Source organism: Acinetobacter sp. X9, assembly GCF_054889255.1.
The window spans coordinates 1,672,472-2,133,844 of sequence record NZ_CM142679.1 but is presented as its reverse complement, the minus strand read 5'-3'; the positions used below and the strand labels follow the sequence as shown (position 1 = coordinate 2,133,844).

439 protein-coding genes, 1 tRNA gene and 4 pseudogenes (1 of these 444 running past the window's edge) are annotated in these 461,373 nt (G+C 37.1%); 224 read left to right on the top strand and 220 right to left on the bottom strand.

Going from position 1 to position 461,373, the window contains the following annotated elements; genetic code table 11:
- Positions 1–310: 310 nt before the first annotated feature.
- A complete protein-coding gene (locus ACYU0V_RS10170; protein ID WP_002050132.1) occupies positions 311–781 on the top strand; it encodes an Lrp/AsnC family transcriptional regulator in 471 nt (156 codons plus the stop codon).
- 45 nt (positions 782–826) lie between these two features.
- Here the strand turns inward: ACYU0V_RS10170 and ACYU0V_RS10165 are convergent, their stop codons facing one another.
- From ACYU0V_RS10165 to ACYU0V_RS10155, 3 genes are all read right to left on the bottom strand, one after another.
- Positions 827–1,576: a YebC/PmpR family DNA-binding transcriptional regulator gene (locus ACYU0V_RS10165; RefSeq protein WP_002114471.1), complete on the bottom strand. Its 750-nt coding sequence runs from the start codon at positions 1,574–1,576 to the stop codon at positions 827–829.
- A 161-nt stretch (positions 1,577–1,737) separates the two neighbouring features.
- Entirely contained in the window at positions 1,738–2,283 is a 546-nt protein-coding gene (locus ACYU0V_RS10160; protein WP_002114566.1) for a 1-acyl-sn-glycerol-3-phosphate acyltransferase, read from the bottom strand.
- A 186-nt stretch (positions 2,284–2,469) separates the two neighbouring features.
- Positions 2,470–3,042: a TetR/AcrR family transcriptional regulator gene (locus tag ACYU0V_RS10155; RefSeq protein WP_199112392.1), complete on the bottom strand. Its 573-nt coding sequence runs from the start codon at positions 3,040–3,042 to the stop codon at positions 2,470–2,472.
- Positions 3,043–3,320: 278 nt separating this feature from the next.
- On the opposite strand from ACYU0V_RS10155, the gene ACYU0V_RS10150 reads away from it, so the two are divergent.
- Positions 3,321–4,184 (top strand): hypothetical protein, encoded by an 864-nt coding sequence (locus ACYU0V_RS10150; RefSeq protein ID WP_461847286.1) that lies wholly within the window; start codon positions 3,321–3,323, stop codon positions 4,182–4,184.
- A gap of 169 nt (positions 4,185–4,353) precedes the next feature.
- On the opposite strand, the gene ACYU0V_RS10145 is transcribed toward ACYU0V_RS10150, so the two are convergent.
- Both ACYU0V_RS10145 and ACYU0V_RS10140 read right to left on the bottom strand, forming a co-directional pair.
- Positions 4,354–4,430, bottom strand: a tRNA-Ile gene (locus tag ACYU0V_RS10145).
- A gap of 1,104 nt (positions 4,431–5,534) precedes the next feature.
- Positions 5,535–6,419: a LysR family transcriptional regulator gene (locus ACYU0V_RS10140; RefSeq protein ID WP_336029084.1), complete on the bottom strand. Its 885-nt coding sequence runs from the start codon at positions 6,417–6,419 to the stop codon at positions 5,535–5,537.
- A gap of 89 nt (positions 6,420–6,508) precedes the next feature.
- Between ACYU0V_RS10140 and ACYU0V_RS10135 the strand changes: the two genes are divergently transcribed.
- Complete coding sequence (locus ACYU0V_RS10135) at positions 6,509–6,946, top strand: PACE efflux transporter (RefSeq protein ID WP_461847283.1); 438 nt, start codon at positions 6,509–6,511, stop codon at positions 6,944–6,946.
- A 59-nt stretch (positions 6,947–7,005) separates the two neighbouring features.
- On the opposite strand, the gene ACYU0V_RS10130 is transcribed toward ACYU0V_RS10135, so the two are convergent.
- The 3 genes from ACYU0V_RS10130 to ACYU0V_RS10120 all read right to left on the bottom strand — a co-directional run bounded on the left by ACYU0V_RS10130 (position 7,006) and on the right by ACYU0V_RS10120 (position 10,282).
- Positions 7,006–8,421, bottom strand: a complete 1,416-nt coding sequence (locus ACYU0V_RS10130) for a purine-cytosine permease family protein (RefSeq protein WP_032034789.1) — start codon at positions 8,419–8,421, stop codon at positions 7,006–7,008.
- Positions 8,422–8,662: 241 nt separating this feature from the next.
- The gene (locus ACYU0V_RS10125; RefSeq protein ID WP_057070708.1) at positions 8,663–9,127 is read right to left on the bottom strand and encodes a hypothetical protein; all 465 of its coding nucleotides are present in this window, start codon (positions 9,125–9,127) and stop codon (positions 8,663–8,665) included.
- Between the two features lie 225 nt (positions 9,128–9,352).
- Entirely contained in the window at positions 9,353–10,282 is a 930-nt protein-coding gene (locus ACYU0V_RS10120; protein WP_005076361.1) for a DMT family transporter, read from the bottom strand.
- Between the two features lie 94 nt (positions 10,283–10,376).
- Here ACYU0V_RS10120 and ACYU0V_RS10115 point away from each other — a divergent pair, with 94 nt between their 5' ends.
- Positions 10,377–11,228 carry a LysR family transcriptional regulator gene (locus tag ACYU0V_RS10115; protein ID WP_174725802.1) on the top strand — a complete coding sequence of 284 codons (852 nt, stop codon included), beginning with the start codon at positions 10,377–10,379 and terminating at the stop codon, positions 11,226–11,228.
- A 53-nt stretch (positions 11,229–11,281) separates the two neighbouring features.
- Here the strand turns inward: ACYU0V_RS10115 and ACYU0V_RS10110 are convergent, their stop codons facing one another.
- The 5 genes from ACYU0V_RS10110 to ACYU0V_RS10090 form a co-directional block, all read right to left on the bottom strand.
- Positions 11,282–11,461 (bottom strand): hypothetical protein, encoded by a 180-nt coding sequence (locus ACYU0V_RS10110; protein ID WP_031948130.1) that lies wholly within the window; start codon positions 11,459–11,461, stop codon positions 11,282–11,284.
- A gap of 558 nt (positions 11,462–12,019) precedes the next feature.
- Positions 12,020–13,039: a fimbrial protein gene (locus tag ACYU0V_RS10105; RefSeq protein ID WP_104074622.1), complete on the bottom strand. Its 1,020-nt coding sequence runs from the start codon at positions 13,037–13,039 to the stop codon at positions 12,020–12,022.
- On the bottom strand, positions 13,036–15,564 hold the full coding sequence (locus ACYU0V_RS10100; protein WP_461847279.1) for a fimbria/pilus outer membrane usher protein: 2,529 nt from the start codon (positions 15,562–15,564) through the stop codon (positions 13,036–13,038). The genes ACYU0V_RS10105 and ACYU0V_RS10100 overlap by 4 nt, the downstream gene beginning before the upstream one ends.
- A gap of 55 nt (positions 15,565–15,619) precedes the next feature.
- Positions 15,620–16,363, bottom strand: coding sequence for a fimbrial biogenesis chaperone (locus ACYU0V_RS10095; protein ID WP_017399866.1), 744 nt, complete (start codon positions 16,361–16,363; stop codon positions 15,620–15,622).
- Between the two features lie 73 nt (positions 16,364–16,436).
- Complete coding sequence (locus ACYU0V_RS10090) at positions 16,437–16,973, bottom strand: fimbrial protein (RefSeq protein WP_025466589.1); 537 nt, start codon at positions 16,971–16,973, stop codon at positions 16,437–16,439.
- Between the two features lie 445 nt (positions 16,974–17,418).
- On the opposite strand from ACYU0V_RS10090, the gene ACYU0V_RS10085 reads away from it, so the two are divergent.
- Both ACYU0V_RS10085 and ACYU0V_RS10080 read left to right on the top strand, forming a co-directional pair.
- On the top strand, positions 17,419–17,769 hold the full coding sequence (locus ACYU0V_RS10085; protein ID WP_017386793.1) for a hypothetical protein: 351 nt from the start codon (positions 17,419–17,421) through the stop codon (positions 17,767–17,769).
- Between the two features lie 63 nt (positions 17,770–17,832).
- Positions 17,833–18,045, top strand: a complete 213-nt coding sequence (locus tag ACYU0V_RS10080; RefSeq protein ID WP_002121471.1) for a hypothetical protein — start codon at positions 17,833–17,835, stop codon at positions 18,043–18,045.
- Between the two features lie 48 nt (positions 18,046–18,093).
- On the opposite strand, the gene bioB is transcribed toward ACYU0V_RS10080, so the two are convergent.
- Together bioB and queG are read right to left on the bottom strand one after the other, a co-directional pair.
- Positions 18,094–19,083 (bottom strand): biotin synthase BioB, encoded by a 990-nt coding sequence (gene bioB, locus ACYU0V_RS10075; RefSeq protein WP_002121433.1) that lies wholly within the window; start codon positions 19,081–19,083, stop codon positions 18,094–18,096.
- An 87-nt stretch (positions 19,084–19,170) separates the two neighbouring features.
- Positions 19,171–20,271, bottom strand: coding sequence for a tRNA epoxyqueuosine(34) reductase QueG (gene queG / locus ACYU0V_RS10070; RefSeq protein WP_214286403.1), 1,101 nt, complete (start codon positions 20,269–20,271; stop codon positions 19,171–19,173).
- A gap of 26 nt (positions 20,272–20,297) precedes the next feature.
- Here queG and ACYU0V_RS10065 point away from each other — a divergent pair, with 26 nt between their 5' ends.
- Positions 20,298–21,758: an NAD(P)H-hydrate dehydratase gene (locus ACYU0V_RS10065; protein ID WP_461847275.1), complete on the top strand. Its 1,461-nt coding sequence runs from the start codon at positions 20,298–20,300 to the stop codon at positions 21,756–21,758.
- Between the two features lie 4 nt (positions 21,759–21,762).
- On the opposite strand, the gene ruvC is transcribed toward ACYU0V_RS10065, so the two are convergent.
- Positions 21,763–22,308: a crossover junction endodeoxyribonuclease RuvC gene (gene ruvC / locus ACYU0V_RS10060; protein WP_002121356.1), complete on the bottom strand. Its 546-nt coding sequence runs from the start codon at positions 22,306–22,308 to the stop codon at positions 21,763–21,765.
- A 198-nt stretch (positions 22,309–22,506) separates the two neighbouring features.
- On the opposite strand from ruvC, the gene ACYU0V_RS10055 reads away from it, so the two are divergent.
- Positions 22,507–23,100: a helix-turn-helix domain-containing protein gene (locus ACYU0V_RS10055; protein WP_017482298.1), complete on the top strand. Its 594-nt coding sequence runs from the start codon at positions 22,507–22,509 to the stop codon at positions 23,098–23,100.
- Complete coding sequence (locus tag ACYU0V_RS10050) at positions 23,097–23,642, top strand: GNAT family N-acetyltransferase (protein WP_141315235.1); 546 nt, start codon at positions 23,097–23,099, stop codon at positions 23,640–23,642. The genes ACYU0V_RS10055 and ACYU0V_RS10050 overlap by 4 nt, the downstream gene beginning before the upstream one ends.
- Positions 23,643–23,721: 79 nt before the next feature.
- Here ACYU0V_RS10050 and blaOXA read toward each other — a convergent pair whose 3' ends face one another.
- Positions 23,722–24,543: an OXA-213 family carbapenem-hydrolyzing class D beta-lactamase gene (gene blaOXA, locus ACYU0V_RS10045; RefSeq protein ID WP_461847271.1), complete on the bottom strand. Its 822-nt coding sequence runs from the start codon at positions 24,541–24,543 to the stop codon at positions 23,722–23,724.
- Between the two features lie 493 nt (positions 24,544–25,036).
- On the opposite strand from blaOXA, the gene ACYU0V_RS10040 reads away from it, so the two are divergent.
- Positions 25,037–25,603 (top strand): FxsA family protein, encoded by a 567-nt coding sequence (locus tag ACYU0V_RS10040; RefSeq protein ID WP_002121432.1) that lies wholly within the window; start codon positions 25,037–25,039, stop codon positions 25,601–25,603.
- A 66-nt stretch (positions 25,604–25,669) separates the two neighbouring features.
- Here ACYU0V_RS10040 and ACYU0V_RS10035 read toward each other — a convergent pair whose 3' ends face one another.
- The gene (locus ACYU0V_RS10035) at positions 25,670–25,861 is read right to left on the bottom strand and encodes a hypothetical protein (RefSeq protein ID WP_032034812.1); all 192 of its coding nucleotides are present in this window, start codon (positions 25,859–25,861) and stop codon (positions 25,670–25,672) included.
- Between the two features lie 259 nt (positions 25,862–26,120).
- Here ACYU0V_RS10035 and ACYU0V_RS10030 point away from each other — a divergent pair, with 259 nt between their 5' ends.
- Complete coding sequence (locus ACYU0V_RS10030) at positions 26,121–26,369, top strand: hypothetical protein (protein ID WP_002121448.1); 249 nt, start codon at positions 26,121–26,123, stop codon at positions 26,367–26,369.
- 128 nt (positions 26,370–26,497) lie between these two features.
- Here ACYU0V_RS10030 and metK read toward each other — a convergent pair whose 3' ends face one another.
- Positions 26,498–27,664 carry a methionine adenosyltransferase gene (gene metK, locus ACYU0V_RS10025; protein ID WP_005069601.1) on the bottom strand — a complete coding sequence of 389 codons (1,167 nt, stop codon included), beginning with the start codon at positions 27,662–27,664 and terminating at the stop codon, positions 26,498–26,500.
- A gap of 536 nt (positions 27,665–28,200) precedes the next feature.
- On the opposite strand from metK, the gene tkt reads away from it, so the two are divergent.
- Positions 28,201–30,189: a transketolase gene (tkt, locus tag ACYU0V_RS10020; protein WP_005076314.1), complete on the top strand. Its 1,989-nt coding sequence runs from the start codon at positions 28,201–28,203 to the stop codon at positions 30,187–30,189.
- 55 nt (positions 30,190–30,244) lie between these two features.
- On the opposite strand, the gene ACYU0V_RS10015 is transcribed toward tkt, so the two are convergent.
- Positions 30,245–30,652 (bottom strand): OsmC family protein, encoded by a 408-nt coding sequence (locus tag ACYU0V_RS10015; RefSeq protein ID WP_032003499.1) that lies wholly within the window; start codon positions 30,650–30,652, stop codon positions 30,245–30,247.
- Positions 30,653–30,865: 213 nt separating this feature from the next.
- Here ACYU0V_RS10015 and ACYU0V_RS10010 point away from each other — a divergent pair, with 213 nt between their 5' ends.
- Positions 30,866–31,456 (top strand): YceI family protein, encoded by a 591-nt coding sequence (locus tag ACYU0V_RS10010; RefSeq protein ID WP_002121395.1) that lies wholly within the window; start codon positions 30,866–30,868, stop codon positions 31,454–31,456.
- A gap of 45 nt (positions 31,457–31,501) precedes the next feature.
- Here the strand turns inward: ACYU0V_RS10010 and ACYU0V_RS10005 are convergent, their stop codons facing one another.
- Positions 31,502–32,092, bottom strand: coding sequence for a lecithin retinol acyltransferase family protein (locus ACYU0V_RS10005; protein ID WP_461847265.1), 591 nt, complete (start codon positions 32,090–32,092; stop codon positions 31,502–31,504).
- A 193-nt stretch (positions 32,093–32,285) separates the two neighbouring features.
- Here ACYU0V_RS10005 and ACYU0V_RS10000 point away from each other — a divergent pair, with 193 nt between their 5' ends.
- On the top strand, positions 32,286–33,032 hold the full coding sequence (locus ACYU0V_RS10000; protein ID WP_064784063.1) for a phosphodiester glycosidase family protein: 747 nt from the start codon (positions 32,286–32,288) through the stop codon (positions 33,030–33,032).
- A gap of 35 nt (positions 33,033–33,067) precedes the next feature.
- Here the strand turns inward: ACYU0V_RS10000 and ACYU0V_RS09995 are convergent, their stop codons facing one another.
- The 4 genes from ACYU0V_RS09995 to putA all read right to left on the bottom strand — a co-directional run bounded on the left by ACYU0V_RS09995 (position 33,068) and on the right by putA (position 39,072).
- The gene (locus tag ACYU0V_RS09995) at positions 33,068–33,298 is read right to left on the bottom strand and encodes a hypothetical protein (protein WP_000011679.1); all 231 of its coding nucleotides are present in this window, start codon (positions 33,296–33,298) and stop codon (positions 33,068–33,070) included.
- Between the two features lie 248 nt (positions 33,299–33,546).
- On the bottom strand, positions 33,547–34,632 hold the full coding sequence (gene trmA, locus ACYU0V_RS09990; protein WP_461847246.1) for a tRNA (uridine(54)-C5)-methyltransferase TrmA: 1,086 nt from the start codon (positions 34,630–34,632) through the stop codon (positions 33,547–33,549).
- 107 nt (positions 34,633–34,739) lie between these two features.
- Complete coding sequence (locus ACYU0V_RS09985; RefSeq protein ID WP_461847244.1) at positions 34,740–35,213, bottom strand: GrpB family protein; 474 nt, start codon at positions 35,211–35,213, stop codon at positions 34,740–34,742.
- A 106-nt stretch (positions 35,214–35,319) separates the two neighbouring features.
- On the bottom strand, positions 35,320–39,072 hold the full coding sequence (gene putA, locus ACYU0V_RS09980) for a trifunctional transcriptional regulator/proline dehydrogenase/L-glutamate gamma-semialdehyde dehydrogenase (protein WP_461847242.1): 3,753 nt from the start codon (positions 39,070–39,072) through the stop codon (positions 35,320–35,322).
- A 124-nt stretch (positions 39,073–39,196) separates the two neighbouring features.
- Here putA and ACYU0V_RS09975 point away from each other — a divergent pair, with 124 nt between their 5' ends.
- The gene (locus tag ACYU0V_RS09975; protein ID WP_151302599.1) at positions 39,197–39,685 is read left to right on the top strand and encodes an Lrp/AsnC ligand binding domain-containing protein; all 489 of its coding nucleotides are present in this window, start codon (positions 39,197–39,199) and stop codon (positions 39,683–39,685) included.
- A gap of 33 nt (positions 39,686–39,718) precedes the next feature.
- On the opposite strand, the gene putP is transcribed toward ACYU0V_RS09975, so the two are convergent.
- The 14 genes from putP to ACYU0V_RS09905 form a co-directional block, all read right to left on the bottom strand.
- On the bottom strand, positions 39,719–41,209 hold the full coding sequence (gene putP / locus ACYU0V_RS09970; protein WP_068566128.1) for a sodium/proline symporter PutP: 1,491 nt from the start codon (positions 41,207–41,209) through the stop codon (positions 39,719–39,721).
- Positions 41,210–41,621: 412 nt separating this feature from the next.
- Positions 41,622–42,329 carry an SIR2 family NAD-dependent protein deacylase gene (locus tag ACYU0V_RS09965; RefSeq protein ID WP_227061233.1) on the bottom strand — a complete coding sequence of 236 codons (708 nt, stop codon included), beginning with the start codon at positions 42,327–42,329 and terminating at the stop codon, positions 41,622–41,624.
- 101 nt (positions 42,330–42,430) lie between these two features.
- Positions 42,431–42,805 carry a glycine cleavage system protein GcvH gene (gene gcvH / locus ACYU0V_RS09960; protein ID WP_005069578.1) on the bottom strand — a complete coding sequence of 125 codons (375 nt, stop codon included), beginning with the start codon at positions 42,803–42,805 and terminating at the stop codon, positions 42,431–42,433.
- A gap of 37 nt (positions 42,806–42,842) precedes the next feature.
- Complete coding sequence (locus ACYU0V_RS09955; protein ID WP_002121430.1) at positions 42,843–43,868, bottom strand: AraC family transcriptional regulator; 1,026 nt, start codon at positions 43,866–43,868, stop codon at positions 42,843–42,845.
- A gap of 108 nt (positions 43,869–43,976) precedes the next feature.
- Positions 43,977–44,417, bottom strand: a complete 441-nt coding sequence (locus ACYU0V_RS09950; RefSeq protein WP_002121358.1) for a MaoC family dehydratase — start codon at positions 44,415–44,417, stop codon at positions 43,977–43,979.
- Positions 44,417–46,264 (bottom strand): ABC transporter ATP-binding protein, encoded by a 1,848-nt coding sequence (locus ACYU0V_RS09945; RefSeq protein WP_227061231.1) that lies wholly within the window; start codon positions 46,262–46,264, stop codon positions 44,417–44,419. The genes ACYU0V_RS09950 and ACYU0V_RS09945 overlap by 1 nt, the downstream gene beginning before the upstream one ends.
- A 361-nt stretch (positions 46,265–46,625) precedes the next feature.
- Positions 46,626–47,162 (bottom strand): DUF2058 domain-containing protein, encoded by a 537-nt coding sequence (locus ACYU0V_RS09940; protein WP_002121466.1) that lies wholly within the window; start codon positions 47,160–47,162, stop codon positions 46,626–46,628.
- A 3-nt stretch (positions 47,163–47,165) separates the two neighbouring features.
- The gene (locus ACYU0V_RS09935; RefSeq protein ID WP_033849841.1) at positions 47,166–47,846 is read right to left on the bottom strand and encodes a YoaK family protein; all 681 of its coding nucleotides are present in this window, start codon (positions 47,844–47,846) and stop codon (positions 47,166–47,168) included.
- Between the two features lie 5 nt (positions 47,847–47,851).
- Complete coding sequence (sstT, locus tag ACYU0V_RS09930; RefSeq protein ID WP_461847236.1) at positions 47,852–49,054, bottom strand: serine/threonine transporter SstT; 1,203 nt, start codon at positions 49,052–49,054, stop codon at positions 47,852–47,854.
- 407 nt (positions 49,055–49,461) lie between these two features.
- Positions 49,462–49,773 carry an ArsR/SmtB family transcription factor gene (locus ACYU0V_RS09925; protein WP_002121379.1) on the bottom strand — a complete coding sequence of 104 codons (312 nt, stop codon included), beginning with the start codon at positions 49,771–49,773 and terminating at the stop codon, positions 49,462–49,464.
- Positions 49,774–50,241: 468 nt separating this feature from the next.
- Positions 50,242–50,805, bottom strand: a complete 564-nt coding sequence (locus ACYU0V_RS09920) for a TetR/AcrR family transcriptional regulator (RefSeq protein ID WP_002121343.1) — start codon at positions 50,803–50,805, stop codon at positions 50,242–50,244.
- A gap of 355 nt (positions 50,806–51,160) precedes the next feature.
- Entirely contained in the window at positions 51,161–52,324 is a 1,164-nt protein-coding gene (locus ACYU0V_RS09915) for a ribosomal protein uL16 3-hydroxylase (RefSeq protein WP_130172756.1), read from the bottom strand.
- A gap of 30 nt (positions 52,325–52,354) precedes the next feature.
- Entirely contained in the window at positions 52,355–52,948 is a 594-nt protein-coding gene (locus tag ACYU0V_RS09910) for a Maf family protein (protein WP_461847232.1), read from the bottom strand.
- Positions 52,948–53,331 (bottom strand): DUF2237 family protein, encoded by a 384-nt coding sequence (locus ACYU0V_RS09905; protein ID WP_002121396.1) that lies wholly within the window; start codon positions 53,329–53,331, stop codon positions 52,948–52,950. Before ACYU0V_RS09905 ends, ACYU0V_RS09910 begins: the two co-directional genes overlap by 1 nt.
- Positions 53,332–53,469: 138 nt before the next feature.
- Between ACYU0V_RS09905 and ACYU0V_RS09900 the strand changes: the two genes are divergently transcribed.
- The 3 genes from ACYU0V_RS09900 (at position 53,470) to fba (ending at position 56,185) form a co-directional block, all read left to right on the top strand.
- Positions 53,470–54,657, top strand: a complete 1,188-nt coding sequence (locus ACYU0V_RS09900) for a phosphoglycerate kinase (RefSeq protein WP_461847229.1) — start codon at positions 53,470–53,472, stop codon at positions 54,655–54,657.
- A gap of 123 nt (positions 54,658–54,780) precedes the next feature.
- Positions 54,781–55,026 (top strand): hypothetical protein, encoded by a 246-nt coding sequence (locus ACYU0V_RS09895; protein ID WP_002121463.1) that lies wholly within the window; start codon positions 54,781–54,783, stop codon positions 55,024–55,026.
- Positions 55,027–55,147: 121 nt separating this feature from the next.
- Positions 55,148–56,185: a class II fructose-bisphosphate aldolase gene (gene fba, locus ACYU0V_RS09890; protein ID WP_002121428.1), complete on the top strand. Its 1,038-nt coding sequence runs from the start codon at positions 55,148–55,150 to the stop codon at positions 56,183–56,185.
- A gap of 119 nt (positions 56,186–56,304) precedes the next feature.
- On the opposite strand, the gene ACYU0V_RS09885 is transcribed toward fba, so the two are convergent.
- Complete coding sequence (locus ACYU0V_RS09885) at positions 56,305–57,615, bottom strand: peptidylprolyl isomerase (protein ID WP_057062352.1); 1,311 nt, start codon at positions 57,613–57,615, stop codon at positions 56,305–56,307.
- Positions 57,615–60,056, bottom strand: a complete 2,442-nt coding sequence (locus ACYU0V_RS09880) for an LPS-assembly protein LptD (RefSeq protein ID WP_461847226.1) — start codon at positions 60,054–60,056, stop codon at positions 57,615–57,617. The genes ACYU0V_RS09885 and ACYU0V_RS09880 overlap by 1 nt, the downstream gene beginning before the upstream one ends.
- A gap of 120 nt (positions 60,057–60,176) precedes the next feature.
- On the opposite strand from ACYU0V_RS09880, the gene ACYU0V_RS09875 reads away from it, so the two are divergent.
- The 28 genes from ACYU0V_RS09875 to pyrF all read left to right on the top strand — a co-directional run bounded on the left by ACYU0V_RS09875 (position 60,177) and on the right by pyrF (position 82,234).
- Positions 60,177–61,190, top strand: a complete 1,014-nt coding sequence (locus ACYU0V_RS09875; RefSeq protein WP_461847224.1) for an aminoglycoside phosphotransferase family protein — start codon at positions 60,177–60,179, stop codon at positions 61,188–61,190.
- The gene (gene murU, locus ACYU0V_RS09870) at positions 61,190–61,879 is read left to right on the top strand and encodes an N-acetylmuramate alpha-1-phosphate uridylyltransferase MurU (protein ID WP_002121402.1); all 690 of its coding nucleotides are present in this window, start codon (positions 61,190–61,192) and stop codon (positions 61,877–61,879) included. Before ACYU0V_RS09875 ends, murU begins: the two co-directional genes overlap by 1 nt.
- An 87-nt stretch (positions 61,880–61,966) precedes the next feature.
- Positions 61,967–62,599, top strand: a complete 633-nt coding sequence (gene rsmG, locus ACYU0V_RS09865; RefSeq protein ID WP_002121443.1) for a 16S rRNA (guanine(527)-N(7))-methyltransferase RsmG — start codon at positions 61,967–61,969, stop codon at positions 62,597–62,599.
- Between the two features lie 21 nt (positions 62,600–62,620).
- The gene (locus ACYU0V_RS09860; RefSeq protein ID WP_202732504.1) at positions 62,621–63,403 is read left to right on the top strand and encodes a ParA family protein; all 783 of its coding nucleotides are present in this window, start codon (positions 62,621–62,623) and stop codon (positions 63,401–63,403) included.
- Positions 63,400–64,287 carry a ParB/RepB/Spo0J family partition protein gene (locus ACYU0V_RS09855; protein WP_017399496.1) on the top strand — a complete coding sequence of 296 codons (888 nt, stop codon included), beginning with the start codon at positions 63,400–63,402 and terminating at the stop codon, positions 64,285–64,287. The genes ACYU0V_RS09860 and ACYU0V_RS09855 overlap by 4 nt, the downstream gene beginning before the upstream one ends.
- A gap of 50 nt (positions 64,288–64,337) precedes the next feature.
- Positions 64,338–64,973, top strand: a complete 636-nt coding sequence (locus tag ACYU0V_RS09850; RefSeq protein ID WP_005069550.1) for a MotA/TolQ/ExbB proton channel family protein — start codon at positions 64,338–64,340, stop codon at positions 64,971–64,973.
- A 15-nt stretch (positions 64,974–64,988) separates the two neighbouring features.
- A complete protein-coding gene (locus ACYU0V_RS09845; RefSeq protein WP_005069548.1) occupies positions 64,989–65,417 on the top strand; it encodes an ExbD/TolR family protein in 429 nt (142 codons plus the stop codon).
- Positions 65,414–67,141, top strand: a complete 1,728-nt coding sequence (gene msbA / locus ACYU0V_RS09840; protein WP_461847219.1) for a lipid A export permease/ATP-binding protein MsbA — start codon at positions 65,414–65,416, stop codon at positions 67,139–67,141. The genes ACYU0V_RS09845 and msbA overlap by 4 nt, the downstream gene beginning before the upstream one ends.
- Before the next feature lie 2 nt (positions 67,142–67,143).
- Positions 67,144–68,154, top strand: a complete 1,011-nt coding sequence (gene lpxK, locus ACYU0V_RS09835) for a tetraacyldisaccharide 4'-kinase (protein ID WP_461847217.1) — start codon at positions 67,144–67,146, stop codon at positions 68,152–68,154.
- Between the two features lie 9 nt (positions 68,155–68,163).
- Positions 68,164–68,925 (top strand): 3-deoxy-manno-octulosonate cytidylyltransferase, encoded by a 762-nt coding sequence (gene kdsB / locus ACYU0V_RS09830; protein ID WP_014206593.1) that lies wholly within the window; start codon positions 68,164–68,166, stop codon positions 68,923–68,925.
- Between the two features lie 13 nt (positions 68,926–68,938).
- Positions 68,939–69,919, top strand: a complete 981-nt coding sequence (locus ACYU0V_RS09825) for a DNA polymerase III subunit delta' (RefSeq protein WP_461847214.1) — start codon at positions 68,939–68,941, stop codon at positions 69,917–69,919.
- A 10-nt stretch (positions 69,920–69,929) separates the two neighbouring features.
- The gene (locus tag ACYU0V_RS09820) at positions 69,930–70,271 is read left to right on the top strand and encodes a PilZ domain-containing protein (RefSeq protein WP_002121335.1); all 342 of its coding nucleotides are present in this window, start codon (positions 69,930–69,932) and stop codon (positions 70,269–70,271) included.
- 17 nt (positions 70,272–70,288) lie between these two features.
- Positions 70,289–71,062 (top strand): TatD family hydrolase, encoded by a 774-nt coding sequence (locus ACYU0V_RS09815; protein ID WP_461847212.1) that lies wholly within the window; start codon positions 70,289–70,291, stop codon positions 71,060–71,062.
- 36 nt (positions 71,063–71,098) lie between these two features.
- Complete coding sequence (locus tag ACYU0V_RS09810) at positions 71,099–71,707, top strand: TetR/AcrR family transcriptional regulator (protein ID WP_461849934.1); 609 nt, start codon at positions 71,099–71,101, stop codon at positions 71,705–71,707.
- A 6-nt stretch (positions 71,708–71,713) separates the two neighbouring features.
- The gene (locus tag ACYU0V_RS09805; protein WP_068527582.1) at positions 71,714–72,268 is read left to right on the top strand and encodes a type II secretion system protein; all 555 of its coding nucleotides are present in this window, start codon (positions 71,714–71,716) and stop codon (positions 72,266–72,268) included.
- Positions 72,258–72,638, top strand: coding sequence for a type II secretion system minor pseudopilin GspI (gene gspI / locus ACYU0V_RS09800; RefSeq protein WP_461847209.1), 381 nt, complete (start codon positions 72,258–72,260; stop codon positions 72,636–72,638). The genes ACYU0V_RS09805 and gspI overlap by 11 nt, the downstream gene beginning before the upstream one ends.
- Positions 72,638–73,339 carry a type II secretion system minor pseudopilin GspJ gene (gspJ, locus tag ACYU0V_RS09795; RefSeq protein WP_420280527.1) on the top strand — a complete coding sequence of 234 codons (702 nt, stop codon included), beginning with the start codon at positions 72,638–72,640 and terminating at the stop codon, positions 73,337–73,339. The genes gspI and gspJ overlap by 1 nt, the downstream gene beginning before the upstream one ends.
- The gene (gene gspK / locus ACYU0V_RS09790; protein ID WP_417888471.1) at positions 73,340–74,299 is read left to right on the top strand and encodes a type II secretion system minor pseudopilin GspK; all 960 of its coding nucleotides are present in this window, start codon (positions 73,340–73,342) and stop codon (positions 74,297–74,299) included. It begins immediately after the preceding gene.
- 228 nt (positions 74,300–74,527) lie between these two features.
- On the top strand, positions 74,528–75,124 hold the full coding sequence (locus ACYU0V_RS09785) for a 6-pyruvoyl trahydropterin synthase family protein (RefSeq protein ID WP_002121363.1): 597 nt from the start codon (positions 74,528–74,530) through the stop codon (positions 75,122–75,124).
- A 53-nt stretch (positions 75,125–75,177) separates the two neighbouring features.
- Complete coding sequence (gene ung / locus ACYU0V_RS09780) at positions 75,178–75,891, top strand: uracil-DNA glycosylase (RefSeq protein WP_005069527.1); 714 nt, start codon at positions 75,178–75,180, stop codon at positions 75,889–75,891.
- On the top strand, positions 75,888–77,012 hold the full coding sequence (locus tag ACYU0V_RS09775) for an enoyl-CoA hydratase/isomerase family protein (protein ID WP_014206599.1): 1,125 nt from the start codon (positions 75,888–75,890) through the stop codon (positions 77,010–77,012). Before ung ends, ACYU0V_RS09775 begins: the two co-directional genes overlap by 4 nt.
- A 5-nt stretch (positions 77,013–77,017) precedes the next feature.
- Positions 77,018–77,521: a tRNA adenosine(34) deaminase TadA gene (tadA, locus tag ACYU0V_RS09770; RefSeq protein ID WP_002121378.1), complete on the top strand. Its 504-nt coding sequence runs from the start codon at positions 77,018–77,020 to the stop codon at positions 77,519–77,521.
- 70 nt (positions 77,522–77,591) lie between these two features.
- Positions 77,592–78,032 carry an SRPBCC family protein gene (locus ACYU0V_RS09765; RefSeq protein ID WP_014206600.1) on the top strand — a complete coding sequence of 147 codons (441 nt, stop codon included), beginning with the start codon at positions 77,592–77,594 and terminating at the stop codon, positions 78,030–78,032.
- Positions 78,033–78,042: 10 nt separating this feature from the next.
- On the top strand, positions 78,043–78,723 hold the full coding sequence (gene cmk, locus ACYU0V_RS09760) for a (d)CMP kinase (protein ID WP_304397413.1): 681 nt from the start codon (positions 78,043–78,045) through the stop codon (positions 78,721–78,723).
- A 111-nt stretch (positions 78,724–78,834) separates the two neighbouring features.
- On the top strand, positions 78,835–80,508 hold the full coding sequence (rpsA, locus tag ACYU0V_RS09755; protein ID WP_002121348.1) for a 30S ribosomal protein S1: 1,674 nt from the start codon (positions 78,835–78,837) through the stop codon (positions 80,506–80,508).
- Positions 80,509–80,664: 156 nt separating this feature from the next.
- Positions 80,665–80,967, top strand: a complete 303-nt coding sequence (locus ACYU0V_RS09750) for an integration host factor subunit beta (protein WP_002121337.1) — start codon at positions 80,665–80,667, stop codon at positions 80,965–80,967.
- Positions 80,968–80,992: 25 nt separating this feature from the next.
- The gene (locus ACYU0V_RS09745) at positions 80,993–81,358 is read left to right on the top strand and encodes a lipopolysaccharide assembly protein LapA domain-containing protein (RefSeq protein ID WP_002121360.1); all 366 of its coding nucleotides are present in this window, start codon (positions 80,993–80,995) and stop codon (positions 81,356–81,358) included.
- Positions 81,359–81,535: 177 nt separating this feature from the next.
- Complete coding sequence (pyrF, locus tag ACYU0V_RS09740; RefSeq protein WP_025466022.1) at positions 81,536–82,234, top strand: orotidine-5'-phosphate decarboxylase; 699 nt, start codon at positions 81,536–81,538, stop codon at positions 82,232–82,234.
- Here pyrF and ACYU0V_RS09735 read toward each other — a convergent pair.
- On the bottom strand, positions 82,231–83,142 hold the full coding sequence (locus ACYU0V_RS09735; protein ID WP_032007235.1) for a LysO family transporter: 912 nt from the start codon (positions 83,140–83,142) through the stop codon (positions 82,231–82,233). The two genes, pyrF and ACYU0V_RS09735, sit on opposite strands and share 4 nt — an antisense overlap.
- A 46-nt stretch (positions 83,143–83,188) precedes the next feature.
- The gene (locus tag ACYU0V_RS09730) at positions 83,189–84,736 is read right to left on the bottom strand and encodes a flavin-containing monooxygenase (protein WP_461847203.1); all 1,548 of its coding nucleotides are present in this window, start codon (positions 84,734–84,736) and stop codon (positions 83,189–83,191) included.
- A 121-nt stretch (positions 84,737–84,857) separates the two neighbouring features.
- Between ACYU0V_RS09730 and ACYU0V_RS09725 the strand changes: the two genes are divergently transcribed.
- The 4 genes and pseudogenes from ACYU0V_RS09725 (at position 84,858) to ACYU0V_RS09710 (ending at position 90,176) form a co-directional block, all read left to right on the top strand.
- On the top strand, positions 84,858–85,880 hold the full coding sequence (locus tag ACYU0V_RS09725) for an AraC family transcriptional regulator (protein ID WP_461847201.1): 1,023 nt from the start codon (positions 84,858–84,860) through the stop codon (positions 85,878–85,880).
- A gap of 77 nt (positions 85,881–85,957) precedes the next feature.
- Positions 85,958–87,100 (top strand): cell division protein ZapE, encoded by a 1,143-nt coding sequence (gene zapE, locus ACYU0V_RS09720; protein WP_002117902.1) that lies wholly within the window; start codon positions 85,958–85,960, stop codon positions 87,098–87,100.
- Positions 87,101–87,469: 369 nt separating this feature from the next.
- A complete protein-coding gene (locus tag ACYU0V_RS09715) occupies positions 87,470–89,635 on the top strand; it encodes a malate synthase G (RefSeq protein ID WP_069123143.1) in 2,166 nt (721 codons plus the stop codon).
- A 98-nt stretch (positions 89,636–89,733) separates the two neighbouring features.
- Positions 89,734–90,176: pseudogene (locus ACYU0V_RS09710) on the top strand (GNAT family N-acetyltransferase).
- 74 nt (positions 90,177–90,250) lie between these two features.
- On the opposite strand, the gene ACYU0V_RS09705 reads toward ACYU0V_RS09710, so the two are convergent.
- The 6 genes and pseudogenes from ACYU0V_RS09705 to ACYU0V_RS09680 form a co-directional block, all read right to left on the bottom strand.
- Positions 90,251–90,664, bottom strand: a complete 414-nt coding sequence (locus tag ACYU0V_RS09705; RefSeq protein ID WP_002117898.1) for an ExbD/TolR family protein — start codon at positions 90,662–90,664, stop codon at positions 90,251–90,253.
- 19 nt (positions 90,665–90,683) lie between these two features.
- Positions 90,684–91,106: an ExbD/TolR family protein gene (locus ACYU0V_RS09700; protein ID WP_461847197.1), complete on the bottom strand. Its 423-nt coding sequence runs from the start codon at positions 91,104–91,106 to the stop codon at positions 90,684–90,686.
- Between the two features lie 15 nt (positions 91,107–91,121).
- Complete coding sequence (locus ACYU0V_RS09695) at positions 91,122–92,000, bottom strand: MotA/TolQ/ExbB proton channel family protein (RefSeq protein ID WP_005069505.1); 879 nt, start codon at positions 91,998–92,000, stop codon at positions 91,122–91,124.
- 43 nt (positions 92,001–92,043) lie between these two features.
- A complete protein-coding gene (locus tag ACYU0V_RS09690; RefSeq protein WP_005069504.1) occupies positions 92,044–92,757 on the bottom strand; it encodes an energy transducer TonB in 714 nt (237 codons plus the stop codon).
- A 109-nt stretch (positions 92,758–92,866) separates the two neighbouring features.
- Positions 92,867–95,581 (bottom strand): TonB-dependent receptor, encoded by a 2,715-nt coding sequence (locus tag ACYU0V_RS09685; RefSeq protein ID WP_069035677.1) that lies wholly within the window; start codon positions 95,579–95,581, stop codon positions 92,867–92,869.
- Between the two features lie 520 nt (positions 95,582–96,101).
- A pseudogene (locus ACYU0V_RS09680) lies at positions 96,102–96,223 on the bottom strand (hypothetical protein).
- A 131-nt stretch (positions 96,224–96,354) separates the two neighbouring features.
- Between ACYU0V_RS09680 and ACYU0V_RS09675 the strand changes: the two are divergent.
- The 7 genes from ACYU0V_RS09675 to ACYU0V_RS09645 all read left to right on the top strand — a co-directional run bounded on the left by ACYU0V_RS09675 (position 96,355) and on the right by ACYU0V_RS09645 (position 106,632).
- Complete coding sequence (locus ACYU0V_RS09675) at positions 96,355–98,145, top strand: ABC transporter substrate-binding protein (RefSeq protein WP_461847194.1); 1,791 nt, start codon at positions 96,355–96,357, stop codon at positions 98,143–98,145.
- A gap of 15 nt (positions 98,146–98,160) precedes the next feature.
- Positions 98,161–99,984 (top strand): ABC transporter substrate-binding protein, encoded by a 1,824-nt coding sequence (locus ACYU0V_RS09670; protein ID WP_461847192.1) that lies wholly within the window; start codon positions 98,161–98,163, stop codon positions 99,982–99,984.
- Positions 99,985–102,018 carry a M3 family metallopeptidase gene (locus tag ACYU0V_RS09665; protein ID WP_461847191.1) on the top strand — a complete coding sequence of 678 codons (2,034 nt, stop codon included), beginning with the start codon at positions 99,985–99,987 and terminating at the stop codon, positions 102,016–102,018. It begins immediately after the preceding gene.
- A 12-nt stretch (positions 102,019–102,030) separates the two neighbouring features.
- Complete coding sequence (locus ACYU0V_RS09660) at positions 102,031–102,969, top strand: ABC transporter permease (RefSeq protein WP_000881922.1); 939 nt, start codon at positions 102,031–102,033, stop codon at positions 102,967–102,969.
- A gap of 7 nt (positions 102,970–102,976) precedes the next feature.
- Positions 102,977–104,119, top strand: coding sequence for an ABC transporter permease (locus ACYU0V_RS09655; RefSeq protein WP_002117973.1), 1,143 nt, complete (start codon positions 102,977–102,979; stop codon positions 104,117–104,119).
- A gap of 12 nt (positions 104,120–104,131) precedes the next feature.
- On the top strand, positions 104,132–105,865 hold the full coding sequence (locus tag ACYU0V_RS09650; protein WP_461847189.1) for an ABC transporter ATP-binding protein: 1,734 nt from the start codon (positions 104,132–104,134) through the stop codon (positions 105,863–105,865).
- Positions 105,866–105,972: 107 nt separating this feature from the next.
- Complete coding sequence (locus ACYU0V_RS09645) at positions 105,973–106,632, top strand: SOS response-associated peptidase family protein (RefSeq protein WP_031944704.1); 660 nt, start codon at positions 105,973–105,975, stop codon at positions 106,630–106,632.
- Between the two features lie 59 nt (positions 106,633–106,691).
- On the opposite strand, the gene ACYU0V_RS09640 is transcribed toward ACYU0V_RS09645, so the two are convergent.
- Positions 106,692–107,060 carry a hypothetical protein gene (locus ACYU0V_RS09640; RefSeq protein ID WP_005069482.1) on the bottom strand — a complete coding sequence of 123 codons (369 nt, stop codon included), beginning with the start codon at positions 107,058–107,060 and terminating at the stop codon, positions 106,692–106,694.
- 294 nt (positions 107,061–107,354) lie between these two features.
- On the opposite strand from ACYU0V_RS09640, the gene ACYU0V_RS09635 reads away from it, so the two are divergent.
- Together ACYU0V_RS09635 and ACYU0V_RS09630 are read left to right on the top strand one after the other, a co-directional pair.
- Complete coding sequence (locus ACYU0V_RS09635; protein ID WP_057084950.1) at positions 107,355–108,212, top strand: 3'(2'),5'-bisphosphate nucleotidase CysQ family protein; 858 nt, start codon at positions 107,355–107,357, stop codon at positions 108,210–108,212.
- Positions 108,213–108,269: 57 nt separating this feature from the next.
- Positions 108,270–109,004 (top strand): histidine phosphatase family protein, encoded by a 735-nt coding sequence (locus ACYU0V_RS09630; protein WP_002117975.1) that lies wholly within the window; start codon positions 108,270–108,272, stop codon positions 109,002–109,004.
- A gap of 57 nt (positions 109,005–109,061) precedes the next feature.
- On the opposite strand, the gene rpsT is transcribed toward ACYU0V_RS09630, so the two are convergent.
- Positions 109,062–109,328, bottom strand: coding sequence for a 30S ribosomal protein S20 (gene rpsT / locus ACYU0V_RS09625; protein ID WP_002117906.1), 267 nt, complete (start codon positions 109,326–109,328; stop codon positions 109,062–109,064).
- A 212-nt stretch (positions 109,329–109,540) separates the two neighbouring features.
- Between rpsT and ACYU0V_RS09620 the strand changes: the two genes are divergently transcribed.
- The 8 genes and pseudogenes from ACYU0V_RS09620 (at position 109,541) to ACYU0V_RS09585 (ending at position 118,798) form a co-directional block, all read left to right on the top strand.
- Positions 109,541–110,206, top strand: coding sequence for an NAD(P)H-binding protein (locus ACYU0V_RS09620; RefSeq protein WP_063098732.1), 666 nt, complete (start codon positions 109,541–109,543; stop codon positions 110,204–110,206).
- Between the two features lie 12 nt (positions 110,207–110,218).
- Entirely contained in the window at positions 110,219–110,725 is a 507-nt protein-coding gene (rraA, locus tag ACYU0V_RS09615) for a ribonuclease E activity regulator RraA (protein WP_002117938.1), read from the top strand.
- A 21-nt stretch (positions 110,726–110,746) separates the two neighbouring features.
- Complete coding sequence (locus tag ACYU0V_RS09610; RefSeq protein ID WP_334377790.1) at positions 110,747–111,529, top strand: glutathione S-transferase N-terminal domain-containing protein; 783 nt, start codon at positions 110,747–110,749, stop codon at positions 111,527–111,529.
- Between the two features lie 143 nt (positions 111,530–111,672).
- Complete coding sequence (locus tag ACYU0V_RS09605; protein ID WP_461847184.1) at positions 111,673–112,605, top strand: Dyp-type peroxidase; 933 nt, start codon at positions 111,673–111,675, stop codon at positions 112,603–112,605.
- A gap of 81 nt (positions 112,606–112,686) precedes the next feature.
- Entirely contained in the window at positions 112,687–113,043 is a 357-nt protein-coding gene (locus ACYU0V_RS09600; protein WP_461847182.1) for a hypothetical protein, read from the top strand.
- A 134-nt stretch (positions 113,044–113,177) separates the two neighbouring features.
- The gene (gene mfd / locus ACYU0V_RS09595) at positions 113,178–116,639 is read left to right on the top strand and encodes a transcription-repair coupling factor (RefSeq protein WP_461847180.1); all 3,462 of its coding nucleotides are present in this window, start codon (positions 113,178–113,180) and stop codon (positions 116,637–116,639) included.
- A gap of 201 nt (positions 116,640–116,840) precedes the next feature.
- The gene (locus ACYU0V_RS09590) at positions 116,841–117,275 is read left to right on the top strand and encodes an HIT domain-containing protein (RefSeq protein WP_002117900.1); all 435 of its coding nucleotides are present in this window, start codon (positions 116,841–116,843) and stop codon (positions 117,273–117,275) included.
- A 56-nt stretch (positions 117,276–117,331) separates the two neighbouring features.
- Positions 117,332–118,798, top strand: a pseudogene (locus ACYU0V_RS09585) (adenylate/guanylate cyclase domain-containing protein).
- A gap of 53 nt (positions 118,799–118,851) precedes the next feature.
- Here ACYU0V_RS09585 and fdx read toward each other — a convergent pair.
- From fdx to ACYU0V_RS09545, 8 genes are all read right to left on the bottom strand, one after another.
- Entirely contained in the window at positions 118,852–119,190 is a 339-nt protein-coding gene (gene fdx / locus ACYU0V_RS09580) for an ISC system 2Fe-2S type ferredoxin (RefSeq protein ID WP_009387062.1), read from the bottom strand.
- A gap of 17 nt (positions 119,191–119,207) precedes the next feature.
- Positions 119,208–121,067 carry a Fe-S protein assembly chaperone HscA gene (hscA, locus tag ACYU0V_RS09575; protein WP_461847177.1) on the bottom strand — a complete coding sequence of 620 codons (1,860 nt, stop codon included), beginning with the start codon at positions 121,065–121,067 and terminating at the stop codon, positions 119,208–119,210.
- A 37-nt stretch (positions 121,068–121,104) separates the two neighbouring features.
- On the bottom strand, positions 121,105–121,623 hold the full coding sequence (gene hscB / locus ACYU0V_RS09570) for a Fe-S protein assembly co-chaperone HscB (RefSeq protein WP_002117921.1): 519 nt from the start codon (positions 121,621–121,623) through the stop codon (positions 121,105–121,107).
- Positions 121,624–121,713: 90 nt separating this feature from the next.
- Positions 121,714–122,034 carry an iron-sulfur cluster assembly protein IscA gene (gene iscA / locus ACYU0V_RS09565; protein ID WP_002117986.1) on the bottom strand — a complete coding sequence of 107 codons (321 nt, stop codon included), beginning with the start codon at positions 122,032–122,034 and terminating at the stop codon, positions 121,714–121,716.
- Between the two features lie 30 nt (positions 122,035–122,064).
- A complete protein-coding gene (iscU, locus tag ACYU0V_RS09560) occupies positions 122,065–122,451 on the bottom strand; it encodes a Fe-S cluster assembly scaffold IscU (RefSeq protein WP_002117907.1) in 387 nt (128 codons plus the stop codon).
- A 66-nt stretch (positions 122,452–122,517) separates the two neighbouring features.
- Entirely contained in the window at positions 122,518–123,735 is a 1,218-nt protein-coding gene (locus ACYU0V_RS09555; protein ID WP_002117998.1) for an IscS subfamily cysteine desulfurase, read from the bottom strand.
- Position 123,736: 1 nt separating this feature from the next.
- Positions 123,737–124,210 (bottom strand): Rrf2 family transcriptional regulator, encoded by a 474-nt coding sequence (locus ACYU0V_RS09550; protein ID WP_002117915.1) that lies wholly within the window; start codon positions 124,208–124,210, stop codon positions 123,737–123,739.
- Between the two features lie 109 nt (positions 124,211–124,319).
- Positions 124,320–124,967 (bottom strand): hypothetical protein, encoded by a 648-nt coding sequence (locus ACYU0V_RS09545; protein ID WP_086264585.1) that lies wholly within the window; start codon positions 124,965–124,967, stop codon positions 124,320–124,322.
- Between the two features lie 208 nt (positions 124,968–125,175).
- On the opposite strand from ACYU0V_RS09545, the gene ACYU0V_RS09540 reads away from it, so the two are divergent.
- The 3 genes from ACYU0V_RS09540 (at position 125,176) to ACYU0V_RS09530 (ending at position 128,070) form a co-directional block, all read left to right on the top strand.
- Complete coding sequence (locus ACYU0V_RS09540) at positions 125,176–125,631, top strand: phasin family protein (protein WP_086264586.1); 456 nt, start codon at positions 125,176–125,178, stop codon at positions 125,629–125,631.
- Positions 125,632–125,800: 169 nt separating this feature from the next.
- Positions 125,801–126,073: an HU family DNA-binding protein gene (locus tag ACYU0V_RS09535; protein WP_001043034.1), complete on the top strand. Its 273-nt coding sequence runs from the start codon at positions 125,801–125,803 to the stop codon at positions 126,071–126,073.
- 131 nt (positions 126,074–126,204) lie between these two features.
- Positions 126,205–128,070, top strand: coding sequence for a SurA N-terminal domain-containing protein (locus ACYU0V_RS09530; protein ID WP_086264587.1), 1,866 nt, complete (start codon positions 126,205–126,207; stop codon positions 128,068–128,070).
- Positions 128,071–128,119: 49 nt separating this feature from the next.
- Here the strand turns inward: ACYU0V_RS09530 and ACYU0V_RS09525 are convergent, their stop codons facing one another.
- Positions 128,120–129,064, bottom strand: coding sequence for a cupin domain-containing protein (locus ACYU0V_RS09525; RefSeq protein WP_461847162.1), 945 nt, complete (start codon positions 129,062–129,064; stop codon positions 128,120–128,122).
- A 189-nt stretch (positions 129,065–129,253) separates the two neighbouring features.
- Here ACYU0V_RS09525 and ACYU0V_RS09520 point away from each other — a divergent pair, with 189 nt between their 5' ends.
- Positions 129,254–130,465, top strand: a complete 1,212-nt coding sequence (locus ACYU0V_RS09520) for an alkane 1-monooxygenase (protein ID WP_461847161.1) — start codon at positions 129,254–129,256, stop codon at positions 130,463–130,465.
- A 125-nt stretch (positions 130,466–130,590) separates the two neighbouring features.
- On the opposite strand, the gene ACYU0V_RS09515 is transcribed toward ACYU0V_RS09520, so the two are convergent.
- The 4 genes from ACYU0V_RS09515 to ACYU0V_RS09500 form a co-directional block, all read right to left on the bottom strand.
- The gene (locus tag ACYU0V_RS09515; protein WP_086395057.1) at positions 130,591–131,796 is read right to left on the bottom strand and encodes an acyl-CoA dehydrogenase family protein; all 1,206 of its coding nucleotides are present in this window, start codon (positions 131,794–131,796) and stop codon (positions 130,591–130,593) included.
- A gap of 23 nt (positions 131,797–131,819) precedes the next feature.
- Positions 131,820–133,103, bottom strand: coding sequence for an acyl-CoA dehydrogenase family protein (locus ACYU0V_RS09510; RefSeq protein WP_461849932.1), 1,284 nt, complete (start codon positions 133,101–133,103; stop codon positions 131,820–131,822).
- Positions 133,104–133,332: 229 nt separating this feature from the next.
- Positions 133,333–134,706, bottom strand: a complete 1,374-nt coding sequence (locus ACYU0V_RS09505; protein ID WP_017386866.1) for an ABC1 kinase family protein — start codon at positions 134,704–134,706, stop codon at positions 133,333–133,335.
- A gap of 233 nt (positions 134,707–134,939) precedes the next feature.
- On the bottom strand, positions 134,940–135,242 hold the full coding sequence (locus ACYU0V_RS09500) for a hypothetical protein (RefSeq protein WP_004792622.1): 303 nt from the start codon (positions 135,240–135,242) through the stop codon (positions 134,940–134,942).
- A 189-nt stretch (positions 135,243–135,431) separates the two neighbouring features.
- Between ACYU0V_RS09500 and ybaK the strand changes: the two genes are divergently transcribed.
- The 9 genes from ybaK to ACYU0V_RS09455 all read left to right on the top strand — a co-directional run bounded on the left by ybaK (position 135,432) and on the right by ACYU0V_RS09455 (position 146,427).
- Positions 135,432–135,899: a Cys-tRNA(Pro) deacylase gene (ybaK, locus tag ACYU0V_RS09495; RefSeq protein ID WP_461849930.1), complete on the top strand. Its 468-nt coding sequence runs from the start codon at positions 135,432–135,434 to the stop codon at positions 135,897–135,899.
- A gap of 157 nt (positions 135,900–136,056) precedes the next feature.
- Positions 136,057–138,288 carry a TonB-dependent receptor gene (locus ACYU0V_RS09490; protein WP_461847158.1) on the top strand — a complete coding sequence of 744 codons (2,232 nt, stop codon included), beginning with the start codon at positions 136,057–136,059 and terminating at the stop codon, positions 138,286–138,288.
- Between the two features lie 564 nt (positions 138,289–138,852).
- The gene (gene mtlD / locus ACYU0V_RS09485; RefSeq protein ID WP_461847157.1) at positions 138,853–141,000 is read left to right on the top strand and encodes a bifunctional mannitol-1-phosphate dehydrogenase/phosphatase; all 2,148 of its coding nucleotides are present in this window, start codon (positions 138,853–138,855) and stop codon (positions 140,998–141,000) included.
- Between the two features lie 100 nt (positions 141,001–141,100).
- Positions 141,101–141,727: a 2'-5' RNA ligase family protein gene (locus ACYU0V_RS09480; RefSeq protein WP_347746027.1), complete on the top strand. Its 627-nt coding sequence runs from the start codon at positions 141,101–141,103 to the stop codon at positions 141,725–141,727.
- The gene (cobU, locus tag ACYU0V_RS09475; protein ID WP_262439590.1) at positions 141,715–142,233 is read left to right on the top strand and encodes a bifunctional adenosylcobinamide kinase/adenosylcobinamide-phosphate guanylyltransferase; all 519 of its coding nucleotides are present in this window, start codon (positions 141,715–141,717) and stop codon (positions 142,231–142,233) included. Before ACYU0V_RS09480 ends, cobU begins: the two co-directional genes overlap by 13 nt.
- A gap of 1 nt (position 142,234) precedes the next feature.
- Positions 142,235–143,290, top strand: a complete 1,056-nt coding sequence (cobT, locus tag ACYU0V_RS09470) for a nicotinate-nucleotide--dimethylbenzimidazole phosphoribosyltransferase (RefSeq protein ID WP_461847154.1) — start codon at positions 142,235–142,237, stop codon at positions 143,288–143,290.
- Complete coding sequence (locus ACYU0V_RS09465) at positions 143,283–143,882, top strand: histidine phosphatase family protein (RefSeq protein ID WP_461847153.1); 600 nt, start codon at positions 143,283–143,285, stop codon at positions 143,880–143,882. The genes cobT and ACYU0V_RS09465 overlap by 8 nt, the downstream gene beginning before the upstream one ends.
- Before the next feature lie 124 nt (positions 143,883–144,006).
- Positions 144,007–145,575 carry a histidine-type phosphatase gene (locus ACYU0V_RS09460; protein WP_461847151.1) on the top strand — a complete coding sequence of 523 codons (1,569 nt, stop codon included), beginning with the start codon at positions 144,007–144,009 and terminating at the stop codon, positions 145,573–145,575.
- A 108-nt stretch (positions 145,576–145,683) separates the two neighbouring features.
- A complete protein-coding gene (locus tag ACYU0V_RS09455) occupies positions 145,684–146,427 on the top strand; it encodes an adenosylcobinamide-GDP ribazoletransferase (RefSeq protein WP_461847149.1) in 744 nt (247 codons plus the stop codon).
- Between the two features lie 72 nt (positions 146,428–146,499).
- Here the strand turns inward: ACYU0V_RS09455 and ACYU0V_RS09450 are convergent, their stop codons facing one another.
- Both ACYU0V_RS09450 and ACYU0V_RS09445 read right to left on the bottom strand, forming a co-directional pair.
- Positions 146,500–147,609: a 3-deoxy-7-phosphoheptulonate synthase gene (locus ACYU0V_RS09450; protein WP_017482234.1), complete on the bottom strand. Its 1,110-nt coding sequence runs from the start codon at positions 147,607–147,609 to the stop codon at positions 146,500–146,502.
- A gap of 96 nt (positions 147,610–147,705) precedes the next feature.
- Positions 147,706–148,593, bottom strand: coding sequence for a sulfite exporter TauE/SafE family protein (locus ACYU0V_RS09445; protein WP_014206645.1), 888 nt, complete (start codon positions 148,591–148,593; stop codon positions 147,706–147,708).
- A gap of 61 nt (positions 148,594–148,654) precedes the next feature.
- On the opposite strand from ACYU0V_RS09445, the gene ACYU0V_RS09440 reads away from it, so the two are divergent.
- The gene (locus tag ACYU0V_RS09440; protein WP_002122212.1) at positions 148,655–148,771 is read left to right on the top strand and encodes a hypothetical protein; all 117 of its coding nucleotides are present in this window, start codon (positions 148,655–148,657) and stop codon (positions 148,769–148,771) included.
- On the opposite strand, the gene ACYU0V_RS09435 is transcribed toward ACYU0V_RS09440, so the two are convergent.
- The 4 genes from ACYU0V_RS09435 to ACYU0V_RS09420 form a co-directional block, all read right to left on the bottom strand.
- Positions 148,746–149,027, bottom strand: a complete 282-nt coding sequence (locus tag ACYU0V_RS09435) for a DUF1634 domain-containing protein (RefSeq protein WP_461847146.1) — start codon at positions 149,025–149,027, stop codon at positions 148,746–148,748. The genes ACYU0V_RS09440 and ACYU0V_RS09435 overlap by 26 nt on opposite strands.
- On the bottom strand, positions 149,024–150,580 hold the full coding sequence (locus ACYU0V_RS09430) for a PepSY-associated TM helix domain-containing protein (protein WP_461847144.1): 1,557 nt from the start codon (positions 150,578–150,580) through the stop codon (positions 149,024–149,026). The genes ACYU0V_RS09435 and ACYU0V_RS09430 overlap by 4 nt, the downstream gene beginning before the upstream one ends.
- The gene (locus ACYU0V_RS09425) at positions 150,573–150,872 is read right to left on the bottom strand and encodes a hypothetical protein (protein WP_461847143.1); all 300 of its coding nucleotides are present in this window, start codon (positions 150,870–150,872) and stop codon (positions 150,573–150,575) included. The genes ACYU0V_RS09430 and ACYU0V_RS09425 overlap by 8 nt, the downstream gene beginning before the upstream one ends.
- A 66-nt stretch (positions 150,873–150,938) precedes the next feature.
- Complete coding sequence (locus ACYU0V_RS09420; protein ID WP_461847142.1) at positions 150,939–153,038, bottom strand: TonB-dependent siderophore receptor; 2,100 nt, start codon at positions 153,036–153,038, stop codon at positions 150,939–150,941.
- A 220-nt stretch (positions 153,039–153,258) separates the two neighbouring features.
- Between ACYU0V_RS09420 and lpxB the strand changes: the two genes are divergently transcribed.
- Positions 153,259–154,434 (top strand): lipid-A-disaccharide synthase, encoded by a 1,176-nt coding sequence (lpxB, locus tag ACYU0V_RS09415; protein ID WP_461847140.1) that lies wholly within the window; start codon positions 153,259–153,261, stop codon positions 154,432–154,434.
- Positions 154,435–154,469: 35 nt separating this feature from the next.
- Here the strand turns inward: lpxB and ACYU0V_RS09410 are convergent, their stop codons facing one another.
- Complete coding sequence (locus tag ACYU0V_RS09410) at positions 154,470–155,339, bottom strand: DUF2797 domain-containing protein (RefSeq protein WP_004708933.1); 870 nt, start codon at positions 155,337–155,339, stop codon at positions 154,470–154,472.
- A gap of 39 nt (positions 155,340–155,378) precedes the next feature.
- Between ACYU0V_RS09410 and ACYU0V_RS09405 the strand changes: the two genes are divergently transcribed.
- On the top strand, positions 155,379–155,840 hold the full coding sequence (locus tag ACYU0V_RS09405; RefSeq protein ID WP_005069394.1) for a DUF6231 family protein: 462 nt from the start codon (positions 155,379–155,381) through the stop codon (positions 155,838–155,840).
- 99 nt (positions 155,841–155,939) lie between these two features.
- On the top strand, positions 155,940–156,530 hold the full coding sequence (locus ACYU0V_RS09400; RefSeq protein WP_213689800.1) for a YidB family protein: 591 nt from the start codon (positions 155,940–155,942) through the stop codon (positions 156,528–156,530).
- Between the two features lie 110 nt (positions 156,531–156,640).
- On the opposite strand, the gene ACYU0V_RS09395 is transcribed toward ACYU0V_RS09400, so the two are convergent.
- The 3 genes from ACYU0V_RS09395 to ACYU0V_RS09385 all read right to left on the bottom strand — a co-directional run bounded on the left by ACYU0V_RS09395 (position 156,641) and on the right by ACYU0V_RS09385 (position 158,716).
- A complete protein-coding gene (locus ACYU0V_RS09395) occupies positions 156,641–157,759 on the bottom strand; it encodes a porin (RefSeq protein WP_017386885.1) in 1,119 nt (372 codons plus the stop codon).
- A gap of 256 nt (positions 157,760–158,015) precedes the next feature.
- The gene (locus tag ACYU0V_RS09390; protein ID WP_461847138.1) at positions 158,016–158,429 is read right to left on the bottom strand and encodes an HIT family protein; all 414 of its coding nucleotides are present in this window, start codon (positions 158,427–158,429) and stop codon (positions 158,016–158,018) included.
- A gap of 17 nt (positions 158,430–158,446) precedes the next feature.
- Entirely contained in the window at positions 158,447–158,716 is a 270-nt protein-coding gene (locus ACYU0V_RS09385) for a YARHG domain-containing protein (protein WP_014206654.1), read from the bottom strand.
- A gap of 858 nt (positions 158,717–159,574) precedes the next feature.
- Between ACYU0V_RS09385 and ACYU0V_RS09380 the strand changes: the two genes are divergently transcribed.
- On the top strand, positions 159,575–160,042 hold the full coding sequence (locus ACYU0V_RS09380) for a hypothetical protein (RefSeq protein ID WP_461847136.1): 468 nt from the start codon (positions 159,575–159,577) through the stop codon (positions 160,040–160,042).
- Between the two features lie 110 nt (positions 160,043–160,152).
- Here the strand turns inward: ACYU0V_RS09380 and ACYU0V_RS09375 are convergent, their stop codons facing one another.
- Entirely contained in the window at positions 160,153–161,238 is a 1,086-nt protein-coding gene (locus tag ACYU0V_RS09375; protein ID WP_461847134.1) for an alpha/beta fold hydrolase, read from the bottom strand.
- Positions 161,239–161,374: 136 nt separating this feature from the next.
- On the opposite strand from ACYU0V_RS09375, the gene ACYU0V_RS09370 reads away from it, so the two are divergent.
- The 5 genes from ACYU0V_RS09370 (at position 161,375) to ACYU0V_RS09350 (ending at position 165,624) form a co-directional block, all read left to right on the top strand.
- The gene (locus tag ACYU0V_RS09370; protein ID WP_461847132.1) at positions 161,375–162,562 is read left to right on the top strand and encodes an O-succinylhomoserine sulfhydrylase; all 1,188 of its coding nucleotides are present in this window, start codon (positions 161,375–161,377) and stop codon (positions 162,560–162,562) included.
- Between the two features lie 167 nt (positions 162,563–162,729).
- Entirely contained in the window at positions 162,730–162,966 is a 237-nt protein-coding gene (locus ACYU0V_RS09365) for a hypothetical protein (RefSeq protein WP_461847130.1), read from the top strand.
- A 265-nt stretch (positions 162,967–163,231) separates the two neighbouring features.
- A complete protein-coding gene (locus ACYU0V_RS09360; protein ID WP_002113538.1) occupies positions 163,232–163,561 on the top strand; it encodes a YbaB/EbfC family nucleoid-associated protein in 330 nt (109 codons plus the stop codon).
- Between the two features lie 9 nt (positions 163,562–163,570).
- Positions 163,571–164,167 (top strand): recombination mediator RecR, encoded by a 597-nt coding sequence (gene recR / locus ACYU0V_RS09355; protein ID WP_002113756.1) that lies wholly within the window; start codon positions 163,571–163,573, stop codon positions 164,165–164,167.
- 332 nt (positions 164,168–164,499) lie between these two features.
- A complete protein-coding gene (locus tag ACYU0V_RS09350; protein WP_461847128.1) occupies positions 164,500–165,624 on the top strand; it encodes a ribonuclease D in 1,125 nt (374 codons plus the stop codon).
- A gap of 450 nt (positions 165,625–166,074) precedes the next feature.
- Here ACYU0V_RS09350 and ACYU0V_RS09345 read toward each other — a convergent pair whose 3' ends face one another.
- Positions 166,075–166,749 (bottom strand): FMN-dependent NADH-azoreductase, encoded by a 675-nt coding sequence (locus ACYU0V_RS09345; protein WP_461847126.1) that lies wholly within the window; start codon positions 166,747–166,749, stop codon positions 166,075–166,077.
- Between the two features lie 118 nt (positions 166,750–166,867).
- Between ACYU0V_RS09345 and ACYU0V_RS09340 the strand changes: the two genes are divergently transcribed.
- The 3 genes from ACYU0V_RS09340 (at position 166,868) to ACYU0V_RS09330 (ending at position 168,597) form a co-directional block, all read left to right on the top strand.
- Positions 166,868–167,719, top strand: a complete 852-nt coding sequence (locus ACYU0V_RS09340; RefSeq protein WP_461847124.1) for a LysR family transcriptional regulator — start codon at positions 166,868–166,870, stop codon at positions 167,717–167,719.
- A 97-nt stretch (positions 167,720–167,816) separates the two neighbouring features.
- A complete protein-coding gene (locus ACYU0V_RS09335) occupies positions 167,817–168,083 on the top strand; it encodes a hypothetical protein (RefSeq protein WP_014206661.1) in 267 nt (88 codons plus the stop codon).
- A gap of 178 nt (positions 168,084–168,261) precedes the next feature.
- Complete coding sequence (locus tag ACYU0V_RS09330; RefSeq protein ID WP_032057488.1) at positions 168,262–168,597, top strand: hypothetical protein; 336 nt, start codon at positions 168,262–168,264, stop codon at positions 168,595–168,597.
- Positions 168,598–168,668: 71 nt separating this feature from the next.
- On the opposite strand, the gene ACYU0V_RS09325 is transcribed toward ACYU0V_RS09330, so the two are convergent.
- On the bottom strand, positions 168,669–168,833 hold the full coding sequence (locus ACYU0V_RS09325) for a hypothetical protein (RefSeq protein ID WP_002113596.1): 165 nt from the start codon (positions 168,831–168,833) through the stop codon (positions 168,669–168,671).
- 508 nt (positions 168,834–169,341) lie between these two features.
- Here ACYU0V_RS09325 and ACYU0V_RS09320 point away from each other — a divergent pair.
- From ACYU0V_RS09320 to ACYU0V_RS09285, 8 genes are all read left to right on the top strand, one after another.
- Positions 169,342–169,602, top strand: coding sequence for a YcgL domain-containing protein (locus ACYU0V_RS09320; protein WP_002113722.1), 261 nt, complete (start codon positions 169,342–169,344; stop codon positions 169,600–169,602).
- Complete coding sequence (locus ACYU0V_RS09315) at positions 169,595–169,981, top strand: hypothetical protein (protein WP_002113949.1); 387 nt, start codon at positions 169,595–169,597, stop codon at positions 169,979–169,981. Before ACYU0V_RS09320 ends, ACYU0V_RS09315 begins: the two co-directional genes overlap by 8 nt.
- Before the next feature lie 29 nt (positions 169,982–170,010).
- On the top strand, positions 170,011–170,862 hold the full coding sequence (locus ACYU0V_RS09310) for an AAA family ATPase (protein ID WP_002113662.1): 852 nt from the start codon (positions 170,011–170,013) through the stop codon (positions 170,860–170,862).
- 15 nt (positions 170,863–170,877) lie between these two features.
- Positions 170,878–172,065 carry a vWA domain-containing protein gene (locus ACYU0V_RS09305; RefSeq protein WP_000498060.1) on the top strand — a complete coding sequence of 396 codons (1,188 nt, stop codon included), beginning with the start codon at positions 170,878–170,880 and terminating at the stop codon, positions 172,063–172,065.
- 36 nt (positions 172,066–172,101) lie between these two features.
- On the top strand, positions 172,102–173,307 hold the full coding sequence (gene trpB / locus ACYU0V_RS09300; protein ID WP_461847120.1) for a tryptophan synthase subunit beta: 1,206 nt from the start codon (positions 172,102–172,104) through the stop codon (positions 173,305–173,307).
- Positions 173,308–173,543: 236 nt separating this feature from the next.
- A complete protein-coding gene (gene prmB / locus ACYU0V_RS09295; RefSeq protein ID WP_002113580.1) occupies positions 173,544–174,551 on the top strand; it encodes a 50S ribosomal protein L3 N(5)-glutamine methyltransferase in 1,008 nt (335 codons plus the stop codon).
- 12 nt (positions 174,552–174,563) lie between these two features.
- Positions 174,564–175,655 carry a chorismate synthase gene (gene aroC, locus ACYU0V_RS09290; protein ID WP_347745805.1) on the top strand — a complete coding sequence of 364 codons (1,092 nt, stop codon included), beginning with the start codon at positions 174,564–174,566 and terminating at the stop codon, positions 175,653–175,655.
- 333 nt (positions 175,656–175,988) lie between these two features.
- Entirely contained in the window at positions 175,989–176,744 is a 756-nt protein-coding gene (locus tag ACYU0V_RS09285) for a hypothetical protein (protein WP_461847117.1), read from the top strand.
- A gap of 269 nt (positions 176,745–177,013) precedes the next feature.
- Here the strand turns inward: ACYU0V_RS09285 and ACYU0V_RS09280 are convergent, their stop codons facing one another.
- Positions 177,014–178,243 carry a GGDEF domain-containing protein gene (locus tag ACYU0V_RS09280; protein ID WP_060465690.1) on the bottom strand — a complete coding sequence of 410 codons (1,230 nt, stop codon included), beginning with the start codon at positions 178,241–178,243 and terminating at the stop codon, positions 177,014–177,016.
- Between the two features lie 320 nt (positions 178,244–178,563).
- Here ACYU0V_RS09280 and ACYU0V_RS09275 point away from each other — a divergent pair, with 320 nt between their 5' ends.
- Positions 178,564–179,316 carry a TenA family transcriptional regulator gene (locus ACYU0V_RS09275; RefSeq protein ID WP_017399558.1) on the top strand — a complete coding sequence of 251 codons (753 nt, stop codon included), beginning with the start codon at positions 178,564–178,566 and terminating at the stop codon, positions 179,314–179,316.
- Between the two features lie 48 nt (positions 179,317–179,364).
- Here the strand turns inward: ACYU0V_RS09275 and ACYU0V_RS09270 are convergent, their stop codons facing one another.
- Both ACYU0V_RS09270 and lipA read right to left on the bottom strand, forming a co-directional pair.
- On the bottom strand, positions 179,365–180,504 hold the full coding sequence (locus ACYU0V_RS09270) for a transcriptional regulator (protein ID WP_206221544.1): 1,140 nt from the start codon (positions 180,502–180,504) through the stop codon (positions 179,365–179,367).
- A 156-nt stretch (positions 180,505–180,660) separates the two neighbouring features.
- Entirely contained in the window at positions 180,661–181,647 is a 987-nt protein-coding gene (lipA, locus tag ACYU0V_RS09265) for a lipoyl synthase (RefSeq protein WP_032034987.1), read from the bottom strand.
- 360 nt (positions 181,648–182,007) lie between these two features.
- Between lipA and ACYU0V_RS09260 the strand changes: the two genes are divergently transcribed.
- The 6 genes from ACYU0V_RS09260 to ACYU0V_RS09235 are packed head-to-tail and all read left to right on the top strand — an operon-like array spanning position 182,008 to position 188,854.
- Positions 182,008–182,970 carry a thiamine pyrophosphate-dependent dehydrogenase E1 component subunit alpha gene (locus ACYU0V_RS09260; protein ID WP_001177517.1) on the top strand — a complete coding sequence of 321 codons (963 nt, stop codon included), beginning with the start codon at positions 182,008–182,010 and terminating at the stop codon, positions 182,968–182,970.
- A 13-nt stretch (positions 182,971–182,983) separates the two neighbouring features.
- Positions 182,984–184,003: an alpha-ketoacid dehydrogenase subunit beta gene (locus ACYU0V_RS09255; protein WP_004792520.1), complete on the top strand. Its 1,020-nt coding sequence runs from the start codon at positions 182,984–182,986 to the stop codon at positions 184,001–184,003.
- Between the two features lies 1 nt (position 184,004).
- Positions 184,005–185,540, top strand: a complete 1,536-nt coding sequence (locus ACYU0V_RS09250) for a 2-oxo acid dehydrogenase subunit E2 (protein WP_461847104.1) — start codon at positions 184,005–184,007, stop codon at positions 185,538–185,540.
- Positions 185,541–185,550: 10 nt separating this feature from the next.
- Positions 185,551–186,954: a dihydrolipoyl dehydrogenase gene (gene lpdA, locus ACYU0V_RS09245; protein WP_461847102.1), complete on the top strand. Its 1,404-nt coding sequence runs from the start codon at positions 185,551–185,553 to the stop codon at positions 186,952–186,954.
- A 26-nt stretch (positions 186,955–186,980) separates the two neighbouring features.
- On the top strand, positions 186,981–187,766 hold the full coding sequence (locus ACYU0V_RS09240; RefSeq protein WP_461847100.1) for an acetoin reductase: 786 nt from the start codon (positions 186,981–186,983) through the stop codon (positions 187,764–187,766).
- A gap of 29 nt (positions 187,767–187,795) precedes the next feature.
- Entirely contained in the window at positions 187,796–188,854 is a 1,059-nt protein-coding gene (locus ACYU0V_RS09235) for a 2,3-butanediol dehydrogenase (RefSeq protein ID WP_000642313.1), read from the top strand.
- Positions 188,855–188,901: 47 nt separating this feature from the next.
- On the opposite strand, the gene ACYU0V_RS09230 is transcribed toward ACYU0V_RS09235, so the two are convergent.
- The gene (locus ACYU0V_RS09230) at positions 188,902–189,813 is read right to left on the bottom strand and encodes a bestrophin family protein (protein WP_461847081.1); all 912 of its coding nucleotides are present in this window, start codon (positions 189,811–189,813) and stop codon (positions 188,902–188,904) included.
- Positions 189,814–189,882: 69 nt separating this feature from the next.
- Positions 189,883–191,154 carry a sigma-54 interaction domain-containing protein gene (locus tag ACYU0V_RS09225; protein WP_461847080.1) on the bottom strand — a complete coding sequence of 424 codons (1,272 nt, stop codon included), beginning with the start codon at positions 191,152–191,154 and terminating at the stop codon, positions 189,883–189,885.
- Between the two features lie 191 nt (positions 191,155–191,345).
- Between ACYU0V_RS09225 and ACYU0V_RS09220 the strand changes: the two genes are divergently transcribed.
- The 4 genes from ACYU0V_RS09220 to ACYU0V_RS09205 all read left to right on the top strand — a co-directional run bounded on the left by ACYU0V_RS09220 (position 191,346) and on the right by ACYU0V_RS09205 (position 195,868).
- A complete protein-coding gene (locus ACYU0V_RS09220) occupies positions 191,346–192,041 on the top strand; it encodes an MBL fold metallo-hydrolase (RefSeq protein ID WP_461847078.1) in 696 nt (231 codons plus the stop codon).
- 9 nt (positions 192,042–192,050) lie between these two features.
- Positions 192,051–193,706 (top strand): bifunctional protein tyrosine phosphatase family protein/NAD(P)/FAD-dependent oxidoreductase, encoded by a 1,656-nt coding sequence (locus tag ACYU0V_RS09215; protein WP_410468393.1) that lies wholly within the window; start codon positions 192,051–192,053, stop codon positions 193,704–193,706.
- Between the two features lie 256 nt (positions 193,707–193,962).
- Entirely contained in the window at positions 193,963–194,754 is a 792-nt protein-coding gene (locus ACYU0V_RS09210; RefSeq protein WP_262441107.1) for a sulfite exporter TauE/SafE family protein, read from the top strand.
- A 109-nt stretch (positions 194,755–194,863) separates the two neighbouring features.
- Positions 194,864–195,868 (top strand): homoserine dehydrogenase, encoded by a 1,005-nt coding sequence (locus ACYU0V_RS09205; RefSeq protein ID WP_262441106.1) that lies wholly within the window; start codon positions 194,864–194,866, stop codon positions 195,866–195,868.
- A gap of 31 nt (positions 195,869–195,899) precedes the next feature.
- On the opposite strand, the gene ACYU0V_RS09200 is transcribed toward ACYU0V_RS09205, so the two are convergent.
- Positions 195,900–196,817 (bottom strand): DMT family transporter, encoded by a 918-nt coding sequence (locus ACYU0V_RS09200; protein WP_262441105.1) that lies wholly within the window; start codon positions 196,815–196,817, stop codon positions 195,900–195,902.
- Between the two features lie 166 nt (positions 196,818–196,983).
- Between ACYU0V_RS09200 and ACYU0V_RS09195 the strand changes: the two genes are divergently transcribed.
- On the top strand, positions 196,984–197,838 hold the full coding sequence (locus ACYU0V_RS09195; protein ID WP_086264634.1) for a helix-turn-helix domain-containing protein: 855 nt from the start codon (positions 196,984–196,986) through the stop codon (positions 197,836–197,838).
- Between the two features lie 18 nt (positions 197,839–197,856).
- Here the strand turns inward: ACYU0V_RS09195 and chrA are convergent, their stop codons facing one another.
- Positions 197,857–199,203 (bottom strand): chromate efflux transporter, encoded by a 1,347-nt coding sequence (chrA, locus tag ACYU0V_RS09190; RefSeq protein WP_461849887.1) that lies wholly within the window; start codon positions 199,201–199,203, stop codon positions 197,857–197,859.
- A gap of 184 nt (positions 199,204–199,387) precedes the next feature.
- Positions 199,388–200,674: an MFS transporter gene (locus ACYU0V_RS09185; protein ID WP_060465671.1), complete on the bottom strand. Its 1,287-nt coding sequence runs from the start codon at positions 200,672–200,674 to the stop codon at positions 199,388–199,390.
- Between the two features lie 515 nt (positions 200,675–201,189).
- Between ACYU0V_RS09185 and ACYU0V_RS09180 the strand changes: the two genes are divergently transcribed.
- Positions 201,190–203,394, top strand: a complete 2,205-nt coding sequence (locus tag ACYU0V_RS09180; protein ID WP_461849886.1) for a TonB-dependent siderophore receptor — start codon at positions 201,190–201,192, stop codon at positions 203,392–203,394.
- A gap of 55 nt (positions 203,395–203,449) precedes the next feature.
- Here the strand turns inward: ACYU0V_RS09180 and ACYU0V_RS09175 are convergent, their stop codons facing one another.
- Positions 203,450–204,868: an aspartate ammonia-lyase gene (locus ACYU0V_RS09175; protein WP_017399577.1), complete on the bottom strand. Its 1,419-nt coding sequence runs from the start codon at positions 204,866–204,868 to the stop codon at positions 203,450–203,452.
- Between the two features lie 404 nt (positions 204,869–205,272).
- Between ACYU0V_RS09175 and ACYU0V_RS09170 the strand changes: the two genes are divergently transcribed.
- The 4 genes from ACYU0V_RS09170 to ACYU0V_RS09155 all read left to right on the top strand — a co-directional run bounded on the left by ACYU0V_RS09170 (position 205,273) and on the right by ACYU0V_RS09155 (position 208,354).
- On the top strand, positions 205,273–205,455 hold the full coding sequence (locus ACYU0V_RS09170) for a hypothetical protein (RefSeq protein ID WP_002113649.1): 183 nt from the start codon (positions 205,273–205,275) through the stop codon (positions 205,453–205,455).
- Positions 205,456–205,565: 110 nt separating this feature from the next.
- Positions 205,566–205,787: a hypothetical protein gene (locus ACYU0V_RS09165; protein ID WP_014206692.1), complete on the top strand. Its 222-nt coding sequence runs from the start codon at positions 205,566–205,568 to the stop codon at positions 205,785–205,787.
- Between the two features lie 546 nt (positions 205,788–206,333).
- Positions 206,334–207,227, top strand: a complete 894-nt coding sequence (locus ACYU0V_RS09160) for a LysR substrate-binding domain-containing protein (RefSeq protein WP_002113716.1) — start codon at positions 206,334–206,336, stop codon at positions 207,225–207,227.
- A 233-nt stretch (positions 207,228–207,460) separates the two neighbouring features.
- Positions 207,461–208,354: a LysR family transcriptional regulator gene (locus ACYU0V_RS09155; RefSeq protein WP_003651675.1), complete on the top strand. Its 894-nt coding sequence runs from the start codon at positions 207,461–207,463 to the stop codon at positions 208,352–208,354.
- 49 nt (positions 208,355–208,403) lie between these two features.
- On the opposite strand, the gene ACYU0V_RS09150 is transcribed toward ACYU0V_RS09155, so the two are convergent.
- The 5 genes from ACYU0V_RS09150 to ACYU0V_RS09130 form a co-directional block, all read right to left on the bottom strand.
- Entirely contained in the window at positions 208,404–209,576 is a 1,173-nt protein-coding gene (locus ACYU0V_RS09150; RefSeq protein WP_461849883.1) for a thiolase family protein, read from the bottom strand.
- 65 nt (positions 209,577–209,641) lie between these two features.
- A complete protein-coding gene (locus ACYU0V_RS09145; RefSeq protein ID WP_461849881.1) occupies positions 209,642–211,051 on the bottom strand; it encodes a short-chain fatty acid transporter in 1,410 nt (469 codons plus the stop codon).
- Positions 211,052–211,167: 116 nt separating this feature from the next.
- On the bottom strand, positions 211,168–211,809 hold the full coding sequence (locus ACYU0V_RS09140; protein ID WP_014206696.1) for a 3-oxoacid CoA-transferase subunit B: 642 nt from the start codon (positions 211,807–211,809) through the stop codon (positions 211,168–211,170).
- A 1-nt stretch (position 211,810) separates the two neighbouring features.
- Positions 211,811–212,515 carry a CoA transferase subunit A gene (locus ACYU0V_RS09135; protein ID WP_002113873.1) on the bottom strand — a complete coding sequence of 235 codons (705 nt, stop codon included), beginning with the start codon at positions 212,513–212,515 and terminating at the stop codon, positions 211,811–211,813.
- A 245-nt stretch (positions 212,516–212,760) separates the two neighbouring features.
- Positions 212,761–213,642 (bottom strand): LysR family transcriptional regulator, encoded by an 882-nt coding sequence (locus ACYU0V_RS09130; protein ID WP_461849878.1) that lies wholly within the window; start codon positions 213,640–213,642, stop codon positions 212,761–212,763.
- A gap of 807 nt (positions 213,643–214,449) precedes the next feature.
- Between ACYU0V_RS09130 and ACYU0V_RS09125 the strand changes: the two genes are divergently transcribed.
- The 4 genes from ACYU0V_RS09125 to ACYU0V_RS09110 all read left to right on the top strand — a co-directional run bounded on the left by ACYU0V_RS09125 (position 214,450) and on the right by ACYU0V_RS09110 (position 218,770).
- A complete protein-coding gene (locus ACYU0V_RS09125) occupies positions 214,450–214,788 on the top strand; it encodes a hypothetical protein (protein ID WP_279982607.1) in 339 nt (112 codons plus the stop codon).
- A gap of 430 nt (positions 214,789–215,218) precedes the next feature.
- Positions 215,219–216,640: a GntP family permease gene (locus tag ACYU0V_RS09120; RefSeq protein ID WP_461849876.1), complete on the top strand. Its 1,422-nt coding sequence runs from the start codon at positions 215,219–215,221 to the stop codon at positions 216,638–216,640.
- 33 nt (positions 216,641–216,673) lie between these two features.
- The gene (locus ACYU0V_RS09115; protein ID WP_031960505.1) at positions 216,674–217,459 is read left to right on the top strand and encodes a 3-hydroxybutyrate dehydrogenase; all 786 of its coding nucleotides are present in this window, start codon (positions 216,674–216,676) and stop codon (positions 217,457–217,459) included.
- Positions 217,460–217,783: 324 nt separating this feature from the next.
- Positions 217,784–218,770, top strand: a complete 987-nt coding sequence (locus tag ACYU0V_RS09110) for an AraC family transcriptional regulator (protein ID WP_005076090.1) — start codon at positions 217,784–217,786, stop codon at positions 218,768–218,770.
- Between the two features lie 67 nt (positions 218,771–218,837).
- Here ACYU0V_RS09110 and ACYU0V_RS09105 read toward each other — a convergent pair whose 3' ends face one another.
- Together ACYU0V_RS09105 and ACYU0V_RS09100 are read right to left on the bottom strand one after the other, a co-directional pair.
- A complete protein-coding gene (locus tag ACYU0V_RS09105; RefSeq protein WP_461849874.1) occupies positions 218,838–220,181 on the bottom strand; it encodes an MFS transporter in 1,344 nt (447 codons plus the stop codon).
- 16 nt (positions 220,182–220,197) lie between these two features.
- Positions 220,198–221,451 (bottom strand): OprD family outer membrane porin, encoded by a 1,254-nt coding sequence (locus tag ACYU0V_RS09100; protein WP_461849872.1) that lies wholly within the window; start codon positions 221,449–221,451, stop codon positions 220,198–220,200.
- A 326-nt stretch (positions 221,452–221,777) separates the two neighbouring features.
- Between ACYU0V_RS09100 and ACYU0V_RS09095 the strand changes: the two genes are divergently transcribed.
- The 5 genes from ACYU0V_RS09095 to ACYU0V_RS09075 are packed head-to-tail and all read left to right on the top strand — an operon-like array spanning position 221,778 to position 226,667.
- On the top strand, positions 221,778–223,028 hold the full coding sequence (locus ACYU0V_RS09095; RefSeq protein WP_461849870.1) for a dienelactone hydrolase family protein: 1,251 nt from the start codon (positions 221,778–221,780) through the stop codon (positions 223,026–223,028).
- Positions 223,029–223,040: 12 nt separating this feature from the next.
- A complete protein-coding gene (locus ACYU0V_RS09090) occupies positions 223,041–223,826 on the top strand; it encodes an SDR family oxidoreductase (protein ID WP_461849868.1) in 786 nt (261 codons plus the stop codon).
- A 43-nt stretch (positions 223,827–223,869) separates the two neighbouring features.
- Entirely contained in the window at positions 223,870–225,108 is a 1,239-nt protein-coding gene (locus ACYU0V_RS09085) for a styrene monooxygenase/indole monooxygenase family protein (protein ID WP_199112525.1), read from the top strand.
- A gap of 28 nt (positions 225,109–225,136) precedes the next feature.
- Entirely contained in the window at positions 225,137–225,667 is a 531-nt protein-coding gene (locus ACYU0V_RS09080) for a flavin reductase family protein (RefSeq protein ID WP_461849866.1), read from the top strand.
- A 52-nt stretch (positions 225,668–225,719) separates the two neighbouring features.
- Positions 225,720–226,667 (top strand): SphA family protein, encoded by a 948-nt coding sequence (locus ACYU0V_RS09075; protein WP_461849864.1) that lies wholly within the window; start codon positions 225,720–225,722, stop codon positions 226,665–226,667.
- A 55-nt stretch (positions 226,668–226,722) separates the two neighbouring features.
- Here the strand turns inward: ACYU0V_RS09075 and ACYU0V_RS09070 are convergent, their stop codons facing one another.
- The 4 genes from ACYU0V_RS09070 to antA form a co-directional block, all read right to left on the bottom strand.
- The gene (locus tag ACYU0V_RS09070) at positions 226,723–227,775 is read right to left on the bottom strand and encodes an AraC family transcriptional regulator (protein WP_461849862.1); all 1,053 of its coding nucleotides are present in this window, start codon (positions 227,773–227,775) and stop codon (positions 226,723–226,725) included.
- A gap of 449 nt (positions 227,776–228,224) precedes the next feature.
- Entirely contained in the window at positions 228,225–229,259 is a 1,035-nt protein-coding gene (antC, locus tag ACYU0V_RS09065; protein WP_461849860.1) for an anthranilate 1,2-dioxygenase electron transfer component AntC, read from the bottom strand.
- A gap of 5 nt (positions 229,260–229,264) precedes the next feature.
- Entirely contained in the window at positions 229,265–229,756 is a 492-nt protein-coding gene (antB, locus tag ACYU0V_RS09060) for an anthranilate 1,2-dioxygenase small subunit (protein ID WP_000076809.1), read from the bottom strand.
- A 2-nt stretch (positions 229,757–229,758) separates the two neighbouring features.
- Positions 229,759–231,174: an anthranilate 1,2-dioxygenase large subunit gene (gene antA, locus ACYU0V_RS09055; RefSeq protein ID WP_461849857.1), complete on the bottom strand. Its 1,416-nt coding sequence runs from the start codon at positions 231,172–231,174 to the stop codon at positions 229,759–229,761.
- Between the two features lie 220 nt (positions 231,175–231,394).
- On the opposite strand from antA, the gene ACYU0V_RS09050 reads away from it, so the two are divergent.
- The 7 genes from ACYU0V_RS09050 (at position 231,395) to ACYU0V_RS09020 (ending at position 236,757) form a co-directional block, all read left to right on the top strand.
- Positions 231,395–231,745, top strand: a complete 351-nt coding sequence (locus ACYU0V_RS09050) for a winged helix-turn-helix domain-containing protein (RefSeq protein WP_068565815.1) — start codon at positions 231,395–231,397, stop codon at positions 231,743–231,745.
- Positions 231,746–231,926: 181 nt separating this feature from the next.
- On the top strand, positions 231,927–232,712 hold the full coding sequence (modA, locus tag ACYU0V_RS09045; RefSeq protein WP_461849855.1) for a molybdate ABC transporter substrate-binding protein: 786 nt from the start codon (positions 231,927–231,929) through the stop codon (positions 232,710–232,712).
- On the top strand, positions 232,709–233,401 hold the full coding sequence (gene modB / locus ACYU0V_RS09040) for a molybdate ABC transporter permease subunit (RefSeq protein WP_024432760.1): 693 nt from the start codon (positions 232,709–232,711) through the stop codon (positions 233,399–233,401). Before modA ends, modB begins: the two co-directional genes overlap by 4 nt.
- 4 nt (positions 233,402–233,405) lie before the next feature.
- Complete coding sequence (locus ACYU0V_RS09035; RefSeq protein ID WP_461849852.1) at positions 233,406–234,026, top strand: ATP-binding cassette domain-containing protein; 621 nt, start codon at positions 233,406–233,408, stop codon at positions 234,024–234,026.
- Positions 234,027–234,383: 357 nt separating this feature from the next.
- Positions 234,384–235,154 (top strand): SDR family oxidoreductase, encoded by a 771-nt coding sequence (locus ACYU0V_RS09030; RefSeq protein WP_068611467.1) that lies wholly within the window; start codon positions 234,384–234,386, stop codon positions 235,152–235,154.
- A 67-nt stretch (positions 235,155–235,221) separates the two neighbouring features.
- On the top strand, positions 235,222–235,857 hold the full coding sequence (locus ACYU0V_RS09025; RefSeq protein WP_461849850.1) for an isochorismatase family protein: 636 nt from the start codon (positions 235,222–235,224) through the stop codon (positions 235,855–235,857).
- A gap of 498 nt (positions 235,858–236,355) precedes the next feature.
- Positions 236,356–236,757, top strand: coding sequence for a transcriptional repressor (locus ACYU0V_RS09020; RefSeq protein ID WP_005069251.1), 402 nt, complete (start codon positions 236,356–236,358; stop codon positions 236,755–236,757).
- Positions 236,758–236,824: 67 nt separating this feature from the next.
- Here the strand turns inward: ACYU0V_RS09020 and ACYU0V_RS09015 are convergent, their stop codons facing one another.
- Positions 236,825–238,606, bottom strand: coding sequence for a bifunctional metallophosphatase/5'-nucleotidase (locus ACYU0V_RS09015; protein ID WP_461849848.1), 1,782 nt, complete (start codon positions 238,604–238,606; stop codon positions 236,825–236,827).
- A 248-nt stretch (positions 238,607–238,854) separates the two neighbouring features.
- Here ACYU0V_RS09015 and pqqA point away from each other — a divergent pair, with 248 nt between their 5' ends.
- The 8 genes from pqqA to ACYU0V_RS08975 all read left to right on the top strand — a co-directional run bounded on the left by pqqA (position 238,855) and on the right by ACYU0V_RS08975 (position 244,430).
- Positions 238,855–238,929 (top strand): pyrroloquinoline quinone precursor peptide PqqA, encoded by a 75-nt coding sequence (gene pqqA, locus ACYU0V_RS09010; protein WP_001982218.1) that lies wholly within the window; start codon positions 238,855–238,857, stop codon positions 238,927–238,929.
- A 74-nt stretch (positions 238,930–239,003) separates the two neighbouring features.
- Positions 239,004–239,915: a pyrroloquinoline quinone biosynthesis protein PqqB gene (pqqB, locus tag ACYU0V_RS09005; protein WP_086395111.1), complete on the top strand. Its 912-nt coding sequence runs from the start codon at positions 239,004–239,006 to the stop codon at positions 239,913–239,915.
- An 8-nt stretch (positions 239,916–239,923) separates the two neighbouring features.
- Positions 239,924–240,682: a pyrroloquinoline-quinone synthase PqqC gene (gene pqqC / locus ACYU0V_RS09000; protein ID WP_002113690.1), complete on the top strand. Its 759-nt coding sequence runs from the start codon at positions 239,924–239,926 to the stop codon at positions 240,680–240,682.
- Positions 240,679–240,963: a pyrroloquinoline quinone biosynthesis peptide chaperone PqqD gene (gene pqqD / locus ACYU0V_RS08995; protein WP_068565827.1), complete on the top strand. Its 285-nt coding sequence runs from the start codon at positions 240,679–240,681 to the stop codon at positions 240,961–240,963. The genes pqqC and pqqD overlap by 4 nt, the downstream gene beginning before the upstream one ends.
- Positions 240,960–242,114 (top strand): pyrroloquinoline quinone biosynthesis protein PqqE, encoded by a 1,155-nt coding sequence (gene pqqE, locus ACYU0V_RS08990; RefSeq protein WP_068565829.1) that lies wholly within the window; start codon positions 240,960–240,962, stop codon positions 242,112–242,114. The genes pqqD and pqqE overlap by 4 nt, the downstream gene beginning before the upstream one ends.
- Positions 242,115–242,132: 18 nt before the next feature.
- Positions 242,133–243,185, top strand: coding sequence for a dipeptidase (locus ACYU0V_RS08985; RefSeq protein WP_461849844.1), 1,053 nt, complete (start codon positions 242,133–242,135; stop codon positions 243,183–243,185).
- Positions 243,186–243,764: 579 nt separating this feature from the next.
- On the top strand, positions 243,765–243,941 hold the full coding sequence (locus ACYU0V_RS08980; protein WP_002113575.1) for a hypothetical protein: 177 nt from the start codon (positions 243,765–243,767) through the stop codon (positions 243,939–243,941).
- Positions 243,942–244,193: 252 nt separating this feature from the next.
- Positions 244,194–244,430 carry a hypothetical protein gene (locus tag ACYU0V_RS08975; RefSeq protein WP_069140449.1) on the top strand — a complete coding sequence of 79 codons (237 nt, stop codon included), beginning with the start codon at positions 244,194–244,196 and terminating at the stop codon, positions 244,428–244,430.
- A gap of 80 nt (positions 244,431–244,510) precedes the next feature.
- Here the strand turns inward: ACYU0V_RS08975 and ACYU0V_RS08970 are convergent, their stop codons facing one another.
- Entirely contained in the window at positions 244,511–247,618 is a 3,108-nt protein-coding gene (locus ACYU0V_RS08970; RefSeq protein WP_461849841.1) for an AdeB/AdeJ family multidrug efflux RND transporter permease subunit, read from the bottom strand.
- Positions 247,615–248,781 carry an efflux RND transporter periplasmic adaptor subunit gene (locus ACYU0V_RS08965; RefSeq protein WP_461849839.1) on the bottom strand — a complete coding sequence of 389 codons (1,167 nt, stop codon included), beginning with the start codon at positions 248,779–248,781 and terminating at the stop codon, positions 247,615–247,617. Before ACYU0V_RS08965 ends, ACYU0V_RS08970 begins: the two co-directional genes overlap by 4 nt.
- A gap of 142 nt (positions 248,782–248,923) precedes the next feature.
- Here ACYU0V_RS08965 and adeR point away from each other — a divergent pair, with 142 nt between their 5' ends.
- The 3 genes from adeR (at position 248,924) to ACYU0V_RS08950 (ending at position 251,416) form a co-directional block, all read left to right on the top strand.
- Complete coding sequence (adeR, locus tag ACYU0V_RS08960) at positions 248,924–249,655, top strand: efflux system response regulator transcription factor AdeR (protein ID WP_461849926.1); 732 nt, start codon at positions 248,924–248,926, stop codon at positions 249,653–249,655.
- Positions 249,645–250,709, top strand: a complete 1,065-nt coding sequence (adeS, locus tag ACYU0V_RS08955) for a two-component sensor histidine kinase AdeS (RefSeq protein WP_461849837.1) — start codon at positions 249,645–249,647, stop codon at positions 250,707–250,709. Before adeR ends, adeS begins: the two co-directional genes overlap by 11 nt.
- Positions 250,710–250,828: 119 nt before the next feature.
- Positions 250,829–251,416, top strand: coding sequence for a DNA glycosylase (locus tag ACYU0V_RS08950; protein ID WP_032006192.1), 588 nt, complete (start codon positions 250,829–250,831; stop codon positions 251,414–251,416).
- Positions 251,417–251,433: 17 nt separating this feature from the next.
- Here ACYU0V_RS08950 and ACYU0V_RS08945 read toward each other — a convergent pair whose 3' ends face one another.
- Positions 251,434–253,023: a phospholipase D family protein gene (locus ACYU0V_RS08945; protein ID WP_461849834.1), complete on the bottom strand. Its 1,590-nt coding sequence runs from the start codon at positions 253,021–253,023 to the stop codon at positions 251,434–251,436.
- 188 nt (positions 253,024–253,211) lie between these two features.
- Between ACYU0V_RS08945 and ACYU0V_RS08940 the strand changes: the two genes are divergently transcribed.
- The 3 genes from ACYU0V_RS08940 (at position 253,212) to ACYU0V_RS08930 (ending at position 255,426) form a co-directional block, all read left to right on the top strand.
- On the top strand, positions 253,212–253,646 hold the full coding sequence (locus ACYU0V_RS08940; RefSeq protein WP_080612848.1) for a GFA family protein: 435 nt from the start codon (positions 253,212–253,214) through the stop codon (positions 253,644–253,646).
- 188 nt (positions 253,647–253,834) lie between these two features.
- Positions 253,835–254,290, top strand: a complete 456-nt coding sequence (locus ACYU0V_RS08935) for a hypothetical protein (RefSeq protein ID WP_057070835.1) — start codon at positions 253,835–253,837, stop codon at positions 254,288–254,290.
- 830 nt (positions 254,291–255,120) lie between these two features.
- Positions 255,121–255,426, top strand: coding sequence for a hypothetical protein (locus tag ACYU0V_RS08930; RefSeq protein WP_461849832.1), 306 nt, complete (start codon positions 255,121–255,123; stop codon positions 255,424–255,426).
- A gap of 65 nt (positions 255,427–255,491) precedes the next feature.
- Here ACYU0V_RS08930 and ACYU0V_RS08925 read toward each other — a convergent pair whose 3' ends face one another.
- Positions 255,492–256,649 carry a catalase family protein gene (locus ACYU0V_RS08925; protein ID WP_373883007.1) on the bottom strand — a complete coding sequence of 386 codons (1,158 nt, stop codon included), beginning with the start codon at positions 256,647–256,649 and terminating at the stop codon, positions 255,492–255,494.
- 183 nt (positions 256,650–256,832) lie between these two features.
- Between ACYU0V_RS08925 and ACYU0V_RS08920 the strand changes: the two genes are divergently transcribed.
- Together ACYU0V_RS08920 and ACYU0V_RS08915 are read left to right on the top strand one after the other, a co-directional pair.
- The gene (locus ACYU0V_RS08920; protein WP_373883006.1) at positions 256,833–258,704 is read left to right on the top strand and encodes a non-contractile tail sheath protein; all 1,872 of its coding nucleotides are present in this window, start codon (positions 256,833–256,835) and stop codon (positions 258,702–258,704) included.
- Between the two features lie 227 nt (positions 258,705–258,931).
- Positions 258,932–260,041 (top strand): S-(hydroxymethyl)glutathione dehydrogenase/class III alcohol dehydrogenase, encoded by a 1,110-nt coding sequence (locus ACYU0V_RS08915; protein WP_461849829.1) that lies wholly within the window; start codon positions 258,932–258,934, stop codon positions 260,039–260,041.
- 57 nt (positions 260,042–260,098) lie between these two features.
- Here ACYU0V_RS08915 and ACYU0V_RS08910 read toward each other — a convergent pair whose 3' ends face one another.
- The 6 genes from ACYU0V_RS08910 to ACYU0V_RS08885 form a co-directional block, all read right to left on the bottom strand.
- Entirely contained in the window at positions 260,099–261,070 is a 972-nt protein-coding gene (locus ACYU0V_RS08910) for a DUF4882 family protein (RefSeq protein WP_284115038.1), read from the bottom strand.
- 113 nt (positions 261,071–261,183) lie between these two features.
- A complete protein-coding gene (locus ACYU0V_RS08905) occupies positions 261,184–262,194 on the bottom strand; it encodes a fimbrial protein (RefSeq protein ID WP_068565846.1) in 1,011 nt (336 codons plus the stop codon).
- A complete protein-coding gene (locus tag ACYU0V_RS08900; RefSeq protein ID WP_461849827.1) occupies positions 262,191–264,749 on the bottom strand; it encodes a fimbria/pilus outer membrane usher protein in 2,559 nt (852 codons plus the stop codon). Before ACYU0V_RS08900 ends, ACYU0V_RS08905 begins: the two co-directional genes overlap by 4 nt.
- Positions 264,750–264,807: 58 nt before the next feature.
- Positions 264,808–265,542, bottom strand: coding sequence for a fimbrial biogenesis chaperone (locus tag ACYU0V_RS08895; protein WP_063099697.1), 735 nt, complete (start codon positions 265,540–265,542; stop codon positions 264,808–264,810).
- Positions 265,543–265,627: 85 nt separating this feature from the next.
- The gene (locus ACYU0V_RS08890) at positions 265,628–266,158 is read right to left on the bottom strand and encodes a fimbrial protein (protein WP_057076270.1); all 531 of its coding nucleotides are present in this window, start codon (positions 266,156–266,158) and stop codon (positions 265,628–265,630) included.
- Between the two features lie 481 nt (positions 266,159–266,639).
- On the bottom strand, positions 266,640–266,930 hold the full coding sequence (locus tag ACYU0V_RS08885) for a hypothetical protein (RefSeq protein ID WP_068565852.1): 291 nt from the start codon (positions 266,928–266,930) through the stop codon (positions 266,640–266,642).
- A 674-nt stretch (positions 266,931–267,604) separates the two neighbouring features.
- On the opposite strand from ACYU0V_RS08885, the gene ACYU0V_RS08880 reads away from it, so the two are divergent.
- A complete protein-coding gene (locus ACYU0V_RS08880) occupies positions 267,605–267,979 on the top strand; it encodes a hypothetical protein (RefSeq protein ID WP_104074526.1) in 375 nt (124 codons plus the stop codon).
- A gap of 480 nt (positions 267,980–268,459) precedes the next feature.
- Here the strand turns inward: ACYU0V_RS08880 and ACYU0V_RS08875 are convergent, their stop codons facing one another.
- The gene (locus ACYU0V_RS08875; protein WP_461849823.1) at positions 268,460–268,663 is read right to left on the bottom strand and encodes a hypothetical protein; all 204 of its coding nucleotides are present in this window, start codon (positions 268,661–268,663) and stop codon (positions 268,460–268,462) included.
- 129 nt (positions 268,664–268,792) lie between these two features.
- Here ACYU0V_RS08875 and ACYU0V_RS08870 point away from each other — a divergent pair, with 129 nt between their 5' ends.
- From ACYU0V_RS08870 to ACYU0V_RS08835, 8 genes are all read left to right on the top strand, one after another.
- Positions 268,793–270,010, top strand: coding sequence for a phage/plasmid replication protein, II/X family (locus ACYU0V_RS08870; RefSeq protein ID WP_262441072.1), 1,218 nt, complete (start codon positions 268,793–268,795; stop codon positions 270,008–270,010).
- Between the two features lie 10 nt (positions 270,011–270,020).
- A complete protein-coding gene (locus ACYU0V_RS08865) occupies positions 270,021–270,347 on the top strand; it encodes a hypothetical protein (protein ID WP_461849822.1) in 327 nt (108 codons plus the stop codon).
- A gap of 382 nt (positions 270,348–270,729) precedes the next feature.
- Complete coding sequence (locus ACYU0V_RS08860; RefSeq protein ID WP_174724900.1) at positions 270,730–270,993, top strand: hypothetical protein; 264 nt, start codon at positions 270,730–270,732, stop codon at positions 270,991–270,993.
- 6 nt (positions 270,994–270,999) lie between these two features.
- The gene (locus ACYU0V_RS08855) at positions 271,000–271,959 is read left to right on the top strand and encodes a hypothetical protein (RefSeq protein WP_461850303.1); all 960 of its coding nucleotides are present in this window, start codon (positions 271,000–271,002) and stop codon (positions 271,957–271,959) included.
- Positions 271,959–272,237, top strand: coding sequence for a DUF2523 family protein (locus ACYU0V_RS08850; RefSeq protein ID WP_174724896.1), 279 nt, complete (start codon positions 271,959–271,961; stop codon positions 272,235–272,237). Before ACYU0V_RS08855 ends, ACYU0V_RS08850 begins: the two co-directional genes overlap by 1 nt.
- Before the next feature lie 73 nt (positions 272,238–272,310).
- Positions 272,311–273,495: a zonular occludens toxin domain-containing protein gene (locus ACYU0V_RS08845; protein ID WP_174724894.1), complete on the top strand. Its 1,185-nt coding sequence runs from the start codon at positions 272,311–272,313 to the stop codon at positions 273,493–273,495.
- Between the two features lie 166 nt (positions 273,496–273,661).
- A complete protein-coding gene (locus tag ACYU0V_RS08840; protein WP_284691023.1) occupies positions 273,662–273,790 on the top strand; it encodes a hypothetical protein in 129 nt (42 codons plus the stop codon).
- An 11-nt stretch (positions 273,791–273,801) separates the two neighbouring features.
- Entirely contained in the window at positions 273,802–274,113 is a 312-nt protein-coding gene (locus tag ACYU0V_RS08835) for a hypothetical protein (RefSeq protein WP_461849824.1), read from the top strand.
- Positions 274,114–274,532: 419 nt separating this feature from the next.
- On the opposite strand, the gene ACYU0V_RS08830 is transcribed toward ACYU0V_RS08835, so the two are convergent.
- Positions 274,533–274,736: a hypothetical protein gene (locus ACYU0V_RS08830; RefSeq protein WP_461849823.1), complete on the bottom strand. Its 204-nt coding sequence runs from the start codon at positions 274,734–274,736 to the stop codon at positions 274,533–274,535.
- A 129-nt stretch (positions 274,737–274,865) separates the two neighbouring features.
- Here ACYU0V_RS08830 and ACYU0V_RS08825 point away from each other — a divergent pair, with 129 nt between their 5' ends.
- The 6 genes from ACYU0V_RS08825 to ACYU0V_RS08800 all read left to right on the top strand — a co-directional run bounded on the left by ACYU0V_RS08825 (position 274,866) and on the right by ACYU0V_RS08800 (position 282,276).
- Positions 274,866–276,083 (top strand): phage/plasmid replication protein, II/X family, encoded by a 1,218-nt coding sequence (locus tag ACYU0V_RS08825; protein WP_262441072.1) that lies wholly within the window; start codon positions 274,866–274,868, stop codon positions 276,081–276,083.
- A 10-nt stretch (positions 276,084–276,093) separates the two neighbouring features.
- The gene (locus ACYU0V_RS08820) at positions 276,094–276,420 is read left to right on the top strand and encodes a hypothetical protein (protein ID WP_461849822.1); all 327 of its coding nucleotides are present in this window, start codon (positions 276,094–276,096) and stop codon (positions 276,418–276,420) included.
- Between the two features lie 183 nt (positions 276,421–276,603).
- On the top strand, positions 276,604–277,944 hold the full coding sequence (locus tag ACYU0V_RS08815) for a site-specific integrase (RefSeq protein ID WP_461849821.1): 1,341 nt from the start codon (positions 276,604–276,606) through the stop codon (positions 277,942–277,944).
- Between the two features lies 1 nt (position 277,945).
- Complete coding sequence (locus ACYU0V_RS08810; protein WP_461849820.1) at positions 277,946–279,523, top strand: site-specific integrase; 1,578 nt, start codon at positions 277,946–277,948, stop codon at positions 279,521–279,523.
- Positions 279,516–281,837, top strand: coding sequence for a hypothetical protein (locus ACYU0V_RS08805; protein ID WP_461849818.1), 2,322 nt, complete (start codon positions 279,516–279,518; stop codon positions 281,835–281,837). Before ACYU0V_RS08810 ends, ACYU0V_RS08805 begins: the two co-directional genes overlap by 8 nt.
- A gap of 1 nt (position 281,838) precedes the next feature.
- Positions 281,839–282,276 (top strand): hypothetical protein, encoded by a 438-nt coding sequence (locus ACYU0V_RS08800; RefSeq protein WP_272399773.1) that lies wholly within the window; start codon positions 281,839–281,841, stop codon positions 282,274–282,276.
- A 69-nt stretch (positions 282,277–282,345) separates the two neighbouring features.
- On the opposite strand, the gene ACYU0V_RS08795 is transcribed toward ACYU0V_RS08800, so the two are convergent.
- Positions 282,346–283,119: a hypothetical protein gene (locus ACYU0V_RS08795; RefSeq protein WP_461849817.1), complete on the bottom strand. Its 774-nt coding sequence runs from the start codon at positions 283,117–283,119 to the stop codon at positions 282,346–282,348.
- 333 nt (positions 283,120–283,452) lie between these two features.
- Between ACYU0V_RS08795 and ACYU0V_RS08790 the strand changes: the two genes are divergently transcribed.
- Positions 283,453–283,710 carry a hypothetical protein gene (locus tag ACYU0V_RS08790; protein ID WP_416696535.1) on the top strand — a complete coding sequence of 86 codons (258 nt, stop codon included), beginning with the start codon at positions 283,453–283,455 and terminating at the stop codon, positions 283,708–283,710.
- Positions 283,711–283,807: 97 nt separating this feature from the next.
- Here the strand turns inward: ACYU0V_RS08790 and ACYU0V_RS08785 are convergent, their stop codons facing one another.
- Both ACYU0V_RS08785 and ACYU0V_RS08780 read right to left on the bottom strand, forming a co-directional pair.
- A complete protein-coding gene (locus ACYU0V_RS08785) occupies positions 283,808–284,299 on the bottom strand; it encodes a hypothetical protein (protein WP_461849816.1) in 492 nt (163 codons plus the stop codon).
- Between the two features lie 121 nt (positions 284,300–284,420).
- A complete protein-coding gene (locus tag ACYU0V_RS08780) occupies positions 284,421–285,140 on the bottom strand; it encodes a hypothetical protein (RefSeq protein WP_461849815.1) in 720 nt (239 codons plus the stop codon).
- Positions 285,141–285,236: 96 nt separating this feature from the next.
- Here ACYU0V_RS08780 and ACYU0V_RS08775 point away from each other — a divergent pair, with 96 nt between their 5' ends.
- A complete protein-coding gene (locus ACYU0V_RS08775; protein WP_272399766.1) occupies positions 285,237–285,449 on the top strand; it encodes a helix-turn-helix domain-containing protein in 213 nt (70 codons plus the stop codon).
- A gap of 34 nt (positions 285,450–285,483) precedes the next feature.
- Here ACYU0V_RS08775 and ACYU0V_RS08770 read toward each other — a convergent pair whose 3' ends face one another.
- Positions 285,484–285,741 carry a helix-turn-helix transcriptional regulator gene (locus ACYU0V_RS08770; RefSeq protein WP_416696532.1) on the bottom strand — a complete coding sequence of 86 codons (258 nt, stop codon included), beginning with the start codon at positions 285,739–285,741 and terminating at the stop codon, positions 285,484–285,486.
- A 203-nt stretch (positions 285,742–285,944) separates the two neighbouring features.
- Between ACYU0V_RS08770 and ACYU0V_RS08765 the strand changes: the two genes are divergently transcribed.
- Complete coding sequence (locus tag ACYU0V_RS08765; protein WP_272399765.1) at positions 285,945–286,619, top strand: metallophosphoesterase; 675 nt, start codon at positions 285,945–285,947, stop codon at positions 286,617–286,619.
- Between the two features lie 350 nt (positions 286,620–286,969).
- On the opposite strand, the gene ACYU0V_RS08760 is transcribed toward ACYU0V_RS08765, so the two are convergent.
- Positions 286,970–291,247, bottom strand: coding sequence for an NACHT domain-containing protein (locus ACYU0V_RS08760; RefSeq protein WP_461849814.1), 4,278 nt, complete (start codon positions 291,245–291,247; stop codon positions 286,970–286,972).
- Between the two features lie 298 nt (positions 291,248–291,545).
- Between ACYU0V_RS08760 and ACYU0V_RS08755 the strand changes: the two genes are divergently transcribed.
- Positions 291,546–295,427 (top strand): DUF4365 domain-containing protein, encoded by a 3,882-nt coding sequence (locus ACYU0V_RS08755; protein ID WP_461849813.1) that lies wholly within the window; start codon positions 291,546–291,548, stop codon positions 295,425–295,427.
- A gap of 244 nt (positions 295,428–295,671) precedes the next feature.
- Here ACYU0V_RS08755 and catC (ACYU0V_RS08750) read toward each other — a convergent pair whose 3' ends face one another.
- From catC (ACYU0V_RS08750) to ACYU0V_RS08700, 11 genes are all read right to left on the bottom strand, one after another.
- A complete protein-coding gene (gene catC, locus ACYU0V_RS08750; RefSeq protein ID WP_416696528.1) occupies positions 295,672–295,962 on the bottom strand; it encodes a muconolactone Delta-isomerase in 291 nt (96 codons plus the stop codon).
- A 13-nt stretch (positions 295,963–295,975) separates the two neighbouring features.
- Entirely contained in the window at positions 295,976–297,190 is a 1,215-nt protein-coding gene (gene pcaF, locus ACYU0V_RS08745) for a 3-oxoadipyl-CoA thiolase (RefSeq protein ID WP_461849812.1), read from the bottom strand.
- Positions 297,191–297,202: 12 nt separating this feature from the next.
- Complete coding sequence (locus ACYU0V_RS08740; protein WP_032006418.1) at positions 297,203–297,856, bottom strand: 3-oxoacid CoA-transferase subunit B; 654 nt, start codon at positions 297,854–297,856, stop codon at positions 297,203–297,205.
- Positions 297,857–297,874: 18 nt separating this feature from the next.
- Entirely contained in the window at positions 297,875–298,546 is a 672-nt protein-coding gene (locus ACYU0V_RS08735; RefSeq protein WP_461849811.1) for a 3-oxoacid CoA-transferase subunit A, read from the bottom strand.
- Positions 298,547–298,627: 81 nt separating this feature from the next.
- Positions 298,628–299,560 (bottom strand): alpha/beta fold hydrolase, encoded by a 933-nt coding sequence (locus ACYU0V_RS08730; protein WP_033847748.1) that lies wholly within the window; start codon positions 299,558–299,560, stop codon positions 298,628–298,630.
- Between the two features lie 63 nt (positions 299,561–299,623).
- Positions 299,624–300,535 (bottom strand): alpha/beta fold hydrolase, encoded by a 912-nt coding sequence (locus ACYU0V_RS08725; RefSeq protein ID WP_252059489.1) that lies wholly within the window; start codon positions 300,533–300,535, stop codon positions 299,624–299,626.
- Positions 300,536–300,544: 9 nt separating this feature from the next.
- Positions 300,545–301,318 (bottom strand): substrate-binding domain-containing protein, encoded by a 774-nt coding sequence (locus tag ACYU0V_RS08720; RefSeq protein WP_252059488.1) that lies wholly within the window; start codon positions 301,316–301,318, stop codon positions 300,545–300,547.
- Between the two features lie 62 nt (positions 301,319–301,380).
- On the bottom strand, positions 301,381–302,220 hold the full coding sequence (locus ACYU0V_RS08715) for an amidohydrolase family protein (RefSeq protein WP_252059487.1): 840 nt from the start codon (positions 302,218–302,220) through the stop codon (positions 301,381–301,383).
- Between the two features lie 79 nt (positions 302,221–302,299).
- Positions 302,300–303,118 (bottom strand): SDR family NAD(P)-dependent oxidoreductase, encoded by an 819-nt coding sequence (locus ACYU0V_RS08710; RefSeq protein ID WP_170249771.1) that lies wholly within the window; start codon positions 303,116–303,118, stop codon positions 302,300–302,302.
- Between the two features lies 1 nt (position 303,119).
- Entirely contained in the window at positions 303,120–303,683 is a 564-nt protein-coding gene (locus ACYU0V_RS08705) for a carboxymuconolactone decarboxylase family protein (protein ID WP_252059486.1), read from the bottom strand.
- Between the two features lie 51 nt (positions 303,684–303,734).
- A complete protein-coding gene (locus tag ACYU0V_RS08700; RefSeq protein ID WP_125698737.1) occupies positions 303,735–305,036 on the bottom strand; it encodes a cation:dicarboxylate symporter family transporter in 1,302 nt (433 codons plus the stop codon).
- Positions 305,037–305,453: 417 nt separating this feature from the next.
- Here ACYU0V_RS08700 and ACYU0V_RS08695 point away from each other — a divergent pair, with 417 nt between their 5' ends.
- The gene (locus ACYU0V_RS08695) at positions 305,454–306,365 is read left to right on the top strand and encodes a LysR family transcriptional regulator (RefSeq protein ID WP_252059485.1); all 912 of its coding nucleotides are present in this window, start codon (positions 305,454–305,456) and stop codon (positions 306,363–306,365) included.
- A gap of 403 nt (positions 306,366–306,768) precedes the next feature.
- Complete coding sequence (locus ACYU0V_RS08690) at positions 306,769–307,140, top strand: hypothetical protein (RefSeq protein WP_145994037.1); 372 nt, start codon at positions 306,769–306,771, stop codon at positions 307,138–307,140.
- A gap of 497 nt (positions 307,141–307,637) precedes the next feature.
- On the opposite strand, the gene ACYU0V_RS08685 is transcribed toward ACYU0V_RS08690, so the two are convergent.
- The gene (locus tag ACYU0V_RS08685) at positions 307,638–308,273 is read right to left on the bottom strand and encodes a TetR/AcrR family transcriptional regulator (protein ID WP_252059484.1); all 636 of its coding nucleotides are present in this window, start codon (positions 308,271–308,273) and stop codon (positions 307,638–307,640) included.
- Between the two features lie 193 nt (positions 308,274–308,466).
- On the opposite strand from ACYU0V_RS08685, the gene ACYU0V_RS08680 reads away from it, so the two are divergent.
- The gene (locus tag ACYU0V_RS08680; RefSeq protein ID WP_252059483.1) at positions 308,467–309,552 is read left to right on the top strand and encodes a hypothetical protein; all 1,086 of its coding nucleotides are present in this window, start codon (positions 308,467–308,469) and stop codon (positions 309,550–309,552) included.
- 117 nt (positions 309,553–309,669) lie between these two features.
- Positions 309,670–310,143: a hypothetical protein gene (locus tag ACYU0V_RS08675; protein ID WP_353619248.1), complete on the top strand. Its 474-nt coding sequence runs from the start codon at positions 309,670–309,672 to the stop codon at positions 310,141–310,143.
- A 137-nt stretch (positions 310,144–310,280) separates the two neighbouring features.
- Here the strand turns inward: ACYU0V_RS08675 and ACYU0V_RS08670 are convergent, their stop codons facing one another.
- The gene (locus tag ACYU0V_RS08670; protein ID WP_461849808.1) at positions 310,281–311,138 is read right to left on the bottom strand and encodes an SDR family oxidoreductase; all 858 of its coding nucleotides are present in this window, start codon (positions 311,136–311,138) and stop codon (positions 310,281–310,283) included.
- 127 nt (positions 311,139–311,265) lie between these two features.
- On the opposite strand from ACYU0V_RS08670, the gene ACYU0V_RS08665 reads away from it, so the two are divergent.
- Positions 311,266–311,625, top strand: a complete 360-nt coding sequence (locus ACYU0V_RS08665) for a winged helix-turn-helix transcriptional regulator (protein WP_252059480.1) — start codon at positions 311,266–311,268, stop codon at positions 311,623–311,625.
- Between the two features lie 148 nt (positions 311,626–311,773).
- On the opposite strand, the gene ACYU0V_RS08660 is transcribed toward ACYU0V_RS08665, so the two are convergent.
- The 4 genes from ACYU0V_RS08660 to ACYU0V_RS08645 form a co-directional block, all read right to left on the bottom strand.
- Positions 311,774–312,580 (bottom strand): oxidoreductase, encoded by an 807-nt coding sequence (locus tag ACYU0V_RS08660; protein ID WP_252059479.1) that lies wholly within the window; start codon positions 312,578–312,580, stop codon positions 311,774–311,776.
- Positions 312,581–312,618: 38 nt separating this feature from the next.
- Complete coding sequence (locus tag ACYU0V_RS08655) at positions 312,619–315,684, bottom strand: efflux RND transporter permease subunit (RefSeq protein WP_252059478.1); 3,066 nt, start codon at positions 315,682–315,684, stop codon at positions 312,619–312,621.
- On the bottom strand, positions 315,681–316,805 hold the full coding sequence (locus ACYU0V_RS08650) for an efflux RND transporter periplasmic adaptor subunit (protein ID WP_252059477.1): 1,125 nt from the start codon (positions 316,803–316,805) through the stop codon (positions 315,681–315,683). The genes ACYU0V_RS08655 and ACYU0V_RS08650 overlap by 4 nt, the downstream gene beginning before the upstream one ends.
- A gap of 79 nt (positions 316,806–316,884) precedes the next feature.
- Positions 316,885–317,505 carry a TetR/AcrR family transcriptional regulator gene (locus ACYU0V_RS08645; RefSeq protein ID WP_252059476.1) on the bottom strand — a complete coding sequence of 207 codons (621 nt, stop codon included), beginning with the start codon at positions 317,503–317,505 and terminating at the stop codon, positions 316,885–316,887.
- 127 nt (positions 317,506–317,632) lie between these two features.
- Between ACYU0V_RS08645 and ACYU0V_RS08640 the strand changes: the two genes are divergently transcribed.
- The 6 genes and pseudogenes from ACYU0V_RS08640 to adeT1 form a co-directional block, all read left to right on the top strand.
- Positions 317,633–319,069, top strand: a complete 1,437-nt coding sequence (locus ACYU0V_RS08640; RefSeq protein WP_249666599.1) for an efflux transporter outer membrane subunit — start codon at positions 317,633–317,635, stop codon at positions 319,067–319,069.
- 78 nt (positions 319,070–319,147) lie between these two features.
- Positions 319,148–319,933, top strand: coding sequence for an SDR family NAD(P)-dependent oxidoreductase (locus ACYU0V_RS08635; RefSeq protein ID WP_249666598.1), 786 nt, complete (start codon positions 319,148–319,150; stop codon positions 319,931–319,933).
- Positions 319,934–320,185: 252 nt separating this feature from the next.
- Positions 320,186–321,466: an OmpP1/FadL family transporter gene (locus tag ACYU0V_RS08630; RefSeq protein WP_252059475.1), complete on the top strand. Its 1,281-nt coding sequence runs from the start codon at positions 320,186–320,188 to the stop codon at positions 321,464–321,466.
- A gap of 933 nt (positions 321,467–322,399) precedes the next feature.
- Complete coding sequence (locus tag ACYU0V_RS08625) at positions 322,400–323,776, top strand: MATE family efflux transporter (protein ID WP_252059474.1); 1,377 nt, start codon at positions 322,400–322,402, stop codon at positions 323,774–323,776.
- A gap of 85 nt (positions 323,777–323,861) precedes the next feature.
- Positions 323,862–324,512 (top strand): TetR/AcrR family transcriptional regulator, encoded by a 651-nt coding sequence (locus ACYU0V_RS08620; RefSeq protein ID WP_252059473.1) that lies wholly within the window; start codon positions 323,862–323,864, stop codon positions 324,510–324,512.
- 843 nt (positions 324,513–325,355) lie between these two features.
- Positions 325,356–326,231: pseudogene (gene adeT1 / locus ACYU0V_RS08615) on the top strand (putative multidrug efflux protein AdeT1); the annotation flags it as partial.
- A gap of 87 nt (positions 326,232–326,318) precedes the next feature.
- On the opposite strand, the gene ACYU0V_RS08610 reads toward adeT1, so the two are convergent.
- Positions 326,319–327,218 (bottom strand): LysR family transcriptional regulator, encoded by a 900-nt coding sequence (locus ACYU0V_RS08610; RefSeq protein ID WP_033850090.1) that lies wholly within the window; start codon positions 327,216–327,218, stop codon positions 326,319–326,321.
- A 110-nt stretch (positions 327,219–327,328) separates the two neighbouring features.
- Between ACYU0V_RS08610 and ACYU0V_RS08605 the strand changes: the two genes are divergently transcribed.
- Positions 327,329–328,252, top strand: coding sequence for an alpha/beta hydrolase (locus tag ACYU0V_RS08605; RefSeq protein ID WP_199984363.1), 924 nt, complete (start codon positions 327,329–327,331; stop codon positions 328,250–328,252).
- 152 nt (positions 328,253–328,404) lie between these two features.
- On the top strand, positions 328,405–329,292 hold the full coding sequence (locus tag ACYU0V_RS08600; protein WP_461849804.1) for an alpha/beta hydrolase family protein: 888 nt from the start codon (positions 328,405–328,407) through the stop codon (positions 329,290–329,292).
- Between the two features lie 49 nt (positions 329,293–329,341).
- On the opposite strand, the gene ACYU0V_RS08595 is transcribed toward ACYU0V_RS08600, so the two are convergent.
- A complete protein-coding gene (locus tag ACYU0V_RS08595; protein WP_461849802.1) occupies positions 329,342–329,869 on the bottom strand; it encodes a hypothetical protein in 528 nt (175 codons plus the stop codon).
- Positions 329,870–330,040: 171 nt separating this feature from the next.
- Between ACYU0V_RS08595 and ACYU0V_RS08590 the strand changes: the two genes are divergently transcribed.
- On the top strand, positions 330,041–330,583 hold the full coding sequence (locus tag ACYU0V_RS08590) for an RNA 2'-phosphotransferase (protein WP_461849800.1): 543 nt from the start codon (positions 330,041–330,043) through the stop codon (positions 330,581–330,583).
- 24 nt (positions 330,584–330,607) lie between these two features.
- Here ACYU0V_RS08590 and ACYU0V_RS08585 read toward each other — a convergent pair whose 3' ends face one another.
- Positions 330,608–331,195 carry a hypothetical protein gene (locus tag ACYU0V_RS08585; RefSeq protein ID WP_461849799.1) on the bottom strand — a complete coding sequence of 196 codons (588 nt, stop codon included), beginning with the start codon at positions 331,193–331,195 and terminating at the stop codon, positions 330,608–330,610.
- 205 nt (positions 331,196–331,400) lie between these two features.
- On the opposite strand from ACYU0V_RS08585, the gene ACYU0V_RS08580 reads away from it, so the two are divergent.
- Together ACYU0V_RS08580 and ACYU0V_RS08575 are read left to right on the top strand one after the other, a co-directional pair.
- Positions 331,401–332,240, top strand: a complete 840-nt coding sequence (locus ACYU0V_RS08580) for a PAAR domain-containing protein (protein WP_416714452.1) — start codon at positions 331,401–331,403, stop codon at positions 332,238–332,240.
- Positions 332,237–332,938: a hypothetical protein gene (locus ACYU0V_RS08575; RefSeq protein ID WP_461849796.1), complete on the top strand. Its 702-nt coding sequence runs from the start codon at positions 332,237–332,239 to the stop codon at positions 332,936–332,938. The genes ACYU0V_RS08580 and ACYU0V_RS08575 overlap by 4 nt, the downstream gene beginning before the upstream one ends.
- Before the next feature lie 277 nt (positions 332,939–333,215).
- On the opposite strand, the gene ACYU0V_RS08570 is transcribed toward ACYU0V_RS08575, so the two are convergent.
- Together ACYU0V_RS08570 and ACYU0V_RS08565 are read right to left on the bottom strand one after the other, a co-directional pair.
- The gene (locus ACYU0V_RS08570; RefSeq protein ID WP_461849795.1) at positions 333,216–333,704 is read right to left on the bottom strand and encodes a hypothetical protein; all 489 of its coding nucleotides are present in this window, start codon (positions 333,702–333,704) and stop codon (positions 333,216–333,218) included.
- Positions 333,705–333,714: 10 nt separating this feature from the next.
- The gene (locus tag ACYU0V_RS08565) at positions 333,715–334,158 is read right to left on the bottom strand and encodes an Sbal_3080 family lipoprotein (RefSeq protein ID WP_013197844.1); all 444 of its coding nucleotides are present in this window, start codon (positions 334,156–334,158) and stop codon (positions 333,715–333,717) included.
- Between the two features lie 126 nt (positions 334,159–334,284).
- Here ACYU0V_RS08565 and ACYU0V_RS08560 point away from each other — a divergent pair, with 126 nt between their 5' ends.
- Both ACYU0V_RS08560 and ACYU0V_RS08555 read left to right on the top strand, forming a co-directional pair.
- Complete coding sequence (locus tag ACYU0V_RS08560) at positions 334,285–334,590, top strand: hypothetical protein (RefSeq protein ID WP_461849794.1); 306 nt, start codon at positions 334,285–334,287, stop codon at positions 334,588–334,590.
- 46 nt (positions 334,591–334,636) lie between these two features.
- Positions 334,637–335,458, top strand: a complete 822-nt coding sequence (locus tag ACYU0V_RS08555) for a hypothetical protein (protein WP_461849792.1) — start codon at positions 334,637–334,639, stop codon at positions 335,456–335,458.
- A gap of 201 nt (positions 335,459–335,659) precedes the next feature.
- Here ACYU0V_RS08555 and ACYU0V_RS08550 read toward each other — a convergent pair whose 3' ends face one another.
- A complete protein-coding gene (locus ACYU0V_RS08550; RefSeq protein ID WP_416714447.1) occupies positions 335,660–336,190 on the bottom strand; it encodes a hypothetical protein in 531 nt (176 codons plus the stop codon).
- Between the two features lie 95 nt (positions 336,191–336,285).
- Positions 336,286–336,840, bottom strand: coding sequence for a TetR/AcrR family transcriptional regulator (locus ACYU0V_RS08545; protein WP_461849790.1), 555 nt, complete (start codon positions 336,838–336,840; stop codon positions 336,286–336,288).
- Between the two features lie 791 nt (positions 336,841–337,631).
- Between ACYU0V_RS08545 and ACYU0V_RS08540 the strand changes: the two genes are divergently transcribed.
- Positions 337,632–338,072 (top strand): HD domain-containing protein, encoded by a 441-nt coding sequence (locus tag ACYU0V_RS08540; protein ID WP_461849789.1) that lies wholly within the window; start codon positions 337,632–337,634, stop codon positions 338,070–338,072.
- Between the two features lie 34 nt (positions 338,073–338,106).
- Here ACYU0V_RS08540 and ACYU0V_RS08535 read toward each other — a convergent pair whose 3' ends face one another.
- From ACYU0V_RS08535 to ACYU0V_RS08470, 14 genes are all read right to left on the bottom strand, one after another.
- Positions 338,107–338,751 carry a hypothetical protein gene (locus ACYU0V_RS08535; RefSeq protein WP_461849787.1) on the bottom strand — a complete coding sequence of 215 codons (645 nt, stop codon included), beginning with the start codon at positions 338,749–338,751 and terminating at the stop codon, positions 338,107–338,109.
- Positions 338,752–338,762: 11 nt separating this feature from the next.
- Positions 338,763–339,734, bottom strand: a complete 972-nt coding sequence (gene surE / locus ACYU0V_RS08530) for a 5'/3'-nucleotidase SurE (RefSeq protein WP_014206812.1) — start codon at positions 339,732–339,734, stop codon at positions 338,763–338,765.
- Between the two features lie 232 nt (positions 339,735–339,966).
- A complete protein-coding gene (locus tag ACYU0V_RS08525; RefSeq protein ID WP_461849786.1) occupies positions 339,967–341,130 on the bottom strand; it encodes a hypothetical protein in 1,164 nt (387 codons plus the stop codon).
- The gene (locus ACYU0V_RS08520) at positions 341,123–342,451 is read right to left on the bottom strand and encodes a TolC family protein (protein WP_461849784.1); all 1,329 of its coding nucleotides are present in this window, start codon (positions 342,449–342,451) and stop codon (positions 341,123–341,125) included. Before ACYU0V_RS08520 ends, ACYU0V_RS08525 begins: the two co-directional genes overlap by 8 nt.
- Positions 342,448–344,034 (bottom strand): GH3 family acyl-acid amido synthetase, encoded by a 1,587-nt coding sequence (locus ACYU0V_RS08515; RefSeq protein ID WP_461849782.1) that lies wholly within the window; start codon positions 344,032–344,034, stop codon positions 342,448–342,450. The genes ACYU0V_RS08520 and ACYU0V_RS08515 overlap by 4 nt, the downstream gene beginning before the upstream one ends.
- Entirely contained in the window at positions 344,031–344,819 is a 789-nt protein-coding gene (locus ACYU0V_RS08510; protein WP_171071499.1) for a hypothetical protein, read from the bottom strand. Before ACYU0V_RS08510 ends, ACYU0V_RS08515 begins: the two co-directional genes overlap by 4 nt.
- A gap of 187 nt (positions 344,820–345,006) precedes the next feature.
- Positions 345,007–346,554, bottom strand: coding sequence for a DHA2 family efflux MFS transporter permease subunit (locus ACYU0V_RS08505; RefSeq protein WP_086398729.1), 1,548 nt, complete (start codon positions 346,552–346,554; stop codon positions 345,007–345,009).
- A 24-nt stretch (positions 346,555–346,578) separates the two neighbouring features.
- Positions 346,579–347,640 carry an HlyD family secretion protein gene (locus tag ACYU0V_RS08500; RefSeq protein ID WP_086395170.1) on the bottom strand — a complete coding sequence of 354 codons (1,062 nt, stop codon included), beginning with the start codon at positions 347,638–347,640 and terminating at the stop codon, positions 346,579–346,581.
- A 728-nt stretch (positions 347,641–348,368) separates the two neighbouring features.
- On the bottom strand, positions 348,369–348,491 hold the full coding sequence (locus ACYU0V_RS08495) for a hypothetical protein (RefSeq protein ID WP_000737387.1): 123 nt from the start codon (positions 348,489–348,491) through the stop codon (positions 348,369–348,371).
- Positions 348,492–348,657: 166 nt separating this feature from the next.
- On the bottom strand, positions 348,658–350,052 hold the full coding sequence (locus tag ACYU0V_RS08490) for a methylenetetrahydrofolate reductase C-terminal domain-containing protein (RefSeq protein ID WP_461849779.1): 1,395 nt from the start codon (positions 350,050–350,052) through the stop codon (positions 348,658–348,660).
- Between the two features lie 72 nt (positions 350,053–350,124).
- Positions 350,125–350,892, bottom strand: coding sequence for an ADPR responsive transcriptional repressor NtrR (ntrR, locus tag ACYU0V_RS08485; RefSeq protein ID WP_461849778.1), 768 nt, complete (start codon positions 350,890–350,892; stop codon positions 350,125–350,127).
- Positions 350,893–350,952: 60 nt separating this feature from the next.
- Positions 350,953–352,446: a nicotinate phosphoribosyltransferase gene (locus ACYU0V_RS08480; RefSeq protein ID WP_461849776.1), complete on the bottom strand. Its 1,494-nt coding sequence runs from the start codon at positions 352,444–352,446 to the stop codon at positions 350,953–350,955.
- An 11-nt stretch (positions 352,447–352,457) separates the two neighbouring features.
- A complete protein-coding gene (locus ACYU0V_RS08475; protein ID WP_461849774.1) occupies positions 352,458–353,342 on the bottom strand; it encodes a phosphoribosyltransferase family protein in 885 nt (294 codons plus the stop codon).
- 181 nt (positions 353,343–353,523) lie between these two features.
- Positions 353,524–354,327, bottom strand: a complete 804-nt coding sequence (locus ACYU0V_RS08470; RefSeq protein ID WP_461849772.1) for a sulfite exporter TauE/SafE family protein — start codon at positions 354,325–354,327, stop codon at positions 353,524–353,526.
- 98 nt (positions 354,328–354,425) lie between these two features.
- Between ACYU0V_RS08470 and ACYU0V_RS08465 the strand changes: the two genes are divergently transcribed.
- Positions 354,426–355,214 carry an AraC family transcriptional regulator gene (locus ACYU0V_RS08465; protein ID WP_032062973.1) on the top strand — a complete coding sequence of 263 codons (789 nt, stop codon included), beginning with the start codon at positions 354,426–354,428 and terminating at the stop codon, positions 355,212–355,214.
- Here ACYU0V_RS08465 and ACYU0V_RS08460 read toward each other — a convergent pair.
- Genes ACYU0V_RS08460 through ACYU0V_RS08445 form a run of 4 tightly spaced genes read right to left on the bottom strand, consistent with a single transcriptional unit; the run spans position 355,209 to position 358,493 of the window.
- Positions 355,209–355,697 carry a GNAT family N-acetyltransferase gene (locus tag ACYU0V_RS08460; RefSeq protein WP_461849770.1) on the bottom strand — a complete coding sequence of 163 codons (489 nt, stop codon included), beginning with the start codon at positions 355,695–355,697 and terminating at the stop codon, positions 355,209–355,211. The two genes, ACYU0V_RS08465 and ACYU0V_RS08460, sit on opposite strands and share 6 nt — an antisense overlap.
- A gap of 2 nt (positions 355,698–355,699) precedes the next feature.
- Positions 355,700–356,464: an ABC transporter ATP-binding protein gene (locus tag ACYU0V_RS08455; protein ID WP_000614440.1), complete on the bottom strand. Its 765-nt coding sequence runs from the start codon at positions 356,462–356,464 to the stop codon at positions 355,700–355,702.
- On the bottom strand, positions 356,461–357,471 hold the full coding sequence (locus ACYU0V_RS08450) for a FecCD family ABC transporter permease (RefSeq protein WP_461849768.1): 1,011 nt from the start codon (positions 357,469–357,471) through the stop codon (positions 356,461–356,463). The genes ACYU0V_RS08455 and ACYU0V_RS08450 overlap by 4 nt, the downstream gene beginning before the upstream one ends.
- A 2-nt stretch (positions 357,472–357,473) precedes the next feature.
- Complete coding sequence (locus ACYU0V_RS08445; RefSeq protein WP_461849767.1) at positions 357,474–358,493, bottom strand: ABC transporter substrate-binding protein; 1,020 nt, start codon at positions 358,491–358,493, stop codon at positions 357,474–357,476.
- Positions 358,494–359,143: 650 nt separating this feature from the next.
- Between ACYU0V_RS08445 and ACYU0V_RS08440 the strand changes: the two genes are divergently transcribed.
- The 3 genes from ACYU0V_RS08440 (at position 359,144) to ACYU0V_RS08430 (ending at position 364,343) form a co-directional block, all read left to right on the top strand.
- On the top strand, positions 359,144–360,691 hold the full coding sequence (locus tag ACYU0V_RS08440) for a tyrosinase family protein (protein ID WP_068563020.1): 1,548 nt from the start codon (positions 359,144–359,146) through the stop codon (positions 360,689–360,691).
- A 42-nt stretch (positions 360,692–360,733) separates the two neighbouring features.
- Positions 360,734–362,698, top strand: coding sequence for a multicopper oxidase family protein (locus ACYU0V_RS08435; protein WP_068563019.1), 1,965 nt, complete (start codon positions 360,734–360,736; stop codon positions 362,696–362,698).
- A 301-nt stretch (positions 362,699–362,999) separates the two neighbouring features.
- Entirely contained in the window at positions 363,000–364,343 is a 1,344-nt protein-coding gene (locus ACYU0V_RS08430) for a PepSY-associated TM helix domain-containing protein (RefSeq protein ID WP_461849765.1), read from the top strand.
- A 138-nt stretch (positions 364,344–364,481) separates the two neighbouring features.
- On the opposite strand, the gene ACYU0V_RS08425 is transcribed toward ACYU0V_RS08430, so the two are convergent.
- On the bottom strand, positions 364,482–365,102 hold the full coding sequence (locus ACYU0V_RS08425; RefSeq protein WP_461849763.1) for a TetR/AcrR family transcriptional regulator: 621 nt from the start codon (positions 365,100–365,102) through the stop codon (positions 364,482–364,484).
- Positions 365,103–365,268: 166 nt separating this feature from the next.
- Here ACYU0V_RS08425 and ACYU0V_RS08420 point away from each other — a divergent pair, with 166 nt between their 5' ends.
- Together ACYU0V_RS08420 and ACYU0V_RS08415 are read left to right on the top strand one after the other, a co-directional pair.
- Positions 365,269–366,846, top strand: coding sequence for an MFS transporter (locus ACYU0V_RS08420; RefSeq protein ID WP_069123413.1), 1,578 nt, complete (start codon positions 365,269–365,271; stop codon positions 366,844–366,846).
- Complete coding sequence (locus ACYU0V_RS08415; RefSeq protein ID WP_461849762.1) at positions 366,843–367,928, top strand: HlyD family secretion protein; 1,086 nt, start codon at positions 366,843–366,845, stop codon at positions 367,926–367,928. The genes ACYU0V_RS08420 and ACYU0V_RS08415 overlap by 4 nt, the downstream gene beginning before the upstream one ends.
- A gap of 87 nt (positions 367,929–368,015) precedes the next feature.
- On the opposite strand, the gene ACYU0V_RS08410 is transcribed toward ACYU0V_RS08415, so the two are convergent.
- From ACYU0V_RS08410 to aptA, 3 genes are all read right to left on the bottom strand, one after another.
- Positions 368,016–369,407 (bottom strand): amino acid permease, encoded by a 1,392-nt coding sequence (locus ACYU0V_RS08410; protein WP_005075928.1) that lies wholly within the window; start codon positions 369,405–369,407, stop codon positions 368,016–368,018.
- A gap of 104 nt (positions 369,408–369,511) precedes the next feature.
- Entirely contained in the window at positions 369,512–371,080 is a 1,569-nt protein-coding gene (locus ACYU0V_RS08405) for a CoA-acylating methylmalonate-semialdehyde dehydrogenase (RefSeq protein WP_461849760.1), read from the bottom strand.
- Positions 371,081–371,189: 109 nt separating this feature from the next.
- Entirely contained in the window at positions 371,190–372,572 is a 1,383-nt protein-coding gene (gene aptA / locus ACYU0V_RS08400) for an omega-aminotransferase AptA (protein ID WP_349914754.1), read from the bottom strand.
- Between the two features lie 97 nt (positions 372,573–372,669).
- On the opposite strand from aptA, the gene ACYU0V_RS08395 reads away from it, so the two are divergent.
- Entirely contained in the window at positions 372,670–373,587 is a 918-nt protein-coding gene (locus ACYU0V_RS08395; protein ID WP_133480327.1) for a LysR family transcriptional regulator, read from the top strand.
- On the opposite strand, the gene ACYU0V_RS08390 is transcribed toward ACYU0V_RS08395, so the two are convergent.
- From ACYU0V_RS08390 to ACYU0V_RS08380, 3 genes are all read right to left on the bottom strand, one after another.
- A complete protein-coding gene (locus ACYU0V_RS08390; protein WP_000435195.1) occupies positions 373,584–373,772 on the bottom strand; it encodes a type II toxin-antitoxin system Phd/YefM family antitoxin in 189 nt (62 codons plus the stop codon). The two genes, ACYU0V_RS08395 and ACYU0V_RS08390, sit on opposite strands and share 4 nt — an antisense overlap.
- A 61-nt stretch (positions 373,773–373,833) precedes the next feature.
- Positions 373,834–375,102, bottom strand: coding sequence for a DcaP family trimeric outer membrane transporter (locus ACYU0V_RS08385; RefSeq protein WP_461849758.1), 1,269 nt, complete (start codon positions 375,100–375,102; stop codon positions 373,834–373,836).
- A 156-nt stretch (positions 375,103–375,258) separates the two neighbouring features.
- Positions 375,259–375,936 (bottom strand): RraA family protein, encoded by a 678-nt coding sequence (locus ACYU0V_RS08380; RefSeq protein ID WP_461849756.1) that lies wholly within the window; start codon positions 375,934–375,936, stop codon positions 375,259–375,261.
- Between the two features lie 210 nt (positions 375,937–376,146).
- Here ACYU0V_RS08380 and ACYU0V_RS08375 point away from each other — a divergent pair, with 210 nt between their 5' ends.
- Positions 376,147–377,124 carry a hydroxyacid dehydrogenase gene (locus ACYU0V_RS08375; RefSeq protein ID WP_005305610.1) on the top strand — a complete coding sequence of 326 codons (978 nt, stop codon included), beginning with the start codon at positions 376,147–376,149 and terminating at the stop codon, positions 377,122–377,124.
- Between the two features lie 75 nt (positions 377,125–377,199).
- The gene (locus ACYU0V_RS08370; protein ID WP_461849754.1) at positions 377,200–378,519 is read left to right on the top strand and encodes an MFS transporter; all 1,320 of its coding nucleotides are present in this window, start codon (positions 377,200–377,202) and stop codon (positions 378,517–378,519) included.
- A gap of 60 nt (positions 378,520–378,579) precedes the next feature.
- Here ACYU0V_RS08370 and ACYU0V_RS08365 read toward each other — a convergent pair whose 3' ends face one another.
- The 3 genes from ACYU0V_RS08365 to ACYU0V_RS08355 form a co-directional block, all read right to left on the bottom strand.
- A complete protein-coding gene (locus ACYU0V_RS08365; protein ID WP_002113797.1) occupies positions 378,580–379,278 on the bottom strand; it encodes an IclR family transcriptional regulator in 699 nt (232 codons plus the stop codon).
- Positions 379,279–379,481: 203 nt separating this feature from the next.
- Complete coding sequence (locus ACYU0V_RS08360; RefSeq protein WP_461849753.1) at positions 379,482–379,940, bottom strand: DMT family transporter; 459 nt, start codon at positions 379,938–379,940, stop codon at positions 379,482–379,484.
- A 9-nt stretch (positions 379,941–379,949) separates the two neighbouring features.
- On the bottom strand, positions 379,950–380,384 hold the full coding sequence (locus ACYU0V_RS08355; protein WP_032063377.1) for a DMT family transporter: 435 nt from the start codon (positions 380,382–380,384) through the stop codon (positions 379,950–379,952).
- A gap of 99 nt (positions 380,385–380,483) precedes the next feature.
- Between ACYU0V_RS08355 and ACYU0V_RS08350 the strand changes: the two genes are divergently transcribed.
- Complete coding sequence (locus ACYU0V_RS08350) at positions 380,484–381,416, top strand: LysR family transcriptional regulator (RefSeq protein WP_372548847.1); 933 nt, start codon at positions 380,484–380,486, stop codon at positions 381,414–381,416.
- An 80-nt stretch (positions 381,417–381,496) separates the two neighbouring features.
- Here ACYU0V_RS08350 and ACYU0V_RS08345 read toward each other — a convergent pair whose 3' ends face one another.
- Entirely contained in the window at positions 381,497–381,712 is a 216-nt protein-coding gene (locus tag ACYU0V_RS08345; protein ID WP_068526816.1) for a hypothetical protein, read from the bottom strand.
- Positions 381,713–382,063: 351 nt separating this feature from the next.
- Here ACYU0V_RS08345 and ACYU0V_RS08340 point away from each other — a divergent pair, with 351 nt between their 5' ends.
- Entirely contained in the window at positions 382,064–382,240 is a 177-nt protein-coding gene (locus ACYU0V_RS08340) for a hypothetical protein (protein ID WP_017481068.1), read from the top strand.
- 254 nt (positions 382,241–382,494) lie between these two features.
- Here the strand turns inward: ACYU0V_RS08340 and ACYU0V_RS08335 are convergent, their stop codons facing one another.
- The 4 genes from ACYU0V_RS08335 to ACYU0V_RS08320 form a co-directional block, all read right to left on the bottom strand.
- Positions 382,495–382,731 (bottom strand): hypothetical protein, encoded by a 237-nt coding sequence (locus ACYU0V_RS08335; protein ID WP_033848005.1) that lies wholly within the window; start codon positions 382,729–382,731, stop codon positions 382,495–382,497.
- Between the two features lie 172 nt (positions 382,732–382,903).
- The gene (locus tag ACYU0V_RS08330) at positions 382,904–383,617 is read right to left on the bottom strand and encodes a DUF2314 domain-containing protein (RefSeq protein WP_461849923.1); all 714 of its coding nucleotides are present in this window, start codon (positions 383,615–383,617) and stop codon (positions 382,904–382,906) included.
- A 244-nt stretch (positions 383,618–383,861) separates the two neighbouring features.
- The gene (locus tag ACYU0V_RS08325; RefSeq protein WP_069030319.1) at positions 383,862–384,173 is read right to left on the bottom strand and encodes a hypothetical protein; all 312 of its coding nucleotides are present in this window, start codon (positions 384,171–384,173) and stop codon (positions 383,862–383,864) included.
- 146 nt (positions 384,174–384,319) lie between these two features.
- Positions 384,320–384,460 carry a hypothetical protein gene (locus ACYU0V_RS08320; RefSeq protein ID WP_000770264.1) on the bottom strand — a complete coding sequence of 47 codons (141 nt, stop codon included), beginning with the start codon at positions 384,458–384,460 and terminating at the stop codon, positions 384,320–384,322.
- 269 nt (positions 384,461–384,729) lie between these two features.
- On the opposite strand from ACYU0V_RS08320, the gene ACYU0V_RS08315 reads away from it, so the two are divergent.
- The 4 genes from ACYU0V_RS08315 to ACYU0V_RS08300 are packed head-to-tail and all read left to right on the top strand — an operon-like array spanning position 384,730 to position 389,508.
- Positions 384,730–385,740 (top strand): cyclic GMP-AMP synthase DncV-like nucleotidyltransferase, encoded by a 1,011-nt coding sequence (locus tag ACYU0V_RS08315; protein WP_461849751.1) that lies wholly within the window; start codon positions 384,730–384,732, stop codon positions 385,738–385,740.
- A 9-nt stretch (positions 385,741–385,749) separates the two neighbouring features.
- Positions 385,750–387,405 (top strand): ThiF family adenylyltransferase, encoded by a 1,656-nt coding sequence (locus ACYU0V_RS08310; protein WP_461849749.1) that lies wholly within the window; start codon positions 385,750–385,752, stop codon positions 387,403–387,405.
- Positions 387,390–387,893 carry a Mov34/MPN/PAD-1 family protein gene (locus ACYU0V_RS08305; RefSeq protein WP_461849748.1) on the top strand — a complete coding sequence of 168 codons (504 nt, stop codon included), beginning with the start codon at positions 387,390–387,392 and terminating at the stop codon, positions 387,891–387,893. Before ACYU0V_RS08310 ends, ACYU0V_RS08305 begins: the two co-directional genes overlap by 16 nt.
- Before the next feature lies 1 nt (position 387,894).
- Positions 387,895–389,508 carry an SAVED domain-containing protein gene (locus ACYU0V_RS08300; protein ID WP_461849746.1) on the top strand — a complete coding sequence of 538 codons (1,614 nt, stop codon included), beginning with the start codon at positions 387,895–387,897 and terminating at the stop codon, positions 389,506–389,508.
- A gap of 82 nt (positions 389,509–389,590) precedes the next feature.
- Here ACYU0V_RS08300 and ACYU0V_RS08295 read toward each other — a convergent pair whose 3' ends face one another.
- Positions 389,591–390,139 (bottom strand): TetR/AcrR family transcriptional regulator, encoded by a 549-nt coding sequence (locus ACYU0V_RS08295; RefSeq protein ID WP_461849921.1) that lies wholly within the window; start codon positions 390,137–390,139, stop codon positions 389,591–389,593.
- Positions 390,140–390,952: 813 nt separating this feature from the next.
- Between ACYU0V_RS08295 and ACYU0V_RS08290 the strand changes: the two genes are divergently transcribed.
- The 3 genes from ACYU0V_RS08290 to ACYU0V_RS08280 all read left to right on the top strand — a co-directional run bounded on the left by ACYU0V_RS08290 (position 390,953) and on the right by ACYU0V_RS08280 (position 393,511).
- Positions 390,953–391,714: a carbon-nitrogen hydrolase family protein gene (locus ACYU0V_RS08290; RefSeq protein WP_461849744.1), complete on the top strand. Its 762-nt coding sequence runs from the start codon at positions 390,953–390,955 to the stop codon at positions 391,712–391,714.
- Positions 391,715–391,781: 67 nt separating this feature from the next.
- Positions 391,782–392,351 (top strand): TetR/AcrR family transcriptional regulator, encoded by a 570-nt coding sequence (locus ACYU0V_RS08285; protein ID WP_017481053.1) that lies wholly within the window; start codon positions 391,782–391,784, stop codon positions 392,349–392,351.
- A gap of 140 nt (positions 392,352–392,491) precedes the next feature.
- Positions 392,492–393,511, top strand: coding sequence for an MBL fold metallo-hydrolase (locus ACYU0V_RS08280; RefSeq protein WP_461849742.1), 1,020 nt, complete (start codon positions 392,492–392,494; stop codon positions 393,509–393,511).
- A 57-nt stretch (positions 393,512–393,568) separates the two neighbouring features.
- On the opposite strand, the gene ACYU0V_RS08275 is transcribed toward ACYU0V_RS08280, so the two are convergent.
- Positions 393,569–393,937: a hypothetical protein gene (locus tag ACYU0V_RS08275; protein ID WP_017399687.1), complete on the bottom strand. Its 369-nt coding sequence runs from the start codon at positions 393,935–393,937 to the stop codon at positions 393,569–393,571.
- Positions 393,938–394,342: 405 nt separating this feature from the next.
- Here ACYU0V_RS08275 and ACYU0V_RS08270 point away from each other — a divergent pair, with 405 nt between their 5' ends.
- Entirely contained in the window at positions 394,343–394,891 is a 549-nt protein-coding gene (locus tag ACYU0V_RS08270; RefSeq protein ID WP_005074213.1) for an RrF2 family transcriptional regulator, read from the top strand.
- A 158-nt stretch (positions 394,892–395,049) separates the two neighbouring features.
- Positions 395,050–396,255 carry an NAD(P)/FAD-dependent oxidoreductase gene (locus ACYU0V_RS08265; protein ID WP_461849740.1) on the top strand — a complete coding sequence of 402 codons (1,206 nt, stop codon included), beginning with the start codon at positions 395,050–395,052 and terminating at the stop codon, positions 396,253–396,255.
- A 93-nt stretch (positions 396,256–396,348) separates the two neighbouring features.
- Here ACYU0V_RS08265 and ACYU0V_RS08260 read toward each other — a convergent pair whose 3' ends face one another.
- A complete protein-coding gene (locus tag ACYU0V_RS08260; RefSeq protein WP_461849738.1) occupies positions 396,349–397,041 on the bottom strand; it encodes a type 1 glutamine amidotransferase domain-containing protein in 693 nt (230 codons plus the stop codon).
- 156 nt (positions 397,042–397,197) lie between these two features.
- Between ACYU0V_RS08260 and ACYU0V_RS08255 the strand changes: the two genes are divergently transcribed.
- Positions 397,198–397,614 (top strand): MerR family transcriptional regulator, encoded by a 417-nt coding sequence (locus ACYU0V_RS08255; RefSeq protein WP_461849736.1) that lies wholly within the window; start codon positions 397,198–397,200, stop codon positions 397,612–397,614.
- Positions 397,615–397,840: 226 nt separating this feature from the next.
- On the opposite strand, the gene ACYU0V_RS08250 is transcribed toward ACYU0V_RS08255, so the two are convergent.
- From ACYU0V_RS08250 to ACYU0V_RS08240, 3 genes are all read right to left on the bottom strand, one after another.
- Complete coding sequence (locus ACYU0V_RS08250) at positions 397,841–398,908, bottom strand: saccharopine dehydrogenase family protein (protein ID WP_461849734.1); 1,068 nt, start codon at positions 398,906–398,908, stop codon at positions 397,841–397,843.
- Positions 398,909–398,923: 15 nt separating this feature from the next.
- Positions 398,924–400,162 carry an NADH:flavin oxidoreductase/NADH oxidase family protein gene (locus tag ACYU0V_RS08245; protein ID WP_461849732.1) on the bottom strand — a complete coding sequence of 413 codons (1,239 nt, stop codon included), beginning with the start codon at positions 400,160–400,162 and terminating at the stop codon, positions 398,924–398,926.
- Between the two features lie 159 nt (positions 400,163–400,321).
- Positions 400,322–401,152, bottom strand: a complete 831-nt coding sequence (locus ACYU0V_RS08240; protein WP_461849730.1) for an alpha/beta fold hydrolase — start codon at positions 401,150–401,152, stop codon at positions 400,322–400,324.
- Between the two features lie 317 nt (positions 401,153–401,469).
- Between ACYU0V_RS08240 and ACYU0V_RS08235 the strand changes: the two genes are divergently transcribed.
- Positions 401,470–402,378 (top strand): acetoacetate decarboxylase, encoded by a 909-nt coding sequence (locus ACYU0V_RS08235; protein WP_461849728.1) that lies wholly within the window; start codon positions 401,470–401,472, stop codon positions 402,376–402,378.
- 80 nt (positions 402,379–402,458) lie between these two features.
- Here the strand turns inward: ACYU0V_RS08235 and ACYU0V_RS08230 are convergent, their stop codons facing one another.
- Both ACYU0V_RS08230 and ACYU0V_RS08225 read right to left on the bottom strand, forming a co-directional pair.
- On the bottom strand, positions 402,459–403,253 hold the full coding sequence (locus ACYU0V_RS08230) for a TorF family putative porin (RefSeq protein ID WP_461849726.1): 795 nt from the start codon (positions 403,251–403,253) through the stop codon (positions 402,459–402,461).
- An 80-nt stretch (positions 403,254–403,333) separates the two neighbouring features.
- The gene (locus ACYU0V_RS08225; RefSeq protein WP_017386078.1) at positions 403,334–404,248 is read right to left on the bottom strand and encodes a LysR family transcriptional regulator; all 915 of its coding nucleotides are present in this window, start codon (positions 404,246–404,248) and stop codon (positions 403,334–403,336) included.
- Between the two features lie 100 nt (positions 404,249–404,348).
- Between ACYU0V_RS08225 and ACYU0V_RS08220 the strand changes: the two genes are divergently transcribed.
- The 7 genes from ACYU0V_RS08220 to pcaD (ACYU0V_RS08190) all read left to right on the top strand — a co-directional run bounded on the left by ACYU0V_RS08220 (position 404,349) and on the right by pcaD (ACYU0V_RS08190) (position 410,735).
- Positions 404,349–405,455, top strand: a complete 1,107-nt coding sequence (locus ACYU0V_RS08220; protein ID WP_025467469.1) for a muconate/chloromuconate family cycloisomerase — start codon at positions 404,349–404,351, stop codon at positions 405,453–405,455.
- A 23-nt stretch (positions 405,456–405,478) separates the two neighbouring features.
- Positions 405,479–405,769, top strand: a complete 291-nt coding sequence (gene catC, locus ACYU0V_RS08215) for a muconolactone Delta-isomerase (RefSeq protein WP_016145449.1) — start codon at positions 405,479–405,481, stop codon at positions 405,767–405,769.
- A 161-nt stretch (positions 405,770–405,930) separates the two neighbouring features.
- Positions 405,931–406,851: a catechol 1,2-dioxygenase gene (gene catA / locus ACYU0V_RS08210; protein ID WP_002113693.1), complete on the top strand. Its 921-nt coding sequence runs from the start codon at positions 405,931–405,933 to the stop codon at positions 406,849–406,851.
- A gap of 134 nt (positions 406,852–406,985) precedes the next feature.
- Entirely contained in the window at positions 406,986–407,657 is a 672-nt protein-coding gene (locus tag ACYU0V_RS08205) for a 3-oxoacid CoA-transferase subunit A (protein ID WP_005069060.1), read from the top strand.
- A gap of 18 nt (positions 407,658–407,675) precedes the next feature.
- Positions 407,676–408,329 (top strand): 3-oxoacid CoA-transferase subunit B, encoded by a 654-nt coding sequence (locus tag ACYU0V_RS08200; RefSeq protein ID WP_461849721.1) that lies wholly within the window; start codon positions 407,676–407,678, stop codon positions 408,327–408,329.
- 401 nt (positions 408,330–408,730) lie between these two features.
- A complete protein-coding gene (gene pcaF / locus ACYU0V_RS08195) occupies positions 408,731–409,945 on the top strand; it encodes a 3-oxoadipyl-CoA thiolase (protein ID WP_461849719.1) in 1,215 nt (404 codons plus the stop codon).
- Between the two features lie 10 nt (positions 409,946–409,955).
- The gene (gene pcaD / locus ACYU0V_RS08190) at positions 409,956–410,735 is read left to right on the top strand and encodes a 3-oxoadipate enol-lactonase (RefSeq protein ID WP_057068175.1); all 780 of its coding nucleotides are present in this window, start codon (positions 409,956–409,958) and stop codon (positions 410,733–410,735) included.
- A gap of 53 nt (positions 410,736–410,788) precedes the next feature.
- Here pcaD (ACYU0V_RS08190) and ACYU0V_RS08185 read toward each other — a convergent pair whose 3' ends face one another.
- The 13 genes from ACYU0V_RS08185 to ACYU0V_RS08125 all read right to left on the bottom strand — a co-directional run bounded on the left by ACYU0V_RS08185 (position 410,789) and on the right by ACYU0V_RS08125 (position 425,068).
- Positions 410,789–412,276, bottom strand: coding sequence for an NAD-dependent phenylacetaldehyde dehydrogenase (locus ACYU0V_RS08185; protein WP_461849717.1), 1,488 nt, complete (start codon positions 412,274–412,276; stop codon positions 410,789–410,791).
- 34 nt (positions 412,277–412,310) lie between these two features.
- Positions 412,311–413,528, bottom strand: coding sequence for a hypothetical protein (locus ACYU0V_RS08180; protein WP_461849920.1), 1,218 nt, complete (start codon positions 413,526–413,528; stop codon positions 412,311–412,313).
- Positions 413,529–413,672: 144 nt separating this feature from the next.
- Positions 413,673–415,988 carry a primary-amine oxidase gene (gene tynA, locus ACYU0V_RS08175; protein ID WP_461849715.1) on the bottom strand — a complete coding sequence of 772 codons (2,316 nt, stop codon included), beginning with the start codon at positions 415,986–415,988 and terminating at the stop codon, positions 413,673–413,675.
- Positions 415,989–416,197: 209 nt separating this feature from the next.
- Entirely contained in the window at positions 416,198–417,112 is a 915-nt protein-coding gene (gene feaR / locus ACYU0V_RS08170) for a transcriptional regulator FeaR (protein WP_005305971.1), read from the bottom strand.
- A gap of 197 nt (positions 417,113–417,309) precedes the next feature.
- The gene (locus ACYU0V_RS08165) at positions 417,310–418,266 is read right to left on the bottom strand and encodes a p-hydroxyphenylacetate 3-hydroxylase reductase component (RefSeq protein ID WP_325792228.1); all 957 of its coding nucleotides are present in this window, start codon (positions 418,264–418,266) and stop codon (positions 417,310–417,312) included.
- A gap of 45 nt (positions 418,267–418,311) precedes the next feature.
- The gene (locus ACYU0V_RS08160) at positions 418,312–419,265 is read right to left on the bottom strand and encodes a PDR/VanB family oxidoreductase (protein WP_325792227.1); all 954 of its coding nucleotides are present in this window, start codon (positions 419,263–419,265) and stop codon (positions 418,312–418,314) included.
- Positions 419,266–419,299: 34 nt separating this feature from the next.
- On the bottom strand, positions 419,300–420,037 hold the full coding sequence (locus ACYU0V_RS08155) for an SDR family NAD(P)-dependent oxidoreductase (RefSeq protein ID WP_057086177.1): 738 nt from the start codon (positions 420,035–420,037) through the stop codon (positions 419,300–419,302).
- Positions 420,038–420,047: 10 nt separating this feature from the next.
- Positions 420,048–420,533 (bottom strand): aromatic-ring-hydroxylating dioxygenase subunit beta, encoded by a 486-nt coding sequence (locus ACYU0V_RS08150; RefSeq protein WP_087088245.1) that lies wholly within the window; start codon positions 420,531–420,533, stop codon positions 420,048–420,050.
- Positions 420,534–420,543: 10 nt separating this feature from the next.
- Complete coding sequence (locus ACYU0V_RS08145; RefSeq protein WP_199977603.1) at positions 420,544–421,821, bottom strand: aromatic ring-hydroxylating oxygenase subunit alpha; 1,278 nt, start codon at positions 421,819–421,821, stop codon at positions 420,544–420,546.
- 29 nt (positions 421,822–421,850) lie between these two features.
- Positions 421,851–422,384, bottom strand: a complete 534-nt coding sequence (locus ACYU0V_RS08140; RefSeq protein ID WP_325792226.1) for a nuclear transport factor 2 family protein — start codon at positions 422,382–422,384, stop codon at positions 421,851–421,853.
- Positions 422,385–422,388: 4 nt separating this feature from the next.
- A complete protein-coding gene (locus ACYU0V_RS08135) occupies positions 422,389–422,748 on the bottom strand; it encodes a hypothetical protein (protein WP_017481023.1) in 360 nt (119 codons plus the stop codon).
- 25 nt (positions 422,749–422,773) lie between these two features.
- Complete coding sequence (locus tag ACYU0V_RS08130) at positions 422,774–423,922, bottom strand: acyl-CoA dehydrogenase family protein (protein ID WP_080612885.1); 1,149 nt, start codon at positions 423,920–423,922, stop codon at positions 422,774–422,776.
- Between the two features lie 36 nt (positions 423,923–423,958).
- Complete coding sequence (locus ACYU0V_RS08125; protein ID WP_461849709.1) at positions 423,959–425,068, bottom strand: amidase; 1,110 nt, start codon at positions 425,066–425,068, stop codon at positions 423,959–423,961.
- Between the two features lie 149 nt (positions 425,069–425,217).
- Here ACYU0V_RS08125 and ACYU0V_RS08120 point away from each other — a divergent pair, with 149 nt between their 5' ends.
- The 3 genes from ACYU0V_RS08120 (at position 425,218) to ACYU0V_RS08110 (ending at position 428,792) form a co-directional block, all read left to right on the top strand.
- Positions 425,218–425,685 carry a MarR family winged helix-turn-helix transcriptional regulator gene (locus tag ACYU0V_RS08120; protein ID WP_075383091.1) on the top strand — a complete coding sequence of 156 codons (468 nt, stop codon included), beginning with the start codon at positions 425,218–425,220 and terminating at the stop codon, positions 425,683–425,685.
- 399 nt (positions 425,686–426,084) lie between these two features.
- Complete coding sequence (locus tag ACYU0V_RS08115) at positions 426,085–427,434, top strand: spinster family MFS transporter (protein WP_461849707.1); 1,350 nt, start codon at positions 426,085–426,087, stop codon at positions 427,432–427,434.
- Between the two features lie 101 nt (positions 427,435–427,535).
- Positions 427,536–428,792, top strand: a complete 1,257-nt coding sequence (locus ACYU0V_RS08110; protein WP_325792224.1) for an OprD family outer membrane porin — start codon at positions 427,536–427,538, stop codon at positions 428,790–428,792.
- Positions 428,793–428,826: 34 nt separating this feature from the next.
- On the opposite strand, the gene ACYU0V_RS08105 is transcribed toward ACYU0V_RS08110, so the two are convergent.
- From ACYU0V_RS08105 to ACYU0V_RS08090, 4 genes are read right to left on the bottom strand one after another with little or no spacing between them, the layout of a single operon-like run.
- A complete protein-coding gene (locus ACYU0V_RS08105) occupies positions 428,827–429,570 on the bottom strand; it encodes an SDR family oxidoreductase (protein WP_057062295.1) in 744 nt (247 codons plus the stop codon).
- A gap of 16 nt (positions 429,571–429,586) precedes the next feature.
- Entirely contained in the window at positions 429,587–430,285 is a 699-nt protein-coding gene (locus tag ACYU0V_RS08100; protein WP_017481016.1) for a histidine phosphatase family protein, read from the bottom strand.
- Entirely contained in the window at positions 430,282–431,403 is a 1,122-nt protein-coding gene (locus ACYU0V_RS08095; RefSeq protein WP_017481015.1) for a phosphotransferase family protein, read from the bottom strand. The genes ACYU0V_RS08100 and ACYU0V_RS08095 overlap by 4 nt, the downstream gene beginning before the upstream one ends.
- Before the next feature lie 17 nt (positions 431,404–431,420).
- Positions 431,421–432,662 (bottom strand): acyl-CoA dehydrogenase family protein, encoded by a 1,242-nt coding sequence (locus ACYU0V_RS08090; RefSeq protein ID WP_461849703.1) that lies wholly within the window; start codon positions 432,660–432,662, stop codon positions 431,421–431,423.
- Between the two features lie 89 nt (positions 432,663–432,751).
- Here ACYU0V_RS08090 and ACYU0V_RS08085 point away from each other — a divergent pair, with 89 nt between their 5' ends.
- Together ACYU0V_RS08085 and pcaU are read left to right on the top strand one after the other, a co-directional pair.
- Positions 432,752–433,672 (top strand): LysR family transcriptional regulator, encoded by a 921-nt coding sequence (locus tag ACYU0V_RS08085; protein ID WP_130625744.1) that lies wholly within the window; start codon positions 432,752–432,754, stop codon positions 433,670–433,672.
- A gap of 42 nt (positions 433,673–433,714) precedes the next feature.
- Positions 433,715–434,527 carry an IclR family transcriptional regulator PcaU gene (gene pcaU / locus ACYU0V_RS08080; RefSeq protein WP_002120879.1) on the top strand — a complete coding sequence of 271 codons (813 nt, stop codon included), beginning with the start codon at positions 433,715–433,717 and terminating at the stop codon, positions 434,525–434,527.
- A 92-nt stretch (positions 434,528–434,619) separates the two neighbouring features.
- Here pcaU and ACYU0V_RS08075 read toward each other — a convergent pair whose 3' ends face one another.
- The 20 genes from ACYU0V_RS08075 to ACYU0V_RS07980 all read right to left on the bottom strand — a co-directional run bounded on the left by ACYU0V_RS08075 (position 434,620) and on the right by ACYU0V_RS07980 (position 455,631).
- Complete coding sequence (locus ACYU0V_RS08075) at positions 434,620–435,486, bottom strand: MBL fold metallo-hydrolase (protein ID WP_461849700.1); 867 nt, start codon at positions 435,484–435,486, stop codon at positions 434,620–434,622.
- Between the two features lie 4 nt (positions 435,487–435,490).
- A complete protein-coding gene (locus ACYU0V_RS08070) occupies positions 435,491–435,904 on the bottom strand; it encodes a YeeE/YedE family protein (protein ID WP_032003759.1) in 414 nt (137 codons plus the stop codon).
- A gap of 4 nt (positions 435,905–435,908) precedes the next feature.
- Entirely contained in the window at positions 435,909–436,322 is a 414-nt protein-coding gene (locus ACYU0V_RS08065; protein WP_005069081.1) for a YeeE/YedE family protein, read from the bottom strand.
- 135 nt (positions 436,323–436,457) lie between these two features.
- A complete protein-coding gene (locus ACYU0V_RS08060) occupies positions 436,458–436,916 on the bottom strand; it encodes a DUF6438 domain-containing protein (protein ID WP_014206923.1) in 459 nt (152 codons plus the stop codon).
- Between the two features lie 651 nt (positions 436,917–437,567).
- Complete coding sequence (locus ACYU0V_RS08055) at positions 437,568–439,994, bottom strand: glucose/quinate/shikimate family membrane-bound PQQ-dependent dehydrogenase (RefSeq protein ID WP_461849697.1); 2,427 nt, start codon at positions 439,992–439,994, stop codon at positions 437,568–437,570.
- 82 nt (positions 439,995–440,076) lie between these two features.
- Positions 440,077–441,396 (bottom strand): carbohydrate porin, encoded by a 1,320-nt coding sequence (locus tag ACYU0V_RS08050; protein ID WP_461849695.1) that lies wholly within the window; start codon positions 441,394–441,396, stop codon positions 440,077–440,079.
- A 65-nt stretch (positions 441,397–441,461) separates the two neighbouring features.
- On the bottom strand, positions 441,462–442,913 hold the full coding sequence (locus ACYU0V_RS08045; RefSeq protein WP_086265684.1) for a right-handed parallel beta-helix repeat-containing protein: 1,452 nt from the start codon (positions 442,911–442,913) through the stop codon (positions 441,462–441,464).
- A gap of 19 nt (positions 442,914–442,932) precedes the next feature.
- A complete protein-coding gene (gene aroD / locus ACYU0V_RS08040) occupies positions 442,933–443,760 on the bottom strand; it encodes a type I 3-dehydroquinate dehydratase (RefSeq protein WP_086265692.1) in 828 nt (275 codons plus the stop codon).
- Between the two features lie 69 nt (positions 443,761–443,829).
- Positions 443,830–444,459 carry a protocatechuate 3,4-dioxygenase subunit alpha gene (gene pcaG, locus ACYU0V_RS08035; protein WP_002121089.1) on the bottom strand — a complete coding sequence of 210 codons (630 nt, stop codon included), beginning with the start codon at positions 444,457–444,459 and terminating at the stop codon, positions 443,830–443,832.
- A 14-nt stretch (positions 444,460–444,473) separates the two neighbouring features.
- Complete coding sequence (pcaH, locus tag ACYU0V_RS08030) at positions 444,474–445,199, bottom strand: protocatechuate 3,4-dioxygenase subunit beta (protein ID WP_000077913.1); 726 nt, start codon at positions 445,197–445,199, stop codon at positions 444,474–444,476.
- Between the two features lie 10 nt (positions 445,200–445,209).
- Positions 445,210–445,623 (bottom strand): 4-carboxymuconolactone decarboxylase, encoded by a 414-nt coding sequence (gene pcaC / locus ACYU0V_RS08025; protein WP_000997505.1) that lies wholly within the window; start codon positions 445,621–445,623, stop codon positions 445,210–445,212.
- A 15-nt stretch (positions 445,624–445,638) separates the two neighbouring features.
- The gene (locus ACYU0V_RS08020) at positions 445,639–446,994 is read right to left on the bottom strand and encodes a 4-hydroxybenzoate transporter PcaK (RefSeq protein WP_032006318.1); all 1,356 of its coding nucleotides are present in this window, start codon (positions 446,992–446,994) and stop codon (positions 445,639–445,641) included.
- A gap of 42 nt (positions 446,995–447,036) precedes the next feature.
- On the bottom strand, positions 447,037–447,822 hold the full coding sequence (gene pcaD, locus ACYU0V_RS08015; RefSeq protein ID WP_325792220.1) for a 3-oxoadipate enol-lactonase: 786 nt from the start codon (positions 447,820–447,822) through the stop codon (positions 447,037–447,039).
- Positions 447,819–449,174 carry a 3-carboxy-cis,cis-muconate cycloisomerase gene (locus tag ACYU0V_RS08010; protein ID WP_325792219.1) on the bottom strand — a complete coding sequence of 452 codons (1,356 nt, stop codon included), beginning with the start codon at positions 449,172–449,174 and terminating at the stop codon, positions 447,819–447,821. Before ACYU0V_RS08010 ends, pcaD (ACYU0V_RS08015) begins: the two co-directional genes overlap by 4 nt.
- Before the next feature lie 2 nt (positions 449,175–449,176).
- A complete protein-coding gene (gene pcaF, locus ACYU0V_RS08005; RefSeq protein WP_461849689.1) occupies positions 449,177–450,388 on the bottom strand; it encodes a 3-oxoadipyl-CoA thiolase in 1,212 nt (403 codons plus the stop codon).
- A 12-nt stretch (positions 450,389–450,400) separates the two neighbouring features.
- Complete coding sequence (locus ACYU0V_RS08000) at positions 450,401–451,054, bottom strand: 3-oxoacid CoA-transferase subunit B (protein ID WP_069036242.1); 654 nt, start codon at positions 451,052–451,054, stop codon at positions 450,401–450,403.
- Between the two features lie 18 nt (positions 451,055–451,072).
- On the bottom strand, positions 451,073–451,744 hold the full coding sequence (locus ACYU0V_RS07995) for a 3-oxoacid CoA-transferase subunit A (protein ID WP_017386040.1): 672 nt from the start codon (positions 451,742–451,744) through the stop codon (positions 451,073–451,075).
- Between the two features lie 347 nt (positions 451,745–452,091).
- On the bottom strand, positions 452,092–452,808 hold the full coding sequence (gene ispD, locus ACYU0V_RS07990; protein ID WP_461849686.1) for a 2-C-methyl-D-erythritol 4-phosphate cytidylyltransferase: 717 nt from the start codon (positions 452,806–452,808) through the stop codon (positions 452,092–452,094).
- Positions 452,774–453,163, bottom strand: a complete 390-nt coding sequence (gene ftsB / locus ACYU0V_RS07985; RefSeq protein WP_005069056.1) for a cell division protein FtsB — start codon at positions 453,161–453,163, stop codon at positions 452,774–452,776. Before ftsB ends, ispD begins: the two co-directional genes overlap by 35 nt.
- 275 nt (positions 453,164–453,438) lie before the next feature.
- The gene (locus ACYU0V_RS07980) at positions 453,439–455,631 is read right to left on the bottom strand and encodes a TonB-dependent siderophore receptor (RefSeq protein WP_461849683.1); all 2,193 of its coding nucleotides are present in this window, start codon (positions 455,629–455,631) and stop codon (positions 453,439–453,441) included.
- 374 nt (positions 455,632–456,005) lie between these two features.
- Here ACYU0V_RS07980 and ACYU0V_RS07975 point away from each other — a divergent pair, with 374 nt between their 5' ends.
- Positions 456,006–456,686: a hypothetical protein gene (locus tag ACYU0V_RS07975; RefSeq protein WP_461849681.1), complete on the top strand. Its 681-nt coding sequence runs from the start codon at positions 456,006–456,008 to the stop codon at positions 456,684–456,686.
- A 371-nt stretch (positions 456,687–457,057) separates the two neighbouring features.
- A complete protein-coding gene (locus ACYU0V_RS07970; RefSeq protein ID WP_033847232.1) occupies positions 457,058–457,735 on the top strand; it encodes a DUF421 domain-containing protein in 678 nt (225 codons plus the stop codon).
- A gap of 83 nt (positions 457,736–457,818) precedes the next feature.
- Here the strand turns inward: ACYU0V_RS07970 and eno are convergent, their stop codons facing one another.
- From eno to ACYU0V_RS07955, 3 genes are all read right to left on the bottom strand, one after another.
- The gene (eno, locus tag ACYU0V_RS07965) at positions 457,819–459,108 is read right to left on the bottom strand and encodes a phosphopyruvate hydratase (RefSeq protein WP_002121066.1); all 1,290 of its coding nucleotides are present in this window, start codon (positions 459,106–459,108) and stop codon (positions 457,819–457,821) included.
- A 63-nt stretch (positions 459,109–459,171) separates the two neighbouring features.
- Positions 459,172–460,029: a 3-deoxy-8-phosphooctulonate synthase gene (gene kdsA / locus ACYU0V_RS07960; RefSeq protein WP_002121042.1), complete on the bottom strand. Its 858-nt coding sequence runs from the start codon at positions 460,027–460,029 to the stop codon at positions 459,172–459,174.
- Between the two features lie 30 nt (positions 460,030–460,059).
- On the bottom strand, positions 460,060–461,373 hold the 3' portion of the coding sequence (locus ACYU0V_RS07955) for a CTP synthase (protein ID WP_002121060.1). The gene runs 324 nt beyond the window's last position; the window shows 1,314 of its 1,638 coding nt (coding positions 325–1,638); the start codon falls outside the window, past its right edge — the gene reads right to left on this strand; it ends in the stop codon at positions 460,060–460,062.

The following is a 461,373-nucleotide window of genomic DNA, read 5'->3' as shown; positions in this document are numbered from 1 at the left end:
CAAATACATAACAAAAATGATGCCAACTTTAAGAAACTTGAAAAATAGTCAAATTTTGATGATTACTTCCTTTTTAGCGTTAAATAGTAGTGAGAATAAGGATTTTGCATCGATAAAACAGATTTAAGCATAAACCGACTCTCTAAAATGAATCGCCCCTGACACTACTTGCACGTTTAAAAGGCATAAAAGAATTAGGCTCTATAAAGGAAAAAGAGTTTTACTGTCTATAAACCTTTGTATTTTCAATGCAGAGGTGGTGGTATAGGGTTATACTGTCTTTACTGTGAAATTCTGGCTGGAGATAAGAGTGGAGTTAGATCGTTTTGATAAACAAATTCTAGAAATTTTGTCTCATGAAGACTTAAATTTGAATGAACTTTCAGAACGGATCAATCTGTCAGTCAGTTCTGTGCATCGCCGTATTAAGCACCTGATTGAAGCCAACATCATGGGGCAGCTCAAAAGGGAAATTAATTTTAGTAAGCTTGGTTTTACTTTACATATTTTATTGCAAGTTTCATTGAGTAAACATGATAGTGAAACATTTGATAAGTTTCTGTCTGAAATAGAAGCAATTCCAGAAGTAACCAATGCATTCTTGGTAACGGGTCAGAGTGCTGATTTTATTTTAGAGCTTGTAGCACGCAACATGGATGACTACAGTGAAATTTTATTAAGACGTATTGGAAAAATCGACAACGTAGTTGCTTTGCATTCTAGCTTTGTCATTAAAGAATATAATGTATTTAATTGCTATAACTTGCTCAACAAGCTATAAAAAAACGCACCAAATGGTGCGTTTTCTTTGATTCAAATGTTTGATTTAAGCATCAAGTTGAGCCAAAACCTCATCCGAGAATTCAACGTTAGTATAAACGTTTTGTACATCGTCAAGATCTTCAAACATATCAATCATTTTAAGAATTTGTTTTGCTTGGTCAACATCTGTAATTTCAGCTTTTGTAGATGGACTCATCACAACTTCTGCGTTATCAGATTTTAAACCAGCAGCAGTAAGGGCGTCTTGCACTTCACCGAAAGTTTCTGGTGAAGTGATTACCAAAATTTCATCTTCTGAAACTTCAATATCTTCAGCGCCAGCTTCTAAAGCAACTTCCATGATTTTATCTTCTAAAGAAACATCTTCAAAAGTAATCTCACCACGTTTAGTAAATAGATAAGATACAGAACCCGCAGTTCCTAAGTTACCATTTGTTTTACTAAAACAGTGACGTACGTCTGGTACTGTACGGTTTAAGTTATCTGTCATTGTTTCAACAAGAACAGCAACCCCGCCAACACCATAACCTTCATAAGTTACTTCTTTTAGATCATCATTATCTTCACCACCAGCACCACGTTGGATAGCACGGTTAATGGTGTCACGTGTCATATTAACTGAGAGAGCTTTTTCAACTACTGCACGCAGACGAGGGTTGCTAGCAGGATCTCCACCACCAAGTTTGGCAGCAGTCACAATTTCACGAATATATTTAGTAAAAACCTTACCGCGACTTGCATCTTGTTTAGCTTTACGATGCTTAATATTGGCCCATTTAGAATGACCCGCCATGGACGTGAACTCCAAAAAAAGAAAATGCAAAAGTGCTGGAATATTAGCATAGGCTTGGTTTTGTTGAAAACTGTTGCCCTGCGTTTTGTTAGCCAATTGAATAAGAACAATAAGCTTAAGACCTAATGAGTGAGATTAGGTCAAATCAAGTCCAATTTGATTTAGTTAATTTTTACATCTATACCAAATTGAGCGTATAGCTCTTTAATGGTTTCCAAGTCTTTTTGTAAATCAGTCGGGTAAATTTTACCTAAAATCCCACCTTGTTTACTTCGAGCATTGGCATACATTAAAACAATAGGAACATTGGCTGCTTTTGCAATATGCCAAAAACCTGTACGGATAGGCTTACGTTCAGAGCCATCTTTAGCACGTGTAGCTTCTGGAGCAATCACTAAGTTAAAAGTTTCATGGGTTTGAAATTGTTCAACCATTTGCGAAACGATATCTTTACTTGCTTTACGATCAACAGGAATGCCACCCAATTTTTCTAAAATTGGCTTAAGTGGGCCTTTGAAAAGTTCTTTCTTTATTAAAGTATGAATTTTGATGTCTAACATTTGGAATAGGGCAATCGAGAGCACTGCATCTAGATTTGAGGTATGTTCAAAGCCAATAATAACTTGTTTTTTCTCAAGAATTTGTGGGTCTACATTGTAGGTCCAACCAACGGCTTTAAAGATAGAGTTACCTAGAAATTTTTTCATACATCAGTGCAAATTGATAAATTTTCAGGATTCTAATATGAGTTTGTAAAAAAGCCTAGAAAAATTATGAAAGCTAAAGTAGAGCACAAAAGTTAAGGATTATCTAAGTTCTAAAATACTTTAAAAGTTCTTTTTTTATTTTTCTCAAACTTCGTCTGAAAGTAATAAACCTAGATAATTTTAAAATTAAGATACTGGCTGTGGTATCTCTTCATTAATTAAATATTCAATATATTTCCAAATTTTTTCAGGGTTAATAAGGTTTTTATCTGTCGTTCCATCAATAATCATCCCATCAATAATGGAAATAATGATATGAACAAGGGGCGTTGGATTTTCTATACCTAATTGATTAAGCTTTTCATGTAATAGATTAGTCAACCATTTTGTATATTCATAAAATGGTTCACGAATTGAAGTATATTGTTTAGATACTTCAATAAATGCCTTTTTAAATAAACAGCCATTAAATGTTTCGCTATTGATCCATTCAATATACCAATTAAAAATAATATGAATTTTCTCAAGAGGACTAGCATCTTGATGTAAATTTAATTGTTCATTGATTGAGTTTTGAATATTTATGTTTCGATGTTGCAAGCATTCCATAATTAAATTTTCCTTTGACGGAAAATATTTATAAAAAGTCATTTTTGCAACATTTGATTCAGCAATAATACGGTCAACACCAGTAGCATTGTACCCAATCTGATTAAATAAATTTAAAGCAGTATTTATAATATCTTCTTTTTTTGACATTACTATTCCATATAGTTAAAACTAATTATAACTTAATCTAAAATATTAAATTTTTAATACAAATTATGATAATAAAAAACTGATTTTGATTCAAGTTGAGATTGTGATAATGATTATCATTAATTGAAGTTTTTTTTAATTTTTCATTTGATTTCGTACGATTTTAATTCTAATATTAATCGATGAAGGAACATATTTAAATATTAATTTAAGTCATTGTTTTTATAATAAAATATGTAAAAATCGATCATGCTTCAATAAGTTTAATGAGAGCGGATATGCCTAAGAAATTTGAGAATTTTAATAATCCTAGAAAGAAAGCACTCGCAGGGATGAAACAAAGCATTTCAGCTGAACTATGGGAAAAAAATTCAAACTTTTTGACCCGATTAAGAGCAAAGATTGCGAAACATCCTGTATCTCATCATCCTGCAATCGATACTTTAAATAATGGCGAAATTAATAAAGAAGATTTAAAAAAAATTCATTTAGAATATCGCCATGCAATTGTGCAAACTTTTACTGATGCATTGCTCATGGCCCAATTTCAAACTAAACAATTAGAGCCTAGATTGCATGCTGGTGCAAAAATGTTCCCGCGTTTTCTTTTGAGTTTAAATATTTTTGATGAGTTTGGATTTCGGCCAGGATTGGATAAAGACGGCTACTACCAGGGAAATCCTGAATATGCTCATTATCCCTTATTTGAAGATATATTGAATGATTTCGATATTACAGAACAAGATCGTCTAACTTATCACCCGACTGAAATTGCAGATCAGGTTAGAGTATTTTTAGAAAATGCTTATGATGACTATAAAGCTGTTTCAGCCTTACTAGCAGTCGCAGAGGAAGAAGTCATTCTGTATAGTCCACCTTTACGTAGAGCAACTAAAGCAGTTGGTCTAGATGTGGAGGGTGGTGGTTATTATCATGTACATGGTATCTCTGAGGATGAAAGTGCTGAAGCAGCAGATGACGATCATGAAGAAGATTTATGGTATGTCTTGATGCAAGCTTGTACAGAAGAAGACTATAACTATATTGAAAAATTATGCTTAGAGTATTGTGATTTATGGGAAAAGTTTTGGGATACACAAATAGAGAATTCTGAGCCCATGCGAAAGCAAATCTTAGCTTAATAGATGAAAGATGGATATTTAGTACGGAACATAAGTGTATTTTAAAACATCTAAAATTTAGGGATAAAATAAATTTAAATTTTGAGTATTTTTTATAAGAGTAAAGCATATTCTATTTAGATATATATTAAAAAACCCCATAAACTTTTTGTTTATGAGGTTCGGTATTTGGTGGGCCCACACAGACTTGAACTGTGGACCAACGGATTATGAGTCCGCTGCTCTAACCAACTGAGCTATAGGCCCTATAAGTCAGAAAAGCTTTTAATCTCAATGCTTTTCAGTGCGTGCAATACTAATCAATTTTTTAATTAAACACAAGTTATTTTCTGAACTAGACGTAAACTAAACCTAAAAAATTTGTGTCATGTTGGTTAATATTTCAAGCGATAGTGATTCTAGCTTATGTGTACTTCAAGAGTAAAGTGGGAGAAGTTATTTATCGATCAATTAGAATTTATTCCAACAATCTATTGTGACGATGACTTAATTGTATTTGTAGTTTGAGACATTAATTTATATAAAATAAATTTTGTTTAAAATATAATCAGGAAGTGTAGATGTGCTGTTTGAGTGTTGTAAAAATATAGAATTAGAAAAAATTATTTAAGATAAATATAAAGGGTGATTAAAAATATTATATATTTTCATATTGTAATTAAGCTTTAGATACATGGTAGATTGCCTTTTTAATTATATTTTTGAAAAATAATAGTTACAATAATTCTCTTAATAAGTTCTATCCTATATATAGTAAAAAACATAGACTATTATTGTTAAATGACTTTAGAAAATAGCATCATTAATTTTTAGAGTAGGTCGAAATTTAAACTCAACTTAAAAATTAAACACTGAGATATAAAGTTAGCAACTTTAATAATGAAACATAAAAGTAACGAATAAAGGGATTCAATATTTTTTGATGCAAATAAATTTAATTAAAATATAATACTTTTTCTTAAGGTGTTGTTATGTTTTTCTAAAAAAAGCTGTTAAGGGCGGTAATAGAAATTTCTATCATTAAAATATCTTTCCTTCTCTAAAGTATTTTCTATATAAAACCTAAATTGTGATTGTCTTCACAACAATACAAATGTTTGTATCTTATAAACTTTATTCTTGACTAAAACACTTGGTTTTAATAAAGTATAAGTGTATTTTTTACAAAACAAAATATTATTGCTTAATCCTGAAATACAACAAGAGGCCTACTTTCTAAGTAGGCTTTTTGTTTTTAGTAGTATTTAGAGATATGGTACAGAGTAATGAGCTTAAGCTTTAAATAAACTAGATTTAACAAGAATCAAAATTATAAAAATCCTTAGACTTTCAGAACTAACCTATAAAGTTTTATAAATTTTCTTGAATAATTTTAATTAACTCTCTAGCTGCTTTAGGTAAAGGGCGGTCTTGGAGCCAAATTAAATAAATAGATAGAGGTAAATGATTTTTTGTATTTTTAAAATCTAAAAGGACTAAGTGACCTTGATCAATTTTATCTTGTACTAGTGATAATGGAAAATTTCCCCAACCAAGTCCAGCTTCAACCATATTAATTGCTGTTTGTAGACTATTGGTTTTCCAGTACATTGCACCAATAATTGAACGGGGATCTTTCATTTCATGTTCACTACTCGCCACAACAATTTGTCTAATATTGATTAATTCTTCAATAGAAAACTGCTTTGTTCTATCTTGTAGAAGAGCGTGGTTAGAAGAAATCGTAGCCGCCACTGTTTCAGTCATTACCAATTGTAGATTCTCGCGCATTTTTATATTGAGGTCTGAACCCGCTAAGCAAAGACTGATTTGCTCCGTATAAAGTAAATTAACAATGTCGTCTTGGGGAGCAGTAATCACTTCTATGTTTAGTAAAGGGAATTTATCGGTTAGTTTCTTTATTGAATGGAATAATAATTTTGTATTTACATCGGAAACAACGCCAATACGCAATTTACTTTCAAGTCCTAAGGAAAGTTCATATGCATGATTGCTAAATAGCCTAAGTTGTTCAGAAATGATCCGTGCTTGAGGTTCCAAGGCTAATGCTGTAGCGGTAGGAATGACCTTTCGAGGAGTCCGTTCAAATAATATATAACCCAATTCTGCTTCTAAATTAGCAACGGCCATACTTACTGCTGATGGGACTCGATTTAGTTTACGAGCAGCCGCAGAGAAAGAACCCGTATCGAGTACGGTTATGAAAAGTTCAATATTTTCACTGTTAAAATTCATTTTGATATCAGTTGAACTGAAAGCTATTAACTTTATATATGATTTTGACTGAAATTAAAATATAAGGAATTAAGCAGAGTTTGTTGATTATGCAAGGTATAAAGCGTCGAATTGTATATGTTTCTTCCTATGAAATAATCGGAATGATTATTTCATCAGTAGGGTTAGCGATTTTGGCAGGTGATAGTGTTGAACATACTGGACCACTATCTGTCATGATTACGACCATCGCTGTAACTTGGAATTTTATCTACAATATTTTATATGAGAAATGGGAAGCTAAACAAAGCAGTCATATCCGTACAGTTAAGCGTAGAGTTGGACATGCCATCGGTTTTCAGCTTACTTTGGTTCTGTTTTTGATTCCTCTTATTTCATGGTGGATGGATATTTCACTGATTGCTGCTTTTTGGTTAGATGTGGCCTTTATTATCATTATTCCTGTCTATACTTTTATATTTAATTGGAGTTTTGATAAGTTATTTGGATTGCCTATTTCGGCACAGGCTAAAGCGCTAGCAGAATAACCGTAAAATTATTTAATAAGCTATCAAGGTGATTAACTTTGATAGCTTATTAAATTCAATTATTTAATTTGATCAATCACTAATTGTTTTGAAAACTTGAGTTGAGCTTTCTTGGCGAAAATGTAGTAAATCAATGCAGTAGAGATAAGTCCTACAAGCCACGATAAATCGATTCCTCCTAACATTGCCGCAATTTGACCCGTATAGAATTTACTATCAATAAATGGTAGTTGAATCAAAATACCTAGAAAGTAGCAGGTAATTCCAATCCGATTCCAACGGCCATACTTGCCATTTGGATCATAGAGTGCATCTACATCACATTCTTCTTTAGAGATAAAGTAGTAATCAACAAGATTAATAGCACTCCACGGAATAAAAAAGGTAAGCAAAAACAAAATAAATGCTTTAAAGGCGCTTAAAAAAGTATGTTCACCTATAATTGCAATAAAGGTTGAGACTACAACCATAGCAAGGACAATCAATAATCTTGTTATTTTTGAGATTTGATTTGTCGATTTGAAACTATTCCAAATCGTAGCAATACACATAAAACTGCCATAGGCATTTAAGGTCGTTAGAGTAACTTTCCCAAAAGCGATACTAAAATATAGAAAGGTTACGACAAGGGCAATTGGGTTCATACCCACAACATATTGAACTTCATTTCCAACAAAATTGCCGTTTGCAACCTGAGCGATTAAAACGCCTAAGCTCATAGAAATCTGTGAGCCAATTAAAGAACCTAAGCCGACAGCCCAAAAAACACGAGATGAAGATGTTTTAGTTGGAAGATATCGAGAATAATCTGCAACATAGGGACCAAAAGAGATTTGCCAAGAAGCAGAAAGGGAAACTGCTAACAAGAATGAAGACCAGCTGAAATGACGTACTGCTAAGAGTTCAGAAAAATCAGAAAGTGCGAAGATCTGAGTCAAAATAATCACAAAAGCAATCAAACCAATAATACTGGCTACTTTGCCTACCAAATGGATTAAACGGTATCCAATCGTTGCGAATAAAATGATTAAACTTGCATAAATTAAGATACCAGTTGTATTGCTGACATGTGCCAAATGTGCAATTGCTTTACCCGCTAATACCTCTCCAGTTGCGGTAAAACCAATATACATAAGGCAAACGAGTATGATTGGAATACAAGCGCCATAAACCCCAAATTGCACACGGCTTGAAATCATTTGAGGGAGACCAAGTTTAGGACCTTGGGCAGCATGCAGTGCCATGACGGCAGCACCAAAACATTGTCCTACTAATAAGCCGATAATAGACCAAAAAACATCTCCGCCTAACACAACGGCTAGCGCGCCTGTCACAATGGCTGTGATTTGTAAGTTGGCACCGAACCATAGGGTGAATTGAGCAAATACTCCGCCATGTCTTTCATTTTCAGGAATAAAATCAATACTTCGGTTTTCTATAAAACTACTATTAGGTTTCCCAGCCGATGAGTCCATTTCACTCTCCTTATCCTTTAAGACCCATCCTATTCTTATTTATTCATATTTGTATAAGCAAATATAAACATGTATATACAAGTAATTTTGAGAAGAATCAAATATTTTTGAAGTATGGGACGTTAAAATTGAGTTAAATAATTCATAGATAAATAGAAAAAGTATTTGACAGATTTTATTTTTTTAAAGTTAAATGATAAAAAAATAATATATAAAAAAGCCCTCTGAAGAGGGCTCGATTTTATGCGTTTGCGTCTAAAACAAGTTGGAAATAAGTGGGAAGTTCAGAAAATTGTACCAGTTGGGTCTTATCTTCTTGCTTAAAATAATACTGATAATTGGGGGTGTCTAAATGGTTATCTAGATATTGGGTTGCATCTGTAAACTGTGCTTTTGCAATCGGCTTATCTTTCTTGCATTTAATAATAACAGGGTTTACGGAGTTTAATTTTACAGGAACGCCATTTTCAAATTTAGCAGTTTCAATCAATAAGGAAATTTTGAAATCACCGAAGGTTACACAGAAGTGACCTCCATTTTCAGTCTTAATTTCTCTGTCAGAGAAAAGATCTTTAAATAAATTCTTAAGGGATTCTCTGTGTTTATCTAAAGCAACTTGAAATTCATGATCACGTTGCTCGATCTTTTCTTGCTCTTCTTTTAGCAATTTGGCTTGCTTTTCAATTGTTGTAAAATCCAGCTTCATTTTAATATCTCCTTTGGTTGTTTTAAAACTATATATGGCAATCTTTTATTAAGTTTTAAAGAAACATACAGTATTTGTTACAACGGAATAATTAAGATGAGCTTTTGTATAAACCATCACAAATGTAAAAAATATTTTGAAAATATAAGAATTTAAAGAAATAATTTATATACTTGAAATGCTGCTACATATTAAGTATAGATTTTTAATGTAGCAGCATATTTCTTATTTTGTACAATGTTTTGCCATAAGTGGAGTGCTTTTAATTTTAAAAAATCCTCCGCTACTCATTACACCAAGCATTACTAAAACTGTTCCTACTAATTGCCAGATATTGAGGGCTTGTCCAGTAAGTAGAGCAATTATCATACTGAACACTGGCACAAAGTTAAAAAAGACAGAAGCACGACCAGCACCTAACTTTTGTATGCCATTAAACCAGAATAGATAAGCAATCATGGTAGAGCAGATAACAACATATCCCATGGCTAAGTGCGCATTTATAGGGGCAGATGTAATCGCTGTAAGAGGATCTTCAAATATCACACTCAACAAACCAAGTGTTATTGCCCCGAACAGCATAGAAAAAGTTGTTGTTTCTAAGGGAGTAGCATTTTTTACATAACGGCGAGACAGTACATTTGCAAGACAAAATCCAAATGCGCCCAATAATATAAATAGATCTCCAATGTCTATTTTGAGGTGCAGCAAAGTCGTTATATGTCCCTGACTAATCACCAGTAACACGCCACTTAAGCCAAATAAAACGCCTAAGAATTTATTAGTAGTAAGTTTTTCACCATCTAAAAGGATTGTCATTAATAGAGTCATTAATGGCGTGGTTGCCATAATTAAAGCACCGTTAACAGCTGATGTGGTTTGAAGTCCATAAAAACAGCCAATGTTAAATCCCGCAATTCCGATAATACCAATAATCAGATAGATAGCTAGATTCTGTCTTAAGGCTGTCCATCTAAGCTGGCCTGTTATTGAAAAGATTAAGAGTAAGCCTAGACTTGCAATAAAAAAACGTTCAGACGCAGCAGATAACGGGGGCATATGTTGAATAATATAAGACATTGCATTAAATGCAGATCCCCAAAAAAACATCGTTAAGACAACACCAGCATAGGCATAAGCCACCGTTCTGTTCATGGACAGGCTCCCATTAAGAAAGGTTTTATTCTCGACAAATCTATAAAGGTGTACAATTCCATATTAATACACTTCTAATGTGAAAATTTGCACAATGATTGATTGGGAAAATTTGCATTACTTTTCAGTTTTTACAGAAGAAAAGTCACTTTCTGCTGCTGCCAGAAAATTGGGAGTAGATCATGCAACTGTATCTAGAAGAATTGCCCAGCTAGAACAAAATTTAAAACTTAAATTAGTTGATCGTAGGCCACGGACATACATTCTGACTCCTGACGGAGAACGTCTTGCACAAGTAGTTGCTCGTATGATGGAAGAAACTTTTTCTATTGAACGTTTAACTCAAGCAGGTCAGCAAGAAGTAATGGGAAGTGTCTCTATTAGTATGCCTCCTTTAACTGCTGCACATCTCATCATGCCTCATTTGGGTAAATTTTATCGCCATTATCCGCAATTAAAATTACGGGTGCTCGGTGATGTTCATTATGTTTCTTTACAGCATAGTGAGGCCGATATTGCGGTACGATTTGGACGTCCTAAGGATGAAAATTTAGTTGCTCGAAAAGTAGGTGAAATACCTTTTGGAATATATGCAGGTCCAAATTATTTAGCTTCAACAGATCCTGAAAATTATGAATGGATTAGTGTAGAAGTGGGGGGAGTGCATGGTCAAAAACAGCAAAAGTTAAAAGAAAGGTTAAATCATAAAGAACCGATAATGGTTAGCAATAATCCCGAGTTACAGTGGAGAGCTGCATGTGGGGAAATTGGTTTAGCGGTCTTACCAGATTTTTTAGGAGCTCTTAGTAATTTGGTCAGATTACAAGATGATTATCCGATGAGTGCTGAAATATGGTTAGTCACACACGAAGATTTAAGGCATAGCCCTGCAATACGTGTAGTAATGGATTTTCTAGTAAGCTGCTTCGAACCTTTCAAAATATAAATTTTCTTTAATAAACAAGGTAGAAATTGATAGTTACACCCAAGTGGTTTCATCTAGTTATCAGAAAAAAAGCCTGCATCTTCACGTGCCTGTTTTAAAGCTAAAATAAAAGATATTAGTAAAAGTAGCCCTATGAGGAAAAGAAAAAGATCAATTTTACTGATCGCGTAACCTATACTTGTAGCTCCTAGACTTAGTAAAACAATACATAATATTTTCCAAAAAATGAGCATGTTACGTTCTGATAAAAGCCTAAGAATATTGTTTGTAATTGAAGGGGATTTCTAAATTTATTTATGTTTTTTTTATTATAGATTATGTAATTCTTTATAATTTTATAAAATTCATTTTCTATTAAGCTTATGAAAATAAAATAAATTATTTTTAGGTCATATGTATCGCTTTCTTTCTTTTTTTCTTAAAATTAAGTTTTTATTAATTAATAGAATGATAATTCTTTAGAAACACTATAAAATAGGATTCTAAAATATAAATTTAATTTTTTAATTATTATAAAACAATATCTTAATGTGATTATTTAAATTTTTGTTAAAAAAAAGACTTGATTTTTAAGCTAAATTTTGGAATTATAGTAATGCAAATTGTGATCTATTTCCCACAATTTGTATTTCAGGTTAAGTGGTTATCACTAATGCTCATTTGCTATTTTTGCTTATGAGCATTTTTTTATGGGACTTTTTAATATAACTACAAAATTTTGGAAATATTAAGTTTTAAGATTATTTAGCTGAGCTAAGCTTAATTATTTTTAGTAAATTTTAAGAGATAAATTAATCATAGTGAATAGTCACCGTCGCAGTGGCTTTAACCTCACCTGCGGTCACATTGGTGGCGGTCTGATAATAACGAGCAGTTAAGGGGATATCGTACTCTATAGTCTGATTAGAGCTGACTATGCCTATATTTTGTTTTATTGTTTTTTGAATTGGGGTAGTGGCACCATTCATATTCCATAATAATTCTACACCCACACCATTGGCTTTGGTTGAGTCCGCGGCACTATTATTAATGACCTGATTATTTGTAGAGTCAGAAGTATAATCAAAACTTAAACTGATCATATTACTTGTAGATATACCAGAAGTATTTTCGCCGCCGTTACATAAAATTGATAGATTAAAATTCTGTTCTCCTTGGGTTGAACCAATCGCTTTAAAACCTGACTTTGTAACAGTTGGGAGCTGAATGGGTATATCCACACCATTTTGAATTTCACACGATGAAGATGCAATTCGGATAGGAGCATTACTTAATACAGTTGTTGTTAATAAAGGTCGATTTAGTTGTCCTGTTACATAATAACTACTATAACGGCCAGCTACTAATGCTCCAGAGCCAGTAATTTCAGCAGTTTTAATTATCTCCATAACGAAATATCCTTGTGAAAGCGTATATGGTGTATTTGGAGGTAATGGCTGTGAGTATGGATAATATCCTGTAAAATCTGAAACATCTGATGTTTCGCGATAAAGACGAATACCAATACCAGGTATATTTGTCGCAAAGACATTATTTCCAATAGGACTAATAGGATAATTTAAAGGGAGGATGGCATTAATCAGATCACCGGGACGGTTACAAGTTGCAGTTGAGTCATTTGGAGAAATTGCAAATGTACTTTTCTGTAAGATAGTCCCTATAGGGTCCGTAGGACGAACTACAATTGTTCCAACTGTCATTATAATGTCTATTGTTTTAAACCCTTTACTTAGAATGCAATTTGCATTTGTATGACTATATGCAAATAGACTCATCGCCAAAAATCCAATTTTTTTTAAGATATTGTTCATTTACACGCTGCGTTTGTCATAATAATTGACTGATTGTTATGCTTTATTTGATCCGTGATATCGTATTCAAGCTCGCACTTTTCAGTACTCTTATCACCCCATTTCACATATAAACGGTCATGTGTTAAAGGGGTTCGTAAATAAATACGGCTGCCTTGCGCAACAATACCTATCACTTCGTTATTTTGGTTGTATACCTGTGCTGCAAAAGGTAAGTGTGAGCCATCTAAAGTGGTCGTGCTAATAAAAAGTGCATAACCTTTTTTTGTTGTGAATTGAACTTTAGTGATTGAGCCTGCATAGGGAGCAATACGTAAGCTAGTTTCAGCTAGCTCAACCTGAGTAGACATGTTTTGCGGATCAAGACTAATGTCATTCATATGGTAAGGCGTAACATAGGGGATAACCGCATATCCATTTTTGTTTATGCTGAGGCCTGGTGTATTACCGACTTGTGCTCCTGTTGCATCTGGTGCATAAACTAAAACCATTGTTTGTGCTTGATCTGGCCCAAATAGAATTCCTTCGGAGTGGGCAACGATATTGCCACTCAAGTTAAGCATTTCTTGTTGATATGAGTCAGCGTAACTGAATGAAGCACCTAATGTTGTGTAGTTTGTCTTATAGTTGCCATTAATGTTGAGGTTTGTTTGACCATGGTCTTGACTAGAAATTGATGCGCCGTAATTCAAACGGTTTCCTGTAAAACCGCTAAAACTCAAAATTTGGCTATCTTTACTTAGAAGACTATTTAAATTTAAAGAGCTTTTCTTAAAATCTAAGGGAAAGGATAGAGAAATGAGGTATTGAGTATCTTGGTCAGCTCGCCCACCAGCTTCAATAGTTTCACTATTAATTGCAGAGAAACTATAAGTTAAATCTTTAAATTGGTTGCTATAACCTAATTGGAATTGCTTATTAGTAGTAGACTGGTTCCAATAGTTTGTCCACGAACCTACTAAATAGAAATTTCCCCATTGGTTTGGAAGAGCTTGATTTAAATTAATCTGGAATTCACTTTTTTGCTTACCTACCGAAAAACTATCAATGTTTTGCTCTTGTAAGTCCCGAATTAAAATTGCATCTCGTAGCTTGATATAGTTTTGTGTTGAATAACGATAAGTTGCTAGTGTTAAGTTAGTATGCGTTGGAGAAAATAACTTATTGTAACTTAGACGATAACTTTGCCCTGTCATTTTAGGTTGATGGGAAAAATTGGCATTTGACTGAGTTGCATCAAAAGAAATAGCACCAGCTGGCGTTGAAAAAGCTGTACCTAACAATACAGAGAAATACTGCTGCGTTCCTTGAATTGCGCTATAAGTTGTAAGGTAATTATTGATTCCGCGTTGATATTTACCCTGTATTAGCCATGGAGTTAACTTAATGTTTGGGTCTCGAAATTGTCCTAACGTGAATGAATATCGGCTTATTTGAGGACGTAACATTTCAATGACAGAAGCATATGGAATAGAATATTTTTGAACTATTCCATTAGATTCAAGTACCGAAACTTGTAATTCACCTCCAAATCCTGTGGGATAGAGATCATTAATTTCAAAGTTCCCAGGTGGAACAGTGGTCTGGTAAATTAAATTACCTTGTTGTCTAACTTCGACTTTTGCATTGGTTTTGGCATAACCTCGAACTCTTGGAGCATAACCGAGCATGCTATTTGGAAGCATTCGGTCATCACTTGAAATATTCATTCCACGATAGGGCAAAGAGTCAATAAAATCGCTATTAGTAAAATAATCTCCTAAAGTCACAACACCGTGAATATCGGGAAACGCCTTTTGTATATATGTATTTGTCGATGTATAAGAAGAATTATTAGATTGGCTTTGCCATTTCCATTGTCCATTATGGCGAAACTGCCACCTTGCTAAATTTGCTCCAAGATTGGTTCCCATAAAAGCATAACTATTTTGATGTTGTTCATTGACTATTCGATATGCTGTGGCGTTATAGCTTAAAAAAGCTGCATTAATACCGCGATCCCATAAATGTGGATCGATATAGCCTTGCGGATTTTTTTCTAAGACGACTTGCGGGATCGAAATATCAATTCTTAAACGGGAACTATCAAATACATAAAAAGCACCATCTATCCATGACGCGAGAGCTTTACATGAAGGTGATGAATTAGAATCATGTTGACTTAGAACATCAGCTTTTACGCCATATTCAAGCAACGCGGCTTCTGTAAAACATGTTTCAGCATTTGTGTTAGGAGCTGGGGCAGTAAATCGCATACGCCGTTTACCCAGCCATTGACCATTAATATAAACATCTAAGCTATATTCACCAGGCAAGATCGGGTTTCCGTATTTGAAGCGAGCTATATCAATTTTTTGTGCATTACCTACTAAGAAATTGCTATCAAATTCAGCCTTTGTAAAATGTGGAGCATCAGTATTATTTTCAGCATATATAGCCACAGGCATGAATAGCGTAATACTTGAGACGACATACCAAGTAAAGGGGCTTTTTAAACATATATAAGGTATAAACCATTTAGACATAGTTCTAGAGTCTATTCATGATAGGTTTTAAATTTTCTTAAGTAATACAATGAGGTTAGAATTTTATTGGGTGTTCAACTCGTCCACCGTAATCATTGATATATACAAAGCTCATATCGGCTAAGTTTTTATTTTTTAGTTTAATTTTATCCTCTGAATAAGGGGCAATCATTAAGCCTTGTTGCAATAAGTCTGTTTTATGGCCTTCACTTCCTTGAAAAATGGAGGTAATAGTAAGAAAAAAAGGTGTCGGATTTTTTATCATTAGATATTGATCATTTATTTTCCACTCGACTTTGTCACTTAGTTGATCAATATTTTCTTTTAGATCTATAGGGCGGTAAAAAAATTTAATTCGCGAACGAACAGCGAGTTGCAAAAAATTGTTAGAGGTTGTTGTGGTTTGACCTTGTTGAGTTCTCCCTTCAGGTTTAGGAGGTATATCTAAAACATTAAGCCAAAAAATAGATTCTTGTTGTTGGCTTAGTTGAGATGTAGTAGGCAACGCTGTAATTCTTAAGGTTTGCCCCTTAGTTGCTTCTACTCTTGAAATTGGTGGAGTAATAATGAAAGGTACATTTGTTTCATCTGGTGTTAAATTTGCATTTCCATCATCGATCCATGCTTGAACAAGAGACGGGGCCGTGCCGTTATTACTTAGTTGTAATGTGATCTCACGTGCATTTGAAGGGTAAATGACACGAGTACCATGTAAAACAATTTCAGTATGGCCTGTAGTAGTGAGCGCTACTTGCAGACAAACTAATCCCCAAAAAAATTTACGACCACGAAAAAGCATCAGTCATATTCTCAATAATAAATAATAGGAAGGAGATAGCTTCTATTCATGAATAGAAGCTTCAATTTTAAGTTTATTGATAAATGATCGTGTATTTTACTTGCGATGTTACCGTACCAGCAGTAGAAGCACCTGTAGCATAATATTCGGCATAATAGTTAAGATCAGCACTACCGCCTGCTGAAATATTTACCCATTGTGAATTCGTTTGAGTTTCATTTGTGCTTGTAGCAAGTACAGGAATTACAGCGTTATTACTGCCAAGTAACTGAATATTTACATTTGTTGCTGCACCAGAAGTTGCTTGGTTTAATAAACGACCCGTATTAAAGTCAATGGTTGCGCCTGGTTCAAAATAAGTTGCGACTTTACCTGCAGCAGCACAGTTCGTTAAATTAATTTGAAAAGGTGTGCGACCAGCTACATCACCAGCATTTTTTAAGGTTTGAGATGAAACAGTAGGCAAATTGATTGTTAAATTTTTATCTCCAGTATCAATAGTACAAGTATTATCCGTGACAAGACCATTAATAGTAATTGTGCCATCTGCTGCTTGTGCATTTGCTATATTTAAGAGAGAAACCCCCACCACAAAAATAAACTTTTTCATAAAATCCCCAAAATATATTTTTAAAATAAAATCCATTACTTTTCAGTAATTTTATTCTGATTAAGTAAGGCGAAGGAAATATATCACTTTTCAATCAAAAAACAAGAGAAACATTATATTTATATATATTTTGATCAATTGTTTTTATTAATAAAAATTAAAAAAAATTATTTTTATCATTTGGTAAAATAGCAAATTGGTTTTTACTTAAAATGAAATTTAAAAACTGGTAATATCTAAGTGCTTGTATTCTATTTAATTAATGTAATTCTAAAATATTTAAGATAATAAATATTTAATATTTTTATATAAGTATTTGTTTTTTAATAATAAAATTATTTTGTGTGTATCTTATAAATATATTTAATTTTTTAAGAATTTTTTAAGGTTCAATTCCTACTGTTTTAGTTGTAATTCAATAAAAGATAATCTGGAGTTCAGTTCCATGAATACTATGAAGTATAGCTATAAACCTAATTACTTTTTCTTTGCTCATAAATTAGTTTTATTTTTAAAGGATTATCTCATCAAGCATCCGACGGAGCAGCAAACAACGTTTAACTTGCAAACGATTTATGACATCTTTAGCCATGATCTTGCTTCAAGTACGACAAACCTTGAAGGTATCTTAAATATTGCAGATGAATATGTTTTTGAAACAGAAGATGGCTTACTTCCATTAATTAGCAAGCATTCAGTCAATCTCAAAAATCATGTGCTTTCTTTAGAATTTACACCTCAAGCCTTGGCAAGTCTGTTATCAGGTCATTCGTTAGTAAATCCTAAAGCAGCTTAGATTTTCTTTTAAGGTAGAGTGAACTCATATAAAATTCATAAAATTTATTTTTAAGAGTTATTTATGAGTAAAGACTTCAAGGCTTTAACTTATATTGCGGATGAAAATGTAGCAGATACAGTGACTTGGCTTTTACACCATCAAGATGTTTTTGATTCTTTTAATTTTGATGTGTTGAGCCAAGAATTCACAGTAACGCATGCAGCAGGAAAGGATATTATTCGAGTCGGAACCTTTCTGAATGCTACTTACGGAATATTAGTAACTTCTATATAAATGAAAAAAGCCCTGAATAATCAGGGCTTTTAAATTTTCTAATTTGAGTTAAGCACTCATTGCATCTACTGATAAATCAGCAACTGTTGGCTTTGGTTTTTCAGCCGTTAAACCTAGTTTATTAAATAAAGCTTGGTCTTTACCTTCACCGGCATTTGGTGTGGTTAGTAGTTTATCACCAGAGAATAATGAGTTTGCACCAGCCATAAATGCTAATGCTTGGTCTGAATCACTTAATGATTCGCGGCCCGCAGAGAGACGGATATAACTATGCGGCATGATAATACGCGCCACAGCAATAGTACGAATCCACTCAATTACATCAAGCTTTTCAACATCAGCTAAAGGTGTTCCTTCAATAGGAACAAGCATATTGATTGGCACAGATTCAGGGTGAATTGGTAGGGTAGCTAGTTCATGTAATAAACCAATTCGGTCTTCACGACTTTCGCCTAAACCTACAATACCGCCACTACAAACTTTCATACCAGCTTGACGAACATAATCAAGCGTATTTAAACGGTCATCAAAAGTACGAGTACTAATGATGTGAGAATAATACTCACGAGATGTATCTAAATTGTGGTTATAGTAATCTAAACCAGCAACTTTTAGGCGTTCTGCTTGAGATTGGTTAAGCATGCCTAAAGTCATACAGGTTTCCAAACCTAATGCTTTAACTTCACGTACCATTTCTAAAACATAAGGCATATCGCGCTCATGTGGGTTACGCCAAGCAGCACCCATACAAAAACGTGAAGAACCTGAATCTTTTGCAGCTTTTGCTTCACTAATCACTTTTTCAACAGCAATACGTTTTTCTGCTTCTAGTTTTGATTCGTAATGTGCCGATTGTGAGCAGTATTTGCAATCTTCAGGACATTTACCCGTTTTAATAGATAAAAGGGTACTGACCTGAATTGAATTGGCAGTGAAGTGCTCACGATGTACTTGTTGAGCCTTGAAAACTAAATCCAAAAAAGGTTGTTCATATAAAGCTTGGATTTCTTCACGATTCCAATCATTACGTAGAGTCATTGTCATATCCATGATGATGGCATTAATTCACTATACATAATCATACAGAATTCGTATTAAAGCTATAGGGCAAAAAACATCATTTTTTTAATTTGATAGCTGAAGTTGATTAAGTTGCTGTTCAATTGCCCAATCAATATGCACATTGACGATTTCGTCATGTAAATTTTTGCCATTTTGTAGTTGATCTACAATTTCTTTTGAATAAGGAGCATTTCCTAATCCGATTGCAATATTACGTTTAAATGATTGATAACCTGTCCGGCGGATAGGGCTACCTTCCGTATTGGCTAAAAAAGTGGCTTCATCCCACTGCCAGATATCAAGCAGACTAATATTATCTAACCCATGTCTAGGATTAAAATCAGAAATAGATGCTGTTTTGGCAAAGCTATTCCAAGGACAAATTAACTGGCAGTCATCACAACCAAATATTCGGTTTCCAATACCTGTACGTAATTCTTCAGCAATAATTCCTTTATATTCGATAGTTAAATAGGCAATACAACGTCTTGCATCTAACATATAAGGCTCGACAATTGCTTGCGTCGGGCAAATATCAATACAAGCGCTACAAGAACCACAATGTGCTGTTGCAGGCTCGTCGAAAGGTAGCTCGAGTGATGTAAATAGCTCACCTAATACGAAAAAAGAACCTGACTTTTTATGAATGAGCAAAGTATGTTTACCTGTCCAACCCATTCCAGCACTTTCAGCTAATGATTTTTCAAATATAGGCGCCGAATCTGCAAAAGGACGAGATTCAAAGTCACCAACTTTTTCACGAATTCGTGTTGCTAGCGTTTTCAATCTACCACGCATGACTTTATGGTAATCACGGCCACGTGCATAGCGGGCGATAATGGCAGAATTAGGCTCTAAAGGTACATATCGAGGCTTTGGAGATTCCACAAGATAATTCATGCGGACACAAATAATACTTTTTGTACCAGGCACTAATAGGGTTGGATCAGCTCGCTTTTCTAAATTTTCTTCTAAATAGGTCATATCTGCATGATAACCACGTTCAAGATACTCTAAAAAACGTGGCATTTGCTCTTGAGCATCTGGTTTTGCGATGACACAATCAGCAAAACCCAAGTCTAATGCTTGAGCTTTGATCCATGCTTTTAATTCATGTGGATCAATTTGTTGCACTGCAATGCGTGATGTGTCGGAAGATGTCATAAACCAAAATGCAAGAGGATAATAATATGCAGGCGGTAGTTTATCATAGCGATGATATTCGAGCATGGGAGCAGCGTTGGTTTGCTGCACAAAACTCCTCATTAGGTTTAATGCAACAAGCAGCTTGGTCAATTGCACAGCAACTTATTGAGCTTTTTAAAGATCGGGCTATTAAGAATATTGCTATTTGGTGCGGACAAGGCAATAACGCAGGTGATGGTTACTTTATAGCAACTTATCTGAAACAAGCTGGATTTCATGTTGAAATCTTTGCAGCTCAATTGGGTGAGTCAACCGATTTACATTGTGCAGCGCAATTTGCTAGAGAAATGAAAGCCCAAATTCATCCAAATTTTGATATTAAAAGAACATTTGATTGTCATATTGATGCGTTATTTGGCGTAGGCTTAAATCGTGAATTAAATACTAATTGGCAACAGGCTATTCAACAATTTAATGAACAATCTGGTCTAAAAATTTCAGTTGATATACCTAGCGGATTACAAGCAAATACAGGACAAGTCTTACCTTGTGCAGTGAGAGCTGATCATACCTTTACTATTTTAGGCCTTAAAGCAGGATTGTTTACAGGACAAGGAAAAGAATATGCGGGACAAGTTCGTTTAGTTAGTCTAATTCCTATAGACCACGAGTTGAAACCCTTAGCTTATTTGTCACCCACAAACATTAAACTTCCTCAGCGTATGGCATTTGGCCATAAGGGAAGTTATGGGCATGTTTTAGTGGTGGGTGGACATGAGCAAATGGGCGGTGCAGTTATTATGGCTGCTGAAGCTGCCTTTCATGCGGGTGCAGGCAAAGTGACAGTGGTTTGTCATCGCAACCACCATCAGGCCATTTTGTCGCGGGCACCTAATATTATGCTTCGTGATATTAATGCTTTAGATGAAAACAATATTAAAGAGATTCTATCTCAGGTCGATGCAGTCTGCTTTGGAATGGGATTAGGCCGTGACGATTGGGCAAAGCAGATTTACCAACAATGGTTTAATTTGTTAAATCAGAGTACACGCCTAGAAGTTGTTTTAGATGCAGATGCTTTATGGTTTCTAGCTAAACAGCCTGAAAAGTTAAATACACATATTTATGCCACACCTCATCCTGGTGAAGCCGCTACTTTACTTGGTTGCTCTACAGCGCAAATTGAAAATGACCGAATTGCTGCAATTTATGCCTTACAACAAAAATATGCTGGCCATTGGGTGCTTAAAGGAGCGGGTAGCTTAATTTTAGAAGATAATTTGTATATCTGTACGCAAGGTAATGCTGGTATGGGAACAGGTGGAATGGGAGATGTGTTAGCAGGAATGATTGCGAGCTTAAAAGCTCAGTTCCACAAAGGTATTGCATTACATGAGATAGTGACTCTGCATGCTCAAGCAGGTGATGAACTTGCAAAACAAGGTATGCGTGGTTTACAGGCTTACCAAATGAATCAAGCCATTAGTCAGGTTGTAAATCAATAAATTTTTAACGTCTACGACTGCTAGAACGACTTCGCCCACGTGCCATACCACCTAAGGCATTTAAAACAGAAAGTTTACTCATGCTTCCCGATGCATGAGCATGGCAAATGGCAGCAGCAAGGGCATCGGCTGCGTCGGATTGAGGTTTAATGGTCAAATTAAGTAAACGCATCACCATCATTTGAACTTGTTCTTTATCGGCAGCGCCATAACCAACCACAGACTGTTTAATTTGACGGGCAGTATATTCTGCAACTTGTAAATCTAAATTCACTAATGCGGCTATGGCAGCACCACGGGCTTGTCCTAGTTTTAAGGCAGAGTCTGGGTTTTGAGCCATAAAGACTTGCTCAACCGCAGCTTCAGTTGGACCATGGAATTTCACAATTCGCTCAACGCCAGCAAAAATACGTTTTAAGCGTTCTGGCATTTCTTGAGTTTCTGTTCGGATTGTACCGGCATCAACAAAACGTAGTTTACTACCATCTTTTTCAATGATTCCATAACCTGTTAAGCGTGAACCCGGATCAATACCAATAATCAATGCCATGTGAAGACTTATATAAATAGTTTAGAGAGTATTGTTACATAGCCAAAAAGGTTCTGCATGCGTAATTTAAAGAATGCTGCGATGAATGGTTATTTTTCGGTTTTTTATCGAACCAATTTATATCTTTAAAATCATTTGATGTAATTCTATTTTAGTGGAATACTTATCTATAATTTTGGAATTAAAGTTTATCGGTAGATGGAAGATATTAATATCCGCATTGCGCAGCAAGTGCGTGAAATACGTCTAGCGCGTGGATATACCCTAGATATTCTTGCTAGTCGATGTCAGGTAAGCCGTTCTGCAATTTCACTCATTGAAAGAGGAGAAGCGAGCCCTACAGCTGTTGTTCTTGAAAAGCTAGCAAATGGTTTAGGGGTGCCTTTGACTCAGCTATTTGATTCGCCCCAGAATACTCAATCGCCTCAACCTATGGTACGGCGTACTCAACAAGCAGAATGGAAAGATCCAGAAACGGGATATATTCGCCGTCAAGTTTCGCCTCCAAATTGGAAATCTCCATTTCAGATCGTTGAAATTGAATTTCCAGCTCAATCTCGAGTTACTTATGAAACAAGTACGAATTCTAAAGTTGTATTACAGCAAATTTGGGTAATAGAGGGGCAAATTGATATTCAATTGGGTGAAAACTTTTATGCTTTACAAGAGGGGGATTGTTTGGCGATGCAATTAGATCAACCGATCATATATAGCAATCCTTCTTCTAAAGCTGCTCGATATATTTTAGTTGTATGTAATGAGCTCGTCTCTATTCTTAAGGAATCTTCATGATTAAAAATCTTAATCCAAATTTACGTTTAATCGATTGTCATGAAGCTACACATGCAAAGGCTATATTAGATATTTTGAATGAAGCAATTATCAATTCTACTGCTTTGTATGACTATTTGCCGCGCTCTGAAGAGTCGATGAAAAACTGGTTTGCAGTTAAAAGAGAAAATGGTTTTCCTGTCATTGGTATTGTAGATGAGAAAAACAAGTTATTAGGTTTTGCAAGTTGGGGAACTTTTAGAGCTTTTCCTGCCTACAAATATACGGTCGAACATAGTATTTATATTCATCATGAACATCGTGGCGGCGGATTAAGCAAAATTTTAATGCAAGAATTGATTAAGCGTGCTCAAGAGGCAGACTTACATGTATTGATAGGCTGTATTGATGCAACCAATCAAGCAAGTATTGGTTTGCATGAAAAAATGGGCTTTATTCATGCAGGTACTTTTAAGCAAGTCGGTTTTAAGTTTGGCCAATGGTTAGATGCTGCTTTCTATCAGTTAAATTTAAATACACCGCATATCCCAGTTGATGGATAAACAATAAAGCTTTCAAATTTTAAGTTTGAAAATAACCCAGTTTATAAGGATGAATATAAGCTGGGCTATAAAGTTCAAATTATAAAATACCTAGCTGCTCTAATCCTTTATAAGCAATTTCTTTTCGAATAGAACTAGGTATGCCTTTCTTCATTTCTAAATTAAGTGAGAAAGCTATAATTTCTCCCTGAGGTTGAACTACCCAGCCTGTAAACCAACCAACTTGTGGGTCAGCATCCCATCCCCAACCACTTTTGGCATAAATTTTCCGTCCATTTTTTTCTTCTATGAACAGCATAGATTGAACTTGTTCTTGCACATTTTTGCTAAAAGGAAGAGTTTTATGGGCTAGTTCATAAGCAAACTGGGCTTCTTGTTGAGGTGTAATTTTAAGTGGACCAACAAGCCAAAAATCATCTACTGTTGAACCAATATGAGCATTACCGAAACTAATGCGTTTTATCTCTTTAGACATAAGATCAAGGCCAATTCGTCGAGCTAGTTCCTGATAAATTGGAATAGCAGAAGCTTTCATCGCATCGCCTAATGTCATGTCTTTTTCCCAATCGGGAAATAAACGCTTTTGCCCATCCCATTTAAACACTTCAGTTGGTGTTGCTTTATGATGCTCAAGTCCAATCAAAGCATTTAACATTTTAAAGGTAGAGGCGGGAACATATTCGGTTGATGCTCTTTTAAGATCATTGCCATAGACTTCCTCTATTTGCCCACGTTTTATAACTAAAACACCTTCAGTTTGTGCTTGATCAAACAATGATTTAATTTTCTCTGAGTTTTTATTGGTAGAAATTGACTGTATTTGATGTTGTTCTACCGTATTAAAAGAACATGCAGACAAAAACATCGTACCAATGGCAAAGAAAAGAGCTTTTTTAGTCATGAGTTTGTGTGGGGTTAGAAGAGTTATTCTTTAATTTAACTTGAATAGAGGTACTTTTAGATAGAGAAAATGTAAGTTATTTAGGAAATTCTATATCTATGTACTACTTCTTAAAATTTTATTAAACAACTATATAAACAAAGAAATATATCCAATTTTCTAAAAACCTAAGTTTTCAACTAGACTAAAAAACTGCTTTCTTGAAGGACTTTCCGTTTAACTAGAGTAAAAAAATTAAAATCTAATTGAAGTCGCACTTGATAAACTTGATACAGCACTCATTAATAATAAAGCATGTTTGTTTTTATCGAGTTAAAATCAAATGTACTCTAGTATTGCAGACTCTTGTTGATCCGATAGCATTGTTAATTTTTAGGAATTAGACAGAACTATCAAAGCTAAGAGGAACGCTTAAACCTTATTTGTAACTTAGGTAGGGTTGGGTCAAATAAAACTGCAATGAATTTTCTTTTTGAGATAGATAAAGTTTTACATGAATTTACTTCTTATTGTAGTTCTGGGCGCGATTGTTGAAATTGCCGTATGGATTGGCGTAGCACAGTTCATCAGTGGATGGTATGTGTTCTTTTGGTTCATTCTTGCTTTCTTTATTGGTTTGGGGCTTATTCGCAGAAGTACTGCTGGTATTATGCCTCAATTACAGCAAATGCAGATGACTGGCCAACTCGGTAATGACCCAACAGTAACTAAAAAACTTGCTTATGCTTTTGCAGGTTTCTTATTAATGTTGCCAGGCCTTGTTTCTGATGTGTTAGCGGTTTTAATTTTGATCCCTGGTGTTCAAACTGCTTTCCGTAATATAGCCATGAGAACTTTGGCAAAACGCCAACAAGCTATGATGGATAAAATGATGGGTGGTATGGGCGGTAATATGGGTGGGCAAAATCCATTTGCTGATCTAATGCGCCAAATGCAAGATATGCAGAATCAACAAGGTGGTGGTAGTCAAGGTCAATACCGTGATTCAAGCATTATTGACGGAGAAGCGCGAGAAGTCACTCCAGATCACAAGAAAATTGAACATAAAAATAAGGATTAATAAATACCTTATCTAAAGGCCTAAACCTCTAAAGTTTAGGCCTTTTTTATTTTAAGAAGATATAAATTATTTAGTTAGATGTTCAGTCACAACAGAATCTGTTTGAGCCACTTCAGTTGGGCTTTCTTGTGGTTTTGTTTGAGGCTGGTATTTGTTTGAAGCTAAGGCTGTTTGCTTATTTTCAGATTGTTGATAACCTCGGCTTCTGTTAGCTCGTTCGCGAAAGCCACCTTTATTAATGAGCTTTGTATGTGACATGCATTTGCCTAAAATATGAGATTATTCGCTTATTTTAACAAATTTGGCAAAATATCAAAATAAGAAAAATAGTCCTATAAAAATAATATTTAACTTATATATATGTTTTTAATTAATATTTTTTAATTGACTCAATTGTTCATCCAGATTGAATTATCTATTCATTTCACATAGGATAAATATAAAGGATGTATAAATTAAAAAATGTAGCAAACCTATTAAAACAACAACGGTTGAAATGAGGGAAGGAGGGTTACCTATGCTATATCAATACCATTGTGCGTGTTGCGACAAAGTTGTGGCATCGACTGATAAATCATGTCCATATTGTGGTTCACAACATATTCGAAGCCCGTATGGCTTATGGATGTTTTGTGTGATGGCTTGTCTAGCTGTTGTCGTTGTATTTAAAGTTGTCCATATTTATATCCAGAACCATCAAGATACTCCAACGCAGTCAACTTTACTGGATGTATTAAATCAGGATGATAAAACGACAAGACAATAGATTTTGATTACAGCTACAAAAGATATGGCGTCAAGGATGATTGCTAGAAGATTAAACCCTGCATACCATAAAATTTGAACTATAAATAAAAAAGCCCGCTCAATGGCGGGCTTTTTTACGATTTTATTTTAAAGGCCAGCAGCATCTTTAAGGGCATCAACTTTATCAGTTTTTTCCCAAGTAAATGCAGAGTCGGAACCTTCGCGACCAAAATGACCATAAGCCGCAGTTTGTTTGTACATTGGTTGAAGAAGATCCAACATACGAGTAATACCAAACGGTCTTAAATCGAAATGATCACGTACAAGTTGAATAATCAACTCATCAGAAACTTTTGCTGTACCAAAGGTATTAATTGAAATCGAAGTAGGTTCTGCTACACCAATTGCGTAACTCACTTGAATTTCACATTTGTCAGCAAGACCAGCGGCTACAATATTTTTTGCAACATAACGACCAGCATAAGCAGCAGAACGGTCAACTTTAGATGGATCTTTACCAGAGAAAGCACCACCGCCGTGACGAGCCATACCGCCGTATGTATCAACAATAATTTTACGACCCGTTAAACCACAGTCACCTACAGGGCCGCCAATAACGAACATACCTGTTGGGTTAATGTGGAACTTAGTAGCTGCATGGAACATTTCAGCAGGGATGATCGGTTTGATAATTTCTTCAATAACTGCTTCTTTAAGCTGGCTTTGAGAAATTTCAGGATCGTGCTGAGTAGATAAAACAACAGCATCTAGACGTACAGGCTTGCCATTTTCATAGGCAAAAGTAACTTGGCTTTTTGCATCTGGGCGTAACCATGGAAGGGCACCTGAACGACGAAGTTCAGCTTGACGCTCCATTAAGCGGTGAGCATAAGAAATCGGCGCAGGCATAAGCACGTCTGTTTCACGGCTTGCATAACCGAACATTAGGCCTTGGTCACCAGCACCTTGATCTTCTGGTTTTTGACGGTCTACACCTTGAGCAATTTCAGGAGATTGTTTACCAATCATATTGATTACAGCACACGTTGATCCATCAAAGCCAAGATCAGAGTGGTGATAACCAATACCGTTAACAGTATTACGAACAACAGCTTCAACATCAATATTAGCAGTCGTTGTTACTTCACCAGCAAGTACAACAGCGCCTGTTTTTACCAGTGTTTCACAAGCAACACGTGCGTATGGGTCTTCTTTTAAGATTGCATCCAAAATAGCGTCGCTAATTTGGTCGGCCATTTTATCGGGATGACCTTCGCTTACAGATTCCGAGGTAAAAACAGCGTACTCGCGCATGAAAGTCCTATCTTGGTTATTTCAAAAGACATAATATGTTACATCGACTTGAGCTTGAGGACCAGTTCATACTGACTAAAAAGCATGAATTTATTTCATTTATAGTGTGTTTTAATTGATAAGTGTATTAGCAAAATTGATATAGAAAGCTTTAATTTAAAGTATTTATATTTTAACAACTTGTTGCTAGTGTGTTTTTTAAACATATAACTTAATAAAAATCTTAAATATCAAAATTTGAATTTTAAAGTAAAGAAACATGATCAACGCATACAAGATTGGCTAAATATTTTATCTATATATCAAAAGCTAACAAGATTAATGTTCTTACATTTAGTCGTTGTGCAGAAAAATGAACACTGTTTTGTATAACTTAAAGATTCAAATGTTTTTTGTGTAACCAAGAAACGGTTAAAAATAAAGAAATATACCGTGTTGGGGTTTACCCTAGGCCTTTTTTTTAAGACAATATAGCGGCATTGAATGGTTATTCATCTTCTTCTTTTCATCAATCTATTAAAATTGGATTCTGATCTATGACGACCCCTTTAAACGAACGTCGTATTGCAAATGCAATTCGTGTATTGGCAATGGATGCTGTGCAACAAGCAAACTCAGGGCATCCAGGTGCTCCAATGGGGATGGCAGATATTGCTGACGTCGTCTGGCGTGAGTTTTTAAATCACAACCCAACAAATCCACAATGGGCAAACCGTGACCGTTTCGTTTTATCAAATGGCCATGGCTCAATGTTGCAATACGCTTTGCTTCATTTAACAGGTTATGATCTTTCAATTGAAGATTTAAAACAGTTCCGTCAATTGCATTCTAGAACTCCTGGTCATCCTGAATATGGCTATGCACCGGGTGTAGAGACGACAACTGGTCCTTTAGGTCAAGGTATTGCTAATGCTGTTGGTTTTGCTTTAGCAGAAAAAACATTGGCTGCTCAATTTAATAAAGATGATTTAAAAGTTGTTGACCATTTCACTTACTGTTTCTTAGGTGATGGCTGTTTAATGGAAGGTATTTCTCACGAAGTATGTTCTTTAGCTGGCACCTTACAACTTGGTAAATTGATTGCTTATTATGATGATAATGGCATTTCAATTGATGGTGAAGTAGAAGGCTGGTTCAGCGACGATACAGAAGAGCGTTTCAAAGCCTATGGTTGGCAAGTTCTTCGTGTAGATGGTCATGATGCTGATGCGATTCGTCAAGCGACAATCGAAGCAAAAGCTGAAACTCAGAAACCAACAATCATTATGTGTAAAACGATTATTGGTTTAGGTTCACCGAATAAGCAGGGTAAAGAAGACTGTCATGGTGCGCCATTAGGTAAAGATGAAATTACTTTAACTCGTGAAGCATTAGGCTGGAACGAAGAAGCATTTGTTATTCCTGCTGATGTATATGCTGCATGGGATGCAAAAGCAAAAGGTAGTGAATCTGAAGCAGCTTGGAATGCAGTATTTGCACAATATCAAGCAAAATATCCAACTGAAGCGGCTGAGTTACTTCGTCGTATCAGTGGTGACTTACCAGCAGAATTTGCAGCGCAAGCAGATGCTTTCATTCGTGAAACAAATGCGAAAGGCGAGACAATTGCAACTCGTAAAGCAAGCCAAAATACATTACAAGCATTTGGTCCTTTATTACCTGAATTGTTAGGTGGTTCCGCTGACTTAGCAGGTTCTAACTTAACACTTTGGAAAGGTTGCCAAGGTGTTCAAGAAAACCCAGCTGGTAACTATGTCTACTATGGCGTACGTGAATTTGGTATGACTGCGATCGCTAATGGCGTTGCATTGCATGGTGGTTTCGTTCCTTACGTTGCAACATTCTTAATGTTTATGGAATATGCACGTAATGCAGTACGTATGTCTGCATTAATGAAACAACGTGTAATTCATGTTTATACACATGACTCAATCGGTCTGGGTGAAGATGGTCCAACTCACCAACCGATTGAACAAATTGCTTCATTACGTGGTACACCTAACTTAAATACATGGCGCCCTGCGGATACTGTAGAAACTGCAATTGCTTGGAAGTCTGCTCTAGAACGTAAAGATGGTCCTACAGCACTTATTTTCTCTCGTCAAAACTTACCATTCCAAACACGTTCTGAGGAGCAAATTCAAAACGCTGCAAAAGGTGGTTATGTACTTGCTCAAGAAAAAGGCGAATTAAAAGCAATTATTATTGCAACTGGTTCTGAAATTTCTTTAGCAATGGAAGCTTATGCACAACTTGAAGGTGTGCGTGTAGTTTCTATGCCATGTGCAGAAGAGTTTATGAAGCAAGATGCTGCATACCGTGAAGCAGTATTACCAGCTCATATCCGTGCGCGTGTTGCTGTTGAAGCGGCTCATGTTGACTATTGGTGGAAGTTCGTTGGTCTTGATGGCAAAGTAATTGGTATGACAACTTATGGTGAGTCAGCACCAGCAAAAGATTTGTTCCAATTCTTTGGTATTACGACTGAAGCTGTTGTTGCAGCCGTAAAAGAATTAACTGCTTAAATATTAAAGTAGTGTAAAAAAGCGCTCTAGATAGAGCGCTTTTTTATTTGAGAAGTTAAATAGTGAGTTCTGTTTGGATATTAATCTGAGAGGTTAATAACTTATGAATAGGGCAATTCTCTGCAACTTTTAGTAATCGCTTATGCTGGTCTTCAGTAAATTCACCTTTGAGTGTAATTTTTCGTTCAATATTATTTTGGCCTTTTTCAGGTTCGCCATTAGGGTTTAATGCTAAATCCACTTGAACATGCTCAAGCTTAATACCTTTAAGATTCGCATACATTTCTAAAGTAATGGTGGTACAAGCTCCTAAAGCGGATAATAAAAGCTGAACCGGGTTCGGAGCAGTATCTAGGCCACCTTTATCAGTTGGTTCATCTGCAAACCATTGATGACCTGAAGGATCGGTGAGAGTTACCCGATATGGAGTGGAAGTACTTTGTGCTTGAGCAGTATTAGCCATGTTTTACCTTATTATGAATCAATAAATTTGAAATAAAAATTAATAAATCTGAAGCTTCGAATAGAAGAATATCTATACTTTATAATATGGTTTTTGAATAACAACTGTAACGCTTTTATTGTTGCATGGATGAAACATATCGTTTTATAAAGAATAGTGAATTAAATTACTTGATGTATACACTAACGACTATATCAATAAAGGATACGAAAAATGCATCTTAAAACATTAAGCTTCGGTTTGGCAGTAGCATTGGCTAGTTCAGTTACTTTAGCTGCGCCAGTAGACTACAAAATTGACCCAACACATACAGCTACTGTTTTCTCATGGAATCACTTTGGTTTCTCTACTCCAAGCGCTAACTTTTCGGATATCCAAGGCGTAATTAAAGTTGATAATGCTAAACCAGCAAACTCATCTGTAAATGTGACTATTCCTTTAAGCAGTGTAAATACAAACGTTCCTGCTTTGGATAAAGAGTTCCAAGAAGAAGCTTGGTTTAATGCTGCTAAATATCCAAATATTACGTTTAAAAGTACTAAAGTTGAAACCAAAGACAAAAAGCACTTTAAAATTACTGGTGACTTAACTGTTAAAGGCGTAACTAAGCCAGTTGTACTTGATGCTGTTTTAAACAAGCAGGGCGAGCATCCAATGGCTAAAGTTCCAGCGATTGGTTTTAATGCTACAACTTCATTCAAGCGTTCTGACTTTGGTTTAGGAAGTTATGTACCGAACGTTGGTGATAAGATCACTGTAAACATTACGACAGAAGCAACTGCCGCTAATGCAGCTAAAAAATAAGTTATAAGTTTTCTAAAAAGCTCTCAAATATGAGGGCTTTTTTATTTAGACTGGCTCTTTTTTATCTGGATCTATAAATACTAGGGGTGCTGAAGGATCGATATTTCTTTTCTGCGATTTTTCTCTTAAAAACTGGTAAGTAGGAACTTTTCTTTTTGCCTGATCGCGCAGTTTCTTTTTAATATAAAGAACCAGAGCAAAACATGTAGTTGCAACGGTCAGCATCATACCATTCATATAGCTCATGATTGAGCTTACATAGCCAATAGTTGTTAAACGATGCATCATACGTTCAACTTGAGTGCTACTTTCAATGCCCGTAATTGCCCAACTACATAGATGTTCACAGTTATTAATAATCAAATGATAGTGGTTTTCATGCATACGTGAACGCATTCGGCGAACCACAATCTTTCCTTTATAACGAGGTTTGTCATAAGAACGGACGTGTATTTTTTTGCCATGCGAGAAAGCATCTATTGACGTGATTTCAATCGGGCGTTTTTTGATGAAATGAGCTAAGCCGGAATAATGGATAATTCGACCTCTCCCTGCATATATACCATGATGGCTATAGCCGAGATGCTTTACGATGAGGTGAGCCCCTAAAGGGTAGCGTTTATTCGGTTGTTGCATGCTTACGCTGATCCAATAAAGTGTAAATGGCTTTTATTGAAAAGCTGCTAAACATTATAACCAATATCAGCAATTTGCAGTGTATTGATTACGTCGAATGAAAGAATTTGATGCATATCCAATCTATTCATATTTCTTGTATATAATTTAAGAACTTAATATGAAGGGAAAATGTCATGTCAGGTGATGTTAAATGAAATGGGGCATCGGGTGCTTAGCTTTATATGGGCTTTTGTTTCAGACTGCATATGCTATAGCGCATCAGCAGATTAAAACGGTGGAAGGTGACCAATACGATGTGGTCTCGATCAGCGATTTTAAAGCATTACGCTTGTTTTTAAAGAATCCTAATAATCAGCAATACTATAAAAGCTTTAACAATATTAATGAACAATTAAAGCAGTGTGAGCAGCTTAGCTTTGCAATGAATGCGGGGATGTTTCATTTAGGATTTTCTCCAGTAGGGTTGTATATTGAACAAGCTAAGGTAGTTCAGCCCTTAAATGAGCATAAAGGATTGGGAAATTTCTTTTTACAGCCGAATGGGGTAGTAGCTTGGAATAAAAAACAGGCCTTTGTTTTAACTATGCAACAATATAGCCTACAAAATTTGAAAGTTGATTATGCAACCCAATCTGGGCCAATGTTAGTTATTGAAGGAAAGATAAATTCCCTTTTTTTACCAGACTCTCAATCAAAGAAAATTCGTAATGGAGTTGGTATTCGAGATAATAAACTCTACTTTGTAATATCTAAGAATCGTGTGAGTTTTTACAATTTTGCCAAGTTTTTTCAAAGAAATCTTAAAGTAGAGCAGGCCTTATATCTCGATGGCTCTATTTCTAGTTTATATATGCAAAAGAACAATCGGAATGATCAGCAATTTCAAATGGGACCAATGGTCGGTTGGGTGGACGAGTCCAATTGTGCAGTAAAGTGAAATATAAAAAAGCCAGTACAAGACTGGCTTTTTAATTAATGAATAGACGGTTTTTGAGTGAGTTCATTTAACTCTTTTCGGCTATAACCACGGGAAATAAGAACTTTTTTAATTCCCTTAATGACATCTTCATCTGTTGCTTGTGCAAGTGCACTTAGAAGTTGTTCATTAGTTTTACATGAGCAGTCATTTTCAACACAAGCAGTTTGGTTTTTATGCTCGTTATGCTGTTGATCTGCCAAGAACAGCTTTTGCCAAAAACTCATAGAGCCTTCATATACAACCTAACATAGCTCGAAATATAGCCAATTTAAAATAAAATACAAGACTCCATAAGTGATAAATCCACCAATTGAACTCGAGAATTTTCGATGGGAATGCTTGAGTTAAACGAAATTATGACGAATAGATGACTTGATATTTTTTGAAAATTTAAATACTTAACTAATAAAGCGTTAAAAAATAAGGAGGTATATAACCTCCTTACTTAAAACTTTACAATGAAAGATTTTGTTTAAATCTTCTCAAGTAAAACACCAGACTCTACATGATGTGTATAAGGGAACTGATCAAATAAGGCAAATTTAGTCACTCGATGAGTTTGACTGAGCGTTTTTAAATTTTCATATAACGTGTCAGGGTTACATGAAATGTAGATAATACGTTCAAAACCTTGTAGAAGTTTTAAAGTCTCATCATCAATTCCTGCACGTGGTGGATCTACAAATACGGTGTCAAAGTCATAGCTCTGAATATCAATATTCGCTTCTTGTAGACGGCGGAATTCGCGCTCACCTTGATAAGCTTGAGTAAACTCTTCAGCCGATAGGCGTGCTACTTGAATATTATCAATTTGGTTTTGTTCAATGTTCCATTGAGCTGCATAAACAGAGGATTTTGCAAGCTCGGTAGCCAATACTCGTTCGAACTTTAAAGAGAGCGGAAGCGTAAAATTACCATTACCACAATAGAGTTCTAATAAGTGTTTCTTTGATCCTTCAGCTGCGTCACATGCCCATTGCAGCATTTTTTTGCAAACCTGTGCATTAGGCTGGGTAAAGCTACTTTCGATTTGCTTGTATTTAAATGAACGATTTAAAAGCTCGAATTCTTCAACAACGAAATCATCGCCAATAACAATTTTCTGGCCACGGCTACGGCCTATAATTTTAATATCTAATTTATTGGCAAGTGCTTTAGCGGCTTGTTCCCATTCTTGATCCAGTTTACGGTGATAAATGAGGGTAACCAACATTTCTCCGCTAAGTGTTGCGAGGAAATCAGCTTCAAATAAACGATTAGAAAGCTTAGGTTCAGCCTTGAGTTCTTCCAAAAGTTTTGGCATTAAATCATTGATGCTTTGATCTGCAATTGGAAACTCATCAATGCGTACAACGGTTTTTTGCTTGTCGTCATCGTTACGCTCAAACATGGCATAGAACATATCATTTTCTGTATGCCAGATACGAAATTCAGCACGCATACGGAAATGTTGTTCAGGTGATTCAAACACTTCTAATGTAGGTGGTGTAAATTCAGAAAATTGAGTAGTAATGCGTTCAATTTTAGCTTGAAGTTGTTGACGATAAGAAGAGGTCATAGACAAAGAAAATTTAGACAGAATCAAATAGTGAATGGTATCAAAAAAATTGAACTTACAGGAGCCAATTTTAACCAGATATGCATAAGAGAAAAGAGGTACCTAAACTAGAGATGATTTAAAACGCGATTAATAAAATCTGCTTTTATTGCTCTATATTGATCGGGGTCTAAATGGCTACACTGTAATTTTAATTGATTATATTCATTGACCAATGTGGGTGAGCTTATAAGCTTATTTTTAAATGTTAAGAAAAATGTGAATATTGAATCCGTGTCTACAATTTGAAATGCTACATCATCATTGTTGAGTGATTCGAGCATACGAAGCTCATGTGTTCTTAATGTATTTTGTTTTTCGATAAAATTAAGTGTTTTTAATTGTTCTATTGCGAATTCAAATTGCTCAGACATAACTTCAATATAAATATCTAAATCACCTTTTGAAATTGCATTCGGTATTGCAGATGAACCAATATGCTCAATTTTGGCAAAGGGTAAAAGTGCGGAAATATCTTTTTGATATGAATTAAAAAGCTGAGCGCATCTTTGTTGATATTGTTCTGGTTCTAAAAAGACCATTATTAGAATCTCAATTTGATAAAATTTATATAGTTAAAAATAGATTACTTTATTAAATAAAAAAGCCCAAATACTGAGATTCGGGCTTTTTTTTGAAAATTATCGATTAATCAGTCATTGTCATTAAGCTTGCGTTACCACCAGCTGCAGCTGTATTCACACTAATTGCACGTTCAATCACTAAACGCTCAAGTGGAATAGCCTCATTTGGTTCAACATGGGTAATACCGACAATTGCACCAGAGCGAATAGCAATCTCTTGCTGTAATGAGAAGATCTCTTCGCGATTACCATGATGTAAAACTGCATCAAAATCATCTGATGCGATATTTTTAACTGTAGTAATTGCAGCAAGCACATCTTTTGGCAATGTTTGTTTGTATTTTGCCAATAACGGACTATTTGGCATTACGGCCGCTTGGCTACCCACTGCAAAAATTGCGAGTAACTGATGCAGCTGATTTTGTTCTGTATCAGCGATAGAAAGAACACGATGACGTGGCAAAATAATATATTGGTTACTTTCCCCAGTAGGGCCTTGTAACTCATAAAATTTACCAACACCAAATGGTTCAATTTCGCGATTTGCTTGTGGTAAATGTTGTTTTGCCCAATTTTGTAAGCTCTGATAAACCTCACGGTTAAAGCCTTCAAAAGCAGTTTGCTCACTCTTCATAGCAAATGGTGTTGCCAATACTTTGTTTGAACACTGCTGCATCAAGCGATACATGTAAAGCGGACCACCAGCTTTCGGGCCTGTACCAGATAAACCTTCACCACCGAATGGTTGTACACCAACGACAGCACCCACAATATTACGGTTGATATAAAGGTTACCAACTTCAGCATGTTGAATGACCGTTTGAATGGTTTCATCAATACGGGTATGTAGACCCATTGTTAAACCATAACCTTTAGCATTAATACGTGAGATCAACTGCTCAAGCTCACCATACTTATAGGTAATGATGTGGAGAACTGGGCCAAAAACTTCACGCTGCAAATCATCAAGGTTAGGGAGTTCAATTGCTGTTGGTACAACAAAAGTTCCTTTATCCAGTTCATTCTGACTTGTTGCAGCAAACATCAACTGATGTACTGGATAGCCTTTCGACTTCATTTTTTGGATGTGTTGATCAATCGTCTGTTTTGCTTCGTCATCAATAACAGGACCAATGTCAGTTTTTAAAATCGCAGGGTTACCTACGATCAACTGTTGCATTGCGCCTTTAAGCATTTTAATAACGGTTGCAGCACTGTCTTCTTGCACACATAAAACACGTAAAGCAGAGCAACGTTGACCCGCGCTATCAAAAGCAGAACTTACAACATCGAGTACGACTTGTTCAGTTAATGCTGATGAGTCCACAATCATTGCATTTTGACCGCCAGTCTCTGCAATGAGAGGAATAGATTGACCATTTTCAGATAAACGTTTCGCAACAGTTTTCTGTAAAATTTTTGCAACTTCAGTCGAACCAGTAAACATGATGCCATCAATACGGCTATCTTGGCTAAGCTGAGCACCTACTGTTTCACCGCGGCCAGGAAGTAGCTGTACAGCACCATGTGGAATACCAGCTTCCCATAAAATCTGAACTGCTTGAGCAGCGATTAATGGGGTTTGTTCAGCAGGTTTAGCAATAACGCAGTTACCACTGACTAATGCTGCAGCAATTTGACCAGAGAAAATTGCAAGAGGGAAGTTCCACGGGCTAATACAAAGTACAGTACCTAAAGGCTGAATAGCTGTATTTGCAGGAAGATTCTCAACTTGAGTTGCGTAGTAACGTAGGAAATCTACAGCTTCACGAACTTCTGCAATGGCATTGGCATAAGTTTTCCCGCTTTCACGGCAAAGTAAAACCATCAATTCTTGAATGCGACTTTCCATTAGGTCAGCTGCACATTTTAAGTATTGAGCACGCTGTTCTTTAGGCGTATTTGACCATTCTGATTGAGCTTGTTCAGCTGCATTAAGCGCAATTTCAACATGCTTAAGATCAGCTTCTTGCACATAACCAACAATTTCATCATTTTGTGCTGGGTTTGTAATTGCAACAGAATGACCTTGCTCTAACCATTCGTTATTTGCCAATAATGGATGACTTTGCCAAATACGATTACGTAATTCTTGAGCTGTGCTATCTAAAGCTGCAAGTGGAGTATCGTTTGCTAAATCATAACCTTTAGAGTTTTTACGAAGTGTTCCGTACATATCTAAAGGTAGTGGAATTGATGGATGTTTTAAACCAACTGAACCTTCAAGCTTAGCTGCATTACGAATATCATAAATTGGAGACTGGATAAGGTCTTCAACTTTAAGTGTCTTATCGGCAATACGGTTAACGAATGAAGTATTCGCACCATTTTCGAGTAAACGACGAACTAAATAAGCTAACAACGTTTCATGGTTACCAACGGGAGCATAAATACGGCATGGTACGCCTAATTTATTTTGCTCACGTGGACCAACAACTTGTTCATAAAGCGGTTCGCCCATGCCATGTAAGCATTGGAATTCATATTGACCAGCATAATATTTGCTTGGATCAGCTAAATGATAGATCGTTGCCAATGTTTGGGCATTATGAGTGGCAAATTGCGGATAGATGAACTCAGGTGCTGCAAGTAATTTTTTAGCACAAGCGATATAAGATAAATCGGTATGTACTTTACGAGTGAAGACAGGGTAGTCATCCATACCTTCGATTTGCGCTTTTTTAATTTCGCTGTCCCAATATGCGCCTTTTACAAGACGAATCATGAGACGCTTTTGGCTGCGTTTAGCAAGGTCAATAATATAATCAACCACGAAGAAACAGCGTTTTTGGTAAGCTTGAATAACGAAGCCAATACCTTTCCAGTTTGCAAGTTCTGGCTCGAAGCAAAGACGCTCAAGTAACTCAAGAGAAATTTCTAAACGTTCTGATTCTTCAGCATCGATATTTAAGCCAATATTGTACTTTTTAGCCAAACGAGCGAGTTCAAATACTTTGCCGTAAAGTTCTTGATGAACACGTTCAATTTGCGCGCGTTGATAACGAGGGTGTAAAGCAGAAAGCTTAATTGAAATACCTGGGCCATCATAAACGCCTTTACCATTAGATGCTTTACCAATTGCATGAATGGCTTGCGTATAATCGTTAAAGTAGCGTTCAGCATCATGTTCGGTTAAAGCTGCTTCACCCAACATGTCATAAGAATAGCGGAAACCTTTGTCTTCGAGTACTTTGGCGTGGTCTACAGCTTCTTCAATGGTTTCACCAGTCACAAACTGTTCACCCATCATACGCATTGCAACGTCAACAGCTTTACGAATGATGCCACGTCCACTGCGTGCTAAAAGGCCAGTAAGTACACTTGAAAGACTGGTTTGCTTAGGAGTTTCCATGAGCTTACCAGTTAACATGAGGCCCCATGCCGCAGCATTTACAAACATTAAGCTGCTTTGGCCAACATGTTCTTTCCAGTTACCTTGATTGATCTTATCTCGAATAAGCAAATCACGTGTTGCTGAGTCTGGAATACGAAGCAAAGCTTCGGCAAGACACATGAGCGCCACGCCTTCTTGTGAAGAAAGAGAAAATTCTTGTAATAACCCTTGAACAATACCTGCTTTGCCCGAAGAGGTCTTACGCTCACGTAAATTATTGGCAAGATTAAAAGCAAGGTCATAAATTTTATGATCTAAATCATCAGATACCGCGGCAGCTTGTAATAGCTCTTCTACAGCTTCTGGTTCAGCACGTCGCCAAGCTGTATTAATGCGTTGTTCAAACTCACTTTTATCGTTAAATTCGGTGATATAGCCTTGGTGAGATTTATCCATTTGATGAAAAGTATCCATTGTGTTCATATCAGTTTCCGCCAAGCAACTCTCATACTCCCTTCTTGAGTAGAGAGGTTTAGATAATTTATCATTACAGAAGAAACACCGAATAACTCACTATATTTAGTCCATTTTTTAGAGGAAAATTCAGATGAATGGCCCAATTTTAAGCCTTGACCGCACTGATTTAAAAATTTTGGATATTCTTCAAACAGATGGGCGAATTTCTAATAGTAAATTGGCGGAACTTGTTAACTTGTCACCAACAGCAGTGATGGCACGAGTTCAAAAATTAACGAAAGATGAATTCATCTTAGGATATGAAGCTAAATTGAATCCAATCAAGTTAAACGCAAATTTTTTGGTGTTCGTAGAGGTGCTATTAGATAAGACTACCCCCAATGTTTTAGACGAGTTTATTGATGCTGTGGTTCACTATCCTGAAATTGTTGAGTGCCATATGGTGAGTGGTGGGTTTGATTTTTTAATTAAATTACGAAGTGGCAGCATGGAAGAGTTTAGACGAATTGCGGGGCAGGTACTGTGGCAATTACCAGGGGTAAAAGAGACTCGTAGTTATCCTGTCATGCAAGTTGTAAAAGATACTTCAAAAATTAAAATCAAAACTAAAAGTAAATAAAGGGGCCGAAGCCCCTTTGATTTATTTCAATAATTATACACTTTCTTTGTAGAGTTCATCTGCTTTTTCAAAGCGGCCAGTTACTGTCGTATTTGGCGCTTTAGTTAAGAGACTCACTACAATGATACTGATAAATGCAAGAATAAAGCCTGGGATAATTTCGTAAACACCAGTGTCTGCGAAAAGATTTTTCCAGCCAATCACTACAACTGCACCAACGATCATACCCGCTAGAGCACCTTGTAAATTCATACGTTTCCAGAACAATGACAAGATAATAAGCGGACCAAATGCAGCGCCGAAACCAGCCCATGCATAAGCAACAAGACCAAGAACTTTACTGTCTGGATTACCAGCAAGAGCAATTGCAAGAACAGCAATCGCAAGAACCATGATACGGCCAACCCATACAAGTTCTTTTTGAGATGCATTCTTACGAATGAAGCCTTTGTACAAATCTTCGGTTAACGCACTTGAACATACCAAAAGCTGACAGCTCAATGTACTCATCACGGCTGCTAAAATCGCAGCTAGAATGATACCTACAATCCATGGATTGAATAAGATTTTAGTCAATTCCATAAATACTGTTTCAGGGTTTTTGCTTACAACTGCTGCTAGTTCAGGGTGTTGCTCAAAGTAAGCAATACCGAAGAAACCAGCACCGACTGCACCAGCTAAACATAAAATCATCCAAGTCATACCAATACGGCGCGCAGCAGGAATTGATTTTACAGAGTCAGCAGCCATGAAACGTACAAGGATATGTGGTTGACCAAAGTAACCCAAACCCCATGCCATGGAGGAGAGAACCGCCACAACACTCAAATCTGAGATGATGTTAAACGCATGTGGACGAGCAGTTTCAATGAGTGTCACAAATTGTGTTGTATCGCCAATTGCAAGATAAGTTACGATTGGTGTTAATAACAGAGCAAAAATCATTAGGCCAGCTTGGAACGTATCGGTCCAGCTAATCGCTAAGAATCCACCGATACAAACATAACTGATGGTTGCAATTGCGCTGAGCCAAATAGCAGTGGTGTATGACATTCCGAATAAATTTTCAAATAAACGGGCGCCTGCTACCATGCCTGAAGCACAGTAAATTGCAAAGAAAACCAAGATGATAACGGCAGAGAAAATACGAAGTACTTTTTTCTGATCGTCAAAACGACTTGTAAAATAATCTGGCAACGTGAGTGCATTATTTTGGACTTCAGTATGAACGCGTAATCGACCAGCAACCAGTAGCCAGTTAAGCCAAGCACCGATAATAAGACCAATTGCAATCCACGCTTCAGATAAACCAGAAAGATAAATCGCGCCTGGTAAACCCATGAGCAGCCAACCACTCATGTCTGATGCGCCTGCGGATAATGCAGTTACGAAACTGCCTAAACTACGACCACCGAGAATATAATCTGAGAAGTCGCTTGTAGCACGGTAGGCAAATAAGCCAATAAGAACCATTGCTACGATGTACACCATAAACATGATGAGGGTGGGATCAAAATAACTCATAATGGATGTGTGTCCTTATATCCATAATCCGTGATTGTAACCTAATCCAGGTCGCTGTTTTCTTGTACGGCATCCAAGAGGTTGAGATTCAACCACAAAAGATTTTTTTTGCACTGTTATTTTTATATTGTACTTTTGTATCATTGTGTAACTTAAAATAAGTTGATTTTAAAGATATAAAATTACAATATTAATCATCAACTTATAATTTTTTAATATTTATTTTTTTAAATTTTTTCAGCAAAAAAATGTTATTTTCTAAAAAAATAAATCGATATAGAGTTATAAATAGAATATTGGTCAAAAAAAATTTATAGAAATTTAGAATAAAGTTAAAAAAAACGACAATTTTTTGTTCAATTAATAATTTTTTTTATTCAAGTTAGGCTTATTTAGTGTCTAAAAATAGCAATTAGCCTATTAAATTTTCAAAAAGTCTATGCATTCCTTGAGTCGCTGACATCTTTAACAATTCATATTGGTGAGGAACACGCAGATGATCAGCATTTGGGTCTATATAGTAGGCTTTACATTGATTTGAAATTTCATGAACTAAAGCTGCAACCGGATATACGCTTAATGTCGAGCCGATCACAATAAAAATATCTGCACTCTGTACTAATTGAATTGCTTCTTCATAGGCAGGTACAGCTTCACCAAACCAGACTACATGTGGACGCAGGGGATAGCCATCCGGGCAAAAGTCTTGTTCTAAATCTAGCTTCCAACCATTAATATGGTAAAACTGTGTTGTAAATTGTGCATTCGGGCCAGAGCTTTTCGCTAAACGAATATTTCCATGCAAATGTAAAACTTTGGAACTTCCAGCCCGTTCATGTAAATCATCAATATTTTGAGTAATCACTTGTACGTCAAAATAGTCTTGTAGTTTGGCAATATAGTGATGAGCTTCGTTGGGTTCAGCCTCTAAAATATTTTTACGTCGCTCATTATAAAAGCGTTGAACTAGAGCAGGGTTCTTTTGCCATGCTTCAGGTGTGGCAACTTGTTGGATGTCGTAATTTTCCCATAGACCATTACTGTCACGAAAAGTGCTAATTCCACTTTCAGCACTCATGCCAGCGCCAGAGAATACAACAAGCTTTGTCATAAAAGTCACCGATTCTTAAAACTGAATTTGAATAGATTTTGAATAGATAAAGAAAAACCAGTTTAAGACTAAACTGGTTTTTATTAAATATGAAAAGCTATAGCTATCTTTTATAAGCCAGCTTCATATTCTGCATTTGTTAAAAGTTTTTCAACATCTGCAATGTTGTCTGGTTTGATTTTATAAATCCAGCCTTTTCCATATGGATCGTCATTTACAAAATCAGGATCATCTTCAAGGTCAGTATTTACTTCTACTACAGTGCCAGAAACAGGAGCATGGATGTCAGAAGCAGTTTTTACTGATTCAACCACACCAGCTTGTTCGCCAGCAGTAACTTTACTCCCAACTTCTGGAGTTTCAACGTAAACCAAATCGCCAAGTTCATCTTGTGCATGATCGGTAATCCCTGTAATAACAAGATCACCCTCAATCTTTACCCACTCATGTGTACGTGCATACTTCAGTTCCGAAGGATGATTCATGGTAACTCCTTAAGCTTGTGTCCAATAGTTTTTAACATTATAAGTATGGGTCTTTACGCCAGTTGCTCGGACTGCGACCACTCCAACGTTTAAAAGCTCGGCTAAAATTTGCAACGTCCGAATAGCCAAGTTCATCTGCAATTTGCTCAAGACTGTAATCTGTACGTGAAAGCAGAGATGTTGCGTGTCGATAGCGCACTTCATCAACCAATGTAGAAAATGAAGTTCCTTCAGCCGCTAATTGGCGCTTTAGAGTACGGTCTGACATGTGTAGACATTCAGCTACATTTTCAATGCTTAAATAATGTTGTTCAGAATTACTTAAAATATCACGAACTCGCATTGCTAAGCGACGGCGCTCACCTAAAGCGGAAAGTTCGGCTTCGCACTGATTAATAGCAACCTGACTTGCGATAGGATCAGCATTAACTAATTTAATTCCTAAGTATTTTTTATCAAAACTTGAAATCAGATGTGGCTGGTTGAAGCGAATTGTGCTGCTTAGTTTATTTCTATACTTTTCAAAGCCTTCTGGCTCAGGAAAATCTAAATCTACATCGCCGGCTAAGTCTTCAATCCCCGTAATCGCTTTGGCCATGCTCATAATACCAATGGTCAAACCTAAAACGATTTCTGTACGTAAAGGCTCAAGTTCGATATCACATTGTAATTGTAAGGTCGCTTTGGGGCCAAACGTTGAAAAATATAATTGTAAAAAAGGTAAACGTAGTTGAATAAAACGTGCTGCAAGAGCAATTGCTTCTGTAATATCCTTGGCTGTCATAATTGCATAGCCAATGAAGCCATGAATCGAAATACGCATTTGAGTACCAAGGTGGTAACCCAACGTAGTTTCACCAGTTAAATTAAGCGCGTGTTTAACCAGTTCGTTTGCTACAGGTGTAGAAATACGATAATCAGGATCGGCCAGTTGCTCACTAGTAAGATGAAATGGAGCAAATAATGTTTCATCGTTATATCCCCAACGTGAAACAACATCTAATAGCAATAAGCCATAGACACCCGGAATACCTTGATCTTGACGAGCTGAGGTAATTTTCATATGCGTTCCATTGCTCTCATCAATTTGTCACATGCATTTCTTACACATCTTGTCATGAAATATAATCTGAGTTTATAAAAACTGTTAGACAATCATATCAACCATGTTTTAAACATTCTTTTTAAAGACAACAATTTTTGTTGTTGAAATAAGTAATACGTCGCCATTTTGATTTAAGGCTTGCGTAACGTAACTTACAATACCACGATCTAATTTTGTTTTGGATGGTGTGATCGCTGAAATTTCGGCTTCCACATGAATTTTATCACCTGGTCGAGTAGGGCGTGGCCACCGTAAGCTAGACTCTGAACCAATCAGGCCACCATGAATCGGCATACATTCCGTCCATAACCGCATAGTAATTGCAGAAGTATGCCAACCGCTAGCAGCAATTCCCTGAAAAATTGGATCATGCTTAGCTTGTTCTTCATCTATATGGAAGGGCTGAGGGTCATAGGAGCTTGCGAATTTTTTGATTTCATCTAAGGTAATTTCATATTCACGGCTAATGAAACGATCACCAATTTTCAAATCTTCTAAATAAAGCATTAATCTTGACCCTGTAATACTTTTTGTTCAATTAGGAAACCGCCTGTTTGACGTTTCCATAACTGTGCGTATATACCATTTTGCGCAATTAACTCTTCATGAGTTCCTTGCTCAGCAATTCGACCTTCATCAAGAACGATTAAACGGTCCATTTGTGCAATAGTAGATAAACGGTGTGCAATTGCAATAACGGTTTTATCAACCATCAGGTCATTTAAACTTGACTGGATTGCTGCTTCAACTTCCGAGTCTAATGCACTAGTTGCTTCATCTAAAATAAGAATAGGAGCATCTTTTAAGAAAACACGTGCGATAGCAATACGCTGTCTTTGACCACCAGAAAGCTTGACGCCACGTTCACCTACTTGAGCGTTATAACCACTACGTCCTTTTAAATCAACTAATTGTGGAATAAATTCAGCAGCTTTGGCTTTATTTACAGCATTCTCCATGTCTGCATCAGACGCATCTGGGCGACCATATTTAATATTTTCTGCAACTGAGCGATGTAATAAAGACGTATCTTGAGTAACTAAAGCAATATTAGCTCTTAAACTATCTTGAGTTACATCTTCGATGTTTTGGCCATCAATTAAAATAGCACCTTGCTTAAGATGGTAAAAATGTAAAAGCAACTGAATCAGCGTAGACTTTCCTGCGCCAGAACGGCCCACAATTCCTATTTTTTCACCTGCTCTAATATGCAAGTTGAAGTGATCAATCACATTTTTATTGTTATAAGCAAAGCTTATATCTTTAAATACAATCTCACCTTTGGTCACTGCAAGTGGTTTCGCATCTGGTTTGTCTTGAATATTGATTTTTTTACCTAATGTTTGCATACCATCTTGAATGGTTCCAACATTTTCAAATAAGGCTGACATATGCCACATCATAAATTCAGCCATACTATTAAGTTTTAAAATCATTGCAGTCGTTGCTGCGATTACACCTAATGCTGCTAAACCTTGGGTCCATAGCCAAACAGAAGTACCAATTACACCTACAAACAAAACAGCAGACAACATATTGATGCTGACTTCAAAGAGGGTACCTAAACGCATTTGAGCATAGACTGTAGTCATGAACTCTTTCATAGATGCTTTTGCGTATTGGCTTTCACGACCAGCATGGGCAAATAGTTTTACCGTTTGGATGTTGGTGTATGCATCTGTTACACGGCCCGTCATGATCGCTCTAGCATCGGCTTGTTGCTGAGAAACTTTACTTAAGCGGGGGATAAAGAACCATGCGCTTAATAAAAATAGGCTTAACCAAACTAAAAGTGGAATAAGTAAAATTGGTGAAATTGCGCCAAGAACAATGCTGACTGTAATGAAGTAAATGCTGACGTATGCCAACATGTCACCCAAAATAATCCAGAACTCACGGATTGCTAACGCTGTTTGCATAACCTTAGCAGAAAGTCGTCCTGCAAAGTCATTATGGAAAAAGTCCAAGCTTTGTTTCAATAAAAGATTATGGAAACGCCAGCGCAAACGCATTGGGAAGGTGCTATATAAAATTTGATGTTTGATAATAGATTGAATATTTACAAAAAAGATGTTGGTAAATAAGACCGCAATCAAAATGAGTAAATCAGTAGCATGCTGACTTAAAAAGCTTTCTGGATGACTTTTACTTAACCAGTCTACGAGTTGTCCAATCTTTGAAAAAAGTAAGGCTTCAAAGCTTGCAGCACCTGCTGTAAAAAGAATAAGTAAGAATAAGTAAGGGCGTAGGCCTTCCGTAGCTTGCCACACAAATGGAAAAAAACGAGTCGGTAAGGGTTCATCTAAACCTTTAGTTGGGTAGGGATCTACAAGTTTTTCAAACCACTTCAGCATGAATTACTACCTTTGAGACAAAAGCCACTTAATTAAATCTTTGCAATTTAATTTGCAAAAAGTCAGTTAGATCAATATCACTTAGGGTTTTGATCTTGTGAATATATGCAAATACACATGAACTGATAATGTTGTACGTCTTAAATTAATACATGACGTAAAAAAGGAGACTTGAAGAAACCTTCAAGAACGTCGCGAGGACTAAAAGTATTATTCATTATATCGAGATTAATAGATAAATGGGGAAGGAATTTATGCTTTAAGTATTTTTTCTTAGTATTTTGAACATTTGTTAAATTATTACAGCTACACGTATTAGAAAAGGCCTTTAGATCTATATCCTAAAGGCCTAAGTATTGTATTACCACATTAGGTCGTCTGGAATAACATATGCTGCATATGGATCTTCCTCATCTGTGGCTTGTTCGTTTTTCTCAGCATTATTAATCAAAATGAAGCCTTGCATTTTTTGATCAATTTTTTCACCTAAAGCTTTTGGAAGATAGGCGTATTGATCTTGATCTTTAGCAATAACTAGGCTACCTGCAACAAGTGCATTATAAACTTGCTGAGATAGATACACTTTTTTGATTTTATTTTCATCAATAAATTGATAAGCCACATCCCCAGCAAAATCAGTAATCTTGTGCTGCTTAATCATCTGGATGATTGATGCTTTAAGTGCTTTTTCTTCAAGCTGTTTCTGTTTTTCTAAATTTAAAGCCTGATCTTTAGCTAACTTTTCTTGTTGAGCTTTTTCAATATTTGCTTTGATTTCAGCTTCATTACTTAGCCCAAGACGTTGTTCGTGATGAGCTTGCTTTGTTAATTTTTTTGCTTTTTTATTATCAACTAAACCAGCTTTTAATAGCTGTGCTTGTAAGGCATTTTTAACCATGTCTTAGTCCTTGTGTGAAGTTGAAGTACTATAGAGATAAACTATCCAGTAAGAAATACTTAAGGCTAAGCTTAAAATTGCTGGCAATAAAAATGATTGTAGTTTCAAATATGGATGTACTGAGGCGGCAAGAATTCCACCCAGAAGGAAGCCAGCAAGAATAAGTAAATGTAAAACAATACGTCGATTTTCTACAATTAAGCCTCTGGCTTTATATCCAAGTGCTAAACCAATATCAGTCAGCACACCAGATAGATGGGTAGTGCGAATAATCGTTCCTTTGTAGTGGCTTACCATCGCATTTTGTAACCCCATTGCCGTACAAGCCCATAATAATCCATAGCGTGGAAAATAAGGAAGCAATAGCCAGCAAAGGAAAATGAATAAGGCAACAAGGCTCAAAGGTAAGCCATAACGACGACCTAGTCGAAAATGACTACTACCTAAAATAAAACCACTATAAAATGAACCGCAAACATAACAAATAATCACCAGAAGTAAAAAAATGATATGTTCTGGTTGCCACTCTACCAAACTCATAGCCAGCATACTAACGTTGCCAGTCATATGTGAAATAGATTGATGCAAAAGAGTAATTAACCCTAAGACATTAATCATTCCGGCATTAAATGCCAGCAAAAAGGCTCCAAGTTGGAACCAGTTTGGTAGACGTTGAAATGGCATTTTGTTTAAGACGTTTGCTTAGAGCGAATATCTACAGCTGCGGTAAATAATACATCTGTAGATGAGTTAAGGGCTGTTTCTGTAGAGTCTTGCAATACACTGATAATCATACCAACAGCTACAACTTGCATAGCAATTTCTGTTGAAATACCAAATAAACTACAAGCGACTGGAATGAGTAGTAAAGAACCACCAGCAACACCAGAAGCACCACAAGCTGAAACAGTAGCAACAACTGATAAAATAACCATTGTCGCAAAATCAACATGAATGCCAAGCGTATGCACAGTAGCTAATGTAAGTACAGTAATCGTGACTGCTGCACCTGCCATATTTACTGTTGCACCTAAAGGAATAGAGACACTAGCTGTAGATGGGTTAACACCTAAACGCTCTGCCAAATCTAAGTTAACTGGAATGTTTGCTGCTGAGCTTCGAGTAAAGAAAGCTGTAATACCACTTTCTTTTAGACATTTAAATACGAGAGGGTATGGATTTCCACGTATAGTAAGGACAACAAGAATAGGGTTGATAACTAAAGCAACAAAGAACATGGTACCTAACAATACCACTAATAATTGTGCATAGCTTTCAAGTGTTGCAAGGCCGGCATCGGCAAAAGTCACTGCAACTAATCCGAAAATACCGACTGGTGCAAAAGCAATTACTTTATGAATAATAGCACTTACAGCATGTGAAACATCCTGCATCACTTGTTTTGTGGTGTCTGAGCTATGACGCATAGCTAAACCTAGGCCAATTGCCCAAGCTAAAATACCAATAAAGTTAGCTTCACTAATTGCTTGAACAGGGTTCGCAATAAAGCTTAAGAGCAAGTTTTTTAATATATCTGCGAGACTACCAGGCGCTTGTAAATCATTATGCGAAACTGTATTGAGGAATAATGTGCTTGGAAAAGAAAGACTGACAATCACAGCTGTGAAAGCTGCAAGCAACATACCTGCCACATATAGAATCATAATAGGGCGTAAATTGGCGCTATGACCCACTTGGAAGTTGGCAATAGAAGAAAGCACCAATACAAAAACTAAAATAGGGGCAACCGACTTTAAGGCTTTAATGAAAAGCTCACCAAATAAACTTAAGTAAGGCGTAACGTTCGGAAATAGTAATGCAACGCCTATCCCTAGAATAATGGCGATAATAATCTTAGTGACTAAGCTTAATCGAGAAAAGAATGCAAGCATATAAAGGCCTTATTAACCTAATCATGGCTAAAGGTTGAACAAGCGGAGTATTTTATACTTAAGTGATGTGAATCTTAAGCTTTTTTATAGCACCTAGAAGTATTTATACTTAATGGTAATATTAAATATTTGTTTTTATTGGCCTTAATTTAATATTTTTAATTTTGGAGTTGGTGATTTTGCTTGTTAATTGCTCATTAAAAAACTAGGTATATCAAAAAGCTGTGAAAGCATGGAATAGGCTAAAGAAAATAGGGTGGCAAAAAGTTAAATATGGTTGAGCTTTTTAGAAAAGCTACGCGAATTTTCAAAACTTTGTGCTTGGATTGGACTCTAAGCTTTCAAGCTGAAAAATCGCATATTTCAGGAAGTTACTACTATTATTATAATTTATAATTTAAAAAATATTATTTACTTGCACAGTACAGCTGATGAAGCGTATTTAAAATTGAATGCATATTGTCATCCTTAATTGAATAAAAAATTTGCTTGCCATCACGACGGGTTGATACAACATCACTTTTACGTAGCATCATAAGTTGTTGTGAAAGAGTGGGCTGGGTAATTTGGGTCTTCTCTTCAATTTGAGAAACATTTAACTCCTCATAAGCTAAGTGACATAAAATTAATAAACGATCTGTATTAGCCAAAGATTTAAGAATTCCAACGACTGAATCAGCCGCATTTTTCATTTCTTCGATTTGGAGTCCATCTTTCATACTTTATACCTATATCAATATAGCGGGCATAGTATAGATTGATCTTATGAAAATGAATGTAGCAAAACTAATCAATCCAATTGTTTTTGTTGAAAAGCAATATAAGGGGAATTGATAAATAAGTAGTCTTTCTAATTAAAAACAACTATTTGTATTTCTTTTGTGTCTAAAATGTTGCTTTGTGTTATAAGTGTAATTGTTAAGTATAAGTGAAACGAAGTCAACCTAAAACAATTTCAATTTGCTTTCGATAAATAGTTAAATCCAATTTATCTTCAAGTAAAACATAAAAAAAGATTGAGTTTTTATTTTTTAAATATATAATCTGTTATGTACAGACAGGTCTGTATATTTTGGTTTGGTAAGGTCGAAAAAAACGTCTAATTTTGAACCAAAATCACTTTCAGACGCAGCGTGATACATAAGAAGAATCATTAAATATAAGAAGAAGAATATCACGCTTTATTTTTATGCAGCTCTTTCAAAATCGATTAATTTTTCTACTCGAGTCCAATAATCATTGATTTTTATTGAACCATGTTCGACCTGAGCCTGTATGGTCATACCTTCCAAAATATTAACGAGTAGTAAAGATAGGGGAACTGGCTCTTTTACATCATATTGGTTAAGAAGATTTTGCATGAGTTGGGTCAACCAAGCTTTATACAAAGTAGCAGGTTGATGTGTTGAAGGATATTGTTTTAAAACCTCTTCCAAAGCTTTTTGAAACATACAGCCATTAAAATCTTCGCTATTAAACCAGTCCGAATACCATAAAAATACTGCTTTAATTCGCGCAAGAGGGTCTAACTCATCATGTTTTGATAAGGCAGAAGTAAGAGAATTTTGTAGAAGCGTATTTCGAAGAAGTAGACACTCTTCAATTAATTTTTCTTTTGATGGAAAATGCTTATAGAAAGTCATTTTTGCAACGCCAGATTCATTAATGATGCGATCTACACCTATAGAATTATAGCTATACGAGTTAAAAAGTCTTAATGCGGTGTTAATAATGTCATCTTTTTTCGACATATTTTAGCCTCTCACAAATGAATTGCTATTAGCTTGAACGGTGATCTTTATCAATGAGAATCTAGATAATTTAATTTTACAAGGTATTGTTTGTTATTGATAGAAAAAAGATATTATTTTTTTAAACGCTGAAGTTTTACTTTTAAGAGAATGGTAAAGAGTTTTAGGCTATATATTTAAATAATTATACTTCCGTTTTCAAAATCTTTTAACTTCAATATTTTTGCGATAAGTCGATTTTAAAATTTAAAATGGGGAAATTAATAAACAAATAATGAATCTATTTTTGAGTTTGTCGGCCAATTTAAAAGTGGACTTTCCATTGCTTTGATAAGTCCACTTTTATTAAAGTTTCTTACTCTGAAGGAGGTAAAAGCATCAAAATAGATTCGTTGAGTAAGTACGCAACATTTTCAAGGATTTCAAGCTCATTAAATTCGCTATCGAAAGCTAAGCTTTCTCCATCAGCAATAGCTTTTAATTTTGGTACAAAAGCTTCAGCTATACATAGCGCTTCGCCATTTCCCCAGAAGTTTAGAATTCCGTTATTTTCTGTATAAAGTAGGCGAGAGGCAGGTTCTAATAAAACTTCATAACCTTCATGTAAGATCTCTTGAAGATCATCAGCTTCGATCTCATCAGGTTCTGGGATATTATCTGGATATTTAGGTTCGCTCATATATGACATGATTGCGGCATCAAGTGCTGCAGAATCTTGCAACTGAGCTAAAACTAGGTTTTTTAGATAACTTAGTTCAGTTGAGTTAATTTCACCAATTTGACTCATTTGTTTGCGTGCGATATCTACAACAGGATTTTGAAGTAAAGTATTAGCTGAAAATTGATCGCTAATACGTTCCATCATTCCTGCAACGTTTGGCATGCGAAAGCCAAATGAGAATGTTAAGCAGTCATCTTCGGCAACACCGTAATGTGCCATTCCAGGAGGAACATAGAGTAAATCGCCTGGTGCTAAAACCTCATCAAATTGCACATCTATTTCTGGCAAAAGTTTTAATGGTTGATTGGGTACAAATGCAGTATTTACATCGCACATCTGACCTAGCTGCCAGCGACGATGACCATGCCCCTGAACTAGAAACACATCATAGAAATCGAAATGCTTCCCAACTGAACCACCCTTAGGCGCATAAGACACCATAATGTCATCGCGGCGCCATTGAGGAATAAAAGGAAATTTTTTCCAAAGTTCAGAAAGATCAAAAGAGTAGTGATCTACTGCCTGTACTAAAATTGACCATAATTTTGGTAGCTTTTGAAAATCACCTTTGGTTAAAGGTGAAGATTTTACGTGCCATTCGTTTGGATTTTTATCTTTTTGGCGAATCAGTCTGGCACTTGCATGTTCTTCCAAGGCAAGTTCTTGCACATCTTCGGGTTGTAAAAGACCTACAATCTCTGGCAATCCGTTACGCACCAGTAAAGGTTTTTTCTGCCAATACTCTGCTAAAAATTGCTCGGCAGTAATACCGCCTAAAACTGCTAAAGGTTCTGTCATGGAAATAACCTATTTATAAAATATCTAGAATTAAGGAATTTGTAGATCAAGTTGCCTCAAAATATGGCAAAGTTGAATCATAGGAAGACCCATAAGTGTGGTCTGGTCTTGGCCTATCATTTTTTCAAACAAGCTAATTCCTAAACTTTCGCACTTAAAGCTACCTGCGCAATGTAGTGGCTGATCTAATAAAACGTAACGTTCAATTTCAGCTTGATTCAGGTTTCGAAATTTAACTTGATAATGTTCAACGAGCGTTTGTTCAAAGTTTCTATCGAGCCATTGCACGCTAAGCGCTGTACTAAAAAAAACAGTTCGACCAGAATTCTCGGCTAGTTGTGCTTTAGCATTTTCACTAGTCATCGGTTTGCCAATAAAGTCATGCGGGGCATGTTCTCGCCAAGCAACTTGATCTGAACCAATAACGATAGCTGATGGGTTCTGTTCAGCAATCACTTGAGCTTTTGTGAAAGCGAGCCGTTTTGCAAGTTCATCGGCATGGGTTTCATCGCGAGGATTTTCATCAATATCTGGATTAACACAGATATAATTAATTCCAAGACGGTCCATTAAGTCTCTGCGAGTTTGACTACTCGATGCCAAAATAATTTGTGGCTGAACCATTACACTGCAAATTCCATTAATACATCTAAAGGTACATAGCTTAATACGGCTTGATGACATGCATGTATTTTAATAGGAGGTGCTTCACCAGCTTGATAAGCCTCTACCCAGCGAGTTACGCAGATACACCAGAAATCACCCGGTTTTAAGCCAGGGAAGCCTACTTCTGGTAAAGGAGTAATAAGATCATTCCCAATTTTCTGAGAAAAATTTAAGAAATCCGAGGTCATTTGCGCACATACGGTGTGTTGACCAAGGTCTGTTACTGCGGTGTGGCAGAAACCATTTCTAAAATAGCCTGTAATAGGGTCAAAGCAACAACTTGCTAAAGGTTCCCCTAAAACATTTAAGCGATTGATTTGTGGATCTGGATGAATAGACATAATGGGTGAAATATCAAATAACTACCTCTATCATAATCAAAACTGGGGCTTTCTACAGCTTTTATGCAAAAAAACTAACCTTTTTTGATGTAATCATTTAAAATTGGCGCGTTTTTAAAATCATAAAGAGAGCTTTACATGAATTTTCAGCGTATGACTGACCTTAACTTAACAGGCAAACGTGTCCTTATTCGTGAAGATTTAAACGTTCCTGTCAAAAATGGTGTGATTACTAGCGATGCTCGCTTACGTGCAGCATTACCAACCATTAAAGTTGCTTTAGATAAAGGCGCAGCAGTGATGGTATGTTCACATCTAGGTCGTCCTGTTGAAGGTGAACCAAAGCCAGAACAATCACTTGCACCAGTTGCTGCTTATTTAACAGAAGTATTGGGCCAAGAAGTTAAATTATTAACAGATTATTTAGAAGGCGTTGAAGTTGAAGCTGGTCAAGTTGTATTACTTGAAAATGTACGCTTTAACCATGGCGAAAAGAAAAATAATCCAGAGCTTGCACAAAAATATGCTGCATTATGTGACGTATTTGTTATGGATGCATTTGGTACTGCTCATCGTGCAGAAGCATCTACTGAAGGTGTAGCTCGTTTTGCTCCAGTTGCTGTTGCTGGTCCTTTGTTGGCTGCTGAGTTAGATGCACTAGGCCGTGCAATGCAAACTCCTGAAAAACCAATGGTTGCAATTGTTGCTGGTTCTAAAGTTTCAACTAAACTCGATGTTTTAAACTCGCTTTCTAGTATCTGTGATCAACTGATCGTTGGTGGCGGTATTGCAAATACATTCTTGGCAGCTGCTGGTTTTAATGTTGGTAAATCATTGTATGAAGCTGACTTGGTTGAAACTGCTAAACAAATTGCTGCTAAAGTAAGTGTTCCACTTCCTACAGATGTTGTAGTTGCTGATGCATCGCAAATTAATTTTGAAGATTTCTTAGGTTCTTTAGCAGCAGCTCAAGCTGTTGTGAAGAAAGTAGAAGATGTGACTGCAAATGATATGATTTTAGACGTTGGTCCAGAAACAGCTAAAGCATTTGCTGATATTTTAACAACATCAAAAACAATTCTTTGGAATGGTCCAGTTGGCGTATTTGAAGTAGATCAATTTGGTGAGGGTACCAAAGCGCTTTCTCTTGCGGTTGCTCAATCTGAAGGATTCTCGATCGCAGGTGGTGGAGATACATTAGCTGCGATTGATAAATATAACGTCGCTGATCAAATTGGTTATATTTCTACAGGTGGTGGTGCATTCCTTGAATTTGTTGAAGGAAAAACATTGCCAGCAGTTGCTGCTTTGCTTGAACGTGCTTAATACTGTTATATAGAAATAAGAAGGGATTGGGTAACCAATCCCTTTTTCATTGATAAGTCATTAAACTGTCATATATTTGCAATAAAATGTCGAGTATTAAATCACCAACTGTGGAAAATAGTGATGAATTTAAAGCTTACATTTGCTGCTATGTTAATTGTACCAATGATGTTGACTGCTTGTGCTAAGAAAGATGAAGCATCTCAAGCGGGCCAAGAATCAGCTGCATCTACTGCTGTTTCTGAAAAAGTAACGCCTGAGCAACAAGCAGCAATTGATGCGATTGATAAGCCAGTTCTAGATGAAAAGAATACAGATGTGGTTGAAGGTAGTGCGCCAAGTGAGGCTGCTGCTTCAGAAACACATTAATTTGTTGTTTTTTGTTAAAAAATCCCTGCAAATGCAGGGATTTTTTTTGAAATACTGTGATTTGTTGCTGAATTGAAATAAATGACAGGGTAGAATAAGCCGCACTACCTGGGAGGATATTATGGCACTCATTTCAATGCGCCAGCTCTTGGATCACGCTGCTGAACATAACTACGGCGTACCAGCATTTAACGTAAATAACTTAGAACAAATGCGTGCAATTATGCTTGCCGCGGATGCAACCAATTCACCTGTAATTGTTCAAGCATCAGCTGGAGCTCGCAAATATGCAGGCGCTCCATTCTTACGCCATCTTATTTTGGCTGCAATTGAAGAATGGCCACATATTCCAGTGGTAATGCATCAAGACCATGGAACAAGCCCTGATATCTGTCAGCGTTCAATTCAGCTTGGCTTTAGCTCAGTGATGATGGACGGTTCATTAGGTACAGATGGTAAAACACCTACTTCTTATGAATACAACGTTGATGTAACTCGTAATGTTGTTGCTTTGGCACATGCATGTGGTGTTTCTGTCGAAGGTGAGATTGGCTGTTTAGGTAGCCTTGAAACTGGTATGGCTGGCGAAGAAGACGGTGTTGGTGCAGAAGGTGTACTTGATCACTCACAACTTCTTACTTCTGTTGAAGAAGCGACTCAGTTTGTTGCCGATACTAATGTAGATGCATTAGCGATTGCTGTAGGTACTTCACATGGTGCTTACAAGTTCACTCGTCCACCTACAGGTGATATCTTGGCAATTGACCGCATTAAAGAAATTCATGCGGCATTACCAAATACTCATCTTGTTATGCATGGTTCAAGTTCTGTGCCGCAAGAGTGGTTGAAAGTAATCAATGAGTTTGGCGGTGATATTAAAGAGACTTATGGTGTACCTGTTGAGCAGCTTGTAGAAGCAATTAAACATGGTGTGCGTAAGATCAATATCGATACAGACTTACGTTTAGCATCTACTGGTGCAATTCGTCAGTTTATGGCTGAAAACCCAGCTGAATTCGATCCACGTAAATACTTTGCTAAAACTGTAGATTCAATGAAGCAAATTTGTATTGATCGTTATGAAGCGTTTGGTACAGCTGGAAATGCTGACAAGATTCGCCCGATTTCTTTAGAGAAAATGGTTGATCGTTATAAATAATTCCCGTCAGGGTTTAATTTATAGGAACCGGTTATTTATATAACCGGTTTTTTTATTAGGAAAATTTCATGCATAAAAAAACCTGTGTTTGTCACAGGTTTTGATGAAGATAAAAAGACTTACTTTTGTAAGTTCTTTTTATCTAGACTTGGATCTTTGATTTCTACATATGCGTTTGCACGTACTTCACGTAACCAGCTATCAATCTCAGTGTTAAATTGGCGTTCACCTAAAATTTGACGTGCCATACGCTCTTGATATTCATGCGTCATATCTTTTTCACGTTTATCCGTTACTTGTAAGATATGCCAGCCGAACTGAGTTTGGAAAGGTTCGCTAATTTCACCTACAGGAATTTCCTGCATTTTTTTATCAAATTCAGGAACCATCATTCCAGGTGTTACCCAGCCCAAACTTCCACCATCACGTGCTGAACCCGTATCATTTGAATAGGTTGCTGCAAGTGTTGCAAAATCTTGACCAGCTTTTAAGCGTTTATAGATGTTATCAATAATTTGCTTGGCATTCTCAAGAGTCACTACTTCAGATGGCTGAATGAGAATGTGGCGGGTTTGAAATTGAGGTACTAAAGCTTTTTGCTCATTTTGTTTGCGTTCAAGAAGCTTTAAAACATGTACACCATCACGTACTGAAACTAAGTCAGTCGTTTGACCATCTTGTAATGGTGTAATACGAGCCGCAAGTTCAGCAGGAATATCAGACAGTGGGCGGAAACCCATATCAGCACCTTCAACTTTTACATTTGCAGTTGAAAGTTTTTTCAAAGCATTTATATCATTACTTTGAGCAAGCTTTGAACGCACTTCTTGAGCTACAGATTGAACTTCTTGTGCATTGTCACCAGAAATGCGCATATGAATTACATGTGCTTGATTACCTAACGCGGCTTGTCCCTGAGGTGATTTTAAGAAGTTTTCTACATCTTGATCACTAATTTTAATACGAGACATCACTTGTTGTTGGCGCAAACGACTAATCGCTAAATCCTCAGCGATTCGGCCACGTAAACTTTCATAAGTTCCTGGTGCCATAGCATCCAATTTTTGCTGGAAAGCTTCTAAACTTTTACTTCCAGATTGATTTGCTACTTTTAAGACTGCTTCATTTAAGCTTTTTTCATCAGGTTTGATGCCATATTTTTTAACTTGTTCAAGTTGGGCTTGACGCAAGATGAGTTGATCTAATACCTGAAACTGCAAGTATTGCTGAGGTGGCACTTCTTTCTTTTGAGCTTGTAGTTCATGAGCTGCTTCAGCCATACCTTGTTGAAGATCGCTTTTTAAAATTACGCTATTGTCCACAATTGCCACAACTTCATCAGCGGGTTGGGCAAAACTATGCATTGATGAAGAGATTAGGGCAGCAAGTGTAGTTGCTTTAAAAAACTGTTTAAGATGCTTTGTCTTCATTAACGTTGTGTCCAAGATTGATTAATTTTGTTAAAACCTAAAACGCGATTTTCAAGTAAAGACGCGAGTTTATTGTTTAAACCACCTAAACCTTTTAGTGTAATTTCGGCCATGATCGCGCGCTTTTCACTAACATCTGGAGATTTTGGATCGTCTAGATCGTTATAGTATGAACGGCCATAGACAGAAATACCCCAGCAACATGACTCATAGTTAACTCCTAGCAAGAGTTCACGGGCAACATCATTGTCCATGTCATATTGTACGTGGCCCATAATACGCCAATTGTCTTTAATTGGTTGTATAAACGATGCAACAACTTGGTCATAAGTATCTTGACGACCAGGAATATCTTTACGATAGAAATAGCCTAAGTTATATAGATTTCCTTTATCACCAGTATAGTAAAGTTGGAAGTCACGTTGAGCATTGTCACCATTCGACATCCAGGCTGAGTTGGCAGCAATGGTAAAGTTTTGGTTAAGCTGGCTTGATAGACTCACCACAGGACCTGTGTTGCGTTCAGTATCAATTTCATCTTGTTGTCGTTGTAAGGTGACACGACGATCTTCGAAATAGTAACTTTGACCTACACTTGCCCGTAAACGTTCTAAACCTACTGTGTCAAAGAGACTATAACTTACACCCAATGATAAAAAGTTATTGTCTTCTAGGCGGTCATGACCATAAAAACGGTAAGGGTTAAATAATTGATCATAACTTACTGACGCAGTAGTTGAGTCAAAGTTAGGGTAACCATCTTGATTTTTGTATGGCGCATATGCATAGAAAGCACGTGGTGTAAGTGTTTGTAAGTACTTGCCATCACGTTCAAAGTTCAGTCCAGTGTCTAACGTGAATTGAGGTACAACGACTGATTTGTTTTCGGAACCACCATCTAGATTTTGAGATGCGATACTGTCCTTATCATAAAACGTTTGAATAGAACGTACAGAGACTTCAGGAATCACAAAAGCTGCCGGTGTACGGTAGTTATAACGCGTTGCGAACTGGTTATAAATACGTGTACCACTACTTTCTTGAGCAGAATCATCATTAATTGATTTCTTAAAGTAAGCAGTGTCGTTATTAAATTCGTATTGTAGTCCTAGTGGATTACCAGTGACATAATTTAATAAGAATTGTGGTAAACGTGCGTATGGTTTATTGACATCTTTAACTTCAGGATCAAGTGTCTGGAAATCTTCCACCTTAAGCTGTGCTTTTAAACCAGGAATACCATGTTGATAGTTTAGTTCCCAAGCTCTACGTAAGTTAAGATCTGTTTTGGAGTTCGGGTTACTATCTAGGTCAGAGAAATAATCTTTATCTGATGCATAGTTATATTCGAGGTTAGTAGACCACTGATCATTGATATCCCAATTATGTAAAAAATGGAAATCTTTACGATCTTTGTCATCATAACCTTTGTCAGATGGCAAGATGCCACCCCAAATTTCACCAGCACCAAAGCCATCGGTTAAATATCTAAACTCACCTTTTAGCATTGCACCGCGGTCTGCTAAATATCGCGGAGTAAGTGTCAGATCATAGTTAGGTGCAAGATTTAAATAAACTGGAACAGAAAGCTCAACACCACCATCGTTTGAGAAACCAAATTGTGGGTTAAGAATACCTGTAGTACGGCGGTCGTCAATCGGGAAGTTAAAATAGGGAACAGCTAGAACAGGAACGTCCTTAACATATAATTTTGTTCCACGAGTTACGCCGCGTCCTGTTTCCTGATTTAACTCAATTTTATTGGCTTGGATTTTCCAACCAGGTTTTTGGCCTGGTGGGCAAGTCGTATAGGTTGCATCATTAAGAACCATAACGTTTGGTGAGGTTCTTTCGATTTTTCCTGCATGACCATGGGCGTGTTGCTGTTCAGAAATATAAAAACTATTGTCTAAATTCCCGGTTTGGGTTTTTAGGTTGTAATTAATTTCATCACTCTGTGAAAGTAACCCGCCTTGAGCTAACTGTACTCGACCTTGTGCATGCGCAAAGGTTTGGGTCTTATCAATCGTTACTTTGTCAGCACGAACTGTGCGTCCTTCCTGATCAATAACGACATCACCTTCTAAAACAGAATCACCTGCTGGATTGTAATGTCCGTAGTTAGCCGTAACGACAGAAGTCGCTTTGTCGGCGTCTAAAGCTTTGGTCTCAGGGTTAATCGGTGTAACCCATGTGCCTTGGCAAAATGCCGAGCTTAAATATTTATTGTCACGAAGCTGGGCTTCAGGTGCAGATTTATCAACATAATATTGCTGAAAGAATTCTTGACCTGGGTAAGCTTCCTTAATGCTCGCTTTAAGTTGATTATTGTCTATATTGGAGACAACATCAGTTGACTCAGCATAACTTGATTGTATGGAGCCACATAAGAGCGTAAAAATAGCTGTCGCTAAAGGATTAAATTTAAACTGATGCTTCATTGTCTCATTAACCAAGTATGCTAATTCACAATTAATTATTGTCGCATCATAGAGAAAAAGTTTATAAGTGGCTACACTTAACCCTTCAAAAATCTCAGCTTGTTTTAGATTTTATTGCAAATGAATACACAACGTGAACAATTGATATATACATGGCTTACATCTGTTCTTGAAAATGATCAATTTAAGATCGCTTTTTTAGCAGGTGATGCAAGCTTCCGCCGTTATGCGCGTATCGAGTTACAAAATAAAACGTATATGCTCATGGATGCCCCTCCAGAAAAAGAAGACTGTGTTCCGTTTGTGACCATTGACGAGTTTTTTGCGAGCCATGGCGTACGTGTGCCTCAGATCGTCGCGAAAGATCTGGCTCAAGGTTTTCTATTGTTAGAAGACTTTGGCGATGTGCTTTTGTCGACATTATTGACTAACGAAACTGTTGATAAATACTACGAACAAAGTTTTAAACAACTTATTCAATTGCAGTCTATTGACGGGACTAATCAGTTCCCAGCTTATTCTTACGAAAAATTAATGTCGGAAATGCATCTACTCACAGACTGGATGTTACCGTCGCTTTCTATTGAGCCGACTGCTGAACAGAAAAAAACGATTGATAATGCATTTGACTTCTTGGCTCATGCTGCATTAGCCCAACCACAAGTTATTGTACATCGAGATTTTCATAGTCGAAATTTGATGAAAATTACCGATGAGCAAGAATTAGGGGTAATCGACTTCCAAGATGCTGTTATTGGCGCTGATACATATGATCTAATTTCGATTACTCGTGATGCATATGTTCAATGGAACGCTGATCGTGTTTATCAATGGTTTAAAGTGTTTTATGACCTGTTGCCAGCGTCGACTAAACAAAACCGTAGCTTTGATCAATTTAAACGTGATGCAGATTTAATGGCGATCCAACGCCATATTAAAATTTTAGGCATTTTTGTTCGCTTATTTGAACGTGATGGTAAGTCTGGTTATTTGAAGGATTTACCACGTGTCATGTGGTATTTGCTCGAAGAAAGTCGTGGTTACGCTGAGCTTGAAGAGTTTATGGCATTTATAAATAATATCGTGATGCCTAAATTTATCGAGAAATATGGTAGCTATGAGGTAGCAGCATAATGAAAGCAATGATTCTTGCTGCTGGCTTGGGCAATCGTATGCGTCCACTTACGCTATATACACCAAAGCCTCTGCTTGAGGTGGGTGGTAAACCCCTGATTGTGTGGCATATTGAAAAACTTAAGAAAATTGGTGTGACTGAAATAGTCATCAATTCTGCATGGTTGGCCGACAAGCTCATCAGTAGTTTAGGTGATGGCTCTCAATTTGGTGTGGATATCCGTTGGACACGAGAGGATGAAGGGCTAGAAACAGCTGGTGGAATTATTAATGCTTTGCCACTGCTTGGAACAGATCCTTTTATTCTGGTGAATGGGGATGTATGGACCACAATGGATTTTGAAGGTCTGCGTCATATTAAGCTAAATGATGATTTGGCACATCTTGTGTTGGTTGATAATCCTAAACAGCATCCTGAAGGCGACTTTACATTATTGGATGGGCGCGCTTTTACATTCGATCAAGATGTGACGGGCGAAAACCTCACTTTTAGTGGTCTATCTGTTATTCATCCTAAACTTTTTGACGGATTGGAAGCGGGTAAGCGTCCTTTAGCTCCACTATTGAAGCAAGCGATGCATAATCAGAAAATATCTGGTGAAAAGCTTAAAGGTGCATGGGTAGATGTGGGAACGCCTGAGCGTTTAATGGAGCTAGATTTGCAAATTCGTGAAGGCTTCTACGATTAAGTGTGTAATCCCTAATCGTTAACTAGTGTTCCACGATGCATAAATGGGTATACTTTGTTTTAAATTTTACTTAGATGTTATCTGTTTATGCATCCGTTTTTTCAAGAGTTACAACAGGGTAGTCAAAAATTAGGTTTATCGCTTAGCGATGAAGCTTTGACATTATTGTTGAAGTATCAAGATGCTTTGGTACTTTGGAACAAAGCTTATAATCTAACAGCGATTCGTGATCCGAAAGAAATGTTAGTGAAGCATTTGTTAGATAGCCTAAGTATTTTGAAAGATTTGCCAACAGGCCGTTTGCTTGATGTAGGTACAGGTGGTGGTATGCCGGGCATGATCATTGCTTTATGTCAGCCGGAACGCTCTTGTGTATTGCTTGATTCAAATGGTAAGAAAATTCGTTTTTTGAAACAGTTTATTGCTGACCTTAAGTTAAAAAACGTAGTAGCCGTGCAAACACGTGTTGAAAATCAAGATACAATTGATGAGCTTGGTCAATTTGATGTGATTACAAGTCGCGCTTTTGCTTCTTTAACGGATTTTGTGGATGCAGCTCAGCCATACTTGCATCAGAGCAGTATAATTGCAGCAATGAAAGGAGTTGTGCCAGTGGAGGAAATTGAGCAACTTAAGCAGGACTTTTCATGTAAAGTGATTGAGCTGCGCGTACCAAGACTTGATGAACAACGTCATTTACTTTTACTTCAACGTATTTAAATAAAAAGTATTAGGGTTACCATGGCTCAAATTATTGCGATTGCAAACCAAAAGGGTGGTGTTGGTAAAACAACGACTGCAGTAAATCTTGCAGCGTCTCTAGCTGTATTAAAGAAACGTGTATTACTTGTAGATATGGATTCACAAGGTAATGCTACGATGGGGTCCGGTATTCAAAAGAACGATCTTTTGTATTCCATTACGGATGTTCTACTTGGTGAAGTACCAATTGAAACGGCCATTCAAAAAGCAGAAGTTGGATATAAAGTTTTAGGATCTAATCGTGAACTTTCCGGTGTTGAGCTTGCTATTGCAGAACAAGAGGGCCGTGAATTCATTCTAAAAAATGCTTTGAATGAAATTCGAAACTCATTTGATTTTATCATTGTGGATTGTGCGCCAAGCTTGAGTTTGATTACTGTCAATGCTTTGGCAGCTGTAGATAGTGTAATCATTCCAATGCAATGCGAATATTATGCGCTAGAAGGTTTAGCTGATTTAACCCAGACTATAGATCGTATTCAAAAGGCATTAAATCCTGATTTAGAAATTATTGGTGTATTACGTACAATGTACGATGCACGAAATGCTTTAACACGTGATGTATCTGCTGAGTTAGAACAGTATTTCGGTAAAAAACTTTATGATACTGTCGTTCCACGTAATGTTCGCTTAGCAGAAGCACCAGCGCATGGTTTGCCTGTTATCTATTTTGAGAAAAGTTCTAAAGGTGCAGTTGCATACTTAAATCTTGCAGCTGAGATTTTGAAGAAAAGTAAAGTGAAGAAAGGAAGTAAAGTATGAGCATCAAAAAACGCGGATTGGCTAAAGGACGTGGTTTAGATGCATTACTTGGTTCAATTCAAAAAGAAAAATTACAGCTGGAAGCACAGGCACTTGACCACGGACAGTTGAAACAAATTGATGTAAATTTATTGAAACGTGGTGAATATCAACCACGTCGCTTTATTCATGAGCATGATTTGCAAGAGCTAGCATCTTCTATTGAAAAACATGGAGTGATGCAACCTATTGTAATTCGTCCAGTTGATGATGAAGCACATCCATACGAAATCATTGCGGGTGAACGACGCTGGCGTGCAGCGCAACTTGCGGGTTTAACTGAAATTCCTGCAATTGTTCGTGATTTAAATGATCAGGTTGCTATTGCACTGGCGCTTATTGAAAATATTCAGCGTCAAGATTTAAATCCGATTGATCAGGCTATAGCCTTGCAGCGTTTTCATGATGAATTCGGTTTGAGCCATCAAGAAATTGCTGACACAGTAGGGAAAGCACGTACTACAGTAAGTAATTTACTTCGTTTGTTGAGTTTGGCGGATGAAATTAAAGATTTCATGCAGCAAGGCCAGCTTGATATGGGGCATGCTCGAGCTATCTTGACGTTAAAGGGTAAAGATCAATTAGACGTTGCTAAAATCGTAATTGAAAAAGGACTATCTGTTCGTCAAACAGAGCAATTGGTGCGTGATAGAAGTGAGCCGAAGCAGGAGAAGGAAAAAGCACCTGTAGCACCAGATATTGAACAATTGACACAAAAATTATCAGAGCGTTTTGGCGCTAATGTGAAAATTGATCATAATCAAAAAGGTAAGGGTAAGCTTGTTATTCATTACCATACCTTAGATGAGTTAGATGGCATTTTAAATATTTGTTTGCCTGATTAATTTACATTTGGGTCATATATTTCTAATTTTATATTCTTGGGGAAGAAGATATGTGGGAACTTGTGAGAGCGGGTGGCTGGTTGATGCTGCCTTTAATTCTATGCTCAATTTTAACTGTTGCGATCAGCATTGAACGTTTTGTTCGGTTAAGACGTTCACAAGTTCTACCCAAAGCATTAATTGATGATAGTTCGTTAAGAACTGAAGATATTGTGGAAAATTTGGAACAAAATGTAGAAGTGCAAAACAGCGCATTGGCTCACATTTTAAAAGCAGGTTTTGATCATCGTGAGCATGGCGAGCAATTTGCACGTGCACAAATGGAAGTAGCCGCTTCTCAAGAAATTTCTTATTTAGAAAAAAATATTAATTTCTTGGGGACTTTGAGTGCTGTGGCGCCTTTATTAGGGCTGCTTGGTACAGTAGTCGGGATTATTGAGTCATTCCTTGTGATTGATTTTGGATCGGCAGGTAGTCCAAGTTTAATGATTCCGGGTATTTCTAAAGCGCTTATTACTACAGCTGTGGGAATGTTAATTGCGATTCCTGCTTTAGTTGCTTATCGCTATTTTCAAAGATTAGTACAAGATTATATTGCTGAACTAGAGCAGCAATCGACTTTATTTCATGCCTCATTGTTCTATAAACGTTCCTCGTCTATAGCAGAACATCGTCGTGTTGGTTGATGGGTGAATAGCCAGATGAAATTTAAACGTTCTCAGGTTGAAGACATTCATATCAATTTAACGCCTATGATTGACTGTTTGTTGTTCATTTTGGTTTTTTTATTACTATCGACTACTTTTAATCAGCCAAGTCGCCTCAATTTAACGTTACCAGATGCACAAGGTGTTCCACCAAAACAGTACGATCACAAAATTGAAGTCGTGGTAGACTCTTCTGGTCATTATGCTGTAAATGGTCAGGCACTTTCGTCTAAAGAGGTTGCTGATCTGAGTACTGCGATTAAGCAAGTTGCTCAAGAGCGCCGTGATTTTATGTTCATCATTGCTGCGGATGCCAAAGCGTCTCATCAGGATGTAATTCGCGTTATGGATGTAGCAGGACAGCTCGGTTTTGTTAACATCAATATTAGTACCAAAGTTCCTTCTAGAGGTTTTTCTGAGTGAATCAAGATTTTAAGGTTTATTTGCGTCTCATAGCCTATTTAAAACCTTATTGGGGCGTGGCCTTATTAGTTCTTATCGGGTTCGGTATTAACTCAGCAACAGAAGTCTCCGTTGCTAAATTGATTAAATTTATTATTGATGCAATCCAAAATGGCAGTAGAGCTAATTTGGATTGGTTCCCATTATTAATCATTTTATTGGTTTTTTTCCGTGGCTTAGGCCTTTTTATGGGAGGTTACTATACTGCGGTGATTTCACGTAGTTTAGTTTTTAGTATTCGCCAAGAAGTATATGCCAAACTTTTAAGACTACCGGCACAATATTACCTAGATAATTCATCTGGCCATATTACTGCCAAGATTATGTATAACGTTGAGCAGCTAACGGCAGCTTCTTCAGAGTCATTGAGAACCATCGTTAGAGATGGGATGGTTACTCTAGGATTATTGGGTTATCTGTTTTATACAAATTGGCGTCTTACGCTATGTATTTTTGTATTTTTACCCGTAATTGGTGTATTGGTACGTAAAGCTTCAAAACGTATGCGAAAACTCTCATTACAGGTTCAAGATACGATGGGGGACGTGAACCACGTTGTTCAAGAGAGTATCAATGGTAATGCTGTAGTAAAAACTTTTGCTGGTGAAGAGTCTGAACAAGAACGATTCTATAAGTCATCGGAAGAAAACTTAAAACGTGGTTTAAAAATGGTAATTGTACAAAACCTGAATAGCCCTGTGGTTCAGGTAGTGATGGCTTGTGCGATGGCCCTTATTGTATGGTTAGCTTTACGACCACAGATTTTAGGTAATACCAGTGCTGGTGAGTTCGTGGCTTACATTACAGCTGCTGGTTTGTTAGCAAAACCAGTAAAAAACCTGACTGATGTTAATGAAAAGTTACAACGTGGTTTAGCGGCAGCTCATTCTGTTTTTGAATTATTAGATTTGCCTGAAGAGCAAAATAATGGTCAGTTGAAACCTAAACTACAAGGTGCGATTCGTTTTGATCATGTGGCATTAAATTATGCTGATGGCGTACAGGCTATTAAAGATTTCTCTTTAGATATTCTTCCTGGTCAAACTGTAGCATTGGTTGGTCGTTCAGGCGCTGGTAAAAGCTCATTAGTTAATATGTTGGTACGTTTCCAAGAGGTATCAAGTGGGCAAATTTATTTAGATGGTTTGCCAATTAATGACATTGATCTTTCTTGTTTGCGTACCCAAATCGCAATGGTAAATCAGCAAGTTGTATTATTTAACCGTACTGTTCGTGAAAACATTGCGTATGGTCAGTTGCAAGGTGCCTCAGATGAGGAAATTCATGCTGCTGCAAAAGCTGCCTATGCGCATGACTTCATTATGAACTTACCAAATGGTTATGATACTGTTTTAGGGGCACAGGGCCTAAACTTATCCGGTGGTCAGCGTCAGAGAATTGCTATTGCTCGAGCAATTTTAAAGAATGCTCCAATATTAATTTTAGATGAAGCCACAAGTGCTCTTGATAATGAATCTGAACATTTTATTCAGCAAGCATTTGATGAAGCGATGCAAGACCGCACTACGATTGTCATTGCTCACCGTTTATCAACAATTGAGAATGCTGACCGTATTGTAGTGATGGATCAAGGACAAATTGTTGAACAAGGTACTCATCAAGAACTCCTCGCAAAACATGGTGCTTATTATCAATTACATCAGCGTAATTTCGAGGATAACTAAGCATGTCATTAGCCCAGCTGATCCAGAATGCATGGAATAAACAATCGAGTTGGTTGATTGCTTTACGTCCATTGTCTTGTTTGTATCGGGCTGGGTTTTTACTAAATCGTAATCTTTATAATTCAGGTTTTAAGCAAGTTTATAAAGCGCCCGTACCTGTGATGGTTATAGGTAATATCACAGTAGGTGGAAGTGGAAAAACTCCCTTGCTAATACAACTGGTGAATTATCTACAGCAGCATAATGTAAAAGTAGGGGTAATCAGTCGGGGATATGGGGGTAATGGTCCTTTTCCACTGCTGGTTACCTCGGGTGCCCAAGTAGCTCAAACTGGGGATGAGCCAGCATTAATTGTTCAGGCTACACGTGTACCAATGGCGGTAGGTCCCAATAGACAGGCTGCAATAGAGTTATTGCTTGAGTCATCAGAAATAGATTTGATTATTAGTGATGATGGGTTGCAGCATTGGGCATTAGATCGACAGATCGAGTGGATTGTACTGGATCAAAATCGTGGTTTAGGGAATAAAAAATTATTACCTGAAGGCTATCTGCGAGAGCCTGTTGAGCGTTTAGAAACTGGAACAGTGATTGAACATACTCATAAACCTGCTACAGAATTAAACATGCATCTCGAAATAGGACAGCCATATTTACTTAACCCTTTATCTAATTCTACACCAAGCTTTAATCTTGAGAATAATTATCATGCTGTAGTTGGTATTGGTTTTCCTCAACGGTTTTATCAAACACTTAAAGATCTAGGGTTGAAGCAATTCCAAGAGCATGCCTTTCAAGATCATCATGATTACACAATCAATGATTTAATTTTTAATGATGAGCTGCCACTTATTACAACTGAAAAAGATGCAGTTAAACTATTACCATTACTTGAAAAACATCCTGAATTTAAACAATCTATTTGGGTAGTTCCTGTTAAAGCTGTCCTGTCTACACAGTGTTATCAGGTTTTAAAAATACAATTGCAAGAACTTGATATTCAATTATCTTAGGAAGAAAAAATGAAACACATCGTCATTCCAGCACGCTTCTCAAGTTCGCGTTTGCCAGGTAAACCATTGTTGCTTATTCATAACCGTCCTATGATTTTACGTGTAGTGGATCAGGCAAAAAAAGTCGAAGGTTTTGATGATTTATGCGTGGCAACAGATGACGAACGTATTGCTGAGATCTGCCGTGCAGATGGAATTGATGTAGTTCTTACCAGCGCGGATCATCCTTCAGGTACAGACCGTTTAAGTGAGGTGGCTCGTATTAAGGGCTGGGATGCAGATGATATTATTGTAAATGTTCAAGGTGATGAACCTTTATTACCAGCTCAACTTGTTCAGCAAGTTGCAAAACTTTTGGTTGATAAACCAAATTGTTCAATGTCTACGTTGTGTGAGCCGATTCATACCTTAGATGAGTTTCAGCGTGACAGTATTGTAAAAGTAGTCATGTCTAAACAAAATGAAGCTTTATATTTTAGTCGGGCTACCATTCCTTATGATCGAGATGGGGCTAAGCATGATGAACCGACTTTACATTCACAAGCATTTCGCCATTTAGGTTTATATGCTTATCGAGTGAACTTATTACAAGAATACGTAACATGGGATATGGGGAAGCTTGAAAAGTTGGAGAGCCTTGAACAATTACGTGTTTTGGAAAATGGTCATCGAATTGCAATTGCTGTAGCCGAAGCCAATTTGCCACCAGGTGTGGACACTCAAGCTGATCTTGATCGCTTAAATAGTATGCCTGTTGAATCTTTTGAATAAGCGTTAATTTTTAATGAATCCGAATGTAACTTCAAAGGTTTATCCTTGGCAGCAAACAACATGGGACACCTTGACAACAAGGTTTCCCAATATTGGACATGGTCTCTTATTTTACGGCAAGCAAGGTTGTGGAAAACATGCTTTTGCTAAGCAGTTTTTGGCATGGGTACTTTGTTTAAATAAGCAGCCGCAGGGCCCTTGTGGTGAATGTAGTAGTTGCCAATGGTTAAAATCAGACACTCATCCCAATTATGTTCATATCACAACGGATGAAGAAAATAAAAAACAGAATGCAAAAATTAAAATAGAAAAGATCCGTGACTTACTACCTTTCGTACAACAAACGGGAGAAGGTTGGCGCGTTATTGTGATTGAGCCTGCAGAAGCACTTAATTTGGCATCTTCAAATGCTTTGCTAAAGACTTTAGAAGAACCAGGCGAGCGTGTTGTTTTAATTTTATTAGCTGATCACTATCTTAAACTACCGCCCACTATTCGTAGCCGATTGCAACATTTCGCTTTAGATCGTATTTCATATGAGCAAGCTACTTCTTATTTGAATGAGCATTTATCTGAACTTGCAGAAGTGCAGCCTGATTTACTGCTTGGCTTATCTAATGATATGCCTTTACAAGCAATAGAAATTGCTCAAAGTGACTGGTTTGCGAAAAGGCAAATTTTCTTAAATGATTGGCTTAAAATTGTTGCTCAAAAAAATATGCCTTTATTTTTCTCAGGCAAATGGCAAAAAGAATTAAGTTTTAATGATTTTATAATGCTTTTTGAATACTTGTTGGGTGATTTAATTTGTGTCAAGCTAAACCAACCACAGAAAAATACTGATTTAGATTTTGATCAGTTAAGCCCATATTATGATTTAGAAAGCTTATTTAATATTTATAGTGAATTACAGCAAGCAAAAAAGCTTGTTGAACAAAATGTACAAAGCCAACTTATTATTGATCAATTATTTATAACGTTAATGAATATTTAAGGGGAAAACTATGCAGCCGCAAATGGGGGGGATTATTCAGGTAAATATTCCTGATAAAGCTACTTTGCAAGCAAGCTATATGGGATATGTGCAAGGTGGAGGCCTATTCGTACCATCAAAACAAAAGGTAAAGATGGGACAAGAAATTTTCATTTTAGCGACTTTGCCTGAGCAGTCTCAAAAAATTCCTCTAACAGGCAAAGTAATCTGGATCTCCCATAAGCAAAGTGGATTTAAACCTCAAGGTTTTGCTATTCAGTTAAGCGGAGATAAGGGAATTTACTATAAAACTGAGGCAGAACGAGTTTTGGCTGGTAGTATGTCTCTAGACCGTCCAAGTTATACGATGTAATTAAATAGGAAAGAAAAGTGTTTGTTGATACGCATTGCCATTTAACGATGTTAGATTTAACGCCTTATCACGGTGATCTGGACCTTGCGCTTGCAGCGGCGCGAGCAGAAGGAGTGTCTAAGTTTATGGCAATTTCCGTTGATCTCGATGACCATATTGCATTGGCTGAAATTGCAAATAAACATGCAGATGTTGGTTATACGGTAGGTGTACACCCTTGTGAGGATGTGGACACAATGGCACGTGCAAAAACTGAGTATTTGGTTGAATTGGCTCAATCAGAAAAAGTATGGGCTTTAGGTGAAACTGGACTGGACTATTATCACAGTACAGATTTTATTGAAGAGCAAAAAACATGTTTTGCAAGACATATCCAAGCTTCAAAAATTGTAAAAAAACCAGTTGTCGTTCATACCCGATCAGCAAAGCATGATACGGTAGATATTATCCGTGCTGAACAATCAACACATGGGATTCTGCATTGTTTTACTGAAGATTGGGAAACTGCTAAAGCTGTGCTTGATTGTGGTTATTACATTTCTTTTTCCGGTATTGTGTCATTTAAGAATGCACAGGATTTGCGCGATGTAGCTAAACAGGTCCCACTAGATCGCCTTTTAATTGAAACAGATAGCCCGTATTTAGCACCTGTCCCATATCGTGGTAAAACAAATGAACCAAAATATGTGCCTTATGTAGCCAAAGCGCTCAGTGATGTATATGATAAATCGGTTGAGGAAATTGCAATGATCACCTCACAAAATTTTGAGAACTTGCTAAAAGCGATTTAGGTTATAGAAACTATATAAGAGAGTAATTGCGTGAAGATGGATCGTCAGGCTCAGTTCCGAGCAAGAGAAGTATTAATATTTCAGGTTGCGGAACAATTATTGCTAGAAAATGGCGAAGCCGGAATGACACTCGATGTCTTGGCTGCTGAGCTTGATTTAGCAAAAGGAACTTTGTACAAACACTTTCAAAGTAAAGATGAGTTGTACATGCTGTTGATTATTCGTAATGAGCGTATGTTACTTGAAATGGTTCAAGATACTGAAAAAGCCTTTCCAGAGCATTTGGCCTTTTTCATGTTGCATCATTTACATCATCCTGAGCGAACAGTTTTATTCCATCAAATTGAGGAAAAACTCTCAATCACTGCTCAAGGCGTACATCATCTTTTTCACGAACTTTATCAGGTGCGTAAACAGAGATTGCGAATTATCATTCGCATGACAGACCACTACTTAGAATCTATTCAAAGCAGTATGCCTACACGAGATTATCTTGCTTCTATTTGGTCATTAACTCATGGTGCGGCAGCTATTCTCAATTCAAGTTTTTATCAACGATATTTAGGTTCAAGAGACACTTTAAGAGTGGCTTATATTGATCAGGCTTTAGCCTTACCTAAACAAGCTATTGAGCAATATGCTTAGGTCGATATGAAATCTCAATCACCACTTAAATCCCAAAAAGGTTTTACTCTCATAGAAGTGATGGTGGTGATTGTTATTATGACGATTATGACTTCTTTAGTTCTGCTCAACATAGGTGGGGTTGACCAAAAGAAAGCGATGCAAGCAAGAGAGTTATTTTTGCTTGATATGCATAAAATTGGTAAAGAGTCGCTTGATCAGTCTCGTGTTTTAGCTTTATCTACTGTCAGTGAAACAGATGTTTCACCATTTTCTTATGAATTGTATGAGTATCACGACCAGAGTAAATTACAGGTCCAAGATTTAAAAAATCGCTGGCAGAAATATTCTGAGTTTAATACACGCCAGTTGCCTAAACATGTATCGTTTACAATACAACCTTTAGATGAGCAAAACTATTCAAAAGCTACGAATACCGATTTAATTGGAGGGCAGGCTCCCCAGTTAATCTGGTTCGGTAACGGTGAAGCTAAAACTGTGAAAATACAGTTTTACTTTGAACAAAAACCAATTGGTTCAGAAATACAAATTGATCATTTGGGTAAAATAAATGAAATCTAAAGGCTTTACTCTATTAGAAGTAATGGTTGCTTTAGCAATTTTTGCATTAGCGGCTGTCGCGTTAACTAAAGTAGCCATGCAATATACTCAATCTACCTCAAATGCAATTCTTAGAACCAAAGCTCAGTTTGTAGCAATGAATGAAATTGCTTTAATGGAGATAAATCAGGAATGGCTTGAAGGTACTCAAAGTAAGCAAGTTACTTCTCAAGGCGAAACATGGCAGATTGAAAAATCTGCACAATCTACAATTAGCCCGAATGTTCAGAAAGTAGATTTACAAATTAGCTTATATGATTCTGATAAGGGCAAAGTTCAAAATGGTATTACTCACTTGGTATTTTTTAATTATCCAATGAAAGCAAAATAATGATAAAGAATAAATGTTTTCGCTATCCAAGCACCGCTTCACGTCTTGCGGCACGATCGAGCAGTGCTCGATTAACTCGTGCCTCAGGATTTACTTTAGTTGAGCTTTTAGTTTCAATTGCAATTTTTGCTATTTTATCTTTGTTGGGTTGGAAGGTTTTTGACTATTTATTAAAAGTTCGCGATCGTAATACTCAACATGAAGTGCAGCTATTTGAATTACAAGATGCTTATCAACAAGTTTTGCGTGATACATTGCAAATTATACCTTTATCAGCCAATCAAGGCGGGCAATTACGTCCAGCTTTAGAGATTGATAATCAAGTTCTCCGCTTTAGTAAGGCGGGTGTTACTGATCCATTAAAGCAAGGATTATCACCTTTTGAGCGTATCGAATATCGATATGATCCTGATCAAAAAAAGCTTTATCGCCTTAAATATAGTAACTTAAATACTTCAAATAGAGAGCAACCCTTATCAAGTACGCTGTTGAGCCAAGTTGAACAATTTCAAATTATGGTTTTGACACCTCAAGAAGTAACAAAGTGGCCTGAAGTTAATATTGACCCTACAAAACCTGATGAATTTAGGAAGTTGCCAAAAGGAATAAAAATGCAACTCACGGTTGCAGGTGTAAGTTATGAGTGGATTTATAGCTTAAACCAAGGTGACTTATCGCTCTCCAAACAGGGAGGTCAATAAATGTTAATCTATAAAAAAAATCAGCAAGGTGTAGCGTTACTCACAATTTTGATAATGGTTGCTTTGGCTACAATTTTAGCTGCCTCTATCGCAAAGCATCAAACTAATACGATGGAAAATACGGGTTATTTGATGCGTCAAAATCAGTCGTTACTCTATGCAAAAAGTGCAGAAGCTTTTTTTTCTGAATTATTAATTCAAGATGCAAATAATGCTGGTGGCATCGATCATTTAAAGGAAAGCTGGGCTCAGCCAATGCCACCTTTCCCAATAGAAGATGGAGCCGTATCGGGGCGCTTACTAGATGAGTCAGGAAAATTTAATCTAAACAATTTAACGACCAATGAAGGCAAGGTAAACGAAGCTGCTAAAAATTGGTTTGAGCGATTGCTTGTGCGTGTAGGATTGCCAGCAGAGTTAAGTCAAGCAGTTATTGATTGGCAAGATCCAGATGATGAACCAAGCGGCCCGATGGGGGCAGAAAGTAACTATTATGAAGGACTTGACCCTGGCTATTTGGCTTCGAATGCTAAATTTCATCGTATAGAAGAGTTGAAATTGGTAAGAGGTTTTGAAGGCAAGAAATATGATTTAATAGCACCATACATTTCTGCATTACCTGAAAATACAAAAGTGAATATTAATACCGCATCACCATTAGTATTAGCGAGTATTGATCAAAAATTAGATTTAGGGACTATAGAAAAAGAACTTCAATTACGCCAACAGAATTTAAAGTTCTTTCAAAATATTGATGAATTATGGCAATTGAATGCTTTTTCAGCAGTTGATGCGCAAAAGAAAACTGAAGTTAATAGCCTTTTAGATGTGAAGTCGAACTTTTTTCAAGCACAAATCGAGGTTGTGTTGAATAATAGAAAAAGACAGTTTACAAGTGCCTTAATGCGCAGTGATAAGCAGGTTTATGTATATTCTAGAAATATAGTGCCTTTTAACTAATTGAAAAATTATGATTTATTTACTTTAGAAGTTTTTTGAAGTTTGTAATTATAAATTTTTCTGAAGTTAAATATTAAAGTAAATATAAACTTTCTATATGTTTATATTCAATATTTCTTCATCAGTCTTATCATACTTTTTGCTAATTGTTTCTAATTGAAAAGTGGTGCGAAATTTTCGTCTTTTGCTTTATAATAATGTTCTTAGAAGGAATGATCGATTTGGCACATGTTAATTCGTAAGTTATTTAAGTTTGAAAATGCACATGTTGTACGTAACTGTACATCGGATCGTTGTAAGCGATCAATTCATGGACATAGCTATAAAGTTGAGTTATTGCTTAAAGCTTCGAAATTAGATCATGGGCAAATGGTTTATGATTTTGGACTCCTAAAAGGAGTAATAAAAGACCTATTCGACAGCTTTGATCACGCAATCTGTTTTTGGGAAAAAGATGATTCTCAATATATTGATGCATGTCAGACTTTTAGTGCTCGTTGGATTTCTTTACCTGTTTCACCGTCGGCTGAACAGTTTTCACGTATTTTCTTTTATCTAGCTCAGCAAGTTTTACAATCAACAGTCACTCAAAATGGGGAAGGTGATGTTGAAGTATATTCTGTTATTGTTCATGAGACTGATACTGGATATGCTCAGAGCTTTATTGAAGATATTCAAAACGAACAAATGGGTATTTTAAGTCTTGATGGAATTGTTTTTTCAGAACAAATTCAGATAGAGTGGGCAAATCCACAAATGTATGAAGACTTGAAAAAAGGGATTAAATTTAATAATCCTCAAGTTGATTTGCAAGTCGAAGTATAAATCGAATTACTTATTTTATTTGTAGAATTGAAAATTGATCTAGGATGACATTAATGCAATTAACTGAGCAACAGCAAGATAAACTCAGTAAAGTTCAATTAGAAGAAAGTTGGAAAAGATCTTTAGCACCTTTTCTATTAAGTCCTCAGATGGATAGTTTGCGCGATTTCTTATTTCAACAGAAACAAGCTCAGAAAATAATATATCCGCCTAGTAAACAGATCTTTAATGCTTTAAATACCACACCACTGGCTGATGTGAAAGTTGTGATTTTAGGGCAAGACCCATATCACGGGCCAAACCAAGCGAATGGATTAAGTTTCTCTGTCCAAAAAGGTATTGCATTACCACCATCTTTGCGCAATATTTTTCATGAATTACATACAGATTTGGGTATTCCAGCTCCTCGCCATGGTGACTTAACAAAATGGGCTACGCAAGGCGTACTTTTACTGAACAGCGTGCTTACTGTTGAAGCTGGACAGCCAACCTCACATCAAAAGCAAGGTTGGGAAGCATTTACTGATGAAGTTATTGATGTTCTAAATGAACAGAGGCAACATATAGTATTTATTTTGTGGGGTGCTTATGCACAGCGCAAAGGACAACGTATAAATAGAGATAAACACTTGGTTTTAACAGCCGCACATCCATCACCTCTTGCTGCAAATAGAGGGGGATTTTTTGGATGCAAAGTGTTTTCAAAAACAAATCAATATTTGAAACAACATGGCATTGAGCCCATAGACTGGCAATTGGACGCATGATGAACTCTCCCAATGTAAATAACTATCACCCGGACTTGGTGGTTGAAGAAGCAAAAAATGGCTGGCGTATAGTACGTTTGAATCGTCCTAAATCGTTACATGCTTTAGACGAATCAATCGTAACGGCATTATTGCGTGTATTTGAAGATTTCCGTGACGATGAACAGGTTAAAGCAATTTGGTTAGACTCAACTACACCAAAAGCTTTTTGTGCAGGTGGTGATGTTAGAAAATTACGCCAACTTGTTATAAATCAAGAAGTCGATACTGCAAATAAGTTCTTCCAGCAGGAATATGCTTTAGATTTACTTTTACATAATTATGCTAAACCGGTTGTGGTTTGGGGAGAAGGTTATGTAATGGGCGGTGGTTTAGGCTTGTTTATGGCTGCACCATTCCGTCTAGTGACGCCATATTCACGTTTAGCAATGCCTGAAATTAATATTGGTTTATATCCTGACGTTGGTGCGAGCCGTTTCTTGGCAGATCGTGGTCCAATAGGTTTGTTTACGGGTTTAACCGGTTCAATTATGACTGCCGCTGGGGCGTATAGCATCGGTTGGGCAACACATATTTGTGAAGCTCAGCGTGATAATGTTTTGCAAAAAGTTTTAAATATTAACTGGGCTCATTATCCTGCAGGGGATTTCCGAGCAATTGATGATACTTTAAATAGCTTGCACCGTCCTGTTGCGGCAGGTCCATTGCAAAACTCACTTGATGTAATTCATAGTGTTTGCCGTGGTTTTAATTTTGAACAAGACTATCAAGCTATTGTTAGCTTACGTGATGCGAGCAGTGATTGGTTACGTCAAGCGAGTGAGAATTTGCAAAAAGGATCTCCTAGTACCGCGGCAATTACTTGGTTACTGTGGCAATGGGGCAAACAAATCCACTCATGGGATGAGGTCTTTGATCTAGAGGCTCAGATTTCTGAGTGGAAAATCCGTCATCCTGACTTTGTGGAAGGTGTTCGCGCACGCTTAGTTGATAAAGATTTATCACCTGAATGGAAACCATGTGACGATCTAAGCTTGAGAGGTATATTGGCTGATTGTCCACCAGTAACTTCAATTGATAGCTGGAATGCCTTACTTAGACAACACGGTGTGATCACCTAAAATAAATGACTGAATATAGTGATGAATACTGGATGCAGCTTGCTTACGAGCAAGCTGAATTAGCCGCCCAGCAGGGTGAGATACCTGTTGGAGCGGTTCTGGTGAGCCAAAATCGAGTAATTGGATCTGGCTATAATGCTCCAATTACTTTATTAGATCCAACTGCACATGCAGAAATTCAAGCTATCCGTGCAGCGTGTTCCTCTTTAGAAAATTATCGATTACCTGAAGATACGACTTTATATGTCACTCTTGAGCCATGTACTATGTGTGTAGGTGCGCTCGTACATGCAAGAATTAAACATGTGGTTTTTGGTACGCCAGAACCTAAAGCAGGCTCTTTGGTGAGTGCGCGTCAGTTATTACAGCAAGGCTATTATAATCATAGATTTACATTTCAGAATGGCTGTCTACAAGAAAAATGTGCACAACAGCTTAGCCATTTTTTTAAACAAAGACGTGAGCAAAAGAAACAAGAGAAACAACAAAAAACGTCCTTAAATGATTAAAAAATAACATACTCTTATGGCAAACTAACGCGGTTTTAATGTCATGATTCTATTTAATAAGGACGATCCAATGCGTAATGTAATTACCGTAGAAAAAGAATTTAATGCTCCTCTTACTGATGTATTTAATTTGCTCTCTAAGCATTCAACTTACAATACTGCTTTTGCACCTTTACAAGTTGTGCGTGTTAAAGACTCCGCAGATTCTAAAAGACCTGATGGTTTAGGCTCAATTCGACGTATGGGATTTGGTCCAATTAAGCCACTTAAAGAAGAAATTACATTGTTGGAAGAAAATAAAAGTATTGAGTATAAATTAATAGACAATCCTTTGATTAAACACCATTTAGGTAGAATCGAGTTTTCTGAGATTACTCCATACATTACTTTAGTTACATACCGCATCGAGTTAACGGCAAAAGCGCCAGTGGTCAGTAAATTAATCCTTGCACAGCTGAAACTAGCCATTACACTAGGCTTTTCGAGATTAGCTAAAGCATTTGCTTCTTAGTGAGAGTTCAATGACAGTTCAAATTATTACTATTGATGGTCCGAGTGGTTCGGGTAAAGGAACATTGGCCGCAAAACTTGCAGCACATTATCAATATCATTTACTCGATTCGGGTGCCTTATATCGTTTATTAGGGTTGTCATTACATAAACACGATTTATTAGAGAAATTAGACAGTCAGCTTGATGAATGCATTCAATATGCACGTCAACTGGACATTAAATTTGAAACGTCTACCTCAGGGATTTTGGTCTTCTTAGATGGCGAAGATGTATCTCAAACAATCCGTACAGAGCGAGTTGGTGAGTATGCGTCAAAAGTTGCAGTGATTCCAGAGCTTAGACAGGCACTATTTGAAAGACAAAGAGCTTTTGCGCAAAGTCCTGGTTTAGTTGCAGATGGGCGTGATATGGCAACCTCTATCTTTCCAGAAGCTAATGCCAAAATTTATCTGACCGCTTCGGCTGAGTCGCGCGCTGAGCGAAGAGTAAAACAGTTGCAGGGTATGGGGCTAGATGCTAAAATAAACGACATTTTAGCTAATATACAGGCACGAGACAAAAGAGATATGGAGCGAGAAGTTGCTCCGCTCAAGCCAGCCAAAGATGCTTATATCATTGATAGTTCGGAATTAACGATCGATCAGGTATTTAAGTTAATGGTTGATTATGTCGATAGCCGTACCATTTAGTAAATAGAATTATCAGTTGACGCATAGCTTGATCAGTCTATAAAGACTATGTTGATACTTAACTAAACCGGCCTTGTCTGATCCAAGACCGCTGAATTTATCAGGTATATCATGACCGAATCTTTTGCAGCCCTCTTTGAAGAAAGTGAATTAAACCTCAACGTTGAAAAGGGTGCAGTCATCCAAGGTGTTGTTGTAAACATCGATAGCGACTGGGTAACTGTTGACACTGGCCTAAAGTCTGAAGGCATTGTTGACCGTGCTGAATTTTTAAATGAACAACGTGAACTTGAAGTTCAGGTTGGTGATACTGTTGACGTAGTTGTTGAAGCTCTTGACAACGGTATGGGTCAAACAGTTTTATCACGTGAAAAAGCTAAGCGTGCTGAAACTTGGACTAAACTTGAAAAAATCTTTGAAGATGGCGAAATCGTTACTGGTGTTATCTCTGGTAAAGTTAAAGGCGGTTTCACTGTTGACATCGGTCCTGTTCGTGCATTCTTACCAGGTTCATTAGTTGACACTCGTCCTATCCGTGACACTACTCACCTTGAAGGTAAAGAGTTAGAGTTCAAAGTAATTAAACTTGATGCTAAACGTAATAACGTTGTTGTATCTCGTCGTGCTGTTATGGAAGCTGAATCTTCTGCTGACCGTGAAGCATTACTTGCTCAACTTGAAGAAGGTCAAACAGTTACAGGTACAATCAAAAACCTTACTGATTACGGTGCATTCGTTGATCTTGGCGGTATTGATGGTCTTCTACATATCACAGATATGGCTTGGAAGCGTATCAAGCACCCTTCAGAAGTTGTTGAAGTTGGTCAAGAAGTTACTGTTAAAGTACTTAAATTTGACCGTGAACGTAACCGCGTATCTTTAGGCCTTAAACAATTAGGCGAAGATCCATGGTTAGCGATCATGAGCCGTTACCCTAAAGGTTCTATCGTTAAAGCTCGCGTAACTAACTTAACTGACTACGGTTGTTTCGCTGAAATCGCTGAAGGCGTTGAAGGTTTAGTTCACGTTTCTGAAATGGACCACACTAACAAAAACATCCACCCATCTAAAGTTGTTCAGATTGGTGATGAAGTTGATGTTATGGTTCTTGAAGTTGATGAAGAACGTCGTCGTATTAGCCTTGGTATCAAACAAACTCGTGCTAACCCATGGGAAGAGTTTGCTAAAGCTCATGAGAAAGGCGAAAAAGTATCTGGTACTATCAAGTCTATCACTGACTTTGGTATCTTCATTGGCTTGAACGGTGGTATCGACGGTTTAGTACACTTGTCTGATATTTCTTGGAACGAGCAAGGTGAAGAAGCTATTCGTCGTTACAAGAAAGGTGACACTGTTGAAGCTGTTATCTTGTCTGTAGACGCTGAAGGTAACCGTATCAGCCTTGGTATCAAGCAATTGAACAGCGATCCGTTCAATGACTTCTTAGCTGCTAACGAACGTGGTGCTTTAGTTAAAGGTACTGTAACTGCAGTTGATGCTCGTGGCGCAACTGTTAAGTTAGCTGACGAAGTTGAAGCAACTCTTAAAGCTTCTGAAATCAACCGTGACCGTGTAGAAGATGCGACTAAATTCTTAGAAGTTGGTCAAGAAGTTGAAGCGAAGATCATCAACGTTGATCGTAAATCTCGCTCTATCAACTTGTCTATCAAAGCGAAAGACGAAGCTGAAGAGAAAGAAGCAGTTGCTAGCTTGCGTACAGCAACTACAAGTCAAGACAATGGTCCTAAGACTATTGGTGACTTGATCAAAGCACAAATGAAGTAATAAGTTAACAAAGTACAGTTTCATGTAACGGAATTGTACTTTTTATACAAATTACTGTAAACGGTAGCCTAGTATTCAACATACTGCGCTACCGTTTTGTATTTAAACAGGTTATTATCGAACGACATAGAGTAGCAATAAATAACGAGGTCGTAGATGACTACTGAAGCTCTTAATAAGTCTGATTTGATTGAACGCATTGCGCTAAAAAACCCACACTTAGCTGAACCTTTGGTGGAAGAGGCGGTTAAAATTATGATTGATCAAATGATAGAAGCCCTATCAACTGATAATCGAATTGAAATCCGTGGTTTTGGTAGCTTTGCTTTACACCACCGTGATCCAAGAGTTGGTCGCAATCCTAAAACAGGAAAATCAGTTGAAGTTGCAGCTAAAGCTGTTCCTCATTTCAAACCCGGAAAAGCCCTTCGTGATGCTGTAAACGAATCTGGGAAATAAATAAAATTTATAAGTCGGGGTGCCTATGCGTTATATTTTAATTGCATTGCTTATTGTTGTATTTGGCTATTCTTTAGCACTTGTTTTGCAAAATCCAACAGAGCTTTCTGTTGATTTGTTATTTACCCAAGTTCCAGCTATGCGTTTAGGCTTATTATTGCTACTCACATTAGTACTAGGAACTGTGGTTGGTCTTTTATTAGGTGTGCAAGTTTTCAGAGTATTCCAAAAAGGTTGGGAAATTAAACGCCTGCGTAAAGATATTGACCATTTAAGAAAAGAACAAATCCAAAGTGCTCAATTAGCAGCGGCTGAAGCAGCTGCAAATGTAAGACATGAAAAAACCGTTGTAGATATTTATCCTCAAGATAAAAATTCTACTCCGCTATAATCCCCGTACTACTCTTTATTAATGAGTAAAGAGTAGTATCTCTCTAAATTTTATCTCTTCTTTTATTCTTCTAAATATAAACGCTTTTGTTCTTATCGTTTTAATTTTGGAAAGCAGCTCTCTACATTCCTTTATTCATTCATGATTTGTCTATTATAATAACGCTGATTTTATAGGATGGAAGAAAGTCTCTTGAGTATCATTGTTGCGTTAGATGCAAAAAGCCAATATGACGCTTTAAAAATTGTTGAACAGCTTGATCCTGCTTTATGCCGCGTAAAAGTAGGTAAAGAGCTTTTTACTCATGAAGGCCCATCTGTTGTAAAAAAACTGCAAGAACAAAATTTTGAAGTTTTTCTTGATCTTAAATTTCATGATATTCCAAATACTACCGCTCAAGCAGTATGTGCAGCGGCTGATTTAGGCGTATGGATGGTAAATGTTCATGCTTCAGGTGGCCGTAAAATGATGGAAACTTGTGTGGAACGCTTAAAAGCGGGTAACTATCAAACCCAACTTATTGCTGTGACAGTACTCACATCAATGGGTCGTGAAGATTTAAAAGATATTGGTTTAGATGTTGAGCCAGTAGAGCATGTAAAGCGCTTGGCTAATTTAACGAAAGAAAGTGGCTTGGATGGAGTGGTTTGTTCAGCTCAAGAAGCTAAGATTCTTCGTGAATTAATTGGGCAAGACTTCTCTTTAGTAACACCTGGTATTCGTCCAGAAGGTTCTAATGCAGACGACCAAAAACGTATTGTAACTCCAAAGCAAGCTATGCTTGATGGCTCTACGCATCTGGTAATTGGTCGACCGATTACTAAAGCAGAAAAGCCAACAGAAATGTTGAAATCTATTCTTGCTTCGATTGCCTAAAAATTTAGGAATAAGCTAATTAATAACGGGGCGAGTAGGCTTAATAATAAGCCGCTCATCATGGCATGTGGTACATAATGTGTACCACATGACTGTTTTACCATTGCTAAGGTAACATCCATGGAGGTTGCACCCGCACTTGAGATAGCAGGGCGTGGAAAACGCCAACCCATGGTATACATTAGAAAAATGGCAACAATTTCTCTAAATAAGTCAGTTAATAAAGCAATTCCACCCAACTCTGCCGAATGTAATTGCGTAAATAAAATCCCTGACATTGAATACCAGCCATAGCCTTGTGCTAAAGCTAAAGTTTCATTAAGTGTAAAATGCTTGAGAAGTAAATAGTAATTCAAAAAGCCTGCTATACAAGACCCTATAAAAGCAGCTAAGGGCACAATTAAAATTTTCCAGCTTAACCATGTGCGGTTAAAGTGGGTGAAGGCAAGTTCGATACCAATTAAAAAAATAAAAAGTAATAACAAATACCAGCTATTAAATGCGATATGAGAGGTGAATTGAGTAATGATAGCGCCGAATAAAACACCGATACCTAGTGCAAGAAAAGCCTTCGCAATATTCTTTAAAGCATTTACAAAAAGTTGTAGGGAAATTTTTCCTTTAACACTTTGTTTATCAAAAATTGTATAAGCAAATAAACACGTAAAGAACGAACCAAAAGACGTGGTAAGAGCAATTATAATAGCGGGTGGAAGTATGGCAGAAGGATTCTCGATTTGATCAAGTGCCAAGGTTAATTCCAAAGCTACACTAGCTAAAAGAATATAAGAAAAATAGGGCAGTATTTTAAATATAAAGTGTCGGATATTTAGAGATAGTTTTGGTGCAAGGAAATAACCGAAAGCAAGCGCTAAAAAAATTTGAATGATGAGATAAAAAGATTGCATATAATAGATAGATTGTTATCAACCTATCTATTATGTCTTGAACATTTTAAGCTGCATAGCTTTGTGAGCTTTTATTTAAAAGTAAGTAGTCTTTGGGCTTAACTTTACGTGTTTCTAACCAATACTTCCATGTGTAAGTTGGCCATAGTGAAAAGTTTCTACCATCGGCAGATTGATACCAACTACTACAGCCACCAGCTTGCCATACGGTTCCTTGCAGCTGCTTTTGGACACGTTCATTAAAGGCGTCTTGAATTTCAGGCTTGATCTCAATTGCTTTTTGACCAGACTCTTCTACTAACTGAATAAGCTGTAAAATGTAATTTACTTGAGATTCAATCATAAAAATAATCGAATTATGACCTAGAACTGTATTAGGGCCTACCAGTTGGAATAGGTTGGGAAAGTTTTTAGTCATAATGCCGTAATAGCTTTCAGCACCATCTTTCCATGCTTGTTTTAACTCGATTTGATTACGTCCGATACATGTGAAATGTTTTAAATAAATACGTGGGTCAGTAATAAAACCTGTACCGTAAATTAAACAATCAATAGGTCGTTCTCGACCATCTTTAGTAACAATACTGTTTTCTTTGATCTCTTGAATACTATCAGTTACTAGCTCAACATTTTTTCGGTTAAAGGTAGGAAAGTATTTATTTGAGATAAGAATACGTTTACATCCCATAACGAAGTCAGGTGTGAGTTTTTTTGCTAACTCTTTGTCTTTGACTTGAAAACGGATGAATGCTTCTGCCAATTTTTGGCCATATTTCATGATTTGAGGTTGAACAATGGGCACAACGCGAGATTCATTACTCCAGTAAAGACGACTACGATGAATTTGGCGATAAATATTAGAAGATTTGAATAATGCTTTACTTAAGCTTGAATATTTGCGCTCATCGCGTGGTATTACCCATGCAGCTGTTCTTTGAAATACATAGAGCTGTTTAACATCTTTGGCTATTTCAGGAATATATTGAATTGCGCTACCACCTGTACCAATAGATGCGACTGACTTTCCGTTTAAGTCATAGTCATGTTCCCATTTTGAGGAATGAAATACTTTTCCTTTAAATTTTCCAATCCCTTTGATAGGAGGAATTTGTGGGATGTGTAGGGGACCAGATGCAAAAACTACAAATTGAGCTTCTATAGAAGGTTGGTCCTTAAAATCTAGAGTCCAGACATGACGTGTTTCATCATATTGGACATGAGTTACGTCATGGTTAAATTTACAGTAATCCTTAATTTTATATTTTTGTGTAATGTCTTGAATATAATTAAAGATCTCTGGTCCCTCAGCATAGCGTTTTGTCCAATCTGTTTTTGGTGCAAAAGACAATGAATACATATGAGATTGAACATCACATGCTGCACCTGGATAACGATTTTCTCGCCAAGTTCCACCGACATCGTTTGATTTTTCTAAAATAACAAAATCTTGCTGTTGATTTTGTAGTAAACGGATTGCCATTGCTAGGCCACCAAAGCCAGCACCAATAATAGCGATTTTAGTTTTTTGAATAGCATCTTGCTTTGTGTTTAGCATTGGAAACCCTGCATAAGCTGAAAAGAGGATTGCACGCAAGACTAACGTTTTTTAATCAGTTTAAACATGATTGTATCGACGTGAAAATTGATAGATTCGGCAATTAATTTTCTTGCTTCTTTATAGTAAAACATTTCAGTCTAGGGAAATTGATAGAAGAATGAAACGGTCGATACTTGGTTTAATCTATTTAATTCAAGGAATGCGCAATGCTGGCATTGATGTCGACTCACGTTTGGCCGATATAGGTATTAAAGTAGATGCTTTAGACCCGAGTTCTACAATTCATGATCGCCTTGAATGGGACATTCAACAAATTATTAGTAAAAATGTTGAGCCTGAAAAGGGTTTATTTATTGGACAGCATTATGCTTTAGCCGGTTACGGCCCATTGCTTATGCTACTTGTCACAAGTAATGATATTCAAACTGCTTTAAATAAAGGTATAAAATATCAAAAGCTTACGCACTTATTTGGTAGCTTAGCTTTATATGAAACTGATGAGCGGACGATTTTAAATTATTTGCCTGTTGATTTAAAAACGGAAATTGGCCAGTTAAGGGCACAATGTGAAGTCTCAGGAACTTATAAATTTATTCAAGATATTTATACGATGATGGGATTACAAATGCCTACGATGCGTATAGAACTTCCATTTGAAAAACCTACTGATCTAGAAACTTTGTCACGCTATTTTGCATATTATGGCGAAGATGTGCATTTTAATGGTAAATATGCGGCATTTAGCCTAAGTAAGGATGTACTTGAAATCAAGATTCCTTCTGCTGATATCATTACACATCGTATTTATGAATCAAAATGTATTGCAGAAATAACAAGATTAAATCAACAAGATCATCAAACTCCACATATCATACAATGTGTGCAAGATTATCTTGAACTGCAACAAGGAATTATCCCGAGCATGGCGGAAACAGCTTTTGCATTGAAAATGCCTGAAAGGACATTAAGGCATCAACTGCAACAGCTAAATACGAGTTATAAGCAAATTCGTGAACAAATTATCAAGAATAAGGCATTGAAGCTTATGGAATATAGGGAATACTCAATAGAAGTTGTTGCCGAATTACTCGGCTATTCTGAACCGGCGGCATTTAATCATGCATTTAAACGATGGTTTGGACAGAGTCCTCGACAATATGCAAAAGAGTCATCGTCGTAACTCTTGATGCTAAAAGCTAATGTGGTTGAACAAAATGTTCGCTATACTCTCATCAGTTAAAATTGAAATAAAACGATATGTTAAATTTAAAATCTTCTCATAGTACTGCATTCACACCTTCTTCCCCAGCAGAACGCTATGCTGAGGCTTTAGCTTCAGGTCAATTTATGGCAGATGAAGCGCAAGCACAGGCAGTGCAAGAATTAGATCGCGTATGGAAAGAACTTTTAAACCGTTATAAAGCCTCAAAAAAAGCTTTCCGTCGTTTCCGTCGCCAAACTTCACCTAAAGGTGTATATATGTGGGGCGGAGTAGGCCGTGGAAAAACTTGGCTTATGGATCAATTTTATGAATCTGTGCCATTTCGCCGTAAAACGCGTATGCATTTTCATCATTTCATGCAACATGTTCATAAAGAACTAAATAAGCTTTCAGGCCAACGTAATCCACTTGAAATCGTAGCTGACCAAATCTATAAAGATGCTGTCGTTATCTGTTTCGATGAGTTCTTTGTATCAAACGTAACAGATGCAATGATTTTGAGTGATTTATTCCAAAAATTGTTTGTTCGTGGTGTGACATTAATTGCAACATCAAACATTGCACCAGATGGCTTATATAAAAACGGTATTCACCGTGATCGTTTCTTGCCAACCATTGAAATGGTTAAAAAGAATTGTGCTGTTTTAAATGTAGATGCAGGTGTGGATTATCGTTTGCGTGTACTAAAACAAGCTCAATTATTCAAATCACCATTAACGAATGAAGCACAAAGCTGGATGGCTGAACGTTTTAGTGCTTTAACTCATACACAAGCTCATTCTCAAGAGCCGATTGTGATTAATAATCGTGTTGTCGAGACTCTGGGGCATACAGAAGATGTGTTGTGGTGTGAGTTTTCTGAACTCTGCTTTAAACCACGTAGCCCAGCCGATTTCATTGAAATTGCAAATATTTATAATACGGTTCTAGTCAGTAATGTTCCTCATTTGACAGATTTCTTGTCAGAAGGTACTCGTCGCTTTATTTATCTAGTCGATGAGTTTTACGATCGAGGTGTGAAATTACTTTTAACGTCCCAAGATAGTATTATTGATATCTATCAAGGTGAAAAATTAGCATTTGAAATTGAACGTACGCGTTCACGTTTGCTGGAAATGCAGTCTGATGAATATTTACATTCTGAACACCGACATATTGATGCTACAAAAACCTCTTAAGTAAAATAGATATGAAAAGCGCTCTAGATTGAGCGCTTTTTTTATAACAAAAAATAGATAAATTTAATTAAATAGTGCTTTTTCACGCTGTAAAGTTTGATATAACTAAATACGCTTTAGAAAAACAAGATAGTGAAACTTTTTGTCTGTTAACAAAAAGTCTAGTTTCAGTATCTTTAAATATTGAATAAATTGATGGGAATCCTAGTTAGAATTTTAATATTTCCTATATAGAAAAATTTATTTTTGTCAATAGTTTTGCAAGGCAAAATGCTTACTATTTAGGAATGTGATATTAGTATTCAGCTTAATTTAAATCGGTATACTAGGATTCTCTTGGTATAAAAAGTAGCAACTTCAGGAAAGACAATGACTGCACGTATTCAAAAAGGCAAGTTAGCGATTGCTAAAGAACTTTACGATTTTATCGAAAATGAAGCTTTACCAGGTTCTGGTTTAGATAGTGAAACTTACTGGAAGAACTTTGAGCAAGTTGTTGTCGATCTTAGCCCAAAAAATAAAGCATTATTGGCTAAGCGTGATGAATTACAAGCAAAAATTGATGAATGGCACCGTAACAACAAATTTGAATTAGGTGCTTATAAAGCGTTCTTAACTGAAATTGGTTATTTATTACCAGAAGTTGAAGATTTTCAAATTACTACTGAAAATGTAGATGAAGAAATTGCGTTGTTGGCAGGACCACAGTTAGTTGTACCTGTACGTAATGCACGTTATTGCTTAAATGCAGCAAATGCCCGTTGGGGTTCTTTATATGATGCACTTTATGGCTTCGATGTAATTTCTGAAGAAGGCGGAGCTGAAAAGGGTAAAGGATATAATCCTGTTCGTGGTGCAAAAGTTATTGAGTTCGCTAAGAATTTCTTAAATGAAGTTTTCCCGCTTGCTCAAGGTTCACATGCAGATGCAACAAAATATGCAATTGAGCAAAATAAACTTGTTGTAACTTTGAAAGATGGTTCAAAAACAGGTTTAGCTCATGAAGCCCAGTTTGTTGGTTTCAATGGTGAAGAAGCAAATCCTTCAGAAGTTGTACTTTTAAGTAATGGTCTTCATGTCATTATCGAAATTGATGCAAATAGCCCAATTGGACAAACTGATTCAGCGGGTGTTAAAGATTTAACATTTGAAGCGGCAGTAACCACAATTCAAGATTTGGAAGACTCAGTTGCGGCTGTAGATGCAGAAGAAAAAGTTGAAGGTTACCGTAATTGGTTAGGTTTAATGAAGGGTACACTTCAAGAATCTATTGAAAAGAACGGTAAAACGATTGTTCGTGATCTAAATAAAGATCGCGAAATTAAAAACTTAATTGGTGGTACAACAAAACTTCATGGTCGTTCACTTATGTTACTTCGTAACGTAGGTCACTTAATGACTAACCCAGCTATTTTGGTAGATGGCGAAGAAATTTTTGAAGGTATTATGGATGCATTGGTAACTCCATTGTTATCAATTGCTGATATCCGTAGTACAAACGAAAATAAGAACTCTCGTAAAGGTTCTATGTATATTGTTAAGCCAAAAATGCATGGTCCTGAAGAAGTTGCATTTGCTGTAGAGTTATTTGAACGTGCTGAACAGGCGATTGGATTACCACCTAAATCGTTAAAAATCGGTATTATGGATGAAGAGCGCCGTACATCTGTAAACTTGAAAAACTGTATTGCTGCTGCTAAAGACCGTACAATCTTTATTAATACTGGCTTTATGGACCGTACGGGTGACGAAATCCATACTTCTATGGAAGCTGCGCCAGTTGTTCGTAAAGAAGCTGTTAAAACACAAAAATGGATTGCTGCTTACGAAAACCGTAACGTTGCGATTGGCTTGAAATGTGGTTTACAAGGTAAAGCACAGATTGGTAAAGGCATGTGGCCAAAACCAGATAGCATGAAAGATATGTTAGCAACTAAAGCTGCACATCCAAATGCGGGTGCTTCATGTGCTTGGGTTCCATCTCCAACTGGTGCTGTTCTTCACGCGATGCATTACCATCAAGTAAATGTAAAAGCACGTCAAGATCAGTTAAAAGCTGAAGAAATGTTGTCATTAGATGACCTATTAACACCTCCATTTGCACCTGATACAAATTGGTCAGCGGAAGAGATTAACAATGAACTTGAAAATAACTGCCAAGGTATCTTAGGTTATGTTGTTCGTTGGGTTGACTTAGGTGTAGGTTGTTCGAAAGTTCCTGATATTAACAACGTGGGCTTAATGGAAGACCGTGCAACATTACGTATTTCTTCTCAACACGTTGCGAACTGGTTACGTCACGGTATTGTAACTCGTGAACAAGTTGAAGAAGTACTTAAACGCATGGCAAAAATTGTTGATGAGCAAAACGCGAATGACCCATTGTATAAACCAATGGCAGCTAACTTTGAAACAAATATTGCTTTCCAAGCAGCTTCTGATCTTATCTTCAAAGGTTGTGAACAGCCTTCTGGTTACACTGAGCCGTTACTTCATGCTGCTCGTTTGAAGTTAAAAGGTTATACAGGTGATTAATTTCATCCTGTTTTGAAAAAAGCCTCCGAAGAGGCTTTTTTATTTTCGGTATATTTTGTGCTTATAGGAAGGGAATTTATAGCTAAAAGGTTTTGAATTTGATTAGTCTAAAAGATCTTGATCGTGAGAATTGGATTCTATGTGCAAAGTTGTCGTTGGATGAATCTCAAAAGGACTATGTTGCACCAAATGTATATTCTATTGCTGAGTCTAAAGTGGAAGAACATTACTGTCCACGAGTGATTTGTTCAAATGATAGAGTCATTGGATTCTTAATGTACTGTGTCGAAGTTGACCCACCTGATGAGACATTATTTTGGTTGTTTCGTTTTATGATTGGCAAAGATCATCAAGCCAAAGGTTATGGTACCAAGGCATTGCAAATGGCAATTGATGAAATAGCTGCAAAAGGAGCTAAGCGTATTCGAACAATGTATAAATCATCCAACTATGTGGCTGGAAACTTTATAAAAAAAAGGGTTTTCAAGAAACTGGAGAATATGATGAGTGTGGAGATATTATTTTAGAGTTGAATATTTAGTTTTAAAAAAAACGCTAACTGAGGATTCAAGTTAGCGCAGGAGTTAATAGAATTAAATAGATTGAAAAGCAATATTAGTTACTGCTCACAATTCCAATTTTAGTGACACCTAAACGTTGTGCAGTAGCCATGACCATCGCTACATTCTTATATTCAGCCATCTGGTCTGGTTTGAGTTTGATCTGGTCTTGATCTTTTTTAGCAACAACACCTTGAAATAAAGTCTCTAGCGCCTTTCGGTCAGAAACCTCTTGGTTATTCCAAAATACTTTGCCTACCGCATCAATTCTTACATCAATCACTTCAGGTGGCTTTTCATTTGTTGGTGGCGGTGTGCCATTTGGCAAATTAATATTAATCGCGTTGTTTGGTGCAGGTATGGTAATAATAAACATAATAATGAGTACCAACATGACATCAATAAGAGGTGTCATGTTGACTTCCAACATCACATCGTCATCATTATTTGAACCGACATTCATACCCATAAAATTCTCCTTAAGTTAATTACGGGGAGGCTGGAGGGGTAGTAACAAAAGCAATTTTGCCAATACCAGCTTCTTTGGTCGTACTAATGACCTGATCTATCGCTTTAAAATGGGTAAGCTGATCACCCCGAATATGAACTTCTGGCTGAGGCCTTTTTTGTGCAACTGCTTGAAGTTTTGCCAGCAATATCTCTTTATTAGGCACATAACTTTCGTTCCAGAAAATATCGCCTTTCTTATTTACTGAGAGTTGAATATTTTCAGGCGTGGTTGCGTACGGCGTATTTTTTTCTTCTGGTAGTTTCACTGGAACCGTATGTGTGACTACCGGAATAGTAATAAGAAAAATAATAAGTAAAACCAACATGACATCAACCAAAGGTGTCGTGTTAATTGTGCCAATCATTTCATCATCATCTTCAGAACCAACACTCATACCCATAATGTTTGCTCCCGATTATTTAATACTGCGATTAACTGAATTATTGGTATTAATTTCTCCACTTAATAAAACCGCGTGTAAATCTGAACCAAATGAACGGACATTTTCCATAACTGCTTTATTACGGCGTGTAAGCCAGTTATAACCAAGTACAGCAGGTACTGCGACTGCAAGACCAATCGCTGTCATAATCAGAGCTTCACCAACGGGGCCTGCAACTTTATCGATAGATGCTTGACCTGAGATACCAATGGCTGTTAATGCGTGATAAATTCCCCATACAGTACCAAAAAGACCAACAAATGGTGCAGTAGAACCTACTGTTGCTAAAAAGGCTAAACCACCGCCTAAATGATTTTGTATTTTCTCAATTGCGCGTTGAATTGAAATGCTCACCCATGTATTAAAATCGATTCGTTCAAGTAAAGAACCGCCATGTGATTTAGTTGAATTAATGCCTTTTTCTGCAATAAAGCGATAAGCGCTACTTTGTTCTAAACCTTCTGCAGCATTATCAAGGGAAGTCGCTTCCCAGAAATGTTTTTCAGCTTCTTTGCCTTGGCGTTTGACTTTACCTTGCTGCAATAGTTTAGAGATGATGATGTACCAAGTTCCAATCGACATGAGTACTAATATAAATAAGGTAGACTTAGCAACTAAATCACCTTCGCGCCAAAGGGCTTCTAGGCCATAAGGGTTTTTAACAGTTTCACTCGTTGCGGGTTTCGGTGGTGGAGTTGGAGTATTTGTACTTGATGTAGTTTCAGTAGTTGCTGTGGCCACAGGAGTATTGCTTGTTTCTTCTGCGAAAACTGAGCTTAATGGAAGTAACGAGCAAGCTGCGATTAGACTTGCAGAAGCGAAACGAACTAACGGTTGAGTTGATTTTTTCATCGTATATCTCCAATATTTTTTAATTTCTTGCTAATTCAATTGTTTATTCAATTACAAATGGATATTCAATTTCATACCAATCTTGCTGAGGTACACCATCTTTCATTGCTGGTTTGAACGTACATAAGCTGTAAGCTTTAGTTGCCGCTTTATCTAAAATTTTGCTGCCACTCGATTTTTTTACTTTGGCATCAATAACTTTGCCGGATGTATCAACCAAAACACGTATTCGCACTGTCCCTTGTTCTTCATTCATAAGTGCTTCTCGTGGATATTCTGGTTTTTCACAGCCAGCAGAACCCTCTGAAACACCACGACTTACACCAGCTGGTTTTGGTGCCGGCGCAGCAGCCACTGGAGCAGGTGCGGCAACAGGGCTTGGAGATGGGGTACTAGGTGCCGCAGGAGCTGGGGTAGCCGCTTTAGTCGGTTGAGCCACTGGTGTCGTTTTTTGTACCGGTGTTGCTACTTTCTCTACTTGTTTAGGCGGCTCAGGAACCTTGGCAACTTTTTCTACCATTTTTGGTGGCTCAGGCGGTTTTTCCTTTGGTTTCGGCTCTTCCGGCTTTGGTGGAGGAGGCGGCTTAATATCCTGAATAATTTGTAATTCCACAGGTTTTTCTGCTGGTTTTTGAATATTGTTTGCTAAACCTGACATCAGAATATAGGCAACAAGAAGATGCAGAAAAATGACTGCAGCAATACCAATTAGGCGTTTGGCAGATTTATTTTCTATGTCTGTAAAAGTCATGCCCATAGTTACTCCTGAAACTGTAGACAAACAATTTTTAAAATGACTGTTTGGCTAAGAATGAGTATTTGTTCTGCAAACTAACTGTTGTGAGTTACATTTGCAGAACAACCATTTAGAACTTATATGTACCTCGTACAAAGTAAGTACGTCCTAAAGGATCTGCGTAACGTGGGTCATATCCCATTTGGAAGTTGTCACCAACATTTGAAGCAGGAGGGTCTTCATCAAAGATATTCTTAATACCTGCTGTAACTTCTAGATTTTTAAAGCCTTTGTATGTGCCTGAAATATTATAAATTGTATAGTCGCTTACTTTATGATCACGATAACCTTCCGCAACAGAAGAACTTGAATTTTGGTCATCGTAACCACGAGTGAATTGTTGTTGGAAATTTACACCCCAGTTTTGATAATTCCAGTATAAATTAGCAGTATGTTTCCAACGAATAATTGGGGCATCTCCAACATATGTGCCTAAACTACTAATCCATTCTCCATCTTTTTCATTTTGATATTTATATTTAATGACATAAGTCCCATCGATTCCAAAACCAAATCGACCTGTTGCTGTCATTGGGGTTATATAATTTAGACTTACATCGACACCAGAAGTTTTTAAATCACCCATATTGTCTTGAGTAGTAATGATATGGTTAAGCGTTCCATCTGGGTTGCGTACGAACTTGTCGGCATATTTTGTTGGATTGTTAAAAATATCACTCTCAGGTAATGCAGCAATTTGATTTTCAACTTCAATATTAAAATAATCTAAGGTTAGAACTAAATTCTTAATTGGTTCAAGAACTAGGCCAGCAGTAAATGATTTTGATTCTTCAGGATCAAGATCTTTATTTCCTCCATTTTTGCGATCAAATTGGGTTTCGCAATCACGGCTGGCAACACCACCAGGTGGAAGAGTATCTCCTGGATTTTTAGGAGGGCCATTCGGACAAAGTACAGGATCATTATAGTAAGCTGAAGTATTTGTTATAGAGTTAGGAGCATTTACTTCCCATAAAGTTGGTGCTCTAAATCCTGTGCTATAAGAGGTACGAAACATTAATTGTTTAATTGGTTCCCAGCGAAGTGCGAATTTAGGATTAAACGTATCTCCGAAATCACTGTAATCATCGTAACGGGCTGCAAGTTGAGCTTCTAATGTTTTATGTAATGGAATATGCAGTTCAGTAAAGACTGCTTTAATATCTCTTTTTCCTTTATTTGTAGGTTCATCAGGATCAACCCCTGTACTTGGTGCTTGACTAGCCACTTCAGGCACCACGTTTGAGGTCCATTCATCATGGCGATAGCTAGCTCCTATTGCAAAACCAACGTCACCTGCTGGTAATGTAAATATAGGTCGACTAGCAGTGAAATCAACAGTAGTTGAATCAACATCTGCTTTTAAATAAGCACCAGTTACTCCTAGTGTATCCCATAAGCCTGCATCTTCTGGTGCTTGTGGACCGAATGGGTTTAAAATACCATTATTTAAAGCTTCTTGAGTTCTGTTGTAGTTAAGATACCCACTGTTTAATCGATCTTCCGCTTCGCTATGAGCATAAGTAACACCAGTATTAATATCCCAACCGAATGCTTCACCCTCTAAACCACCGAATACACGATGTGACTCATTAATACTAGAACTAACACGATTACCAGCTTGAGAACGAATATAAAGTTCAAGTGGGCCACTGACTTTATTCATAGCAGGTGTAATTCCATTACCTGGATAATATTTACTATCAGGATTCAATGTTAAATCGAAGAAAACGTCTGGAGCGACAGAAGTAGTAATTTCATTACGTGCGTAAACATATTCTGCTACAGCATTTAAATTGTCATTTAGCTTAAAAGTAGCACGCCCCAATGCTGAGATATCTTCAGTTTTTGGAACAATTCCAATCACTGCTTGACTGTTATAACGGCAGAATCCACCTTGAGCGTACACGAGCGGATTACTTCCACAGCCTGTAGCTGCATATGGGTTTCCTTCGGTACCAGTTTTTGTGTCATAAAAGTTAGCAGGAAAACTACCACTGCTACCTTTTGTAATACCTAACTCTGGTAATAATCCTCCGCGTTTACTAACTTTACGATCTTTAGCCATAACATCGTTGCCATGTCGATAATCAACGACACCAAAGATATTGAAGCCATTTTCATCAAGATCACCATAACCACCAAATACACTTACATCTTGTGTATCCCCCCCATTTTGCTCTGGTTGTGTCAAACCTCCACTGATGTTTAAACCAGTAAATTGTTTTTTAGTAATGAAGTTGATTACACCACCAATTGCATCTGTACCATAAATTGCTGATGCGCCATCTCGTAAGACCTCAATACGGTCTAACATAGCTAGCGGAATAATATTTAAATTAGTGACACCACTATCATAAGCATTTGCAGCTAAACGACGACCATTAAGTAAGATTAAGGTTTTATTGGCACCAATTCCTCGGAGGTCAGCTGCGGAGCCTACCGTTCCACTAGCACCTACATTTTGAGCAGTAACAAAACTTGATTGGTTTGCACTGATCTTTGCTAATGCTTCCTCTGTTGTTGTTACCCCTTGTTTTAAGATTTCATCAACTTTTACGATGGTAATGGGGGAAGCACTTTGTGCTGCAACTCCTTTGATTGAAGAACCTGTAACGGCAACTTTTACGACTTTTGTTGGTTTTTCATCAGTACTTGATTGTTCAGTTTCTGCTGCCTGTGCCAGGGTAAGACACATCATACTTAAACTAAGGGTGCTTAATTTAAGAATTGTTTTGCTGATCTTGGGGGTTGCCTGAGATCGAACATTGTATTTTTTTTTCATCGTGGATTTGATCCCTTTTTGTTGTCGTTAGCGATATTGCTGGAAAGTTTTTAAGCAAAGCAAGTGCCAACTATATATTTTTCTTTTTTTAGTTTATGCAAAATATTGATATATATTGATTTTATTATGGTTCAGCACGAAGATTCATCTTTTATTAAACAAAAATAAATTTTCCGTTTGGAAAATTTTTGAACGCTGGCCAAAAGTTTCAAATTTTTTTGTATAAAAAATATACATTGCTGGACTCTTCACATGCTTAATAAATAAAAATGTATCGTTTTAGAACCTTTTTATATGTAATGTTATACTATTTGTAATGCTGGAATTTTTTATATTTTTTATTTTAAATCAGTTATTTATTTCATAGTTATTTGTTAATTTGGCTTGTCTCAATATGAATCATAATGTGTCATTAATGTATTTTATTTGTGCATTTAAGGTATTAGATGATTAACATATGCAAATATAATATTTGGCAAAAAGTTACTTTTATTTATATAGTTCAAACCATTTTAAGTACCTAATAAAAATATGAATTTCTAATATTATTAATTATTTTGTGATGAATATTAATAAATGGCATGAAATTCGCTTTATTTTCAGTAGTTACAAAAGATTGGGTTTTTGACTTTGTTTTTCCATTTGTTCAAATAAAAATGCTCATAGAAAAGTAAAGAATTAAACCTAAATAGGCTTATCTGTTGAAAAAGAACTTTTCTTATGCAGATTTAGATGTTACTCAAAAGGATAATATCTTTTAAAAAACTAATTACGTGGGTATGAACTTGAAATTAAAATTTTTTAAGCTCGCCATTTTAAGTCTGGCTATTACATCAGTTCCTTGTGCTTACGCAATTACGCCAGCGCAACCAAACAAAATTTTGCATGTTGCCTATGAAGCCCCAGATGATGGCTTCGATATGGTCAAAACCACCAATTTCTATAGCGCTAATATTGCTGAGGCAATTTTTGAGCCTTTACTCAAATATGACTATCTAGCACGTCCATTACAGTTAGCTCCCTATACAGTAGAGAGCCTGCCCAAAGTGGAACAAGACGGTAAAGTTTATACTTTTAAAATTAAGCCAGGTATCTATTTTACTAATGATCCCGCTTTTAAAGGTAAACGCCGTGAGCTAGTAGCCGAAGACTACGTCTATACAATTAAACGTATTCTAGATCCTAAAAATAGAGCACCGTCTGTTTCATTCATTGATGGTAAGTTACTAGGTGCCGATGCGGTTGTAGCCCAAGCAAAGAAAACTGGAAAATTTGATTATGCTGCTCCAATTGCAGGAGTTAAAGCGCTTGATCGATATACTCTACAATTTACCTTAACTCGCCAAGACTATAATTTTCCTTATATTCTTGCCTATATTACTTTTGGCGGAGTTGCTAAAGAGGTTGTTGATTATTACGGTGACCGTATTGGTATGCATCCCGTAGGTACAGGCCCTTACATGTTAAGTAAATATGTACCAAGAAGTAAGGTCGAGTTGATTGCTAATCCTGATTATCGTGGTTTTGTCTGGAACTTTAAGTCGACAGGAACACCTTGGGATAACCAGCTTGTTAAAGAAATGAGCGGTAAGAAAATGCCACAAATTGGAAAGGTGGTGGTCAGTATTATTGAAGAACAACAGTCAAGATGGTTAGCTTTTCAGTCGGGTCAATTAGATTTTGACAAACTTACAGCAGATGCTGTTCCTCAAGCTTTAGATGGAAATCAGCTTAAAGCTTCTTTTAAGAAGAGAGGAATTAAACACTTCCCATATAAGGAACCTGAAATTACCTATACTATGATGAACATGCGTGATCCGGTCATTGGTGGTTTTAGCCCAGAAAAGATCGCTCTTCGTAGAGCAATTACTTTGTCGTACAACCAAAAAGAAAGTATAAAACAGGCTTATAAAGGACAAGCTGTTCGGGCTGAAATGTTTATACCTGAAGGTGTGAATGGCTATAATCCGAAATATAAAAGTAGCGTAGGATACAACCCGCTGCTAGCAAATAAATTACTTGATTATTATGGTTATAAAAAAGGTGCTGATGGTTATAGAACCCAGCCAAACGGTAAACCTTTAATTTTAAAAATCAATACAGAAAATAGTTCGGCCTCAGTTATCCATTCCGAACTCTGGAAAAAGAATCTGGATGCGATTGGCATTCGAGCTGACTTTAAGGTGAGTAATTTTGCAGATAACTTAAAAGCCGCAACTCAATGTAAATATATGATTTGGAGTGGGGCATGGATTGCTGACTATCCTGAAGGAGATAATTTTGCACAGTTGCTTTATGGACCTAATGCTGGTCAGGGAAACCATGCTTGTTATCAGTCTAAAACATATGACGCTCTTTATACTCAGGCCATTCATTTACCACCGCAACAACGCCTGCCATATTATGAAAAACTTAATCGCCAGATTGAAGCTGATAATCCATGGATCGTTCATCTAACCCGTATTCGTAACTGGTTAGTACGACCACAAGTTCAGGGTTTTAAACCCCATCCTATGATGAATACAAACTGGCAATATCTTGATATTACTCCTATTAAAAAATAATTTTAGATAAAGATCATGATGACTGAAAATTTAATACAAAAGCTCAAGCACTGTAGTATCAGCTTGCTATTCGCTAGTATGGCCTTAACGGGATCTACAAGTATTTTTGCGAAAAGCCCAGCCGATCCGAATAAAGTTTTACGTTATGTATTTCCAACAGCTGAGACAGGTTTCGACCCGGCTTATATCCATGATTTATATTCGGCGCATGTAACCACTTCGATATTTGAAACTCTATATACCTATGATTATTTAGCAAGGCCGGCAAAACTTATTCCGCAAATAGCAACTGCTATGCCAGAAGTCAGTTCCGATGGTCTGACCTATACCATTCGCATTAAAAAGGGAATTTATTTTACGGCAGACCCTGTTTTTAAAGGCAAACCTAGAGAATTAACAGCCAATGATTATGCGTACTCTTTTAAGCGTTTATTAGACCCGAATCTGCGCTCTCCAAATAGCTGGTTATTAGAAAACAAAATTGAAGGTATGGATGCTTTAGTCAAAGCAGCCAATAAATCTGGAAAATTTAACTATGACCAAAAGGTAAGTGGTTTACAAACACCTGATAAATACACTTTGGTGATTCGTTTAGTTAAACCAGACTATAACTTTCCTTTATTACTGGCCCATGACCCGACAGGTGCAGTGGCACGTGAAGTCATCGAAAAGTATAAAGACAAAGCTGGTTATGTAATGGGCCACCCTGTAGGTACAGGTCCTTATGTGCTGAGCAAGTGGGTACCAGCATCGCGTATTGTTTTAAAAGCGAATCCTGATTATCGGGGCTTTACTTGGAACTTTACTGCCAGCAGCCCTGAAGATCAGGCAATTGTGAAGCGACTTAAAGGTAAAAAAATGCCTCAAATCGGCACAATTGATATTCAGGTAATGGAAGAAAACCAATCTCGGTGGCTAGCATTTCAGCGTGGTGAGGTTGATATATTTCAGCTTGAAGGTCAATTGGTTGCAAAAGCGGTTAAAGACGGCAAACTAAGACCCGAACTTGCTAAAGATGGTGTGCAGTTATCTCGCATTGTTGACCCCGAAATTAGTTATATTTATTGGAATCTTAAAAATCCAGTCGTTGGGGGAATGAGTAAAGAAAAAATTGCTTTACGCCGTGCGATTGCGATGTCTCGTTCAATAGATCAAGAAATTAAACTAGTAAGAAATGATGATGCAGAGCGTCTACATTTTCCAATTCCACCAGGTGTAGTGGGTAATGACCCTCAATACAGAACCAGTACTCCATATTCTGTGAAAGCAGCAAATTTACTATTAGATCGATATCACTATAAAAAAGATGCCTCAGGTTGGCGTACACAACCAGATGGGAAACCTCTGGTCATTGAATATATGGCGCGTAGTGACAGTATTGGGCAGCAAAGCGCTGAACTCTGGAAGAAAAATTTTGATAGTTTGAATATCCGTATGGTCTTTAAACCCATGCTTTTTGCAGATCTTATTCGTGCGCAAAAACAATGCGACGGGATGTTCGGGTCTTCTGCATGGATAGCCGATTATCCAGATGGGGATAATTTTATGCAGAATTTTTATGGACCCAATACACATATGACGAACTGGTCTTGTGGTTCTACACCAGAGTTTGATCAGTTGTATCGCCAAACGCAACAAATGCAAGCAGGTCCTGAGAGAGATGCACTTTATCGAAAAATGACACGGTTGTTAGAAGTTTATATGCCTGTTCAAATCTCATATGCACGCTACCGGAATATGCTGGCTCAGCCAAAAATCATTGGATATAAGAAGCATCCAATTTTACATGCAGAGTGGATGTATTTCGATATTGATACAAATACTAAATCTAATCATTAAATGAAAAAAATTGGAGATACGATGAAAAATAATGCACTGAAAATGACAACCTTATGTGTGTTGACCATGGGTATAAGTCAATTTGTAACGGCAGAGACAATACGTCCTACTTTGCCATTACTTAAAACACAACAACTTCCAGCATGGTGTGATGCGAATTTAAAAAAGATTCAGAAAGAGATTTCAAATTTTGAAAAAACGCCTGTTAAAGATAATGCAGCAGCGGCGCCTATATTGGCAAAATGGGATAAAATTTTTGCGCATTTTGAAGATTTCTCAGGTCCTATAAGTCTATATAGTAACGTAGATCCGGATGCGAAATTACGTAAGGCAGCCGAAGACTGCGAAATTAAAATTAATCAGTTTCATACTGATATATTCCAAAATTCAAAATTATATAACGTAATTAAAAATACAAAAGCGACTGATCCGATAGATAAAAAATACCGTCAGGATATTCTGGATCAGTTTGAAGACACGGGGGTTCAATTAGAACCAGCAAAACGTGCAAGAATGAAAGCCATTCTGGATGAGTTGACTAAACTCGAACAAGAATATAACCGCAATATTCGTGATAACCCTGAAAAACTTGAGTTTACTCCCGAAGAAATGAAAGGGCTGCCAGAAAGTTATATTTCAGGGTTAAAGAAAAATGCCAAAGGTAACTATCTATTAGGTTTTGAGTATCCGGAATATCGCCCATTTATGGAACTCGCAGATAATGATGATGCCAGAAAAAGATACCAGATTGCCTTTACACGACGTGGTACTGAACAAAACTTAAAACTACTTAAACAGGCAGTAGATTTACGTTATGAGCTTGCGCAGTTATTTGGAAAAGCAAGTTATGCAGATTGGGTGTTAAAAGACCGTATGGCAAAAACGCCCGAAGCTGTAAATCAGTTTTTGGCAGAAGTACAAAAAACGGTCGCACCACTTGAACGTAAAGAAGTAGAAGAGCTCCGAGCATTTAAAGCACAAACTTTAAAAACACCATTAGATAAAACCGAAATCACACGTTGGAGTGAAGCTTACTGGAGTGAGAAACTTCGTAAGAGCAAATATCAAATTGATCAGGAAAAGCTTCGTGATTATTTCCCGACTTTAGCGGCACAAAAATGGTTATTTGCTATTTCATCTGACCTTTACGGTATTGATTTTAAACCTGTCAAAGTGAAAGCATGGCAGAGCGAAGTTGAATATTACGATGTAGTCGATAAAAAGACAGGAAAACTTCTAGGCGGTCTATATATGGATAAATTCCCTCGCGAAGGGAAATATGGTCATGCTGCCGTTTGGGGCGTATATGGTGGTAGCACTTTAACCAACCGCTTACCGGTTTCAGCACTCGTCACAAACTTTAACCGTAAAGGTTTAAATAGTGATGAGCTCGAAACTTTTGTGCATGAATTTGGTCATGCCTTGCATGGCATTTTATCTAATACCCGCTATGCAAGTCAGTCTGGAACATCTGTAGAGCGTGACTTTGTAGAAGCACCATCTCAAATGTATGAAGAGTGGGCACGCCGTAAAGAAACCTTATCTAAAGTGGCCGATTATTGTGATCCAGCATGCCCACGAGTTGACGATGAGTTAATTGCCCGTTTAAAAGCTGTACATAATTATGGTCGTGGCTTACGTTATGCGCGTCAAACCCTTTATGCACAATATGATATGTCACTGCATACTGCTGATGCTTTAAAAGTGAAACCTATAGAAAATTGGCAAAAAATGGAAGCTGCTACAGCTTTGGGTTATGTACCAACAACAGAGTTTCCTGGGCAGTTTGGGCATTTGATGGGCGGTTATCAAGCTGGTTATTACGGCTATATGTGGTCTGAGGTTTTAGCTTTAGACATGCTTTCTGCTTATGGGGACAACCTTAATAACCCGCAAGTAGGGCAACGTTACCGTCAAACCATTTTGTCACAAGGTAGCCAAAAACCAGCAGCTGAATTAGTTAAAGATTTCCTTGGCCGTGATCCTGACAATAAAGCATTCTTTAACGAAATTACCGGACAACGGATTAAATAAGGAATTATCACTATGCTGGCATATGTTATTCGGCGTTTATGGCAGATGATTCCAACTATGTTGGGGGTAGTCTTACTTATTTTTATTCTTTTTAACTGGGTAGGTGGCGATCCTGCTTATATTTTAGCGGGCAAGATGTCTAATCCTGAGCAGATTGAAAACATTCGTAAGCAGCTAGGTGTAGATCAACCTTATTACGTTCAGCTCTGGATTTTCATTAAACAGATACTGACTTTTGACTATGGTGCAAGTTGGAGTACTGGCGAACCCGTTTCTCAAATTATTTTAACCCGATTAGGACCCTCGCTTACGCTTTTAATCCCACTGACTATTTTACAGACGGTTATTTCTATTATTTTGGCATTAGCTGTTGCTGCGGTACGGGGCTCTCTAACCGACCGTATGGTCATGATGCTATGTACTATTGGCATGTCGATCAGTATCTTAGTTTACATTATCGTTTTTCAATATGTTCTGGCGTATCAGCTAAGTTGGTTTCCTGTGCAAGGCTGGAGCGACACCTTTACTGATAATTTATTTAAGTTTGCCTTACTACCAATTCTAATCATGTTGGTGGTGAGTATTGCACCGACTTTACGGTTATATCGTAGTTTCGTGCTTGATGAAATTAATCAGGACTATGTTCGAACAGCACGTGCTAAAGGTGTAGGTGAAAGCCGAATTTTAGGTGTACATGTACTGCGGAACGCTTCAATTCCGATTATTACCGATGTGATGTCAACTTTACCTGCATTGCTCATAGGCGCATTTTTAATTGAACGTTTTTTTGGTATTCCCGGGATTGGTCGAGAGGTGATTATTGCAGTTGAGCGGAGTGATTTTCCTGTTATTAAAGCAATTACAGTTTACATCGCAGCTGCAACCATGATTTTTAACCTGATTGCCGATTTGGTCTACAAAGTGGTTGATCCACGTGTACAGTTGAAGTAGGTGGGCTATGCTGAGCGTTTTATCAAAAAGAAAACAACAAACAAAAGCCGAAGCTCATTCATCTGGCCTGTGGAAACTTGCCATGCGTCGTCTTCGGGCCGACAAGATCGCAATGTCATCGCTAGTGATTGTATTGCTTTATTTTATTATCTTGGTTCTATCAATGACGGGCGTGATTGCATCTGACTGGAATAAAGAGGTAGCCGTAAGTTATGCACCGCCTACATTTATAGGGGCAGATAAGACAACAGATGCAGGGCAAAAGGCGGCAGCGATTGAAGAAGAGTTACCAGAAAATCCAGTCGATCCTTTAAAAGATGTAATTGATAAGCTTAAGGCTGAAATTAAACAAGAAAAGAGTGCGGGAAGTGCAATTGATTATTATGGTGTAGTTGACCCATTAGCCGATGATATGAAAGCGATCGATCAGCAACTTGGAGGACATTTACTTGATCAACAAGCAGAACTGAAAAGTACCCTTGTGTTTGGAGCTGATAAATGGGGACAGGACGTTTTAAAGAAAACTATTAAAGGTGCTGAAACTTCAATTATTGTTGGGGTGATATCGGCTTTACTTGCAGTAGGAATTGGTACACTTTTAGGCGCAATTTCTGGATATTTCGGTGGTTGGGTTGATGATATTCTCAACTGGTTTTATAACATTTTTACCTCAATTCCATATTTGTTATTAGTTCTCGCGATTGCTGCAGTACTTCAACAAAAAGGTATTTTGTCTATTGTTCTGATTTTAGGTTTAACGGGCTGGACGGGTGTTTATCGATTAATTCGTGCAGAATATATGAAACATACTGCACGTGAATACGTTCTTGCTGCCAAAGCAATTGGTGTTGGTCACTTCCGCCGTATGTTCATTCATATTTTCCCAAATGTCAGCCATATCGCTTTGGTCCAAATGTCAATTTTGGTGGTGTCTTTCATTAAATCTGAGGTCATCTTGAGTTTCTTAGGCTTCGGTGTGCCAGTAGGCGTAGTGTCTTGGGGGAGTATGCTAAATGAAGCACAAAGTGAACTTCTTTTAGGCAAATGGTGGCAGCTTGTAGCAGCCTCTGTCGCAATGGCTGTTTTGGTAACGGCATTTTCAATGTTTACTGATGCACTTCGTGATGCATTAGATCCAAAACTAAAATAAGAGGAAGGTCAAATGTTAGAACAAGAAAATAAGAATGCACCGTTACTGCATGTTAAAAATTTACGAGTAAGTTTTAAAGGTGAAGATAAGCAATATATTGAAACCGTAAAAGGAATTACTTTTGATATTCCTGCAAATACTACGGTTGCTTTAGTAGGTGAGTCGGGTAGCGGCAAATCGGTTACTTCTTTGGCAACTATGGGATTGCTGCCTGTAGGTCAAAGTAAAATTGATGAGCAAAGTAAAATTATATTTGAAGGCAAAGATTTACTGAGCTTATCTCGTACAGAGATGCGTAAAATTTGTGGCAAAGATATTGCGATGATTTTTCAGGAGCCGATGTCATCATTAAATCCTGTTTTTACGGTTGGCAACCAAATTGTAGAAGTGTTGTGTTTGCATATGGGGTTGAGCCGTAAACAGGCTCGGCAACGCGTTCTAGAGTTGCTTAAAGAAGTAGGTATTCCTTCACCTGAAACTAAAATTGACGCCTATCCAAATCAACTTTCGGGTGGTCAACAACAACGTGTCATGATTGCTATGGCGATTGCGTGTGAGCCTAAACTGCTCATTGCCGATGAACCGACTACGGCCCTTGATGTCACGATTCAAAAGCAAATTATTGATTTACTCGAGTCATTGCGTAAGCGCCGTCAAATGTCGATGCTTTTTATTACCCACGATTTAGCATTGGTCGGTGAAATTGCAGATAAAGTCATTGTAATGCGTCATGGCGAGATAAGAGAGCAAGGTGCTGCTGAGCAGGTCCTTGAACAGCCTAAAGATGTATATACGAGAGCTTTGTTATATTGCCGCCCGCAAATGTCACAACGGCCTTATCGTTTGCCTGTAACGAGCGATTTTATGCGTCAAGAAGATGATGTATTGGTCGAGCAAAGTTTTGATGCTTCAGAAATTCCCGAGCGCAAACGTGGTTTAATTGGTGATGAGAAAATCATCTTAGAAGTAAAAGATCTGAAAAAAAGCTTTTATAGCCGTAAAGGGTTATTTGGCAAAGAAGAGTTTCAGGCAGTAAAAGGCGTTTCTTTTAAACTCGCTAAGGGAAAAACGCTTGGTTTAGTGGGAGAGTCGGGCTCCGGTAAAACGACTGTTGGGTTATTGCTCATGCGCTTACATCAAGCCTCTGGTGGACAGGCTTTCATCGAAGGTAAAGATATTCTTTCATTAACTGAAAAAGAGTTTGCTAAATATCAACGGAAAATCCAGATCATCTTTCAAAATCCCTATGCGTCTCTTAATCCACGCTTTACCATTGGACAGATTTTATTAGAGCCTATGCAAATTCATAACATTGGTAAAGATGATGCAGAGCGTAAACAAATTGCCCTTGGACTGCTTGAGCGAGTGAATCTGCCTGAACAAGCTTACTACCGATATCCACATGAGTTTTCAGGTGGACAACGTCAACGTATTGCTATTGCACGCTGTTTAACGCTAAAGCCTGAAATTTTGATTTGTGATGAATCTGTTTCTGCGCTAGATGTTTCAGTCCAAGCGCAGGTACTTAACTTATTACAAGATTTACAAGATGAGTTTGGGCTCAGCTACATCTTTATTTCACATGACTTATCGGTTGTGAAGTATATCTCTGATCAGGTCATGGTCATGAATCATGGCGAGGTTGTTGAAATAGCCAATTCAGATGAACTCTATGCACATCCTCAACATGATTATACTAAACGACTATTACAGGCGATTCCTCAAGGGATTCAACACGTTTCATAAGCGTAAAGTTATGTCGTTAAGGGCACTTTCGAGTGCCTTTTTATTTGGTTTATGTGGTAAATGCTTATAAAATAAAAGAAGTAAATGTAGAGTATTTTATTCTTGTTATGTGCGCTAATTTTAAACCTTTAACGCTTGCCCAATTACAGCGACTTCAGTTGCCTGTGGTCGGCTTTAGCTATGCCGAAGAGGTTTATCCTGCAGGAACAATGCCACTATTATTTAAATCACCACAAGGGCTTGAGTGGCGTGAAGTGATGTTCGGATTGGTTCCTAAATGGGCTGAAGATACAAATATAGCAAAACATACCTACAATGCCCGCCATGAGACTATTTTCCAAAAACCTAGCTTTCAAGAAGCCGCACTTAAATGTAAATTCGGTGTGATTCCAGTGACCGAATTTTATGAAAGTAAGTATATAAATGATAAACCTGAGCGGTGGGGTGTTCGCCGTAAAGATGGTCAGGCTTTTTTCATCGCAGCAATCTATGAAATTTGCAAAATAAATGAAACGATTATTCGTTCTGCAAGCATGTTGACGATGGATGCTATAGACCATCCGATGATGAAAGATTTTCATGAGCCAGGCGATGTTAAACGATCAGTTATTGTGATTCCACATGAACGACTAGATGAATGGTTAAGTTTAGAAACACCAGATATTTCCAGCTTTATCGAAGGCTTTCCAGTTGAAGAGTTTGAATGCTCTCATGTACCAAAAGAAAAAATTATAAAACCTACACCACAGTTAAGTATGTTTGACTAATCTATCTAAAATTAAGATGAGGTTATTGATCTCAAATTTGAATCAATAACCTATATCACTTATTCAATATTTTTACTTAATGTTTGTACCTCAGAATCTTCAGCTAAATAGCTCAATTCAATCGGTGAAATCACAAAAGTTGTATTATCTGAGGTCTGTTTAAATACAAAGCCATATTCAAAAGATTGGCTATTTTTACTTGGTAACCAGAATAGATAAGGGCAGCCAGTATAACTACCATCCCAACCCATTTCTCTAGCGAGAGCCAACGCTGTATCAGATTTCGCTATGATTTCTTTGAGTGATTCTTTATCTCGTGTTGAGACATCACCATCATCATCTGCAAATGTTTGTAGAAACTCATTTAAGGGCTTAAGGTCTTCCCAGTTATGTTCTATTGTCGAGAAATGATATCCATATAGCATCATGTGCACTTTCTTCCATCTTGTTATTGTGTCCTTGAACATACCAAGAAATATATGAAAAGGAAATGGATAAATCTGATTTAAGTTGTTTATTTTTCATAACTTATAGATTGTTTTTTGTACGGAATAAAGACTTTTATAAATATTAAAATTATTTATATTACCTAAATAGCATAGGCGGAAAGCAATGGCCTAATGATTAGGATAAATGACTATTTTAGTAAATCAAACTGTTGGCGAATATGGAATTGTTCATAATTCACCTATAATAGAAATGAAACTATGTAGAGCATATTTATGTTTATAACAACTACACGCCCACAAGATAATTTAATTAATCAACTTCTGCCTATTTTGGAGCAGGCGAGTCAGATTTTACTAGAAGAATATCAAAACTATTCTGCGGGTTATGAGTTTACTATTCATGAAAAGCAAGATGATTCACCTGTAACCCAAGCAGATCTAAAGGTAAATAGATTTTTATTAAAGCATCTTGCAGAGATTACTCCAGAGTTGCCTGTATTGTCTGAAGAAAGTGATTATAGTGCCCGTCATGACTGGTCTACTTGTTGGATGTTAGATCCGCTCGATGGTACGAAAGAGTTTATCCATGAACGTGATGAATTTACGATCAATCTAAGCTTGATCAACGGCAAAGAAACAGTTTTCTCAGTTATTGCTGTGCCATGTGAACAAGTGGTGTACTTAGGATATCTACAAGATTTACCTTTTAAATATAGCTTTAGCCAACAACAATGGTATCAATATCAGGTCAGTTCAACTTCGCTAGATGCCCCTATACAAATAGGACTTAGTCACGGTAGTAAAAATCCAAAATACCAAAAATTTATTCAACCTATAGAAAAAGAACATCGCATTATTCGACGAGAAGCCGGGAGTGCCTATAAGTTTTGTATGATGTTAGAAGGTGAAATAGATATTTACCCACGCTTTCATCCTACTTCTGAATGGGATACAAGTTCTGGTCAAGGTCTGTTAGAAAGTATAGGCGGTGGTTTACTTACTCTGGATGGAAAACCTTTTGAATATAACCAAAGAAGCACGGTTTTAAATAAGGGCTTTATCGCTTTTCGTGATCAGGAAAGCAAAAAAATAGCATTTGAAGCATTGGCTCAATCAGGTGTTATAGATTGAGAGTTATGCCAGACATGTTATAGTGGCAAAGTATTGAAAAAAGATGACAAGATAAAGATGGCACTCGATTTATTGCCTAAAAGTATGTTTGAAGCAATTGATTTATTGCCCGATGCTTCAACTCCTGTAACCTTATTTACGCGCCATTCTTTAAGAGAACTTGTAGATGGACAGGGCTTGGCTGGTTATGATCTCCAACTTACTCCTCAAGGACGTGAGCTTGCGCAGGCATGGGGTAATTATTTAATCAAAAATACAGATCGTGTTATTCAGCATTGTATTTCAAGTCCAATACAACGCTGTGTCGATACGGCTGCGCTCATGATTGAAGGGGCTGACGATGTAAGTCCTCAATCAAATACTCATACGATTGAAATTATTGAGCAAGGGCTGCTTGTTGAACCGGGTAGCTTTGTGTTGGATATACAACAAGCTGCTCCTTATTTCAAAAAGCAAGGTGCGTTAGGTTTTATTAATAGTTTTGTAAATAATGCATTACCAGGTATGAAACATCCCATTACTGGGGTTTTAGATGTACTAGAGCTTATTTACCGAACTCATCCAAAAACTAAAGGCGGACTTAGTTTAGCTGTGAGTCATGACACGATTATTGCAGCAATTGTTGCTGTAATTTCTGGTGAGAATAAAATTAAGAAAGAAGACTGGCCGGAAATGATGGAAGGATTATTTGTCTGGTTTGAAGGTGAAGAGTTTCCAAATTGTAAATTAAAGTGGATTTGGAGAGGAAAGGCCTACGAACTGAATGTAGCTAAATTTCATAAAGTGCTATAAGCTCAAAAACGATAGATAATAAAAAAAGCCCTATTGGGCTTTTTTTACATGTTCAAATTAGTTAGCTAACGCTTTAACTTGAGCATTTAAACGGCTCTTATGACGAGCAGCTTTATTTTTGTGGATGATGCCTTTATCAGCCATGCGGTCGATTACAGGAACAGCTTTTTTGTAAGCTTCTGTAGCAACAGCATAATCACCACCAGCGATTGCACTTAAAGTACGTTTGATGTAGGTACGAACCATAGAACGCAAGCTTGCGTTGTGTTTACGCGCTGTAACGTTTTGACGCGCACGTTTTTTAGCTTGAGCAGAGTTTGCCACTCTTGCACTCCTTGAAAATAAGTTGGTCTGGGCGGGCTGTGGTCAATTCAGTAAACTGGTATAACCATCACCAGCCCGTAAACAAGTGCCATATTGTGATGAATCAACACCGTGAAGTCAAGCCTTGCGAGCATTTTAAGCGGTTTTAGGGGCTGCTAAAACGGTAAGAAAAGGTTAAATTTGATACAAACTTAAAGAGGGTTGGATAAAAAATGACTATAAGTATTAAAAAAGCAATTGTGATAGGTGCTACGGGACTTGTGGGTTTAGCGCTTGTCGAACAGCTTGAGCAAACACCAGAATTCGAAGCGATTACTGTTGTGGTGAGAAAAGAATCACAACTACTTAATACATATAAAAAAGTTACTCAACTCGTTATAGAGGATTTTTTATTACTCAATGATGAAGATGTGAATGGCCATACCCATGCTTTTAGCTGTCTTGGAACAACATTAAAAATGGCTGGTTCAAAACAGGCTTTTTATGCCGTGGATTATGAAATCAATGCCCATTTAGCAGATCTAGTGCAAGATAAACATATTCATCTATTGCTAGTGAGTGCCCTTGGAGCAAATGCAAACTCTCCAATTTTCTATAATAAAGTGAAAGGACAGTTAGAGGATTATATTGAGAGCTTAGAACTCGAAAAACTATCTATTTTTAGACCGTCTTTACTGATTGGTAAACGCAGCGATGTACGGTTTATTGAAGACTTAGGGCAGAGTCTATTTAAACTTATTGAGAATAAATTTCAGAAGCCATTCAAATATAAGCCAGTAACTGCCGAGCAATTGGCTCATACGATGGTCGTAGCGGCGCTAACGCAAATTGAAGCCTTTAAACGATATGATAATCTGAGCATACAACAAACTCGATAAGGGAGTATTAAAGTGTCAACAGTACCATTTGTAACATGTGATTTATTAGATGATAACCCTGAAAAAGACTTACAGGTTGTAATCCCTTCAATGGATGGCAAGTTCTTTCAAAGTTATGGAGCTCGTAAAACTTTTGGGGGACAGGTTGTAACAGTAAAGTGCTTTGAAGATAACTCACGTGTAAAAGAGTTATTGGCAACAGATGGTACAGGTAAAGTATTAGTTGTGGATGGTGGTGCATCTATGCGCTGTGCACTCATGGGTGATTTGATTGCTGAGTCAGCAGTTAAAAACAACTGGAATGGTGTAGTGATTTACGGTTGTGTACGAGACGTTGATGCACTTGCGACCTTAGATTTGGGAGTACATGCATTGGCTGCAATTCCACAAAAAAGTAATCGTAAGGGCATTGGTGAGGTAGATATTAATTTGTATTTTGGTGGAGTCACAATTCAATCTGGTGATTTTATCTATGCTGATAATAATGGGATTGTGATAGCAAAAGAAAAATTAGTCTAATTCTCTAATATAAAGGAAGGCATGATGGTGATTCATCAAATTAAAGTACTTCAAGCAGTTGTATCTGCAATTGCTGAAGGTGGTAGAGGTGTTTCAGGAACAGCATTTCCACAACAACCTGTAAAGGCTTTGAAATTATATGAATTTGAAGGTTCACCATTTTGCCGTCGTGTTCGTGAAGTGATTACACTTTTGAATCTGGACGTTGAAATTTATCCATGTCCTAAAGGCGGAACAAAGTATCGTTCAGTTGTAAAAGAAAAAGGCGGCAAATTACAGTTTCCATTTTTAATTGATGAAAATACTGGCGATCAGTTATACGAATCACAGGATATTATTCATCATTTATTTAAACATTATGGTAAGACAGGGAAAACACCGCAGAAATTTTCGAGTTACCCAAACATGCCTTATGTTGCAGTTGCAGGAACTATATTAAATGGAGCTCGTGGAATATGGATAAATAAAAAAATTGTTGATAGAGCTGCACCTGAACAAAAACTTGAGTTATGGAGTTTTGAAGCAAGTCCGTATTCACGAATTGTAAGAAGTCTACTCTCTGAACTTGAGCTTCCATATATTTTGCATAATGTGGCAAAAGAGAGATGGCAAGATATGGGACCTGCTATTCTTCGCTTAAAACCAGGTAAATATATACCTTTAGAAGGTGGAAAAAGAGAAAAGCTATTGCCGATTATGCAGGATAAAATGCAAGTACCATACTTAGTAGACCCAAATACGGGAGTGAAGATGTTTGAGTCGGCTCAAATCGTAAAGTATTTAAAAAAGCAATATGGACGTTGATTAAGCTTAATCTGAGTAAGAGTTTAAGGCGTTTTACTTAAGCTCTTATTAACATCAGATTTCTTAACAGGTTGTATGAAAAAAATATGAGTATGCTAAATTAATAAGCTTAAATACCTAAAAAGGCATATTTTATGGAATGTATGAGAATTCAACCTGTAACGAGTGCTCCTGGTGAAAATGCATTATTTATTGTATTGGGACTAGCTCAAGGTGATTCTGTAATAGAAAAAGTAAAAGATTTTGCTGCTAATTTTTCAGCACTAACCAGAAGTCTCTTTAATCGTTATCCAGATAGTAAATTTAATGCTACTTTAGGTTTTAGCTCCAATGCATGGGATATATTATTTCCAGAGCAATCCAAGCCTCAAGAGTTAGAGCCATTTCAAGAAATTAGAGGTCCGAAATACACGGCTGTCTCAACTCCAGGTGATTTATTTTTCCATATACGTGCTGATCGTCAGACTTTATGTTACGAGCTGGGCAATATAATTAATCAACAGCTTGGTAAAGTAACGTATCCAATTGATGAGGTTCATGGTTTTCGTTATTTTGACGGTCGTGCAATTATTGGCTTTGTAGATGGAACAGAGAACCCTGAACCTGTTATTGCAGCGCAGTGGGCGTTAGTAGGCGATGAAGACCCTGACTTTATCGGGGGAAGTTATGCTTTTATCCAGAAATATACACATGATATGGATAAATGGCGTTCATTAACTGACGAAGAGCAAGAAAAAGTGATCGGCCGAAAAAAGTTCAATGATGTTGAGCTCGGCGATGATGAAAAACCTTTAACGGCTCATAATGTCGTTAGTAAAGCTCATGATGCAGAAGGTAATGAACTTAAAATTATGCGAGCTAATATGCCTTTTTCAAATCCGTCTAGAAATGAATATGGCACATTCTTTATTGGCTACTCGCGTAAATTTAGTACAACCCGACAAATGCTTGAGAACATGTTTTTAGGCAACGAGCATGGTAACCTAGATCGGTTACTTGACTTTAGTACTGCTCAAACAGGTACTTTATTTTTTGTACCGACTATAGATTTTCTTGATGATTTAGGCGATGAATAGTCATTAGTTTAGAAGACTCAAATGATGGGAGTGACTAGATTACTTCCATTATTTAAATTGAAATAAATATGATGTGATGAAATGTTTAAAAAGATAACGCAGCTTTTTCAAGGCTCGAAAGAGACACCTGAACAAATTTACTTGCAAGAGAATCAATTAAAATTTGATTCTGAAAGTGGGCCTATCATTAATGATGTAGTGATTAATCAGAAGTGGTCAGAGCATCTTGAATATTTCTCAAACCGTAAATTACAGAATTTTGATAATCTTCAAAAGTTATTTCAAATTACGCCACAAATTAATGAAAAGATTGATTTAGAAATCGCAACACAGCGCTATGTTGCAAGATTGGAAAATAATCAAGAAAAGCTACTTCAACTCAAAGCGATTATACAAATTTTAAATCAATATTACGTTTTGTTTTTGCGTGATAAATAATCATAGTTGATTGATTAAAAAATATAAAAAGTAGGGCCAACTAGTAGTTTGATTTTCAAAAAAATAACTCATTTCACTAAAAACATCATGCTACTATTGAGCTCATATCTTCTTAGCTGATAAAAGCCATATACATGTTTCAACAAGAAATCTCTCAATTGAATTTACAACAGCTCAAAGCCGGTGAAAAGCGTTGGGTAGGGTCGTTATTAGGTTCGTCTGCTGCATTATTATTCAAAGAAATTGCCGTTCAGCATTCATCTTTGCTCGTTGTAGTAGCTCGAAATAACCAACATGTTGCTCAGTTAGAAAGTGAACTTGAATTTTATGGCATAAAACCGACAATTTTCCCTGATTGGGAGATTTTGCCGTATGACCGCTTGTCACCTCATCAAGATATTGTTTCAGAGCGACTCGCGATTTTATCCAATATGCCGCAAAAAGGTGTATTGCTCATTTCAGCAAGCACTTTAGCTCAAAGAGTTGCACCATATTCTTGGGTTTTAGGGGAGCATTTTGATATACGTGTGGGGCAAAAATTTGATTTAGAACAACAGAAGCTACGTTTAGTACAAGCTGGGTATCATTTAGTAGATACGGTTTATGACCATGGTGAGTTTGCTGTACGTGGTAGCATTATGGATATTTTTGCATCTGGTCAGGATGCACCTATCCGTATTGACCTTTTTGATGATGAAATTGATACTTTAAAATTCTTTGATCCAGAAACGCAAAGAACAACAACTACTTTAAAAAGTTTTACCGTCTTACCAGCAAAAGAGTTCCCATTAAAAGAAGCTCGTTCAATTTTTAGAGACCGTTATTCTGAACTTTTTCCGACTGCAAATCCTAAGAAAAACCCAATTTACCAAGATGTTCTTGATGGAATTGCATCTCCAGGAATTGAGTTTTATTTACCGTTATTTTTTGATAAAACTTACATGCAATCTCAAAGTACACTTACAACGTACTTTCCAAAGAATTGCATTGTAATTACAAATAATGATGTGGATAGTGATTTAACCAGTTTTTGGAAAGAAGTTTTCCGTCGCTATGAAGATAGACGTCATAACGCAGACCAGCCAATTCTCCCACCTGATGAGTTATTTATTGCACCAAATAACTTACTAAGTGCTTTAAATCAGTTCCCACGTATGCTTGTGAGCGCTGAAGCAGTTGAAGAAAAAGGTGGGGCTCTAAATCTTAAGGTTGAGCAACCACCTAAGTTGCCTGTTGATCCGAAAAAAGACAAACCATTTGCCGTAGTTAAAAAATATATTGATGAAGCAAATCATCCTGTTTTATTGGTTGCAGAAAGTGCTGGTCGACGAGAAAGTTTAAGAGATGGTTTGCGTGCCAGTCTGGGAGATATTCCTAGTGTAGATAGTTTTGAGCAATTCCAGAAAAGTCAGTTTGCGATTGCTATTACGAATGCACCATTAGACCGTGGTTTGCTTTTAACCGATCAATTGTCTGTTATTTCAGAAAATCAGTTGTATGAGCATCGCGTAGTTCAACGTCGTCGTAAACGTCAGCAAGAAGTTTCAGAAGAATTCCTAATTCGTAGTTTGACCGAATTAAGCATAGGTGCTCCTGTTGTTCATATTGACCATGGTGTAGGGCGTTACGCTGGATTAATTACTTTGGCAATTGAAGGGCAAGATTATGAATTCTTGCAACTAGACTATGCTGAAGAGGCAAAAGTTTATGTGCCCGTGACTAACTTGCACCTCATTAGCCGCTATAGTGGCGGAGATCCAGATTTAGCACCATTACACAAAATTGGAACTGACGCGTGGAGTAAGGCTAAACGTAAAGCTTTAGAACAAATTCATGATGTTGCAGCAGAGTTGCTACATATACAAGCACGTCGTCAGTCAAAACCTGGCTTTGGTTTTGAAGTCGATCAGTCACTTTATATGCAATTTGCGAGTGGATTTGCGTACGAAGAAACACTTGATCAAGCCAATGCTATTGAAGCGACGCTTTATGATATGCAACAAGCTAAACCGATGGATCGACTTGTTTGTGGGGACGTTGGTTTTGGTAAAACAGAAGTTGCAATGCGAGCAGCATTTGTTGCGGTGCAAAATGGTAAGCAGGTCGCTGTATTAGTACCGACGACATTACTTGCTCAACAGCATTATGAGTCTTTTAAAGACCGCTTTGCCGACTGGCCTGTTCGTATTGAAGTATTATCACGCTTTGGTTCAAATAAAACCCATACGAAAAATATTGAAGACCTTGCTGAAGGTAAAGTCGATATTGTGGTGGGCACCCATAAACTTTTACAAGAAAATGTGCAGTTTAAAGATCTAGGCTTAATGGTGGTCGACGAAGAACATCGTTTTGGTGTGCGGGATAAAGAGCGTATTAAAGCATTACGCGCAGATGTAGATATGTTAACGCTTACAGCTACACCAATTCCACGAACTTTAAATATGGCTTTTTCGGGAATGCGTGATTTATCTATCATTGCTACACCGCCAGCCCGTCGTTTAGCTGTTAAAACCTTTGTACAAGAACATACTGAAGCATCTATTAAAGAAGCGATCTTGCGTGAATTACTACGCGGTGGCCAAGTGTATTTCTTGCACAATGAAGTTGATACGATTGAGAGAGCAGCTGAAAATATTCGTGTGCTTGTTCCTGAAGCTCGTGTAGCAGTAGCTCATGGGCAAATGAGGGAAAGAGAACTTGAGCAAGTCATGCAACAGTTCTACCACAAAGAATACAATGTATTGGTATGTTCAACCATTATTGAAACTGGAATTGATGTTCCAAATGCCAACACTATTTTAATAGAAAGGGCTGACAAACTTGGTTTAGCTCAATTACACCAATTACGTGGCCGTGTAGGACGTTCACACCACCAAGCTTATGCCTACTTATTGGTTCCTTCCATAAAGCATTTAAAAGGTGATGCTGAAAAACGTCTAGATGCAATACAACGTGCTTCAACTTTAGGTGCTGGTTTCATGCTGGCTACAGAAGATTTAGAAATTCGAGGTGCCGGTGAACTTTTAGGTGAGCAGCAAAGTGGCTCAATGCAGGCAATTGGATATAGCTTGTATATGGAAATGCTGGAAAAAGCTACTAAAGCGATTCAGCAAGGTAAAACGCCGAATTTTGATGCACCTTTATCATTAACAGCAGAAATTAATTTACACATACCTGCTCTTATTCCAGATGAGTACCTAGGTGACGTGCATCAGCGTTTATTATTCTATAAGCGTATTAGTAATACAGATACTCAAGAAAAGCTCGACAATATCCGTATGGAGCTTATTGACCGTTTTGGGGTTCCACCGCAATCAGTTAAACACTTATTTAGTGTTCATCAAATTCGACTGAAAGCTGAACAGCTGGGGATTACTAAAATCGATATTAATACTCAAGGCGGCAATATTGAATTCTCGCCTGATACACCTGTTCAGGCCATTAGTATTATTCAACTCATGCAAAAACATCCAACCTATTATCGTATGGAAGGTGGTCAACGTTTAAAGGTTATGGTTCAGCTTGAAGAGCAGGAAAAACGAATCCAATTTATTAATGATTTATTAGCGAAATTATTGAATGAATTACATGCTTAAATAGTGTTTTAAAGTGATTTTCATTCTATATAAATCCTTTGTATGTTGATAACAGAATTTTATGCACGATTTCTCGGTCTCTTGGGGGAATAAGTGCATAAAATCATTGTTATTTGTAATCAAACCAGACACTAGCAATACTCACATCAAAACTGATGTGATAGTATTAGCCATTATTGTTTATTGTCATTTATAAAAGATATGTTTAGTTTGCATCCACAACTTGCTCAAGATACTTTTTTTGTAGGCGATTTTCCGCTTTCAACATGTCGTTTAATGAATGATATGCAATTCCCTTGGCTGATTTTAATCCCTCGTGTGCCGGGAATCACAGAATTATATGAGTTGAGCCAAGCTGACCAAGAACAGTTTTTGCGCGAATCAAGTTGGTTGTCTAGCCAGCTATCTCGTGTATTCCGAGCTGATAAAATGAATGTTGCAGCTTTGGGGAATATGGTGCCTCAATTGCATTTCCATCATGTTGTACGTTATCAGAATGATGTTGCATGGCCTAAACCAGTATGGGGTACACCTGCGGTTCCTTATACAAATGATGTGCTGGCTCATATGCGTCAAACCCTTATGCTTGCGCTACGTGGTCAAGGCGACATGCCTTTTGATTGGCGCATGGACTAAATCAATGCAATGCCACATTTATATGAATGTGGCTACATTGAGGTGTGGAGGATAGGGTGCAATTAGAGAGGTTTATCGATAGAGAGCCTAAGCAGTTTGCATATTTTCATCGTTTGATGGGATATTCAATTCTGTCATTAATTTTAGTGATCTATGCTTTTACCTCACCTAATACTAATTATCAGATCTATGTTCCACCTTTTTTCCTATTCCTACTTTTTATTAGTTCGAAGTTAGAACACTAGCTTCAGTACCAATTTGATAAAAAAACTCAAAAAAGTGTTTTCTTTGCAATCGATGCAATTGTTGTAGCAGTTACCTTAGCAGGTCTGCATCTTAATTTGGTGCCTACATTTATTGCAATTTTTGCATTATTTTATTCAGCAATTAATAGTCGTATTTCTTTCGCAGTCATTTGTTTGACCAGTTTGTTAGGCGCGATTATTTTTTATTTAAGTACTTTCTTTTTATTTGGTTTTTATACATATTTTGAGCCTACTAGCCAAGAGTTGACTGTAATTACACTTCTTGGCTTGGTTATGTTTATTACCATCGGAAACTACTACCAGCATCGTTGGGTTAAAAAAATCAGTCAACAGCGTCAACATTACTATGACCAAATGACCCGCTATATTGCTTTTGCTAATCAGTTAAGTCGTTATGCGCCATTACAGTTATGGCAGTCTATTATGCGCGGTGAGGCTGAAGCAAAGATTGAATATAAGCGTAAAAAAATGACAGTGTTTTTTTCTGATATCCAGGGTTTTACGGAGTTATCAGAAACTTTGATTCCAGATGATTTGGCATTTTTGCTTAATGATTATTTAAGCCATATGACTGAAATTGCTAAACAGTATGAAGCTACAGTTGATAAATTTATGGGGGATGCCATTCTCATATTTTTTGGTGATCCGAATTCACAAGGTGTGGAGCAAGATGCTAAAGCCTGTGTAGAAATGGCAATCGCTATGCGTCAGCAAATGAAATTGTTGCGCGAGCGCTGGAAAAAAATGGGTTACTCAGCATTGCATATCCGAATGGGCATTAGTACTGGTTATTGCCACGTAGGAAATTATGGGGCAACACATCGTATGGCTTATACGATTGTAGGTCGTGATGTGAATTTAGCGGCTCGTTTGCAATATGCTGCTGAAATAGATGAAATCTTAATTTCAGACGATACTTATCAATTAATTAAAAGTGATTTCTTGTGCGCTCCTAAAACACCGATTTATCTAAAAGGTATTCAAGGTGCGGTAAAGACATGGCAAGTGATGGAGAAATATACAGGCAATAAATCGGATCATCAGCAATGGTTTGATTATGAGTATAAAGGCTTTCACTTGGTACTTAACCTAGAAGAAGTACAAAACTATGAATATCCTGAATTAGTAGAAGTGCTTGAGAAAATGGTTCAACGAATTAAAGTTCAACAAACTTTAGTGAATACTCAAGGTATAGCGCAGTTAAGACTTGAAGATGAAGTTAAGCCTTTAGAAATAGACCAGCAAGATCAAGTTTAGAGTTTATAAAATATAAAAAAGCTGCTTTAAAAGCAGCTTTTTTATTAACACGATTAATGATTTTCTGAAGCATGGTTAATTGTATATTTAGGAATCTCGATTTCTAAATCTTCATCCACAATTTTTACTTGGCATGAGAGGCGAGAATCTGGTTCAAGACCCCAAGCGCGATCTAAAAGATCTGCTTCAACATCATCCATTTCTTCTAGGCTATCAAAACCTTTACGAACTACTACGTGACAGGTAGTGCAAGCACATGACATGTCACATGCGTGTTCGATTTTAATTCCTCGATCAAGCAAACTTTGGCAAAGATTTGCATTCTGTTCAACTTCAAATTCTGCACCTTCAGGACAAAATTGAGCGTGAGGAAGTACTTTAATGCGGGGCATATTGATCACCTATACCTTTAGTTTGAATTTGACCAATCTTCAAGTTTTGTACCTTTTAAGGCGTGGTCAATATGTCGATTCATACGTAGTGCAGCAAAAGCATCACTATGTACTTTAAGTTGTTCTACAGCTTTTTCAATCGCTTGAATATCATTGCCTTCAAGTTGTACTTTAAGCATATTTTCAGCGGCTTTAAGTGCCTCGAGTTGCTCATCATTGAGTAAATCAGCATCAACTTTCAGTGCTTGTTCTAATGCTTCAAGTTCACGTTGAGCTTCAACTTTGGTTTCTTTTAAATGACGCAGATTTTTATCTTCTTCTGCGTGTTGGAAACCTTCAATTAATAAGCGTTCAGTGTCAGACTCTGATAAACCATAAGATGGTTTAATATCAATTTGAGCTTGTACACCTGAAGTTGTTTCACGAGCTGAAACAGTAAGTAAGCCGTCTGCATCTACCTGAAAAGTAACTTCAATACGTGCTTGACCAGCAGTCATTGGAGGAATGCCATGAAGAACGAATCTTCCTAACGATCGACAGTGTTCGACTAAATCTCTTTCACCTTGAACTACATGAATCAGCATGGCAGTTTGGCCATCTTGATAAGTAGTAAACTCTTGGCGGCGAGCAACCGGAATAGCTGTATTACGAGAAATAAGACGCTCTACTAATCCACCCATGGTTTCTAAGCCAAGAGAAAGAGGAGTAACATCTAAAAGTAGTGAGCCGTCTTGGCTGTTTCCAATTAATTGATTGGCTGTAATAGAAGCACCAATCGCGACTACTTCATCAGGATTAATCGTGCAAAGTGGTTCTTGATTAAACACATTGCGAACTGCTTGCTGAACAGCATACGAACGGGTAGAGCCACCTACTAAAACAACATTTTGAATATCTGATAATTCAAGTTTTGCATCACGTAAAACGCGTTTGCAAACACTGATTGTTTTGTCTAAAGCAACTTGAATAATGCTCTCAAAGGTTGAGCGATCAAGTGTTAGTACATTTTCAAGTAGTTTTAACTGAACGGATTCTTGTGTAGAGAGTTGTTCTTTTGCTTGGCGAGCAGCAACAATAAATACTGCATAGTTTTCATCACTTAGCGTATCAATATTTAATTGTTTTTTAGCCCACTTAACAATGAGACGATCTAAATCATCACCGCCTAAAGCAGTATGACCACCTGTAGCTAATACTTCAAAGACACCTTGTGAAAAACGTAAGATTGATACGTCGAAAGTACCACCACCTAGGTCATAAATCACATAGTTATGATCTGTAGCTAAATTCGTTTCTTGATCTAAACCATAAGCCACAGCAGCAGCAGTTGGCTCATTTAAAAGACGTAGTACATTCAACCCAGCCAGTTGTGCAGCATCGCGTGTTGCTTGACGTTGTGCTTCATCAAAATAAGCTGGAACAGTAATTACGGCTCCATTTACTGGGTTTTGTAAACTAGATTCAGCACGTTCTTTTAGTTGTTTTAAAATTTCAGCTGAAATTTCAACAGGCGTTTTACGACCAGAACATGTCTCGAAAGCTGGCATCTCATTTTCAGAACCCACTAATTCATATGGGTGTTGAAATTTGATATCTGCTTTTGAGCGTCCCATAAAACGCTTTACAGAAACAATTGTATTTTTTGGATCAGCAATAATGAAAGGTTTTGCTTCTTCACCATAATGAGTGACATCATTTCCATAATGCACAATAGAAGGAAGAAGTCGTCTTTCTTTTTCGTCGTTAAGGACTTTTGGTTTGCCTGATAACACTGTCGCAACTAAAGAATGTGTTGTTCCTAGGTCGATACCAATCGCAATGCGGTGTTCATGTGGGGCACTGGATTGACCCGGTTCAGCAATTTGCAAAAGTGCCATGAGTTAAATCCTTTGAATATAAATTGGAAAAAGCAAATTAAAAATCATCGTCTAAATCAAAGTTGTCTTCATCATCCAACAGTTGATCTTCTGCTTTTTCAATATCGTTAAGAACGCGCTGAAAGAAACGTAATTTACGTACAGTATCTCGAGCTTCGCCCCAATCTTCATCTGAGTAGTCAATTTTAAATTCGCGAACTAAGCCATCAATCCACTGAAAAACTTCTTGCTTAAGAGTACTTAAATGCTCTTGTGAAGTTGCTTCATCAAGTTGCTCACGAAGTTCTAGAGCTGATTGTAGGAACTCAAAATCACTAATGGATTGATCAAGGTGATGATCTTGCTTTTTTAATGCTAATAGATAAGCAGCGCGGCTATCTACTTGCGAAAGTACTTTAAAAGCTTGATTAATTTCACTTGATTTGATCAATGCCTGATCTTTATCTTCTGCTTTATCTGGGTGATATTGCTGTTGCAAACTTAAGAAACTAGATTTTAAGCTCGCCAAATCGATATCGAGTTCTACGGGTAAATTGAACAACTCAAAATGATTCATTAGAAAGGAGGTCCACGTTAATTAAATACATTAAAACAGTGCTATAAAAAGTCACTGTTTTAATGAAAAGGATGGAAGGAGAAGAGGGAGTTATACAGTGAAAGACTCACCGCAACCACATTCACCTTTTTTATTGGGATTGTTAAATTCGAACCCTTCGTTAAGGCCATTCTTTACGTAGTCCATTTCTAAGCCTTCTAAATAGACAAGACTTTTTGGATCTACAAAAACCTTAACGCCAAATTGTTCGAAAACTTGGTCATGTTCATCGACAGAATCAACAAATTCGAGAACATAAGCCAACCCAGAACAACCAGAAGTTTTCACACCCACGCGAATGCCTTCACCCTTACCTCGATTTTTAAGGTAATTGCTAATATGAGTCGCAGCATTTTCAGTTAAATGAATCATGAAAACTCCAACGTTTACAATGGTAACAAATTAAGCTTTAGATTTTTTACTGCGGTAATCATCAATCGCAGCTTTAATTGCATCTTCAGCTAGTACAGAGCAGTGAACTTTTACTGGAGGAAGAGCAAGCTCAGTTGCGATATCAATATTTTTGATCGCTTGAGCTTCATCAAGAGTCTTACCTTTTAACCATTCAGTTACAAGTGAGCTTGATGCAATTGCAGAACCACAGCCATAAGTTTTAAAGCGTGCTTCTTCAATCACCCCACTATCATTTACCTGAATTTGCAAACGCATCACGTCGCCACATGCAGGTGCACCCACCATGCCTGTACCAACATTTTCAGAGTTTTTATCTAAAACACCAACATTACGTGGGTTTTCGTAATGATCAATTACCTTTTCGCTATAAGCCATTTCGCTTCTCCAAACCTCGGGGTCAGCCTAATATTAATATGAGGGTTAAAACACTAATTTCAATAATTAGTGTTCTGCCCATTCAACTGTAGAAAGATCGATACCTTCTTTGTACATATCCCAAAGCGGAGAAAGTTCACGTAATTTCTCAACAGCGGCTTTGGTAATTGTAAGCACGTGGTCAATGTCTTCTTCAGTTGTGTATTTACCAAAACTAAAGCGGATTGAGCTGTGTGCTAGCTCATCAGATAAACCTAATGCGCGAAGAACATATGAAGGCTCTAAAGTTGCAGAAGTACAAGCAGAACCACTTGATACTGCAGCATCTTTAAGCGACATCATTAAAGATTCACCTTCAACAAAGTTGAAGCTAACATTTAAATAGTTTGCAACGTTTTGAGTTGGGTGACCATTTAAGAACACTTGTTCAAGGTCTTGTAAACCGTTCCAAAGTTTGTCACGAAGTTTACGGAGACGCTCTTGTTCTGCATGCATTGTTTTGCCTGCAATTTCAAACGCTTCACCCATACCAACGATTTGGTGAGTAGCCAAAGTACCAGAACGCATACCACGCTCATGACCACCACCATGAATTTGTGCTTTTAGACGAACACGCGGGCTACGACGTACATATAATGCGCCGATACCTTTTGGACCATAAATTTTATGAGCAGAGAAACTCATAAGGTCAATTTTCATCGTAGATAAGTCGATATCAACTTTACCAGCTGCTTGCGCTGCATCTACGTGGAAAAATGTTTTGTTGGCACGTGTTAATTCACCAATCGCCGCTACATCTGTAACTGTACCGATTTCATTGTTTACCATCATAAGAGAAACAAGAATAGTATCTGGGCGAAGGGCAGCCTTAACCATTTCAGGAGTGATTAAACCTGTTTGTGGTTCTGGCTCTAAATAAGTAATTTCAAAACCTTGTTCTTCTAATTCACGACAAGGATCTAGAACAGCTTTGTGTTCAATTTTACTTGTAATGATATGTTTGCCTTTAGATGCATAGAATTGAGCTACACCTTTAAGGGCAAGGTTATCTGATTCAGTTGCACCAGAAGTCCAAACAATTTCACGTGGATCAGCTTTAATTAAATTTGCTACTTGCTCACGTGCATATTCAACTTTTTCTTCTGCCTGCCAGCCATAAGCGTGCGAACGAGACGCAGCATTACCAAAGGTACCGTCGAAAGTTAAACACTCCATCATACGTTCTGCAACTTGCGGATCTACTGGAGTGGTTGCTGCGTAATCAAGATAAATTGGACGTTTCATATCAAATACCTGTACCCGATAAAAGAGCTGAATCTGTGCCAGTCACATTTTGGCGTAATGCAACAGTTTGAACGTTGTCTCGGCTAATGAGGTCGGCAAGAGAGATTTTTGCTAAATAGTCGGCAATATGATGAGAGAGTTCTTGCCATAAATCATGAGTGAGACACATTGCACCATTTTGGCAGTTACCTTTATGGTCACAACGTGTTGCATCAACCGTTTCATTTACAGCTTCAATAATTTCTAACACAGTAATTTCATCAGCATTTCGAGCCAAATGGTAACCACCATTTGCACCACGAACACTAGAAACTAACCCATGACGCTTAAGTTTTGCGAATAACTGTTCTAAATAAGCAACTGAAATGGATTGGCGTGCGGCAATTTCGGCGAGCGTGATCGTTTGTTCAGTTGGCTGCAAAGCTAAATCAAGTAGAGCAGTCACTGCGTAGCGACCGCGAGTTGTAAGGCGCATGATTCGATACACATGTTAAGACTAGATAATAGGATTTTATGAATCCCGACTAAAATAGTCAAGTTTTTTTATTTTTAATTCAAGTGTTGGAACAAAATAGAAAAATAAATTAGGCAACCCACAAATTATATATGAAATAAACAATAAATATTAGGCTAATTATACCAAAGGAGAAGTTAATATTTCGTTGACGTCGTTGTAAGCGATTAATTCGATTTTGATATTGTTTAATTTCCACGTGAAGGGAGTTGATCTCTGATCTTTGTTGATCAATTTTCTCAAGTAATGGGGCGATTCGTTTACGTGAAGCAAGAGTTTCAGCTTCATCATCTGGGGTGTTAAACCACTGCTTCCAGTCAACTAGCAATTTTGGAAGAGTCAAATGAGAAATTAAATCTAAAAGTTCCTTTTTCGTTTCCTCATCACCATCAATACGCATATTTTTTAGACTGCGTTGATTAGAAAATCCGAAAATTTTAATTAGATCAATAAGCGTACTATTGATCTCAAGATCAATACGTCTATCAAAAGAGTGAATATCGAATAACAAACCTTTTTCTGTAAATTGAACATAGAAGTCAAAGAAAGGTAAATAGCTATTAATACGAATCGTTGTTTTGTTCAAAATAAACTTTTTCGCTTGCAAGCGAAGGGCACCATCGTGGGTGAGAATAAATGAAAAAAAAGTTTCTAAGATAATTAGAACAATATTTAGCAACAGACGCGGATGTTTTTGTCTTTGTTGCGTTTCACTCATAAAAGTTTATCCTTAGAAATAGCAATTAACTGAAGAATGGGACATCCTATCCCAAACTTAACACAATGTCGTGTTAAATATATTTACATGACTTATTTGCTTTGTAGAACAGTTTTGTAAATGGATCAAGTCTTTACTTTGATATTATAGAAATATTTTGTGGTCAAATCAGTCATCATTTCTCTCATCTGATTAGGAGTTTAGATTAATGGATAATGCAAATATAGATACCCAGATAGAAGAGTCGGAAGAAAAAAATAAATTAAAATCAAAAAGTTCAAGAAAATCAGCTTTGGATTTTAGGAAGTATACTAAGCAAATTTGGTTAGCTGGATTAGGCGCTTTTTCTCGTGCGGAAGAAGAAGGAAATAAGCTGTTTGATTCCTTAGTTAAAGTAGGTGAGGAGCTAGAATCAAAAACTGGAGACTTAGCAGACAATACTGTCGGTAAGGTCACAGAAAAAGCAAAAGAGTCTGTATCTGAAACAAAAGACAGAGTAGAAAAGATTCTTGATACGAGTGTTAATCACTCTTTAAATCGCATTGGATTGGTGACACCGAAGGATTTACAACATATCGAACAGTTGCTTGTACAACTGCATATTAAGGTGGATGCTTTAATAGAAGAAAATCAACAGTTGAAAGCAAAATTGAATAAAAAGTAAAAAAATGTTGGGATTTAGCAAATATATAACAGTTTTTTAGCATTTATTTTTGCTAAAAGCCCTGCTCTAGTATTGCGTTTTCCCCTAAAGCATTGCTATAAAGGCGTCATGGCCTTTTAAACTATAGCCTTGGACCTTAAACAAACGATATTAAGAGGATGTTTTATTCATGAATAAATCAGAATTAATCGATGCAATTGCTGAAAAAGGGGGAGTATCTAAGACTGATGCAGGCAAGGCACTCGATGCGACAATTGCGTCAATTACTGAAGCACTTAAAAAAGGTGACACAGTAACTTTAGTTGGTTTTGGTACTTTCAGTGTTAAAGAACGTGCTGCACGTACTGGTCGTAACCCAAAAACTGGCGAAGAGCTTCAAATTAAAGCAACAAAAGTACCTAGCTTTAAAGCTGGTAAAGGTCTTAAAGATTCAGTAGCTTAATCTTTTAAGATGAATAAACGCGCCAGAATAGGCGCGTTTTTTATTAAATATCTGAATTGACCAATATTGCTCATTCATTGATTGTGGTTTTTCAGTTAAAATTCTCCTCGAAATAAAATATTGGAATACTTATGGAATCGTTTCGTACAGTCATTAAGGGTTGGCTCGGCAAAGTCCTTCTAATTTTGTTTTTGACCCCTTTAGCACTTGTAGGTATTGAAGGATATTTTAATAGGGGAAACAAGGCTGATGTTGCTAAGACAGTAAATGGCCAAGAAATATCTAAAAAAGACCTTGAAACTTTAACTCAGTCTTACAAAGAACAATATTTAGCTGCTGTTAAAGGGGATGAGAGTTTACTCAATTTGCCTGTTATTCAGGCTAAGGCACTCGATATTTTAGTGTCACGTAATTTATTGATACAGCAAGCTGAAAAATTAGGTATCTCTCTGAGTGATGCTCAAATTGAGCAAATGTTAGCTCAACAGCCTAGTTTGCAAGAGAATGGTCAATTTTCACAAAAACTTTATGAAAACTACTTACGTTCGATTGGCATGACGAGTCAGGGGTTGATATCAAGCCTACGTCAAGATCATGCTTTGAAAATGTTAACATCAACATTTACTGACTACTCATTAGTAAGCAAAGTTGATCTCATGCAAATTGCGAATTTGCAAACTGAACAACGTACATTACATTTAGCTAGCATTAAATTAGATGCTTACAAAACAGGTTTAACTGCTTCTAATCAAGAAGCTACAGATTATTATAACAAGCATCAAGGTGAGTTTAAGCAACAGGCTTCGGTTGATGTTGATTATGTTGTATTGTCTCCTTCAATGATAGCGAAACCAGCCCCTGCAACTGAGGCTGAACTTCAGCAAGCATATGCTAAGTTTGTTGAAACTCAGAAAAAAGATGCTAAGCGAACTGTGAAGCATATTTTAATTACTACTGATGCTCGTGATGATGCAGCGGCTCAAAAACTGGCAAAAGAAGTTTATGCGAAAATTCAGGGTGGTCTTTCATTTGCACAAGCTGCGGCACAGTTCTCTGAAGATCCTAGTTCAAAAGCAAAAGGCGGTTTAGTTGAAGCATATGCACCAGGTGTTTTCTCGGATGCATTTGATAAAACTGTTTTAAGTTTGAAAAATGGACAAGTTTCACAGCCAGTAAAAACACAATATGGTTATCATATTATTGAAGCAGAAACTCAAGCTAACCAAATCCCTTCATTTGAAGCTGAGAAGGCTCGTTTAACTGCTGAGGTTGAGAAGAATAAAGTTGCGACCGTTTATTCAGATACCGTAAATAGTTTGAATGAAACGATTGTTGGCAATGATTCTTTAGAAGCTGTTGTTCAAGAAGTAAAAGGTACAAAAGTTGAATCATTAAATGGTGTAACTTTAGCTACTCAAAATCCATATTTAAGTGATCCAAGCGTCAAAATTAAGTTATTTAATGATGATGTGAAGAATGGTGACCGTAATACTTCCTCTAATATTCAGTTAGCGAATGGTGATACGGTATGGGTTAAAGTACGTGATTACCACGCAGCTGGTGTAAAACCATTAGCGCAAGCGATGAATGAAGCAAAAGCAAAAGTTATCGATGAAAAAGCGCGTAAGGCTGCTCAAGCAAAAATTGCTACTATGTTGACTGAGTTTAAAACTCAACCTGCAGACCAAGTGGTTGCTAAAAACAAAGTCGCATTTGAGTCAGCTGGTGTGTTTACTCGCTCACAAGGTTTAAAACGTGAAATTGAACGTGCTGCATTTAGCTTAGCTACACCTAAACCAGGTATGTGGTCTGTTACAACAGCAAACTTACCAAATGAGCTTGTAGTAGTTGCAGTTTCAAATGTAAATTCATCAGCTGTAAATGCCATTCCTGCCGATCAGTTACAACAGTTAAAACAACTTTATCGCCAATCACGTGGTCAACAAATATTAGAAGATTACAGCCAATATTTAAAATCACATGCAAAGATTAAATAATAATTTGATGAAATAAAAAAAAGCGCTTCTGCGCTTTTTTTTATTTCTATTAATCGAGATGATGTTCGATATATTGCTGCCGATATTGTTTAGGGGATAAATCGAAAATTCGTTTAAATGCCTGACTAAAAGCAGTTTCGGATGAGTAACCAACTTTGTTTGATATTTGCTGAATTGATAAGTTACTGGTACGTAAATACTGACTTGCTAAACGAAAGCGATAATGTTGCAAATAAGTTAGGGGGGGGGCCCCAATAATACTATTAAATAGATTTGCAAATTTTGAACGGGACATACAGCATTGTTCAGCTAAAGACTCAACGGTCCAAGCGACTTCTGGTTGGCTGTGAATAGCAGATAGGGCATTACTCAATTCAGGATGGGTTAATGCACTTAGCCAGTTTTGTTGATCTGTCATTTGTTGAACATGATCACGAATGCACTCAATGAGAAGAATACTGACTAAATGATCAATAATTTTGTCATGTCCCGGCCTGATTTTTTGAGTTTCAATTGCTAAAAAATAAAGCCCAATTTGTAGCCATTCGGGTGGGTTGGTTTGATTTTCGTGCTGAATATGCATAATCGAAGGCAATGCATTAATCAAAGGGCCTGCCATATGAGTATCAATCTGACAGCGCAAACAGAGCAACAAGGTTGTATCTTGATAGGAGGTGCCAAACTCAATCGCGTCTTGTCTATGACCATTAAAAAACGAAGTAATATCTATTGAATCTACTAGTTTATTCGCTGTTGATTTTGAGTCAGTGGCACTATGTGCTTTTCCAGAAGGTATTAAAATAATATCTCCTGCTGTCGCAATTATTTTTTCTGAAGCATTAAGTTGAATATATACTGAACCGGTTAAAACAATATAGGCAAGTAAAGCAGATTGATCTTGTGTTTTAAAAGCCCATTCTCCTTGAGCTTTTAAATAGATGTATTCAGACTTATTAAGGTGAATATCATCAAAAAACTTACTTAGTGCATCCATGTTTATATGATCAATCATTATTTTATTAAAATTATAGTGAGCTATAAGAATAGATCAACATGTGTTTTTAGGACAAAAAAGTGGAAGAAAATGCCAAAGACTTTGAAATAGGTTTTTTGGACGGTTACTACTGTTAAGTAATTAGTATTTCTTTAACTATATAGATATATAGAAAAAGGAAATATGACTATGAATGCACCAGTAAATGTTCAGCAAGAACTTATGCCAGTGCCAGCGTCTATGCGTGAGATAGATCGTAAGCGCTTTTTATGGATGATTAGTCCAGCCCTACCTGTAATTGGTTTAGGTATTTTAGCTGGTTACCATTTTGGCCCACGCCCATTAAAAAAAGTTTTCGCTTTAGGTGGTCCACTATTATTACATGTGGTGATTCCCGCAATTGATACGATTATCGGGAAGGATGCACGTAATCCAACTGATGAAGAAATTAAACTACTTGAAAAAGATCCATATTACTCACGTCTTGTGAAGAGTTTTATTCCACTGCAATATGCTGCAAATGTTTATGCATGTTATTTAACAAGTCGTAAAACTACATCATTCATTGATAAAATTTTGCTCGGTGTTTCAATGGGGGCGATTAATGGTATTGCGATTAATACAGCCCATGAATTAAGCCATAAGCACGATCGTATTGATCATATTTTATCTCATCTTGCTTTGGTTCCTACAGGTTATAATCATTTCCGTATCGAACATCCTTATGGACACCATAAACGTGCAGCAACTCCTGAAGATCCGGCTTCTTCACGGATGGGTGAAACATTTTATGAGTTCTGGCCACGTACAGTTGTGGGTTCTTTTAAGTCTGCAATTGAAATCGAGAAAAATCGTTTAAAACGTAAAGGAAAAGAGTTCTGGTCAGCAGATAATGAATTATTACAAGGCTGGGGAATGAGTGCTGCTTTTCATACCTCTATGGTGGGACTGTTTGGTAAAAGTACAATTCCATATTTAGCGACACAAGCATTTTACGGCATTAGTCTTTTTGAAATTATTAACTATATTGAACATTATGGCTTACTGCGTCAGAAAAAAGAAAATGGTCAATATGAACGTACAATGCCAGAGCATAGCTGGAACAACAATAACGTAGTAACAAACTTATTTCTGTACCAGTTGCAGCGTCACTCAGATCATCATGCTTATCCGACTCGTCCATTCCAAGCATTACGTCATTTTGATGAGGCGCCAGAATTACCAAGTGGTTATGCAAGTATGTTATTACCTGCGTTAATTCCTTCGTTGTGGTTCAAAATAATGGATAAGCGAGTTTTTGATCACTATAAAGGTGATTTGAACAAAGCGAATATTTCACCAAAACGACGTGCAAAAATCTTCAAAAAATTTGGTGCAGTAGATCAATCATTAGAAGCATAAAAATTGAATAAATAATATATATTCCTGAAATACCAAACCCTCTAATCATGTGATTAGAGGGTTTTATCTTTTAGATAAATCTTAGAGTTATGAAGCAAGAGAGTTTAGATTCTCTTGCGTCTTTTTTATTTTAATTCACTGGAAGATTTACCAAGCTCACGACGCGCAATAATTAATTGTTGAATTTGCTGAGTACCTTCAAAAATATCAAGAATCTTTGAATCACGTGCCCATTTCTCAAGTAGTTCATCTTCGTTATAGCCAACACTTGCTGCTAACTCGACACATTTTAAAGTGATCTCGTTACCAACACGACCTGCTTTTGCTTTTGCAATAGAAGCTTCTTTAGAATTTGGCTTTTTGTTATCAGCCATCCACGTTGCTTTTAACATGAGCAGACGAGCAGCTTCCCATTCAGCCTCCATGCGGTAGATTTGTGCTACAAGGTTAGAAGCATGCAGATAGGGAGTCGAGTAGTCAGGATCAAGCTGATCTTTAAAAATCTCTTTAATACGCTCTAGTGAAGCTTTTGCACAACCGATTGCCATTGCTGCAACTAAAGGCCGAGTATTGTCAAAAGTTTCCATTACACCAGCAAAACCTTTAGCAACATCCACTTCGGCATTACCCAAAAGGTTCTCAGCAGGTACACGGCAGTCAATAAAACTGATGACTGCTGTATCTGATGCTTTAATTCCTAATTTATGTTCGAGACGTTCGACCTTCATACCGGGCGTACCTTTAGGTACGACAAATGATTTAATTGCTGCACGTCCAAGTTTACGATCGAGCGTAGCCCAAACAACGACAGAATCTGCACGTTCGCCTGAAGTTACAAAAATCTTTTCACCATTTAGAATGTAGTCATTGCCATCTTTGGTTGCTGTGGTACGGATAGCGGCAGAGTCGGAGCCACAACCAGGTTCTGTGATGGCCATTGCTGCCCATGTTCCTTTGAACCGTTCTAATTGCTCATCATTTGCGACAGCAGCAATTGCTGAGTTTCCAAGACCCTGACGAGGCATACTCAGTAATAAGCCTGTATCGCCATAACACATCTCAATAATTCCAAGAGCGGTCGACATGTTGGTTCCATTGCGAATACCTTCATTGTCGGTATCACCGCGCTTTCCAGCACCCGCAGCACCAGCATTAATTCCTTCACCACCTTCATTCATGCCATCAATGAGGGAGGCAAGCATATCAAGTTCTTTTGGATATGCATGTTCAGCTTTATCATATTTGCGAGAAATAGGGCGTAAAACATTGATCGCAACATCATGTGCCTGATCAATCATCATTTTGAATTTTTTAGGATTTTGTAAATTCATTAAAGTATCCTCTGATTGATCTTTTAAGCATGTAAGCCAGATTGTAAAATTGCAGTAGCCCGTAAATCGCGGTACCAACGTTCAACTGGGTGCTCTTTTGTGAAACCATGTCCACCAAGAATTTGCGCACCATCTGTACCGATTTTCATGGATTTTTCAGAACAAAGTAGATGGGCTAAGTAAGCTTCGCGGTGAAATGGTTTGCCGGACTCTGCAAGGCTTGCAGCATTTAAAATCAACATACGCATTGCATCAATTTCAATAGCCATATCTGCGATCATGAAAGCGACACTTTGTCGATGAGAAATAGGTTCACCGAACGCGGTTCGTTCATTGGCATATTTAATACAATAAGCTTTTACAGCTTCACATGTACCTACAGTCATTGCACACCACATTAAGTTGCCTAAATCTACAAAGGCTGTGTAATCAAAATCTGTTGCACCTAAACGTAGAGCAGGAGTGTGATTAAAGCGAAGAGTTGCTGTTTCTGTCGCTTTAAGGCCCATGGCCGGAGTGTTTTTTATTGAAATTGTTTCATTACACTGCACGACAAATACATCTGGTTTACCGTTAAAGTCTGCACTTACTAAAAATACATCAGCTAAGTCGCCTAAAATCACTAATGTTTTTTCACCATCAATAAAAAACTTATCATTTTCAAGTGATGCTTTTGTTTTTAAAGCATAAGGATTAAATGCTGGAGTTGTTTCTTGAACAGCAAAAGTTGCTGTAATGTCTGAGTCTTCTGCAAAACATGGTAGGTACATCGACTGAACTTCAGCAGAACCCCAACGTGTGATTGCATTAATAACGCTAAATGTACTGAGTAATCCTGCTGTAAGGCTGAAATCACCTTCAGCTAGTTTTTCAGCAATTAACAAGTTACTAACGATATTTTGTTCGGCCGCTACTCCACCGAGTGCTTCTGGAAGTGCATAGTAGTTAAGTCCTAAATCTTCAACATATTGCCAAAGACTTTCAGGAAACTGAGCTTCCTGATCGGCATCATGAGCTAACCCCAATAAAACCTCTTGAGCAAATTGAGACATTGCTTCAGAAGTCATTTGTTGTTCTTCGGTTAAACTTAAATCAAATAAATTTTTTTGTTGGCGAGGTAAACGTTGTTGAGAGATTTGCTTGGGCTTAAATGCTTTTTGAGTCTGCGTTAATGCTCTAAAGCCAGCTTTTGAACCTTGATAAAGAGATTTTTCAACAAATTTACGCAACTTAAGTTGATCAAGTACATCGCTTCCAGCCAATCTTGTGATCAGCGATAAACCCAAACCCTGAGCTTTATTGATCATACTTGTCATGATTATGGTGTCCTAACACATTGTTATTGTTTTATGCTGACACGCCTTATATTAAAAAACTATGTCGTTACTGACATTCGAAAAATGAGTAGACAAATGGTAAATACAAAATAATAAAATTATAAGTTTTTGATTTTATTTATTTAAAGTGATTTTAATATTGGGGGAGTCGAGAAGGATTGACTAGAATGACATAGAATCATTCTAGTCTTTCATTAAATCAAGCAAAGTTACGAATCATACGTCGTACATTGGTTTTTGCATCAATAACCGTCATAAATGTGTAGGCTCCAATGAATTTACGGCTAATAAACATAAACTCTTTTGGCGGAACCGAAAAATAACGTGAAGCCATTGATTTACTAGCTTGTTGCATAACACGGCTATGGAGCTGGCTTTTCTTCCAGTCATAACGTTCGTGTTCATCCATAAGACCAGCGGGCATATCTGGGTTATTTGCAGGAGTACTGAATGCTTCTGTTGCAAGTAAAAAGACATCAGCCATACCTGGTTTAATACTTTCAGGCATCGCATCAAAGAACTCGTAACCAGTCATGGCTTTGACCATTGCATCTTTATTATGTTGATAACCTGCCTGAATGAGTTGACGGGCAACTGATAGCAAGTGTTCATCAAACTGGCGAATAGCACCAAAATCTAATAATACAATTTTGTCTTGAATGTCTTGGCCATTACCTAAACGAACAAGGTAATTACCAAAGTTAGGGTCAGTTTGCATTTCACCCCATTCAAAAATTTCACGAACCGCAATCTCTAATGACGCTTCACCGAGTTGATTACGACGTTCTTGAGGTAATGACAACATCACAGGGCTATTAATTGGCACACCACGTTCAAAAGTCATACAGAGCACTTGATTTGTGCAATATTCATCTACAATTGTAGGAACAATATAGCGCTCATCATCTTTTAAGCGTTCACCAAAGCGACGAGTAGTGGCAGCTTCAACATCATAGTCAACTTCACGATGCATCATTTCACGTACTTCATCAAACCACTGATCAAATTCACGGGTTTGTGGAACCATACGCGTCAGTTTAAGCATGTTTTTAAACAAGCTCATATCGGAGTCAATAGCATTTGCAACGCCCGGATATTGAATCTTTAAAACTAGCTCTAAACCATCTGATTTACGCGTTGCACGGTGTACTTGTGCGAGAGAGGCCGTACCAATTGGCTCATGATCAATTGTTAAATCATTTAATTTAGCGCCCAATTGCTCTTGAAGGTGCGGCTTAATTGCAGGCCAATCTAAAGCAACTGTCTGGTTATTTAAGGTGTTTAGTGCTTGTGTAATTTCTTCAGGTAAAAAATGCTCACCATAAAGGGCCATCATTTGGCCAATCTTAACAATAGAACCCTTAAGTTTACCTATTTCAGAAACCAGATAATTAGCTTGCTCGCTCATCGCTTTTTTGCGTTTCTTTTCTTTTTCTTCCTCATTAGAAAATAAAGAAGAGGCACTTGCAGTTGCCCAACGTGTTCCTGCAAGTAAAGAAGCTTTCGCGATTGATAAGCGTCGATCCATGGAAGAAGTTTTTAAACTCTTAAGCTTATCTTTCTGATTTGACATGAAAATAGAATCCTATGCGCATCATGCAGCCAAACGCTGGTGATCTAAAATTGTAACGAATATTACATGTTTTGAGCGTATTAAAATAGTTCTCTCAGACTGAATGATCAGTCGAAATGGCTATCTTTATTTCATTAACTTTAAAATAGCCTAAGCAATTTTAAAATTTAAGAAACTTACAGCGTTCAGGTGAGTAAAACTAGGGTAAAACGGATCTTTCACAAAAACTTAAATTACATTTTAAATTGAATCTTTAATTCAGATTTCTGCATCAAATGCAGGCGATTGGTCTGAATATGTTGCAATAACATCTGTTTGACTGAATCATGCATAAAACCAAGTGCATGAGCTTTTACTATAATGATGCTAGGAAGGGTGTAAAAGAAGTACTTAACATCATCAAGAGTTGCGTTATTAAAAATACCTTGTTCAATTAACGTCTGCTGCAAAAATTGCTTTTCATTTAATACAGAATCTGATGATTCATCCCAAAAACGGTGACGCATAGCCATCAGATTGTTGTGTTTATAACTCATAAAATTGTCAGCTCAGACTTAAATCTAAATAAAATATATGGAGTCGAGCCATGAATATCAAGTTGAGATTATTTTTTATTCAGTTGCTGTTTGATTTTTTATGTAATTCTTGTAAATAGCCTAAGCAATTTTAAAAATTTTTCTAAAAAAACTATAATCCAAATAATTTCATCTATAACACTACTTATTATGACTCCTGCATGTAGACTGTTAAAAAGCAATAAAATTGAATTTTCAATCCATGAATATGAGCATGATTCAAATGCTAAAAGTTTTGGATTAGAAGCAGCAGAAAAACTAAATTTAGATGTAAGGGAGGTATTCAAAACATTGATGGTTAGCGATGATAAGAATTTTTTTGTTGCAGTATTGCCAGTTAATCATCAATTAAATTTAAAAAAAGTGGCTACGGCGTTTGGCTGTAAAAAATTGCAAATGGCCAATCCAAAAGACGCTGAACGTTTAACGGGGTATTTGGTCGGAGGGATTAGTCCTTTAGGTCAGAAGAAACGCTTAAAAACCATTATTGATGCATCTGCACAAGAATTCAGCAAAATCTATGTGAGTGGAGGAAAACGGGGACTAGATATTGGCTTAAACCCGAAAGATCTAGCACAACTCTTAAATGCTCAATTTGTTGATGTACTTGATGAGTAAAATAAATCTTTTTCTTATCTCATTAAATTAACTAATTTTAAGATAGGTAGTATTAAATCAAGTTTTTTAATAAAAACAATTCTCATTATTATTTATATTTAGTATTATCCCGAGCCTTATAACTATCTAATAACTTTTGGGTTTGGAGAAAGGGAAAATGAATCAATACAAAAAGGTTGGGGCTAACTCAAATCATCTGATGTGTGCAGAATCACGATATTTTAAATTAAAACCTTGTTGTATTGCTCTAGCAGCAATATTTGCGCAGCAGGTTTATGCAAATACAAGTATTGAAAAGGCAGCCCTTAATAATCAACCGACACAAAAGCCTGTAGCTCAATTGCAAAAAATTATAGTGACGGCGACAAGGACGCCAAAAAATATTGCTGAAATTGCAGGCACAGTTCAAACGATTGAAAAGCAGCAAATTGAACAACAGGCAACTGCTGGACGAAAAATTGCCGATATATTGGCTCAGTTGGTTCCATCACTTGGGGTGAGTAGTGGAACAACTACCAACTATGGGCAAACAATGCGTGGTCGTGATGTCATGATTATGATTGACGGCGTATCGCAAAATGGCTCACGCGATGTTGCTCGGCAACTAAATAGTATTAGTCCAGGCATGATTGAACGTATTGAAGTTCTTTCAGGAGCTACAAGTATTTATGGATCAGGTTCTACCGGCGGGATTATTAATATTATTACGAAACGTGCTGATTCGACTAAACCAGTAAGTTTTGAAACTAAACTTGGTATTACGTCTTCCGATACACTTCGGAGTGATAGTCTAGCTTATGAAATTGGCCAATCCATTTCATTTAATAAAGATAATGTAAATGGTTTTTTAGGGGCTAATTTCACTAGTCGCGGATCTCAGTTCGATAGCCATGGTGATCGTATTGCTATAGCACCTATGCAAGGTAGCCGTCCTGATACTGATACAATTGATGTTAATAGTCGTATAAATATAGATTTAGCTGATAACCAATCACTAAGTTTGGGTGTACAGTATTATAAGGATGAACAAGATACGAAGTATGGTCCTGATTATGGGAAAAATTATATTTATGGCGGAGCGCCTAACTCATATATTGGGAAAAAGGGTTTAGAAATATCTAATCAGCCTTTTACAGAGCGCTATGCATTCAACACTCAATACCAAAATAAAGATATTTTAGGTCAGGTCTTAAATTTAGAAGGATATTACCGTAAAGAAGATGCTCGTTTCTTTCCAGTCTTTTTAGGAGGGGAAGGTACAGAAGCAAAGCAATCTCAATCTGAAATCCAAGTGGCTGGTCTGCGTTCAACAGTACAAAGTGATTTAAATATTATGAATCGTGATCTTAATCTAACTTATGGTTTAGATTATGAACACGAAAAAGATCATCAACACTACGAGCATTTCACAGCATTTAATACAGGTTTGGCCTATAAACCTACAGGTAAAACTTCCGATGCCGGTCCAAATACAACAATTCAAAGTGCTGGCATTTTTATACAAGGTGATTACGCTTTAACAGACCGTATGAATGTCCAGGCTGGTACTCGTTACCAATATATCAAAGCTGAAACAGAACAGTACTCGACTAAAAATGGCATGCAGCCAAGCGGATCTGTAAATGACGATGCTGTTTTATTCAATTTGGGAGCGATATATAAATTAACAGATGAGCAGCAAATATTTGCTAATTTCTCTCAAGGTTTTAGCTTTCCAGATGTACAACGAATGATGCGTGATGCATTTAATATCTCAACAGCGAATATCCAACCTATTAGTGTAAACAGCTATGAATTAGGCTGGCGTTTACAAGGGGAGCAAAGCCTAAATCTAGGTATAACGGGTTTCTATAATACCTCAGATAAAGTTGTTCAATTCTACAAGAACAGTAATAAAGAAACTGTTGCTGAGGTTATGGACAAAGACCAACGTGTATATGGTGCTGAACTAACGGCGACCTACCCATTTATGGAAGAGTTTAAAGTTGGGGGAACACTGGGTTATACGCGAGGTCAATATAAAGATACGGATGGTAAATGGAAAGAGTTGAATGCTTTTCAAGTTTCACCAATCAAAGGTACTGTTTTTGCCGAGTGGAACAGTGATGAAGGATATGGTGCTCGTATGCAAATTCTTGCTATAAAAGGTACAAATGAAGCAGTAAAAGATGGTTCACTTTCAGCTGTAAAAATTAAAGGCTATAGCACGATGGATGTTTTGGCTCATTTTCCAGCTTGGAAAGGACGTATAGATTTTGGTGTATATAATGTTTGGAATAGAGACTATCGAACTGTCTATAGTCAACAAGCAGAAAAAGTATATGGGCTGGTAGAGAGTATTCCAGCTGAAGGACGTACTTACGGCCTCAGTTATACATTTAATTATTAATGTGAAGTGAGATAGGGAATATCTATAAATCATAGGTATTCCTTAATAAATTTAAAAAAATAATAAAATAAACTTGCATTATTAAATGCAAATGATTATCATTACCTATATTGAAAGTTGAGAAACGTTCTAGTAATTAAGATTAACGTCTACTACTGTAATGCTAAGTTTTAGGCGATTTAAAGTTATACCAGAGACTCCAATAATAATGATTTTGAAAAAGATGAGTTGATTTCTGGTATGTGAGCGCCTGCAGGATATTATAAAAATAGGCAGGTTCAACTAGCGGTAAATGGAACAAAGAAAAATAAACATTATCAGCGCAACAAAAAGAACTAATCAAAAGTAGCAGGCGAGGATGGCCTGCTGCTTTTGTAGTTAAAGTTAATTTCATAGTTATTTATACATTTCAACTATTTTGGATATTTAACTCTACACAGTAACAGATCGATTATATTTTTGATTAAAAAATAACCACTAATGTTTCATTTATTAACATCCTGCCTTTTTAGCCGTTTTTTTGTATACCCTGAATAAAACATGATCAAAAAAAGAGGTAAAAACGTGCTTATCTTTCATGGAAAACCTGTTCACGGAGCTATCTTCGATATGGATGGGACAATGTTTGACACTGAGCGATTACGGTTTCAAACATTGCAACAGGCATCTCAAGAACTCATTGGACAGGAGTTTTCACACGAATATTTAATGCAATGTTTAGGTTTAAGTGCAACTACTGCTGAGCAATTGGCGCAACGTCTATATGGCGTAAATGTTCCATATAAAGAAATTCGAAAAAAAGCTGATGAGATGGAACTCGAATATATTCGAAAGCACGGCGTGCCTATTAAAAAAGGTTTAGTTCAAGTTTTAGAGCGTTTACGAAAATCGGGTTTAAGAATGGCTGTTGCGACTTCAAGCCGTAGGGCAATTGCCGAAGAATATTTAATTAATGCGAATGTTTATAAATTTTTTGATGTGATTACCTGTGGTGATGAAGTAGAGCAAGGAAAGCCGCATCCAGAAATCTTTTTAAAAGCTGCTAGTCAACTTCACTTGGATGCTAACCAGTGTCTTATGTTTGAAGATTCTGAAAATGGTTTAACTTCAGCTCACACTTCAAAAGGTTTAACGATTTTATTAAAAGATATTAAAGAACCAAATGACGAAATGCTGGAAAAAGCACATTTTTATTATGATCAGATGTATGACTTTTTATCCGATCTCGATCAATTTATTCCTGTTATGGACATGCCAGAAATGCAGGAACCTTTTCCGCAAAGTCTGAATCAACTGACAGTGGGAATACATGGTTTCGGTGCTATTGGCGGTGGTTATATAGCGCAGATCTTGTCACATTGGGATGGGTACACAAAACCAAAAAAAATTATTGCTTCAACACGTAATAGTCTTTTTCGCGAAGCCGTAAATGCATTTGGAACATATAGCATTCGCTATGGGCAATTTTCTTATGATGAACGTATTGAGAATATGACAATTGTTGATTCTGGCAATGAACAACAAATGTTGGAGATGTATACCCATTCAAGTTTGATCGCACTGTGTTTACCCGAACAGGCCATCGAAGCTGAAGCAAAAATAATTGCAAAAGGATTATATGCGCGCTTTAACTCGCCACTTGAAACATGTATTGAACCGTTAACTTTTCTAATTATTTTAAATAAAGTCGGCGCGAAATATTTGGTTATGAAGCATCTTAAAGATGCTCTACTAGAGTTAACCAATGATGAAGATGTGACGGAGCATATTTTAAAAGAACATTACTTTTGCGACACCGTTGTAAACCGTATGGTTTCAAAACTATCTAATCAAAATTTATATCGCCAAATTCGTATTAAGCATAATTTTCTTGAACAGCATTTAGAAGACGTGGAAAACGAGGAACAAATCGAAATTGAAGACTGTAATAAACTGACTCAAGATCAGCAAAATCAGGCATCTTTATATGTTGATAACATGCGCCGTAATTTTCAGCCAGGCCATATATTACAAAGCATGGATCTAATTCTGTTTCATAGCGAAACGGATATGCCAATTTATGTAGAAAAAGGCAGCCCTTTACTCGAAAAGTTGCGTCAAGTTGTCTTGGTTAATCAGATTATAGACATTCAATTAATCAAAAACCGTCTATGGAACGGCGTACATGCCATGCTTGCTTGGTACGCATCTTTACTAGGTTATGATTCTGTTGGCGTCGCAATGGGGGATCATTCAGTTAAAGCATTTGCAGAAAACTTAATAAGAGAAGTAAAGCAAGGGCTTGCAATTGTATTACCTAACTATGCAAAAGATCTGGATCGCATGGCACAAAGCTTCCTAGACTCATGTGAATATGCATTTAAAGACCCTTGTCAAAGAGTGGCAAGAGATCCACTTCGCAAATTAACTCATAATGAAAGAGTAATTGCGTCAATTGAGGTGAATATAGATCATAATTTGCCTTATAAAAATCTATTAAAAGGTGCTGCACTAGGGTATGCCTATGCGATTCAATATTTAGAAATTGAAGAGGCTGATGCGATTAAACATTTACAGCAGCAAATTCAGAAATTGGATATGAGTACTGCCCAAAAAAGACAACTTGAAGTTGAGTTAACGCAATTAGTTCAATATTTATTTTCTGAACAAGGCAAGCAGCCTTTAAACATGAATATTGTCAACTCAGAAAAAGCGCGTACTCAATATGCCTAAATCCTTTTAATTATGCTCTACAACTGAAAGGCAAACATGCTTTAATACAAGAATTGAACGATTTTGAATTAAAGCTGTGTTGCTAAAACCCTCGACGTTCATGGTGCCAACATCTATACGAGATTATCCAGAGTGGCATCTTGGGCGCCAAAATTATGCGTTATGGTATTTAGAAATTAATGATCAAAAAATAGTTGATTATTTAAATGCCTTGCGCGCGCATTTTTCAGAATTCTTATTAGAACCCAATAGTCGTCAATATCATATCACGCTGTTTATATGTGGATTTTTAGACCACGAAACCAGAGTTTATAGTGATGACTTTAGTTTGAGTGAGTTGGAGCAGCAAAGAGAAATCTTAAAAAAAGAAGATTTTGCTCCGTTTCATTTAAAAATTGGTTCAATCGATAGCTTTAGTAGTGCTCTATTTGTAGAAATAGGAGACACTGAAAATATCTTATTTCAGATACGCCAAAAGTTAGGTTTAGTTTCTAATGAAATTGCGGCTTTAGATTATTGCCCACACATCACTTTGGGGTTGTATAAAACAGACTATAGTAGTGATTTGATTTTACAAAAAATTTCTGAATTACCTGTACAATATAAACAGGCTGAATTTGACCTTAAAGTTGAGCATTTAACATTTGGTTATTATCAAGCTCAAACTTTACAAGGTAAGTTATATCCGTATCAGCATTTGTTTTTAGGTGATGCATGTTGCAACTGATTTTGGGTGGAGCCCGTTCTGGCAAAAGCCGACTGGCTGAACAAACGGCAATAGACAGGCAATTAGCTGTCACTTATGTTGCAACGGCGCAAGCGCTAGATTCTGAAATGCAAAGTCGAATAACCCATCATCAAAATCAGCGTCCTTCTCACTGGTCCTTGGTTGAAGAACCTTTATATTTAGCAAAAATGCTGCAAAAAATTGATAGACCTAATCAAATTATTCTTGTGGATTGTTTAACACTTTGGCTAACCAATTTGTTACTTTTAGAAGATCAAAATGTTCAACAACTTGAGTGTGAGCAACTATTAAAAGTTTTACCCACGCTTCAGTCAGAAATTATTTTAGTAAGTAATGAAACGGGTTTAGGCGTTGTGCCACTCGGTGAGATTAGTCGTCGATTTGTCGATGAAGCAGGTAGACTGCATCAGAGTTTAGGGCAAATTGCAGATAAGGTTGTGTTTTGTGTGGCTGGTTTTCCAATGATTTTAAAAGGTGAGAAATAAAATGAACTGGTGGTTACAATCTGTACAGCAACCTGATGTGGACGCAAAACAACAAGCTGAGCAACACCAGCTTCAACTGACCAAACCTACAGGTGCTTTAGGTGATCTAGAACTGATAGCAGTAAAACTTGCTAGTTTGCAATCAAATGCGCATCCACACATTACCCATCCATGGATTACAGTTTTTGCTGGCGATCATGGCGTGGTTGAAGAAAATATCTCTGCATATCCTCAAGCCGTTACCCGTCAAATGTTACAAAACTTCACGACTGGTGGTGCAGCAATTAGTGTTATTACCAAATATCATCAAGCTCATTTACAAGTGATTGATTGCGGTACAGTTGGTGAAGCATATGAATATGCAGGGGTTGAACGTCATTGTATTAGTGCCGGCACAGCAAATTTTGCCAAACAAGCTGCAATGAATGCTGAAGAGTGCCGTGCTGCCTTAGAGTTAGGTAAAAACAGTGTAGACACGGCCAAATCTAAAGGTGCAGATATTTATATTGCGGGTGAAATGGGAATTGGAAATACCTGTTCTGCTTCTGCCTTAGCATGTCTTTTATTAAATGATACTGCCGAGCAATTAACTGGAGTTGGTACAGGAATTGGTGCCGATCAGTTAAGACATAAAATTGAAGTGATTGAAAAGGCAATTGAACTTCACCATAAACATGTCGTCGGTGATGTATTCAAAACACTATGTGCTGTAGGTGGTTTGGAAATTGCAGCAATTATCGGTGCTTACATTCGCTGTGCGCAGGTGGGCTTACCTATCATTGTCGATGGTTTTATTAGTTCGGTCGCTGCTTTATGCGCAGTACGAATGAATTCTAACGTGCGTGACTGGATGCTTTTTGGCCATCAATCGGCAGAATATGGACACCAACGTATTTTACAAGAACTCAATGCTGAGCCGATTTTAAAAATGAATTTGCGTTTAGGTGAAGGTAGTGGGGCTGGCGCTGCTTTGGCATTAGTTAAAATGGCATGTGTATTACACAACCAGATGGCTACATTTGCTCAAGCTGCTGTAAGCGGGGATAAAATTGGGTAAATTCAAAATTGATTTGCTCAGACATGGCGAAAGTCAGTATAGCCATACTTTACGTGGACATTTGGATGATGAGTTAACGGCAAAAGGTTGGCAGCAAATGCAGTCAACCATTGAGCAAGTTACAAATCAGTCATGGGATGTCATTATAAGTTCAACATTAAAACGTTGTGCTTGTTTTGCTGAGAAACTTGCAAAGACAACTCAGCTACCTTTACTTTTAAACCATGACTTAAAAGAAATGTATTTTGGTGAGTGGGAAGGTGTCTCAACTCAGCAAATTTACGAAACCTCACCCGAATTACTTGCAAATTTTTGGCAAAAACCGAGTCAATATTGTCCACCTCGCGCAGAAACATTAAACCAGTTTCAAATAAGGGTTCTTAAGGGCTTTCAAGATTTGCTGAAGCATATGCAAAAACAACACTTACAGCATGCACTGGTTATTACGCATGGCGGTGTAATTAAGCTATTGGCTTGTTTAGCTAAACAACAACCTCTAGATGACTTACTTAAAATGCCAGCAGAGCTTGGAAAATTATATTCACTCGAATTTTCTGAAACAGATGGTCAAATAACTTTTAAGTTAAGATAGTAGTTTTATATTTTTATACACTTGTAAGTTATTATTTTTACAATATTATTTTAGCCTGTGTAATAGAATTGTCATTGCTACTATCTAAGCTAATGGCATTTCTTATTAATCACACATTTGGCTTATGAATATTTTATTTAAAACAACTATGCTCGCAGCATCACTATTACTCGTAGCTTGTAACGATAATGATGATCAAGAAGCTCAAGCTGTACCATCCACAAACCCATCAAAATATTATCAAACAAAAACACCTTACCAACCGCAACAAGAAATAAAAAACTATGAACAAGCACCGAATGGATTCCAGCCAGTTTTTACAGAGCTAGTGGCGCGTCACGGTTCAAGAGGCCTTTCAAGTCTGAAATATGATTTGGCACTTTATAATTTATGGAAACAGGCAAAAGCAGAAAATGCCTTAACACCATTAGGTGAGCAATTAGGTGCTGATTTAGAAGCCATGATGAAGGCAAATATCTTATTAGGCTATGGTGTAGAAGGGATCCGCCAGTATGGTTATGGGAATGAAACCATGACTGGTATTTTAGAACACCGCGGCATTGCCGATCGCTTATTACAGCGCTTACCAACTCTTTTAAACTCGCAAGCATCTATATTGGTACAAAGTTCTGGAGTGGATCGTGCTGTAGATAGTGCAAAATTCTTCACTGCTGAACTCATCAAACAACGACCGCCACTGAAAGATAAAATTGTTCCATTGTCTTATACCAATTTATCGAGTGAAAGCGTACCAAGTGTTGAAGATGGTGGCGTTGATCGTTTCAAACTCTATTTTCATAGTTTGAATGCAGACGAAGACTTAGCTCAACCCTTGAGTGCTAGCCAACAAAAAATTTATGATGCTAGTCAGGCCTATCAAGATTTTGAAGAAAATAATAAAGATTTAGCACAAAAGTTAGATGAGTTATCGAAAAATACCGAGGCTGAAAAAACAGCTCAAACAGTGCTCAGCCCGATTTTTAAAGCAGACTTTATTAAAAAACTTGGTACAACAGGTTATAGTTTTAGCAACACTGGATCTTTTACAGTCACTTCACCTAAAGGTGAGCAAATTACAGAAAAAGGTAAGGGCAAAAATACGATTGCTAGTGCAGTAGATGCAGCAGCTTATATTTATGAGCTCTATTCAATTTCGGGCGGCATGAAAGATGAGTTAAAAGGTATTGATTTTGATAAATATATGCCTTTGGACGCTGCAAAATTTTATGCTGAATTTAATGATGCGAATGATTTTTATGAAAAAGGTCCAAGTTTCACAGAGTCAAATCAAGTCACAAGTGAAATTGCTCAAGGACTCAAACAGGACTTGTTCCAACAAGTTGATGCGGTTGTAAATAAAGCCCAACCATACAAAGCAGTTTTACGTTTTGCCCATGCTGAAATTATTATTCCTCTAGCAACCAGTCTAGATTTACATAATATGATGCAGCCTTTACCGCTTCGCCAGACTTATAATTACTCAACAAGCACATGGCGCGGTGAAGTAGTTTCACCTATGGCAGCAAATGTTCAATGGGATATTTACCAAAATAGCCAAGGCTCTACTTTGGTTAAAATGCTTTATAACGAAAAAGAAACTTTGTTCAAATCTGCATGTAACTATGCACGTTACACACCAACCAGTTTTTACTATGACTACATCAAATTGAAACAGTGCTATCAAATGCAATAGATTTTCAGTTTTTTTGAAGTCTTTAATGGGAATAGGGATTGCTATTCCCATTTTTATTTCTTCATAATTCAATTTGTTTTTAAATATAGACCAGTTAGAGACTTGGATATGACACCTTTTTGGATTGCATTGCAATTTTTAACTGTTCTGCCTATTGAGTTAAAGACTATACCAACGGCGCAACAAAATGGTCGAGCTATTTTGTTTTATCCACTGGTTGGGCTGATTATTGGTGGCATACTTTTTATTGTTGCCTGTCTTTTTGCCAAATTACCCGTTCTTTTGCTTGCAGCTATCATAATCACTTTATGGATTTGGCTGACAGGTGGGCTGCATTTAGATGGACTAGCAGATACCGCGGATGCATGGGTAGGTGGTTTTGGAGACAAACTACGTACTTTACAAATCATGAAGGATCCAAGTTGTGGCCCAATTGGAGTCCTCAGCTTAGTTATCATATGTTTGCTCAAATTTGCACTGGTTTATGTATTGATTGAACAGCATCAAACGTTATTTTTAGTCTTTGTTCCTAGCCTTGGGCGTGTGGTGCCATCTATTTTATTCTTAACTACACCGTATGTCCGTGAAAAAGGTTTAGGGCGTTCTTTGACAGACCATTTACCCAAAACTGCTTCATGGATAATCACTGGGTTCGTTCTACTATTACCTTTGTATTGGGAGTTGCAAGGGCTTATTGCCATCATTAGTTTTTTAATAATTCTCGTTTATTTAAGACATCTGTTTATTAAAAGAATTGGTGGTATTACGGGGGATACAGTTGGTGCAGCGATTGAACTAAGTGAAACCGTACTCCTTTTTGCTTTTGTTTTGAGTTATTTTTATTTAGTTTAATTTTGAGTTTCATCCAAAAATAAAAAAGCCCTCAAAAAATGAGGGCTTAATTTTCAATCTTAAAAAGATGAATTAGCGGTTTGGTAAAACATCTTTTAAAGCTTCATGCATTTCAAGCAATGTCTTTTCAGTAGTTTCCCAATCGATACAACCATCAGTTACTGATTTGCCATATTCTAAATCACAAAGATTGTCAGGAATATCTTGGCGTCCACCTTTTAAATGACTCTCAACCATAATACCTACGATTGACTTATTACCATCTAAAATTTGTTCAGTAATATTTTTAAGAACAAGCGGTTGTAAATACGGGTCTTTATTTGAGTTAGCATGGCTTGCATCAATCATGATTTTGTTGCTCACTTTTGCTTTTGCTAAAGCATTTTCTGCTTCCGCAACAGAGCCTGCGTCATAGTTCGGTTTGCCATTACCACCACGTAATACAACGTGTGCATAAGGGTTACCATTTGTATTAATAATTGAAACTTGGCCATCTTCATTTAGGCCTAAGAAACTATGGCCATATTTAACAGATTGCATCGCATTGGTTGCAACAGTTAAGCCACCGTCTGTACCATTTTTAAAACCAACTGGTGAAGATAAGCCAGAAGACATTTCACGGTGAGTTTGGCTCTCGGTTGTACGTGCGCCAATTGCAGACCATGAAATTAAGTCTTGGTAGTACTGTGGAGAGTTAGGATCGAGTGCTTCAGTTGCACATGGCAAACCTTTTTCATTTAACTCAAGCAAGAGTTTACGACCAATACGTAAACCTTTTTCGATGTTAAATGAGTCGTTCATATCTGGGTCATTGATTAGGCCTTTCCAACCAATTGTTGTACGTGGTTTTTCAAAATAAACACGCATAACTAGATATAGGGTATCTTTAACCTTTTCGCTTAGCGCTTTTAAGCGATCAGCATATTCGTGAGCAGCTTTTGGATCGTGAATAGAGCAAGGACCAATAACAACAAACAAACGTTTATCTGAACCATCTAAAATATTACGAATAGTTTCGCGGCCTTTTAGAACAGTTTGCGAAGCAACATCAGATAAAGGAAGTTCTGACTTAAGCTCATTTGGTGTTACAAGAGTTTGAATGCTTTTAATATTAACGTCGTCGATATCTGGCTTTGAAACGGAATTTGAATGTGTAGTCATTGCTGTCACTGGTTCGATCATACTAAAGGTTGTTTTGTGTACTGAATATACCATGAAATAATTATGAAAATACTACATCTCATGGTATTTCAGATTGGAAAAATCCTATTGATTTTACTATCTTTCAGTCGAGTTGCCTGTTTTTTCAGCAACTACTGCTTGTTGTTGTACCACAGGTGCTTTTGGTTTTGCTTTGACTGGATGAACCATAAAGTTAACACCGAGGGCAAATAGGGTAATCCCTAGAATTTTTCGGATTAAACGTTCAGGCATACGAGAGCTAATTAATGTTCCAATAATAATTGCTGGAATTGAACCCACCAATAACCACATCAGAAGTGTAAAGTCGACGTTACCAGCACTCATGTGTCCGAGGCCAGCCACTAAGGTAAGCAATACTGCATGTACAACATCCGACCCAATAATTCGGATCATAGGTAAGTTCGGGAACATAATCACAAGTGCCATGATCCCAAATGCACCCGCACCAACTGATGAAAGAGTTACGAATACACCTAAAATGATACCCATAATCACGATAAAGCTACGTTTTTTATGGATTGCCAACTGCTCATTTTCAGTTTGAGTGACTTCTTTGCTTCTGAATTTATTAAAAAATTTCTCAATACGCGTACGGAAAATGATGGAAACACCAGTTAAGGTCAGCATAAAACCTAACACCATGGTGAGTACAGCTTTATAGTGTGTTGACTGGCTTAAATAATGCTCAAGTACCCATGAAGTAATGAAAGATGCAGGGATACTCCCTACTGCTAGCCATAAAACAATTGGCCAAACAATATTGAGCTTTCGAGCGTGAACCATTGATCCACAAAATTTTGAGATTGCAGCATAAAGTAAATCGGTACCAATTGCGATATGAGGTTCAATTCTAAAAAGGCTAATTAAAATTGGTGTCATTAATGATCCACCACCAACTCCTGTAATCCCTACACAGAAACCAACTAACATACCCGCTAAGATAAATTCAAAAGCACCAGACATCTTTATCGCCACTTATCACGAAACGCAGATATCTTATTCCTTTTAGAGATAAACAGTTGTCATGAATAATGATTTACTTATGCAAAAAAAAGCTAAGCAACGAAAATTTTGCTTAGCTTGTACTATTTTTCATCATTTTTTAAAGAAAATGATTATTTTGATGACTTTAGTGGGTTAACTAAAAGTATAAGAATAAAAGTTAATGGCGTTGCAAAGATCCACCAACTGACAAAACCAATTGAAAATTTATATTGTTGAATAAGAATAAATGCACATAAACCAAATAGCATGAATGCGGCTATTTTGAAATATCGGTAATACTTTTGAGCTAACGATTTGAAATGACCTGTTGATTTCGGCGATCGATATTTCTCGCTCGCCATAAACAACATATACATCCCTAATAAAATTAAGATGAAAGCTATAAGAATCATGAGCTCACCTCAGTATTTAATTTATTCAGCTTTTTTTGAATTTTTGCGACAGCTTTATGCTGGATAGGTTGAATTTTGCAAAATATAAAAATGGCTAAAGCTGCAAATAGCCACAAAAATACATCTATGCGTGCAAAGGTCCAATAATCACTGAGGTTTTGCACATAATCATGTTTAAGTAAATAAATTAGATTTAAGATGGGAAGTGCAAGACACAGCATAATAAAAACGCAAAGTTGAGTTCGCCACAAATGCTGTTTTTTAGTGATTAATGCAATGATTAAGCTGATTAACCAAACCAAGAAAAAGCTATAAATTTCATAATTGATTGTGGTTGAAGTGACTGTAAACAATCGATTCGCGCTTAAATAGGCGACAGTTGCACAAGGCAATCCTACAAATGCTGCAATATTTAAACGGTCAACTAAGTAGAGCCCGAAATGAAACTGACTACTTTTATTTTGAATTTGGCGTTTAAGACTCCAAAGTAATAAACCAGAGGCAATCATTACACAGCCTAAAATGCCTGAGAAAAAGAATCCTAAACGAAGCAAAGGTTGAGCAAATGTCGCCATGTGCAGGCCATAAACACCCGCATTTAGCGTGGCAATAGGGCTATTATTACGTGTATCTGCCAAGACTTTGCCAGTTGAAGCATTTAATGTAATTTGAGGCTGATTTCGAGTAATAGAGCGGTCTTCTTTTTGAATAAATGTAATTTGAGCTTGATTGGTATTTGGATTTTTTACACTCATTGTTGATAAAGGTTGGTTGCCCCAACTTTGTTGAACTTGGCTCAGCAGTTTCTCAATCGCTAAGTTTTGAGCAGGTTGAATCGATTGATTCTCAAGTACAGTCTTTGTACGTATTTCGGTAAAATATTGATAAGGGTTTTCAGGGTAAATCTTTTGCATTCCCCAAGGCAGATATAAATAAAAGAAAATAGCTAAGCCTGTAAATGTAATGGTTAAAAAGAAGGGCAGTGCAACGACTGAAGAAATATTGTGAAAGTCTAGCCACGAACGCTGAGACTTAAATGTACGTAAAGTAAAAAAGTCAGTGAATATTTTTTTATGGGTAATAATGCCTGAAACCAAAGCAATCAGCATAATAAATGCGGCAAGACATACGACTAATCGCCCAACTATTATTGGAATGCCAAAAAGTTGGTAATGGAAGCGGTAAAAAAAATCTCCGCCTAGGGTTGCCGAAAGTTGAAGTTCTTTTCCCGTGTTAGCATCAAGTGTGGCATTACCATAACCGCCGTCAGCTTTTTCCCAATACATGGTGTTGACGGGACTTTCTGGTGTAGCCACAGTTAAGTACCAAGATTTGGCGTCTGGAGCGTTTTCTTGTAAATATTGATATGCTGTTTTAATAGCAATATCTTGCTTTACTTCATATTGCGCAAGTGCAGGCTGCATCCATAAATTAATTTCGTGGCGGTAATAAGATAGGCTACCCATTAAGAAAATGGCAAATACGAGCCATCCAAAAATTAAGCCAGTCCATGAGTGTAGCCATGCCATAGATTGACGTATACCTTTATGCATAACCCACCGTCCGTGTCACAATAAAGAAAAGGGCAAATAGAGCGATTGATAAAATGGTCAGTCGCAATAATGATTGAACGCAGAAACCAACAATCACAAAGACTACGTAAAATAAAATCGCTATAAATGCTGAAAGATAGATAGCCTCAGCTTTGTCCAGATTCAAAAGGAAAATTCCAGTGAGTCCAAGACTTAAATACGTCATACAGGCAAAGCCCATACCGAAAACTAACAAGAATCGATAGAAAACTTTTATACGATATGACATTGGGAGATTTACAGTTTTGGACATCTTTATTGACACATAAACAAAGAATAATAAGTAAAGCCAATCTCTAAATTGAGATTGGCTACGGTGTTAATATTTAAACTTTACAGCAACTGTATAGTTGGCTGGAGCGCCATAGTAACCTTGACCACCAGATAAACCTGTCAAATATTTCTCATTTGTCAGGTTGTTACCATTTACTTGGAACAGTACATGTTCGTTTAAATCATAACTGGCCATAACGTTAAGCAATGCATACGCATCCTGTTTTACAGTTGAGTAAGAGGTGTCATGTATATCATCTTGCCACTTAATGCTTGCACCAACTTTCAATTTTGGAATTTGGGGAACAGTATAAGAAGCTAAAACGTTAAGTGTTTGAGTTGGGATATTTGGTCTACCTCTTTCACCTGATTCCATATTTTTTAGACTAAATGTTGAGAAACCAAAAACTAAATCTAAGTTATCAGTTAATTTTCCAGTTAATCCAACTTCAACCCCTTGCGATCTAATCGTTCCTATTGGTGACGAGTATTTATTATAGAGCGGATCCCATAATGGGTTTAGTGCAAAGTTATCTTCGTCTGTTCTAAAGATAGCGATATTTCCAGTTAAAGCACCATCTAACCAAGAGCTTTTTACACCTACTTCATAACTTTCACCCTCTACTGGTACAGCGGTTTGTTTAGTAGAAAGATCGATAACCGTTTGTGGCCTAAAAATAGAGGTATAACTCATATAACCTGTGTATTCAGGAGTAAAGTTATATGTAATACCCGCATACGGGGAAACTTTATTCTTTTTATAATCCAAAGTTTCGATTTCAGTATAGTTAGCACCTAAGATAAATTTCAGATCCTCACCTAGATGAAGACGTGTGGCACCGTAAACAGACTTCATTACTCTTTCTTCTGGGTCAGCATAGGTAAAGTCTCCCCAAGTCGGTTCTTCAGGTGTCCAGCTTGGTAAGTCTGTAGTAATAACGCCTAAACTACTACCATACGAATAAACACTTTGAGCATTATACTTTGACCAGTTATAACCAATATTTGCTTCGTGTTGCTGCCCTAATAAATTAAACGTACCTTGAATATCTGCATTTGCTGTAGTTTCTTTAAATTTCTGATTATAAATTTCTGGATAGAGTGAAATACCAGACGTATTGTCAGTAGCAGAAGGAAAACCACTGAGATAAAGCATTTTATCTTTAACATCTGATTTCTTATGGTTATAGCCTAACCTTAACTTCCAGTCTCCCCATAATTTTTGTTCAATATTGGCAAAATAATTATCTATTTCCCAATCGTAATATGTCCATGACGGCGCATAATTATAGTTACGAGAATAACTTAATGGTTCACCTTTGGAGTTAACCAAGGGTAGGGCACCCCATTGAGAACCATTAGCGTATTGACGAGTTTTCGAATATCCTGCTGAAACATTTGTAGTGTCTGTAACGTCAGCTTCTAAAATTCCTTGAAATCCATTTTTTTCTTCTGAATAGCGGTCTAGATAAGAATCTCCTACTTTCTCATAACCTACAAGACGTCCTCGTACTCGTCCATCTTGTGTAAGAGAACCAGAGATATCCGCTTCATAACGTTGTGTATCCCATGAACCATAGCTCACCCCAGCATTTGCTTGGAATTCTTTAGTGGGACGTTTACGGATATAGTTAATTGTAGCGCCAGGATCCCCCAGAGCATTTGTTAAGGCATCAGCACCTTTGACAATTTCAACACGATCATAGAAATAACTGTCTGCATCACTATTGTTATAATTATAGCTGTCAACTTGAGGGATACCGATTCCATCAACCAAAATATTTGAAATATCAAAACCACGAGCCGTATATGTTGTTCGGTTGGTTTCTAATCCGGTTACAGTTACACCTGGTGTATTACTTAAAATATCTCGGGTACTGGTAAGTCCGAAATCTTCTATTTGCTGACGAGTAACGACGTTAATGGTTTGAGGAGTTTCTTTAGCCTCAATATTAAGCTTGGTTGCGCTACTCGAGTTCTTAACATTATATGCTTTGGTTTGTTCAGAAGACTGCTCAGCATTTGATGCTTTAACTTGAATCGTCTGTAAAGCTTGTACCTCTGAGTCTTGAGCATAAGAGAGGTTTGCATAACAAATCGCGCAGGCGATTACGGTAAGCTTAAATGGTCGAGGTGGGATATTCATAAGATTAAAGATAATGTAAATAATTCTCATTTATTTTATTGTTTGTAAATGTAAGCTACAATTCAAATTGCATTGTTAATTTAGATTAAAAGATGGTGAATGAGTGTAATTTTAGATAGCTTGTGCTGTGGCTGCTCTTGGTTAGTACATATAGATCAAGTTCAAGATTGATAAACCTCTATGCTAGAATGCATTATTTCAAATTCTTGGGTAAATCACCTTGGCAAACCGAAAACTTAAAATAGGTATTGTAGTTGGGGAAGTTTCTGGAGATACGCTTGGTGTGAAACTTATGCGTAGTTTTCGAGAACAGGGAATCGATGCTGAATTTGAGGGAATCGGTGGTCCCCAAATGATTGCTGAAGGTTTTAACAGTTATTACCCAATGGAAACTCTATCTGTGATGGGGATTGTTGAGGTCTTAAAAGATTTAAAAAAATTATTCGCCGTGCGTGATGGTCTAATCAATCAATGGACTCAACATCCGGTTGATATTTTTATAGGTATTGATGCACCAGACTTTAACCTTAGACTTTCGAAAAGTATTAAAGAAAAGAATCTTCCAATAAAAACAGTTCAATATGTCAGTCCTTCTGTTTGGGCGTGGCGCCAAGGGCGTGTTCATGGCATCAAACAAAGTATAGATTTAGTACTTTGCTTATTTCCTTTTGAAAAAGTTTTTTATGAACAATATGAAGTTCCAGCAGCATTTGTAGGCCACCCATTAGCTAAACAATTGCCACTTGAAAATCCAAATCAAATTGCTAAACAGCAATTAGGTCTTAATGAAAATCAGAAGCATATTGCTTTGTTACCAGGTAGCCGAAAAGGTGAAGTAGAGCGACTCCTTCCTATGCTGTTGGGTGCTGCTAATATTTTGCATACCAAATATCCTGACATTCAATTTTTAATTCCCGCAATTAACGATGCACGAAAACAACAGATTGAGCAGGGTGTTGAGCAATTAGCGCCTCAATTAAAAGCAAAAATTCATATTTTAGAAAATACAGATAGTGAGTCTAAAGTTGGCCGTATGGTCATGAACGCGAGTGACGTTATTGCTTTAGCATCAGGAACGGCGACATTAGAAGCCATGCTGATGCATCGACCAATGGTCACATTCTATAAATTGCATTGGTTAACTTATTTAATTGCTAAATTCTTGGTCAAAATTCCTTATTACTCTTTGCCTAATATTATTGCCGGTAAAAAAGTAATTGAAGAGCTAATTCAAGCTGATGCCACACCTGAAAATTTAGCAGCGGAAATAGAAAAACTAATGAATGTTGAAACCGCTCAAATTCAGGTGATGCAGCACTTAACCATGCATAAACAGCTTATTTCTGGAAATACGGCAGACCCAGTTCAAGTCATCCTAAATGTACTAGAGAAGTAAAAAAAAAGGCATTCATATAAGAATGCCTTTTCTATTTATGCACGTACAATCAGCTCGTACCCTGTATATTTACGAATGTTGATAACACCGATATCAAAAATTAAATATTGGCCTTTAATCCCTTGTAAGACACCACGAATTTTTGGTGTTTTATCTAAGTTTAGAGACTTAATTTTTTCAGGATATTGTTCAACTGGGTAAACAAACTCACGTGGCAATTCATTTTCTAGTAGTTCAACCGTTTCGTTAAATTCAAGGTTTTGACTAAATTCTTCACGAATAGTTTGAATTTTAGGGGCGAACTCTTCGATTAATTGATCACGTTGTTCAACCATATTTAAAGGTTCAGCTTCACCCTTGAGGAGTTTGCGCCAATCTGTTTTATCAGCAATTAAAGAACCAAACATGGTTTCAAGCTGACCAGATAAACGGCGTGATCCAACTTTTAAAATAGGTAAGGCTTGAGTTGCACCTTGATCTAACCAACGTCCTGGCATATGGCTAACACGAGTAATCCCCACTTTTAAAGCACTAGAGTTTGCCAAATATACAATATGTGGTTGGAAACAAACGCTATGGGCAAAGTCATCTTCACGACATGTACCTAAATGATAGTGACATGTTTCAGGTTTCATAATGCAAAGGTCACATTCTGCTTTGGTCTTAAAACATTTAAAGCAGTGGCCTTGAGAATAAGACTTTGGTGTTTTAGTGCCACAAGAAGTGCAATAAATATTACCTGTCCATTCGATTTCTAGTTCTTGTCCTAAATTAAAAGGAAGATCAATTTCTGAACGGTCTAATACAAATTTGTATTCAACATTTGCCTTGGTTGTCTGTTGATCAGTTACACTAGCATCTTTTAGGCCTGCATGCATTTTATGGCAAATGCCTTGTAGTTCCATAAAGTTTAAACTCACATCTTTCAATTAAGGGTTGCAGTTATGGCTGAACAAAATGTCATCACTTCTATGCTAGACGATTTATCAAACGAACAGCCCATTCATACTGCACTTTGTATTGGCCAGAAAATTGACCAGAATAACGCAATTCAATGGCACTATTTTACCGTAACTGAGCTTTTAAGTCTGCCTTTTACTCAGCGTTATGACTTGGGTTTTGTATTGTTTGATACTGATGAAATGCAAAACATCAGCGATGTACAAAAATCACAATTATTAGTAAAGCTAAGAGATTTATTAGCGAAACGAATTGTAGTGGTAAGTAAACGCAGTGATGAGCAGTTATTACGTTCTTTAGGTTTTACTCAACTTATTGATAAAACTTCACATGATAGTGATTTTGCTTTATGGCAATTTAATATATTGACTTATAAACATGTTCCAGACTGGTTTAATTCAAAGTTCTGGGCGAACCCGGAAAACTGGAATAAATTCCGCTGGTAAAAGGGCCTTAAATCTCTTTCAAAATTTAACAATTTGGTTTTTGCTGTCTTAACAAGAATCCGCGTATGCTCATGTATAAACCATACATAAGAGTTACACATGACTAATTTAAGCAACATTGTAGAAGTTTTGGCTAAGCAGGCTTTAGGTGGGAATCAGCAAGCGTCAGGTCAAGATGGTTTAGGTGGAATTTTAGGTTCAGTACTCGGACAAATGGGGGGCAATACTTCTTCGGGCGCTCAAGGTGGCCTTGGAGGAGTATTAGGTTCTGTATTAGGGCAAGTGACTGGCAATAACAGTACACCTCAAACAGGTGGCGGTGTACAAAGTTTATTAATTGCAGTTGTGCCTTTAATTTTAGGTTGGGTACAGCAACAAGGTGGTTTACAAGCTGCATTAGAAAAGTTAAAAGGGGCTGGTTTAGGAAGTCAGGTTCAAAGTTGGGTTGATCCAAATCAAAGTAATAGCGAAGTTCCGACCCAACAGTTACAGAGCCTATTTAATCCGTCTGACATTGAACAAGTTGCCGAGCAAGCTCAAGCGCCCAAAGAACAAGTTTATGGTGCAATCGCATCGGTTTTACCTCAGGTCATTGACTCTTTAACACCTCAAGGTGACAGTACCGATCATCAAGAAGCAAACCAAGATATTCAAAATGTCATGAATCTTGTAAGTGGTTTTTTAAAATAAGATATAAATCTTAAAAAAGCCGATAAGTTTTATATCGGCTTTTTTTACTCAGGAAAAAAAATAAAAGGGCATAAGCCCTTTTATTTTAGATCTGAATCAAACATAACTGATTAGAAGTTATATTCGATACCAGTACCTACAACAGTTTGTTTGTCGTCTTCTTTAATCCAGTCGCGTTTTTGTTGAGCAACGATACCGTAGAAGCGAGCTTGTTTGTTGATTTGGTAATCAAGACCTAAACCGTATAAGTCAATTTTACGATCTTGTTTACCGCTTACTTGTGTTTCAGCAGAAGCGTATTCTGCTTTCACTTTAAGTTTAGTGTTAGGAATTTTATAAGCAGCTGTTACTGCATATGCTTCTTCTTCTAAACCTTTGTAGTTTGTATAGGTATCTGTAGTTTTATCAACACCATCTACACGCGTAGTTTTTGACGTTTTATAAGCAGTCAAGTCATCAGTAGGTTCAGCGTGTTGCCATAAAGCACCTACAACAAAACCAGATTTAGCAATATCATAAGAACCAGTTACACGGTAAGCATCGGTATAAACATCTTTTAGACCGTAAGCTGCATATTTACCTTTAATACCAAAGTCACCAGCAGCAGCAATTGCTAAACCGATATCTTTGTTTTCGTAACCAAGCGATGTTGATACAGAGTCAAAGCTATCATTTTTGCTGTCTTTACCAGTTTCACCCGGTTTGCTATCAGAGGTGCTTTCACCAGTTTGAGCCATAATATTGAATGTTAAACCAGCTAATAATTTAGGGTCTAATTCAAAACCGATCACGTTGTCTAAACGGTTTTCACCGTACATGATATTAGTAATGTCTAAACGTGTATCGTCATTAAAGATGTCTTGGTTACCACCAGCAGCTGTTTTGAAGTAAGAATCATACTTACCTACTTTTAAGGTACCAACACCTTCAGTTTTTAAACCGATAAAACGGTTACGAGCGCTAAGGTCAGTATCAGAACCTGAACCATCAGTAGAAATTGCCCATTCAGCTAAATAAACAGCAGATAACTTGTCAGTTAATTTCTCTTCGCCTTTTACCCCAATACGAGAAGAGTTTGAGTTAACTTCGGTAACGTCACTTTTACCATCGAAATTTTTATTATCAACTTGGTTAATAGAAACATTTAGTTTGCCATACAAAGTTGGCGCTGCTTGCACCGCGTTTACGCTCAAAGTTGCAACTGCGGCAGCGAGTAGCAATTTCTTCATTGAGATTTCTCCAAAAGGTATTTAAAAATGGCGTATGCCTAGCTAACTATTTATTTTGTAGTTGACTTATGTACAAAAAGTTACAAAAGCTCACCAACTTGCTAAGCAGTATCGGCAAATTTTGTGACAGAGAAGTGAAGAATAAATGACAGTTTTATGACGCTTAAAATTTAGAAATAAATTAGTTGTTTTCATTTTTTGATAGTTTTTAGACGAAAAAAAGCGGAGCCTAAACTCCGCTTTAACTATCTAAAAATCAAAGAGCTGCTTTAATTTTTTCAGCTAATTCTTTAATTTTTTCTTGATCTCCTAACTCAACAGCATGGCGTCCAAGATGATGCACATTTGTTGGAATTAGGTGAAAATGAACATGTGGAACAGTTTGTCCTGCTGCTGCTCCAGAAAGTTGCATCAATACGATACCTTCCAAATTGAGCGCTTTTTCCATTGCCTTAGCAATCTTTTGAACAATTTGTATAGTATAGGCTGCTGCTTCAGCAGGTAAGTCCAGCAGTGTTACAGCATGTGTTTTTGGAATAACTAATGTATGGCCATCGGCTTGAGGCATAATATCCATAAAAGCTAGAACTTGATCATCTTCATAGACTTTTATCGCTGGAAGTTCTCCACGTAAAATTTTTGCGAAGATATTTTGATCATCATATGCCATGTATTATTCCTTTAAAATTATTTACATTTCAATTCTTTTTGACGTTCTTTAATAGCGTCAAGACGTTGTTGCTCTTTATCAGAAAACTTTGGTTTTGTCGTATGACAGTTTTCATTACCATATTTTTCTTTAGCATCAGGATCTTTAAAACAAAAGCCTTTTGACGCATAAATCAAATTGTAATCATCTTGCAATTTTTGACATTCTTGCTCAGGTGTTGCAGCTTGTACGCCAAAACTAGCAATGCTCACCATGCCAGTAAAGACTGCAACCATAAATTTATTCATGAGCTTTTCCTCAGTTAAAGGTATGAACCTGTACTCAATATAAGGTTTCTTACCAATATTTCAATGACTATTAATTACTCAAGTGTCATTTTGGTTTGAATTTTGGGCAAAAAATGAATAAAATCTTTATATATCAATGTTTTAAAAATAAACAATAAAAACAAAAACTTAACTAAATTTTTATATATCTTTCCATAATTTAACTACTATCTAATACCTTGTAATTGCTCATAATGAAGGAAATAGGGAGCTTGCTTCTATTAAATAAAAAATCAAAAAGTTCGTAGAAAAGCCATATTCATGACTCATCTTTTGCTGAAAAGACAGCTTTAGTTTGAATTTTGGTCAATGGAAAAGAAAGATATTAATGCCATGATCAAAGAACAAAGCGTGATAATTATCACATTTTGTATTTTAGGATTAGGTGGAATTCACTAGGCCAATTTATTTTAGACGGAAATGGGCTTCTCTTATTGAAACAGAGATAAAATTATTTTCGACTTTTATTTAAGATTAAAATTCACCTGAAAGATGCATTGATTTTACATATTTAAAGTCTTATTATATGCCCCATAATTGCTGCGTTTGATAGTTTTTGTTTTTATAGCCCATTTCTCCAAATGAAATGGGCTTTTTTATTAAAGTTATTTCGAATCATTAAAATTTAGTATTTTATATTGAGAATAAGTTCGCCTTATATTTGGATTTTGTGACATAGTATAAATGTTGCTTTCATAATTGCCCTGATAGTTACTTTCTACCCCTCATACCCTTACACATAGTAATAGTATATTCATCATACTTCCTTAAAGGATCTAGTCATTCGTTAAGACTAAATATTAAAGGAATAGGTGAGTGATGCCACAATTTTTACTAATTGCTGAAAGAGTTTATAAAAAGTTTGAAGAGCAAAAGCTTTTCTCAGAGGATGTAATTGGGCACTTAAATAGCTTAGTTAGTATTATCCGGCAAGAGATAAGAAGTTCACCCTATCAACTAAAATATAACTTTATTGATTTTGAAGAGTGTTTAAATAAACCCGCACAGGAATGTAAAGTTAAACTCGATATTAGCTTAATGCCAACTTATAAGAATAAAAGTGAGTACATTATGTGGTTGGCAAGTTTTATCGAAAAAATTACTTTAGGTGGAAGAGAAAAGTTTCCACCACTTACAAATAGTTTACTACCGAGCTGTATAGTGACTAATCCTTATGTAACAAAACTGGAGCAGGCCAAGGCCTCTTCTGAAAAAAGTGCACAGATGATTGTAAATTACTTTAAATCATCTGATTATAAAAAAGTTAATAAAGTGCCTACACAATAAAAATAATAATTTTCTATTAAAACAATAATATTATAGGTAAATGTACCGTTATATGATCGTCTATTCCATCCACGCAAATAAAAGCAATAGGTTAAATTGTGACCTTATTCTTAAATTTGCGTTGATCTTTCGGTGAGCCATTTCGCTAGTTGTGGCCAGAACTCCAGCGCACTTGCCTGACTCGACATGAGGCCTAGATGACCGCCAGGGATGAGAGTAAATGTGACATCTTGGCTACTGGTTAACTGACTTAATGGTTGAGCTGCATCAGCCGTAACCAGTTGATCACTACGACCAGCTCCAACTAAGAGTGAACAGTCAATATTTTTTAATTCGATTTTTTTATCTTTTAATTGAATAGAACCTTGTCTTAATGGATTTTGTAGCCAAACATTGAACAACATGTCCTGATTAATTCCCCCCGGGTAATCAATCATATTATTTAAAAAGCTACTTAGTGTGGCATGTTCTTGTACGAACTGAAGATCATTAAGATTTTTAAGTAATTGAATATGACCATCGAGCCAGCCTTTAGGGTCGAGAATTTTGAAACCTAAAGAATTTAAAATTCCTGGGCTATGAATCAAACGTTTTGGTAGTCCAGAGTAAATACGTTCTTGAATTTTTTTATTGCGACCAATCGCGTTGTTTATGGCTCGGTAGAGTTTTCCAATATAACCAGAAGCATAACTGTCTATTGGACTACCAAGAACAATAAGATTTTTAACATAATTTGGATGATTATGCGCTGTATATAAAGTGACGAATATACCTGCCATACTCCATCCGTGAAGCGAGATTTGTTCACTTCTGGAGTGTGTTCTGACAAGTTGTATGGCTTTAGGAATGAAATCTTCAATAAATGATAAAAAGTTAAGATGTCTGTCCTTAAACTTTAAACGGCCCCAATCTACCAAATAGACATCAAAACCAGCATTTTGGAAGTATTTAATAAGAGAACGATAAGGATATAAATCATATATCGCCATATTAATAGCTAAAGGAGCAACGAATACTAAAGGTTCTTTAAATTGTTTTTGAGTAGCTGCGTAATAACGTATACGGGTTTGATTAAATTCACCAATCACTTCGAACGGAGTGCTTTGTGACAATACTAATGTTTGAGGACGAAATAGTCGGGTAGAGAGATGCTTGATTTGACTTTGTTCAGAGACAAGGGACTTTAAGCGTTTCATCTTGCTTTTACCAACTATTTACTAAAGTTGAATAAAGTCTAAGCGATAATTTTAAGGTTTACCTTGACCTTAAATACCTTAGACACTCAAAATGATGATAGTTTTTTAGTACATGACCAGTAAAGGCGAACATTTAATGCACCAGTCTGATGATTTAGAATACCAACTTGATACTTTAGCCATTCGTACCGGACATACTCGTAGTTTTGAAGGCGAACATGGCGAACCGATTTTTTTGACTTCATCATTTGTATATGAAAATGCGGCTGAAGCTGCAGCAAAATTTTCTGGTCAGGTTCAAGGAAATATCTATTCTCGTTTTACTAATCCGACTGTATCGATGTTCGAAAAACGTTTAGCAGCTTTAGATGGTGCTGAACGAGCTGTAGCGACGAGCTCTGGAATGGGCGCAATCTTGTCAGTTGCTATGGCATATCTAAAAGCGGGTGATCATGTTATTTGCTCAAGAGCAGTTTTTGGTTCAGTTGTTGCCTTATTTGAAAAATATATTGCCAAGTTTGGTGTAGACATTACATTTGTTGATTTATGTGATTTAGACGAATGGAAAAATGCTGTACGTCCTGAAACCAAACTTTTCTTTGTTGAGTCACCGTCTAACCCTCTAGCTGAGATTGCAGATATACAAGCACTAGCAGATATCGCCCATGCGAATGGCGCATTACTTGCGGTTGATAACAGTTTCTGTACACCTGTTTTGCAGCAACCACTCAAGTTTGGTGCGGATCTTGTGATTTACTCTGCGACTAAATACCTAGATGGGCAAGGCCGTGCATTAGGCGGTGCTGTTGTTGGCAATCATCAGTTGTTAGAAGAAGTTTTTGGTGTTGTTCGTACGCTTGGACCATCAATGAGCCCATTTAATGCATGGGTTTTCTTAAAAGGTCTAGAAACTTTACGTTTACGTATGAAAGCACACTGTGAGAGTGCTCAAATTCTTGCAGAATGGTTATCTACTAATGAAAAGGTAGAGAAGGTTTACTACGCTGGTTTACCAGCTCATGACGGTCATGAACTTGCTGCTAAACAGCAAAATGGCTTTGGCGGTATTGTATCGTTCGTTGTTAAAGGCGAGCGTGAAGGTGCGTGGAAGGTTATTGATAATACTAAGTTTATCTCGATTACAGGTAATCTAGGTGATGTGAAATCGACGATTACCCATCCAGCAACCACAACTCATGGCAAACTTTCTGTTGAAGCAAAAGAAGCAGCTGGTATTCAAGAAGGTCTAATTCGTGTTTCTGTTGGTCTAGAAGATATTAATGATATTATTGGCGATATCTCGCGTGGGTTAGATTTAATCTAATTAAGTTATGTTTGTTATGGAAAAGCCACATAGATTTTAATGTGGCTTTTTTGTTACTTATAAACAACAATAGCAATAAAAAGTCTACGTTTTGTTATAAATCAGTCTAAAATTTCAACGTATAAAAGTTCTAAATTTAATAAAAATAACAAAGAGAGTCTTTAGTCATGATTAAACCAATAATTATTTTAGTTACGATAGGGGCAATTGGTCTGGTTGGATATAGAGTATTTGCCCAAAAAGATGAACCAACACAGATGAGCGAAACTGTATTATTAATTAATGATGCAAACAAATCTGTTCAAGATGCTGATCTTTCAATAGAAAAAGCCAATACTTCGTTCAAGAAAGTTCCCTTAAGTGAATATAAAACAAACAATAAAAGTCTACAGGCTGCCCAGTAACTTTTCTAAATTTTACTTTTTTCTACTCATCAAAAGTTTTCTACATAAAAGCTTTATAGTGGATTGACCATAGAAAATAGTTTCATAGATACCAATAGAAAACATTGATTTATTGTGTCAGAATTACGGATTAATTTTGATTTAAACGTACTAACCTCAATGATCTTGATGATCTATAGGGGGAGTAGAAAGAGTTTAAGTTTTGCAGTGTTATGTGACTATCAATATTACTTAAAATATTTGATAGAGATACGGAGTTAGGTTTATGAATATCAATATGCTTATGCAGCAAGCGCAGCGCATGCAAAAAGATATGGAATCAAATATAAAAAAGGCTAAAGAAGAGCTTGCTCAAACTGAAGTACACGCTGAAGCGGGCGGTGGTTTAGTTAAAGTTACAATGACTGGCCGTTATATCGTAAAACGTATCGAAATTAATCCGGAATTACTTCAAGATGAACCAGACATGATTGAAGACTTAATTGCTGCTGCAGTAAATGATGCTGTGCGTCAAGCAGAAGTGATTTCTGAAGAAAAAATGCAAAAAGCAAATTCTGGTATGGGTTTACCACCTGGCTTAGCGGGCATGTTCTAAGGAAATTCAGTGTTTAGCGATAGATTTGAACAACTCGTTCAAGCTTTACGTATATTGCCAAGCGTTGGTCCGAAGTCGGCTCAACGTATGGCTTTACATCTTTTGATGAAAAATCGAGAAGGGGCATTTGCATTAGCGCATGCTTTACATGAGGCTTCAAGTTATATACATGAATGTAGTGTCTGCCATTCTCTGACTGAACATGAAATTTGTGATATTTGCGCCTCAACTGACAGAGATGATCAGTTATTGTGTGTGGTTGAATCACCAGCGGATGTGATGGCGATTGAGCAAAGCGGTAGCTTTCGTGGAAAATACCATGTTTTAGGTGGCCATCTTTCTCCATTAGATGGTATTGGTCCGGAAGAAATTGGTATTCCTTATCTCATTCAGCGTCTAAGCCAAGGTACTATTGAAGAAGTCATTTTGGCAACCAATGCGACGGTAGAAGGACAAGCGACAGCCCATTATTTGGTAGAGGCGACTAAACATTTACCAATACAAATGACGCGTATTGCTCAAGGTGTACCTCAGGGTGGTGAACTCGAATACGTAGATAGCCATACTTTAAGTCAGGCAGTGCATAACCGCATGAGAATGAAATAAGCATTCCGATGCTTATTTCATTAATGAATGTACTATCAATTTGATTAAATTTATTAATTAAATTCAGTTATTAAACATAAATATTATTCTGTCTTTTATTATTAAAGATAGTTTAAATAAAATATGAATATAAGAATGAAAAAGATCTTATAAATTTTAAATAAAGAACATTTGGAGATAAATTTAAAAAGTACAAATAAAAGATCAAAAAATTATCTATTTTCGAAAAATTGTTCAAAAATAGAGTATTCATAAAGGTTTAAGTGGCATTTTTCTGCTTCTATGTTATATATACCAGAGTTTAAAGCACTCTTTGCAATACTTGAGAAAGCATGTTTCAGTTTATCCAACAGCAAACCGAATTGGTTGATGTTCTTCAAAAAATGGATCAATGTTCAATATATGGACTTGATACAGAATTTATTAAGGTTGACACACTCTGGCCTAAACTTGGAGTATGCCAAGTCAATGTAAATGGTGATGTCTATCTGTTGGATGGTGTTTCATTAGATCTAAGTCAGTTTTGGAAAAAGATTTTTCTCGCGCAGCAAAACATTTTTCATGCATGTGGAGAAGATATTGATTTAATCTATCATTATGCTGATCAAGAAGATTTGCTTAATGTGTTTGATACTCAAGTGGGCCTTTCTTTTTTAGGTCATGGCCTGCAAGTGAGTTACCAAGGTGCTTTAAAACTTTGTCTTGATATTGATATTGAAAAAGATCAAACCAGATCTGATTGGTTGGCTAGACCTTTATCGCCTCAACAACTTTGTTATGCTGCTAACGATGTTTTGTATTTAATGAAGTTAGCTCATCATATTCAAGAACAGCTTAAGCAGAGAGGGCTTTATAACTATGTTCTTGAGGACTGTAGTAGTCTAACTAAAGAAATCATTAGTGAAACCCCTAACGAATTACTATATACCGATGTGGGAAATTATCGTCACTCACGTCGTCAGCTAATGCAATTACAAAATTTAAGTGAATGGCGTGAATACATTGTGAAAGCAACGAATCAGCCACGCAGTTTTATTCTTAGAAATTCAACCATGATTGATATGGTTGAAAAAAACCCTCGCAATAGCTTTCAACTTTCGCAAGTTAAAGATATTCGTCCAAACGTAGTTCGCGAGTACGGCAAAACGATTTTAGAACTTCTTAAAGATTTGCCAGTCGAAAGCAAATGGCCATCAAAGATTGCAAAACCATTTAAGATTACGTCTAAAGAGACTTTAAATAAAATGGATATGGTACTTGCTCATGCAATAAATGAGACTTCTATTCCTAAAGAAGTGTTGTTGAGAAAAAAATGGTTAAACGCCATTCATCAACATGTTCTATGTCAAGGGGATGAACAGGATTTACCTGACTATCTATTAGGATGGCGTTATGAGTTATTAACGCAACCATTAATCCAGTTGTTTCAAGAAGAAAAACAAAGTTTATCTATTTAAAATGCAATAAATAATTAGAAATTTAAAGGTTCATCATATGATGAGCCTTTTTAACTAAAGCATAATCATTCTGTTAAATTTTTAATTAATTATTAAAATGAGCTAATTATAATATCTAAGTATACAAAAAATAGATTTTCTGTAGTTTATCTAAATAATTATTTAATTTCATAAAATAATGTAATAAAGTAAATATAATTTGAAATTTCAATAATGAATTAAATTAACTTATATAATGAGAAAAATTCAATTGATTAAACATACAGGTCTGTATATTCTTGGATTTAAGAAAAACAACTTCAATTTATATAATATATAACTATAAGTTTGTTTCGGTGCAGAAATGAAAAGCCTACCCAATTGGGTAGGCTTTTTTATTTTTAATGATATGGATCAGTTAAAGTGACTTAATTTATGAAATTTAAAAATGAGTATTAAAATCTACAGATATTATCTAAATGAATCAGCAAGTTTAGACACAACTTCTTCAACTTTTTGAAAAGCATTTTCTAATGACTCTATATGCCTATGATCTCCAAACTCTTGATACTCAGAAGTAATTTCATAAATTTTTTCTACGCCTAAATATTTGCTCAGTGTACGAATGTGGGGTACAAGATGACTCATATCATGCCGAATCCCATCTTTCTCAAACCCAAATTCACCGCTGGAAGTGATAATAATTAAAATTTTTCCAGTTAAAAGAGGTTGTAAGGGAAAGTCTCCACGAGCTAGGTCAAAATCAAATGTTTTATTGATACGAATAATTTGATCAAACCATGCTTTCAGTTGAGCAGGCATGCCGTAATTGTACATAGGTGAAGAAATTACAAGAATATCTGAGCTCGAAACTTCTGCTATTAATTGATCTGATATAGATAAAACATCACGTTGAGCTTCGGTCCTTTTATTGTCAGGTGTGAATACAGCATCAATCCAATTTTGATTAATAAAGGGTGGTGGATTCATTCCTACGTCACGATAGATATACTCATCTATAGGCAATTGTTGTTTCCAAGAGTTGATCAACCGACTGGCAATATTTTTTGAAATAGAATTGTGATTTGGGTTGGGGTTAATCGCAGCTCTGACACTAGCATCTATATGTAATATTTTACTCATCATTAATTCCAAAAAAGTTAGGATTTAATTTATTTTGAGTTTTAAAACATAAGTAGACAAACGAGAAAATTACATTTATAGATGATTTTAATTCATTCATAAATGTAAATGGGGAGGAAGCATGCAAGTTTCTTTGCAAGCACTTAAAGCATTTGAATCAGCCGCTCGATTGGGTAGTTTTAAGTTGGCTGCTGAAGAACTTTCGCTTACACCGACTGCAATTTCACATCATGTTGCGAATCTAGAAAGCAGATTAAATGTTGATTTATTTCATCGACAGGTAAGGAAAATAACGCTTACAACGACAGGGCAAAGACTTGCTGCAGCAATTTCTGAGGGGTTTCGTAAGATTGAAGATGCACTAGATGAAATAACAGTAAATGGAAACGTAGTGAGAGTCGCTAGTACGTCTTCACTAGCTGCAATGCTGCTAATTCCTTCAATAAATGAATTTTATCAATTGTATCCCGATATATCAGTTGAGTTTTCTACTGGTGAAACTTTAGATAATCACTTGTATACATTACCTATTCGATATGGCGACGTATCTTTGGCCCAGTCTCAAGATATTGTTAAATATGAGTCTTTTAATGTATTTGGTTCATCCAAACTTGATCTGCTTAAATGTTCTAGTGAACCAATAACTTTATTTACGACAGAATGGAAAAATAAGGCATTACCAAGCCCACCACTAGAGGCTTGGCTTAAGGAAAATGAATGGAACCAAGATAGGGTGACGATTAAGAAATTTGATCAGGAAATTTTTGGGATACACGAGGCTTTATCTGCCAATGGTTTAGTATTTTGCTCTACTACACTTACCCAAAGGTTTGTTAAGACGAATCTTTTACAGGAGTTTAAAACTAAAGCCGTTCAATCAAAGCTATGTTACTACATTCCAAATAAGGACGATTTTAAAAATAGAAATGCCAGAAAATTTATTGAATGGGTAGAAAGTTTATTCAATCAATAAACTTATATCTCTGATTAGTTTTAACTACATAACACTAGAACTTATATAGCCTTTTTATGCTATAAAATTAGATAAATTAATAATTAGAGAGATAAATATGCTTAACAACTTTAATGCTGAACAAGCTCGTCAAAACGCTAAAAACTTTAAAATAAATCAAGACGTCATATTGGAAAAAATTTTAACTGGTACTGAGTCTGAATCTAAAGAGGGGAAGCGAAAAGCAACTTTCTGGTTTCCTGTGGATGCTATAAGCCCTGATCATCTTACACTGGTTGAAGAGGAGCTTAGAAGCAGAGGTTTTAATGTCTCAACTGATATTGAGCACTCCGGTACCACGATCACAATTGAAATAAGCTTCTAATGAATGATTGTTTTAACTAAACCACTCTTAAAAAAGAGTGGTTTTTTATTGCATGATTTATTGTGAGTTAAAAGAAATTAAATATAAATTTATTTACAATTAAATTTATATTAATCAGGATATTATTTGACAGGTTCTATCTTGTTCTGTAGCTTTACTTTTTGAGTGGAATATGGATATGAACTTCCAAACAATACTTTTATCTTTCAAAAATCAATCTACTGGTACAGATGCATTTAAAGACTTAAAAAATGCATGTGAGCAGTCTCTTAAAGAATCTCAAGATACAAAAGAAAAAGCAGCAGTTTACCTAATCTACGGTTTCGCACGTAGTTATGTAATCTTATATGAAGATGAAGCTGTAACGACCGAATTTGCCCATACTTCTAAAACCCAACTCATCACTTATATGGAAAGTCTTAATGATGCTTTATTAAGTCAAGATGATAGCGCTATTTTGAGTGCCTTAAATCAAGTAAGCGATGACTATATAAAAAGCTCTCGCGTCTTCTAGAAAAAATTAACACGTCCTTAAATAAAAAATACTTCTTTAGTTTGGGCTAAAGAAGTATTTATTTTTATATATTAATGGGACTTTTTCTTACCGCCACCATCTTGTTTGTTGACGGTAGACCATGCAATTCGTTCGGCTTCTTCTTGAGAATGGCCTCTATCTACTTCACTCTCAACAATATGTTTGGCCTGACGTTTTTGCTTTGCTGTATAAGCAGTTTTATCACCACGAGGCATAAGTTCATCCTCCATATCTATGAATAAGATACTTATTATTGAAACATATCTCGCTATTAAACGAGTTAAGTAACGTCTGGTGATGTGTAGTTAAGTAGTTAAAAGTTTTACTCAAGTGTATATTCTTAAATAAGTGAAAAAGAAATTTATTATTTTGATAGCTTAAGTATAAGTCTTGCAAGAACACTATTATCAAATCTTTGATGATGAATACTTTTTTAAAATCCAAGAACTGCTTTTATTTTAATAAAATAGATTTTATATTTTAATATTTAAAATCAAAAACTTATATTGTTTTTATGAAATCTAACTCCTGTTTGGAACAAAGTTATTATCGACCTTAATCAATGTTGTAGGTTAATATTTCTCAAGAATTAAAAAAACGACTGATGCGTAAACAAACCTGCGTGTGTGTGTCGTTTTTTTTCATGTATGCTGTCCTTAGTTCAAGAGTTGATTTGAAATGCACTGTGATATTTATAGATCGAGCAAAAAAGATGAAATGTACATGTATATTGCTCGTCCAAACTATCCTGACAATACGGAACAAGCTGATCCGTTTGAAAATGTTCCTGAAGCTGTTTTACAAGCGTTTGGTCGTGCAACGTTTGTCATGCATTTAGAGTTGGCTCCAACACGTAAATTGGCGCGTGTTAATGTTTTACATGTTTTAGACTCATTACAAACAAAAGGTTTCTTTATTCAGATGCCGCCAGAAGGGTTAATTAACCCGAATGCAGTTGAACCAGAGGGCTTACGTGGTGCGTGAAGATCAAACTGGAATAATGAATCAGTTATTCTCTTTTTTGGATGTTATTCCTGAGGGTGTTATTGCTTTAACAGCTTATGGAATAGGCGCTATTATTGCTTTGTGGTGTTGGTGGCGATTAATGCGCCGTCTTCCTACCACTTTTGGTGCAATTAGCTGGTTGATTGTATTTGCTATTTTAGTTACACCAACAGTGTCTGAAGGACCGAATGCATCTGTAGCACCTGCTATTTTTGGACTCCTTTTTGGTGTTTTAACTAAAGATAGTCCGTTAATTTGGTCAAATTTATCTTTAATTCTGTTTGTAGTTGGTCTAGGTTTGGTGATTGGATATTGTTGGTCAAAATATTCAACAAACAAAAGCATGCGTTCCATCTAACCATTGAAATAGAAAAATAAGGTCTTTACATGTCTGCTGATACCCAACATTTTACCGGTACAGATCAATATATCGCGACTGATAGTCTTAAGCTTGCTGTAAAAGCAGCTCGTGCTTTGCAAAAGCCTTTACTGATTAAGGGTGAACCGGGCACGGGTAAAACTTTACTTGCTGAACAAGTAGCACAAAGTTTAGGTTTAAAACTGATTACTTGGCATATCAAATCTACAACTAAAGCGCAGCAAGGGTTGTATGAATATGATGCAGTTTCTCGTTTAAGAGATAGCCAGTTAGGTGATGACCGAGTTTACGATATTAAGAACTATATTAAACCCGGTAAATTGTGGGAAGCTTTCACCAGTGAAGAGCGTTGCGTATTATTAATTGATGAAATTGATAAGGCCGATATCGAGTTTCCAAATGACTTGTTGCATGAACTCGATAAAATGTCTTTTTATGTTTATGAAACGAATGAAACAATTACGGCAACGCAACGCCCAATTGTAATTATTACTTCAAATAATGAAAAAGAATTACCAGATGCATTCTTGCGTCGTTGCTTCTTCCACTATATTGAGTTTCCAGATGAAGCCACAATGCGAGAAATCATTGCGGTTCATTTCCCAAATATCTCTGCAACACTAGTAAACGAAGCTTTACAGGTTTTCTTTAAACTACGTGAAATTCCTAATTTGAAGAAACCACCATCAACCTCTGAGTTAATTGATTGGTTAAGCTTGCTCATGGCAGATGATATGCCTGAAGATGTATTACGTAATCGAGATACCTCTAAAGCTATTCCACCTTTATATGGTGCTCTCATCAAAAACGAGCAAGATGTACAACTTCTCGAACGCTTGGCTTTCATGTCTCGACGTTAAGGGAGGGAGTAACCCATGTTTGTGCGGTTATTTTACACCTTACGTAAATATGGTGTTCCAGTTACCACTCGTGAACTCATTGATCTAAACCGTGCGGTGAGTGAAGGTTTGGTTTTTGCCGACCAAGAAGAGTTCTATCAGCTTGCTAAAACTATTTTAGTTAAAGATGAGCGATTTTTTGATAAGTTTGATCGTGCCATGAAAGATTACTTTGATGGCATTGAAACTTTTGATATCGATGAGTTGCTTAAGCAAGTTCATAAATTACCAAAAGACTGGTTCGATTTAGAACTTCTAGAAAAGCATTTAACTCCTGAACAACGAGCAGAACTCCAAAAAGCGGGTTCTTTAGAAGAATTGATGAAAATGCTGGAAGAGCGATTACGCGAACAGCATAAGAAACACCAAGGTGGTAACCGTATGGTTGGCACAGGTGGAACTTCACCTTTTGGAGCTTTTGGTGACCATCCAGAAGGCGTACGAATTGGTGGGCCAGGGCGTAAACGTTCGGCGGTCAAAGTTTGGGAACAGCGGAAATACCAAAATCTAGATGACGACCAAGTTCTTGGAACTCGTCAGATGCAAATTGCTTTACGTCGGTTACGTAAATTTGCCCGTCAAGGTGCAGCTGAAGAGTTAGACGTTGACGGAACTATTCGAGAAACAGCCAAACAAGGTATTCTTGATGTTCAGATGGTGCCAGAGCGTCGCAATCGAATCAAAGTACTCATGTTGTTTGATGTGGGTGGTTCGATGGATGCACACATTGCCCAATGTGAAAAGCTTTTCAGCGCAGCTAAAACCGAATTCAAAACGCTTGAATACTTTTATTTTCATAACTGTCTCTATGACTATGTTTGGAAAGATAACTACCGCAGAACTGCCACCCGTATGAATACATGGGATCTATTTCACACCTATGGACGCGACTATCGTGTAATTGTAGTGGGCGATGCCAGTATGGCACCGTATGAGTTGAAATCGGTAGGTGGCTCGGTTGAATATATGAATGATGAAACAGGTGAGGTTTGGTTACGTCGCCTACGTCAACATTTTGATAAAACAGCATGGTTAAACCCTGAAACTGAAGGGTATTGGCATTACACTCAAACCATTGGTTGGATTAAAGAGATTTTTGAAAACCATATGTATCCAATGACCCTAAAAGGTATTGAGGATCTGACGCGTTACCTTTCTCGATAAACTTGATAACTTTAATAATTTAAAAAGAGGGATGATATGCAACATCAAATTAATGGTATTGCTTTGCCAAATGAACAGGGATTTTTTGGTGAATATGGAGGCCAATTTATTCCTCCGCATTTAAAAGAAGCAATGGATGAAATTAATGTTGCTTATGAAGAAATTCGCCATACACCAGAATTTCAAAATGAATTATTAGACCTCTTTTCAAATTATGTAGGTCGTCCAAGTCCTTTATTTCACGCAAAACGTCTTTCTGAGCAGTTAGGCGGTGCACAAATTTATTTAAAACGTGAAGACTTAAATCATACAGGTGCTCATAAAATTAATCACTGTTTAGGTGAGGCTCTACTTGCTAAATATATGGGCAAAAAGAAAGTTATTGCCGAGACTGGTGCGGGACAGCATGGCGTTGCTTTAGCCACGGCTTGTGCTTTAGTTGGTATCCCATGTGAAATTCACATGGGACAAGTCGATATTGAAAAAGAACACCCTAATGTGGTCAAAATGAAAATTTTGGGTGCTCATTTAGTTTCAGTAACACGTGGTACAGCAACCTTAAAAGATGCTGTAGATAGCGCGTTTGAAGAATATTTAAAAGACCCTAAAAACTTTATTTATGCAATTGGTTCTGTAGTTGGACCACATCCATTTCCAAAAATGGTTCGAGATTTTCAATCGATTATTGGCAATGAAATTAAAGAGCAGACGCATCATCGTTTTGGTAAAAACCCAGATTATGTTGTCGCATGTGTTGGTGGTGGTTCAAATGCAATCGGTGCCTTTACAGCATTTCTAAATGATTCGGATGTGAAATTGGTTGGGGTTGAACCAGCAGGACATGGTTTAGAAACTCACATGCATTCGGCAACTTTAACCTTAGGGAAACCAAGTCAAATTCATGGTATGGCATGTTACGTGCTTGAAAATGAAGCTGGTGAACCGTTACCCGTGCATTCTATTGCTTCAGGATTGGACTATCCTGGTGTTGGTCCACAGCATAGTTTCTTAAAAGATTTAGGCCGTGTGGAATATAGCACTGCAACTGACCAAGAATGTTTGGAGGCTTTTATGACCTTATCTCGTGTAGAAGGAATTGTTCCTGCGCTTGAAAGCTCACATGCTGTAGCGTGGGCAATGCGTGAAGCACCAAAGCTGCCGAAAGAAACCATGATTGTTGTTAATCTTTCTGGCCGTGGAGATAAAGATTCGGATTATGTGGCAGAAAAGCTTAAGCTTTAAACCAACTAAACACAAAAAGCGGTTGAACTTCAAAGATCGCTTTTTTATTTCATAGACTGAATCTATCCTTTCTTAAAAGTTCATTATTTCTTAATTAAAACAAAGTATTCTGATTTTAAGCTGTGATTGTTAGAGATAGGTGTGTAAAACACTGCTTCACAGGGCAAAGCGTTGCGTTGCTTTGTCTCACTCAGTAGAATAGTCACTTTGCAAAATTTGCCTTTGGAGACGCCTAAGTGGAGCGACCGACGATTAGCCCTGAACATTTACAGGAAGCTGCTGAAAATTTATCTACAATTCGAGATTTTATTCGCTTTGGGGTATCAGCATTACGTCAACATGATGCACATTTAGGACAAGGTACTGAAGATTATTTTGCAGAAAGTTCTGCATTAGTTTTACAAACCTTATCTCTTGAATGGTCAGCAGACTCAGAGATTTTAGACGCTAAGCTTTTGCCAAGTGAAAAAGCAGAATTCTTAAGTTTGTTAGAACGTCGTATTAATGATCGTATACCGACTTCTTATTTATTAAATTTAGCTTACTTCTTTAATAAGCCATTTTATGTGGATGAGCGTGTACTTATTCCGCGTTCACCAATTGCAGAATTAATTGAACAACGTTTTGCACCATATTGCTTAGATGAGAATGGTCAAATGCGTGAAGCACTTAACAACCTGCCAGAAAATGCAAAACCTAAAACTCCACAGCGTATTTTAGATATGTGTACAGGTTCTGGTTGTATTGCTGTTGCTTTGGCTTATGCATATCCAGATGCTGAAGTGGATGCAACGGACATCTCTAAAGAAGCTTTAGAAGTAGCATCGATTAATGTTGAACACCACAATAAGCAATATCAAGTTGCGTTACTTGAATCTGATTTATTTGCCAAGATTCCAGCTGAAAACCAGTATGATTTAATTGTAAGTAATCCTCCGTACGTTGATGCTGAAGATATGGCTGACTTACCAGAAGAGTTTTTACATGAACCTGAACTTGCATTGGCAGCAGGCCAAGACGGTTTAGATCTCGTGCGTAAAATGCTTGCTCAAGCGGCAGATTATTTAACTGAAGATGGTTTAATTGTCATTGAAGTGGGTAACTCTGAATGGGCTATGCGCCAAAACTTCAATACGATTGATTTCAACTGGCTTACTTTCCAAAAAGGTGGTTCTGGCATTTTTGCTTTAACCGCAGAACAATGTCGTCGTTATAGAAAACTATTTGAACAGCAACAAGCATAAGGAGTTGTACATATGGCAGGGAACAGTATTGGACAACTCTTTCGTGTAACGACATGTGGCGAGTCTCATGGCGTTGGCTTAATGGCAATTGTTGATGGCGTGCCACCTGGTCTTGAGTTAACCGAAGAAGATCTACAAAAAGATCTGGACCGCCGTAAGCCGGGTACATCAAAATTTGCGACTCAGCGCAAAGAACCTGATCAGGTTGAAATTATTTCTGGTGTGTTTGAGGGTAAAACTACTGGTACGCCAATTGGTTTACTCATTCGTAATACTGACCAAAAATCGAAAGATTACGGTAATATTGCTCAGACTTTTAGACCGGGTCATGCGGACTACACCTATACACAAAAGTATGGTTTCCGTGATTACCGTGGTGGCGGTCGTTCGAGTGCACGTGAAACTGCTATGCGTGTTGCAGCGGGTGCTATTGCTAAAAAATATTTAGCAGAAAAATTTGGTGTATTGATTCGCGGTCATGTCACTCAAATTGGTAACGAAGTTGCTGAAAAGTTAGATTGGAATGAAGTTCCAAATAATCCGTTTTTCTGTGGCGATGCAGACGCTGTTCCTCGTTTTGAAGCATTGGTTACGTCTTTACGTGAACAAGGCACCAGCTGTGGCGCTAAGCTAGAAATTTTAGCTGAGAAAGTTCCTGTAGGTTGGGGTGAGCCTGTTTTTGACCGCTTAGATGCTGATATCGCACATGCCATGATGAGTATTAATGCGGTTAAAGGTGTTGAAATTGGTGATGGTTTTGCTGTAGCGGGTCAGTTTGGTCATGAAACACGTGATGAATTGACTAGTCAGGGCTTCTTGGCGAATCATGCTGGTGGTATTTTGGGTGGTATCTCAAGTGGTCAAACCATTCGTGTCGCAATTGCACTAAAACCGACTGCAAGTATTACAACGCCAGGTAAAACGATTAATTTAAATCGCGAAGATACTGATGTGTTAACTAAAGGTCGTCATGACCCATGCGTGGGCGTTCGAGCAACTCCAATTGCAGAAGCAATGTTAGCAATTGTTCTAATGGATCATTTCTTACGAAATCGTGCTCAAAACGCAGATGTTGTTCCACCATTTGCGCCAATTGAACCATAGTCATAATTTTGGCTATAGTAAATTAAGCTCCCATATTTAACTTAAACTTGGGGGCTTTAATTTTTTATAACATTCGGCTTTATTAAATTTTAAATTATTTTCTTGTCTTATAATCTTTATATAAATATAATACCGGCGATTTATTTTGAATATATTTATCTTTTAACTTTGGAAATTAAAATTTTATTAATTTACTTAGTACATCTGATATCTATATTTATTTATAGAAGGTAATTTTAATAAATTGCTTCTATTTTAATCTATTACATATTTACATCTTATTATTTTAAGTAACAAATCTTCGAAGTCATCATTGAAATTGGGGAAATATCAATGAATCAATGCACATATAGAATTGGCTGTATGTCAAAGGATAAGCTATTGCCTAAAAATTTACAGGCAATGATAAAAGTTATTCATGACTTGTCTTTGTCATCTCAGTTATCTGAAAACTGGGTGTATAATGATGATAATCCAGATATACATATTATTGATTTAGATAGTGGTTATACCAATATTCTTCTTCCTAAAAAAATTAAAATCGTATTAAGTAATAATCCCGAACTTTTAAGAGGTTACCAATATAGGCTGAAAAGACCAATACGCTATCCAGAACTTTTGAATATTTTAAAAGAAATAGAAAACAACGAATATTTTCAAAAGACTCATCAAGAGCGTATAACAAATAATAAAAATATAGTTACCATAGACTCTTTGGAAACAAAAATTTCATATAAACTGGTTTGTTATCCGAATTTCAAGAATATTCATGATGAACAAATCGTTAATGTAACTAGAGTTTGCACTTTATTATCTATTGAATCAAAAACAGTTCAAGAGATTAAGAAGTTTTTAAATTTATCTGTAGATGAAATACAAAAAATTATAGAAATTATTAAAAAAGAAGCTTATCCAAACTATGAAACGATACATGAAAATATTGTTTCAATACTGCCATTTTTAAGTGAGACTATTCCTGTCGTACCACAAAGAATACAGCAAAGTTTATTGCTTAATTTTATCAATAAACTCTGGAATAAGTTAAAAGTAAAAAGTTTAATGAACTGGCGTATTTTTAAATTAGAGTAGTTGAATACTCATTTTAAAAATAAATATTTAAAATATTTTACACGTATAAATAATATAAATTTACCATATGGTTTATATAAATTATTTCTAGTAAGATATTTTAAGACTAAATTGAAAAATGTAGGATATGTACTAGATTTAAATTACATGTTAGCTTTTCCAACGGATGGGAAAAGCTAATTGATTATTTCTAGTCATTTTAATTTAAAGAGGCACGCTATAAAAGATCATAATTATTCAAAAGTCATTTTGAATAACGGTCTGACTTTCTAAGTCAGATCTACAATTTGTTCTTCGTTTACAGCAATCTTATATTGATTACGTCCATTGGTTTTTGCTTTATATAATGCATGGTCAGCTCGTGCAACAAAAGCAGAAATAGAATCGTTTAGACGTGGAATTGTAGTTGCGACTCCTACACTAATAGTGACATGTGGTGAAACATCACTACATGGATGTTTAATTGCAATTCTATTAATCGCATTCATTAAACGTTCGACTTGTATCAAAGCTTGCTGAGAATTTGTCATTGGGAATAGTAGTAAAAATTCTTCACCACCATAACGAGCAACTAAATCTCCACTACGAGCAGCGATAGAAGAAATAGCGATGGCGATTTCTTTTAAACATTCATCACCTTTGAGATGTCCTAGCGTGTCATTGTATGCTTTAAAATAATCGATATCGACCATCATAATGGTGAGTGGGGTTTCATGTCGTAATGCACGGCGCCATTCATTATCCAATGTTTCATCTAGATAACGTCGATTGGCTAAACCAGTAAGTGCATCTTGCTGGGAAAGCAAAGATAATTGCTGTGCTTGCTGCATGAGCTCAATGCGATTCAGCTCGATCATGCAGTTTTGTAAGTAGTTTTCTCGATGTTGGCGGTCAGTTGCATAGGCAAGGGTCATTCCCAAGAAACTACTGAAGGTGTAAGTTCGGTTTAAGAACGTCCAGTCGATCACACCATTTAAGTAATTGCTTGCTAAAATTCCAACCAGTCCTCCCATCCATCCAGCAAATATAGCCGTATAGAAGCGCATACCAACAGCGCCATAAATAATAACGATTGCATACATCATCGCAGCATGAAAAAGAACATTATCTTGTCCATTCTCAATAACGTTAATTAAAATAAAAGTAATTGCTACCGCTAAAGCCGAGCCAATTCCTACATAATAATCAAAATACTGATTTAATTTTTTAATAAATGATAAAATCCAAGCGATAAGAACAATTACACCTACCCAAGAATAATAGCTAAACCAGGATAAAACTTGCTCACTTGGTAAAACTTGATATATACCAAAGCTTAAAAATATATATAATATTAAAATAATAGGCGCTCTATAGCGGAACTCATAGGCAGCGCCATTTTGGTATTGAAAACGATAAATCGTTTCAAGCTGCTTTGGAAACCATACGAAGTTTAGTCCTCGTGTGGTTAATAAATCTATTTGTTCCTGTCCCAATATATTGGAACCTTGCAACTTCATAATTAATGCTCTCTATATTGGAAGTTGTCATAAAATGAGACTTATTTTAAGTAAAGTTCCATCTAAAAATATTGATTATATAATGTGTGGTTTATTCAAAATAATAATACAGATTTTTTAAAAAAGTAATGATTTTTATCTATGTTAAATGTGATAAAAATCACGACATTTCAATGATTAGCCTAATAATTATCTAAAGTTCTCCAATCCATCGAAAAAAGTTACAAATGGTCGATTAACGATTGTATCTTTATCATTTTCGGATAGACTTATAGCGTGAAATACAGATGATTGCTGTCATATAAATAGGAAAATTAGCAATGACTGCTCTAAATCAATATGGAATGAATTTAGAAATTACGCCGCATAATGGATGGTCACAACGGTTCTGGGACGACCTGTTACCAGCTAAAGAACGGGTGAGTAAACATCCGTTTTTTACGGAAATGGCCAATGGGGGATTGAGCCTAGATAGTTTCCGTTATGCTCTACTTAATTTCTATCCATTAGTCGCCCATTTCCCGTCATATATGGCTGGAGCATTGGGGAAAGCGACTGGATTTTCTGAACCGGGAGTTACTGAAGCGCGAGATTGGTTAATTCAAAATATTAAGGTAGAAGAGCGACACTTAAAATGGTATCGCGATTGGGCTGGAGGTTTTGGCTTAACAGTTGAAGAACTTGATCATGTACGACCACCCGCTGCTATGAATGCTGTAAACCATTTTCTATGGAATATGAGTCATCGAGGCAATTTGGCAGAATGTCTGGCTGCAACAAATTTGGCGATTGAGTGGGCAACTGGAGATTGGTCTATTCAGGTGTATAAAGGTATTCATACTTATACAGATCACCCTGAAGTAACGATTGATAAACGTTCTTTAGCTTGGTTGCGCGCTCATGCACATTACGATGATCTTCATCCATATGAAGCTATGGAGCTGATTAAGCGCTTATGCAATGATCGTCCTGACTGGCAGCAAAAAGCATTTCATGCTGCTGAAGAAGGGCTGCGATATTATGAATTAGCTTTGGACGACTGCTATAGGGTACAGCTTCAAGCCTCTGCTTGATCTAGCCTTAAAAAGGGAGAATATCGTATGGATATTCTCCCTTTTATTTTATTCGAGCAACTTTAAGAGTTTAGTTCGATAAGGTGTTTCTTCGGGTAATAATTCAAGTAAACGTTCAACAGCATCTACCCGGTCTGGTACACGACTGACTACTCGCAATAATTGATCAATATCTTCAATTTGATAAATCACATGACTCAAACGAGCATCAAAACAATCTCTCCATGCACATAAAAAAGGACTCTCTGATTTGGCTAAGAAACTTCCTCTATAGAGTGTAAGCGTAGTTGATGTAAAACCAAGGTTTAAGGCTTGTTCGGCCATTAAAAAATCACATTGAATTTCGCAGTTAAGTCTATATGGTCGTGACTCGATAACATCGGGTATTAAGTTTCTGAGTTGAGAAAGTTCTGCTTTTAAAGTGGTGGTACTTACAGGTCGATCACCATATAGAGCATAGTGAAGTTCTTCAAGATTAATCCCTTCGGGACAAAGAGTTAAAATACACAGAATCTCAATTTGACGTTGAGTCAATGTAAGGCTGTGTTGGTTATATTGAACTTTATGAGTGCCGAAAGCTTTAATATATAGGATATTTTTCTGATGAAGCTGAATTGCTTGTTTAACAATGTCAGCACAACGCTCTACTGCTAAAACTCCAAGTGAATTATGTTTTTGATATTTGGTCGATAAATTCATAATTCCATAAAACTGACCTGTATTTGTATCGGTAATCGGTGCTGCATAACAGACCCAGTCCCTGACACTATTCATTTGGTTTTCATGTGAGTAAACACAGCTTGCAGAATGTGTATTTAATGCTAAACCAATGGCATTTTGGCCTACAGCCTGAGTAGACCACTGGCCGCCTTCGACAAAGTGTACTTGCTCTGCCGATGAGCGCATAGGATGACTACTCCATGTCCAAAGTAGAGTACCATGAGGATCAGTCACACCAATGGCCATATCGGCATCTTCGGCAATATGCATTAAGTTGCGATGGCACTCGTGAATCGAACGACCAAATAATGAGTGTTCCCATTCCTCACCCAGATCAAACAAAGGTGCTGCTTCAAGGTCAAGTGATGGTTTTTTTCCTAATTGTTTAGAATGAGATGAGGATTCCGGCCGAAATAAGGACGGAGTAGTATCTATTAAAGGCGATGATAATTGTTCTGACATATCCATATCGAAATTCCTTTATCATTGAAATGGCGTATCCGTAGCCGCTCAACATCTATAACTTTCTTATTGTGACTATTTCCTAGTTATCTCCTTACCTTAAATAATTTTATAAGTCTTGACCATTATCCTATTGGATAAGTTTTGTTAATTGCCTAATCATTAAGATAAGACATCTTGTCGGCTGAAAGGCTTTGGCACTTCTTCTCCGAAATATTGTCGATCAGCAAAATAGCTAGAACGAACCATAGGTGCACTCCAAATATTTTTAAAACCTAATCGCTTACCGTGTCGGGTATATCGTTCAAATTCTTGTAAATTTACAAACCGATGAATAGGCGCATGTGATTTTGAAGGCTGAAGATATTGTCCAATCGTGACAAGATCGACTTGATAGTCTTTTAAATCGTTGAGTAGGGCAAGCACTTCAGCCTCAATTTCTCCTAATCCAACCATCAGGCCAGACTTGGTTTTGATATCGGGACAATATGCTTTAAAACGTTTAAGTAACTCTAGTGAATGTTGATAATCTGAACCTGGGCGCATCGCTTTATATAAACGAGGAACCGTCTCAATATTATGATTAAACACATCTGGAGGAGATAAACTCAAAGTCGAAAGCGCTGTCTCTAAACGACCGCGAAAATCTGGTACTAAAATCTCAATCAATGTTTCTGGACAACGTTTCCTAATTTCTTCAATACACTTTACAAAATGTGCAGCACCGCCATCATGTAGATCGTCGCGGTCTACAGAGGTAATCACGACATACTTTAAGTTTAGATTTGCGACTGTTTCTGCCAAATGCTTAGGTTCATCTTCATCTAGCGGTTTTGGGCGACCATGAGCGACATCACAAAATGGGCAGCGACGAGTACAAATATCGCCCATAATCATAAATGTTGCCGTACCTCCACCAAAACATTCCGGTAAATTTGGACACGCCGCTTCTTCGCAAACACTGTGTAACTTTTGTTGGCGTAGCAAATTTTTTATGCGGTTAATTTCTTCAAAATCGGTTATTTTGGCTCTAATCCAGTCAGGTTTAGTCGGTAACTCTTCTGTAGGTAGAATTTTAATCGGAATGCGAGCAACTTTATCCGCTCCTCTTAATTTAATACCAGTTTCTATTTGCCTTTTTAAGTCCATATATAAAATTCCATTTTATATTAAATAATATTTAACTAGACTCTATATAATAAAAATCCTTATAATTTAAATAAAGGACATGAGTTTATTAATGAGCGTAGTACACAGCTAATATTATAAATTAATAAAGGTTGGTTAAAGGTTTGTTTCACAAGCCAATGAAATGTATTAAAATTTTTTAATTTTATTTTTGCTGTACAAGTTTTTGAAAAATAAAAAATAATATCCATAAAAACCATTTAAAACTTTTTAGTCTAATAGCATATTAAATTAAATTGAGCTTTATTATTTATAGCGAAATATATAACTCTCGCTGAAACTTGGTTGATTTTAATAATCAAGATAATAAAGGAAAAGGATATGCAATTAACGGAAGAGCAATTACTCGCAGCATATAAACGCATGCGCGATATTCGTGAATTTGAGGATCGACTTCACGAAGAAAATACCAATGGTGATATTCCTGGCTTTATTCACTTATACAGTGGTGAAGAAGCTGTAGCAGTCGGGATTTGCGAAAATTTAACCGACAAAGACTATATCACTTCAACACACCGTGGACATGGACACTGTATTGCAAAAGGTTGTGACATTCACGCCATGATGCTGGAAATTTTCGGTAAAGATGACGGGCTATGCCGTGGAAAAGGCGGTTCTATGCATATTGCCGATTTAGATAAAGGTATGCTCGGTGCCAACGGGATTGTGGGTGGTGGACCTCCTTTAGCAATTGGTGCGGCGTTGACAGCGAAAACCTTAAAGACTGGTGGGGTCGGACTGTCTTTTACAGGTGACGGTGGCTCAAACCAAGGTCTTACTTTTGAAGCGATGAATATGGCTGTTGTACTTAAACTTCCAGTAATTTTCGTTTTCGAAAATAACGGCTTTGGTGAAGGAACAGGGCATGATTACGCAGTAGGAAGCAAAGACATTGCTGGTCGTGCCGCAGGTTTTGGTTTACCTGCAGTTAAAGTTGATGGTACAGACTTCTTTGCCGTTTATGAAGCCGCTCAAACTGCTATTGAACGTGCACGTCGTGGTGAAGGTCCAAGTGTGATTGAAACCATTACAAACCGTTTTTATGGCCACTTCGAAGGTGACCCTGGCTTGATTCGTTCTAAAGAAGAAGTAGAGTTCATCAAAGAAAATAAAGATCCTTTGAAAATTTTCCGCGAAAAAGTCAAAGGCAAAATTGATGAAGCCAAACTAGACGAGATTGATGCAGCTTCTAAGGCAAATGTTGATGATGCCGTTGCTAAAGCTCGTGCTGCGGCTTATCCAAAACCAGAACAACTCCTTACTGACGTCTATGTCTCTTACTAAAGGAATAGTAAAGATGCCAAATAAAAGTTTTCGTAATGCAATTAAAGAAGCCATTGAATCAGAAATGCGTCGTGATCCAACCGTATTTGTTGTTGGTGAAGATGTTCGTGGTGGGCACGGCGGTAAAAATACCGAAGAGAACGAGCTTGAAGGCTTCGGTGGGGTACTTGGTGTAACCAAAGGTTTATGGACGGAGTTTGGTTCAGAACGTGTGATTGATACGCCAATTACCGAGTCTGCAATTATTGGTATGGCCGCTGGTGCTGCTGCAACAGGTTTACGTCCTGTTGCTGATTTAATGTTTATGGATTTCTACGGCGTGTGTCATGACATGCTCTATAACCAAGCCGCTAAATTCCGTTATATGTTTGGCGGAAAAGCAAAAGCACCAATGGTTGTACGTGGCATGATTGGCGCAGGTTTTTCTGCGGCAGCCCAGCATTCTCAGTCACCATATAACGTATTTGCCGCGGTTCCGGGCTTAAAAGTTGTGGTTCCATCTAGCCCATATGATGTGAAAGGGCTATTAATTCAGGCCATTCGTGATGACGACCCTGTAGTGTTCTGTGAGCATAAAATGCTCTATGACATTAAAGGCGAAGTTCCAGATGATGCCTATACCATTCCTTTTGGTGTAGCAAATTACACCCGTGAAGGGACAGATGTGACCATTATTGCTTTAGGCTTGATGGTACACCGTGCCAATGAAGTAGCAGATAAACTAGCAAAAGATGGCATTTCGGTTGAAGTGGTAGACCCTCGTACAATTTCACCTCTGGATGAAGAAGGAATTTTAGAGTCTGTTGCATCAACTGGGCGTGTGGTTATTGTGGATGAATCAGCGGCACGCTGTGGCTTTGGTCATGATGTGGCTGCACTAGTTGCACAGAAAGGTTTCCACTATTTGAAAGCACCTGTTGAACTCGTAACGCCACCACATACGCCTGTTCCATTCTCTCCAGTTTTGGAAAAAGAATGGATTCCAAGTGTAGAGCGTATTGAGCAAGCTGTACGAAAAACATTGGAGGCTTAGGATGAGCGAAATTAAAACGCTGGAGATCCCGAAATGGGGATTATCCATGGAAGAAGGCACGATCGCCCAATGGTTGATTAAAGAAGGTGATAGCTTTAATAAGGGCGATGAAATTTGTGAAATTGAAACCACAAAAATCGTCAATGTGTTAGAAGCGCCTTTTGCTGGAACACTCCGTAAAATTTTAGCGAAAGATGGTGATACTTTACCCGTCGGTGGCCTTATTGCCATATGTGCTGATAGTGAAGTTTCTGATGCAGAAATTGAGCAGTTTATTGCATCACTAGGTGGTTCAGCAGCTAAAGCCCCTGAAGCACCTTCGGAGAAAAGTAAACCAGAAACATCTGCACCTGTTGCTGAAAAAGCAGAACAGCCACAGACTGTAGCAGCTAGTGCTTCAGCTCCTGCAAAGGTAGCGAAAGATGACTACGCTGTACCTGGGTCATTACAAGGCTATCAAACATCTAATGAGTTGTTTGCAACGCCGCATGCCTTGAAGCTTGCAGAAAAACACAATGTAAACTTGGCAAAAGTCACAGGTTCTGGTCGTGAAGGACGTATTAGTGTTCAAGACATCCAGAAGGCTGTACAGGCTGCTGGTGGTCAGTGGCCTGATGTTAAGCAGCAAACTCAAGTTAAAGTGGTTAAATCTACGGCCGATGATAGCCAAGTTTTAGCGACACCTGTAGCACGTCGTTTAGCAAAGCAGTGGGGCATTAACCTAAATGACTGCCGTGTTTCAGGTACTCGTGGCCGTGTCTGTAAAGAAGATGTTGAAGCGGTTTACTATCGTAATAACCCAACGTCGGTAAATGAACAACTTGTGCAATGTGCTGCTCAACCACAATCGACTGTTACTACGGTTACTATGAATGGTATGCGTAAAGCGATTGCTTCACGGTTACAGGCTGCAAAACGTAATGCACCGCATTTCCGCTTAGTGGTCGATCTAAACGTAGAAGCTTTGCAAAAACTACGTAAGCAGATTAATGAGACTGTTCCACAAGTGAAACTTTCTATTAATGACATGCTAATTAAGGCAGCGGCAGCGGCGCTGATTAAAGTACCTGAAGTGAATGTTCAATTTGATGAGGCGACTCAATCAATTTTACAGTTCTCTCAAGCGGATATTTCGGTGGCCGTAGCGATTCCAAACGGTTTAATTACACCCATTGTAAAAGCAGCAAATCAGAAGTCTTTAGCACAGATTTCCGATGACATGCGTGATTTGGCAACGCGTGCCAAGACTGGCAAGTTACAACCTGATGAGTTTCAGGGCGGTAGCTTTAGCATTTCAAATTTAGGAATGTTAGGCATTAAACAGTTCGATGCCATTATTAATCCACCGCAAGGTGCAATTATGGCATTAGGTGCTTCTGAATCACGTGCTGTTGTTGAAAATGGCAATGTAGTGGTTCGTGAGATTGTCACAGCAACGTTGTCATGCGATCACCGCGTCATTGACGGTGCGGTTGGGGCGAAATTCTTGGCCAGCTTTAAGCAGTTTGTTGAAAACCCTGCTTTAATTTTGGTGTAGGAGAACCCGCATGTCAGAAGCTCAATTTGATTTAATTGTGATTGGCGCGGGACCGGGTGGGTATGTGGCTGCAATTCGTGCAGCCCAGCTCGGGTTAAAAACCGCAATTGTAGAAGAGCAACATTTAGGCGGAATTTGTCTAAATTGGGGCTGTATTCCAACCAAAGCTTTGCTTGCAGGGGCAGAGCTTGCAACTCAGTTTAAACATGCCGGACAGTTTGGTTTTCAGGTATCTCAACTCGATTTTGATATTCAAAAGCTTGTGCAACATAGCCGACAAGTATCAGCTCAGTTAGTACAAGGCATCGATTATTTACTTAAAAAGAATCAGGTGACAGTGTTTAATGGCCGTGCTCAGCTTACGGCTAAAGAAAAAATTGAAGTGACCGATGCTCAAGGTAACAGTCAGGATTTGAGTGCACCACATATCATTTTGGCAACTGGAGCTAAAGCCCGACATGTTTCTCAACTTCCTGTCGATGGAACATATGTCTGGAGCTATAAAGAAGCGCTTGTTCCAGAGCAGTTACCGAAAAGTTTACTGGTTGTAGGTTCAGGTGCAATTGGTAGTGAGTTTGCTAGCCTTTATCAAGATTTGGGTTGTCAGGTCACGCTTATTGATTTAGCCAAGCAGATTTTACCAACTGAAGATGCGGAAGTTGCCCAATTTGTCAGAAAACAATTTGAACAAAAAGGTATGAAAGTCTTAACCGATGCTGTCGTTCAAAGTATTCAGATTGAAAATGAGCAAGTCCACTGTGTGGTTGAAACAGCAAGTGACGTTCAAACGCTTGTTTTTGACCGCGTGCTTTCGGCAATTGGTGTACAGCCTAATACCACGGGGCTAGGACTAGAACGTTTAGGTGTAGAACTCAATCCACAAGGTTTTGTGGCAATTGATGACTATTGTAAAACCAACGTAGCAGGGCTTTATGCAATTGGTGATGTTGCTGGAGCGCCGTGTCTCGCTCATAAAGCAAGCCATGAAGCCATGATATGTGTTGAGAAAATTGCTGGTGTAGCAAACGTCCATTCACTCGATCGTAGCCAGATTCCGGGTTGTATTTTTACTCATCCACAAGTGGCGAGTATCGGTTTAACGGAAAATGCAGCAAAAGCTAAGAATTTACCTATACGAATCGGCAAGTTTTCTTTAACAGCAAATGGCAAAGCTTTGGCAATTGGTGATGCATCAGGTTTTGTGAAAACGGTGATACATGCAGAGACGGGTGAATTACTTGGTGCACATATGGTCGGCCATGAAGTGACTGAACATATTCAAGGCTTTGCCATTGCTAAATATTTAGAAGCAACTGATGAAAGTTTAGCTCAAGTGATTTTCCCGCATCCAACCTTATCAGAAGCCATGCATGAATCCATTTTGGCCTCAATGCAACGAGCGATTCATATGTAGAAATTCTACATTTACAGGAGTTGAACATGGTTAAGGGATTAAAAAATAAAGTCGTTTTAGTGACTGGGGCAGCTCAAGGCATAGGCCGTGGGATTGCCCTGCGCTTGGCGCAAGAAGGGGCACATATTGCATTAGTTGATATGAAACAAGATCAACTGAATGATGTGCAGCAGGAAATTCAGGCTTTAGGTGTAAATGCGAGCACTTTTATTGCTGATGTCAGTGACCGCGAGCAAGTATATGCCGCTATAAATCATGCTGAGCAGACACTTGGTGGGTTTGATGTCATAATTAATAACGCTGGAATTGCACAAGTTCAAGCGATTGCGGATATCACACCGGATGAATTTCAAAAAATTGTTGATATTAATATTGGTGGCGTGCTGTGGGGAATACAGGCTGCTGCTGCAAAATTTAAGCAACGTGAACATAAAGGAAAAATCATTAATGCTTGCTCAATTGCAGGCCATGATGGCTTTGCTTTACTCGGTATTTACTCGGCAACCAAATTTGCAGTACGAGCACTTACCCAAGCTGCGGCAAAAGAATATGCCAGTCACGGTATTACCGTAAATGGATATTGCCCCGGAATTGTCGGAACGGACATGTGGGTTGAAATCGATAAACGTTTTGCTGAAATTACCGGTGCAGCAATTGGTGAAACTTATAAAAAGTATGTGGAAGGCATTGCTTTAGGTAGAGCCCAAACACCAGACGATGTAGCCGCATTAGTTGCTTTTCTGGCAAGTGAAGATTCAGACTATATTACAGGTCAATCCATTTTAACGGACGGTGGAATAGTCTATCGCTAAAACAACATCGTGATTTGAGGGAGATAATAATGAAAGCAGCACGTTTTTATGACAGAGGCGATATTCGTATTGAAGATATCCCTGAACCAGAAGTCACTCCCGGTACTGTAGGTATTAAGGTGGCTTGGTGTGGAATTTGTGGTACAGATTTGCATGAGTTTATGGAAGGGCCAATTTTTATTCCACCGTGTGGACATCCGCATCCTATTTCAGGTGAATCTGCGCCGATTACCATGGGACATGAATTTTCAGGTGTGGTCTATGCCGTAGGTGAAGGTGTTGATGATATTGAAATTGGTCAGCATGTGGTCGTAGAGCCTTATATTGTGGCCGATGATGTACCAACTGGACCGGGCGATAATTATCATCTTTCCAAAAATATGAACTTTATTGGTTTAGGCGGTCGTGGCGGTGGTTTGTCGGAAAAAATTGCAGTTAAACGCCGTTGGGTGCATCCAATTTCCAATAAAATTCCACTGGATCAGGCAGCCTTAATTGAACCGTTATCGGTAGGGCATCATGCTTTCGTACGTAGTGGTGCAAAGGCAGGTGATATTGCACTGGTTGGCGGTGCGGGGCCAATTGGTTTATTGCTTTCGGCAATTTTAAAAGCGAAAGGTCTTAAAGTCATCATTACCGAACTAAGTGCAAAACGTAAAGAAAAAGCCAAAGAGTCGGGTGTTGCAGATTATATTTTAGACCCGTCAGAAGTTGATGTTGTTTCTGAGGTCATGAAAATCACTAATGGTGATGGTGTCGATGTCGCGTTTGAATGTAGTAGCGTTAACAAGGTATTAGATACTTTGGTTGCGGCAGTGAAACCAACAGGCGTTATTGTTATTGTTTCGATTTGGAGTCACCCAGCATCAATTAATGTGCACAGTGTGGTAATGAAAGAGCTTGATGTACGAGGCACAATTGCCTATGTAAATGACCATCAAGAAACCATTAAACTGGTAGAAGAAGGAAAAATAAATCTGGAACCTTTTATTACGCAGCGTATTCAACTTGATGATTTGATTTCACAAGGCTTTGAAACTTTAATTCATAATAATGAGTCAGCCGTTAAGATTATTGTACATCCATAAACAGACACTTAAACCTATAAAAAAGAGCGATGATTCGCTCTTTTTTATTAAAGTAAATTGTTGTTTTCAGCTTCAATAATAGGGGGTAATGGCTGCCCTAATGAACTTAGAGACTCACGCTCAATCAAACGTACAATTGAATCTAGCGGTAAATCATTTTCTTGCAAACCAAAAGGTTCTTCAATTTGAGCACTTAAAGCATCTAAACCTAAAAACATATAAGCGATTAAACCCACAATAAGCGGAGTCCAAATACCTAAAGCTGCTTCAAGGCTAAAAGGTAATATGAAACAAAAACAGTAAACCGCGCGATGTAAAAGTACTGAATATGAGTAGGGTAAAGGCGTGCCAGCAATTCGGTCACAACCCGCTTGAATATTGCCTAGCTCAACAATATGGCGCGTCAATGTGTTGTAGATAATGTCACTAATTTCGCCGTCTTTTAGTATTTTAACTAAATCTTTTTGAATATTTTCGAGTACAAACTGAGGGGCATTAATATGCTCATTTAAATAATTAAGTGAAGTGTTATTTAAATAGGCATGCTCAAGAAATTTTGTGGGTTCGACTGTTTGTTGACGCAGTCGATCACGCAACAAGTTACTAAAAATTAAGACCTGATGAATTAAATGTTCACGTTGTTCATTAGATAGAACATGGCTGTCTCTAACAATATGTCTGGCATTGGCAATTAATGCACCCCAAAGTTTGCGGCCTTCCCACCAACGGTCATAACACGCGTTATTTCGAAAACCCGTACAAATCGACAGAATCACACCGAAGATGGTAAATCCAATTGCAGGTACGGTAGGAATTTGAATCCAATGATAATAAGAGAGCCAGACCACACATGCTGAAATAAAGACAACAAAACTCAGTGCAGGCAAAACCTTCGGTAAAATTGTTCCTTTCCAAGCAAATAAAAGTTTAAATACATTGCTTTTATCACGAACAATCATATAAAGCCTTTGAACTAATGAACCTAACCAAGTGCAATATGATACGCCTTAGACGAGCTAAATACCTAACTAAAGCTTATGCTTTTGTCTATATCGCCAAAGGGTAGTACGGCTAATTCCAAAAATATTCGCGACCATATTTAGGTTATGATTATATTTTTCTAAAGCGGCTTGTACATTTTCAGGGGTAAGTTCTGTATTTGTCTCAGGCAATTTAACGTAATCATCTGCATTTAAAAGCTCATTGGGTAAGTCTTCGACTTCAATTTCATCCTTACCATTTGCCATGGTTAACGCATAAAGTAGGGTGTTTTTAAGCTCACGAACATTTCCTGGCCAGTCATAATTTAAAAGAACTTGCATGGCTTTTTGATTGACATGACGAGGCATGGTGTCGAGTTGAGTGGAGCTTTCTTTTAAAATCTGATCGACAATAAGTGGAATATCGACTTTCCGCTCTCTGAGTGGTGGTATAAAAATTGGAATCACACGCAAGCGGTAAAGCAAATCGTGACGGAAACGCCCAGCCTTAGCCTCTTCGCGTAAAGCTTTATGTGTTGCTGTAATAATGCGAACATTGGCTTGAATAGGTTTTTCACCACCTACAGGAGTAAATTCACCTGTTTCTAACACCCGTAATAATTTAGCTTGAAGTTCTAAAGGAATCTCGGCAATTTCATCTAGAAACAGCGTTCCACCAGCGGCACGTTCAAACACGCCTTTATGATCGCGAATTGCTCCCGTGAAAGCACCTTTCACATGCCCAAAGAGTTCACTTTCTAGAATATTGGCATTGAGGGCCGCACAGTTAATCGCTACAAAAATCTTATTTTTACGCTGGCTATAATCATGAATTGCTTTTGCCACTAGCTCTTTACCACTACCAGATTCGCCGCGGACAAGCACTGGAAACTCAGTAATTGCCACTCTCTGAATAATTGAAAACATACGAGCCATTTCTGGTGAACAGCTATTAAAAACTTTAGCCAAGTCTTGCAATTGTTCTGTTAGCTCTACTTGATTAGCAATATCATTCTCTATGCTAACGGGCTGTAAAATATGTAGTTTCCCGATAATCCGATGCTCTGCAATGTAAATATCATGTTCTTGATAGATAAATCTCTTTCTCATTTTTGGAGTATTGATTTCGAGATATTGATTATGATGATCTTGAGTAAGCGCTGCCATGCTCTCAACAGAAATGTCATCTGTATTAAATTTATAGTGAATTGCTTGAGTCGTTGTATCTGCTAAAAACAGACTCGCATTTGGGAATAAAGCTTTTAATTGCTCAAATAAAATAAAAAAATCTTGTTCTGACTGAAAATTTAACTTTGCCATTTCATACGTTTCACATTCGTTTCATTGAAACATACTTGAGTTTCAAAGGAACATCAAGCTGCGTTTGTTTTTTAACTTTAATTTTACTTATTATTTTAAATAGTTGATTTTTATATTTATTATTTAATTTTAAATAATTGGCATCTTATTTGCAAAATATAGGAAAGAAATAAATTATTAGGGTATAAATCATGTTCTTTAAGCAGTTTTTTGAGCAGGAAAGTTCGACTTATACATATCTGCTTGGGTGTAAAGAAACACAAGAGGCTGTTTTAATTGACCCAGTTGCATCAGATATAGAGATTTATACAAAAGAATTAGAGCGGTATCAATTTACGCTCATCTATACCTTAGATACCCATGTTCATGCAGACCATATTACTGCTGCAAATTTACTTCGTGAACGTTTTCATTGCAAATCGGTTTTACATCGAAACTCAGATGTAAATTGCGGAGATATTTTAATTACTGATGGTTGCATGCTTAAAGTTGGCAACCTCAGTATTGAAGCGCGTTACACACCAGGTCATACGAATGCTTGTACGAGTTATTTGGTAGGAAACATGATTTTCACTGGTGATGCATTATTAATTGATGGATGCGGTCGAACTGACTTTCAGCAAGGTAATGCAGGTACACTTTATGACAGTATTCACAAACAACTTTTCAGCCTACCTGACGACACTATTGTGTATCCGGGACACGATTATAAAGGTCGTCTGTCTTCAACAATTGGTTATGAACGCTTAAATAATTCACGTCTCGGTCAGAATCGCTCGCGCGAAGATTTTATTGAATTAATGAATAACTTAAATCTGCCATATCCAAAACAAATCGATAAAGCACTTCCTGCCAATCAGGCTTGCGGCTCAATTTCACAATTATAAGGTGGCAATATGGAACTTAAACGAGTTAATCAAGAATTTTATGTTGCGGGCCAGATTACTGCCGATGATGTCGCAAAAATTGCAGGCCAAGGAATAAAAACACTGATATGTAACCGTCCAGATGGAGAAGGTGCAGACCAACCGAATGTAATTGAAATTGAAGAAGCAGCTCAACAATATGGCCTAAACGTAATCTATCAACCGGTTACCAGTGGCAAAATTACCGATCAACAAGTTGCTGAGTTTAAAAAGCTTTATCAGAATGCCCAAAAACCTGTTTTAGCGTATTGCCGTACTGGTATGCGTGCAATCAGTTTATGGGCTTTGGCTGAAATTGCCCCAAAAGATGCAACATTGTTAGTTGAATCGGGTAATAAGCTTGGGTTCAATTTGAAAGGCTTGGTGCCACGTATTTTAAAACGTGACCATGAACCAGCCACTATTCCTTGTTATAGCGTTGTGATTGTGGGCGCTGGAGCAGCAGGAATTTCTGTAGCGTCTAGTCTTTTATGTCGTGAACCTCATTTAGATATTGTCATTATTGATCCGGCAGATACACATTATTATCAACCGGGCTGGACCATGGTTGGTGGGGGTATTTTCAAACCACAAGTAACCGCACGGTCAATGGTAAGTGTGATTCCTTCAAAAGTGAAATGGATGAAAGCAGCTGTTGCTGGATTCGACCCTGAGCATAATCAGGTTATTTTGGAAGGATGCCAACCCATACAATATAAAGCTTTGGTTGTTTGTCCGGGTTTAAAACTGAATTGGCATGGCATTGAAGGTTTAGTCGAAACCTTAGGTAAAAATGGGGTGACGTCTAACTATAGATATGACTTGGCGCCGTATACATGGGAACTGGTGCAACAGCTAAACGGTGGAAAGGCAATCTTTACCCAACCACCTATGCCGATTAAATGTGCGGGTGCTCCACAAAAAGCAATGTATCTTTCAGCTGACTACTGGTTAAAGCAAGGCAAACTCAAAGATATCACTATTCATTTTTATAACACTGGTGCTGTTTTATTTGGTGTGAAGGAATATGTACCTGCACTAATGCAATACGTCGAAAAATATGGTTCAGAACTACACTTTAACCATCAACTTGTCAAAGTAGATGGGCCTGCAAAAAAAGCATGGTTTAAGGTGGTGAATGATGCAAATGCAGCATTGATCGAAACTGATTTCGATATGTTGCATGTTGTTCCACCGCAACAAGCGCCTGATTTTATTCGTGCAAGTACACTCACTGATGATGCAGGCTGGGTGAGTGTGAATCCTCAAACCTTACAACACACCCAGCATGCCAATATTTTTGCTTTAGGTGATGTGATGAATGCGCCTAATGCCAAAACTGCTGCTGCGGCACGGGCACAAGCTCCGATCGTTGCTGTAAATGTTCTCGCACAACTGAACGGTGAGCAAAACTTCTGCGAGTACAACGGCTATGGCTCATGTCCACTTACGGTAGAACGAGGAAAAATCGTTCTGGCTGAGTTTGGCTACGGCGGCAAATTACTTCCAAGTTTTCCAAAATGGGTAATTGATGGGCAAAAACCTTCCCGTTTGGCTTGGCTGCTTAAAGAGCGGATTTTACCGCCGATTTATTGGCAAGGCATGCTCAAAGGCCGTGAGTGGATGGTCAAACCTGAGCGAGGATAAGTAAAGATTAATAATCTTTACCCGAGCGCAAGACGAGAACTATGTTCGAGTTAAGAGGATAAACAAAGCACCGCTTTGTCCTGAGAAGCGACTAAAGCTTCGCAAGAAGACGAGAGCTGTGCTCGAGTGGAATAGGATAAGTAAAGCAACGCTTTGCCCTGAGAAGCGGTTAAAGCTTCGCAAGAAGACGAGATCAACTCACTCATTAACCAGCAGTCTACTGCAAACGATGTATATGAAATTTTAGGCTTTTGATATGTTACTACTTGTCGTTGAAGGCATTGTGATTGGCTTTTTACTTGGTCTTACTGGTGCGGGTGGCGGTATTCTTGCCGTACCTGCGCTAATGACCAGTCAAGGCTGGAGCGTGGCGCAAGCTGCACCGATTGGGTTATTGGCAGTTGCGCTATCTACACTCATTGGAACCATTGAAGGCTTATTTAAAAAGATAGTTCGTTATCGTGCTGCTATTTGGATTGCTTTAATTGGTGCTCCTATGGCACATATCGGCATTTTAATAGCTAACATGATTTCACCTGTCTGGCTCATGTTAATGTTTAGCTTAGTCATGTTTACAGTGGGTTATCGACTCATTAGTAATCGAGTATCAGACTTTCATAACCCGCCGTGTCAGGTCAATCCAAGTACGGGACGCTTTATCTGGAATTTTAAAACGGGAAGCGTTCTTGCGAGCATCGGGATTATTGCGGGGCTTTTAACTGGCATGCTCGGTGTTGGTGGCGGCTTTGTAATTGTGCCAGCGCTTAGAAAAGTCACAAATTTGGATATGCATAGCATTGTTGCAACCTCACTTATGATTATTTTTCTCATTAGTGGCATAAGTATTGTTATGCATATTGCAGAGGGTTTTCACTATCCAGTAGCAATCACTAGTGCGTTCGCAATCGCATGTGCATTCGGTATGTTGTTAGGACGCCAAGCTATTCGTTTTATTCCGTCTGCAATTGTACAAAAAGTCTTTGCTTTAATGGTTTTTGCTGTCGCAATTTATATGGTAATTAAGATTGTTAATCTAACAAATATCTAAGAGATATAGTATTTTTACCATCTCTATAATTAGCAATTTTCCAAAGACAAGATGTTAAAACCATCTTTGGAAAATTGATTTAAACCATTTAAATTTTTGAGAAAATGAAATGAAGCGAATTAATGTGGCAATTTGTGGTTTTGGACGGATTGGGCAACAAATTGCAGAGCTTCTTTTAAATCGATCTGTTTACTATAAACAAAAATATCAAATTGATGCCCGTTTAGTGGGTGTCTGCAACTCATCATCAGGTTTAATTGATCAAGAAGGTTTACAAGCTGCAAAGTGGTTAGATAAAACACAATATCATGCAGGTTTAACTGAGCAAAAGTTTTTAGAACAGGTTCAGGCGGAGGTCATTATCGAGACAGGCCCAAGTGACTATGTGACAGGTGGAAAGGGCCTATTTTATTTAGATTATGCTTTAACACATAGCATGAATGCGATTGCAGTATCGAAAGGTGCTTTAGTAGTAGAAGGCAAAAAATTAATTAACTTGGCACATCAACACAAGAAAAAATTATTTTTTAGCGGTGCGACAGCTGCGGCCTTACCAACTGTGGATTTGTTTGAATATAACCTAGCTGGCTGCCAAATTTTAGAAGTTGAAGGTGTTTTTACGGGCACCACAAATTTTATTTTAAATGATATGTTGCAACATGAATGTGCGTTTGCAGAATCTCTTGAAAAAGCTCAAGTAAAAGGTATTGCGGAACCTGACAGTTCTTTCGATGTAGATGGATGGGATACTGCTGCCAAAATTACGATATTAGCCAATACTGTTTTAGGAGCTGATATAAAAATTCAAGATATTCCAAGACAAGGAATCAGTCATGTCACAGCCGATCATATCCGTGATTGGAAAAAAGAAGATTTAATTCCTCGTCTGGTTGGTTTTATTCATCTGAAAAATCAGCAAATTCAAACTGGTGTTGAGTTACGTTTAGTTCCGATAAATCACCCTTTTGCTCATCTGCAAGGTTCTAATAAATGCATTCGGGTGTTAACGCAAGAAATGGGTGAGCTTGTTGTAAGTGGAGGAGCATCTGCGCCTTTAGCTACAGCAGCCGCGGCTTTAAAAGATTTTGAGTTGATGATAAAAATGGGCTGCTAAAATTAATCATGATTTATAAAAAAGCAGGCTATTATGCCTGCTTCTCACAACTTTTTTGACTATTAAATAACTTCTTTCCAATTTCAAACTTACTAAACATTAAGTAGTTACCGAGTAAGATTAATAAAATTCCAAAGACAGCATTTAAAGTCCATACATATCCTTCAAAGAAAGTAGAAACTGTTAAAGCAACTAAAGGGAAGAGCAACGTGCTATATGCTGCTTTGGCTGCACCAATACGTCCAACCAGAGAAAAATAAGCAGAGAACCCAATAACAGTACCAAATATAGCCAAGTAAAGTACCGAGCTTAAAAATGGGAAATTCATTGGAGGCATTAAATCTTGGCCAGTAAATAACGCTAGACTTAACATCACCAATGCACCATAGGTCATTGCATAACAGTTTGTTGAAAAGATATTTAGGCCACGTTTTTGATGTCTAACACTAATCATATTACCTAAAGAAAAACCGTAAGTGCCTATTGCACATAGACCGATACCCATTAGTAACTGTGCATTAAACTGACTATTAATCAGGTCATGCCAGAACAGTAAAACAATACCTATGAGTCCTAAAATTGCAGCTGGGGTAAAATTTGGTGATGGTTTTTGCTTAAAAAAGATAAGCGCATTAATAGCATTAAAGAAAACGGCCATCGAAAAAATAACGGACTCTAAACCGCTGTTTACATATTTAACTGCGGTATAAAAACAAATAAAGTTTAGGCCGAAAACACAAAGACCTTGTAGCATACAAAACAAATGATCTTTTAAAGCAATTCGCTGCAATTTTCCTGAAAATAGTAAAACAACCCAAAGTAATAGGGCTGAAATGGCAAAACGCCATAAAATTGCGACAACGGGTGCTGCATAATGGCCCTGAACGGCAATTCCAATCCATGTTGTTCCCCAAATCAACACCACCGCAACATAGAGTAAAATATTCATAACTTCATCCTCGATTACCAAGCTTAAGTATCTAGGAATGCTTCATTTTTCACGTATATATTCTTGTGTTGTACATGCAAGATCTTGCGTTTTTTATATGACTGAACTAGCTGAATTTTGCTGAATATGGTTAACTTAAGCTCAATGATATTCGTTTTAATTTTGCATGGCCTATCAAACTTTAGAACAGCTACAGCAATCTAAAGCCAAGCTTCACGAAACTGTGGTGCTTGATGAAAATATGCAACTTGCATTTTGGTCTAATCAGCAAGATCGTGTAAGTGTCTGTAGCGATCACCACACTTTAAGTCTTTATATTCAAGATGGCTATGAAAGCTATCAAAAAACACCTGCGGGCTGGAAAAATGGTGGCGGGCCGGGTCGTTTTTGCTTATTGCCTGAACATCAGGAGTCGACTTGGGATATCCGAGGTGGGCTTAAATTCGTTCACTTGTATTATACTGACCAACATTTGCGTGATGTTGCCGAAAAAATATGGGACAAAGAACCCAATCAAATTGAACTAAACGAAGTTGTGTTTAATGACGATGAACGGATTCGAGCGTTATATCAATTCTTCTTGCTAGATTGTGATTGGAAAGATTCTTCAAATCATTTGCAAATGAGTACAACAGCAAGTTTATTGTTGAATCACTTAATTCGAAGATATAGCAACGTGAAGTGGCAGCAACCCGTCATTAAAGGTGGGCTGGCGCCTCATAAACTCAAATATATTCAAGACTGGATTGAAGGGCATCTAGACCAAGCACTGACTTTGTCTGACTTAGCAAATGTTGTGAATTTAAGCGAATATCATTTTGCCCATATGTTTAAACAGTCAATGAATATGGCGCCTCACCAATATGTCATGCAAAGACGCTTAACCAAAGCAAAAGGGCTAATTCAATCATCTCAGCTTTCTTTACAAGATATTGCCTTAGTATGTGGTTTTAGTTCAGCAAGCCATTTAAGTCATCGCTTTAAACAGTTTTATGGTATGAGCCCTTCACAGTTACGTTGAAAGACTCATGACTAATTTTTATAAAAGATAAACCCCTAAACCAACCAGCGCTGATGCAAAAATCACATATAACACGTTCACGTTAAAGCGGAATAAAGCAATAAATGCAGCAACAGTAATGAGGGCTGCAACTATATCAAAATGCCCTGAAAAACCTTGTGGCCATAACACGTGATAACTAAAAAATAGTGCGAGATTTAAAATTACACCGACCACAGCTGCGGTAATGGCAGTGAGTGGCGCAGTAAATTTAATTTCATTATGTGTAGATTCAATAATGGGCGCACCCGCAAAAATAAATACAAATGAAAAGAGAAAGGTAAACCAAGTCACAATGACTGCACCCAGTGCTCCAGCAAAAAATAGATGCTCAGAGCCAAGTAATGAATGATTGACGCCTCCTAAAAAGCCAACAAATGCCACTACCATAATCAGTGGACCCGGTGTAGTTTCACCTAAAGCTAAACCATCAATCATTTGTGTAGGTGAAAGCCAGCCAAAATGATTGACTGCTCCTTGATAGACATAAGGTAAAACTGCGTAAGCGCCCCCAAAAGTGAGCAAAGCAGCTTTGGTAAAGAACCACGCCATTTGAGTATAAGAATGATGCCATCCAAAATATGCGCCTAAAGCTAAAATTGGCAATAGCCATAAAGCGATTGCTATAAAAATAAGTTTAGCTAACCGCAACCAATGGAATTTAGCGTGCTCTGGTGTTGGAGTCTCATCATCAATAAATGCCGGACCATAATCTTTTTGACTGGCTTTATGTCCAGCCGCGGAGGAAAATAGTTCTGGGTACTTTTTACTCGCTAAATAGCCAGCAATACCAGCGGATAAAACGATAAGCGGGAAAGGAAGCTTTAAGACAAAAATGGCAAAGAACGCTGCAATCGCGACGGCCCATAAAAACTTATTTTTAAGCGAACGACTACCTATACGGTAAGTTGCATGGAAAACAATTGCAGTAACGGCAGGCTTAATTCCATAGAAAATACCTGCAATAACGGGAACATCTCCAAATTTTATATAAACCCAAGACAGCCCAATTAAAATAAATAAGGAAGGTAATACAAATAGAATACCTGCAACTAATCCTCCAGCAGTTCTATGCATAAGCCAACCAATATAGGTTGCTAATTGCTGTGCTTCAGGACCGGGTAACAACATGCAGTAGTTCAGAGCATGTAAAAATCTTTTTTCGGATATCCAGCGCTTTTGCTCAACGAGTTCCTGATGCATCACAGCGATTTGTCCAGCTGGCCCCCCAAAGCTAATAAAGCCGAGCTTAAGCCAAAATAAAAAGGCTTGCCAGAAGGTGACTTGAATAATACTTTCAGGTAAAGGGGATTTTTCGTTTTCCATTTTTTTATCCCATCAAAAAATTGATTCATACGGATCAAGAACATCAAAAACTAGTAACTTTTAGTTAATTGAATAAGTTAGATGTGCTAGGCAGCTATAGCATACAGAACAAAAATGACTTTCTTATTATTTTAAAAAGATATTCTTCTAAAAAAACTCTAGAAGAATATCTATCTTTTACTTTTTAATGATCATGTTCTAAATAATCTGGTTTTTTCGGAAGCGCAAGGCTACATAAGAAACAGATAATCAGCATGACAATGACATATATAAAGAAGGTATTTTCAATTCCGGCAGCTTTGAACTGTAAGGCAACTGAAGGCGCAGAACCACCAAACAGCGCATTACCTACTGCATAAGAGAAACCTACACCTAAAGCTCGCACATGAGGTGGGAACATTTCAGCTTTTACTAAGCCACTGATAGATGTATAGAAACTGAGTAACATCATCATAAAAATAAGTAGCAAGGTAATAATGATCGGCGAATCAATATAGGCACGCATCCCGATCACCATGACTGGGTATATAAAAATCGCAGACAATAAGCTAAAGGCCAGCATTGAAGAGCGTCGCCCAATACGGTCAGAAATTGCACCAAATACAGGTTGAGCACACATATAGACAAATAGGGCGAAGGTCATGATATAACCAACGGTTTTTCCATCCATCCCTAAATTGGTTAAATAGGTTTTTGAATAAACGGTCTCTACATAAAACGTTAATGAACCAGCAGAAGTGTATCCAACCACCAATAAAAAGGTTTTCCAATGTTTCTTAAAGAGTTCTCTTAAGCTGCCAGATTCTTTTCGTTCGCTGTCTTGATGAGAAAGCGTTTCTTCTAAGCGACTACGTGCAAGCAAAGAAAAAATTGCTGCAATACCACCAATAACAAACGGAATACGCCATCCACCATCATGTAATTGTTGTTCACTTAAGAACGTTAATAAAATTACACCAAGTAAGCTTGCGAGTAACTGACCACCAGAGAGGGTGACATATTGGAAAGATGAGTAAAAACCACGTTGGCCTTTTAAACCTAATTCACTCATATATGTTGCTACTGCACCATATTCACCACCAACCGATAAGCCTTGAAGTAAGCGCACTACCAGTAAAAGAAAAGGGGCAAATAAGCCAACTTGGTCATAAGTAGGTAGGGCTGCAAATAGAAAAGAACTCAAAGCCATCAGACAAATTGAGATGACCATCGATTTTTTTCGACCATGCCGGTCTGCAATTCGTCCAAATACCCAACTACCAATAGGACGCATAAAAAAGCTTGCAGCGAATACGCCCCAAACATAGATAGATTTAGTCGTACTATCCATATCAGGTGCTGTTAATGCTTGAGTAAAGTAGGCAGCAAATACTGCATAGATATAAAAGTCGAACCATTCAACTAAATTACCAGAGGCTGCGCCTACAATCCCACGTATTCTGCTACGTTTTTCTTCCTGAGTGTATGTCATATTTCTTCCATCATTTTGCAGACAAAAATGAGGAATTTTTAGATATGCTGGATAGAAAATAGAATGAAACTTTAAATATCACTCAATCCTGAGCACTTCCTTAAATTCCTAACCATTCATTTTTTCTAATTTTAAAATTCGTTTCTAGTAAAATTACGTCCTTTTGTTCGATTTAAAGATAATTTTACCAATGATCGAACACTTCCTTTCATTTAACTTAATAATTAATTCTATTTAAAATCAGTGAGCTAATTTACAACGGTACTTTTCTATTTTATTTCTCCTTTTAAGTTTCATTTCGAGCTTAAGTTTATTTTGAATATTTAGTAATACTTAAAAAGTTATAGCGTCAATTCCTAATAAAATAAATGAAATTTATATAATGATAAGTTCATAAAATTTGTATCAAATACACTTAATCGAAAAAGTACAGAATGTATTGTTTCTCAATATATGTAGCTGTATTCTTGCGTGGCTAAAAATAGGCTCAGCAGTTACTTCTAGCGCTTCAAATTATGCACGGTATGGCAGGTAGTTATTCAATGGAAAGACGTTCGTTAAATTTTCACTTCATGACATGCTCTAAAACAGCATTGGCTTCATCTATTGCACTCATAACATCTGCCGTCTATGCAAATGAAGCGGAGGTTTCGCAGCTCCCAACCATTACTGTGAACGCTACACAAAATAATGAGGCACTATATACGTCTAAAAAAGTTAATTTATCTGGTTTTCAAACTGGTGATGTAAAGAAAGTCCCTGCATCTATTACAACCATTACCTCTGAGCGTATAGCAGACCAACACGCAAAAACATTAACTGATGTTATTAAAAATGATTCATCGTTAGGGGATGGCTACGCTGCAATTGGCTACTATCCAAACTTTGTAGCACGTGGTTTTGCGCTTGATTTAGGCTCAAGTTATCTCATTAATGGCCATACTATACGTGGCGAGCAAAATGTTGCTTTAGAAAATAAAGAACAAGTTGAAATCTTAAAAGGCATTTCTGCAATTCAAAGTGGAATGTCGACACCAGGTGGTGTGGTTAACTATGTCACCAAAAGACCTGCCGATATTAAAACTATTACGGTCGATGCAAATTCAGAAGGCGGCTATACACTGGCAACAGATGTTGGCGGCTTTATTAATGATATTTTTGGTTATCGAATCAATTTAGCCCATGAAAGCATCCATCCAAATGTTGATCACGCAAATGGTAAGCGTGAGTTTGGTTCAGTTGCTTTAGACTGGAAAATTAATGAGCGTTCTAAATTATTGTTTGATATTGAAGCTCAGCATCAAAGCCAACGCTCCGTACCGGGTTATCAACTGCTTGATGGGCAAGAAGTACCAACAAATGTAGATCAAGACCGTTTATTGGGTTACCAGTCGTGGAGTAAACCTGTTGTAAATAACAGTGTAAATGCAAGTTTAAAATATCAATATGCATTTAATGATCAATGGAATGCTAGCTTAAGTGCATCGCAAAGCCGTGTTGTGATTGATGATAATAGTGCTTTCCCATGGGGATGTTATAACGATATTTGTGAATATTCTGGTTTGGGCAATACTTTTGATAAACACGGAAATTATGACATTTATGACTTCCGCAGCCCAGATGATACACGTATTACTAACCAGTTTTCTGCTGGGTTAGAGGGTCAATTCAATACTGCTAATATCCAGCATCAAATCGCTTTCAAATTACAACGTACATATAAAACTTTAAAGCACCACACACCACTTAATGTAGCGGTAGGAACAGGTAATATCTATCAAGATACGATTGACTATAGTCCGTCATCGGAAAGCTTAGGTGATCGTTATAAAGCCTTAGAAAGTGATCAGACTGCATTTACTGTATCTGACCGAGTTCAATTTAATGATCAGTGGTCAACTCTACTCGGCGGAAAACTTATTCACCTTGATGAGCAAGCTTATAATTCAGATGCGCAGCTAAGCCGTGATACCGATTTAAATAAGTTTTTACCGCAATTAGCGCTCATGTATAGCCCAACTGCTAAAACTAATCTTTATGCCTCATATGCCAAAGGATTATCAGATGGTGGTGAAGCTCCGTGGTTCGCTAATAATGCTCTAGAAGTTCTATCTCCTAAAAACTCTGAACAATATGAAGTTGGTGTTAAGCAACAAATTCGGAACTTCTTAGTAACAGCAGCTATTTTTGATTTAAAACAAGATAATCAATATAGCAAAGTGAATGCAGATGGAACTTTCGATTTTGTTTCACAAGGTGAACAACACAATCAAGGTATTGAATTAGGTTTAACGGGCGCTTTAACCGATACACTCGATGTTAGTTCAGGTATTACCTATACCAAATCTCGTCTTGTTAATATTGATACTGACAGCTACAAAGGTCATCAAACTCAAAATGTACCGAAGGTACGCGCAACTGCACAGTTATCTTATAAAGTACCTTCAGTTGAAGGATTAAGATTATTGAGTGGTATGCAATACAGTAGTAGTAAATATGCAAACAAAGAGGGAACTGCAAAAGTAGGCGGATATAGCGTCTTTAATATTGGTGCTGCCTATAAAACAAATTTTGCTGGGCATGACACAACTTTTAGATTCAATATTGATAACTTATTTAATAAGAAGTATTGGCGTGATGTGGGTGCATTTATGGGGGATGACTACCTATTCTTAGGTAATCCACGTACAGCCCAGTTCTCTACAACTTTCAGTTTTTAAAATATAGAACAAATAAAAAAGGAGCTTATAAAAGCTCCTTTTTTATTTTCAGGAATTAAGCCGACATTTTTGGTTTAACCATATTATTAATCGACAAGATATCATCAAGCACTTGTGCTGATAATAAGCCTTCGTTCTGAACGAGTGCTAATACACTTTGTCCAGTTTCATTTGCAGTTTTAGCAATACGAGTTGTAGTTTCATAACCTAGATATGGGTTAAGTGCAGTCACGATACCAATCGAGTTTTCAACCAAAGCTTTACAATGCTCAGGGTTCGCCGTAATTGTATCAATACACTTACTTTGGAACATTGCCATTGCCTTACCAAGCAAATCCATAGATTCAAACAGTTTGAATGCAATAAGTGGTTCCATTGCATTTAACTGTAATTGGCCCGCTTCAGCAGCTAAAGTTACAGCCAAGTCATTTGCAATGATCTGGAAACAAGCAAGGTTCATCGCTTCAGGTATAACTGGGTTTACCTTACCCGGCATGATCGAGCTACCCGGTTGGCGAGCTTCTAAATTAATTTCATTAATGCCAGTACGTGGACCACTTGAAAGTAAACGTAAGTCATTGGCAATTTTTGAAAGCTTAGTTGCAGTACGCTTTAATAAACCAGATAAAAGAACAAAGTCACCCATATCTGAAGTTGCTTCGATTAGATCAGGAGCAGACTTAATTTTCTTACCAGAGATTTTTGCAAGTGCTTGAATCGCAAGTTCACGGTAACTATATTCAGTAGTAATTCCCGTACCAATCGCCGTACCACCAAGGTTCATATACGCTAAAACATTTGGAATGAGCGTATTAATTTGCTCAAGGTCTTTTTGTAAAGTTACTGCAAAAGCACCAAACTCTTGCCCTAATGTCATTGGCACAGCGTCTTGTAACTGTGTACGGCCCATTTTTAGGATGTGAGCAAATTCTTGAGATTTATTGCGGAAACTTAAGATTAAATTGTTAAAAGGAAGATTTAGTTCATCTAAGCTTAATAACAAACCTAAGCGAATCGCAGTAGGGTACACGTCATTTGTTGACTGTGACATGTTAATGTCGTTATTAGGGTGCAAATATTGATATTGGCCTTTTGCATGTCCCATATATTCTAAAGCGACGTTTGCTAATACTTCATTTGCATTCATATTTGTTGAAGTACCAGCACCACCTTGCATCATATCAATCGGGAATTGGTCGTGAAAATTACCACGAATAAGTTGATTACAGCTGTATTCAATCGCTTCAAATTTAGTCTGATCTAAGCTTTTAAGATTATAGTTCGCTTCAGCACAAGCAAGTTTTACCATTGCTAATGCTTTAATTAAATGAGGGAAATTTCCCACTTTACTTTGTGTTAAGTTAAAGTTTTCTAGAGCACGTAATGTTTGAACTCCGTAATAATCATTATTATTGATTTCTCTATAACCAATAAGATCCTTCTCAATACGGGTGGTAATTTCAGCGTTCATCATTAAACTTCGAATTAGTAGAGTAGATAATTCATATTAGATTTCGAAATGCTTCACTTCTAATGCATTTATCAAGTTAATTATGCATTTTTTGCATATCAATTTTCTAATTTTATAGTCAACTAACTAGGATAGTTCATTTTAAAATATTAATTTAACTATATAAATTAACAACTTAAGATTGATGTGAAGTTGATTTCAAAATTTTCTTGATACAATGAATGGTCATCTAATTTTTGAAAGAAACGCATTGTAAAAATTAAGACTGATTAATTTAAATGAAATATCAACTTAATTATCTTTATTATTAGCTTTTAAAGTGAAGCTTATCTAACAAATTCATATAAAAATGTGATGCATTTCACATAAAAAACACTATAATACGAAAAAATCTTAGTTTTAAGTTTATGTTAAAAGTCACAGCCGCATTAATTATTTTGGGAAGTTTTACATACTATGTGCTTTTCCACGGTGAAGAGAAAAGTGAGTCTAAAACTTCTCGTCTGCTTAAAGAAGCAGAGCAATCAATCGCTTCTGCTGAAACCTCGGTAAACAAAGCTAATAGTATTGTGCCCATATCTTACAAGTAGCCTCAGTTCTTAGGTTAACTATTTCATATTATCCATCAAAATATTGTTTTATCTAGATTTTTTTAAAATTTGGGTAAAAGACTGTATGTATAGAGACAAAATTCATGAGAATGAAGTTTATCGCCTATGATCCCAATTCTGGGGAAAAATTAAGCTTAAAAGAGCATATCCACCATATGGATAAATACACCACTTATATCTTTTTTAGTGATGAAAATGACAATATGGTTTTCAATCCCCAGAAAAAGCAAGTTTTTGAAATTACTCAATATACTTCTAATATGATGGTTGAAATTTCAAGAAAATTATATTACCTCATTGGTGAATATTAAGAATTCGTTTTAATTCAATCTTAAGTTAAATACTTTAGTAGAATAGTCAGGTTTTATGGACTGAGCTATACTGCAAGCATATCTTCTGATTTAAATGAGTTTATTGAGTCAGAGAGCTTAATTCCTGAAATAAGCTAGATAGTCATTTTCAGTTTTACAGTCCGTATTCTTCCCCAAGGTGCGGACTTTTTTTATAAAAAATAAAACATGAGTAAAGCATAGGATTATTTCTTTTTTTTATTAACTTAAAAATTGTTATTTACTTGCGTTATATGCTTCTTACTTTTTGATTTAAAATAATTTTTAAAGTAATAATTTTATATTTGTATGAGTTGTTGAGTTAAATCAAAGTCTTTTATTCTCTTACGCTCTTTTCTATGTCAGAATTATTTAAATACTTACTTTTATTGTTTGGCTTTGCCAACCCTCCATCGCATTTTTGCAGGTACTCCCATGTTTTATAGTTTTTATTCATCTATTCAGCTATTTATTCAGCTTCCCAACCAGACAGATTAAGGACATAACTATAAAAAGGGAATGCATAAAATGAACTTAGAAGTACGTTGGGTAGAAGACCTTTTGACACTTGAGCGTGAGCGTTCTATTTCAAAAGCAGCCGAAAAACGATTTATTAGTCAATCTGCGTTTACGCGTAGAATTCAGCAAATAGAAGAGATGATCGGAGCTGAAGTTATTATTCGAAATAATAAAAATAATATTGAATTTACAGACATTGGACGGATTATGCTGGTGATGTCTAAAAATATTGAGAAACAGGTAGAAGAAACAGCAAAGCTGATTAAAAACATCAAAAATGAAACCGAATCTACGATTCGTTTCTGTGTTGTCCACTCATTAGCATCTGGTTTTTTAACCACTTTTTTAAAAAAGTTCCCAACATTTATGCGTGATTTAAAAATTGAAATTGTCGCAACGAATAGTGGTGAAGGCTTATCTCTTTTAAAAGAAGGTGCCTGCGATTTTATGATTTGTTATGCAGATCGATCTAATATTAATCGAGTTGGTGATGATATTTTAAGTGGCATCAAGATCGCTGAAACAGAGATTGTTCCAGTGTCAGCTACCGAAGCAGATCATACGCCTAAGCATACAATTCAGAGTAATTTTTCATTACTTGCTTATAGTAAACATGCTTATTTGCGTAAATTGGTCGATCAATTGATTGAAGGTAAACTGATCTATAAAACCTTATATGAAACTGACAATGCCACCAATTTGAAAGAGCTTGTATTACAAGGTTTAGGTGTAGCATGGATTCCAAAAATTAATGTAGAGGAAGATCTCGCTACCGGAAAATTGGTCATGTTGGACCATAACGAATATTGCTTGCCACAAGATATTTATATTTTTAAAAATAACTTGAGTGATAACAAATCTGTTCAGCAAATCTGGAAGGGCTTTCAAACTCAGCATGATTAAAAATTATAATGATATGTGATGTCCTCAAGATATTTACATACAAAGTAATCAATTAAAGAGCTCATACCTTTGCCTTTATGATGAAAGGCTTTATAAAGCATTGCTCATGGTCTAGATTCTTTGTTAATTTAGACCATATATCAATAATTCAGAAATCTAGTGAGCATTTTTATATATGCTGTGCCTGATTTCATTCCTTTTGAATGGATTATTTGATCCAGACGGAGACAATTTTGTTTGATCTAGATAGTAGATTACTAAATATTTTTTATCATATTTATCGGTTTAAAAGTGTTTCAATGGCTGCTGATGCGATTGGCCTTACACAACCGAGCGTTAGTAATGGACTGAACAAAATCCGTCAGCATTTTAATGACCCGCTTTTTATTCGTGTTGGAAATGAAATGATCCCAACCGAATTGGCTAAAGAAATCTTTCCACTTATTAGTGAAGTGATTGATAAAGTTGAAAGCATTAATAACTTTAGTGTGAACTTTGATCCGCTAACTTCAGATCAACTTTTTACAATTGCGATGACAGATGTGTCTCATCTGGTTTTATTACCGCAACTAACCAACTATTTAAAAGAGAAAGCACCTTTAATTCGCTTGAATATTCGGCCGATTACGCCAGAAACCAGCTATCAAATGGCAAATGGTGAGATTGATCTTGCAATTGGTTTTTTACCCCAATTAGAAGAAGGCTTTTATCAACAAAAGTTTTTTAAACAACATTATGTTGTGATTAGCTCTAAGAGCCATCCTCGTTTAGACCCAAATAATTTTACTTTAGATGATTATATGCGCGAGTATCATATCGATATTGACGCGGGAATTGGGCATTACCATATTAAAAATGAATTACAGAACAAAGGATTGGATCGAAATATTTTAATTCGATTACCGAGCTATCTTGGAGTGGGATTAGTCGTACAAGAAACAGATGCGATCGCAACGGTACCGTATTATTTAAGCCAAGTCTTATTGGTGAGAGAAAATTTACAGATTTTACCTGCACCTCTAGACTTTCCAACTTATGATGTTAAACAACATTGGCATATGTCTTGCCATCATAAAAGTAGTCATAAATGGTTCCGTCAAACCTGCTATGAACTTTTTAAAGTCTAAAAAAAGAAGGTGTAAGAAAAACTTTTACACCTTCTGTGTGGTTTGATTTTTAGATTTCAATTGCGACAGCTGTAGCTTCACCACCACCAATACATAATGCAGCAACACCTTTCTTTTTACCTAGGCGTTTTAAAGCATAGATAAGAGAAAGAATAATTCTTGAGCCAGTTGCGCCAATTGGATGGCCTAAAGCACAAGCACCGCCATGGACGTTTACTTTTGCTTCATCAATGCCGAGTTCATGAATTGGCGCCATTGCTACCATTGCAAAAGCTTCATTAATTTCCCAAGCATCTACCTCATCAACAGACCAGCCAGCACGCTTAAGTACTTTTTGAATTGCACTAATCGGAGCAATGGTAAATTCGCTTGGATGTTGTGAGTGAGTAGATGTTGCAACAATTTTTGCCAAAGTATTTAAACCATGACTTTGAGCATATTCTTCAGTGGTGAGTACTAAAGCAGCAGCGCCATCAGAAATTGAGCTTGAGTTAGCAGCTGTAATTGTCCCATCTTTACTAAAAGCTGGACGTAATGTTGGGATCTTCTCAAGATTCGCTTTTAATGGCTGTTCATCTTGATCGATAACTTCAACACCTTTACGTGTTTTTACTTCAACAGGAACAATTTCTTCTTTGAAGTAACCTTCCGTAATCGCAGTTTGCGCTTTTTTAAGTGAAGAAATTGCAAAGTCATCCATTTGCTCACGGGTAAAGCCTTTGGTATTTGCCATGTCTTGAGCAAAAGAACCCATTAAGCGGCCTGTTTCTGCATCTTCAAGACCATCTAAAAACATATGGTCCTTAATTTCACCATGACCCATACGGTAACCACCGCGAGCTTTCGGTAAAATATAAGGTGCATTGGTCATAGATTCCATACCGCCAGCTACAATAATATTGGCACTGCCTGCTTTTAGAGTATCAGATGCTATTAACACCGCTTTCATGGCAGAGCCACATAGTTTATTAATGGTAACTGCGCCGACATGATCAGGTACACCAGCTTTACGCATCGCCTGACGAGCAGGACCTTGGCCAATACCTGCACTCAATACACAACCAAAAATAACTTCATCTACTTGTTCAGAGGAAACACCTGCACGTTGGATCGATTCACGGATAACCGCAGCGCCTAGTTCTGGTGCAGTTAAAGCCGATAGGCTGCCTTGAAAACCGCCCATTGCAGTACGGCTACCTGAAACTATAACAATTGAACTCATCTTAATATCTCTTATTGATGTATTTGCTAAATTTGCCTTTAGCCGAAACTAAAGGCGCCGGTAAATTAAAAAGTAGGTGGGGTATAGCTAAGCGTTCTTCCAAAGAACCATAATAAAAATAAAACTAACGGAAAATGCACAACGAGTTGAGTGACTGTAAAACCAATCACATCTTTTGCTTTTAGTTTTAGAATGCCTAACATTGGAAGCATAAAGAATGGATTAATTAAGTTCGGTAAAGCTTCGGCTGCATTATAAATTTGTACAGACCAGCCTAAATGAACTTTCAAATCATTTGCTGCTTGCATAACATATGGGGCTTCAATAATCCATTTTCCACCACCAGACGGTACAAAGAACCCCAGAATCGCAGAGTAAATCCCCATCACGATTGCAAAGGTTTCTTTTGAAGCGATTGAAACGAAAAACTCAGCTATATAATGCGACAGCGATAAATCTTGACTGTTTAAAGCTTGCGTCATAATAAAAGCGATGCTTCCATAAAGTGGAAACTGAATTAAGATTCCTGATACAGCTGGAACTGCCTTTGAAACAGCATTTAAGAAGTTTCTTGGTGTTCCATGCAAGGCTAACCCAAGCATTAAAAACACAAAGTTGTATGTGTTTAAACTTGAAATAGCAATGATTGGATTGCTTTTTGAAAATTCAAAAAACATCCAGATTAAGCCTAATGCGACCACAATAATCGTTAAGATAAGCGAGTTTTCTAACCAGTCACCCGGACGCGTCGATTCTTGCTCATGTGGTTTGTCTTCTTCAAATTGAACATCAAAACTATCAATTGTTTTAACATTATTACCTTTTGGAGCTGACCAGTAAGCGATTGCGATTGATACAATAACCAAAATAATAGTCATTGCAATTGATTGCCAAAGGAAAATCGTTTCGGTAAATGGAATAACACCTGTCAGATTATAAATTGACTCAGGTAAACTAGTTTTATTCGCTTGAAGCTGTGCTGCCGAAGAGCTAATTCCCAGTGCCCAAGTTGCCCCCATACCAATAATTGCAGCCGCTGCCGCTGCACGGTAATCCATATTCAGCTCTTTACGTTTCGCTAATGCAATTACTAAAAGTGCAGTAAGAATCGTACTTACTGCCCAGTTGACTAGAGAAATTAACAAGCTGACAGTTGCAACTAAAACAATAGCACCACGTCCAGAATTTGGAATACGTGCCATTTTTTGGATTAGGAATTTTACGGGCTTAGATACAGAAACGACATAACCCACAATAATGAGCATCGTCATTTGCAGGGTAAAGGGAATAAGACTCCAGAAACCATTCCCAAAAGAAGTCGCGACATCGTGAATAGGTGCACCAATACCCAACGCAGCAATTGATACAATAATGACGCCAAGTAATGCAAAAATATATGAATCAGGAAACCATTTTTCAGACCAGTCACTAATCCGAAGAGCAAATCTTTCAAAAATTCCTTGCTGTTTTTCCATAGCTGAAAAAATCCTTCTCGTTCTTATTTATAGACAGCACATCCGGTGCTTTAAAGGGCTAAGACTCAAGCTCATTTACTAACTTGAGTCTTATCTGGCTAACTAAAAATTAGAATTTACGCAACTAAAGTTTTATAAAACTCGACACCTGTAGCAGCTTGAATCTGTTCAAGCGTGACATCTTTAGCAAGTTCAATCAGCTCTACGCCTTGCGGGGTAATATCCATTACACCTAAGTCAGTAATTACACGGTGAACCACGCCTTTACCTGTCAAAGGTAGGCTACAGTTTTTAACGATCTTTGGCGTACCATCTTTTGCACAGTGTTCCATAAGCACTACAACTTTTTGGACACCAACAACCAAGTCCATTGCGCCGCCCATACCTTTGACTTTTTTACCCGGAATCATCCAGTTCGCTAAGTCACCATTTTCGGAAACTTCCATTGCGCCTAAAATTGCAATGTTGACATGGCCACCGCGGATCATGGCAAAAGATTCTGAGCTTGAGAAAAAAGCAGCACCAGGGCGAGCTGTAACTGTTTGTTTACCGGCGTTAATTAAATCGGCGTCGACAGTTTCTTCGGTTGGAAACTCACCAATACCTAATAGGCCATTCTCAGATTGAAGCCAAACATTGATATTTTCAGGAATATAGTTGGCAACTAGAGTAGGTAAGCCAATACCTAAATTGACATAAAAACCGTCTTCAAGTTCTTTTGCAGCACGTTGTGCCATTTCATTACGTGACCAAGCCATTTTATACTGCCTCCGTGCTTAAAGTTTTATGCTCAATGCGTTTTTCAGGTGATGCATTCAGTACAATGCGGTTTACATAAATACCCGCTAAATGGATCTCATCCGGATCTAATTCACCAATTTCAACAACCTGTTCAACTTCGGCGATTGTAATTTTTCCAGCCATCGCACATTCAGGGTTAAAATTCTGAGCAGTTTTACGGAATACTAAGTTGCCAGCCTTGTCTGCCTTATAGGCCTTAACAAGAGCTACATCTGCTGTTAAAGATTCTTCTAAAATGTAGTTTTTGCCATTAAAGGTACGTTCTTCTTTACCTTCGGCAATGAGTGTACCAACGCCGGTTTGTGTATAAAACGCCGGAATACCAGCACCACCAGCACGTAACTTTTCAGCTAATGTACCTTGTGGAGTAAGTTCTACATCAAGTTCACCATTTAAATATTGGCGCTCAAATTCTTTGTTTTCACCAACATAAGAAGAGATCATTTTTTTGATCTGTTTTGTTTGAAGCAAAATACCTAAACCAAAATCATCTACACCTGCGTTATTTGAAATACATGTGAGACCAGTCACACCACTTTGCTTAACTGCAACAATCAATTTTTCCGGAATTCCACATAAACCAAAACCACCTACGGCAAGTGTTTGATTATCTGCAATAACGTCTTTTAGTGCTGCCTCTGCATTGGCATAAACTTTATTCATTCTATTGTTATCCTATATCCCTTAGTAATCTTAGTTTTAGCATCACATTTTACGTTATAGAAGTTAATTTTTTTAAATGATTAATAAGTATAATCAATGAATGGTTTCAAATCGTCTACAAAAGATCAGACGAACATAAAGCAAAATACTTTAAAAAATCACCTCATATCATTGAAAATTATAATAATTAATAGTTTTAGCTTAAGCGTATGCTTAGCTCATCCTAAAAAGCAGTCTTTAATTTTTTAAAATTTATACTGAATCAAAGCTTCAATAAACTGAGTCGAAATATTTGAAATTTCAAAGTTCTTTTTATAAACAATTCCTACAGTCTTATGAATAGATTCATCCTTTAACTCAATCAACACGTTATGTTCTTTATCAATGTGTTTAGCAAAGTGCCGTGGAATTGCACTTACCCCAATTCCATAAGCCACAAAACTTGAAAGTGATGAAATTTGATGACATTCCACTTTTAAATCGAGCGTTATATTATTTCGCAAACAATTTTGCTCAACTAAATAACGAACAATTGACGGTTTTTGTAAGGTCACAAATGGGTTTGAACAAAGCTCATGCCATGTAATAGAAGGTAATTGAGCGAGTGGATGAGTCTTAGGTAATAGAGCTAAGAAATCTTCTTCAAATAGAGGTTTAAACTCTAAGCCTTCGGTGAGATCTGGTTCAAAACAAATACCAAGCTCGAAAATACCATCTTGTACTTTTTCTATAATGGTTTCATTGGGAATATCGTGAATTGAAAAGTTAAGATTAGGATGAAGTTCTAAAAATTGATGAATCACCTCAGGCAAAATTGCATGAGTCACAAAGGGCATTGAGGCAATACTTAAAGTTCCACGATTGAGCTTAAAACGTTGTTTAACATCGTTTTCCATTTCATCCCAATTGGCGAGTAATTTTTTAGCATAGGGAATGAGGGATTTACCTTCTTGTGTAAGCTCAACACGGCGAGTATTACGGTTAAAGAGCTTTCCGCCTAATTCTTCCTCTAAGCTTTTGATGGTGAGACTTAAAGCAGACTGGCTGAGATGTAGCTCTAATGATGCATTAGCATAGTTGAGTGTACGCGCAAGGGCTAAAAAAGCTTTTAATTGTTTAAGCGTCATTTCTTTCCTTTAGATTGCCCAACTCACCTAGAAGGGTAATTTATACGAAAATTTGTCTAATATGATGTTTTTTGAAAAAAATTATAAAAATAAAGAAGAGGACAGTAGGCTGAGCTGATACTCAATATTAAAATTAATAAATTTTGGTCATAGTTCCAACCTGGCTTTGCTTCAATAAAAATTTATTCTGAAATTGATACAGAGATTTTAGATGCTAAACACCCTAACCGTCCGCCATTTAAGATCTATAGTAAGATAACTAGATCAGCTCAAGTAGCGAACGAGTAAAAGTGGGTTGAAAATATTGACAACGTGCTCAATGACTACGAAAAGAAACTGATTGTCGAGCTTTCTAAACAAATTCAGTAACTTTCATTAGGCATTTGATATTTCTTTAAATTAAAAAGCACTTTAGGGTGCTTTTTGTATCTTAGTATTTTAGCCCATAAGCGGTATTAATATTGAGAGAAGTAGAAAAGTGAGCTAAGAATTACAAATAACTTTTGTAATGAATTGTGGTAGATTTTTAATAATTAAGCTTTTTATAATATTTTCGTATACCATTACCTGATTAAAAATAATTAAAATCTCTAAGGTAAAATTGAATGAATAAGATAGCCGGAATTTTGATAGTTGCTCTTCTTTTTTGTATTTTTGCTAACTGTGAAAGTTTCAAATTATTAAAATTTGATCAAAACACAAGTGCTAAAATTAACAAAACTCTTCCTAAAAACTAATCCATCTAAGGGTGGTTTTTTTATATCTTGAACCTTTAAATTTTATTTATTAATAATAAAGGGTAATTTCATGAGAACAACATTAATTGGAGCTTTATTCTTAACGTTTGGAGCCTCAGTAAGTGCCGCATCGAAAATTGAAAAAGAGGAAACAAAAAATTTTTCAACAATGAAGCAGTGCATTGAATGGTTAGATTCTAAATATCCAAATAGTAAGTGGCATGACAATAAAGGTACTTCTTGGAAATTAGAAAATAATAATTCAAATTTTCTATCTGGGTTTACTCATGTTCCTAGCGAGAAGAATCAAAAACTCATACATTCAGTGGCCATTTATTGCAAATTAAAAGAAACAAGCACCGAAGGCCTTTTCTATGAAGGAAAATATATTGTTATAGAGGCTATTTAGTTTAGATTTTGATTGACTGAACCCACTCATCAAGTGGGTTTTCTTAATCGCTAATAGATTATTGATCTCAGCTAAGAAAATATTTATTAAATTAATTTAAAAAATATATTATTTAATTGTCTTTATTAAATAATGTAGAAATATTAATTTAATTTACTCAATAACTAATAAGTTTTATAAAATAATAATATTTTTTAATTAATTAAATTTTACCAATAAAACAACTTAACTATTTGTATTGCATATATATTTTAAAATTTAAATAAATCACATTGTTTTTAAATATTTTAGTGATATTTTATTTTTAAGCTCATTTACCTATTACCACACTTGGATATTGTGATTTTTATCACTATAGGTTTGGGATAACCTAAATATCTTTTGGTAATTTTATTGAACCTAATATCTATTCTTTAGGGAGAAGGAATATATGTGGGAATTATTTGTAATTCTACTTTCGCTTGGGCTGTTGATGTATACAGCTTACAAGGGCTTTTCAGTCATTCTCATGGCACCAATTTGTGCCTTACTCGCTGTTTTACTCATTAACCCAGCCAATGTCTTACCGTTTTATTCGGGTGTATTTATGCCCAAAATGGTGAACTTTATTAAAGATTACTTTCTTGTATTTTTACTCGGGGCAATTTTCGGTAAAGTCGTTGAAATGTCAGGAATTGCTGAATCTATTGCACGAACCATTGTGAGATGGATTGGGGCAAAAAAAGCAATTTTAACGGTTGTATTATTAGGTGCAATTTTAACCTATAGCGGTGTTAGTTTATTTGTTGCTGTATTTGCCATTTATCCTTTTGCAAACCAGCTATTTAGACAAGCCAATATTCCAAAACGTTTAATTCCGGGAACCATCGCGCTTGGTGCATTTACATTCACTATGGATGCATTACCAGGTACGCCACAAATTCAAAACGTAATTCCAACTACATTCTTTGGCACCAATATTTATGCTGCACCATTTCTAGGAATTATCGGTGCTATCTTTGTTCTATGCATGGGTTTGGCTTACTTAGAATGGCGTCGCCGAGCTGCTGCAAAAGCAGGCGAAGGGTATTCTGGTTTTGGCGCAGACAATACACAGCCTCAAGAAATTGAAGCCGATATGAACTTGCAAAAGAATGGAAGTACCGCTCGTCAGTTCTTAGCGTTTGTACCCCTTATTCTTGTTGCAGTAATGAATAAATATTTGTCTAAAGCAATTAAAGAGTGGTACCCAAATGGCTTTGATTTTGCCACTGTGGGTCTGGCGGATTACACCGTAGATGTTGCGAAAACTGGTGCGATCTGGGCGGTGGGCCTTGCGCTGATTGTCGGGATTATTTCCGCAATTTTATTTGATTATCAGCGTGTAGTGACGAACTTCAAAGAAGGCATTAATGCCAGTATTGGTGGCTCACTTTTAGCAGTCATGAATACAGCTTCTGAGTATGGTTTCGGGGCAATTATTGCTTCATTACCGGGCTTTGCTCTGATTAGCCATGCAATGAGCAGTACCTTCACAAATCCTTTAGTGAATGGGGCTGTGACCACAACCGTTTTAGCAGGTATTACCGGTTCAGCTTCTGGTGGTATGAGTATCGCTTTAAGTGCGATGGCTGAACAATATAACGCCGCGATTTTAGCTGCGGGTATTCCACCAGAAGTCATGCACCGTGTAGTTGCTATGGCATCGGGGGGAATGGATACACTCCCGCACAACGGCGCGGTAATTACTTTACTCGCTGTTACAGGTTTAACCCATAAACAGTCGTATAAAGATATTTTTGCAGTCACGGTAATTAAAACGTTAGCGGTATTTGTGGTCATTACGGTCTTTACCGTAACGGGTATTGTTTAAATCAGCACGTTATAAGTATTAAGGAGTAAATAAATGACAAAACTTTTAGACGGTAAGGTCGCTTTTATTACAGGTTCTGCAAGTGGTATCGGTCTAGAGATTGCTAAGAAATTTGCTCAAGAAGGTGCCAAAGTTGTTATTTCTGATATGAATGCTGAAAAGTGTCAAGAAACGGCGAACTCACTTAAAGAACAAGGTTTTGATGCATTATCTGCACCATGTGATGTGACCGATGAAGATGCTTATAAACAAGCAATTGAGCTGACTCAAAAGACCTTTGGTACGGTTGACATTTTAATTAACAATGCTGGCTTTCAACATGTTGCGCCTATTGAAGAATTTCCAACGGCTGTTTTTCAAAAGTTAGTTCAAGTCATGTTAACGGGGGCATTTATTGGTATTAAACATGTTTTTCCAATTATGAAAGCTCAAAAATATGGTCGTATTATTAATATGGCCTCAATTAATGGCTTGATTGGTTTCGCTGGAAAAGCAGGTTATAACAGTGCTAAACACGGCGTAATTGGCCTAACAAAAGTTGCGGCATTAGAATGTGCACGCGATGGTATTACGGTAAATGCTCTATGCCCGGGTTATGTAGATACACCGTTGGTTCGTGGGCAAATTGCAGATTTGGCTAAAACCCGTAATGTAAGTTTAGACAGCGCACTTGAAGATGTGATTTTGGCAATGGTTCCTCAAAAGCGTTTGCTCTCTGTTGAAGAAATTGCTGACTATGCGATTTTCCTTGCGAGTAGCAAAGCAGGTGGGGTAACAGGCCAAGCTGTTGTTATGGATGGTGGTTACACCGCTCAATAATTTAACTATTTAAAAAGCCGCTTATTTTAAATAGGCGGTTTTTTATTTTAAATAACTTACGATAGTCTATTGTTCAAAATAATGATTTATATCTACTCTATTTGCTTATAAAAAATCTAATAAAATAAGTTTGTTAAGGTATAAAATTATACTTTAAAGGTATTTAACTTATTTCTATTTTTAAAATTTAATAGAGTATGAGAAAGTAATCTTTACTCTCTTTCTTGATTCGATATTTTTCAGGAAAACTCGTCAATTAAAGGATATTAATTGGCATACAAGTTGCTTTTTAAGCAATAAGTTATTTAGCTAGGTGAAAAGGATATGATATCACTCAGCCAACAGATGGAACTCAATCATTATTCACGCAAAGCTGAATTTGCGCAGAATTTGATGTCCACAATTTGTGGTGAACACCGTCTAGATACAATTTACAAAGACACTCTCGATTTTCACTATGACGGAATGCGTTTGCCCAATAAAAAAATGGCGATCGGAACAATCAGTTATGGTGCAAATGTTGCCATTAACATCTCAAATTTAAAAGCATATAGTATTAGTTTGCCGATACAAGGTCGACAAGCTCTCAATATTCGTGGTGCTCATTATCAGTCTGATGAAAACAGAGGCCTTATTGTTTCAAATAACGATCAACAAGATTTGATTATTGATAAAGATTGCAGAAAATTTCAGGTGGTTATTCCTGAGCGAAGTATGCAGATTGTCCTTGCGGATCTACTGAATAAACCTATAGAAACGCCTATTATTTTTAATCCTGAAATGCATTTGGACTCGGAGCAACTGATTGGTGCATGGTGGAAAAATATTCAGAATTTTTTACAGCTAAAATCGCAGTATAGCAATTTTTATGGTTTGCAGATGTTATCTGAAGACTATGAAAATTTTGTAATTAAAGCCTTACTATTATCTCAAGAAAACAACTACTCTGAAGCCTTAAAGTCACTTTCACATCAAGATGAGCCAGCTTATATCCGTAAGGTTCGTAATTTTATTATTGAACATGCGCATGAAGAAATCTGTGCAGAAGACTTGCAGCGTCTGGCTGGGGTTTCAAAATCAAAATTGTATGATGAATTTCAACAATACTACGGCACCAGCCCAATGTCGTATTTAAAAAAATATCGTCTCCAACAAATTTACAAAATCCTGAGCACCACAGGTGCAGATAGAAAGGTTTCTATTTCAAAGCTTGCCTATGACTGGGGCTTTAACCATTTGAGTCGTTTTTCTCAAGAATATCGTGAAGAGTTTGGAGAAAATCCAAGTGAGACCAAAGGCAAAATTTTCTGATATTTAATTTTCGCAATAAAAAACTGATTTAGTTGCCTAAATCAGTTTTTTATTTATCGCTTAATATTTATAGACTTTCTTCGAGCTTTAACACTTGTTTGTTTTTAGATTTCTCATAAATTACTTTTAGGCTAAGTGCAATAAATGAGATGAAGGTTGGTATTGCTAGAATAAAGAAAATACCGCTTAAGCTTAGGTTAAAAGTGAAAATAAGCGATCCAAAGAAAGCGCCTAAAATTGCACCGATACGACCAATACCATGCATCCATGAAACACCAACCGCGCGGCACACTGCTGGATAGAACATAGCTGCAAGTGGCAGTAATGAAGACTGTGCACCAGCGAGTAATGCACCAATTAAGAAAATAGTAAGACCTAATAAGAAAATATTTGAGCTCACTAGACCTGCAACAATGAATAGGGCAAAAGCAATGAGATATGAATATTTAATGACTGTAGTTGGATTCAGCTTATCCATGTACCATCCCATAATGGTTGCACCAATTACACCACCAAAAGGGAAAATCGCGGCAATTAAACTAAACTGTTGAGTACTAAAACCTGCTGTTTTTAAAATCGTTGGCATCCAGCTTGTTAAAAGATAAAACACTAATAGACTGGTAAAGCAGCAGAGCCAAAGCATGCTTGAACCCCAAAGGTATTTACCTAAAACGACTTTAACTGGATTTTCATCTGAAGCATTTTCTGCTTGAGTTAAAACAAGTTTTACCGGCTCTTGGAAGGAATGTCCTTGAATATTCTCTAAAATACGCTGAGCTTTGTCTTGTTTATGACGTGTAATTAAGTATTGAGTTGATTCAGGTAATTTAAGCAATAAAGCAACCACTAAAATTAGGGGAATGCTTCCACCAATAATAATCACTTTTGCCCAGCCATAGCTTTCTAATAGATAAGCGGATAACACACCGCCGCAAGAAATACCCAGCATAAAACCACAGCCAGCAAGACCTGTAAGGAATGCTTTACGTTTTACGGGCATATATTCAGAGACAATCGTACTGATGTTTGGCATGGCTGCGCCTAAACCAACACCTGTAATAAAGCGATAAATCATTAAGTCTTGGGTTGAATTGGCAAAGCCACACAAAATCGTAAATATGGAAAATAAAAGGCTTGTAAAAACAATAACGCCTTTGCGGCCAAACTTATCGGACAGAGGCCCAGAAATAATTGCACCGATCGACATACCGACTAAAGCAGCACTTAAAACTGGAGCAAGCTGAGGCTTGGTAATTCCCCAATCATCGAGCAATGCTGGAGCAACAAAACCAATAATTCCTGTATCTAGACCATCACAGAAGAAGACAAAAAAGCCTAGGATAAAAACCATCCACTGTAATGGAGACAGTTTTTCGCGATTGATAATCGTGTTTGCATCTATCGTTTTCATACGTATTCCTTATTCATTAAAATTTTTTGCTGTAATTGACGAAGAAACGGTTTTCAGAGAAATCGTTTCCATGCTTAACGTCGTAATTGATAAAGATGTATTGAAGAGCTAAACCTTTGAGGAGTGGCTGTTGAAGGGCATAATTGACAATAACGTTTGCTTCACTTTCTTTATTTTTTAAGCCATCTACTGTCTTAAAGTGATCGCCATATACATACTTCAAAGTGATATTTAGGCCCGGCACATAATCTTTAAAGTCATAGCCATAGATGAAGTGATAAGACTTTTCATCTTGTTTGAAGAAACCAGTCGTATTCCAGTTAATGAAATAAGTTTCAGGCAAGAAACCATCTGGTAACGGGTAAGCAGACTCACCAATAATTTGCTGATAACCCACACCAAAACTATGATTTTTTATTTTAAGCGTTTCTAGTAACCCTACATTTTGTGCGTCGATGTCAAAAAGGTGTCCATTGTCTTTGGCATTGAAATATTTGAATTTTGAATTAACTGAAAAATTAGCGTTTTTCCATAGGTGGTCAACGCCGACATAATGTTTGTTATATAAATCCTCCATATTCCCAAAGTAATATTCACCCTTCAATGTAGGCGTAAATTGATAGCGAAGATCTATGTAATTAAGGCCATCAGAGTAGCCAGTCACGCCTTTTGAGGTAAAAGAAAATCGATGGAAATCTTCTTCATTTCGTGGTGATACTTTTTCAATACGGCCAATTTCTGCAAAAAGCTTATCGTTTATCTGGCTCTTAAGATTAGTTCCCCAATAAGACGTCAGGAGTTGTCGGCTTGCATCTACAGTGGTTACGGGTAAATCCAGCCATAATTCACCAATGCTGAGTAGCGTCTTGTTATAGCCTAGCTTTAAGGTCGCGCCATATTTTAGATAATCAGGTGCTTGAGACTGCGTGGCTTTATCAAAAGGTAATACCGTATCTGCAACATGTTTATCTTGGCTTAAACGAACCGCATATTGTGCTGAAGCATTTGCGCCAATTTGAATTGGGGTTCCACCAATTTCTAACGGCGTATCATGCATATTTGAGTTGTAAAATAGAGAAACTGATTGTGACCAGCTACCTGTATCTTTTACATCTGGATTGTCATAGTTTCTGTCTATATATGCATTTTTTGATGTAAATTTCCATTCTTCATCCGCTGAATAAGCCTGAGTAGAAAATGCACTACAACATAAAATATTGATGAGGATTAACGTTTTTTGTTGTCCATAAATTGGCCATGGTCGATGCATAAATAAACGCCTTAATTTAGAAAATGACTGGGCTTTTTTTATGTAATTAAACGAATTACATGACTTGATTGAACTATTTTTAGCCAATCGTCACTATCCTATAAGTCCTAATCTTCATCCATTTTTTCCAAATTAAATAAAAAGCATTAATTTAATTTTTTAGTTTAAACTTTTGAAATATAGGTATTTCTTGTTTTTTTAAGTTTTATCCAGTTTGATGAATTTTGATAATTGCGCAGAGATTGGATAGTGCTTGCAGCTTTTGGACAGTCTAAAAAAAAATTCGGATAGAAGATAAAGCCATAACAATGTCAGGAGTTGACACTATGGCTGGTCAAACCGTTCAAATTAAAACAGCATCTGGAAAGCAGTTCAGTGCATATCTAGCGACACCAGAAACAGGAAAAGGACCTGGAGTGGTGCTTTGTCAGGAAATCTTTGGGGTGAATGCGGCCATGCGAGAAAAAGCAGAATTTCTTGCAGAAGAAGGCTATACCGTTTTAGTTCCTGATTTATTTTGGCGTGTAGCACCTAATATTGAACTGAGTTATACACCAGAAGATTTTCAAAAAGCTTTTGAACTTTATCAGCAATATGACGAAAACCTCGGTGTTGAAGATATTCAAGACAGCTTATCTTTTTTAAAGACTCGACCAGAATGTGACACTTCTACAGGCCTCGGCGTGGTGGGCTATTGTTTAGGTGGAAAGCTTGCTTATCTAGCAAGCTGCCGACTTTCTGACGTGGCATGTGCCGTAGGTTATTACGGTGTAGGAATCGAAAAAGCATTAGATGAGTTAGCTAACGTAAAAGGACGTTTGGTTTTACATATTGCAGAACTAGACCAATTTACACCGCCAGATGTGAGACAAGCGATTGTCGATGCGGCTAACCAATATTCAAATGTACAAGCCTATGTTTACGAAGGTGTTGATCATGCTTTTGCACGACCAAAAAGCAATCATTACCACAAACCTTCAGCACGCTTTGCCCACGAGCGTACAGTAACAGCTCTACATGACACGATTGGACCGAAATATGACCTAGTTGCCTTATGGGAAGAGCATATTCGGCATGAGTTTGATACGCGTGATGTGCCAGCAACCATGGCAACAATGGTCGCAGAACCGTATGTGAACCATATTCCAACTTTAACTGGTGGTGTAGGCCAAAGCCAGCTTGCTCGTTTTTATCAATATCACTTTGTCCATCAAAACCCGAAAGATATGAAGATCACCTCGATCTCTCGTACGGTTGGCTCAACGCAAGTGGTAGACGAGTTCATTATGAGCTTTACACACGACGCTGAAATTGACTGGTTATTACCGGGTGTAAAACCGACTGGTAAATATGTCGAGATTCCAATGTTAGGTGTAATTCAGTTCAGAGGTTCAAAGCTATGCCATGAGCATATTTACTGGGACCAAGCATCTGTACTTGTTCAAATTGGTTTATTAGACCCAACAGGCTTACCAGTTGCAGGTGTCGAGACAGCTCGAAAACTTCTTGATGAAGATCTTCCTTCCAATACGTTGATGCCATCTTGGTCAAGTAGTGAAGGCAAACCAGTCAATTAAGGAGCATCTGCAATGAATATAGATTTAAAAGGAAAAGTCGCTGTGGTGAGTGGCGGTGCAACACTGATTGGTAAAGCTGTTGTACAAGCTTTGGTAAGTGCGGGCGCTCATGTCGCTATCTTAGATATTGATGCCAAAGGCAAGTCAATTGCAGAAAACTTTAACCATGATGTGATGTTTATTCAAACCGATTTAACCAGCGATGCGGCTATTCAACAAGCTATAGCGGATATTCACCAACATTTAGGTGAAGTGAGTTACTTGGTCAATCTAGCATGTACCTACTTAGATGACGGTTTTAAATCTTCACGTCAGGACTGGTTACAAGCACTCGATCTTAATTTGGTCTCTACCGTTGAGCTGAGCCGTGCTTTATACCATGACCTAAAAAAGCAACAAGGTTCAATCGTTAATTTTACTTCAATCTCGGCCAAAGTGGCGCAAACAGGGCGCTGGTTATATCCGGTTTCTAAAGCCGCGATACGTCAACTCACACAAAGCATGGCAATGGATTTTGCTGCCGACGGTATTCGCGTCAACTCCGTTTCACCGGGTTGGACATGGTCGCGAGTCATTGCAGAAGTCAGTGGTAATAACCGTGAAAAGGCCGATAGCGTGGCAGCCGATTATCACTTACTAGGCCGATTGGGCCATCCCGAAGAAGTCGCCAACGTGGTTTTGTTTTTATTGTCACCTGCTGCGAGCTTTGTCACCGGAGCAGATTACGCAGTCGACGGTGGCTATTCAGTGATGGGCCCTGAAGGATCACAGCCTGCTATTCCACGCTTAGCCGAATAGCACAGCGTTTTAAAAGTACATTTAGAAAATTATGGAGAATATTATGCGCCGTATTGCAATTGTTGGAGCAGGACAGTCTGGTTTACAGCTTGGTTTGGGGTTATTAGATACAGGTTATGACGTGACCATGATCACCAATCGAACTGCCGACGAAATCCGTCAAGGTAAAGTCATGTCAAGCCAGTGTATGTTTCATACCGCTTTACAAACTGAACGTGACTTGGGACTAAATTTCTGGGAAGAACAATGTCCAGCAGTAGAAGGCATTGGGCTAGCTTTAGTTAACCCTGAAAATGGCGGTAAAGCATTTGAATGGAGTGCTCGTCTTGAGCGCTACGCTCAATCAGTCGATCAACGCGTCAAAATGCCATATTGGATGGAAGAATTTGAACGCCGTGGCGGTCGATTGGTGATTCAGGATGTTGGTATAGAAGAGTTAGAACAACTCGCAAACGACTACGAACTTGTCTTACTCGCGGCTGGTAAAGGTGAAGTTGTTAAACAGTTTGAGCGTGATGATGCACGCAGTGTTTTTGATAAACCTCAGCGCGCTTTGGCTTTGACCTATGTCAAAAATATGAAGCCAATTTCACCATACTCTCGTGTGACTTTTAACATTATTCCCGAAGTCGGTGAGTACTTTTCATTTCCAGCACTTACCGTGAATGGGCCTTGCGACATTATGGTCTTTGAAGGTATTCCAAATGGGCCAATGGACTGTTGGCAAGATGTCAAAACACCTGAACAGCATCTGCAATGTAGTTTGGATTTGCTCAAAAAATTTGTGCCTTGGGAATATGAACGTTGTACAAATGTTGAGCTAACCGATGCAGGCGGATATTTGGCAGGGCGTTTCCCGCCGACAGTACGCAAACCAATTTTGACATTACCGTCTGGCAAGCAAATTTTTGGTATGGCAGATGCCTTGGTGGTCAATGATCCAATTACTGGTCAAGGCTCAAACAACGCTGCTAAGTGTAGCAAAATCTATTTCGATGCCATTTTAGCCAATGATAATCAAAGATTTAGCGAACAATGGATGGCTCAAACTTTTGAACGTTATTGGGCTTATGCAGAAAAAGTCGTGGCTTGGACTAATAGTTTGTTAGTACCACCGCAGCCACATGTTGTTGAACTATTAGCAGCCGCAAGCCAAAACCAGAGCATTGCTTCGATTATGGCCAATAACTTTGATGACCCACGCGCATTTGCTCCTTGGTGGTTTGATGCAGATCAGGCTCAGGCATTCTTGGCTTCAAAAACCGCAGCAAAAGTAGCTTAAGGGCAAAACAGCAAAGGGAGAATTAAAAATGGACATTATTGAAACTTTAGCTTTACAAGCAATTAATGCTGAAAACCCAAGAGAAATCCGTAATTTACTTGGACAGTTTGCAACTGGCGTTACAGTGATTACAACTCGTGGTAAAGATGGTCGGAAGATAGGCATGACAGCCAATTCATTTTCATCGCTGTCTTTAGATCCGCCATTAATTTTGTGGAGTCTATCAAAAACAGCGCCAAGTTTGTCTGATTTTGTAGAAGCTGAATATTTTGCCATCCACATGTTGGCGCAAGAGCATCATCAGCTTTCGGGGCATTTTGCTCGAGGTGCCGAAGACAAATTTGCAGGCATTGCCCATCAACAATGCAATGCTGGCGTTCCAATTTTATCCGATGCACTCGCAACCTTGGTTTGCCGCAATGTAAATCAATATGAAGGCGGAGATCACCTGATTTTTATTGGTCAAATTGAACAATACCAACAGCGCCAAGGTGAACCATTGGTATTCCACGCAGGAAAGTATCGGATTGCCGCTGAGCATCCAGAATTAGCAGATTAATTCACCATAATCACGATCAATCCGGTCGTGATTTTTTATAGGAAATAAGAAGATGAAAAGCACTTTAATTAAACATGGATTTTTAGCAGGGACATTGTTGGGTTTGCCATTGATTACACATGCCTATGATTTACCGACCGTAAACTTAGGTATGACCAGCTTTCTCGATGGTGGTTTACCCGCAGGGCCCGGTTGGTATGCTCAAACCTATTTTCAAAATTACGATAGCAATAAACTGGTCGATTCCAATGGACAAAAACTCGGTTTACCTAAAACAGATTTAAATTATCAAGTCCTGGTTGAACAGATTAGTTATTTATCAAATGTCCGAGTAAAAGATAAAGCCAGTTTAGGTATAAATTTTTTAATTCCTTTTGTCAGCAAAATGGACATGGATGATGGCTTGAATAATGCTGCCATTAAAGCCCAAAGTGGCTTTGGGGACATTATGATTGGACCTTTTATTCAGTTTGATCCAGTCATGCGTGCACAAGGGCCAAAATTTGTACATCGTTTTGAATTTCAGGTGAATTTACCTACGGGCGAATACGATCAACAAAAAGATATTAACCCAAGTAATAATGCTGTTTCATTTGATCCTTATTGGGCTGCCACATATTGGTTTAATCCCAAATGGACCGCTTCCACACGTATTCATTATCTCTATAACTTTAAGAATAATGACCCAAGCTATGCTTTTGCTGGAACAAATGATATGCAGGCAGGGCAAGCAATTCATGCAAACTTCGCAACAGACTATGCCATTACTGAACAGTTCCGCTTAGGACTAAATGGTTATTGGCTAAAACAAGTCACGGACACCGAAGTTGATGGTGAAAAAGTCAAAGGCCGACGTGAACAAGTCTGGGCGATTGGTCTGGGTGCGATGTATAGTTTTTCTAAAAATGATCACTTGGTTGCAAATGCTTATTTTGAGCAAGATGCTGAAAATCGACCAGAGGGAACACGACTACAAGTTCGTTATGTCCATCATTTTTAATTCATAAAAAAAGCCTTTTATATCAAAAATATAAAAGGCTTTTATCTATTTTAGTTTAAGAAAAAGTTGAAGTAATTAAGCCTTCACTGTGACCAGATCGGCGAGTAGACGAAGGTAACTCACCATAACGGCGTTTATATTCTTGAGAAAAACGGCCTAAATGGCTAAATCCCCATTTAAATGCAACGTCTGTGACCGATAGATTTTCATTGTGCATCAGCTCTAAATGGGCTTGCTCAAAGCGTAACTCTTTTAAATAAGACATTGGGGTTGTCCCCAAATAATTTTTAAAACCGGTAAATAGCGTTCTCACACTCACGCCTGCATGTTCAGCCAAAATTTCGACATTAAGCGGCTCATGTAAATGTTCTTTAATATAGGCTTCTGTGCGCTTTACGAAATAAGGAGAGACTGTTTTTTCTTTATGCTGGTCTATTTTATGCAACGCATTATTGGGTTGACCATAAATAAGTGCATTAAACAAATTTGACTCAAATTGTTTAAAGGCTAAAGGATGATGAAGCGGGTGTTGATCACAGGCTAAAGCATCCATCAAGGTTCTAACGAGCTGTAAAAAATAGGCTCCACTTTGTGTAGAAAAGTCTAATTTTGGGTCGAAAACGAGTAAGTTATTTTCTGAATCAGCAATATGCTGACGGCAATGATACGTAAAATCATCCTTTGAAACTTTTAAAATGAGCTGCGGTGAGTTCGCGTGCCAGCGCATACGTAACGATTGCTGAGGAGAAATAAGAGATGCAACTTGAGAATAAGAAATAAACCTTTGTGAACCAAACTCGATTTCTGCATAGCCTTGAGTTGGAATTTGAATTAAGTAAAAGTTATCCAGATGATCTGGTTCAATAATGACATCTGCGCCATATTCCAAGCGACTAATAGACAATGCGCCTGTTTTAACATGGTGCATGGTTGCACTGAAATCTCGCTTCTGCTGAGAGATTTTAAGATCATGTGGTTTAAAAATTTGCCCGACATTTCGGCAAGTTTCGCTTAAATCGTGGTGATCAAACACCAGATTATGATTGGTAAAGATAGACTCATTTTGAAAATGACGCCCACTGAGTTCTGGGGAGTTGGCTTGGTTCATATTTATCCCTTTTGGCTCACTCCTGTATTTACTGTGCAAAATATGTGAAACCTTAGCTTTGCAACACGTAAATACGGCACTTAAAAAAATTAAGTTACTCGCAAATTACAATGAGATATAAGCAAAATACAGACCAATTTATCCGTTAATTAATGTGATTTTCTCAAATTTTTACTTCGGATTTTGTCCATCAATTTAATACATTCGAGAAATAGAATAGGGGGATATAAAAGGTGCTATAAGTTAATCTCATCATGATCTTATTCCTTAAGATCTATCAAAATTTATAACAAATCCAAGCGAACTGGTCAATTTATTTTATCGGAATTTATTGTTTTATATTATTGATATACAAAAACTTTTAATCTAAATATGAAAATTCAATATACCCCTTATAAGAGTATATTGAATTATTTTGGGTTTCAGTGGCTTTTAAATTATTTATACTTTTAACGTGAGGTATTGCTCTGTAAAAACTTCTCGCTGTAAATACGGTAGTTTTGCAGAGCTTGCTCATCCAACCAATTTTTAACAGCTTCAATCATTGGCGGTGGACCACATAAATACATATCAAAAGCCTGCTCGGCCAGTTGATCTTTATTTAAGTGCTCATGAATATAGCCAGCTTTGCCTTGCCAAGCTTCGGTTGCTTTAGTCACAATCGGGTGATAACTAAAGTTTGGTAGCTGTTCTGCATAGGCATGTAAACGCTGTTGTTCGCATAAATCGGTTTCATTATTTACGCCGTAGTACAACTGAACTGAAGGTGAGTTAGGTTGCTCAACCAAGTTATCAAGCATTCCCAAGAAAGCTGATAATCCTGTTCCACCCGCCACAAAAACCAGTGGACGTTCTACTTCACGTAAGTAGAAACTACCAAGCGGCGCTTCGATGAGTAGGGTCTGTCCAACCTGACAACGATCACGCAAATAATTACTCATCACACCATCAGGCAAGAGACGAATCAAGAATTGCAATTGATTGGTCGCATTTGGTCTATTTGCAAAAGAATAAGAGCGCCAGTCTTCAGTATCTGGAATTTGCAAACGAGCATATTGACCCGGCAAAAACTGAAGCTGTTTAGCATGACTGCTCGCATCAAGATGTAAGATTGCTGTTGTTTCAGAAACCAGCTCAACCGCAGTCACTTTGGTTTCAATTTTTAAGGTATCACCAGCGTTACAGATAGCAGAATTATGATCGAAATAAAAAGCTGCATCTGATTTCACACGCGTCTGGCAAGCTAACATTTTTCGCTCAGCCAAATCACGTTCACTTAATGCATCTTCATCAACATATTCTTGTTCATAAATACCAGTTTCACACTGTCCTTGACAGGTACCACAAACACCTTCACGGCAGTCTAGTGGTAGGTTAATTCCTTGACGAACTGCTGCATCAAGCAGCAATTCGTCGTTATTTACCGAAATGAAAAAGGTTTTGCCATCGGCAAAATTAAGTGCAACTGAATGTCCCATTTTCATTCCCCTTAAACGTGATAGAAGTCTAAAACGGAATCAATTTTGTCATTCAGCAAAATGCTATGCTGACGACGAATGCGGAAACCATCTGCTGTTTGGCGTAAAAGATAGGTTGCGTGTCCGTAAAAACAGCCTTCTAAACCTTGACGGTTATAAAGCGTTTGCCATGCAACTTTTGCTTCAATTAATCCATCATCCAGTGTTTTAACTCGAATGTTATTTATGCTGTGCAAAGTACGTGGTAAAGGTGTTGCCGAGGCTGCTTTTCCAGTACGAATACGGAATACACGGTCTTCAAGTCCAGTACGGTCTGCATAATAAATATAAGACAAGCCCTGATTTGGATCTTGAACATAGTTATGGTCATCAATCCACTGTGGAATATGATATTCACTATCTTCATCGTAAAGCTCTAGATAGGCATCCCAGTCATAAGCATCACAAAGCTCTGCTTTTTTGTACAAAAACTGAGATACAGCAAAATGTAGTTCTTGTGACATGGTTACACCTCATCCATTACAGCATTGTTTTCAAAAGTAATATCCTGCATTTTCAATGCTTTCTTGTTTAAGCCGTCGAGCATTAGACGTTGCCAGTGTCCATGCTGGTTAACATAGAGTCCTTCGTGGGTAAACTCACGGCCAGTAATGACGGGTTGAATGCCTAAATCTTGTGAGTTTTTAGTTGCGCCATATTCCCAAGATTGACAACCACGCGAAATATCGCTCCAACGTTCCAGCCGTGCCTGAAAACCTTTTTGCTGTTCACGGAACTCGACTAAATCGTCCGGTGTACCAAGGCCCGATACATTAAAGAAATCCTCGAACTGGCGAATACGGTTACGGCGTGCTTCTGCAGATTCACCTTTAACGCCAATACATTGACTAATGACTTCAGTTTTATTCCATGCCACAGGGCGAACAATACGAAGCTGAGAACTAATTTGATCCATAAAAAATAGGCTAGGGTACAAGTTTAAGTTTCTTAAACGATGCATTGCCCACTCAGCATATTTGTCGCCATATTTTTCGACCATATACGGCATAACTGTGCTGTAACCCGGACGAACTGTTGGATTCGGCATATCACTAAACAATACGCTATGGCCATTTTTGAAGCTGAACCAACCATCGTCAGTTTCTGAGTCACCGGCACCTAACTTGCTGTAGTCAAGCGTATCGAGTTCTTCACCTTTTGGTGCATTTACTTGTTGGCGGTGTTGAACTGTAGAGACATAGTTATAGTGAACAGTGCTGACATGGTAGCCATCTAAGCCATTTTCATTTTGTAGCTTCCAGTTACCAGCAAAGGTATAAGATGACTTGCCCTGTAATACTTCGAGTTCACCTGTTGGCGACTGGTTAACCATTAAATCAAGGAACAGTTTTGCATCGCCCAAAAAGTCTTCAAGAGAATCTGTTGCTTGAGTATCAAGGCTGACAAATACGAAACCACGGTAGCTGGCAATACGGCCTTGTTTTAAGCCACGGCTTGATTTATCAAAATCTTCACAATATTCGCTAGGTGCTTTGACTTTCACCAAACGACCATCTGACTTATAGCACCAAGCATGGAAGGGACAGGTAAATGTAGACTGATTGCCTTTAGCAACGCGTGTTAAGGTCGCACCGCGGTGTTCACAAGCATTAACCATGGCATGTAGTTCGCCTTTACCATCACGGCTCACAATAATCGGTTGACGACCAATTTGAACTGTTAGGAAATCATGATTATTTGGAATCTCACTTTCGTGACATGCATAAATCCAAACCTTTTCAAAAATAAGTTCCATTTCCAAGTCAAATAGCTCAGGCTCGGTAAACATATTTCGTGCAATACGAAACACGCCTTCGTTAGGACGGAAGTCGATACATCCATCTATAAAATCATTCCATTGTTTTAAATTAGATGAGGTCATTGCTCAATCCTCCAATCAATCAGCTTTTAACTGATTGAACCGCGATTAGGCCTGAGCCTCTATCCGTTTTTTCCAGATCTTTATCCACTTTGTGCAGTTTTGATTTTTTAATTGAACTCTTTTTATGAAAGAGTAGAGATTTAAATTTGTATGTGTTTTAACCTATTAAAGTTTCCTATAATGTTAAGCAGCATAAAATGAAATTTTGTGAAATAAGTCTATGAAAGAACAAAACTTAAAATTACAAATTAGAATTCTTTTAGAGCAAAACATCGCATTTGGTCCGGGTAAAGCAGATTTACTTGAAGCAATTGAGAAAACGGGTTCGATCTCACAAGCTGCAAAATCTATGAATATGAGCTACCGTCGTGCATGGCAGTTGGTCGATACGATGAACCAGTGCTTTGAAACAGCTTTAGTTGAAACTCAAACAGGCGGAACACATGGCGGTGGGGCCGCCGTCACAGCTTTGGGCCAGAAAGTCTTACAGCATTACCGTCAAATGGAAATCAATGCTCGACAAGCTTTAGAACATGATTATCAAATTATGAGTAGCTATTTAAAGAAATAAGATGAGGAATACTTTATAAATCAAAGAATTTAAGCGCGAATCAGTTTTATCTACCAATAGTTTTCAGTTGTTCAGAAAAAATATCCATCTTTATAAATAATTTCTACTTTTCATCGTCTATGCTTATCGCTATATTCTTGGGTATATATCGCTGCAAAAAACGACAAAAAGGTAAAGCATAATGGTAAGTGATACGAAGATAAAAAAGTTGGCTTTAGCCTGTTCGGTGCTCAGCATAGGATTGGTCTTTAATGTTCCAGCCAAGGCTGAATCGGTTACCGTTTATGCAGCAGCGAGCTTAACGAATGCAATTAACGATTTAGAAAAAATTTACGAAAAACAGAATAAAGTAGAAGTAAAAACTTCATATGCGGGTTCATCAACCTTAGCGAAACAAATTGAAGCTGGGGCACCCGCAGATATTTTTATTTCAGCAGATACCCAGTGGATGGATTATCTGCAAAATAAAAAAATAGTTGCAGCAAATAACCGTATAAATTTATTAGGTAACCGTTTGGTTCTAATTACCCCTAAAGGGCAGTCACTAAATGTAAGACTAGATAAAACCACCGACCCAAATAAAGTATTTACAGGCAAGATTTGTACAGGCGACACTAAAAGTGTGCCTGTAGGCAAATATGCTAAACAAGCTTTTACTAATTTAGGTTGGTGGAGTCGTATTGAGCCAAAATTAGTCGAAACAGAAGATGTTCGTGCTGCTTTAAACTTTGTTGCACATGGTGAATGTCAGGTTGGGATTGTTTATGCAACCGATGCAGCAATTAGCAAAGACGTGAAAGTAGCTGGCGTATTTCCGCAAAATACACATTCACCAATTATTTATCCTGTAGGGTTGATTAAAAAAAATCCGAATTCAATAAAGTTCTATCAATTTCTACAAAGCAACCAAGCTAAAGCCGTCTTTAAAAAGTATGGTTTTAGCGTGTTGGCTCCAGTCAAGCCATGATGTTTTCTTTAACCCCAGAAGAGCTCAGCGTTCTGCAACTTTCTTGTAAGGTGGCAGCAAGTTGTCTTGTCGTCAGTATTATTCCTGCAATTTGTGTGGGATGGTTTTTGGCACGTAAAGAGTTCTGGGGTAAGTCATTCATTGAAACATTGGTGTTTTTACCTTTGGTGCTGCCGCCAGTGGTTCCTGGTTATTTGTTATTACAGGTATTTGGTAGCCGAGGCATTATTGGGCAATATTTGGCACCGATCGGAATTGATTTTGCATTTAACTGGAAAGGTGCCGTTCTTGCTTCGGCAGTGATGGGTTTTCCGCTTTTGGTGCAGTCTATTCGTTTAGCAATTGAGTTGGTCGATCAGCGTTTAGAAATGGCAGCAAAGACATTAGGAGCTTCATCTTTAGGGGCATTTTTTCATGTCACTTTGCCTCTTGCCAGCAGTGGCATTTTAATTGGAGCTATTTTATGTTTTTGCCGTAGTTTAGGGGAGTTTGGGGCCACCATTACTTTTGTGGGTAATATTTCAAATGAAACACGGACTTTGCCTCTAGCCATGTATAGCTTAATGCAACAGCCCGATACAGAAGCAGCTATTCAAAGGCTTATTGTTTTATCGTTAAGCGTGGCTTTTTTAGCCCTATGGTTTGCACAGTGGTTTCATCGTTATCAAAAAAAGCGCTTGGGACGGTAGAATTATGTTGATTGATTGCCGTTTTCAGCTACAAATGGGCCAATTTCATATTGAACCTAGTTTCCAGTCAGATGCTTCTGTTATTGGCTTATTCGGTGCATCGGGTTCAGGTAAAACATCAATTTTACATGCCATTGCAGGGTTGAACACTCCGTGTAGTGGGCTCATTAAAATACAGGATCAAACATGGTTTGATTCAGATCAAAACATTAACTTGAGTACCCAAAAGCGGCATGTTGGATTAGTTTTTCAAGATGCTCAGCTTTTTCCTCATAAAACTGTAAAGCAAAACTTATTATTTGGTCTTAAGCATCTTTCCCAACAAGAACGTCACTTTGAAGCAGATTATATTATTGAGTTATTAAAGTTAGACCACTTATTACAACGTATGCCTATCAAACTTTCAGGAGGTGAAAAACAGCGCGTGGCACTGGGTCGAGCATTGTTATATTCACCTAAGCTGTTATTACTTGATGAGCCATTATCTGCACTAGATGCGAATCATAAAGCTGAAATTATTCCTTTTTTTCAGAAAGTAAAAGAGGAAATAAAAATTCCGATGATTTATGTGAGTCATGATATTCAAGAAATTAAACAACTGACCGAAACAATGTGGATTTTATAATTTTTCATTTTTATATGTAATTCCAAACTTACGAGAGTCGGGGTTATCGAGAACTCATTCTGAGCCTACGGGAGATTGAACCGTAAAGTCACTAGGTTTGATAAACCATAAATCTGATTTTAGCCGAATAAATCAAAACCTGCCTTATTGAAAATGATTATTAATAATAAAATATTTTTAGACTTTAAATTTAATAAAAATACTTATAAAACAACAATTTAATTTAAAATTTTAAGCTAAAGCTCATTTGCCTGAGATCATAAATTAATCTTTTATCTTAATTTACTCTTGATAAGAATGATAATTATTTGCAATTATATTTATAGATTTCTTTATAATATAAATTGGAGTATCCACATGCGCTCTACCATCGTGGTCACAGGTGCTGCAAGAGGGATAGGAGCGGCTATTGCCAAGCAACTACTAGATCAGGGCTATCATGTTATTGGTATTGACCGACAAGAAAATCCTAAACAATGGGATATCAGCAAAACAATAACGCCAGATCAAACTTCACAATGGCAAGGCATCTCACAAGACATTACCCATCAACAAGAAACACAAACTTTAATTTCAGAGCTTTTAGAAAGATACGAAATTACGGGGTTAGTAAATGCAGCAGGAGTATTAATTATGCGCTCCATGCTTGAAGCCAAAACGGAAGATTGGGAAACACTTTTTGCGGTCAATGTCATGGCACCTATTGCGATTAGCCAACAAGTTGCTAAACATTTTTGTGCAAAAAGGCGGGGTAGCATTGTCACTATTAGTTCAAATAGTGCGCGTATGCCGCGTATGCAACTTGGTATGTACGCCACCACTAAGGCTGCACTGAGTCATTTTTGTCGCAATCTGGCACTTGAAATTGCACCTTATCAAGTCAGGCTGAATATCGTTTCACCAGGATCTACTCTCACTCAAATGCAGCAACAACTCTGGACTGATAATACACCTCCACCTGCAGTAATTGATGGTGATTTGAGTCAGTACCGAACAGGTATTCCCTTAAGAAAACTCGCGCAACCAGATGATATTGCCAATACCGTGAGCTTTTTACTTTCGGACCGAGCGGCCCAAATTACGATGCAAGAAATAGTGGTAGATGGGGGAGCTACACTTGGGGTCTAAAGATTACTTCAGCACAACAACCATCTGAAATTAAAAATATTTTGAAGGATACAAAAGGAAAATACTAATGAGTATTCCAAAGATTGCAAGTTACAGTATGCCCCAAGCCCATGAATTTACTCCCAACAAAACAAATTGGCCATTGCATACCAATCGAGCTGTTTTATTGGTTCATGATATGCAGCAATATTTTTTAGATTTCTATGACTTAACTCAGGAACCTATTCCAGAACTCATTAAAAACACCAAAGCATTAATTGATGCCGCTCGTCAATCTCATATTCCGGTTGTTTATACAGCACAACCGGGCAATCAATCACCTGAACATCGACAGTTATTAACTGATTTTTGGGGACCTGGTTTAAAGAACGAGCCGAGCTTTACGCAGATTTTGCCAAAAATTTCACCTCAAAAAAATGATACGGTTCTTACCAAGTGGAGATATAGTGTTTTTAAATTTTCACCTCTCGAACAACTCATGCGGGAATCTGGTCGCGATCAACTGATTATCTGCGGGGTATATGCACATATTGGTTGTCTTATGAGTGCTGCTGAAGCTTTTATGCTAAACATCCAACCATTCTTATGTGGTGATGCACTAGCTGACTTTAGCCGAGAAGAGCACGATATGGCGTTAAAATATGCTAGTACACGATGCGCTCAAGTCATGACAGCACAACAAGTGATTCATGCATGGATGTAAGAACAAGATGCACTATCCTTAGCATAATAGTCATTTAACTTATTCTATTTAAAATATAAAAAGCAGATCATCGATCTGCTTTTTATATGGGTGGAAATGAATACTTATTTAGTAATATATAATGGTTATCATTATGTATTTGACAATTACTTAATATTGAATATTAAAACTTATATGTATATGATACACCGCTAAACACAAATGATAATATTTATCATGTGTTAATCATTATATAGAATAAGCCCGAAAATGACTTAATGAAGAGGGTCGCAATATGGTTCAGCTCAAGAATGCTTTTATTCGCCAAGCGCGTACATGTAGATAGTGAGGCTAGGAATAATATTAAATTATTCAGAATTTTATAATCAGCCCAAAGCTTATTTATAGGGTAATAAGCTCTGATTTATAGATCAAATCATTTCCATAATTTTCAAGTAAGTATAGACAAAATAATTTTAAAAAATTTCTATATTTTTTCAACATTAAGGTTAATTAATCATGACAGCAACTTCAAAATCATTATTAAATGGACTACCCATAAAAAAATCGAGAATACAGGTTTTTGAAATTTTAAATCAAAATCCACAAGGCTTAAGTGCTGTGAGTATTTATACGCAAATTAAAAATGAACATAAAATAACGCTAGGAACGATTTATCGAATCTTGTCGGAATTTGAAAACCGTAAACTCATCAAAAGGGTGTTTTTAGGAAAAAGCAAAAGTATTTATAAGCTTAGAAAAGACAAGATGAGTTGTAACCTCATTTCGCTCAAAACCTCTGAAGCCTTGAACTTTGAACATGACAAAGTTAAAGAATTACTTCATGAGGTTACTGATATTATTTTTGCAAATACCGGAGTCGATATCAGTAGTGTTGAGCTCAATCTATATACCGAATAAAAATCTTTTAAACTACTATAAAAAATAAAGGACAGCATCATACTGTCCTTTATTTTCATTAAATCAGTTACTTGATAACTTTAATTCGATTCGTAGCTGGAATAGTTAAAGGTGAATTGTTAGCAACATAAGTTTCAAGCGCATCAATATCTTGCCCACCACCGACACGGTTTTGGCCTTCTTTTAATACCGTAAAGTTGTCACCACCATCTGCCAAGAAGCTATTTACCGTCACGCGATATACTTTAGTGTCAACCAACGGCGAACCTGCAATCATAATGTTACTTGCTCGTGGTGAAACAGATGTATTTGCCGCATATTGGTAACTCAACTCCTTAGACGGTTGTAAAATTCTAGGCGAATTTGCATTTGCACCAGACCATTGCTGTTCAAGCACATCTCTAATCTGTTTGCCAGTTAAGCTCAACGTCACAATAGAGTTACCAAATGGTTGAACTGCAAAAACATCGCCAAAGGTAATCTGGTTATTACTATTAATGAGCAGATCCGCACGCACACCACCTGGATTCATTAACGTAAATTCTGAGCCTTGATTACTTGCTTTTAAAGCAGACGCTTGCTGAGCATCGGCAATCATAATACCTAGCGGACTTTCACCACTTTCGACTTGAGTACGGCTTACAACGGCAGTAGATGTACCAACCACACGACTTGAAATGGTGGTCACAGCTTGACGGTATTTATCTAAAATTGCTTCAATGCTTGGGGTTTTACTAAATTTTTGATAGAGATCGGTAAGGCTTACCGTGGTTGTGCCAGAGGTATAAGCCTCACTTTGTACAGGAACCTGTTTCGCATCTTTTTTAATTACATCACCAGTTTTACCATCTAATTCAATCTTAATGTCAGTAATGAGCGTGCCATATTGTCCAGCTGAAGTAAGTAAGAATGGTTTAGCTGGATTTTTTGTTGCATAGTCACAAATATAAGATTGATGTGTGTGACCTGAAACAACAATATCAACTGCTGGATTAAGCTTATCCAAAATTCCTAAAATTGGACCACTTAAACCATCACATGTTTTTTGATTGAGCTTCGTACTTGGCGCTGCACCTTCATGGACAACGACTACAATGGCTTCAATTCCTTGTTTTTTTAATTCAGGAATCAACGCATTTACCGTATCTGCTTCATCACGGAACTCAACGTCTTTAATACCCGCCGCAGAAACAATACTTGGCGTCGCTTTAAGAGTTAAACCAATAAATGCGACTGGAATTCCGCCATAAGTTTTGACTTTATAGGCTGGGAAGATCGTTTTACTGGTGTCGTTTTTCATTGCGACGTTAGCAGCGAGGAAATCAAATTTTGCACCACTAAAGTTTTTATTAATTTGACAAGGTACAGTGCTGGTATATTGCTGACATCCACCATTTTTTAAACGGCGTAATTCGTCTGTACCACGGTCAAATTCATGGTTACCGACAGCATTAAAGTCAATTTGAATATCATTCATGACTTCAATGGTTGGTTCATCTAAAAATAAAGACGAGGTGAGGGGAGAAGCGCTAATTAAATCACCTGCCGAAACCACAGCATTATTTGGATTTTCTGCTTTAAGTTTTTTAATTGCATCGGCAAAGTAACTCACTCCTCCCACAGGAATACGAACAGATTGTGTAGCATCAGTTGGATTTGATGCCTCGACATAACGTTTAGGTGGCTCAAGATTTCCGTGAAAGTCATTAAAAGCTAAAATATTTACAGTTTGATTGCTTCTTTGGGCAGGTGGTGCTGTGTCATTATCATCATCGTCATTACATCCCGCCAATAACGCTACAGCCAGAGAAAGTGTTGTTACTTTAAAAAGTATTGTTAAATTTTTCATTTTTTTATCATTTGATCAATTAAGACGGATAAAAAATACGCTTTTAGTATGAATATTTGATGAAACACCCAATAAGGAAATATGTTCGAAATATTAAAATTTGGACAAAAAACACAATTATCGAACAATATCTTAGCTAGGGGTGGTCTACAAACCCAATTTTTTTATTTAGAATAAATTTTTAATTGCCTTATAAATCTTAATCAAGTGATTCATTTCATAAGATTAATATGAACCGGAGATAATTTATGCAATGGACTAAACCAGCTTTTACTGATTTACGCATTGGTTTTGAAGTTACTATGTACTTTGAAGCACGTTAATCAGTTTCATCAAATATGTCATAAGCCCTAGTCTTGTTCTAGGGCTTATCTCTTTCTAATAAGATATTAATTTTATGTATATTTATGTTTTAGGTTCAGCTGCCGGAGGCGGGTTTCCGCAGTGGAATTGTAATTGCCCGAATTGTCATGGTGTGCGCACAGGCACAATCCAAGCCAAACCCCGTACTCAATCATCAATTGCTATTTCTGAAAATGGAACAGACTGGGTTTTATTAAACGCATCACCTGATATCCGTCAGCAACTCTTCGAATTTAAAGCAGCTCAACCAGCGCGTAAATTGCGTGATACAGGAATAACAAGCGTTATTTTAATGGACAGTCAGTTAGACCATACGACTGGGCTTTTAACCTTACGTGAAGGTTGTCCAATGAAGGTATGGTGTACAGAAATGGTCCACCAAGATTTAACGAGCGGTTTTCCAGTATTTAATATGCTCAAACACTGGAATGGTGGTCTTCAATATCATGAGATTAACCCTAAACAAGCTTTTAAAATTGATAGTTTCGAAAATTTAGAATTTTTACCCTTAATTATTAAAAGTGCAGCTCCACCATATTCACCGCATCGAAATGACCCACATGACGGCGACAATATTGCTTTAATTATCAAAGATCATAAAACACAAAAGCAGTTGTTTTATGCACCGGGTCTTGGAAAAATTGACGATCAAATCATGCAGATTATGCAGAGTTCAGACTGCGTCATGATTGATGGTACGCTTTGGACAGACGATGAAATGCAGCAAACTGGGGTTGGAACTAAAACTGGCCGAGAAATGGGGCATTTATATATTAGTGGTGAAGGTGGTTCACTGTCTTATTTAAACCAGCTGAGTACACCTAAAAAAGTGCTGATTCATATTAACAATACCAATCCAATTTTAAATGAAAACTCTAGCCAGTTTGCTGAACTTAAAGCAAATGGTGTAGAAGTTGCCTATGACGGCATGCAGATTGAACTCTAAGGTGAAATATGACTCAAACACCTGAAGCTTTAACAACCGAACAATTTAAACAAGCCATTATCGATAAAGGCCAGTATTATCATATCTATCATCCATTTCATGTGATGATGTATGAAGGTAAAGCGACCCAGCAACAAATTCAGGCTTGGGTTGCAAACCGCTACTACTATCAGATCAATATTCCGCTCAAAGATGCCGCAATCATGGCAAATTGTCCTGATCAACGTGTGCGTCAAGAATGGATTCAACGTATGATCGATCAAGATGGTGAATATCCAGATGGCGGTGGTCGAGAAGCATGGCTACGCTTAGCCGAAGCTGTGGGCTTGAGTCGTGAACAAGTTATTTCCGAAGAATTAGTTTTGCCGGGTGTACGTTTCGCAGTAGATGCATATGTGAACTTTGCACGTCGTGCTTCATGGCGTGAAGCAGCAAGCAGTTCTTTAACAGAACTTTTTGCTCCTCAAATTCATCAATCACGTCTTGATTCATGGCCACAACATTACCCATGGATTGATGATAAAGGCTATGAGTATTTTCGTTCTCGTTTAAGCCAGGCACGCCGTGATGTTGAACATGGTTTAACAATTACGCTTGATTCATTTACAACTTTTGAGCAACAAGAACGAATGCTGGAAATATTACAGTTTAAACTGGATATTTTATGGAGCATTTTAGATGCTTTAACTTTGGCATATGTTCACAATGAAGCACCATATCACAGCGTGACAAGCAAACGAGTTTGGCACAAAGGACTATTTAAATGAATAAAGAGCAGTTTGATTTAAACCTTGTGCCAACATGGCGACAAGGTTACCGTTTTCAGTTCGAGCCAGCTCAAAATGGTTTTGTGATTTTATATCCTGAAGGCATGATCAAATTAAATGAAAGTGCAGGGGCAATTGGACAATATATTGATGGGCAGCAAAATGTTTCTGCAATTATTGCTCAGTTAAAGCAAAAATTTGGTGATATTGCTGAGATAGATCAAGATGTAGTGGATTACATGCTGGTCGCAAAACAGCAACACTGGATTGATTTAATATGACAGAAGGTGTTGGCCTACCTTTATGGTTATTAGCGGAGTTAACTTATCGTTGTCCGCTACAATGCCCATATTGCTCAAACCCATTGGACTACGCTCAGCATAAAAATGAGCTGACTACTCAAGAGTGGTTTGATGTTTTTGATCAAGCACGTCAGATGGGTGCTGTTCAACTCGGTTTCTCTGGTGGTGAACCACTGGTACGTCAAGATTTAGAACAACTCGTTGCACATGCTCATCAGCAAGGGTTTTATACCAACCTCATTACCTCAGGCATGGGCCTTAGCGAACAACGTATTGCTGATCTAAAACAAGCGGGTTTAGACCACATTCAAGTGAGCTTCCAAGCGAGCGACCCTGTGGTAAACGATGCCTTGGCAGGTTCAAAGCATGCTTTTGAACAAAAGTATGAAATGTGCCGATTGGTTAAGAAATACGATTACCCAATGGTGCTTAACTTTGTTATTCATCGGCATAACATTGACCAGATTGAACAAATCATTGAACTTTGCCTTGAGCTGAATGCAGATACAGTCGAGCTAGCAATTTGTCAGTTTTATGGTTGGGCTTTTTTAAACCGCCAAGGTTTATTACCCACACAAGAGCAACTGACACGAGCTGAACGGATTACCAATGAATATCGAGAAAAATTAAAAGCGCAAAATCACCCTTGCAAACTCATTTTTGTAGTGCCCGATTATTATGAAGAACGACCAAAAGCCTGTATGAATGGCTGGGGTAAAATCTTCTTTACGGTTGCTCCAGATGGTATGGCGCTACCTTGCCATGCAGCACGACAACTGCCCATTTTGTTTCCAAACGTCCGCGAACATAAATTGTCAAATATTTGGTACAAATCAACCGGATTCAATCATTTCCGTGGCGATGCATGGATGCCAGAAGGGTGCCGTAGCTGTCCCGATAAAGATCGTGACTTTGGCGGATGTCGTTGTCAGGCCTATATGTTGACTGGAGATGCGGCTAATGCCGATCCTGTATGTGGGAAATCGCCGTATCATCAAATGATTGAACAAGCACGGGCAGAAAGTCAGTTGGTTGCACCTCTACAAAATTTAGTCTTCCGTAATAGTAGAAACTCTAAATCTTTAAGCGCCACCCAAAATATTCCAGTCCACACAATTACAGACATATAGCAATTAACAGGAATACTCATGAAGCCTAGCCATATTCCAGTTTTTGATGGACATAATGACGCATTAACACGCTTATGGCTAAGTGACTATCCAGATCCTGTACATGCTTTTGTTCATGAACGCCTATCAGGCCATCTTGATTTAAAACGCTGTCAAGAAGCTGGTTTTATTGGTGGAATGTTTGCGATTTTTTTACCGCCATATAGCTATGTGCAACAGCATCATCCTAATAAATTATTTGATCCGAATGCTTCTGATTTTACCCAACAGCAAATTGAACAAATTTGCTTGGAACAACTCGATTTAGCTCACCAACTTGCTCAGTATTCTAAAAATATTAAAATTTGCACCTCGGTTCAAAATATTCAGGATTGTTTAGCAGAGCAAAAGCTAGCAATTGTATTGCATATGGAAGGTGCAGAAGCTTTACAACAAAATCCTGATTTACTCGATGTATTTTATGAAAGAGGCTTACGTAGTATTGGTCCCCTCTGGAATAGACCTAGTCGTTTTGGACATGGTTTAAATACTAAGTTTCCGCACTCACCTGACACGGGAGCAGGTCTCACGAGTGATGGCAAACATTTTATAAGACGCTGTGCAAATAAAAAAATGGTGATTGATGTTTCACATATGAATGAGAAAGCTTTTTGGAATACTGTAGATATATTGCAGCAGCCAATTGTAGCAACACACTCTAATTCACATGCTTTATGTCCTCAAGCTCGCAACTTAACTGACCCACAACTCAAAGCAATAAGGGAAAGTAAAGGGATGGTGGGGGTAAATTTCGATGTCGCTTTTTTACGGTCAGATGGACAACGAAATGCAGATACATCGATTGATGTAATTTTGGAACATTTAGAATATTTAATGGATCATTTGGGCGAAGAACATGTGGGCTTTGGTTCAGACTTCGATGGTGCACTTATAGGTACTGAACTTGAAGATGTGACAGGCCTACATCGCTTAATTGAACATATGCAACAGCGTGGTTATTCAAAAACACTGATTGAAAATATATGTCTTAATAATTGGGTGAGGGTGCTTTATAGAATTTTTGGTCAATAATGAATGACTAAACAGAGTTAATCTACAGAATCATAACTATTTTTTTATTGGCCGAAATGACTAAAAAAAATACAAATAGTTTAATTGTCAACCATTCGGTATATTCACTACACTCAACCTTACTGAATGTAAGAACATTTGGTATTTCAGGTCTTTTGTGGTTTTCACATCACCCATTTCTTTATGAGAAGTAGAAATGGGTTTTTTCTTATCCCAATTATATAAACGTGACAGTCATCACAATAATCGCTAATTATTGGTAAAAACCCTCAATCCCATCTTGACTAAAAGTTCAGCATTAAATACATTTGTAATGTATTTTTAAAGATAATAAGATTGCCTAAAGCGATTCATAATACTGCTTAATCCTGAAATACAGTGAAAAGCCTATTCTTTTTTAGAATAGGCTTTTTGCTTTGTATCAAAATTTATTTTTCGGGATTATTTTACTCTTCAATTAACATAAAAAATAAACACCTTACAAAAGCGGAGCAAATGAAAGCCGTTAAATAACAAATTTTATGCTATTAATTTAAGCTAATTTCTCAAAAGTTACTCCGTTAATCGAAGAGGTGCAAAATGTTAAAGTCAATTATAGTATTGGGAACAGGTATCGCGATTGGGATGTGTATGTACAAGAAAAAGCAAAAAAATAGCAAAAGCTTTACCACAGATAGTGATACAGACTCATTGATTAGTAAAGACACTGCTAAAAATAAAGATGATGGTTCGCTGGATAACGCAGTACAAGTTTAGAATTAAATAAAAAGGGTTCAGTTAATGAACCCTTTAATTTTGATTAAAAATAAATTTTTTAATAAGTAATATTTACATTGAATAGATTAACTTAAAAATAATATTTAAGTTAAATAATCACTCAACTATTCATTTAATTATTACAAAAATATGATTAGAACAAAGAAAACACTTTCATTATTAAAATTTACATATTGTATCAGTGGAGTCTTTATTATTGTCGATGCGGATAATAAAAAAATGGAGACTAGTATGTCAAAACGCCATATCTTAAAAGAAGTGAATGCTAAAAGTATGTGTGGTATGGAAATCGTTGTCGAACAAATTTATGAAAATATCAATGAAAAAAACTTTATAGACGTTGAACTGGAACAGAGCTGGTTACCACTTTCTAAAATTGTGATTTCGGATAAAGTCATCAATTTAGATCCAGATAATACCTTTGCTCATCCAAGAACAGGTAAAGTCTTTAAAGTCCTTAATTCTTAATCGTTTTCCTGTCAGTAGACTTTTCATATTTCTAAGTCATTGAGGCAAAACATAGATACGTTTCGCCTCAATCCATTTAACTAAGAATTAATTTTCTTTTTGGAAAATAGTTTCTCTGCAGCTCCCAACACAAAAATAAAGAACACGGGAACAAAAAAGATGGCCAAGATGGTGGCAGATATCATACCTCCAAATACCCCTGTACCTAATGCATGCTGAGTTTCCGAACTTGCTCCATTTGCAATGACCAATGGGATAACACCACAGGTAAAGGCAAGGGAAGTCATCAAAATTGGGCGTAGGCGTAACTTTGCTGCTGCAACGGCTGCTTCAATTAAAGTCATGCCTTCTTCTTTGAGCATCTTTGCGAACTCAACAATTAAGATCGCATTTTTGGCAGATAAACCAATAATAGTGATAAGACCAATTTTGAAGAAAATATCGTTTGGCATTCCTCTTAACATAATGGCCATTACCGCACCAAAGATGCCTAAAGGAACAACAAGCATGACAGATAACGGAATTGACCAACTTTCATAAAGTGCAGCTAAAACTAAAAACACGACTAACATCGATAAAGCAATAAGGAATACCATTTGAGATTCAGATTGCTTTTCTTGTAGTGAAATGCCTGTCCACTCATAACCAATACCTTGAGGAAGTTTAGCAATTAGCTTTTCCATTTCTCGCATCGCATCACCTGAAGATACCCCTATGTTAGGCACTCCAGCGATACTTAATGATGATCGGCCATTGTAACGATTATATTGCTGTGGCAACTTATTCCACTGAGGAATCACGACCTCAGATAAAGACACCAGTTGTCCGTTTGCGCCTGCAACCTTCAAACTCAAGATATCTTTTAAATGCATTCGTGATTTTGCATTGGCTTGAACAATAACTTGCTGCATTCTGCCTTGATTTGGAAAATCATTGATATACATCGATCCCATTGAGGTCGAAATAATATCTGAAACAGAAGCAAAGCTTACTCCTAGAGTGTTTAGTTTTTCGCGGTCGATTTTTAAGCTAATATTGTCACCTTGAGGTAAACCTTCTGGGTAAACCATATAAAACTTTTTGTTTTGAGCTGCCATTTCCATGAGCTTTTCTTGGGCCGAAATTAAAGCAGGCATTCCTAAATTTGCTTTGTCTTGCAAACGTAAACTAAAGCCTGAAGATGTACCCAATTCATCAATTGCTGGAGGAAGTACAGACATAGTTGTACCTTCTTTACTGTTTGCCATTTCAGCATTTATGAAGTTGGTATAGTCAGTAGTAGATTTATCACGCTCACCAAAATCTTTTAAGGTTGTAAAAGCGAGTGCAACGTTTTGGCCAGCGCCACTAAAACCCCAACCCATAATTGAAATATTGCTTTTAACATCCGACTGCTCATTTAAATGGTTTTCAAAATCTTTCACAATTTTTGTCGTACGTTCAGCAGTCGCATCTGAAGGTAGTTGGAACGAAGTTAAAAACCAGCCTTGATCTTCCTCTGGCATAAAAGCAGTTGGCCAATATTTCATGCCTGCAAAAGTTAAACCTGTAATCACCACAAAAATAATTAAAGTCGGAATAGTATGTTTAACGACTTTAAGTAAAATCGCTTCATATTTTTTTGTGACTTTATCAAAGCTACGATCAAACCATGCATAAAAACCTTTCTTTTGATGATTTGCATCAACTGGTTTTAATAAGGTTGCACAAAGTGCAGGGGTGAGCGTTAAAGCTAAAAATGCCGAGAATAAAATTGAGACTGACATCGTAATGGTAAATTGGCGGTAAATAATACCGACTGAGCCACTTGCTAAAGCCATTGGTAAAAATACGGCTGCTAGTACCAAAGTAATACCAATAATCGGGCTGGTAATCTCTGTCATGGCTTTGGAAGTCGCTTCTTTAGGCGATAGACCTTCGGTTGCCATAATTCGTTCTACATTCTCAACAACTACAATAGCGTCATCGACAATAATCCCGATCGCAAGCACCATACCGAACATAGTTAACACATTAATTGAGTAACCGGTTAAAAGCATGATGGTAAAGGTGCCAAGCAGGGCAATTGGAGCGACAATCGCAGGAATTAAGGTATAGCGAACATTATGAAGAAATATATACATCACAATGAAGACCAAAACCATGGCTTCAATTAATGTATGAACTACCTTTTCTATCGAAATTTTAACAAAAGGTGCAGTATCGTAAGGAACGCTAAATTGCATGCCTTCAGGTAAATTTACTTTTAGTTCTTCGAGTTTCTGTTTTACCGCATCTGCTGTTTTTACTGCATTTGCACCAGGGCTCAACTGAATGGCCGCGGCTGTTGCAGGTTTACCATTTTCTAAAATCGCAAAATTATATGATTGAGCACCCATTTCTACATCGGCGACATCCGACAACTTAATAGTGGCACCACTAATATTGCTCTTTAGACTAATATTTTTGAACTGCTCTACATTTTCAAGCTGTCCTTGAGCGGATAAAGGTATGGTAATTAATTGACCATTAACTAGAGGACGATCACCAAGTCGTCCTGGTGCAATATCGATATTATTGTTACGAATCGCATTATTTACATCACTAATCGATAGACCATAAGAAACTAATTTATTTGGGTCTACCCAAATTCGCATCGCTTTTTCAGCACCAAAGGACTGAATTTTTCCGACACCGTCAACACGTTTAAGCTCTTCGACCACATTACGAACCAGATAATCGCTTAAATCGACTTCTGAATAACGATGGTTAGGTGAGTTTAAACCGACAAGCATTAAAAAGCCTGAGGAAGATGCCTCTACAGCTAAGCCTTGTTGGCGGACGACTTGGGGTAAGCGTGCTTCAACCGCTTTAATTTTGTTTTGTACGTCGACTTGTGCCATATCCACATCAGTACCGGGTTTAAACGTCGCGGTAATTTCAGCGGTTCCTGACGAATCCGTTGTAGCACTATAGTAGAGTAAGTTTTTTACTCCTGACATTTCCCGTTCAATAAGAGTAATCACACTATCATTAATCGTTTTGGGAGTAGCACCAGGATAACTTGCTGTAATGTTCACTTCGGGTGGTGCAACACTCGGAAAGCGTGCAATGGGTAACTTTGGAATACTCAGCACACCAAATAGAATAATAAAAATTGCAATTACCCATGCAAAAACAGGACGGCGAATAAAGAATTGAGACATCATTTAGCATCTCCTTGCTTCACCGTATTTTCTGTTGAGGCTGCTTTCCATGCTGAAATTGCCAGTTTTTGGTTGGGTTGGATACGCTCTATGCCTTCAACAACAACTTTGTCGCCTGCTTTCAGCCCTTTATTGATGAGATAAAACTGCTCATATTGTTGCCCTAATTCTACTGAGCGAACATCTGCGCCACCTTTGGCATTCACTACATAAACTTGAGGATCGCCATTCATATTGCGCTGAATAGCTTGTTCTGGCACGAGTAAGGCCTGAGGAACCGAAGCACGCTCAATATTAACGCGGACATACATACCCGGCAGTAATTTTCTTTCAGGATTATTGACTTCAATACGGATGGTGACATCCCCAGTTTCAGGGTCCACATTAATATCTTCAAACAGCATTTTCGCTGTAACGTTATAGGACTGTCCCAAACTATTCAAAATCTGTACAGCTTTTTGATTGTTGGCAGATAACTCACCACTTTGTAGAGCCGCCTGTAGGCGTTCATATTCTCCAATAGACTGCTTTACATCGACATAAACGCGGTCAATTTGTTGAATGGTCGCCATAGTATTGCTATCAGCCTGACTAACCAAAGCGCCTTCGGTTACGAATGATTTACCAATACGCCCGGAAATCGGTGCTCGCACTGTCGCATACTGTAAATTAAGATTTTGACGAGCCAATAACGCTTTCATTTGAGCAACATCTGCAATCGCTTGTCGATATTGCGCTTCGACATTACTTACTTCTTGTTTACTAATCGCATTACTTGGTAAAAGTTGCTGGTAGCGCTCAAGTTGTATTTTTAAGCGGTTTACTTCTGCTTCAGCTTTATTTAAACCCGCTCGATTACTATTTACATCAGCTTCAAATGTTTCTGAGTTTATTTTATATAGAGGTTGTCCAGCTTTAACTTCACTACCTTGAGCGAATAAAACTTTTTCGATAATACCGCCAACTTGAGGACGAATTTCGGCAGTTCTGAAAGCTTGAACACGCGCCGGTAGATTTTCACTAAAGTTAATAGACTGCGGTTGAATTGAAATAACGGTAACCTTAGCCGTAGATACTTGTGTTTGATCACTTACTTGTTCATTGCCACAGCCGTTTAACACAAAAACGAAAGATAAAACAAATGGAACTAAAAAATGCTTTTGCACTTTTATAACACCTAATGGACTTCTAGATGCTGGCATTATTTTTGATGTGTGTGTAACAAAAATCACGAATATGTGGAAAAAGTGTGGAGATTTATCAAAAAATATGAGTATGATAAATCAAATTTTCCCGCGTTTTATTGCTATGTTCGAGTCAACCTTTACGTTTAATTGTCAGGATAAGCTTATTCTTGTCGTAGAAGATGAATATGATATTGGCGATATTATTGAACATTATCTTAAGCGTGAAGGTATGCGTGTTGTACGGGCCATGAATGGTAAGCAGGCAATTGAAATACACGCAGTGCAGCCTATTGATCTAGTGATTCTCGATATAAAAATGCCGGAACTGAGCGGGTGGGAAGTACTGAATAAAATTCGGCAAAAAGCAGCGACACCAGTCATTATGCTTACGGCTTTAGATCAAGAAATTGATAAAGTCATGGCTTTAAGAATTGGAGCAGACGACTTTGTCGTAAAACCCTTTAACCCAAATGAAGTGGTCGCACGTGTACAAGCAGTACTAAGACGTACTCAACAAAACCAGCAAACTCCCAACCGAAATCTGATTTATAAAAATATTGAGGTTAATACCGAAATTCATACTGCTTACATCCATTCAGGGGATCGACAACAAGCACTCAATTTAACTCTAACTGAGTACAAAATTTTATTACTGATGTTACCTCATCCTCATAAAGTCTTTACCCGTTCAGAGCTCATGAATCAGTGTCTACCAGATCGAGATGCATTAGAACGTACGGTCGATAGTCACGTCAGTAAGCTACGAAAGAAAATAGAAGATCTGGGTTTACAAAATATGCTCATTAATGTTCGTGGTGTAGGCTACAGGTTGGATCATCCACATGAAAAATAAAACGGGAATTAGTAAGCAACTGATTATTGCACTGAGCTTTACCAGCCTAAGTGTTACGCTGAGTTCGCTAATTTTAGGTTATGGCACCTACTATGTTGCAATTGAAGTAGGGCTTATATCTCTCGAAAAGCTGAAAGAAAGTGATGAGTTTTTCCACTATCTAGATGGTATATGGTTATTCGCCGTGCTTCTATTTGGCACAGCATTATCAATTATTTTAGGCATCAAGCTTGCTCAACGTTTTATTGTGCCTATTAATCTATTAGCCGATGCAGCTAAGAAAATTAGTCTTGGGGATTTAAGCGCACGAGTTGAAAAACCGACGCATCATTCTTCTGAAATTGGTGAGCTCATGGATAATTTTAATGATATGGCTCAAAAACTAGAGACCTCAGTTGAAAATGCTCATGTCTGGAATGCCGCAATTGCACATGAGTTAAGAACACCAGTCACCATTTTGCAAGGGAGGTTGCAGGGGATTATTGATGGTGTTTTTGAAGCTGACCCCATTTTATTTAAAAATTTACTGAATCAAGTAGAAGGTCTTTCAAACCTAGTCGAAGATTTGCGTACATTGAGTCTTTTTGAAAACCAACAGCTTAGACTTAACCTCGAAACGATTTATTTTAATGAAACTGCTCACAAAGTCGTGCACATGTTTGAAGAAAAATTAGAAAAAGCTCAGCTTAAAGTCATTTTCGATATTGAAGCGCCAAAAGTTGAGTGTGACCAACGGCGAATTGAACAGATTTTAATTGCTTTACTGGATAACGCTACACGTTATGCAAATCCGGGAAAGTTAATTGTTTCAACGAGACAAGAACAAACTAGCTGGATTCTTGAAATAGAAGATGAAGGACCTGGCATTTCAGCTGAGCATCGCAAAGATTTATTTAACCCTTTTTTCAGGTTAGAACAATCAAGAAATAAAGAGTTAGGCGGCACTGGGTTAGGTCTTTCGGTTGTACAAGCCCTTGTTATTGCCCATAAAGGTCAAGTCGATTATTTAAATCAACATTCACATAGTATTTTTAGAATAAGCATTCCTCAATAATGATCGCTTTTGTACAACCTTTAACGCTTTAATCAAGAGAAATTGCATTTCATGACTCGTGATTAACTAAAAAATAGGTTAATTTGTATATAAAATTTTTAAGTAAATACTGATTTTTTATGATAATTGAGATAGAAACCCATCCACTTGAGCCATTTTTACCTGAAAATGCCCGTTTATTAATGTTAGGCAGTTTTCCACCGCCACGTAATAAATGGAAGATGGATTTTTACTATCCCAATTTCCAAAATGATATGTGGCGTATTTTCGGTTTGATCTTTTTTCAAGACAAAACTTACTTTTTAAGTGAAAGCCAAAAAAATTTTAATGAAGCACGTATTCGAAACTTCTTGATTGAAACTGGTATTGCAATCTTTGATACCGCTTATCAAATTAAGCGGTTGAAAGGGAATGCCGCAGATAAATTTCTTGAAATAGTAACGCCAACAGATCTTGCAGTTTTACTTCAGCAGATTCCTCTATGTCAAACCATTATGACCACAGGCGATAAAGCGACTGATACTTTAATTTCAGTTTTACCAGAGCACACCGAAAAACCGCTTATAGGAATGTCTACCTCGACTTACTTTGCTGGACGAAATATTAATTTATATCGTCTACCATCTTCTTCTAGAGCATATCCATTAGCGCTAGAGAAGAAAGCAGAGGCTTATCAAAAATTCTTTAAAGAGATAGGTATTTTATAAGTAAACTTGAAATGTTGTTACATCATCCATTCAACTGGCAGATATGAAACAGCTTTAATCATGGTACGTTGGAAAAGGCTCGTATCTGGGTCTTTTTCATATTCAACAATCTTTCCATCCGACTGATAATCTAACCAAACAATTTTGCCTTCACTATTTAACTTAAGCTGGTAAGCAACTTGAGGTAAGTGCTGATCGAGCATGACCGAAATTTGCGCTTGTAATTGACTCGACTCAATAACCAGACCGACCTCAGTATTTAAGTAAGTCGAACGAGGATCAAAGTTAAACGAACCAATAAATACTTTACCGTCTACATCAAAAAACTTGGCATGTAAGCTCGATTTATTTTTACCTTTAGCAGGGATCACACTTCCAGTCACCACTTCATACCAAGTTCTGCGTCTGCGTTCTAAAAAGGGCTTAAACTCAAATAGTTCTACACCACTTTTGAGCATCTCAACTCGATATTGACTATAAAAGGCATGCACAATTGCTACGTCATTTGCAGCAAATGAGTTGGTTAATACCCTGACTTTAACACCTTGCACCTTGAGTTGTTTTAAATAATAAGCGCCTTGTTGGGTAGGAACAAAATAAGCAGAAGCTAATTCGATATGCTGCTTTGGTTCACCCATAATCTTTAGGACTTGCCCATAAAGCATTTCTTCTTTAGCGGCCAGTCCTAAGATTTTTTTAGGTGAATCAGCAACAAAATATGCTTTTGACCACTGGATTGGATAGTGCTCTAAAAGTTCTTTTAAATAGCTTTGAGCATCGTAAAGCTTATCTTCAGTTTGAGTATGATTTTCACTTTCATGAATTAAATCATGGTAGTGCTGCCTTAGTGTTTGCAAATGGTGGACAGCACAGGTTCCCACCAGCTCAGTAGCATTTTGACTTAAATCACTTTGCCAAAAATCATTAAAGACAGACTGTGCATGTTGTACGGTATGTCCATAAAATAAAATATCTAGATCTGTAAACTGAAACTTACTACTTGCGTCAAAATATTCACTACTAATATTTCGACCGCCTGTTACCGCAATCACACCATCCGCAATAATTAACTTATTATGCATGCGATGGTTTACTTTCTTGAACCGAAAAATATAGTCTAAAATTCTCAAATATCTAAACTTGTAGGGATTGAATAGTCGAATTTCAAAATTGGGATGGTGGAGAAGGCTTCTAAGAACTCCATCCAGCTTTACTCCATTTTGATCATCAATAAGTAACCGTACTTTTACACCACGATCTGCCGCCGTTAGTAACTCGTGCAGCATTAAGTTTCCAACAAAATCATTTGTCCAAATATAATATTGTAAATCGATTTTTTCTTTTGCATTTCTAATCAGATACATACGAGAAGCGATACTAATAAAGGCATCATCTAATGCCACAAAAGCAGTCAGTCCTTGTTCTGTTTTTTTTGTAGCTTGCTCATCATTCAACCAATTAAAGCTATTCGTCACTATATCATTCTCATCAGGGTCGTATGTACCGTTATACGAAGGTGTATGTGTAAAGCCCCAAGCATTTAATGCCATACTACTATACTGCTGATAAATTTGATTAATCATGTAAGCTTTTAAAGTCGCATCCAAGATAAGCACATCACAGCATTTTTATATTCAATTTATATGTCAAAATTCATATTAAACGTTATAAATACATTCTGCCAAGCCTCAACGCTAGCAATTCTTTATTTTTATAGAGATATATCTATTTAAAAATATAAAGTTAAATTTAACCCTTTTATGCCTAATGCTATATTCAACATTATTTTTTAAGGGTGCTTGAGATGAGTCACTTGGGTTCTTGTCTATGCAATGAAGTCAAATTTTCAGTTAGTAAGAAAATAAACACGGTCTATCATTGCCACTGTAGTCTCTGCCGTAAACAAACTGGAACGGGGGCAAATGCAGCAACATTAGTAAATAAGGATAAATTTGAATGGTTATCAGGTTTAGAACTTGTCCGCACCTATAAAAAAGAAACAGGCTTCACATCTTCATTTTGCAGTCAATGTGGATCACCAGTACCTAACTTAGTAGGCACTACTGATTTTATGTGGATTCCATTAGGTTTATTAGACAAAGATATTGTTGTGCTAAAAAAGCTTAATTTTTGTATCGTTTCAAAGTCAAATTGGGTAAACACAGTAGATGCAGATGAATCTTACGATGAACTTCCAACTTTAAATGAACTAAACACATTGTTTGACTAAAGAATTTTTTAAAAATGAGACTTAGTTTGCATTAAATTTAGTTTTTTCGGATGGTTATGCTTTCAGGTTTCACAAAAACACACTAATTACAATTGGCAGTACAACAATTACATTAGAAAACATGATATCTATCATACTTCCTTAAAGGGCTGAGTGAGTAGCTTAATAATAAAAGGGAGAAAATAGAGATGCCACAATATTTAATCATCGCTGAGAATGTATATAAAAAGATTGAGGACAAAAATTTATTTTCAGAAAGCTCGGCAGAAAACTTAAATCAATTAGTTGGTGTAATTCGTAATGAAATTAAAGGCACCAAATTTAAACTTAAATACAATTTTATAGATTTTGAGGAATGTCTAACCAAGCCCTTAGAGGAGTGTGCCATTAAGTTAGACATGAGCCTTATGCCTAAATATAAAAATAAAGACGAATATATACTTTGGCTCGCGGGTTTTATTGAAAGAATTACGACAGGAGGTGAGGCGAAGCTTCCGCCGATCTCAAAATTTATTCCTCCAGACTTTAAGTTTAATTATGAGGAACCACCCAAAGTATCCTCTTCTACACAAGATGGTGGAGAGATGATCATTAATTATTTCAAATCAGATGCCTTTAATAAAATTATAAGCCAAGAAAAATAAGTACATAAAAAATATAGAAGTGATCGTCCACTACACTTCTATATCTCGCTGTAAATTCAGCAACCGCCTACTGGGGCGGTTTTTTAATTTTATCCACCTTATTCATAAAAAATATATTGTTATAACTTTTCACAAAAGTTTGCATAACGCACAGAATCAGTCTCATTGGCCTAAAAACAGATACAACCTTCAATGTTAATTTTAAATTTACTTAACTATCGTTTGGAGATAAGTATGTTCAAGGCTATGTTTTTCTTTAGTGCTGGTGCTGTTTTCGGATACTGCTGTAAACACAAGGAGGATAAAGCTAAAGAGGAAAACTCATCAAAATAAGCTAAGTGCATTCATAAAGAACTTACTAATGAGTTGGTTTTTTATAAGGAGGTGTCTATGCTCCACAACCTTAGACAAGTTTTTTGTATTCATGTCTGGGAATATGACTTTGATATTACTCATGACGAAATTAAAGAATGCAGAAAATGTGGGAAAATTCATAAAATCAAGAGTTTCCCTAAATTTACTTAAGATATAAATTTTTACTTTTAGTCTTAAGTGAATATTAAAAATTAAATAGGCTTAATATATTTGATATTGAGCCTATTTAATATAAAACTTAATTAATTATCCTGAGATAAGGTTAAAAAACCAACTAATTTAATCAGAATAAAATCCCAAACAAATCACATTTTAAATCAATAAAACAGTTATATTGCACATAACTTATCAATTAAAATTAAAAATACAGAAACAATTTAATAAAAATTAAAAACTTATTTTTATAGCTTTCATCTTATACTTATATTTTACAAATAATTAATAAGGAGATAGAAATGCCAAAATACTTACTATTAGCAGAAAAAATTAATAAAAATATTAAAAGTTCTTATTCAAACAATCATTTTAGAAATTTAAATAATCTTATTGTAGAAATAAAAAAAGCTATTGCAGGCACTGAACTAAAGTTTTTATATAACTTTGTGAACTTCGAAGGTGTTGTTATTAGTGTAAAAAATGAACTCCCTATTAAGCTAGATATGAATTTGATTCCAAAGCATAAAAGCGAAGATGACTTCATTTTATGGTTGGCAGATTTTATTGATCGAATCACTATCGATACAACCAAAAATCTCCCTTAAAAGAAACAATTGCAAACTCTCATCTTTAGAAAAATTTTTACACCAAACTACAATGGCTAAAGTATTTAAGGTTCTTGTCTAAGAACTGAATTCATATCATGTCGAACTCTGCTGATGTTTTCATAAATGACTTTACGCATTCGGTTTACTGCGCCTAATGGTTTATGCTCAGGTAGGGCATGCCAAGGTGTAAAAGACAGATTCTCACAAAACTTATTTTGTTCTGGTGTGTCAAAGTTCTGCTTGGGAATATGAATAGTTGCTACTTGATAGAAAGGAGCTGCTTTTTCATCCCATTCTGTCATTGAGTCTTCTACCAACATTTGATTTGAAGTTCGTGGTTGAATAAGAAATTCCATACAAGCATCTGTACTTTGCAAAGTTTTCTTTAAAGCTTCTCTTAAAAAATCATGACTAGGATTCTTGGGTAGATTGTTTGGCTGCATTGAACAAGCACGTACTGAATATTTAACTGCTTGTCGATCATTGCCAAGTCCTAACTGATAGGGAACCATAGACCAATAACGTGCGTATAATGGATTTGCAATTTGTGAATTACGTGCTCCAAGAGCATTCATTGTTCCCTTAAAACCTAACGCAAATGGAATGTGAAGTTTTCTGACCATATTATGGCTATTCACGTCATTCATAAAAGAAAGATATCGTTTAGCATCATTCGCAAAAAAGACTGGATGATTAATCATAATAAAATCTTGAGTGGTTGCTTGCTTTTCACTTTCTAAAATTTTCTGTCCAGACACACCTAAAATTTTTATTGCGATGCCACGTGCATCTTTTTTAATGTCGGCATTAGAGGCGTCATTTGAAGCATTAGAAAAACGAATCCATGCTTGATAACTTCGATCTGGAATAAACATTCCTTTAGCAAACTGGACAGGTATATTTTTTGAGACATGAAAATCGGCACGAACACAACCATGAGCCTTAGGATGTGCATCACGTAAAGCATTTTCCGCCGTATATTGTTCCCGAATCGACTTTTCAATAACTTGAGCTATGTGATGGGCTATTAACTCTTCATTAGGCTGTAACTTTTCTCCTAATACTGGGTCAATCTCTGGATAAGAGTTACTTTCCGAAAAGCTCTTTGCAGTTAACGTTGTGTTGGAATATAAAGTTTCTGTACAACCTGATAATGCAAATACAAGAGGAGTAAATAAAAACAAACCCTTAAAATTTATAGGCTGTATAAAATTTTCCATTTATTAACTCCTCAGTGTAAAAATATTTTAGGATAATATTAAGATTTCATGTTTAATTTTATTTTGAACTTTATGAAAAATATAAACTGTAAATAATTTAAACGTCATTGTTACTTATCTGAACAATAAAATAGGAATTATTATTTAATATAAAACTTCTTAATACATTAAGAGAATGTAGACATGATAACTAACTCACAAAATGTACAAAATAATACTAATACATCACCTCGCCCAATCACTCAGAATACACTTATTGATCGGTTTAGCCCTATTTATTGGAGAATAGACGGCCCGCAAACGATGTCTTTCGCCATTACGAACTATGGAAATGGTTTTGAAGCATCTTTTAGATCACGTATGACAAATGATTTGGTAGGAATTACTTGGGATTCTTACGACACTAAAGATCATAAATTTTTAGCGTATCAAACCAAATATAGCTATGCAGGGGTGGTTTGGGACTTCGATATTGAGTTATCTGCCACGATGCCAGTACTTAACAATCCAAGTTTAACGCCCACTTTAACGGTGTACTACAATGAAAATGGCGTAAATAAAATTGCATATATTGTTCTATTTAATTACGCAAATAATCCTTCCTCGCGAACGGCGCATATTCGTATTAATTGGGATACAGTAAAAGCAGGCTTCTCTGCTACAGATAGCTTTCCGGTAACCAATATTCAGCGAATCTCATTTTCTGGCTTTACCAGTGACTATAATGGTCAAACCGCTATACCTTTAAGTCAACCAAAAGATGGCTACATTCGCCTCACTAACTCCGTTGTAACAGGAACAAATGCAAAGTTAAATTTGAGCCGTGTAGTTGTGCCACAGCACAATTATGGCATCTGCACCAGCTATGATGATCACTATGACTTAAACCCGCAGCGCCTAGTCAACAATATGGTCGCTTTGGGATACCAGGGTTTCGTTAACCACTATTGTGGAATGTCGCATTATCCAGAAATGACATGGAAAAGCGATATTAATAAATGGCAAATACCTGATACGTTGGTGACAGGCGAGGCGGTCGTTAACTCATGCACTCGTAAATGGCATGAGAAATATGCCCAGGCTTTACATAACGCCAGTTTGCAACCCATCTTTGGGGTAAGCTTTGAAATGTATTCCTTGGGCGCCAATGAATATTGGGCTCAACGTGACTGGAACAGTAATTTAGGTAAAACAGGTTACCAACCACCGAGCTATTTTTTTAGTTTAAGTCATCAAAATGCTTTGGCATATCTAAATAAAGTCTTTATTGAGTTTGCAGATGCAATGGTAGTGGGTGGATGCGATGTAAATATGCAGATTGGTGAACCTTGGTGGTGGTATAACACTGACACGAATCTACCTTGTGTGTATGACTATCCAACAAAACTAGCCTTTAATGCAGATACAGGATTATATGCACCAGATTTAGGTACTATTTATGAGGCAATGAATAAAACAGGAACGCCATATGATGAGTTTAAAACATGGCTTAGAAATAAATTAGGTCAAACCTGTCAAAATATTCGTACCGTGATCAAAGCAAAATACTCTACTGCCAAAGTTAGTCCTCTTATTTTCTTTCCTTCCATTCAGTCCCCAATTCAGACTTTAGCTACTTATATTAACTATCCAAGCCAGCACTACTCATATCCTAATTTTGATTACATGATGACAGAAGCTTATGACTGGTTGCTAGAAGCTCGCTTAGACTTGGCACATCAGGCAGTTTCCCAAATACCTATACAAGGGTTAGGCTATCCTGCCAATAAAGTCATTTATTTATCTGGTTTTGTTCCCGATGCCTCTATTGCTTATATCTATGGTTTTGATAAAACCAAGCCATATCGAACACCCATTTGGCAACGAATTTTTGGTGACATGAAAAACAATGTTTCTTTAGGGTTAATGAAGCAATTTATCTGGGCATATCCACAAGTTATGTATGATTCAATTACGATCGATACTACTCAAGCCCCAAATGGCTTCTTTGTTGAAAATACGCTTTATTCTCCAATTAGTGATAACACACCATATCCACCAGATATTTACCTATAAGTAAAAAAAGCTGCTTATAAGATAATGATTTGATAAGAAACCTCTTCAAGTAAGAGGTTTTCTTCTTTTTTAAATGTAGGCTTGCTTAGATGTATCTGACTGGCTATGCTGTGATGGATTGTCATGAAAGCCAATTTTAATTTAAGCAAAATTAAGCTCTTGTATTAGAGATATATAATCTATTTTGCTCGACTATAAATACCGAATGATTTAAAGGAAACCCAAAGATGAAATCTCGTGCAGCTGTCGCCTTTGCCCCAGGAAAACCTTTAGAAATTGTTGAAGTTGATGTTGCACCACCTCAAGCGGGTGAAGTTTTAATAAAAATTACCCATACGGGCGTTTGTCATACCGATGCTTTTACATTATCTGGCGATGACCCAGAGGGTGTTTTTCCTGCCATCTTAGGTCATGAAGGCGCAGGTGTTGTGGTTGAAGTGGGTGAGGGCGTAACAAGCGTTAAACCTGGTGACCATGTGATTCCACTTTATACAGCTGAATGTAAAGAATGCTTATTCTGTAAATCTGGAAAAACTAACTTATGTGTTGCGGTACGTTCTACTCAAGGTAAAGGTGTAATGCCAGATGGCACCACGCGTTTTTCTTATAATGGTGAGCCGATTTACCATTACATGGGGTGTTCAACATTTAGTGAATATACGGTAGTTGCAGAGGTATCATTAGCAAAAATCAATCCTGAAGCGAATCACGAACAAGTTTGTTTACTGGGATGTGGGGTGACTACTGGTATTGGCGCCGTGCATAACACAGCAAAAGTACAAGAAGGTGATTCAGTTGCCGTATTTGGTCTAGGCGGTATTGGTTTAGCTGTTGTACAAGGCGCACGTCAAGCGAAAGCAGGGCGCATCATTGTCGTAGATACAAACCCAGATAAATTTGAACTTGCTAAACAGTTTGGTGCTACCGATTTCTTAAATCCAAAAGATTATGACCAACCTATTCAGCAAGTGATTGTAGAAATGACAGGCTGGGGTGTTGACCACTCATTTGAATGTATTGGTAACGTCAATGTTATGCGCTCAGCTCTAGAGTGCGCACATCGTGGTTGGGGACAATCCGTTATTATTGGTGTAGCTGGTGCAGGCCAAGAAATTTCGACACGCCCATTCCAGTTAGTGACGGGCCGTAAGTGGTTGGGTACTGCTTTTGGTGGAGTAAAAGGTCGTACACAACTTCCAAAAATGGTCGAAGATGCCATGCAAGGTGAGATTCAACTTGAACCTTTTGTAACACATACCATGCCTTTACAAGATATTAATACTGCTTTTGATTTAATGCACGAAGGTAAATCAATTCGTACTGTCATTCATTTCTAAATGAAATAAAAAAAGGGCTGTGATTCAGCCCTTTTTTACAACTTATCATTTTATATCTTAAATGGCATTACCGCACATGTCAGTTGTACCCTGAGGGTAGTTAAACTGTAGCGCATTACGGTCAGTGATGAGTTCAGCAGTTAACTCTTGTCCAAAGAAGTTTGTAGAAAAGATTCCTACACTTTCATAAATTGTAAAACCCGCATTCTGAAGTGTAGAAGGTAATGTAAATTGATATCCTTCATCAACACCATTAAAGATAAAACCAACTTTCTTAGTATCTTGGTTAATATATATTCCTAAGCGCTGATACTCATTGGAATTTTTTACCATATTCTTATTTTTATAATACATATTTGTTGGACCATTATCCTCACTTAATCGAGATGTTAAATAATAACTTAAAGTAGCAGGGTTCTCACCAAAATCAGGATCATAAGTTCCAATATCAAAATTATAAAATGATCTAATCGTATAATTATTATTTGTTGTACCTGTAAAAGTGATGTGGGATATATACGACGAGTTCCCAAATGATGAGCTACCAGGCGTTATTGTTGGCACCTTAAGCTCCATTTCAAATGCAATAATACCTGTGTGAGGCAATAAGAAATCTCCTGTCTCACTTTCTGATATCAATTTTGCTTTACTTTTTGCTATATAGGCTAAGTAATCGTAATTATCTTCTGTAATCGGATTTATTTTAAAACCAAACTTTTGTCCATCGATGAATGGAAACTTCTTCATCGGTAATTCATTAGGATTTTGAGCATTCCAAAGATCGTAATCTTCTTGAGTCGCGTCAAAATTATATTGGCAGACTGGCGCAGAAGAATTCAGGGAGGTAGTTTGAGCCAAGAGGGTTTGAGACGCTAATTTTTCATTGTTGGTAGTTGATGAAAAGTTTTTAGATGCTACTTTTTTGCTTGACTCATTAAGCGGGCTGGTACTGGTATTATCAGAAGATACTTCATACATGGCCCAGCATAATGTAATTGCACTAACAGCAACTATACCTATTTTTTTCATAAATATTCCTATTAAGTTAAGTATTAAATTTTTAGAAAGTAGTGATAAAGTAAAATTTATTATTAATATTTATGATTTTGAATTTTATTCTACTTAATAACGATTCAATATGATTAATCATATTGAATCGTTACAGTAGCCATTGCACGAACTTTACCAGCAGTCACATTTGTTGCTGTTTGATAGTAGCGAGCAGTCATCGGTACGTTATATTGAAGTATTTGATTAGAAGACAACGAACCTAAAGCTAATTTATCACCTTTTTTGATGACTTGATTTTTATTTTGATAATTCCAAAGTAACTGCACACCGACACCATTTGCTTTTTCAGAAGTGGCAGCCGTATTTGCCAATACCTGGGTATTTGTGCCGTCTTGGGTAAAGTCGTAACTTAAACTAATAGTGTTTTTCTGTTCATAGCCCACTGGGCTTGTACCACCATTACATAAGAGGTTCATATCAAAGGTTTGTTCGCCTTGAGTTGAGCCAACACCTTTAAATCCTGCTTTTGTTACTGTTGGCAACTGTACAACTTTATTGATATTACCTTGGATTTCACATGAAGATGAAGCAATGGTAATTGCATTAGCATTAACAGTACTTGTTAGGAAAGGTTTATTTGGATAACCACGGATGTAGTAACTACTATATCTGCCTGGCACTAAAGTCCCAGAACCTGTTTGTGGAGCAATTTTAATGATTTCCACAACAAAGTAACCTGGTGCTAAAGTACGATTGCCAGATATTCCATTACGTACATAAGGATAATAGCCAGAAAAATTAGTATTATTTTCGGCTTCGCGATATAGACGAATACCAATGCCGGGAATATTAGTGGTATAAATGCTATTGCCTAATGAACTTAATGGATAAGCTTGAGTTAATTCAGCAATTACTGAGTCACTATAGTCACAATACTTCGCTTGGGTACCACTACTACTGATAGGAAAAGTCGCTTTTCTTAAAACTGCACCAACTTGATCGCTAGGGCGCACAACGACACGGCCCACAGCCATAAGAACATCATTGTCTTCATAGTCAACCATTATACATGAAGCATTAGTCTCACCATAAACACCAAGGCCAGCCGTAAATAGAGCACTCGTTAATAATATTCTTTTCATTTGCAGACAGCCTCAGTCATTACCATGCTTTGTTGCTTATTTTGCAACTGATTACTAATGTTGTACTCAACTGAACAACGTTCATTGCTTTCATCACCCCATTTCACATAGAGACGATCTTGAGCAAGTGGGGTCCGTAAGTAAATCATACTACCTTGAGCAACAATACCTACAGCTTCATCTTTCTGATTAAAGACTTGAGCAGCAAACGGTAAACTGTTGCCATCAGCAGTTTTACTATTAATGTAAACTGCATAACCTGTTTTGGTTGCAAAATCTACTTTAGCAATTGCACCAGCAAAAGGCGCAATACGTTGACTAGTTTCTTCAAGCTCTACTTGGCTCGACATTTCTTGTGGGTCAAGGGTAATGTCATTAAGACGATACGGAGTAACATAAGGAACTACTGCATAACCCGCTTTATTTACGCTCAAACCAACAGCATTATTAACTTTTGCTCCAGCGGCTTCAGGCGCATGCACAAGTACCATCGTTTGGCCTTGTTCAGGTCCAAATAAAACACCTTCTGAATGTGCAACTACACTACCAGTTAAGCTAACCATCGCTTGTTGGTAAGAATCAGCCACACTATAAGATCCACCAACAGTTGTATAGTTGGTACGATAACGTCCATTTACGTTAAATGATGGATTTGAATAGTCCTGATGTGACATTGAAGCGCCGTAACTAAAGCGATCTCCAACCATACCACTTGCACCAACAGTACGACTGTCTTCAGAAGCAGTAACGTTAACGTTGACTGAATTCTTTTTGAAATCAATCGGGAACGATAATGTCATTAAATATTCAGTATCGTGTGTTTGATTGGTTGAGCCATATTCAACTTTACGGTTAATTGCAGATAAACCATAAGTTAAACCATGGAAGTTATTACTGTAACCAACCTGATATTGTTTAGTACTCTCACTACGGTTCCAATAATCAACCCATGAACCTACTATGTAGAAGTTACCCCAACCTTCAGGCAATCCTTGGTTTAAGGTAATTTGGAATTCACTACGTTGACGACCAGCAGAGTACGTATTAATACCTTTTTCTTCAAAATCACGAATCTGTAGAGCATCACGTAATTTATAGAAGTTTTCTGTTGAGTAACGATAAGCTGCTAGTGTTAAGTTTGTGTTGGTTGGAGTAATTAACTTGCTATAGCTTAAACGGAAACTTTGTCCTGACTGTGAAGACTGTTTTTCAAATTCAGCTTCAGAGTGGGTAATATCTAACGCCACGGCACCAATTGGTGTAGCAAAAGCGGCACCCAACAGTATAGCGGCATAATTTTCCGTTGCTTGTATGCCTGTATAGCCTGTTAGGTAGTTGTTAATACCTTGCTGATATTTACCTTGAACAACCCAAGGATCAATATCAATATCTGAATCACGGAACTGACCAATAGTTAAAGCATAACGGTTCATGCCAGGGCGTAGCATCTGCACAACAGATGCATAAGGCACAGCAAATTTCTGTATTTCCCCATTCGCTTCGATAACAGAAACTTCAATTTCTCCACCAAAACCAGTAGGGTAAAGGTCATTAATTTCAAAGTTACCTGGTGCTACTGTTGTTTGATAGATAAGTTGACCTTGTTGGCGAACTTCAACCTTTGCATTGGTTTTAGCATTACCACGAATACGTGGAGCATAACCCACCATACTATTTGGCAACATTCGATCATCACTTGAGAAATCAATACCGCGATAACCATATGAATCAAATATTTCGCCGTTTGTAAAACTATCACCTAGTGTTAAGACACCGCGATATTTAGGGAAAGCTCTTTGTAAATATGTACTCGTTTCTTCATAACTTGATTTAGATTGGTTTTCAGCAGGGGTGTCTTGCCATTGCCACTGACCATTATGACGTAATTGCCATCCAGCTAAATTTAGCCCAGCAGTCACTCCCATAAACGCATTTGAAGTTTCGCTTATATCGCCAGATTGATTAAAAGTCTTATATGCACTACCGTTATAAGATAAAAATCCAGCATTAATACCACGATCCCATACACTTGGATCGACATAGCCTTGCGCATTTTTTTGCAAAGCAACTTGCGGAATAGAAATATCTACACGTAAACGAGAGGTATCAAACTCATAAAATGCATTTTCAACCCATTCTTCAATTTTATAACAACTACTATTTTCTTTTTGAAGGGTAGTGTGCTGCGATAGAACTTCTTGTTTTACACCATATTCAAGAAGATTATTTCCAGTAAAACACGTTACAGCATTTTTATTTGGATCTAATGCTTTAAAAAACATGCGACGTTTGCCAAACCATTGGCCATTTACATAAACATCAACGTTATATTCGCCCGGTAAAACCGGATTACCATATTTAAACCGAGAAATATCAACTTTTTGTGCATCACCAATTAAAAAAGCAGAATCAAATTCAGCTTCCACTGGTGCACTCGCGGCTGTTTCTTCAGCATGCACGAATACAGGCATTGTCATTGTGACAACACCAGAAGCCAAGTAATAACCAATATGGCGTTTTAATAATTTATAAGATTCTTGCCTTTTTTTTGGCATAACTAAGTCCGCCTACTCACATAATAGGTGCTTAAATTTATTAAAAAGATAAATCTGATTACTGAAGTTTTATTTGGTGTTCGACTCGACCACCGTAGTCATTGACATTCATAAAACTCATATCTTGAAGATTGCCATTCTTAAGCTGAACAGACTCTTCAGAAAAAGGTTTAATCATTAAACCTTGAGGTAATAAATCAACTTTTTTATCACCAACCTTCTGATAAACAGAAGTCATTGTGATATGAAAAGGTGTTGGATTTTTTACCTTTAAATTTTGACCAGATTTAACCCATTGAAGCTTATCAGCTGCTAAATTCGCATCTTCTTTAATTGAAGCTGGGCGATAGAAGAATTTAATTCGTGAACGAATTGCTAATTGCAGAAAATTATCAGGAGTCGCATTTTCGCCTTTTGATGTTGGTCTTGGAGGAATATCCAAAACATTCAACCACAAAACTGTTTCTTGCTTTTGATTTAGCTGAGAAGCCGTTGGCAAAGCAGTAATACGAAGAGTCTGACTTTTTGTTGCTTCAACACGAGAAATAGGAGGAGCAATCATAAAAGGAACTTTTGATTGATCCGGTGTACTTTTTGAGTCGCCTTCATCAAGCCATGCTTGAACAAGTGCTGGCTTTGAACCGTTATTACTAACTTGTAGTGTAACTTCTCTAGCATCTGAAGGATAAATTACACGAGTGCCATGAATTACAATTTCTGCTTGCGTAACAGGTGCAACAACTGCTGAAGCAAATGTCAAACCTAACAAAAAATTATAACTGTTCAATTTCATTTCAGAATTCACAACCAAGAAAGATTCAGGAAAGCGCCACAAAAGAGGGCTTCTATGCGAGCACAGAAACCCCACCATCAATTAATTATTGATAGATAATCGTGTATTGAACAGAAGTTGAGACCGTACCAGCAGTAGCTGCGCCAGTTGCGTAGTATTCAGCATAGTAGTTAAGGTCTGCGCTACCAGCTTTCGCCACATCAACCCATTGTGAGTTAGCTTGAGCACCGTTCGCACCAGCAGCAAGAACTGGGATGAAGTTGTTGTTGCTACCTAAAAGTTGAACCTGAACGTTTGTAGCGTTACCGTCCTTATTAATTAAACGACCAGTATTGAAGTCAACTTTAGCACCTGGTTCAAAGTAAGTAGCTACTTTACCTTCAGAACAGTTAGCTAACTTAATTTGGAAAGGAGTACGACCAGCAACATTTCCAGCAGCTGCTAAAGTTTGTTTAGAAACAGTTGGAAGAGTAACTGTCAAGTCTTTACCACCGTTATTAACGATGTCACAAGTTTTATCTGTAACTAAACCATTAATTGTAATTGTACCATCAGCAGCTTGAGCATTCGCAATCCCTACAACCGAAAGAGCAGCGATTAAAGCAAGTTTTTTCATAGTGTTTCTCAAAAGTCTGGATATAAAGTTTAATTCCTTACTTTTCCAGTGTGTGACATCTTGAAAAGTAATGTAACAATGCTAACACTTTCCAAACAAAATGCAAACTAGATCACATTATTTTTTCATAATTTTAATTGGATCCCATGGTTTACTTGGATTATATGAGGTCCTATAAACGGCCATATTATTGTTTATAAAAGTTTTTTTGTTTTATAGAAAGGTTTTGTGACTGTTATAGGCAATTTACATAAGAACACAATGTAAATAAAAAAAGAATTAAAAAATTAAGTGAAAAATAATCTTAAATTCTTAGAATACAATTATATAGAATAAATTCTGTATATGTATATAGGAAAAATATACAAATAGTCATATTTTATAAAAAAAAAGAGAGACTCATCAATCAATTCATCAAAACATGCGATGAATTCGACAAATCACTCTTTCATCAAACTTATTACAGAAATAAGTTGGGATATTAATGGTAGTTAATAAGCACGACTTTGTGATTAGAACTTATGCTCTCAATGCTTGTGTCCATTTTCTCAGTATGTTGAGCTAATTTAAAAAGACTATCTTTATTTAAATATTCACTATCAAGTTTAATATTTAAATTATTTACTTCAGTACATTCTGTCTCACTATGTTCTCTTGAACATGTATCTTCAACAACATTTCCTCTTATCATTATCGTGTTACTTGCATAACAAAATAGTGGGGAAGTGGAAAGCACCATCAAAACAAGAAGCTTAAATATATTATTTTTCATTTTATATATACCTATTTATTAAATAGTTAATATAAGAGATACAATATTTTTTATTTAAAAACAATATAAAGATTTACTTTAATAATAAATAAATAAATAACATGTGACCTGTATCTCACTAATTATTTCATTTATATAAATAGTTATTGCTTTACAGGTCTTTAATTAAAAATGATAATTAAATCACACTTTTACACCAATAATGAATCTTAGTTGATATAAAATTAAATTACTGATAATAAATACATTAATTGAAATATCTTTAATTTTTTAAAAAATAATTAGGGAGGTTGCAATAATTTAATAATTAATATTATTTAATATAACAATATATGATTATTAAAGGTTAATTATATAATTATAATTCCAACTCCAAGATTTATGATAATTATATAGATTAAAATAAAAGGCTTTAATTAATTAAAACAACATTGAATACATTTTAAACAATAAACAAAAATATTTAGCATTATTAAATAAATCATCATCATATAGTGTTAAGCTGTAATGCCGCCTAAAGTCATACAATTTGATTCTTAAATAAGTAGCTTAAGTGAAATTAAGACCATATTAGTGAAATGATACTCATAAAAATAAAGATTATTCAGTTGTCAATAAATTTTTTATTTAATTGTGTTATATTAAAACTCTATAAACTTTACAAGAACTTATAAATGAAACGCATAGTAATTAGCTTGATTAGTCTATCATTATTTAACTTGGCTCAAGCGCAGGATTATCCAAATTATGAGGATGAAAAGAAATATCTGCAAATGTTAGAAAAAGTTTATCCACGATTATCTGTGATCGTACATGGAAAACTGATACTAAATAGTGTAGAAAACGACATAAAAAGCCTTTCAGAAAAAGACAAAAAATATGTTTGTGATATGGCAAATGCAGCTATAACTATTGATAGAATAGTTATGAATACGCCAGTTCATGAATATTATTTTGAATCAACAAACTATCTGCAAAATTTCGTTACAACTGATTCAGCAAAAATTCTTAAAGCAGAATTACAACTAACGGGATACAACTGTGTTTAAATTAAAATCATTGCATGACTAGATGTAAATCTAGTCATGCAATGATTTGACATGGTTACTTCAGGGCAAAGGCGTAAAATACATTGTTGTAAATGTAAAGCCACCGCAACCAAACAAAATTGTTTAAATAAAAAAGCTTTGCGTATGTTTAACTCAACTTGTTACTTTTTATTCTTTTAAAATTCAATAGCTTAACTTTATGAGGTAATAAGTACAGTTAAACGTACGGCAACAGAATCAAGGACTTAATAATGAATTATATAACTGTTCGTATAATGTGATGCACAGATTATGTTACTAAGCCCCAGTGAGAAAATTAAACAACTCACGGGGCTTTTTAACATCAATCTGCATTATGCGAATTTTGGGAGATAAGGGGAGTCCACGTCTTCTAATGGTGGACTCTAGTCTCAAATTTGAGAATTTTATACGGCTTTTTGCACTTCTAATGGTGGACTCTAGTCCGATATTTCGGAATTTTTAGAGGTCTTTCGAGTTTCTTACAACTACTTTTCCATTTGCTGATATCTCAACATTATCGATAGCTTGTTCAAGGATTATATGTACAAGCTCACTATCTTTAATGGGCTGTAAATTTTTATTGATCAGAATTTTATTGAGCTCTACACACTTCTTTCTAAGAGATTCTTGCTCTTTGTCATTTAAACGTACTGTTACTGCCATTTTGATCACATTTTAGGGTTATTAACTTGCATACAATATTACTTGTATATGTGTTATATGTGCTTGCTATTCATGTGTAATTGTATTAAATTCTGCTAAATGTTATTTGTATACATGCGTAATTAGACCATGCTAGATCATATTTGCATAAATGCGCCATTCGAATCCAGCTTCTACTCAGTAGATGCGGAAGGGCGTTATTTTTTTGTAGATATCGATCTTCACACCATAGAAATCCCACTTGCGTCACGATCTGTTCATAAGAATGACGATGGTTCAATTTCTGCTGCTGCTTTATTTCATCCATTTGAAAGTGTGCCAACTCATTATACGGGTATGGCAATGAAAGTATTTTTCGATGCTAGTTATGAGCCTTACGTACAAATTAAGGCTTCACCTGCAAAGTTATTGCAGGGTCATAACGTTTTTGGTTCGGACGATATAGAGCAGGGTGCTGATGAAATGATCGGCTTCTTACACATGGCTTATCCAGTTCTTACCCGTATGCTCGATTGGAATCGTGCTTGGGTTTCACATATTGATGTGACTTACTCGGCTAAGTTGTCAGACCAGACAACGGCTAAAAAGATTCTGGATTTTCTGGCTAATGTCAGTAGCGGTCAAACTAGACTTTCTAATAAGCGGTTTGATAGCTCTGTGTATTGGGGTGGCCAGACATCCAGACTTGTAAACCATAAATGCTATTTAAAGCATGATGAATTTCTTTCCCAGTTTGAAGAACTTAAGCAACTGGCAAAGAAGAATGACAAATCAGCTCAACGAGTTGTTGATGTCATGTCTGACTCACGGTTAATCAACTGGACTGTCGGACTTTTACGTTTTGAGTCGCGTTTAAAAAAACGTTGGCTTGAGCGTAATGGAGTACCAACGAACCTTTATGAACTTATAGCATTTCAAAAGGCAAATCCTGATTTACTTCAAACACTTTGGACTAAAGCAACGCACGGAATATTTGATGCCATGAGAGGTCAAACTGTGAAATTGATTAATGATGAAAGTGTATTGGAAGCCATATCTAACTCGCCAGTTGTCGTTACCAATAGCGGTAAGGTTTCTCAAACACGTATCCGAAATATTTATTCTACGTACTGTTTAGTACGTGAACATGGTTTAGAGAAGTTAGCTGAAATGCTTCCTAAACCTACGTTTTATAGACATTTATCTGAACTTTGCGATTGTGGCTTTTCAAAGGCATTTTTGCAGAACTTGCATGACAACAAGGCTAAAAACGTCATTCCATTTATGAAGCTCGTAGAAATCGACTTTTCACAACAATTGCCTGAGTGGTATGAGCCGCCAGTATCGCAATTTAAATCAGTAGCTTAAAGGTGAGCAAATGAACAATTCACAACATCCAATTATGACAGTTACAGGCATCCGTAAATCTGCTGGTGATTTTAAAGACCAGTCATCTGGTAAAGAAATTACGTTTTCAAATACGGTTGTAACTGTACTTCAAGAATATTCAGCTAAAGAAAAAGAACAAGGTGCAATCGGTCTTAAATCGACTGACTACAAGATTAAAGGTGCTCAGTTCTTTAATGATTACATTCATCAGAAATTGCCTGCGGAAGCTGCAATGATCTTTGATTGGGATTTCACAGGTAAAACACCAAAGGCTGTATTGGTGTCGCTAGATTTTAGTGCCAAGAAAGCTATATAAAACAAAGTGTTAATAATAAAACACTTCGTATAATGTATAATATGTAAAAAAATCAATAACTTAGGTGAATTTATGATTAAAAAGATAGCACCATTGATGGGGGATAATCAAGTGGAATGTCCTAAATGTTACTCATATTTTCACTGCCAATATTTACCTTTTCACATGTCTAAATGTGAGGGTTAAAAAGAATGGCATTGATGATGTGTGACTCTCAATTTATTGATCAGGCCACAGGTCAGTGCCTGAAATGGGTCGAGTATGTTCCGCTTGTCCCGAATCTCAGCAGTGAGATGATCGGCGCGATTTGGGGAGGTTTTCTCGTTTCGATGTTGGTCGCTTGGAACGCAAAAAAACTAGTCAGACTATTTGGAGTATAAAAATGGCTAAATTTCAAAATGTTGTAAAAGAAAAGTTGGGGAACCGTTATTTACAAGCTGCAACTGTTGCAACCGTAGCAGCGGCTCCGCTTTTAACCCATGCAGAAGACCCTACGGTGCAGCCGTTTATGACTCCTGAAGGGTTAAAGTCGCTTGTAGCTGGTTTGGGGATGCCTGCGCTTATTGGTGCTGCTGTAGCAACGATGATCGGTATTGGTGTACTTATCTGGGGTGGAAAGAAACTTATTGGTTTCTTCAGTAAGTAAGTGAAGGTGCAGCGTGTTGTCATGGTTGATTTGTATTCTTGGTTGCGTTGTTATTTATACGCTTTTTTCTTAATTTTCATTTCAATTACGGCACACGCTGCTGATCCCAAAACTATTGCAATGGGCGGATTTCCGTACACGGTTGTTTGCTCTCATCAAACTAATCTCGATTATTGTGTTGATGCTCGTTCAATGAATGCTAAAGAGACTGCATGCAAGCTCTGGATGACAAATTTATCAACTTTGTACGGTTATGCATTTGACAGAATTATCACGGGTACTACAACAGATACATGTTTGTATCGAGGTAAAAACCCCTCAAACGGCACTGATGTATCAACAACTCAGACTCTTGTGACTAAAAATGGTCTTTGTCCACCATCTGGTAATCCCCCCCCAACTAAGGTGATCTTTTCGCGGCAAGGTCGTTGGTTTCCTCAAGAACTTCCCGAAAAACGTTGCTTTCGTAATTGTAATTATTCGGGCGGTCAGTCTTTTACATATAAACATTTTTCTTTTACTAACGGCATTGTTACTGAATTTACAGATGCTGGTGGACTTAAATCTGTTGAAGAATTTTGTGATGCAGTACCGGAACCTGTCCGCAATTCCGAGGGTGAAATTACTTATGATGCGGGTTGTCAAGACAACATGTTTAAAGTTTTCTGTGATTTCGTAGAGTGGTTTAGAAATGATTCAGAAATGCCTGAGGCTCCCAAAGTTGAAGCTGAGTCTGTCAATTTGGGCTATATAGATGCAGGTCATATTGTTGTACAAGGTGATGCAATGCATCAATGTTTTGAACCGACAATTTTTAAAATGTATTTGCCTTGGGGCGACGGTGAAGAAATTGAACAAGAAATTAACTACTCAACTTTTTGTACAAAAATCACGACTATGGGTAACATTTGGCGCGCTCTTTATCTCATAGCTGCATGTTATGTAATTTTTGGAGGTCGTAAATAATGCCGTCAATTTTGATACGAATTGCGCTTTGGATGATGACGAGTTTTGCGGGTCAACTTCTTTATAGCTTGGGATTGGGTATGGCTTCGTTTACTGCGATTAGCAGCATAACAAGCTGGATTGTTGAACATATTAAAGTCTATTTCACAGGTACGTCAGGCTGGATGTTGATTTGGATTGAACTGTTTCATATTGATTACGGTGTAAGCGTCTTAATTTCAGCATTTATCATCAGAACAACAATAATGTCAGCGCAAGTCGCACTCACAAGAAAATAGTTTAAAGCAATGTGATGCACCCGAAATTTCGCGCAAGCGCGGGGGCGCGTCACGCGAAATTTCGGGGATTCACATGGCACTAAAACTCGTCACAGCTCCTCCAGGCACGGGGAAAACATTATTATTGATCAGAATGATCTTCGAATATTTAGCTGAAGGTCGTCGTGTATTTTCTAATATTGCAGGATTAAAAATTGCTGAAGTTTTGCCTATTCCTTCTGATCAAGACTGGAGAGATTTACCTGACGGTTCTGTTGTTATATATGATGAAGCTCATGAACACCCCGCTTTTTCACGTGAAGATATTATTGACTATCCAGAGTTTGAAGAGGCTGAACAGTTAGAGAATGAAAACATAACGACATATCGAGATAGAGTGTCTAAATTGAAAAAGGCGTATGACAGAGAAAAGAAGCGCTATAGAGACTCAATTATTGATATTGCCAGAGCACTAAAAATACATCGTCATTTTGGTTTTGACATCATTCTAGCTACGCAAGATAGCGCTGATTTAAATACAAGAACAACAAACATTGTTGGTGAGCATTATCATTTAATGCGACCGTTTGGCTTTAGACACAATGTTTTATTTTTTTGGCGTAGACATGTTAGTAATCCTGACTCTACTGCGGAGCGATCTAGAGCAGAATGGAAAAAAAATATGAAGTTCAATAAATCATATTTTCATTTGTATCAATCAGCTAATGTTCATACGCACAAGTCGAATTTTCCATTGAAATACATACTCGTAGCACTTGTTGCTATCACACTTATATGTGCTCCAATTTATTACGCACTTACTAAAAATAAAGCGGTTAAATTAATGTCGGGTCAAGAGACTATGGCTGCAACTGGTACTACAAAAGATATTGTTGTGAATAAGGAAATGCCGAAGGATATCAACAATATGTCTCCATTTGATCAGGAAAAGAAATTACAGGAGGAACGCGAGAAAAAGCTTCAAGAGCAACGTGATATATATGCTAAGAACTTAGAGAAACAGCAAGAACGTGAGATTTCAGGGTGTGTTTATTTTCATGGCAAATACACGGCTGTAGATGAGTATGCGCGTCCAATACATGAAAAAGACCATCTGTGTAAGCAAGTCATTCAAGATGCAGATAGAAACGTGATGAAGACACCGACAAGACAGGTTGCACAAATGACAGTACAAAATAATTATTCTCCAGAGGCTAAACAGGATCTAGAGACAGCTAAAAAAGCTGAGGCTCAAAGGCAGATGTTTGGTGAACCGTAATTTAAATTTCTTCTCTCTGATTACAAAAACCGTCTATTTGATGTAACGTAGTGTCATAAAGGAGTGTCTTCAGGGGAATTGAGACACATCGCGTATAACAACTGATTTAACGTATTTTTTGAGTGTCTCAAGGCGTAGTCTAGACACTCCGACAAGGGGATATAGGATGCAATTTTCAGATTGGGTTCAACTTGTATTTATGGTCTTTTTGGCTTTAGTTTTTATTATTTGGTTTACTTTGAAGTTTATGCGTGAACTTCGATACCAACAAGATGACGATCAATATATTCCTTAATGGTGATAATTATGAAAATTTTAATTACTGGTGGACCCGGAACGGGTAAGACTTTGTACTCGGTATTTCTTGCAGATAATTTGTATAATTTACCAATTATTGAATCTGATAATTTTACTGACTTTAGTAGTTTTACTAATAAAGTTAAGGAATTATCGAATTGCATTGCTGTTGTTCAGGACTCTAAATTTTTTACAGAACAATTAAAATTTGATCAGCATTTTAGATGTAGTCGCAATATGGACAATTTAGAGAAATTCTTTGTTAGCTCACCCACTGGTGTTGAGGAGCATCTTTTTTCAGATATGGGAGAATATTATTGATTGGCATTTTATTACATTCTTCAGCTCAACTGCAGTTTAATCCGGGTGTCAAAAAAATGAATAAAATCAACACTTGTGATTTTTGGGGGATTGGCAAAATATGACATTTGAACATTATGAAACTCTTGCTCCATTTTTGTTTTTGTTTGCACTCTTTTTTATTTATTGGCTCACTAAAGATGAGACTAAATTTTAGCGTCTGAAAGTTCGCATAATGTGATGCACAGATTATGTTACTAAGCCCCAGTGAGAAAATTAAACAACTCACGGGGCTTTTTAACATCAATCTGCATTATGCGAATTTTGGGAGATAAGGGGAGTCCACGTCTTCTAATGGTGGACTCTAGTCTCAAATTTGAGAATTTTATACGGCTTTTTGCACTTCTAATGGTGGACTCTAGTCCGATATTTCGGAATTTTTAGAGGTCTTTCGAGTTTCTTACAACTACTTTTCCATTTGCTGATATCTCAACATTATCGATAGCTTGTTCAAGGATTATATGTACAAGCTCACTATCTTTAATGGGCTGTAAATTTTTATTGATCAGAATTTTATTGAGCTCTACACACTTCTTTCTAAGAGATTCTTGCTCTTTGTCATTTAAACGTACTGTTACTGCCATTTTGATCACATTTTAGGGTTATTAACTTGCATACAATATTACTTGTATATGTGTTATATGTGCTTGCTATTCATGTGTAATTGTATTAAATTCTGCTAAATGTTATTTGTATACATGCGTAATTAGACCATGCTAGATCATATTTGCATAAATGCGCCATTCGAATCCAGCTTCTACTCAGTAGATGCGGAAGGGCGTTATTTTTTTGTAGATATCGATCTTCACACCATAGAAATCCCACTTGCGTCACGATCTGTTCATAAGAATGACGATGGTTCAATTTCTGCTGCTGCTTTATTTCATCCATTTGAAAGTGTGCCAACTCATTATACGGGTATGGCAATGAAAGTATTTTTCGATGCTAGTTATGAGCCTTACGTACAAATTAAGGCTTCACCTGCAAAGTTATTGCAGGGTCATAACGTTTTTGGTTCGGACGATATAGAGCAGGGTGCTGATGAAATGATCGGCTTCTTACACATGGCTTATCCAGTTCTTACCCGTATGCTCGATTGGAATCGTGCTTGGGTTTCACATATTGATGTGACTTACTCGGCTAAGTTGTCAGACCAGACAACGGCTAAAAAGATTCTGGATTTTCTGGCTAATGTCAGTAGCGGTCAAACTAGACTTTCTAATAAGCGGTTTGATAGCTCTGTGTATTGGGGTGGCCAGACATCCAGACTTGTAAACCATAAATGCTATTTAAAGCATGATGAATTTCTTTCCCAGTTTGAAGAACTTAAGCAACTGGCAAAGAAGAATGACAAATCAGCTCAACGAGTTGTTGATGTCATGTCTGACTCACGGTTAATCAACTGGACTGTCGGACTTTTACGTTTTGAGTCGCGTTTAAAAAAACGTTGGCTTGAGCGTAATGGAGTACCAACGAACCTTTATGAACTTATAGCATTTCAAAAGGCAAATCCTGATTTACTTCAAACACTTTGGACTAAAGCAACGCACGGAATATTTGATGCCATGAGAGGTCAAACTGTGAAATTGATTAATGATGAAAGTGTATTGGAAGCCATATCTAACTCGCCAGTTGTCGTTACCAATAGCGGTAAGGTTTCTCAAACACGTATCCGAAATATTTATTCTACGTACTGTTTAGTACGTGAACATGGTTTAGAGAAGTTAGCTGAAATGCTTCCTAAACCTACGTTTTATAGACATTTATCTGAACTTTGCGATTGTGGCTTTTCAAAGGCATTTTTGCAGAACTTGCATGACAACAAGGCTAAAAACGTCATTCCATTTATGAAGCTCGTAGAAATCGACTTTTCACAACAATTGCCTGAGTGGTATGAGCCGCCAGTATCGCAATTTAAATCAGTAGCTTAAAGGTGAGCAAATGAACAATTCACAACATCCAATTATGACAGTTACAGGCATCCGTAAATCTGCTGGTGATTTTAAAGACCAGTCATCTGGTAAAGAAATTACGTTTTCAAATACGGTTGTAACTGTACTTCAAGAATATTCAGCTAAAGAAAAAGAACAAGGTGCAATCGGTCTTAAATCGACTGACTACAAGATTAAAGGTGCTCAGTTCTTTAATGATTACATTCATCAGAAATTGCCTGCGGAAGCTGCAATGATCTTTGATTGGGATTTCACAGGTAAAACACCAAAGGCTGTATTGGTGTCGCTAGATTTTAGTGCCAAGAAAGCTATATAAAACAAAGTGTTAATAATAAAACACTTCGTATAATGTATATTATGTTAAATGGAGTGCATAGGTAATTTACTTCATAAACAATAGTTGCTCTACTATAAATCAACATCTTACGTTTTAGATACAGTTCAACCTATTTTGTTTATGTTTATATGTTAAATACTTCATAAAGTTTAGGAGTTCATTATGTATGTACTAAAAACAATTAAGCTTTCAAAAAAAAAATTAAATGAAAATAAAATTATCTTATTGTTCGATACATCCACTTCAGCTCCTTGCCTCTACTCATTCTTATTTTCATTATCAATACTTAGACTTCAAAGCCTTTCAACACAACAAGCAGATTTAATAGCTGTGAAAATTTGGTATGAATATTGGTATACGAAGCACTGTACAACCTTTTGTCAGTCATTTTTAACTTCAACATATGATCCAGATATTTACTTAAATGAAATCGATAACTTTATTTTTTTTCTAGAGAACTACAATGATTTGAAATTTAATACAATGCACTATAAATCGAATCAATGGTTCCAAAAAAATTATAGCACCATTTCTCAACGTATGAGGTCTTTGTTCAAATTCTTCACTTATCTATTAGATGAATTTTGGAACCTAAGACACCAGAGCTATCCTCTCAATGAAATTACTAATCGTAGAAAGCGAATAGACTTATTTCTAAATAATAAAAGAAAAATCTTTAGTAAATTTAATAGATATGCTTTAACTGTAAATAATGGAATTATTCCAAATTTCAAAAGTTTAGATGATGAAATGCTTACAAAACTATATGAGATTATTCGTCCTAGTAGAGAAAATAAAATAAATCCGCATAATCCTTTTAAGTCTAAAACAAGTCAATTTCGAAATTTCTTATTAGTACACCTCATGTTGAACTATGGATTACGTATAGGTGAATTAATGCTCATTTCTGAAAAATCAATAAAAAAATCAATAAATTATGATAAGTATAATTTAATCATAACAAATACAGATGATGAGTTTGATTCGAGAAGTAGAAAGCCACATATAAAAAATGCTCAGTCTCATAGGGTAATTGAACTAAGTAAGCAAGACTATCAACTTATTAATATTTATATAAATTCTATCAGGAAAACTTCGACAACACAGATCCTATTTACATCATTCACTCCTCCCTACCCTGCATTAAGCTATTCCACTATTAATGCAATATTTAAAAAAATCGATATAAAATTTAGAACACTATATCCCCATTACTTTGATAATGAGAAACTTTACGGTACTTTAGAAAAATTTACTCCTCATACTTGCAGACATACTTGGGCTTATATTACTTTAGCATTTGCTTTAGAAAAGCACAAAAAAGATTTATACAATCAATCACTTAACAATAATATTATGGAGAAAGCTCAGGAAGACTTGCGGATTCTTGGCGGTTGGAGTATGAATAGTCAAATGCCTAAATATTATGCAAAACGCTTTATTGTAGAAAGTTCTAACATAATAAATTTACAGAGAATTTCTCAAGAATTATGGGAAAATTAAAATGATCAATCAATTTTATAGTACCAAAGGCGAAACTACTTCAGAAGCAATTTTTAATTCTGAGCAAGTAATTGCTATTCAAAAAATTAATAAAAAACTCCCTAAAATTGTTAAATTTGTATTAGCAGATAATTTTGAAGATAAGTTTATTATATCTGAGAATAATATTTGGGATTTCTATTACTCAGGTAAAAGAGAAGTATTAGATTTTACTCAATTTCCTAAAAAAGAAATGATTCTTTTAAAATTTCTTCTTATTTCGTACATACAAAAAAATTCACCTTCCTCATTAAGTTTAAGACTACGTTCATTCAAATTCTTAATAGATTATTTGAAAAAAAATTCTTTATTTTTTGAATATGAGGCGTTCAAAAAACTTTTAACGCATATAGCAGCTTTGAAAGAACATCGTATTACGTACTCAAATATAAAATTTTTCCTCAAGATTTTAATTATTGAAAATTTCCCTAAATTTGATATTGATAACGATTATGATTTAGAGTTTTTACCTAGACCTGATGCTTTCAACTCGAGCTTATTCTATCAATTATATGAAGATCCTATTGATTTTTCCCTTTTGACCATAATTCAACAAGGACTTACGAAGCTAAATAGCATTTTAAATTTTAGTCAAGAACAAATTCAAAACCAGACACTTATTAATGCTTCCATCTTAGGGCTAGTATACTCTACTGGTCTTAGGCCTGTGCAATTGAGTAAGTTAGCTGTAAAAGATATAATAATAGATACTTATAGAGAAGCGGACCAATTCTATCGCTATAGTATTTTGATCCCATACGCTAAACAAGAGCGATATATTTATGAAAAAATTGCCGTAAAATTATCAGAAGAAATTGCACAGATTATTCTTGCATATATTAAAAGATTTAATTTAGAACCTCAGAATAAATTATTTGATCTCGGAGATAATTCTGCTCTTTTTTGTTTCAAAGCTATAAATACTCAACTATTTGACTTTTCACCAGAAAATTATAAAAAAGCTGTTTTAGCAGGAGAAATGCTAGAGCAAAAATATTCTGTTTCAGATTTTAGACATCATGTCGGTTACAGTTTAGCCATGGCTGGAGCATCAGCTGAAGAAATTTCATATATTTTAGGACATTCTGTAGTTGTAACAGCTAGACATTATATCTATTCAACACCAGAAATAGCCCAAATACGTGCGCATGCTTTAGGGCAAAATCCTTTGTATAAACAAATGATAACAATGCTATTGACTGGGCATCTTGTTTATAGAAATGAATGGAATAATAAAAAAGTTTTAGGAAATATTGGAAGTACCATCCACTATGATATTGGAGGTTGCTCCTACAATCAAAAATGTTTATTCCAACCTGTTCGAAATTGTTATGGATGTATGTATTTTCATCCATTTATCGATGGAGATCACACCGAAGTTCTAAATAGTATTCAAAACGAAATTAATCAGTTAATCAAACTCTCAGATAATGTAGGCGCCTCTAGGAATCCATTAATAAGAATCCATGAGGCAACAAAGTTTGAAATAGAATCCGTTATTGCACGTTGCACTCTAAATAAGGATGCTAAAAATGGATAATGCACAATATAGTAACTTTATTAATGAACAGAAAAAATATTTTGATGAATATATACAACCTACATTTAAAGGTAAATGGGAGGACTCAAGGTGGTATGGAGGTACTCTAATATCTGGAGGATCTGGATGGTTACTAGCAAGAGCTGGGAAAATTCATTTTAACTTTAAAGAAACCAAGAGAATATTAGGGATAAAAGATATCCATATAAATGAAATATATCAAGAATTTATGAAAGCAGTCTTGGTTTTAAGTTATAGAAAATCAAATTCAAAAGCTTCTCCTCAAAAATTATATTCTGAATTTTTGATTTTGAAGCGTTGGTACAGTGCTTTACTTGATGAAAAACCTGCTAAAATACATCCCTGTTATTTAAGCACATCAGTTTTAAATAATTCTTTTGAAATATTAATTCAGAATTCCACAAAAACACAACATGCTAATCATGCAGGTGGTTACCATAGATTACAAGAAATAATAAATTATTATTCTTTTACTGAACACAACTTAGATTTCTCAATAAAATTATTATACATAAATAGTCAAAATAGAACATCTAATGCTTTAAAGACTAAAGCTCTGCTTGAACAATTAGAAATTGATGAGGATCAAGTTGAAACTGATAAACTTATTACAATAAGAACATTTATTAATATTGTAACATTAATTAATTTATGTCAAACCAATGGTGAAAAATTAATACTTAATTTTTTATTACTATTAATTGTAACTGGTTTTCGATCAACTGAAGCGATACTTTTAAAAAAAGATGCATTAATTAAACATGTAATTCTTGATCCTGTCACTAATAAACCTGTTACTTTAGATGGAGTTGAACAGTTTGTTATTGGACTACGCTATCATGGAGCCAAAAGAGCCGGGATCAGAATTCATTGGGTAGAGCCCTCATCTGCACAATTAGTTCAATCTATATTTGCCAATGTATTAGATCTTACTAAACAATTAAGAGAAAATCTTTATTATATACGTTCAAAAAATTGCTGTAATTTACTTCCAAAAGAAATTGATGATATTACTCAAGATTATGTAGAAATAGATGACTTAATAGGCACAGTTTTCGGTGTAAAAGACAAAACAAGAGGGCGTGCTGGCCAACGTGATGTAGTAACAAAAACTCTTAAAAATGTTCCAATTTATAAAGAAATAAAAGAAAAAAGAGGAATTAAAAAATATTACTTAAAAAAAGATATAAATTTATTTATAAAAAGCCTCAATAATTATGACTCAGAATTTCCTTTGCATCATATTTTCAACTATGAAGGTAAAATTGAAAAGATTGCTTTTGAAGATTTACTGTTTATACATGAATATAGATCTACAAATTTACAAAGAGCTTTTATAAACAAAGCAAATATATTACCTTTAACTTTAAAAATTATAGATGGTTTTTTGGGTAATAGTGAAAACTTATCAGTTTTCAAAAAATATAACCTCCTTGAAAATAAGAATGAGTATACTAAAATAAGTACTCATATTCCTCGTCATAATATTAATACATTTTTAGCCATTAGTGGTTTATCTGAACATTTGCAAGCCATGTTAATGGGTCGTGTAGATGTAAAACAAAATCAATATTATCAACATATAGCTTTAAAACAACGACGCCTTACAGCCGGTATTTTTAGTAAAAATGAACCTGGACCAGTTGCTACTGCTAACAATAAAGACTTCTCTCCTATCGAATCTATTAAAAAAGATGGAATAATGTATTTCTCTAAAAATAATGATATAGAAAACAACCTTAAGAGAAACTTACAAACTTTTGACTCTAGAAAAGAGACAGCTAATTTTATTAAAAACTCTTTTTTTGATGGCTACTTTGCAGATATTTCTGCTGCATTTAATGAGTTAAATAAAGAAAATACTGGCTTAGCTGATAAACTAATTGAAAGACATGCTTACCTATATCCATTACCATTTGGTGCATGTATGCGCGAAATTGCCATACATAGTTGTCCTAAACGTTTATCATGTCAATCTGGTGATCAATGTGGAAATTTTACGCTGACAGGTCGTAAAGGAGAACTCGACGCAATAAACTTTCAAATAATGAAATTGTCAAATGAAATAAGTTTATTAGATTGTCTAGTTACTAATGATAGTTCTTATAAAGAAATGCTTGACAATTTACATGAAAAATTCAATTCATTAGTTCAACTTCAAGAAAAATCAGTTGAAATACAAAATGATTTGATACCTATAATAGTATTTCCCTATGATAATATAAAACTACCGCATACACTGAGTGAATTATTCGCGATAGAACAACAAAAGATTGAATCTAGAGATAATTGATATGTTACGTGGTAAACAGTTAGATAAGGTAATTGAGCAAGAATTACAAATGATGCTTATAGAAGGTTTCGAAAAATCGCCTATTTCTCATAAAACTTTATATGAGCGTCTCATCACTAAAGGCTATATATCAGGTGGTTTAAGTACATTAAGTACTATTGAACGTAAAAAGCTAATAAGTCTTTATATTTCCGAACAAATTTCACCGCTAAATTTAAAAGTAAAGGAGCAACAACTTTATACAAATAAAAAAACTAGATTAGCTTTAACTAAAACAAATAAGGACTTACGTAAACAGATAGAAGATATGGAAATACAAAACCATCAGTATACTGAAACTCTCATATCAATAGTAGAAGAGGTAAAAACTAAAACTAATTTAAAAATTGATCACCTACTTGCTCCCCACTTATTAAAAAAATATTTATCTAAAGATTAGTGATAAAGTCTGATTTTTTCATGGCAATTATTTCCTGTTAATTTATTAAGATTATCTAGTTTTATGAAGTTAATAATAATTAATATTATCTAGAAAGTCTTTATTTCGTAACCATATATGTGTATAAGTTAGCAAGAATGAAGATAAACTTTTATTATCAATACTAATTTTTATAATTTGTACTCTCAACTCATCAAAAGCATCAGTGTAAAAGAATTTAAAAAAAATAACTGATTCATCAACACCTTCATCAATAGTTTTTGAAAAAGGAATTCTAATATTAACACTAATCCCTTTATCTAAATCATGTGGAAGAAAGTCTATTCCTTCCCATACTAAATTATTATCTTCGTAATTTTTAGAATACATTAAAAATAAACTTCTACATAAATTTCGACTATTTTTAAGATTGAATTCAAATGATAATTGCTTACTTTCAGAATAAGTATAAATACTTATTTTTAAATCATTTAGATGAAAATAAGGTTGTGCATTGATGGTTTCAAGCTCTGTCTGCCTCTTTTCTCTATCTACAATTACATTTAATTCTTTTTGAGCAGTACTTGCTAAGATTTGCTGCTGTTTTATACTGTTTGATAATTCTTCAATTTGAAAACTTAGCTCCTTTCCTTGTTGATGATAACCATAAATTATCCACATAAAGACTAAAGGTGCAAAGAAACCAGCTAAAAAATCTCCCCATTCATTTGGTTTTAAAGTTTTCATCCCCTTCACATCTAAAAGACAATAAAAAATAACCACTGCTAAATATATTATTGTGAATATAAGCATAGATGGAAATTTTGACTTTTCGTTTGTTTCTACAATGTTATTGGAATCCACAACAATATTTTCCGTAATGTAAAAAAATGTAAAACTAACAGAAAATAAGATATTTATAAACAATATGACCAAAAATTGACTAAAATAATAATTTTTCCAAATTATAATGAAAGAAAGAAGTATAACTAATATTGTAGTACAGTAAAAAATAAATATAGATCAAAAGTCGATCCATCCATTCAGGATAAATATACTGAGAAGCTTAAACACACAATTAATCAGTCATTTGAAGATATAAAAGAATTTAGTAAAAGTTCAAATTAATTTCTAGGGGCAGAGTTATAAGCTATAATAGACATAAATTTTATAAATCTCATTTTAAAGAGTTTAAATATGTCAACTAAAAAAACAATGGGTGAACGTGATATTGCTACAGCTGCTGCTGTCATACTTCAAGAATGCTTCATTAAAGCTGCAAGAAATGAAAAAGTACTTTACGTAGAGAATGACATTCTTTGGAGTAAGACTCCTGACGAGCCACCTGTTTTTATTAAAAAATTAACTGGAAGAAATCCTAATCTTCCCAATAGAATTACTTATGGCAGAATATTTAAGATTAAAAAACACCATGATAGGACTAAAGCAAATTAAATCAACAACTTATTTTTTTACACCGCCAATTTTGTTAAATAGTTAAAATCTTAGAGTAAAGTTAAAGTGATGTGACCGTTTTAATGAGATCAAGAATTTAGAAAAATTCTATATCATTAAGAATTTCTCGTATAAATACTGCCTTAGTTTCTAATTCAATTATTCTTTTAGAAATACATTGATCGTATTTATGAAAGAAACTTTCAAAGTTAGGGTGTTTATGAACAATATCTTGAAGAAGAATTTGTTCTACTTTATTTTTTTGCAATGATTTTTCAATAATATTTTGCTCGGTAAGAAGCACTTCTTTTATTTTCTCCTGCTGAATATTTTCTTTATGCACTTTAAGTCGTAGAGTCTCACTATATCTGTATATCCTATTGTTCTCAGCTTTCTTTTCACGCTTTAAATATTTACACTCAACCAAAATAGTTAGGCCTCTGTAGATTAACTGGCGGTCCTGATCTCCCATTTTTTTTCTTTTATCAAAAATGGCTTGGACGAAATCATTTGCTCCCCAATTCAATATTTCATTACTCTCAAGGATTTCAAAAAATTCATGGTAAAAGGGTAAAGTCAGTTTAGACATACAGATATAAGATCAACAAATGAAATAGAAAATGAACAATAGGCTACTTAGCCAAAGGATAGATAAGCATAGGAAAGTACTAGTCTTTCCTACGCTTTATTAAAGTTTAAACCCCAGTAAATTAACGATATGTCCGAATTAAATTATTTTCCAAGTAACGATTGGTATAATTATTTTCAAACCAACGCATCATATCTGCACCAAAGTAAATATTGGTGTATATACGGCTATCGACTCCAATTGCTGAGATGGTTTGCCAAGAACGAGTCATAATCGCAACTGGACTACCCTTTTTATCGAATTCAATTAAAGCTGGATCTACATCATAACGATTAGATGCCCCATTAAAGGCTGTAATCGCTTGTCTTAAATTATTGTTCAGTGATGCATTTACATCTTTCTTATATAAACGAACTTCATTACCTCTAGCTAATGCTTGCTCAATAAAAAGTTGTGCAGCCAAGTCCTTTTCTGAAACGTAAATACTATTATTAATTCTACGGTTTGCCTCTGAAAAATTAGCTTGGTGAGTAATATATTTTTCTAGAAAGATGGCATCGAAAGTTCGTTTCTCTAATTTGTACTTATCCTTTAATAAAGCTGAGTTTAGAGTGATGACGTTATTATTGCCTTGTGAAGAAAGTACCAAGAACTTATTGCGGATATTTTCATCACGCATATCTTTCCAAACCTTGACCGTACCATTACTCACCCACCCATCATAAGCTTGCACACCTTTAGAAATCGTTTTTACGGTTGAATTTGCAGCTTCCTGCATTTGTTGACAACCAACTAAAGTCAAACAGAAAAAGGTAATTATACTTAATGGAATCTTGCTCATTTTTAATTCGCTTACAATATTAGAAATGAGGATTATAATCCGTGGACTATTAAACCGCAAAAAATAATAGTTCTATTCTTTAAGTGAATAGAACTTATGCAAGATTTATCTATAAAAATTGGACAATTAATTCGTAAAAGACGTAAAGAGAAAGAAATCAGCCAGGAGAAATTGGCATTACTCTGCAATATAGATCGCAGTTATCTAGGCCGAATTGAAAGAGGTGAGGTCAATATTACGATATTAAAACTGTATGAAATCTCTAATATTTTAGATGCCGATCCTAAAGAATTGTTACCTGATAATTAATGTAAAATTTTTAACTGGATTAAAGTGATATTTACTAATCCTTCTCTGCAAATAGCGCTTCAATTTCATCCCAATTAGGTAAAATATGCTTCTTTTGCACGACTTCAAATTGTAATCCAACCTCATCCAGTATACGTTCAAAGATATCAAAAGACCCTGTAAAACGGCCATTCTCAATTTCAGATATGGTTGTTTTGTTGACTCTAGTTAATTTAGAAAGTTTCAGTTGTGTATAGCCTTTGCTTTTCCTTGCTTCTTTTACTTTTTTACCTATCTGGCCTCTATGTGCCATAGTACTCTTCCCACACAAAGTTAGCTATATAGCTAACATTCTATAGAAAATGACTAAAGTTAGCTATATAGCTAACTTTATATCGTCTAATGATCTATCTCACTGAGTACCCTACTAGAAACAGGAACGAAATTTTCAAAACTATTAGTTTTAAAATCTTTTGATGATTACACTCTTCAATTGTTTCTACAAAAGAAAAGACTATGTTTACTCATTACCTTTCCCATTCTAAAGGACATATTTTTGTCGTAGGTGATATCCACGGTTGTTATTCTCTTCTAATGCAGAAATTAGATGAACACAATTTTGACTTTGATAATGATTTACTTATATCAGTGGGTGATCTAATAGATAAAGGTCCCGAAAATATCGATTGTCTAACTCTTATCAACCAACCATGGTTCACTATGATTCGGGGGAATCATGAGGAAATGTGTATCTTAGGAAAAACTGATCTTAGAATTCGGGATATACACTTAAGGAATGGTGGTGAATGGTTCTACTCATTACCACAAAATAAACAATTAGAAATTTCTGCCACCTTTTCTCAACTTCCAATTCTTATAGAGCTAAAAACCTATAGCAAAAAAATTGGCTTTGTTCATGCAGATATAGATTCCAACGATTGGAACTTGTTTAAGAAAGATGTTGAACAAGGTAACTATCATATCTCTGGAGTACAGTCATCTTATCAAAAGGCCCTATGGGGCCGAGATCGTATTCGTAACTATTGTGAAGATTATGAAACTATCAGAAATATAGATGAAGTCTATCTTGGACATACCATCGTGAAAGCTCCTATCCAACTAGACAATTGTTTTTATATCGATGTCGGCTCTTTTTGGAGCAAAGATCTATTTATAAAAAAAATCACTTGAACAATTTTGTAGACCTAAAAAAGAAATTAAAATTTTCTTTTTATTGACACTTTAATTATTGCATTAAAACTAAAACATTAATTTATATACGGTACAAACTTGCAAAATGGAATTATTATACGCCCCAATATTCAATATATAGAAAATCTAGGAGCATTAAAGAAACTGAAGATGCTGTAGTAGCTGGTTTAAAAGTTGATGTTACGTTATAAATAATAAAAATCATTAAGAATCCTCTTTCAATAAGAGAATCCTTAATAAATTATCGAATCTACATAAGGATATAATTATTTAGTCTATAAATACATGACATTTAGTTATTATTAATAATAAATAGAATATAAGTATTCTTATAACTCTTTCGGGTATAAAGTGTCGGTCTCACTGCTTGCTTCATCATAATTACTGTTCCCTTCTTTTTTAAAGTCTTGAAAAAAAATTTTTGGTTCACCTTTTAAATTTCCGCGATAGAGTTCAATTAGACTCGAAAACTCTACCCTCTGATGTGGTGCATCATCATTACCATATAGTGATCCCATATACCATTTCGAACCTAAAACTGTCCAAAAGATTTTTAAATTATTTTCATTCAAAAAGTTTATTAAATCAGCTTTCCTTATAGCCAAGACATTTTTACTGTAAGTAGAAATAGTTGCTGAAGGATCAAATGCTATGATTCTACCTTCACTATCTTGCCAATATCCTAAAGTATCTGAATAGTTGATTGACAGTTTTTCAACTAATAGATTGCAAGGCGCTAAAAAACTATATCCATTTTTTTCTATCCGTGATTCCCATGAATGTCTTTCGGCTGTAGACATAACCTTTACATTATGAGGTACTTTTTCTCCCCATTTCTCTAAATATTCCCATTCATTTCCACTTAACTGTTCAAAATAAGCTTCGTTCCAATAATATTCTTTACAAAATAAATTATTGAATGTATTCGATTCTGGCATCCATTGACCCATAAAATGCTGTTTTTTAAGCCAGTCAATTGCCTTTGAATAACTTGATTTTGGAATAAAATAACTTTTAATTTGTATCCACAAATTTTTCTTATTTTTATCTTCGTAAGCACCAAATTTACCAGGTTCTGTAAAATCTAAATTACGCTCTAAAACTAACCATTCTTCTCCATTCAATTCAAATTTAATCATAGGATTTATAGAAGGAATATCGTGGCTCGTCGCCCAAGTTGATAAATCACCGTCCCAATTTTGAAATTCAATTTCGGGGATTCCATTAGCGTATTGAGGGTAATTATTATTTCCTTTATTTATGTAAAATGTTGGATCAATCTCTCTAACATGTAAATCATTAATATGTTTAAGCCATAGTCTATTGCCATCATCATTCCAATAATTACTAGAACATTGATGAGAATCGATGACCTGTGCCAAAATTTCAAATAAAGCTAACCATTGATATTTTTTACCAATTCGTTCTATATCATTGTCATATCTCGAGTTATATCTTATATTTCTATCAAATTCCCCATGTTTTTCAACATCATATCCATATTTATCAAAAATTAGTTGACATGCGTAATTACTTAATAAATCTACATTAATGATTTTTTTCCAGCGATAAAATTTAGATTCGAAAGTATATCTTCCGAAGTCACCATAACCACATATACCTCTACCGTATTCCGTTGTCATTGATCTTAGTATACGATTAGCTGAGTAATAATAGTCCTTAAAACCTGAAGTCTCCTCATTATATTTATATATTTCATCAATCTCTTGAATAGTAAGAAATTTTTTAGGAAGTTTACTATTGTAAGGCGGGGTAATTCTCTTGTTTATTGCGTCTATTTCACGTTGGGTATAGTTAACTTTATTTTTATATACACAATATTGAATAATATTTTTTGCATAATCCCTGATTAAAACATTCGCATAAATTTCCTTCCCTTCTTTTATTTGAAATATTAGCTTATCTATTTCCTGCGCAAGTTCTATTAGTTCATCTAACTCATTTGAACTTAGTATAGAACTATAAATTGCTAGTAAAACCCGTTCTAAAATGTATGGGTCATTTGTATCATAAAAAAGTTTAATTAACTTTATGGATACATCAATCCTATTAATAAGAATAGTAGATAACGCATTAGTCGCTTCATTTCTTAAATGTATGTTAGTAGTTGTGAACAACCATGAAATTCCTATCGCAACATTTAACAACGAATTTTGACTAATTAGCCTATTATTTCGATTAGTAAGGCACCATTTAACTAACCGTTCTATTGCAGGAATAAAATAGAGACTTTTATTAATCAAAACAGTCCAAAAAGAATCTCTATCTGCTAGTGAATATACTTTAAGAAATTTATGTAGATAAATTCCATTCAAAGGATGTTCCTCTTCTGCAATAACTTGATATAGCATATTAAAAAAACAATACCAATTTTTATTACTTAGAGGTGTATTTTCCAGAAAATTAAAAAAATCGTGGGTTTTAATTTGAAATGGATCCCGCCATACTAAACTTTCGATAATTAAATTTTTAAAATCCTCTAATAGGTAGTCTGTGACTTTTATATAATCAAACAATTCAACATTATATTTTACTGGCGAGAGTACACTTAAAGCTTGCCATAAGCCTTTGTTATAATGAAAGTTATCTAAATCTAATAAATCATTGTTGCTTGATTGCATCCAATTGAGAAATTCAGAAAAGTTCTCATATTTATTTAATAGATATTCAACACTGATATAGTCACCCATACGTTCATAAGTGAAATAAACAATTTCATCATTATGACCATAATAAAGATTTTTAGACAATATTCCTTCTCTAATCATAAGATCTAAAAATTGTTTTGCTTGATGATCAGAAATATCATCACTTAAAATTTTTGCAATTTTTCTTCTCATCGATATAAAAGAAAGTGAGCTGGACCCCTGATCAAGCTGGTTTTCTGCTATGATAGCAAGGGCAGCATTGACTAGCCTTAGTGAAGCATCAACATCAAGTTTTTCGGCTATGACCTGATTAATTCCGTTAATATAGCAATCTATTATATTAAAAATACCATTAAAGCCTTTTGGAATAGTATTCAGATTTTGAATTTTTAGACTCTGACAGAATAATTTAAGATATAAAGGATTAGAAAACTCTGGATTAAGCAGAGGTATACTTGGAGTTTGAATATTATAGTATTCAAAGAAAATTCTACATGCATCGAACTCTATTTCATGAAATCCTTGATGCTGAATTTCATAAATCAATTCCGAAGAGTCATCTGTAAGTTTAGAGCAAATCTGATCCTTATAGGTGTCTCTAATTGATATTACTAAACCAATTCTTTGGTATTGAGAAATTAGCTTAAGGAATCCGTTAAGTGAGTCAGCCCATAATATTCGGCCTTCCCCTTCATTTAAAGCATCGATAACAATTACAAAACGTTCATTATTTAATTCAGCAATAGATTCAAGAGTGGATAAAAACTCTTTTTCAAGTAAATTTATTCTTAAATTTTTATTTAAAATCTGATACCAAACATTGGATTTTTCAGTAAAATCTTGCCCTAATAAAAATAAATGACCATTTTGTTTTTCTTTAGAGTGAATAAAATCTCCTAAAAGATGCGACTTGCCTTGCCCAGCCTCGCCAGATAAAAGTAATTTTTTTCCATTAAAAAGCTCAATGGCTGAAGAAGAAATTTCTGATTTTAAGTTTAGAAGTACTTCAAATGCTTTATTTAAGTTGTTTAATAGATAAGACTCAGAATCCTCACGTTCTTTTTTATCCCAGAGCAACTCCCTTTTATCAGCTATAATTTTTACAGAATATTCAATATTTTGTTTCAAATAACTGCTCGGGATTGTTCTTAGTAGATCGTATTGATTAAGATCTAATTCTCTTCTCAGCTCAGGTATAAGTGAGTTAAGACTTTCATAAATTGAAATTTCATTTTTAATTTTATGAGAAGTTTCGTCCAGCTGGACTAACAACTTATGACATGTATTTGTAAATCTTTCTTTAAATGCTTTAGTTCTTGTAAGTGCTTCAAGATTTATAGATATAGGGAGATCGACATTTATTTCAGGGGTATAGCGATGTCCAAGATTTGCTAAAGCAGTTTGATTATGATTTTTAAACCAATCATCCGTAAATTCATGCTCAGAAAACCAAAATTTTAATTTCCCGATATTTTTTTCTTGTGATAATCGTTCTACTAATTCATAACTTCCCCAATATTCAAAAGTAATATTACGACCGAGTATACTAGCTTGTTCACTCCATTTTTTTGTATATGACTCCCATTTTTTTAGGAATGAACTCCTTCCCTCCACTCCAGCATTATTACGATCTATTGGACAACAAATATAATATTTACATAAAGTAGGATAGTTTTTTAATGCTTCTTTAAAAGACTCCTCTATCTGTTGCCATTGTGAAGTACTAAAGGAGTTTATAAAAAATTTTGCTTGCCATCCGTAGTATTCACCATTTTCTAATTTGGCAAAGGATTCTATTCCGCCATCTGGGGCGGCTACTCGAATAAAATTTATTTTTCTTTCAATTGATTCTGAATTAGCTAACTGACAAACCAACTCTTCAAAAGCATTATTTTGTGAACCATTAAAAGTTCTTATTTTATTCCATTGGATGGTCATTAAGCACCTTATTTACAATTGTAAAGCATGTTTAGTTATCAATTTAATCATATATTTTAGTATGTTAATTTTTATTTGAATACCTGTTAATCTTATTAAAGTCTTTTATTCAGGAACAAAGACATTAAGGTGTCTGTCTTCATCTTTCCAATTCGGGAAAAGTTCATTGATGACAAATTGGTCAAGCCCATCAATTCTAAAATTTTCAACAAATTTAAAACGGCATGTAACACTTAGTAAAAATAAAAAAAATGCTTATAATCAGATTATTAAATATAATTTCTAGTATGGTTCCATCATGAGTGATAATTTACCAACGGAAGGATTAGGTCAAGAAATTGGACGTAATGCAAAAGATATTTTTGCAATTAAAAGACCTCGTAATTGGATACTAAAAGAACTTGATGGTGATACCGACTTTGGTATTGATTATATCGTTCAAGTTCACAATCCTCAGAAGCAAGTTGAATTCTCCTTTTACTTACAATTAAAAGGAACACAATCACCAAAATATAGTTCTGATAACCTTCATATTAAACATCAATTTAAAACGAAAACACTTAATTATTATTTAAGGCAAGATTCTATAGTAATGGTTGTTATTGTTGATTTAAAAGATGAAGATGAAGATGAGCCAGGTAAGGTTCCTGTTTTTTACCAATGGTTGGATGAGGCATGGTTTAGAAAACAGTCAGTAGATTTAGATCAGCAAGATCACTTTACTGTCTCTGTCTCAACAGAAAATAAAGTAGTCAGAAATCTTGAAATTTATGATTTTTTAAAAGATCGTTATCATGAAAAAATAGCTGCTGAAAATTTAAAATTCACTATTAAAGATCTCAATAAGCCCGTAGTAGAAAACTTAGAACTAATTTCTGAAAAAATAAAAACTAAGCCCATTTATTTAGAAAGTATGGCTACTGACAATCTAGAGCCTTGGATTAACGATCCTGAAGGCGCTGTAGCAAGTCAGCTTAAAATTTGTGCTGGATATTTTGATAATAATAAAATCAAAGAAGCAAAATATCTACTAATTAAGTTACAACCTAAAAGTATTGATTTTTCAAAACACGAACTTGCTGAATTTCACCTTCAACTTGGAAATGTTGCCATTTTTGAAGATAAATATGAAGAAGCTCTGGAACAATTTGAGAAAGCTGACAGTTTTAAAGTAAATAATCGCTATTTATATACTTACTTATTAAATAAGATTCGTTATCTAGATCTTAGAAACGAACAATTAGAAGAAATTTTGAGTTTACCTCTAAATGATAACCACAATGCTCATTTAATACGTGCAATCGCAATGACTTTAATGGGGAAAAAACAAGAGGCCCTTAGTTATTTTAAAGAAAAGCAACCTGAAAAGGTCATGAGACAGTTACTTATATGTATGAATGCTGAGCTTTATGACGAAGCAGATCAGATCATCGCTACTTATGTCCAAACTGATTTAGATTCTAATGAAGATAAATTTCTCTATCAATCCTTAGCTGCCCAAAGATACTTTCATCGGGCAACTGGAAAAGAGTCTATCTATAACATACCTTTTCCTTTAGAGGGATTTCCAGACTTTGATATAGGTTTAATGACTAGTGCTTTTAATGCGATAGAAAAGGCTTGGGAAATCAATAAAAATTTAAATTATAAATTTGATATTGAGCCAATCTTATCGTTAAGTCCATTTATTTACGGGTATTTTAATAAGTCCAACAATTTATTTTCTTATTTGGAACCACTTCTTCATACGAGACCCACTAAATCTGTCCTAAGACAAGCTAGTCGGATTCAATATGATCACCATAATTTCTCAGAGGCTCTTGGCTTACTTGAACAACTTAAACAGTTAGATGCTGAAGAAAAAGCCATGCTTATATTATGTTTATTTAAAGAAGGTAGGCATCAAGAAGCTTTAGACTTCCTAGCTCTTCATGAACAAGAAATCATAAGTACATGTGGGAACTCAGCTATTCAATTATTTATTATGGCTAGTGGTATCGCATCTGAGTTATTAAAAACTAACCTTGCAGAGAAATACCAAAAAATTGTAGAGGAGATGCCGGATGCAGAAGCAGCTTTGGCACTTCAAAAGTTTATTAGATCATCACATCTGAATCAAAATCATTCTAACGAATATCTTAAAGAGTTATATCAAACTTACCTTGCCTTACACAAACCAAAGATACTTGCAGAACAATTAATAATATTCATTCAACCAGAAAGTCAAGAAACTGCCTTAGAATATATTGATGTTGCTGAGAAAATTTTAGAATCCCAAGAGCTGTCAAATCAGAAATATTTAGGTTTATGCCAAGCCTTATTTATAGTGAAAAATTGGCCTAGAACTATTCAGATCGCAGAGAAAAATATCAAAAAAGGTTTAAGTATCGACAAGTGGAATTTGATTAAGATTGGTGCTCAATTCAATTTAGGACTTATCGGATTGGCTAGCAACCAAATCCATCAAATGCTTAACAATCAGAATTTAGATGATGAAGATAAAAAGTTCTATATAGAACTATGCTTGAGAATGGGACTTGGTCAGAAAATCATTAAACAGATGGTAGGACTTTTACCCAATATAAAAAGTAAATTTGAAAAAGTTAAACTACTTTTTCAAATCATTAATGTATATAAAAGCAATTCTAAATATGCTATCGAACTTCAAAATGCTATTTTCCGTTTAGGTACTTATGTCGATCAAAATGATTATTACCAAGAAGGTAATTATTTAGCTGTATTTATGACTTGTATTATGCTTAGAGGCTCTCATAATCCTGCACATGAAATTTATATAAATGATTTTAAAGAGCGACAGCATAAATACTTTAAGCAATTTCCCGAGTCTACAATTTTTAGGTCAGCAATCTTTCCAGAGAATGCAACTGGAGAAGAATTGATAGCATTTTTGAATAAATTAACAGGAAGGGATCAGGCTTATTTTGATCAAATAAATGAAATTATTAAAAAAATTAGAAATGGTCGGTGTTATTTGCCTTTTGCTTTTAGACAAAAAATTTTACAGAATACAGCCAATATTTTTCAAGCATGGCATAATGCTTGTGATAAATCTGAAAAACATTTAGATTACAAAATCATCCATAATCCAGCTAATACTAATGAAGAAGAAATTAAAACCTTCATTGAAAATAGCTCAGGATATATTGTTTTGGATGAGACAAACTTATTGTTACTTAATCAACTTGATTTACTAGATATTTTTCTAAAAGAGCTACCTAGGTTTACGCTTTTAAGATCTGTTTTTAATAGCATTAAAAGTATAGCTCACGATAAGATGCAGCTTTTCAGTGAGCAGGCCGATAAGATTTGGCTTTCAATTCAAAGTAATATAGATAAATTAACGTTAATAGAAGAGGATGAATTTTTAGAGTATGTAGAATCATTAAAAGATGTACCTTCATTTATTTTTACTGAAGATAAAACACTTTTTCATTTGCTAAAAGAAGAAATTAAAGATTTCAATTCTGGTAATATCTTTAATGTTATCTCATATTTATATGAAAAAAATGCAATAACTAAATCTATATTTGTAGAGAAAATATCGGACTTTTTTATCTTAGATTTCAAGGGAGTCACCTTTTCAGCAAAGGAAATTCATAGTTATATGACCTGTATGCTTGAAAATAGAACTTTACTCAATGAATATCGATCCTCTCCTTTTTCAAAAGTAATTGATTATTACTTATCATCTGAAGATAATCAGACCTCAAAATTACAAAACTCCTTTACCTTCCTTAGATATATTACTCCTGATGAATTAAGTACTGATATATTTTCTCATATTATAAATCACATATTAGAATATACTCCTAATTTTGATAGCTATTATATTATATCAATGTATATAATAATTTCAGGACTGCAATTCGATTTAAGATTACACCCTACTACTCAGATCTCTTCTGTTCATAAAAAAATGTGGGAAAAGTATAAAGAGTTGATGGAATTTCATTCTGAAACCACTTTTAAAGTAGATTTTTTAATTAGCACTATTTTAAATTCTTTACTAAGACTTAAGAGCCATAAAATTGATAGAGAGATAACTTATATCAATGAGAAAAATATTAATCATGCCTACTTAAACTTATTACATTCCTTTTCCTTAAATACAAGTGAACATTTAAGGATTAAGAGTTTTAAAGCTATATTTAAATATTAATATTAGGATGTTTGAGAAGTGTTTAAAAGCATTGAAGATGTGATTAGTAAATATAATTGTGAATTTAACTTTTTAAATTATGTAAATGGATTAATCATTAAAAAGAATATAGTTGCTGAACTATCATGTTCCTTTGACTATCATATGAATGACTACAATAAGTACAATGATCAATTTAATTACTTTACTTAAAGCACCTATTTTATTAAATAAGTGCTTTTCCATATTTATAAAAAGCTCATACTTAATGGTCTCCTTCTCTCACAGAAGATGGATGCCTATTTAAAGCGATCACTTCAATTTTCATGTAAGGATAAAGTGGTAAGCCCTGTAATAAGTTATGTAGTTCTTCATTGCTTTCAACATCAAAAATGCTAATGTTTGCGTACTGCCCTGTTATTCTCCATAAATGGCGACATTTACCTTGTCTTTGAATTTCTTGTGAATAAGCACGTTCTCTTGCTTTGATATCTTCAATTTCCTGCGCAGTTAAATGGCTTGGTAAAATCACATCTTTTCGTACGTAAAATAGCATTAGTTCTTTCCTTTTAAATAACACGTTCAATAATCAATCCAATGCCTTGGCCCACCCCAATACACATTGAACACAAAGCGTAACGACCGTCTGTTTGCTCAAGCTGGTTTAAAGCTGTAGTTACGAGGCGTGCACCTGATGCGCCAAGTGGATGGCCTAAAGCAATCGCACCACCGTTTGGATTTACCTTGTTGCTATCATCTGGCAAACCTAAATCACGAGTCACGGCCAAAGCTTGTGCAGCAAAAGCTTCATTGAGTTCAATCACATCCATCTGATCTAAAGTCAGGTTAGCTTGTTTAAGTAGTTTCTTAATGGCTGGTGCGGGAGCAAAACCCATAATGCGTGGTTCTACACCCACTGCTGTTGAAGCAATGATCTTGGCACGTGGTTTGAGATTGTAGGCCTGAACCGCCTCATCAGAAGCAATCAGTAGAGCTGCTGCACCATCGTTAATGCCTGAAGCATTGCCTGCAGTCACAGAACCATCTGCTTTGACAACAGGTTTAAGTTTGCTTAAAGCTTCAAGCGTGGTCGATGCACGTGGATGTTCATCGGTATCAATCACAACAGCATCACCCTTACGCTGAGGGATTTCAACTGCCACGATTTCTTTAGAAAAAAAGCCTTTGGCTTGCGCGCTTGCGGTGCGTTGTTGGCTCACCAAGGCAAACTGGTCCTGATCTGCACGATTCACGTTAAACTGTTCAGCGACGTTTTCGGCAGTCTGGGGCATGGTGTCTACACCATACAATTCTTTAAGTTTTGGGTTAATGAAACGCCAGCCCATGGTAGTGTCTTCAATCTTCTGGCTACGGCCAAAGGTACTGTCAGACTTACCCATCACATAGGGTGCACGGCTCATGCTTTCCACACCACCTGCAATTATCAAGTTCGCTTCACCTGCTTTAATGGCACGGGCAGCAATGGCAATCGCATCGAGTGAAGAACCACACAAACGGTTAATAGTCGTTGCTGGCACCTGATACGGTAAACCTGCAAGAAGTGCTGACATACGACCGACATTACGGTTATCTTCACCGGCTTGGTTGGCACAGCCATAGATCACATCATCGACCTGTTCCCAATCTACATTCTGATTACGCTGCATGAGCGCTTTAATCGGCACAGCACCAAGGTCATCGGCACGCACAGGTGCAAGGCCACTGGCATAACGGCCAAATGGAGTACGGATGGCATCGATGATATAAGCGTTTTTTAATGTCATTTCCCTACTTCCTTACCCTTGAGTCGCATCAATCAAAGTTGCACCAGTCAAAGCCTGTAACTCTTCAAAGCTAAGACCTTCAACTTTCTCAATCACCTTTAAACCATCTTTAGTCACATCAATCACACAAAGATCGGTGTAAATACGGTCAACACAGTGTTTACCCGTAACCGGATAAGTTAGCTCAGCCACAATCTTCGGCTCACCTTGCTTGGTCACATGGTCTGTAGTGATAAATACTTTTTTAGCACCTACAGCCAAATCCATCGCACCACCTACAGCAGGAATCGCATCAGGTGCACCCGTGTGCCAGTTCGCTAAGTCACCATTCGCAGCAACCTGAAATGCACCGAGTACTGCAATATCAAGGTGACCACCACGCATCATCGCAAATGAGTCGCCATGGTGGAAAAAGCTGCCGCCTTCAAGCATGGTCACAAACTCTTTACCTGCATTAATCAGTTCAGGGTCTTCTTCACCTGCCGCTGGTGGTGGGCCAAATGCCAATAGACCATTTTCAGAGTGAAGAAAAATATCTTTGTCGTTAGGTAAGTAGCTTGCAATCTTGGTTGGTAAACCAATGCCTAGGTTTACATAGGCGCCATCGGGAATATCTTGTGCCACACGTTTTGCAATCTGGTCACGGCTGAGTTTCTGGTAGCTCATGTTATTTCTCCTTATTGCTTACTGTGCGGGCTGTACTTGTACAACGTGCTGTACAAAGATACCTGGGGTGATGATGTGTTCAGGGTTTAATCCACCTAGCTCAACCACCTCAGAAACCTGAGCAATGGTGACATCAGCAGCCATGGCCATAATCGGGCCAAAGTTACGTGCAGATTTACGGTAAACCAGATTGCCCCAGCGGTCGCCTTTGTAAGCTTTAATCAGGGCAAAGTCAGCCTTGATCGGATATTCAAGTACGTAATCTTTCCCATCAATCTGGCGAGTTTCTTTGCCTTCAGCTAAAAGTGTTCCGAAGCCTGTTGGGGTAAATACCGCCCCAAGTCCCATACCGGCTGCCTGAATACGACATGCCAGATTACCTTGCGGGACCACTTCAAGCTCAACCTTTCCGGCACGGTACAGCTCATCAAATACATAAGAGTCTGACTGACGTGGGAAAGAACAGATCACTTTTTTAACCGAACCAGCTTTAAGCAGTTTAGCCAGACCGTAATCACCATTACCGGCATTGTTGCTGACAATTGTTAAATCTTTAATACCTAGTTCAATTAGTCCGTCAATGAGTTCAGCGGGTTGTCCTGCGGTACCAAAACCACCAATCAGGATGGTCACGCCATCTTTAATCTGCGATAGTACCTCGCTAAGAGAGGACTTACTTTTGTCAATCATATGGAAAAGTCTCTTAAAGCCTTAATGCACAAAATCGATTAGAAACGAACGTTCTTGAACGTTCGTTTCTTTAAGGAACAACTATGATTTTTTCGCGAATTGTTGTTTAGCAAATTTACCAATGGCATCCGCTAAAGCTTTCGGTTGCTCTGGAACTAAGGCATGACCTGCATTTTTAATTTCGACTATCGTCACTCGATCCCCTAAAGCACCTTTTAAAACACCTCTTAAAGGTTTAGGTGCAACTGTGTCATATTCTGGTTGAATATCTAAAATTGGTGCTTTGCCAGCAGCAAAATAGTCATCTACAGGAGTATTATTACGCGCATAACCTTGTGCATCGTGTGCTTCGTGGTGCCAACCAGTTAGCCATACACGCGGATCATTCATTGGTGCAAAGAATGCACGTTTTAAATATTCAATACGCTTAGCTTCTGGAAGCTCTTCATTTCCAGCATTATCAATCGCCTCACGAATTTCAGGACCAATTGGTTTACCTTTATATCCCTCAGGCACTTTACCTGCGGAAGCGCCTGCTAACACCACCCCTTTAACCAAATCTGGACGTTGCGTTGCAACCATACGGGTTGGGAAATTGCCCCATGCATGACCGACTACAATTGCAGGACCAGCTTTAAAATGTTCGATCACTGCTGCAACATCATTTCCATAATCTTGGATATGCAGTTTTTCCATTGGACCACGGCTTAAACCAATTCCACGAACTTCAGGTCGAATCACTCTAAAGCCTTGTTTAACTAAATCTTGTGCAACTACGTCATAGTCACGTACAGAACGCCCTAGAGACGACATAATCACAATGGTTGGCCCCTTACCTTGTACATAAGCTTGAATAGAGACATCACCATACTTCACCATCTCATAAGGCACATTGCTTACCTTAGAGGCAGCTGCCGTATGCGTTGCTGGTGTAACGTTTGTTTGCTTTGCTTCCGTAACCGTTGCTGTGGCTAATAATATTGCTGTAGATAAAATAGCTAAGGTTTTGTTCATCTTAATCAACTCCATGTTTTAGATGATTGTGGTTTAAAAATTAAATAAGCAGATTTAAGTCAACTAATTAGCTGAATAAACTTGTTTGGAAAATTTGGCTATCGCATTTGCCATCGCTTCTGGTTGTTCTGGTACCATCGCATGACCTGCGTTTTTGATGACCTGTTCAACAACTCGTTCAGGCAAATACTCTTTCATTACATTTTTGACGACAACGGCATCGTACTCTCCTTGTAAATCAAGGATTGGAACCGTTTTCCCACCCGAAAAATACTCATCAATTGGCGTTACAATTCGTGCATGAGCTTCAGCAGCATGGTTTTTTTCATACCAACCGTTTAACCACACATGTGGATCATTCATAGGTGCGAAGAAAGCTTGTTTTAGATATGTGATACGTTGTTCTTGAGGAAGCTTATAATTCCCTGCGTTATCAATTGCATCTCGTAAACGCCCATACGGTTTTTCAGTTGAATCTTTTGGTAACTTACCTGCTGAAGCAGCAGCCATGACAATACCGCGAACCAGATCTGGTCGATCAGCAGCAAGCATACGTGCAGGCTGACTTCCCCAGGCATGTCCAACGACAACCACTGGACCAGTTTTTTCAGCATCTAAAACTAAAGCAACGTCAGCAGCAAAATCATGGAGAGTTAAATTCTCTAAAGGTCCTGTACTGCCATTGATACCTCTAGGTTCAGGACGTATTACTTTAAAGCCTGATTTTGCAAGATAATCTGCAACAATATCAAAATCTCTAGCGCCACGACTTAATGAAGGAAGTAATACAATTACAGGGCCCTTCCCTTGTACATAGAACTCAATTGAGACATCACCTTGTTGGATCTGCTTTTTATGAACAGAGAAATTTGAAATTAAATTTGCTTGATCCATATTAGATTCAACCCTATCAAGACTTGAGCACCCCATCAGGCTCAATGATGTCGATAAAATTGCAGTTAAGTATTTCTTCATGGTGATTCCTCACTTGCCAATTGGTTCTAAACCACTGTTGGTCAAAATACTTGCTGCTTGTTTAGATTTTAAAAATTGTACAAATTGAGCTGCGATTTCAGGATGTTCAGCCTTTTTAGAAATCACTGATGAAAACTTACTAACGTATTGCAAACTTTCAGGTAAAGGTGCAACAAAGGTAATCCCTTTAGTATGCTTAAGCTCACTAATCTGTTGCATTCCGACATCAGCCTGATGTTCTGCTAACACTTCTCCGACCAGCTTTTTACCCGGAACCTCAAGCCCCTTTGTTTGCATTTCTTGTTCAATATTCAATTTTTTAAATAGTGTTGAACGAATATAGACACCACTTGAACCTTGAGAGTAGGCAACTTTTTGGGCTGACAATAAGGCTGCCTTTAGGTCTGATTCATTTTTTAACGGTGGCAATTTAGTGCCTTTACTTACAGCTAAACCAATTTTTGAATTTGCCAATTCAGTACGACTAGATAAGTCAAAATTTTGACTTAATTCATTAGATTTAAGTGCATCATCCAAAATAATAGCCAAGTCCATCTTTTCATTGTTTTTAATTCGCATTGGTAATGATTCAGGAGACTTTCCAGCAGATGGACCCCATTCGATATGAACCGTATTTCCAGTTAATTTTTCATACATTGGAATAAGAGTATCCATCGCACCATGAAAAGAACCAGATGCAATAACATTTAATTGCGCTGCATGTGCTGGCACGACCATAGCAATTGATAAGCCCATTCCTGAGACTAGTTTTTTTAAACTCATTTTTAACTTCCTTTTAAGTGAAGAAGTATTCAGTCAATGAATACTTCATTGGTTTTAAAACATTAATTTTCTCTGAAATATAAATTTCGTGGATTATCGACAAATACGGCTTGTAGTAATTCAGGCGTATCGAGTGCTTTTAATGCAAACTTTAAAAGCTCATCATCATTAGGAACCTCACCCTTTACATTTGGATGAGGCCAATCTGTTCCCCACACCACGCGGTTTGGTGCAAGTTTGATTAACTTCTGAACCCAATTCAGTGAAGCATCCCAAGTGCTGGCAGGTTGTCCATTCTGTGCGCGATCAATTCCGGAAATTTTTAGCCAATGCTTCGGATTAATCATGACTTGTTGTAACTTGTTAAAAGTATTTTCTGCATCTTGTGAATCAAGCAAATTAGGTCGTGCCATATGATCAATCACAATATCGACATCTATGTCTTGCCAAGCTTCAATCGCTGGGAAGATATCCTCAATTTTTCCGTGTATCTGAATATGCAATCCGAGCTTTGCAACTCTTTCAACCAAACCTCGTAATGCTTGTGGATCATGATTTCCAGGCAAATGCCCCATCATGTTAAAGCGAATGCCACAAATTCCGCCGTGCTTTAATTCAACAAGTTGTTCATCTGTAATATCGTGATCTACTAAAGCAACTCCTCGATAATTAAAGTTACTTTGTTCAATCGCATCTAAAATGATGAAGTTATCTGAACCATAGGCAACAGCTTGAACAAAAACACCGTGTTCAATTCCTAAACTTTTGTGTAATTCAAGCAACTGCTTAAATGTTGCTGGTTCAGGATGATATGCAGCATCTTCAGGTAACGGAAAGCGATCAAAAGGTCCGTATATATGAAAATGGCAATCCCATGAACCTTTTGGCAAATTAAATGACATAGTACTTCCTAAACAAATCTTATTAGGTTCAACAAATATTCCATGTACCTCACATATTTGGAGTTACTCAGAATTCACCTTAATCACAACGTGCAGTCATTCCGCCGTCGACCACAATTTCTGTTCCAGTAACAAAACGGGCTTCATCACTTGCTAGAAACAGAGCAGCAAAAGCTGTATCACGACCATCTCCCATAAAGCCTGCGGGAATTCGTTTTAAACGACTTTCAAGCAATTGATCGACGTCACCGCCAGTACGTTGTCCTGCTAAACGAACCTCAACCATCGGGGTATGTAATTGACCAGGCAAGACAGTGTTTACGCGTATTCCTTTAGGGGCATATTCGACAGCAGTCACTTTTGATAATTGAATAATCGCGGCTTTACTTGCGGCATAGGCAACTTGCGGAGCACCTGTAAAACGGATTCCAGAAGTTGAAGCCGTATTTACAATCGAACCACCGCCTTGTTGCTCCATATATGGAATGGTGTGCTTACAAGTTAAAAAGACGCTTTTTAAATTTAAGTCGAGTTGTTTGTTCCAAGCTTCTTCTGATAACGCAACAGCTCCACCAGCGGCAGAACCACCTACGTTATTCACTAAAATATCGACACGACCATATTTCTCTACACAGGCTTCAACCATGGTTTGAACTGACTCACTGTCAGTCACATCACATGCAAAAGGTGTCACTTCACCACCGAAGTTTTGAATACGATTTAAAGTCTCTTGCATTGCATCAATCGAACGATCTACAGCAAAAATTTTTGCCCCTGCTTTTGCAAAAAGTACTGCCGCTGCACGACCATTTCCCCAACCTGGACCAACACAACCGGCACCCGTAATGATTGCAACTTTATCTTTCAAACGTCCTTGAGGATTAATTTCATCAAACATATTAAATTCCTACTTCTGGGGTTGGTAATTCAGGAGTTACACCTGCTGGGGGTGGAACTTCGAAAACATTAATCGTCATAGAAATCAGGGTGTAATAACCTGCTATCGCGACCAAATCAATTAAGGTATCTGTTCCAAGTAGTTGCTCTATTTCTCTATAGATCTGTTCAGACACCCTTTTAGTTTCATGAAGCTCACAAATGAACTGATAAATTAATTGTTCATCTTTATGAATAAACGCAGGTTTCTCACCTAAACGAATTGCTTCAATGACGTCTGTACTTAGGCCAGCCTCAATTGCATAAGGTTTATGGGCAGCCCATTCATATTCAGCGAGCCAGTGTCTACCCATTAGTAAGATGGCTAATTCACTCAAACGCGGCTCTAAACAGCTATCGTATCGGCAATATTGACCAAGACTTTGGGCTAAATTTGCTAACTTGGGATGATGCAACCAAATCGCTAAAGGACCTCGTACACCTTTACGTGGACCACTTGCAATTGCATCGAATACAACCTGTTGTTCAGCAGTTAAATGTTCTGGGTCGATAGCTTTTAAACGCATGTCTATTCTCGATATAAGAAGTTGAGATAATTAATGGGATTTATCTAAAACTTAACTTGATTGATTTGAATCAGAAGCTAATGGTGTCTCTACCAAAGAATCTTTCGCCCGTAGCAAACTACGTTTAGGTCTCTTCCCTGTTTGTTTTTCAAAGGCGTCAGCATCGAAAGCATTTTCCCAACGAGCGACTGCATAGACCGCAAGCGTGTTTCCAATAATGTTGGTAATTGCCATGATGGTTGCCATAATTCGGTCAACACCAAATAACAGTCCCAAACCACCTAACGGTAAAGTTTTTACAGACTGTAAAGTCGCCGCCAACTTAATAAAGGCACCGCCAGCAACAGTAGTTCCACCTTTCGAGGTAAAGCTTAAAATTGCTAATAGAACCAGTTGGTCGATTAAGCTCAAAGGCGTGTCAGTCGCTTGTGCGATAAAGCCCACAGCAATTGCCATATATAAAGCTGTGCCATCTAAGTTAAAGCTATAACCTGTAGGTAATACGAACCCGACAACGGCTTCATCACAACCAGTTTTCTTGAGTTTTTCAATCAGTTTAGGAAAGGCAACTTCACCAGATGCTGTACCGAATACCAAAAGTATTTCGTCACGAATCACTTTTAAAATGGTGAGGAAAGGTAGACCAATAATCCACGTAACTGTGCCAAGAGCAAATACGATAAAGAAGAAGCACGCTGCGTAGAAAACACCAATTAATTTCATTAAATAAATAAGTGTTTCACCGCCGTAACTACCAATTGCAGCCGACATTGCACCAAATGCACCGAGTGGAGCAAGCTTCATGATAAAGCCGAGCATCTTGAACAAGATGGTTTGTGCTTCATCAATTCCTTTAACAATGACAGAGTCTGGACCACAACATAAATTGATAGCCATGCCCGCTAAAATTGAAACCACCAATACTTGTAATACGTTTCCAGTCGCAAAAGCATCTACGATGGTATGGGGAATCATATTTAAGAAGAAATCAACCGCTGAAAGCGTTGCTGAGCCCTTTGCTGCGTCAGGTTCGGCTAGGTCGGTTGCATGTAGACCTAAACCAGGTTGCAACACATTGACAAATACAAAGCCAATCAGCATTGCTACAGTTGTTAGTACTTCAAAATAAATAAGCGACTTAACACCCAAACGGCCCAGTTTTTTCATATCTTTAATATGAGTTAAACCATGAACCAAAGTAAGAAAAATCAAAGGAGCTAAAAGCATTTTTAGTAAAGCAATAAATGCTTGACCTAATGGCTTCATTGCCTTTGCCCATTCAGGGGAGACTAAACCCAAAATAATGGCAGCAATAATTGCAATAATTACCTGCACATGTAGTTTTTTTAACATGTCGAATTCCTATATCGAAACTTTAAAATGCTTGTGCTTGAACACATCCCTGCATTTTTTGGCAAACGAATCCCCTATAAACAACATTCATATGTGTTTAGATTTAAATTTAACGGGGGGTTCAATTGTCTAGAATGATTAACTCATCGAAAAGCTAGATTTAAAAGATAATCTGTCATAGAATCAGTCCTTAATCATATTTTTCCAAATAAACCTGACCAATCCGATTCCCTAGATCAGGTTAAAAATCAATAATGATATCAATAGCTTTTGACCAAAATATTGATATCTTTTGATAAAGCATCACGTAAATAAGAACCTTATCTATCACTTTCCAAATAAGTTCCGTTCATTACGTCTGAGTTCATTGTTATATAATCACCACCTTAATGGAATAGGATTTAAACACTATCAGATATGAATGAAATTAATATCGTACAAATCGACTTAAATCTTTTGAAGTGCTTTGAAGTCCTATATGAAGAGCAGAATGCTTCTCGTGCAGCGGAACGTTTAGGAATTACTCAGTCTGCGGTCAGTGCATCTTTAAGACGACTTAGAGACATTTATCAAGATCCCCTTTTTCAGCGGACTGGTCGAGGACTTGCGCCAACCACTAAAGCTCATGCTTTAAAACCATTAGTCAGCAATGCCTTAAATATTTTTAGAGAAACTCTGCTATCTCTACCTAATAATGCCAATAACTTACAGCAGCGAATTATTACTCTTGGTATGTCAGATGATTTTGAAATTGCATTTGCACAAGAAATTATTGAACAAGTTAAATTAAAATTTCCACATTATAGAATCGTGATTAAACAGACATATATGCATATTATTGCTGAAATGTTAGTAAAACATAATGTTGATATTGGAGTGACTTCTGGTGGAATCTACTACCACTCTTTGTATCGAGAATTAATGGTTTTAGGTGATTATTCTTGTTTAGTCACTAACCCTGAAGATGCAGTTGAACTGACCTTGGAAAAGTTTTTAAGTTTTGAACATCTATTAATTTCTAATACCGCACAGATCGGAATAGTTGACGAACACTTAACAAAATTAAATAAAACCAGACATATATTTGCATCCACCTCTCATTTCGCAGCTATTCCTTGGTTATTAAAAAGGAAAGGAACGGTTTGTACACTTCCCACCCACGCTGCAAGAAAAATTTCTGAAATTGTACCCTCATTGATTTATACAAAATGTCCAATTTCGATACCGACCTACCCGATGGTTCTTTCATGTAGAAAAACATCGCTAAAAGACAAAGCAATTCTGGATGTACAAGAAGTGATTAGGTTCGTTATAAATAGCTATAAATAAATTTTTTCTTAAATAATCGTCATTTTTGGTTAAATAAACTAAATATCAGCTTGTCTAAAATCAAGATTATTTTTAAAAGTAATTATGTTCATTTTGATAAGTTCCAACACAATTTAAGTCATTGCAAATATGCATACAAAAATGCAAGTATTATTGGAAACATGTCCACATGTGGACTATTGGAATTTAAAGATAGTTCAATGTGTTCACTTGAAAGATCAAGAGCAACAAGTATTGAGAAAAAAGTTATTCAAAAGAATAATATATTTATTCAGACAGGACAACTGCCGATTAGAGATAGTGAACTTGTTCATATTTTGTGATGAGCAAGGTATTGAAGTTGGCGCAAGTGGAAATGTAATTATCCCTAAATAATTTAAAACTATTAATGGTAGCAAAAAAGATGGCAGGTAAAAAAGTTAAACTAGATAGTCGTCCAACTTTGTTTTCAACACAAGGTGATGCTCAAAATCACTATAATCAAATCGCTCAAAATATTTATGAATCCAAGACCATCATTCATAGCGGTCAAAATTTCGAGGAATTAAAAGAAATTTTCATAAAATACTGTCAATACAGCAATTATGAATCAGGAAAATTTGCTAATTTAGAAATTATTGGCTTTAAAGGTGTACAAACTGTAAGAGAAAATTATGGACAACATGTAACAACCATATGTTTTGCTGTCATATTTTCAAATCAACAAGAGCAAGAATTTTCTGTTCGTAAAGCAATCAAAGCAATTGCTGATTATCAAAAATCAAATCAGCAATAATGATACAAGAGTCCCCAATTAAATTGTATGGACTCCTTTTCTACTAACTCTTGGCAAACCCATTACCGTTAGTATCAGTTAGTACGTGTGCTTTCCATTGGGCATTATTACAAGTGCTAGCACTGTTGTGTGGAGGAAAAGTATTATCTTGTGGATGTGCATTTGACGTAATCTCTCTTTTACAGTTTTTGCATTTATAAATACCAGATAATGGTACTGTATCTCCAGGTTTATAAACTGTATCAAACCCACTCCAAGTAAGTGGTGTTAAGTCAGTACCGCTACGAATCCCCGCCATTTTTACTACTCTCAAAATTATTATGGAAATACTTTTATTGGTATTAATTAAAGAAATACAAGATAGTATTAAAAAAAATTAGTCATGTCGCATAACTGCATTTTATATTAAATTCTCTAAGTTCATAAACTACTTTGTTGCACCTCAGATTAGAGTTATGCAACAAAGCCCAACCTTTAGATCTAATTATCGAACTAATTTAATTATTTATCTGTGACGAAGAAGCAAGTAAACCTGTAGCATAATTCATAATTGATAAAACTAAATTATTTGCTTTTTCTTCTGATTCAGCCAAACGCCCTTCCAGTAAAAGATGAGACAACCCATGTACAAGGCTACAACTTAACATGGCTAATACTTCGACTTGAGCATCATTTTCGTTAACACCTAATATTGAAGCTGTTAATCGGTGTAACTGCGAATATGTACTATCTACGGCCTCTTTTAACTCAATAACTTCATTTCTTTGTAATTCAGGATTAAACATCAAACCAAAGAGATTACGATTATTTTTTGCGAAGTTAATATAGGCCAAACCAAATAATTTTAAAGCTTCAGTAGGAGAACTAGCACCTTGCAATGTTTGACTTTGCTCTTCTTGTAAGCGTTGGAATCCTTTGGCTGCTAATGCAGCCAAAAAACTATCTTTGTTTTCAAAATGACGATATACAGCATTGGCACTTACCCCAATTTTTCTTGCCATTTCTCTGAAACTAAGGCTCTCTACATCATTATTTTCTAGATGAACTAATCCTGCATTTAGTAATTCTTCACGTACATTTCCATGATGATAATTTGATTTTTGACTTAAATTTTCAGATTGCTTTAAAGGCATGTTGACACCGCGCACATAACACCAGCATAATGTGTGCACTGAACACATTATGTCACTATTGTTGTTTAAGTCTCATAAAAGACCCAATCATAATTCTCGTTCAGTAGAGCTGCTTAATACACATATTCCTTAGTGAAGAATTTCAAGAAAAACACTAAGCCTATGAAAATAACCTTTAAGCCAAGGAGCTGGTATGAACAATTTTAGAAGTATAAAACAGGCTTTCTTATTTACAATACCATTAATGTTGGTCAGTTCTCTTGTAAATGCCGAACTTAATGCCTTAGATGATAAAAGTTTAGCAAGCATAACTGGTCAAGCATTATTTAATCTAACCAATATTGCAGCTAATCAAAGTGGTAATCCAAATACAGATGTAGGTTTTTATCGTCTCGGAATGGAAGCACAAGTAGAGTTAAATGCAAATATTAAACGTTTACAGCTAGGTTGCGGTGGAACTAAAGGAGTGGGTTGTGACATTGATATTGAAAATATTAGTTTAGCAGGTGTCCTCCCCGTAAATGGCAGCTATGCAGGATCAGATGCAGTTATTACTAATCCTTTTATCGAGTTTGCTATAAAATCGCCGGACAAAGCTTCTACTCGAGAAATTGTCGGCTTTCGCCTTGGGGCATTAGGCATATTAGGCAAACTTGGATTGGGATCAAATACAGATTTAACAACATTAGCTGATGACACAGCAGGCATTAACTCTTTATCTGGTGATTTGAATTTAACACTTACGAATACTGTTCTGAAGAATGTAGTGATTGAAAATGGATTGATCACTACAGAAGCACATATTAATGATTATAACAAACCGCTTATTCTTAACCGCTCTACAACAGCAACGCTGGATAATGTAGTAGCTAAAACTGGTCCACTAAAACTATTAGGTATCTTAGATCTACCTTTAGGTTTAACTCTAAGTAATGCCACATTAAAAGATTATCCTTTATCTGGTTTCCACGAGATTTTACTAGCTCAGGATGCAGCAGGAACAATTCCTACTAGTGACACATCACTATCTTTACAAAAACAAGCGATCCAGTGGCAAAACATAAGTTCTGGTAGCTTCGAAAATACTGTAGCTGCTCAACCTGGATGGTGGCTTTCCTTACCGAAAGTTATTCTTACTGATATCGAGACACAACAGCGGATTGATGTTGGACTTGGGGAAGCACTCGGAGGTTTAGTTGGTCGAGAGTTAATTATTAATCCTATCGACTCTGGACAGGTAGGTATTAAAAACTGCTACGGGAACTTAAAGTTTTGCTAAGTAAAATTGCGTTCGAACCTTTATATGACCATTAAATTAAAAAAACTCATCGTTTTTATATCATTATTAGCAGGGCTAAATACAACCCAAGCTACCACAGTCTATAGGTCAATAAATATGTGCTCAGCTTCAGTCCAACATATACCTGATAATATCCAGAGTGCTATTTCTAAACTTAAAGTAGGCTCAATAGAGTCAAATAGTTCAAACATCGCTTTTATTATCGCTTCCGCAATTGCTGCAAAATACGATAAACAAATAGATTTAGACCTTATTACTGTTTATCTGCAGGCTCAACGAAATCTGAAAAATTTCCATTATTCCTTACTTGATATCAAGAAAACTTTCGAGAATTTCAATATATCAGTTGAGGCAAAAAAAAATGCATCGCCTTTTGATCTGTTAAATTTAAGTAATGAAATACTGATTGGTATTGATCAACAAGATCAGCTCTTTGCACTAGTTGGCTCGTCGCAAGAATATGTATATTTAATTTATGGAATCATGAATCGAAAAGCGTTGATCTGCCCTCTTAAAAAATCTTTATTTATTCAAAATTTCACTACAAATAAATTTTTAATTCTTAAATAAGTAACATAACGGGTAAATAAATTCTTTTTTAAGTTCCCCATTAAAATAAACTTATCTCTTTTATTTATTAAAATATGAAAAAGGCCCAAATCATAAAACTTAAGCCTTTTTGTTTTTAGATAAAGCTATACACCATCTTAAGATAAAAATTCTTTAATAGTTTCTTGCATACTTGTAGTGGTACGACCAATTAATTTGTGCAGGTCTTTGCTATCACTATATAAAGCATCTTTAGATACACCTTCATCTGAGTTAGCTAATATACTCGCAAAACCTTCTGGTAGACCCACTTGTATCAAGAGCTCCTTATATTCCTCTTCCGATAAATCTTGATAAGTTACATCTTGTTTAGTGATTTCACTTGTCCATCTTGTTACATCATCAAGGGTATAACTCGTATCACCAGCGAGTTCATATACTTTATTTTCATGCCCTTCTTGAGTTAATACTACAGCGGCAGCAGTCGCATAATCTAAGCGCGAAGCTGAAGCAATTTTGCCGTGATGCGTTGCCCCAAAAATTTTGCCTTGTTCGACCGCTTGTGCAAGTCCCATTGCATAGTTTTCGCTGTACCAGTTATTCCGTAATACTGTATACGGAATATTCGCTGCTTTTAAATATTGTTCAGTCTCAATATGTTCTTGGGCTAATAGAAGCGGTGATATATCTGCTTTTAATAAACTCGTATAAGCAATAAATTTTACGTTTGCAAGTTTTGCTGCATCAATCACATTTTGGTGCTGTACTGTCCGTTGACCAATTTCACTCGATGAGATTAATAAAAGCTTATCAATACCTGATAATTGAACTGAAAGTTCATCTGCATTATGAGCATAGTCAAAAGCACGAACTTCGATCCCTTTTGAACTTAATTCTGCTGCTTTTTCTGGATTGCGCACTAATGCCACAATATTTTTTGCCTCAGTTCGTTCGAGTAATTGAGAAATAATAAGTTGGCCGAGCTGACCTGAGGCGCCAGTAATTGCAATACGCATGTTAATCTCCACTTGATGTAGTTGATATATTCCAATCATGGTAGTACCATAACTTACTAAAAGTAAGTACTTACCTAAAAGTAAGTTTAGAAATAAATGTAAAGTTTTGTAGTTAAGGTCATATACGATGAAAGGTTATGTTTTCGCAGCAAATTGTCCCTCTCGAAAAATTTTGTTGACTCTCACTAGCCGTTGGAGTGTTTTAATTTTAGTAGCGCTCAGAGACCAACGTCTGCGTTTTAATGAGTTAAAGAAAATTATTGATGGCATTAGTGAAAAGATGTTGGCACAAACCTTAAAAACACTTGAAAACGATGGTTTTATCTTACGTCAGGATTATGCAGAAATACCGCCTCGTGTAGACTATCAATTAACAGATTTTGGGCGAGAGGCTTCTGAACGACTCTTTGATTTAACTAGCTGGCTTGAAAATAATTTATCCGAATTATTAGAAAATCAGCCGAGTTCAGACATAGTGCAAAACTGACTTGAAAATATATAGATTATTGTATATTCAGGTTTTAGACTCGCTTGATTCGCCACTTTTTTGACACTATTTTTTAGTAACAAGATAGGGTTATTTTATAAAAAGATCTAAATAAAAAATTTAGATCTTTTTATAAAGAGTTCAAAATTTATTTCAAACCAAAAGTCTTTCTAATATTTTTATCAACCGGACCACTCGGCATAAATCGACGCAATTTGCTTAACAAAGATGCTTGTCCAGAAGGTGTACAGCGCATTTGCCAATCATTGAGTGCTGCTTTAACAATTGTATCAGCAACGCCATCGGGCTGAGGTGCTTGATCAATCTGTTTCAATACGGCACGACTAGCGAGATCACGCTCATTATTGTATTCAGGAATTTTTGAACTTACGCTGGGTGTGTTCTTGTCTAAATTTGTTTTAGTGAACGAAGGCTGAACAATGGATACACGAATTCCAAATTGGCGAAGCTCATGATCTAAAGACTCAGATAGCCCCTCAACTGCATGTTTAGTAGCTGAATACAGTCCCATATACGGTGAAGGAAGGAAACCCAATACTGAACTAACATTTATAATTCTTCCAAAATGCTGTATTCGCATATAAGGCAATACTGCTTGTGTCGTACGAAGAATACTAAATACATTAGTGTTAAATAAAAATTCGGCTTCTTTTATCGAGGTCTCCTCTACTGCGCCAATTAAGCTTGCTCCAGCATTATTAACTAAAATATCAATATGCCCAGCTTTATCAATAATAGAATGAATCCCGAGTTGGACAGAGTCTTCATCTGACACATCCATCTCGACAAGCTCAACGCCTTCTATAGGTTGAGCTTTGAGTTTATTTCTGACTGTACCGAAAACTTTATGGCCGAGTTTAGCAAATTTTTCTGCTGTAACGTGCCCAATGCCAGATGAAACACCTGTAATTACAACCACTTTTGAGTTTGACATACGAACTCCAATAACTTTTAAATTTGAAAATCTGATCATTAAACTGCTGGTTTAGCCCCGATCTTGAACCAGATTGAATACATTGCGGGCAGGAAAACCAAAGTCAAAATGGTTCCTGCAAGGGTTCCGCCAATGAGTGTGTAAGCAAGCGTTCCCCAAAACACTGAGTGAGTCAGAGGAATGAAAGCTAAAATAGCTGCTAAAGCTGTCAAAATTACAGGTCTGGCGCGTTGTACTGTGGCCTCAACTACCGCATTCAATGGATCAAGCCCAGCTTCTTTGTTTTGCTGAATCTGTCCAATTAAGATGAGCGTGTTACGCATCAAGATTCCAGACAATGCAATCAACCCGACTAATGCATTAATACCAAAGGGCTGCTGAAATAACAGAAGCGTTGGCACAACACCGATTAATCCCAACGGGCTGGTTAAAAACACCATAATCATTGCAGCGATAGACCTCACTTGAAGAATGATAATGAGTAGAGTCATGGCTAACATGATTGGAAAAATAGGAAGCATGGCTTTAGTGGCTTTACCTGACTCCTCAATAGAACCCGCCTCTACAATCTGATAACCCTTTGGTAAATCTTTAATGACTGGTTGAAGCTGTTTGGTAATTGCAGTAGATACATCCGGTGGTTGTAATCCTTCAGCAATATCTCCACGAACGGTCATTGTTGGCACCCGATCTCGACGTCGGATAACAGGTTCTTCCATCCGTACTTCAATTTTGCCAATTTGTGCTAAAGGAATACGTTGCCCATTTGCACCAGTCAGTGTGAAATCACCAATTTTTGCAGGGTCTAGCCTGATATCACCTGCTGAACGAGCAACAACTTGCACTGTACGAATATCTTCACGCACAGATGTAATTGGAATACCAGTTAACAAAAACTGTAATTGCTGTGCGACTGAACTTGATGTGAGACCAACTGCTTGTAGACGGTCTTGTTCCAAGGTGAAATGTAGGGCTGGCACACGAGTTCCCCAGTCCGTATTTACAGTTCGCATCATTGGGCTAGCATTCATAATTTGCTGAACCTGAGCTGCAATCACATGTAATTTTTCTGGATCAGGACCTGAAACTCGGTAAGCCACTGGATATGGCGAATAGGGTCCAAACACAAGTTGAGTTACACGTAGCTGTGCCTCAGTTGCAAGTCCATTTGAAATAGCTTGTCTTAAGCGGTGTTTTAAGGCTTCACGTTCTTCTTGATTGTCAGTTCGTACCACAATCTTGGCAAAGGATGGATCTGGTAACTCAGGCCCCATCGAAAAATAAAAACGAGGTGCACCTTGACCAATATACGATGTCACAATCTTTGCTTCATGTTGCTTAGATAACCAAGCTTCAACTTTTGCTGTCGCAGCACTTGTTTGCGTAATCGATGTACCATAAGGCATCTGTACTTCAACAAGTACTTCAGGTCGGTCAGAGATTGGAAAAAATTGTTTTTTCACCAATGCCATTCCACCGACGGCTAAAACAAATAATCCGATTACACTACCGGCAACAATCCATTTACGCGCAATCACGCGTTCAAGAATTTGACGGAAACGGTTATATCTTGGTGTGTCATAAATTGCAGTATGGCCACCTTCAATTTTTTTAAAATCAGGCAACATTTTCACACCCAAATAAGGTGTAAAAACTACAGCAACAATCCATGAGGCAATAAGTGCAATACCAACAATCCAAAACATATTGCTGGTGTATTCACCCGCACTAGATCGAGCAAAACCATTTGGCATGAACCCAACAGCGGTGACTAATGTTCCAGAAAGCATCGGCGCTGCCGTATGGCTCCATGCATAGGCGGAAGCTGCTATACGACTAAAGCCCTCTTCCATTTTTACGACCATCATTTCAATCGCAATAATGGCATCATCAACTAAAAGCCCTAAAGCAAGAATAAGAGAGCCAAGTGTAATCCGGTCAAAGTTTTTACCCGTTGCCAACATCACTACAAAAACAATAGCTAATGTGAGTGGTACAGCCATCGCAACCACGACGCCAACGCGCCAGCCCATACTAATAAAGCTTACAAACATAACCACAAGCAATGCTGCAAAGAACTTAATCATGAACTCATCTACCGATGAGCTAATATTGACTGCCTGATCAGTCACTTTGTTTAAACTAATGCCTAAAGGTAAATCTTCGTTGATGGAACTGACTTCTTTCTCTAATGATTTACCAAGATCTAAGCCATTCCATCCTTCGCGCATCACTACCCCTAACAGTAAGGTCGGTTCCCCACCATTACGAATCATGAATGTTGCAGGATCTTCAGTGCCACGTTTAACTGTCGCAATATCTGACAATTTCAAGGTGCGACCTTGAGCCGTTATTGGGGTGTCACGAATTTTTTGTAACTTGTCAAAAGCACCATCTAATCTGACAAAAACTTGAGGCCCCTTAGTTTCAATGGAACCCGCAGGAGTAAGCACATTCTGATTATTCAGCGCAGCAAATACATCTTGCGGATTTACGCCTAGTGTTGCCAAACGCTCATGTGAAAATTCAATATAGATACGTTCAGATTGCTCACCAATAATATTGACTTTCTTTACGCCCGGCACATGAAGTAACTGCTGTCGAATTGTTTCTGCATCACGGACCAATAATCTTTGTGCTTCATTTTTTGCCTTTAATGAATATAAAGCAAAAGTTACATCTGCATATTCATCATTAACAAGGGGTCCAATTACACCGGCAGGTAAGTTGCTCATCTCGTCATTTACTTTCTTCCTTGCCTGATAAAATTCCTCCTGAACCTGTGATGGTGGGGTACTATCAAGTAAAGTCAGTGTCGTAAAAGCCAAGCCGGGTCTGGTATAAGTTTCTGTTCGATCGTACCAACGCAGCTCCTGCATCCGTTTTTCGATTTTTTCAGCAACTTGATCTTGCATCTCTTGAGAAGTTGCTCCAGGCCAAGCCGTCACAATGGTCATAACCTTCACTGTAAAAGCTGGATCTTCGGCTCGACCTAACTTGAAAAAAGCAACGATGCCAGCAATTGAAATCAAAAAAATCAGAAATAGCGTGATACCGCGTTCCCGAACAGCAAGGGCCGATAAGTTAAAACCTTTTTCACTCATGAGTGGTCCCCTTCATTTCCAACTGAAGGATGACTCGCTTGTGAGGCAATACGTACCAATTCACCTTCTCGAAGCAAATGCGCACCTAAAGCAACAATTCGATCTCCACTTTGAATATTGCCAGTAACATAGGCATATTCATCATCAAGCTGCTTAACAACAACAGGACGCCACGTTACTTTCTGAGTTTTTCCATTAATTACCCAGACTCCAGCTCCCTTACCCTTATCAAGTAAGGAACCGACTGGCACTTGTAAAAAATGTTGTGAACTCTGATTTTGATTGGAAATACGTACAGTAACCGTTGAACCTAAAGGAGCATTTGCTAAATCACCTTCTAAGACGAAACGGGCTTCAAAAGTACGAGTGAGTTGATCTGCTGTATTTGATAATTGTCTAAGTTTAGCTGGGACATTTATATTTTCTTTACCAAATAGTGTGGCTTGACCAATGGCGCCTATTGCAGGACGTAATGTTTCTGGAAGCTGAATGATTGCTTCTCTTTGACCAGAATGAGCTAAGCGAATGACTGTTTGACCCGCACTGACAACCTGACCTGGTTCGACCAGTGTTTCCATAATCGTACCATCACCATCCGCAATTAAATCGGCATAATGACTCGCATTTAAAGCGACCTTTGCCTGGGCTTGGGCAGAATTTAGCTGTGCTCTTGCTGTATCTGCCGCAGCTTTAATTTGATCATAAGCTGAAGCAGAGATAGCTCCACTTCCACTCAAATCACGATAGCGAGCTTCATCTTTATGAGCTTGCTCAGCACGCGCTCTAGCTGCATCCACAGCTTCCTGCTGGGCTTTGGCAGCAAGTTCTAAATCGACCGGATCAATACGCATCAGTAACTGACCGCGCTTTACTGTCTGCCCTGCTTCAACAAATCGTTTGATGACTTTACCAGAGACACGAAAACCCAGATCACTTTCTACCCGTGCCCCTATCGTGCCTGTGAATGCTCTTGAATCAGAAGTGATTTCGTCTTGTACAGTTGCGACTCGTACTAATGGAGCAGAAGTACGGGGGTCAGATTGCGTATTTTCAGCACAACCGAGCAAGAAAAAAGGAAATATACATATTGCTGTAAACGGAATAAGGCGACGATAAAGCATATTTGAGTCCCCCTTAAGAAATTAATCAGGAGACTCATTTTTAATCAAGTGACCAATTTAGTCAATAGTCACCAATCTATTATGGCGATAAACTTCTTAGTACAAGACTAGAAAGCAAGACAGGAGCATCGGTGTTATATGAAATACTATGTTGTAAAAGTAGTGGGTGCAGATAGGGTCTCATAACTAAATAAATAGCCTTAACTGCTTCATCAATTGGAGTTTTTCTTTCAAAATCACCAGATTGACGACCTTCTTGAATAATGTTTTGTAGTACTTTAAGAGTTCGATTTTCATAAGCGACTGTAGCATCCCATTTCTCGGAAGCAGCAGAAGCAGCAATTTCATAAAGCTTACGCTCTTGAGAAAATAAACGAAGGCTTGCTTCAACAATTACTTTAAATAACACCCTTAATTTTTCTGCGGGATACTCAGCTTCATTAATAGCTGTATTAACTTCATCTTCAATTTCACGTAAACAATTAGCACATATCATTTCGCCAATCGCTTGTTTAGATTCAAAAAATTTATAAATATAAGCTTTTGAAAAACCTATAGATTTTGCAAGATCAGAAACTGTGGTTTTCTCATAACCATAGCGGCTGAAATGCTCTGTAGCAGCACTCAGGATTTGATCTCTTACATCATGATCTTCTGGTCCTCGCTTTGAAACAGGATAACTACTTTTTTCTTTACTCATATTTTCAATTTAAACCTTTATCTGGAAGTGGCAGTTTAACTCTTGCGAAATAATATTGACAACTAGTGACTAAATTGTATTATAGTCACAATTAAACTATTGTTCAAAATCTCGCCTCGGGGGAAATATGTTATCTAGATCTATCGTTCTCCTACCCATCATCGTAAGTACTCTTACTGCGTGTACTGTAGGTCCTAATTATAAACGCCCTAATATATCTCTACCCGAGCAATACATTGGCACACCGTTAAAATCATCTAATGACAATAGCAAAACAGATATTGCCATATGGTGGCAAAGTTTTAACGATCCTCAACTTACTCGATATGTCACATTAGCGTTAAAACAAAATCTTGATCTGACCCAAGCATATACTCGAGTGACTCAAGCTCAGGCTGGATTATCGGCAGCTAATGCCTCTTTACAACCAATAGGTACTGTTGGCGCACAAGCAGCTAAAGTTTATCAATCTGTTGAAACACCCTTGGGACAAGTTTTAAATTCAATGCCAGATTTTGACCGACATGGTAGTTCTTATGAGGCAAATTTAAGTGCAACTTGGGAGTTAGATATTTTTGGAGGCCTTCGCAGAGATCGTGAAGCTGCTCTTGCAAATTATCAGTCTTCAAACGCAGGAGCCTCAGCCGTCCGTTTAATGGTTGCAGCTCAAACTGCCAATATCTATATTAATATTCGTGGCTTACAATCTCGGCTAGATATTGCCCATCAACAATTACAAACCCAACAACAACTTCTTTCAACTATTAATCTTTTATACAGCAAAGGATTAGCTTCCGAATTTCAAGTCAAACAAGCCAAAGCGAACGTCGCTCAAGTTCAAGCTGTTGTTCCTGTTCTTGGAATGAATCTAGACATTGCTATGAATGCCCTCGATGTCATGCTTGGAACCGTACCGGGAACTCATCGAGCAGAACTAGCAGAAGTAAAACCAATTCCAGTTATTCCTCAGATTACAGAAACCGGAACACCTCGTGATCTTTTACGTAGAAGACCAGATCTCATCATGGCTGAAAGACAATTGGCGGCTTCAAATGCACGCATTGGCAGTGCGATTGCAGAATATTATCCAAAGGTCTCTCTAGGCGGTTTGATAGGTAGTACAACCACAGCAAGTGGAAACTTATTTTCAAGTGGTGCGAATCAAGCTGCGGGCTTATTAGGTTTGCGTTGGCGCTTATTTGATTTTGGTCGAATTAATGCAGAAATTCGCTTAGCCAAGGGCCAAGAAGCCGAAAAGCTCGCAGCCTACCAATTAGCCGTCTTACATGCAGCGGAAGATGTAGAAAACTCATTATCAACTTTGTCCAAACGACAAGAACAGTTAATGGCTCTTCAAGATGGAGAAAATGCATTAAAGCATGCACAGAAAATTGCTTTAATTGCTTACCAGAAAGGAATTAACAGTCGAATAGAAGTATTACAAGCAGATTCAAACGCTTTGCAATTTTCAGATAGAAAACTTCAAGCACGAACTGATTCGGCCCTTGCAGCTGTAGCAGTTTACAAATCACTAGGTGGCGGCTGGCAACCAACTGATTATTAAAATCAAATTTCAAATAACTGAATGAGTATGAGTGATGAAAAGTAATTTAAATTGTTATAGCAAACCGGAGTAAGTGACATGACAGAAAAAAATAATTCTTGGGTCCTTGTGACTGGTGCATCAAGCGGTTTTGGTATCGAGTTTGCCAAACAATACGCAGCACAGGGTCGCTCGCTAATCTTAGTAGCACGTACCTTGACTAAACTTGAATCCATCGCTACGGAGTTACGCCAAAACTTCAATATTGAAGTCATTGTTGAACAAGTTGATCTTTCCTCTATTCCCGCAGTTACTGCATTACATCAGCGCTTACGTGAAAGAGATATTGTAGTTGATGTTTTGATCAATAACGCAGGCCATGGACTGCAAGGTCCATTTTTGGATGAGTCTCTAGATCATTCATTAGCAATGATCGATCTGGACATCCGCAGCTTGACAGCAATGACCCGCCTATTTGGCGAAGACATGCGTGCAAGAAAAAAAGGCAGCATATTAATGGTGGCTAGCTTGCTTTCGTATCAGGGCGTCAAGAATTTTGCTGTGTACTCCGCTGCTAAAGCCTATGTACTAAAGTTTTCCGATGCACTCCATCGTGAGTTCAAAAAGGATGGCGTCGTCGTTACAGCACTGTGCCCAGGCCTATCAGATACAGGGTTTGCGGCTGGAGCCAAACAAAAATTAACGCCGGCCTTAAAAATGATCATGATGCAGCCCAAGCCCGTAGTTCAGGCGGGAATTCAGGCACTTCAAGCCGGCCGTATGAGCGTAGTGCCAGGGTTTGGCAATAAAGCAATTGCCATCCTCGCTTGGGCAACTCCACGTTGGTTACACCAGACCATCATGGCTACCGTGATGGGAGTTTAGTCTCGTTAGGCTAGTTACTCATTTCACTGTGTAGCCAACCTTTCTGTCTAACTCATAAGCTTAAAAAAGAGTTAGCCAAGGATTGCACATCTTATTGATTGATAGTGCCCATACAAAATGATGTGGAGTTACAGCTCAATCGGTGGATTAAACGTATGTCTATACGAATAATGCCTTCGACTACCTGAACTCTCCAAGAAATATGAACACAAAACGTCTAACACACATTTTCACTTCAAGGAAAGATATAAAATGAAATTGAAAACATTAACTACAGCAATTATTTTAGTAATTTTACCTATGACAGAGGTATCTGCTGCATCTCTAGATCGTTCAGGTCAGTCTATCTCGGCATTCTTACAACCCGGTAATTACTTTGAAGCAGGTATTTCGATATTAGATCCACACGTTTCAGGTAAAGTGCGCAGTGAATATTCACCAAATGCAACGCCACCAAGCGTGATTGGTTTACAAAATACAAATATTAGCGATATGGGGGATGATTATTACTTCCCTAGCGCTGCGCTAAAACTACAATTAACAGACTATTTCTCTTTTGGTCTAATTTACGATCGACCATTTGGCGCCGATGTTACTTATTCGCTCTCTGACCCTGCATCAGCTGCTGCAGGTGGCTTAGGTCTATTTCATAATGGGAAAGAGTCACTGGAAGTTGAAGTAAAAACTCAAAGTATTTCATTGCTGCTTGGCTACCAACCTAATGAAAATTTTAATTTTTATGCAGGTCCCGTTTACCAAACAATTGAAGGTGATGCTCAATTTCGTGGCTTAGCATTTGGTGGTAATAACAGCTTTGGTGGATATAATCTCAACATTAAAGAAACTGGCGGTGTGGGCTGGTTGGCTGGTATTGCATATCAAATTCCAGAAATTGCATTAAAAGCATCTGTTACTTATCGCTCTGAAATTGATCATGAAATGACAATTAATGAGAGCTCTATTGCAACATTAGGGCAAAATATCGGTACTTTTATTAATATGAATAATGGCTTGGAGCAAACAAAAATTACTACGCCTCAATCTGTTAATCTAGATTTTCAAACAGGTATCATGTCGAATACAGTTGCATTTGCAAATGTGCGCTGGGTGAACTGGAAGGATTTCACAATCCGCCCTTATGCATTCGGTATAGCTTCAGAAGTCGCAGGACCCTCAGTTGGTAAACCAAATGGATTTGATCTAACTGCATATAGTGATGACCAATGGTCAGCAAATATTGGTATAGGCCGTAAATTAAGTGATCAATGGGCAGGAAACATTTCTATAGGTTGGGATTCTGGAGCAGGTAACCCTGTGACTGCATTAGGACCGACAGAAGGTTATTGGAATCTTGGCTTAGGTATGCAATTCAGTCCAACGCCACAGACATTCATTTCAGGTGGGGTGAAATATTTTTGGTTAGGCGATGCTAAATTACAAACTAGTGCGCAATTTGATACGCCAAATTATGTAGCGGAGTTTAAAGATAATTATGCTATCGCATATGGATTAAAAATGGGCTACAAGTTCTAATAATTGATAGTGAAAAAATATTTAAATGGCCTAAATCTTAAAATTAGCTGGCTTGATTTAACGGCTTTTAAGACTGACTGAGTTCTGTAACGTACAGGTCTCAGTCTATTAAATTTATTCAACGAAAATAATGGAATTAGATATATTGTAGTATATGGATTATGAGCTAAAACATATTAGTACTGCAGTCTTGTATTTTTTGAATAAGTAACCAAAACTAAAAAAAGTCACAACTCTATTAAGATGATAAATTTATTCATATAAGATCAGAAAACAGTCTTAGTACAGTGGGGTTTATTATTAATCCTCTGTTATAAAATAGCTACAAATAAGGTTTGATCACCAAGCAAATCGATTTGCCTGCTCCAGAAATTCAATTCTTTTTTAAATTATAAAGCCATATCATTTCGTGCAATACTTTTCTTGCTCCCACCCTACAAAAACTATTTAAAAAAACAATACCATATAGATTTAATTTCAGATTTAATAAATATCTTTTTAAAAAATCTGTAGTTTTTTCATACCCATATCGGCTAAGTACTTTATAGCAGCCTTCAGGATTTGATCTCTCATCTCTTGACCTTTTCCCCCTTACGTTAAAAAAGATAACTTTCTATTCAAAAATCATATTTTTATTTAATCCATTTTTGAAAATTACGGTTTAAATCGATCTATTACCATTGACAAATAGTGACTATATTCTAATATAGTCACAACAAGCATTTGGTAAATATGTTATCTAAAACTCTCACTGTCTTAACGGTATTTGCCAAATCTTTTAAATTTTCAGATAGAAAAAACTTCAAACACAAATTGATTCAGCCTTTGCTGTTTTGGCAGTTTATAAATCTCTGAGAGGCGTTTGGCAGGCTCAAAATTCAAGACAGTCTTATTTGTAGCCATGAACGAGAATTTATTAAGCGAGAGTCTGTTATGCAAGCACGATCTGTACGCCAATCATTAAATAAACAAGATTTAAATCATGCAATCTTAACTGGGCCAATTACCCCCACAATGTTAAAACTTGCTTTACCAACTATAACTGTTCTTTTCATACAGACATTGATTGGATTATTAGAAACATATTTCGTAAGTTCACTTGGAACTAGTGTAATGGCAGGTGTAGCCGTTGTGTTTCCAATTCTTATGCTTATGCAAATGCTGGCGAATGGTGGATTTGGTGGTGGTTTAGCTTCAGCAATTGCACGAGCTTCTGGAGCAGGTCGTTTAGATGATGTCCAAACGCTTGTCTGGCACGGTGTCATTCTTGCTGGTATTTTTGGAGGATTTTTTTCTATTGTAATGCTCACTTTTGGTCCGATCTTATATCATTTAATGGGAGTTACTGATTTAGCCTTAGATGCAGCATTAAAATATTCCAATATTATCTTCCTAGGTTCACCTCTCATATGGGCTGTAGCGTTACTATCAGCATCATTACGTGGTGCAGGTGATACAAAAACTCCAGCTCGTATTACATTGATAGGTGGTGTACTACTTCTACCAATGTCACCTCTTTTAATTTTTGGCTGGGGATTTATTCCTTCATTTGGTGTCACTGGCGCTGGATTGGCTGTGATAAGTTATTATATTTTCGCTCTTATATATTTGATTAAGCACATGCGTGCGGCAAATAGCATTATCAACTTATCTAGAAAACCTATCCATCCACAATTTTTTAAAGAGATTCTCGGGGTTGGTTCACTATCCGCAATTGGGGTAATTCAAGTTAATTTAACAGTGATTATTATCACAACTTTAGTAGGTCAATTTGGATCTAATGCAATTGCAGGATACGGTATTGCTTCCCGTTTGGACTATATACAAATTCCACTAATGTTTGGTATTGGTTCAGCCATTATGACGATGGTAGGGATTAACTATGGCGCTGGACAATTCCAAAGAGCCCAATATATAACATGGGTTGGAGCTTTTATTAGTTTCCTAATCACTGGTTCAATAGGTCTTTTCTTTAGCATTTTTCCCTCCCTATGGCTCAAACTTTTTAGTAATGATCAAATAGTTATACAAACTGGAATAACATACTTACAGCATGTAGCACCGTTTTATGGAGCTATAGGAATTGGTATGGCAATTTATTTTGCTGGTCAAGGCACAAAGCAATTATTAGGCCCCCTTATAGCAGGCACAATTAGAATGATCATTGCCGTATTTATTGGAAGTATTGCTGTATTACATTTTAACGTTGGCCTATCAACATTCTTTCAGATTCTAGCGCTAAGTGCTTTGGCATTTGGTTTAGTATCTTGTCTAGTAAACCTTATAAAAAATAAACATGGCTCTATTTAATAGAACTTTTAAAAGCCAACATAAATCTTCTGAATCCTGTTTTCGACACTTCGAAGTATTCAATTTATGAATTAGGAAACTATTAATGACTATAATCGTTATGACAAAAAACAAACAGGGTCAACGTGGTCGACCTATCAATCAGACAATTAACAAAACGATAGTTAATGAGGCGTATAAACTCTTTGTTAAATTGGGTTTTCACGGAACGACTATGGAAAAGGTCGCTCAGTGTGCAAAGGTATCCAAAATAACTATTTATCGACACTTCGAGAATAAAGAAGCACTTTTCAAGGCTGTCATTGCAGATCGTTGCCAAAGGTTTACTAAGCAGGTTCTTTTTAAAAATGCCAACGGTTCGGCTGAAGAACAGCTTATGTCAGCAGGATCATCTATACTTCGTACACTATTAAGCTCCGACATTCGTAGCCTTGAGGCCATAATCATAGCCGACCAGACCAACCATAAGCCGTTAATTAAGCTTTATTACGAAACCGTAACCAACCATATCATCACTCAAATAGAAGCCCTGTTACATCAGTTAGACACAAATGTAATTCTGAATGTACCTAACACTTTTCAATCTGCTCGACTATTTTCCGCATTTTTTACTGGTTCTAATCTCCTAACTATTTCAGGCTTTGATGAGACTAATGCAAAGGACGATAACGAAATCCAATCCTACTGCCAATCAGCTGTAAATATGTTTATTGCCGCTCATGGTGGCAGTGACTAAATAGTTTAAATTGAAAATTTAGTTCGATGGATTAACTAATATTTCAATTGAATAGTCCATCTTTAAGATTTAGTAATTCAAACTTTTATGAGACGTTCTAAGCTTTATGATAATTGAAATAGAAATATAGTTAGTTACTTTTGTCAGGTTCATGAAGCTATAAAATTTTAATATTCAATTCCATACGATTAAGCTTTTGAAAATTTTTAAATTTTTAATTCAGAATTATATGAAGTAGATTTCAGGTGAACATAAATGCAGTAGAAGATTTGGAAACCTACCATATATAAGGCTTCGCTTCTCTATGTTGTTGCTTCACTACTAATTCTTTACTGTGCTGTGATGAATACTTAGCTTGGTTAACTGTATGTGTTGTTCTAGCAAATTACTAAACGCCTAAGCTGGTTCTATTGGATGCTTATGTATTAAACCCTATTTCTAATTTTAGCCAGATTAATTCTCTAGGCAGCCTTCTACAAAGTGTAATTACATTTTTAATTTGCCCTAGCGAGCTGAGCGATTCACTATATTCTAAATTGACGATCTGTATTCTGGTTACTAGCTATCGTAAAAATTTCTTTTGCTAGATCGCCTTTTGGTTCCTAAAGTTGTTAATTTGCTTAGGCTAAATTTCAATACATAGAATATTTTGTATCATATTGAAATTTATATAAATATTTTTAAAACCTTCTTTACATGCTTTAAAAAACTGATATAGTACGTGTATGTAGCTGTTCTTTAAATTTAGCTCACTGGTAGATCTCAAATTATCTAAACAATAGCTAAATCACAAAAAAATAAAATCCAACTCAAAGCTATCTTTTGACTTTTTCTCTTTAAATTTTAGCCAAAGACTATGCACTTGAAGCCAAAAATTGGGGAGCTGATCTATCTTTAAAAGCCTATGTTGATGAACGCGTTGCGGCTGAAGATTTAAAAGTTGGAAAATGTGATGGCGCTATTATTAGCGGTTTACGTGGCCGTCAGTTTAATAAATACACAGGATCTTTAGATGCGGTTGGCGCATTAACAAATATGAAAACGGCAATTAATGCCTATAAGCTGTTATCCTCACCAATAGCCGCAAAAAATATGGTTGTAGGTCCTTACGAAATTGCAGGTTTAGGGACTATTGGCCCTGCATATTTATTTGTAAATGATAGAAGTATCAATACACTCGCTAAAGCTGCCGGAAAAAAAATTGGGGTATTTAAATACGATGAGGCGCAACCAAAGCTTGTCCAACATGTTGGAGGTCAGGCTGTATCTGTAGACGTTACCAATGCTGGTGCAAAGTTTAATAACCATGAAATTGATATTGTGCCCGCTCCTATTGTGGCATTTAAACCTTTTGAACTACACAAAGGTTTAGGTGAGAAAGGAGCAATTGTTCGTTTTCCTTTAACTCAAATTTCAGCAAACTTCATTATTCGTAAAGACCAGTTCCCAGCAGGTTTTGGGCAAAAGTCTCGAACTTGGGTAGCCAGCCAACTAAACAGAACGTTTGGCGTTATTGCTAAATATGAAAGTGATATTCCTTCAAAATACTGGATGGATATTCCTAAAAATGAACAATTAAACTATATGAAAATGATGCGTGAAGCACGTATACAGCTAACCAAGGCAGGTATTTACGACCCTAAAATGATGAATTTTTTGAAAAAGGTAAGATGTAAAGAAAATCCAAGTAATTTTGAATGTGCATTAAATGATGAATAAATTAAGTAAACTTCTTCTTTCATCATTAACTTAAACCAATTTTCTTACACGGATGTTCTGAAATACCCATGTTTATTTAATGAGCAGCTATTTTTTATTAAAATTTTCTTTTAACGCATCAATTAAGATATTTAATAAAGGTGCTTGCTCACGTCTATGCGGATAATACAGATGATAAGGTTCATAGCTATGTCGCCAGTCCTTTAGCGTTTCTTCCAGTTCACCACTTTCAATATAAGGCTGAACCATATCAATAGGTAAATAAGCGATTCCTACACCGCTCCTTACTGCTTGAAGCACTGGAGATAAGGTTGTAAAAACGATTTTAGCATTAACAGTAATTATTTGTGTTTTACCTTGTTTAGTAAATTGCCAACGATAGAGTTCACCATGTGTTGGTAATCTTAAATTAATACAGTGGTATTCCACTAAATCTTTTGGATGCTTTGGGTGACCATAACGAGCTAAAAACTCTTTGGTTGCAACAGTAAGCATTTGTATTGGCTCACTCACCTGTAAAGCGATCATATCTTTAGAAACCAAACCACCTCTTCTAAGTCCTGCATCAAAACGCCCTTCTACAATATCAACAAGACCATAATCAGATATGATCTCTACTGAAATTTTTGGAAATTGTTGTATGACTTTTTCAACTGCTGGCCATAAAACACTTTGTATTCCATATTCATCTGCGCTAATACGTAATGTTCCTGCTGGATCATTTTTTAAAGCACTAATTTGATTTATGCCATTTTCTATTTCTTCTATTGCAGGTTGAAGCAAATTTAATAGATATTCACCTGCTTCTGTCGGTGCCACACTTCGTGTTGTTCTTGATAATAGTTTTATGCCAATTCGGTCTTCTAAATTACGGAGTGTTTGACTAATGGCTGACTGTGAAGTCCTGAGTTTTGCGGCTGCGCGGGTAAAGCTCCGTTCTTGAGCAACGACCATAAAAGTGTGTAAATCATTTAAATTTTCTTTCATTATTTATAAGTATTCAATATAAGTGCTATCTGATTATAGTGGATTATCATAATAAATCTCCACGGTTATATTTATTTCATCGACCTAGTTCTTCTTTCGGAGAGAAGATGATGAAAACTGTAACTTTCAAAAATAAAAACATCGATGTTTCTGCAATTATTCGTTTTCCAAAAGATTTCGATGAAAACAAAGCATATGCAGCCATTGTATGTGCGCATCCAATTAGTAGCTGTAAAGAACAAACTGCCGGCGCAATCTATGCTGAAAAACTCACTGAAGCTGGGTTTATTACTTTAGCATTTGATGCATCGTATCAAGGTGCTAGTGGTGGTGAACCTCGTTTTCTTGAAGACCCTGCAACACGTGTAGAAGATTTTCGCTGTGCAGCGGACTATTTAACAACGCTTTCTTATGTTGATGAAAACCGTATTGGTGTATTAGGTGTGTGTGGTGGCGGTGGTTATGCTGTTAATGCTGCTATGACTGAACGCCGTTTTAAAGCAGTCGCAACTGTGGTTGCAGCAAACTATGGTCGTTTAATGCGTGAAGGCGACCAAACACCTGAAGCTGCGATTAAAACTTTAGAAGCAATTGCTGCGCAGCGAACTGCCGAAGCGCGTGGTGCTGAACCGTTTATTACCCAGTACATTCCAAACTCACAACAAGAGCGTGAGCAAGCTGGCATTCATGATATTGATATTAAAGAAGCTGTAGATTACTACAAAACCCCGCGCGGTCAGACAGAAGGTTCACCAAATAAACTTCGCTTTTCAGGTTTAGCGGCTGCTGTTGGGTTTGATGCCTTTCATTTGGCAGATCACTTACTCACTCAACCCTTACAAATTGTGATTGGTGGAATTCCGGGAGGCTTCGGTTCATATCGTGACGGTTATGAGCTATATAGCAAAGCGGCTTCTAAAGATAAAAACCTCTTTGTGGTTAAAGATGCAAGCCATTATGACTTATATGATCAACCTGAACCTGTTGCTCAAGCCTTAGAAAAAATTATTCCATTCTTTCAAAAGTATCTTTAAAAAAGATGTTGGAAAGTTTCTCAATCGGGGAACTTTCCAAACCTTGTCTTGAGTACTCAATTTAGCAAAAACAATTAATAAACTTATATATTGATTTTAAATTTCAACAGATAGAAAATCACTCGCAATCATAAATAACTACAAGAGTTCTCATGCTTCCTAAGAAGAAAAAGAATATAGTCCTTTCCTACATTCTTCCTTTGATTTTAGTTATTGGCTTCTATGCCTTTTTTCGTGTATCTATTCTTCCTTATATTTATACCAAGCAAGCACTGCATCAACTTTTAACAGCAAATAATCAAACAACTGAAATTTATTGGAAAGAGCCAGACCTCTTAGCCGATAAAAAGTATCCAGCAATTATCTTCTTACATGGTATTCAGAAAGATAAACAAGGTGCTAAAGCCTTTGTACGCTCAGGCTTGTTAAATGAATATGCTAAAAAGAACTTTTTTAGTTTTGCTGTATCTATGAGTGGATATGGTGAGTCATCTGGAAAATCAGATTTTTGTGGTAAAGCCTCACAAAATAATCTTGTACAAGCCATTAATTTTGCTCGATCACAGCCTAACGTTGACCCAAACAAAGTTGCAGTCGTTGGAATTAGTTGTGGTGCTTCCATATCGAATGTTGTAGCTAACTCTGGAAAGATAAACGCTTTGATTCTGGTATCGGGCTTTTATGATTTTAAAGGTATGTATGCCGAGTGGAGTTCTAACGCTAGAACACTACCTTTAAATGTAATGAAAGAAATAAATGAAACAATTGCTGCTGAAAAAAATATAGAAACTGCATCCACTGCTAGATCATCACTACCAATTTCGTCTGAATATCCGCCTACTCTTATATTAGTTGACACCAAAGACCCAATTGTTGACCCGAAGCAAAGTATTCAGCTACATCAATTACTTAATAGTAAAGGTATTCCAAACTCCTTAGAACTTATACAAGATGCCAAACATCCTGTGCCTGCTAATGTGTGGAAAACTAAAAGTGATTCATTTTTGGAAAAGACTTTGAATATGAAAATTAAGCAATAAATGAGATACATTTTTTAATCTACTCATCTAATGCATCTTAAACATTTAATTAATGAGAATTTGTATATATCATAATCCCTTCAATAATTTGGTCCGAATATTCTTCTGAATAAGCAGTCCTATAATTTGTTGATATTTCTGCAGGAATAATTTCACCAAACATATCATTATCTTGTTTATATTCTAAATAGTGCGCATCACATGAAAAGTAGAAATTAAAATCATCTGCAACTAAATCTAAGCGATCACCTATCCCTAAAAGACCTAATAGTTTTCCCTTATATCCTTCACCAAGAAAAATTCGTATTAATTTCTTTGAATTTCCATCAAATGTTAACGTAACACTACTTTCCCATGAACAATAAATTTCGTTAATCCACTCCTGCCACGGCAATAATTCATATCTATGAAGAACTAACCAAATATTTTTCTCTTGAGCAGATTCGTATTCCTCCATTCCCACATCTCGAAATAGTGCCAAATTTCGGAACTCATCAAAATCCATTCCTAAAGAAATTCCTGCTGCTTCTTTTGACGGAAATATATCTTTACTCAAATCGGGCACTAAGTGATTCATTCTTTTCTCAATTTATAATGAGCTTATATTTTATATCTACATTATTATCTATTAAAACAAGTTTGATTTAAGAAATAATATTTCTTTAAAATTTCTACTGATCTTTATACAGCTATCCTTAAACCAATAAATTCACTAAAATATAATTAACTCTAATACTTATCTAAAACAATGAACGAAAAAGCAATTAGCCAATATTTAAGCTTTATCCTTAGACACAAACCAGAAGAAATTGGTCTGACATTAGATCTCGAAGGTTGGGCAAATATTGAAGAGTTAATTTCAAAATCACAACCTGTCAAGAATGTAGCTTTAGATGAAGAGATCATTAAAACCATCGTAAGCAATAGCGATAAAAAACGCTTCCAAATTTCTGATGATGGAAAACTTATTCGTGCTGTACAGGGTCATTCAACTACAAGTGTAGATATCACTCTTAACAAACTTAAACCGCCAACTTATCTTTATCATGGTACGGCTCAAAGGTTTATAGATTCCATAAAAGAGCAAGGTTTAATTCCGAAAGATCGTCAATATGTCCATCTAACTGAAAATAGAGATACGGCTCTAACCGTTGGTGCTCGCTATGGTAAGCCTGAAATTCTTGTTATTGATGCCTTAAAAATGCACGATAGTGGATTCGAATTTTTCCAAGCTGAAAATGGTGTTTGGTTGAGTAAACATGTACCAATAGAATTTATTGCTTTTCAATAATAAGAAAACTCACTTATTTACTATTCAATCTTTTGCCAAGTGCATATGCGGGGCAAAAATAAAGTGTCTAGGTTCTTGGTATTGCATAATTAATGAACGCAATTCGGTAATGAATGCCTCTGCTTCTTCTTTGTTAAGATTAATACCAAATGAACAACCATCTTCATATCCAATTAAGTGAATAGTACCTTGATGGAACTCTGGCAAAAAAGGTGGATACGCTCCACCACTCCAAGGTCTGTAAACAATCTCTATAATCTTCTGAGTATTAATATCCGTTGTTAACAAATTTTTTCCAAGGCAGTCTTTGGAAATGCGAAGATTATTTTTGGAAATAAAAAATGTTTCCTCGGCATTCTTAGCCCATCGTTTATTTTTTCTATATTCATAGTGCTTGTAAAAAAGAAATAATAAAAATAATAGTAGTACAATAAATGTTTGAATCCCTTCTTTTTCTATATATGCTTCAAAAGCAATACATACAAAGAAAATGTCATATATAGTTACTATTACACGGTCCCAAATTATTAAATTTTCTAAATTCTCACCATTCATTTTTAAATGAATCGTAGTTCCCACATCTGAAGTATGTGTTTCAAATTGATTTGGCATCCAATACTCAATTTTCTATGTTTATTGTCTAAAAAACCGCTGTACCTATTGAATCTTACTTATTAGCACGGCTTAAACTTTCGTTATTGCTGTGTATTATAAAATCACCAAGCAGAATTTTATAGTGGTTTAAGAAAACTATACAGCACTGTCTACCCCTCTTTGCTATCATTCCGTCACTTCACTAAAATAAGAAGGAATAGTTTTGGCGACACCATATATAACTATAGGCTGTCCTACTACTGGCGGTGGTCAAGTAATCTCAGGGAATAGTATGTTCCTTATTGACGGTATTGCAGTTGCATGTGTTGGTGATAAAGCTACATGCCCAACTCATAAAGTCGTTGCAACTATTGTATCTGGCGATCCGTGCATGCAAATCTTTGGGAAAGCTGCTGCCCGAGTAAATGATTCACTCTCTTGTGGTTGCAAATTACTGCCTCAACAAAACTTAGTTGTTCAGGATAACGGTGGTGGCGCTGCATCATCGGCTGCAAAATCTTCATCAGCTCCAATTTCACAGAAACAACCAGCCACAGACAGCTTTGTTAAAGATGAATATGAGAACTACTACATCGAGCAAAACACAACGAAATATGTAAAATTTACAAATGGTATTTTCCCGTACGATGAAGATAAGAAAAATATTTTTGGGGCAATTAGTCAGGCTGTTTCAGGTGTATGCACCTTCATAGTTACTTATATTCTAAAAGGGCAAGAACTTTTCGTGACAGTTTCTATGCTTCCTCCAACATTAAGCGGTGATGCTACAATTTTTCCATACGCAACACTTGATCTTGTGCATAACAATCAGAGTTTAGGAAAAACACGTTTGGAAAAGGGAAAAGGCGTTTGGTCAACAGAAAACTCTAAGGAGCCTGTAGGTCAGTGTAAGATAACTCTACCTAAACCTGATTTATCAACTATTGAAGCAACTTTAACTATGGGTTACACCGCAAAATTTGATGGCGGTACTGTTCGACCAAACCCACCTCACACTCGCTTCTCTTTTACTTTAAATTCAGCATCAAGACGTAAATCATGAATAGAAAATTAATCAGTACTATTGTTCTCATTTCTGTATTTGGAGTTACTGCTTGTAGCAAGGCATCAAATGAACAAACAAAGGTAGATACTCCTGCGAAAAGCAGTTCTCAAAACGTAAAAACTGAACTATCAGCAAGTGATAAAGCAATTTTAGATAGATATGAAACAATCACAAATGAAGTTGTGACTTCTGGTGAAGATGAAAAGATAAAACAAACTTTAGCACCTTTAATACCTGAAATTAAGAAAGTTACTGCCAAAAAACAAAGAGAAATGGCATTGATGAATATTTATATGCTGTCTGGTATGTATAAAGAGGCTTATGAGTTAAATGAGCAACAAGTCAAAGAGAGTCCCTTGTCTCAACGAATAATGTTTAGATGTACATTGCTTGAAAAATTAAATGAGGCCAAAGTAAAAATTCAACAGTGTCACGAAGCTTCTGCCCAACTCATACAAACCGAATTGAGTAAATCGACTAGCAAAAATGATTCCCAGTACAGAGACGCCGAATTTGTATATTTAACTGAAATGTATAAAGCTGGTCACGCTGACTATAAAGCTAAAATACAGAAATTTATTGAGGAAACTAAGGATGTCGCATCAAAAGATAGATATAAATCTTTATATGATGCAGATGTTGAATCATTTTATGGTACTGATTCGCCAAATTATGTACCAGAATCATTAAAGTAAAACTTGAATGAAAAGCCCGAATATTCAGGGCTTTTTTAAATTTTTACTAAATAGAGACATTTACTTTTCACCTCCCCCCATCCCACTAAAGATTGCCTACAAAACCATCTCATCAACTTCATCCGAGTTTATGAGCCATGTTCTATATTTCACAGTAGTTGTATATGCAGCAGATATTCTAAAATATTGGAATAAAAGTAATATTGTTTTATTCGAATGATAAAAAAGCACCATTGAGTGCTTTTTTATATCTAAATCAATTGAGTAGGTTTATTACTTATATTTTATTTAGCTCGTTTTCAATTCGAGCCGAATAATAGATATTCATATCACTACCCATCAAAGAAACGGTGATTTGAGTTCTATCTTTGGTCATCCATAATTTTTCTTGCCCGATGCTCATATTATTAGTAGATATTTCTTCACCATATTTCATGCGAAATGTCTCAACCATTTTTTTATAAACAAGTGCCTGATTTTCTGAATCCTTTGCTTTTAAAGTAACTTGTATCAATTTTGCATCTTTAAAATAGAAAAATGCATCAAATTTGAAATTATTAATATCATAGTCTGACAACTCTAATAATCTTAGTGCCCCATCCCCTAATGTTGTTCCATCAGTGGGCTGAACACTCTGAGCTTTAGGAAAGTTTTTCTTGACTTGAGCAACAGTCATTCCTTTCTCAGCTTTTTGCCAAATAATTTGACAAAAGGTAGAAGTTGAGAACATCACGCTTAGAATTAAGGTAAAAACAATCTTTTTCATCTTAAGTAACTTACTTCGATGGTACTTTATTTAACAACTGATCAACCAACTCATTAATCTTCGTTTCAGTACTACGCCATTTATTTGGGGCTAACCCGCCATTTCCACGTAATCTAAAAGAAGCTTCAGAAACTTGTCTACCGCTTTGCAAAAGATTGAACTGAGCGGCAACCATATATGGAGCCATATCCCAAGAGCGAGTAGCTGTATAGTTCAAAGTCGTCTGACAAAGACTTAAGTTATCAGTATCCTTATAGGTTTTCGCAACAATATTATAGCGTTTAAAACTTCGCTCGATGATTTGATTAAAATCCTTAATGACAACTTTCGGATTATCAACAATACAAACTTGTTGAATAGACTCTGGATTAAATCCAGTAGCATTATTAATTTGAATTGATGTACACCCGCCTATAGCCAATCCGATTAAACTAGCAATTAATATGTTCTTCATGAGTTTTCAACGATTTTTATAAAGTTCACATAATCTAACAAATTGGTTACTTATTGTCACACAGAAAAATAGGTAGTAATCTTAAGAAATATTTACTTTAAAACTTATTTATTGGATCAAATTTTTATGTTTACTACTTCTTTTAATAAAAAAAACTTGATTACAGTTTATAGTTTTCTAATTGTAGGATGTGCTGCAAATTCAGGTATTGTTCCTATGGGCAATAATACTTATATGGTGTCACGTCAAGCTGCTACTGGTTTTAGTGGGATGGGAACACTTAAAGCAGATGCAATGAAAGAAGCATATCAAGAATGCAAAAAAACAAATAAATCTGTTAGTGTCTTAGAAACCATTGATACAAAACCACCTTATATTTTTGGTAACTTTCCTAAAACAGAAATCAGATTCAAATGTATAAATGAAGAATAATTTGAAAATAGTTAATAATTCCAGTTTTAAGAAAGGTTGGTAAGTTATGAAAATTAAAAAAGATATATTCTTAGCGATTTTATTATGGGCTATTGTCGCTTATGCGATCACTTTATTAACTTACTGTACTATGACAAATATTTATAAAGCGAGCCCTGAATCTATTTCTGCATTTGGGACTTTTTTGAGCGCTGTTGGGGCTTTCTTTGCTGCATTTGTTGCAGCCTATTTATTTACAGATTGGAAAGATCAGGCTAAATATGATTCAAATAAACAAAGTTGCAATATGATATTAGAACATATAAGTGCTCTTAGATATAATCTATCCAGAAAAATTGACACTATAAACTCTATCAAAAGTATTGGAGATTTTGTTGTTTTAAAAGATGAATTAAAGGTATATAAATTTGAAGATGATGAAAAATTACATGAATTTTTTTTTAAAAATAGACATCATGCAATTTCTCTAAAATTTAATAACAAAGAAATAGATGAAACTCCATTTAAACTATACTCTGATATTTCCAAGCACTTTATTCACATATCCATTCCATATTCAATAATTATGTTTGATTATAATAAATATCAACAGATTATTTTAGATAGTATTGATTTAAAAAAACTTGATTACAACTACAATAGAATTAACAGATCATATACTTACTTTGGTTTAAAAGAAGATTTTTATTTGAAAAGTAAAATTTTAAATTCTTTAAATTCTGAAACTGGCTTTTATGAGTATGACAATGAAAACAATATAACTAAAGATGTTGTATATGAAAGCATTTTAACTATGATTAATGATACTTTAAACAAAATTGATTCTATGGAAAGTGAACTAATAAGAATAATTAACTTCAAGAATTAAATTTTATTTTTGAAATCATAATGAGACTCGTTTAACGACCCAACAATAAAAAATTGTTCTTGGCTTGAGTTAATCAAAGTAGTACTGGCTTTATCCTATGAAAAAAGGTTGCTAGTTGATAGAACTGTCAACCAAAATTTATTTCTGGAATGAAAACGTGTTAAAATAGTTTTTATAAAAATCTTTAAATAAGAAAGTATTTTAAGGTGTTTTCTTTAACCAAAAGTAATTTTTGAAATCTATATGTATTTTTTTTATTTTAGAAAAGAGCATAATTAGTAGGGGCTCTTTATCCAAACTATTTGTTTTATAATCTAAATGTAGAATTATATAAATTAAAATATAATAAATAATAAAAAATAAACCTAAATCAATATAAGATATTCCTTCTGAAAATTTTACTATATCTGTACCTTTCAAAGCACTCGATGCACTAAGTGAAAAGAAGTTGACTAATGGTAGAGCAATTATTATTAAGACCTTTTCCCCACTGGAAAATTTTCTACTCACTAAAAAACTTCCCAATGAAATTGCACACAATTTAAATGCTATCGTTGCAAATAAAAACTTTAAAAGGATAGTTAAATCATTAATATAATGCATGTATCCAGTATAATTTTTATTATAAAATATTACAGAGAATATTTTAGGCAAAAGATACATTGTTAAAAATGAACTTAAGGCAAAAATAGGAGGGTTTTTAATTTTTATTAATCTAAAAGCTTTAATCATAACTAATCTCCGAAACTAATTTTTGCTTACATTCAATTCAGTAGTAATATCTTCAGCAAAGATTTTCTTTTTTGCAAGCAGAAATTATTTGCACCTCACCCAAATCCCAATAAAAAATACTCAAGCAATCTCTTCCGTTCATCTGGTTTGTTCGGATCTAAAAGCTGAACCATTGCCCCATCAATCACAAACAAAAACATGTGAGCATCTTGTTTTGAAGCATTTTCATTGCTTTTTAAAAGCAAATTATAGATTTCATTAATCAGCCAATTTCGATAATCAACTACGGTCTGATAAGCCTTGGGATGTGTTTTAGCAATTTCAAAAATCGCTTTAAACGGCAAATGGTAAAGTCCATCTAAGTCGGCGTGTAAGTAATAAATTTTGCGGAGTTTTTCAATTAACGTTAATTCTTTTTGAACATTGATAATCGATAGGACTTCATGTTTAAGGCCGTCTTTTTGAAAGCTTAGACTCATTTCAATGAGGCGTTCTTTAGAGTGAAAGTAGTTATAAAAAGTCGCTTTGGTAACTTCACACTCTTTCACGAGCCTGTCGATGCCGACCAGATGAAACCCATTGTAGTGAAATAACTCAATTGACTTATTTACGACCTGTACTGCACGTGTTGGGAGAACTATTTTTGGCATATTTTTACCGTTATAAAATTATTGTTGTATATAAATGAGATATAAAAGCCGCTGCCTTTTGGGAGAAAAAAGGCATAGCAAAGCCGTAAAGACTGTGCACAGCACATCTCAAGTTTGAATTGTCTAAGTTTTAAGTAATAACGAGCTAAAGCCTGAAAAGCCTTACGGCGATCAAGCTGCTTTAATGGTTTTAAGCTGTGTTGTTATAGCTTTTGGCAATGGCTGCCAAGAAATGATGTATGTACAAAGCCAACTCCTTATATATGGAGTTCTGCCAAGACATTAGAATTATGGTGGCAGAACGAAAGGGGTTCGCAGACTGGCTTCAAGACCCAGCACACCCGAAGGTGTCCCCCTCCGTTCCGCCATAGAGGGGGCACGAGGGTATACACACTAAAAGAATAATCTTTTAATGCTCTTGAAGAACGGTCTGCGACAACCGACTGGCAATGTAGGCCAGCCCGCAAATGGTAATCTTCAATATTTGAAGTGTCAATGTAAAATTGGCTAGAAATTATTTAAATAATTATTGTTTTTCATTTAATTACATAATTAAGGAAATTCTTAAGTAATATTTTTAATCTACCCTTATATCATTAAGTTAAAGTTTAAAATTTCAAAAACTTAAAGTCTTAATTGTCCTAACTCAACTAAAAATGAATAAATAAAAAGAGACACTACTGTTATTAAGAGGAGTTTTTATGAGTCGCTATTCAGTATAAACTTGTGATTTAAGCGACCCATCTCACAAATTAGGCCGTGTCATATACTTAAAGTAATAAGAGCAAAAAATGACTCAAAATCAAGTTGAACTCGCAGAGAAATTATCAAAAGAATCACATCAAGGTCAAAAGTATGGTCCTCATGATTACTTTGATTACCATATTAAAGGTGTGGTCAATTCATTAATTGAGCACCAATTTTCAGAAGTTTATATTATTACAGCCCTTCTCCACGATAGCGTTGAAGACACACCCCTTACCCTAGACAAAATCGAAAGTTTATTCGGAAAAGAAGTCCGTGATGCGGTTGATGCATTAACTAAACGGGAAACTGAAACACGCGAAGAATATTTAATTCGTTGTGGTTTGAATCCGATCGCTCGAGTCGTGAAACTTCATGACGCAGCCTTTAATGCGCATAACTCGCATAAGGACAATAATCACTCACGTGTAGATTATTACCTTCAAACCATGTTAGCTGTTTCAACGGCGCAAGATAGGTTGGGGTAAAAGACAACGAAATGAATCCGTTGCCTTTTTATTTTTAAGATTGTGCAAATGCCCAAATGTCTTTTGATGCAACCGTGTCAGATACAAATCTAAAACTCATAGGTTCTAAGTCTTCATCTACCACAACATAGCCTTTCGAGTTATTTTTTAGCGCATCACACTTGTTATCGGTCAGTTGATAGTTTGCAGTGTCCGCTAATGCACTTTCAGTAATAACACCTGTAAACACACAATTTGGGTCTTTTGAGACAATTTTTCCTTGTGCATTCACCTCGGCATTGACCGTTGTTCCATCTGGGAAAGATAAATCATAGCTACCGACCAATTGATTCAGCGTAATTTTCTGATCATCAATTCTTTCATAATGTGCTAATTCAACAGTCATTGATTGATTAGACTGATTGCTCTGCCAAGCTTTGTTTTTTGCGTCATAGCTCATCACAACCTTGGCGCGGTTTTCGTCATCATCTAAAACCAATAATTTAGAACCATCTGCACCAGAATAGTATTTGCCCGCCATAGGTAACTCTTGATCAGTTTCAGTACTAATAATATAAGTACCGACATCTAAGCTCGGAGCTAAGGCAGGTTTTTCAGTCGAGACTTGGTCATCATGATCATTGTCATTACAAGCCACCAAGCCAAGCCCAAGAAGTAAAACCAACAAACAACGTTTCATGGTCTTTCTCCTTACTTATTAAATAGGCTTTTTAAACGGATTTTAAGCCATTCTTGACCTGCTGGTCGTTGGTCGTAAGCAACTTGCATGGCAGTTACAGCAATTTTGCTTTGCATTACAGCACTTTCATCCGACATTTGCGCGGCTGTCGGAGCCGAAGGAGCAGCATCAATTCCTAAGCCAAATTGGTTGTTGCCTTTATTGTCTTTAGTCACTTGGAACTTCAATTTATATAAGTCATATGTCCCAATTTTTGAAAATGCAAACGGCGTGCTGGTTGTTAAATTTTTAGGGAAATTAACATTAAGCGTAATGCCTTTTGGCAACAATTGCCCCTTACCTGCCTTAGCTTGTAATTCTTTTAATAACACTACGGTTTGTTTTGCCACAATCGCAGAGTTAGGGTTGTTTAAAGTTTTGTCATCTACCGTGTTTGTATCGGCGCTTAATGCAATAGACGGAATGCCGCGTCCTGCCGAAAACTGTACATTGCCAATAGTGCCAGAGTGCACAACGACTTTGCCGACATTTTGGCCTTCATTCGGGCCAGATAAAACTAGGTCTGGCGCTTTACCCCAGCGTTTTGGCGCAACTACATCAAGTCCATAAACTGTTGCCATCACTGGTGTGCCATGCGTGTAGTTCCAATCACCATTGGTATAACCCGCTTTGGTAAAGGTTCCAGCCGCAGGTGCGCCAATGGGTGCAGCGCCGTTGTGACAACCATTTTCAGCCGCAATTTGCTTATCGTTATCCGCAGTAATCGTTGTTGAGCTGTACATCACAATTGCGCCACCGCGACCACTTTGTGGTGAACACGGTACAGACACAAGCACGTTATGACCATTTGCTTTTAATTCATCATAGAGTGCTTTGACATTGCTGGTTAGACCGTCATCGTTAACCAATAAAATATTTAGTGCAAAAGCTGGAGTTGTACACAAAGACAGAATAAGACCGCCCAATAAACTTTTTTTCATCACTTAACTACCATGTTCTTAAATTTCGATTTGTATAGTAGTTGCGCTATATGTACGTTTAGTGACTACGCATCAATAAAAATTAAAATACTTTTCTATTAAAAATTAAATAATTATATTATAAATTATCGCTATATTTTCTTTTATAAACTGATCTTCAACTTCATCACTCGTATTCAAAATGACAAAACCCACTTCCGTGGGCTTCATTCAAAGTATCACTTCAAGCTTTAAATTAAATACGCCCAACTTCTAAATATGGAATTAAGTTTTTATCAAAATTTGGTCTTGGGTCGCCTTCATAACTAATAAAACCATGCATTCCTGTTAAGCGTTCGCCTTTATAAAACTGGTTTAACTGATAGCGCGGGTCTTTATGGGAAAGCGTAAAACTCACCACACCAACGCCCTGCTGTTTTGACTTGTTATAGGCGTCTTCAAGCATTTTATGATGCAAAGCCAAATCTTCTGGATGGCACATAAGCGTATGTAACACATGGTACTGAATAGAGTCACCGAGTTTAGGCAAACGCATGCCCTTAGTAATTGGAGTCAGCAAGTTATAAACGGGTCTAAAAATTCCAATGACTGTGCTGTAATTTAAAATTTTGGTTTGCTTAATACTATGCTGATCCCATAAGCCAAACATGCCCACCAGCTTTTCACCCTTAAAATAAAGTGAAAAGTCCGAGAGTTTTATCCCTGAAAAATACCGATGACCTTGGGCCAGTTCTTCAAAGTTATAGGCAGGAATAAAGTTATAAAACTCGGCCATGTCGGCAATAAACTGGTTCATAGCTTCCACGTGCTGAGCTTCTGCAACACAGCTACGAATCTCTTGAAGATCACTCTGTTTATCAACCTGATTTAAAAAAGCTGTGATTTTTCTTTTTGCACCCGTGTCGGTCAGACTTAATGTCTCGATAAGCCCTTCATCATAATAATCGGGCATTCCCGTTTTGCCTGTTTGAATGGCAGCGCGTGCCGCATGGTTATCATCAAAAATAATCATTTGGCTATAGTTCGGTTCATGCATGGTTTGTTTTACATGCTTTGCCAAAACCTTCACCAGTGATTTACCCCGATAGTTATGATCTACCCGTAAATCCCCCGCATAACGTAAGTTTTGAATGTTCCGATCGACATAACACGGGCGGTAACCATTGCTATAACAAGCGACATTCTTTTGGCTTTCAGTGTCTTCAATCACAACATGTAGTTTATGCCGATAGACAATGTCAGACGCTTTAAAATAACTCGGTTCACGCTGAAAGCTGATTTGTATGCCTTTGGTGGTCATGGGTACGGCGATTAACTCTCGTAAAGCCTGATCATCTGCCAAAGTTGCTTCACGGGTAATGAGCGTATTGTCAGCAAGTGGTGGATTTGTTTTATTCATTATTCACCTGTTGTGCGGTCTGTGTGGGAACCAAATTGTTTAAACGGCCCATTTGGTCGAGTAGCTGATAGACAAACACCACTTCGTCTTGGTCATTTACTGTTTTTTGGGTTTGGACATCGAGTAGCTTTTGCTCGGTATTGAGCAAATCAAATGTCGTTTTGGTGCCAACATCAAACTCTTTACGTGTGTAGACAAAGGCAATAGACGCTGCCTCTATGGCATTTGCCAGTGCTTCTTTATTTTGTCGAATGGTTTGAAGCTGCGCGTAGGTCGTGCGTGTACGCTTATTCAAATCCAGTTCAAGACTTCGTATTTTCTGATGAGCCAAATCGATATCAGCCTGTGCTTTTTTGACGTTGGCGCGATTTAAACCATCGTCATAGAGCGGTACATTAAGCTGCACCCCAACCATATAGTTATTACTTTCGGAACCAATATAGCTTGCCTCATCTTGTTTTCCGGCACGACTGGTGAGCATGACCGTTGGCCAGAGTTCGCGTTTGGTTAGAGTATATTGTTTCTCGGCGGCCTGCTTTTCGTATTTACTGCGCATTAGAGCTGGATGGTTTTTGGTTTGCGCCAAAATTTCATCTAAGCTCGCGGGAATAGCGGGTAGCTGTTTAATCGCAACAAGGTTATCAGGTGTTGTACCCGTTACTTGATAAAACTGGGCTTCGCTTACAGTTAAGTTAGATTGGGCCTGTGTAATATCGGCTTGGCCTTGAGCAACTTGCGCCAAAACCTGAGCTAAGTCTGCACGGGTAATCATACCCACATCAAAACGGCGCTTTGATTCATATAAAGACCGTTGCAGATTTGCCATGGTCTTTTGTCTGAGTTCTAAAATGGCTTTCTTTTTTAATACGTCGGTATAAACCATTACGGTATTTAAAATGGTTTCCGACCGTTGATCTGATAAACCTTGGTTTTGTGCAGAAAGCTGACTTTCGGCAACATCAATTCCTAAACGGTGTCGTCCAGACGTATAAATCGGATAATCTGCCTGCAATTGCAAACTTCGGCCTTTACGGTTTCCTTCGGTTGGAAACAAGACGTGTGAAGGCGTATCTATTCTTTCATAGTCCAGTTGGCCGACTAAATTGACTTTAAGTCCATCACGCTGTTTAGCTTGCTCAAGCATAGCGGTGGACTGATTCACACTTAAACGACTCACTTCAAGCTGACTTTCATGCCTTAAACTTGCAGACAAAGCCTCATCTAAAGTCATGGCATGCGTATGCGACACCCACAACACGCCTAGGTACAAGGCGTGTCGAAGTGTTAAAAACCGAGTATTAAATGGCTTCATCCCTTTCATAGTTGTTCCAAACTATTCAGGGTGACTTTTTTAAGTGGCTCAGGTTTGATATTGCCTTCGATAATGCCATCAAACATGACCAGTTTTTTATAGGCATTCCAACCATTATTGGCCTGACGAATTTGAGGTTGGTCGAGCTGCCCCAAGTTTCGTGCAAGTTCATAGTGGAAGTTTTGACGCAAAATGCTGTCGATATATTCATTGTTAATGCTGTGATGAATGTCACCTTCAAAAAGTACGCAATAAAATGGTTTAACCTGTTGCTGGGTATCAATCGCCAGTAAAGAAATCGCTTTTGACTCGGTTTCATTTAACTGCGACAGTAATTGTTGAGCTGTTTCAGGTGCTAACTTTTCACCGACCAGATCCACCCCAAAACGGCGGCCTTGGAATTCAAAACATGGAATTTGCTCTAAAAAGCCAGTCACTCTTAAGCAATCATCCAAACAGTAACGCAGCAAGCCATTGCCAGAGGTAATCAGCGGGCTGACCACATCACCTTGTTTAAGTTGCCACGACGGAATAATTTGTCCTTGTTTATCGCCTTCTAAATATTCAAATTCATAGAAGTGACTTTGATACGCCAGTGGGTATTGGTCGTTATAGGGAATAGTCACTACACCTTCCGTCGCCCATAGGCCTTTCCCTTCAAACTGAACACTGGGCAATTTCTCTTTTAATTTTTCGGCCCAAGCTTTTGAACCTGCGGTGTCCCAACTCGACACCAGACTTAACTTTGTCCAGAGTTTTTTAAAGTCGATCTGTGTACCGTTTGAAGCATTACTTAAAGCTTGAGCACTTTCAGGGCTACGCGGTGCAGTGACCTCTTTTAATGAAGCCTGACGGTTACCCCATGAACCACTTTGTAAAACCTCAATCACGTCTTGTTGCAGTAACTCCAAACGTTCAAGTAATTGCAGCGCAAAAGTTGGACTCCATACCGAAATCATGGCTAAGTTACGGTTTGCGACCAAATAACAAATGGTGGCAAACAGTGCATCGTCAGCATTGGCGGCAAAGGCAACATTACTTGGAACCGCTTGGGTAAACTTAGACAATATACGTTTACCTACACCGAGTAGTGCACTGTCATCATTTAGGTTTTTGTCTTTTAAAACTTCACGCTGGCTTTCAGGCAACCATGACACCGACCAATAATGTGTACCCGAGCTAAGCTGTGGGCATTTACGGTATAAACTCGCCATCCACGGCGCAATTGCATGGTCAAGTTCATCTAAAAATAACTTGGTGTATGGAATAAACTTGATTTGCTCACTCGAACCACTAGTCGGCTGGAAACGAACCAGTTTACTGCTAGAGAGTGAAAGTTTTTGTTCACGGTAACGTTGAATGTCTTCTCGCCATGCGCCATAACGTGTCGCAGGAAATACTTTTACAAACTGCTCATAGTTTTGAACTTTTTTATCTTTCGCAAATGTAGAGGTCTGTAAAATCGAATGCAAGATTTGGCGTTGTGTCGCTTCTAAAGCGTTAAACTGTTTTTGAAAATTACGGTCAGATGCATCACACCATTTTTTTAAAATCAGATGCGAACCCAAAGTTAGCCATTCATTAGTTTTCATTGGATGGCCTCTCTACGTTTTGTTTTATGGGTTACGCATGCTTCAAACTTTCCTTTACTGGTCGGTTTAGTCATCAGTTTCACAGGGAATCGGGCTATGTCTTTCCAACCAAGACGGCCAATACACGGCAGTTCAGTACCTGCTTTCCATGTCGGATTTTTTTGTTCAAAGAAATGAATATTTGGGTTCTTTTCTCTCATTTCGGCAGTAATCGGTGCGACTTCGCCTTTTAATGGTTGATAGTCATCACCAAAATTTAAAAGACCCGCTTCGCGGTCGTAGTATTCACCAAAGAATTTTTCACAGTAGTGCTCAACAACTTCGGAAAGATGTTGGTTTTCGTCTTTAATGTTTGGGTAATAGACATAGTAGTTATTGGCGAGCAGTAAGTAGGTTTTATAACCTTTAGAAATGAGGAGCCAATAGAGTTCGTTAAATGGATATTTGATTCGAAGCTTAATCATCAGTTTTAGCATGGTACTTTGCAGACTACGCGTACCCCAAAACTTCTTCAAAATAACCGTATCTCCGCTAAATAACACGGTATAGTCTTTACCGTTTAAATAGAAATGCTGCACCACCACAGTCGAGAAACCAACAATCTCATTTGTTTCCGAATCAAAAATTAAGATCGCACCGCTTTTATTTTGGAAATCATCTACGAAAATAGAAAATCTCGTATTTTCATAATACTGTTCGTAAATGGAATACATCACTTTTAATCGCTCAGTATCGATTTGCTCTTTTTCAAAATATTGACCATAAGTCGTGTTTTTCAGGTTCAATTTTGAAATTAGTTTATACGTTGTATTAATCATAATCCTTTAACCTTCCACCTCTAATTTGTGAGTTCCCCGATCTCATCAACCGATTTTAGAAAACTCAGATCAATGTTCTTTTTCTATGAAGGGATACGTTTTGATATGCCCTATTGTTTTTCATTCTTTGAAAGCTGCCTTTATTTTTTAATATCTACATATTCATTTTCTTCCCCCGATCCATAAAGATGGTTAAAAATGCGGTCACAAACATGATGATTGCGAGCATGCGTAATAGATCATTAAAGCTAGATGTCAGTGCCTGAAAATGAATGTCACGATAAATCACACTGAGCGCGATTTGCTGTGCATTTGAGCCGACTTCTTGATATTGCGCCGTGAGTTGATCGAGTCGTTCTGTAAAAATCCAGTTTTGCGGTGTCATCCCCTGATTAATCTGGGTGACATGAAGCGCAGTGAGCCAATCTAAAGATGAGTTAATGAGAGCTAGTCCAACCGCGCCGCCAATATTACGCATCAGGTTATAAATACCGCTGGCATCAGCCACTTTACTCAGCGGCAAAGTACTCATGGCTAAATGCGACACCACAATCAGGCAGATCATGAGGCCAATACCACGGTAAATTTGCGGCCAAAACATAAAGTCATAATCGCTATGAATGCTGAGGTGTGAGTTGAGCCAAACACCAAACCCTGCCAAAATCATTCCAACAAATACGGTTTTTCGGGTATCAAAATTGGGAATGAGCCATGCAAGGAACGGCGCAAAGCAGAACATCACAATGCCTGTCACCATCATGACGTGACCAATCTGGCTACTGTTCATTTCACGGACTTGCCCAAGAAACACGGGAATCATGTAACCCAAGCCATACAGCGCCATGCCAATCACAAAAGTTGTGATGGCACTTAAGGTAAAATTTTTGTTTTTAAATACAGACAAATCGAGCAAAGGCTTAGGCTGGGTAAAACTTCTAGAGAAGAAAATCATGCCGCCCACAATGCAGATCATAAACGCAATCCGAACGCCTGTGTCTGCAAGCCAGTCATGCCTTGCACCTTCATCAAGGAAATATTCAAGTCCACCTAAAAACATCGCCATACCAATCAGGCTAAACCAGTCCATGCTTTTAATGAGTGAGTAGTTGGCACGGTCGATATTAGGGCCTGAGTAAATGACTGTAGCAATGATGATGCCCGGAATAATATTGATCAAGAACATCCAGTGCCATGAGAAGTTATTGGTAAGCCACCCGCCAATGGTGGGGCCAATCGCAGGCCCCAAAGTACTAATCATTCCAAACATCACTAAAGGTAATGAACGTTTTGGTTCTGGAAAAAGTAAGTATAAGGCAGTCATGGAAGTCGGAATCATGCCACCGCCCATAAAACCTTGTATGCCACGAAAAACCAATAAACTTTCTAAGTTCCATGCCAAGGCACAAAGTAAAGAACTGACCGTAAAACCAATTGCACAGATGGTGTAATACACCCGTGTTGAAAGTACCCGCGAGACAATACTCGACATGGGAATTGCAATAATCTCGGCAATTAAATAAACCGTTTGCACCCAAGTGACTTCATAACGACTTGCACTCATCCCCGCTTGAACTTCGTTTAGAGAACTCGCCACAATCTGAATATCAAGAATCGCCATGAAGTTGCCAAAAATCATGGCAGCAAAAATTGCCCATGCAGTTTTTGCTGGGAATCTCCACTCGGCCTCAAGGTGCTTATTCATTGGTTATTACCTAAAATTTTATTATTAAGTTCTTAGGTCAACGGTGGCACTCACCGACATTCCAGGTTTTATCAAATCAATATGTGGGCTTGAATCTATGGCAATACGCACAGGAATACGCTGAACAACCTTGTTAAAGTTGCCTGTGGCATTGTCTGGTGGCATGAGTGAAAAAGTTGCGCCTGAAGCAGGTGAAAAGCTTTCAATTTTTCCGGTATAGGTCAGGCTTGGGTAAGCATCAAGTTTTAATTCAACTTTCTGACCAATATGCATTTTTTCAATTTGGGTTTCTTTGAAGTTTGCTTGTACATACAAACTATTTTCAGGAATGATCGCCATTAAGCGAGTTTGCGGAGAAACACGTGAACCTTTCTGGATTGCAAGGCTACCGATCTTACCGTTTACAGGGCTGACCACCTTTGATGAAGCCAAATCGACCTGATACAGGTTTAAGTTTGCATTGGCACTTTGAATATCTGCTAGAAGCTGCGCTCGACTCGCTTGTAAACTCCCCAACTGAGCTTCTGCCGCATTTACGGCGGCTTGCGCTTTGCTGAGTTGAGCTTGCGCCGTTAAATATTGAGACTGAACCCCTTCAAAGTTTTGTCGGGTAATCACCCCATCTTTTAATAAATCTTGATAACGCTCAAACTCTTTTCTTAAACGAGTTAAATCAGCTTGTGCTGCCACTACGCCACTATGAGCTTCAATAATTGAAGACTTGGCAGACTTTTCATTTTGTTGCTGTACACCCAGTGCAGCTTCTTTCAAGCTGACTACTGAACGAGCTTGATCATAACGAGCTTGATAATCACGGTGATCTAATACTGCTAAAGTTTCCCCTTTTTTTACTACCTGATTATCGTTAATTAATAACTCCATCACTTCGCCTGAAATCTTTGGCATCACCCAAGTGACATCGGCTTGCACATAAGCATTATCCGTAGATTGATAGAATCGATATACAAAAAAATAATATAAGATACCAGCAACTAAAAATAACAGTAGGACACTAAAAACACCCCAAGTTATTTTCTTTCGGCTTTGGAAATTAGTATCAGTTTCTAGCTGAGCTACGTTATCCATATTCATTCCGCTTATTTGTAATATTCGATTTTTTATTTAAGCCAATAAAATTATTGGTTTCTTTTTTACGTAACTTTTCACTTGGTTTTATTCAATGAATCGTGACAGCGTAAAATTTGGTGCAAATTATGGTTCTTAAGTGAATTAAATATCATTGACCTCTTTGCCAGATATTTTTTCTATTTATGTCAATAAAACATATTATATAAACTATATTAAAAAATTATGTAATTCTAATTTTTGGAGATTTTTGGTTTAAAAAATCCCAAAAAACAAATATAAGTATTTGTTAATAAATAATTTATAAGAATAGTAACAAATAGAGATATATGTTTGAATAGAGTGATTTATTTCACTAACATTAAGAATAGGTTTTATTGTGTAATCATTAAGTATTATTAATTAAAACAATATTTAATTTAAAAATGAGTTAACAATCAAAGTTATTATACTTATAAACATAAAATATATATAAGTTATAAATATTATATTTTTCAAAAATAACAATATCCATAAAACAAATAAACGATATTTTTGATAAATAAGCCATCCTGATGACTAAAATGACCTATATTTTCCAGATAAAATAATTTCAAACTCTTTATTTAAAAGCCGAACAAACCTTTAAAAATAGTGATTTAAGTGATCTTTTACTTATATAAACCCTTAAAAATTTCTTCTAAAGTTATTCCAAATGAAAACCCACTCATTGAGTGGGCTTTTTATTACTAACCGTTTTGCCTAAGGTGATCTTGGAACTCTTGGTCGTGTATTTTGTTGTAATTAACAGGGTCGTAAACGCATCCAGTTAAAACAACAATTACAGTAAGTACAGCAACCAATTTTTTCATTGAGAGAGCCTTTCCTTTAACGCAAAAGATTTGCTTTAAGTATACTCCTAGGTGATCACTTTGATTGGACATAATTAAGGCAATCGATTGTTATTTTTAAATTATTGCCGTGCTTTAGCCTATCATTGATTTTTTAACAAATTCAAATCACGGGTTAGTACAGAACTTAAGCTTCTGTTGCTAAATACCAGTTTTTCCAAGAACTGGTCCCTCTCGTTTCAAGTGGTACCGTTGGAATCAATTTCTCTTTTAGTATTTCAGTTTGTGCAACTGCTTTTGCAAGTCTTGCTTTGACTGAGTGAATACATTCACGGTCACCAAATTCACAGCGGTCTAAAGTTGTTCCGCCACAGGGCCCATTGGCTAAACCTTTTGGACACGTTTCAGGGCAAATATATAAAGTGTCACCTAAACGGCACTGACCACAGCTTTCACAGCCCACTAAGCTATGTTTACTAAGCACTTCTGTTTTAAGTAGGAGTTTGGCGACCAAAGTATTTTCCCAAAATGACGCTTTAAAAATAAAACGTCCAAATCCTTTGGCAATTTTTGATCCAAACATTGCTTCATGCATAACATGTAGCTGGCGATATTTAATTAATTGTTTAGATGATGGCTGACGTGAAAAACGAGTAATTTCAGGCGAAAACTCTTTGCCTGTCGTGACTTGCCAAAGTGAATTCCAAAGCTCTTCTAAGGCTTTAAGCTCCAGATGTCTGTATTGCTCAATGTAGCTTTCAAGCAACATTTGCTCTTCTGGCTTATGACAGGCAGATAAATGAATTCCAGCAAATCCTAAGTGTTTACATATCAAAATCTGTAAAGCACAGCGTAAATAAACGCGGTCTGTATGCCCTGCCTGTTTTTCTTCTGCCAAGACTTTTAACATGTGCGGGGTAATCACAATACCTGCGACTTTATGTTTCACCATAAAATTGGCTCGGCCTAAAGTCAGAGGCATCACACAAGCCAGTATTTGCTGCGAATAATCATGCTTGGTTAAAAATGATTTGGCTTGTTTTAAGGCTTCAATGTCATAGCCCAATTGGGTAATGATAAAGTCAGCACCTGCTTTAATCTTCTTATGCAGTTTTAAATACTGTGCATCACGCTCAGCTTCGACATATTTAAACGGATTAAAAGCAACGCCAATACGAAAACCACCATGTTGCTTAGCTGCCATTACGGCGTTTACCGACTCTAGGTATCGGCTACGCGGCTGCCCATCTCGACCATTATGATGCTCTTTAAGTTTGTCGCCTGTAAGCAATAACAAGTTTTGAATATTGGCTGTTTGAGCTTGCTCTAAAAAATGCTCAAAGTCTTGTATGTCTCGGGCCTTACCTGAAAAGTGTAAGACTTTCTCTATTGAGTCAGGATAACTTTTGCTGGCTTCAAGCGGCGCAATATCATGATCTGAATGTACGCGATCTGCCAATGTCATTGCAGCCGGATATCCCGCAAACTCATGTTTCACAGGATAAATTTCATGCAGTGAAGTGAGATATTCCACCAACACAAAAAACTGGTTTTGCTGGAAGCAGGGAGAAACGTGAGACATAGGCAAAGTGCTGATCAAAACATGACATCAATCATAAGCGCGGCATTATAAATCAAAGTGCATCAAGATGCGCTAGTCAGAAAGCTCATTGTTTTGCTTATCTTCACCCTCTTTATTTCTAGGTAATTCGAGTGAGCGAGGAAAGATAAAATCAAAAGAATCGAGTGCATAGCGGTAAAGCTGAGCCGGCCGTTTACCTACAATTTTACTTTCACTGGTTTCTTCAACTGCACCCGCTTCTATCATACGGCGCCTAAACGCTTTTTTATCTAAAGATTGCCCAAGAATAATTTCATAAATAGTCTGTAGCTCGGTCAGTGTAAATAACTCGGGCATGAGACTAGCTGGCAAAGCGGTATAGCGAGTTTTACTGGTTAAACGCTCTAAAGCTAAGCTGAGCAATTCATTATGATCAAACGCCAATGCTAAATCCTGAGCTTTTGCTACAGGCACCCATTCGCTGTATTCAGCCAAAGCTTGGTGTTGATAGGCATTAAAATCAATTAAAGCAAAATACAAAATAGTTACTGCCCAGCCACGCGGGTCACGTTTGGCATTGCCGACAGAGGCAACTTGTTCCAAATAAGGTGAAGCAATACCTGTTTTTTCGACCAGCTTACGATAAGCCGTGGCCATCAAGTCTTGATCATGGGTTAAATCGGCAAAACCACCGGGTAAAGCCCATTGGTCTTTGGCTGGAAAGTTGGGGCGCTTAATGAGTAATACCTGCAACTGACCATTCAATACCGAGAAAATAGCCATATCTACAGTGAGTAAAGGTGCGTCATAATCTCGGCGATCATAACTGGCAAGGAATTCTTGTTCAGTTTGAATAGTCACGTTCAGTCTCTCAATTAAAATGATGAGCCGATACTCATGCAACGGCTCATCTAAACTCAGTTATGCGATGGATAAACGCTCACGTATTTGATCCAAAGTACACTCATATTGAAGTTTACCATTTTCAAAGACTGTTTTAAGTGCTCCACCTTGTTCTTGCTCGGCTGTTTGCTGATCAAACAAGGTAAAGACATTTTCACTTTCTTCGATGCGTAACAGACCTTTCGCAGATTTTTTCACACCTGAGTCAGTAATTGGGTCTTTAAACAACTCACGGCCTACACCATTCACTTGTCCCCAAGTCGCTTTCACAGCAAATCCAAAAGTATCGCGAGTTAAGTAGTTATAGGTAAAGCTGCCTATACCAAACACCAAGTTGTTTGAAGCAAAACCTTTGGCTTCAAGGCCTTCTAAAATACGCTGCGCACGCTCTAGAGTAATCGAGTCGCCGTAAATTAAACCAACACGTTCATTGAGTACTTTATAGCCTTGGTCAGTTATTGTACCGCCAAATACTTCCCATAAACATTCAACTGCACCTTTATATGCTGGGCTGCCGACTTCGGCGTCTGGGTCGCCGCAAATAATTTTAACTGGGTCACCAGAGTCTGGTCGGAAAACCAATTTGGCCAAGCCTAAAGCATTAGGTTGTCTTGCCAGAATTTCAGGTTTTAAAGCCACCGTAAATTCTGTAATGACTCGCCAAAAGTCCCAAGTATCAGACACAATACTGACAACACCCGACGGATAAAGTTCGCAAATTAAACGCTTAAATGTTTCTAGCTCACTGTTTTCCGTACCCATACACATCACACTGTGTTCGGTCGCTGGTACAGATACCCCAATCACCCCTGTAGCATTGTAATATTCTTCTGCATAGTCAATTGAAGCAACCGAGTCTGTTCCAATAAAACTAGTTAAGTGTCCCACACCAGACTGAGCAGCATCATAAACTCCACTCATGCCACGGCTACTAAAATCGTGTCCTTGCACAGGCACAAAATCGAGTGGTGCGCCAGTTTTTACGGCGTATTGAGTTAATAAACGTTTGTATTCATAGGCAATAGTGGCCGTAGTACAGCTTTTCCAAAGTTCAGCACTTAACACCGTTTCAATATAGTTAGTTAACCAAAAGAAACGCGGGTCGGTATTAATTACGGTAAGCACAGGTACACGCATATTTACACGACTGCCTTCTGGCAATGCTTTAATAAGTAATGGTAAATAACCCAAGTCGTGTAATGCTTCAATGTGATCAACTGGTACAGCACCTTCACCTAATGAACTATCCATACGGCGTTTATAAGCAGCCACTACTTTGTCTTTAGGTTGTTTGAAAAAGCCTTCATTCCATGTATCGATTAAAAAGTGTTTGATAAAACCCTGAAGACCAAAGAACACCACTTTATCGTCAAAGTCAGGCAACATTTTAGCGAGTCGAGATGAACGCGGCGTAAAGTTGGCATACACGTACTCCGTACCTGCTGGATACTGACGTCTGTGATCAGCTTTATAAAAATCGATAGCGTTTAATGGATTAAGTTTAATCGTCATCTTTGTTCTCTTTATTTTGCTGCAAAAGCAATTACTGAAATTTTGTCTGATGGTTGTTGTGGAAAGCTGTCTGAGGTAAATAGTTGATCTAGCAGTCCATCAAAAACCTCTATACCTTTACTAAAAATACCGTGGGTCACGTATAGAACGACCTTATGGCAATTGAGGCGACGGAGTTCTTTAGCAATACCAATAAAGGTTGCACCGCCATCACAAATGTCATCGGTAATGACCGCTGTTAGGCCTGATAAATCCGTTGCATGTACATGTGTACCTAAAATTTTGCCAGTCACTGGGTCACGTTTTTTATCACACTGAACAATAGTGATGGGTTGTTTGCGCTCGCCATTAGAAGCATCTGCAACCATTTGTGTACGTGCTTTTGCGCCTTTATCTGGGCAAATCAGCACTGTTTTTTCATCTTTTAACAATGTGCTTAGCGCTTCACTCTTTGCGATGATGTCTACTGAACTGATGTTTACAACTTCGCTAAAAGAAGTATTGGCAGCGAGCAAGGCTGTTGTTACTTCACTATGACAGTCCCAAACAGTGATCTTGCCTTGTTTGCCCGCTTTTTTGTCAGCATTGATGTTGAGTAACTTGGTCATCACATCAAGCGAGAACGCTTGGCCTACTGCACAAATACGGTCCTGACGTGCATATGGGAAATACGGAATTTCTAGGTCAATGATTAAACCCTGAGTCAGCAATATATTTTCAAGTAGTAAATAGTCCATCACATCGTGACTTGAGGTCATTTGCGCGCGGACCAATACGTTGCCATATAGTGAACCTAATGTTGTCTCATCAATCTGAACATGACGCTCGCCACCAGAAAACTGCGTGAATTTCACTGGAATTTCATTTCTTGCCGCATCTAAAAGCTGGATAGCCATATCATCCTCTTTTTGTCTGATGACCTTCGATGAATATATAGTGGCATAAAGCCACTATATATTTCAAGTCTAATTTTCAAACTTTTTTCAAAGCCCTTTAAGACATAAAATTTACAGTTTTAGAGCATTTAGTGATTCGATATTTCAGAGAAATTATTCTTCAATTAATTGAAATAAAAAATTAATTTACAAAAAGCATGACTATTAGAACTATGATTAAAAGTAGCGGATACAACTTTGCCCGCCATAAATCAGGTAGTTTTGAAATAAATTTTTCTGAAAAATATAGCCCGATCCATGTCCCTGCAACCAAGAATAAAGCAGCTTCAAACCAGATTAGGCCGATAAATCCGTTGGGTGTAGATTGCCAAAGTGACAATACACAATAGGTCAGTGTTGCAGTTAAAGACAAAGGCAGCGTGAGAATGTTTGCAATAGCCGCAGCCTCTGCCATAGAACTACCCCGCCGCCGTAATAAAGGAACTGTCATTACGCTTCCTCCAACACCTAAAAGTGCTGCAACCCAGCCAATAATTCCACCTTTAATGAGTTCACTGTTTTGAGCATAGTTTTGCTTTTGCGCTGATGCCACCATAAACCCTGGTCGGTAATAACAATCTATAATGGTTATGAACACATAACCCATAAATATCCAGCGAAGCCAGTTTCCATTAAACAATGAAGCCATTACCGCACCGACAACTCCACCCAGTGCGATCCCACCCCATAAAAAACGGATCTTTTGCCAATCTATATGTCCAGACCGATAGTGCCGAAAGGTTGCAAAACTTGCCGAGCACAACATGACAAATGCAGATGTGGCTACGGCGATTTGCATGGCATGTATGCCGACATTACTTTCGTTGCTCCACTTTTGAAGAATGACGGTGTAAAGCAAAGGCACAGCAACAAAACCACCGCCAAAGCCAAATAACCAAGTGGTGACTCCCGAAAGTAGTCCAAATAAAAATAGCTCATATAGCATCGTTATCTTCCTCACGTTTATAGAGGCATGATATAAAATAGCTCTATGGCAAACTAACGTAGAAAAGCCATCTTTTTATTTGTTTAAGCCAAAAAAATATGCGTAATATTCCAGTTAACGACGTAGACCATCTACCACAAGCAGTTCTAGCATTAGGATCAGACTATCCAGCTGATACCTTATTAGATACGCATAGCCATCGCCGTGCACAGTTCTTATATGCACCCGAAGGACTCATGAAAGTTGAGACTGAAGACGGTCAATGGCTCGTTTTGCCATATAGTGGTGTATGGATACCCGCAGGCAAACCACATCGGGTATGGTTATCTAAAGTCAGCACATATAGTTTGTATATAGAAGTGAGTAATGCCCCAAGACAGGCAAACTACTGCGAAGTCGTACAAGTATCACCGTTACTTCATCAACTGCTCATTCAGGCTAATCAGCTACCTGTTGACTACCAGCATTCAGGACGTGACGGCGCTCTTATCGATTTATTGTTATATGAGTTAGAAGCTGCACTAGCCCTACCTCTATTTATTCCATTGCCTCACAACACCTTACTATCTAAACAATGTGCCGAGTTTATGCAGCATCCTGATATTCATAGTAGTCCTAAAGATTGGGCACATGAACACAATAAAAGTGAACGGACTTTTCACCGCTGGTTTAAGTCTGAAACTGGCATGTCCTTTCAGGCTTGGCGTAATCGAGTCTGCATCATCTATGCTTTAAATGCGTTAAAAGCAAATATCTCAATTACTGAAATTGCTTTTAGCTTGGGCTATGAACACTCGGCAGCTTTTACCGCAATGTTCAGTAAAATTATGGGTTATCCGCCTACCCATTTTCAAAAAAGATTTCATGCGCATGATAAAGCACTATAAAGATTTACTCATGTGAATGGTGTCATAGGTCTCAATCCACTCACGTTTAATCAAATCAAAGCCTTGGAGCCGCCAAAATTCTTCAGCCGCTGGCAAAAATGGATGAGTGTGCAAATACAAAGTCGTAATTTCATTGTTTTTTGCATGGCTAAACAATATGTCACATAGCTGGGTCGCGATGCCCTTACGTCGGTATTCAGGCAATACAAATAACTTAACGACCTCAACCGTATTAATCGGCAAATTTAAATCAAAACGATGGTCATAAGCTCGATATGCAATGGTGCCAATAATGCGGTTTTGATCTTTTACCGTAATAAAGCAGCCCAATGGGTCATGGACATAATGTTGCTCAAAATTTTGTAAATCTTTGGGAACTTGCCCATGATAGATTTCTGGGAATAAAAGCTGTCTAGTATAAAGTGCAAACTCTACCGCAGATGCATAGTCTGATTTGTCAGCTAGCTGATATTGAAGTGTCATATTTACAGCCAAGAATGATCAGGTATCACAATCGTTTTGTCTTGAATCATGGCTTCATGAAACTCAACATCGTAGACACTTTTTAAAAACTTCGGATCAGTTATTCGTGTCTTAGACTCAGGCTTAACCACTTCGTGTTGGCGCATAAAAAACAGATGATCTGCAAATAAAAAAGCTAAATTGGGATCATGCATAATCGCAATCACCGTAAAATTTTGCCGCGACAACTGACGCAACTTTTTCATTAAATAAGACTGATAATAAACATCGAGATGGTTGGTTGGTTCATCGAGCAAAATGACTTTTGGGGCTTGCACTAAAATACGGGCAATCATGACCAATTGTCTTTCGCCACCCGATAACTCGGTATAAGGACGGTCACGCAAATGCTCGATGTCTAAATCAAGCAAAGCTTGGTCTACACGTTCCCAATCTGACTTTGAAGGCCTATATCGGCTAAAAGCGGCACGCCCTGTAATCACTACATCTTTAACCAGAAATGGAAATACGGTTTTATGAAACTGCGGTAAAAAGCCGAGCAATGCAGCCCGATCTTTACCTTTAAAGTCCGATAATGGTTTTCCAGAGTAACGGATTAATCCATCTTTTACGGGTTCTAGACCCGCCATCAGCTTAAAAAGTGTCGATTTTCCGCAGCCATTACGTCCTAAAATGACGGAAAACTGATTTTCAGGAAACTCCAGATGAATATTTTTAAGAACCTGTTTATGCCCATAGGCATAATTTAACTGATCAATTTGAATCATGCCCAATGAGTCCTCTGTGTTTTCATTAATAATAAGAAAAATGGCGCGCCAAGTAGCATGGTAAAAATACCAATCGGTATTTCAAACGTAAGTAAAACCCGAGAAAAGTTATCAATCATGAGTAGAAAACTACCGCCCAACACCATATTGGCAGGAATACTATAGCGGTGATCGGGCCCAACTAACATTCTCACAATATGCGGCATAAAGAGCCCATATAGACTAATAATGCCCGCAGCAGCTACAGAAGTTGACGTACATACTGTGACTAGAGTAATTAAAAGCAGTTGTTCCCATCTTGGGTTAACACCCACAGCCTGCGCTTCTTCAGCACCAAGTGCCATCAAGTTTAATCGCCAACGCATCGCAAATAATCCGGCAAGGCCAATACAGATTGGTAGCACGGCGTATTGAACCTTTTGCCAAGACGCCTGATGTAAGTTGCCCATGGTCCATTGCACGATCGCTTGTAGTTTAAATGGATCACTTAAATATTGAATAACTGTAAGTCCTGCTAAAAACAGCCCCGAAACAATCATGCCTGATAAAATCACCATCACTAAAGACGTCTGGCTTTCATGTTTTTGATGCGCAAATACATATGTTAAGCCAACAGCGCACACACCAAAAATAAAGGCTGATAGATTGGGTGAAAGCCAACTTAAAGAAAGTGCCAAGGCTGCACCGAACGCAGCACCAGATGAAATACCGAGTACATACGAGTCAACTAAAGGATTACGAAACAATGCCTGTAAACCATTTCCCGCAGTTGCTAATGCGGCTCCCACCATAAAAGTCAGTAAAATTCTGGGCAACCTGACATTCACAATAATGTTCTGCATCAGTCCAAATTGTCCCGCATCAAAATATGGTGTACCAAAAACTGCTTGTACACCCCACCGCAAATAGTCCCATGCACTCAAGGTCTGCGTTGGCCCTATGAGCAACGAGATAAAAATCATCACGAACGGTAACGGGTAAAACCAATAATATTTCAGTTTTTCCATATTTATTGCACCAACGTTTTTGCAAGGTGCTCACCATACAACTTAGTTAAAATGCGCTGTTGTAAAGCACTTACAGGTAAATCAGACTGTTCAGGATAAATACTATGATTCAAATAAATCGCCGTAATAATAATTTTGATGGTGTGCGGGTTATATATAAATGCAGGACTCAAATTAAATACCTTTCGGTTTTGCACGGCACTTAAACCCTGTAATTCTTTTCGTTCATAAATCAGTTGGGGGTTAGTATTCCAAAGCACAATATTGTCGGGGTTCCATTCAATTAAAGTCTCGGGATTTACATTGGGTTGATTCGTATTGGTCTGAACAATGTTGTACGCACCCGCCAGCTCAATAAAATCATTGGTAATCGACTGACGTCCCGAGGTAGAAAAAATTCGGCCACCAGACCAAGCATAGTAAATCGATTGTTTATTTGGCTGACGTGCCGTTTTTGCTGCAACTTCTGCCACAATTTCATCAGAGAAATTTAAAATTTCCTGAGCTCGCTTTTGGGCACCGCTAAGAATAGCAATTTCTGATAGCTCTTCTTTTACTTGCTGGTAAGTACCTGACTCCATGACATATACAGCAATGCCAAACTGCCGCAACAGGTCAATCGTTTGGGTTTGCCCGCTCCCCAAAATCACCAAATCGGGTTTTAACAACACAAGACTTTCAATATTAGTTGCATTTGCCCCTTGTGAAGGCGTCGCAAGCTGCTTATTGGCGATACGCTTATCTATTTTTGAATAAGCATTGAATAATAAAGGCTGGATGTATACTTCGGCTGGTATGCCAATCACTTTATGACCTTGCCCTAGCATATATAAGCCATCTAAACCCGACTCAAATAGAGAAACTATTCTTTGGGCGGGTTTGGCTACACAGACTTTTGTATTTGTACTATCAAAGACACATATCGAATGGGCTGCTAACTTTTCTTGCGCTTTACCACTTTGTTCAGATGAAGAACATCCATATAAGATGAATAAAGTGAGTAATGAAGCTAATAACTTCATTAGGGCATGCCTTGCACAAATACAGTGCAAAATAAAAAGACGTGTCTATTTGGTGCATTTTTCATATGAAAAAGACACCATAAGAGAGCAAGACGGTTTGAATCATCATTTATAAGTTAGTAAATCAAATGTTGTACTAAAGATAAGAGTAATTAAGCAATAAAAATGCCAAAATTACAAAATAAACTTAATAATCATGTAATTGTAATTTTTATTTTAAAACTCAAAATATAGATAGCCCTATACAAAACCTTTAGAGCATGCATGCTAACCATTCAAATAAAATAATTTTTAATATTTAACTTGAATCAAAAAGTTTCATATCTAACATTTCATTTAACAATGAGGCTTCAAACCCATAAATTTAAAAAAAACAAAATACATTAAGAAAAAATATAATTATTTTTATTTTAAAAATCTTTTAATTATTAATAAAAGCACATTAAAAACAATATACTAAATAATTAAGTTTTTCTAAAAAATTACAGGATTTAAAATTAAATTTTTTCATTATTAATATTAAATATAAACCTTTAATAAAAACTTCTTTATATGCTAGATTAGATTAAGAATTACCCAAACCAAGGGTAAATTCATACATTACTAATAATCAAATATAAGAATATTAAACATGACAAGGATTTAAAATCATGAAGAGAAATTATTATATTTTAGGAACTCTATTGTGTGGTATGAGCTTAACGACTCATGCTGACTCACTACGAATAAGTGCCACGGAGTTTGCAAAAGATCCAGCCAAAGTAAGCGCATTACAAAAGGGTCTGGAAAAAATGCGAGCAAATAATAATGCTCCCCCTTTATCACCGGAGTTTCGTACAAGCTTTAATTACTGGGCCAATACACATGGCTATTTTGGTACAGGTAAACATGCAACAGACAAAGATTATTATGTTAATCAATACCGTATGCCACAGTGTTTAGAGATATATAGTAAAGCAGTATGTGACAGTTACTATAAGCATATTCAAAATTCACCAGTCCCAAATGATGGCTTTACCGATGACGTTTGGGGTACATGCCAACATGGCAATCTAAATTTCTTACCTTGGCACCGTATGATGCTTTATTTTTATGAGCGAACAGTACGTAAATATGTTGGGCAAGATTACTCTCTTCCTTATTGGGATTATTACCAAGAAAAAGCTGCTAATGGTAAAGGCTTAGCACTCCCTCAATTGGTCCGAGGTAAACAAGCAGGTACCTTATATGATCAGTTCCGTACACCGGGTTTAAATGCAAATATCAGCGCCATAGATCCAGATAATGCCAGCGCTGCTCAAGCATTTAAATGGGATAACTTCACAGACTTCTCTAACCAATTACAGTCTCAACCCCATGGTGTAATGCACTGTGCAGTCGGTAAAAACTGTGTACTACCAGATATGGGATTTGTACCTATTGCAGGCTTAGACCCTGTATTTTATATGCACCATGCAAATATCGACCGCTTATGGCAATGCTGGTTAAATAAAAAAGCAAATGGGCAACCAATTACGCTTGAATGGGCCAAGAAAAATTTAGGTATGCCAGATAGTTGGTATGACACCCAATATACCTTTGCAGATGAAAACGGCAACAAAGTCACCATGACCATTGCTGATGTATTCACCCCCGGTAAAATCCCAGTGCGATATACCAATGAAAATGCTTGTAAAGTTGAAGCTACTGTCATGAGTAGTAAAGGTGCTGAAAAAGCAAATCTATTTAAAATGAATCATAAACCAGTTAGCAGTAATAAAAGCATTAAGCTTATGGGTGTAACTCAAAAAGTAGCTTTAGCCCCTCAAACTGCAAGTTTCCTAGAAAACTCAAGTCAACTTACTCAAACAAAGCTCTCATCAGGACAAACTTATTTAATATTAGATAATGTCCAAATGATTGGTAATCCAAATCTAACTTATAAGATTTATCTATCTCCAAAAAATAAACCTGACCAAAAAATTTATGTTGCCACAATTAACTACTTCGGTGTGTTAGATCATGACCACGGCGGACACCCAGGTCATATTGGCCAATTGGTCTATCAAGTCAGTGATCAAGTTAAGCAATTAGGCATGGCTGCTGAAGACTTAGAAGTTCAGTTTGTTGCTACTGATTTAACGCTTGATCAGGTGAAAGAAAAAGTAAGCTCTCAAGGCTTGAGTATTTCTCAGGTTCGCTTAGAAACGTCAAAATAATAATTAAGGGAGAGGCCTGATTTTTTCAGGCCTATATTCATTATGAAAATAGCCCATTTAATATTATGCACGCCTCTAACTTTAGTAAGTTGGTGTGTATCAGCAAATGATTCTTCTGAACGTGTATTAGAAGACCCACCCGATATGGCTGTTGCACGTAATCATGTCGCATTACTTGCTGCACCGAATCCTACAAAGTCATTAACAAATGCACCGCAAATGCAATCTTCAAACGAAGCATTGTTTACTTGGGAAGTTAAAAAAACGAGGAACAGACTTTGGAACCCAGCGACAAATCGTTATGACGAAGTCCTTTTACGTAGTTATCAAGGTACAAATACGCAACCCAGTACGCCTTATATTGCTCCGACGATTGAAGTATTTCCTGGAGAAACTGTACGGGCAAATTTAGATAATCAACTTGATATAGACCCGATTACTCACAAAAAATTTCCTAAAGACCCAAGTTGTACTGGCGATCATTTTGATGTGAATAAACCCCATTGTTTTGATGGCACCAACATGCACACTCACGGTTTATGGATTAACCCAGCAGGAAATAGTGATAACGTTTTAATTTCGATTAATCCGGGTGTTAATTTCCAATATGAATACAACATTCCACCCGATCATCCAGCTGGAACATTTTGGTATCACCCACATCGACATGGTTCAACCGCTATTCAAGTTGCAAGTGGTATGGCCGGTGCTTTAATTATTCGTGGATACCGTCAGCCTACCCCAAATAAGACAGGTGATTTAGATTTACTCACTTATGGTTTTAAAGAAAGAACGTTAGTTTTTCAGCAAATCCAATATGCTTGTTATGATGCTAACGGAAATATCGAAACCGATAATAATGGGAACTATATTTGCCAAAACAATCAAATTGGTGAAATTAGAGATTATCAGGGGTTTGGCCCTGGTGATTGGGGGAAATCAGGCCGATATACGAGTATTAATGGCGAAATACAACCGTTCATTACTCAAGCGGTTGCAGGACAAGTTGAGCGTTGGCGAATGGTACATGCAGGTGTCCGCGACAGTATCAACTTAAGCGTTCGGCAAATGCAAAATATTCCTTCCAAATTCGATTTAAACCCAATGGGTGAAAAGAAATTATTAAGTGAGAGCTGTACAGGGCCTATTGTGAACCAACACCTGATTGCAGCCGATGGTCTAACCTTTAAACAGGTTATGGATAAAACAGTTACCGTTTTTCAACCGGGTTACCGTTATGATGCATTAATGCAATTCCCGCAAGAAGGCCGTTATTGTTTAATTGATGAAGCGGCTTCGGCTTCGGCTAACGTGGACCGTACACTTTCACAGAAGCACTTACTCGGTATAGTTCAAGTCAATAAAGCCAGCTCTGCTACGCAGTCTTTAACAACGGCTTTAAGCAATAATGCATATCGAAATATTGCCCCAGATATGCGTCCCGCAGTTCTTCAAGATTTACAACAAAATCTAAAGCTTAGTCATTTTGTTCCTCATCAGGACTTACCAGCAACAGCAAATAAACAATTTTTAGAATTTAATATTGATACAAATGCTGATCCAGTTCAGTTTCAGGTGAATGGAAAACCGTATCAACCAGATCGAATTGACCGTACGCTCGAGTTAGGCAAAACCGATGAATGGATACTCACCTCTAAATTAGCCAGCCACCCTTTTCATATTCATGTAAACCCATTTCAAGTCGTGGCAGTGTATGACCCTAACGGTAAAGATGTCAGTGATATAAATGCCGTGGATGACTATGACAAAACGGCTGCCCCTGATCCACAATATCGCGGTCTAAAAGGGACATGGAAAGACACAATCTGGGTTAAAAACGTACAAGGAGCCAGTTATAAAATCATTGTAAGAACCAAGTACGAACGCTACATCGGTGACTTTGTATTGCACTGCCATATTTTGGATCATGAAGATCAAGGCATGATGCAAAATATTCGAATTAGTCTTCCTGATGGAAATGGTGGAGTTTCACAAGGCCATCACTAGTTTTGGACTGCAGTAAAACTTTATTTTAATAAAACCGCTTATATTAAAATAAGCGGTTTTTTAATACTAATAAGGAAGCAAAACAGTTTGAATTATATGTTGTAGAGTTATCAAATAAGGTCTTAAATAGTAAATAGAAAAAGTTATAAAATTTACCAAGCAATAAAAACTATTTAATTATTGGCTTAAAAAGTGCACATCAGAGCTACTCAAATAATTTAATAATGGTTACTGCACAATCAACATTAAAATAAATAACTCGTTATAATCCAGTCTAAAATCTGATAGACATTATCTTCCGATGCTGACTCAATCATCTTTCTGGCGTAGTCTTTTCCGTTTGATTCATATTTATGCTGGTATTTTTATTGCACCATTTATCTTGTTCGCAGCAATCACTGGTTTACTCTATGCAATTACACCACAATTTGAACAAGCCATTTATAAAGATGTTCTATATGTTGAGCCACTGAATCAAACACCACATAAGCTGAGCCAGCAAATTGAAGCCGCAAAGCAAGTAATGCCTAAGTCTGCACAAGTAATTGAAGTTAGACCAGCTCCAAGCTCTAATCAAACAACTCGTGTAATATTTTCAGACCCTATCCACGATTTTACAAGTGAAGCCGTTTTTATTGATCCTTTTACACTTAAAGCTCAAGGCCATCTAGCGGTTTATGGTACGAGTGGAGTGCTACCGTTTCGAACTACCCTTGATCAACTGCATAGTAATTTATTGCTAGGAAAATGGGGCCGCTTTTATAGTGAACTGGCGGCAAGCTGGTTAGCCATTTTGACTTTAACTGGACTGTATAATTGGTTGAAACGGCGTCAAAATCTTAAAATCAGGCAAACAAAAAAAAATAGATTATTAAGATGGCATAGCACGTTGGGTTTAACTTTATTTCCTCTCTTATTAATAATCGCCGTTACAGGTCTTACATGGTCTGAATGGGCTGGAGATAATATTCGAGTTGCTCGTCAGTGGCTCAACTGGCAAACCCCAACTTTAGCAACTTCCCTTCAAACAGATAATTTACCTACAGTAATGCACCATCAACATCATGAGATGCCTCATAGTGAAAATCTTAATTTAAATATTGTCTCTACTGAGTACGATACTGCTCTTTCAATCGCCAGAGCACATGGCATTGATGCAGCACAGATACAAATCAAACCACCGACTAGTGGAAATCAAGCTTGGACTGTAGCCGAAATTCAGCGTAAATGGCCAACTCAAGCAGACAGTATCGCCATAGATATGGAACAACACAAAGTCATCGATCAACTTGCGTTTAAAGACTATTCGCTAGTGGCAAAACTCACTCGTTGGGGAGTTGATGCACATATTGGGGTTTTATTTGGCTGGATAAATCAATTGGTACTCGCACTTTATGCTTTCGCACTCTGTATTATGATTATTTACGGATATAGAGCTGAGTTTAAAAACTCAAATTTAAAACTCATGACAACTCACTTTGTTGGTCAAAGCTTATCAGTTTGGAATCGTGCAACTGGATCACAAAAAATATGGTTAATATTGGGGGGACTCGTGTTAGGTCTCAGCTTACCTGTTTTTGGTTTTAGTATTTTATTTACGCTGTTTATCTTTGCTATGCGTAAATATATTCCGTCTAAATCGTAAATCTTGCTAAAAAGGAGTTCGGTTTCAATTCAACTCCTTTTTTAACTAAAAATTTCAAAGCAAAGATTTTACTAATCTCGAAATTTCTCGAGAATAAAATAATTTTAAAGTATTTTTTTAGATCATTGAATAAAGAAACTAACTCTGACAATACTTAATATTTTTTAAAAATAAATCAACCGCATACTCAACCCAAGTACTAATTTCATTCTCTGATATTAAATAATCAGGATGCGTCAAACATTTTAGATGAGCATCACTTCTTAATAACGATAAAAATATATTCGCAGCAACTTCTGAAGAAGAGCTTAATTCAATTTCGCCCTGTCTAACGGATTTTTCTAGATATCCTGCAATGATATTTGCCAGACGCTTTGGACCCAATTCAAAGAATTTTTCAGATAACTCAGGGAATCTTACAGCTTCTGCAATACAAACCCTAAAAAAAGCCAAACCTGAATGCGATAATATAAAACACAGATAGGTCTTCCCAATTTCAGTTAGAGCTGAGCGTAAATTGTCAGCTTTTGTCTCAACTAAAATAATTTGTTTTTGCATGTTGGTACATTGACGTTCAATCACCGCTGCAAACATCGCTTCTTTATTCTTATAGCAACCATACATTGTTGCTTTTGAAACCCCCGCTTCCTTTTGAATCATGTCGGTCGTTGTGCCACTAAAGCCGTGGATCAAAAAAAACTTTGTTGCTGCATCCAGAATTTTTTGATCTTTTTCATGAGCTTTCGTTAAACCAGACATATTGACCTTATAAAAATTTTAGCGATTTCGTTCTAAGTGTAACTCATCGAAAAGTTCAAAATCGAGAATTGACGGAAATTTAATTAAAGAGTAGAGTACCGATCGGTACAGTACAGTAAATATCTACTCCGTGCAATGAATTGATGTTTAAGATTTAAGGTAAAAGATGAATACAAAGCCACTCATCGGTTTAGCAGGTGCAATATTTGCTGCAATGACTGTTGAATTTAATAACCGAATTACCAGCATTACTTTAGTCGACATTCGAGGTGCAATGGGCATTAGTGTCGACTCGGGTTATTGGGTTAACAGTATTTACGCAAGTGCAATGATTATTGGAATGATCCTGTCTACGAGTTGGGCAGTCATTTTTTCTATGCGCAGAGTTCTTCTTTTTGCTATAGGACTTTGCCTTTTTTCTAGCGTTTTAATTCCTTTTAGTCCAAATATCGAAATCTTTTATCTATTACGTGGCTTACAAGGCCTCGCTAATGGTTTAACCATTCCTTTACTCATGGCCTGTGCGCTTAGATTTTTAGGACCTGATATTCGACTATGGGGATTAGCCTGCTATGCATTAACTGCGACGTTCTTTCCCAACTTAAGTACTGCACTCTCAGCTTTTTATTTAGATGTAATTGGCTGGAAAATGATATTTTTTCAAACCATTCCTTTTTGTGCGCTAAGTGCTGCTCTGGTGTATTTTGGGATTCCCCAAGATCCTCTTAATTATTCAAGAATAAAAACTTACGATTGGATGGGTGCCATTTTAGCAATTATTAGCTTAGCGAGCCTGAGCACCATGTTGTTGCATGGAAATCATTTAGATTGGTTCCATTCCCAATTAATTTGTGTATTGGCCTTAATCAGTGCGATTACTTTACCTTGGTTTTTCATACATGAATGGCGCTATCCTTCACCACTCATTAAACCGCAAATGCTCGAAATCAGAAATTTTGCTTATGCTGTTTTCGCACTCTTTTGCTTTGTCATTATTGGTATGTCTACCAGCACATTACCACTGAATTACTTAAGTGCAGTGCATGGCTATAAACCCACTCAGACCATGTGGATTGGCTTACAAATTGCGGCATTGCAATTTATCTATATTCCTATTGTTGTGAAGCTTTTAAATCAAGCTTGGGTGGATAGCCGATATGTACACGGATTTGGTTTACTTCTGGTCATTGCGGGTTGCCTAGGTGCAAGTCAACTTGATACCACATGGAATCAAGACCAATTTTATTTTTGGCATGCAATCTCATGTCTGGGGCAAACCTGTGTCGTGCTCTCGCTCTTAATGATGGGTACAAACAGTGTTCACCCAACCATGGCAATTTATGCATCCCCTATGATTAATACCCCGCGTGCTATTAGCGGTGTACTAGGTGTGTGTATTTTGGACTGGGTCAATCGAGTTCGCGGTGAATACCATTCAACACGACTGATTGAAAATACTGCTCAACATGTTTTCCAAAATATTCAAGGCCCTGTTATTAACCCACTTACTCCACCTGTGCTCACCGCAAATGGTGCAGATCGTGTTTCAGGTGGTTTATCTGCCCTAAATTCTGCGATTCAAGCGCAACAATCAGTTTTAGTTATTAGCGATCAATATCTCATCTTAGCTGGCCTTACCGCTATTTTATTCATCGTGATGTTGATTTTGCCAGTTCGAACTTATCCGCCACGTATTGCTCTCATTAAGTTAATGAATAGTCATAACTCAGGAAAATCTTTATGAGTACTCTCGAAGCCCAAGACACCACCCATACCGAACCACCCAAGTTAACCAAGGTGCAATTTCTCAAAAAGCATTGGGTTATGGCTATTGCGTTTATTATTGTCTTAGCATCTATTTTATGGGTTTTAAAACTTATATTTTTACCCTCTTCGGTTGTTGTAACAGACGATGCACGTGTAGATGTAGAGTACTCAACGATTGCCCCTAAAGTATCTGGCAATATTGAGGAAATTTACATTAAAGATCACCAGACCGTAAAAAAAGGCCAACTTTTAGCGCGGATTGATGCACGTGATTATCAAGCTGCTTTGGCTGAAGCTGAATCTAATTATGCAAAAGCGCAAGCTGACCTGAGTGAAGCAATGCTCGCAGTGGATAGACAACCCACTGTTATTCGAGAAACTGAAGCACAGCTGAGAAAAGTAGAAGCTGGAATTAAGCTCACAAAAGACAATACGGCACGTTATGAGCAACTACAGGCACTTGGAGCAGAGTCTAGATTAATTACACAGCAATCTAAGACTACTTTGACTGAACAATATGCTGACTTAGACAGCAGTAAAGAAAAAGTGATTGATGCACAGTATCAGCTCAATCAATACAAGATTCAGGTACAAGCCAAACAAGCAGCCCTTAAACAAGCCCAAGCGGCGCTTGATAAAGCAAAACTGAATTTGAGCTATACAGAGGTTCGTGCACCTATTGATGGAATGATTGGTCAAAAGTCAGCTAATGTAGGTAACTTTGTGAGTGCTGGTAATCCACTCATGGTGGTTGTTCCTTTAGATCAGGTTTATGTAGAAGCCAACTTCCGTGAAATTGAATTAAAAAAGATCAAGATTGGACAACCAGTTAATGTCTATGTAGATGCTTATAACGTTGAATTAAAAGGTGTGGTAGACAGCTTTTCTCCTTCTACTGGCGCATTTTTTTCTCCGATCTCGGCGACTAACGCGACTGGTAACTTTACCAAGATTGTTCAGCGCCTTCCTTTACGAATTAAGCTTATTGAAAATCAAAAAGACGTTAAATTATTACGTCCAGGTTTATCGGTTTTAGTCTCTATTGATACGACTAAATAGTTCGTCTAAATCTTGGAATATGAGAGAAAAAAGAGACCTTTTATGGTCTCTTTTTTAATTTATATATAATTTAATTTTATTGGATGATTAATCTAAATTCATGGCAACCGCTCTGGTTGCTTTACGCTTTCGCGTGACGAACAACCCACAAACAACCACAAGCGAAGTTACACCTAAAGATAAAGTGGTTTCATAACTATAGGCTGGTGAGAAGAACATATAAGCCAACACACTTAAAATAATGATAATGACAAACCAAGTTAACCATGGAAATAACCACATTTTAAATGGTATTTCCGCTCCAGCTGCTTCTAACTTATGTCTTAAACGTAGTTGTGAGAATGCAATAACTAAATACACCAGTAAAGCAATTGACCCTGTGCTTGAAAGCAATAAGCCAAATACTTTTCCAGGGAATACATAGTTAATGACACAACACACTAAACCAATAAAAGTTGAAGAAAACACTGCAATTGCAGGTACACCTGCATAATTGATTTTAGTTACTGCCTGAGGCGCTTCACTACGAGTGCCCAAACGAAATAGCATACGAGAGGACGTATAAATCGCAGCATTCATACAACTCGCAACGGCGATAAACACGACCGTATCAATGATGAGTTTAGTGCCTGGTACGTTCAAGCTCATTAAAACGTATTGGAATGTCCCGTACTTCTGTAAATCTGGTGAACGCCAATCGACAAGTGAAACGGCAATGAACATTGAGACCACAAAGAAAAGGATAATACGGTACAACACCAAATTGGTGGCACGTCTGATTTTCTGTTTAGGATTTGATGATTCCGCTGCTGCAATTGAGACAATTTCTACTCCAAAGAATGAAAATGCCGTAATTAAAATGGCAGATAAAATGCCTCCCATACCGTGCGGCATAAAACCGGCATTATTGTATAAATTGGCAACACCGCTAACATTTTTAGCTAAAGGCCAAATACCTGAAATTGCCAAAATACCAATAATAATGAAACCGATAATGGCCACTACTTTGACCAAAGAAAACCAGAACTCAAACTCACCAAAACTTTTGGTACTAAAAAAGTTGGCCAAGCTTAAGAACACAATAAAACAGAACGCATAGATAGAAACTGAAACGTTCGGAAACCATGAATGTAAAATTTCAGCACCTGCAATCGCTTCTACTGGAATCGCAAGCACCCAAAACCACCAATATAACCAACCAATGGTAAAGCCTGCCCAAGGGCCAATCGCTTTACGGGCATATGTAGAAAATGAACCAGTATCCGGCTCTAAAACGGCCATTTCACCCAACATTCGCATCACCAGAAATACCATAATACTGGTAATCAGGTATGCAAGAATTACTGCTGGGCCAGCCTTAGCAATTGCAGAAGATGAACCGACAAATAATCCTGCACCAATAACACCGCCAATACTAATCATTGTGATATGGCGATTTGAAAGTCCTTCGCCTAATTTTTTTGTTGTATCATTATTCATATTTCAATCCTTAAAAATATATCTATAAAAACAATCTATTACATGTTTAAAATCCTACGGTAATGAAAAAGGGAAAACTTAATGTTTTCCCCTTATTGCAATAATTAATTTAAAGTTGGCATTGAAAATTGTTTTGCTTCACGGACCTGAGCAGACGGCCAACGTTGCGTAATGGTTTTACGGCGTGTATAAAAACGGACACCATCTGGACCATAAGCATGTAAATCACCAAACAGCGAACGCTTCCAGCCACCAAAACTATGATAAGCCACAGGTACCGGTAAAGGTACATTAATACCGACCATACCAACTTGAATATGGCTGCTAAAATAGCGTGCTGCTTCCCCATCACGGGTATAGATACAAGTACCATTGCCATATTCATGGTCATTAATCAGTTGCATCGCTTCTTGCATGGTATTCACACGCATAACTTGCAGTACAGGACCAAAAATCTCTTGCTGATAACTGGTCATATTTGGTGTGACTTGGTCAATTAAAGTGGGCCCCACAAAGAAACCTTTTTCGTAGCCTGCCGGTTTTGCATCACGGCCATCTACTACAATTTTTGCGCCTTGCTGTTCTGCACTTTGAATATAGGCTTGTACCTTGTCTTTATGTGCTTGGGTAATAAGTGGCCCAAAGTCGTTGCTTGCATCTGCATAGTTGCCGAACTTCAATTTTTTCATTTCTTGAGTCAGCTTATCAATGACTACATCGGCAACTTCATCACCAATAGCAACTGCTACCGAGAGTGCCATACAACGTTCACCTGAAGAACCAAAAGCTGCGCCTAACAATGAAGTTACTACGTTATCAATATCGGCATCAGGCATAATGATCGCGTGGTTTTTTGCACCGCCTAATGCTTGGCAACGTTTGCCTGTTGATGTTGCGGTACGGTAAATATATTCAGCAATTGGTGTTGAACCCACAAAGCTAACCGCCTGAATACGAGGATGATGCAATAAGGCATCTACCGCTTCTTTGTCACCATTCACCACATTAAACACGCCGTCAGGTAAACCCGCTTGTTTTAATAGTTCTGCAAGGTATAAAACCACAGAAGGTGCTTTTTCAGAAGGTTTTAAAATAAAGCAGTTACCGCAAACCAGTGCCATTGGGAACATCCACAAAGCCACCATAGCTGGGAAGTTAAACGGTGTGATTCCAGCGACAACACCTAACGGTTGGAACTCGCTCCATGAGTCGATATCTGGACCGACATTTTTTGAATATTCCCCTTTTAAAAGCTCTGGTGCGCCGCAAGCATATTCAACGTTTTCAATACCACGTTGTAATTCGCCTTGAGCATCATGAGAAATTTTACCGTGCTCTTGCCCAATCAAAGCGCAAATCTTTTCAGCATTTTGTTCTAATAATTGTTTGAACTTAAACATGACACGCGCACGTTTAATGACTGGTGTATCTTGCCATGCAGGAAATGCTTGCTCGGCTACCTGAACTGCTTCATTTACCGTTTGAGCATCTGCAATTTCGACTTCTTTACTAATTTCACCCGTCGCAGGATTGTAAACTGGCTGTTTTCTTGCCGTTTTAGATACAATTCTTCCTTGAATGAAATGCCCTAGCACTTTTTTGGCTTGTTCACTATGCGTACTATTTTCAGTTAAAACTTCTTCATAGCTAAAATCTTCTAGGCCATTTGTCATTGTTGTTACTCCTTACTACAATTAATTTTCAGATCAAACTGTATTTTTCATTTAGTTTTTAAAGAGCATCTATAAGACTTTACCGATGCTCTTAAAATGTCTATAAGCCTTAATTCACTTGATAAAGTGCATCGCCAACGGCATTCAATAAGCGGTCAATATCTGCTTCTGTACTGTTAAACATTGGACCGAACTGGAGCGTGTCGCCTCCAAAGCGAACATAGAATCCTTCTTTCCAAAGTTTCATACCAATCTCGAAGCCTCGGATTGTGGCATCACCATCACGCGGAGCTAACTGCAACGCACCTATCAATCCACAATTACGAATATCTAAAATGTGCGGCGCGCCTTTTAAACCATGCAGCATTTTTTCAAAACTTGGTGCTAACGCCGCAGATTGAGCTAACAGGTTTTTCTTTTCTAAAACTTCAAGCGCAGCTAAAGCAGCCGCACAAGCAACCGGATGCGCCGAATAGGTATAACCGTGGGTAAATTCAATGGCATGCTCTGGTAAGTCTTGCTGCATAAAGGCAGAGTAAATTTCATGGCTTGCCACCACTCCACCTAAAGGAATGGCACCATTAGTCACTTGTTTCGCAAAGTTCAAAATATCTGGTGTTACCCCAAAGTACTCTGCTCCCGTCCAAGTTCCTAAACGGCCAAAACCTGTAATTACTTCATCAAAAATTAACAAGATGTCATGCTGATCACAGATCTCTCTTAAACGTTGTAAATAACCCGTTGGTGGCACAATACAACCCGCCGAACCAGAAATAGGCTCCACAATGACAGCGGCAATATTTGAAGCATCATGTAGCTCAATTAACTTAAGCATTTCATTGGCAAGTTCTACCCCGCCTGTTTCTGCACAGCCTTTGGTAAAAGTTAAATTCGGCTGCAAGGTATGAGGTAAATGGTCTACATCCATAAGCTGACCAAACATTTTACGGTTGCCACCAATACCGCCTAAGCTTGTTCCCGCAACGTTTACACCATGATAGCCACGGGCACGACCAATCAATTTAGTCTTGCTTGGTTTACCTTTAATGCGCCAATAAGCTCGTGCCATTTTAATAGCGGTATCTGCCGACTCTGAACCCGAGTTGGTAAAGAAAACGTGTTGTAGTTTTTCAGGCATATGCTGAACAATTTTATCTGCCAACTTAAAAGACAACGGATGACCAAACTGAAAAGCTGGTGAGTAGTCAAGCTGACCTAATTGATTACTCACCGCTTGTTGAATTTCAGGCAAGGTATGACCAGCTCCACAAGTCCATAGGCCTGAGAGTGAGTCGTAAATTTCACGGCCCGAATCATCAATTAGGTATGATCCTTTTGCGCCCACAATCATGCGCGGATCTTTAGCAAAGTTCCGATTTGCAGAGAAAGGCATCCAATGTGCCTGATAATTTATGTGCATATTATTATTAGTTTGAACCGCATCCAAAGTATGCTCTGAGTCACTGAATTTATCCGTATCAAACATAACCATTCCTGTTTATTTTCAAATTATGGTTTGAGTGTACATAGCGTGATAAGTTTGATAAATTCAAATTATCTTGAGTTTAGATTTAAAAAAACAAAACTAAATGAAACCCAAAAAATTAAATCAAGTCACTGATTTTGATATTAAATTACTTAAAATATTTAAAACGGTTTGCGACTGTCATAGTTTTACATCTGCAGAAAGCATTCTTGGCATTAGCCGTTCTGCAATCAGTTTGCATATGAGTGATTTAGAAAATCGTCTGGGCATTCGACTATGCCAACGTGGTCGCGCAGGTTTTGCCCTGACCGATGAAGGACGAGAAATTTTAGAATATATCGAAGTACTTACGGCAGCGATTGAAGACTTCCGCTCCAAAGTTAACCAAATGCATAATCGTCTTAAGGGTGAGTTTAATATCGGCATTATTAACAATCTTGTGACGATGCCTAGAGGCTATATCACCAATACGTTGACCCAACTTGCAGAGGAACATGCCGAGGTTATTATTAACATTAGTATGAGTACTTTGTCAGATATTGAATGCCGTGTGCTCGATAACCGTTTACATGCAGGTGTTATTCCACTTGTTACGCCTTTGTCTGGTCTAGACTATTTCGATTTATATAGTGAAAGTTCATTTTTGTACTGTGGTAAAAATCATCCCTTGTTTAGCCAGTGCAGCAATATGAATCTAGATGAGTTGAAAACATGGCAAGCAGTCCTTCCTAATTATGCCATCACACCAGAAGCAGCAAAGTTGCACCAACTTTTAGACTGTAAGGCGACAGCAAGTGACCGTGAAGGCATCGCATTTCTGATTTTAACTGGAAAATTCTTGGGTTTTTTACCCGACCATTACGCAAAAAAATGGGTTGAAGATGGTTTTATGCAAGCTGTTTCAAAAGAGAAAATGTATTACAGCACCCCTATATGCTTAATTACTCATAAGGGTAAAAACCACAATAATATTTTAAAAACTTTTATGGAGATGCTTGAGAAGCGGATTGTTGGGGGTTAAAAATCTTTGTTTTTTAATTTATTGAGCTCAAACATTGCATTTTTATATTCAAGGTATGCTTTTTCACTGATTAGAACCACAGCATCTTTCTCTTTTCGTGTAATTTTTACGGCGTAACCTAACAGCACTCTTTCCATGACTTTTGAAAATTGTGATCTTGCATTTGCATAATTAATTTGTTCCACAATATTAGTCCTAATCAGATAAAAGAAAGCCACTTTTGATATTAAAGTGGCTGTTGTTACATTAAAAATTGTATCGACCTAATAAATTGATTCGAGATAATTTCCCTTCTAAATCTGAAAATGTTTCTCTCTTTCCATAGGTATATTCAACGCCAAGATCGACTTTCTCAACAGGCGTCCAAAATAAATTGACGCTTGCATTGATTAGCCTTTTATTTTGATCAGGGTTATTTTCTGAAAAATTTGAATCTTTATAGATAAGGCTACCAGCGGATAAAGACGAGCGTAAATTTTCATTCCATTTGCGCAGATACCCTAACTCAATAGAATCAAATTCACTTAAATACATCCGATTTTGATCAAAGTAGAAGGCATCATTATCTTTTGAATAAAGCATGTAACGGTTATCACCAGCGATGTGATAATAATTAAACACAACTGAGTCATTTTCAGAAAGCTTATACTTTGTGCCTAATCCAGCCCCCCAAGCAAGTTTAGTTTGCTCTTCATCCGTGTCAGAAACTGCTCGATTTTCATGAAGCATGCCGTGCAATTGAACCAAAAAATCTGGATTCTTAAATTCATATCGCATAGTTAATGCAGGAAAACGGCTTCCACCTTCTACATTTTTATTTTCAACATCACCACCTTCCAAAGCGACTAATAATTTTTGTTTGGCATCAACGATGTGCTGATAACGGATTTGGATATTACGCTGAGTTCCAGTACCCATTGCTCCTGTAAAATCAACCAAACTTGGAGCTGTATCACTATTCACAAAAGGTGAAGTCGTCTGACCAATTAACCAATTTCCTAGTGAAATATAAGCGTGTCTAACCCGAACCGAACCATTACCGTTATCCCCACCACTTCCCATGAAGTCGGCTTCTAGCTTTCCAACCAAATCTCCTTTCGAGGTGGGCTTAACAATATCCACCCCTACACGTGAAGTCGCGGCAGAAACATTTAATGATTTGCTTGTTGAGTTTGAATTGTCTAATGGTATTGATCCTGTCTTATTCGCAATTGAACGCGTTGAACCTTCAAAATCATATGCAGTATCAACACGTATATTTCCATAAAATTTAATTTTAGTCTGTTCAGCCGAAACAGGCTTGTCAGTGTTTGATGTTTTGTTTTGACTCAATTCAGGTGCTTTATTCAATCCGTTATTTTGATTTAAGTTTTGCCTCTCCATGAGATAGTCTATTTGCTGTTGTAATTTAATTATTTTTTCATTTAGCGCTGAGTTATCTTCGCTTTCAGCTTTGGCTTGCTGCAAAGTCATACTCATTAATAATGATAAAGAAATTATCCCTTTATATTTCATGTCCTTTTCCTTTAGACGAAATCACATAGACCGAATTGAAATTTCCTATTTTTCAATCAGTAAAATAATGATTATTGAATTAACTTTAGATAGGCTAACGAAGCTCAATCATTGACTTCGCTAGTTCCCTTCCTGTTTGAATAACTTTGAATGACCTTATTCCGGTAATTCACATCCTTTTTGTTTTAAGCTGTTAATCACCCAGCTACGGTCATTTTCACCTATGGCGATTTGCTCTAATTGCTTTTGTTCAGCGGCATGTTTGGCGCTTGCTTTCAGATAAACTTCTTCAACTTTTGCATAAGGCACGCTTAAAAGCCCATCTTCATCACCTAAAATCAAGTCTCCAGGTTCAACCACCATTCCATTAATCGCGATAGGAACATTAATTTCCCCAGGTCCGTCTTTATAAGGTCCTCGATGTGAAATTCCTGCCGCAAAAAGTGGAAAATCTCCCTCTCCAATGACAACCGAATCACGAATCGCGCCATTAATAACGATGCCAGCTATACCTTTCTTAATAGCATACGCAACCATCATCTCTCCAATTAATGCATTGGTTAGATCGCCACCAGCATCAACCACAATGACGTCTCCCGGTTGGGCGATATCAATAGCATAGTGCAACATCAAGTTGTCACCCGGACGAGCCTTAACTGTAATGGCAGGCCCACAAAGATATCCCTTTTTATGCATTGGTCTTAATTGAGCCCCACCTGAAGTCATTCGATTCATTGAGTCACTGACATTAGCGACTGGTAGATCTCGATATTGCTCAATCCATTTTTGCTCAACTTTTCTGTCGTTTTTTAGCACTCTAAAACCAATTGCCATAACTTTTCCCTTAGATCAGTTTTCTTGTGCAAATTAATATGACAGCATTTTTTTGAAATGTCATTTCATTTTTAATTAAATTTAAACTAAAATTTACTCAATTTTTAAATTTATTTTTTCTATTGACTATTTTTTTGAAATGACGTTTTAATAATATGGATTATTAAGGACGTATTTTGCTCGAAATACTTAAATGGAGTGTAAGTCAAAATGAAACGTAAAGTTCTTATCACGGGGCCAACATTAACTTCAGATGCGTTACTGTATGCTCAGTCCCATGATATTCAGTTGATTCCAACTGAACCCTACATGGCAAAAGATGAAATGGAAAAACTCATCCATGATGAACAACCTGATGCAATCATTGTTCGAACAGGCAAACTTTCTAGAGATATGATTTTTGCTTCTGATAATTTAAAAGTGATTGCAAAACATGGTGTTGGGTTTGACACAATCGACACTCAAGCTGCTGCTGAACGAAAAATTCCTGTCACTATTGCCGTAGGCGCAAATGCACAATCTGTTGCCGAACACGCTTTTGCACTCATGTTCAATGTTGCTCGACAAGTCACATGGTTAGACCAACGTATTCGAGAAGGTCATTGGGACAAAGCAAGTGCAAATGGTGTGGAGCTTTATGGTAAAACACTGGGCTTAATTGGTTTAGGGGCAATCGGTAGCATACTCATGAAGTTAGTGGCTCCCTTAAACATGAAAGTAAAAGTATATGATCCGTTTTTACAAAATTTGCCAGAGCTCGATTATGTAGAACAGGAACACGACTTTGAAAAACTTTTAGAAACCAGTGACATTATTAGCCTACATTGCCCACTTACAGCAGAGAATAGACACTTATTTTCACATGCCCAATTTGAAAAGATGAAACGCTCAAGCATCTTAATCAATACAGCACGTGGTGAATTAATTGATCAGGCTGCATTAGTTGATGCACTAAAAAATAATAAAATTGCTGGTGCAGGTTTAGATACCTTTTCTTCAGAACCACCAGAAAAAGATAATCCACTATGGGAATTACCTAACTTGGTTGTGACTCCTCACATAGGAGCAAACACAACAGATTCACGTAATCGCGTCGGTCTTTTAGCACTTGAACAGATTGTGAGTATTTGGGATGGCCAATTACTAAACCCACGAGCTATCGCTAACTGGAAGTTACTCAATAGCTAATCATGGAACTCAATTGTTTCTAAGCTTTTAGATGCGAGAACAATTAAAATACTGAATATAAAAAAGGATTTTTTTATGTCTACAGAATATTCTCAAGTAAGTGCGATTGAACGCGAAACGATGCGCAAGGTAGCGTGGCGATTACTGCCTTTTTTAACACTTTGTTATGTCATCGCTATTATTGATCGTGGCAATATTGGTATGGCTTCATTACAAATGAATGAAGACCTTGGATTAACAGCTACTGCTTTTGGTTTTGCCAGTAGCTTATTTTTCTTTGCATATTTTCTATTTGAAGTACCCAGCAACCTCGCCATGCAAAAATTTGGAGCAAAAGTATGGATTGCTCGAATTATGGTGACGTGGGGAGTGATTACAGCCGCAACAGCATTCGTTGAAAGCTCCACATCATTATATATTATGCGATTCTTACTCGGCGCTGCCGAAGCAGGTTTTTTTCCGGGTGTAATTTTATATTTAACCTATTGGTTGCCTGCAAACTATAGAGCCAGAATGGTTGCAATATTTATGGTGGCTATTCCGGGTGCAAACTTTATCGGTTCACCACTATCTGGACTTTTATTATCGCTAGATGGCTGGATGGGCATGCGTGGGTGGCATTGGCTATTTATTTTAGAAGGTATCCCTGCCATTTTATTAGGTATTGCCTGCCTATTTGCACTCACAGATCGACCAGAACAAGCAAAATGGCTCAATAGCGAACAAAAAGCTTGGTTAGTTGAAAGATTACAGTTTGAACGCCAACAAAAAACCCCAATTGGCCATATTTCACTATGGCAACTTTTAAAGAATAAATATATTTGGTCTATGATCATTATTTATTCTGGTGCTTCTGCTGCTGGAAGTACAATGAGTGTTTGGGCACCACAATTAATTAAATCATTTGGTTTGAGTAATTTAGAAATCGGTTTAGTAAATGCGATTCCTTATGGCTTAGCTTCTATTGCAATGATTTTTTGGGGTCGTAGTTCTGATCGTAAAAATGAACGCCGTTTGCATACAGCAATCACACTATTGATGATCTCATTTGGTTTATTAATTGCTTTGTTCACGTCTTCACTTATTGGCACAATCTTTTTACTCAGTATCGTATTAATTGGTGCTTATTCTATGAAAGGTCCTTTCTGGGCTTTAGCATCCTCATGGATGTCACCGACTACAACGGCGGCAGGTCTAGCAGCCATTGGTGCATGTGCTAATTTAATTGGTGGCGGCATGATGGTGAATATCTATGGCGCAATTCATGATGCAACAGGAAGCCACGCTATTGCCTTACTTCCACTTGCAGCCTTAAATCTCGTGTCGGCTATCATGGTTTTCGTTATGTCTAGAAAGAAAGCTGTTTTGTTTAGCCAACCACAAAGTACTTCATAAACAACATACATAAAAAGGGGCTAACGATTTAGCCCCTTTTTTATATCTACAATATTAGAATTAATTACGAATACTCTTACCACCTAAACTTTTGGTCAAATCATCTGCAATTTTGAAGAAAAAATCCCCCACAGATTTTGCAATTTCCGCAGTAAAACGACTTGATGGTCCCGAAACGACTAATGCTCCAACTACATCATTTTGAGCGTCAAATACTGGCAATGCCATTGAAGCAGCATGTGGTTCGGTTACACCCGTTGAATAAAAAGGTTCAGTTCTTGCTAAAACTTGTTCGTGTGTTGATCGCAATGCTTGAGCGCCTGCTGCCCCATCCATTGGTCGAACTTCGCCCGGCTGAATATGAACACGCAGTCGATGGGTAGAGTTCACTCTATATTGGCAAAGACGATATGCCCCATGTTTAACGTAAAATGAAGCAGTTTCACCAGTTTCATCAACAAGTTGCTGTAAACACGGCACCACATGTCTTTCTAGATCTAAAGCATCTTGATAAATTGTATTTAAACGCATAACTTCGCTGGCAAGCGTATATCTGCCATCCGAAAGACGGTTAACAAAACCAAAATCTTCTAGCGAAACGATTAAGCGCATGATGGTTGCTTTATTTAATTCTGTTCGTTCTGCGAGTTCTGCTAGGGTTAAAGATTTATCACCTATTCTAAAAGCAGTTAACAAAGTTAAAAGGCGATCAGCCGATGCATTTCCGCTTGTTGCTGGGTGAGGTTTAATTTTAACCATGTTTTTCCTACAATAGCTTGATATCAATTTTAATGTATTGAATTAGGTTTTTAACTTTACCATATTTCTTATATTTTAATTCTATCTCTCGACAGCAACTTCTTTCATTTATCAAAGTACTTAAAATATGAAGTATAGCCTCATTATTAGTATGCTTTACGACTAACAATGAGAGCTATATTAATTTCAATTTTAAGCGTGTATTACGCTTCTATCTTTTTGGCTTTACTACTTGAATAGATAAAATATAAAGCAATCCCTAGGCAGATTAGCGCTCCTAAACGATACGGTGAAAAAGAGAGCATTTCATTACCAAACCAGCCAAAGTTATCAATCAAGATACTCATCAAAAGTTGTCCAAAAATTACAGCTACCGTAGCTACGGCAGCTCCAATTCTTTGCACGGCCATTACCATAATGACAATATACGGCACTCCACACATAGCACCCAACAACTGCCATTTGGGAACATCTAACAAGGTTAAGGTTTGTTTTGGTTCAAAGTAAAAAATAAGGAGTGCCGTAATTAAAGCACCGACTGAGAAAGTCAAAAAAGCACTACGAAATACACCAACTTTTGCTCCAAGTTGACCATTAAGTGCAGCCTGTACACTCAATAAAGCACCACCAATGACGGCGAGAAGGATCATTAAAATTGTCATGCGGGTCTCCTATGCTTTTGCGACAAGTACAAGTGCAGCAACAATAAAGATGAGTGCCAAAATTCGTTTACGGTCTACCTTTCGGTGCGGAGTCCCCAACAAACCATAATGGTCGATGATCAGACTTTTAGACACCTGACCCGCTAAAATGCCTATCATCGTCATGGCAATACCGATAACTGGAGTGGTAATGGTCAAAATAATGACGTAAGCAGGACCCAAAACACCACCGAGTAATTGCCAAGATGGAAGCGTAAAAAATGAAGGACTATTACGTGGACTAAAAAACAGCATGAGTAAAAAGGTAAGTGCTGCACCCACACCAAAAATACTAAAGGTAGCCCATAACTCACCCACTTCCTTTCCTAACGGCCCTAGAAGCCCTGCTTCGACCGATAGCCCCATTCCTCCTAAAATGGTTAGGAGTAGTAATAGAATTTGCATCTACATTGCCTCTTCTGTATCTAGGCAACGAATACTAAGGTAGCCAATTCACCAGAAAAACAGCATAATTCATGAATCACTTTTGCAGAAATTGCACAAATGGATTTAACAAATTCGATTGATATCCGCACGCTTCGGTTCTTTATTAGTGTTTATAATGCTCAAAACTTCTCAAATGTAGCGCGTAAAGAAGACGTATCTGCATCTATGATTTCTCGAACCATTCAACAACTTGAAGATGCGTTGGGGCAGCAACTTTTCTACCGAAATACACGGGCAATCACACCGACAGAATCGGGCAAATTATTTTTTGAATATGCGAAAAGAATTACCGAACAATTTGATGAAGCTCAAAAAGCTTTACAAGATAAAACCATAGAACCATCCGGACTCGTCCGCATCAATGCTCCTGTATTTTTTGGTCAACGGCATATTGCGCCGTGGTTGGCGGGTTTATCAGAACGTTATCCAAAACTTTTAATAGAATTGATTCAAACCGATGAATTTATAGATCCGTTACGCGAAAGCACCGATTTAATATTTCGCATTGGAACGCTAACTGATTCATCATTTCATGCACGTATTTTTGCTACACAAAAGTATCATTTGGCCGCCTCGCCTCAATATATTGCCAAATACGGTACGCTTGATCAGCCAACAGAACTTAATCAACACAAATGCCTAGTCTATAAAGGTTTTGAAGGTCCTAACCGTTGGTTAGTGAGAAAGCCTGCTGAAGAATGGGTACATTATCCTCTTACTCCTTTACTTTCATCGAATAATGCCGAGAGTTTAATGACAGCTGCGCTTCATGGTATGGGGATTGTTCTATTTCCTGACTGGTTGATTGGTGAAGCTTTAAAACAAGGTGACTTAATAAAGCTTTTACCTGAATATGAAGTCGCGATTAAATCACAACCCCAACATATCGCAGCTATTTATCCCAACGTCCGTCATCCACCACTTAATATTAGAGCAGTGATAGATTATTTTTCAGAAATCTATGGAGACACACCGTATTGGCAGAATTAATTTTTTAAATAGAGTAAAAAGAGACCCATTAACTGGTCCTTTTATATATAGATCACTCATAAAAAACCCACCGAAGTAGGTCATTTATATTCTATATAATAGCTGTTGCCATCAGAACTGTTGAAAACCATATTTAAAGTAGGGTAAATAAATTCACCTCTTAATAAAATATATTCAACTTTAGTTCTCTGAACTCTAGATGAATGTTTGATTTTATTAGTATTTTCCTCTGTATAGTTTGCCTGTGCCCTTGTTTCTTTTCCTTGGTAATCAATAATTGTAATGTCTTTTAGCATTTATATGCTCCAATTTAATTAGACATATTATGCTTAACAAAATTTTTATACTATCAATATTTTGTAGGCAACTAATTTAAATTAATTTTTAAAATTTAATCATCTGTACATTGAGAAAATTTATATATGTGTGCTTTATGTACCCCTACTTGAAATTGAGATAGGATAATTTCTAGTTTTAAAGGATAAGACTCAACAGGTTACATATAATTGATTTTATTTACGAAATATACAGTCGAAATAAAGTCCATTTCTATGACATATCAACACATATCAGTCTTAAAACAACCGTAATGTAAAGTGATTTAAAGCGTAGTATGAACTTTCCCTAGTGAAGATAAGAAGATAAAAATGTCAGGTTTTAAAAGTTTTTCTCAAAATACAACGAACAATGCTAATGTTGTTAAAGCCCAAATGAATAAGCATTCTGCAACACAACCACCTACCGAAACTCAACCATCAGAAGTTCCTGGCACCGTAAAAGATTTGCCTGAGAATAATGATCAACCTGATCCAAATAACAAATAATTTCTTATTAACAGTGCCTTGGAAGTTATTTTGAGGTCCTGCTACTATTAAGAATAAATTAGTGCACTGATTTATTATATTATTAACTACTTTTATCAATTTGATTTGTTTAGTTATTTTAAGAAATTTCAGCCATTCATTCCAGAAAATTGATATGACTAGTCTCTCAGATATGAGGGGCTTTTTTAATTGTATTTCTACTTAACCAGTACTTACCCACTCATTAAAAAGAGCACCTAAGTGCTCTCTCATCCTTATTGATTTTTGTATAAGGCAAAATTTATTGCCCTTTCATATGCCTGTTCCTGTAACTCCGTATATACATAAAAGTGCTGTTCTGCTTTGGTAACAGGGTTAATAAGTTTCATTGGTTCATAACTATGAGTATTTAAATCATTAGGATCAACATCAAAAGCTTCTAGTTGCTGCTCTTTCCATTCTCCACTTAGTACACCACCTACACAAAGCCATTTCGTTGTATTGTCTGACATATCTAATCCATATTTTTGGAGGTGTTTACATACCATATCACGCCGTTCTTTGAGCTGTATTATTTTTTTCATGACTAAAAAATCGATCATCTAATTAAATGACTTCTTCAGTAAAGTGACTTTAGGATCCATCACAACAAAAAAGCCCTCCATTAGAGGGCTAGATTCAAAGCTACTTAAGTAAACTTACAATATTGGTCCAACCCATCTTATGAGCCAAATCTAAAGGAGTCATTGATTGATTATTTACCTCCAACTTATTCGTATTCAACCTTAAAAGCTCTTGAACAAATAAATAATTACCCGCTATAACTTCACGATGTAATAATTGATTACCACTTTCATCTTTTTCAGTAATGATTGCAGGGTCTGTCTTTATAATATTTATGAACTGATCCAAAATATTTTTACACATGGGGTGTTCATCTAGGTTTTCGGGACAATTTTTCTGCTCATAAACTAGAAAAATTTCATCAGGATTACCAAAATCAATCCCCCATGCCTCGTCATATTCTTTACGATCTGATGCATTTAAAGTCTTACGATATTGTTGAATCGTAAACCCACCATGAACAGTGCCATTAGATAAAAACATCCAATCAACTATAGACTCAAATTGAAGCTTTACAGTTTCACCAGCTTGCAGATTATCAATGATATAAGGTTCATTTAACAAAATTCCTGAAATTGTACTCCCATCAAAATCAATTTGATCAATCCACATATACTCAATTAAAGGTTGATTTTTATCTTCAAGGTTTTCTTGGATAAATGCACACTTCACATAAGCCAGTTCTAAAGCAGGAACAATTCGTCGATATTCCCAATAAAGTTCACGCCAAAAATATTTAAATGTACTTATAGCATTCTCAAAAGCTAGAATCATTTCTGGAGATTCATTCTTATACAATTTATTCATATTACACTTAATTAATATTAAACCTACTTATATTAACACTATGATAAATTTCAATATCTTTAAATTTCTTAACGATGATACGAATGTTCAAAGATAAAAAGACCAAGACTAAATAAAAGTAAGCCTCTTGAACCGTAAGAAGTTCGGTAAATTAAAAATCACCTTTAAAAAAACCCACCGAAGTGGGTTCGATTGCAATCTATAAAAGTGGTTAATTACATTTAATCGTCTTATTGAAAGTCTTATAGGTACCTGTTGTAATTACTTGAGCTGTATAAATCTGTTGGCTATGAGTTTGATGGTTATTATTTATTTCACTAAAGCCTTTACCAGCACAAATGGTTTCAGCTTTTTTATTTACTTTGTTTTCCATTGCTTCATTAGAACCTAAAATATTAGAAGTGGTTTGAATCATATAGTTTCCATTTTCAAGTTTGGTAGCTTGAGCTGGAAACATTTGTGCGCAACCTGTCAAAGAAAGAGTAGATGTTGCAAGAAGAGTTAGCATAAGATATTTATTCATAATTTCTTAGTTCATTGAATTAAAAAACAAAAAAGACAAAATATATTTTTAAATTTTAACAGTCAACAATAAAATAAATAAAAACCACTACAATAAAAAGCCCACCTTCCGATGAGCTTTTTAGTTAATTAAGATTATTAAATGCATTAGGCTTTAAATTCTGCTAATACAAAGTTTTTTACTATTTCATCAAAATTAGGTTTCAGAAGAGTTGGCTTGCTATCTTTTATAGTTTTATACCAATAACTCGCTGCAACTCCCATACTAATCAAAGCTAACAATTTCATTGCTCACCTCACTTATTGGGAAGAGTGAAACTTAAAGTATCATTCGCGTTTGTAGCGTTCCAACTCGTTTTAGCGAGGTTTCTGTATATATTTTAAGCAATATGTAATAAAAAAGGCCATATCTTTGTGAGCTTTCTTTAATAAAAATTATAATCAGTATTCAATAGATTTATAAAGTATTTTTTACATTTAGTTATAAATAATAAAATTAAACTTGAATTTACCATAATGCTATCATATAAATACAAAAACAAAACAGGAAAGTAACAATGGCTAATCCACAAAAACAATATATGGAGTTTCATACTAATATTCGTTTAGGCCGCTATGATGAAGAAAATACATTACGTGAAAAACGTGATCTTTTAATTGACACCTTAAAAAATGAATTAAAAAAAAATCCTTCAGGTCCACAATTCTTGGAATCATTTAATCAAGGCAGTTATGCTTTAGGTACAGGAATTAAACCCAAAGAAGGAGATTATGATATTGATGTGGGAGTTTTACTAGATTGTGATAAGGATAACTCTTGTCCAGTTGAGATAAAAAAAATTGTTGCAGAAGCTCTAGAACATAGTAATCGTACATTAAACATAAGAAAGCCATGTGTTACAGTAACTTACATTAAAAATGGAAAACCTGATTATCACGTAGATTTACCAATTTATGCAGAAGATGCTAATCAAAATATGTATTTAGCAAGAGGGAAAGAACATTCTTCAGCAGAGTTTAAAGTATGGGATATTTCAAATCCCACGGAGCTTACTGAAACAATTCTAGATAAATTTAAAGGGGATGCACGAAGTCAATTTAGACGATGTACCCGTTATCTTAAACAATGGAGAAATGAAAAAAATAACTTAGCTTTTTTTAAAAGTATTGCTATTACTTCAGCAATATATGAATACCTTGATTCAAGTGATTATGAAAATGATAACAATACAATATTATCTTTAGTTAACAGTTTCTTAGATAACTTTATCCATTACAGTATTGATGAAGAAACCTCACAAACATATTTTCGTCTTGTAATAAACTTACCAGCTCATGAAGGTGTTGATTTACTCGAAAATTTAACAAAAAATCAGATGGATATTTTAAAAACTCGTTTAGAAGAGTTAAAAAATTCATTAGAGCAAGTAAACGAAGAAAGCGATACAGTGGAGGCGTGTAAAGTATTGAATAAAACATTTGGTAGCCAATTCCCTATTCCTGAAATAAATCAAGTTTCAGAATCAACGCCTGAAGCAATTTATGTTCAAGATGGTAAATCGGCATAGGAAAAGTGAATGTTTTTCAATGAGAAGAAGTTAAAAAAAATTAATCATATATTATTTGATTACGGGGCCAAAAATATCCAAATTCTGGAAAATAGTAAAGTTCAAATTAAATTAAAATTTGATATTTATTTTGATAAAAAATTAGTTAGCCTGAGTTTAAATTTTCAAAATAAAGCTAATTGGACAATCCCACCGAGTTTTACAATTTTGAATAGGCCTTTACCTGCTTTAGACCACGTTGGTCATAGCGGTTTGATCTGTACTACAGACCATCAAGGTGAAAATTTTGATGGAAATAAACATGAAAAATTAATTTCATTTTTTTTAGAAAAAACTCTAAAAATACTAAATCAATCATTTAACAATCTTAATTCAAATAATCGTACAAGTATTTATAATGAATTAGAAGGATACTTAGAAAATATTGATAATGTGAATTATGATGTACAATTACATAGTGACCCCTGTTCCACGCCTCTTCTATACGGATGGTTGAAAAAAAATAAGAATGGAATCCAAACAATAGCTCATATTGATGATGGCCAAAATAACAATATTAATAAAACACATTTAACGAAAGTAAAGATACATAAAATACTATTAAAAGACTCCTCTATCTTTCCTATTCCTCATATGGATAATGTTTTCTCAGAAGAAGACTTTCTAAAAATTATTCATACTCTACCATCTGACAAAATAGAAACATTGTTGAGCAGAGGTAATCAAAATGTTTTAATTGGAGTTCCAAATGAAAATGGCTTTACATATTTAGTTTTTTCTTACTCTATTTGGTATTCATACAAAAATATAATATCTTTTCAAAAATTTAAAATTTCTTTAACGCAAAGAGCTTGGATAGACTACTTATTGAAAAGGACTGGACAAGAGCAAATAGACAAACACATTGCTATATTTGGTTGTGGAGCTTTAGGTTCGAAGGTAATTGAAATTTTAGCCCAAACTGGCATTAATAATTTTTCATTAGTAGACCCAGAAAAGCTAACAACAGATAATATTTTCAGACACTCACTTGGTCTGCAACAAGTAAATATAGCTAAATCTGAGGCTTTAGCAAAAAAAATAGAATTAGAAAGGCCAGGCTTAACAGTAAAACCATATATAACTAATGCAGAAAATTGGATACAATCCAACTGCATTAATAATGTAGATACAATAATTATTACTATTGGACACACTCCAACAGAAATATTTTTGGTAAAATCCATTTTTGAAATAAATAAAAATATTAATATTATAGTTGGATGGATTGAACCATATGATTTAGGAGGTCATTTTATATCTTTCAATAACAAAGAACGTGGATGCTTGAATTGTTTATACTATGATTCCAATTCAAACAAAAGTCTTAATCCAAAATATAAATATATTAAGTCTGGACAAATACTATCTAAAAATATAACAGGTTGCTCAGGCGCTTTTACTCCGTTTTCATCTTTAAATTGCTCAAAGCTTGCTAGCTACATTGCTGAATACGCACTACATAATAAAACAGGCTTTATTTCTTTATCTGGTGAAAATTATAGTGCAGTTAAAAACAACATATTAATTACTAATTTTTATGAAAAAGTAAATAGTAAAAATGGAGTTAATATAATAAGTTTAGATGAAATATATGAAGAAGTATGCTCATGTTGCAATACATAAGTGGTAATAGAATAAAATGTGAATCCCCTTTAGGTGATATATTTATTATTCAGTCTAAAGTGATAGTTGAATTAAATACCTTTATACAATATAAATCTTTTGATCCTGAATCAGGAGGAATTTTAGTTGGAAGAACTGACAAAAATACAAAAGCTAAGATTATTGAATCTTTTACATATCCTGTTAATGAAGATAAACAAACTATTACTAGTTTTTATAGGTCAAAAAAACACAATAATATTTTACAAAATATTTGGAAACAATCGGAACAATTTTTAAATTTTCAAGGATTGTGGCATACACACCCAGAAGATACCCCTTCTCCTTCTCAAACAGACTTAAAAGATATACAGAATGTCTTTACTTCTATGCAAAATTTTCATGACCCGTTTTTATATTTAATTGTTGGAAGAATAAGATTAGGAGTATGGATTAGTTTTAGAAATAACACCAACATTCATTTAGGTTATATTAAAATCAGGAATTAATATGCATTTAGAACAATCCCTTAGTTTGCAAACTTCTCTTCCTGCAATAGACAGTTTAGAAAATGCAACCAAATATTTTGAAGAAGTTTACAAACAATTTAAAATAGATAAATTAGGCGTAATTGTTGATGAAAAGTGTAAAAATATAATCTTTGTTATATTAATAAATGATGACCCTTTAGCTTTTTTCAGAATTAATTTAAATTTAAAAGATACCTTAACTTTTATCCGTGAATTGCTATCTAAAGAAATCTTATTTTGCAGTCGCGCTCTTCAAGGTGAAATCATTGATTTAAACATACTTTTAGATTTTTCTAAATTATGTGAAATTTGGGTTAAAACTCAAACTCAACATATTGATCTAAAGGATGAAATTAATGAACTAATAAAGGGTAAAGATCCAGTAAATATTTTAGAAGAATTTTTAAACCGTATTTTTGATTTTAAATTACTGACGGGACGAGGTGATGATTTAGATACTAAAAGTAAAAATCAAGTTATTAATACAAGTCATGGTAGATGCATGTTCAATGGATGTGGTATCAAGTTAAATATTGATGAAATAACGGGTATAAGTGGTACCTATGGTGTGTTAGCTCATAATGTTGCTTCTTCTGAAAAATCTACTCGAGGAATTCCCTTCTTCTCATATCAACTTTCAGATGATCCAAAAAATATTTTATTATTATGTGAAAAACATCATAGATTAATTGATAAAGTTGCAGGTGCAGAATATACAGCAGCAAATCTTTCCCAAATGAGGCTTAACTACATTGCAGAATGTGAAGATTTGCTAGATTCTCTTAGTTTCACTCCAATGCCAGTTTATTTATTTTTTTGGCCTGTTAATAGAAGTATACCCCAATCTCCTTCAAGATTAGATGTTGCAAATTGTCTTCGTCCATTAAAGGCTATTATGTTCAAAGATAAAGATCTTATTCATGAAGTATCACAAGCACATTTAAGAGCAACATCTGATGAATTCTATCAAAAATATTTTCTAGAAGATTTTGAGTCACAAACTTCACAATTGCTTAGACAAGCTAAATTACATGATAAAAGAATAGCAATATTTGGTTTTGGTCCAATGCCATGTTTAATCGCTTTAGGCAGCAAATTAGGTAACAAAGGAAAATTTATACCAATGTTAATGTATAGGGATGGAAATTGTTGGATGTGGCCTAATCATGAATGTAACGACACTTCTTATACTATTAATAGTACTAAAAAAATAAAAAATTGTAATCAAGTAACTATTCGTTTAAATTTAACTGCTAATCCAGAACTTTCTAATAAAATTGCTGAAAGCTTAGGATTTCCAATAATTAATATTACTGCTAAAGCAAAATATATGGGAAATGGAGCAATAAGAAACCCTGAAAGAGGTCTCACTTTTATGAGAGATATTCATAATTTATTACATGATTTAAAGGAAAGGGGGGTCACTAAAATACATATATTACCTTGCGCTTCAAATGCAGCCTGTATTTGGTTTGGCCAAGCCTTTGATTTAAATCATCCAGAAATGATAATATATGATTTCCAAGATAATTCAATGATCCCTAGACTGGGAATTAAAAATATAAATAATAACAATGAAGTTAATGTATATTAAGATATAGAAAATTCTTATTGTTACTATTTTCATAAGGTTATATAAGTATATAACCTTTTATCTTCTTTATAATTAGTTGACTTTAAGTACCCAAAAACCTCTCCACCACCACATCCCTTTCATCCAAACTCTTTGAGCTTAAAATCTGGAACATCAAGCCATCAATTAAGTTTAAAACCATGTCGGCACTTGGTTTTAATGCATGAGCTTCTAAACTAAAAACCAAATCAAAAAGTTCTTTAAGCAGCCATTTTCTATATTCAAACGCTATGCGGTAGGCCTGCGGGTAAATCTGTTTAGTTTCAAAAATGGCTTTAAGTAATAGATAGTACAAGCTATTAAAATTGACATGTAAAACAATAATCTCTTTGAGTTTGTCGCTTGAGGTTCGGTAGCGACTTGAGTAGATAATTGCCAGCACTTCTTCTTTGAGTTTGCTTTTTTGAAAGGATACGCATATTTCAATAAGTCGCTGTTTTGAGTGAAAGTAGTTATAAAAAGTGGCTTTAGGAATTTTGGATTTTTTGACGATTAAGTCCACGCCCGTATTGTGAAATCCATAGAGATTGAACAACTCTATTGCTGTATGAATAACCTGTAATTTTTTGGAAGATCTTTCTAAAGTTGGCATCGTTTTACCGTTATAAATTCTTGTTGTTGCTAAAAGAGATAAAAAAGCCTGTGCCTTTTCTGGGAGAAAAAAAGGCACAGCAAAGCCGTAAAGACAGTGCTTGGCACATCTCAAGTTTTATTGTTGCTAAGTTTTAGACGTAATGATTTAAAGCCTGAAAAGCCTATAGCTCATCAAACTGCTTTAAAATTTTAAGTTGTGTCGAGATAGATTTTGACAGTGACTGCCAATAATTTATGAATGTGCATAGCCAACTCCTTCTTTTGGGAGTTCCGCCAAAGCATTATAAATTATGGTGGCAGAACGGAAGCGGGTTGACGGACTGGTTTCAACTCCAGCACACTCGAAAGTGTCCCACTCCCGTCCTACCGCTACGGGAGGGAACGAGGTGTGCACACAAGACTACTCCTCAGAAGAAATAATCCTGATGTGGTTGAAATAGCGGTCCGTCAAAACCGGCTGGCAATGTAGGCCAGCCCGCAAATGGTAATCTTCAATATTTGAGCTGTCAATGTGAAATTGGCTAGAAATTATTTAATTAAATTATTGTTTTTCATTTAATTACATAATTAAGGAAAACCTTAAATATTGGCTTAACAATTTAATTTTACACAGTAATTTAATTAGTTTTTATGAGGAATAAAACCATTACTGCACTAAGCACTATAAAAATTGTCATAATGACAATCATGGTATTAGATGTGCCAGTAGATAGCCATGCAAGATTACAATTAAAGCGAGCTTGGATGGATTAGGCATTGTATGGTTACCTAAAGCCATGGTTGAAGATGAGATACAAAAGGACATGGCTTGATGAAAAGCAAAGTTAGCTTCGCTCTAGCACAGCACAAGGTTGAAAAAGGCAATATTGAAGAAAATATAAAAACTCATAAAAGACTATGTGAGCATGCAGCACATTTAAAAGCTGATGTCGTGATATTTCCAGAATTGTCCTTAACAGGATATGAACTTGAAATGCTGACAGATCTAGCAATATGTCATACATCGTCCTTAATTCATGAACTTTCTAATGCTGCGGTTTCAAACGATTTAACGGTTATTGCTGGATGCCCCTTAAAAAGCGGACAAAAAAAACCATATATCGGTGCTGTTATCTGCCATCCAAATGGAGACGTTAATTTTTATCAAAAACAGTACCTCCATCAAAGCGAGAGTGATTACTGCACAGCTGGCAATAACAACTATTTCTTTGTCATCAATCAGATAAAGATCTCTCTCGCTATTTGTGCGGACTTTACTGAACCTCAACACTACTTAGATGCACAAGCTGCCAACGCAGATGTATATCTGGTCAGTGCATTAATCTCAAACGGAGGTTTTACTACAGACAGTGAGTTGCTATCCAATATTGCTAAGCAAACGAATAGCTCTGTCTTGCTCTCAAACTTTATCAGTGAAACAGGTGGCTGGAAGGCAGCCGGTAAGTGTAGCGTGTGGGATAATAAAGGTAACCTTGTGGTTCAAGGGAGCGACCACCAAGAAGGATTAACACTTTGTACAATAATGAATGGATTGCTAAGTAATGCTCATTTTCACCCAACCAAAGGCACATAAAAATAGGGCTTGTTCTCTCATTATTTTCATGTATGATTGAGTAATCACTCAATTAATATTTTTGTATATGGCTCGTCCTCGTAGTGAAGATAAAAGGAATGCAATTTTAAGTGCTGCTATCGAAACATTGGCAGAGCTTGGCGAGCGTGCGTCTACCTCAAAAATTGCTAAAGTTGCTGGTGTGGCAGAAGGTACTTTATTTACCTATTTTAGTAATAAAGAAGAACTGCTGAACCAGTTATATCTTTCACTAAAGGCTGAACTACGTCAGGTCATGATGCATGGTTACCCGGCTGACTCAGACCTGCAAACACAAATGTCACATATTTGGCAAAGCTATTTGGACTGGAGTTTAGAAACTCCCCTTAAACGTAAAGTAATGGCGCAGCTTTCAACATCGGAACAAATTACTGAGCAAAGCAAACAAATTGGCATGCAAACCTTTTGTGACCTCACCCAAAACATTCAAGAATGTATTAATGACGGAAAATTAAGAGATTACCCACCGTTATTTATTGCTTCAATTTTAGGTGCGCTTGCCGAAGTTACACTCAATTTTATTGCCCAAGACCCTTCTCAAGCCGAGCGTTACCGCAAATCAGGTTTTGAAGCCTTTTGGCATGCAGTTTCAATATAGATAAAAGATAAGGATGCACGGCATCCTTATTTTTGAATGAATTAATGAGTGAGTAAATACTCATTTAAATAAATCGAAATAAGCACTTAGCTCAAGTTCTTATTTGTACATATAGGTTTGTTCCAATAAGGAAAAACAAAATGACTATTTCAAACACAACAGACTTGCCTGCTCCCTCAATGCCATCTCAACAACACAATGGCAAATTTAGAAATACGCGTCCAAACCAACACAAGCCTTCTTTTGGCAAAACGCTTCAACTTATGTGGAAGTTTCTATTTAACAAACCTAAAGACACTGTTCCAAACAGAGAAATTCCTGTTTTAAGTTTGTCAAAAGAACAGTTATTAAGTGCGCCTGACCGTTCTCTATTTCGTTTGGGCCACTCAACTATCTTGTTAAAACTTCAAAATGAATTTTGGTTAACCGACCCTGTTTTTTCAGAGCGTGCATCACCTTTTCAATGGCTTGGACCAAAACGTTTCCATCAGCCCCCAATTAGCATTGCCGAATTACCACCCATCAAAGGCGTGATTTTGTCGCATAACCACTACGACCACCTCGACTACCATGCAGTCATGCAACTTAACGATAAAGTTGAACATTTCTTAACACCGCTTGGTGTGGGTGACACTCTCATTAAATGGGGAATTCCAGCAGAAAAAGTTCAGCAACTCGACTGGTGGGATACCACACAGGTAGATGGACTAAAATTAGTTGCCACCCCTGCTCATCATTTTTCAGGCCGTGGTATGGGTGATAGCAATGCGACGCTTTGGGCTTCGTGGGTGATTATTGATAATGACTTACGTGTATTTTTCAGTGGAGATACGGGCTATTTTGACGGTTTTAAAGAGATTGGACATCGTTATGGCCCTTTCGATCTGACCATGTTAGAAACTGGCGCTTACGACCCCGAATGGCCCGATGTTCATATGCAGCCAGAGCAAACTTTACAAGCACATATCGATTTAAAAGGTCGTCATTTGTTGCCTGTGCACAATGGGACTTTTGATTTGGCACTTCATGCTTGGGATGATCCATTTGAACGTATCGTGGCTTTGGCTCAACAAAATGAGTTAGCGATTAGTACGCCTCAAATGGGTGAACTCTTGAATCTTAATGAACCAAATGTCGAAAATTATTGGTGGCGTTCGTAAGTTTGAAGAAATTATTTGGAGAGTAAAAGAATGCTTTTTCTCTCCAATATTTAAATTTTAACTTTTCTTATGTGCCTTCCAAGGAAACTTAATTGTGCACACAACAAAAACCAGAAATAAAAATTGGGAAATATACATATAGTTGAGCAAGTCTCGCCCTACCTTTAATGTAATCCAAGTGTTGTGAATGACATCACTAAATATAATAAGAAAAGTTAGAATTAAGCCGATACGAGGTCTATAAAATAGAAGAATTGCTGCAAGTGGATCAATAAATGTTAAAGATGTCCAATAAATACAAGTAAATAAAGGCGCATTGTTATAGTCCCAAAACAAACCATGCATCAAAACTGTTTGTAAATGGTTGAACCCTGCACCAATAAGGCAAAGTGCATAAATACATCTAATAGTAAATTCAGTTTTCAAAAACAACTCTCTTATTCATTCATCATGCTATGTAAAAAATATTTTTATTTGGATAAAGCTATTCAATATTTTAATTGCAACAATCTACATAAATATAATTTAAAAGACTCTAAAAATAAATGATAAATGGCTATCCTTTCATCAATCTTATTTATAAGTTGTGAACTATTTGATTAAACATCTATTAGACATTCATACGATTAAAAGAACTCAATAAAATATTTTTTATAAATTATTAAAATCTTTTTATTTAATAAAATTTATATTATTCAACAAGATATATTTAAAATTAATACTTTTAAATAGTTTACTTAAAACTAGGACTAGCTTTGTCTTAGTTTTATTATTGACTTAAAACTCAGACTACATTAGTCTGTGTTTGTAGTTGATCAATTATGAAATTAAATGGCTTATATCACTAGTAGCGTCGAGTATGCGATTCACTGTCTTCTTTTTCTTGTGAACAATGAAGATAAACCTTTAAGTAGTAAGGATCTTGCCGAATTACAAGGAGTCTCTCCGAGTTTTATGGCCAAGATTTTTCCTAAACTTGAAAAGGCAGGTCTAGTTATTGCTCAAGAAGGTGTTCGTGGTGGATATTTACTGGCTCGATCTGCTCACGAAATCAGTTTTTTAGATATCGTGAATGCAATTGAGGGTGAAAAACCGCTTTTTGAGTGCCAAGAAGTTCGTGGAAAATGTGCAGTTTTTAACAATGCCCCACCCGATTGGGCAACCAGTGGTGTGTGCGCAGTACATGCAGTCATGCTACAAGCCGAAAAAGCCATGCGAGATGCTTTAGGTGCTCATACACTTGGCGATATTGCAGACCGTTTTGGCCGTTATGCACCTGACGTGTTTTTTAGTGATGTAAATGGCTGGATCAATGAACGCATCGAAGGAAGAACAGCAAAAATGCGTAAAAGTAAAATATCGCGGGATACCCCCGACTAATAAGTTAGTAGGGGTTCGCACCCTAATATAAAACACCCTTAATCCTTTTTAAATGCCTTCTCAGATTTTTTCGGACAATCAGAGAATGGATTCGCTCACCCAAAATTTTGTGATGAGTTGGAATGTGATGTCCGAAAATCTATCAAAAGGATAATCAAATGAGTAAGCGTATTATTATTGCAGGTTCTGGCTTTGCTGGCTTATGGGCTGCACTTGCTGCACAAAGAGCAATTCACTTAGCGTCGCAAGAACAAAACATTGAGGTGCTGATGGTTTCCCCTAGCCCAAATGTTGGGATTCGTCCTCGTCTTTATGAAGCTGTGCTTGAAAACATGAACCCTGATATTTCAGAGTTATTAAGTGTGGTGGGAGTTAAATTTCTGGCAGGTTGGGTAGATAAAATTAACGCCGATCAACAAACAATTGAAGTTTCAACCACCGAAGGCAACAAACAAACCTTAAGCTATGACCGTTTTATTCTGGCAACGGGAAGTACCACTTTTACCCCACCTATACCTGGCCTTACCGAATATGGATTTAGCGTAAGCACCCTAGAAGATGCTGAAAAATTAGATCAACATCTTAAAAACTTAGCCCATAAACCTGCAAATGCAGCACGTAATACTGTAGTTGTTGCTGGTGGTGGTCTTACGGGGTTAGAAACCGTGACCGAAATGCCTGAACGTCTGCGTAGCATTTTAGGTAAAACTGATGTCCGTGTGATTTTAGTTGATTCTTCAACAGAAATTGGTGCAGCAATGGGTGACCAAGCTGCTACTGTTATTCGAGAAGCCCTTAACGAGCTGGGTGTTGAAGGTAAAGCTGGACTGCGCGTGACTGCACTTGATGCAACTGGTGTGACACTTTCTAATGGCGAAAAAATTGAAGCAGAAACCGTGATCTGGACTGCGGGCATGCGAGCTAACTCACTCACTTTTCAAATTGTAGGTGAAAAAGATAATTTGGGCCGTTTGATTGGGGATGCTTATTTACATGCACCTGAAGCAAAAAACATTTTTGTGACTGGCGACACTGTAAAAGTTCCAACCGATGATTTAGGTAATTTTAACGTGATGTCGTGTCAGCATGCTATGAGCTTAGGCCGTGTAGCGGGTTATAACGCTGCGGCAGAATTGGTTGATTTACCCCTTCATCCATACAGCCAACCAAAATATGTAACTTGTGTTGACTTAGGTCCTTGGGGTGCACTTTATACCGAAGGTTGGGATCGACAAGTTCAATTTGTGCGTGAAGAAGCGAAAAAAATTAAACAGGAAATTAATACTCTCTGGATTTATCCACCAGTTGCTGACCGTGAAGCAGTTTTTGCAATAGCAACCCCTGATTTTGTAATTGTTCCTTAAGGTTAATTTTTTACACCAATTCATTTATTTAAAACCCTAAAAGCAAGCCCATCGCTGGTTCTACTTTTAGGGTTTTATATTTGAATCATTAAATTACGACTTTTCTAGCTCTTCTATTATCGCTAAAGCCGTCTTTTTAGCTGAAAACGGGTTTTGACCCGTAATTAACTTACCATCTTGAACGACATAAGGCGCAAAAGGAATAAAAGCCTTTTCATAACAAGCACCATATTCTTTTGCTAACTCTTCGGCATTGTACGGCACTTTTTTTGCCACCCCTGCCAAAACCTCTTCACTCCATGCAAAGCCTGTTAATTTTTTGCCTGTTATAAGTCGTTCACCATTTGAAAGTCTGACATTGAGCAAGCCACAATAGCCATGACAAACACTCGAAACAATGCCGCCTTTTTCATAAATGTTTTTGGTGATTTCTTGCAATTCAGGGTTATCTAAAAAATCCCACATCACCCCATGGCCACCTGTGTAATAGATCACGTCATAGTCTTGCCAATTAATATCGGAAGGCTTAAAGGTATTTGCCAGCAGCGTAATAAAAGCCTGATCTTTTTCTCGTTCTTTAACAGATTTATCTGCCACTAAAGGCACAAGCGATTTTGGTTCAATTGGAGTTTTTCCGCCATTTGGACTCACAATATCTTGCACATAACCTTGTTTTTCAAACTCATCATAGGCATGGGTAAGTTCACCTAACCACAGTCCTGTTTGTTGATCTACATCCTTATAGCGTGAAACATTAGTCACGACGTGTAATATGCGTTTAGACATTTTGTCACCTCATTTTTCATATTTATAATTCTATTCTTTCATCTATCAAAGCATAGAAAGCTGTTACTGAAAGTGTGTGCTTGGTAAAGTTATGAACCTTGCTTTTAAGTGACTATAAGTCTAAAGTTAACTTGAATGTCAATAGAGTCTGTATCTATGAATATTAGCGAGTTATCAAAATTAAGTGGTTTAAGCACTCCTACAATTCGTTATTACGAGCAAATCAAACTCTTACCTAAAGCAAAAAGAAAATCGAATGGCTATCGTGAATATACAGATAACGATTTGAAGCAACTTTCTTTAATTCAGCAAGCCCAGCAAGTTGGGTTTTCTTTAGCTGAAATTAAAGCTTTTTTGCCTTCAAAAGTTGCCACTTGGAACCATGATGCCCTTATTCAAACAATTGAAACCAAAATTCAGGAAATAGAAATTTTAGAACAAAAGCTAAAAGTCAGTAAGCAAAACTTACATACCATGATTGAAGCTATTAATAACAAACCAGATGAAATTACATGTGAGCAAAATGCAGAACGTCTGATGAATCTCTATTTTGACAACGCAAAAACACCATAATTTCAATTAGAGTTAATCGCTCTCGCGTTGTATAGATGGGTACTGGTATCAACTAAGTAACCACAGCATTTAAGTATCAATCTATAAATCTAAAAAAACGAATTACGGACCAACGCTGTAATTCGTTTTTTCATGCAAATACTATAGAAAAAAATCAGCCAATCTTTTGATAGTGAAAACCTTATTCGGGACCATCAATAAATGTGCTGTTTTAATAAAGGCTTTATTAATTAATGACCAGTGGACCAGAACCCGGTAGTTCGGTCACTAGCTTATAACCCATCAATTTTGCAGGTGTGTATGTACCACCCTTAACGGTATTTTTGAGCAAATAATTCACTACAGTCAGTGAACCATTTACGGTAAGGCTATAAGCGTTTTCCGTTTGGATGCGGGCGGTTTTGATTTCCCCACGTGAATTTCTTGCTTCACCCCAAACATAGGTGGGTACTTTTGCGCGGAGTTCCTCATTTGGCCCAACAACCGTTTTTTCAATACGCGACTTAATAAACTTCTGCACAGCATTAGTTTTTAATACTGGGCGTAAATAGTTCATCATTTTCGCACCAAAAATCATTTTGGGAAATGTGGGTACAAACACTTCAATGTTTGGAATACCTGTTGTATAGAACGCTGTAGATACGTCTCCCCATGGAACACTCATGGCACTTTTTTTACCGTCACCAAAATCAATGGTCCGAACATAATGTGCTAATGGAACGGTAGTAATTTTTCCGTTTTTACGAATTTTTCCGCCTTCGGCCATGCCTTCTGTACTTGTTTTAGCAGTACCCGGTGAAAACCCTGTTCTAGAGTCAAAACCAAGTGCTAAATGAGTCGCATCTGGCAATGCTTCTTTCAGTGCAGCGGCAACACAATCTGTCGGGATCACATCGAAACCGACACCAGGACAAAGCACAACATCGGCTTTTTCAGCTTGACTGTTAAGTGACTGTGCCAATTCAAATACGGCGATTTCACCAGTAATATCTAGATAGTGAGCACCAGCCTTTATACAAGCTTCCATCATGGGTTTTGATGTTGCTGAAAATGGCCCTGCACAGTGCATCACCAATTTAAAGCCTTGGAGTTGTTCACTTACCGCATTTATGTTATCCAGCCCAAAAGCTTTATAGCTGAGTCCCAGCTCTTGAGCTAATGTTTCAACCTTAGCTTTGTTACGACCAGCCAGAGTTGGTTTTAGACCTTGGCGTACAGCTTCACGAGCGATTAACTCGCCCGTGTAGCCATTTGCTCCATAAATTATCCAGTTTGAATCGTTAGGATTTGTCATAACACAACTCACTTATTAAGAAGCAAATGAATAGTCACGCATGCCTTTTTTGTATTGGCGGGTACGGCATGACATCGCTGATTGTTGCAAAATTAAAGCCCAAGCTGGTGAAACATTTGGTTTTGTTTTTTTACCAGAGCTTAAATTACGTAACTGGAATTTGACCACCGCCATATTGGCAAGTGAAGCAAGTGTTTTGTTCTTCCAAGTAATCGGTTTTAATTCAGGGCTAAGATTCTGGCCTTGTTTCCAAGCATTTGGCAAATTAGGTTCAATCGCTAGAGCTGTGGCAATACCGACCATATCTACACCGCTTTCAACTACTTTTTCTGCCACTTGTTTACGGCGTATACCACCTGTCACCATAACAGGCATTTTGGCAACTTTACAAATCTCTTGCGCAAATTCTAAAAAGTAAGCTTCACGAGCAAGTGTACGGCCATCACGTGCTTGACCTTGCATTGCAGGCGCTTCATAGCTACCGCCTGAAAGTTCAACCAAATCTACAGCGTGTTCATTTAGCATTTTAACTACTTGTTGAGCATCTTCAGCGCTAAATCCACCGCGTTGGAAATCGGCTGAGTTCAGTTTTACTGCAACAGTAAACGTAGGCGAAACGACTTTACGAACTGCTTCCACAATCTCAATTAAAATACGAGCGCGATTTTCTAAAGAACCACCCCACTGATCTTGGCGTTTATTGCTGAGTGGTGAAAGAAACTGGCTTAATAAGTAACCATGTGCTGCATGAATTTCTACACCAGTAAACCCAGCTTTTTCACCTAGACGCGCTGTGTTTGCAAAACGCTGAATCACCTCTGCAATCATAGATTCAGTCATTTCAATTGGTGTATTAAAGCGATTTGACATTTTGCCAAGATCAAGTGAAATAGCCGATGGTGCCCAAGTCTGCTGACCAAGATTTGCTTGCATTTGACGCCCCGGATGGTTAATTTGAAGCCAAATCTGAGCGCCTTTTGAACGACCAATTTGTGCCCATTTTTTAAAAGTATCCAGATGCTTTTCATCTTCAAGCACTACGCCGCCCGGTCCAGTCATCGCTCGGCGGTCTACCATCACATTTCCGGTAATGATTAGACCGACACCACTATTTGCCCAAGCTTGATATAAACGCATTAATTCTTCTGATGGTGCGTGGTTTAAATCAGCCATGTTTTCTTCCATTGCCGCTTTAGCAATACGGTTAGGAACATATGAGCCATTTGGGAATACTAATTTTTCGAACACTTTCATTGGAATGACCTCATTCAGTATGACTTTACTTTAAGATTAAAGCTAACTTTAATGTCAACACCTTTTCGCACTTCTATATTTAATTAATTGAATTTATTATTTTTATATAAAAAAAGAGGCACTCAATGTGCCCCTTTTTTAAAGTTTTAAAACTTTTAATTATTCGCGGATAAATGCCAATAAGTCAGCGTTAATCACTTCATGGTTTACAGTTAACATGCCGTGAGAAAAACCCGGGTAGATTTTGAGTTGGCTATTTGGGAGTAACTCAGCAGATTTCACACCAGAAGTTTTATAAGGCACGATCTGGTCGTCGTCACCATGCAACACCAAAACAGGAACCGTGATTTTCTTTAAATCTTCGGTGAAGTCAGTTTGTGAGAACGCCACAATACCATCGTAATGTGCTTTTGCACTGCCCGTCATTCCCTGACGCCACCAGTTAGAGATGATGCCTTCAGATGGTTTCGCATCTGGTCGGTTAAAACCATAGAACGGGCCAGATGGAAGATCTCTGAAAAATTGTGCACGGTTGGTGAGAACTTGATTTTGCAGGTCATCAAAAACTTCTTTTGGTAAACCTTCAGGATTATTTTCAGTTTTAACCATCAGTGGTGGAACTGCACTAACAAGTACAGCTTTCTTAACATTTTCTTGACCGTGACGCGCAATATAGTGAGCTACTTCACCGCCACCTGTTGAGTGGCCAATGTGAATTGCATTTTTAATATTCAGATGTTTAACCACTTCTGCAACGTCATCTGCGTAATGGTCCATATCGTGACCATCCCACACCTGACTTGAACGCCCATGTCCACGGCGGTCATGAGCAACTACACGAAAACCTTCTTTAAGGAAAAAAAGTAATTGAGTATCCCAATCATCTGAACTTAAAGGCCAACCGTGATGAAAAAATAATACTTGGGCATCGCGTGGACCCCAATCTTTATAAAAAATTTCTACGCCGTCTTTTGTGGTTACATATCCCATCTTTGTTCTCCTGATGAAAAACTGCTTGTTGATTCGTTATAAGGGTTTAGATAGTTATACTAAGCTTAAAGTTAACTTTAAGGTCAATCACCTTAATTGTATTTTTAAAATCAAATTTATATGAAAGTACCGCCTTAAATTCTTCTCATCTTTCCCCTTTTTTATTTCATTTAAATGTCAAAGACTTTCATCATCAAAATAAAATCTTGACTTTAAAGTTAACTTTAAACTTATAGTTTCTGAACTGGTTCTAAATTAACACGTCTTAAAATATACAGCATTAGCTACTCGGTCAATTAATGTAAAGGTGAACTTTCATGAATACAAAACAACAGTTTACTGAAGTTGAATTTGGGCAACAAAAAGTCAAAGTACCCAAAGGTGGTTATTATGACCGTTTCAGAATGAACCCCGATTTAGATGAAATCGCTCAAGACCCTGCTGCTGGCAATATCGACTTTTTCCGTCATATTCCTAAAAAAATTGTGGAATCACGTGTAGGTCCTGTTTGGGCACCCAACTTTTATTATCGTAGCGCAAATGTGCAACTGCTGATGCTTGCACCTATTAAACAGATTAAAGCGAAACTTCCTGCTGACTTAACATCGTTACAACCATTTCCGGGTTATGGATTGGTCGCGGTCACATTCTTTAGCTATTCGGTTTGTGACAATGACCCTTATAACGAAGTTTCGATTGCGATTGTTGTACGTAAAGCTAATGCTCACGGACCACATATTACTGAACTAATCAAATCGATGCGTCAACGTCATTTTTATGCACATGTTTTGGCTTTACCTGTAGATACAGAAATTGCCAGAGTCCGTGGTGTATATGGTTATCAGCTACCAAAATGGTTAACTCAAATTGATGTCGACATTAATTCAAAACAGGTTCAAGCCAATATTGCTGATCTTAATGGAAAGTTAGATTTAAGCTTAAAAACCCCTGTACCGACTTTAAAACATGTCGATTCTGAAACTCATATTAATAAAGTAACTATGCTGCATGTAGTTGATGGAAAATGGCACCGAACAGACGTTCAATCTAATATCCTTTCTTTTGCACAAAACCTTTTTCCAAAGAATGTTCAACTTGAGAAAAATGAGGGGCCTTTAACTACGTTGCTAAAAGAGCTTAGCGCTTCAACTATTCTCCGCTTAGATGTTATTGAGGATGCTCAGGTGGTACTTAATTTGCCTACCTTAATTAATTTAAAAGCATAAATAAAAAGTCCATTTTAACTACGTTTGAAAGCCTGAGTTTAGAGATATCTTTCAAGCGTAGTTAATCAGATAAATTTAACCTAGAACACCTTTTTTACAGATACTGTAAATGTCGAATCAATCGGATTTGAAACTGGCGCATCAGGTTCACCATTACTATACTTTTTATAAAACCCATCTTTATCCCAAGCTTTGGTATAGGCTAGTCCTGTAGTCCAACCCTCACCTAAATCTTTAATCAGCTCGACTTTCATATCTTGAAAGTTAGCTTTCGAGAAATTTTTAATTCTTTCATAGCCATAGTGAGCACCAAAAGTCCAAGACTCATTAATAGGCTGAGTAAAAGTTAAATCTAAATAAGTTGTTCCTCGTGAACGTTTACCCTCAGGTCCCTCCATCGTATCTGAGTTATAGCCTGCATAATCTGGTGTATAGGTAATATAATATTTAAGAGTCAAAGGCCCATAACCAATTTGAGGCACAATTTCGCCATAGTTATAACTGGTACTTCCCGTTTCAGGCGTACTTTTAGCTCCCGGATAGTAGTAATAAAAAACCGTCATTCCAGCCGAAAACTTATCAAAATTTTTTATATAACCTGTATAAAAATCCCACTCAACTGAAGCATCACGAAGATAGTTAGAACTTACATTTGAAGCCCAAGTCCCTACAAATAATCCATTCGGATTTGCATAATCTAGACCAATTTGTAATGCAGGCTTGCCCCAAGTTTGTTGAAAACCACGTGATATATATTGACTTGCGAAGGTTACATTAGCACTGTATGGAGAAATTTGTTCTTGTTCATTTACTTGCTCAGCATGTACAACACCAGTAGACATAATAAGAGAAGCTATCCCTAAAATTTTTCTCATCTAATAATCCTTTTAAATATTACCTATAGGTTTAAAGTTTTAAAATAACATGATAATTCAATTTAAAACGTATTGAAAAGTTATAAATTCAAATTTCTGGACACTTCTTCTTCGCTATAGATCTCTTCAATACAATCTAAGATTTTAGGAATATATGAACTTTGATCCATATTGCGCATCGATAGAGAAATGGGACTATAGGCTTCTAAGTCCAAGATATTTAAATAAGTTAGATTCTTCATTCCAATATCACAGGCGCTTTCTGGAATAATACAAATACCTTCTCCAGATGCCACTAAGCCAAGTGCCATATGAATTTCGCGGACTTCAGTCAGTTTGGCGGGAACAAGACCTAATTTGGTAAATAAAGCTTGAATAGTGGTCGAAAAATTTGGTTTAGGTGTCGTTGGATAAGAGAAAATTGTCTCATTGATAATTTGAGATAAATAAATTCCTGATTCTTGAAACTCACTTAAAGGATGTTTTTTATGAATCGCGAGTTTTAATTTTTCTTTTCGAAGTAGAAGTCGCTTAATGGCAGGATCGCTAATAGGTAGCCGTCCGAAACCTAAGTCAATTTTTCCTAACTTTAAGGCTTCGACCTGATCTCGTGTACCACATTCAATAAGCTCGACATGAATGTCAGGATTTTTTTGTCTAAATAGATAAATGACCTGTGGTAATCGCCCATAAAGAAGCGAACTCACATAGCCAACTTTAACAACATTCTCGACCAGCTTCATTTTTTTTGCCATAGAAGCTGCTTGAGCCGTATGCGTTAAAATCTGAACAGCATGTTGGTAAAAAAACAGCCCTGCTTCTGTCACTTTTAATGGACGTGAGCCTTTCACGAACAGATCAATGCCTAACTCTTCCTCTAGTTTTTTAATTTGACGCGTGAGTGGTGGCTGAGCAATAAAAAGCTTTTCTGCGGCCTTAGTCAGACTTTGTTCTTCAACAACGGTAACAAAATAACGTAGATGTCTTAATTCCATTAATATACCTTTTTAGTATCTTAAAATACCGTTCTATATCTATTTTAGGCTATTACATTCTTCTATGGTATGTAAACAAGTTTGAAATAGTTGAAACTTCATGTATAGAACCATAGAAACCATACTTGTGGATATTCCAACTATCCGTCCTCACCAATTGTCTGTGACTACCATGCGTACTCAGACTTTGGTGCTCGTTAAAATTACGACTACGGATGGTATTGTAGGTTGGGGTGAAGCGACCACCATTGGTGGACTGAACTATGGTGAAGAAAGTCCTGAAAGTGTCAAAGCCAATATTGATACTTACTTTGCACCATTACTCGCATCAGTTAAAGATTTAAATGTTGCTCAAACACTAAAACTGATTCGTAAGAATATTAATGGTAACCGTTTCGCGAAATGTGCCATTCAGACTGCTCTACTTGATATTCAGGCAAAACGTTTAGGCGTGCCATTAAGTGAAGTTTTAGGTGGCCGTCTGCGTAATAGTTTACCTGTACTTTGGACGCTCGCGTCTGGTGACACAGAAAAAGATATTGCTGAAGCTCGAAAAATGATTGAGTTAAAACGTCATAACACGTTCAAACTCAAAATTGGTTCACGCCCTTTGCAACACGATGTTGATCATGTGATTGCAATTAAAAAAGCACTCGGTGCAGATATTAGTGTACGCGTTGACGTAAATCGTGCATGGTCAGAGCTGGAATGTATTCAAGGTATTCAACAGCTACAAGATGGCGGGATTGACTTAATTGAACAGCCTTGTGCTATTCAGAACACTGAAGCTCTTGCGCGCCTAACACAGCGTTTTGATGTCGCAATTATGGCAGATGAAGCTTTAACTGGTCCTGACAGCGCATACCGTATTGCAAAAAGTCATGGTGCAGATGTATTTGCGGTGAAAATTGAACAATCTGGTGGTCTCATTGAAGCGTGTGAAGTTGCCAAGGTTGCAGGTTTGGCTGGAATCGATCTTTATGGCGGTACTATGCTTGAAGGCCCTGTAGGTAGCATGGCTTCTGCTCATGCGTTTGCAACCTTTGAAACATTAGCGTTTGGTACTGAATTATTTGGTCCGTTATTGCTTACCGAAGAAATTTTGAAAGAACCGCTACGTTACGAAAACTTTGAATTGCACTTGCCAACGGCTCCTGGCTTAGGCATTGAAATTGATGAAGATAAAGTCGAGAAGTTACGTCGTTAAGGCAACAGGATAAGGAGTTTCCCATGTTATTTCATGTACGTATGGATGTGCATATTCCACTTGATATGCCAGCCGACAAAGCAAATGAAATTAAGGCTGTTGAAAAAGCCTATTCGCAAGACTTACAGCGTCAAGGTAAATGGCGTCACATCTGGCGAGTTACAGGCCAGTACTCAAACATCAGTATTTTTGATGTCGAGAGCAATGAAGAATTGCACAATATTTTACAGGGTTTACCTCTCTATCCTTACATGGATATCGAAGTTATGGCACTTAATCGCCACCCTTCTTCTGTTCGTGATGATGATTCGTAAACCAAAACAATTTTTTAAATGTGATCTCTGAAGTCCATTTAAAAAACCAAGCAGATTATTCAGAAGGTAACAAGGAACGTGGCGGCACTTATTCGCTAGCAAAACAAAATGCCCGCAGCGCTGCCACCCAAAACCGTATTGCATACTTAAGGAGTTTTAGTATGAACCGTCAACAAATTGATGCGCTTGTAAAACAAATGAATGTCGACACTGCAAAAGGCGAAGTTGATGCACGTGTTCAACAAATTGTAGTGCGCCTTCTCGGGGATTTATTTCAAGCCATTGAAGATTTAGACATCCAACCTTCAGAAGTATGGAAAGGTTTGGAATATTTCACAGATGCTGGTCAAGCAAACGAACTTGGTCTTTTGGCAGCTGGCTTAGGTTTAGAGCATTATCTTGATTTACGTGCAGATGAAGCTGATGCCAAAGCTGGTGTTACGGGTGGCACACCACGTACCATCGAAGGCCCACTTTATGTAGCTGGCGCGCCTGAATCTGTTGGTTTTGCGCGTATGGATGATGGTACAGAATCTGGCAAAATCGATACCTTAATTATTGAAGGTACTGTGACCGATACTGATGGCAATATCATTGAAAATGCCAAAGTTGAAGTATGGCATGCCAACAGTTTGGGTAACTATTCATTCTTTGATAAGTCTCAATCTGACTTCAACTTACGTCGTACTATCTTGACTGATGCTGATGGTAAGTATGTTGCATTAACAACTATGCCTGTAGGTTATGGTTGCCCGCCAGAAGGTACAACTCAGGCCCTTCTTAACAAATTAGGTCGTCATGGTAACCGTCCATCTCACGTTCATTACTTCGTTTCTGCACCGGGTTACCGCAAGCTAACTACTCAATTCAACATTGAGGGTGATGAGTACTTATGGGACGACTTTGCTTTCGCAACCCGTGACGGCTTAGTTGCAACAGCAGTTGATGTAACTGACCCAGCTGAAATTCAACGTCGTGGTTTAGATCACGCTTTCAAACACATCACATTTAACATTGAACTTGTTAAAGATGCCGCTGCTGCTCCTTCAACTGAAGTTGAACGTCGTCGCGCTAGTGCTTAATTGAAAATATATGTGAGTTAAAAGTTCGCTTTTGACTCACAAAATTTATTCCATTTATTACTACCATTAAGAATTTAAATAAATTTTTAGCGGTAGTAATACATCACGTTACCTCATGCTCTAAGGTTTCTCACATGATTGACAAAAGTAAGTCCTCACTAAGCGAGGTTCTATCGCAGATTAAAGATGGTGCAACCATTCTGATTGGTGGTTTCGGTACCGCAGGACAACCCGCTGAACTCATTGATGGTCTTATTGAACTCGGTGTTAAAGGCTTAACCATTGTCAGCAACAATGCCGGTAATGGCGATTATGGTCTGGCGAAACTGCTTAAGGCTGGTTCAGTTAAAAAAGTCATCTGCTCTTTCCCACGTCAGTCTGACTCTTATGTGTTTGATGAGCTGTACCGTGCCGGAAAGGTCGAGCTTGAAGTGGTACCACAAGGTAATCTGGCGTGTCGTATTCAGGCAGCGGGTATGGGCTTAGGCGCTGTATTTACCCCAACAGGCTTTGGAACACTTTTGGCCGAAGGTAAAGAAACCCGTGAGATTGATGGGAAAGATTACGTACTTGAATATCCGATCAAGGCTGACTTTGCCTTGATTAAAGCTTACAAGGGCGACCGCTGGGGCAATCTGGTTTACCGTAAATCTGCACGTAACTTTGGCCCGATTATGGCCATGGCTGCGGATGTCACTATTGCTCAGGTTTCTGAAGTGGTTGAGCTAGGTGGATTAGACCCGGAACACATCATCACCCCAGGTATCTTTGTACAGCATGTTGTACAAGTAGCGCCAGCACAATAAGCAATAAGGAGAAATAACATGAGCTACCAGAAACTCAGCCGTGACCAGATTGCAAAACGTGTGGCACAAGATATTCCCGATGGTGCCTATGTGAACTTGGGTATTGGTTTACCAACCAAGATCGCTAGTTACTTACCTAACGACAAAGATATTTTTCTTCATTCTGAAAATGGCTTATTGGCCTTTGGCCCACCGCCAGCGGCAGGTGAAGAAGACCCTGAACTGATTAATGCGGGTAAAGAGTTTGTGACCATGCTTGAAGGTGGTAGCTTTTTCCATCATGGCGACTCATTTGCCATGATGCGTGGTGGTCACCTTGATATTGCTGTACTTGGTGCCTTTCAGGTGGCAGCGAATGGTGACTTGGCGAACTGGCACACGGGTGCACCGGATGCGATTCCTGCTGTGGGTGGTGCAATGGATTTGGCGGTGGGTGCCAAGAAAGTATTTATCACTACAGACCATGTGACCAAACAAGGTGAGCCGAAGATTGTCGCTGAGCTGAGCTATCCAGTTACGGGTAAACACTGCGTTGATCGTATTTACACCGATCTTTGTGTGATTGATGTGACCAATGATGGTTTAAAGGTGATTGAGAAAGTTGAAGGTCTTAGCTTTGATGAGTTACAGGCTTTAACAGGTGCAACTTTGATTAATGCCACTCAAGATTAAAATTTAAAACAGCAGTAACTATCGTGAGAGGCGACATGGATGTCGCCCGTTGGACAGGGAGGCATGGAAGCCTCCTCTGTTCAACAAAGGTTTTTGTTACTTTTGACCTTTCAAAAGTAAGATATCGCTTATGCAACAGACTTATGGATATCACAATAAATTACAGCCGTGATGTTATCCGTTGATATGAAAATTTATAAATCATCACAACGGAGTCTTATCTGTTGAAGCCAGATGCCAGTAGCTAATTCGTGTCACTTTTTTAAAAAAGTAACCAAAAATCTTTGTTACTCAGACACAACCTCCCTGTTGTGCTGAGCAACGAGGCGACATCCATGTCGCCACCACGAAATACTTACGGAAAGGGCTAAAAAGGCCTGAAGTAAAGGACGAAAGTTAGAATGAAAAACGCTTATATCATCGATGCAATCCGTACTCCATTCGGCCGTTATGCCGGTGGCCTTGCACCTGTCCGTGCCGATGACCTTGGCGCTGTGCCGATTAAAGCGCTCATGCAGCGTAACCCGAATGTAGATTGGGAACAGGTCGATGATGTGATCTATGGCTGTGCCAATCAAGCCGGTGAAGATAACCGTAATGTCGGTCGTATGTCAGCACTTCTTGCAGGGTTACCGTATCAGGTGCCAGCAACCACCATTAACCGTTTGTGTGGTTCATCACTCGATGCCATTGCCATTGCTGCCCGCGCCATTAAAGCAGGTGAAGCGAATTTGGTGATTGCAGGTGGTGTGGAAAGTATGAGCCGTGCACCTTATGTGATGGGTAAGTCAGACAGTGCCTTTGGCCGTAGCCAGAAGATTGAAGACACTACCATGGGTTGGCGCTTCATTAACCCGAAACTTAAAGAATTGTATGGTATAGACACCATGCCCCAGACTGCCGAAAACGTGGCTGAACAGTTCAACGTCAATCGTGCAGATCAGGACCAGTTTGCCTTGGTGAGCCAACAACGCACCGCAAGCGCGCAAGCCAAAGGCTTTTTTTCTAAAGAAATCGTGGCAGTTGAAATCCCTCAGCGTAAGGGTGATGCTGTTGTGATTGATACTGATGAACATCCACGTGCATCGACCACACTTGAAGGTTTAAGCAAACTTAAACCTGTGGTTAAAGCAGATGGCACAGTAACAGCAGGCAATGCTTCAGGTATTAATGATGGTGCAGCAGCTCTACTGATTGCATCTGACGAAGCGGTTCAGGCTTATAACCTAAAACCGCGTGCCAAGATTATTGCTTCAACAGCGGTGGGTGTAGAACCACGGATTATGGGTTTTGCTCCTGCACCAGCGATTAAAAAATTACTAACACAAGCCAATCTGACTTTAGATCAGATGGATGTAATTGAGCTGAATGAAGCTTTTGCTGCACAAGCTTTGGCAGTGACCCGTGATTTAGGTTTACCAGATGATTCTGACAAAATAAATCCAAATGGTGGTGCAATTGCATTAGGTCATCCACTTGGTGCATCAGGTGCACGTCTTGTGACTACAGCCTTGAACCAGCTTGAACAAACAGGTGGTCGTTATGCCTTGTGTTCAATGTGTATTGGGGTGGGCCAAGGTATTGCTTTGATTATTGAACGTGTTGAAGCACTTTAAGGAGAAACAAATGCCATCTTTTCAATCTGCCGATGCACAAATTAACTATCAAACTTTTGGTGAACCGTCTTCCCCTGCTCTGGTGTTTTCCAACTCTTTGGGCACCAATTATGGTATGTGGCAAAAACAGTTTAATGAGTTAAAAGATCAATTTTTTGTGATCTGCTATGACACACGTGGTCACGGTTCATCCTCTACACCTGACGGTCCATACACTGTAGAACAATTAGGTGAAGATGTTGTCCGCTTACTGGATCATCTGAATATTAGCAAAGCTGCTTTTTGTGGTATTTCTATGGGTGGTTTAACCGGTCAATGGCTTGCGATTCACTACCCTGACCGTTTTAGTCGTGTAATTGTGGCAAATACTGCCGCTAAAATTGGACAAGAACAGGCATGGCTTGACCGTGCAAAATTAGTACGTCAGCAAGGTTTACAGCCAATCGCAGCCACAGCAGCTTCGCGATGGTTTACAGATCCCTTTATCCAAAGTCATGCTTCAATTGTCAACAACCTGTGTAACGACTTAAGTGCTGGCAGCGCAATGGGTTATGCCAATTGTTGTGAGGCTTTGGCTAAAGCGGATGTCCGTGAGCAGTTAAAAAACATCAAAATTCCTGTATTGGTGATTGCTGGAACTCAAGACCCTGTAACGACTGTTGCAGATGGTGAGTTTATGCAGCAACGCATTCCACAATCAAAACTTGCAGAAATAGATGCCTCTCATATTTCCAATGTCGAGCAGCCAGAAGCTTTTAATAAAATCCTAAAGAACTTTTTATTAGGTTAGTTTTAATGTTAAAAATGGCCTATAAAGGCCATTTTTTTATATCTCGTAGAAACTTAATATCGAATCATCACCGATTTTAATTCGGTGTAATCTTCAATAAATGCATCTGAAAACTCTCTGCCAATTCCCGAAGCTTTCACCCCGCCAAATGGAACAGATGGATCTAAGAATGTATGCATATTGACCCATAAGGTTCCTGCTTCAATTTTAGGAATTAATCGCAAAGCTTTAGACAAATCATTTGTCCAGATACTTGCAGTTAAACCAAAGCGCGACTGATTCATAAGCTGAATAAGTTCTTCATCAGTTTCGAATGGCATTACCCCGACTACTGGGCCAAAAGTTTCCTCTGAAAATAAAGGATCATTGGTATTTTTGAAGGAAATTAAAGTCGGCTGTACAAAATATCCTGTCTGATCTAGAGCCTCACCTCCAGCAATAATCTGGTTGTTGGCTTTAGCCATATCTAAATAATGTTTCACTTTATTAAAATGTGGCTGATTAGAGAGTGGACCAAACATACTTCCTTCATCCATAGCCGATCCAATTTTAAACTGCGAAAGTGCTTTAGAGAGTTTCTCGACAAGTTCATCATGTTTTGTACGGTGTACAAAAAAACGCTCTGGGGATGCGCAAACTTGGCCTTGATGTACAAAAGTTGCTTGCAACAAAGTCGGTAAAATCTCATCAATATTTGCATCGGCCAAAACAGCTATGGCATTTTTACCACCCAGCTCCAGACTTACACGGGTTAAATCACTGCTCATCGCGAGCTTACCAATCGCAATGCCGGTTGGAACTGAACCTGTAAATGAGACTTTCTTAACGAGTGGTGACTCAATTAAATATTGTCCTGTATCTCCCTTACCTGTCACTACATTAATTACACCCGCTGGAATACCTGCCTCAATCGCAAGTTCAGCTAAACGTAATAAAGATAAGCTGGCAAACTCACTTGGTTTAAGCACAATGGTACAGCCAGTTGTCAAAGCTGAACCGATTTTCCAAACGCCAATCATGAGTGAGAAATTCCAAGGCACAATCCCTGCAACCACACCTACTGGTTGCCTTAAAGTAAAGGCCGTATATTTTTCTCCTTGCATAGAAGGAATAGAAGGTTGCATGGTTTGACCATTAATTTTGGTTGCCCACCCTGCAAAATATCTTAAGAAAATAACGGATTGTGCGACTTCAAGATGACGGGAAATATTGATAAGTTTTCCTGTAGACAACGTCTCGAGCTGAGCAAGTTCTTCACCATGTTGTTCAATTAAATCTGCCAACTTATTTAGTTTAACGCCACGTTCGTACGGTGTAGTTTCAGCCCAAGCATTTTGAAAAGCATGTTCAGCACTTTTCACCGCATTTTCGACATCGTGTTGACTGCCTATACTGATTTGAGCAATAACCTGTTCAGTCGATGGATTCACAATATCCACTTTATCTAAAAGCTCGGCAGCAACTAATTTTCCATCAATAAAATGTCCATGTTGACGCGCCATAAATTGCTGCACGCTTTGTAAAATCTGAACTTCACTCATTTTTTATTTCTCTCAATTCATTTAAAAGGATCTATTAATAGATGTATTGCAAAATTAACTGTGCATAGACATTGGTCTTGTCATCGTAGTTTTGAGTACCACCACTATGGATATCGTGTTTTGGTTTATAAAGTCCCACTAAAGGAATAACATTGAATTTTTTATTAACCGACCAGACCGAAAAGACATCCAGCTCATGTCCGTCTATATTAGTTAAAGACTTATTTACTGTTTTGAACTTATAGGCCAAAGCACCCAACATAAAATTTTCTTTCAAGTTCATCATGTAAGAAACTTGATGAATATCTGCATTTTTATTGAATGGGCCTGCATAGTTTCCGGCAACTTCGCCCTGAAACCATGTACCAAAGCCGACTGTATTTCCATAAAACATCGTGTCGTATTGGTCTGAAAAATGGCTAAAACGATAGCCTAATGAGGGCGTATATTTTGAAGATAAAAAGTTATAGTTCAGCGCTAAGTAACCAGCATTTTCTTGGCCATCTTTTTTATCTTGCACCACAAACTCAGTTTTGAGCTGTAGTTCTGGTAAAGGTTGATAATTCAAACGTAAAGCATAATTTTTAAGATCTTCGCGCCCTGAAACGTGTTCAACATCTTCAAGATCTAATACATTTAAGTAAGTGAACCCAACACCTTTATCTTTAAGCTGATACATCAGATCAGCCACAAAGAGTTCTGGGGAAAATTGTGCTTTATTGTTTGACTTTAAATAAGCCAGCTTTAGCGTTGTATTTTCTTGCGATTTGTATTGAAGCAAACTTGTAAAATCAAAGCTTCGACGAGCTGCCAGATAATATGCTCCGCCCCGATCTAGTGTACCGTCCGCAGGTGCTTTACCGAGGTTTAACGCATCACCCGCAATGAAGAACCCGTCACCAATCATGATATTTTGTCGACCGATACTTAAATCATAGGTCGTTAACTCATCTTTATTGCTGCCGTCTTTAAAACCAATGATCCATTCATTCACATCTGTTTTACGTTCTTTGCCATTACTATTTTGGCCGGCATCACCATCACCAAATGTTGCCGAGCTAATACCGCTCAAACTTGCATAGAGCTGATTGTTTTTAAAGGTGTATTGTCCTTTAGCACCATATTTAAGATGACCTTCTTGCCAATTAATTCTTTCATCCTCTAGATTTTCACCGTTATAGCTTTTACCGCTACTAAAAGCTCCAAAAGTTGCTTCAAAAGTCGGTTTAATTTCAAGCTCACCAGCATGCACAGTTGAAAAAAATGAGACAAAGAGAGTCCCTCTCACAACCTGAGAAAATAAATTTTTCATTGAGAAATTCCTTTTTTGCGAACGGTCTAACCGTGCTCAGGTATGGGTAACCTATTCGTTACCCATTCTGGCTTATTCACATTTTTATTGATGGTCGTGCTGTGTGTTTTGCTCTTCTTCACCCAAGTTTAAAGTCGGGGTGCTGTCAAAGAAGTTCCAAGGTTTGATGAGTGTATTCACCCACTCTGTCGGCATGATTGGCCATTCTTCAGCACGCGCCACATGCGTTGTACCTGTTGTCATCCAGACCACAAGGTCTTTATTTTCAATACTTTCATTGTTGCCAATGAATTGTCCTAATCCTGTGTCATGAGTTGAACGGTTTGAATATTTCCCTTCAGGGTAGCGTTCGTCTGGATTGTACTGAGTCACCCAAATTTGCTTATCCATAAAGTTCAAACGTTTAAATAACCATTCATCTTTAGAAAAATTGGCTCCTTTTGCCACAGGGTGTGTTCCACCTGCAAAAGGAATCAATTGGTAAGAAACTGGATTACCTAATCTATTTTCCTTGTTGAAATTCGTGAGTAAGCGAATGGTAGACGGATCAAATTTTTCAGCCGCATTTTGCTCATTCATAATGACTTTACTGTCAATTTGCATTGAACTTGTACGAACACCACCTTTCGCATTGGCTTTCACCACTGGGTCCATATGCATAAAGCTGTTGTTTTCCCCATCTACATCCATGTCTAAGCGGAAGTTATAGATGTGCTGATGCGTTGTACCCACAATATTATGGTCAATTAAAGTTCCATATTTGGTATCTTCTTTTGCGGTACTGTCATGCATGGTGCGTGATTTAACGCCTTTAACAGCTTCAATACCCGTCGCACCCGCATTAATTCCAATTACACCATTTTGGGCAAATACCCAGTCAAACATGTAATCGTAATTCCCCACTGTACTAATCCAGCGCACAACAAGTTCACGGCGGGCTTCACTAGCATCTTGGTTACCAAAAATTTCGTGATGTTTATATTCAGGCCCAGCATAACGCTCAAACACAGCAATGGCATTTGGAATTACTTGAGGCTGGCCTTTATAGTCTGCGATCACAGCATCAAGTAAAACAGCGTTGTCGGGTGCATCTGTTCCCGGAATAATAGATGAGGTAAGTGTTCCCATCCCATATTCGCCAGAGTCTAAATAAGATTTGAAGTACCATCCAATATCAGGGTCACCATATGGAACCACCATTCCACCAAGGTTTCCTTCATACATGACTTTACGCTTCACACCTTTATCTTTGTAAGTCACGGTTGAAAGCTGTAAGCCAACACGAGAGTCTAAGGCCACATGCAAACACCAGTTGCCCCAATGTATGGTTTGACCTGTAATGCTAAAGTTCTTACCCTCAGGTTCAATAATATTGAGTGGTTTTAGCTTACTTGCTACTGGCTTATTCGACATATAAGGTCGATTTGCCATTGGCACAGGAATGATTGCGCCTTCTTCAATCTTAATAATTTTTTCTTTATCTAAATCGACTACAGCAACTAGGTTCTCGATAGGATGCGCCCAATAATTACCATCCCCAACATCGAGATAGGCAACGACTTTTAATATATTGAGTTGTTTATCAAGTCCATCTTTGCCGCCAAAATATCCAACAGTTAGCGGTGTAGCAATCACTTTTTTCACATCGGTAATGCCGCGTTTGCGTAAAGCTTCCTGATATTCTTTACTTGTCTCAATTACGCGTTGTACAGCTTCAAAATTATCGAGCAACACCATTCCATGAGTGTCTTTAAGTACATTCCATTTGGTGACTTGTTGAGTGTTAAGATTAACTTCACCTTCAATCGCTTGACTCCCCTTTAACAAAATAAAAGAGGCAATACGATCTTCTTTAAATTCTTTGTGATTAATAAAGTAATCCCAAACTTTTGCTTTTTCAGGCTCTTTAAGCTTTAACTCGGCAAAACGCATATTTTTATAGGCATATTTCGAGCGGTTAATCACATCAAATGTTTTTTTAATTTCGTCAGAGTTTAGGCTATTGAGCGGGTGAAACGTATTTTCAATTTTAAAAGTTTGATCTAACCCAGACTGGAAAACTTCATTAAAAAAATCTTTTCCAATAACTGGTTTACCATCTTTGACTAATAAAGGGACACTGAGTTTAAAAGGTTTGCCATTTATCAAAACCTGATCTGAATTGGGTTTGGCCCGAACCACCATAGAGCCTTTGGTGATCATATAAGTATTAGTAAAATCGTCTTTGACAACTTTAGCACCTTGCTCACTCATATTTTGATAAAGTGAGACCATTTCGGCCTTTCCACCATGAGCAAACGCTTGAGTATTGAGTCCCCAAAAGCTTGCAGCGATTGATAAGTTAAGTGCCAGTATTTTTTGTATGTCATTCAATAATCGTTGTTTACGCATTGGTTTCATCCTTTTGATCTATCCCTGAACTATCTGAATCAGACAGTTAAAATGCACTTTCCTGTGAGTGAAATTAATTAGATTAACTTAATAGTTTTATGATTATTAAGCTTATCTAGCCTGCTCTAATGAATTTAATTTCAACACAGTTACATAGGGCTAGCTTGTTCAAGAATGACGTCGAACTTGTCTAAAAATGACATTGAGAGATGAAAGTTTTAAACCGAGATACCCTCTCTAAATTCTTTAGGAGAAATACCATAGGTCTTTTTAAATATTTTTGAGAAATGAGCGCCATCCCAAAAACCCCACTTCAAGGCGATTTGGGTAATCGAGCTTTGTTTATTTCTTTTATCAAGCAAATCTGCTTTGACTTTTTCTAGGCGTTTGAGCTGTATATATTTGTTAATCGATAATTTTTCTTGAAGAAATAGACGGTAAAGATGACGTAGAGATACCCCAATGTGCTCTGCAATTAATTTAGGTGTTAAATCTGGTTTTGCTAAGTTTTCTATAATATAGCGCTCGGCTTTTTCCATTAGATTATTGGAGCTATTTATATTTTTATAATTGATTGTGGGTTTGATTAAGGCGATCAGCGCATCTTCAAAAGCATTACCGTCTTCAGTTGCATACCAAAGTTTAATGTTTTCAGCAGACATATTTTTCAAAATATTCTTGAGTAAAAAACCACTCATATTTTGCGTAATGAGCTTTCCAAAATATTCAGTACTAATATTTTCTTTCAGTAATTTTTCACGCGACAGGTGCACTGAAATCTGACTTACCAAACCTTGCGGATACATCGAAATGGTTTCGACTGGATCGACCAACACAATATCGCCTTCATTTAGGCTTAAAGTTTCATTTTTATACTCGAGCAGCATTTTTCCCGAATACTGCAAAATCAAAAAGCAAAAACGATTATTCACTCGATCGATTTCATCGGCTTTTCGGACAATTTTATTTGCATTGTTTTTGATAAAAGCAATTTCGGTATCACCCAATAAAAAGCACTGAACTTCACCAATGAATAAATTACGGGTTCCGTCAAAATCGGTTTCAAAATTGCCGCACACACTTTTAATATGGTGCGTCCATGTGAGTAATGCATCGCTTACATATTGGTTCATCCCTTACCTCTCTATACACGTGCCACCGCTCAAGCTTTTGCTTCTGTGGTGGTACACTGTCTTGGCTTTTTGCAATCTTGTTTTATTGATAAACAAATTGTGTGCCAAAAATTCCTTATCCTTGGAATTGTTTTGATGATAGTCAGCTAGATGTGAAGAAGCTGATAAATCAATTTAATTTATCAGCTTAAGGGGACTTATGCTACTCCTGCAAAATCTCTCAGCATGGTAATAAAAATATCCTTTTGCTCATCAGAATACTTTTCAAACACCTCATTTTGATGGCTATCGGCAATATCAAACAAATACTGCGCTGTTTGTTTACCCTTTTCGGTCAATACATACAAATTATCGTGGTCAACCAATAACCCTTCAAATTTTAAGATTTCAGCCGACCTTTCAACTTCTTGCATTGGCATAGCAATATCACGCGGTAAATCTTCCTTACTTGAGGCAGTACCACTGGCCAAAACAAGCAAGAGACGTGATTCACTGGTACGGAAACCCGAAGCCATTTGCTTAGGGATATAGTCGGTTTGATAAGCTTTAAAAGCACGGCTCATCAAGTAGCAGACATTATTATATAAGTGCCCATAATGTGTTTGGTCTACACCGCTCTGTTCAGTTTGTTTAACTTGAAGGCTTGGATGCGGCATGACACAAGAATATGCGCCTTGATGGTAGACCAACGGGCTTCGGCCTTGGTCATGGAAACGAACCACTTTGCCAACAATAATCCAGTGGTCACCACCTTCAATCACTTGATAACGTTCGCACTCAAACACCGCAGAACAATTTTCTAAAATGGGAGCGCTTCCTGCACCAAGTTGAAAGTTTGTGTCTGCGAATTTATCAATATTGCGTCTCGAAAACTTATTAGACAGCTCAATTTGCGTGCCCGATAAAATATTAACTGCAAAATGTGTCGCTTCTTCAAATACTGAAAAACTTGACGATTTTTTATCAATGCTCCACAAAATAAGCGGTGGATCGAGTGACACCGAGTTAAAACTATTTGCGGTTACACCGACTTTCTCACCTTGTGCATTTTGTGCGGTAACAATGGTAACGCCTGTTGCAAAATTTCCTAATGCTCGTCGGAACTGTAATGGATCGACCGTAAACTCATCTATTTGTTGTAATACATTCATCATCTTTCTCCTAAACCTTCTCTTACATCCATATAAATCGCGAGAGCATTAGATATCTAAAACTAATCTCGGTGTTTTAGAGCGTGAACAGCACACCAATATTTGCTCATTGCTGGCCTTTTCTTCGTCAGTAAAATAAACATCTCGATGATCGGGTTCGCCTTCAATCACATCACACATGCAAGTTCCGCATACACCTTGCTCGCATGACATTTCGATCTCGATGCCTTCTTTAGCCAAAGCCTGCAAAATGGTTTCACCAGCTTCAACCATAATGATTTTTCCGCTACGTTCAGCCACCACTTCAAATGAATCTCCCGAGGTGTCAGTTTCGACTTGGAAATATTCTTTGTGGATTTGCTGCTCAGGAAAATTATGAGTCGTAGCAAGGTTAATCACCCAATCCATAAAACCGACTGGACCACAGGTGTAAATATGGCTCTCAAGATCAATATCTTTAATGGCAGATTCAAAAAATGCTCGGTGGCTTGCACCTTCCGATTTAAAATGCAAAGTTGTGTGTTTTGCTAACTCACCATTTTTAATTTCATCAACAAAAGCACAGTTTTCTGGGCTAGCCCCGCAGTAGTGAAGCTCAAATGATTCGCCTTCATGTGCAAGTTGATACGCCATCGTGATTAATGGCGTAATCCCGATTCCACCGCCAATCAAGACACTGTGTTTGGCTTTTAAAAGTGGAAATAAATTTTTTGGCTCACTGACCTGAATTTGCATGCCATCTTTAATTTCATCAAAAGCGGATATTGAGCCACCACGTGATTCAGGGTCACGTAAAATTCCAAGGCGAAACTTACCTTCGTCATTTGGATTTTGGCAAAGTGAATACTGGCGAACCATACCATTTGGTAAGTGCACATCAATATGCGCACCCGCTTCAACTTTTGGTAATGCAGCAGAAGTTGCAGATTCAAATTCCATGACTGCAATATTTCCACCTTCTACATGGCGATTTTTAACGACAACATCATAAAGTGTAGTCATGATTTAACTCCCTTTTCATGCCTAAGCTTGTGGCTTAGCGCATGAATAAACCACCGTTAATATCCCATGTTGCACCAGTCACAAACCCCGCATTTGGACTCGCAAGCAACCCACAAGTTTCAGCAATAAAATGCATACTTCCTAAGGCTTTAACCGGAATATTCTGGATGAACTGTTCCATTTTTTCGTCTGGCACCACACTATGAACGATCGGTGATTCCATCGGTCCCGGTGCAACTGCATTGACCGTTACCCCTTTTGCCGCAAACTCTTTGGCAAAAATTTTGGTTAACGTCACAATCGCACCTTTGGTTGCCGCATAGTGTGCACCTGTTGCAGTACCGCCATTTTGTCCTGCTAGAGACGCCATATTTATGATGCGCCCATAACCCTTTTTTGCCATATATTGGCCAATAATTTGACAAGCTTGAAAGGTGCCGCGTTGGTTAACTTGGGTGATCCAATCAAAATCGGCTGCGGTAATTTCTAATACTGGCGTTGCTTTGGTGACGGTGGCATTGTTAATTAACACATCAAGTTTAGAAAATTTCTCTTCAATCCATTGCACCGCTGCATGAAAATCTGCTTCGACAGAAATATCTAATTTCAAGGGAAACATATTTTGGGCATATTGACTTTGTGCCTTGGCATTTTCGGCTTTTTCAAGCGTACTTGCCGACAAAATCACTTGATGGCCTTGGCTTGCAAAATATTCAGCAATCACATTACCGAGTCCAGAAGCAGCACCTGTCACTAAAACAACCTGTTTCATGTTACCGCTCCTAAAGAATGTAGCTAATACCAGCTAAGGTATCGGTTGAGTTAACCAAGTTAATGATTTTACGGTTAATCTTAAAACCTGTAGTCGCATCACGAGTTAGATGGTAGGTAATATCGGCCGTGTAATGCTTGAGGTTTTCTTTACGGAATTCACGTAAGTTTTGAGCACAGCGTAAAACGATTTCATCATCCTGATCTTGAATCACTCGTACACGAGAAATGCTACGCACAGTATTTGCTTTAGGCGCTGTAGAAATTGCTTCACCATTTTCAAGACGCTGTACACGTAAAGTACGCATATGATTATCGTCATAGGCATAATTTAAGTTGTTTTCGTAGTCTGTGAGGTTCGGGTCAATTGGAATGATATAAACCCCTTTTTCATTCCATAAATTAAGCCATTCACGGTACTCGCTGTGGTCTAACATATCTGCTTCGGCCCAGATGAAAGCAGTGACTTCATTTAATAATTGCAGATTCATATTCATTGCTCTCTCCTTAAGCCGTCATCATCTTTTTCCACTGCTGATATGCTGCACGCATACCTGTTTCAGCACTGACATCACTTTTTAAGCCATCTTCGGTTTTGACTTCGCCCGGTAAACCGCGGTTGAGCATAATCCATAAATCATTACCCGCATTGGCGCCGTGTTGTACGCGCTCCCAAGCTTCGGAGTCATCTGGTGTGCCAAAACCAAATGGACCTTGGAAATGCTCATGCAAACGTAAGCGATATTGATTGGCAATTTGTGGACCGCCATCCATCGTAATTACCGAGTGATGAATTTCTGTTTCAGCAACTGAAATTGGCTGTAACACTCGGAAGAACGCCATCGAACATGCAATATTCGGGAATAAATTTAAGTTAAAGCCAGAACCACCAACTGCTCGAACAATACGGCGTACTTCTAACTCTTCATGGCCTTCGTCGCGCAAAGCTTGAGCCAAGTCTTCGAAACGCTCTTGAATTGGACGTTCCATAAGCTCTTCGTCTAGATCAACCAGTTCAGGAATCATCACCATGACACTGTGACCATTACCTAAGTCTTCAACAAAGCCCGGTTGGTTTTCGAAGTTAAAGAGTTCTTCTGTTTTTTCATCTACAGAACTTAAGAACGACTTGTGTACCAACGGGAAGTGATATGCATCAGTGGTATTTTCAAGCTGGATTTTCCAGTTACCCGGGAAACGGAAACGATGTTCACCTAACACTTTAATTGGATAACCCGCACCTTGTTTCATAAACAGGTCAATCCATTTTTTTGCTGGCCCAAGGAACTCATCAAGCGGTTGGATGTCTTCTTTAAATGAAGCGAAGATCATGCCGTTATATTCTTCTACACGTAGACTCACCAACGGTAATTCTGATTTATCTAAACAATCGCCGTAGCTTTCCGGAGATGGCACACCACGTAAACTACCGTCAAGTGCATAACTCCAACCGTGGTACGGACATACAAAACTGTTGGTTTTTCCTTTCTTATGTTCACATACAGTTGCTGCACGGTGACGACAACGATTTAAAAGTACATGGACTTTCTTTTTACGGTCACGCACCACAACAACAGGCTGTTTACCGATATTAATGGTTTTATAGCTTCCACCTTCCGGAATTTCACTCGCATGTGCAACCCACACCCAAGTGCTATAAAAGATTTTTTCCATTTCTTCATCAAAAATTCGTTCATCTTTATAAAGAGAAGTATGGGCACGGTCACTTTGAACCAAAGCATCGTAATCAGTGCCAATGTTATGCGTCGGGATAATACTGTTCATATCAATAGTCCTTTTAAATATGTCCTGGGTCATTCCTGGGAAGGTATCGGCAATTCAGCTTCACTGTGCCAATGCGATACGGGACGACTGAAAATATTCTGTGTTTGGAAATGTTTAATTTTCCATGTTCCATCTGCTTGCTTTTGAAACTTCACATTGAGCTTTGCTGTATTCAGATGACTACGGCCATCTTTAAACGTTGAAGTCTGCAACATCAGCCATGAAGCATTTGCATCATTTTGATTTACATAAATTTGTTCTGAATTTACAAAGTGTGCATTCATGACAAAGTGAGATTCTTTTTGGGTATAGCTTTTAAACATGTCGTAAATCGACTGCCAAGAAGCATAACGGCCAAAAGATTTGGCATATTTTTCGCCAACGCCTTCCCAAATACAGTCCTGATCAAAAAGATTCATCAGCTCGTCAAGGTCTGTATTTGCATTGAGCTCGTCGCAGATTTCCATATAGCGGTTCAGGCAGTTACGAATGGCGTTGTGCGCTTCTAACTGTTCTAGTCGCTCTATGATTTCTGCCATATTCACTTTGTCAGTCATTGCCATCGCCTTAACGTTGGATAATCAATTCACGCCCAACACGAGCTTCAACTTTGCAATATTTCCAAAGTTTGTATGGCCCTTCACCCACCACGGTCGTTCTAAACAAGTTACAAGCCGCGTGTACGGTTTCAATATCCGGAACATCTGCAAGCAAGTAAGTTGTCCAAGGCCATCCCGTACTTGGGCCAACCATGCTTTGGTCATCATCAAGATTTCCAAAAACATGTACGCCCGGTAAGTCATGAATGCCATTCCACATTTCACCAAACGCTGCCCAAACCGCTTTGGCTTCAGCTGGCTCTGCATCAAAAAAGTTTTGGTTAATACCCATGCAGAACAAGACGCGTAATGATTTTTTAGCTTCCATTTCAATATCCTTTTAAAAATTAAACTTATAAATAACCTGGGGTTGGTTTTAACCCGAAACTGATTGAGCCTGCATTTTGTAAAGTCGCATCGCCCATAAAGGCATGCTGAGTCACTACGTTGGTGTCATTCACAAAACGGCTAAATGGATTGTTGGTATAAATTGCTGTCATGCCTGCGAGCATTTGCATTTTTCGGGTGACTTTGGCGCAAACTCGCGCTGCATGTGTACATGCCAAACGCATATCGCTAATTTGTTCAGCAGTTGCTTCACGACCAGCAACAATTTCATTCCAAACAATATCCATGGTTTGATAAAACCAAGATTTTGCAGCCTGAAATTCTGCATCAGCTTGAGCAAACTCATATTGAGTCACTGGACGATTTGCAATTTCTGAACCGCCTGTAATCGATGCTTTACCTGGTGCTAATTTTTCAAATTCTTCTAATGCAGCAGCTGCAACACCAATACCCACCACGGTTAATACTTGCGTCGCTAACGAAAGTGACGGATATTTAAAAAATGGCTCACTGAGTTTCGAAGGTTCACCACGTACAAAGGTCCATTTCTTTTCGACTAATACATCTTCGACGACTAAGTCATGGCTTCCTGTACCTTTTAGGCCAACGGTGTCCCAAGTCATTTCGATTTTGGCTTTTTTGGCAGGCATCACTGCCATACGTGGTAAGCCTTGCATTTCATTGTTTTTAAGCGGTGAAATCCCCACACCAACAATGTCCGCTCCCATACAACCGCTTGAAAATTTCCAACGCCCACGAACCACTACACCTTCATCGGTAATTTCAGCTGGTTGCGGTGGAAAAATACCTCCGGCAAATACGACATCTGGTCCGTTTTGGTACAACTCTTTAAGTGTTTCTTCAGGCAAACTTCCTAAATACGCAGGACTCATACCGAAACTTGCCACCCAACCCACTGAACCATCAGCTTTAGATAAAGTTTCGATCAACTCACAAAACTGACGTGGTGACCATTCTTCCCCGCCAAAACGTTTAGGCACCAAGGCACGATAAACACCAATTTGTTTAAGTTTTTCGATAATGTCTTGACTCACATACGCCTGATTATCAAATTCACCTGTACAGGCACGCTCACGAATTTCTTGACACAAAGCCTCTAAGTCAACTGTTTTGTCTTGAGAAGCAAACTCCATTTTAGATAACTTATTCATCATCTAACTCCTTGTAATTTATTGCATTGCATCAACACAAAATTTAGCTATAGCGCATAATTGCTCATCTTTTTGATGCTTCGATACGATCTGTAGGCCCACAGGTAAACCTTCACTGGTTTCAAGTGGCACTGAAATGGCTGGATGTCCTGATAAATTAAATGGTCGAACTAAACCTGTAAGATTCAAAAAAGCGACCGTGTTTTCAGCTTCTGAAACTTTTGGTGGAATTTGTGGAAGTGTCGGTAAAACCAATGCATCATATTTTTCTAATAAAGCATCGAGTTCTTGGGTGAGGTGCGCTCTCACAACTTCTGCTTGTTTTACTTGCTCTAAAGTGGTGTGTGCCGCTTTTAATAAACGACCATTTACATCAGAACCAATTAAGCCAGTTTGAGTTAACTCACCAAAAGCTTGCCAATTTTCATAATTAATAATTTGCATGCCTGCATCATAAGCATCTTCAAAATGTTCAACTTTTTCTGAAGTAGTCTGTAAATTGGCTTTTTGAAATGCTTGATAAATACAATTCCAAACGACTTCATCTGCTTTTACATCTAGAACAGCAAGTTTTGGTGCGCTAGTACATGCAGAAGGCTTGAAAGTTGGATCAATAATTTGCATGGCCTTTTCAATCATCTCGACTGAATTTGCAAAAGGACCAACGCAATCTAAAGAACTTGACGGTGGATATACGCCTTTGCGACTTACCCGACCAAAAGTCGGTTTTAAACCAAAAACTCCGCAACATGCAGCGGGCATGCGGATAGAGCCGCCCGTGTCTGTACCTAAAGTAAAATCAGCTTTTTTAGCAGCAACTGCTGCAGCCGAACCACTCGAAGAACCGCCTGGAATAAGTTCAGGATATTTAGGGTTAATCGGTGTACCAAAAGCATGGTTAATGCCTGTAATACCAAAAGCCAATTCGTGCAAGTTCGTTTTCGCAATAATTTCACAGTCAGCTTTTAAAATGTTTTTAACCACTTCAGCATCATCTTGAGCAGGTTCAACATTTAATAAAGCTCGACTGCCAGCAATGGTTTTTAGACCTTGAATATCAATTGTGTCCTTAACCATGACCTTGAGCTTGCCACTTCCTTTGTGCACGCTTTGGCTAATAAGATTCATTCACTTTTCCATGTATTTTTATCCATTAATCAAAATATGGGAAAATTTAATGGAATTGTCAAGTATTTTTTATAATTTGTTCTCAAGGAAATATGCAAAATTTTGTTTATAATAGGATTACCCTTTTTTCACTAAGTTATTGCTTAGCTATGCTTGATCATTTAGAACAATTTCTTCCTAATAAAGAACCGTCGAGTATTCAAAATTTCCCTTTTTTTTGGGTTTCCCAAGTGAATGGAAAGTATTCGCAACTGATTGAAAAATCAATAAAAAAGCTAGGTATTGATAATACGCGCCGTAAAATTATTTTAAGCACTAATGCCCTTGGGGAAGCCAGTATCACCGACATCGCCAATCTTTCTACTTTAAAGTTAACGACGGCAACCAAAGCGGTATATCGCTTGGTAGAAGATGGAATTGTCGAGGTCTACTCTTCTACTTCAGATGAACGCATCTCGATGGTGAAATTAACTCCCAAAGGTATTGAGTTAGTTGAACAGATTAATCAGATTAGTGTGGTTACCTTGGCAGGCATCCTTAACGCTTTTTCAGAAGACGAGCTACATAATTTAAATAACCAGTTAAAGAAATTATTTGACCTGATGCCATCCAGTTAAATATTTCTCATTATGATAAATTAGCTTTCTTAGAGCAGTTAAAAGTTCTTTTTCTATAACTGCTCTTTCGTTAAAACAATAAAAACAAATAAAATCAATTTTTTATACCGCAAACTTATCTATATATAATTACTTAACATACTTTTTAGGTATTCTAACATACTCAATAAGTAATGGAATTTTACATATAAAAAGAAAATAATAATTCCATGATTTTAAAAATCCCATTAACTCCTAATGGGTTTAGACGCACTCTTCCGGTCTGTACGAGACCAAATTACTCATTTCTAGCCTATTTATTATTCTTATCTAAAAGGGGGAAATATCGAAAACTTTAGAGGAATAATAAAAGTTAGATATCAATTTCTTTAAAGCGTTTTATACATAAGGATTAAGTGTATGAACCAAAGTAATATCGCTGTTGAAAGGACACAAAAGAAAAGCAATGCTTATGCATGGTATGTGGTCATACTTTGTATGGTGGCATATATATTTTCATTTATTGACCGCCAAATTCTGGCACTGATGATTGAACCCATCAAAGCAGATCTCCAACTTTCAGATACCCAATTTAGTTTGTTACATGGGCTGGCCTTTTCGCTGTTTTACGCGGTGATGGGATTACCCTTAGCCTACATTGCCGACCGTTTTTCCCGACCAAAACTAATTTCAATCGGGATTATTGTTTGGAGTCTGGCAACAGCAACTTGTGGTTTAAGTAAAAACTTTATTCAACTGTTCTTAAGCCGTATGGCGGTAGGTGTCGGTGAAGCGGCTTTATCTCCAGCGGCTTATTCAATGTTTAGCGACATGTTTAGTAAAGACAAACTAGGGCGTGCTGTCGGGATCTATTCAATTGGCGCTTTCTTAGGTGGAGGTATCGCCTTTTTAGTTGGCGGTTATGTGATTAACCTGCTTAAAGGCGTGACACTCATTGAGGTTCCTTTATTAGGTGCCCTTAAAGCATGGCAAATTGCCTTTTTAGTGGTGGGTTTACCCGGCATTATTATTGGTTTGCTCTTTATCCTCACCGTTAAAGACCCTGCACGTAAAGGCCAGCAACTCAACCAAAATGGACAAGTTGACCAAGTTAAATTCACACAATGCCTTCAGTTTATTAAAAAACATTCGAAAACATTTGCTTGTCATTATTTAGGTTTTACCTTTTATGCAATGGCACTCTACAGCCTAACTAGCTGGACACCTGCATTTTATATTCGAAAGTTTCAACTCGCGCCGACTGAAACAGGTTACATGCTTGGTACGATTCTGTTAATTGCAAATACATTAGGCGTATTTTGTGCAGGTTGGCTAAATGACTGGTTTATTAAAAAAGGTCGCCAAGATGCACCTATGTTCACTGGTGTAATTGGTATTGTTGGACTGATTATTCCAATTACATTTTTTACCCAAACAGATCAACTCTGGCTTTCAGTTAGCTTACTGATTCCTGCAATGTTCTTTGCATCTTTCCCTCTAGTAATTTCAGCAACTGCTTTGCAAATGTTAGCCCCAAACCAATTTAGAGCACGCCTTTCTGCCCTCTTCCTTTTGGTGAGTAACTTAATTGGGCTCGGCATTGGTACAACATTGGTGGCCATTATCACAGATAAAGTTTTTGGTAGTCCGTTAATGGTGGGTTCTTCTTTATCTATTGTAGGTGGTCTGTCGTGTGTACTGGCTCTAATTCTGCTTTTTAAAGGCTGCAAATTCTTTAGTGAAAGCATGAAGGTTGAAAAATTAAATTAATAGGTCTCACCAAATGTACTCTCTAACTAAACGCTTAGAGAGTACCAAAATACTCAAAATTGCGTAGTGCCGAGGATTGGCATACATCTGGAAAATGGATTATGGAATTATTTCACCGTTTTAAACCACACACTTTAGCTGTTGCCACTTTATTACTGATGTGTAGCAACTCATGGGCCGCAAATCCAAATCAGCAAACTGAAGATGAATGGAAATTCACTTTAAAAAATGCCTATATCAACCGTGATTTTGATAATGATGCCTTAAAAGATACTGGCAGTTGGTCTCAGGCAGCGTCTTTATTTTATAAATCGAAAATGCATGACACTCCGTTAGTCATAGCAGACAAGCCAATCACTATTGGGGCCGATGCATCGGTTCAATACGCCGTGCGCTTGAGTTCAGACAAACATGTCGCTGACACAGTTTTGCCTTTTAATAAAGAAACGCAATCTCAGGCTTCAGACTATTTAAAATACGGCGCGACCTTAAAACTCGGCTATGACAAAACACTTTTAAGTGTCGGTGAACTCTGGCTCGATTTACCTGTAACGGCAGTCGATGCTAGTCGTCAGTTACTCACTTCGTATTGGGGAACTAACTTAAAGTCACAACTTTCAGATCAACTCTATGCTGAAATTGGCCGAGTGGAAAAAGTGTCGCCACGAAATGAAGAAGACTTTAAAAAGTTTTCTTTCACATCAAATGGAATTACTAAAGAATCTGATGGCCTGAACTACATAGATCTGCGCTATCAATTCACGCCGTCACTCAAGGGTGAATATTACTTCGGTAATTTGGAAGACCTCTACAACAAACACTATGTAGGGTTTGAGCATAATTGGAAACAACCTAATTTCGCTCTTACGTCTAAGTTTAAATACTTCAATGCACAAGATGATGGCAACACTTTTGATATTGATGCGCAAAACATCGGGGTACTAGAAACGCTCAAAGTAAAAAACCATACCTTTGGTTTGGGTTACCAACAAATTATTGGAGAGTCGGCTTACCCGCTACCGGATGGCTTCTTACCAGAAACCTATTTCATTAACTGGAATGCCACTGGCTTCTTTAAAGAAGATGAAAAGTCTTACCATGTCATGTACGGCTACGACTTTAAAGACTATGTGCCGGGCCTAAATGCGATGGTGAAATATGTTTACGGCCATGACTTTAAAGCAGCCAATGGTGAAAAGAACCATGAAACCGAGTCTAATGTGATTTTAAACTATGCATTTCAACAGCCATTCTTAAAAGGCGTGGCTCTGCAATATATTCGTATTGATTACAATGTAAAACACGGCAATGACTTTGGTGAAGACCGTATATTTGTTAATTACACCAAAAAGTTCTAAATAAACATTACCCCCTAATTTTAGGGGGTAATGTTTATCCTAATTTATTGACCAACTTTAAAGGCAAAACCTTCATGGCAATACTCATGGGTAACCACGGCCACTGTGGCACATAAGCTTTTACAGGTTGCTTTTCGATCGCTTTGACCAAAGCTTTACATCCTGTTTTGGCATCTACTTCAAAAGGTAAATGTTTAGCACCTTCATTCATTTCAGTGCGAATGTAACCTGGGAAAATGGTTGAGACTTTAATTGGTGTATCCAGTAATTCAGCACGAATACCTTCGGCCAAGTGAGCGACCGCAGCTTTACTTGCTGCATAGGTCGATAAATGTTTTGGTAATCCGCGCATAGCACTCATGGATGACATCACCACCAAATGACCTGCGTTTTGCTCTCTAAAAATTTCAACTGCTGCTTCACACTGTGCTAAAGCAGAGATAAAGTTTGTTTCAGCTGTGGCTCTGTTAATTTCAAAATTACCTTTACCAATACGGCGGCCATTGCCCACTCCCGCATTTACAATAATTCGGTCTAAATAGCCAAATTCTTGTTTAAAAGCGCGAAATACTTCAAAAACCTGATCGTAATTAGTTACATCCAGACTTTTTGCAATTACTTTTATACCGTACTCATTTTCAAGTTCAGTTTTTAAATCTTCCAATCTGTCTAAACGGCGTGCACAAATCGCCAAGTTATAACCTTTGGCTGCAAATTCATGCGCCATACCTGCGCCTAAACCAGAACTTGCACCTGTAATTAAAATTGTCTTTGCCATGCTTTTATCCTTATTTTTAAATCCATGTCAGTAAATCTGGACGCTCAGCTTTTATAAAATGATGTTCATTTAAACTTAAAACCTGAGCTTCATTTCCAACCAACCGCAAAGTCGTGAGGCTTGTATTCGCAATTGCCCAATTCAACGCAAAAGTTCGATTGGGGCTAAGTTCAAGCAATTTGCCGATTGCTACAGAAATCACACCACCAGATGTAAAAACAATTGCATAGCGAGGTTTGGTTTTTGCTAACTCATCACAAAGTTGCTGCAATGCTGTTTCGACTCTTTCTTTAAAGTGTGGCCAAGACTCATCATATTCATGATGAAAATCTCCATCTGTCCATCGTCCAATAGCGCCTTCAAATATTTTGGCCAGATACGCGCGAGGATTCTGTTCTTGTGCTACGTCAGCTTTTAACAACTCAGGCTGTTCAAAACGTGGCTCATAACGTGCAAAAACCTGTTGGTGGTTAAACTCATTCCATAAATTATTATGATGAATTACTGTATCTGGGAAGCATTCATTAAGTGCAAGTTGTGCGGTTTGTTCATGACGCTGCATGGTTCCTGCAACCACATAAGGTTGTTCTTTCAATATTTGCTTAAAATATTGTCCTAATAACGTCGCTTGAGCCTCACCATTTTCAGACAGTTCATCATAGTTACTTTTACCAAATGATGCCTGCCCATGTCTTACCAGATAAATTGTGGTCATTTTCTTAAAATACCCTGTATTTTCTGTAGAGATTGCTGAGCAAATTCAGATTCTTGGAGTTTTTGTTGCGCAATAAGTTTTAAAGCTCGAATATGTAGCGCATGAATGACAATCCAGAAATCTTTAAAAGCAGGATTTCGGGTTTGCTTGTGGTAATAGCGATAATAGATTTGCTGGGCAATCACTGCTAAACGGAATACACCGAAGACTTCATAAAAAGCCCAGTTTTGAGGCTCCAGACCTGTTTTTTGCAAATAATATTCAACGACTTCTTTACGAGAGAACATTCCCTTTAGATGAGTAGGCTGACGGCGCGTCGATCTAAAAATCATATTATCCGTAGGTTCGACCCAATAGGCCAAAGCGCTACCCAAATCCATTAATGGATCACCCAAAGTCGCCATTTCCCAATCCAATACACCAATCACTTCTGTTGGGTGCTCTGGATCTAAAATCACATTATCAAAACGCCAATCATTGTGAATAATACAAGTCGTAGAGTCTTGAGGGATATTATCATTTAGCCATTTTCGGACATATTTAAATGAAGGAACGTTAATAGTACGGACTTTTTCATAACGCTTATCCCAACCTTCAACTTGTCTACGGCAATATCCTGTTCCTTTACCTAGTTCAGCTAAAGGGGTGTTCTCATAAGGAACTTGATGCAGCTCAATCAACTTATCAATAACGTTTACACAAAGTTGATGAACATCTTCTTCATTAAAACCAAGTTCAGGCGGTAATTTTGCACGAGGAATAATTCCTTCAATGCGTTCCATGACATAAAAATCACAGCCAATGACCGATTCATCCTGACAAAGTGCCACCATTTTAGGAAGCACTGGATAATAAGGCGCAAGATTTTTCTGCACCATATATTCACGGGCCATATCGTGGGCCGACTTCGCTTTAGTTCCTTTTGGAGGACGACGCAAAATTAAATCGGTATTTTCATATTTTAAACGATAAGTCCAATTCGACGCCCCGCCCGTATATTGAGTAACGACCGCTGGGCCAACCAACTCAACACCTTGGTTTTTTAACCAGTTTTCAACTGCCCCAATATCAAGCTCTTCACCTTCACGTACTTCACCGCCTACATCAATTACCGACATATTCACTTCCTTTAAACTTATACTTTCTTATGACGACCATAACCACGTTTGGCCAACTCTAATTTGGCAATCATGCCTTTATGTACTTCATCTGGACCATCAGCTAAACGTAAACTGCGTGCTTGGGCAAAGAAGCCCGTTAATGGCGTATCTCTTGAAACGCCTGCACCGCCATGTAGCTGAATCGCCATGTCGACTACTTTTTCTAAAACACTCGGAGCGACCACTTTAATTGCAGATATTTCTGTTAAAGCAGCCATATTTCCTAAAGTATCCATTTTATAAGCAGCATACAAGGTTAAAAGTCTGGCTTGATCTATGGCGACTCGCGCATCGGCTACGCGTTCGAGGTTTCCACCGAGTTTTAAAATTTCTTTACCAAACGCCGTTCTAGCCATGCCACGATCAATCATGAGTTCTAGCGCTTTTTCAGCAGCTCCAATACAGCGCATGCAATGGTGAATACGCCCTGGCCCTAAACGACCTTGTGCAATTTCGAAGCCTTGCCCCGCTCCACCAATAAAGTTTTCAATAGGCACTCTAACATTATTAAAGTGAACCTCACCATGTCCATGCGGCGCATCGTAGTCACCAAACACAGGTAACATCCGTTGAATTTCCACACCAGCCGTATCAATCGGTACTAAAACCATAGAGTGTTGATGATGGCGGTCTTTGGTTTCATCTGGTGTATGTGCCATAAAAATAATGACTTTAGCATTTGGGTCACCTAAACCAGACGACCACCACTTTTTGCCATTTAAAACAATTTCATTACCATCGATGAGCGCAGTCGCTTGCATATTGGTTGCATCGCTTGACGCAACATCGGGTTCAGTCATACAAAAAACCGAACGAATTTTTCCATCCAATAAAGGCTGTAACCATTGCTGTTTTTGCTGTTCACTGCCATAGCGCCATAACAATTCCATATTTCCTGTATCTGGTGCATTACAGTTAAAAACGGTTGGTGCCAATAAGCTACGGCCAGTTAATTCAGCTATGTGCGCATATTCTTGAACAGTTAACCCTGCACCCAGCTTTTCATCGGGTAAGAACATATTCCAAAGACCAGCTTGCTTTGCTTTAGATTTCAGAGTTTCTAAAAGCTCGGGCCACTGCCACTTTTTCCAGTTTCCATCTGGATTTAACTCATGAACTTCTTCCCAAAATTTTGCTTCTACAGGTTCTATTTCTTCTAAAATAAATTTTCTTGTTCGCTCGGTAAAATCTTGAGCTTTCTTGGAGAGTTCAAACATTCTTTTTTCCTTCACATCATTATCTGGTCTTTACATCAACATAACTTGAAACTTAATATGAATGAAATGATTTTATTAAATAATGCATCATGAATAATATTCATAACCTACATGGTTTAGACCTAAGTTTTTTTCACCGAATCGATATCAATTTATATCCGCTATTTATCGCAATTTATGAGCAAAAAAGTATTTCGAATGCCGCAAGTAGCCTTAATATTACGCAGTCAGCGGCAAGTCATGCTTTGCAGCGTTTACGTCAGCAACTTGAAGATGATGTATTTATACGAGTAGGCAATAAAATGTCTGCCACTCCTTTTGCTGAGCAGATTTACCCAACGGTGAAACAAGCACTTTTAACCATCCAAAATATTAGCCAGCAGAAACATGTGTTCGATCCAACAAGCTTAAAAAACTTAAAAATCGCCGTGCATGATGAAATTGAGCCGATTATTCTTCCAAGACTGGCTCAACATTTTCAAAATCTTAATTTAGATTTGCAGTTTGTGAGTATGAAACTCGATCGAAAACATATTATGACTGACTTAGCGACACAACAGCTCGATTTCGTGATTGACCTAGAACAATACTTATCTCCAAAAATTACCTTTGATCATTTGGTAACAGACGAGTTTGTCATTTGCAGTCAACTTAAAGAAGTTGATTTATCCAGCTATATTAGTGGTCGACATATTGGTGTTTCGTCACGCCGTACAGGCGCTTTACTTGAAGATATTTATTTAAACCAACATCAAAAAATTTCAAGAAATGTCTTTATGCGCTGTCAAAACTATTCAACGGCGTTACAAGTTTTAGGAGCCCAAGCCGACGCAATACTCACCATGCCTCGAATGATTTTGCAGCATTTGTCTTATAGTCATGAAATTTGCTTACATTCTCTGCCTTTTGAGATAACCAATATTAAAATGGGTATGTTTTGGCACGAAGATTTAAGGGATAATTTAAGGCATCAATTTTTGCGACATGAAATTATTAAACTTTTTCAGTAAAGCAAATTGATCTACTAAGCTTCTATCGTACAAGGATCAGTAATGAGTAAAGATGAACGTATAATCCAGAATCAGGACAACAAAAAAACGATTCGTCATGAAGATTACATTGCTGGCATTGGTAAAGGCATGGCGATTTTAGATAGCTTTAGTAGTAATCAACATCGTTTAAACATTTCTATGGCTGCTGAAAAAACTGGACTCACCCGAGCGGCAGCAAGACGTCATTTATTAACATTAGAATATTTAGGTTATCTTGAGTCAGATGGTCACTATTACTATTTAACTCCGAAAGTTCTTAAATTTTCAGGAGCTTATTTAGGTGCAGCCCAGCTTCCGAAAGTATCTCAGCCTTTATTAAATCTGTTAACTAACCAAACTTCTCTCATTTATTCAGTGATGGTACTTGATGGTTATGAAGCCATTACTATTGCTCGTAGTGCGGCCCACCAACAAACTGACCGTGTAAATCCATACGGCTTACACTTAGGTAACCGTCTGCCTGCTCACGCGACATCTGCGGGTAAAATTTTACTGGCACATTTAAGCCAAGAAGAACAATTGGACTGGCTCCAAAAATATCCTCTTCAGCGTTTAACTAAATATACGCATGTCGAAAATGATAAATTTTTAGAGTTACTACAAGAGATTCGAGAACAAGATTGGTGTTATTCGCGTGAAGAACACGAATTAGGAGTTCATGCGCTCGCCGTACCGATTTATGGGCAAGACTTTAAAGTGGTTGCAGCTTTAAATATTGTTTCTCCAACTATGAAAACAACTGAAGAATATTTAATTCAACATATTCTGCCGCTATTGCAAGAGACTTCGCGGGATTTAAGACAAGTTCTTTAAATCTTGCTTAGGCTATTTTGATAGGGTAAATTTTGTTATTGCTTAGGCTATTTACAGCATAAAAAGATCCAAAGTAAATGCTTAGGCTATTTCTAGAAGTAGTTGAAAGGAATTTTCAAATAACGGATCCCATTCGGTTCAGGTTCCGGACAATTTCCACCATTCATATTAATTTGAATTGAAGGCAAAATTAATTTTGGCATTGCCAAAGTAGCATCTCTTTCTTGACGCATTTTGATGAATGATTCTTTAGAAATTTGTCGATTTAAATGAATATTGCTTTGCTTTTGAGTTTTTATATCTGTTTGACAGATATATTCATCACGGCCTTCGGGCTTATAGTCATGGCATAAGAACATACGCATGTCGTCGGGAAGTGTATAAAGTTTTTGTACCGAATCATAAAGCTCAGCAGCACTTCCTTTAGGAAAGTCGCATCTGGCCGAACCATAATCAGGCATAAATAAAGTATCCCCGACAAAAACAGCATCAGCGATCACATAGCTTAAGCAAGCTGGCGTATGCCCTGGTGTAGGAATATTATAGGCTTCTATCTCCCCTATTTTGAAATGTTCATAATCTTCAAACAAATAATCAAAGGGCTGATTTTCATTAAATTTCTTAAAATCAAAATTATAGATAGCCGAAAATGTTTCTTGTACTACCGAGATTTTTTGACTAATCGCAATTGTACCGCCCAATTTAGATTTTAAATATTGAGCCGCAGTCATATGGTCCGCATGTACATGGGTTTCTAAAATCCATTGTACTTTGAAGTTTTGCGCCAAGACATAATCGACGATCAGATCAGCATTGGATGTTTTTGTAGTGGCCGATGCGGCATCGTAATCAAGCACGCTATCAATAATAGCGCATTGAAGAGTCACTAAATCCGCAATAACATAGCTAAAAGTATTGGTGTTTTCATCAAAAAAATCTTTTACTAGAGGTTGTTGCATAGGCTTAATTTCCTTTATTTAAAATTCGGTAAATAAACATTCCTAATAACATTGCGACAATAAAATAAAGCGCTTCAAAATGCCCTAATCCAATCAGAGTTAAAGCGGGCGCTGGACATATACCTGCTATTCCCCAGCCTATACCGAAAATAAAAGCACCCACAATTAACCTTTGGTCAATCTGTGTATTCGTTGGTAATTGAATTTGTTCATTAAAGAGTGTTTTAGGACTTTTTATAGCCTTTTGAAATGGAATAAATGCCACAGCAATAGCACCTAACATTACAAACATTAAGCTAATATCCCACTGCCCAAAAATATCTAAAAAACCTAATACCTTTTCTGGATTAGACATGCCAGAGATCATTAAACCTAATGAAAATAAGCTACCAAATAAAAAAGCAAAAATGTTTTTCATAGGGTTACCCCATCACATGACGAATGATATAAACCGTTAACATGCCAGCAAACATAAAAACTGCTGTCGCTATCATCGAGCGTTTTGATAACCTGCTCATACCACAAATACCATGGCCACTTGTACAACCCGACCCTAACCGTGTTCCAAAGCCTACAAGTACACCTGCTAGAATAAGTGCAAATGTATTAGCTTTAATTTCAATTTCAGGCTGATAAAAGTAACCATATATGAAAGGTGTAATCACAAGGCCCGCAATAAACCAGAATGCCGAACTCTTAAAAGTGTCTTTAGTAGGATTGATGACTTGAGCAAGCAAACCACTGATTCCGGCTATACGGCCATTTATATATAAATATCCAACTGTTGCGATGCCTAGTAATAAACCACCAAAAAAGGCATAGACAATATTTGACATATAACCACTCTTAACAATATATGTTTTTATAATTTGTATTATACGCTGATTCTTTTAGAAATACTTAAAATAAAACTCTTAAATGTATAATTCCTCTTAACAAGGAAAAGCCCCAAGATTTTGGGGCTTTTATCATTAAATTAGATCTTTAATGCCTAATTGTTCAGGTAACTTTTCCATAACCTTATTCAATCTATTATTTGCTGGAGAGATACAACCTGTGTAATGGCTTAATTTAGTTTCTGTGCCATTAGGTTGAATCCAAGTAATGTAATAGCTAGACATGTCGGTCGCTGTTTGCTGGCAACCCGCAGTTTTTGATTGTGTACCTGTTTCAGGGCGATAAGTTTTTAGATCATCTGCAAGTTTTTTATAATCTTTTACGCTACCTTGAATTTCTTTAACGCCTATAGCCTTAGTGTATTGTTTACCTTCAAAGCGAATTAAACCTGTAGGTGTTACTTCTACAGAATAAATCGGACATGCGCCAAAACATGGGCTAGAAGCATAGCGAATTGTCTCTTGTGTATTCGGTGCTTGCTGAACAGAAGCACAACCCATCAAAGCTAAACCAGATAAAGTTGCAAGAACCAAAAATCTCATTACATCACCTATTATTATCAAGTGGCTTTAATTTATCAAATCATACACTTCTTGTCATTAAAGACTATTTTTTGTGATTTTATTCATTATTTAACATTTAATTTTGCTTAGGCTATTGAGCATAATTCAAAAATCATTTTTTTCATCCATAAAAAAAGGCCCATCTTTCGATGAGCCTTAAGCCATAAAAGCTTAAATTCCTGAAATACAAATTATTACTGGATAGTAATAATCTGCGTCGACCATTCTAGCGCAACCCAATAAATTATATAAATATAATATAAGTATATATTTAAGCTCGTTTTTCCAACAAAAAACACCGTATTTTTAAGGTTTAAAACTTAATAATGTTTATTTTTAATTAAAATTCACAATGTTAAGTTAAACAAAACTTAATAAAAGTTAAGGTTTTATTTATAGGTAAAACATCCTAAGAAACTGGTCAATAGTTAAGCTATATCTAGCGTTCAGGTTGAATTGACCATAAGACTATTTTAAGTTTAGCAACAACATCAAGCACTTTTTTACTGCTTGGTAAAGCTATCTAGTTAAAAATATAGAATTTACTTTCACTCTTTTATATAAAAAATATATTAAAGAGTAAGGCAAAAGAGAAATACTCTCTTTTGCCTTTCTTAATTATTACTCTAAGCTATAAGCGATCACATAATCACCATGATCAGGTGATTGACGTGCTCCACCTGCGGTAACAACCACATACTGTTTACCTGTTTTAGGTGAAACATAGCTTATAGGTGTTCCTTGGCTACCTACTGGCATGCGTGATTTCCACAGTTCTTTACCTGTAGATGAATCAAATGCACGTAAGTAGTAATCTTGTGTAGCAGCAAAGAAAACCAAACCACCTTGAGTTGCCATCGGCCCACCAATTGTTGGCATACCGATCGGTGCTTTTAAGCCCATCTTAATTCCCATAGGCCCAGTATCTTCTACTGTACCTAATGGTACCTGCCATGCAACCTGACGAGTTTTCAAATCAATCGCAGTCATGGTACCAAATGGCGGTTTTTGACAAGGAATACTTAGTGCTGACATAAAGCGGTTTTTATTCACTTTATATGGTGTACCTTTCATTGGTACAGCACCCATACCTGTATTTACCTTCTCTCCACCATTCGCCTGAATCTTAATATCTTCAGGAGTTTGCTCCATCAATTGAATCCATAAGCCAAGGCGCATATCGTTCACGAACATATAACGATGAGTCGGGTCAAAAGCGATGCTACCCCAGTTCATACCGCCCAAAGAGCCTGGGAAGCTTAATGAAACATCAGTACCCGGTGCAGTAAACAGGCCTTCGTAACGCATTGACTTGAAGTTAATACGACACATTAGTTGATCGAATGGCGTTGCACCCCACATATCCGACTCAGTTAAAGTCTGATTACCAATTTGAGGCATTTCAACTGAACGAGGTTGAGTTAAGCTGTATTGTTCACCCGGAATATTGGCAGGTTTAACTGGCTGTTCAATTACTTTAGTAAGCGGTTGACCTGTTACACGGTCAAGCACAAAGAATTGACCTGATTTGGTTCCAATCACAACAGCTGGTTTAGTCGTACCATCTTTTAATGGGAAATCAACCAAACTCGGTTGCATTGGTAAGTCAAAGTCCCATAAATCGTTATGAACAGTTTGATATACCCACTTCTCTTTACCTGTTGTCGCATCAAGAGCTAACACAGAAGTATTGTATTTATGATCCAATGGATTACGGTTACCACCCCAAATGTCGACAGATGAACTGCCCATAGGTAAGAATACCGTATTCATTTGCGGATCATATGACATTGCAGCCCATGAGTTTGCCGAACTACGTTTATAGGTTTCACCCGGTTTAAGAACATAGTTCGGGTTTGGATTGCGCGGGTCAAATGCCCAACGAAGTTTACCCGTAATCACGTCATAACCACGAATAACACCACCCGGCATATCTGCGGCTACGTTGTCGGCAATACGGCTACCCACCACAATAGTTGTTCCAGCAATAGTCGGTGCAGAAGTCACTTCAAAACGTGGAGCTTTTGTTCCAGCACCAAGACCTTCTAGCAAATCAACCGTTCCATTTACACCAAAATCAGCACAGCGCTGACCGTTATCTGCATTCACTGCAATTAAACGACCATCAGGTGTATTGGTATATACACGGCGTGGACATGCTGTATTAGTTGCAACCGCAGTTACTGCATTTGCACCAGCTAAAGTTGGTTGTACAAGCGGTTTAGTTGAATCAAAGTATGCAACACCGCGGCAACGTTCCCAAGCATCGGCTGTAGAGTTCACCTCAGCTTTCCAGAGTTGCTTGCCCGAATCGGCATCTATCGCAAAAATGTTGTTATGTGGTGTACATAAAAACACTTTATTTCCAACTTGTAGCGGGGTCATTTGGTCTTCGGCACCATTACCGCTACCCGTTGTAAAGTCGCCCGTTCTAAATCGCCAAGCTTCTTTTAATTTATGAACGTTATCTCGGTTAATTTGATCGAGAGCAACAAAGCGGCTACCACCTGCATCATTACCATAATTTTCCCAATTTACCTGTTTTTTTGCAGGATCAACTGGTACTAAAGGTAGTTTTTCACCTGAACTTGCTACTGTTGGATGCGGTTGGAACATTTGATAGAGCGCAATCAACATACCCACAACAACTAGACCACCTACAGCATAGGATGAAGATGCCAAGCTCGTTTGAAATTGGTAACGTCGGATTGAAGGCAAAGTAAATAGCAAGGCAGCAAAAAGACCAGCAGGAAACATTAAGCGCGAAAATAACGGCCAAAATTCCCATCCAGCATCAACAAATGACCAAATTACGGTACCAACAAAAACAGCCGCAAAAATCCAGACACCCAGTGCTTTTTTACGGAAAATACTAATTGCCGAAATGGTTATAAACAGTCCTGAGATAAGGAAATACCAAGAACCGCCGAGTGATACTAGTTTTCCACCACCTACGATATAAAAAACACCAGTAGCCAATAAAACTAGACCTAATATAAAACACCATATTTTGAATAAGATATGAAACTTAGAATCTGACTCAGACATAGATCCTACTCCACATATACTGAACCCGAATAGTTCAAGCATTTGGGCCAGTTAAACTATGTCTAACCAGCCATCAATATTGTTAAAAATTGACTTTCACACTAAGACCAGCCACCCAAGCATCATCAACTTCTTTTACACCAGCAGGTTGATGAATATATTGAATGTTTGGACGTAACATGACGGCCGGAGACCATTGATAGGTATAGTTCAACTCGACATTTAGCTCGTCGTCTTGAATTGGAATATAGTCAGATGCAAACGGATCATAGCTGTAATATCCACGACTTTCATTTGTTGCGATCTGTTTATCTTTAGCACGGTCATTAACTACATAATTGGCTATACCAAAACCAATCGAATCATTTGGACGGCTATCAAATGGCCCCTTATACCAAAGAGCAAGTTGTTGCGTACTTTGAACAAAAGTCGTTGCCTTATCATTTACAACGCCATTAAAACTTACATATAAACCGCGTTTCGGATCTTCGCCTTTATTCGTCAGTTGTTGTTGTGCATTAATCCAGAAACTTTGTTTCCCGTCATGCACTTTACCGGCAGTTTTAATATCATTTGCTTCGGCGGTTGAATACAGTGCACCTACTTTATATTCACCCGGCAAGCCATTAAAGACAGCAAGTTTTGGTTTCCATGCAAGTTCAACTGGTATGGTGGCGCCCTTCACATTGTTCATATCCAGATTAAAACCATCACTATTTGATTCGGTTTTAATGTTGTCTGGATTGACCTCATACACACCCAATCCCAAAGTCCATTCAGGCGCAAACTGATATTTAACGTTTGTCGCCCAAACACCTACTGGTGAGTTATACCAAATTGAACCGATTGATTTTCCTAACTGCCCACCGCAGAGCAATAAGTTCTGAAATTCACATTGAGAACTATTAAAGTCCTCTGACATTCCCATACGACCAAATTTGACCTGTACAGTATTATCAACAAAGCCCTTTTTCACCCATGCTTGAGACAGACGCCAGATTTTACCGCGACCATAAATTTCTTGAGCATTGCCCAATTGGCTAGAACGTGGGTCTTTAATACGCTCCAAAGTAAGCGCATTTCCGTCACGTTTGGTCACGACTAGGCTCGCTGTTGTATCTTTCCATCCAGCAATTTTTTCTAAATCTAGGTTTGCACCTAAAGAAAGTTGTGCAGCATTTTCAAAAGTATTGCTGTCGTTGTAACCACCATCTAAATTTGTAGCACTTTGGCTCATAATAGAAGCTGTAAATTTATAGCCCTGCTGCTCTAATTGCTGGCGTTTTCCATTCCAGTCACCTAGCAACCATTGACGGTCTTGTGACCAAGGCTCATTCGCGAGCGCAAATTGGCTACCTAATACAGCGAGCGTTAAAACACTCAATTTCATTAAATTTGGCATTTCAAGTCCCTTTTATCATTTCTATATTTCTATGCTGCGCCTCATATGAGGCGCTTTCCTTATTGTTATTTAACACTTGTAAAACCAAGCTCAGAAGTTGCGCCAAAACGATCAGTAATATTCGCTGTAATTGAGGCAACTTTTACAGTCGGCTTCCAATTCGCTTTTGCGATCCCTTGTGCATCTGTAGCAACAGTTATTGCTCCTAAATATTGCTCAGCTTCTTTTGATGACGCATTTTGATTACCAAAAAATTCAACTTGATAGCGTTGATTTGGCAAGCCATTGACTTCTACAGCAACTGAACCTTTATTTGCAGTTAATTTAGGAGCTTTAATACCCTGATTAGGTTGAGCATTACAGCCTTGTTCATTTGGCTGAGTACATGTTTTTTGTTGTTTAGATGGGTCAACAACCACACCGCCACCACGAGAACCTACAAATCCGGCATGCTCAAGTGCAGGCACAGCAAATACAATTGCACCCAAACGCTGATCTGGTACACATGAACCACCCGCTTCACAGCGTTTAATATCTTTACCATTGTCCCAAATCAGGTTTTTAGTCAATGTAATTTTTGCATTTGCATCTTTTTCAGAACGGATGGCTACACCAATACGATTACCATGTACTTTATTGCTATCAAGAATATTGCCATCACCCGTCATGTTGAAACCAATCGAGTTATTGGTCATTTCGTTGTAGGCAATATAGTTACGCTTACCCCAGTTGATCTGTAAGCCATCTGAATAGTTTTCGAATTTATTACCAACTACCGCATTATCATTACCCCACAAAATTTCAATACCTTGTGATGGTTCTGGGTTTGCTTTGGTTGAAACAAAATGGTTATTCGCAATTAAGTTAAACGCAGCACCACGTGTCAGCTCTAGACCATCACCATTGTCTTGGAAAATATTGTCTAAAACTTTGTTGTTATTGGTGGTGGTTGCGGTTGGGTTACCTTGACCATCATCACCAGTAAGCATGACACCAGCACCGCCGTAGTTATTACTAATACGGTTATGTTGAATCAGGTTATTACTCGAGCGGTTAATCAATACACCAATACAGAAGCGATGGATGTCTAAACCTTTTAAAGTAACGTTGTTGACGTCACGTAGTACTAACCCCGGTAAAGTCATAGTACGTACATTGGTGCCATACTGCCCAGGGTTTGCACCTGGGCAAGCTTTCGCCCCTTCGCCTTTAATATAGTTTGAACCATCTATCGCGATGTATTCACCAGTTTTATCCCACTGTGTACCAATGATTTTAACTGGAGCTTTAATTTCAGGAAGTGCGCTGTTTAATTTAATTGCATAAGGTGCTTTGCCTACTGCTTGAATCAAAATGTCGCTAGCTTCGCTTGGGTTTGCATTGGCTTGTTCAATGGCCCAGCGTAAAGAGCCTTTATTGCTATCGTCTTGATAACGATCAACCACATAAGTTTGAGCCGCAGCTATTCCTGAAACCATCAAACCTAATGCAAGAGTAGTTAAACGTAATGTATTCATTTCATCATATCCTTATGATTTATGGGTTTGTTGGTTGAACGGTTTGTAAAATCTGTTTGAGCTTGGTCACATCAATTTGACCCGGTGCAGAAGCCTGACCAATCATGCCAAAGCTATAACTTCCGCCCATGTTGGCAGTCGCAACACGAGAAATCGTACCTAATTGTCCCATTGACATCGTCAATAAAGGTTTAGTGGTTTGCTGGCTTACCTTTAAAGTTGCGTTCATTAAGGTGAAAACGTCTTGTTTAGATTTAGGCATTACAGCAATTTTGAGAATATCTGCGCCCATTTGATCTTGTTTTAACAAGCGTTTTTCAATTTCATCTTGGCTTGGTGTTTTTTGGAAGTCATGATTAGACATGACAACGAGCACTTTCTTTTGATGTGCTTTTTGAACAATGTCTGAAACTACTTTTTGATCACGGAACATTTCAACATCTAACCAGTCCATGAACGGATTCTTTAAGTAAGCCTGATAAGTCTTACCATAATCCACATCACTAATTTCAAGCTGGCCACCCTCGTTTTTGGTACGAATTGTGGCGATCATTGGCTTATTGCCTAAAATCTTTTTTAACTCATGCCCCAAAGCAATCACTTGTTTTGTATCTCTCGCAAAACTGAGTAAATCGATACGAAACTCTGCCAAATCAGCATCTGCTGTATTTGCAATAACTTGAGCTTGTGCCAATGCTTGTTCTTTAGTTTTTGCGGTAATCGGAACAATCGTTTTAACGGCTGTAGCGGCAGGTTGTGTTTGAGCGGCTAAAGCAACAGGTTCAGCATTCACCTGTGCTGTAAAAAATGGGAGTGCAAGCAAACTTAAGCTTAATAATGTTTTCATGTTCATATCGTTCATCCTTAAAAAGGCTACACGCATCCTTGAATAATCAGGTGTAGCCTTAAGTGTTTCTTAAATATCAAAAAATACAGTTTCGTCATCGCCTTGAATGCGAATATCAAAGCGGTAAACAACTTCACCATTTTCTTCAAAACGTTTTGCAATAAGTGTTTGGCGACGTGGTGCCCATTCAATGCTATTTAGAATTGGGTCGTTAGCATTTGCCTCAGCTTCATCGTCAAAATAAACACGTGTATGAAGACCTAAGTTAATACCGCGAGCGAAAATGACTAATGCAATATGAGGTGCTTGAGTTGAACCTTTACGGCCTGCTGTCGCGCCCGGTTTAATCGTATTGAAACTCCAAACGCCTGTTTCAAAATCGGCACCTGTACGGCCCCAACCTTGAAAGGCCGGATCAGCTTTTTGCTCACGCGTATCTGCCTGACTTGGATAAATACCGTTCGCATCGGCTTGCCAAATTTCGATCAGCACATCGCGTAGCGGTAAACCTAATCCGTCAAACACTTGGCCTTCAAGACGAATACGCTCACCTTTGGTCTGATCTTGTACTAACTGGTTATTAAAGTTGTTTTCAAACACTTCAATATTTGCTTGTTGTGGCAATAAGCCAATGTGAACATAAGGTCCACCTGTTTGAGATGGAGTTTCTTTTAGTTCCTGAAAATTCCAGTTATTCATGCTCGTGCTCCCGATTAAGTCAATTCGTTTTCGAAGTAAGTCGCTCGACGGCCACGTAAAGTGATGTCAAAACGGTAACAACGACTATCAGCTTCGATAAAGTTGTTTTTATCTTCTAATGCAATCAAGGCACGACGTTGATCTTCAGAAGGAATCGTTTTTAAGATCGGGCAAGTGTCAATGAGCGTATCGCCTTCAAAATAAAACTGCGAAATTAGGCGCTGAGCCCAACCATCAGCAATTAAAGAGAAATGAATATGTGCAGGACGCCATTCATTAATACGGTTACGCCATGGGTATGGACCCGGTTTAATGGTACGGAAAATATAAAAACCGTTTTCATCAGTTAAGGTACGACCACAACCACCAAAGTTAGGATCCATTGCACCAATAAACTTGTCGTTTGGATGACGGTAACGACCAGAAGCGTTGGCCTGCCATACTTCTAGAAGTGCATTTTTTACAGGACGACCAAATTGGTCACGAACATAGCCATGAACAATGACACGCTCACCAATTGGCAAACCATCTTTGGCATAGTTCAAAATCAAATCGTTATCTTTTGGGCCAAACAGATTTGAAGAAAAATGTGGTGCAGTAACTTCAGTTAAAGTCTCATTAATTGAGATCAATGCATTTTTTGGCGAACGTAATACACTTGTTTTATAACCTGGCGTATACGCTGGTGGATGATCATCTGTATTACGTTGGGCGTAGGCACCCCAGCTATGTTGTGACATCTTTATCTCCTTAATCCTGTTCTTTCGCTGCAATTGGGTTTACTTCTATCCCCAACTCTTTAAAGACTTCTTCAGCCATATGCATTGCAGCGTTTGCAGCAGGTAAACCTGCATAGAGTGAACTGTGTAAGATCAGCTCTTTTAAATCTTCTTTAGTTACGCCATTGTTAAAGCAAGCACGTAAATGCATGCGTAGTTCGTCTTCACGACCAAGCGCCAATAAAATTGCGATAGTGACTAAACTACGTGTATGACGCGGTAAGCCTGGACGAGACCACACCTCACCCCATGCATAACGGCTAATAAAATTTTGAAAATCTTGGTTAAAGTCATTCAGATTTTGCAAAGACCGACCAACATGCTTTTCACCCAAAACTTCAGTCCGCACCTCAATGCCTTGTTTATAGCGTTGTTCATCATTCATTGTGATAGACCTCTATTAAGTTGCATCGGTATGCGCAACAATTGATTTAACAAATACAGCAACAGCCGCAGCAGTCGCTGGAATTAGTAATAAACTAAGAATGGCGGTAAACGACCAATCATTGCCGAGTAGTACAGCACCAATCCAAGCACCAAATACCGCACCGAAGCGCCCAATACCAGTCATCCAAGACACGCCAGTTGCACGGCACTGCGTTGGATAGAAACGAGCGCTTAACGCAGGCATTGAAGATTGCGCACCGTTAATTGCGATACCCGCACAAAGCACCAATACTGCAAGTAATGTTGAGTTTCCTAAGCTTTGACCAACAGCAATCGCAAATAGACCTGCAGCAAAGTAGAAAATAGCAATCACTCGGTTCGGGTTGAATTTGTCCATCGCCCAACCAATAAACAAGGCACTTACCACACCACCGAACTGGAACAATCCACCGATAAATGCAGCACGCTCCATTGAGGCACCTGTTTCACGCATAAGCGTTGGTAACCAGCTTGTAAGCAAGTAAACAACCACGAGCCCCATGAAATAGGTCAACCAAAGCAAAAGTGTTCCTTTCGCATATGGTTTAGAAAACATAATTCCAAAGACATTTTTCTTTTGAGCTGTCTCGGTTTTCTCTTCAGGTACGTGAAATGCAGTCGCATTTTGGATCTGAGCTGGCGCAATATGATTTAAGATTTTGCGTACTTTTTCAGGATTCTTACCTTTCACAATTAAAAAGCGGTAAGACTCAGGTAAAACTAAAATCACTAAAATCATTAAGATCAAAGGTGACCAGCCACCAAGTAAAAATAGACTGTGCCAACCATAGGTCGGGATCAGCCAACTACTGATAAAACCACCGGTTGCCATACCTAAGTTATAACCACAGAACATACAGGTCACGAGTAATGAACGAATACGTGTTGGGCAGTATTCAGAAAATAATGTGGTAGCATTTGGCATCGCTGCACCAAGTCCAATACCTGTCAAAAAGCGTAAAACGACAAGGCTATCTAAGTTGGTTGCATAAGCAGATGCCAAGGTAAACCCACCAAATACAAGCATCGAAAAAGCCAGTACGATTTTGCGACCAAAACGGTCAGCTGTCGGACCAGAAACCAAAGCTCCAATAATCATTCCACCAAGTGCAGCACTCATCACTGGTCCTAACTGAGAGCGATCAACTCCCCAGTCTTGTGCCAAAGCTGGTGCAATAAAACCCATTGCAGCAGTATCAATACCATCAGTAAAAATAATTAAGAAACAGATGATTGCGATCATCCATTGATACTTACTGAGTGGAGCATCATTAATTAATGCTTGAGCATCGATACTTTTATTTGGTGCAGCGTAATCCTGAGACGCCATATTTGCCTCCTTAAGGCCAATTCCTTTTAAATCACTAAGCTATTAGATTTGCTGAATAAACCTAGTCAATTCCTGAGTAAATCTTTGCGGTTGCTCAATATTAGAAAGATGAGATGCTTCCAATTTAGCAATCTGACTATTGTTGATAGCGTGCTGCATAAACTCAGCATCTGCTACTGTAGTCACCGGATCTTCTGTTCCCGCAACCAGCAGTACCGGAATTTGGATTTGTGCAATTTCATCTCTTAAATCGGCATACGCTAAAGCACGACATGCATTTGCATAACCTTGTGCCGGTGTGTTTGCAAGACTTTGAATCGTCGTCTGCGCAACAACATTATGTTGATAGTCGAATTTTTCACTGAACCAGCGGGTATGCGTGGTTTTTACCAACTCAGCTAAACCATTTTGTTCTACCGAGTCAGCACGACTCAACCAAGCCTCCGCCTGACCAATTTTGGCTGCCGAGTTCGCAACAGTAATACTTAAAAAGCGCTCTGGATGATGAATACCTAACCAAAGCCCAGTAATTCCACCCATTGAAATGCCACAAAAATGAGCTTTTTCAACACTCAAGGCATCTAAAATATCAACCACATCTTCAGCTAAGTTTTGCAATGTGGTGTCACTAATTACATCACTTTCACCATGACCACGTGTATCGTATGTAATGACATTAAAATGACTTTTTAATTCACTTACCTGTGACTGCCACATACCATGGTCTGTGCCTAATGAATTAGAGAATACAAGCACAGGAGCGTCTTTTAAGCCGTCGGTATAAACAGCTAGCTGTTTTCCTTGGCGATTGCTAATAGTCTGATTCACTTTGACTCTCCTTGTGCTTCTTGCAAAACTGCATCAATCTGTTGCTGAATATTGCCCAAATAGTTTTCCGGTTTGAAAATATCCCGTATTTCTGCTTGGCTAAACTGTCCTTTCACTTCTTCTAGTTGGCTAACAACATCAAACAAATGCTGGTTTTGTGCTACCGCTGTTTTACATGCAGCTTCAACTAAATGATGAGCATTTAAACGTCCAATTTTAGGAGCAAGTGCCATCATTACAGCTTCTGCCATAATCAATCCATTCGTACATTCAAGATTCTGTTGCATATGCTGAGCATTAACTTCAAAACCTTGTAAGACTTCACCAGTACGACTTAATGCTCCAGCACAAAGCTGAAAGATTTCTGGAACTGCTAACCATTCTGCATGCCATGCACCTAAGCTACGCTCATGTTCCTGCACCATACTTTGATAGATGCTAGACATAAGTGCCGGTACACGATTCGCCGCGGCTAATACGGATGCCGCCGCAACTGGATTACGCTTATGAGGCATGGTTGATGAACCACCACGCCCCTTGGCGGTTGGCTCAAACAACTCTGCAATTTCAGTTTGCATCATGAGTGACCAATCCCGTGCCATCTTGCCCGTATTCCCGACAATCATGCCAAGCACACTTGCAATTTCTACAATACGATCACGCTCACCATGCCATGTGCTTGTCGGTACAGTCAGATTCAGTTGCTTCGCAAATGCATTAACCACAAGTGAACCTTGATCTTGCAAAGAAGCTAATGAACCCACAGCACCACCTAACTGAGCAGTCAGTACACGTGACTTCATTGCTTGAATACGGTCTAAATCACGTTTAAATGCAGAAGCCCAACGAGCAAGTTTATGCCCCAAAGTAATGGGTAAAGCTTGCTGTAACCATGTACGCCCAATCATGACTTGATGGCGATATTGCTTGGCTTGCTGTAATGCAGTCGCATAGCATTGTTGAAGTTGAGCTTCCACAATGTTCAACGCATCACGACATTGCAAAATACAAGCTGTGTCTAAAATATCCTGACTCGTTGCACCCCAATGCACATAACGCGAAGCATCTTCATCAACATCTTTAACAATTGCCGTAAGCTGCTTTACAAATGGAATTGCGATATTACCAGCTAAGCCTGTTGCCACAGCCAACGCTGGAAAATCAAACTTTTCTATTGCCTGCTCAGCTACTTGGGCAATGGTATTAGCCGCATTTTGAGGAATCACACCAACCTGTGCCTGTGCTTGAGCTAACGCAACTTCAACCTGAATCATATATGTGATTAAAGATGAGTCACTAAAGATGTCAGTGACGTCTTTTTGATAAAACAAGCTGGCATATAACTGGCTCATGATTAGACTCTCTCAATAATCAAAGCGATGCCTTGCCCTACACCAATACACATTGAACACAAGGCATAACGACCACCTGTCTGTTCAAGTTGGTTCAAGGCTGTGGTCACGAGGCGTGCACCTGATGCACCAAGTGGATGGCCCAAAGCAATGGCACCACCGTTTGGATTTACCTTGTCAGAATCATCTGGCAAACCTAAATCACGGGTCACGGCCAAAGCTTGTGCAGCAAAGGCTTCATTGAGCTCAATCACATCCATCTGATCTAAAGTCAGGTTGGCTTGTTTAAGTAATTTTTTAATCGCTGGTGCCAGAGCAAAGCCCATAATGCGTGGTTCTACACCCACTGCTGTTGAAGCAATGATTTTGGCACGTGGTTTTAGGTTATAAGCCTGAAGTGCCTCATCAGAAGCAATCAGTAGAGCTGCTGCACCATCATTAATGCCTGAAGCATTACCCGCTGTTACTGTGCCATCTGCTTTTACAACTGGTTTAAGTTTGCTTAAACCTTCAAGGGTGGTTGATGCACGAGGATGTTCATCGGTATCAATCACAACAGCATCACCCTTACGCTGAGGGATTTCAACTGCCACGATTTCTTTAGAAAAAAAGCCTTTGGCTTGCGCGCTTGCGGTGCGTTGTTGGCTCACCAAGGCAAACTGGTCCTGATCTGCACGATTAACATTGAACTGTTCAGCCACGTTTTCGGCAGTCTGGGGCATGGTATCTACACCATACAATTCTTTAAGTTTAGGGTTAATGAAACGCCAACCCATGGTGGTGTCTTCAATCTTCTGGCTACGGCCAAAAGCACTGTCTGACTTACCCATCACATAGGGTGCACGGCTCATGCTTTCTACACCACCGGCAATCACCAAATTCGCTTCACCTGCTTTAATGGCACGGGCAGCAATGGCAATGGCATCGAGTGAAGAACCGCATAAACGGTTAATAGTCGTTGCTGGTACCTGATACGGTAAACCTGCAAGTAGTGCCGACATACGACCAACATTACGGTTGTCTTCACCGGCTTGGTTGGCACAGCCATAGATCACATCATCGACCTGTTCCCAATCTACATTCGGATTACGCTGCATGAGTGCTTTAATCGGCACAGCACCCAGGTCATCGGCACGGACAGGAGCAAGACCACCAGCATAACGGCCGAATGGAGTACGGATCGCATCGATGATATAAGCGGTTTTTAATGTCATTTCCCTACTTCCTTACCCTTGAGTCGCATCAATCAAAGTTGCACCCGTTAAAGCCTGTAACTCATCAAAGCTAAGGCCTTCCACCTTCTCAATCACCTTCAAACCTTCTTTGGTCACGTCAATCACACAAAGGTCAGTGTAAATACGGTCAACACATTTTTTACCCGTAACCGGATAAGTTAGCTCAGCCACAATCTTCGGTTCACCTTGTTTGGTCACATGGTCTGTGGTGATAAATACTTTCTTAGCACCCACAGCTAAATCCATCGCACCACCTACCGCAGGAATCGCATCCGGTGCTCCCGTGTGCCAGTTCGCCAAGTCACCATTCGCGGCAACCTGAAATGCACCGAGTACTGCAATATCAAGGTGACCACCACGCATCATCGCAAATGAGTCGCCATGGTGGAAAAAGCTGCCGCCTTCAAGCATGGTCACAAATTCTTTACCCGCATTAATCAGTTCAGGGTCTTCTTCACCTGCAGCTGGCGGTGGGCCAAAAGCCAATAAACCATTTTCAGAATGAAGAAAAATATCTTTATCGTTAGGTAAGTAGCTCGCGATCTTGGTCGGTAGGCCAATACCCAAGTTCACATAGGCGCCATCTGGAATATCTTGTGCCACACGTTGTGCAATCTGGTCACGGCTGAGTTTCTGGTAGCTCATGTTATTTCTCCTTATTGCTTACTGTGCGGGCGCTACTTGTACAACATGCTGTACAAAAATACCCGGGGTGATGATGTGCTCAGGGTCTAATCCACCTAGCTCTACCACTTCAGAAACCTGAGCAATGGTGACATCAGCAGCCATCGCCATAATCGGGCCAAAGTTACGTGCAGATTTACGGTAAACCAGATTGCCCCAGCGATCGCCTTTGTAAGCTTTAATCAAGGCAAAGTCAGCCTTGATTGGATATTCGAGTACATAATCTTTCCCATCAATCTCACGGGTCTCTTTACCTTCGGCCAAAAGAGTTCCAAAGCCTGTTGGGGTAAATACAGCGCCTAGACCCATACCTGCTGCCTGAATACGGCAAGCCAGATTACCTTGTGGAACCACTTCAAGCTCGACCTTTCCGGCACGGTAAAGTTCATCAAACACATAAGAGTCAGACTGACGTGGGAAAGAGCAAATCACTTTTTTAACTGAACCGGCTTTAAGCAGTTTCGCCAGACCATAATCACCATTACCAGCGTTATTACTAACAATAGTTAAATCTTTAACACCGAGTTCAATAAGACCGTCAATGAGTTCAGCGGGTTGTCCTGCGGTACCGAAACCACCAATCAGAATGGTTGCACCATCTTTAATCTGCGATAGAACCTCGCTTAGTGAGGACTTACTTTTGTCAATCATTAGACAACTCCATTGTGCTCATTGAAGAAGAGATAGGTAAGAGAGTTAGGCACACTGAGGCGAGAAGAATAGATAAATATTTCACTCAATCCCGAGTGTTTCCCTTAGATTTCCCTTTTAAACATTTTTGATAATTTTCGTATTTTGATCTAGTAAGCTACATACAGTTTTGTTCGCTATAAATATATTTTGTTCGATGATCGAACATTATCTAAGTAAATTACTCAACTAATCTTATAGACTTGGGATGTAAAAAAACATTAATTCTTATAAATAGATATGTAGAAATGAAATATTTACTTAGGCTATTTACAATTAAAACTACAACTTATTATTCGATTTTTATCTTAAGACTGTGATTGTAAAATTAAACGTGCAAGTTCTAAATCATCAGGATAAGTAATTTTGATATTATCAGAACGCCCCATCACAACCTGTACAGTTTCACCCATATATTCAAGTGCACTTGCCTCATCGGTAATAGCAATATTATTTTCTAAAGCGTATTCAATTGCTTTTTTGAGCTTCCCAATTTTAGCAATTTGAGGCGTTTGAGCTTGCCATAATAAATCTCGGCTGACTGTTTTATCAATTTGATTGCCTGACTTAACCTGCTTTAAAGTATCACGAACAGGAATCGCTAAAATAGCACTATGATTTGATTTAATTGCTTGTTCAACAAGGGTATTTAAACATTCAATTGTTACACAAGGCCGTGCTGCATCATGCACAAGCACCCAATCATTTTCGTCAGCAAAAGTTAAAAGATGATTTAATGCGTTTAATACTGAATGGACTCGTTCTGCCCCACCCATACAAAAATGAGCCTTATCTATATTTTGAAATGCGAGAGTCTGAGCAAAAGTATCTTGGGTACCAATTGCCAAAACATAACCATTTAATGGAAGTTGACTTATGCGCCGAACAGTATGTTCTAAAACAGTCGTATTCTGAATATATTGATACTGTTTCAATTCAGTTTTAGAAAATCGACTTCCTGACCCTGCAGCTGGAATAACTGCCCATAATTTAGTCTGGGATATCTGGGGATGCAGGTGTCTCATTCGTTTCCAAATCAACTTTAGCGTTCGGGTCAATATAAATAGGCTTGTAATGGGTACTGATGGTACTCATTTGAACAAATGTCTCATGTGGTTTAACCAAACCAAGATCAAGGCGAGCATGTTCTTCTATTGCTTCTGTACCATTTTTCAGGTCAAAAACCTCTGCTGCCAAAATACGGTTTCGTTCTTTAAGCTCTTCATTTACTTCAGCTTGTTGCTGAATTTGTTGCATGAGAGCTTGATGAGGGAGATAACCACCCTCACCTAACCAAAATTGATATTGCAGTATGGCTACTAAAACAATAACCAGTAGCAATATCAGTTTGCTTGAAGTGGATCGAAATACTTCTAACATATCATTAAGATTTTTAATTAAAAACTTTCGTTAAGAGATTGTATTGTATAGTAATTAAGAAGTAGCATGCGAAATTCCTGCAAAAATTTAAGCAAAATTATTAATGGGCATATTACTTTAATTGACCATTGTGACATGTTTCATTTTGTCAAAAATGAATGGAATTTGAAAGGGAAATAATATTTATAAGTACAACTGCTTATAAATCAATCTACGCACAAAAAAGCCCTCTTTTGAGGGCTTTTATAAATCGGTTACTTATGAGTATGTCTATATCAAAAATTATAACGAACACTCAGCGTTGCATTTCGTGGTGTTCCCCAGTTCATTGAGTTTTCACCAATACCTTCATAATATTTCTCATCAAAAATATTATCGATGTTAAATTGAAGTTTGATATTTTTATCTACTTGATAGCCAAGCATCGCACTTGCTAAAACATACGCATCTTGCTCAATACGAGAGCTTCCACTTCCCGTATAGTATTTACTCTTATAATTTAAACCAAGCCCTGCACTCCATTGATTAAGTTTGTACTTAACAAATAGATTCGAGGTTGTTCGAGAGTTTGTCGTATTAACCTTCGTACCTTTTGCATCTTTTGCTTCAAAATTAGCAATACCAAAGTTAATACCCCAATTGTCATTAATCTCGCCATCAGCTTCAAACTCAAAACCTTTACTTTCAACCCCATCTACAGCGCGATAGGCCTGCTCGGTAGTTTGTGTACCATTGCGAATAATGAACGTGTCAGGTATCGATTCAGCAAAATTAGACTGTTCTATTCGAAATACTGACAACGCTGTATTTAAACGCCCCCCAAACCACTCACTTTTTAAGCCAGCTTCATAACTCTTACCTGTAATCGGGTCAATATATTGATCATTTACATCTTTACGATCTTGAGGTTTGAAAATTTCTGTATAACTCGCATATACAGAATGATCTTGGGCAAAATCATAAATAGCGCCAATATATGGTGCTAATTCATTGTTAAATTCACGGTTACCTTTATCATTTTCAGATTTATATTTCCAGTTAGATAAACGTGCACCAGCAATAATTTTTAAAGGATCGAGAATTTGAAATTTACCCGCAACATATGCAGCAGTTTGTGTGGTTTCATTGAGTGCACCTCTGGTATTTAGTACCAGTGGCTGAAGTAATTCTTGCGCTATATCATTATAGTTAAGCGGGCCACCTAAATATTTTTCAATCTCTTTGTTTGCATTAGAACCACCAGAAAGATCTTTGGTTTTTTCATTCTTATTCCAAGATCCACCAATAATGATTTCTTGTGGGCGATTAAAAAGCATAAATGGGGCATTAATAAAAACATCAATATTGTTTTCTTCACTGGCAGCTTTTGCGCCATATACAGAAACATAATCAGTTTTATTCTCAGAATTATCATTTGGATTTTCTAATGGACTGGTGTTGGTTGCCTTGTCTACTCTTCCAGCTGTATATAACAACATTGAGTCCGTATCTTCTTTGCGGAAGGTATAAGCAATATTTAAATTAACGTCATTAAATAAATTCTGTTTTAAGTTCGCAAACACTGCCGTTGTATTCACATCCCAATATGTCCAAGGTGCGCTTACTGTTAAGCTTCTGGAAAAATTGGTACGGGTCCCATCAGTATAAAACGCAGGTGTACCACCCCAGCGGATACCATCACGATGCAATTCTTGATAAGTAGCTCCAAGTGACATACTTGTTTTATCGCTCAGATCATAATCAAGGGCACCATAAAATACATTCCGTTCTTTCTCATAAAAATCCATAAATGAATTTTCATCAGAATGCTTCACAAACATACGTCCACGCAATGAACCATCAGCATTAAGCGGTGCAGAAATATCTGCCGAACTACTCCAAGAGTTCCATGAACCTAATGATGTACTGACATTACCACTAAGTTCTTTTGAGTTTGCATGTTTACGAATCATGTTCAGCGCCATCGCTGGATTTCCCGCACCTGTGGTTAGGCCATTAGCACCTTTCACCACCTCGACGCGATCGTAAATATCTAAATCAAGGTCCCCTGTACCTAAATTGATCGTGCTCGGTATTCCATCTATTAAGTAATAATCTACCTCAAAACCACGCGCATAAACTTTCTGACGCTCATCAGTACGTGACGTCGAAACACCCGTAATATTGTTCATTAAATCTTGAAAAGAATCGATTTTCCGATCATCTAAATATTCACGGGTTAAAACCTTCACCGACTGTGGTGTTTCACGAAGAGATAAATTTAATTTTGTAGAAGTATTTGTGCTTTTTGCTGTATAGCTGCCCGAACCTTCGGTAACAGCGGAATCTTCTTCTGCTTGCACTTTTATCGTTTCTAAAGTGGCTGTTCCATTTGTCTCATCTGCATAAACAATTGAAGGAGCAATTAAAGCCATAGCAAGTGCTAAGGGATGAGATGTAAACGCTTTTCTAAAGGGCGGAGTGTACATAAGAAAATTCCATAATAACCAATGTGCTGTGCGAGATTCCTTAGCCTTTTGCTACTTTGGTCCTTGTTACACAGAAGCAAAAGTCGGCACAAAAATTAACATGAATGATAATTGTTATCAACAATATATTAATAATTATTCCTATTTGTTTAAATTAAATTATCAATGGTTCTAATCACTTATATATTTTTACTCTCTTCAAACCTTGTTTGGTCATCACATCTTTTAAATTTATTGCTCTTTCAATTAGCCAATAAAATGTTATGCAATAGTTTTATGATTAACTCAAAAAATAATAAACTAAACAGTATTTTCTTTTATATTTTATTATTCTTCTCAAACCTCTTAAGAGAGAATAAAAGGTACAAGTTGTAGTGCATAAAGTTTTAGCATTTTCTTTAGTAAGCTTAGGTTTGAGCGCTTGTAATAACCATACTGATGATAGTCCTTCTAAAATAATTAATACGAAGGACAATCAGAAGCAGCACAAACCAAATAATACTTATATACATGAATATAATGAAATTATTTATAAATTAAACACGGAACAAGACCAAACAACTGCTCACTTAAGATTTAAAAACTTATTGAAAAAGATACCTTCTAACGAGAACAATCTAAATATTTTAAAAACTAAACGCAAAATACTTGTACATTTAGGTTGTCTTAATGAAGCATATAGTGTTACCGAAAAAATACTAGCTAAAACAGATAGTTCAAAGCTACAAGAGATGCAATGTATTTTTTTAAGCAAAATGAAAAGAGACCCTTATCAAATAAAAGAATGCTATGAAAAAACTGCTAATAGTTATTTAACCGAGATAAATTTGACCCCCAAAGCTGCTTTACGATATCAATATGCTTTATGGGGACACTATGCAGCGATGTTCAATGCTGGCCATATAGAATACAAAGACAAACTCCAAGAAATTATCGACTATCATAATATTGAAGATCACAAAAAAACCTATCAACAAATGTATAAAAATATTATGGATCCTCATGCTTTTCAAAAACGTTTAGATGCTATCCCCTATACCTCTAATTGTCGTTAAACTATCTTATTAAATATAATAAATTTTTGATTATTAATCATATTCATAGTCATACCTTTCTTAAGGAGAATTTATTTAATAATAAGAAATAACTCACAAAGTATATCTTTTATATTTTTTATCTCTCATGTAAATGCAAGCTCATATAAAGTAAAAGTACCTTTTTAATAGATCTACTTTGCAATAAATCAGCTTGGTCACGCTATCAACAGTAAACTTCTTCGTAGAGAATTAGTTGAAATAAATTTATAAAAAGTCACATATATTTCGAGCTTTTAACTAATAACTACCTAAAAAGTATATTTTTTTATTTTTTACTTTGTTAAGAATTTATAAGGATCTCTTCTAACTATTTTAATAAGGAGAAAAAAATGGATTTTTTTAATATTTTCATAGGTGACACGACTTGGAAATTTGTTTTAGAAATTTTGGTTCGATGTACCGTAATGTTCATCATCATTATTAGTTTTTTAAGATTATCCGGTAAACGAGGTATACGTCAGCTCTCCCTTTTTGAACTCGCAATTATTTTATGTTTAGGTTCAGCCGCCGGTGACCCGATGTTTACCGAAGATTTACCTATTGCCCATGCCTTCGTCGCGTTTGTTGTTATTCTTTTTCTTTATCGCTTTGCTACATGGAGTATGGTAAAGCATAAAAAAATTGAAGATTTGCTTGAAGGAAAAGCACTTTGTATTGTTAAGGATGGCCTTGTAGTCTACAAAGATTTCCAAAAACAATCATATTCTCATGATGAGTTTTTCTCTGAAATGCGTCAACAAAATGTTGAGCACCTTGGACAAGTAAGAACAGCCCTGTTGGAGTCGGACGGTATTCTCAGTCTGCTTTATTTTGAGGATGAAGATGTAAAATGGGGCTTGCCACTATTCCCTGATGCCTACCGTAAAGCCGATGTACTGAAAATTAATACTTTTTATTCATGTATGAAGTGTGGTGAAACTAAAATTTTAAATAAAATCGATCAAGAATGTACCCGCTGCAAACATCACAGTTGGGCTGAGTCTTTAAAAACACGCCGATTAGGATAATAAAAAAGGTGCTATTTCCTATTAAAAACAGGAAATAGCACCTTCAAATGTTAAAAAATTAATTTTAACTTTTTATTTAAAGATTAGTTTAAACCTTTAAATTCAGCTTTACCGCGGTAAGCAGCTTTAGTCAATTCTTCAATACGAAGTAATTGGTTGTACTTAGACACACGGTCAGAACGGCAAAGTGAACCAGTCTTGATTTGACCAGCAGCTGTACCTACTGCTAAGTCAGCAATAGTAGAATCTTCTGTTTCACCAGAACGGTGAGAAATAACAGTCGAATAACCATTTGCTTTAGCAAGATAGATTGCATCTAAAGTTTCAGTCAAAGTACCGATCTGGTTGTATTTGATTAAGATTGAGTTACCAACTTTTTCATCAATACCACGTTGTAAAATCTTAGGATTAGTTACGAACAAGTCATCACCAACCAATTGGATTTTATCACCAAGGATTGAAGTCAAGTAGCTCCAGCCTTCCCAATCAGACTCATCAAGACCATCTTCGATTGAGATAATTGGATATTGATTTACAAGGCCAGCTAAATAATCTGCAAACTGATGGCTTGTAAATGCACGGTTGCCTTCGCCTTCTAAAACGTATTGACCGTTTTTGTAGAATTCTGAAGATGCGCAGTCAAGTGCAAGCATCATGTCTGAACCAGCTTTGTAACCAGTCAATTCAATTGCTTGTAAAATGATTTGAATTGCTTCTTCGTTAGAACGTAAGTTAGGAGCAAAACCACCTTCATCACCTACCGCAGTATTCAAACCTTGTTTCTTTAAAACTGATTTTAAAGAATGGAATACTTCAGCACCAGCACGTAAAGCTTCAGCAAATGAAGTGAAACCTACAGGCTCAATCATGAACTCTTGAATATCAACAGTGTTGTCCGCATGCTCACCACCATTTAAGATGTTCATCATCGGTACAGGCATTGTCAAAATTGTTTGACCACGAAGATCTGCGATGTATTGGAAAAGAGGAAGTTTCTTTTCTTCAGCAGCAGCGCGCGCAGCAGCCAATGACACAGCTAAAGTTGCGTTAGCACCTAATTTCTCTTTGTTTTCAGTTCCGTCAAGCGCAATCATTGTATTATCAATGTCTTTTTGCTCAAAAACTGATTTACCCAACAAAGCATCACGAATTAACGTATTAACGTTATTAACTGCTGTACGAACGCCTTTACCTAAGTAACGCGATTTATCACCGTCACGTAGTTCTAAAGCTTCACGAGAACCAGTTGAAGCACCAGATGGTGCACATGCACGACCAACAACCCCAGATTCTAAAATTACGTCTGCTTCGATGGTTGGGTTACCACGAGAGTCCAAAATTTCACGTGCACGAATGTCAACGATTTGGCTCATGAACAATTCCTCTTTGAATGAATATGAGCTGCGGTTAAAGCAGCGTAAGGGTTATAAAACAACTCAATGGGTGTCTAACTTCTTGAATCCTTTAACTAAAGTATCCAATTCTTTTATTTGTGCTAAGAACGGTTCAAGTTGCGACATACGTAATGCACAAGGTCCATCACATTTTGCATGTTCTGGGTCTGGGTGTCCTTCCAAGAACAATCCAGCCAAACCAGTTGCCATTCCAGCGCGTGCCAAAGTTGTAATTTGAGCACGACGACCGCCTGCTGAATCAGAACGACCACCAGGGGTTTGTAACGCATGTGTCACGTCAAAGAAAACTGGCACATTCATTTCTTTCATTGTGTCAAAGCCAAGCATATCTACAACAAGATTGTTATAACCAAATGCTGAACCACGTTCACAAAGAATAAGTTTGTCGTTTCCTGCTTCTAAACATTTATGCAGGATATGACGCATTTCATGAGGTGCTAAAAACTGGGCTTTCTTAATATTAATAATAGCCTGTGTTTTTGCCATCGCTTCGACAAGATCAGTCTGACGACTTAAGAAAGCGGGTAATTGAATAATATCGGCTACTTCTGCAACTGGTGCAGCCTGATATGGCTCATGCACATCAGTAATGATAGGAACATTAAAATGTTTTTTAATATCACCTAACCATTCGATACCTTTTTCAAGTCCAGGACCACGGAATGAATGCAGACTAGAACGATTTGCTTTATCGAAACTCGCTTTAAATACATAAGGAATATCTAAGCGTTTGCAAATATCAACATACGTTTCTGCAATTTCAAAAGCTAAATCTTTTGATTCAAGTACGTTCATTCCGCCAAATAATACAAATGGCAAATGATTTGCCATTTGTATATCGCCTAAACGTACAACTTCTTGTGGTTTTAATTGTGACATTTAAACTTTCCCAGTTTATTTAAAATCGCATTATTTACTTTTTTGATGCTGTGTTTTTGCAGCATCAATAAAACTAGCAAATAATGGATGTCCATCACGTGGTGAACTTGTAAATTCCGGGTGGAATTGTACAGCAATAAACCAAGGATGTTCAGGAATTTCTACAGTTTCAACTAAATGTTGTGCTGAAGAGTAACCTGAAATCTTCATACCAGCTTGTTCAATCGACTCGATGAAACGGTTATTCATTTCATAACGGTGACGATGACGCTCAGTGATTTCAGCTTTACCGTAGACTTCACGTGTTTTTGTGCCTTCAACCAATTCAGATTTTTGAGCACCTAAACGCATAGTTCCACCTAAGTCAGACTCAAGGCTGCGTTGTTGTAATTCACCACGCTCATCTAACCATTCAGTAATTAAACCAATGAGTGGATATTTTGTAGAGCGGTTAAATTCTGTAGAAGAAGCTTCTGGCATACCTGCAACATGGCGAGCGTATTCAATAACAGCCAATTGCATGCCTAAACAAATACCCAAGAATGGGATTTTGTTTTCACGTGCGTATTGAATAGCTTTCATTTTGCCTTCAGTACCACGTTCACCAAAACCACCTGGAACTAAAATTGCGTCAGCTGTACTTAAAATAGATACGTCTTGGCTTTCAAGTTCTTCAGCGTTGACATAATCGATTTGTACTTTTACGCGATTTTTAATACCTGCGTGTAATAACGCTTCATTCACAGACTTATAAGCATCTGGTAATTCAACATATTTACCAACCATAGCTACACGTAAAGTGTATTCAGGATTTAGTAATGCTTCGACTACATTGTCCCAATCTTCTAGGTTTGCTTCTGGAAGATCATTAAATCCAAAACGCTCACAGATCAAGTCATCAACGTTTTGTTCATAGAATGTACGTGGAATTTGATAAATCGTTTTCGCATCTTTACATACCACTACAGCACGCGCTTCTACGTTAGTGAACAATGCAATTTTGCGTTTAGTATCAACATCCACATCATATTCAGTACGGCAGATAAGAATATCTGGCTGAATACCAATCGAAAGCAACTCTTTAACAGAGTGTTGAGTTGGTTTTGTCTTAAGCTCTGCTGCAGATTTGATATATGGCAACAAAGTTAAATGCATAAGCATGGTTCTTTTATGACCAAGCTCAACCATTAACTGACGAACTGACTCCATAAATGGAAGTGATTCAATATCACCTACCGTACCGCCAATTTCTACAATAGCAACATCGTAGCCTTCACCTGCGCGAAGTACACGTTCTTTAATGTTGTCAGTAATATGAGGAATAACTTGAACTGTACCACCAAG

Excerpts from the sequence above, each read along its gene's own strand:
- ACYU0V_RS08760 (WP_461849814.1), bottom strand. The coding sequence starts at position 291,247 with ATGACCATCCAATGGAATAAAATAAGAACTTTTAATGGTTCACAAAAT.
- ACYU0V_RS08150 (WP_087088245.1), bottom strand. The coding sequence starts at position 420,533 with ATGAATATGAATCTGCAATTATTAAATGAAGTCACTGCTTTCATCTGG.
- ACYU0V_RS09735 (WP_032007235.1), bottom strand. The coding sequence starts at position 83,142 with ATGCAATCTTTTTATCTCATCATTCAAATTTTTTTAGCGCTTGCTTTC.
- ACYU0V_RS09665 (WP_461847191.1), top strand. The coding sequence starts at position 99,985 with ATGAAAAAAATTGGAGATACGATGAAAAATAATGCACTGAAAATGACA.
- ACYU0V_RS08360 (WP_461849753.1), bottom strand. The coding sequence starts at position 379,940 with ATGACAATTTTAATGATCCTTCTCGCCGTCATTGGTGGTGCTTTATTG.
- ACYU0V_RS08315 (WP_461849751.1), top strand. The coding sequence starts at position 384,730 with ATGGCTAATCCACAAAAACAATATATGGAGTTTCATACTAATATTCGT.
- ACYU0V_RS08625 (WP_252059474.1), top strand. The coding sequence starts at position 322,400 with ATGCAAGCACGATCTGTACGCCAATCATTAAATAAACAAGATTTAAAT.
- antC (WP_461849860.1), bottom strand. The coding sequence starts at position 229,259 with ATGAAAATGGGACATTCAGTTGCACTTAATTTTGCCGATGGCAAAACC.
- ACYU0V_RS08420 (WP_069123413.1), top strand. The coding sequence starts at position 365,269 with ATGAATACAAAGCCACTCATCGGTTTAGCAGGTGCAATATTTGCTGCA.
- ACYU0V_RS08875 (WP_461849823.1), bottom strand. The coding sequence starts at position 268,663 with ATGGCAGTAACAGTACGTTTAAATGACAAAGAGCAAGAATCTCTTAGA.
- ACYU0V_RS08715 (WP_252059487.1), bottom strand. The coding sequence starts at position 302,220 with ATGTCATTTAATTTGCCAAAAGGTTCATGGGATTGCCATTTTCATATA.
- ACYU0V_RS09070 (WP_461849862.1), bottom strand. The coding sequence starts at position 227,775 with ATGAACCAAGCCAACTCCCCAGAACTCAGTGGGCGTCATTTTCAAAAT.
- ACYU0V_RS09900 (WP_461847229.1), top strand. The coding sequence starts at position 53,470 with ATGAATTTTCAGCGTATGACTGACCTTAACTTAACAGGCAAACGTGTC.
- ACYU0V_RS08050 (WP_461849695.1), bottom strand. The coding sequence starts at position 441,396 with ATGCCAAATTTAATGAAATTGAGTGTTTTAACGCTCGCTGTATTAGGT.
- ACYU0V_RS09400 (WP_213689800.1), top strand. The coding sequence starts at position 155,940 with ATGACTAATTTAAGCAACATTGTAGAAGTTTTGGCTAAGCAGGCTTTA.
- ACYU0V_RS09875 (WP_461847224.1), top strand. The coding sequence starts at position 60,177 with ATGAATACACAACGTGAACAATTGATATATACATGGCTTACATCTGTT.
- ACYU0V_RS09115 (WP_031960505.1), top strand. The coding sequence starts at position 216,674 with ATGACAAAACTTTTAGACGGTAAGGTCGCTTTTATTACAGGTTCTGCA.
- rsmG (WP_002121443.1), top strand. The coding sequence starts at position 61,967 with ATGCATCCGTTTTTTCAAGAGTTACAACAGGGTAGTCAAAAATTAGGT.
- ACYU0V_RS10015 (WP_032003499.1), bottom strand. The coding sequence starts at position 30,652 with ATGGCTAATACTGCTCAAGCACAAAGTACTTCCACTCCATATCGGGTA.
- ACYU0V_RS09975 (WP_151302599.1), top strand. The coding sequence starts at position 39,197 with ATGAATGGCCCAATTTTAAGCCTTGACCGCACTGATTTAAAAATTTTG.
- ACYU0V_RS08775 (WP_272399766.1), top strand. The coding sequence starts at position 285,237 with ATGCAAGATTTATCTATAAAAATTGGACAATTAATTCGTAAAAGACGT.
- cobU (WP_262439590.1), top strand. The coding sequence starts at position 141,715 with ATGTTGCAACTGATTTTGGGTGGAGCCCGTTCTGGCAAAAGCCGACTG.
- ACYU0V_RS08895 (WP_063099697.1), bottom strand. The coding sequence starts at position 265,542 with ATGAAATTGAACAGTTATAATTTTTTGTTAGGTTTGACATTTGCTTCA.
- ACYU0V_RS08600 (WP_461849804.1), top strand. The coding sequence starts at position 328,405 with ATGCTTCCTAAGAAGAAAAAGAATATAGTCCTTTCCTACATTCTTCCT.
- lipA (WP_032034987.1), bottom strand. The coding sequence starts at position 181,647 with ATGGACTTAAAAAGGCAAATAGAAACTGGTATTAAATTAAGAGGAGCG.
- ACYU0V_RS09995 (WP_000011679.1), bottom strand. The coding sequence starts at position 33,298 with ATGAGTTTTTGGCAAAAGCTGTTCTTGGCAGATCAACAGCATAACGAG.
- ACYU0V_RS09080 (WP_461849866.1), top strand. The coding sequence starts at position 225,137 with ATGGACATTATTGAAACTTTAGCTTTACAAGCAATTAATGCTGAAAAC.
- ACYU0V_RS08950 (WP_032006192.1), top strand. The coding sequence starts at position 250,829 with ATGATAATTGAGATAGAAACCCATCCACTTGAGCCATTTTTACCTGAA.
- ACYU0V_RS09635 (WP_057084950.1), top strand. The coding sequence starts at position 107,355 with ATGTTTATAACAACTACACGCCCACAAGATAATTTAATTAATCAACTT.
- ACYU0V_RS10090 (WP_025466589.1), bottom strand. The coding sequence starts at position 16,973 with ATGAAAAAGTTTATTTTTGTGGTGGGGGTTTCTCTCTTAAATATAGCA.
- adeS (WP_461849837.1), top strand. The coding sequence starts at position 249,645 with ATGAAAAATAAAACGGGAATTAGTAAGCAACTGATTATTGCACTGAGC.
- ACYU0V_RS10095 (WP_017399866.1), bottom strand. The coding sequence starts at position 16,363 with ATGCTTTTTCGTGGTCGTAAATTTTTTTGGGGATTAGTTTGTCTGCAA.
- ACYU0V_RS08445 (WP_461849767.1), bottom strand. The coding sequence starts at position 358,493 with ATGAAGTTATTAGCTTCATTACTCACTTTATTCATCTTATATGGATGT.
- ACYU0V_RS08495 (WP_000737387.1), bottom strand. The coding sequence starts at position 348,491 with ATGAAAAAATTGGTTGCTGTACTTACTGTAATTGTTGTTTTAACTGGA.
- ACYU0V_RS08355 (WP_032063377.1), bottom strand. The coding sequence starts at position 380,384 with ATGCAAATTCTATTACTACTCCTAACCATTTTAGGAGGAATGGGGCTA.
- ACYU0V_RS09195 (WP_086264634.1), top strand. The coding sequence starts at position 196,984 with ATGGCCTATCAAACTTTAGAACAGCTACAGCAATCTAAAGCCAAGCTT.
- ACYU0V_RS09105 (WP_461849874.1), bottom strand. The coding sequence starts at position 220,181 with ATGAAAACGATAGATGCAAACACGATTATCAATCGCGAAAAACTGTCT.
- ACYU0V_RS09650 (WP_461847189.1), top strand. The coding sequence starts at position 104,132 with ATGTTAGAACAAGAAAATAAGAATGCACCGTTACTGCATGTTAAAAAT.
- ACYU0V_RS09240 (WP_461847100.1), top strand. The coding sequence starts at position 186,981 with ATGGTTAAGGGATTAAAAAATAAAGTCGTTTTAGTGACTGGGGCAGCT.
- ACYU0V_RS08685 (WP_252059484.1), bottom strand. The coding sequence starts at position 308,273 with ATGCCTTTAAAGCAATCTGAAAATTTAAGTCAAAAATCAAATTATCAT.
- modB (WP_024432760.1), top strand. The coding sequence starts at position 232,709 with ATGATGTTTTCTTTAACCCCAGAAGAGCTCAGCGTTCTGCAACTTTCT.
- ACYU0V_RS09225 (WP_461847080.1), bottom strand. The coding sequence starts at position 191,154 with ATGGCAAAGTTAAATTTTCAGTCAGAACAAGATTTTTTTATTTTATTT.
- ACYU0V_RS08205 (WP_005069060.1), top strand. The coding sequence starts at position 406,986 with ATGATTGACAAAAGTAAGTCCTCACTAAGCGAGGTTCTATCGCAGATT.
- pcaG (WP_002121089.1), bottom strand. The coding sequence starts at position 444,459 with ATGAATAACTGGAATTTTCAGGAACTAAAAGAAACTCCATCTCAAACA.
- ACYU0V_RS09685 (WP_069035677.1), bottom strand. The coding sequence starts at position 95,581 with ATGAAAAAAAAATACAATGTTCGATCTCAGGCAACCCCCAAGATCAGC.
- ACYU0V_RS09035 (WP_461849852.1), top strand. The coding sequence starts at position 233,406 with ATGTTGATTGATTGCCGTTTTCAGCTACAAATGGGCCAATTTCATATT.
- ACYU0V_RS09910 (WP_461847232.1), bottom strand. The coding sequence starts at position 52,948 with ATGGTTCAGCCACAAATTATTTTGGCATCGAGTAGTCAAACTCGCAGA.
- ACYU0V_RS08830 (WP_461849823.1), bottom strand. The coding sequence starts at position 274,736 with ATGGCAGTAACAGTACGTTTAAATGACAAAGAGCAAGAATCTCTTAGA.
- ACYU0V_RS08870 (WP_262441072.1), top strand. The coding sequence starts at position 268,793 with ATGCTAGATCATATTTGCATAAATGCGCCATTCGAATCCAGCTTCTAC.
- ACYU0V_RS10050 (WP_141315235.1), top strand. The coding sequence starts at position 23,097 with ATGATTAAAAATCTTAATCCAAATTTACGTTTAATCGATTGTCATGAA.
- ACYU0V_RS09095 (WP_461849870.1), top strand. The coding sequence starts at position 221,778 with ATGGCTGGTCAAACCGTTCAAATTAAAACAGCATCTGGAAAGCAGTTC.
- ACYU0V_RS10000 (WP_064784063.1), top strand. The coding sequence starts at position 32,286 with ATGAAATGGGGCATCGGGTGCTTAGCTTTATATGGGCTTTTGTTTCAG.
- ACYU0V_RS08985 (WP_461849844.1), top strand. The coding sequence starts at position 242,133 with ATGAAGCCTAGCCATATTCCAGTTTTTGATGGACATAATGACGCATTA.
- ACYU0V_RS08660 (WP_252059479.1), bottom strand. The coding sequence starts at position 312,580 with ATGTCAAACTCAAAAGTGGTTGTAATTACAGGTGTTTCATCTGGCATT.
- pqqC (WP_002113690.1), top strand. The coding sequence starts at position 239,924 with ATGACTCAAACACCTGAAGCTTTAACAACCGAACAATTTAAACAAGCC.
- ACYU0V_RS09490 (WP_461847158.1), top strand. The coding sequence starts at position 136,057 with ATGAATCAATACAAAAAGGTTGGGGCTAACTCAAATCATCTGATGTGT.
- kdsA (WP_002121042.1), bottom strand. The coding sequence starts at position 460,029 with ATGTCACAATTAAAACCACAAGAAGTTGTACGTTTAGGCGATATACAA.
- chrA (WP_461849887.1), bottom strand. The coding sequence starts at position 199,203 with ATGGAAAACGAAAAATCCCCTTTACCTGAAAGTATTATTCAAGTCACC.
- iscA (WP_002117986.1), bottom strand. The coding sequence starts at position 122,034 with ATGATTCATTTAACTGAAAATGCTGCGACTCATATTAGCAATTACCTT.
- ACYU0V_RS09210 (WP_262441107.1), top strand. The coding sequence starts at position 193,963 with ATGTTACTACTTGTCGTTGAAGGCATTGTGATTGGCTTTTTACTTGGT.
- ACYU0V_RS08295 (WP_461849921.1), bottom strand. The coding sequence starts at position 390,139 with ATGCCAACTTTAGAAAGATCTTCCAAAAAATTACAGGTTATTCATACA.
- ACYU0V_RS08300 (WP_461849746.1), top strand. The coding sequence starts at position 387,895 with ATGCATTTAGAACAATCCCTTAGTTTGCAAACTTCTCTTCCTGCAATA.
- ACYU0V_RS08840 (WP_284691023.1), top strand. The coding sequence starts at position 273,662 with ATGCAATTTTCAGATTGGGTTCAACTTGTATTTATGGTCTTTTTGGCT.
- ACYU0V_RS08730 (WP_033847748.1), bottom strand. The coding sequence starts at position 299,560 with ATGAACAAAACCTTAGCTATTTTATCTACAGCAATATTATTAGCCACA.
- ACYU0V_RS08915 (WP_461849829.1), top strand. The coding sequence starts at position 258,932 with ATGAAATCTCGTGCAGCTGTCGCCTTTGCCCCAGGAAAACCTTTAGAA.
- ACYU0V_RS08110 (WP_325792224.1), top strand. The coding sequence starts at position 427,536 with ATGGAATTATTTCACCGTTTTAAACCACACACTTTAGCTGTTGCCACT.
- ACYU0V_RS09785 (WP_002121363.1), top strand. The coding sequence starts at position 74,528 with ATGTTAATTCGTAAGTTATTTAAGTTTGAAAATGCACATGTTGTACGT.
- ACYU0V_RS08265 (WP_461849740.1), top strand. The coding sequence starts at position 395,050 with ATGAGTAAGCGTATTATTATTGCAGGTTCTGGCTTTGCTGGCTTATGG.
- ACYU0V_RS10110 (WP_031948130.1), bottom strand. The coding sequence starts at position 11,461 with ATGCTCATTTTTTGGAAAATATTATGTATTGTTTTACTAAGTCTAGGA.
- cobT (WP_461847154.1), top strand. The coding sequence starts at position 142,235 with ATGAACTGGTGGTTACAATCTGTACAGCAACCTGATGTGGACGCAAAA.
- zapE (WP_002117902.1), top strand. The coding sequence starts at position 85,958 with ATGTTAAATTTAAAATCTTCTCATAGTACTGCATTCACACCTTCTTCC.
- ACYU0V_RS09030 (WP_068611467.1), top strand. The coding sequence starts at position 234,384 with ATGCGCTCTACCATCGTGGTCACAGGTGCTGCAAGAGGGATAGGAGCG.
- ACYU0V_RS08065 (WP_005069081.1), bottom strand. The coding sequence starts at position 436,322 with ATGTCAAATATTGTCTATGCCTTTTTTGGTGGTTTATTACTAGGCATC.
- ACYU0V_RS10140 (WP_336029084.1), bottom strand. The coding sequence starts at position 6,419 with ATGAATTTTAACAGTGAAAATATTGAACTTTTCATAACCGTACTCGAT.
- ACYU0V_RS09370 (WP_461847132.1), top strand. The coding sequence starts at position 161,375 with ATGCACCAGTCTGATGATTTAGAATACCAACTTGATACTTTAGCCATT.
- ACYU0V_RS08655 (WP_252059478.1), bottom strand. The coding sequence starts at position 315,684 with ATGAGTGAAAAAGGTTTTAACTTATCGGCCCTTGCTGTTCGGGAACGC.
- ACYU0V_RS08805 (WP_461849818.1), top strand. The coding sequence starts at position 279,516 with ATGGATAATGCACAATATAGTAACTTTATTAATGAACAGAAAAAATAT.
- ACYU0V_RS08090 (WP_461849703.1), bottom strand. The coding sequence starts at position 432,662 with ATGTTTGAACTCTCCAAGAAAGCTCAAGATTTTACCGAGCGAACAAGA.
- modA (WP_461849855.1), top strand. The coding sequence starts at position 231,927 with ATGGTAAGTGATACGAAGATAAAAAAGTTGGCTTTAGCCTGTTCGGTG.
- ACYU0V_RS09590 (WP_002117900.1), top strand. The coding sequence starts at position 116,841 with ATGTTTAGTTTGCATCCACAACTTGCTCAAGATACTTTTTTTGTAGGC.
- ACYU0V_RS09850 (WP_005069550.1), top strand. The coding sequence starts at position 64,338 with ATGTGGGAACTTGTGAGAGCGGGTGGCTGGTTGATGCTGCCTTTAATT.
- ACYU0V_RS10160 (WP_002114566.1), bottom strand. The coding sequence starts at position 2,283 with ATGAAAAAATTTCTAGGTAACTCTATCTTTAAAGCCGTTGGTTGGACC.
- ACYU0V_RS09805 (WP_068527582.1), top strand. The coding sequence starts at position 71,714 with ATGAAATCTCAATCACCACTTAAATCCCAAAAAGGTTTTACTCTCATA.
- ACYU0V_RS08475 (WP_461849774.1), bottom strand. The coding sequence starts at position 353,342 with ATGGCTATCCAGCTTTTAGATGCGGCAAGAAATGAAATTCCAGTGAAA.
- ACYU0V_RS08230 (WP_461849726.1), bottom strand. The coding sequence starts at position 403,253 with ATGAGAAAAATTTTAGGGATAGCTTCTCTTATTATGTCTACTGGTGTT.
- catA (WP_002113693.1), top strand. The coding sequence starts at position 405,931 with ATGAACCGTCAACAAATTGATGCGCTTGTAAAACAAATGAATGTCGAC.
- ACYU0V_RS10135 (WP_461847283.1), top strand. The coding sequence starts at position 6,509 with ATGCAAGGTATAAAGCGTCGAATTGTATATGTTTCTTCCTATGAAATA.
- ACYU0V_RS09895 (WP_002121463.1), top strand. The coding sequence starts at position 54,781 with ATGAATTTAAAGCTTACATTTGCTGCTATGTTAATTGTACCAATGATG.
- ACYU0V_RS08045 (WP_086265684.1), bottom strand. The coding sequence starts at position 442,913 with ATGAATACATTACGTTTAACTACTCTTGCATTAGGTTTGATGGTTTCA.
- ACYU0V_RS09215 (WP_410468393.1), top strand. The coding sequence starts at position 192,051 with ATGGAACTTAAACGAGTTAATCAAGAATTTTATGTTGCGGGCCAGATT.
- ACYU0V_RS10030 (WP_002121448.1), top strand. The coding sequence starts at position 26,121 with ATGCTATATCAATACCATTGTGCGTGTTGCGACAAAGTTGTGGCATCG.
- ACYU0V_RS08630 (WP_252059475.1), top strand. The coding sequence starts at position 320,186 with ATGAAATTGAAAACATTAACTACAGCAATTATTTTAGTAATTTTACCT.
- ACYU0V_RS09555 (WP_002117998.1), bottom strand. The coding sequence starts at position 123,735 with ATGAAACGTCCAATTTATCTTGATTACGCAGCAACCACTCCAGTAGAT.
- queG (WP_214286403.1), bottom strand. The coding sequence starts at position 20,271 with ATGACATCTTCCGACACATCACGCATTGCAGTGCAACAAATTGATCCA.
- ACYU0V_RS08455 (WP_000614440.1), bottom strand. The coding sequence starts at position 356,464 with ATGATTCAAATTGATCAGTTAAATTATGCCTATGGGCATAAACAGGTT.
- ACYU0V_RS09280 (WP_060465690.1), bottom strand. The coding sequence starts at position 178,243 with ATGAAGTTGCAAGGTTCCAATATATTGGGACAGGAACAAATAGATTTA.
- ACYU0V_RS08235 (WP_461849728.1), top strand. The coding sequence starts at position 401,470 with ATGAATACAAAACAACAGTTTACTGAAGTTGAATTTGGGCAACAAAAA.
- ACYU0V_RS09220 (WP_461847078.1), top strand. The coding sequence starts at position 191,346 with ATGTTCTTTAAGCAGTTTTTTGAGCAGGAAAGTTCGACTTATACATAT.
- ACYU0V_RS08520 (WP_461849784.1), bottom strand. The coding sequence starts at position 342,451 with ATGAAAGGGATGAAGCCATTTAATACTCGGTTTTTAACACTTCGACAC.
- ACYU0V_RS09015 (WP_461849848.1), bottom strand. The coding sequence starts at position 238,606 with ATGAAAAATTTAACAATACTTTTTAAAGTAACAACACTTTCTCTGGCT.
- pcaC (WP_000997505.1), bottom strand. The coding sequence starts at position 445,623 with ATGAATGATGAACAACGCTATAAACAAGGCATTGAGGTGCGGACTGAA.
- ACYU0V_RS08785 (WP_461849816.1), bottom strand. The coding sequence starts at position 284,299 with ATGTCTAAACTGACTTTACCCTTTTACCATGAATTTTTTGAAATCCTT.
- ACYU0V_RS08250 (WP_461849734.1), bottom strand. The coding sequence starts at position 398,908 with ATGACAAATCCTAACGATTCAAACTGGATAATTTATGGAGCAAATGGC.
- ACYU0V_RS09620 (WP_063098732.1), top strand. The coding sequence starts at position 109,541 with ATGACTATAAGTATTAAAAAAGCAATTGTGATAGGTGCTACGGGACTT.
- ACYU0V_RS09270 (WP_206221544.1), bottom strand. The coding sequence starts at position 180,504 with ATGGATATGTCAGAACAATTATCATCGCCTTTAATAGATACTACTCCG.
- ACYU0V_RS09855 (WP_017399496.1), top strand. The coding sequence starts at position 63,400 with ATGAGCATCAAAAAACGCGGATTGGCTAAAGGACGTGGTTTAGATGCA.
- ACYU0V_RS08100 (WP_017481016.1), bottom strand. The coding sequence starts at position 430,285 with ATGACCACAATTTATCTGGTAAGACATGGGCAGGCATCATTTGGTAAA.
- ACYU0V_RS08165 (WP_325792228.1), bottom strand. The coding sequence starts at position 418,266 with ATGATGAATGTATTACAACAAATAGATGAGTTTACGGTCGATCCATTA.
- ACYU0V_RS08765 (WP_272399765.1), top strand. The coding sequence starts at position 285,945 with ATGTTTACTCATTACCTTTCCCATTCTAAAGGACATATTTTTGTCGTA.
- ACYU0V_RS08725 (WP_252059489.1), bottom strand. The coding sequence starts at position 300,535 with ATGAAGAAATACTTAACTGCAATTTTATCGACATCATTGAGCCTGATG.
- ACYU0V_RS09545 (WP_086264585.1), bottom strand. The coding sequence starts at position 124,967 with ATGAGTGAAACGCAACAAAGACAAAAACATCCGCGTCTGTTGCTAAAT.
- ACYU0V_RS08305 (WP_461849748.1), top strand. The coding sequence starts at position 387,390 with ATGTTGCAATACATAAGTGGTAATAGAATAAAATGTGAATCCCCTTTA.
- ACYU0V_RS08825 (WP_262441072.1), top strand. The coding sequence starts at position 274,866 with ATGCTAGATCATATTTGCATAAATGCGCCATTCGAATCCAGCTTCTAC.
- ACYU0V_RS09500 (WP_004792622.1), bottom strand. The coding sequence starts at position 135,242 with ATGAGTTATAAACACAACAATCTGATGGCTATGCGTCACCGTTTTTGG.
- ACYU0V_RS09110 (WP_005076090.1), top strand. The coding sequence starts at position 217,784 with ATGATATCACTCAGCCAACAGATGGAACTCAATCATTATTCACGCAAA.
- ybaK (WP_461849930.1), top strand. The coding sequence starts at position 135,432 with ATGACTCCTGCATGTAGACTGTTAAAAAGCAATAAAATTGAATTTTCA.
- ACYU0V_RS09885 (WP_057062352.1), bottom strand. The coding sequence starts at position 57,615 with ATGAAGACAAAGCATCTTAAACAGTTTTTTAAAGCAACTACACTTGCT.
- ACYU0V_RS09605 (WP_461847184.1), top strand. The coding sequence starts at position 111,673 with ATGAGAATTCAACCTGTAACGAGTGCTCCTGGTGAAAATGCATTATTT.
- ACYU0V_RS09610 (WP_334377790.1), top strand. The coding sequence starts at position 110,747 with ATGATGGTGATTCATCAAATTAAAGTACTTCAAGCAGTTGTATCTGCA.
- ACYU0V_RS09330 (WP_032057488.1), top strand. The coding sequence starts at position 168,262 with ATGAACTTCCAAACAATACTTTTATCTTTCAAAAATCAATCTACTGGT.
- ACYU0V_RS08695 (WP_252059485.1), top strand. The coding sequence starts at position 305,454 with ATGAATGAAATTAATATCGTACAAATCGACTTAAATCTTTTGAAGTGC.
- ACYU0V_RS08595 (WP_461849802.1), bottom strand. The coding sequence starts at position 329,869 with ATGAATCACTTAGTGCCCGATTTGAGTAAAGATATATTTCCGTCAAAA.
- ACYU0V_RS08790 (WP_416696535.1), top strand. The coding sequence starts at position 283,453 with ATGTCAACTAAAAAAACAATGGGTGAACGTGATATTGCTACAGCTGCT.
- ACYU0V_RS09365 (WP_461847130.1), top strand. The coding sequence starts at position 162,730 with ATGATTAAACCAATAATTATTTTAGTTACGATAGGGGCAATTGGTCTG.
- ACYU0V_RS08710 (WP_170249771.1), bottom strand. The coding sequence starts at position 303,118 with ATGTTTGATGAAATTAATCCTCAAGGACGTTTGAAAGATAAAGTTGCA.
- pyrF (WP_025466022.1), top strand. The coding sequence starts at position 81,536 with ATGGAAGAAAGTCTCTTGAGTATCATTGTTGCGTTAGATGCAAAAAGC.
- ACYU0V_RS08610 (WP_033850090.1), bottom strand. The coding sequence starts at position 327,218 with ATGAAAGAAAATTTAAATGATTTACACACTTTTATGGTCGTTGCTCAA.
- ACYU0V_RS09125 (WP_279982607.1), top strand. The coding sequence starts at position 214,450 with ATGAGAACAACATTAATTGGAGCTTTATTCTTAACGTTTGGAGCCTCA.
- ACYU0V_RS09325 (WP_002113596.1), bottom strand. The coding sequence starts at position 168,833 with ATGCCTCGTGGTGATAAAACTGCTTATACAGCAAAGCAAAAACGTCAG.
- ACYU0V_RS08470 (WP_461849772.1), bottom strand. The coding sequence starts at position 354,327 with ATGCTATATGAGCTATTTTTATTTGGACTACTTTCGGGAGTCACCACT.
- pcaF (WP_461849812.1), bottom strand. The coding sequence starts at position 297,190 with ATGACATTAAAAAACGCTTATATCATCGATGCCATCCGTACTCCATTT.
- ACYU0V_RS09375 (WP_461847134.1), bottom strand. The coding sequence starts at position 161,238 with ATGAAACGCTTAAAGTCCCTTGTCTCTGAACAAAGTCAAATCAAGCAT.
- ACYU0V_RS08345 (WP_068526816.1), bottom strand. The coding sequence starts at position 381,712 with ATGCTAAAAGACATTACAATTATTGATTACCAAGGAAAAGAAACAAGG.
- ACYU0V_RS08385 (WP_461849758.1), bottom strand. The coding sequence starts at position 375,102 with ATGAAATATAAAGGGATAATTTCTTTATCATTATTAATGAGTATGACT.
- ACYU0V_RS09350 (WP_461847128.1), top strand. The coding sequence starts at position 164,500 with ATGTTTCAGTTTATCCAACAGCAAACCGAATTGGTTGATGTTCTTCAA.
- ACYU0V_RS08905 (WP_068565846.1), bottom strand. The coding sequence starts at position 262,194 with ATGAAAAGAATATTATTAACGAGTGCTCTATTTACGGCTGGCCTTGGT.
- ACYU0V_RS09360 (WP_002113538.1), top strand. The coding sequence starts at position 163,232 with ATGAATATCAATATGCTTATGCAGCAAGCGCAGCGCATGCAAAAAGAT.
- ACYU0V_RS09515 (WP_086395057.1), bottom strand. The coding sequence starts at position 131,796 with ATGAATTTACAAAATCCTAAAAAATTCAAAATGATGATTGATCAGGCA.
- ACYU0V_RS08415 (WP_461849762.1), top strand. The coding sequence starts at position 366,843 with ATGAGTACTCTCGAAGCCCAAGACACCACCCATACCGAACCACCCAAG.
- ACYU0V_RS08550 (WP_416714447.1), bottom strand. The coding sequence starts at position 336,190 with ATGATTAAAGCTTTTAGATTAATAAAAATTAAAAACCCTCCTATTTTT.
- ACYU0V_RS09255 (WP_004792520.1), top strand. The coding sequence starts at position 182,984 with ATGCCAAATAAAAGTTTTCGTAATGCAATTAAAGAAGCCATTGAATCA.
- pcaF (WP_461849719.1), top strand. The coding sequence starts at position 408,731 with ATGAAAAACGCTTATATCATCGATGCAATCCGTACTCCATTCGGCCGT.
- ACYU0V_RS08290 (WP_461849744.1), top strand. The coding sequence starts at position 390,953 with ATGAAAAGCAAAGTTAGCTTCGCTCTAGCACAGCACAAGGTTGAAAAA.
- iscU (WP_002117907.1), bottom strand. The coding sequence starts at position 122,451 with ATGGCTTATAGCGAAAAGGTAATTGATCATTACGAAAACCCACGTAAT.
- ACYU0V_RS09310 (WP_002113662.1), top strand. The coding sequence starts at position 170,011 with ATGTCTGCTGATACCCAACATTTTACCGGTACAGATCAATATATCGCG.
- ACYU0V_RS10150 (WP_461847286.1), top strand. The coding sequence starts at position 3,321 with ATGCCTAAGAAATTTGAGAATTTTAATAATCCTAGAAAGAAAGCACTC.
- ACYU0V_RS08460 (WP_461849770.1), bottom strand. The coding sequence starts at position 355,697 with ATGACACTTCAATATCAGCTAGCTGACAAATCAGACTATGCATCTGCG.
- ACYU0V_RS08320 (WP_000770264.1), bottom strand. The coding sequence starts at position 384,460 with ATGAAATTGTTAGCTTTGATTAGTATGGGAGTTGCAGCGAGTTATTGG.
- ACYU0V_RS08280 (WP_461849742.1), top strand. The coding sequence starts at position 392,492 with ATGACTATTTCAAACACAACAGACTTGCCTGCTCCCTCAATGCCATCT.
- ACYU0V_RS08325 (WP_069030319.1), bottom strand. The coding sequence starts at position 384,173 with ATGAATAAATATCTTATGCTAACTCTTCTTGCAACATCTACTCTTTCT.
- ACYU0V_RS08075 (WP_461849700.1), bottom strand. The coding sequence starts at position 435,486 with ATGCAACAACCTCTAGTAAAAGATTTTTTTGATGAAAACACCAATACT.
- ACYU0V_RS08010 (WP_325792219.1), bottom strand. The coding sequence starts at position 449,174 with ATGAGCCAGTTATATGCCAGCTTGTTTTATCAAAAAGACGTCACTGAC.
- ACYU0V_RS08465 (WP_032062973.1), top strand. The coding sequence starts at position 354,426 with ATGCGTAATATTCCAGTTAACGACGTAGACCATCTACCACAAGCAGTT.
- ACYU0V_RS09260 (WP_001177517.1), top strand. The coding sequence starts at position 182,008 with ATGCAATTAACGGAAGAGCAATTACTCGCAGCATATAAACGCATGCGC.
- ACYU0V_RS09915 (WP_130172756.1), bottom strand. The coding sequence starts at position 52,324 with ATGACAGAACCTTTAGCAGTTTTAGGCGGTATTACTGCCGAGCAATTT.
- ACYU0V_RS09345 (WP_461847126.1), bottom strand. The coding sequence starts at position 166,749 with ATGATGAGTAAAATATTACATATAGATGCTAGTGTCAGAGCTGCGATT.
- gspI (WP_461847209.1), top strand. The coding sequence starts at position 72,258 with ATGAAATCTAAAGGCTTTACTCTATTAGAAGTAATGGTTGCTTTAGCA.
- ACYU0V_RS09600 (WP_461847182.1), top strand. The coding sequence starts at position 112,687 with ATGTTTAAAAAGATAACGCAGCTTTTTCAAGGCTCGAAAGAGACACCT.
- hscA (WP_461847177.1), bottom strand. The coding sequence starts at position 121,067 with ATGGCACTTTTGCAAATTGCTGAACCGGGTCAATCCAGTGCCCCACAT.
- ACYU0V_RS09450 (WP_017482234.1), bottom strand. The coding sequence starts at position 147,609 with ATGATCGAACCAGTGACAGCAATGACTACACATTCAAATTCCGTTTCA.
- ACYU0V_RS08070 (WP_032003759.1), bottom strand. The coding sequence starts at position 435,904 with ATGAAAAACATTTTTGCTTTTTTATTTGGTAGCTTATTTTCATTAGGT.
- ACYU0V_RS09250 (WP_461847104.1), top strand. The coding sequence starts at position 184,005 with ATGAGCGAAATTAAAACGCTGGAGATCCCGAAATGGGGATTATCCATG.
- ACYU0V_RS08095 (WP_017481015.1), bottom strand. The coding sequence starts at position 431,403 with ATGTCGGTAATTGATGTAGGCGGTGAAGTACGTGAAGGTGAAGAGCTT.
- ACYU0V_RS08425 (WP_461849763.1), bottom strand. The coding sequence starts at position 365,102 with ATGTCTGGTTTAACGAAAGCTCATGAAAAAGATCAAAAAATTCTGGAT.
- ACYU0V_RS09825 (WP_461847214.1), top strand. The coding sequence starts at position 68,939 with ATGAATCCGAATGTAACTTCAAAGGTTTATCCTTGGCAGCAAACAACA.
- feaR (WP_005305971.1), bottom strand. The coding sequence starts at position 417,112 with ATGAACCAATATGTAAGCGATGCATTACTCACATGGACGCACCATATT.
- ACYU0V_RS09050 (WP_068565815.1), top strand. The coding sequence starts at position 231,395 with ATGAAAGAACAAAACTTAAAATTACAAATTAGAATTCTTTTAGAGCAA.
- ACYU0V_RS08185 (WP_461849717.1), bottom strand. The coding sequence starts at position 412,276 with ATGAGTGAAGTTCAGATTTTACAAAGCGTGCAGCAATTTATGGCGCGT.
- ACYU0V_RS10165 (WP_002114471.1), bottom strand. The coding sequence starts at position 1,576 with ATGGCGGGTCATTCTAAATGGGCCAATATTAAGCATCGTAAAGCTAAA.
- fba (WP_002121428.1), top strand. The coding sequence starts at position 55,148 with ATGGCACTCATTTCAATGCGCCAGCTCTTGGATCACGCTGCTGAACAT.
- ACYU0V_RS08540 (WP_461849789.1), top strand. The coding sequence starts at position 337,632 with ATGACTCAAAATCAAGTTGAACTCGCAGAGAAATTATCAAAAGAATCA.
- ACYU0V_RS09235 (WP_000642313.1), top strand. The coding sequence starts at position 187,796 with ATGAAAGCAGCACGTTTTTATGACAGAGGCGATATTCGTATTGAAGAT.
- ACYU0V_RS08565 (WP_013197844.1), bottom strand. The coding sequence starts at position 334,158 with ATGAAGAACATATTAATTGCTAGTTTAATCGGATTGGCTATAGGCGGG.
- ACYU0V_RS09690 (WP_005069504.1), bottom strand. The coding sequence starts at position 92,757 with ATGGGCATGACTTTTACAGACATAGAAAATAAATCTGCCAAACGCCTA.
- ACYU0V_RS09285 (WP_461847117.1), top strand. The coding sequence starts at position 175,989 with ATGAATCAATGCACATATAGAATTGGCTGTATGTCAAAGGATAAGCTA.
- ACYU0V_RS09670 (WP_461847192.1), top strand. The coding sequence starts at position 98,161 with ATGATGACTGAAAATTTAATACAAAAGCTCAAGCACTGTAGTATCAGC.
- ACYU0V_RS10040 (WP_002121432.1), top strand. The coding sequence starts at position 25,037 with ATGAATTTACTTCTTATTGTAGTTCTGGGCGCGATTGTTGAAATTGCC.
- ACYU0V_RS08675 (WP_353619248.1), top strand. The coding sequence starts at position 309,670 with ATGTGCTCAGCTTCAGTCCAACATATACCTGATAATATCCAGAGTGCT.
- ACYU0V_RS09150 (WP_461849883.1), bottom strand. The coding sequence starts at position 209,576 with ATGAGTTCAATTGTTATAGTTTCAGGTAGCCGTACTGCAATGGGCGGT.
- ACYU0V_RS10005 (WP_461847265.1), bottom strand. The coding sequence starts at position 32,092 with ATGCAACAACCGAATAAACGCTACCCTTTAGGGGCTCACCTCATCGTA.
- ACYU0V_RS09085 (WP_199112525.1), top strand. The coding sequence starts at position 223,870 with ATGCGCCGTATTGCAATTGTTGGAGCAGGACAGTCTGGTTTACAGCTT.
- ACYU0V_RS09645 (WP_031944704.1), top strand. The coding sequence starts at position 105,973 with ATGTGCGCTAATTTTAAACCTTTAACGCTTGCCCAATTACAGCGACTT.
- tynA (WP_461849715.1), bottom strand. The coding sequence starts at position 415,988 with ATGAAACCAATGCGTAAACAACGATTATTGAATGACATACAAAAAATA.
- ACYU0V_RS08490 (WP_461849779.1), bottom strand. The coding sequence starts at position 350,052 with ATGTCTCACGTTTCTCCCTGCTTCCAGCAAAACCAGTTTTTTGTGTTG.
- ACYU0V_RS08740 (WP_032006418.1), bottom strand. The coding sequence starts at position 297,856 with ATGAGCTACCAGAAACTCAGCCGTGACCAGATTGCAAAACGTGTGGCA.
- ACYU0V_RS09305 (WP_000498060.1), top strand. The coding sequence starts at position 170,878 with ATGTTTGTGCGGTTATTTTACACCTTACGTAAATATGGTGTTCCAGTT.
- eno (WP_002121066.1), bottom strand. The coding sequence starts at position 459,108 with ATGAGCCAAATCGTTGACATTCGTGCACGTGAAATTTTGGACTCTCGT.
- ACYU0V_RS08810 (WP_461849820.1), top strand. The coding sequence starts at position 277,946 with ATGATCAATCAATTTTATAGTACCAAAGGCGAAACTACTTCAGAAGCA.
- ACYU0V_RS09520 (WP_461847161.1), top strand. The coding sequence starts at position 129,254 with ATGAATGCACCAGTAAATGTTCAGCAAGAACTTATGCCAGTGCCAGCG.
- ACYU0V_RS08920 (WP_373883006.1), top strand. The coding sequence starts at position 256,833 with ATGATAACTAACTCACAAAATGTACAAAATAATACTAATACATCACCT.
- ACYU0V_RS09410 (WP_004708933.1), bottom strand. The coding sequence starts at position 155,339 with ATGGAACTACAAGGCATTTGCCATAAAATGCATGCAGGCCTAAAAGAT.
- putA (WP_461847242.1), bottom strand. The coding sequence starts at position 39,072 with ATGAACACAATGGATACTTTTCATCAAATGGATAAATCTCACCAAGGC.
- catC (WP_416696528.1), bottom strand. The coding sequence starts at position 295,962 with ATGCTATTTTACGTACGAAAAGATGTGATTTTACCAAGCCATTTAACT.
- ACYU0V_RS08000 (WP_069036242.1), bottom strand. The coding sequence starts at position 451,054 with ATGAGCTACCAGAAACTCAGCCGTGACCAGATTGCACAACGTGTGGCA.
- ACYU0V_RS09810 (WP_461849934.1), top strand. The coding sequence starts at position 71,099 with ATGGATCGTCAGGCTCAGTTCCGAGCAAGAGAAGTATTAATATTTCAG.
- ACYU0V_RS09935 (WP_033849841.1), bottom strand. The coding sequence starts at position 47,846 with ATGCCATTTCAACGTCTACCAAACTGGTTCCAACTTGGAGCCTTTTTG.
- ACYU0V_RS08430 (WP_461849765.1), top strand. The coding sequence starts at position 363,000 with ATGCTGACTCAATCATCTTTCTGGCGTAGTCTTTTCCGTTTGATTCAT.
- ACYU0V_RS09025 (WP_461849850.1), top strand. The coding sequence starts at position 235,222 with ATGAGTATTCCAAAGATTGCAAGTTACAGTATGCCCCAAGCCCATGAA.
- ACYU0V_RS09435 (WP_461847146.1), bottom strand. The coding sequence starts at position 149,027 with ATGATTCTTATAGCTTTCATCTTAATTTTATTAGGGATGTATATGTTG.
- ACYU0V_RS08890 (WP_057076270.1), bottom strand. The coding sequence starts at position 266,158 with ATGAAAAAACTTGCTTTAATCGCTGCTCTTTCGGTTGTAGGGATTGCG.
- ACYU0V_RS09020 (WP_005069251.1), top strand. The coding sequence starts at position 236,356 with ATGACAGCAACTTCAAAATCATTATTAAATGGACTACCCATAAAAAAA.
- ACYU0V_RS09320 (WP_002113722.1), top strand. The coding sequence starts at position 169,342 with ATGTATATTGCTCGTCCAAACTATCCTGACAATACGGAACAAGCTGAT.
- ACYU0V_RS08285 (WP_017481053.1), top strand. The coding sequence starts at position 391,782 with ATGGCTCGTCCTCGTAGTGAAGATAAAAGGAATGCAATTTTAAGTGCT.
- fdx (WP_009387062.1), bottom strand. The coding sequence starts at position 119,190 with ATGCCCCGCATTAAAGTACTTCCTCACGCTCAATTTTGTCCTGAAGGT.
- pqqE (WP_068565829.1), top strand. The coding sequence starts at position 240,960 with ATGACAGAAGGTGTTGGCCTACCTTTATGGTTATTAGCGGAGTTAACT.
- ACYU0V_RS09920 (WP_002121343.1), bottom strand. The coding sequence starts at position 50,805 with ATGTCGAAAAAAGATGACATTATTAACACCGCATTAAGACTTTTTAAC.
- ACYU0V_RS07995 (WP_017386040.1), bottom strand. The coding sequence starts at position 451,744 with ATGATTGACAAAAGTAAGTCCTCACTAAGCGAGGTTCTATCGCAGATT.
- ACYU0V_RS08925 (WP_373883007.1), bottom strand. The coding sequence starts at position 256,649 with ATGGAAAATTTTATACAGCCTATAAATTTTAAGGGTTTGTTTTTATTT.
- murU (WP_002121402.1), top strand. The coding sequence starts at position 61,190 with ATGAAAGCAATGATTCTTGCTGCTGGCTTGGGCAATCGTATGCGTCCA.
- ACYU0V_RS09700 (WP_461847197.1), bottom strand. The coding sequence starts at position 91,106 with ATGGGTATGAGTGTTGGTTCTGAAGATGATGATGAAATGATTGGCACA.
- ACYU0V_RS08665 (WP_252059480.1), top strand. The coding sequence starts at position 311,266 with ATGAAAGGTTATGTTTTCGCAGCAAATTGTCCCTCTCGAAAAATTTTG.
- ACYU0V_RS08130 (WP_080612885.1), bottom strand. The coding sequence starts at position 423,922 with ATGGAGTTTGCTTCTCAAGACAAAACAGTTGACTTAGAGGCTTTGTGT.
- ftsB (WP_005069056.1), bottom strand. The coding sequence starts at position 453,163 with ATGTTAGAAGTATTTCGATCCACTTCAAGCAAACTGATATTGCTACTG.
- ACYU0V_RS10035 (WP_032034812.1), bottom strand. The coding sequence starts at position 25,861 with ATGTCACATACAAAGCTCATTAATAAAGGTGGCTTTCGCGAACGAGCT.
- ACYU0V_RS09510 (WP_461849932.1), bottom strand. The coding sequence starts at position 133,103 with ATGATCAATAAAGCTCAGGGTTTGGGTTTATCGCTGATCACAAGATTG.
- ACYU0V_RS08085 (WP_130625744.1), top strand. The coding sequence starts at position 432,752 with ATGAATAATATTCATAACCTACATGGTTTAGACCTAAGTTTTTTTCAC.
- ACYU0V_RS09185 (WP_060465671.1), bottom strand. The coding sequence starts at position 200,674 with ATGACATACACTCAGGAAGAAAAACGTAGCAGAATACGTGGGATTGTA.
- ACYU0V_RS09230 (WP_461847081.1), bottom strand. The coding sequence starts at position 189,813 with ATGATTGTTCGTGATAAAAGCAATGTATTTAAACTTTTATTTGCTTGG.
- ACYU0V_RS09440 (WP_002122212.1), top strand. The coding sequence starts at position 148,655 with ATGAATAATGATTTACTTATGCAAAAAAAAGCTAAGCAACGAAAATTT.
- ispD (WP_461849686.1), bottom strand. The coding sequence starts at position 452,808 with ATGAGACACCTGCATCCCCAGATATCCCAGACTAAATTATGGGCAGTT.
- ACYU0V_RS09120 (WP_461849876.1), top strand. The coding sequence starts at position 215,219 with ATGTGGGAATTATTTGTAATTCTACTTTCGCTTGGGCTGTTGATGTAT.
- ACYU0V_RS08020 (WP_032006318.1), bottom strand. The coding sequence starts at position 446,994 with ATGGCGTCTCAGGATTACGCTGCACCAAATAAAAGTATCGATGCTCAA.
- ACYU0V_RS09145 (WP_461849881.1), bottom strand. The coding sequence starts at position 211,051 with ATGGAAAAACAGCAAGGAATTTTTGAAAGATTTGCTCTTCGGATTAGT.
- ung (WP_005069527.1), top strand. The coding sequence starts at position 75,178 with ATGCAATTAACTGAGCAACAGCAAGATAAACTCAGTAAAGTTCAATTA.
- ACYU0V_RS08440 (WP_068563020.1), top strand. The coding sequence starts at position 359,144 with ATGAAGAGAAATTATTATATTTTAGGAACTCTATTGTGTGGTATGAGC.
- ACYU0V_RS08930 (WP_461849832.1), top strand. The coding sequence starts at position 255,121 with ATGCCAAAATACTTACTATTAGCAGAAAAAATTAATAAAAATATTAAA.
- ACYU0V_RS09820 (WP_002121335.1), top strand. The coding sequence starts at position 69,930 with ATGCAGCCGCAAATGGGGGGGATTATTCAGGTAAATATTCCTGATAAA.
- ACYU0V_RS09705 (WP_002117898.1), bottom strand. The coding sequence starts at position 90,664 with ATGGGTATGAATGTCGGTTCAAATAATGATGACGATGTGATGTTGGAA.
- ACYU0V_RS08680 (WP_252059483.1), top strand. The coding sequence starts at position 308,467 with ATGAACAATTTTAGAAGTATAAAACAGGCTTTCTTATTTACAATACCA.
- ACYU0V_RS09950 (WP_002121358.1), bottom strand. The coding sequence starts at position 44,417 with ATGCTTTATTTAGAAGATTTGAAAATTGGTGATCGTTTCATTAGCCGT.
- pqqD (WP_068565827.1), top strand. The coding sequence starts at position 240,679 with ATGAATAAAGAGCAGTTTGATTTAAACCTTGTGCCAACATGGCGACAA.
- ACYU0V_RS09275 (WP_017399558.1), top strand. The coding sequence starts at position 178,564 with ATGACTGCTCTAAATCAATATGGAATGAATTTAGAAATTACGCCGCAT.
- ACYU0V_RS09180 (WP_461849886.1), top strand. The coding sequence starts at position 201,190 with ATGCACGGTATGGCAGGTAGTTATTCAATGGAAAGACGTTCGTTAAAT.
- ACYU0V_RS08900 (WP_461849827.1), bottom strand. The coding sequence starts at position 264,749 with ATGCCAAAAAAAAGGCAAGAATCTTATAAATTATTAAAACGCCATATT.
- ACYU0V_RS08590 (WP_461849800.1), top strand. The coding sequence starts at position 330,041 with ATGAACGAAAAAGCAATTAGCCAATATTTAAGCTTTATCCTTAGACAC.
- ACYU0V_RS08605 (WP_199984363.1), top strand. The coding sequence starts at position 327,329 with ATGAAAACTGTAACTTTCAAAAATAAAAACATCGATGTTTCTGCAATT.
- ACYU0V_RS09200 (WP_262441105.1), bottom strand. The coding sequence starts at position 196,817 with ATGAATATTTTACTCTATGTTGCGGTGGTGTTGATTTGGGGAACAACA.
- mfd (WP_461847180.1), top strand. The coding sequence starts at position 113,178 with ATGTTTCAACAAGAAATCTCTCAATTGAATTTACAACAGCTCAAAGCC.
- hscB (WP_002117921.1), bottom strand. The coding sequence starts at position 121,623 with ATGAATCATTTTGAGTTGTTCAATTTACCCGTAGAACTCGATATCGAT.
- ACYU0V_RS09745 (WP_002121360.1), top strand. The coding sequence starts at position 80,993 with ATGCGTTATATTTTAATTGCATTGCTTATTGTTGTATTTGGCTATTCT.
- ACYU0V_RS08370 (WP_461849754.1), top strand. The coding sequence starts at position 377,200 with ATGTCTACAGAATATTCTCAAGTAAGTGCGATTGAACGCGAAACGATG.
- ACYU0V_RS09340 (WP_461847124.1), top strand. The coding sequence starts at position 166,868 with ATGCAAGTTTCTTTGCAAGCACTTAAAGCATTTGAATCAGCCGCTCGA.
- ACYU0V_RS10055 (WP_017482298.1), top strand. The coding sequence starts at position 22,507 with ATGGAAGATATTAATATCCGCATTGCGCAGCAAGTGCGTGAAATACGT.
- ACYU0V_RS08700 (WP_125698737.1), bottom strand. The coding sequence starts at position 305,036 with ATGTTAAAAAAACTACATGTGCAGGTAATTATTGCAATTATTGCTGCC.
- ACYU0V_RS08910 (WP_284115038.1), bottom strand. The coding sequence starts at position 261,070 with ATGAAAAAAATAGGTATAGTTGCTGTTAGTGCAATTACATTATGCTGG.
- ACYU0V_RS09535 (WP_001043034.1), top strand. The coding sequence starts at position 125,801 with ATGAATAAATCAGAATTAATCGATGCAATTGCTGAAAAAGGGGGAGTA.
- ACYU0V_RS08845 (WP_174724894.1), top strand. The coding sequence starts at position 272,311 with ATGGCACTAAAACTCGTCACAGCTCCTCCAGGCACGGGGAAAACATTA.
- ACYU0V_RS09945 (WP_227061231.1), bottom strand. The coding sequence starts at position 46,264 with ATGCTGAAGTGGTTTGAAAAACTTGTAGATCCCTACCCAACTAAAGGT.
- ACYU0V_RS09090 (WP_461849868.1), top strand. The coding sequence starts at position 223,041 with ATGAATATAGATTTAAAAGGAAAAGTCGCTGTGGTGAGTGGCGGTGCA.
- ACYU0V_RS08570 (WP_461849795.1), bottom strand. The coding sequence starts at position 333,704 with ATGAAAAAGATTGTTTTTACCTTAATTCTAAGCGTGATGTTCTCAACT.
- ACYU0V_RS08310 (WP_461849749.1), top strand. The coding sequence starts at position 385,750 with ATGTTTTTCAATGAGAAGAAGTTAAAAAAAATTAATCATATATTATTT.
- ACYU0V_RS09420 (WP_461847142.1), bottom strand. The coding sequence starts at position 153,038 with ATGAATATCCCACCTCGACCATTTAAGCTTACCGTAATCGCCTGCGCG.
- ACYU0V_RS09550 (WP_002117915.1), bottom strand. The coding sequence starts at position 124,210 with ATGCGCCTTACAACTCGCGGTCGCTACGCAGTGACTGCTCTACTTGAT.
- ACYU0V_RS08245 (WP_461849732.1), bottom strand. The coding sequence starts at position 400,162 with ATGAAAGTGTTCGAAAAATTAGTATTCCCAAATGGCTCATATGTTCCT.
- ACYU0V_RS08515 (WP_461849782.1), bottom strand. The coding sequence starts at position 344,034 with ATGAAAACTAATGAATGGCTAACTTTGGGTTCGCATCTGATTTTAAAA.
- ACYU0V_RS08770 (WP_416696532.1), bottom strand. The coding sequence starts at position 285,741 with ATGGCACATAGAGGCCAGATAGGTAAAAAAGTAAAAGAAGCAAGGAAA.
- ACYU0V_RS08340 (WP_017481068.1), top strand. The coding sequence starts at position 382,064 with ATGTCAGGTTTTAAAAGTTTTTCTCAAAATACAACGAACAATGCTAAT.
- pcaD (WP_057068175.1), top strand. The coding sequence starts at position 409,956 with ATGCCATCTTTTCAATCTGCCGATGCACAAATTAACTATCAAACTTTT.
- ACYU0V_RS09630 (WP_002117975.1), top strand. The coding sequence starts at position 108,270 with ATGGCACTCGATTTATTGCCTAAAAGTATGTTTGAAGCAATTGATTTA.
- ACYU0V_RS09925 (WP_002121379.1), bottom strand. The coding sequence starts at position 49,773 with ATGAAAGATGGACTCCAAATCGAAGAAATGAAAAATGCGGCTGATTCA.
- ACYU0V_RS09100 (WP_461849872.1), bottom strand. The coding sequence starts at position 221,451 with ATGCATCGACCATGGCCAATTTATGGACAACAAAAAACGTTAATCCTC.
- ACYU0V_RS08140 (WP_325792226.1), bottom strand. The coding sequence starts at position 422,384 with ATGGCAATGACTGACAAAGTGAATATGGCAGAAATCATAGAGCGACTA.
- ACYU0V_RS08380 (WP_461849756.1), bottom strand. The coding sequence starts at position 375,936 with ATGGCAATTGGTTTTAGAGTGCTAAAAAACGACAGAAAAGTTGAGCAA.
- ACYU0V_RS08505 (WP_086398729.1), bottom strand. The coding sequence starts at position 346,554 with ATGAATAAGCACCTTGAGGCCGAGTGGAGATTCCCAGCAAAAACTGCA.
- ACYU0V_RS08450 (WP_461849768.1), bottom strand. The coding sequence starts at position 357,471 with ATGGAAAAACTGAAATATTATTGGTTTTACCCGTTACCGTTCGTGATG.
- ACYU0V_RS08145 (WP_199977603.1), bottom strand. The coding sequence starts at position 421,821 with ATGAACAGTATTATCCCGACGCATAACATTGGCACTGATTACGATGCT.
- ACYU0V_RS09130 (WP_461849878.1), bottom strand. The coding sequence starts at position 213,642 with ATGACGCTTAAACAATTAAAAGCTTTTTTAGCCCTTGCGCGTACACTC.
- antA (WP_461849857.1), bottom strand. The coding sequence starts at position 231,174 with ATGACCTCATCTAATTTAAAACAATGGAATGATTTTATAGATGGATGT.
- ACYU0V_RS08220 (WP_025467469.1), top strand. The coding sequence starts at position 404,349 with ATGTATAGAACCATAGAAACCATACTTGTGGATATTCCAACTATCCGT.
- ACYU0V_RS09540 (WP_086264586.1), top strand. The coding sequence starts at position 125,176 with ATGGATAATGCAAATATAGATACCCAGATAGAAGAGTCGGAAGAAAAA.
- ACYU0V_RS08135 (WP_017481023.1), bottom strand. The coding sequence starts at position 422,748 with ATGGAAGCTAAAAAATCATTACGCGTCTTGTTCTGCATGGGTATTAAC.
- ACYU0V_RS09525 (WP_461847162.1), bottom strand. The coding sequence starts at position 129,064 with ATGGATGCACTAAGTAAGTTTTTTGATGATATTCACCTTAATAAGTCT.
- ACYU0V_RS10155 (WP_199112392.1), bottom strand. The coding sequence starts at position 3,042 with ATGTCAAAAAAAGAAGATATTATAAATACTGCTTTAAATTTATTTAAT.
- ACYU0V_RS08975 (WP_069140449.1), top strand. The coding sequence starts at position 244,194 with ATGTCAAAACGCCATATCTTAAAAGAAGTGAATGCTAAAAGTATGTGT.
- ACYU0V_RS09940 (WP_002121466.1), bottom strand. The coding sequence starts at position 47,162 with ATGGTTAAAAATGCCTTACAAGCACAGCTATTAAAAGCTGGTTTAGTT.
- ACYU0V_RS09765 (WP_014206600.1), top strand. The coding sequence starts at position 77,592 with ATGCGTAATGTAATTACCGTAGAAAAAGAATTTAATGCTCCTCTTACT.
- ACYU0V_RS08055 (WP_461849697.1), bottom strand. The coding sequence starts at position 439,994 with ATGTCTGAGTCAGATTCTAAGTTTCATATCTTATTCAAAATATGGTGT.
- ACYU0V_RS08640 (WP_249666599.1), top strand. The coding sequence starts at position 317,633 with ATGTTATCTAGATCTATCGTTCTCCTACCCATCATCGTAAGTACTCTT.
- ACYU0V_RS10080 (WP_002121471.1), top strand. The coding sequence starts at position 17,833 with ATGAGTAAAGACTTCAAGGCTTTAACTTATATTGCGGATGAAAATGTA.
- ACYU0V_RS08160 (WP_325792227.1), bottom strand. The coding sequence starts at position 419,265 with ATGACTACACTTTATGATGTTGTCGTTAAAAATCGCCATGTAGAAGGT.
- ACYU0V_RS09640 (WP_005069482.1), bottom strand. The coding sequence starts at position 107,060 with ATGATGCTATATGGATATCATTTCTCGACAATAGAACATAACTGGGAA.
- ACYU0V_RS09845 (WP_005069548.1), top strand. The coding sequence starts at position 64,989 with ATGAAATTTAAACGTTCTCAGGTTGAAGACATTCATATCAATTTAACG.
- ACYU0V_RS07970 (WP_033847232.1), top strand. The coding sequence starts at position 457,058 with ATGGATTTTTTTAATATTTTCATAGGTGACACGACTTGGAAATTTGTT.
- ACYU0V_RS08260 (WP_461849738.1), bottom strand. The coding sequence starts at position 397,041 with ATGTCTAAACGCATATTACACGTCGTGACTAATGTTTCACGCTATAAG.
- ACYU0V_RS09170 (WP_002113649.1), top strand. The coding sequence starts at position 205,273 with ATGTTAAAAGTCACAGCCGCATTAATTATTTTGGGAAGTTTTACATAC.
- ACYU0V_RS09445 (WP_014206645.1), bottom strand. The coding sequence starts at position 148,593 with ATGTCTGGTGCTTTTGAATTTATCTTAGCGGGTATGTTAGTTGGTTTC.
- metK (WP_005069601.1), bottom strand. The coding sequence starts at position 27,664 with ATGCGCGAGTACGCTGTTTTTACCTCGGAATCTGTAAGCGAAGGTCAT.
- trpB (WP_461847120.1), top strand. The coding sequence starts at position 172,102 with ATGCAACATCAAATTAATGGTATTGCTTTGCCAAATGAACAGGGATTT.
- ACYU0V_RS08525 (WP_461849786.1), bottom strand. The coding sequence starts at position 341,130 with ATGAATAAAACAAATCCACCACTTGCTGACAATACGCTCATTACCCGT.
- ACYU0V_RS10120 (WP_005076361.1), bottom strand. The coding sequence starts at position 10,282 with ATGAACAGAACGGTGGCTTATGCCTATGCTGGTGTTGTCTTAACGATG.
- antB (WP_000076809.1), bottom strand. The coding sequence starts at position 229,756 with ATGTCACAAGAACTACATTTTGCTGTATCTCAGTTTTTGTACAAAAAA.
- ACYU0V_RS09385 (WP_014206654.1), bottom strand. The coding sequence starts at position 158,716 with ATGAATAAATTTATGGTTGCAGTCTTTACTGGCATGGTGAGCATTGCT.
- ACYU0V_RS08105 (WP_057062295.1), bottom strand. The coding sequence starts at position 429,570 with ATGGCAAAGACAATTTTAATTACAGGTGCAAGTTCTGGTTTAGGCGCA.
- ACYU0V_RS09460 (WP_461847151.1), top strand. The coding sequence starts at position 144,007 with ATGAATATTTTATTTAAAACAACTATGCTCGCAGCATCACTATTACTC.
- ACYU0V_RS08635 (WP_249666598.1), top strand. The coding sequence starts at position 319,148 with ATGACAGAAAAAAATAATTCTTGGGTCCTTGTGACTGGTGCATCAAGC.
- ruvC (WP_002121356.1), bottom strand. The coding sequence starts at position 22,308 with ATGGCATTGATTATTGGTATTGATCCGGGTTCACGCTTAACAGGTTAT.
- ACYU0V_RS08330 (WP_461849923.1), bottom strand. The coding sequence starts at position 383,617 with ATGATTCTAGCTTTTGAGAATGCTATAAGTACATTTAAATATTTTTGG.
- pcaF (WP_461849689.1), bottom strand. The coding sequence starts at position 450,388 with ATGACATTAAAAACCGCTTATATCATCGATGCGATCCGTACTCCATTC.
- lpdA (WP_461847102.1), top strand. The coding sequence starts at position 185,551 with ATGTCAGAAGCTCAATTTGATTTAATTGTGATTGGCGCGGGACCGGGT.
- ACYU0V_RS09905 (WP_002121396.1), bottom strand. The coding sequence starts at position 53,331 with ATGTCTATTCATCCAGATCCACAAATCAATCGCTTAAATGTTTTAGGG.
- ACYU0V_RS09480 (WP_347746027.1), top strand. The coding sequence starts at position 141,101 with ATGGTGCCAACATCTATACGAGATTATCCAGAGTGGCATCTTGGGCGC.
- ACYU0V_RS10065 (WP_461847275.1), top strand. The coding sequence starts at position 20,298 with ATGCAGGCGGTAGTTTATCATAGCGATGATATTCGAGCATGGGAGCAG.
- adeR (WP_461849926.1), top strand. The coding sequence starts at position 248,924 with ATGTTCGAGTCAACCTTTACGTTTAATTGTCAGGATAAGCTTATTCTT.
- ACYU0V_RS09395 (WP_017386885.1), bottom strand. The coding sequence starts at position 157,759 with ATGAAGAAATTGCTACTCGCTGCCGCAGTTGCAACTTTGAGCGTAAAC.
- rpsA (WP_002121348.1), top strand. The coding sequence starts at position 78,835 with ATGACCGAATCTTTTGCAGCCCTCTTTGAAGAAAGTGAATTAAACCTC.
- putP (WP_068566128.1), bottom strand. The coding sequence starts at position 41,209 with ATGAGTTATTTTGATCCCACCCTCATCATGTTTATGGTGTACATCGTA.
- ACYU0V_RS08555 (WP_461849792.1), top strand. The coding sequence starts at position 334,637 with ATGAAAATTAAAAAAGATATATTCTTAGCGATTTTATTATGGGCTATT.
- blaOXA (WP_461847271.1), bottom strand. The coding sequence starts at position 24,543 with ATGACTAAAAAAGCTCTTTTCTTTGCCATTGGTACGATGTTTTTGTCT.
- ACYU0V_RS09505 (WP_017386866.1), bottom strand. The coding sequence starts at position 134,706 with ATGTCAAATCAGAAAGATAAGCTTAAGAGTTTAAAAACTTCTTCCATG.
- ACYU0V_RS08575 (WP_461849796.1), top strand. The coding sequence starts at position 332,237 with ATGAATAGAAAATTAATCAGTACTATTGTTCTCATTTCTGTATTTGGA.
- ACYU0V_RS09715 (WP_069123143.1), top strand. The coding sequence starts at position 87,470 with ATGACTGCACGTATTCAAAAAGGCAAGTTAGCGATTGCTAAAGAACTT.
- trmA (WP_461847246.1), bottom strand. The coding sequence starts at position 34,632 with ATGACCTCTTCTTATCGTCAACAACTTCAAGCTAAAATTGAACGCATT.
- ACYU0V_RS08500 (WP_086395170.1), bottom strand. The coding sequence starts at position 347,640 with ATGGATAACGTAGCTCAGCTAGAAACTGATACTAATTTCCAAAGCCGA.
- kdsB (WP_014206593.1), top strand. The coding sequence starts at position 68,164 with ATGAAACACATCGTCATTCCAGCACGCTTCTCAAGTTCGCGTTTGCCA.
- ACYU0V_RS08115 (WP_461849707.1), top strand. The coding sequence starts at position 426,085 with ATGAACCAAAGTAATATCGCTGTTGAAAGGACACAAAAGAAAAGCAAT.
- ACYU0V_RS08405 (WP_461849760.1), bottom strand. The coding sequence starts at position 371,080 with ATGACAAATGGCCTAGAAGATTTTAGCTATGAAGAAGTTTTAACTGAA.
- cmk (WP_304397413.1), top strand. The coding sequence starts at position 78,043 with ATGACAGTTCAAATTATTACTATTGATGGTCCGAGTGGTTCGGGTAAA.
- ACYU0V_RS08670 (WP_461849808.1), bottom strand. The coding sequence starts at position 311,138 with ATGCGTATTGCAATTACTGGCGCCTCAGGTCAGCTCGGCCAACTTATT.
- ACYU0V_RS09725 (WP_461847201.1), top strand. The coding sequence starts at position 84,858 with ATGAAACGGTCGATACTTGGTTTAATCTATTTAATTCAAGGAATGCGC.
- ACYU0V_RS08545 (WP_461849790.1), bottom strand. The coding sequence starts at position 336,840 with ATGCCAAAAATAGTTCTCCCAACACGTGCAGTACAGGTCGTAAATAAG.
- ACYU0V_RS09660 (WP_000881922.1), top strand. The coding sequence starts at position 102,031 with ATGCTGGCATATGTTATTCGGCGTTTATGGCAGATGATTCCAACTATG.
- ACYU0V_RS08585 (WP_461849799.1), bottom strand. The coding sequence starts at position 331,195 with ATGCCAAATCAATTTGAAACACATACTTCAGATGTGGGAACTACGATT.
- ACYU0V_RS08815 (WP_461849821.1), top strand. The coding sequence starts at position 276,604 with ATGTATGTACTAAAAACAATTAAGCTTTCAAAAAAAAAATTAAATGAA.
- lpxK (WP_461847217.1), top strand. The coding sequence starts at position 67,144 with ATGTCATTAGCCCAGCTGATCCAGAATGCATGGAATAAACAATCGAGT.
- ACYU0V_RS08350 (WP_372548847.1), top strand. The coding sequence starts at position 380,484 with ATGGATTTAACAAATTCGATTGATATCCGCACGCTTCGGTTCTTTATT.
- ACYU0V_RS08755 (WP_461849813.1), top strand. The coding sequence starts at position 291,546 with ATGAGTGATAATTTACCAACGGAAGGATTAGGTCAAGAAATTGGACGT.
- ACYU0V_RS08835 (WP_461849824.1), top strand. The coding sequence starts at position 273,802 with ATGAAAATTTTAATTACTGGTGGACCCGGAACGGGTAAGACTTTGTAC.
- ACYU0V_RS10100 (WP_461847279.1), bottom strand. The coding sequence starts at position 15,564 with ATGTCTAAATGGTTTATACCTTATATATGTTTAAAAAGCCCCTTTACT.
- ACYU0V_RS08820 (WP_461849822.1), top strand. The coding sequence starts at position 276,094 with ATGAACAATTCACAACATCCAATTATGACAGTTACAGGCATCCGTAAA.
- ACYU0V_RS08800 (WP_272399773.1), top strand. The coding sequence starts at position 281,839 with ATGTTACGTGGTAAACAGTTAGATAAGGTAATTGAGCAAGAATTACAA.
- ACYU0V_RS09335 (WP_014206661.1), top strand. The coding sequence starts at position 167,817 with ATGCTTAACAACTTTAATGCTGAACAAGCTCGTCAAAACGCTAAAAAC.
- ACYU0V_RS09160 (WP_002113716.1), top strand. The coding sequence starts at position 206,334 with ATGAACTTAGAAGTACGTTGGGTAGAAGACCTTTTGACACTTGAGCGT.
- ACYU0V_RS08780 (WP_461849815.1), bottom strand. The coding sequence starts at position 285,140 with ATGAGCAAGATTCCATTAAGTATAATTACCTTTTTCTGTTTGACTTTA.
- ACYU0V_RS08935 (WP_057070835.1), top strand. The coding sequence starts at position 253,835 with ATGCCACAATATTTAATCATCGCTGAGAATGTATATAAAAAGATTGAG.
- ACYU0V_RS08120 (WP_075383091.1), top strand. The coding sequence starts at position 425,218 with ATGCTTGATCATTTAGAACAATTTCTTCCTAATAAAGAACCGTCGAGT.
- tadA (WP_002121378.1), top strand. The coding sequence starts at position 77,018 with ATGACTGAATATAGTGATGAATACTGGATGCAGCTTGCTTACGAGCAA.
- ACYU0V_RS08860 (WP_174724900.1), top strand. The coding sequence starts at position 270,730 with ATGGCTAAATTTCAAAATGTTGTAAAAGAAAAGTTGGGGAACCGTTAT.
- ACYU0V_RS09775 (WP_014206599.1), top strand. The coding sequence starts at position 75,888 with ATGATGAACTCTCCCAATGTAAATAACTATCACCCGGACTTGGTGGTT.
- ACYU0V_RS09205 (WP_262441106.1), top strand. The coding sequence starts at position 194,864 with ATGAAGCGAATTAATGTGGCAATTTGTGGTTTTGGACGGATTGGGCAA.
- ACYU0V_RS10105 (WP_104074622.1), bottom strand. The coding sequence starts at position 13,039 with ATGAACAATATCTTAAAAAAAATTGGATTTTTGGCGATGAGTCTATTT.
- ACYU0V_RS09175 (WP_017399577.1), bottom strand. The coding sequence starts at position 204,868 with ATGATGAACGCTGAAATTACCACCCGTATTGAGAAGGATCTTATTGGT.
- ACYU0V_RS10125 (WP_057070708.1), bottom strand. The coding sequence starts at position 9,127 with ATGAAGCTGGATTTTACAACAATTGAAAAGCAAGCCAAATTGCTAAAA.
- ACYU0V_RS08270 (WP_005074213.1), top strand. The coding sequence starts at position 394,343 with ATGGCTTATATCACTAGTAGCGTCGAGTATGCGATTCACTGTCTTCTT.
- ACYU0V_RS09955 (WP_002121430.1), bottom strand. The coding sequence starts at position 43,868 with ATGAAAATTACCTCAGCTCGTCAAGATCAAGGTATTCCGGGTGTCTAT.
- ACYU0V_RS08885 (WP_068565852.1), bottom strand. The coding sequence starts at position 266,930 with ATGAAAAATAATATATTTAAGCTTCTTGTTTTGATGGTGCTTTCCACT.
- ACYU0V_RS09880 (WP_461847226.1), bottom strand. The coding sequence starts at position 60,056 with ATGAAGCATCAGTTTAAATTTAATCCTTTAGCGACAGCTATTTTTACG.
- aroC (WP_347745805.1), top strand. The coding sequence starts at position 174,564 with ATGGCAGGGAACAGTATTGGACAACTCTTTCGTGTAACGACATGTGGC.
- ACYU0V_RS08155 (WP_057086177.1), bottom strand. The coding sequence starts at position 420,037 with ATGAAACAGGTTGTTTTAGTGACAGGTGCTGCTTCTGGACTCGGTAAT.
- ACYU0V_RS08375 (WP_005305610.1), top strand. The coding sequence starts at position 376,147 with ATGAAACGTAAAGTTCTTATCACGGGGCCAACATTAACTTCAGATGCG.
- ACYU0V_RS08560 (WP_461849794.1), top strand. The coding sequence starts at position 334,285 with ATGTTTACTACTTCTTTTAATAAAAAAAACTTGATTACAGTTTATAGT.
- ACYU0V_RS08125 (WP_461849709.1), bottom strand. The coding sequence starts at position 425,068 with ATGAATCTTATTAGCCAAAGCGTGCACAAAGGAAGTGGCAAGCTCAAG.
- ACYU0V_RS09655 (WP_002117973.1), top strand. The coding sequence starts at position 102,977 with ATGCTGAGCGTTTTATCAAAAAGAAAACAACAAACAAAAGCCGAAGCT.
- pcaH (WP_000077913.1), bottom strand. The coding sequence starts at position 445,199 with ATGTCACAACATAGCTGGGGTGCCTACGCCCAACGTAATACAGATGAT.
- pqqB (WP_086395111.1), top strand. The coding sequence starts at position 239,004 with ATGTATATTTATGTTTTAGGTTCAGCTGCCGGAGGCGGGTTTCCGCAG.
- ACYU0V_RS08395 (WP_133480327.1), top strand. The coding sequence starts at position 372,670 with ATGAAACCCAAAAAATTAAATCAAGTCACTGATTTTGATATTAAATTA.
- ACYU0V_RS08200 (WP_461849721.1), top strand. The coding sequence starts at position 407,676 with ATGAGCTACCAGAAACTCAGCCGTGACCAGATTGCAAAACGTGTGGCA.
- ACYU0V_RS08720 (WP_252059488.1), bottom strand. The coding sequence starts at position 301,318 with ATGAGTTTAAAAAAACTAGTCTCAGGAATGGGCTTATCAATTGCTATG.
- ACYU0V_RS09425 (WP_461847143.1), bottom strand. The coding sequence starts at position 150,872 with ATGTCCAAAACTGTAAATCTCCCAATGTCATATCGTATAAAAGTTTTC.
- ACYU0V_RS08735 (WP_461849811.1), bottom strand. The coding sequence starts at position 298,546 with ATGATTGACAAAAGTAAGTCCTCTCTTAGCGAGGTACTATCGCAGATT.
- catC (WP_016145449.1), top strand. The coding sequence starts at position 405,479 with ATGTTATTTCATGTACGTATGGATGTGCATATTCCACTTGATATGCCA.
- aroD (WP_086265692.1), bottom strand. The coding sequence starts at position 443,760 with ATGAAAACATTATTAAGCTTAAGTTTGCTTGCACTCCCATTTTTTACA.
- ACYU0V_RS08620 (WP_252059473.1), top strand. The coding sequence starts at position 323,862 with ATGACTATAATCGTTATGACAAAAAACAAACAGGGTCAACGTGGTCGA.
- ACYU0V_RS08480 (WP_461849776.1), bottom strand. The coding sequence starts at position 352,446 with ATGACGATTAAACTTAATCCATTAAACGCTATCGATTTTTATAAAGCT.
- ACYU0V_RS09860 (WP_202732504.1), top strand. The coding sequence starts at position 62,621 with ATGGCTCAAATTATTGCGATTGCAAACCAAAAGGGTGGTGTTGGTAAA.
- ACYU0V_RS08225 (WP_017386078.1), bottom strand. The coding sequence starts at position 404,248 with ATGGAATTAAGACATCTACGTTATTTTGTTACCGTTGTTGAAGAACAA.
- ACYU0V_RS08865 (WP_461849822.1), top strand. The coding sequence starts at position 270,021 with ATGAACAATTCACAACATCCAATTATGACAGTTACAGGCATCCGTAAA.
- ACYU0V_RS08335 (WP_033848005.1), bottom strand. The coding sequence starts at position 382,731 with ATGTCAGACAATACAACGAAATGGCTTTGTGTAGGTGGTGTACTAAGT.
- ACYU0V_RS09695 (WP_005069505.1), bottom strand. The coding sequence starts at position 92,000 with ATGAAAAAATCAACTCAACCGTTAGTTCGTTTCGCTTCTGCAAGTCTA.
- ACYU0V_RS09455 (WP_461847149.1), top strand. The coding sequence starts at position 145,684 with ATGACACCTTTTTGGATTGCATTGCAATTTTTAACTGTTCTGCCTATT.
- ACYU0V_RS08970 (WP_461849841.1), bottom strand. The coding sequence starts at position 247,618 with ATGATGTCTCAATTCTTTATTCGCCGTCCTGTTTTTGCATGGGTAATT.
- ACYU0V_RS09750 (WP_002121337.1), top strand. The coding sequence starts at position 80,665 with ATGACTACTGAAGCTCTTAATAAGTCTGATTTGATTGAACGCATTGCG.
- ACYU0V_RS07980 (WP_461849683.1), bottom strand. The coding sequence starts at position 455,631 with ATGTACACTCCGCCCTTTAGAAAAGCGTTTACATCTCATCCCTTAGCA.
- ACYU0V_RS08255 (WP_461849736.1), top strand. The coding sequence starts at position 397,198 with ATGAATATTAGCGAGTTATCAAAATTAAGTGGTTTAAGCACTCCTACA.
- ACYU0V_RS09390 (WP_461847138.1), bottom strand. The coding sequence starts at position 158,429 with ATGGCATATGATGATCAAAATATCTTCGCAAAAATTTTACGTGGAGAA.
- ACYU0V_RS09530 (WP_086264587.1), top strand. The coding sequence starts at position 126,205 with ATGGAATCGTTTCGTACAGTCATTAAGGGTTGGCTCGGCAAAGTCCTT.
- ACYU0V_RS08240 (WP_461849730.1), bottom strand. The coding sequence starts at position 401,152 with ATGGGATATGTAACCACAAAAGACGGCGTAGAAATTTTTTATAAAGAT.
- gspJ (WP_420280527.1), top strand. The coding sequence starts at position 72,638 with ATGATAAAGAATAAATGTTTTCGCTATCCAAGCACCGCTTCACGTCTT.
- ACYU0V_RS08650 (WP_252059477.1), bottom strand. The coding sequence starts at position 316,805 with ATGCTTTATCGTCGCCTTATTCCGTTTACAGCAATATGTATATTTCCT.
- ACYU0V_RS09165 (WP_014206692.1), top strand. The coding sequence starts at position 205,566 with ATGAAGTTTATCGCCTATGATCCCAATTCTGGGGAAAAATTAAGCTTA.
- ACYU0V_RS10085 (WP_017386793.1), top strand. The coding sequence starts at position 17,419 with ATGAATACTATGAAGTATAGCTATAAACCTAATTACTTTTTCTTTGCT.
- gspK (WP_417888471.1), top strand. The coding sequence starts at position 73,340 with ATGTTAATCTATAAAAAAAATCAGCAAGGTGTAGCGTTACTCACAATT.
- ACYU0V_RS10115 (WP_174725802.1), top strand. The coding sequence starts at position 10,377 with ATGATTGATTGGGAAAATTTGCATTACTTTTCAGTTTTTACAGAAGAA.
- aptA (WP_349914754.1), bottom strand. The coding sequence starts at position 372,572 with ATGGTTATGTTTGATACGGATAAATTCAGTGACTCAGAGCATACTTTG.
- ACYU0V_RS08535 (WP_461849787.1), bottom strand. The coding sequence starts at position 338,751 with ATGAAACGTTGTTTGTTGGTTTTACTTCTTGGGCTTGGCTTGGTGGCT.
- ACYU0V_RS08880 (WP_104074526.1), top strand. The coding sequence starts at position 267,605 with ATGAAACGCATAGTAATTAGCTTGATTAGTCTATCATTATTTAACTTG.
- ACYU0V_RS09405 (WP_005069394.1), top strand. The coding sequence starts at position 155,379 with ATGGCTGAACAAAATGTCATCACTTCTATGCTAGACGATTTATCAAAC.
- ACYU0V_RS10010 (WP_002121395.1), top strand. The coding sequence starts at position 30,866 with ATGCATCTTAAAACATTAAGCTTCGGTTTGGCAGTAGCATTGGCTAGT.
- ACYU0V_RS09985 (WP_461847244.1), bottom strand. The coding sequence starts at position 35,213 with ATGGTCTTTTTAGAACCAGAACAATATCAACAAAGATGCGCTCAGCTT.
- ACYU0V_RS09380 (WP_461847136.1), top strand. The coding sequence starts at position 159,575 with ATGCCACAATTTTTACTAATTGCTGAAAGAGTTTATAAAAAGTTTGAA.
- ACYU0V_RS08705 (WP_252059486.1), bottom strand. The coding sequence starts at position 303,683 with ATGCGTTTAAAAGCTATCGACCCAGAACATTTAACTGCTGAACAACAG.
- ACYU0V_RS08435 (WP_068563019.1), top strand. The coding sequence starts at position 360,734 with ATGAAAATAGCCCATTTAATATTATGCACGCCTCTAACTTTAGTAAGT.
- pcaU (WP_002120879.1), top strand. The coding sequence starts at position 433,715 with ATGAGTAAAGATGAACGTATAATCCAGAATCAGGACAACAAAAAAACG.
- ACYU0V_RS08690 (WP_145994037.1), top strand. The coding sequence starts at position 306,769 with ATGGCAGGTAAAAAAGTTAAACTAGATAGTCGTCCAACTTTGTTTTCA.
- tkt (WP_005076314.1), top strand. The coding sequence starts at position 28,201 with ATGACGACCCCTTTAAACGAACGTCGTATTGCAAATGCAATTCGTGTA.
- ACYU0V_RS09075 (WP_461849864.1), top strand. The coding sequence starts at position 225,720 with ATGAAAAGCACTTTAATTAAACATGGATTTTTAGCAGGGACATTGTTG.
- ACYU0V_RS09430 (WP_461847144.1), bottom strand. The coding sequence starts at position 150,580 with ATGCATAAAGGTATACGTCAATCTATGGCATGGCTACACTCATGGACT.
- gcvH (WP_005069578.1), bottom strand. The coding sequence starts at position 42,805 with ATGAATCATCCTTCGGAACTGAAGTATGCACGTACACATGAGTGGGTA.
- ACYU0V_RS08365 (WP_002113797.1), bottom strand. The coding sequence starts at position 379,278 with ATGGTTAAAATTAAACCTCACCCAGCAACAAGCGGAAATGCATCGGCT.
- ACYU0V_RS09135 (WP_002113873.1), bottom strand. The coding sequence starts at position 212,515 with ATGAATAAAGTTTATGCCAATGCAGAGGCAGCACTAAAAGACGTTATT.
- ACYU0V_RS08980 (WP_002113575.1), top strand. The coding sequence starts at position 243,765 with ATGTTAAAGTCAATTATAGTATTGGGAACAGGTATCGCGATTGGGATG.
- ACYU0V_RS08850 (WP_174724896.1), top strand. The coding sequence starts at position 271,959 with ATGCCGTCAATTTTGATACGAATTGCGCTTTGGATGATGACGAGTTTT.
- ACYU0V_RS10130 (WP_032034789.1), bottom strand. The coding sequence starts at position 8,421 with ATGGACTCATCGGCTGGGAAACCTAATAGTAGTTTTATAGAAAACCGA.
- ACYU0V_RS08645 (WP_252059476.1), bottom strand. The coding sequence starts at position 317,505 with ATGAGTAAAGAAAAAAGTAGTTATCCTGTTTCAAAGCGAGGACCAGAA.
- ACYU0V_RS09140 (WP_014206696.1), bottom strand. The coding sequence starts at position 211,809 with ATGGCTTGGTCACGTAATGAAATGGCACAACGTGCTGCAAAAGAACTT.
- ACYU0V_RS08410 (WP_005075928.1), bottom strand. The coding sequence starts at position 369,407 with ATGAATAATGATACAACAAAAAAATTAGGCGAAGGACTTTCAAATCGC.
- bioB (WP_002121433.1), bottom strand. The coding sequence starts at position 19,083 with ATGACTCTACGTAATGATTGGAATCGTGAAGAAATCCAAGCTTTATAT.
- sstT (WP_461847236.1), bottom strand. The coding sequence starts at position 49,054 with ATGCTTGCATTCTTTTCTCGATTAAGCTTAGTCACTAAGATTATTATC.